Consider the following 461,373-nt stretch of genomic DNA (forward strand, 5'->3'; position numbering starts at 1 on the left):
GTTTTGTGTTGAGTATGTATTACTTTTACAAATTTCACAAAAGTAACAATGATAAAACACAAAAGAAAATTTGTTGAGTACAAGGCGGTGGTAACGCCACTCTCCCCTGACAGAGTCCTGCGTGATATGTCTGTCTTGAAATCGCTTTTGATTTCAGGACAAGTGGGGAGACCCACTTAAAAGGGCGCAAGTTCCTGTTTATTGGGACAGGGGCTATGGCTTTCCCAAATACCGCCTGCTGGGGCTGGGAAAGCCTGAAAGGCGGACTACAAATACCCCAGCCACCAAACTTGTGCAATTTTGCACAGTTTGGTTGACCAGGTCAAGATAATAGCACTGTTTGTTATTAACGAGCAACAGGCGAACACGCCTGTTGAAATAAAAACAAATGATGGGGGTGTATAATCAATGTCCAAGGAAGAACTTATCAAAGCAATGTCCCAGAAGAGCGGTCTCACAAAGAAGGACAGCGAGAAAGCACTGAACGCACTAATTGAGAGTATTCAAGAAGCTCTTTCCAAAGGCGAGAAGATCCAGCTTGTAGGATTTGGGTCATTTGAAGTAAGGCAACGAGCAGAACGAAAAGGTCGAAATCCGCAGACAAAAGAAGAAATCATCATCCCGGCAACAAAGGTACCTGTTTTCAAGGCAGGCAAAATGTTAAAGCGAGCTGTAATTGCAGACTAGGGGCAGGGAAATGGGAACCTGCCTTTTTCAAATTTAAGAAATATCAAAATTTGAGCAGACTAAAACCACAAGTAGTATCTCCTGAAAACTTTACACTGAAGAGTATTTAAGATTTGTACTTGGAAAAACAGAAAAGGCGGTGAAAACATTGGTTCCCTCTTACTGCCGGCTTATAGTTGGTCTTCCGGAAAAAATCCAGGATGATACAATAATCATATACCATGATGAGAAATACAACGAATATGAAAGAGTGCACGTGTTTGAGCAGTACCTGTTTCCCGAACGAACAAGGGTGTTTGTAACAACTCTCGATTTGAATAATTTAACACTCGTCCAAAAACTGAGAAACAGAGTACGAGCGTATATCAAGAATAAATCACAACTTGATATTATCATTGTACCAGTAACCGACTTTTCTGTTCTATATGCAGACATTGTAACCATTGCACCTTCTGTTGTTTTTGGTGAAAGAGGAAAGCGAACCTTGAATTTTTATTTTTCCGCTTCTTTATTGTAGACGAATACAAGATAAGTAACAGAACAAAAAGTTGATAAAAGAACAGATAAAGTGGTATAATATAATTGCAGGAAAAAGAATATTGCTAAAGAAAGTATACCCTTGGTGTTTGTTAAAACACTGAGGGTTTTTTTGTTTTTAGCAAGATTAAGGGGGAATTGAAATGGCAAGGGGAATAGGAATTTATGATGCAACTTCATGGGCGGATGAGACGGATATAATAAGCATTGTTGCAGAGACATTATGGGACGCATATTTTGGCAGGGAGAAGTATGCTTATGCTTATTATGACAGAAGCGACAATGCAATCAAAACAGAATCCGCCGACAATATAAAAGAGGCAATCAAACAGGCAGCAAAAGACGGCAATGTGATACTATTTGTTGCATCAAAGAAAACAGCGCAAAGCGCTGTAAGAGAAGACATAGTCAACATATTTGTTCAGGTGCACGGGATAACCGCACTGCTTGACAAAAGGCAAACAGAAGAGATGTATTATAGCTGCTTTTCCATTTTTGCAGAATGTTTATTGAAAAAGAACAAGGGGCAACTGGAGAAAGATATTCGCAGACGGCTGGGCAAAGCAATAATGGTGAAGTAGAAAAAATTCATGTAGCAAAATCCAAAATGGTAGTATAATAATAAACATGCTAACTAACTTCTCTTCAACAGTTCTTCTGCTTCCTAAAAAAATATTTCCAGCCCCTTTTCTGTTAACTTTTGTTTGGCTGAGTGCCAAAGGGAAGCGGAAGGACAACAACAAAAAAACAAAACAGGCAGGTTATAAAAAACCTGCCCTTTTTTATTTCCCAAAACTGTCGGGAAATGAAACGGCATTAGCTTTAATTCTTCAACTCAAGAAGCCACTTCTTCCTTGTTTCATCATACGTCATGGCCTTTATGTCAGTCACATGAAGGGTGCAGGGCCGCTCCTGCGAGTTAGGATGCGTGCTCCTACCCCTGCAGAAGATAATCGGATTCTTTTTCATGTGGATCTCTACGACCCTGACCACAAGTATTTTGTCTGCCGTGTAGCAGTCCGAAGTTTTTACCAAGAACTCCTGTTCTTTGTTATGCAATTCAATCAGTTTTTCAAGATACTTCTTGATGTTTTCTGTGTTGTTCTTAAAATTCTTTTCGTCAAAATCAAAATTCTTTATCATCGCAGAAAACCTCCATAAAAAATTTTTCTAATTATTAATAATTTCTGCTGCACCTACTACTGCAGGGAGCATTCTGATGGGGGGTATTCGCTCTGGGGAATACGTATCAAAAAATCATACGCTCTGCTCAAACGTATACGGTTATAAGCCCAAAAAACTGGAAATTAAATTTAACAAAAAGTTAAAGATTTTTTTGAGAAAAACTTAAGAGGGAAACAAAAATTTATGTTAAAAATATGGAGATGATTTTCTTGGATGAGCTGCGAAGAAGACAATGTTTGAAATGTGATTATCTGAACAATGACATCCCGATCAACAAAAAGAAACCGAACTGCAAAGACTTTCTGAACTGCGAAGTGTACAATGTCACAATTAAACTGAAGATGCGAATTCAATATCTGCGTGGCGAAATAGGACCTATGTTTATATGCACCAAAGATGGCTGTACAGTGGAGAATTTTGAATTTGACATTTAGTCAGCCGGGCTTTTCATGCAGCCATCCCCTGCCAGAAGATTCATAACTTCATGTTTGGAACAGTTCCAGAGAAAGGTCAACATTTGTTCGCTATCAAAAAGCCAAGCACATGAAAAGCAGTTTTTTGCCTGTGTAGTCTGGGGCAGGTCAACTCAAAAGCCCGGACAGGAAACACAAAAAGCCAGAAACGCAGCAAAATCAAGGGTTTTTGACAGTTGCAAATTTGCAAAACAAATAAAGGCTCAAAAATCGCATTGCAAATATTCAGGTAATATAAAAATACCTTTCATGCAAAAATTGTTCAATGTAAGTCAAAAGCAACCGCTTTCATGGGTATTTTAGAAGGGGGGATAGGAGTGAACGTGAAAGATTTCTGGGACAGGTGCGTTGGTGAAATGCAGGGACTGACCGAAATTGACAGGGCAGTGTATAGTACTTTCACAGAAGACATAAAAGATGACAAACAATTTTACGAACAGTACTTGAAAGCATTTAGCATGAAATTTGATGAAAAAGAGTGCAAAACTTTTGAGGCAAGACTGGGACTGCTAGGGTACTCGGACAGGATTGCGGAAATGGTTGTTGAAAAAACTCTTGAAGATGATGAAAAACTCATTGAGTTGCTGTACAGCAGAGGAGAGATAGTTGAAGCGTTCATAAAACTGCTTGTGTGCTATGTAGTGCGTGATGTATGGAGAAAAGTACACGATACTGCTTTTGAGCTGGCAAGGAAGACAGGCGGAGAAGTATTAAGACTATTCCCCGACAGAGTTGTCTATGAAGATGAACAAAAAGCATTTAGCGACTTTTTCATGTACATGAGAAAGTACGGTTACTACCTTGCAGGAGGTGGGCAACAGCAGTGAAGAGCAGAGAAGTCGAGAAAATGATAAGAAAGCTTCCAGACAAGCACATGGAATCGAATATAGACGAAAGATTTTGTGTGGGAGATATTTTAAGCATCCTTCTCCATGAGTATTCAGGTTCTTCTCTGCTTTCAGCACTGTTGTCGCTGTACGACTGCGAATGTGCTTTTTGTACGCCACTCTACACGTGTGCCTCGGAAACAGCAGCCGTGACAAAAGGGAAACTGGGTGGGAAAGACCTGTTCAGGAAAGCTCTGCTGGACGCAAAGTACGATGGTGTGCTCCAGAAGTGGTACGAAAACCTCAGGGGAATGTCAGTTGACACATTCATAGGTTGTGTGGTCCTGAGATACCTTGGAAAACTAATACTGCTGCATATGGCAAGAGAACTGGGACAAAACGTTAATGTGAAGGATGAGACAAGCGTGCAGGAGTTCACAGAGCGGTTGAGAAAAGAACTTTTTAGAATTGAATGGGAAGAGGCAGTACGCAGAGCGGAATTCAAAAAATGGCTGAGAGCAGAGAGGGAAGTAGATGAACCACCTGAGGATGTAGAATAACTCCTAATGCAAAAATTGTTCAATGTAGGGCAAAAGCAACTGCTTTCATGGGTATTTTTTGTGGGGTGTATATGCTGAACTCTAAACTCCAATTTCAAGAACCGGGTGTTTTCAAAAAGCCCAGATCAATACAAGGTCTCAAGCTCATGAAGATGCCGATCCGGGCTTTTGAGCCAGCCGACCGCAGCAGCTCGGAAAGGAAAAACATAATTTTCAAAGGGGAAATTGACAATAACGAACAAATGTTCGTTTAAAGTTAGAAGGCAATCACAAAGCAGGTTTTGGACTTTTGCAACGGTGAGGCCAAGAAAAAGCCTGCTCGAAAGCCCAGAGCAACTTTCCTGCCCAGTAGCAAAAAGTTGTTGCAAACAAAAGTTTTTGTGGTATAATAAAAACAGAAAGCAAATATCAAAGTTTGCCAATGAAAGTTAGCCCTGAGTTAGGAAGTAGAAACTTCCTTCTCAGGGCTTTTCGTTTTTATTGCCCCCACAGCTGGTAGTTTGCAAATCAAAGTTTGCAGGGAGGTTAGTTTGTCATGGATGTAAATACACTTTATAAGATGTACTGCAGAAAGGGCAGAGCGAAACTAGATGATGGCAAGAAAATTTACAGGGCAGTATCCCCAGTAGCCCCTTATTACCGTAAGACAACATTTATTGTCTTCTCTAACGGTCATGTAAAGGAACTTGAAGACTACGCGTATACTTACGCAAAAAGGCTGATGGATCTTGGTCTGAGTGTACCAAGAGTGGATTATGATGATATAGTCACAGTAATTGCGCTTCTGCCAGATGAAACAATCAAAAATATTATTGCAATCGTACAGAAATACGAACAAAAAAGGTGGCTTGATGAAGATGAAGACTATTACCTTGACAAAGCACCTACCTATGTCATTACTCCCATAGACAGCATAGAAAGAATAATTAAAACGGAAAAAAAGAAGCTAAACAAACACTTTTTTGATGAATTCAAGGAAAAGCTACAAGGAACCAGACTCGCTCTGCCCGCGCCTGCACGCAGGGCAAACATTTTTAGACGTTTGCTACTGCGGCTGGCAAGGGTTTAAACCCTTGCCATGGAAGTTGGCAAAATAAAGTTTGCAGAAGGGGAGAGAGAAAAATGCACAGGGGTTATCCATACGAGTTCGAGAAGAACTGAGGAGGACTCCCGCAGGATTGAGTGGATTAGAAGACACTGGAGAATTCCTGAGAATTGGAACGTCGAGCCAGTAGAGCTAGTTGAGAGATGTTCTTATGTTCCTGGCAGTTACATCGGTTACCGCATTGTCAACGAGCAGGGACAGACAGTATACTACGGTGTGCTTCGTCCTGTGAGATAGTCTTCCTCCCTCTTGGCAGTTTGCCGAAAAAAGTTTGCAGGAGGATGATGAAGATGTACGAAACAATTGTCGTGGGGTACACTTCCGATGGGTACTACGGTCCAATTCAGGCGGGAACCTACGACGACCTGGAAACAGCTATAAGATTTCCTGAACTTAAGGAACATGTTGACGTTATAGCAGTTTATGTGTACGATTGCCAGGGAAAGCTGGTATACCCCCGGAAGTAGTATTATCTCCCATTTGGCAGTTTGCCAAATACAGTTTGCAGGGGTGATATAAAAATGAATACTCTTATTCACAAACGTCCTGTTACAAAAGAAGAAATTAGCGAAGAAATTAGGAAATTTATTGACTACTTTGAAAAAGAGGAACTGCCGGTTATAGCGATATATGAAGCAGAAGACCTGATATATGATCTTGCCTACTGGGCACAACCGGTACAGGACAACTGGCCACTCGGTGGGACAATATGGACGTACGATTTTGAACGTCAACAAAAAACGTACCTTGTACACCAGAATAGTAAAATCGAAGAAGTGGATGGATTTGAGTTCTTTGAACTGCAAATATGGAAAGTTTTTGAAAAGTACCCGCAGAAACTTCTAACAACAAAGTACATCATAGTTGCAGAAATGCACGAAAATGTAGCGTCAATCTGCTACACAGAAAATACCACAGCAGTCCAGAACAAGGTACTCGGGATAATCAGGGAAAAACAAGAAATCAAGCAAAAAATTCAAAAGCTACTGGCAGGGTTATAAGCTCTGCCAGTGGTTCGGAAGTTTGCAAAGAAGGTGGTTGGCGTGATAAAAGAAGTAACCTGGAAAGAACACCTGCAGAAAAAGATGAAAAGAGCTGAACAGAGGCACCAGAAAATAATACACAAGCCTCACCGAACGAGAAAATTTCTGCCGTGGTGGAAAATCGGGTTAAGCAAGCCGAAAATATATTTCTACTCCAGTAGAAAGAAAGTAGTAAAACAAATCACACACAGGAAAGAAAGAACTTTGGAAAGACAACTTTTGAGCCAGTACCAACCGGAAGAAGAATTGGTATTTCCAAACACTAAGAAAATGATAGATTTTTGGTGGTTGGTGTTATAAGAAGTTTGCATAATACAGTTTGCCCTGTGCCGTTTGTTCAGACACTTTTAAAAACAGCACAGGGTTTTTATGTTTTTTTAGAAGTTTGCCAGAAAAGTTTGCAGGGAGGTATCAACATGAGAGTTTTAATAAGCGTAGAAAAACTTGCAGAAAAGATTAGACCTTTCTTACCCGAAGGCATAGACGTGGACATAACAATCAGAACAGACGAGAACACATGGGAAGACTATGCAGCTTTTACTTTTGTGGCAGACCCACGGGACGAAAAAGTACTTGCAAACTTCATTAAAACCACGCTATCAGGACTCGATGAAAATGATGCCATGTTACTGAACACCTACTTTTGGGACAAAACAAAGAAACAAACTCATGAACTATCTATTCCCAAACTATCACCCCTAATATGTAAAGCATTTGGAAGAAACAAACTGTCTGATTGCTTGCCATTCTACGAGGATAAGTTATTGCTTGTTTTTGACGAGTAGGCAGGACAATGTCCTGCCCTGGAAGTTCGCAAAATAAAAAGTTGGCAGGGGAGGGTAATTTGCATATGAATTGTTGGGCATGCAACAAGAGGGAGTTTACGGTTTCTTTTGAAAGTGGCGTGAGAATATTTTGTTCCAACTGTGGAGAAGAGTTAACGAAAGATGAAATTGAGGATTTTTTGGATGATGTAAGGGAGAGGTTATATTACAAAAAAGTGTCGGAAACTGAAGATGAAGAGTAAATTTTAGTTGTCTCTCCTCTCCCCTTCTCTGGCAGTTTGCAAAGAAAAGTTTGCAGGAAGGGAGAGGGTTTGCCATGTCTGATATGCTGGAGAAAGAAGTCAAAGACATGAAAGAAGTCAAAGATGCTTTTCTGGCAACACTAGAAGAACTCTTCAACCCCAAGTACCCTGTTCAAAAACTCAACTGGGGACAGGTATGGAAAACAATCAATGGCAAGCTCAGCAAAGGCAATTCCTACAAAAATGGGTATGGCAAAGGCAAACCATACCCCGAAAAAGACATAATCAAACTTATAGAAGCAAGATTTGATGGTACTATGCTGGAACTTAAAGGGAACAGGGTATTATTTAGCATTATCAGAACACCCGACGGTTTTGTTGAATGTTACAAACTGACCCAGCAGTTTGAACGCACGCCGAATAAACAAGCAATAGAAGCAATAGAAAGAGCACTCGATACCGACCTTGGCAGTATCAATGATATGTTTGTAGAGATGTACGCCTACTGAGGCAGGGTCTACTCCCCTGCCTGTGGTAGTTTGCTAAATACGGTTAGCGAAGGGGTGTTCAGAGTGATAATCAAGTGGAACAGAGACGGTTATCCAACGGCGAGGTCCTTGAGGAAACTAAAGAAAAAAGTTAACAGCGAAAATCTGCAAGAGGCAATAGAAGCTTTTTACGAAGCGTTGCAGGAAAACTACTATGGCAGTCAACCACCCCCGAATAAATTCGGGGGCTTGCGATGGCGGTAGCAAGGCAACGGTTGACTAGGTCAAGCGGTAACCAAACCGCTACGTCCAGCGGGCTACCAAGTACCCTGGAGTGCCACCCTGGCTCCAGGCTCTACGGGAGAACCGCTCAATCCCACGCACGGTTTGCCGTGCTAAGCCTGCTGGACATGACCGAAGGGTTGAACACACTCCGCCAGGGAGGTTTACCACATGAGGTTTGTTCCTGTAGTTGATAAAGATGGCAATCCATTGATGCCTACAAAACCGTCACGGGCAAGACGTTGGATTAAGTCCGGTAAGGCTACTCCATTCTGGAGCAAGGGAATCTTCTGTGTGAGGCTCAATATAGAACCTTCTGCAAGATATAAACAACCAGTAGCTTTGGGAATTGACCCTGGTTCTAAAATGGAAGGGTATTCAGTTAAATCAAAAGCACATACGTATCTTAATATTCAGGCCTATGCCGTAACGCATGTAAAAAGTGCTGTAGAAACGAGACGTAACATGCGTAGAGCCAGAAGGTATCGTAAGACACGTAGACGTCCAGTTAGATTTAACAATCGTAAGAATAAAGACTTACCTCCGTCAACGAAAGCACGATGGCAATGGAAACTGAGAATAGTTAAGTGGTTAACAAGAATTTTCCCTATAACTGACTTTGTAGTCGAAGACATTAAGGCTGTTACAAAACTAGGACAGAAACGGTGGAATGAATCGTTTTCACCTCTTGAAACGGGGAAAAACTGGTTTTATGCAGAGTTGTCCAGGTTGGGGAAGGTGCATATAAAGGAAGGCAGAGAAACAAAACAATTAAGGGAATCCTATGGATTGAAGAAAACAAGCAAAAAATTAGAAGAAACTTTTGAGTCACACTGCGTTGATGCATGGTGTTTAGCCAACTGGTGTACTGGCGGGCATGTTCAACCAGACAACACAGAGTTGCTAGTCATTATACCATTGCGTTTCCACCGAAGACAGTTGCATATGTTACAGTTCGATAAGGGTGGCATTCGCAGGAGGTATGGCGGGACAAGGTCACTTGGTTTTAAAAGGGGCAGTTATGTTAAACATCCAAAATATGGACTTTGCTATGTTGGTGGACATATGAACGGTAAACTAAGTCTGCATGATATTAACACTGGTAAAAGGTTCACACAACAAGCTAACCCGGACGATTGTAAGTTTATTTGCTTTGCTTCATGGAGATACAAATACAAAGAGCTGTAAAGAAGGGAGGTAAGCGGTTTTCCTCCCCTCAATAAATTGAGGGGTGTCCAACCGCAACACACTATGATGCTGTAGGAGTGGAAGAAGTAGAAGTAAGAGGAGAAAAGAAAAAAGTCTGGGGATACCACACTCTGGGCTGGAGCGGTAACGAAGACATAATACAAGTTTTAAAAACAAGCGTGCTCTTTGACATGCTTCTGGAAAGATATGATGCAGGCGGACATTACTATTTCCGCTGCAAAGAGGAAATATGAAAGACTGTAGGGCATAAAACACTTACTCAGGCAAGGCTGCAGCCTTGCCTGCAGTTGTTTGCAAAATAAGGTTGGCAAAAAAACGAAAGGGGATAAAAAAAATGAGTATCACACAGAAAGAAATAGAAGTTTTTCTGGAAAAGTACAAAGAATATCTGCTATCTCAAGTTGAAGAGATTAAGAATATCCTGCAAACCCTGCCAGCAGATGCAGTAGAAAGAGCATTCTCATACAAAGACACTGCTGAAATTGCCGAGAAGCTCAAATATTACCACAGCATGTATCAGATTGGACCACATGCCTTAGAAGAAGTTTTCGGCAAAAACAAAATTAATTTTTCCAAAAGGGGAGTGACTGTGGTATAATCAAAATAGAAACTCCCCTTTGCCCTGGTAGTTTGCCAAATAAAAGTTGGCAAAGGGGGGATAAGGGTGGTGGGCAACAGTTGGGGATAACGATGAACTCAGAGCAGAACTGCGAAATGAGATAGCTGATCTCAAGAGCGAAAATGCCAGAGAATTTAGCAGTGTCAGAAACGAAATTGCTATGATTAGGAACGAAATTGCCGACATCAAAAATACTTTTCGCTGGAACACTGTCGGCATAATAGCAGCACTTCTGATGGGTTTTGCCGACATAATTGCGGCTATAATCATTCCACAGATGATACTAAATCACCACTAAAAAAGGCAGGGTACAAAAACCCTGCCTTTCCTTTCACCCGGAAATCACAACTTCCTTCTTAATCACAATTTCTATTCCTTTCTTCTTTCCAAACTCAATCACTTTTGAAGCCATTTCATGATAAAATTTCCCTTGTTCTGGATAGTTGAGCCTGCCATAGTTCCAGCGCCCGAACACTATCCTGTCTACAAAACCAATACTTTCAAGGAACTCATCTATGTCCTGCTCAATGATGTCCGGAGTGGGGTATGGCTCGATACTGACCCACGTTTTGAAACCGCATTTGTGCATTGCAAAAAGACTTCTAAGCCTTTCATTGACAGGTGCTGCGTTCGGTTCATATTTTCTTCTGAAATCCTCTGACAGTGATACAAGTGTTATACCAAAACAGTTCTCCGGATGGTTTGTAACTTTTGCTACATCCGGTGTATATACGCCTTTGGTTAATGTACGCACAGGAATTCCGAAAGAATTGATAAGTGCTATTACATTACATGACAATTTTGTGATTTCCGGATGATTGTACATAAAAGGGTCTGTAGCAAAACACATGTTGATGTATCCGACTTTCCCTTTGAGTTTTGGCAACTCCTTTTCCAAAAGCTCAATCGTGTTGTCTACCGGTTTTGGTTTCACCCAATCATCATAGTTAATGCTTCTAAAGCGCTTGTTCATCAAAAAAGCATAGCAGGGATATTTGCAACCGTGAGCACAGCCAAGAACATGGTTCAGGGCATAGTCGCCGTATTCAACACCGGTTCTGTACAGTAGTTGTTTCCTGATAACTCTTTCCATCTTTATCATCTCCAAGAACTATACTTTTCAGTTCTTCGCATTCTTCTTTTTAGAAGACATGCTTCTAAAAACTTTTTCTTCATCATCCTTTTTGAGTATTCCTGTTTTCTTTCCTTTGCTGCAGTATACGGCAAACAAAAATCTTTCATTCCTCCCTCACCTCCCCCTGCTTTGTTTCCTGACAACTCTCTCCACTTATTTCGCCTTCTACTTTCTTGATATCAATTCTTACCAGATTTGCATCACCTTCCGCTTTATAGACAAGAATTTTAATCCCTTTAACTTCCTTGTATGCCTTATCTGCATAATCGTCTGCAACAATTGAGTACAACTGTCCAATAACTCTCAGAACATCATCATTCAACTTTTTTATAAACATCTTTATTATCCTCCTTTTCCATCTCAAATTCAATCTCAACATTTTTAATTTTGAGTCCCAGCTCATCACTGGTCTGACGCAGTTCTCTGGCTAACTTTACAATCAGGTCCAATAAAGCAGCATCAAAATGCCGTACTTTGCAGTTGCTGCAAACATCAACCTTCACATTTTTTATCCAGATAGGTACGTTGTAAAAACCAAGTCCAACTGTTGTACTTTCTTTTCTCAACTCACCGGCACAGTGACAGCAAAACCTTGTTTCGCTCATATCAACATCCCCCCAGTAGTTATTACCTAAAGTTCTTGCGTTCGTGAACTTGTTTAAAATGTTTTGACTTGACTTTATAACAAATTATAGTGGAATCTATAATGTTCATTATTCCCCACATGAATGCTGCCAGAAGAACTATTCCTATGATAAAATTTATTATGCCAATTAATATTAAAACTGCAAAAATAATGAAGGCAATAAAGCAAAGAATCATATCACTTAACATTCTATGTCTAATTTTGCCTGTAAGTTCTAAAATTTCTTGGTCGTCCGGAAACATTTGGTCTACTCTAGCAAGAAAAGAAATAGTATAGTAGCTACAGAATAAACAAATTACTATGCCTAGTAGCATTACTGCAGAGCATACCAAGTACTTACTCATCTTAAACACCTCATCGAATCGATTCTTATTTCAGTTCGCAGTAGTTTTTCGCCCCAACTTTTGCTATTATAACCGGCACAACAACCGGCATCAGCAAACCTGTAATTTCCCGTGTACTCTTTTGAACAATATAACCACAATTTTTCTCAACATCATGATACAGAACACAGCCAAGAAGTAGAATAAACTCATAATACAACTGCGAATATGCTACAAAAGTTGACTCATTCAAAGTCATATAAACAATACCATCTTTGCTACTGGTGGGGTCAAATCTCACAATACATTCCCTTCTGAGAGACACTGACCTTGCTTTTAAAATATTATTCCTGATGTTTTTAATAAAAGGTGCCGGGACGTGATGACCCGGTCTGCAAAGTTTTTTTCTAATACTATCCGGTATAGCTTCCGAAAGAATAGCAAAGTGCCCATTGGTTATAACACCATAATGTTCACAAACACGAGCCAGCGGGTTTTGTGAGATACTTTTTAAAATTTTCTCCAGATTATTTTTCACTGCTATCACCCCAGAAACATCAAAATCAACTTCGCACCATCATGAAAACCATTCCGGTAAGCATTTAGTTCAGCAAGATTGATAAGGTATATGTGTCTGTCCAGCAGTTGATTGATAAGCTTGCGCATTTTCTCACCAGCGTCAACAGTTGAAGTCAAAGGATCAATGTTTTCCTTTATCTCCCTGACAAGACTCTCAAACTCTTCTTTTGCCCTGCACCATTCCTGATTGTTTTCAAGCTCTTCACGATACTCAACAACTGCATCATAAATCAGGTTCTCCACAAGCTCTTCTATTATCTGTTTCGGCATTACTCATCACACTCCTCATCTCCCAAATCTTCATCGTCATCAACGTTCTGCATGTATTCTTCTCTGTCAATCACAGTGATGTATTCTTTTTTAATGTGCATGACATTTGCCAGCAGCTCACGCAGAGCTTCTACCTTTTCAGCTGTGTCAACAGACTGGTTAATTTTAATTTTTGAATACACCGGCGCATAATTACCATTCTCATCAACACCCCATTTTGCCTGCTCGCTTACCCTGAAATAGACGTACGGCATTATTCACCACGCTCCTTTGAAAGAATTTCTTCATTTTTAGCGATTAATTTTTCAATCTCACAAAGTTTTAAATCCACAATAAAAGCCATTGTATCTGCATAGTTTGCTGCTTCTTTCAGACCTTTTCTTAGCAATTTAGATGCTTCTTTCTTGAGTGTATCTTTCAAATTGCGCTGTTCCACAGAAATAGTACATAAAATATCTCTAATCAGTTTTAATTCCCGTGTTTCCAGCACTCTGCTGTAAAGATACTCTGCTGTTTCACACAAATTTTTGATTATGTCTTTGTCATATGTATGACAGACAGTCTCTTTTGCAGTTGTAACGTCAAACTCCATTTCCTTACAACGCTTTACATCTTCAAGTTTTAAAATCATTAAAACCACACTCCAAATCACAAAACAAATTTTCAAAAAGTTCTTCTCCTGTTTGCCTTGATATTGTCTATCACTCTCCCAGAAGTTTATTCACAACTTGAGCTTTCTGATAAGCAGATTTGAGCCTTCTGGATGTGCCTCCAATCTCTACAGGACAGCACATCTCTATAAGTCTGTCAAAAATGCGAATTCCAAGCTTTTCTTTCAGTTCTTCAAGACCATAGTTTGTGGTTACAATCAGTGGTTTTTCATCACGGTACCGCATATCCACAAGCATGTACAGCTTCTCCACAGCCCAGCCAGTAGAACTCTCAGCACCAAGATCATCTAAAACTATCAAATCAGCATTTTTAAAATTGTTTAAAACTTCAATCTCCATCTCACCGGAAGAGAGTGAATATAACTGTTTGAGCTTTGCAAGAAAACCTATCATGGATACCGCAATAACAGGGTAGAACCTTTCAATGAGATAGTTTGCAATGCAAAACGCAAGAAACGTCTTCCCTGTTCCCGGCGGACCATAGAACAAAAGTCCCACATTTTGCTTTTTCATCTCTTCAAACTGCTCGCAGTAGTTTTTTGCAAGACGGTAAAACTGCTCATTTTCAGAGTCTATTTTGAAATTTTCGAAAGTGCACGATTCAAATTTCTTGTCCATAAGCGAAAAGCTTCTCAATCTCTCAAGTCTTAAAGTCTTTTCTCTTGCTTCCTGCAACTGTTGCTGTTTTTCATATTCCTGCTTCTGACATTCACACGCACACGGAAGTTTTCTTATCACACCAAAAATCTCAACTTCAGTCCAGAGCTTGCTGCCACATACAGGGCATACTTCTTCACGCTGTGCTGCTTGGTCCAAGTCGAATAACGGGGAGTGATGCATACGGGTCGACATCAGGATCTGGCTGTTTTCCAAGCCTGATTGGTTTGATGATTGAGTACGGGTCATCTGGTGGGAGCTCACCATATCTTCTGTTATCTTTCTTACGCTTTCCATCCGCCTCACTCTCCTTTTTCTTATCGTTGCTGTTTTTCAAAACATTGATGAGATATCCTTCAGGCTTTTCAATCTTTTTGTTCTTAAGTCCCCACTCAAGTCTGCTAAGTGCCCACAAAACTTCCGCATAACCATACCGGTTATAAAGCTGCCCCAGCAGGGGATAAAACCTGTCATCATGCCTGCCCGTAATCTCTTCAAATCGTCTAACAAGGTCGGCTATTAACTGCCTGTTGTTTACTGCCGGTAGTAGGTTGTTTACATCTTTCCCAGTAGCTCCCTGTTCCTTCAAACCCACTTCTGTGTTAACGTTAGTTAACTTATTATCTTCTAAAACCTCTAAATTATCTTGATTATTAACGTTAGTTAGTTTATTATCTTGACTGTTATTATTGTCTTCAAAGATATTTATATCTTTGTCGTTTTGCGGGCTTTGGTTTTGCAAAGTGGTTTGAGAGCGGGAGTCTACTGGGCTAACAGACTCTTGCTCGCTTTCTTTTACTGCAAAATTTTCACTGCATTTTTTACACTGCATTTTTTGCAGTGTATTTTGTGCAGTATTTATTTCTGTGTTGTCATCAGTATCAGAATTTGAGTCATCGTAATTTACTGCAAAATTTGCAGTGTATTTTTTACAGTGTATTTTTTTGCACTGTATTTTCTGCAGGGTTTTCTTGTAATAAATTTGAGACAGAGTTAAGCTTGTAAAGAGTCGGTTGCCCTTTCTTTCCAGAAACGAAATCAATTAGTCCAGCTTTTTTCAATTCATTCCTCGCCTCAATTAAGGTATGCTCAGATAAAATGCAAGTCTTTGTCATGAGTTCTCGATTGCTTACTGGAAACCATTCTGTTTCTGCTAAATGATTTTTAATTGATGTTAATTTATACCATAACAACTGTGCTAAAGGAGAAAGCGAATTGGCTTCCAACCAGATTTCAAATGCTTCAATTTCTTTCAGTATACTCATTTTTGTTACACTCCTTACTGTGCAGTAATTAAGCTGACTTGTCAAATATTTGTAAAGCATTAATTAACAACATCTTGATATAAGCATTCTTTGATATTCCCATCTTTCTTGTTACTTCTGTTAATTTTTCATTCATTTCTGGAGTCAGCCTAATGGTTAAAGCTATCCTCTTGTTTTTGGATGACATATACACTTTTAACTCACCCCGTTGTGTTTATTTGTCTGATGGTTGCATAATGACATCATTTTATAGCCTTTGCTTATGATTATAGCATGATATTATTTTGTAGTCAACTATATTTTGATGTCATATTGCAACTATTTTATGTTGTTGGCATTTTGATATAATTTTGATATCAGAATAGATATGAGGTGATAAAATGGCTGACTATAAAAAGGCATATACATTGCGAATAGATGAAACTTTACTTGATAAAATTAGAGTGGTTGCTGAAAAAAATAAACGTTCAATTAATGCTCAGATTGAATATTTGATTCAGCAATGTGTCGAAGAATTTGAAGCTAAGCATGGTGAAATAAAAATTGATGAAGAAAAAACTGAATAAATTTTTCCTTTTAACTTCTGGAACGTATAATAAACTATAATTTGCAAGTTGTGAAAGAAGTTGGCCGGATGGTAAACACAATTGCAAAAAGTGAAGAGTATTTGATTGAGCAGTATATAAAAACATGGGAAGAGGAAAATGGCAAGATAGAACCTTCAGCTTTCGAAAATTTACCAAAGTAAGGTGTCCAGGGTGAAGAACAGAATAAGAGAACTAAGACTTGAGAGAGGACTGAGTCAAGAGGAACTTGGTAAAGTCCTTAATGTGAGCGGAAGAACCATTGGACACTACGAAAATGGGTCCCGTGAACCAACACCAGAAGCTCTAAACAAGCTTGCTGACTTCTTTGGAGTAACCATAGATTATCTACTGTGCAGGACTGATGTGCGCTCTACAGAAAAGCAAGACACAAAAGACAAACTGCAGACCCCGGCAGATGTAAACAAAGAACCTGCATCTGATGATATAAAAGAATTGCTGCTGCTGGCTCAAAATCTGCAGGAAGAAGATTTGAAACTGTTGAAGCAAATAGCAAAAAGGTTGAATAGATAGAGTTAGATGTATCTCAAAACCATTGACAGACCTGGGATTGCAGACTGTGTGCAAACCCGAAAAGGGCTTTCGAGATACCTCTGCAGCTGCACAGTGGAGAAAAACAGGAAAGAAAGATTGTAAACGGTTACATTGAAATAGCGAACAAATGTCCGTCAGTAACAATAAAAACCCTTTACAAATTTCTCTTCAGGTGGTATACTATCAAGTAGACAAAACTATCTACAGGAGATGAGCGTATGCTTAACAAAACCACAACAGTAAGAGTGGATATCGAAACATATGAAGGTTTAAAAAAACTTTCTCAAGAGCTCAATCGACCAATGCAGAAAATAATTCAGGAAGCTCTTTCTGAGTACAAAAAGAAGATTATCCTTTCTAAAACCGCAGAAGCTTTTGCCGCCCTGAAAGAAAATAACAAACTATGGCAGGAAGAAATTGAAGAAAGGAAACTGTGGGAAAATACCTTGCAGGATGGGATTGAAAAATGAACCCACAGAGAGGAGAAATATGGCTCGTAGATTTAAACCCAACACGGGGACATGAACAGAGCGGTATTCGCCCGGCAGTAATAATCTCAGTCGATGAATTCAATTCATGTCCCGCTGATCTAGTGGTCGTTGTACCAATCACAAGCAAGAACAAAAATATACCGCTGCACGTAGAAATACAGCCCGAAAACAGCGGACTTGCAAAAATATCTTTCGCAAAACCAGAAGATATAAGGTCAATTTCAAAAGAAAGACTTGTAAAAAAGATAGGAAAACTACCAGAAGCGAAAATGAAGGAACTGGAAGAGAAAATAAAGATTCTACTGGGGTTGTAGAGATAGCTGACTGGTGTTCGCTATCCGGAATGACGGCTTAGTTGCAAAGGATTCCGGGAACTGTAACTGCAAAAGGTCAAAACAAAAGCCCAAATAGAACTCAGCGATATTTCGAAAAAACCAGATACATTCCGGACTCACAAGGAGCAGGCAAAACTTCCAGAATCGTTGTTGCAAAATTTAAAAACGTGGTGTATAATAAAATCAGTCAGGCAAAATTATGTTCAAAAGCTGTCTACAAAAATGTAAAAATAAAAGTTGGCAAGCAAAAGTTAGCCCTGGTGACAAAACAGCCAGGGCTTTTGTGTTTTGAAAAGAAAAATTTCTGTGCAGTATTTTCAAAAAGCGTGGTATAAATAATAATAGCAAACAACATCTCCACTCCCCCTGTTGCATCACAAACTCCCCCTACCGCATTGGCAGTTCGCCAAAAACAAGTTTGCGGTCAGGGGGAGTTTGGAGATGTTGTACCATCCAGACGAAATCACAATAGATGGTCTGGAGTGCTATCTCGACTGGTCAAAACACTCCACAAAAAGAGAAGTGGAAAGGCTGTTCACAGTAGAAGATGTGATAGCAACATTACAACTTGCCTGCGGACTTCTTGATTTCAAAAGTGGCACAAAGTGCTGGGTTAGAAACCACACCCGTGGCAAGTCAGTGCTTGTCAGGGTTGTAGCAGGCGGACAGTGGATATGCTTAGAGATTATCACGCTGCTTAACAAAATAGCGAAACCCAAGAAAGGTACCGAGGTAATAGACGTCTGGGAAGAAAAGTAAATAGGCGAAAGGGCAGGTTGGTGGTAGAGAAAGCAAGCATATCCTGCCCTTTTGCTTTCTCTACGAAAAAATGAAAAGGAGAGATGATAGATGAATAAAGAACCCAGAATCACATTTTCAAAAGATTTTGACCCTGAAAAATACAAAGATATTGAAGACATGCCCACTCAAGAAGAAATTCGGCAATTTGTACTTGAGTGCCTTAAAGAATGTGAAATAGCTATAAACGACCATGAAGGCTTTGTTGGCGACGGCAAAACCGCAATAGTTGAGAGAATTTCAGAAGATGAATACGTTGTAACATTTTATTTCCCATACGACGCTGTAAATGTAAGTGAACAGAAGAAAAAAGACCCGAACTACAAATCAGTACGAGAGATAGTTATGGAAAACCGCCGCAAACAGCAACAAAGATAAGCCCTGAGAAATTCAGGGCTTTGTTTTTTGACAGAAACAGACCAGATCATCTCAAAAGCCCGCAGCGGGCTCTGGTATGTGGCAAAAAACCAGATATACTCTTAGATTGCAGGCAGTAGCCAAACCCGAAAATGGCTTTTGGGACAGGCCTTGAGTACCAGAACAAGAAGCAGGATGGGAAAGGAGATTGTAAACGATTACACAAGGATGCGACAGAAAAAAGTCATATTAGCTACAAAACAGCTGCCTCAAAAGCCCATACAAGGTTTGTGCCAGAAGTCAAAACCCTTGAAAAACCTGCTTTCAAACTATGTTGCAAAATCTGAAAATTGAGTGTATAATAAAAGCAAGTAGGAAAACTGTATTCAGAATGTGTCTACAAAAATGTAAAAATAGAAACTACTACAGCAAAAAGCTGTGGTTTTTGCTTTTTGTGTGGTATAATAAAAGTGTAAAGGGTAAAATTTCTCCTCCCCCTGCTGGAAGTTTGCTAAAAGAGGGGGAGTTAGCGAATGCGTGATAGTTTGCCACCACAGGAACATGATTCAACCTTTAAGTTTCTGTTTGAACACCCAAAAGATATCCTTTTTCTTGTAAAAGATGTTATTGGCTACAGCTGGGCAGACCAAATACAACCGGATTCGATTGAAATTGTTCCGAACGAATTTGTAGATGAGCAGTTTTTACAAAAAAGAGCAGATGTCATAGCAAAGGCAAAACTGAAAGACAGAGAAGTATATTTCTACATCCTCATTGAGAACCAGTCAACTGTAGTAAAAGACATGCCAGAAAGACTTCTAAAGTACATGATTTTGCTCTGGGCAAAGAAAATCAGAGAAGGTGTAAAGAAACTTCCAGCAATAATCCCAATTGTGACATACAATGGTCTTGAAAAAGACTGGGATATTTCGCAGGAGATAATCAGCGAATTCGATGTTTTCAAAGATGACATTTTCAGGTATGCACTTGTAAACATTTCAAAATTAGATGCAAAGACGCTACTGCAAGAAGAAAATGATGTCCTGAGCCCGGTAGTATTCTATTTGGAACAAGTAAGGGACGATACAGAAAAGTTAATCGAGAGGCTAAAAGAAGTTGTGCCAAAACTACAAAGCCTCAGTCAGACCAACGTGGAAAGGTTTTTGATATGGGCGGGAAATGTAATTCGCCCGAGGTTCCCAAAAGAAGAAAGGGAAAAGTATGATAAACTTGCTCAGGAGCTAAAGCAGGGGGGAGTGAGCAAGATGGGCGAGTTTGTATCAAACGTTGCAAGACTTCTGGATGAAGCACAAATGAGAAAGTTCAATGAAGGAATTCAGCAAGGAATGCAGAAGGGGAAACTTGAAGGAAGACTTGAAGTTGCCAGAAAACTGATTCAGAGAGGATTCAGCGACGAAGATATTGCAGATATTACAGAATTGGATGTAGAGAGAATAAAGGAACTGAGGCAGGAACTGATTAATTAGAAAGTTCAGATTCAAAAACTTTAGCCACAGGTAGTTTTTCATGCAAAATACCTGTGGCTTTTATTTTCCAGGGGTCCCTTCCTATGAAGATACAAACTGCAAAATTTCACCGGTTGTTAAAGAATTTAGGAGCTTTGCACCATCAAAAAGGCCGAATTTGTAAGCATTTAGCTCGGCCAGACTGTTCATGTAAAAAATTTTATCCATGAGTTCATCCAAAAGGCTGTGCTGCTGTGGCGGTATAAGCTGTTTTAAAGTTTTCATGATTTGCTGTATTTCTTCCTGAAGTTTTTGCCACTGCTCATCTTCTTCAAGGTCGGCATGGTGCTCATATATCGCATCATAAACAAGATTCTCAATTAACTCCACAATAACATCCTTTGTTTTGGGGTACTGAACAGTCATCAAAAAACACTCCCCTCTCAGCACGCATTTTTTCTCAAACTCAACCTGAAATCCTGACCGTGCATGGGAACAATCCTGCACATCTCAACAAGCCTGCTAACAATCGCGCTTCCCGCCAAACTGCCAGCTACATTCAGCCTTTGCTCAATCTCGTCCAGTGTCAGATTGGTTGTTATCACCACAGGCCGGTAATCCTCATACCTGTTGTTTATGATGAAATACAGCTTTTCAACAAGCCACTCGGTGGGTTTCTCCTTGCCCAGGTCATCTATAACTAGAAGGTCAACTGTGCAGAGTTGTTTTTCAATTCTGTCCGCTGAAATAGCTTCCAACTCATACGCCCTTTTCAGTTCGCCCAGAAGAAAAGATACACTGCCAAAAACTACTGGGACGGATTTGTGTATGATTAGATAGTTTGCAATCGCAGCAGCCAGATGTGTCTTGCCAACACCAAAACTGCCCGTAAAAATCAGACCCTGACCTTTGTGGGCATAAACTTCAAAATTCTGTGCATAATCAAGAGCAACCCGGTAGGCTTCAGGGTTCAGTTCAAACCTGAAATTTTCAAATGTGCGTTCCCTGAATCTTCTGCCAAGGTTCGATTGGGACAACAACTTCTCCACCCGGGCAAGCTTTGCCTTTTGCTGAAGTTCTTCAATGTACTTCCTCTCTTCCTCAACTTCCCTTTGTTTTACACCTTCGCAATCACATGTTTCGTAGAATCCCGCAGAAGATTGCCTGCCACCTACAACAGGATACACATAGTACAAAAGCCTTCCACAGTACTCACACCTGACAGGTGGTTTGTTTTCATCCCTCACAAACCTGAAAAAATCATCCCCATTCATAAAATTGCGCATATTTGTCATTTTTTACCCTCCTCAGAAAATCTTCGTTCCACTCATTGATTTTAGACTCCAGCCATTTCTCAAAACATTTTTCAGTGTCCATAGCAAAATCACGGTTGCTATGGCTACCGGTGTTATGGCTACTGGGGGTGGTACTGTCGGACAGACACATCTTTTTCAGTATCCCGCGCAAATACCCGCGTGGGTTGTCAACTTTCCGTTCCAGTAACACATACTCAAGCTCTTCTATAGCCTTTGCAATTAGATGTGCGTCATATTCCTTGCAGAGCCTGCCTATGTACCTGTAATCATCTTCCTTGCTTTCCCCAGTAGCTTCCCTGTACTTCCTCGTTAGTTCCACTATCACTGCCTTCCTATTCTCTGTTTGTTCCTCTCTATTTGTAGTTGTATAACTACAAACATTATTAACAACAACATTATTAACAACATCTTTAACAACAATATTGTCTAAACAATTGTGAGTTTCAGTTGGTTGCAAAATGATATCATATTGACGGTCTTGCAAAGTGGTTTGAGAGCAGGAGTCTACTGGGTCAACAGACTCTTGCTCGCTTTCTTTTACCTGCATTTTTTGCGAAGAAAACTTGGATAGGGACTCAGTCAAAAGAAACACAATCAGAGAATTTTTTGATACTCCCATTTCCATAGAAATTTTTGAAAGTTGCTCATCAAGATTCTTGGGTAATCTTAAAGTTGTTTGTAGTCTATTAGATTTCATTTAGAATCACCCCTTTTGATTTTTATTATAATGCGATATCACATAGGTGTCAAGAAGAATCTTTTTTAAATTTAAAAGAAATGTTAAAATATCAACGTGATATCAAATTGTTTTCTTGGAGATAGAAAGGAGTGATATCATAATGCCATCAAGAAAACGTCAGTTTACTTTGCGTTTGGATGAGGATAATTTTTTGAAAATAAAATACATTGCCCAGCAGAATCGACGCTCAACGGCTAATCAAATAGAATTTCTCATTGAACAATATATAAGAGAATGGGAAAAAACACATGGAGAAATAGATGTATCATTAGTCGAGGAAGATGATAATTAATTTTACAGTAAACCTAACAAATGTTCGCTATTTTGAAATGAATTCAAAGTAAACCAAGCTTTTCAAAACCATGGCAGACACAGGGTAGCTTGAAAGCCCAGAACAGACTCCGGTATATGGCACAAAGCAAGAATACAGCCGGGTTTGCGGGAAACAGGCGAACCTGCAAAGGGCTTTTGAGCCGGGTTTTGGGTGGTAGAACAAGCAAAAATGGGAAAGAGAGATTGTAAACGATTGCTAAGAATGAAAGAAGGAGATGAAAACATGACAAAACACTGGAAAGCTATAATACTGAGAAGATTTGAAGAACTGGACACTAAAAACGAGATCCTTACAATTTTTGATGAGAAGGACAAAATTATAGATTTTTCAAATTGTATTGAGCAACATCAAAAACAGAAATTTGAAGATGAGGCTTACATAAGAACCTATTTGGTTTTGAAACTCATAAAAGAACTTGGTTACCGATGTGAAGTTATAGAATTAGAAAAAAAGTATTCTATAGGTCGTCCTTCCAGAAAAGAGGCTCGTTTAGATATTCTTGTTAAAACTAAAAAAGGTCATCCGTTTATGTTATTGGAGTGCAAAACCCCAGATAGCTTTATCAAAGAAAAAGACGATGCCATAGAAAATCAACTTTTCGCAATTGCTAAGCAAGAAATAAAAGGAAATATAAAACCCAAATACTTAGTCTTATATACAATTGAGATTGAAAATGGAGAAATTTTAGATAGAGCAATTGTAATAGATTTTGAACAATTCCCAACTTATGAAGATTGGAAAGAAGCAGGAGAACCTTCATTAGATGAGATACCAGCAGATTATGGTATAGCAAAAAAATACACCTATGCTAACATAGAAAAACCAGATCCAATTAGCGGTTTAAAACCCTTAAGGAAGGATTATACTCTTACAGATTTTGAAAAACTAAGAGTAGATCTGCACAACAAATTATGGGCTGGGGGTGAAGCTGATTATAACGACATCTTTTATCATTTAATCAAAATCATGCTTGTTAAGATATACGATGAGTTATTTACGCCTAGAGGGGAAATTTACAGCTTTCAAATATTTTATAAGGATGACAAACCGGAAACTCCGGCAGAACTGGCAAAAAGATTAGAAGATAAATACAAAATCGCATTAAAAGATCTTTTAAACTATGATGAAGAAAAAATAAAAGAAATACCTTTGATTGAGAGAGATAAATTCACTTATGAGAAACTATTTTATGCTGTAGAAAAACTCCAAGAAATTTCCTTAACGGAGAATGTCCATAGTAAAGAAGAAGATGTCTTAGGTTTATTTTTTGAGAGCATATTACAGAACGAATTTAAACAGAGTAAAGGACAGTATTTTACTCATAAGAATATTGTTAGATTCCTAATTTATGCATTAGAGTTAGATAAATTAGCAATATACAAGCTGAATCAAACATATCCACACTTTCCATATATTATAGACCCTGCCGCCGGTAGTGGTACATTTCTCATTGAAGCAATGAAAATTATTACAAAAGAGGTGCTGAAAAATAAAGATAAATTGAAACTTACTCGAGCTTTAGAAGAAAAAATAAAAGACTTAGAAGATCCAAACAGAAAACATCATTGGGCAGAAGATTACATTTATGGGATTGAACCGAACACCCGTTTAGGTTTAGCGGCCAAACTAAATATGATTCTTCATGGCGATGGAAATATGAATATTTTCATTGAAGATGGTCTAATGCCCTTCAAAATAAACGGTAAAGCATTTTATACGAGAAAGTGGAAAGGAAAAGATGTTGGTTTATTGGCTGAAAGTGAAGAAACAAATATTTATCCAAAGCCGATAAACGGACGTTTTGATGTAGTGATGTCAAATCCGCCTTTCTCTATAAAGATTGAGGCGATGAGGTCCTACAGACATATAAGAGATACCTTTGTCTTTTATGATAAAAAAAATTCGGAGAACCTATTTGTAGAAAGATGGTTCCAACTATTAGCACCTAAAGGGAGATTGGGAGTTGTCTTGCCGGAAAGCGTTTTTGATACCAAGGAAAATTTATATATCAGGAATTTCCTTTATAAGTATTTCAAAATAAAGGCTATTATCAGCCTGCCTAAGGAAGCTTTTGAACCTTACACATCAACGAAGGTTAGTTTGCTAATTGCGGAAAGAAAAACTGATGAAGAAGTTAAAGCATGGGAGGATAAATGGAGAGAGTATGCAAACGAATACAATAAATTAAGGAATTCAAAATTAATTAAGTTTTTCATAGAGAACGATAAAATTCTTGACTCTTTCAGAAAACTTTTAGACAACCATAATATTGAGATAGATTATTCAAAAGTTCTGGTTCATGATTTACTGGATGATAATTTGAAAAATGAAATTGAAGCAAAAATACCACAGAAGAATAAAAATAAATTTAAGGATTTGGTAGAGGAAATAGAATCCTTTAAAAATAAGTATAAACTGGACGAGTTAGACACTGAAGAAAATAAGGAAATTCTGAAGAGATTTCTGAAACAATTTTACCCACAAGAGCAAGAGTTTAAGAGTTTTAAAGAACTCTTAGAATATGTTTATGATGATGTTCTAGAAATAGCTACTTTGGACTATCCACAAATTGAAGGGCAAAACGACTACTGCAATAGCTGGTGGGTCTTCGGAGAAGTATCTAAACACTTCAATTATCCAATATTCTACGCTGAAGTTGAAAATATTGGATATAAAAGAACAAAGAGAGGCGAACAAGACAAAGATATTCCAGTAAAAGATGAAAATGAGAATATTATTGCTTTTAAAAACGATTTATTTAAAGTTAAAGCTGAAAAAGTAAAGAGGACATATTGGGTTAACAAAGGAAGTAAAGTGGTTCAGGAAGAGAAAGAGGAAATTATTAAAACTGACATAATAATAGATACAGAAAATCCGGAAACAGTGCTTGATTATCTAAGGAAAGCGGATATTTGGTCAGAAAATCCAAATTTTAACTTGAGGTGCAAGAAAAAATGAAGATACATATTAAAAATCTGTCTGAACTAACTAATAATTCATACCTAAGAGCAGATTTTAAATTTGCATATTATTACGACACATCTTTTGTTAGATTAAAAGCTAAATGGAAGGAAAGTTTTAAACTAAGACAAATAGTATCCAGAATTAGGAATGGAAAAGATTTTAGTAAGAAAGTATATGCAGATTATGAAACAGATACTTGCTACATAAGAGTGAACAATTTAAAGCCAATGGGAGAATTTACTGGAGAAGATATTATTTTTCTGAGAGATGAAGAAATTGAAAAATTCTTTAACTTGTTTATTGATGAAGGTGATTTCCTGATTACACGTTCAGGGACTGTTGGGATAGCCTTTAAATTTATAAGGCATGACTTACCAGAATATATAAGGGATAAAAATTTCATGCCTGCCGGCTATATCATCGTTATAAAAGTTCACAACCTGTTTGATGATGAATATCTAAAATACTTCCTATATTCATCAATTAGCAGGAGATATTTTGAAGCACTTGCTTGTGGAAAGAGCCAGCAAAATATATCTCAAGCTGATCTGGGAAAATGGTTAGTTCCTTTACAGATTTTAAAAAATATTCCCGTTAATGAAATAAAAGAAAAAGAGCAAGAAATCTCTAAACTTAAAACTCAAATCAAAGAACCTAAGATTATTGTAAGTGAAGTTTTCGGCAAATACTTTAAACTTGATCTTAAACAATATTCGGATTTAGAGAAGAAACATATATTTGAAGAAAATCTATTTAACTTATCTAGAGCTACACAGTTAAGGAGTTCTCTAAAGTTTCATCATCCGAGATCTGATTTTGTTTTAGGGAAACTAAAAGAGTTCAAGACTGTAAAACTGAAACAATTATTGCGGGAACCTGTGAGAAGAGGTGTTCAACCTGAATATAAAGAAGAGGGGGAAGTTATGGTTGTTAAAACCGCTAACCTCAAAAACAGTTACATAGATTTATCTGAAGTCGAATATGTTAGTAGTGAATTTTTCCAGAAAAACAAAAAGAAAGCAGGAATAAAATATTTGGATGTCTTAATAGCATCTACAGGAACAGGCTCAATAGGTAAAGTTGATATTTGGGAGAGTGACGAAGAAGCTTTAGTTGATGGACATATATCTATTTTAAGAGTTGATCAAGATAAAGTAAATCCTCGTTATTTGACTTATTACTTAAGGAGCTTATTTGGATATTCTCAAATAGAAGCCAATTTTAGTGGTATGTCTAACCAGATAGAAATATATCCCAATGATATAGAAAAGTTTGACATTTTGCTTCCTGATAAAACTATACAAGAACAAATAGTTAAAGAAATAGAAACAAAACTTAATGCCCAGAAAAAAATTGCTGAGCAAATAGAAAGACTAAAACAAGAAATAGATAATTTGATAGAAAAAGCGATTTTAGAGGAAAATAAAAATCTTTGAAAGAGGTCAAATTTTTTAAAAGCAAAAGAAGACCAAGTTTAACACCAACATATGTTCGTTATCTATAACAAACTCAAGCCAATTCAAACTTTCTGAAATCATGGCAGGTTGCGGGTAGCTTGAAAGCTCAAAACAGACTCTGGCACATGACTCAAAGCAAGAATGAAGCTTAGTTTGCAGGAAGCAGCCAAACCTGGGAAGGGCTTTTGAGCCGGGGTTGAAGTGCCAGAACAGACAACAGGGCGGAGAAGGTGTTTGTAAACGATTACATAAGGATGCGGCAAGAGAAAGTCATGTCAGCTGCAAAACAACTGACTCAAAAGCTCAAACAATACCTTGCCCAGTAGTCTAAAAGCTTTGAAAAATCTCTATTTGAACCATATTGCAAAAACTGAAAACAGGGTGTATAATAAAGGCAGACCGGAAAACCATGTTCAAAATGCGTCTACAAAAATGTAAAAAATAAAAACTCCCCTTGTATTGGAGATTCGCAATTTATAGCTTCAAAAAGAAAGGGGAAAACAATGGAAAGTGCTGTAATGCAAGAAATTCATCGATTTCAGGAGAAATTCTATGAAGAAACAAAAGACATGACTTTACAAGAATTTTTAGAGTATGTACACAAAAGAGCAGAAAAAGTCAGGAAGGAGTTAGAAGAGTTTAAAGAAGGAAACGGGGGAGAAATACTGCAATAATAAAAATCCTGTTTTCAAACCATGTTGCAAAACCTAAAAATTCGAGGTATAATTAAAACAGTTAGAGAAACCATACTCAAAACCTGTCTACAGAAATGTAAAAATAAAAAACTACCACAGCAAAAAGCTGTGGTTTTTGTTTTCTGTGTGGTATAATAAAAGTTGTAAGCGAAAACTTTCAAGCGTAAAAGGTGATTTTGTAATGTTGTTTACAGTAGTAGTAAGCAAAGAAGACAACTGGTATATAGCTAAGTGCATAGAAAACAGTGTAGCTTCACAGGGAAAAACTATCGAAGAAGCAATAGCTAACTTAAAGGAAGCTCTTGAACTTTACTATGAAGGGGAAGAAATACAAAAACCACAGATGCCACCGCTAATAACTACAATAGAGGTGGCAGTATAAGTGTCGCCAAAATATCCTGTACTGAAGCCCCAGGAGATAATAAGAGCACTCAAAAAAGCCGGGTTCAAGGAAGTATCACAAAGAGGCAGTCATCTCAAGCTAAAGAAAGAGAATCCGACAAGGATTGTAATTATCCCAATGCATGAAGAAGTTGCAAGAGGAACATTAAAAAGTATTTTAGAACAAGCGGGAATAAGTCTGGAAGAGTTTTTGGAACTTCTTTAAGTTTTTGTTAATCTCCAGTAGCTTCATTATTGCAAAACCTGAAATTTGAATGTATAATAAGGACAAGGCCGAAAAACCATATTCAAAATGCGTCTACAAAAATGTAAAAATAAAAAGGAAGTTAGCCACGGTACAGGTTTGCAGAAAAAACCTTGCCGTGGTTTTTTGTTTTTCTTGGAAGAAAAACTGTTTACTGTGATAACAAATGTGGTATAATTAAATAGAGGAAATGAACATTTATAACGAATAGTTATATGGAGTGATGTTTATGAAAGAAGAGGTATACAAGAAAATAGGTGAAAAACTTCGAGAGTTGAGAAAACAAAGAGGTTTTACTCAAGAGCAGGTTGCAAAATACCTGGGTATTACTCAGGAACAACTTTCATATTATGAAACTGGAGCAAGAGAAATAAGCGTTGCTACATTGCAGGCTCTTGCAAGGTTATATGGTTGTGATTACAACTACCTTTTAAGCGACGATGAACAATTAAACACACAGGTTGCAATTAATTTCAGAGCTGATGAAATTGCAGACGAAGATCTTGAGGTTATAGCTTTTGCCAATGAGTTTGTAATGAACCTTGATATGATGTACAGGATGTGTGAGGAGATAGAAAATGAGTAATATTGCAGAGCTTAGAGCACTGGAAACAAGAAAAGAACTTGGGCTTGCATTTTATGAACCGGTTGACATTTTTAAAGTCCTTCATGAGATTGAAGGTATATCAGTTGTGATTATGGAAATGAGCAACAAGATGTCAGGTTTATTTACTCGAAAAGGCAAAGCAAACCTGATAGTAATCAATTCAAGAAAGAGTCTGGGACATCAGAGGTTTACAGCCGCACATGAATACTACCACTTCAAGTATGGCAAAGGCGTTGTAAGCAGGATCTGCCCAATAAGAAAGTTCGCAGATGACAACCCGGAAGAAAGAGAAGCAAACATTTTTGCTCTCAATCTTTTGGTCCCTGCCGATGGGCTAAAATATGTGCTGCAAAAAAAGACAAAAGGTAAACAGATAGGGATTAGTGATATAATCTTTCTGGAGCAATATTTTGGGGTAAGTCACCAGTGCATGTTAATAAGGTTAAGAGAACTGGGGATAATCAATGAACAGCAGAAAAAAGAGTTTAGCCAGAACGTAATTACCAAAGCAAAAGAATATGGGTATTCTACTCAGCTTTATAAAGACACATCAGATAAAGAAATTCAGGTATATTCAGAGTATGCAGAGCTTGCAAGAAAGCTACTTGAAGCTGGGAGAATTTCATACGGCAAATATGAGGAACTTTTAATAGAGGGCGGATATGCACCTTTGTTGTTTGAACCCCAGCAGGATACAGAAGGTGAAATAAATGAATTTGAAGATGCCAATAGTTTTTGACAATGATTGTATTTGTTCCTTTTCATGGATAAACAGACTTGATATAGTAGATAAACTTTTCGCAGGTCACATTATCATTCCAGATGATGTATTGAATGAAATAAAAAAATTGCTCAAATACAAATCATATCAGTATGTGTTTCATAACATAGAGTCAAAAATAAGAAATCAGGAGTATCGCCTTGAAAGAATTCCAATTTTAACCCCTTATGAGGAAGAGTTTAAGAGCTTGACAGATGAGGAGAGAAGAAAGAATCCCATTGGCAGGGGTGAGGCTTCTGCTATTGTAATAGCAAAATATCTGAATGGTACCCTTGCCAGCAACAATCTTAAAGATGTGCTGCCGCATATTCAGCCCGACCACCCACCATTGATAACTACAGAAACCATTCTATACCTTGCATATCAAAGAAAACTCATAAGCTTTTATGAAGGACAACAAATATTAGATGAGATGAAACTAAGAAAAAGAAAACTTTCAACTTACAGCTTTTTTGAGCTTCTTGACAAGTACAAAGAAACGGACTAAATAACTGTTGCAATTTCAAACCACAGTGGTTTTTTGTTTTTTAGCAGACAAATTTTCTGTGTAGCAAATTTCAAAATCATGGTATAACAATAATGAGAAAAAACTTTAGCAAAAGGGAGTTGATGTAGCCATGAGAAAACTTTTGAGCTTTGTGGTCATCCTGAGCCTGCTATTGAGCTTTACCTTCCCAGTAGCACAGGCAGGAACAATCACACAGAAAGTACAGGCAGCAATAAACAAGATAGATTACATCACAGCAGGCAAGTTTGTAACATCGCTTTTAGTAGGTGCAAAAGTAAAGCCGGATAAGCCTCTGGACTACTGGGGAAAGGCAGTCAAAATGGGCTTGATACCCGGTGAGGTCAAAAAAGACAGACCCATAACACGAGCTCAGGCAAGCTACATTGTGTGGAAGTTAATAAATGCAGTGCCGGAACTCAAGGATAAGAATATACCTGTAGAAGTGAGAAGAGTGCCACCGACAGAGGCGTTCATGAGAGGTATTTGCTTTTTCGGTGGACCACTTGCAAGCAATTATGACATCTTCAACAGGCAGATAGTTGGCTACGACCTTACCGACTTTATTCAGGGTTATCAACTGCTGGTAATGGAATACAAATACGCTGACGGAAGGACTGAATACAAATATGTGTGGGACAGATACAAAGGAACAAGTTTAGCACCTGGAACATACAAGTATATAGATGACCCATTCAGGAAAATACTTGCAGAATTCAAGAAAAAATACCCTGACAAGACAGTATACGCACCACGTCCATACCAGAAGGGCTGGATGTTTACATTAGACCCTTTGGTTGAGGTAAAAAAGTTGAGTTATCCTTTTATATTAAGCCAGAAGAGAATTAGTTCATTTGGTCTACCGTATACTGACAGTAGACAGTTTAGCAAACCTGAAGATGTAGTGGACGCTTTGATATATAAAGATACACTTATCGAACAACTTAAAATTCCTCTTACCAGATTTGATTTGGCAGCGATAACCTATCTTTATCACACACAGGGAAGAGAAGTATTTCAGGGCGGTATAGCAAACTACAACATCAAAGAACATCCATACTTCAACATGTACCTTGAGGACTATCTCATAAACTACCCAAGAAAATACCCGACCGACCATACAAGGTTTGCTTACTACTGCAAGGATTACAGCAAGATACCGCAGCTTTACAGAGAACCGATGTTAAGACTTGCAGATTTGGGCATCATCACACCCGACCAGTCGGCGTTATACATTGGTGTTTACTACTTCAACGCAGGCAAAACACTCACAAGAGCTGAAGCTGTCCAGATGATTGCAAGAGTGTTTGATAAAAGCAAAAGGGATGTGCTGGATGAGGTGACAATAAAGCTTGATAATTATTGGGTACCCAAGGCACAAATAGGAGCAGGATACTATGTATATTATGATAGCCAGAAACTTAAATTTAAATCTTCAGAAAACTCCTATACTTTTGATACGTTTGGTCATTTCAAAATTACATCGGCAACAGCTACTTTTAGAGTAGAGGAACTAAAGTCAGCATTCATTATCAAAACTTTAGTAAGAAGAGTTCCAAATGAATACGGGAACTGGGGATTAGCTACTTTTGTATATGGTGGTAAGTCAACCAATTTCAATCAATGTACTGTCCAGCCCTATGATGATTTTGATGATCCTAAGACTGATTACCTGTGGGAGAATTACAAGACTATACTTGTAAATTTTGTTCCCATAGCATATCGCGATGAACTTCAAAAAGACCTAAAGACTTATTCATTCGCAAAAATAAAAAGTATGACTACAAGTCGGACAATTGCAAAAAACTATGGTGATATATATGTGGTATACACTGCAGGCAATTTCTTTGGTGTGGATACAATTCGATATGAACTTTACACTACTCTACCCAACTATATCCGAGAAGGCAAAGGATATTACTTAGTTCTCTCGGCTAAGCCTAACACAAAATATGTTCAGTAAGGAGGGATACAAGGAATGTTAAATAACAACAAGAGCTTGTTTAAAGCTCTTTCTTTTTTATGTATTCTTTCATTGGTTTTAAGTTTTGTTCCACCAGTAAGGATATGGCAGACCGTTAAAGCAGACGATACCAAACTTTACAATGGAGGAATTGACAGTTACAATGGGCAGGGAAGAGATTACTGGTTACAACGGGCAGATAAAGGATCAGGAACTATAAAAGACAAAATCTTTGTACCTTCCATTAACAAATGGGTTTATTTCAACTGTGAAATCTATGCAGAGCGTGGTCAGGTAGTATACGGCGAACCATGGGATGTGCCTGCAAACAGTCTGGCAAGCCCGGCAGGATTCAAAGCAGATTCAAGCGGCTACTTTTTGCAGAACAAGACAAGCGGTACACGTGGTTGGTTCAGATACCTTGGATACTCACAATCAGGAGCTCCGTTTTCCGACTCTAATTTCCCTCCTGACTTAAAGCCGGAAGTTGTACAACCAAATGAAGTGGTTGAACTCTCAAGTGTTCCTGCTTCCGCAAAAGACGTACTGGGACTTACTGGGTATGACCCGAGCAAGGTATCTGCTTCTGATTGGGATACACTGTTCAAAAATCTGTTTCTTATCAAAGAGTATGATTCGGGAACTTATCAGACACTAAAGCAACTGCTTGTGGACAGTGGAAAAGTAACAACAGCAAGTGGGCTTTCCACATATGTTGCATACCTTGGCACCGACGCAAACCACAACGCTTCGGCAAGAATAATCTGGAAAGATTCTACCGGCAGACTGAGATACAGGACATATACAGGCATTATTACACAAGGCGGAAACCCAAAGGTTACAACAAAAGGTATTGATGGGACAATAGTTTCAGGTTTGAGCTTTGCAAGTGGCAGCGGTTCGTCAAGCCTGAACGGAACAGTTTTGCTCTACAATCCGCAGAGTTCTGCCCAACCGTCAATAGACATTTATGTTAACGGCGAGCTTAATGACGGACTTGGAACATTTGGTGCAAATCCGTACTATGACAACAACACTCTTACAAGAAACGACGTTTTGCAGTATCAAACAAGGATAACATCAATCACAATCAACGGCAATCCTGTCAGCAGCAGTATTATCAACAGATGGACAGATGCAATAGTTACAGGCAAAGATACAGATACCGTATCCTTCAGAACAGCAGTAGAAGGCAGGCGTTTTGATGTACCGAAGGACATGCTAAAAGGCGGAGATAATACAGTAGTAGTCACAGGGGAAACACAAGTGGAATTTGATATTGGTAATGGGCGGACGGACAAGTATCCACGTCAACCGAGTTTAGCAACCTTAACATTTACAATCAGAGTTCTCAACCCACAACCGCCACAGCTCCAGCTGTCGGTTACACCTTCACAGAGCACAGTAACAATCACCAACGGTCAGTACAGTCCAAGCAAGTATGTTAACCACCAGATAAACGCAACAGTAACAGTACCATCACCACCTGCAGGGTATCAGGTAACAGCAATGGAGTTTTACATTGACACCAATAATCCACCGGCAGGAAATGTAATCACAAAGACCATTTCAAACGGCACAGGCACAAAATACAGCTTTGACAATATAAAATCGTTCCAGTATGACGCAAGCAAAATACCGCTTGATTCAAGCGGTAAAGGCACAGGCACACCGGCATACTACGGCAAGGTCAGGTACGTTTTGAAAGACCCAAACGGGAATTTGCATGAATCGCCATGGTCAAACCCTCCTGCACCTGTACAGGCAAGAGTCAGTGTGAAAGAAAATTCTGATACGCCAGTGCTTTCCGCAAATTCAAATGATGTGATTAACCTTGATAAGAATGGCAACCCAACTTCATACACAGTAAAAATCTCAGCCACTGCAAATGTGGGCGACACAGGGACTAAGACAATCCAAAAATGGGTATTCACAGCAGTTCATAATGAAAATACATCTGAAACAGGAACAAGCACCGTTACAACCACCGGCAGAAACGCAAGCACAACCATTTCAGTACCTATTGCAACAAATAAAGACAGGACAACAGAAACATTTAACGTAACAGCTACATTGTATTTCACTGACGGCGCAACAAAGAAGACAAATACAGTTAAGGTTGAAGTTCCAGTAAATGTCCAGATGGATATTAACCTTGACTTTACTGGACCAACGCAGATTGTTGGAAACGAAGGCGACAGTATTAAAATACCACTCAAAGCAGTGGCAACAATACCTAATAAGAATCAGACAATCAAACTGTGGCGTGTATGGATAAGACAGGATATAGAGTCGCTGTTATCTCCCACATATCAGACAACCAGTGATGTGGCAAGTGTAACAGCAACAAAAACATATCCAACAAGTGGAACCTTGAAACTCACAAAAGATATGAACGGTCAGACCCTGACATTCATAGCACGTGCAAAGGCTCAACCGGTTACCGGCGATGAACTTGATTCAGGGCAAAAGACACTTACAGTTAAACTCATAGTCAATACAACAGACAAACCAGTGCCGCCAGTCACACCGCCGGCAGGAGATGTAACATGCGAAGGTTTACTTGACCCAATGACGGTACCAGCAACACTCAATCCCTTCACAGGCGAAGTTACCCCCGACACAACCACTGTCAAAACAGGTATCAGAGCTTCAATTTCAGACACCGGTGGTAGAACAGTTGACCACTGGACACTTTATTGTGGTATAGGTTCTCCCACTGATGTAATGGCAACTTACTGGACAAGGAAAACGTCTATCGAAATACCAATCGGTAGCTATGACAGTAAACAGTATACTGTAAACAATAAAGATGGATATGTTGTCTTTGCATATAAGGCTGTTGTGTATTTTACAGATGGAACATACAAGGAAGGAACAGATGAAAAGGTATTTGCAGTCAGCTGGAGCTATCAGAATCACAAACCAACTTGCTACGTAAATGCTCCTGGTATTGTTGCACAGGGTGATGACATTTATGTATATGTAACAGGCACTGATGAGGATATAATATACGGAGATTATGTCATGACTGACATAACGTCTATATCCCCTTCAAACGGTATTCAGGATTACGAGAAAAACAGTTACAATAATGGCAGTACAACCATTGCATCTTTTTGGAGTGATACACTCACAACATACACAATACAAGGCTTCGCAAGAGATAAATTAGGAGCTGGCAGCTTTGCAACAGCCAATATAACAATTATTCCGGCAATACCACTACCCAAAATACAGACCATTGGCGATTTGAAAGTTAACCGTAAAATAATATTTGATGGTTCAAGTTCTTATTCAGGTTCAAAACGTGCAACTATTCTCTGGAACAAAGCACAGTGGAAGATTGAACCATACAGCGGCCTTACCGCAAACGACATAAAGTTGATAACACCAACTACTGGTGTGCAGTCGACAAGTGTCATTGCAAAGAAAGAAGGACAGGTAAAGGTCACACTCACAATAACGAACAGCTATGGCAATACACAGTCTACAAGCATAATAGTAACTATCAAACCTGACGAGCCACCGGTTGCAAACTTTACAATGCCCACAAAAATTATTCGTGACCCTGCTGACTCATCCCAGGCAACGATACAGATTACATCAAACAGCTACTCACCCGATGGAGATACAATTGCTAAACATGCATGGTTCTATGCTTATGACTCCAACAATGATGGCAACTTCGACAATGAAACATGGTATATCCGCAAATCAGATGGTACATGGCAGGCAGTAGGCGATTGGAATAAGGTTCAAAACTTTGATATAGAAACAGTTGATACAGGCAACGATACAACAATCACACTCAAAACATCAAATGTTGGCAGATACAAGGTAGCACTGGTTGTTAGAGAAGGGCTTGACCTGACAGGAATTAGCAACTGGGTAAGCGTATATGATTTACAAAAGGGTAACACATTTGACTGGGATGAGGGTAAATGTGTTGCTGAGGTTATAAATATAGCTCCTTTTGCGTCATTGAATGCGAGTAAGGTTGATAGAAAAACTGTAAACATAATAATTTTAACCGATAAGTCATCACAGAGTGATTTGAATGCTATAAATTCTAAGATCGGTCAGTTAAAAGCACAGCTGTATAGCTATGGTGTGGATGTTAATGTAATAGTGAGCAATCAGCGGATAGTTAGTGGTTCAACTACTGATTTCAAGGCAATGAGTTGCCCTTACTTTTTTAAATATAAAGGACATCTTCAATTTTTACCTTCTTTATTTTATGTATCATATCCAAACTATTATTATGTTGCCACGGACATTGATACAAAGGGTCTTGATAATGACTATAGTAAATATAATAATTATTCTTCAAATTTCTTCAGTTATTTTCCAAATTTAGCTAATTATGGCTGCATACCAGGCAAATCTGGTTTATGGGGAAGCCATGTAAAAGATGTTCTGAGTATGGGAATTGAAGTTCATCAGGATGCACAATCCGTAGTAAGTATTTATTTCTCAAATGTTACATTTATAGGTGATGATAATAAAACATGGACTGCACAAGTTTACCTCAGTGGTTATGATTATTCCTTTCCCCATATAATTCTTTCAAATGGTGATGGAAAATATTATGAGAATGGCTTTGTATATTATTATCCTCTACCATATAATGCTTTTATAAATTATAATGGTAATTCATTTAGATATAATGACTTAAAATGGTCCAACGTTTATTTTCGTAATTATTTTGATAAAAGTTTACTAAATGGTAAAGTAGTTGATCCAAATTTATATACTAATTTAGATTACACTGAGAATAACTATTTTCCAACATTTTATAGGGATAATAATTACATTTATGCAATAGGTTTTTATGTATCACCAATGGATTATTACGTAACATATCCGCATGGTTTGTATCCTTTGATATCTCTAAGTTCTATCGAATCTTTATCTTACCTCTGCTTATCTCAAATAACAGATGGAGATAATTATGTGGTTTATCTGTCAGATACACAGGGAAACTCAAGTACTCAATGGGGACAGTATTTTGCTTTGAGTTCGGCTGACAAAAACTTTTTAAAGATTTTAACTGATAACAATTTCAAATTTATTGCAGTATCACCATCATCAACTTTTGATTACTTGATGCCAAATACACCGCAGAACGTAACACTCAGACAGCTTGCCAATGCAACTGATGGCAAACTCTACGACACCGCAGGCAATGCAATAGCACAATTAGACCAGGCACTGAACGACATCAAAGCTAAATACACCAATGTACAGCTCACACCAGACCCTGTATATGTCCTTGCCGATGAGGAAAAGGTCATCTACTACCCATACTGGGAAGACTATGAGAATGATACAATCATCAATCAGAGATGGAAATACGAACACGACGAAACAGTCTTCGATAACAACCTTGGTAAAGCAGAGTTTGACAATACATGGTTAAGCACACCGATTGAGGTATTCACAAAACCGGGCAAGTACATGGTAACATTCCAGGTACAGGACAATCCACCACCCGGCACTGATGACTTTGACAATTACAAGCTCTGGTCAAAGCTTGAACGACAGATGGTGCTCTACGTTCACAGAAGACCAATAGCAGATTTCACGGCAGTATACAACAAATCTACTGGCAAGGTAACAATTACAGATAATAGCTATGACCCTGACCACCAGTACAACCGGTCAGACAAAGGTATCATCGCATGGAAGTGGCAGTACAAGACAACAGACGATACCAACTGGACAGACACAACACTTGCTAATTTGCAGAACATGACGCTGCAGAGTGGCAAGATATATCTCATCAAGCTTGAGGTGCAGGATTGTGACGGACCAAACGGTGTCGGTGTGTGGTCAAAACCAAAGATAGCTATGATAGACCTGAGCGTTGCTAACAACCCACCGGTAGCAGATTTCACGGTTGACAGTGAGATACTCAAAGGTAATCAACCGTCTAATTTGACTGATAAATCCTATGACCCGGACAATGACCCGATCACAGCATGGCACTGGTGGATATATAATTCAGATGGCAGCACAAACAAGGACTTTGGTGAGGTAACAAATAACAACATTGCAACGGTTAAGAGCTATATTGCGACAATGCAAGAAGACAGTTATAGGCTCTCACTGCAGGTTAAGGATTCCAACAATAACTATTCGGCTGTTGCTTCTAAATGGTTCAGGGTATACTCACAGAGCAAGGACACAGAACAAGATGTAGTCAACAACCCACCAACATGCTCATTCACAATGACAATCACCGACCACAGAACACGCTTAAGACCACAAACAACATACAGCGACCCTGACGGAGATCCCAAGAACGCAGAGCAGTGGTATATCAAATTCAACGGACAGATCCAGTATTTTGACAAGCTACCAGACACTCTTGAAAGTGCAGGATACACATATGATGGCACATATGAGATAGGCTACAGGGTACAGGACAATCCAACATCAAGAAGCACCAAACTGAAACCACTATGGAGCAACTGGTATGTGCAAACATACTACATCAGCACACCTGTTACAATCAATGCATGGGTGGAGAAATTTGAGAAACGAGCAAAGAACAGGGCAGAGGTGGAAATACTTAAACAGCACACAGTAAAAGCAAGTGAAATCAGAATTGGTGAAGCACTCATTGTGAAAGCCAAAACAATAGGTTACGTCGAAAAGATTGAAGCATGGTTCGACAGGGTAGAAACAACAGTTAAAGGTCAGCGAGTTACAAAAACAATAACAGGCTACTGGGAAGCAAGAGATTCTCAGGGCAATCTCACAGGAACAATGCAAATAGTTAATCTGCACACATGGCTGATCCCACAAAACACAAACACAACTTATCAAAACAACTGGAGTTCTGATTTGGATGACAAAAAACTGATGGTGCGATTTAGAATCCATCATTACAATTCATGGGCAATTGAAAAGTTTCCAGCAGCTGCCCAGCACAATCTCTGGGATGGTGTTTACCGCTGGTCCGACTGGACCAAAGGCAATACATTTGACTACAATGAAATGCTCCGACTTTACGGCAGACCTTCATACTTTCTGTCAAACAACAACCCACCCGATAAACTGTGGATAAAGGTTAGAGCATACAGAAAAAACACTGATGGTTCATATAAAACAACAGACGTGGATCTGTCAGTGCTAATTAAAGGTGAACTGCAATACGGAACAGAGATTATAACACCATAGCAAAAAACACTTGCATTTTTCTCTCCAACACTGTATAATGAACTTGTAATTGTTAGCAGAAGTGTATATAAAATGTATCTACAGAAATGTAAAAAAAGCCACAGGGAACATTAAAACTCTCTGTGGCTTTTTGTTTTTACAGGAGGTGCATTGGAATTGGTAGCAATAGCAACGGGTATACCTGAAATAGATAATCAGCTTGCACAAAAGATAAAGGATTCCCAAATTGTTCACTACCGGGAATATCTGCTGATAAATAAATTTGAAACAGTGATTGTTTCACCGCACCTGGAAGGTTCAATACCGGTAGAAGATACAATATTTCAGTTAAGAAGCAGGAACACAAGGATAGTCTTTATACTGTTTGCGGACATAGAAGACAGAGCAGAACTGATCAAGTTTCTGATCACCTGCGGGGTGTATGATATAATAGCAGGTTCTGCAACGATTGAGGAGATAGTTAATATTTACAATAATCCGCGTACATTTGCAGATATAACGCCAGTATATCTAAAAGTGAGTGGTGCAAAAGACATTGCGGTAACAACGAAACAGGTTCAGCAGGAAACAGAACAGACAGATTATAAAACCGCTTCACAGGAAGTTGAGAAGATAGTCGAGAAAGTGATTGAAAAAGAAAAGGTAGTTGAGAAGGAAAAGGTGGTGGAAGTAGAAAGACCAGTGTTTGTTCAGCCAATTCCAATAGGTGTCTGGAGTCTTGACAATCCATTTTTGAGTGCAAAATTCAGTATCGAACTTGCAAAAGGAATTGATGCCTTCTTTACCCGGAAACGCATAAAAAGCCAAATCGCTCTTGTTGACTTTGAAGAAATAACACCGAGAATACCAAGTATTCTGAAAATCCAGCCCTGCAACGTTGATTACATTGTCAGGATGATAAACTCAGGAGATCTCACACAGGAGTTACTTGAAAAACATCTTGTAAAACAGGGCAACCTCAAAATCTTTTCCGGCATAGACGATGATGTATTCTTTACAGTCAATGAAAAACATCTGTTAACGATCCTGAGGTTGATCAGCCGCACAGCTTACACAGTAGTAAACGCAGGATATGGTATATGGACAAGCGGTGTTGTAACAACTTTCGCTGAAAGCAACAAAATACTTGTGCTGGTTGAAGCTACAAAATTCAGTGTTGTAAAAACGTTAAAGATACTTAACAAACTTGAACACATGTGGGGGCTTGACAAGTCAAAAATCCATATATGCCTGTTTGGAGAAGGATTAACAAGTGAAATAGATAGAGGAACTGTAGTTGATATAGCAGAACAGAACAATTTTAAATATGTACATTCAATCCCGACAAAAATGAACAAAGCACTGCCGCAACTTATTGAAACATTGATAGGCGGGTGATAACCGGTGATAATCAATCCAATGCATGTGAACCTTCGTATTGATACAGAGGAGCTTGAAGAAGAAAAGATAACAGAGATAATTCAGGAGCTCATAAGACGAAGACCGGAAGTGATTGCTGCAAACGAACTGCAACTTGCAAACCTTGGCAGTGAAATTCAAAAAATTATAACCGAAAAGGGATTCAAAAAGATAAGCGTCAAGGATGTTATAAACAACATGGTTGGATACGGCATACTGCAGGATTTGCTTGAAGACCCGGAAGTTACAGATGTCTTTGTAAATGGGCCTGACTACATCGCATGCAAGAAAAACGGCATTGTTTACAGGACAAATAAAAAGTTCAAATCCAAGAAGCAGTTGAGAGAATTCATAAAACGTGTGGTGGTTTTGAACGGAAAATGGATAAACGAAAACGAAGCAAAAGTAGTGGTATCCGACCCGAGACAGACGCTTAGAATTGTAGCAACCCTGGAAGTGTTGACTCTTGATACACCTGTGTTGAGAATCCGAAAACCACCCACCAGCAGAACACTTGATGAACTTGTTGAATTAAAAGTGTTAACACCACAGCAGGCTAACCAGCTAAAAGATTTTGTAAAGACAAGAAAAACAATTGTTATAGCCGGTGCACCTGCATCGGGCAAGACTGCTCTGCTTTCTGCACTTATCAGAGAGATACCGGAAGCAGAACAGTACAAAGTAATTCAGGAAAGCGCTGAAATTCCACGCCTGCATGACAACTCATGGGTTGAACTCATAAGGCAAACGGACAATCCAAATATCAAAGAATACTCGTTGTTTGAACTTACCAGACTGGGACTTTTAGAGTCTCTTGATCGAATCATCATAGGGGAAATCAAAGGCAAAGAAGCCTATGAGTGGATTATGGCAGTATACTCCGGTATGTGGGGGTCTATGACTACAATACATTCAAACTCGGCAGAAGAAGCAATTGAAAAGCTTATTATCCTCATGAAAATGGCTGATAATGACCTGAGCGAAAACTTCCTGAGAAATGTCATAATTCACTCGGTGGACTATATTCTGTACATGGAAAGATTCAGCCTAAAACAAATCTATCGTGTGAGAAAAGAGGCGAATAGCTGTGCTGAAGAAGTTCTGGATGTATTACAAACGTAGAGATAAGTTTTTGCGATACACAATTAATAACTTCCTGTTCTTTGAAGTCTACTTTGCAGTCCAAATTGCAGTAACAATAGTTTTTTTTGCGTTTGGGATTCGCTACAGTGTCCTGCAGGGTATTGGTCTTGCAGTAATAAGTTTTGTGTTTCTTTCATTCCTGTATGACTATCTGGTCGCAAGAGCAAAGGATAAACTAAATCAGGGATTTATAAGTTTTCTGTCCACGTTTGCGGGGTTTTATGCCATAAACAAAAACGTTATGAAAAGCCTCAAAGAAACCTGCGACTTCATTGACGAACCTGTAAAAGGGATAGTCCTTAAAAACCTGCTCCTGTATGAAAAAGGACAGCTGGCATATGAAGAACTGTTTACCCGCATAGCAGATGAAATAGACATCAAAAGCTACAGAAATTTTTTCATGCTGCTTTTAACAGCAGATACAACAGGCGCTGATATCACAGGTATAACACGAAGGCTTATTGATACAGAACAGGAGAAGAACAGGGCAATGGTGCAGCTCAGATCTTCCATTAGCTACGGGCTGATCATGATTTTCATCATGAGTATTATCACGCTCTACATGTTCAACAATGCGCTTTCAACCCAGCAGATAACTGAAGGTATAACTCCGGCTACGTTTGTATTTGTAATGAGTGCAGTGATATTTGCACTGCTGCTGGGTAAAGTAATGTCAAAATGGCTGGAAGGGGAGTGATATCTGTTGATACAGAAGTATTTACCACTGGTTATTCAGACAGTAGTCCTTGCCGTGATGGGTGTGGTCTTATACAGTATCATTACAGAAAAGAAAATATCAAGACTCATTGTCGCCAGCAGCAAAACAGACAAATTTGCCTTTCAGAACCTGACAATTCCGCTTACTGTGTTATTTGCAGTGGGCGGATTTTTGTTTGCCAGGCTTGTTCGAGCTGAAGGGCTGGTTGCCCAGATTTTACTTGCAACAGGTTTTGGCATGATTGGTCACGAACTACCAAAAGAGATTGAAAGAACCCGGAAAAACAAACTTCGTTCAAGTATCGCAGATATTGCACTTATGTGCGAACTGGGATTAAAAGCAGGTTTAAGCCTTGACAGGATTTTTGCCGTCATTGCCGAAACAATAGTGGAACCACGATATAAAGATGCTTTTTTGCAGGCTGCTGCGACATACAAAACAACACACAATATAGAAGACTGTTTTACAATCTTACGTAGCCAATTGGATTTACCTGAGCTTGAAATACTCAAAAGAGCACTTCTTGAGGTTGAAAAGGTAGGTCTTAGTGGAATACAGTCACTGGAGGTATTTTCCCAGGTTGAGACCATGAACAAAATAGAGCAAATCTACAAAAAGAGCGATAAAGCAAGAAGTTATACCACTTACGCAATAGTAGCAATGGTCTTTGCATTGATCAGTATCTATTTCTTTCCACTGTTTAAACTGGCAACCGATACGCTTAATCAAATACTGGGGAAGTGATAAAAGTGTCAAGCAGCAAGAGAATATATCAATTAGCCATAGTTGTCTTTACATTTTTGCTTGCTTACATTTTGCTCATGATACAGACAGAGTATCACATACAGAACGACACATTCTGGCATCTGAAAGCAGGAGAATATATGATCAAACATAAAACTATACTTACCCATGATGTATTTTCATGGACTGTTAAGGGAGCGCACTGGTATTCACATGAATGGTTGTGGGAAGTCATTGTGTATACTGTTTACTCCAAATTTGGTTTTACAGGATTGTTCATATTTGATCTTCTGCAGGTGTTCTTAATTTTATTACTGGGGGTTATATTATTCAGTAATGCGTTGTCCTATACAGTGTTTTCAGCAGGAATGCTGATGTATACATCAGCAGGCTATATAGTCGCAAGACCACATCTTACAGGACTTCTGCTGTTTATACTCATGCTCGCAGTTTATTACAACGTCAGAAATGAAAAAGCAAGACTTATACTTGTGTTTCTGGTATTCCTGCTGTGGTCGAACATACACTCATCTGTGGTACTTGGGACAGGAGTCGTGATTTTGCTGACACTTTTAAAAGATAAACTTGAAAGGGAAAAATTTATTCTGCCACCAGTAGTCTTTGCCGGGTCTCTTATCAACCCCCACTTTGCAGGAATATACATCTACTTTTTCAAAACAGTTCTTGCTCAGGACATGATAAAGTACATCAACGAGTGGCAGTCTCCCAACTTTCACATGAAGGCGATACTCTTCTTTACTCTTGCCATAATCACTGTTTTTGTGTTTGCAATCAAGATTTCAAAAGATACAAAAGGCGTTATATGGTTCATTACCGGGCTGGCTGCTTTTTTGACGGGTATAAGAAATGCTGCACTTTTCTCTTTGTTTGCAGCTTTAAGTATTAAAGACGTGGTCCTGCAGGATAAGAGAATAGAGAAATTGCTGAAACAGTTTTTAATTTTTGCGCTGCCGGTTCTGTTGCTGACACAGGTAAGTATTGCATTACCGGATGAAAAGTTTTTTAAGAACGCCATTGCAAACATTATGCCGCAAAAAGCAGTGGATTATATGATTGCACATGGCTATACTGACAGGGTATTCAATGAATATCACTACGGCGGTTACCTTATGTGGAGGGGAATAAAACCTTCAATTGACAGTCGTGCTGACCTTTATTACTTTGCAAACAAGAAATTCTGGGATGATTTTATCAATTCCACACTGCTTTTAAACGAAAAGCCGGAAGATGTGCTTTTCAAAACAAAAGCCAGGTACGTACTGTTCCCCTCAAATTCAGGTTACATCAAATACCTGAAAGCCAAAGGAACAGGAAAAGTCCTGTATCAGGACAGAGAAGCAACTTTGTTAGAACTCAAAGGTTCTCTCAACTGAGCCTTTTTATTTTTTGGGGGATTAAGATGGATTCTCAGGAGCTTGTAAAGACAAATGAACTTTACAACAGGCACTGGTGGTTTCTGGGTAAATACAAAATCGTTCACAAACTCATAGAACGGTATGTTAGAACTCCTTATGTACCAAGGGTTCTGGATATTGGCTGTGGTCCTGCTTATTTTTCGAGATTCTATCAGTATACTGGCATAGACCCCAATACAAATATCGATTCACACAACATTATAAGGGCACGTATAGAAGATGTAAAGCTAACCGGCAAATACGACGTTATACTTGCTCTTGATGTGCTGGAACACCTGGAAGATGACAGAATAATACTACGATACCTGAACGAAAACTTAAAAGACAATGGTATTGCAATAATTACAGCACCAGCACATCCATGGCTATTCTCTGAACATGACAGAGTATGCGGACACTACAGAAGATACACCAGAAAACAACTCAAGGAACTGTTCCGGGATTTTGACTGCAAACTCTACTATTTCAATTCGCTTCTGTTCCCGGTGGAGCTGGTTTTCCGCCTGCTGACAGGAGGAAAAAACAATCTAAAACTTCTACCCGGCTGGCTAAATGCTCTATTACTTTTTGTATTTTCTGTTGAATACTACCTGCTACCGGTTCTGCCTGCCGGGATGTCCCTGTTAGCAATTGTTAGAAGGAAAAGGAGGTGAAAGCTATGCTTGCCAGAATAACGGCTGTACTCAGAGACAGAACCGGTGTTTCAGAAATGATGGGCAGTGCATTTTTGCTCATCTTTGTTGTACTCGTTATGGCTACTCTACTTAAAAATCTCGGTAACACCATCGCAAACGGCTATCTCAGGTTGAACATTAAAATACAGCAGCAACTCAATCAGATTCCGTGAAAGAAAGAAGGTGTGTAACTTGAAAGGAGCAATAGTCGTTCCCTGCTACAATGAGTTTTTCAGACTGCACTGTAACTTTGTCACATGGTACAAACTCAAAAAACAGTATGAACTCATCTTTGTAGATGATGGGTCAAATGATGGTACATTCAGAGTGGCAGAAAGACTTGGCAAATGCATAAGGCTGGATAAAAACATGGGCAAGGGATATGCGGTGCGGGTGGGGATTCTGGAAGCCTTAAAAACAGACCCTGACTTTGTTGGATTTACGGATGCTGATTTGAGTGTATCACCTGACCAGTGGGAAAAACTCATTGCAAAACTCAAGGACTTTGACATTGTTACAGGTTCACGTTCAATGCCGGACTCAGTTGTTAATAGAAGTCCAATGCGAAAACTCACAGGTAAAGTTTTTTCGACAATAGTGCATGAGGTTTTGCAACTGCAGGTCCATGACACACAGTGCGGACTCAAGTTCTTCCGTCCGGAAGCAGCAAAACTGCTGTTCGCAGAACCATTAGTAGCAAACAGATTTGCGTTCGATATTGAGATTTTACTGAGAGCAAAGTTGCTGGAACTTTCAATTGCAGAGATAGGTATAATATGGCAGGAACAAAAAGGCAGTCATGTGAAATTGAGTTCTGTATTCGAAATGCTCAAATCCCTTATCAAACTTGCCAGTGTCTACAACGGGCTCAGCCCGCTGGAATACAGAAAAATTATTCAGGCAAGGAGAGTGATGTAGATGAGAAAAATTACTGAAGTGTTTAAAGACAACTCTGGTGTTTCTGAAATGATGGGCTCAGCTTTTCTGCTGATATTCGTTGTACTTGTCATGGCAACACCGCTTAAAAATCTTGGTTCCACCATCAGCGGCGGGTACAACACACTCAATACCAAGATTCAGCAGCAGTTAAATCAAATACCATGATGAAAGGGGGGTAAACTGGCATGTTAAGAAGAATTGCTGAAGTTTTCAGGGATACTTCAGGTGTGTCTGAAATGATGGGCAGTGCATTTTTGCTCATCTTTGTTGTACTCGTTATGGCTACTCCACTTAAAAATCTCGGCACAACTATCAGCGGCGGGTACAATAACTTAAACGTCAAGATTCAGCAGCAGCTCAATCAAATTCCATGATGGCAGGGTTGTTTTTCTACCCTGCCTTTCTTTTTTTGAGAAAGTCCAAAAAAGAAGGTGGTAAACATGAAATTTCTTGTGCTTTTGAAAGATAGAAGAGGTAATTCAAGTGTGATTTCGTTCCTTATTGTCCTGCCGCTTATATTATCACTGAGCTTCAACCCGATTTTAATGTACCTGGATGCGCAGAAGTATCAAAGACTTGATCATATTGTACAAAAATATCTTACAATCATGGAATCAGAAGGTGGACTTACAACTTCACGCTACATTGAACTTGTTGAGAACCTGACATCAATAGGCTGCGATATGAGCAAAACTACAATTGACTATACCCCTTATCCAGTAGATTTCGGGAACGAAGTCAGGCTTGGTGTTACAACACAGATGAAGCTGGTCAGAATTTCAATCTTGAGGGCAGGTGGTGCAAATGTGCAAATTATTACAGCCAGAGCTGGACCGTATTACTCGGTGTCTAAAAAGAACGTTGGGGAATAAAAACGGTGACTCTGCACTGATACTTGTATCAGTTCTGCTTTTCACAATCATAATTCCTATTTCCACATATGCAATGAACTCAACAATTCTACTTACCCAATATGACAAAATAAAGCAGGCGATAAAAGTATCAGCTATGGGAGCACTTTACAATGTTTCCCAGGACACCATACTGTATGATACTGGCAAACAAACAGTAGCAGATGCTTTTACAACCCTGTTCAAGAAAAACCTGCAAATAGACGACAGTGGATACTCAAAAATTTTAACAACCACTCAGCCAATCACAATACAGGAACTGGTAGTTTACGATGCAGGTGATGTCCCTGCGACCTGTCCGCAGGGTACTGTAATATCATTTCCGGCAATACATGTGGTTGTCAGCACACAGTTTAAAGATTGTTTTGGCAAACCAAGAGATGTTCTTATACACAGCGACATTGATATATTTGAGAGGTGAGATAATTGATGCAAAGTTTACTGGCTTTGCTTGGGGCAACTGTACTTGCAGCAATTGCTTCGTACTATGACATCAAAACACGCCAGATCCCCGACTGGATCTGGGCTTTAGCAGCTGTACTGGCAGTTGCAATCTGGCAAAAAAATATTCTTAAAAATGGTAATTTGATGATTGCAATTTTGATTTTTATATGCCTGTTTTTGCTTGCGTACTACAGACTGCTTGGCGGCGGTGATTTGAAACTCATAAGTGCTCTGGCGCTTTTGGTGGGTGGTAGTATAACCACAGCCATTGCAGCAGGTACACTTCTACAGCTTGGATTTGCATACTGGAGAATGCTGAAGACAGGTGAAAACATGTGGGGACAGCGACTGCCGCTCATGCCGTTCGTGTTTTTTGGCCTGGTGGCAGTTGTGATAATTAATCTTTTCACAAAAATATCACTTTAAAGGAGGTAGTTTTCAAATGAGAACAGTATTGTTCAATCTCAGTCTCATTTTGGCAGGTTTTGGATTGGGGATTTATACATGTGCAGCAATGCTCTTTAACTCTTTGAGTCCGTTCGATGTTATGAAAAAGGAAGGACATCCAAAACTGGGCTGTGTTAAATCACTTTTCTGGCTTGCAGTGGTTCTTGTTGCTGCCCTGGTAGTTCTTTTGTCGGTTGTCAAAAAATAAGCAACGGGTACAGGGGGAAACTTCCCCCTGCAAGTTTTTAAAGGGGGTGTTATGGTTTGAACAAGGTAAAGAGGATCTTTAAAAAGGTAGTTAAAATACTCAGGGACAGAAATGGGGCAAATGAGATAATTGGATCGGCACTGTTGATGGTATACACCGTACTGGCGGTTATACCATCTATTATGGGCTGTGCCAGAACAATTGATACTGCCATACAATCGCTGGACAATCAGCTTACCAAATTTCTCACAGAAGGGTTTTAGTATCAAAAAGAAAGGCAGGTGAGATGTTTGAAACTAAAAAAAATAGGTCTTTTCTTTATTTTTCTTATCCTGGCAGCTGGTCTGGCTTTTGCAGAGTATTATCTGCTCACAAATACAGCAAACAAACCCCAGTATCAGCTGATAATTGTGGCAAAACAGGACATACCGGCAGGTGCTCAAATCACACTTGATAAATTATCGGTGGCACGGGTGGATGTCCGGACACCGGTCCATGCTGCCACAACCCGGAAACAGATACTTGGCAGGTATGCTCTGTATGACATCAAGGCAGGTGAACCAATTATACCGGAGCACCTGACAGATTTGTCTATTGATACCCTTGCAAATGGTATGAAATTGACAGCTGTTAGAATAGACCCAGTTCCATACGACTTTATAAACATCGGGGATGAAATTGAACTCGGGTGTGTGATTCAGGACAAAACGCTTTCGTGGCGTGTTAGAGTGATTCAGGTTTACGATGCTAATTTCAGGGATATTCGAAGTGTTAAAGAACAATTGCAGCAGACAAATGCACAACAGGCACCCGCATTGATGATTGGTTATTTAGCTGTTGCAGGTGATGATGCAACAATAAAGACTTTGAAGTCAGCTGAAAAGCAGGGAACTTTGTTTGTAATCAAAGAAAAATAGGAAAGGAGAGATTTATATGAACAAGTGTCTGTTTTTTGGCAGACTCACAAGAGATCCCGAAGTCTTTAACACACAAAACGGCAACAAACTTGTCAGAATCACAGTTGCAATGGACAGAACAGTCAAGGGAGAAAAGAAAGCAGAGTTTATCCCATGCATAGCATTCGGGAAAAATGCAGAGTTAATTGAACAGCACTATACCAAAGGACGTGAAATTTTAGTTGAAGCAAGAGCTGAAAACGCCAGAGGAAAAACAAAAGATGGTGTGGAATATCCCACCTTCAGATTTGTGATTGAACGATTTTATTTTGCAGGTTCTAAAAAAGAACAGCAAAAAGAGCAGACTGCAACTACTTCTGAAACAGAACCCGAATTTTCTGAAGATGAGCTTGAAAAGGAACTGGAAGAGTTCTTTGAAGAAGATGAAACTTTTGAACCACCAGAAAAGGGCATTATCACATCCGAAGAAGACATACCATTCTAAAGCAGGGTCAAAAGCCCTGCTTTTTTTTGCTGTCAACATTTCAGGGAAGGAGTGCAAAGGATTTATGCAAAGGGCACTGAATCTGCTTTTGCAAAACATGAGCGAGAAGAACGCTACACTTCTTACTCATTCATTGAACGTTGCAAAACTATGTACAATCATAGCCAGGAACCTGGGAATGGATGAAGAGTATTACTACACAGCAGGACTATTGCACGATGCAGGGAAACTGCTTGTTCCCAATGCGCTTCTGGATAAATCAATCTCAATAGGTAATGAAGAACAGGAAATCCTCAAAAACCACAGCAAATGGGGTGCTGAACTTTTAAAACTGCTGGGTCTAAATGAATTTTCAGTGATAGCACTGCTCCACCATCAGGATACATCTGATTTGCCACTACCAGTTCAGATTGTAGCAGTTGCAGACAAATTTGAAGCCATGACAAGTTTGTGGCGACAGTATAAAAAACCTGTAACAGCAAAGGAAGCAATCGATGAACTGTGGAACATGAGAATATTCCACCCCACAGTCATAGAAGCTCTTGCTATTGCACAGGCAGAGTTTTTGACAGAAAAGAAAACCTGTTGAGTTTTCTTATACAAAACATGCCTGAATTACCATTTATACTGTCGTTTTTAAGCACGTCCTTTAAGCTGGGACGTGTTTTTTTATATTGTCCAAAGTTTTTGGTGCGTTTTATAAGGCAAAATAACCGCTTTCAAGGGGGTTTTTGAAGTGGGGAGTTACAAAATAGAAATTGCAGCAAGACCGGTTCCGAAAGCTCGTCCCCGACTGGGTAGCAACGGAAAGATGTATACCCCGAGAGAAACAAGAGAATTCGAGGAACTCATTGGCTGGACTACCAGAAGTGTTGTGAGAAAGCCTATCGAAAAACCAGTTAAGGTCAATATTGACGTGTATTCAAAGACGAGAGCGGATATAGACAACATTGCGAAAGCAATTTTAGACGGTTTAAATGGTGTTGCTTTCCTGGACGACAGGCAGGTGGTTGACCTTAGAATCAGAAAACTGCCGCCCGTGGACTGCGAAAAGATTGTCATCAGTATCAAAGAAACAAGGAGTGTTCAAAAGTGCAAAAACTCAGGTTAAAGGTCTACATTTGTTCTCCATACAAAAACAATCCGGAAGAAAACCGAAGGAAAGCGCTGCAGTACTGCAGGAAGGCTTTCGAAGAAGGATACCTGCCCATAGCCCCGCATGCGTATTTTCCCCAGTTTTTGGATGAAACCACAGAAAGAGAACAGGGTCTCGAAATGGCTTTGCAGCTGCTTTTGGAGTGCCAGGAGCTCTGGGTGTTTGGTCCAGAGATAACGGAAGGTATGAGAAGAGAAATCGAATACGCCAAAAAGTTTGGGATACCCATCAAATGCTTCTATTTCAAGAAAGTTGACCAGGTCAAAGAAATTCTAAAGGGGAGTGGTACAGATGAGCAGAAACACTAATATCTGTTCTGACATATCTGGTATTGCTGAGCAAATTCGCAGGGATCTCAAAATAGGGCAAAAAGTCAAAACAAACAGAGTGCCCTGGACATCCGGTCAGGGTAAGTCTGATTATGAGCACAGAACAAGAGCAGGAAAAGTAATTGCAAAGTATCCCTACTTTTTTGTTGTACAGTTCCCACAGTACAGAGAGTGTTTCAAATACACCGATGTTGCGTCAGACATTATTCAACTCTGCGATGAGACAGAAGAAAACCAGGATGTTTTCAGCTGACTCAAAAGCTTGAAGGGGTGATGGACTGTGTATGGTTTTGACAGGCAAAAAACAAAACAGGTAGCAAAGGCATATGTCAAACACAAAGCAAAAGCTGCTTTAATAGCTTTTCTGAAAAGTCCACCCGGCCTTATAACAATTGGCGTGCTGCTGATTATTCTGCTAATCATTGGTTCACTGCAGGCATTTATCGAAGCAGGCGAAATTTCAAACAGGCTTGATGATGAACACAATCAAAAACTGCAAAAGGAAGTTGTCGATATTGCAAGAGAAAAGTCAGGCAGTTTGCTGGATTACTATGGTACAGATGAAGATCTCGCACTGAACGCAGCATGGATATTAAGTTATTACAAGTATCTGCAGTTTATGAACAAAGCAGACATAACAGAAGCCAAAGACTTTGACGAAGTTGCAAAAGAAATGGCAAAACAGGGTATTAAAAGCGCTGTCAATCAGATCCTGCCACAGTGGTACATCTATAACAAGCTCAAAGGTGAACTTACAAACGTAGCAGAAAGAATGAAACCAAGGTTTCTGTATATCAAAACAGAGCGCAGAACTGTTACAACAAAACTTCTGCACTACTCAATGCCAAGAACATATTCCTATACAGTCTCTAAAGAAGTCTACAACCCTGAAACAGGAAAATATGAAACTCAAACAGAAAACAAGAACAAAACCGTTACCGTGAAATGGACTGAAAAAGTTGAAATTACCGAAACACAACCCATCTGGCTAATAGTTGCTGCTGATACGATCAAACAACGCTATACATTCAGCTATGATATCAACGAATACAAACGCACATACCAGAACAGTGTACCACAGAAAACCCAAAAGACGAAAAGCCAGGATTTAAAACTCGATTTTGACCCCAAAAAATTCATTGAGAACAAGGACTGCTTACATGCATCCAATTCAGGAATAAACTCCAAATTCGAGCTAAAGACCAACTTCGACAGTGCTGAGAAGGAACAGAAACCTTCCACCAGCAGCAAAACGGTCGAAACATCACCACAAACAGAAGAACCAGCATTCAGTCCTGAAAACGGTGCAAGTAACGTGAGTCACACCGATGGAGAGAAAAAAGTTGAAAAAGAAGAAATACTGCAGGTAGTGGAAACAGTCCCTGAACTTAGTAACCAGAATGCCATTGGCAAAGAATATGAAAGACTCGAAGAGATGATTCTGGAAGACAATCCAAAAGAAGATATTGCACTTGCCAGATCAATGATTGTTAACAGTGCGTTGAGTTTCATGAGCGGTACAAAAGATATGAGCTGGGTATTTTCACAGATAAACGACTACATGAACGTTGGTGGTTATGTCAGCAGTTCATATATCCCTGCTCAGTTTTTGCTGATGTTCCAGGAAGCTGAAAAACTCTTTGGTATACCATACTGGTTTTTGGGTGCAATAGCATACAGAGAAAGCTCATTCAATCCGCAGGCAAGAACACCGAACTCAGATGGTGTCGCAGTTGGACTCATGCAGGTACAACAAAAATACTGGAACAGCAGAGTTGAAACTTTCAAAAACGCATTCCCTGATGTAACAATCACAGGAGATATCAATAACCCGAGAGACCAGGTTCTGATTGGTAGCTGGACAATTTACAACTGCATCAAAGAAATGGTGGGAGATCCATCTTCAATAGACTGGCAGGGTGATGGATGGAAAGAACAAGTAATCCCTGCACTTGCAGGCTACTGGATGGGAATAGGTGGTGCTAAGAAATGGGATGCTCCAAACAACTACGCAAAAACAAGAAGTGAATACGCTCCGCAACTTATAGCACAGGCACAGCTTTATAAATCTGTCGGTGAAATGCTTGCAAACCCTGAAATTGCTAAACCTGTCGCAGGCGATATGAATATTACAAGCCCGTTCGGTATGCGCTACCACCCAATCTATAAAACGTGGAAAATGCACACCGGTATCGACATTGCTACAACCTATGGTCAGCCTGTTTTTGCAGTTAAAGACTCGGTTGTCAAGTTTGCAGGTTGGATGAGTGGATACGGCAAGGTTATCATCCTGCAATCAGGGGAGTATGAGTTTTACTACGCACATCTGGCAGACATAGACGTTCAGGTTGGACAAATGGTAACAAAAGGTCAGCAGATCGGGGGTGCCGACTCGACAGGCAATTCAACAGGTAATCACCTGCACTTTGAGGTGAGAATTAACGGTACGCCAGTAGACCCATTAACAGTCCTTGGCAATCTCCAGTAGGGCTGCAGAAGTAACTTCTGCAGCCTTTTCAAAAAATAAACTTGTGTTTGGTTTATTTTGGATGTATAATAGAAATAGCAAACAATTGTTTGTAGAAAGGAGCGTCTGCTTATGCAGGGATTAACGGAAAGACAGCAACAGATACTGTATGCTATAACAAGCTACATTAACGAAAAGGGTTATCCACCCACCGTTAGAGAACTTGCAGATATGGTAGGAATCAAATCTTCATCTACACTTCATGGGCATCTGAAAAGACTCGAAAAGAAAGGATACATCACAAAAGAAAAGGGAAAGCCTAGGACTATTGTGCCAACAGCAGTGTAGAAGAGAATACAAAAATGGAGAAGGCCGGGACGGTGCGCCACCAGGCAGCAGTACCTGTCCCAGCCTTCTCCATGGATTTAGAAGAGGACAAAGGTTTGGTTTTATTGAGGTTAATTTTATTTTATCTTTACAGAACTCATATTCCAATAGTTTTTTTTGAGGAAAGAAATAAAATTTTTGCAACAAAAGAATCATTTCGTTGCAAATCATACACCAAAATGATATAATTAACTCATAAAATATGCCTTATTTGCAACAAAACTTACAAATATATTCGCAACAAAATTGGACAGAGACGAGATATAACTCACGAAGGGAGTGTCTACTATTATGGAAAAGAAACTGGACTTGTATCCATATGTTGCTGCAGCAATCTCCATAAATCCTAAAGCTTGGCATATAATAGATAACAAAATTCTTAAACACCTTGACAAGTTGTACGAATACGGCATCAAATCAGATTACTGGAACAAACCACCCATTGTTTCACTGCCTGCCGATTCAGTTATCTATGCAAGAGAACTTTTGTGTGCTTTTGAGTACATAAAAAACAATAACGAAGACAATCTCAAAAATGATGAAATACTTGACGATATTTTTGAGATGTTGCGGGACATATTCAAAAAAGCCTTTCCGGAAGTATATCAACGTGTTGTCTCAGCAACTAACATTTCAATTGACAGGGTTTTGAGGAGTTTGGTATTGGCGCAGAAAGAAAGAAAAGACTACGCATGGGAAGAACTTATCTGGTATGAAAAGAACATGTTCCTCACAGTTTTTTGTGCAAAACTATTCGGCAAAGAAATTATAATCGACGATGGCTACAAATTTTTCAGCGAATACTTGCGAACAAGATTAGAATTTGATGACAAAAATGAATGCGTATCAAATCTGGACATGTTAGGGCATTTCAAGAAAATGGATATAGCAACATTTGAGGAATACAAAAAAGAGGGACGGAGACTACAAAAAACTATAGAAACCAACAACCCATACTTCTTCAGAATGTATTTCATTCGCGATGAATTTAATGCTGAGACACAGCAAGCAAAAAACGTTCCACCTATAGATTCCTACTTACAAAAACTGAATGCTGTACCTGCACAGGATATAATCAATGCTGTATATCCGAAACTGAACTCAGTTTTAGCCTATATGTTTGACATATTCGATGTTGATGTGCCCGAACTTCAATATGCTAACCTTGACCACAAAGACATAGAGCATATATACTCTTTTGCATATATGTGCCAGCCACTTTTTAATAACATGTCCGAAAAAGAAAAACTCTCAAAGTTGCAAGATATCATTGTTATATCTGTGTATTTGTGGCCACTTTTAAAAGACTATGTGAAACTTAAACAACAATACGCAACACTGCATAGTGAATATGTCACGAAGTTTGTTATTCAAAAGAAAGAACAAGAGGATATCGAAAGTTTGCAAGAAGAGATAAAAAAACTTAAGCTACTCGAAGCACGTTATAACGGACTTAAAAAACAATACAGTAATTATGATGTAATAAAAAATCAACTTGAATTTTATAAATCAAACTACGAAAAGTTGTTAACTGAGAATGAACAACTCAAAAAAGAAAACAGTCAACTTGTGCAAGAACTCGAAAAGTACAAAGCAGACATAGAAGAACTTGCAAAACTGAGAAGTATAGTTTTTGAAGAGGAGATAGAAACACCACAACCAGCAGTAAATGACTATTCTGTTCTAAAAGACAAGAAAATAGCTATTATTGGAGGGCATAAAGGACAATTTGATGAACTTAAAAACTATGTACAAGAACTCCTGCACATAGAAGTTGGACGACTAAACTATGATGAAAATATTCTTGCTACTGTTGACGTTGTTGTGTTCATTTCAAAAATCCTGAATCATACAGGCTACTACAAAGCAATAAATGCAGTCAAGAAATTAAAACTAAAATATGTCATCACAAGTTACATTAATACTGAAAAAATACTCAAATTACTTACAGGCCTCTTAGAGGAGTGATACAAGATGCAGGAATTTTTCAATTGGCTTCTGGGAAAAGGTAAAATGGAAAGTACAGCAAAAACATATATCAGAGCCGTAGAAAACTTTTTAAAATGGTACTCAGAAAGCTACGACAGAGAGTTTGACGGAAAAGTCCTGCCTCTGCATATCAGAAACTACAGAAGCTATCTTATGACTGTTAAAAAGTTGAATGCTAAAACAATCAATAACAATTTGTCGGCCATAAAATCATACTGCGACTTTCTCGTAGAAAAAGGAGTCATTGAAACCAACCCTGTTTTAGATGACTACTTTATTGACGTTCAAGAACCCGGGGTATCTCCTGCCAAGTTAGAAAACAAGGACTTCAATAAGTTAGAAGAAGCTGTCGTTCACTATGGTTCTGCAAGAGATATTGCTATATTTTACACCCTCGCTTACACAGGGGTAAGAGTTTCTGAACTTTGCAACATCAGGCTTAATGATATCGTCAAGGATGAGCTGATCATTTACTACGGCAAAGGCGGTAAACAAAGAAAGATTCCTTTAAACAGGACTGTCAGGGAAGCAATTGATAACTGGCTCAAAGAAAGAGGCAAATATAAGTACTCTCACCTTGATTACCTCTTCATTTCCGAGAGGGGAAAATTGGACAGAAGCACAGTGTACAGAATAATAAAAGAATACTGCCGTATAGCAAAAATAGAACCGATAGGTCCACATCAGCTAAGGCACTATTTCTGCAAGCGAGCTCTTGAGAAGGGATTCACTATCACAGAGGTTGCTGCACTTGCCGGTCATTCGAGGATTACTACTACCCAAGTTTACATTAATCCTTCCTTGCAGGAATTGAAGGAGAAAATAGAAAGGTTGTAGTACCTTTCAATTTGCTTTCCAACATGATAAAATAATCCTAAACCTTCTACAGAAGGAGTTTTAAAATGGACCAAACCGCAAAAGGAAAAGCCTTCGAATATGCTTGTATCATAGAGTTTGAAAACTACTTAAAAAATGAAATCCAACAAAAAGTTGTTGTCCAAGAAACAAGAGCTCTTTAAACTGCTGAACGATTATTTTTAAAACAGAGCAATGAAGAACAAAAAAATATGTTGAAGGCTGCTAATGCAGCAGCAAAAATTATTTCTAAGTGTGAACCACATTTAGTTTGTAAGAACCACACGAATGAAATAATTCTTAGATTGCAAGAAGATGCTGCAGGTCAACGTGGTGATGTAAGAGATATGTTAGCTATAAGAATTTTAGAACCTGCAACAAAATGGGAGATAGGTATAAGTTGTAAACACAATCATTTGGCTGTTAAGCACCCACGTCTTTCCCCCAAATTAGACTTTGGTAAAAGATGGCTTGGTATTCCTTGTTCTCAAAATTATTTTGACGAGATAAAAAAAGTTTTTTTCGAAATTGAAATACAGATGAGAGAAAAAAAATACTGGAATGAAATTGAAGAAAAAGAAGAAACGGTCTATGTTCCCCTTCTAAATGCTTTTGTCAAGGAATTGATAAGGATAGAAAAAGAGAATAAAAGTCTTGAAGAAACCATACCTTCTAGGTTGCTTAAATATTTATTGGGAAAAAATGACTTTTATAAAGTAATTTCTCTTGAGAATACAAAAAGTACTATGGTTCAAGCTTTCAACCTTAACGGTCTTTTAAATCAACCTTGCTGTGATAGAAAACCTGAATTTAAAATTGGTCCAAAATTAAAACTGCCTACTAAATTTCAAAACATATACTTCAAAGAAGATTCAAAGAATACTGTTCATGTAGTGTGTGATAATGGTTGGACTATTTCCTTTAGACTCCACAACGCCAGTTCAAAGTTGGAACTTTCTTTAAAATTCGATATTCAACTGGTGGGTCATCCCCAAAAACTTTTTTCGCACATCGAAAGTTGGGAGTAAAAATTGCAACTGGGGTATAATAAAAATTAGGTAGGTGGTTTAAACAATGCTCAAAAACGTTCTTCGATACCCCGGCGGAAAATCAAAAGCATTAAAATACATATTACCAAACTTGCCTGTTGGTTTTAGAGAATACAGAGAGCCAATGGTTGGTGGTGGAGCAGTCGCTCTTGCAGTAAAACAACTGTATAGTAATGTCAAAGTAAAAATCAACGATTTAAACTACGATTTAATTTGTTTCTGGAAACAATTGAGAGATCGACCTACACAACTAATAGAAGAAATCTCTAAAATAAAGGAAAACTATAGGGACGGACGAAAACTATATGAACTTCTTACAAATCAAGATAAAGGAGATGAATTTGAGAGGGCTGTAAGATTTTATGTGCTCAATCGCATAACTTTTTCTGGCACGGTAGATTCTGGTGGATATTCACAACAGTCTTTTGAAAATCGCTTTACATGGAGTGCCATATCCAAGCTTAAACAGGCCGCAGAAATTGTGAAAGACTTCGAAATATCTTGTGGCGACTATGAAAGATTGCTATTCGAGCCAGGAGAAGACGTATTCATTTTTTTGGACCCGCCCTATTACAGTACTGCTGAATCCCGATTGTATGGGAAAAATGGCGATTTGCATTTAAATTTCGACCATGAAAGGTTTGCCTTTAACATGAAAAAATGCCCTCACCTCTGGATGATAACGTACGATGATTCACCAGAAGTCAGAAAACTATTTAAATTCGCAAACATTTATGAGTGGGAGTTGCAGTACGGCATGAATAACTACAAACAATTAAAAGCTGAAAAAGGAAAGGAACTTTTTATAACCAATTATAAATTGGAGGAACTACGTCAAAAAGAAAAATACGCACTTGGTCTGTAGGCAGGGCCATCTCAAGTCCTGCCTTAATTTTTTGTCTAATCAAAACAATCTTTCTAATAATTTTATCAGCAAATTTAATTTGTCTTCTGGCATTCGTAAAGCAATAGCCAGAAGTTGCTTCAACTCAGGCGATAAATCCATCTCTGGTTTTGGAATATTCGTTAATCCTAGTAGATAATCAGTACTCACATCAAAAAACTTTGCAATTTTTATTAGCGTATTTAGGTCTGGACTCCTCTGTCCTTCTTCATACTTTGCTATGGCACTTTCTGATAACTCAAGCATCTTGGCAAGTTCCTGCCTGGACATCTTTTTTTGCATGCCAATAAATTTTATATGGACATTATGTCCTGACAATGGACAAATTGTGTGGTAAATATCCAGAGTCTGCACAATATATCCATTTTGAAGAGTCTTCTTACGCTCAATTAGTTACAGAAACGACAGACAAGACTGTGTATACCAACAAATGTTATAAGCAAACGCAATCAATTGACATCAATAGCAATCAATTGATATCAAATGATAGCAGTTGTAATTCTATTAACAGTTTTGCTTTACCGCTCCTTTGACACTTCTTCTAAGAATCTGCAAAGATATTCCAATTCTTTTTCAGAAAGTTTTTGGGCATACACCAACAGTTCCCGTACTTTTGGACTTTCCAGGTGTGTTTTTTCTTCACCACCAAAAAATTCAACCAGCGTAATGCCTAGAGCGTTACAAATCTTCATAATCACATCAATTGTCGGACTTCTCTCACCATTTTCGATATAACTTAGAGTTGATTGACCAACACCAGCTATTTTTGCAAGTTTTGACATACTTAATCCGCATTGTTCCCTTAATTCCTTTATCCGCTTTCCAACATCAAACATAAATCAGCACTCCTTGCTTTAGCATTAACATTGTGATTATAACACAATCACTCATAGATTAAATGACCACAATTAGGATTGACATATCAATCACATTTGTGATAAAATTTAAATGAAGAAAAGGGGGTGTGAAAAATGGTAGGAAAAAAACTAAGAGAGTTAAGAATACAAAAAAGATTATCTCAACAGCAACTGGCAAAAATTGCAGGAGTTCCACAGTCTACCATCTGGTATATCGAAAGTGAGAATAGAAATCCAACAATAAAAACAATGAAAAGGTTAGCAACAGCTTTAGGAGTTTCCATAGAAGAATTTCTTGATTCTGAAACAAAGGAGATGATTACAAATGGCTCGCAAAAGAATGATTGATCCTTCAATATGGAGCGACGAAAAATTAGGACTGTTATCTCCATTACATCGATTACTGTTTATAGGTCTGTTTTCAAATGCCGACGACGAGGGAAGATTACCCGGTCACCCAAACTACATTAAATCACTGATTTTTCCCTATGATAATGATATCACACCGCAGAACGTTGAAGCAATGCTCAATGATTTAAACAGCAAAGGTTTTATCCTGACGTATATGGTTAACGGACAGCGATACATTCAGGTTGTTAACTTTCTTAAATATCAGAAAATTAACCGACCTACGCCTTCTAAAATTCCCCCACCACCAGTAGAAACAACTGTAAAAAATGCTACATCATGTTTCAGTGAGTCCTCACTGAATACTCATGGAGTACTCAATGAATACTCATTGAATACTCACGAAGTATTCACTGAAAACTCATTGAATACTCATGAACAATTCACTGCCCAAATAGAAAAAGAAAAAGAAAAAGAAAATAAAAATAATAAGGATGTAGTTACTAACGTAACTACATCACGCACTGGCTCTGACGAGCCTGCGTGCGTGGCTGAAGAGTACAAGATTTCCACTTCTACCCAGGAGAAAAAATTAGAAGGTGAACAGGGAATGGCAGTTACTTCCGAACCAGAACAGGTAACCGAAACTGCAGTACAACTCGATACAAACAACAACGCTCTAAATACTACTGGGGAAGATGAGTTAGAACAACTGCTGGAAGAATTTTTCGAGGATGAGGGAGAACCAGCTGAAAACCAGGACACTGCTAAAACCAAGGAACCCTTAGCTGCTACTGGGGAAGGTGAAAAGGAGAAATCTTCAGACCCAGTAGAAGTACCTGGAAACCAGGAAACTGCCAAATCCAAGGAACATCTAATTATTACTGGGGTGGAATTAGAAGACAGCGAAGAGTGTAGTACAATACCGCAAGCCCAGGATACTGCCATAACAGATGAAATAGAACTGCTGGAAGGGTTTTTCAAAGACAGTAGTGACCAGTGCACGACGATTGATACCGCTACCTGCGATAGTACACCTTTCGCTGAAAGGAAAGACACAGCAACTGCGTGTATGACTGTCGCAGAATCCATGGACAGTAAAGTAGTAGAGATAGGTGATTTCGTCCGTGGGGTTGTTGAGAATTTCAAGCAGGAATTAGAAACATCGCCTGCATCAGAACCAGTTACACAGGATAAACTCAAAGAGATAAGTCAGATACTGCAACAAAACAAAATAGAGTGCAGAAAAAGAGATGCACCTGCTACTAATGATGATGATTTTCAGGAAGAGGAAAAAGAGATTCAAGAACTTACTAACCAGAAACTCATAGCCCGGTTGGTTGGCAAATACAGACGTGTAACAGGAATGAAAAGCAAGGATGATTTCCCGCGCATAGGACATCTATACCTTGAGTTTAACTATGCCATAGTTGAACAGGCAATTGGAGTTATAGAAAAACGCATAAAACAAAATGTCAAAATAAAAGACCCTGTAGCTTATCTGTATAAGGTTTGCGAAGGTATTGAAAAGAAAATGGAAGAAAGACATGAAAAATACAAAAAGAAAGAAAACAAGGGCCGACACTATAGTCTGATTAATTTTTCACCTGAGGTTTTAAAAATTGTTGAAGGGGGTTATCAGAATGATTTATGAAGCACAGGACTATGTTATTGCATGCTGGTTACTCAATGATGAGTTCAGACATAAAATTCTGGAAACCAGCATGGATGATTTTGAAGAACTATCTCTTGCACAGCAAATGTTCAAGCTTATTCGCGAAGAATACCTGAAAAATCCCAAATTTGATATTTCTGATATTATGCTTTCACCGGCAGGTAAAAGATATCAGGATTACATCAGAGATGTCACAATTGAAATACCAACAACCCAACTTTTCCCCCACTATTATGAGCGATTTAAAAAAGATTCTCAGCAGCGGAAAGTTAGAAAGTATCTTGCTGAATTGTGTCTTAGCAATAGCGATATAGATATACCGGAAGTTGTCCAAAAACTTCTTGAAATTGCAACAGGTGAAGAGAAAACAAAATCTGCAGGTCCAAGAGAACTGGCAATAGAATTATACGATTTTCTCGAAGAAGCCTACAACTTGAAAGGTAAACTGCCGGGTATTTCTACAGGGTACAAAGCTTTAGACTGCGCTATAGGTGGAATTCTTGATAACATGTACATCATTCTTGGCGGTCGACCATCGATGGGCAAGAGCGCATTTGCCATAAATCTTGCATTTAACGTGTTGAAAAACAAAGGTAAAGTTCTCTATGTATCTGTCGAAATGTCAAAAAAGCAAATACTTGCTAGAATTGTTGCACGTGTTATAAAACTTCCACTCAACGATGTTAAGTTTGGTGTCTTTGGTGATGAACAGTGGATAAAAATTACAAAACAGTTGATACCATTTCTTGCGCAGAGTGGGTTTCATATTCTGGAAGGTGAAACAAAAATAAGTGAGATTCTCAACGAAGCAAAAAGACTCAAAGCAAAGTACGGGAAACTTGATCTGCTTGTGATAGACTATTTGCAAACTTTGAGACTGGGCGAAACAAAACGCTCTGAATACGAAAAAGTTAGTGAAATTTCGAGAGCATTAAGAGAATTTGCAAAACAGGAACATATACCAGTGCTGGGTGTTGCTCAATTGAACCGGGATTGCGAAGAAAGAGAAAATAAACGACCGGTGCTTTCAGACTTAAAAGAGAGCAGCCAGCTGGAACAGGATGCAGATGTCATCATGTTCCTGTACAGACCAGCGTACTACGATGAGGAATTTGAAGATAAGACTCTCACAGAGCTTATCATAGCCAAAAACAGAGATGGTCAAACAGGAACAATTCTGTATTCATGGCTTGAACAATATCAGGTCTTTGTCGAAAGGGAAAACGTTCACAAAACTATCAGTCAGGCAGAACAGGGGAAATAAGGAGGTGTGGAAAATGCTTGAATTTCAAAAAGTTTTACAGAGGGTTATACAACTTGCAGAAGAAAGAGAAAAAGCATATATGCGATATTGCACACTATTGTATGGTCAATATAACAATACTTCTTCAATCGCACTTGATAAAGTTATGGAAAAAGAGTTCTCCTGCCCGACTGAAATTGAATCTTGTCGGGAAGTATGGTTAACAAAAGAAATAAAACTGCGCAGATTTTTGTATGGTCTTCCTGAGAGAACAGTTCAAATGATAGTCACAGTAGCATATTTCGGACGTGATAGAGATCCTTCGATTCTGAACTGGCTGCGGGGAAGCAGACACTGGGAAAGAAAAGAAATAGAAATAGACCAGATAGTATCGAAGCTCAGACTCGGCAAGTATCTAAGAGATGGTTTAGAACTTTTGCAAAATCCGAAATTCAAAGGGATGTTTCTCAAAAACGCTGGTATATATAATAATGAGCAACAAATCGGTCAGAAAGGAGAGTAGGGATGTACAAAGGTTATTTCGACGGCGCATCAAAAGGTAATCCCGGTCCAGCAGGGGCAGGAATTGTTATTGTCAACCCTGCTGGCAATGTGATTCTGGAATACTCCAAAGAACTTGGTATTAAAACCAATAACGAAGCGGAATATCTTGCACTAATAGAACTTCTGCAAAAGGCTCTGGAGTTAGGCATAAAAGAACTGGAAATTTTGGGAGATAGCCAGCTTGTTATCAACCAGGTATTTGGCAGCTGGAACATAAACATGCCACACCTGTATGCACTATATGAACAAGCAACAGAACTGTTAGAAAAATTCGACAAAGTCAAAGCTAAATGGATTCCAAGAGAAAAGAACCAGCTTGCAGATTCGCTTTCTAACAAAGCAATAACCAGACCGACACCCAATATCTTCCCAGTAGAGAAGTTAGAACAAATAACAGACCACATTTTCATTGCTCATGGCACAGAAGACTATGCTGTAGATCTCCTGCACAGAGCCTGCACATGCCCTGATTTTGTAATGAGACACAGAGAGTGCAAGCACCTTCTGGCAGCATACAGGGTTGTAGATAGACCAAAAAAACAAATAGAAACCACCGGATAATTTTTGTGGTATAACTTTGTTGAAGACAAAAACAAGAGAGAAAGGAGATGTTAATAGTGGTTAGAATCAAAAACCGTGTTGTGCTTGCTTTGTTAATAATAGTTCTCGTGCTTTCCTTGTTTTCCTTCTCATTTGCAGCAACACAGAAAACTTTAAGTGTTAGTTTCATTGATGTCGGGCAGGGTGATAGTATTCTAATCCAAACTCCACAGGGCAAGAATATACTAGTCGACAGCGGACCAAACACAGCAGAAAGTTCAGTCCTTGATTTTCTTAAGAACAGGGGTATCAAAAAAACTTGACGGCATTATAGCTACCCATCCACATGAGGACCACATAGGGAATATGGATGCAGTAATACAAAACTTTGCAGTTGGCAAAATATACGCACCAAATGCAACATCCAACACAAAAGCTTTTGAGAGTTTCCTGCTGGCAGTCAAAAGTAAAGGTTTAAAACTCTCAATTCCAGAAGTTGGACAGGACATTTCACCTGATAGTAAAGTTAAGATGATAGTTCTCAGTCCAAGCAAAAAGGACAGGTACGAAGACTTAAACGACTATTCGATTGTGCTAAAAGTTGAATACAGCAAAACGAGTTTCTTGTTGATGGGGGACGCAACAACAAGTACAGAAGAGAAACTTTTGCATGATGGCAAGTTGAAGCAATATCTAAAATCAAACGTTCTTAAGGTTGGCCATCATGGGTCCAAGTATTCATCAAGTTCAACATTTTTAAGCACCGTCAAACCAAAGTATGCTGTTATTAGTGTTGGCAAGGATAATCCATATGGGCATCCAGCAGCTATAACCCTCTCAAAGCTGAGAAGCGTAGGTGCTGAGATTCTGAGAACAGATGAGCAGGGAACAATAACAATAACGTCTGATGGACAAACAATCAAGATAGACAAAAAAGCATCTGCAATAAAACCACAAGCACCACCCAGTAGTTCAACAAGCAAATATGCGTACATTGGCAATTCAAATACGAAGAAGTTTCATTATCCTTGGTGTACATGGGCAAAGAAAATTGCTCCATACCATAGGGTATACTTCAAAACCAGACAGGAAGCTATTTCTGCTGGCTATGTGCCCTGCAAGGTTTGTAAACCATAAGTTAGGAGATGATTTAGATGGCAAACTTTCAGCTAACATACAGGACAAAGAAATCAGCTAAAATTCACAAGATCACAATTCAAGCAAATAGTGTTCAAGAAGCACAGGAGAAATTAGAAAAAGCTATTGATTTTGTTGATGAGTCCTACGACAGAGCAGTAACAACCGTGGAACCATGGATGTTGTGGGACGGCTGGGGTATGAGTGTAGGGTGTGAAAAGTGTATTTTGTACGGTAGGAAAGCGCCATGCTGGGGAAAAGCTCAGTGTCATGGGTTCACAAATGGCTGTACGTGCAAGAAGTGTGAGAAAAAATATAAGAAAAAACTCGCATAAGGAGTGGTAATTATGGACCTGTGGATGTATTGCGAAACCTGTGGATATTTCGAAGGCTGGACAACCTGCTATGGCTTTTGCCACTACTACAACAGAGATGTAAGCAGATGGGACTACTGCGATTGGCACACTAAAAACAATCCAGATGGTCCATGGGTTGCAGAAATTGTCAATGATGAGTGGTAAATCACTAAAAGAAGGAGTGGTTTTTGTGGCTATTTTTATCGGAACTGTACATGAAGTTAATGAAAGGTATGTGAAAATACGAGTAGAAAAACATCCAGAAAGGGAGTTTAGTGGTTTTGTTGTTTTTAATAAGGAATTCATCCCCTTGGATTTTCAACCGATCAAGGTAGGAGATGAGTTTTTTATAGACATAGCAGTTAACGAACAATTTACAAAAAATTTGAGAATTCTCAAGGAAGCTTTAAATAGACACGAAGAAAAGAGTCAACTACCCACCGCTCACAGGAGCGGGGCTTGTCAGCAGGGGTGGACTGCTGACAGGTCTGCCTGACGGCAGGTAGTTGAACGTGGGTGATGCTGTAGCAGTACCTGACGTTCCGGGACAACACTCCCCGTTCCGGGAGACAGCGGTGAAATCCCGCAGCCCTACACAGGGTGCTACAGCACGCCTCAGGGAGACCTACCACCTCTACAAAAGGTGCCCGGATCATAGGGCTCCTTTTACAGGAGGAAGGAAAATGCTATTGTTCACCATTGACAGGAATGGAAAACCGGGACATCCAACAAGAAGATTTGATATGGTCAGGAAATTGGTAAAAAGAAGAAGAGCAAAAATCATTGGCGGTGGCGCTTCTGGCAAACCACCAGTAGTAATGTTTCTGGACAGAGAATTTGACTATTCAAAAACAGTGAGCAGGAAACTCATCATAGTGCTTGACCCTGGATATCACTGTATAGGTTTTGTAGTATGCGAACTTAAGGGTGGAAAACTAATTGTGTACTGTACAGGGATTCTGGTTTCCAGAATCCCTGAAATCAAGGAACTGATAACAGAAAGAAAAGCACACCGGAGAAACAGAAGGTATTATTCTCGGTGCAAAAAGAAACGTTTATCCGCCAGACAGAACAGGGTTTTACTAAAATTCAAGGTGCCAAGAACAGTAAGGGATAGAGACAGGTTGAATGCTACTCTCAGACATGGCATAGAAACCCACCTCAACCTTTACAAAAAACTCTTAAAGTTCTTTCCATTCCCAGCAGAGCAGGTTGTGTTCGTTATGGAAGACAACATCTTTGATGTCAGAACAATGACGTGGGGTAAAACAGATGGTACAGGGTATCAAAAATCACCCAGAGTTCCAGCAGAGAAGAAGTGTATTATCTGCGGTTCAAAAGAAAAATTGCAGAAACACCATTTGATACAGCGCAAATATGGTGGTACTGACATTCGGGAAAACGTGGTATACCTTTGCAGGGACTGTCATGAAGACGTTCATGCTGGAAGAGTGTATATACCGGTGGAAGGTGTCAGGCAGTGGCGTGCACTGGGTACAGTCAATGCAATAATAGGACGTTTGCGAGAAATACCATGGTTGAAGTTTGTACCTGCATCTGATGTAGCACAGATGAGAAAAAGGCTGGGCCTTGAGAAAGGGCACGCCAATGATGCTCTGGCAACAGCAGCGGTCTTTTGCAACTGTACAGAAACTGACAGAACACACATGATTGAGCTAACCCTGGTAAAGTTCAGAAGACACAACAGGGCAAGAATACACGCTGTAAGGGATAGGTTGTACAAGGTTAATGGTAAGATTGTGGCGAAGAACAGACGTAAGAGGACAGACCAGAAAGAACCGTCCTTTGCAGATATATCACCACTGTCACCGGAAATTCAAAGAAAACTCAAGGTGTATCCCGGTACAAAGATTCTTAACCCACTGCGAAAAGAAACACCGACCATAGCGGGTGATGTATGGATTTACGAACCAACAGGCAAAAGGTTTGTAGCAACAGGTGTGGTATCCCAGAAGTATTTGTATTCGCCACAGCTGGAGAAAATAGTGGGGAAGACATACGTCAAACCAGAAGAGTGCAAACGTGTACTCCGTAACGAAGGAATAGTTGTTATGTACAACAGTCTATACCACAATTAAGAACCCACTTGTTACCAACAGCGCATTCATCTCCATCTTAAAGAAGATGGAGTCTTCTGCGCTGGTTTATGATAAACACACTTTAGGGTTGTAGAGAAGAGGAGATATACACATGTTTTTTGTGAGCATTAGAAAGAGCCCTGGAGCCTATATTCCCAGGGCTTTTTGGTTATAGCAAAATACCTTTCCGAGCTTTTGATGGAGCTCAGACAAAGGCAAAAACACGAAAAGCCTGTGAGAACCAGAGAAGTATTTTGCTTTTTCGAACTGATGTTCGCTATTAAAATTGCCTCCGCTGAAATAGCTGGGTTTTGTCGATGTGTCCTGCAAAGACCCAAACCAAAAGCCCTTTGCGGATACATGGCGGTTCTCAGAAACCTTGAGACACCTGTTTTTGCAGGCAGCAGGCAAACCTGCAAAGGGCTTTTGAGCCGGGGTGGCGTGACAAAATACGCAAAAAGGCAGGGATAAGGTCTGTAAACGATTACATAGAGTTGGGCAGGGATGGTTTCATCTGCTGAAAAAACTGGCTCTAAAGTTATAGCAAAATTCTCCCCAGCAGCTAAAAAAATGTTGCAAACAGAATAAAAAAGTGGTATAAATATATTAAGCAGACGTGTAATAAAAACACGTCTACAAAAATGTAAAATTAAAAGCGGAGTAAACCGTTTGGAAGTATACCACCAGGAGTATACAGTTTGCCAAAAACAGTTAGCCCTGACTTGAGCGTCTAAGCTCGGTCAGGGCTTTTGTGTTTTCTAGTTTGCTGAACTTGTTGTTAATCTGGTACAGGGTCAAATTCCCTTTGCAATAAGGGTGGACAGGAACAAAAAGAAAAACAGCTGATATCATCATCAACTGTTTTCACTACTCTAAAACCCTGTACCATATTCCAATAAATCAACCCCTGTTCACCCTTAATTAAATTATACCACAGTCTCATAAGTTTTGTATCTGAAGTTTTTATATCACCCCTGTTTGGCAGTTTGCCAAATACAGTTTGCCTGCCAGGGGGTGGAGTTTGCAATGTTTAAGCTGAGTTTTGATGAGCAAAAAGAACTGGTTTGCAGGATAAAACAGGGCGACAAAAAGGCAGCCGAAGAATTAATCTGTGCATATGAGCCTTTGATTATATCATTTGCTGCCAAATACAACAAACCGGAGATCTTCGAGGACTTAAAGCAGGAAGGCTACTGTGCAATATTACAGGCTGCCAGGAAGTTCAATGTGAGTTTGGGTGTTTCCTTCATTACTCTTGCTGTGTACTACATTAAACGCAATATGGACAGATGTGTGAACAGGGATAGAACAATCAGACCACCATTTAATAAGCCCAGCACTGAAATCCCACAGGTGATTTCAATGGATGCTCCTGTTAACACAAACAACTATGATGACGAAGAGTTAAGAGTGAAAGACACAATTCAGAGTTCTACTGCTGATGTTGAGGAAAAAGTAATGTACAATGAAACTCTGAGAAAACTTGTTGAATTGCTTTCAAATGAAGAAAGAAAAATCCTGTTGCTGCGACTCAAACAATACAGTTACAAGGAAATTGCAGAAAAGTTGGGACTGACTGAAAAACAGGTTGCTACAAAAGCACAAAAAATCCGTGCTAAACTTCAGTGTCTTCTGAAAGCATCGTAGTGCAGGGGGTTTGCTCCCCCTTTCCCTGCACTCGATAGTTGGCAAACCAATGTATGAGTGGTACAATATTAATCAAAATAACTAACTTCGTAATTTTTCCCCTTAGCGGGAGCACGGAAGCTTAACGCTACCTTCGTTTTTCCCCACAGCGGGAGCGGAGCAGGTTAAATGCCTGCGGTATTTCAAACAGGTCAATACAACAGTTTGCCTAAAATAGTTAGCCCTGATTTGAGCTTTTAAGCTCAATCAGGGCTTTTGCTTTGTTTTGGGAGTTTACAGACCTTTTTGAAAAAAGCAGACACACTGGGGGTAAAAAGAAAAAACAGATGAAATGATTCTCATCTGTTTTCCCTGCACCAATTTCCTTTACACACTATCTCTGTGCACCCTCACCTATAATTATACCATGCCAAACATACAATGCAAAATTGCATCTTGGCAGTTAGCAAATAAAAGTTGGCAGGGAGTGGTTAAGGATGACCATTTTCAACGCCTGCAAAATAGAAGATGGCAAAATCTACTACTTCAACTGGTTTGTCGGTATTGTAAAAGGTATAAAGGCGCTTGTTCTTGAACGCTACTGGTGCAGAGAACTTGAGTGTTTTCTGGAAGAGTCAGGACTTGTGCCGGTTTGGGTTTCTTCCTTGCCAGAAGTAGAAAAGACAGGCTGAGGGTTTACCTTTGCCCTCAGCTCTGGAAGTTTGCTAATCAACAGTTTGCAGGGGGGATCCAGGTGAGTTTGCAAAAGCGAAGACTACAAAGATATCTGCAGAGACTTGTTCTCAGAAATTATAAACTACTGGATAAGGGCAAGAAAACAATCGCTTTTGCAGATGCAAGAGGTGTGTTTGTTTCATATTATTTTGATGCAGTCGAGCTCAAAACAGGAAAGTCTGTAAAACTCAAGGTAGAAACTTTCTATTATCTTGGGGAAAAACACGCAACCCCAGAAGAAGTTTGGTACTCATTGGGTGGGAAATAACTCCCACCCAGGCAGTTCGCAAACAGAAGTTTGCAATGAAGTTGTTGCAAACAAAAATTTTTGTGGTATAATAAAAATAGAAGTTAGCCTTGAAAAGTTAGCCACAGGTTGTTTGCCAGGGTCTAAAAAACCTGCAGACACCTGTGGCTTTTGTATTTTCTGTAGCTTGGAAAGTAAATATTCAGTTTGCCGGTAGTTTGCCTAAAGAAAGTTAGCCCTGAGCGAGAAGTATAAAAAGCTTCTTCTCAGGGCTTTTCGTGTTTGTAAGGTCGTTTCAGTTTGCAGGTCTGGTTTGCAAATCCAGTCTTGGTAGTTTGCTAAGCAAAGTTTTCAGGGGGCGATCCAAGATGATGTTCATCGACTTCACAACTGCCGATAACTGTAGGAATCCATGGGCTTATGAAATTTGTGTGAAGTGCAATGCATGTGGACGTATTAACAAAGACTCTATGCTACAGGACAGACTAAAAGTTCTGGAAGAATATTTGCAGGAGAGAAAAAGTTTTGACCGGTGGTCTGATGATAAAGAAATACGGAAAATACAGGAACAGAACTTGAGAACTCAAATTAAAGAGTTAGAAGAAGAGATAGAGAAAATAAAGAAACAGTTAGCAAAAGGCAAGCAAGGGTAATCCCTTGCTCCGGTAGTTTGCCAAATAAAAAAGTTAGCGAGGGGGTAGTTAGCAATGCCAAACTGGTGTAGAAATGTGCTTGTTGTCAGCGGTTCTGAAGAAGATGTAATGAAGTTTGACAGACAATTTTACAATATTCCGCAGGTGTATCCAGGACACAAGAAACCAACCAGAAAACAGTATACTTTCTCAGCACTCCGACCAATACCCGACACAATACTTAAAAAAGGCTACTGGGACCCAAGCCCAGAAGGTTTCAAAAAGTGGAAAGAATTTATCAACAAGTACGACAAGGCAGACATTTTCTACATTGCTTCGCTGCCGGATGAGGAGTTCCCCAACGGTTACGAATGGCAATGTGCTAAATGGGGAACAAAATGGGATCTTGTGGACGATGAAGACGTTGATGTAAAAGTTATAAAAGACAATGCAGGAAACGCTACAATAATGTACACATTTGACACTGCTTGGTCACCAGTAGCACCGCTTGTAGTACATGTTGAAAAAAAGTATCCGAACCTTAAATTTGAACTTGAATTCGTTGAAGATTGTGGTGGATTCTTTGGATACTACAGAAATGGTGGCTATGCTGAGTATACGTTTGAAGATTTGAAACAAAAACCGGAGTTGCTTGCTGATTTCAAGTACATTCGCATTCACGACTACCTGTAAAAAAATTGGGCAGGAGAAGGTTTCCTGCCCGGTGTTTGGCAGTTTGCCAAAAATAAGTTTGCGGGAGGTAGTTGGTTATGAGTGATGTAAAAGAACTTGCAAAGATTGAAGGGGGAACAGTGGAATACGATACTGAAAGCGGAAAAGTTAGATTGTCGCCTGAAATTGTCAAAAGATACTTGGTCAGTGGTGACCCATCGAAGGTAACTGATGCAGAAGTGCTTATGTTTTTAAAACTCTGCCAGTACCAAAAACTTAATCCGTTCCTAAGAGAGGCATATTTGATAAAGTATGGTGACGAACCAGCTACAATTGTAGTTGGCAAAGAAACATTCACCAAAAGGGCCTCAAAATGTGAACTGTGTGCTGGCTGGCAGGCCGGGGTAATCGTGAGAAAATATAACAGAGTAAATGAAATCAAAAGGAAACTTATAGAAAAAATCAAAACGGTTGCAGCAAATGAAGACGAGAAGAAACTTTTAATGGACTTTGTTAACTATGTCGTAGAACTTATAAAAACGTCAGAGTACGAATTAGAGTACAGGGTTGGAACATTGGTGCAATCGGATGAGGAACTAGTTGGTGGCTGGGCTAAAGTATTCAGAAAAGACTGGGCAGTTCCAATAGAAATTAGCGTCTCGCTACAAGAATATATAAGAAAGAAAAAAGATGGGCAACCAACACGAAGTTGGAGAGAAATGCCAGCCACCATGATAAGAAAGGTTGCACTGGTACAGGCGCTCAGAGAAGCATTCCCAGAGCAGTTTCAGGGAATGTATGCCCCGGAGGAAATGCCAGTGGACAGTGCACAACTGCCAACTGAACCTGTTAGTACCATAGAAAACTACTACCAAGAGCCTACTATTGGAACAATTAGTACGAGCTATACTGAACAAGCAAATAGACAAGAAGAAAAAGTTGTCCCACTGCCTGCAAAAGAATCAAAAGTCGAAGAAACACAACAATCTGCTCAGTCTACTGTTATTGAACTCCACAATGTTGGAGTCATTGGTGACCCAGTTATCATGCAAAGCAAAAAGGGAACAGACTACATGAAGGTAAAGGTAATTGCTGATGAAGGCGAATTTGAAGTGATTATTAACCAGAAAGAAATCATGGAACAGGTCGAAAAAGGATTCATTTTCAGCAGAGTTACAATCAAAAAACTCTCATCCGGTCTGTTGTTTGTAACTTCTGTTGAAGAATAAGGCAGGGAGTTCCCCCCCCCTTCGCCCTGCCTCGGAAGTTTGCAAAAACAAAGTTTGCAGAAAGGAGTGTTTGCTCATGGCAAAGTTTGTTAATTGCACACCACATGCTATCAACATTCAAACTGAGCAGGGGATTGTCACAATCCCACCAAGTGGAATCAGTATCAGGATAGAGTCTCAACAAACCCAAATTGGTGAGATTAACGGTATCCCAGTAGTAAGAACAGTCTACACAGGACTTAACTTACCAGAACCTGAGCCTGATACAGTCTATATTGTATCCACTGTTGTTTTACAGGCTGCTCGTGAGATGGGGATTCAAAGAAATGACCTTGTTGCTCCTGATACTGGTCCACAGTCTGCTGTACGTGACGGGACTGGGCAGATTGTAGCTGTCCGCAGGTTCCAGGTTTTGTAATGCGGCGGCTACACTGCCACGCTCATCCTGGTAGTTGGCCAATTAAAGTTGGCAAGGGGGAGTTGCAAAATGAGTGATATCAAGAACTATAGAGAATTGTATAACTTTGTAACCGAGCAAGACCCAAACGCTCTGGAAAAACTCATGATCTTTGAGAAATTCTTGTTGGTGCGATGTGGTTTTGAGTGGTTGTCAGATGATACCCAGGACCAAATTGTAGAAAAACTCCATAGTGTCTATGCAGAAATGGCAGACAAGGTAAAACTCAGCGATTTCTTAAGTGCAGTGTACGAATTAATATACGAAGACTTGAAAGGAAAACCTGAAAAGATACTTAGATTTCAAAAGAAACACATTTTGGACAAAATCGATTCTTTCTTGTGCACTGCGTGATGAGACAGGTTACCAGCCTGTCTCTGCCTTGGAAGTTTGCCAAATCAGAGTTTGCCTTAACCTGAGTTTGCAACAAAACCAATAACGCAGGTTGTAATCACCCCCTTTATACATGGGTGTGTTGGGGAAAGGAACAAACAAAAAAAGGGGGTGATAACAATGGGTGTAGAAATTGCAAAAGTCTTAATAATAGCTGTTACAGTTGTTGCTGCTGGACTTGTCATAGGTCTCACAAAAGCAAACTACACCATAAGCATTAAGATTGGAACTATGCAAATAGACATAAAAAAAGAGGTAGTATCCTGATACTACCACACACACCCATTGACCTGCGTTAACATAGATTCCCCAACACACCCTAATACAATTATACCACAAGTGAATAATCACAGACAATTTATTTTGGAAGTTTGCCAATCATCGTTGGCGGATAATTCAGTTTGCTTACTAGGAAACAACGCAGGAACATCACCCCCAGACAAAAAATATGCGGGTACGTTAGGGGAAAATCTTACAAAAGAAGGGGGTGATGAAGTTTGGATAGGGTAATAATAGAACTTATCGCCAGATCATTGACCCTCATTGCAATTGCATTTGCTGCACTTTTTGTTCGAGCAAATGTTGATATAGAAATCTCTCTCAAACCATTCAAAGTCCACATAAAAAAGAAAGTAGTTAGGTAAAAACCTAACTACTCCCTATTCAAACACCTGCGTTCATATAACCCCTAACGTACCCACCTAATATCATTATACCACAAGAAGGAGGAGAAACAACCCTATGCTGATGCAAATTCTCAAAGTTGTTGCTACAGTTCTCGACTGGGCTTTATGGTTGAGTATCCTCGGTTTTGTGCTACTGGTGGGATACTGCTTAGCTTTTAAGAAAAATGTACAGTGGAAATTTAGAAATTTTGAGTTTGTTATCAACACTAAAGACCAGCAGGCAGACCACCAGTAGTTTTTCCCCTTTCTTTTTGGCAGTTCGCCAAAAATAGTTTGCAAGGGGGAATCCGGTATGGTTGAAACGTGGGTGGGAAGTTATTCAAAGTTGGCATTATTCGAAAAGTGCCCGAGAGCATATTACTACAAATATGTTCAGGGGCTTGAATACTCTACACCTGCTCTGGAACTTGGTAAAAAAGTCCACGAGGGAATAGCAAAGTTTATAACTACTGGGGTGTGCAGTGTTGAGATTGCAGAATTCATTACACCGCGTGTCAGACAAAAACAAGGTATCGGTACTGAGTGTGTAGAAAAATCTATCAGGTTCCAGGTTGATGATGTCACAGTAGAAGCAGTAATAGACTTGATTACACCAGATGAGATAATTGACTGGAAAACAAACTGGGTGAAAAATGCTGATCCACGACAATTAATTTTATACCACTATGGTGCTAAAAGAGTAGGACTTGCAGGAGTGGGCAATAAAGTTTACTTTCATTATCTACGATACAACGAAGATGAAGAAGTTGATATCAGCACAAATGCAACTGCAATCACGCTGGATTGGGTTAAGGCAACATATGCAGCAATTTCTGAAACACAGTTTGAATACGATCTGACTGAAGATATTGGTATTTTCAACAAAACTGATAATCCTAAAAACTGTCTAACATGTCCTTATAGAACAGTATGCAAAAATGTTAATACTACTGAAGATGCTATCAAACTTGCAAGAGAAATTGAAGAGTTAGAAGCACTGCTTGAACTTAAAAAAGAAATGTTAAGAGATTATATTGAGGAATATGGAGAAATACAAACGGAAGCAAATTTGTGGAAACTCACAGTAGTAAATAACTGGGACTTTGATACGAGAAAAGTTTATGACTATATCCAAAGCCTTGGCAAAGACCCGCTTCAATTTTTGAACTGTACATTGACAAACCTTAAAAAACTTAAAATACCAGAGCAGGAACTGGAAAGACTGGGCACCAAGAAAATTACTTACAGACTTGCAAAGTCAAAAATCAAAGAGGCAAGATAGACCTTGCCTCGCTCCCCTTGGTAGTTTGCTAAATACAGTTAGCAAGGGGAGTGAGTTTGCATGGATTATGTCAAGGTTTTTGAGAAGGGGTCTTTCAACGAAGTTCACATCACGAAACTTAACCTTGATGAGTTGCGGATACTCAGAACTGATTTGACTATCATCCTGAGTAAGATTAATTTCTATCTTAACTACGGCGTTTATCCAGAATACCCAACAAAAAAGTACACAATCAGGGTACTCAGAAACGATGTGTTTGTCCCACGAAAAAATGCAGACCAGCAGATAGTCAAAGAACAACTCACAGAGCTAATAAAATATATCGACTGGCGTATCCAGGACATGGAATTGGACTTGCAGGAACAGGAGAAGGAAAGAAAAACGGCATAAGGCTTTTGCCTTGTGCCGCCTTCCTTTGGAAGTTAGCAAAGGAGGGTTTGCAAGATATGATTAAGTTTGCTTTGGTACGTTTGAATCCAACAGGGGCAACCAATTTGTATATACTGAGCAATCCTACCACTATAGATTCAGATGAAATCAAAAACAGATTGAGAAAGGTGCCTGTAAAGCTTTTGTTAAACTACATTATTGACGCAGAGAAGGGTCAATTAATTACACGCTTTGTATTTGCAGTACCTGAATCACTTGTCAGGAGATTTGCAGCGTAGGAAGGGTTTGCCCCTGCCCTTCCTGCCTGGAAGTTTGCAAATTAAAGTTGGCAAGGGGTGAAAGTTTGTTATGAGTGATAAGAGTGATAAGATTTTCTTTGGAAGTAAGGTTTCTCAAATCGTCACAGACAGAATAATAAAGAAACTCGAACAGGGTGTTATCCCCTGGCGTCAAAGCTGGACATCCTCCGGTTTGCCAGTAAATTGGGAGACAAAAAGACCATACAGCGGTGTCAACTTGTTATTGTTGGATCCGGGAGCTGAATATTTGACATTCAACCAGATTAAGAAACTGGGAGCCCGACTCAAAAAAGGTGCCAAAGCTCTGCCAGTGGTTTTCTGGAAAGTTGATACTATTGAAATAGAAAAGCCAGGGGATAAAACACAGAATGAACAAGAAGAAATTGAAGTTGTAGAAGAAACTGAGAAAACCATCAAAACAGTCTACCTGCTTCGTTACTATCTTGTGTATGACGTCAGAGATGTAGAAGGTTTGCCAAAACGTAAAGGACAACAAGAAAAAATACAACCCGATTACACTCACAGGACACAAAAGGCTCTAACCATCGTGAAGGAATGGAGTAAGATATGTACCATAAAACACGGCAGCAACTATACACCAAGTTATTGCCCGTTAACAGACACAATCTATATGCCAACCTTCGATAAATTTGTAGGGGCACACAAAATAGAGGAATACTTCAGCACTATCTTTCACGAAATAACACATTCTACAGGACATAGAAATAGACTTAACAGAATTAAACACTCAAAGTACGGAGACTGGCACTACTCATTGGAAGAATTAACCGCTGAAATCGGCAGCGCAATGCTCCTAAATATCTGTGGACTGGATGTCCCAGAAGTCCTTGACAACAATGCAGCATATATCAGCTACTGGCTTGAACAATTAAGAAATGACAAGACATTAGTAGTTAGAGCAGCAGGTAGGGCAGAAAAAGCAATTGAGTACATCTTGGAAAAAGTTGATGAAAAACAGGACAAACAGCTGCAGCAGGCAAGTGCTTAAGCTCAAGGCAGGGATAAAACCCTGCCTATTTTTTTTGGGTAGGTTTTCAAAAAGTGTGGTATAACAGAATAATAGGAACACAATATTCAGGGGGTATTCAGAATGAAAAAGGTCATTGATTTTGCAGAAGCAAAGAAGAAATTGTTGCAAAAGAAAAAGGATGAAGAATTAAAAAAGTTCAATCAGGATGTTAACTTCTTCGTTGAATGGATAGAGGCAAATATGTCTGAGGAAGAGAAAAGAAGAAGACAGGAACTTGAAGAAGAAATTGAAAGGGCACTGCAGGAACTTATGTCGAAATCAACACAGAAACCAACACAGAAAGGAGTGTAACCATGCAATTCTATAATGCTGAAAAAATGATAGAAGACTTTATTTACGCATGGGGTTGCTGCACTGTAGAACACATCCGAGAACTTGTCCACCCTGCACCAGAAAATAAGATCCGGAGACTTATAAAAGGGCTACTGATTGAAGAACAGGATGGAGTGTTAAGACCTATTTTTTCGCAACTGTCGTATCTTGAAACACAAAGAACATTAAAATTTCTTGACTTTCTGGTCAAATACCTGCAGGACAAGGTAACAGACTACAAACCAGCCCAGTATCCATATGTAGCAATTGTAAGAACAACAAAGGGCAAAAATGCTTTTGTATGCTATGTAATGGCAGGAGAAGAAACTATAATTAGAGACGTTATCAATACTGCACCACCTGAAAATATTATCTTCATTCTCGAAAAACCAGAAACAAAAGAAATATTGCAGAGCGTAAATTGTAAACTCAAAACATTTTTGAATGCACAAAGCGGTGAGAAGGTGTAAAAAGGTCTTTTCAACTTTCTTCTCTTTTGATAAAATAAGAACAAAGGGAAAGCTGAAGTCTGAATGCGTCTACCAAAATGTAAAAATAAAAAACCTTGTTTTTAACTCAGCAAATGTGGTATAATAAAACCAGAAGGCAAGTTCTGCAGGGTAAAAGCATCTACAAAAAAGTAAAAATAAGATTGGAAGTTTGCCAACAGGAAAGTTAGCCCCGAGAGAGTACCATATACTCATCGGGGCTTTTGTATTTTTCGGACCAAGTTTGCTAGTCCAGCCAGAAGGGTCTCTTCCTCCCCCGTTCTGGCAGTTTGCCAACAAAAGTTAGCGACAAAAAAGTTTGAAAATTAAACACATGGGGGAGGAAGGGACTATGAGAGAGTTAGTTGATATCACGATGCAAGATGTTTTGGATAGAGTAAGAATAACAGTGCTAAAACAAAGGGGTAATGAATTGAACTGCTTGTGTCCTTACTGCGATGAACCACACAGACGGGAAGGACATCTTTACATCAACATTGCTAAGGATACATTCATTTGCCATAAATGTGGCAGACAGGGAAACGCACTGCAACTGTACGCACTTTTGACAAACCAGGACACAAAGGAAGCGTACAAAGAACTTGCACAGGAGATAGCATCCGGTTCACAAAGGTTGCACCATATACAGTACAAACTCCAAACCAGAGAAGCACAGCCAAAATACATCGCACCGCCAGAAGTTAGAGATAAGGTCTATAGAGAATTTCTAAAACTACTTACTTTAAACGAAAAACACAAAGCAGACTTGCTCAGACGTGGACTGTCAGAAACAGCTATCAGAGTAAAAGGTTACAAAACACTCTTTGTAGAAAAAGAGAAAAGGCTTGAGATTTGTAGAACTCTGCAGACAAAAGGTTACAGTTTGGAAGGTATCCCTGGATTTTTCAAACACAAAACTACTGGGGAATGGGATTTTATCCCCTACCAAGGTTATGCAATACCAGTCAAAAATCTAAATGGACAGATAATCGGGTTGCAGGTCAGAATGGACGAACCATGCTTGTCTAAATATCGATGGTTTTCATCGTCCAGTAGCAAGGACGTTGGAACACCAGCAGAAGCAAACTTGCATGTTACAGGTAGTTGTTCTGATGATGTTGTTTATATTACAGAAGGGGTGTTGAAGGCAGATGTGGCAGCATATTTATCGGGAAAAATGTTCATTGGACTACCTGGCGTTAGTTCCTGCCACAAACAACTAATACAAACATTGCAACAATTACAGCCCAAGCTTGTCATTCTTGCATTCGACATGGACTACAGAGAAAAGAAAGAAGTAGCATACAATCTTGAAAAAATTAAAAGCATGCTTGCAGAAAATGGCTTTAAATTTAAACAGATAGAATGGGATGCAAGATTTAAAGGGATTGATGACTACTTATTGCATTTGAAACAAACACAAAAGAGGAGCGCTTAAAGAGGCGCTCCTTCTTTTTATTGTCATGTTTGCCAGTATGTGATGTTAGAAAAATGTTAGAAAAATTGTGCTGGAAAATGTATACCCTGCAATGGTATATGTTCAAGAACTCCTAAAAATATTAATGGCGGAGAGAGAGGGATTTGAACCCTCGGTACCCCTTTTGGGGGTACACACGATTTCCAGTCGTGCGCCTTCGACCACTCGGCCATCTCTCCGCTACTATTCCCTTTTCACTTTATCTATTATAAGGCATATTTTGAGTTTTGACAATGGGAAAGTTAAAAGCAAGAAGTAAAAACTCGAAAAGTTATATTTGAATAACAGAGTATCTTTCATTGTTCAATACTTCAAGCATAAATTCTACAGGATCTGGAAGTTGATTTTTAATAAGGTTTTCAAATATTTTTTGAGACATTCCAGATACTAAAAGTACATTTGGTGTTTCTTTAGTTACAGGAATGTTGTTATGCCTTGATGAGACATTCCAGAACACCAAAGTAGGCAACTCATATCCATGATTTTTATACCTTTCTCTTATCGCATCAAAAAGTGGTGCGTCAGGTGAAACTCTTGTGGCTTCGTCAAACTCCATGTCTGAGACAATATATAATTTTTTGGGCAAGTCCTCTTGTGCTAAATTTTTATTTATTGCAATATTTAATATGAGTGTGAAGACTGCTTCAATATCTGTGTTGCATTCCCAGTCTGCATTCTCTAAAAATTTAACTTTCTCATAAATAGTTTTTCCTTGGATTTTTTGTAACTTAGGTTTCGCAGAAAAAGTAATAAACCTATTATGAAAAATTCCTTTATTATTTTCTGCATAATACAATGCTAAACCAATAGAAGCAGCAATTCCAAGAGCATACTGACCACATGCATAAAACATAGAACCTGATGTATCTGCTACAACAAGAGCATTCTCTGATGTGTCAATCTTTGGAATGTTTTGCCACAGAAGATCCAGATGTTTCTTTTCTTCAAGTGACATTTTACCTCTATCTATAAGTATTTGTCTTACAATCTGCACAGCAGAGAGTGTATTTGTATTAATCTTTTTCTTTTCCTGAATGACTTTTTCAATGTACTGAGTGTATCTGTCTTTGTCATTTCGCAAAAATGCTTTTCTGTATTTTAGCATTGCTTGTGAAGGGACTTTTTCGTAATCGAATGTATAGTCTTTCTCTGATAGTCTTCTTTCCAAAACATCAATTCTTTTTCTAAGTTCAGCTAATGTTTTTCTATATTCTTTTGGTGTCATCGAAAGGGCTTTACGAGTCTTCTTTGCAAGTTTTACTGACTCTTTTGAAGAAGTATTTTCACTTTTGAGCCATTTTGCCAAAAGTGATGGGTTTTCTGATTTTAAGTCTTCAGACAATTGCTGTTTAATAAAAAACCACATGGAGTTTTCAACTGGTGTGTCAATCAGTTCATATAAGTCATCCCACCGTCCAAAAAAAGGAATAAAGACAATGTTTTTTCTGACAATATCCGGATGGGTTTTAGCAAGGTGTTTGAGAACAACTCTAAAAACTCTACGTTCACCAAGTCCTTTTTTAATATCCCTTGTGAAGAATAAATTTTTCATAGCAAGCTGCTTATCTTCATAAAATGCTTTCATAAATAAAGATATAATTCTATCCTCTGGTTGAAATCTCAAACCACCACTCATTGAAAACCAATCAAGATTTGCATTGAGTGTAGATTGAAATGTCAGTGCATTATTTTCTGTGCGAGAAATGTTTGTTGATTTTTCTAACTCGTTGAGAAACTCATCACTCATCACATTTTCCTCCAAAGCATTAGTCTATTTTAAATACATAAAGACACCTCTGTCTTCAAGATGCATGATGGCTTCGAACCATCAGCCCACAGAAAAGTCTGCAGGCCTATCCAAAAAATATTTGCTGTCTGCATCTTTGACAGAGGTACTTTACAAGACCCCTTTTCGCTTTGAGATGACATTTGCTGTTGGGGTCTTTTAAAAGAATTAAAAAACGAGACACTTTTTCCTCAGCTTGTATCTTCGCTGTTAGTGTCTCTTTATTCAATTTAAATTTATCAAAAAAGAATCTTTATGTCAATACAATATAAATTTTACTTATAAAAATTAAGAAAACTAAAAATATATTGCTTAAAAAATCAAAAATGCTTCTATTTATGAGAAAAGAAATAAAAAGCGATAAATTTGTTGTATTTAAATCGATATTTTCGACAAAAACTCTGAAATTAAGTTCTTGACAACTCAAGAAAAACACTTTATAATATTTACCCCTCTATTTACAAAAAAAAAGAATAGTGATATAATAATATTGTTTTTAAATGTAGTAAAATGGAGAATTTTTCATGCAGTCTGAAAACTAAATATTTTTAGAGGGGCAGTGATGTTAAGGTGGTTGATAAACTTCACCTTCAACAGCTGAAAAAAGACATTGAAGCCCTAAAAGGCGAAAAGGTTTTAATTCGCGCAAATAAAGGACGCAAAAAGATGATTGAGGTTGAAGGTATTTTAGAGAACACTTATTCGAACATCTTTGTTGTCAAGTTTCCAGTTGACAGAGAATGTAAACAGTACAGGTGTGTGACATACACCTATTCAGATCTTATTACAAATACAGTAGAAATTATACTTTGTAGGACAAATACAAAGGTAGGCGTTATGTAAACTCTATGGTTTCATCAATTTTCCTTGTACGTTTTTATTATAATCAAAAATACTGATTTGTCAACTACTCAAAAAGAGCTTATTCTAAAACTTTTTAGAGTAAGCTCTTTTTTATTTTACATATTCTCGGGACATCCTGGCATATATTTATATAGAAAAGAACATTAAATGGAGGCAAGTTTAGAATTGGAAAAGAGGTTTGAAAAAGTTGAATACATGAACGTCTACGGTACAGATTCGCAGAAGGTGATTGTTGAAGGAGAGATTTTGCTTCCTGAGATAAAACCAGACGCTGTGAAAGTGCTTCAGACTGATAGCGAAATTCTGATTACAAATGTTGAAGTTTTAAACGACAAAGTAATTGTTCAAGGTGAAATAGAATTCAGAGTAATTTATCTCTCATCTGACCCGCAGAGGAAAGTTGCCTCTGTTTCAAGTTCAGCAGAGTTTTCAAAGACATTTGACATGTTGGGAGTAAGACCTACAATGGCGTATGAGGTCAAAGATGATCTCATTTATACCTTTTGCTCTCTTTTGAGTCCGCGCAAACTTTCTGCCAAGGCAATTGCAGAGATTACCGTTTTGATAAAAGCCCCAGCTACTGTTGAGTATCTTGCCGACATTGAAGAAGATTCAATAAAGTATTTAAAAGAAAAAATCTCAATTTCAAATCCTCGTACTATGACAGAGGAGATTTCAAAAAGAGAGATTTTAGAGATTCCCCAGGGTAAACCTTCAATCAGAGAAATATTGCGATGTTTTGCAAGGCTTTCAGACAAGAATATCAAGTTTGACAGGAAAAAGATCACCTTTGACTTAAAAGTGGACTTAAAAACCCTCTATTCACCAGATGTTGGTCAAAATCCTATTGAGATGGTTGAACATGAGGTATTAATTCAGCACTACTCTGAACTTCCAGATAGTCCCGATGATGTAGAACCAGTTGTTAAATTTTATATCAAAAGCTTCAAGGTTTTGCCTAAGACTGATGAAATAGGCGAACTTCGCAGGATAGAGTATGATATAACCATTGAAGCTGAGATAACATTTCATGATGTAAAAACCATTGAACCCATTGTTGATGCATATTCAACAGCGTATGAGATAAAAGATTCAAAGAAACTGCTCAGCGTAGAACAGTTTGTTGGAAAAGGTCGGCATGTGCATCTTTTGAAAGATACAGTTACACTACCTACCGAACCTGAACAGGTCTTTTCTGTATCTGGTAGGATAGAAATCGATCTTATAAAACCAGAAAAGAATAAAGTTAATATAAAAGGTGTTGCTGTTATCTTTTTGATTTATCTTTCTAAAGACCTGCAGGATATCATAAAAAATACAACCACGCAAATTCCTTTTGATGTGAAATTAGATATGGAAGGTGCAGAGGAAACCGACAGAGCGTTTGCAAATATCGAAATAGAAAACATATCATTTTCCATTATTTCTACATCTGAAGTTGAGCTGCGTATTCATCTTGCAGTTGAAGTGTGGGTAAAAAGAGCGCTCTCAAGAGAGATTTTGTCTGACGTTGAGTTTGTAGAAGAGATGAAAAAAGAAGATGAGAGGCTTGCAAGTGTGTACATTTATACTGTCCAGAAAGGTGATACTCTGTGGAAAGTTGCAAAAAAATACAGAACAACAGTAGAAAAAATTATTGATTTTAATCAAATAGAAAAAGAAGAAATTGTGCCTGGTCAAAAACTTTTAATAGTAAAATAGAAACTAAACTGCCTCATTTAGAAGTGAAATTCCAAATGAGGCAGTATTTTTTATGATTTTACAGGAGCTTTTTTGAGAATGATATCTATGCATTTGTTTACGTCACCTGCGCCAATAGTTGCAATAATGTCTCCTTTTTTAGCCTCTTTTACTACATAACAGGCAATATCATCAAAATTACTTATATACTCACAGTCAATTCCAATTTCTTTTAGTTTCAAATAAAGCTTTTCAGATGTAATTCCAAAAATATTTTTTTCACGTGCGGCATATACATCTGTGACAATAACCTTGTCAGCTAATTTCAGGCTCTCAGCAAATTCGTTCAAAAGAGTTTTAAGCCTTGAAAATGTATGCGGTTGGAATATGGCAAGAACCTTTCCTTCAGAGATCTTTTTCAGGGTAGCAAGTGTTGCCTTGATTTCGGTGGGATGGTGAGCATAGTCATCATAGAGGTATATTCCATTAAACTCTCCTACCTTTTCAAGCCGGCGGGAAGCACCGCAAAATTCAGAGAGAGCTTGTTCAATTGTGAGACTTTCTACCCTCAACTTTGATGCAACTGCAAATGCAGCGAGCGCATTATAGACGTTATGAAAACCAGGAATATTGAGTTTTATATGAGCTAAAATCTCATTGTTATTGTTTTTAACGTCAAATTCATAATATCCGTCATTGCAACTGATATTGTCGGCAAAAATGTCAGCTTTTTCTTTTGTAGATATACAAACTACCTGTGTGTGAAACTTACTTATAATATCTTTAACATTTTTATCGTCACAGTTTGCTACTAAAAACCCTGAAGTTGGAATTTTCTGTGCGAACTTTTTAAAAGAGTTTTTTATTGAATCTATGTCTTTGAAATAGTCCAAATGGTCATTGTCAATGTTTAAAATAACTCCAATTGTAGGGTTGAACTTTAAAAAACTATCTACATATTCACATGCTTCAACAACAAGATAATCTTTTGAACCAATCACAAAATTTCCACCGAGTTGTTTTACAAATGCACCTACCAAAATTGTAGGATTATAATTTGCTTTTTTTAGGATGTAACCAATCATAGAAGTTGTGGTTGTTTTTCCGTGTGTACCTGCGATTGCAATGACATTTTTAAAATTTCTCATCAAAAGCCCTAAAAATTCTGCCCGTTCATAGATTTTCAGATTCATCCTCTTTGCTGCTAAAAGTTCGGGATTGTCTTTTGAAATTGCCGCGGTATATATCACAGTTTCATCGCCGTGTATATGACTTTCATCATGACCAATATATACATTTATTCCATTTTCTCTTAGCATTTTTGTAGTAGCGCTTTCTTGAATGTCAGAACCTTCAACACAAAAACCTTGGTTTTTGAGTATTAAAGCAATTGCACTCATTGATATTCCACCAATACCTATAAAAAAATATTTGTTCATTTTAAAAAAACTTACCTCCAGCCTGAAAATTTCAATATTGAAATACTTCTACATTCTATATTATACTTCTTTTTTGCTTGGCTTGTTAAAAATTTTTATAAGGACTTTCCTATCTTCTCACAAACTAAACATACTATTATTTGTAACACTTAAAATTATCCTGTTTTAAAATAATTCCAAAAATAATTCCATTTTTGCAACTTAAAATCATTATGCTTTATTGCTATAAACAATAAATCTTCATCGAAGAGACATTTACCTGCTCTTTTTTTGTTATCCTTGTTCAACAAAATTTCGCACATTTTATACAAAATATGTATTGATTTCGTCCAAATTAGCTGCTATATTTTTATTTATAGCCGAAATCGATTACGTACAAATCCAAATCAAAGAGAAAAGGATGAGGAAGATGAAGTACACAATAAAAGACATAGCAAAGATAACTGGCTATTCTGTTGCAACAATTTCAAGGGCGCTGAGCGGTAAAGAAGGAGTAAGCGAGGAAAAAAGAAAAGAAATCTTAAAAATTATAGACCAACTTGGATATATTCCAAACCAGAGCGCGAGAAGGCTCAGAAGTAAAGAGACCAAAAATATTCTGGTGATGATACCTGATATAGAGAACTACTTTTTCAACAAGCTAATAAAAGGTATTGAGACAGAGGCGCGCGAAAAAGGTTACAATATCATCCTTGGTGATTTTTCAGATTCTCAAGAAATTGAAGAAGAATATTACAGGATGATGAAAGGACAGATAGCAGACGGGATTTTGATTGTTGGAAGTTTGAGCGAGCCTCAAAAGGTTGTTGAAATATCAAGACAGTTTCCGATGGTTGTGATTTCTGACTATTTTTCTGATGAACTTGTTACTGTGTGCGTTGACAATTTCAAGGCTTCATATGATGCCACAATGTTTTTGTACAAATGTGGATATCGAAGGATTGCAAAAATAACCGGAAAAATTGGAGCGATGTTGTCTCAAGACAGATTAAAAGGATATAAAATGGCACTTGAGAATTTAGGATTAGTTAGCGATGAAAAATATATAAAGTATGGTGACTTCAAGTACGAAAGTGGCTACAAGCTTGCAAAAGAACTTTTAAAAATGACACCTGCTCCAGATGCTATCTTTTGTTCAAATGATGAGATGGCAGTTGGTGCGTGTGATGCGGCAAAAGAACTTGGCTTTTCAATTCCCGATGAGCTTGGAGTTATGGGATTTGATGATATTGAGCTTTCATCAATGGTGACGCCTAAAATTACCACAGTTCATCAGCCCCGATATGAAATGGGGAAGCTGGCTGCACAACTTTTGATAAACATTTTAGCAGGAGAAGAAGTTTCAAAAGGCAAATACATCCTTGACACTTCAATAATTCAAAGAGATTCGACCAAAATGCAAATATCACAAAATAAATAGCTTTTTTTAAAAACCTATTGACAAATTGAACAAGATATAATATATTTTATTTAGCGTAAACGATTACGATAGGCATCAAAAATAATTGCCTGGTCTAACAAAAAGTATTTAGAACCAGACCAGGCATAAAAGTGGTATTATCCCATAATATGGGATAATATACAACTCCCCATTCTATATTATACCATAAACTTACTAAAAGGAGGTATTTTTAAATGAAAAGATTTATTGCTGTGGTCATTTTAATTGCGATGAGTGTTGGCTTATTTTTAGCTTTTGGCCCTGCTGATTCTAATGCCGCTTCTAAAAAGCAGGTCACAATCACCTATGTGCGTGGCAAGGACGAAACTCACGCTACAGAAAAGATTATCAAAGAGTTCATGAAGAAAAACCCTGACATCAAGGTAATCTACAAAGAAAACCCATCTGACACAGGTCAAAATCATGACCAGCTTGTGACAGTACTGAGCGCTGGTGGTTCTGACATTGACGTGTTTGACATGGACGTTATCTGGCCAGCCGAGTTTGCTCAGGCAGGCTACACACTTCCTCTTGACAGGTTTATAAAGAGAGACAAAATTAATTTAAACGATTATATCAAAGGAACAATTGATGCTGCAAGGTTCAAAGGTCAGATGTGGGCATTTCCAAGATTTATTGATGCAGGACTTCTTTATTACAGAAAAGACATTGTTCCTCAAAATGAGCTTCCAAAGACATGGGATGATTTGATTAAAGTTGCTAAAAAGTACAAGGGTAAAAAGGGTACAAAATATGGATTTTTGATGCAAGCAAAACAATATGAGGGTCTTGTTTGTGATGCGATAGAGTATATTGCTTCATATGGCGGCAGAGTTGTTGATGAGAGTGGAAATATAGTGGTGAATAACAAAGGAACAATTGATGGACTTACCATGATGAGAAAGGTTATAACATCCGGGATTGTTCCACCAAACGTGAATACATTTACAGAAATTGAAACACATACTGCTTTCATAAACGGTCTTGCAGTGTTTGCAAGAAACTGGCCTTACATGTGGGCAATGGTCAATGGTCCACAGTCAAAGGTAAAAGGAAAAGTTGGAGTTCTTCCACTTCCAGCAGGTTCAAAAGGTTCAGCTGCAGCTCTTGGAGGCTGGATGGTTGGTATTAACAAATACACAAAAAATCCTGAAGCTTCCTGGAGACTTTTGAAGTTCCTTGTACAAAAAGAAGGACAGAAACTTATGGCTATTTACAACGGAAATGTTCCTGTTTACAAACCACTTTTCAATGATAAAGATGTTATAAAAGCTAATCCGCTAATAGGCGATAAGAAGTTTGTTGAAGCTATTTTAGCTGCTGTTCCAAGACCTGTATCACCAATTTATCCAAAGATTTCAGATGTTATGCAGATTGAGCTTTCAAATATTGTAAATGGCAAGAAAGATGTAAAGACAGCTGTCCTTGATTTAGACAAGAAGTTAAAAGAGCTTGTAAAGACTCAAAAATAAAAGGCAATTCTTAATATTGTGAGTTGGCAGGCTTAAAATCCTTTTAAGCCTGCCAATCAAGTTTAAAGGGGAGGGAAAAGATGGACAGAAAGGAAAAACTGTTTGGATATTTGTTTTTACTACCTGCGGTTTTGATATTTATCTTTGTTGCAGTAATTCCTCTTGTGCAGGTTTTTGTCTTCAGCTTATTTGACATTCAGCTCAACAACCCAACAAAAAGCGAGGTTTCTCTTTCATACAAGATAGATGTTGAAAACTATGCCAACACTCTTTTTACAGCTTCTTCGATAATTGATGGTATCAATATTGAGTCTTTAAATGATAGTCAAAAAAAGACAATTGCCAGAATAAAATCTCTATTGCCTATGATGGAAAAAAGCATTTTTAACACAAAGACCAGAATTGACAGGCTCAACAAGGTAAATGACCTTTTAAATAACTTTCAGCCGGTAGATAGCAAGCTAAAATATCTACCAGTGGCTGCTAAAGAGATAAATCAATATAATGCATATGTAGATAAAATTATAAACCTTACAAACTCTTTGCCAAACACGCAAGAGATGAATGATTTAAAACAGGCAATTTTAGCGTTTGACCAGGTGATAGTTAAACCAAACTTTGTTGGTCTTCAGAACTATAGCTACTATCTAAAAGATTCAAGGCTTTTCTCAGCCGTAAAAAATACACTTTTGTTCACAGTTGTAACAGTATTTTTTGAACTTGTTTTTGGTCTGATGCTTGCAGTTGTTATGCACAAAGTAGCAAACCTGAAAAATGTTTTCAAAAGCATTGTTCTTTTGCCCTGGGCTATTCCAACAGTTATATCAGCTTTGATGTGGAAGTTTATGTATGACGGTCAGGTTGGCATCTTGGCAAAGTTTTTTGCAGACATTGGACTTATCAAAAGCCCGGCAGACCTTTTATCAAGCACTACAAACGCAATGATAGCTGCAATGACAGCCGACATCTGGAAAACAACACCCTATATTGCAATTTTGCTTGTTGCAGGACTTCAAACAATTCCGGAGTCGCTGTATGAAGCTGCAAAAGTGGATGGAGCAAATGCGGTGTATCAATTTTTCAGGATTACACTACCGATGTTAAAACCAACCATACTTGTTGCCCTGCTTTTTAGAACTTTGGATGCATTTAGAGTATTTGACCTGATTTATGTTTTGACTGGTGGCGGACCTGCAAACTCAACAGAGACAGTCTCTATCTACACTTACAAAACTCTATTTAACCAGCTTGACTTTGGAAGAGGTTCGACTTTGGCAGTTTTGATTTTTATAATGGTGACAATCATAAGCTTTATCTATATAAAAATCCTTGGCGCTGAGGTATTCTCACATCAAAAGAGGTGATAGGATAAAATGAAAAACAAGAAGAAACTGACAGGCGAAAAGATTGCAAAGATTGTTATGAACATAATAATTGTGCTGGCACTGATTGTAATTTTGTTTCCTTTTTACTGGCTACTTCTTACATCAATAAGACCAAAAAGTGAAATATTCAATATTTCATCCCTGATAACGCTAAAGCCTCATATTGGCAACTACAAGATGGTGTTTACCGAAAGACCATTTGCCAGATACATTTTAAACAGCTTTGTAATTGGTCTTGAGACAACAGTTATATCAATTGTGATTGCCAGCTTTGCAGCATATGCAATTGCAAAAACAAATATCTCACCTAAGATAAAAAACCTTGTTTTGAGTCTTTCATTGGCTGTTTCAATGTTTCCACAAATTACAATTGTATCTCCTATTTACGTTATGGTAAAAAACTTAGGGCTTAGAAACAGCTTTTTTGGGCTTTTGATTCCATACACCACATTTTCACTGCCACTTGCAATCTGGTATCTGACAACATTTTACCAGGGTGTCTCTCATGAAATTGATGAAGCAGCAAAGATTGACGGGTGCAACACATTCCAGATTTTTTATAAAATTATAACGCCTCTCATAGCACCGGGAATATTCACTGCAGCGATTTTAATTTTTATCTCTGCATGGAATGAGTTTTTGTTTGCCCTGGTCATCAACACAGACGATATCTGGAGAACAGTATCTGTTGGAATTGTCATGTTCCAAGGACGATTCACAATTCCTTGGGATGAGATTTCAGCAGCTGCAATTGTGGTAATGATTCCGCTTGTGCTTATGGTATTTGTATTCCAGCAAAGGATTGTGTCGGGTCTTACTGCTGGTGCTGTGAAAGAATAAGAATTTGTAGGGGCTATTCTGAAAGGAGTTTTTGAAAACCTCAACAGAGGTTTTTGACCTTTTAGCCCATTTTGATATCAATTTTAGGATGATGGGAGGCTTAAACAAACGAGTATTATTAGTGAGATGCTGCTTGTATGCTCTTTGTCTTTATGGTATAATTTTAAACAGAAGAAAAAACTATAGCTGGATAAAAATTAATTATAAGGATGAAGTAGATGCAGCAGAAAGTACCGCATAACCAGTATGATTTGACGTTCAAAAGATTATTTCAATTCAAGGAAGTATTTTTAAACTTTTTAAGGAGCAATATAAATAGAGAATGGGTAAATAGAATAGATGCTGAGAGTTTAGAGTTTGTTGACAGGAGTTTTATTAAGGACGAGTTTGTAGAAAAAGAAGCAGATGTCATATATAGAGCAAGATTAGAAGATACGGACATATACTTTTATGTCTTAATAGAACCACAATCCACTGCAGACAAAAGTATGCCGAGAAGATTGTTTGAGTATATGAGCTTGGTATGGAAAAGACACATGGAAGAGAAGGCAGATGAGTTATTTCCGCCAATTGTTCCGATAGTGCTGTACAATGGTAGAAGCAGCTGGAACATACCGACCCAGATATTTAAAGGTTTTGATATATTCAAGGATGATATGTTTAACTATATCCTGGTTGATGTAAACAGGCTTGATGATGAAAAGCTAAGAAGTAGGTTAGACCTTTTAAGTATTATTCTTTATTTAGAAAAGTCAAGAAGAAATGCAGAGGAGTTTGTAGAAAAGCTCAGTGAAGTGTCAGAATATGTTTGTAAGTTACCACAGCCGCAGCTAAAAGTGTTTTGTTCATGGCTGCTCAGGATAGTAAAACCGCAGGTGAGAGAGGAGATGAAAAGCAGAATAGATGAATTATTGGAGAAGATAGAAGCTGAGGGGGTGGAAGATGTGGGTGAGTTTATATTCAATGTTCAGCAGCTGATACAGGAGTATTACAAAGAGGCAGAAGAAAAAGGCAAAGAAAAAGGCTATGAAGAAGGCATACAGGAAGGTATACAGAAAGGTATACAGGAAGGTATACAGCGAAAAGAAGAAGAAATTGTTAGAAGGCTTATTCAAAAAGGGTTTGATGATAATTTTATAGCTGAAGCAACTGGAGTTGAGATTGAGAGGATAAAGAAGATAAGAGAAGAATATACGAAATATTCTTAATTTTCCTTTGCTATTTTCAAATATCTGTGTTATAATAAAAGCAACAAATTCAAACTTTCTCCAAAACAAAGGCGTTTTGGGGCGATGAGCTTCAAAGCGCCTTTAATTTTTTTGTAAAACTTTTTTCAGGGGGGTTTTGCAAGATGCAGGTTGTATTGACTATCTTGGGTGCGTTTGCGCTATCAGTTGTATTTTCTGTTCTGATTTTAAAAATTTTTGTTGACAAAACACTTTCAATTTTGCATGGCAAGAACAACCTCAACGCAATTGAAAAGCTCTTTTTGAAACCTGTGAAAGACTGGGCAGCATCTTTTCAAGGTTTTCTAAGTGAGATATTTAAAGAGATCGACCTTGCGTACAACAAGATTTTATCAGTTGCTTATGACATTGAATCAAGCGCAGAAAAGAACCAGCAGCAATCCAATATTGTGCTAACAAATAGCAAGGACATTCAAACTTCTATATCAGGGCTTCTGGTAGGCTTGAAGCTTGTTCTCCAGCACATTGAAAGCGCATATGAAAATGTCTCAAGCCTTGAAGAATTCATGACTCATTTCAAAGAAAAAAACCAGAATATTCAGGAGGACATTCAAAAACTGCTTGCTGAGGTTTCAACCGATTTGGAAAGTATGGTTTCAGAAAATACAGCATACACCCAGAAAATGGCAGACCAAATAACCAAGCTCAAGACTGTTTTCAAAAAGGTAGAAGATTTTCTTGGCACAATTGTGAAAATTTCAGAGCAGATAAACATCCTTGCACTGAACGCTTCTATTGAGTCTGCAAAACTTGAGAGTGTGCTTGGCGAGAATTTCAAAACAGGCTTTCATGTAATTGCTGACCAAATCCGAAAACTTTCAAATGACACAAAATCAACTGCAGACGAGATTGGAGACTTTATCATCGAGATTTCTGGCATAGTTGATGGAATTTCAAGCCTCAGCGAGAAAAGTAAGGATATTATATCAAGGCAGGTAGAGTATGGCAAGACTACTTTCCAGAAACTAAATCAAGTATCTCAGCTTGTTGACTACATAAACAAGAAGATTTCACAAGCATCAGAAAAACTTTCTGTCCAGTACTCTATTGTGAATGACCTTAAGCACTATGTAACAAGGCTGGAAAATAGCTACATCGCTGTCGATAGTAGCACCAACAAAATTTTAAGTTCTGTAGAGGTAAGTAAAAAAATTGCAGAAAGGCTTATGCGGCTTATGAACAGGCTTGTTGACGTGTGCAGGGAGTTTGAGTCTGTCAGAAATGACATCTCAGCAAAGATCACAAAGAGAGTAGAGATAGAGGTAAACCAGCAGCGTGTTGCAGAGGCTATCGAGACCATTGAAAATGAGGTGATTCCGCAACTTGTTTTAAGCTGGCAGAAGGAGCTCAATCATAAAGAGGTTATAGACCAAAGTCTTCAAAAGTTTTCTAATATATTTGAGGCTCTGTGGACAAACAACCCTGATGGAACGTTCATCTACTCAAATCCGCCGGAGGGCATAGAAAACGCAAAAGTCAGGGAGTGGTTCACAAAGGCAATGGCAGGTCACACATATGTATCTTCTGCTTACATCTCAGCCATCACAAGAAACTACTGCATCACAATTTCTATGCCTGTATATGACGGCTTTGGCAGGCTTTTGGGTGTGATAGGTGCAGATATAAAGCTCTCAATTGTGAAATGTTCACAAACAGGTTTGTAAGGTTTAATGTAGAAAAATTTAAGCAAAAGTGCTACAATAAATGCTATGCGCCTTTTGTTAAAAAATTGACCAAAAATAAAATTGGCGATAAAATTCAAAGCAGGTGGTAAAAGGAGTTGGAAAAAATGAAAAGAATTTATATTACAGAAACCGTTTTAAGGGATGCCCAGCAGTCACTGATTGCAACAAGAATGCCTTATGAAGATTTTGAAGGAATTTTAGAGAAAATAGATAAGGCGGGGTATTATTCTATTGAGTGCTGGGGCGGTGCAACCTTTGACTCATGTCTTAGGTACTTAAATGAAGACCCTTGGGAGCGCTTGCGAAAGATAAGATCAAAAGTGAAAAACACAAAGCTTCAGATGCTTCTTCGCGGGCAAAACCTTTTGGGGTACAGACACTATCCAGACGATGTTGTGAGGATGTTTGTTCGAAAATCTATTGAAAATGGAATGGATATAATAAGGATATTTGATGCTTTAAATGATCTGCGAAACATTGAAGTTGCAGTTGATGAGACAATCAAAGCAGGCGGTCATGCACAGGGCACAATTGTGTATACCATAAGTCCAATCCATAACCTTGAGATGTACGTAAAAATCGGAAAAGAACTTGAGAGCATGGGCGTTCACTCCATCTGCATAAAAGACATGGCAGGTATCATGAGTCCTAAAGAGGCATACGAGCTTGTAAAGGCTTTAAAAGAAAATGTAAAGATACCGGTTTTCCTTCACACACACTCAACAACTGGGCTTGGGATATTGACATACCTCAAAGCAGTCGAAGCCGGTGTTGATGGAATTGATACAGCAATTTCGAGCTTTTCAGGTGGCACATCTCAGCCGCCAACAGAGACGCTCAACTATGCACTAAAGCAGATGGGGTATGATACAAACTTAGATAGCAAACTTTTAAAAGAGATAAACGACTTTTTCAAGCCTGTAAAAGACAAGTTTATAAAAAACGGAATTTTGAATCCTTTTGTTCTTTCAACAGACACAGATGCACTCATCTACCAGATTCCAGGTGGCATGCTTTCAAACCTCATTGCTCAGCTAAAACAGCAAAATGCTTTGGATAAGCTTGATGAGGTTTTGATGGAGGTACCAAGGGTAAGAGAGGATTTAGGCTATCCGCCGCTTGTCACACCTATGAGCCAGATGGTTGGGACGCAAGCTGCTGCAAATGTGCTTGCCGGTGAGAGATACAAGGTGATTTTGAAAGAGGTAAAGGCATATATAAGAGGAGAGTATGGAAAACCGCCTGGGAAAATAAATCCTGAGCTTGTAAAAGAGGTGCTTGGCGATGAGAAGCCAATTGAAGGAAGGTTTGCAGACACATTAGAGCCCGTTTTCGAAAAGACAAAGGAGCAAGTCAAAGATTTTGCAAGAAGCGATGAGGATGTTTTGTCTTACATTCTCTTCCCTCAGGTTGCTGAAGAGTTTTTGAAAAACAGAGGCAAAAAGAAAGAGTCAAGAGAAAGAAAGATTGAATATACAATAGAAGGAATATCATAAAAATTTTCTGAGCAAGAAGGTGAAATAAATGGAATACTCTACCTTAGGCGAAAGATTCATCCTTGGTCTTGAAGTGACAGTTATCGGAATGCTCATTGTCTTTGCTGTGCTTGCGCTTTTGTGCGGAATTATAAGCCTTTTATCAAAGGTTTTGCAGAGGTTCGAAAAGCCAAAGAAGGCTACCGAAAGCGAGCTTTCTTCTCTTGAAATAGACGAGACGCAGGAGTACAAGCCCGTAGAGAAGACAGGTTTTACATCTGGCGAGGTGAATGTATTGGATGCCGAGGACGAAGAGGTTGCAGCAATCTTGGCTGCAGTTGCATTTGATTCTGACATTCCACTTTCTGAACTGAAAATAAAATCAATAAAACGACTAAAAGAATAAAAAATTTTTCTGCGGAGGGTGATTTTGATTATGAAGTACATTGTAACAATCAACGGCAAAAAGTTTGAGGTTGAGGTTGAGAGGGTTTCAAATGGAAATGGTCAAGTTGATGTTTCTAAAGATTCAAAAAAAGTTTCAAACAATGAAATTTCAAAAACTATCTCTGGCGGGATAAAAGTTTCTGCTCCGATGCCGGGTAAGATTCTATCTGTCAACGTCCAAGAGGGACAGAAGGTCAAGAAAGGCGATGTGCTTTTCATCTTAGAAGCAATGAAGATGGAAAACGAGATTATGGCGCCAGAAGATGGTATGGTCGAAAAGGTTTTAGTATCAAAAGGTTCACAGGTTGCAAGTGGTGATATACTGGCAATCTTAAAGTAAAAGGGAGGATAACAAAAGATGGAGTTTTTCCATATGATAACAAAGGCAATATCAGATATTTTAACAACATCTGGTTTTGCCAAAATAACATTGGGTCAGGCAATAATGCTTGCAATATCATGCATTTTGATGTATCTTGCAATTGGTAAAAAGTTTGAACCGCTTCTTTTGCTTCCTATTGCGTTTGGTATGATGCTTGCAAACCTGCCACTTTCGTTTTTATCAAGCCACGACAAGGGCGGACTTGTGTACTATCTTTACCAAGGTGTAAAACTTGGCATTTACCCACCACTCATATTTTTAGGCGTTGGTGCTATGACAGACTTTGGACCGCTGATTGCACGACCAAGCAGTCTTTTTCTTGGCGCGGCTGCCCAGTTTGGAATTTACTTTGCTTTTATGATAGCGCTTCTTATAGGCTTTACACCGCAGGAAGCAGCATCTATTGGCATAATTGGCGGTGCTGATGGTCCAACTGCAATTTTCCTTACCACCAAGCTTGCACCGCACCTTCTTGGTGCAATTGCCATTGCAGCATACTCTTACATGGCTCTGATTCCTCTTATTCAGCCGCCTATCATGAGGCTTTTGACAACAAAAGAAGAGCGCATGGTCAAGATGGACCAGCTACGAGAGGTTTCAAAGCTTGAGAGAATAGTTTTCCCTATTGCGGTTACGATAATTGTATCTCTACTTTTGCCATCTGTTGCACCGCTGATTGGAATGCTCATGCTTGGCAATCTTTTCAGAGAATGTGGAGTTGTTGAAAGGCTTTCGGACACAGCCCAAAATGCTCTGATTAATATCATTACAATCTTTTTGGGACTTTCGGTTGGTGCAACTGCAACAGCCGACAAGTTCCTAAATCCAAAGACGCTTGCAATAATCTTTTTAGGCCTTTTGGCCTTCATATTTGCAACAGTTGGCGGGGTTGTTTTTGGCAAGATTATGTATAAACTCTCAGGTGGTAAGATAAATCCTCTTATTGGTTCTGCAGGAGTTTCAGCTGTTCCAATGGCAGCACGTGTTTCACAGGTTGTAGGACAAAAGGAGAATCCATCAAACTTTCTTTTGATGCATGCAATGGGACCAAACGTTGCAGGGGTTATTGGCTCGGCGGTTGCAGCAGGGGTTCTTTTGACGCTGTTTAAGTAGACTTTTAAATAATTCAAATATTATAAATAATGACCCACAGGAGAAGTTAATCTTCTTTTGTGGGTCTTTAATTTTTGATCTTCATCCAAAATAATTAAATTCACTTGACACATTATCTGTTAAATGATGTATAATCAAAGATATGAAAATTAAAATTTTAGAAGGTGAGGAAATTGTCTAAAAAAGACCCATTATCATTTTTCAAAAAGTTTATATTAAAACAAGGTCTTGGTAGAAAACTTAGTCTTCTTGTTGTGGGGGTTTTGCTCATACCAATTATTATAATTGACGTTATTTCAATTTCTATGTCTGTAAATTCAGTTATAAACGAGAGCAAAAAGTCATATCTTGCAGCAACAGAAGCAAACAGCCACTATTTTCAACTTGTTTTTGAAACTGTTAGAGACCTTGCTATGCAGCTTATGTCTAATGATGTAATTCAAAAGCTTTATTCAGAGTCACGACAACTAACGCTGGAAGATTATGAAAAGTACAAACTTAAAAACGATGCTGATAAGATGTTGCAAAACATATTTCTTACTAATCAGATGCTCTCGAAAGCATATATATTGGTGAACAAGGATAATTCTCTTGCTTATCCGTATTTTTCTGTGGAAGATTTGGATTTTAACAAGTTAAAATCTGCAAGCTGGTATAAAAAAATTATAGAGAAGGATGGCCCGATTTATTTGGAAAATCACCATGAAGCGCTAGATGAGCTCAGCCCAACTATTCCACAATATGCTTTTTCAGTTGGTCTTCCATTTAAGGACCTCTCATCTTCTGAGACTTTGGGTGTTTTGATGTTGGACGTTAGTTTGCTTTGGTTTAGGAATGCTCTTCAGTCCACAAATATCTCCCAGCAGGGCGGGTACATGCTTGCTGTTTCACCATCTGGAAAAGTCATTTTGCCAAGCGAATGGGAAACAACAAGAAAGCTTTCACCAAAAGCAGATACACCTTTTATAAAAAAGATACTGGCTGAGGCAAAAGGGAAAAATCCAAAAGGAGCTTTCAACACAGTATTTGACGGTAAACCATTTTTGGTTACATATTCGCGCATACCCGAGCAAGAATGGATAATTGTAAGCATGATTCCTGTTGAGATGCTTCTTAGCTCTGCAAGGAAACTTGAGCTTTTTGTGATTGTACTTACAATAATTTTCACACTTGCAGCGCTGGCAGTTGGAATTTTCTTTGCGCTCAGAATGGTAAAGGATTTAGAGCTTGTTACAAACACATTTGCAGTTGCTGAAAAAGGTGATTTGACAGTAGCATTAAATATTGAGCGAAACGACGAGATAGGATTTCTTTCACACAGTTTTAATAACATGATCAAAAACATTAAAGGGCTCATTGAAAAAGGCGTGAAGTTGAGCGACCAGGTCACAAGCTCTATTTCTACTCTTTCTACTATTGCTGGTGAGACTGCCGCAGCGTCTAACGAGGTTGCAAAGGCAATTTCTGAGATTGCAGAAGGTGCTTCAAATCAGGCAAAAGAGGCTACAAACGTTGTTGAGATAGTTTCAAAGTTTGGCGAGAAGGTAGAGACAATTGTTGATGCTTCAAATAAGATGGAGAAGCTTTCAAAGAATGTAGCTGAACTTTCAACAAAAGGAGAAAATACAGTTTCAATCTTGGATTCTGTTTCACACGATACCATGCAAATCACAGATACAATGATTTCAACAATCAACCAGCTTGCAGAATATTCAAGGTCAATTGGAAAGATTATTCAGGTGCTCTCAAGTATTTCAGAACAAACAAAGCTTTTGGCTCTAAATGCCTCAATTGAGGCGGCAAAAGCAGGCGAGGCAGGGCGTGGTTTTGCAGTTGTTGCAAGTGAGATTAGAAAGCTTGCCGACCAGTCAAAAGAGTCAACAAGAGAAGTTGAGGATATGATAAAGAGAATTGTAAGCCAGACAAAAGCTGCTCAGGATGTTGCTGATAAAGTAGAAGATGTTATTGAAAAGCAAAATGAAGCCGTCAGAAATGTTTCTTTGGCATTTTCAAGCATAAAATCTGCAATGGATGAGCTAATTGATGGCATTGAAAATATTAATCAGTCGATCTTGGCAATTGATAAAGAAAAAGATACTATTGTGAGAAGCATCGAAAATATCTCGGCAATATCACAGGAGACTGCTGCATCCTCAGAAGAGGTTTCTGCATCAACTCAGGAGCAGCTTGCTGCAATTGAAGAGCTCAGAGCTATGGCAGAAAGCCTGAATAAGCTTGCACAGGATTTAAAAGAGGCTATGCAGGTTTTCAAAGTGTAATAAAATTGTTTCACCAATTTTACAGTTTGGTTACAAATGCTAAACCCCTATTGACTTATTAAAATGCTGTTGTTAAAATTTTAGCTGTAAGTGATGAGGCTAAACTAAATAGTTTAACCTCATCACTAAAAAATCATACAAGGAGGTTTGGTGAGTAGTTATGAAAAAATTCAAAAGACTCATCGCAATCGTAACAGTTCTCTTATTTGCTCTCTCAATAATTGCGCCTGCGTTTGCACAGGACGAAGCTACTACAGAAGAGACAGGTTCTGTGTATGACCAGGCAGCAAAGATTCTCCAAGACAAAGGTATCTTGAAAGGTAATGAGCAAGGCGACCTGATGCTCGATAAGGAACTTACAAGAGCAGAGATTTTAGCAATGATCATCAGAGCAACAGGTCAAGAAGATGTTGTAAAAGACTATGTTTATGCTGAGCAATCCTTCAGCGATGTTCCAAACACACACTGGGCATTTGCATATGTTGAGGCAGGTAAAGACCTCGGCATTGTAAATGGTTACCCAGATGGAACATTCAAGCCAGACAAATCAGTCAAATTTGAAGAGCTCTGCAAGATGCTTGTTGCAGCAAAAGGTGAAAATCCAGCTTCAGGAAAATGGCCACTCAACTATGTAAGAAAAGCTCTTGAACTTGGTTTCTTCAACGGAATTGAAGACGACGTTGGAATTGGTGACGTTGTCAAGAGAGGTCAGGCAGCAGTAGCATTCGCAAATGCATTCTTCCCACCAGAGAAGACAATAGCAGTTAAAGATGTTAAAGTAGTTGCAAATGACACAATTGAGGTTTATGTTGATGTATACCTCAACAATGAGCCTGCAACACTTGAAGATGGAGATGTAATTCCTCTCGATTTTGAAATCAAAGACGCAAAAGATGATACAAAGACAGTCGCAGTAACACAGATTGACACAGACAAGTCAGACTTTGCAAATGGCAAGATCGTTCTCAAGACAGCTGCTCAAACAGCAAATGCAACATACAAGCTCTACTTCAAGGGTAAAGATACAGGCAAGACATTTGTTGCAGTTCCAGTGCCACTCACAGTTACAAAGGTTGAGGCACTCAACTACAAAGAGATAAAGGTTACATTCAATAAACCAGTTGATGATGCAAGCGCAGCAACAAACAAAGATAATTACACTGTTTATTTAGGAAATGCAAAAGCAACAATAAGCTCAGTTATTTTGTCAAGTGATAAGACAAATGTACGTCTATTCTTGAGCAATACAATGAGCAGTGATTTGACAACAAAAGTAACAGTTGCAAAGGCAGTTGGGTTAGCGGAAGATTATACCTCGACAATTCAGCCGTTCGTTGATTCAACAGCGCCAACTGTTGAAAATGTTGTTCCAATTGGTTTAATGAAACTAAAAGTTATCTTCAGTGAACCTGTTTTGAATAGTGGAAATACAGCAAATTATATTGTTGATAACTCATACTATCCAGTAAAAGCAGATCCAGATACAAGTGATTATAGAAGTGTTGTATTGACATTTGGGTTTGCATTAAGTGCAGGAAATCACGTTATTGAATTCAATAAATATTCAACAAATACAGATTATATGATAAAGGACTATGCACAATATTTATTGATTAATACACCAAAAACATTTACCATGTCATCTGATACAACTGCACTTACAACACCAACTGTAATATCAGCTACTCAAACTTCTGTCCAACTGAAATTTAATAAGGGGATAGCTGATATAACGAGCGTTAGTGCATCTCCAAGTGGAACATGGGATGGTGTTGAATCAATTGATGTAAATGATCCAAGTATAGTAACACTGAACTTTTATTCTGGTAGTCCATTACCAGCATATGGTGTTACATTAACAATAACAGCAGTTGACATTAGTGGAACTTCGGCAACATTATCAGTTTCAATACCAACAGTAACAGTTGATGTGACTCCACCAACAATTACAAGTTATAGCATAGATAGCCCAACTCAAATATCTTTGATTTTCTCTGAGAATGTCATTGCACCATCTGGAGATTGGAGTAATTATGTAACAATTACTGATAGTAATAATGCATTGCATCCAGTAATTGATATTAAAAGAGACGATGCTAACAATAATAAAAATAAATTAATAGTAACAATCGATCCAAATTATCCATTACCAACATCAGGAACTATCAGTGTTTCAGTTAAGAATGTCGTCGATGATACTCCAAGATATAATCCTATGGTTGCTACTACATTAACAATTAATGCTGTTGATAAAACTGCTCCAACTGTTTCATCAGTTGTTTATGATGCTACATCTAAGAAAGTTTATGTTATCTTTAGTGAAGCAGTAAACGCTACAACAGCTTTGAACCCGTATAACTATGTATTAAATTCAGCTGGTTCATTATTAATACCAACATCTGCAAACTTTAAATTATTAGCTGATGGTAAGACAGTCGTTATGGATTTTGCAATTGCAGGAACAGATTTGAGTAAACTTACTCAAGTTCAAATTGTAAATGTTCAAGATTTAGCTGGTAATACAATGGCTGGGCAGTTGGTAGCTGCTACTCCTGTAGATACATCAACAGCTCCAACTGTTGAAACAGCTGCTCAAATTGCAACAAACCAAATAAAGTTGGATATTACTAGTGGTTCAGTATTTTCACCAACATTATCAGCAGGTGACTTTATTGTAAAAGATGGACAAACACAGATTACCATTACAGGTATCAAGTTAGATGATAATGGTGATATTATAATAACCTTAGCTACATCACTTGGAACCGATGCTGGTGGTGGAGATGTAACAGTTACTTTGAATCCGGCAGGGCTTTCAACAAGAGACATATATGATAGAAAGATTCGATTTGTTGATAATAGTGGTCAAGCAATTACAACTTTAACAGTAGGCGATGGTTGTGCACCAACAATTACAACTGTTGAAGCAACATATCAAACAGTTGTTGGTCAAACATATGTAACAATAAACTTCAGTGAAAATGTAAACGTTGCTTCATTTACCTACTTAGATGACTACACACAACAATTTAGAGTTTATATTGATGGATCATTAACTGCTATAGATGGCTTCGATAACTCAGTTCCAAATAAATTAATATTTAAATTTAATGGAGATAAAAGATATAAATCAATTAGAGTTGATTATGTACCACCATATGATGTAACTAAGAGAATTAAAGATTTGAGCGTGAACAACAATGAATTGGCAGCGACAAGTGTAAATGCAACATGGAAATAAGATTATTACTAACTAAAAAGGCGGGTAAAACAATGTACCCGCCTTTTTTTTTATTGGCTCTTTGCCAAGAGTTGGAGTGGGTATTAAGCCTACCTTTTTTCATCCCACATACAACAACATCGATATTCTGGCTCTTTGTCAAGAGTTGGGGTGGGTGTTCTGAATGCCCACCTTTCAGTTTAATTTAGTATGCATTAAATTACAACAATAACAGTTATAACCATCTAATTATCAAAACTTATCAACCTCTTTTATCCCTTACCAAAATGAATTTTCTTAAATATTTTTCGTCTCCTATCTTCTAGTTTCTACAACTATACAGTATCCTCTTCCTAAACCTTTCAAAATTCCTAAAACCATATGCCTTCCTCTTTAAAACTTTTATCTTGTTGTTAAATCTTTCTGTCAAACTATTTGTATATGGTACCTCAAATGATTCCACTATCTCTGAAAACCAATTTCTAAATACTTTCACACACCTTCGGAATTCTCCCACATTACTTGATTCTGCCATCTCTATCCATTTCTTGAGCTTCTCCTTTGCTTCATCACATGTCTTACTTTCTAATAATTTGTTAAATTCTTCCTTCAATCTGTGAGCTATCCTTAATTCCGGTGCATATAAAAACATTACTTCTAATTCTTCTCTCTGCTCAGGCTTAAGTTCCTCATATCTTTTAAGAATTAATTTCCTGCTTCTCTTAAAGTACTTCCTAAGACTTTTGCACAAATTCTTTTGTGTTCTTTTACGCACATTCTCTACCGCCCAGTAAACATACCTCACAAAGTGAAACTTATCTATAACTACCTTTGCTTTCTTAAAATATATCCTTGCTATCTCAGCAAATTGCTTCCACATGTCGCAGATAAAATACTTTACCTTATCTCTATTCTTAAATCTCTTGAAATATTCTGTTAAAACCTCCTGTCGTCTGTCTTTTAAAATATCTATTATCTTGCCATTTAAAGGATCTACAATTATACATTAATATTTTGCTCCACCTGCATGTCCTTTAAATTCATCTATACATATGACCTCTGGTAATTCATCTTTTGCTTCCACTGGACTAACTTTATCGAATAACCTCATAACTGTCGAAACTGATACATTTGACAACTTCGCAACTTCTGTCATACTAACTATATTTCCTAATTGACTTACTATCCATGCTGCTAACCTATTTGTCATTCTTTGATGTTTTGGTAAAAAATCAACTTGTTCGTAAAATCTCTTTTTACAAACCTTGCAAACATATCTACGTTTCTTTAATACAATGTATGTCTTCTTTCCTAACATCGGTATTTCTTTGACTTTTTGAATTCTGTAATCGTGAACTTTTGAAGTCTGAGCTTTGCAATTAGGACAAATATGTACTTTTTGCCTGAGTCTTATATAAAGTTCTACTTCAGTTGCATTTTCCACTATATCCTCTATTATTACATCTTCAGATTTTAATAATTGGGTGATATAATTTATGTCAGGCACTTGTTCTGAATACCTCCTTTTCTTTTGTGTTTTTCTCCTTTTTATCAATAATATTATACCAGGCATTCAGAACAAGTGCTCTTTTTATTTTACCCACCCCAATATTTATTATAGAGCCATAATTCTTATAGGAAAATAGTCCAAAAGCTCAACTTTTTATTTTCTACCTATGCGACGTATTTTAAAATTTACTTCAAACTCCTAACTACCACCCAATATATAAAATCCTCTCGCCAAATCTTTCAAAATTAATGTATCCAAATGTATTTTACTCTTATATATTCAGCTTTTTATTAAACTATTCTGTTATACTACTAGGATACTATGTGTCAAAGAAATTCGTTGTTTCCGAAAAATATTTTCATAAAACTTTTACTCACAGGATTAATTGCTTTAAGCCTTACTTTAATTTAAATGGCAAATAAGACAACTAAAAAGATGTTTACTTCAAATAAAATATATTTGCAAAAATTTATTCCCTTTATTATAATAAACACACAGAACATATTTTCTTTTGTCACAAGAACTTCTACTTTGAAAAATATATTTAGATAAGGTATTTTGAAATTGGAGAGTCAAAATGAGTGCAAATGAAATCTATGAATTCAGAGATCCAGTTCATGGTTTTATTCAAGTTAATGATTTAGAACTGAAAATCATAGATTCTTTTCCATTTCAGAGATTACGCAATATAAAACAGCTGGCATTTTCCCATTACGTCTATCATGGAGCAGAACATTCAAGGTTTGGACATTCATTGGGCGTTATGCATCTTGTTACAAAAGCATTCATGACAGTTGTTGAGAAGACAAATATTTTTGATATTCCTCAAAAAGAATGGTATACTCAGATATTGAGACTTATAGCTTTGATTCATGATATCGGACATGCTCCTTTTTCTCACGCATCAGAAGAGCTTTTTCCAGATGATTTGAAACATGAAGATTACAGTTGCATGATAGCAACTCAAACAGAGATAGGGGATTATATTCATGAGATAGGAGAGAGATTCAAAAAACTCTACGGTAAAGACTATGATATTACTCCTGAGCTGATTTGTTCTATATACAAAGGAGAAAATATAGAAAATCCTGATTTCATGTTTCTAAGAAAGTTTATGGACAGTGAATTAGACTGTGACAAGATGGATTATCTTTTACGGGATTCACTTTACTGTGGAGTAAGCTATGGAAAGTTTGATTTGGAAAGGTTAATAAACACTCTTACCATTTGGAAGAATGATGAAGGTATACTTCATCTTGCTATTGAAAAAGGCGGAATGCACGCTTTTGAAGAGTTTGTTTTAGCTCGATATTTTATGTTTACACAAGTTTACTTTCACAAAACTCGAAGGTTCTTGGATAATATGCTTTTTTCTTTTTTGAAGTCTGCTTTGAAAGAGGGTAAATATCCCAAAGACATTAATGAATTTTTAGAATATGACGATGTAACAATCAGTGAACTTATCAGAGAAAAGAGCAAAGAAAATGAATGTGCAGAAAGACTTTTAAAGAGAAAGATAATGAGCTGTATTTACGAAACACCGCCTCATGCTAACAAAGATCAAGAATCTATTCATAATTTGATAAAAAACAGTCTTATACAAAAAATTGGCAAAGAAAATCTTCTTTTTGATTCGGCTGACAAAATGATTCATCAGATACCTGTAAAATATGAACTTGATAGTGAAAAAGCAATCCCTATAATAGACGAGAAAAACAAAGAAGTGATGTCTATAAGTATTGCTTCAGAGGTTATAAAAAAGATGACTGAACCAATAAATATAAAAAGGATATATGTTACTGAGGATAAAAAGGAAGAAGCAGAGGAAATAGTAAATGAAATACAGAATATGATGAAACGTTCAAATTAAAAAGGGGAGGGAGGCACCTACATTATGAAAGAAAACAAAGACCTGATATTGTGGTATTTGATAAAAGAGTTTACTAAACATTGCTCACGTACAGGAAACAAAGTAGGTAAGAAGTTTTTGCAAAAAGTGGTGTATTTGCTGCAGAGAAAGGGATTAAACCTTAACTATAATTTTTCGATTCACTATTATGGTCCGTACAGTAGCCAGTTAGAATATGATATACACAGATTAGAAATGAATAGATTAGTACGAATTGATCCAAAAGATGGATACACTCATGAAATAATTCCTGAAGAAGTATCTGATGATGAAAAATATTTGAGCCATCATGATATAGAGATGATAGACTCAAAAGAGATTAAAGATTTAATAAAAAACTTGTCGAGCTTTAACGCTTCTGAATTGGAGTTAATTGCAACAGTGGATTACGTGATAAATCAACTAAAAATTCGAGGGACTGATGAGCTTAATAAAAAAGAAATTATAGAAAAAGTGAAAAGGTTAAAAGGCAATAAATACACCGAGAAAAAAATAGAGGAAGCCATTAAGTTTTTAGAAGAAAACGGTTTTGTAAAAATAGAGGGTTAGACTGATGAAAAAGATAATGTTATTATCTTCGCTAAATTTTTCTGGTTATGACTAAAAGCGAGGTGGGTATTTAGCCCACCTTTTTTATTTTCCCGCATTTCACAATTTTCACATTTCATTAAAATTTGTTTATAAAAATTTAAAAATTTATTCACAAATTATTGCTAATATATTTTAAAGAGGAAAAATCTTCATAGAAGGAGGCAGAAATAGAAAATGAGAATGCCAAAAAGCCTGAAAGCTTATATGTGCCTTATGTTAGTATCAACTTTTATAACTGCAGTGTTGATCTTACCGTGGAATATATCGCATGCCCAATCAAATAGCACTCAAAATTCACAGCCAGATTTAATTGGCGTTGTAAAGAGTTTATCTGGCAGTAAAATCACAATCTACATCGCAAAGCTCTCTTCTCAAAGCGATGGTAGAGGATTTGGAAGAGGTAGAATTGAGCTGACAAACAAAACACAGACAATCACAGTTTCAAGCAAAACATCAATTGTAACAAGAGTATTTCAAAATGGTCAGGTAACAGAGAAAAAGCTATTAACAAAGGACTTAAAGACAAACAACATCTTGTACATCTGGTATGCAGATAGCAAAAAGAAAACCATCTCAAGAATTCTTATCCAGGGTACATACGACCCGTATCAGACACCAGAAGCTATTGGTGTTATCAAAAAAGTTGAGTCAAACAAAATAACCATCACAGTTGCAACAATACAAAGACCACAGCCAAGGCAAAACACATCAAACAATCAACCTCAGCAAAGAATGGCTTCTCAGCCACCTCAAGGTGGATTTGGCAGAGGCATGATGAATCTAAAGCTATCAAGCCAAACAAAGACAATAGCAATTTCAAAGTCGACAGTGATTGTTACAAGAACATTTCAAAATGGTCAGATGACAGAAAAGAAGCTGACTGTAAAGGATTTGAAAGCAAACAACATAGTGTACATCTGGTATTCTGACAGTAAAAAAACAACTGCAAAAAGGATTATGGTGATGGGAACATACAGCCAGAGCAGTTCAAAGTAAAAAAGCAGAAAAGTGTGAAAGGAAGGGTGTGCATATGGCATTTAAAATTAAATCATTAAAATCTCCAAAGATTAAGATTGGGTTTAAAAACAAAGCTGCAAAAAGGATTATAGTTTCTATATTAGTTGTAGCCATATTAGCGGCAGGTGGGTTTGGCATTTACAAGTTCATTCAGGGCAAAAAGAATCAAACGCAAACAGTTCAACAGAGAACGGCAAGAGTGACGCGAGGAGACATCACTGTCACCGTTTCGGGCTCCGGTCCGATTGAGTCTGCTCAGAGTGTTGATTTGACATCTACTGTCAGCTCAACAATAACAAGAGTCAACTTTAACGATGGCGACACAGTCAAAAAAGGAGATATCATATTTGAGCTTGAAAGCCAGGATGCAAAGGACAAGATTGATTCAATTAAGAGTCAGATTGACGATGTGAACTCCTCAATTGCAGATGTTCAGGAGAGCATCAAAAACCTTGTTATCACCGCACCCATTTCAGGGTATGTTAAAAATCTGAATGCTCAAGAAGGAGACAGAATTTCAAAAGGTTCAACCGTTTTGACAATAATTGATACATCAAAGCTGAAAGTTACATTACCATTTTCAGCAGCGCTTTTCGGCAAGGTCAAGATAGGTGCGCCAGCAGTTGTTTACATTCCTGACATTTCACAGTCAATCCAGGGCACAGTAAGCTATCTTGGGAACACAACTTACACAAATGACTACGGTGGCAAAGTTTTTGATGTTGAGATCACAATCTCAAACCCCGGCGCTCTGCAGGAAGGTATGAAGGCAAGTGCTGAGATAAAGGTAGGAGCTGAAGTATATCTTAGCACGCAGGATGCAACCTTGGAGTATGTAGACAAAGAAAATGTCAAGGCAAAGGTTGACGGTGAGGTTGAAGAGATTTTTGCAAGAAACAACCAGTTTGTTGAAAAAGGAGCTGTGCTTTTAAAACTTTCAAACGATGACCTGTCAAAACAGCTCAAGAACTACCAGACACAGCTTAAAAACTTGCAGGACCAGCTAAAGGATGCAGAGGATAACTTGGAAAACTACTACATTAAAGCTCCGTTTGACGGTGTTGTGACCAATATAAACTTCAAAAAAGGCGATAACATAAAAGCGGGAGAGGTACTTGCAACTGTATTTGATAACAAAAATTTAGTATTTAGGGTTGACATAGATGAGCTTGATATTGCTAAAATAAAAGTAGGGCAAAAAGTAAATATAACAGTTGATGCTCTACCAGAGACCCAGACAAACCCGCTGACAGGGAAAGTATCCAAAATCCCGCTTGAGGGAACAACCCAGAACGGCGTTACAACATACTCTGTTACGATCTCAATTGACAATCCCAAGAACCTCAAGATTGGCATGAACGCAAATGCTGAGATAATAGTAAACCAGAAACAAGATGTTTTGATGGTGCCGCTTGAAGCTGTCCAGAAATTCGGCAACAGGTACTTTGTGTTTGTAAAAAGCTCAAGTCAAAATAGCTCTCAGCAAGAGCAAACTGGCGGATTTTTCCCGCAGGGAGGTTTTGGAAATAATCAGCAAAGCTCTGCTCAAGGCTCACAAAACTGGCGACAAAGATGGCAGCAAGAAGGCAGCAACACAGAAAGTGCACAGCAATCAGGAAATAGCCAGTCAAGAGGTTCATGGTCGCAAAATAGTCAAGGCACAGGTAGCTCTTCGCAGCTGCGAACAAGAAGGATGGCAAGTTTACTTAACAACAGTTACTACAAAGGCGCAGTTTTGCGACCTGTTGAGGTTGGTATAAACAATGACTCATACATCGAGATTGTAAGCGGACTTAGCGAAGGCGATATCGTTGTCCTGCCACCGCTTTCTACAGGCTCAACAAGCACCCAGACGCAAACTCAGCAGGGATTTAACATAATGGGCGGGTTTGGCGGACCAGGTGGTGGAATGCCAGGCGAGTTCAGACAGTTCAGACAAAACCAAAGCGGTACTGGCAGAACAAATCAGTCGTCTGGTTCTCAGGGAAGTAACACAAACAGGTAATAAAAAAAGAAGGTGAAAGTTTGCTATGATCGAACTTTATGATATCTACAAAATCTACAAAATGGGCGAAAATGAGGTGTATGCTTTAAACGGTATTAACCTGAAAATCAATGTTCACGAGTTTGTTGCAATAGTGGGTCCATCCGGCTCAGGAAAATCAACTCTTATGAACATCATAGGCTGTCTTGACACACCAACATCTGGCACATACATACTGGATGGTCATGAAGTCAGCAGGCTAAATGACAACCAGCTTGCAGAGATTCGAAACAGCAAGATAGGCTTTGTGTTTCAAAACTTTAACTTGATACCACAGCTCACAGCTCTTGAAAACGTTGAGCTTCCTTTAATCTACAAAGGTGTTCCGGCCTCTATGCGTCACAAGCTTGCAAAAGAAGCTCTTGCAAGGGTTAGCTTGGAACATAGAATGCACCACAGACCAAGAGAGCTATCTGGCGGTCAGCAGCAGAGAGTTGCAATTGCAAGGGCGCTTGTCACAAACCCAGCAATAATTCTTGCTGATGAGCCAACAGGAAACTTGGACTCAAAGTCAGGTGCTGAGATAATTCAAATATTTAAGGAACTTCATGCACAGGGTAGCACAATTGTTTTAATCACACACGACAACAACATAGCAGCTCAGGCAAGAAGAATTGTGCGGATTCAGGATGGTCAAATAATAGAAGACAAGGAGGTGAGCTGACAGGTGGCTCAGTTTGCTTTGGCTTTCAAGATGGCAATAAAGAGCATCCTTTCAAATAAGCTAAGGTCTTTTCTTACTATGCTTGGTGTCATCATCGGTATCTGGGCAGTGATTGCGGTTGTTGGGCTTGCCCAGGGAAGCACCAAAAGCATAACAGACAGGCTGCAAAGGCTTGGAACAAATCTCATTCAAATAAACATCACAGGAAGAAACAGTAACAGGAACGTCACATATGAAGAGCTTCAGCAGTTTGCCGAGCAGCACCAAGACGACATTGAGGCAATAGCTCCAACTGTATCGAGCTCTGTCACGCTCAAGTATGGAACAAACACCCACGATACAACCCTGGTTGGAACAACAGCAGACTACAGCACTGTCAGAGACGTCAACGTCAGCAGCGGAAGGTTTATTTTGCCAATTGATGTGGACTACCGTCAAAAGGTTGCGCTTGTTGGGACGTACATCGTAAAGGATTTATTTAACGGGCAAAACCCGATAGGGAAAAAGATAAAGATAAACGGGCAGATATTCACAGTTGTTGGTGTTTTAGAAGAGCGGGCAAATTCGCAGGAGCAGTCAGACGATGACCAGGTGATAGTCCCTGTAACAGTTGCACAAAGGCTCACACGAAACGCAATAATCCGAAACTTTGCGATAAAAATCACGGATGGTAACAGAAGTGAAGCTGTAATGAACTATCTCAACGATTTTCTCATGAAGATTTACAATGACTCTACAGCTTTTAGAGTTTTCAATACAGCCCAGCTACTTGACACATTAAACAGTGTAACCCAGACACTCACGCTTATGCTTGCCGGAATTGCTGCAATTTCGCTCATTGTCGGTGGAATTGGCATCATGAACATCATGCTTGTGTCTGTGACAGAGAGGACAAGAGAGATTGGAATCAGAAAAGCAATCGGCGCAAAGAGAAGAAATATTCTTGTTCAGTTTTTGATAGAAGCATCTGTTGTGACAGGGCTTGGTGGAGTGGTGGGTATAATACTGGGATTTGTGACAATAAGAGTAATGTCAAAACTTAATATTGCAACAGCTATATTCTCAATACCATGGGCTGTTCTTGCGTTTACAATTTCACTTGCTATAGGAATAGTCTTTGGACTGTTCCCGGCATCAAAAGCATCGCGCCTCAACCCGATAGAAGCGCTAAGATACGAATAAGCTTGGAGGGGATATGAAAGATGAGAAAAAAGTTTTTGGCAGTCATTTTGCTACTTGGTTTTGTGCTTGTAAATTTTGGTTTGTCTTCTGCTTTTGCAGCATACAAGGATATTCCAGCAAATGCAAGTTACAAGCAGGCAGTAGAAAAGTTAAATAAGCTTGGAATTCTTGTTTACAAGGACTATTTCAAGCCCAGCGCAAACATCACACGCGGCGAGTTTGCAGCTGCGATTGTAAAGATTTCAAACGCAGAGGATGAGGCAAATCTTCAGAAAGGATATTCCCAGTATCCTGATATAAAGCCAAATACCGTCCTTTGCGGATATGTCAACTGGGCAGTAAAGAAAAAATACATGACACCAATGGCAGACAACAGGTTCCATCCAAATGACCCGCTTACCTTTGCTCAGGCAACAACTGCCATTATTAGGATGCTTGGGTATTCCGACTCAGACCTTTCTGGCATCTGGCCGCAGAATTATATCGACAAGGCATCAGAGCTTGGGCTTATAAAAGGAATAAACCTTTCTGCGTCGCAAAAGGTTCCGCGCTGGGCTCTTGCCTTGATGCTATCAAGGCTTCTTGACACTGAGGTCAAAACTGGTGGAAATCAAGCTCAATCTACCCAGTCAGCTTTAAGTGGAGTATCAGCATCAAACCAAAGCAGCAGCGGCACAAAATTTTCTGAGTATGTTGGGCTTTACAAATCGTATGTTGTGCTTGATACCGGCAAAACTTCTTCAAAGCTTCTTACAAATGAGGTTTTGACAGACAGCGGAGTGCTTGTGAATGCAACAAAGACGCAACTTGAAGTTGGGAAAAAGTACATGCTTCAGGTCGATAGCAATAAAATTACAAAAGTGTTTGGCATTGAGACTGATTCTTTCCAGATTGTCAGCACAAAGGCTGATGGAAAGACTGTATATTACAAGGAAAGTGGAAAGAAAAAATCAATCACTTTGCCATCTTCAGCAACATACTATTACAACGGCTCAAAGCAGAGTTATGACACAATAGAAAATGTGCTAAAACCGAACCAGAAAATAAGCTTTATATATTCTGAAGATAGGAGCAAAGTGGACTTTGTAGTAATTTTTGACATATATGCACAAGAGATTTATGGAAACTACGATGAGGTTTTGATTTTGGCAACTCCTAAAACATCATCGTCGTTAGAGGAAAACCAGGTTCAGACAGACAAGGGAATATACTTTGTTGCATCTTCGATAAAACCTGAAAACCTTGAAATTGGAGCAAAGTATGGAGTGTATATAAAAGATGATACAATTACAGTAGCTTTGCAAAAGGTATGGGTATCTGACAAGTTTACCATCAAAAATATAGATGATTACACACTTGATGTTGAGCAAAACGGCAAGACACAGAAGATTCAGCTATCAAGCAAACCTGTATATTACTATCAAGGCACAAAACAGAGCTATGAAAATCTGCCAAACATTTTAAAAGAAGACCAGATACTCTATGTATCAAAAGACCCTGACACAGGCAAAATCATGGCATATGTTATTCAAGACCCATACGGTACACAGTACGGGAATTATATTGAGGCAATAGTTTTGCAGGATGCACTTTTAAACTCAAGCCTTGAGAACAACCAGGTTATGACTGACAAGGGCATCTTTTACCTTCCATCTGCTGATACAAAGCTTGAACTTGGTGCAAAGTACGGACTTTATGTCAAAAACGATAAAATAACCCTTGTTGTGAAGAAGTTGAATAACACTGCGCAGTATGAAGTGACAGATGTTGTCAGCGATACTAACGTCAAGCTAAAAGGTGCTCAGGGGCAGGAGAACATCATTCTACCTCAAAAGCCGGTTTATTATTACAATGGTACAAAAACAAACTATACTGAGCTTAAAAATGTGCTAAAAGCGGGTCAGAAAATCTACTTTGGCTATGCAAAGGACGGCAAGACATACGAATACGTTGTAATTCAGGACCCATACTCTCTTGAGTATGGCACATACACAGAGGTCATAGTAATGGCAGATGCTGTGTCGTCAAGCAAGCTTGCAACAAACGAGGTTCTAACAGACAAGGGCATATATGTTGTAAGCAGCACGGCAGGAAAGCTTTCTGTTGGAGCAAAGTATGGCGTGTACATCAAAAATGATACAATCACCAAGGTTGTGAAAAAGCTTAACAACGTGGAGTCAGCGGAGATCACGGCAGTGGTTAATGATACAAATGTAAAGCTCAAAAAAGGCAGCACTGAAAACACGATGCTTCTTCCTCAAAAACCCATGTATTATTACAATGGGAATAAGCTTAGCTATGATCAGCTAAAGAGCATTCTCAAAACAGGTCAGAAAATCTATTTTGGCTACAATCAGACAGGAAGTTCTTATGAGTACGCAATCATCCAAGACCCATACTATGATGAGTATGGAACATACATGGAAGTCATTGTAATGGGCACAAGTAAGGTAACAAAAGGTCTTGCAGAAAATGAGGTGCTGACAGACAAGGGCATTTTGACCCTGCCGTCAAACCAGAACGTAAACCTGGAGCTTGGCGCAAAATACGGGCTTTATGTCGATTCAAACAACCAGATAACTCTTGTTTACAAAAAGTTCAACTCAACAGATGGCATGACAGTTGTGTACGCTCTTGGAAGCAAAGTAACAGTTGACAAGGGCGGAACGCAGGTTGAGATGACCTTGCCACAGAACATAACCTACTACTACAGCGGCACAAAAATTGACTACTCAGCAGCGCTCCAGAAGATGCAAAGGGCAACATCGCTTGTGTTTGGGATATCAACACAAAAGAACGGGTACGACTACTGTGTAATATTTGACCCTGTATACAGCAAACCATACCTTGCAAACGAGCAGACATATCTGACTTTAAAAGCAGGTGATTTGGACATAAGCGGCAGCAATAAGGTTATAAAAGACGGAGATGTTGTAGATTACAGCTATATTCAGAAAAATGATGTTGTCTATGCTGTGACAGACATCTGGGGTGGCAATAAGATCATACTTGTTGTAGATGACAGGGTTGAGGGTTATATCAAGAGCTACCAGCCAACGAGGTTCACACCAAAGTCTATTGTTGTGAGCGTAGTAGACTTAACAACAGGAAAGCTTGTAGACAAGACATATGAGGTGAGCGAAGATTTTGACCCGTCTGTGCTTCTTTCTGACACCTTCAAAGTTGGTCAGAGAGTGTACCTCATCTTAGGGTACGATGGCAAGGTTGTGAGCATGGTAAATCCGTAACTAAATTGAATAATAGCTTTCAAAAGGCCGCCAATTCGATATCGAAGGCGGCCTTTTTTCTTAAGACAAAATAGAGAATTTGTGGTATAATTATAATTGAACAATAAAATCAGCTTAAAGCAAAAAATCTAAAAATGAAAGGAGCAAATGTTTTGAGTGAAAATTTGCCTCCTAAAGAACATGATTCCACATTTAAATTTTTATTTGAAGAGAAAGAGGATATACTTCTTTTAGTAAAAGATATACTAAAGTACAAATGGGCAGAGATGATAGACGAAGATTCAATTGAGTTGGTAAAAACAAACTATTTAACCCAGGATTTTATGCAGATAGAAGCTGATGTCATTGCAAAAGCAAGGTTGAGGGAACGGGAAGTGTATTTTTACATTTTGATAGAGAATCAGTCAACAGTAAAGAGGGATATGCAACTTAGAATATTAAAATACATGATAAGCTTATGGGCACAAGAGATAAGAAAAGGAGTAGAAGTTTTGCCTGCAATTATACCGATAGTTGTTTATAACGGAATTGACGAAAGATGGAATATATCAACAAACTTAATGGAAGCTTTTGATATATTCAGGGATGATATATTTAAATACCGGGTGGTTGATATTATAGAGCTTGATATGAAAAAGTTTTTGGAAAAACAAGAAGATGTACTCGGTCCGATAGTTTTCTATTTAGAGCAGGTAAGAGAAGATAAAAATGAACTTGTGAAGAGGCTATACGAAATAGAAGCAAATTTAAAGAGTTTGAGCAGAAGAAATATTGACCGATTTTTAAACTGGGCACATTATATTATACGGCCAAGACTTGCAGAGGATCTCAAAGCAGAGTATGACAAAATAGTAGCAAGGATAAAAGAAGGAGGTGCAGGTAAAATGGGTGATTTTGTATCCAATGTTGCAAGGCTGCTTGATGAGACAAAGACAAAAGAGTTTAATATGGGAATTCAGCAGGGAATTCAGCAGGGGATTCAGCAAGGGATTCAGCAGGGAATATACAGAGCCAAGGTTGAAATGGCAAAAAAGCTTATTCAAAAAGGCTATAGTGATGATGAAATAGCAGAGCTTACCGAGCTTGAAATTGATGAGATAAGAAAGCTTCGAAAAGAGCTTATTCCTTGATGGCCAATTTGCCATCAAGGATTTTATTTTGACTGACTCTACATCACAAAATCTTCCTTGCAAAAATCATGTAAGCGGTATGACCTATCATTCTATCATCAGGTCGCAGACGCTCTGGCACAGGCTTGTATTGACGTATCATTATTTCAACAACTTCGGAGACATAAAATCTGTGTGCTTGCAAGGCTGTGAGGATCTCTGACACTTGATTTGTTGTTGGAACAAGTATTCCCAAGTGCCCTGCAGGTTTTAAAGCCTCTCTCACAGCGCTAATTGCTTCTTCAGGTTCTCTGATATCTAAAAAGAATGCATCCAAATCCTTCTCTTCAATTCCTTCTACTATTGACTTGTTGTGCATAACTACATTTTCAAACTTTGAAAAATTTTTTATATTCTTCTCAGCCATTTTGTAAAACTCTTCTCTTTGCTCATATGTATACACTTTTCCTTCCGGGCCAACAGCCATCGAAAGGTAAAGCGTAAATGCACCAGAGCCTGTCCCAGCTTCACCAACTCTTTTTCCAGGGTGTATGTCAAGTCTCATCAGAATATATGCTCCGTCTTTTGGATAGACTATCTGTGTGTGTCTTTTCAAAAAGTGCATAACATAGTCAAACGTGTCACACGGGAAGACGTAATACTCAACATCATTTGCAAAAAAGCTTCCGCCAGGAGAAATTTTTGCAAGTTTGTCTGACTCAATATACCCTGTTGGAAGATTAACTCTTTTTGGCACTGATATGTCAACAACCTTTTTAAACCCTTCTGGACCAATGATTACTCTCTTTGTATCAAACGATTGCTCCATCTTATGCCTCCTTTAGTACAATTTACCAATATATTGCTTTTGAATTTGAAATGGCTTCTGAAAATATTTAATACTACATATTTATAAAATAATCAACTATATCCTCAAGCCCAACAAGACCGACCACCTTACCATTGTCAAGAACAGGAACAGCAGAGATATCATGCTGACGCAGGAGTTTTGCAACATCTTTAATATCATCATTTTTGTCAGCTGTAATAACAGCTTTTGTCATGGCAAGCTCAACAGGGTATGTTTCAAAATGGCCTGGCTGGCTCAAAAACCTGTAAATATCCGCTTTTACAATGATTCCTTTGAGGAAGTCATTCTCATCAACAACAACTGCCACGCTCTTTTTTCTTTTTTGCATCTGCTCAAGTGCATATTTGACCGTGTCAGTCGGCAAAAGCTTTATAAAATCATGGTTAATGATGTTTGAAAGCATTTTTTTCTCCCCCAAAATCGATATTTCATTTACTGAAAATTTTTTATCCTGCTATTAATTATATACCCAAATTAATTTCGAAACACAAAAAATTTACCTTATAAAAAGAGGCAACAATTATTATTGACATATGCCAAAAACGAGAGTAAAATAAAGAGAAAAACGAATAAGGGAGAGAGAAAAATTGAGACAAAATACAATGCACCCAATTCCCAAAAATGAATTTACAGATGTAAAGAAGATGTATACCATTGTCAGCGGCAAGGGTGGAGTAGGAAAAAGCTTGGTTACATCTTTGCTTGCAGTGGGTTTGAGAAGAGAGGGGTTTGAAGTTGGAATCCTTGATGCAGACATTACCGGGCCATCTATCCCAAAGATGTTTGGTGTAAGTGGTGCTAAGATTGAGTCAGACTCAAAGGCAATCTATCCTGTGAGAACTCACAATGATATAAGAATTATGTCAATGAATTTACTTTTGAATAAAGAAGACGCTCCAGTGATTTGGAGAGGACCGCTCATTGCAAAGACAATAGAGCAGTTTTGGACAGAAGTTGGCTGGGGTGTTTTAGATTATCTTTTTATTGACATGCCCCCTGGGACAGGTGATGTTGCACTCACAGTTTTTCAATCTTTGCCAATTGACGGGATCATTATTGTAACATCGCCTCAAGACCTTGTTTCTTTGATAGTCAAAAAAGCTTATAACATGGCAAAGCAAATGGATATACCAATTATAGGTATTGTTGAAAATATGAGTTATGTAATATGTCCTCATTGTGGAAAAGAATTTGATATTTTTGGCAAAAGTAAATTGGAAGATGTGGCTGAGCAGTTGGATTTGAGGATTTTAGGGCGGATTCCAATAGATTCGGAACTGACCAAACTTTGTGATAAGGGCGAAATTGAAAAGGCGAGGAACTTGTACTTGGATTCCTGTATAGAGGTTTTAAAAAGGGACGTTGTAGAAGGATAAGAAAATTTTTGACAACTTTTGTATTATAGAACTGCAAAATTTCTGGGACAGGACAATAATTTCTTTTTTGGTAGAATTATTACCCTTGTGAAAAGCAAGGGTAAAAATTTTTCAAAAAAGTTATTGACATATGCCAAAAACAGAGTATAATTATAATTAGCATATGCCAATAACAAAAATAAAAATGGTTTTGGAGGTGAAAAACGATGCCTTGGGGTTTTGAACCAGGATTTTATGGAAGAGGCTGTGCAAGAGGTTTTGGCGGCGGTTTTGGTTTTGGCAGAGGCCTTGGAATTTGCAAATGGCTGTATTTAACAGGCTCAGAGAATGTTCCTTTTGCTAAAGAAGCTTTGGAGTATGAAAAGCAGGTTTTAGAGCAAAGGTTAAAACTAATTGACAAGCTTCTTTCAAAAGAACAAAAACAAGAATAAAAAACTAAAATTGCTTTGAAGGGGGGCTTTCAGATGACAAATCTTCATGCCCCCCCGAATAATTTTCAAAGTTTTGAAAGGAGGCAAAATTGTCATGGAAGCTAAAACAAGCAGGATAAAATATTTTCCCGTATCATTTTTTTCAGTAGTCATGGGTTTAGTAGGATTTACTATTGCCTTGCAAAAAGCTGAGAAAGTTTTAACAAACATTCTGCAAGCAGTCTCCATCTTCTGTAAGATGGAGATGAATTGCAATTGATAAATATTTGGTTTCGGTATACAATAAAACTGGTGATGACAATGAAATTTGATACTAATAAACATTCAGTATTTCTACTATACTATCATTTGATTTTGGTGACAAAATACAGAAGAGATGTGATAGATGAGAAAATTTCAAAAAGACTAAAAGAAATTTTTGAGTATATTCAACCCAATTACAACATAACCCTGGTTGAGTGGAATCATGATAAAGACCATGTGCATGTTTTGTTCAAGGCAACTCCTACAACATCACTTTCCAAGTTTATAAATGCTTATAAAAGTGCTTCATCAAGGCTTATAAAAAAGGAATTTCCTGAAATTAGGCAAAAACTATGGAAGGAATATTTTTGGTCAAGAAGTTATTGTTTGCTAACAAGCGGTGGTGCACCGGTTGAAGTGATTAGAAAATACATTGAAAGTCAAGGTGAGAAAAGAAAATGTTGAAAGCATATAGGTATCAAATATATCCAACTAAAGCACAGGAAGAATTCTTTGAAAAGACATTTGGTTGCTGTAGATTTGTATGGAACAAGATGTTAGAAGAAAAACTGGAAGCTTTGAAACAAGGTAAAAAAGTTCCAAGAATAACTCCAGCAAGGTATAAAAAAGAATATCCTTTTCTGAAGGAAGTGGATAGTCTTGCACTTGCAAATGTTCAGCTTGAGCAGGAAAAGGCATTCAAAGACTTCTTAAAAAACTCAAAGCATTTTGGAATGCCAAAGTTTAAGAGGAAAAAAGACAAGCAGTCATACACAACGAATAACCAACAAACTAAGAGCGGAAACGAAACAATTAGGGTAGATTTTGAGAAGGGGATTTTGTATTTACCGAAGGTAAAAAGTGGAATAAAAGCAGTATTTCACAGGGAGTTTGAAGGAAAAATAAAATCAGCAACAGTTGTTAAAACAAAAGCAGGCAGGTATTATGTAAGCATACTTGTAGATGTGCAGGACCCAAGAAATAAGAGGGAAAATCGAAATTTTGAGAATGAGGTAATCAAACGAGAGAATTTCATCTGTGGAATAGATACAGGGCTTATAAGTTTTGTTACAATTGCAAATGATACAGGGATTTCGAAAATTGAATACCCAAAGTATCTGATTAAAGCTGAAAAGAGACTAAGAAGGTTGCACAGACAGTTGTCAAGAAAGAAAAAAGGTTCTAAAAACTGGGAGAAAGCAAGAGAAAGACTTGCAAAGGAATATGAATATGTAAAGAACTCAAGGGATGACTTTTTGCATAAGTTATCGAGGACCATCATAGACGAGAACCAAGTCGTGGTGGTCGAAAGTTTGAACGTAAAGGGACTATCAAAAACAAGATTATCGAAACACATTCTTGATAGTTCATGGTCAAAATTTTTGAAATATCTCAAATACAAGGCAGATTGGTATGGCAGGAAAGTCATAGAGGCAGATAGGAGATTTCCATCTTCGAAAATGTGTAGCAGATGTGGATACATCAACAAAGAGCTAAAGTTGAAAGATAGAGTGTGGAGATGTCCGAAATGCGGAACAGTCCATGATAGAGATGAAAATGCTGCAAAGAACCTGAGAAACTATGGAATTTTTTGTATAAGCAATAAGTAGGGTGGGGACCACCCGAATTTACGCCTGTGGAGATTGGACCTCTACTACTGGGGATACAGTCCCAGTAGCAAGTCTGGTCGATGAAACAGGAAGCCTCCACCTCTTTAGGTGGATGGTAGTTCACTTATTACTCTTTTTGTTCTTTCACAGTGGATTGATCAAACTCATTTTACTATTCAGCATTACAATCCTTCTTGGTTTATACCAGTTGTTGGCAATATATTAGTACCAGTTGCAGGAGTTGAACATGCAGACAAATATTTTTCATGGTTTTTCTTTAGTGTAGGAATAGTTTTCTGGATTGCGTTGTTTACAATACTATTTTATAGAATAATTTTTCATCATCCTATACCTCAGAAGTTAATTCCTACATTTTTTATAATGATTGCACCACCGAGTGTAGGACTTATTTCTTATGTTAAGTTAACAAATAGTCTTGATGCTTTTGCGAAGGTTATTTATTTCTTTGCAATGTTTTTGATACTTCTTTTGATAGCCCAAATTAAGAAATTCCTTAGCACAAAGTTCTATCTTTCTTGGTGGGCATATTCTTTTCCACTTGCAGCCTTTTCTATAGCAACTTTTGTGATGCTAAGTAAGACCCACTTGAGTGTTTTCAAATATATTTTTGGTGTTTCTTTGGTAGTTTTAAGTTTTGTAGTTATTATATTAGCAGGTGCAACAATTGCGAATATTTTAAAGAAAAACATTTGTATTGAAGAAGAGTAAGGTTAATTATGGTGAGAGTATATGTCAAATTATAAAAAAAGAAATTTAAAGAATAATCAGATATGTGAAATGATAATATACTATTTAAAAGAAAATAACAATTTTGTGAAGAAACAAAGTCTTATTCGGAGCCTAATAAAATGGGCAAGTTTGAGCACTATTTATAGAGGTATAAGTAGATTAGAGAAAAAAGGATTGACAGTAGCGTGTGATGTAGACAATGATAAATATATTGCCTATATCGGTAGTAGACCCAATAAAAGTTTAAATTTAGCCTTCTTTGTATGCGATGTTTGCAAGCAGAAATTTTGGCTAAAGTTGAACGATTGCGCGCTTGATAAGATTAGCAGAAAGATAAAAAAATTTTATGATTTTGATTCAAAATTTGTATTGTACGAATTTCGCGGAGTTTGCAGAAGTTGCTTGCTGTCCAAAAAATCAAATTCATTAAATTTAAAAAAGGAGGAGATAAATCATGAAAATAGCAGTTATGCTAATAGGTGACAAAATAAGCCCCCATTTTGGTGGTAGCGAAAAAGTTTGCATATATACAGTTGAAAATGGTGCTATTGTAAATAAAGAATATTTTGACATGCCAGAGCACAGGGCTGGGCTTTTTGCAAAGTTTATAAAACAAAAAGGAGCAGATGTTGTAATTGCAGGCTCAATTGGCGAGAGAGCAAGATATATATTCGATAATCTTGGCATTAGGTATTTCATCGGTGTCTTAGGCCATCCAGATGAAGCAGTTGAAAAGCTATTAAAAGGCCAGCTGAAGTCAAATGAAGCACTTGCAAATGAGATCCATGAGCATGAAGAGGGATTGCATCATCATTCGCATGGACATTCGCATGAACACCATCATATCTCATAGTCATTATAAATTACCGTTAGAGACGTTTTGAAAACAGATGAGAAAAATTAATGACATAACCACCATAGTTTATGATATAATTAATAATGATTAATCCCTAAAATCACAGGACACAACATGGAGAAAATAAAAGAGCTAAGGAGAAAAAACAACAATTAAGAGGGGCAGGGTTAAAATCCTGCCTTTTTGTTCATAATAATTTCGGACAAAGGAGGCATTTGACTTGCCACGACCAATAAGATGCAGAAGAGTAGAGTTTTTGCCAAGGTTTAATTATTTTTCACCACGTGAGGGTTCAAACGATGAGGTTCTGCTGAAGGTTGAAGAGCTTGAAGCAATAAGACTTAAAGACTTAGAAGGACTCATACAGGAAGAATGTGCACAAAAGATGCAAGTTTCCCGCCAGACATTTCAGCTCATATTAGAAGAAGCAAGAAAGAAGGTTGCAGATGCGCTTGTCAACGGCAAAGCTATCAGGATTGAAGGTGGAAACTATGTTTTTGGCAATTGCAAGTATACGTGCTTAAATTGCGGAAAAGTTTTTGAGTCAGACAAGGATGAATGTCCAGAATGCCACTCTTCTCATGTTGTATGTCACAGAGGAAAAGGAAGAGGACACTGCTTCAGGCACCACGGAGGGTGGTGATAATAAGCAAAGAGAGCTGATAGTATTTTTTAGTAGTTGGGTATAATAAAAGCGAAAGCAAAATTTATTTTTTAAATAATTCCTACTTGACATATAGGAATAGTAGAGTATAATAAAATTAGATTAGCAAATGCTAAAAAAAAGAGGGTGTTACATGTGGAGAAAAAGACTTTGAGTGTAACAGGTATGACATGTGCTTCGTGTGCAAGGGCAATTGAAAAAAGTGTTAGTAAAGTAGAAGGAGTAAGTAATGCGTCGGTTAACTTTGCCACTGAGAAACTTATTGTTGAGTTTGATGAGAGCAAAGCCAGCATTGAAAAGATCAAAGAAGCTGTGGAAAGAGCCGGCTATGGTGTTTTGGATGACGGTGAAGAAAATATTAGAGAGGTAAGCATTCCCATCTCAGGCATGACTTGTGCTTCATGTGCAAGAGCAATCGAAAAATCAATTTCAAAGCTTAATGGAATAAAAGAGTTAAGTGTTAACCTTGCAAGTGAAAAAGCAAGAGTTGTGTATGATTCATCTCAGGTGAGACTATCTGAAATAAAAAATGCTATAGTAAAGGCAGGGTATACACCACTTGAGATTGAAAAGACATCCTATGAAGATTCGCATCAGGAGCGAAAACAAAAGGAGATAAATAGTCTTTTTAGAAGATTTGTTATTGCAAGCATATTTGCAGTTCCACTTTTATTGATTGCTATGGCACATGTGGTGGGGGTTCCGCTACCAGAGATAATCTCGCCTGAAAAACATCCTTTGAATTTTGCGCTTGTACAAGCGATATTGGAAATTCCAATTGTCATTGCAGGGTATAAGTTCTACACGGTAGGCTTTAGCAGGCTTTTTAAGTTTCACCCAAACATGGACTCATTAATTGCAGTTGGGACAGGGGCTGCCATCTTATATGCTCTTTTTGCTATATACCAAATTGCAATGGGTAACTACCAGTATGTAAAGGAGATGTATTTTGAGACTGCAGGTGTAATTATAGCCCTTGTTTTACTGGGCAAATACTTAGAAGCAGTTTCCAAAGGCAAAGCCTCAGAAGCCATAAAAAAATTAATGGGACTTGCACCAAAAACTGCGGTGGTTGTTCAAGGTGATAATGAAATAGTCATTCCAATAGAAGAAGTTGAAGTAGGCGATATACTCTTAGTAAAGCCCGGGGAAAAGATTCCCGTTGATGGAGAAGTAATTGAAGGTAGAAGCTTTGTGGATGAATCAATGCTGACAGGTGAAAGCATCCCCGTTGAAAAAACACCTGGAAGCAAGGTTATTGGAGCTACAATAAACAAAAATGGTACGCTAAAGATAAAAGCTACAAAGGTCGGCAAGGATACAGTCATTGCGCAGATTATCAAGCTGGTTGAGGATGCTCAAAGCTCTAAAGCACCAATCGCAAGGTTGGCAGATGTAATCTCAGGGTATTTTGTGCCAGTTGTCATTCTCATTGCTGTAATCTCAGCGACTGCATGGTACTTTGTTGACAATTCATTTATTTTCGCTTTGAGAATATTTATTACCGTCTTAGTTATCGCATGCCCGTGTGCTTTGGGTCTTGCAACACCCACTGCTATTATGGTTGGAACAGGAAAAGGCGCAGAACATGGAATTTTGATAAAAAGTGGTGACGCATTAGAAACCTTGCACAAGATCACAATGGTTGTTTTCGACAAAACGGGAACAATCACTGAAGGTAAGCCAAAAGTAACTGACATAATTCCAGCAAATGGGTGGGAAAGAGAAAGGCTGCTACAAATAGTAGCGTCGGCAGAAAGGCTCTCTGAACATCCTTTAGGTGAAGCAATAGTTGCCGCAGCAAAGGAAAAGAATCTGCAGCTTTTTGAAGCAAGTCAGTTTGAAGCAATTTCAGGGCATGGAATAGAGGCAGTGGTAGATGGACAAACAGTTCTTGTTGGGAACATAAAACTCATGAAAGATAAAGGCATTGAGATAGATTTCTTACTTGATGTAGAAAAGCTTTCACAGCAGGCAAAGACGCCTATGTTTGTAGTGCAGAATGGAAAGTTTGCTGGGATCATAGCAGTATCAGATGTGATAAAGCAAAATAGCAGAAGGGCAATTGAACTTTTGCATAGCATGGGTATTAAGGTTGCAATGATTACAGGGGATAATAGCAAAACAGCAAAAGCAATTGCAAAACAGGTTGGAATAGATAGGGTTTTAGCGGAGGTCTTGCCACAGGACAAGGCAAATGAAGTGAAAAAACTTCAGGGAGAAGGTAAAAAGGTTGCGATGGTGGGCGATGGGATCAACGACGCACCAGCTTTAGCTCAAGCTGATGTGGGTATAGCAATTGGGTCTGGAACAGATGTTGCAATAGAGTCTGCTGATGTGGTTCTTATGAAAAATGACATATTGGATGTTGTAAATGCAATACTGCTTAGCAAAAAGACAATACAGAACATCAAACAGAATCTATTCTGGGCATTTTTCTACAACACATTGGGCATTCCGATTGCAGCAGGAGTTTTGCACATATTTGGTGGCCCACTTTTGAATCCAATTATAGCGGCTCTCGCTATGGTGTTTTCTTCAGTCTCTGTGGTTTCAAACGCTCTGAGGCTAAAAAGATTTAAGCCTGTAAATTAAAATTAATATAAAAAAATTAAAAGAAAGGATGGGTTTTGAAATGACAAAGAAAATTTATATTAAAGGCATGACTTGCGACCACTGCGTAAGAAGAGTGGAAAACAGCCTAAAAGCCATAGAAGGTGTAAGCTCTGTGAAGGTTGATCTGCAGGGCAAAGTTGCAACTGTTGAGCTAAGTAAAGATGTAAAAGATGAAGAGTTTGTTCGAGCAATTGATGATGCAGGGTATGAGGTTGCGAGGATAGAATAGAGGCTGGCTTATTGCCAGCCTCTATATTTTTTAAACTATTCTCTACCATTTAAACTACAAAGAGGATCAAGTAGAATGCAAGGAGCAATATTAGTCCCAGTGGCAATCCTAGCTGTACCCATTCCTTGCTCTTTATTTCCAATTTATTTGCTGCAATTATGTTTGGAATGTTGCCTTGAATTAAAATACCGCCACTTGCAAGAAGGCTCAGTAATATTGCTTTCACTTGACCAGTTGAAAGGCTTGGTGTGATCTCAGCAGCTGCAATGGTTGCATTGTCGAGGGCTGCTGATATTACGTTTATCCAGAACAGAAGTTTATCTCCCAGTTTTACAACATATTTATCAATGAAAGGCTTAAAACCATTGCCCAATAGTTCCAATGCGACTATGAACATAAAAATTTTGCCAGCACGCAGTATCACATCTTTCCTTGCCTCAAGATCTAAAATAGCTCTTTCTTCAGCTTTCACGATATCCTCTTCTTCTGTGAGAAGCTCTTCATAAGTTGGCAGAATACACCCTCTTTTTCTTTCATACAACAAGATAAAGTAGCTTAAAAGTGATAAGATGATTATTGTGGGTACTATATACATTCCAAGATTTTTAAGTATATACAAAAATTCGGCATTCAACGAACTTACCACAATTGTTGAAAGTGGCTCTCCAACTGGAGTTAATGCTGCACCAAATCCTATAGAAAAGCAGCCTATTATTGCTACCTTAACCTTTGTTTGGTGTTTCAGTGGCAGAAGGTGAATGATCTCCACAAGTATCAATGTGGCAACAATTGCAGTGATGATGCTTGATATAAGCCCAAGAAATAAAATCACAAGAGATACAAAAATCTCTATTTTAATTCTGCTCAAAATGGAGTTTATTGCAGTTTTAAGTTTGCTGACTGTGAGGTTAAACACAAAACCCATTACAAGAACAACTGCGGTAACAAGATAAAGAAGATAATTGCTAAATACATGTCCCAGAAGGTGAAATGATAAAGTTTTAGAAACCACAGTTGCTAAGATACCCATTACAAGCAAAAATAGCTCTAAATTGTGCTCAATCTTACGAAAAATAAACGGTAGTATGAAAACAAGCAACAGGATTATTATCAGCAATATGTCAACCATGGTAGGGAATCCTCCTTATCTATATTGAGACTCATGATGATTTCTCTCCTTTAATTCTTCATGGAATTTCCTGTAAAAGTACTCATGATCTTGATACAAATCCAGGACTACTTCTTCAAAGTCTGCTACTTTAATAGGGTCTTTTTTAATTATTTCTCTTCCTTCGCTGATGGCTTTAAACTGTAAAGTCAACGGAGCTTTATTGAGATTTATAATGTCCACCTTGTCTGTTTGAAGAATATCGGATATCTGTACTTCTAAATCGAGTTCATCAAAAAAGCTAATTTCTTTAGAAAATAAAATCGCAAGGTCAATATCGCTATTTTCTGTTTGATATTTTGTACCATATGAACCCACTATCCAGACAGCTACTATATCATCTCGCGCTTTGAAGAAATTAATAAGATCAGGAAGTTTATTATCTACATTTAACACTGCCGCTTCAACTCCATATAAAAATCTATTTAATAATACCATGAAAAAGCCACATATTTCAAGATATTTACAGCAAAGCTTATGTTGAAAAACTTTAAAAGATTGTTAATAGAGCTTCAAATGTGGTATAATTAAAACCAAGAGAATTTAATTTAGTTTTTTGAGGTGTATAAAATTGATTTCAAGAAAAAAAATGAAAATTCACATTGTAGAATCAGACGTGCAAAATATGGAAGCGAAAATAGAATTGATTAAAAAATATTTAGAAACTGAAACAAAGGAAAATCTCCTCTCCTTTGTTATTTCCTTGTTAGATGCCTTAAAAGATATACCTTTTGATTTATTCCCTGCAAGATTAAAAGATATATTAATTGAATGGGCAGAAACAGCTGAAATCTGTCTTGATGATGAACTTATGGATAGATTAAAAGAAGCAGAGGAAGAGTTTAAATCAGGTGGCGGTATTAAGTGGGAACCTCCAACAAGTTCAATATAATACTTTCTAAAAATGCATACAAATATCTGCAGAGGCTACCCCAAAATATCAAAAAGAGAATTGCAACTATTTTAGAAGAGGAATTATCACAAGATCCATTTTCTTCCTCTAAAATTAAACCATTACATGGCAAATTAGAAGGTTTTTATAGATACAAAGAAGGTGATTTAAGGATTATATATAATAGCTTGTTGAATAAAAGGGATTAACAGAAAAGACAATAAATAGATATATAAAAAGCCATCCTCCTTGAGGTAAAATTACGATAAGAGAAGACTAAAAACACCTAACAAAGGAGGATGGCAATGTCTAATTTTATTAAAACACAAAAACAAAAATTTTTAAAGATACTTATGACAATTGAGAAAGTAATAAAAGCCCTGGGATTAAAGATAAAGAGCAGCAGGAGAGGAAGACCGAAGAAATTTAAGCTAAGCCATATAATAGCTTGTTTTGTTTACAAAGTCAAAAACAAGATAAACAGCTTCAGGGAATTAGAATACAAGATAAATGAAGATGAAGAATTTAAAAAGGCTATAGGGATAGAGAAGAGCCCTGATCATTCATATTTTTCGAAATGGGCAAAGGTAATTGAAGAAGGGTATATAGAAGGGATAGCAAGAATTTTAGTGAGAGAAATAGTTCCGCAGACAAAAGTTTGTGCTATAGATTCCACACCTTTGAGAAGCTCGAGGGGTGACAAAGAGGCAGAAGTAGGAGTATGTGTTAGTTTAGGTTTTTACAATGGGTATAAATTACATGTGTTGGCAACAGTTGAAGATGAGGTTATACCTATAGTATGGTGGTTGACACGTGCAAATATCCATGACAGTAAAGTAGTAGAACTTTTGTATGAAGCTAAGATATTTGGACCTGAAGTAATATTAGCGGATGCAGGTTATGATTGTGCGAAGTGGTTTGAGGTGGCAGATAGACTTGAGATAAAGTTTGTAGCGGCGGTAAATAAGAGAAATAGTAAGGATTTTAGTAATGTAAAAAATATTTTGAGGGTAAAAAATATGGAATTTTTAAGAAGTGAGGAAGGACAAAGGTTATATAAGCAAAGGACAAAAATTGAAAGATTATTTGGGAAGTTAAAAGGAGAATACAATTTAGAACAAATAAGGTTAAGAGGTTTTAGAACATATAAGAGGCATGTGGACTGGATAATGATTACTTATTTGATAGAGGTCTATATTCAAAAAATTGAAAACTGTAAATTTTCTTTTAAATACACGTGGAATAATTTATAGTTCTATATAATAACATTAATGGTATAATTATTTATTCAACAACTTGGATTATATATAAGGTAGAAAAAGAACAGTTTACAGTTTACATTTATGAAATTGGTCCAAGAGGGGATATATACAAATAAATATAATTAGCACTCCTTTTGAAAAGCTGAATTCCCAGGGGAAAAGGCCTGGGATACGGGGGACCCAATTTTCTGGGGTGAATCAGAAGCCAAAAGCTTCTGTAGGGCTAACCCTTTCGGCCCGAACCCGTCAGCTAACCTCGGAAGCTTTGAAAGGGGAGGCAAAAGGGGTTTTACGCCTTTTTATAGGCGCAAAAGAAGGCGTTCTTTTGCCTTTGATTTCAAAGCAGCCAAATTCCGAGGTTATGGAGTTTGGCTGCTTTTATTTTCGGCAAAAATTTTGAAAGGAGGTTTTATAGATATGGAAAAGTTAAATGTTATCAACAACAACGAAAGGTTTGAAAAGTTAAAAGAAGCTATTAAAGACTACTTAGAAGTCAGAGACACAATCAAAACGGGCATAGAGGATGAAGAAAAGATTGAATATCAAAAAAGAAAGATTCTTTCCTACTTTGGTGCAAGCGAAAAAGACTGGGGAAATTATAAATGGCAGCTGAAAAATAGAATTACCTCAGCCAAAATATTAAAAGATCTTCTAAACCTTGATGAAAAAGAAGCACAGCAAATAGAACAAGTAGGAAAGATTTATCGCTTTGCAATCTCACCTTACTATTTGTCGCTAATTGACCCAAATGACCCAAACTGCCCAATAAAAAGACAATCTGTTCCAAGCAGCTTAGAGCTGGTAGAAAAGGGCGATCTTGACCCAATGGACGAAGAGCACACATCACCTACCAAGATAGTAACTCAGCGCTATCCAGATAGGCTCATAATAAAGGTTACAAATATATGTGGGATGTTTTGCAGATTTTGCCAAAGAAGAAGGTTTATTGGCGAGACTGACACACACGCATCCTTAGACGATATTACAGATGCAATAGAGTATGTGGCACAAAACCCGCACATTCGAGATGTTCTAATTACAGGCGGCGATGCCCTGATGCTTTCTGATGAGATTTTGGAATGGATTTTAAGGTCACTCAGGCAAATACCTCATGTTGAGATAATCAGAATTGGTACACGAGCACCTGTGACTTTGCCACAAAGAATTACAAAAGATCTTGTTGATATGCTAAAGAAATATCATCCAATTTATATAAACACCCACTTTAATCACCCACGTGAGATAACGAAAGAATCAAAAAGAGCTTGCGAGATGCTGGCAGATAGCGGCATTCCACTTGGTAACCAGATGGTTTTGTTAAATGGGGTCAACAATGACAAGTTTGTTGTTCGAAAGCTCAATCAAGAACTTTTGAAAATTCGGGTAAAGCCATATTATATCTTTCATCCAAAAAGAGTAAAAGGAACATCGCACTTTTGGGTGACAATTGAGGAGGGCATGGAGATTATTGAGAGCCTCAGAGGTAGAACCTCCGGCATGGCAGTGCCAACATACATCATAAATGCACCAAAGGGCAAAGGCAAAACTCCAATCATGCCAAATTATCTTCTTTACTTTGGCAAAGACAAAGTGGTCTTTAGAAACTGGGAAGGTGAGGTTTTTGAGGTTGAAAATACCTCTTTGTGACCTTAAAATAGCTTTGAAAAAACCTAAGAAAAAATGATTTTATTCACCTACTTTTCTGATGGCGCTGTGCCATCTTTTTTTTATATCCCCATTGCCGTTTTTAAAATCTTATCATAATCCATCTCCTTTTTGGAAAACTCATGGACTGCCTTGCCTCTGTGAAGTACCAGGATTCTGTCGCACATGCCAATCAGTTCTGAAAAGTCAGAGGAGATGAAAATAATAGCACAACCAATTCTTGCAAGCTCGTTGATGATATTATAAACTTCTACCTTTGATGCCAAATCCAAGCCCTTTGTTGGCTCATCCAAAATGAACACGTTTGAGCGCGAAAAGAGCCACTTTGCAATCAATACCTTTTGCTGGTTCCCACCGCTTAAGAACGCAATCTTTTGAGTAATCTCCTTTGGTTTTATCCCAAGCTTTTTAATATACAGATTTGCAATCTTTTCCTGGCGGGATGAGTCTACAAAAAAGCCGTTTGCGATATTCCAGATGTTAGATGAGATGATATTGTCTGCAATGTTGAGCGTCTTGAAAAGGCCTGTACCAATCCTGTCTTCGCTCATAAACGCAATACCATTTTTTATTGCATCGGCCGGGCTTGAAAGTTTTAAAAGATTTCCATTCATATAAATCTCGCCTGAGTCAAGTTTTTCTGCACCAAAAAGAGCCTTTGCCAGAAAACTTCGCCCAGATCCAACAAGCCCGGCAATCCCAAAAATCTCTCCCTCTCTTACATCAAATGAGATGTTCTCAATTATCCCACGTTTTGTTAAATTTTTAACGCTAAAGATGGTAGAACCTTTTTCAACCTTTAGTTTTGGATATGTTCTGTTTACACTGCCGAAGATCAAAGAGATTGCCTTGCTTAAGTTAAAGCTTGTGACATTGTCAGATGCAACAACTTCACCGTCGCGAAGGATTGTTACCCTGTCTGCAATAGATAGCGCTTCTTCCACCATGTTTGTCACAAATATTATTACAATTCCTTTTTCTTTTAGCTCTTTTATGATTTTAAAAAGATTTTCTATCTCATATGTTGTAAGCCCTGCTGTTGGTTCATCGAAAATCAAAACCTTTGCGTTTTGAACAAGCGCCCTGCAGATCTCAATCACCTGAAGCTGAGACTGACCCATGTTTTTGCAAAGCGCTTCAGGATTGATATATACACCCATTTTGCTTAAAATTTCTGCTGCGTGTTTTATCATTGCCTTATAACTTACAAATCCAAGCTTGTTTTTTGGCTTGTTATCAATAAAGATGTTCTCAGCAACAGAAAGGTGAGGAAAATACAAAAGCTCCTGATGTACAGTAAATATTCCAAGCGATTTTGCAAGCATAGGATTGAGACTTGAAAATTCTTTTCCGTCAATCAAAACCTTTCCGTTTGTTGGCGCTGTGCTTCCGTTTATAATCTTTGTCAGAGTTGTTTTGCCAGAGCCATTTTTGCCAAGAATGACATTCACCTGACCTTCAAAAAATTCAAGGTTTATATCTTTTAGAGCATAAAAATCATCAAATTTTTTTGAGATGTTTTTAAGCATAATAGCCATAACTTTCAAACCTCTCTTTCAAGGTCAGAAAAGTCAAAACTGCAAAATATTTGGGTGCCGTTTTCAAAGAAAAATGACTTGTACTCATCCGGCACGTTTGTGTCGCTTATAACCTTTTTGATCTCATCAACCCTTGCTATCTGGAAAAGAGAAATCTTGTCAAACTTTGATGAGTCTGCAACAATAATTGTCTCTTTGGCAATTGACTTAAAATACTTATATGCGTTTGCAAACTCAACATTGTTCACTGTAAATCCTCGCTCGAGTGAGACACCGTCAACCTCAATAAATGCCTTGTCCACAAATATGTCCATATTAGGATTTACAAGCATTGGCCCTGCCAAGGTGAAGGTATTTCCAACAATATAACCACCTGTCACAATTGTCTGGATTGAAAGCTTTCCACACTCTATTGCCAAAAGAAGGTCGTTTGTCAAAACTATTATGTTTTGTTTTTCCTTTATATACTTTGGAACAAGCCTCAATATATTTCCGCCTGCAAGGATAATTGCCTGGTTACTTTCTATCATGTAAGAGCACACCTTTGCGATTGCCTCTTTTTCAGAGTCTTCTGAGATTGTAGGTGATAGAATCTTTGCTGCCTCTTCTTTTAAGATTGCCCCGCCGTATGTTTTTATCAAAAACCCTTCACTTTCAAGCCTGTCCAAGTCACGCCTGATTGTTACCTCTGAAACGTTCAAAAGCTCTGCAAGTGTTGCAACGTCAATGTGCTTTTTCTGAAGAAGTATCTCCTTTATCTTTTTTAGCCTCTCTGCAACAAGCATCAATATTCACCACTTTTGCAAGTTCTTATGCTATTATACCACCAAAAAAGTTGTATGTGAACAAGTTTGATATATTTTCTTTTCTTCAGTGTATTACATTTTATCAGGCCTGTCAACAAGCTGAACATTTTTGATAACATTGTTCAAGAAAATAAAATTTTTTTGATTAAAAAAGAAGGATTTTTGATTTTGGTGTAGAATATATATAAATAGAAAAGCGAAAGATGGATACAAATAAATAGTTTTACCAAAACTACTATAATCTTTAACAAAGCGAGGTGAGATTTGCATGAAAAGCTCCACTGATAGCGAACTTTTAAGGCTGCATGGAATTACAAAGATTTTCCCAGGGACAGTTGCACTTTCTGATGTTTCGTTTTCTGTAAACAAAGCTGAAATTCATGCAATAGTTGGTGAAAACGGTGCTGGAAAGTCAACTTTGATGAATATCATATCAGGAAGCCTTCTTCCAGACAAAGGTGAGATATATCTTGAGGGCAAGAAGGTAAATATCAGGTCTCCAAGAGATGCTCAAAATCTTGGTATTAGCATAGTTCACCAGGAGCTTGCGCTCTGCCCGCATCTTACTGTTGCTGAGAATATATACATAGGAAGACTTCCTGAAAAGTCTGCAAAGATAGTGGATTTTAAAAAGCTCAACCAGATGTCGCAAGAAGTTTTGTCTTTGTTTGATGAGGTGAACATAAAACCCACTGACAAGGTTGCAAACTTGAACGTTGCGCAACAGCAGATTGTTGAGATTGCAAAGGCAATTACGTTCAACTGCAAGCTTTTGATTTTGGATGAGCCAACATCGGCTCTGTCTGAAGCTGATGCAGCAGTGCTCTTTAAAATCATAAAAGATTTAAAGGCAAAGGGAATAAGCATTCTTTATATTTCTCACAGGCTACGTGAGATTTTTGAGCTTGCAGACAGAATCACTGTCCTTCGAGATGGCAGATACATCACAACGCTAAATACAGCTGAGACAAATCCCGACCAGGTTGTAAGCCTGATGGTGGGAAGAGAAATCAAAGAGATGTATCCGCCAAAGAGCAGTAAAATTGGCAGAGAAGTTTTCAGGGTTGAGAATATTAGCTCTGATAAGGTCCAGAATGTATCATTTGCCCTGCACGAAGGTGAAATTTTGGGTTTTGCAGGGCTTGTAGGAAGCGGAAGAACAGAGCTTGCCCAGACAATCTGCGGAATTTTGCCAAAGCATTGTGGGGAAATTTATCTTGAAGGAAAAAAGATTGAGATAAACTCGTTCGAAGATGCTATCAGGCATAAAATCGGATATGTTACAGAAGACAGAAAACAGTATGGTCTTTTTCTAAAGCTTCCTGTTGCACACAATGTCTCGGCAATACATCTAAAATACGATTACAAAAGGCTTTTGATTGACAGGCAAAAAGAACTTTCGCTTGCTCAGGAGTTTGTCAAAAAGCTAAATGTCAAGACCTCATCATATGTTCAACTTGTTATGAGTCTTTCTGGTGGGAATCAGCAAAAGGTGATGATAGCAAAATGGCTTGCTATAAAACCGAGGATTTTGATTTTGGATGAGCCGACGCGTGGAATAGACGTTGGCGCAAAGGCAGAAATTCATAGCCTTTTAAGAGAGCTTGCAAAAAACGGAATAGGGATTATTCTTATCTCATCTGAGCTTCCCGAGATAATTGGAATGTGTGACAGGGTACTTGTCATGAGAGAAGGAAGGATAACTGGCGAGCTTTCGGGAAGTAGCATCACCGAAGAAAACATTATGCAGCTTGCTGCACACAAATAATCTTTGCAAAAGGAGGGGAAGGTTTGAAATGTCAACGCTATCTTCAAATCAGGCAGCAAACAAAAGCTTTCTCAAAAAAGTGATGGGGTTTAGGGAAATTACTTTGATTTTCATCATAATTGTAATAAGTGCTATTATATCGGTCCTAAGCCCAAACTTTTTGACAGCAGAAAACTTGATAACAACAGCTCTGGGTCTTGCAGCAGATGGAATCCTCGCAATAGGCATGACTGTTGTGCTTGTCTCAGGTGGCGTTGATCTTTCTGTTGGTTCTGTTCTGGGGCTTTCGGCTGTTATTGCCGGCGGGCTTTATCTTAGCTATGGTGTGAACATCTGGATAGGTTCTTTGATAGCTCTTGTTATCTGTGCTCTGATTGGGCTTTTCAATGGATACTTTATAGCGCGAATTGGAATTCCACCTCTTATTGTTACGCTTGCTATGATGGGGATTGCAAGAGGTGCTGCATATGTTCTGACCCAGGGTTCGCCTCTTTCGCTTTACGGTAACTTGAAAGGCTTTGATTTTCTTGGCCAGGGCAAGGTTTTGGGGATTCCATTTTTCATCCTGTTTTTTATCATCCTCATAATCCTATTTGACTTTTTGATGAGAAAGTCAGCACCGTTCAGACTTGTGTACTACGTAGGAAGTAACGAAAACGCGGCAAAGCTTTCTGGTATAAATGTTCCAAAGGTAAAGATTTCTGTATATGTTTTAATGTCAGTCTTAGCAGGAATTGCTGGAATATTTACTCTCTCAAGGTTTTCAGTTGCTGCACCAACAGCAGGAAATGGTTCAGAGCTTAACGCAATCTCAGCATGTGTCATTGGCGGAGCGTCACTGGCAGGCGGTGAAGGAACAGTTCTTGGAGCAATTCTTGGTACAATCCTGGTTGGTATTATCAACAACGCGCTTGTACTTTTGAACGTCTCTGTCTACTGGCAGAACCTGGTCAGCGGTGTGATTCTGATTGCGGCTGTGACAATTGACTACCTGACACATCAGAAAAAATCATAGAGGATTTTAAAATTAAAAGCTTGGTTTTAGCTTCTGTCGCCTACCTTGAGAAAAGCTTGTAGGCGGCAGGGGTTAAAATAAATAAAAACTATATTGGAGGAGGTTCGGTAGGCTATGAAGAAGAACTTTTACAAGTACCTTTCAATCTTTTTGGCGGTTGCGCTCATTGTGTCTTTGGCTTATGCGCTTGTTCCAAGTTCTAAGGATGTCACACAGGCAAGCAGTGGCAATCCAAAGCTCAAAGGAAGTCCAAAAGAAGAGTATTACATGGTAACTTTTGTGTCTGGTATTGAGTACTGGAAAGGCTGTTTCAAGGGAATGAAGGCAGCGGCAGACCTGTATGGGGTAAAGGCTATCTACACAGGTGCACCACAGTTTGACGTTAACCAAGAGGTTACTGTTCTTCGTCAGGTTATTGCTAAAAAACCAGCTGGAATTTTGGTCACTTGTGCAAACCCTGACGCTCTAAAAGCCCCAATTGATGAGGCGATCAAAAAAGGAATTCCTGTAATAACATTTGACGCAGATTCACCAAAGTCAAACAGATATTCAGTTTTGGAAACTGGAAACTATAACGCAGGTGCAATGGCTGCAAGATATCTTGGCAAGCTTTTGGGTGGCAAAGGCGAGGTTGGTATCTCAACAGTTGCTGCACAGCTCAATCATGAGCAGAGAAAACAAGGGTTTATTGATACTCTCAAGAAAGAGTTTCCAGGAATTAAGGTTGTTGCAATTGTAAACGATGAAAACGACCAGACAAAAGCTGCAAGACAGATTTCTGCTATGCTCCAAGCTCATCCAAATATCAAAGGAATATTCTGCACAGACGCTCTTGGTGGTGTTGGTGCTGCAACAGCTATCAAAGAAGCTAACAAAGTTGGCAAGGTTAAGATTGTAAGCTTCGATACCGACAAGGGGACACTTGACCTTATCAAGCAAGGTATCATTGATGCATCAATTGCGCAAGGTACATGGAACATGGGATTCTGGGGCATGACATTCCTGTTCTACTTAAAGCATGGTATTGTCAACCCGGTTGACAACTGGCAAAAATATGGTATAAATCCACTCCCACCATACGTCGACACAGGTACAATGGTTGTAACAAAGCAGAATGTTGATGCGTTCTATAAGGTTAATGTGATTAAGTAAGTTTTAAAACTGTTTAAAAGAGCCCCTTTGCCCAAAAGGCAAAGAGGCTCTTTTTTTTGAGTGAGTTGGAGAATTGTATAGCGTAATTTAATAAAAGAATTTAGAGAAGGCATTGTTTTAAAAGAATCGGTGATAAGATACGTAAAAATCAAGATATTATTTTACTATAAAAAGAGTTATAATAAAAGTGAAGTAAAAACAGTGGTGAGAGTCATGAATAATTTGCTAAGGAACAAATTGAAAGAAATTGTGGATAGTCTTCATGAAGAAGAACTTACAGAAGTTATTAATTTTATAGAATATTTAAAGTTTAAGGAAGAAAAAGAAGAAAACGAAATTCTTAATGATGTAGAATTAATGGAATCAATTAAAAGAGGTCTTAAAGATATAGAAAACGGTGATGTATACGACTTTGAGGATGTGTTTGAATAGGATTATTTACCAAATACAAAAAGAAGAAGAGGTTATTTTCATTGTTACTATTGGATATCGTGGAGATGTATATAAGTAAAGTACAGTTATCTAGGTATATATTAAAATTGTGATAATCAAAAACGTTCCTGCTTTAGTGTGCTCACAATGTGATGAATATTATCTGGATAATGAAACAGCACTAAAAGTTGAAAAGATGGTTGATGAGTTTTTAAAGAACAAAACAGAGATAACTATAGCAAACTAGGCAGAAATTGCTGCATGATTCAGATGCAAAATCCACTTGCATCATCTTTTTTTTTATTGTAGAAATGTTTTAGATATTATTTTTAAAAGGAGTTTTATATGATGGCAACAATAAAAGATATAGCAAAAAAGGCAAATGTTTCACCTGCAACTGTATCCTATGTACTAAACAACAGTGCGCAAATTAGCCCTGAAACAAGAGAAAGGGTATTAAAGGCTGCTCAAGAGCTTAACTATCAACCTAACAATTTGGCAAAGTCTTTAAGAAAGAAAAAGAGCATGACAATTGGGGTTATTGCAGAGGATATTACAGTGTTTAGCGCTCCAGAAATTATAGATGGAATTAACAGGTATTTAGAAGAAAAAGGATATCATATTATTTTGAACAATCTAAGATTAGTAAAAAAGGTTGGGAATAATTATTCAAAAGTTATTGAGCATCTTGAAGAAATAAAGAAGAGCATAGAAGTGCTTCTTACAAGACAAGTCGAAGGCATGATTTATATAGGTTTTCATATGAGAGATGTTGCACCATTTATTAAAGGGATAAAAATTCCAATAGTATGTACTTATTGTTATTCATCGCTTGGACATATTTCGGTAAATTGTGATGATTATCAAGGTGCGTATGAGGTTACTAAATATTTATTAGAAAACGGTCACAGAAAAATAGGATTAATTACAGGACCTAATGATTCTTTACCGTCTCAAGAAAGGTTAAAAGGTTTCAAAGATGCATTGAGTGATTTTGGAGTTAAGCTTGATAACAAATTAATAAGAGTTGGTAACTGGGAATATGAAAGCGGATATGAAAATACAATGAGTATTTTAAAAGAAAACCGTGAAGTAACTGCAATATTTGCAATGAATGACTTAATGGCCTGTGGTGTGATGGATGCTGCAAAAGAGTTGGGTATCAAAGTACCTGATCAACTTTCTGTTGTGGGTTTTGATGATAGAGAATTTAGTTATTTTCATGATCCAAAGCTTACAACTGTGAAAATGCCTTTGGATAAAATGGGAGAGGAAGCAGCTAAATTAATTTTAGAATGTATAAGTGGAGATAAATTAATATGTACTGAAGATGAAAAAGAGATACGTAACTTAAAATTAAAATGTACTGTGATAGAAAGAAAGTCGGTAAAGAAAGTATTATAGTTCAAATAACTTATAAGTTACATTTTTAGCATAAAAAGATATTGCAAAAAAGAAAAAGTTGTGATATATTTTTTACAAAGGCATATTAAAATATTTATTGTACTATTTTATTTAAACGTTTAAATGACACCAAAAAGGAAGGAGGAGGTTGTAGAAGATAATTAAAAAAGGAAAACTTAAAAACTTTTATTGTTCAAAATTCTGAAAAAATCCAAAAATTAAACAAAAAGGAGGTTTTTTTTATGAAAAAGTTTGAGAGGTTTATAGCAGTTCTGGTGGTTTTCGCATTGGCTTTAACATTATTTGTAGCTTTCAGACCTTCTGAAGCGATTTCCTCATCTAAAAAGGTAACCATCTCAACCAGCATGTGGGGAGATATCAACGCAAAGTATGATTTTATTGCAGCTTTTGAGAAAAAATATCCCAATATCAAAGTGAATGTAATTAAAGCGCCTGAAAATTATTCCGAAAAATTGCAAGCTATGATTGCAGCAAATAAAGCGCCAGATGTTCCTCTTGTATGGGAATGCGACATAGGACGATTTGCTAAAAATGGTGTTATTATACCTTTAGATCCTTATATTAAAAAGACTAAAGCATTTACAATGAATGACTTCATACCAGCATTCGCAAAACTCACAAAGATGCAGGGGGCAGTTTATGGGCTTCCATGGTGCTTTGCAACAGAGATTATGTATTACAACAAGACTCTTTTTGATAAAGCAAAAGTTCCTTACCCAACAGATAAATGGACATGGGACGATGTTCTAAATGCTGCAAAGAAACTTACAATAGTAAAGGGTGGGAAAACAATTCAATGGGGGATTGACTATCCGCGTTTTGTTGGTATTTGGTATGCACTGATTGGTGCTGCGGGTGATGATGTTGCAGATGAGAAAGGAAATGTTGCCTTAGGCAAGGGAGTTAAAATTGCTGTTCAATGGGTATATGACCTTGTTAATAAATACAAAGTTATGCCAGCTCCTTCAACAAGCATGGGTGTTACAGATTTGTTCGCAAGTGGTAAAGCAGCTATGGCGTTTACAGGGAGCTGGATGATTTCCACATATAGAGATATTAAAGATTTTAAATGGGATATTGCACCTCTTCCCAAAAAGGTAAGACAGTATTCAAATCTTCACACAGGATTTTATACAATAAGCAAAACTTCAAAATACAAAGAAGAAAGTTGGAAATTTATTGAATTTATGCTGAGCGAAGAAGGACAGAAAATCCTTAGTCAGGGTTATAATAACCCAAGTGCAAGAAAAAGCTTAATGGCTAAAGGTTATTATAAAGTTGCAGGACCAAATGGACCAACAAATTGGAAAGCAATGGATGATACTGCTCAGTTTGCTCAGCTCGGTTATGTTCTTCTGCCTCCTGGTGGTACAGATAAATTTGTCAAGCGGCTTGAATCAGCGGTTGCAAAGCAAGTTCTAATCGATCAAGCTATTAACGAAGGTATAAAAGAACTTAAAGAAATTACTGCGAGCTATAAGTAATTTTGGGTTGATGTGAGGGAATGGTTGAGAAAGTCTCTCCATTCCCTCCGATATTCTAAAGTAAGATACTTTTACATAATAATGGTGATATCTTGAAAGCAGGTGAAATGAATGAAATCGAATAAAGAATTAAAAGAGAATCTCACCGCTTATTTGTTTTTACTTCCATGGATTATTGGATTTATTCTTTTCACGGGTGGGCCAATTATCTATGCTTTTGTTCTCGGCTTTATGAAATGGGATTTAGTTAGCAAACCAATCTTTGTTGGTATTGAAAATTTTAAAAATCTTTTGGTTAACAATCAATCTTTTTATAACAGTCTTAAAGTTACATTGATTTATACATTGTTTGCTGTTATATTTACAAATTTATGGGCACTCTTCTTAGCAGTGTTGTTAAATCAAAGAGTAAGATTAATTGGTATATTTCAATTTTTTTATTTCATACCTGCGGTTTTGCCTACTGTAGCGTTAGCATTTGTGTTTCAAATAATGTTAGATAAAGAGGTTGGGGTCTTAAATTATCTTTTATCTTTAATTGGAATAACAAACGGACCAAACTGGCTTATGGATTCAAAATGGGTGATTCCAACGCTTATAGCTCTATCTATATATACATACTCTTCAGGTCAAATGATGCTAATATATAATTCAGCATTAAAAGAGGTACCAAAAGAATTATATGAAGCGTTTGAAATTGATGGTGGAAATGCTTTTCAACGTTTTATACATGTAACTCTACCATCTATATCTCCAATAATACTGTTTAATTTAGTTGTATCAACAATTGCAATTTTAAATAACTCATTTACTTTTATATACCCTCTTACCGGTGGTGGACCGAACGAAGTTACAAATGTACTGAGTTTAGATATTTATAGAAATGCATTCCAACTATTTAGAATGGGATATGCAGCAGCAGAAGGGGTAATACTCTTTATCATTGTAGCTTTGCTGACATTAGCTCAGTTTGTACTTTCTAAAAAATGGGTCTATTATGAAAGCGAGGGTTAAACATTATGAAAAGGCAAAATTTGATTGCAAATATTTTGATTTATATGCTAATGCTTTTAATTGCAATAATAATGTTTTTCCCAATTATGTGGATTATTTCTTCATCATTTAAAACATTGACAAGTATTACCTCTTATCCACCAAAATTGATACCTAAAGAGCCTCAGCTAAGTAATTATATAGAGGTCCTAACTCGTCGAAATGCATTAATATATTTACGAAATACATTGATACTGATAGTTGGCAATACAGTAGGAACATTAATTTCAAGTTCCTTAGTTGCATATCCACTTGCAAGGATGAAATTTAAAGGTAAAAGGATAGTATTTAGTTTAATATTAGCAACAATGATGGTCCCAAGTGCTGTTACAATTATTCCTCAATTTATTTTGTTTAGATACTTAAACTGGATTGATACATTATATCCACTTTTTGTTCCAGCATTTTTTGCTTATCCATATAATGTATTTTTATTTAGACAATTTTTCTTAACAATTCCAAAAGAATTAGATGAAGCTGCAATGATAGATGGTTGTTCAAGATTCAAAATCTTTTATAAAATTCTTGTTCCTTTAGCAAAGCCAATATTCATAACTATTGGTATTTTGTCCTCTATATATTGGTGGAATGAACTTTTTACGCCCTTGATTTATATAAACTCTGAACATTTGAAACCTTTAACCACAGCATTGATTTCATTTAAAGCTGAAGGACAATTTGTGACACAATGGAACTTGGTTATGGCAATGGCAACGCTAATGATTATTCCACCAATGATTTTGTATATGTTAGGACAACGCTATTTGGTTGAAGGTATAAAAATGAGTGGTCTTAAAGGTTAAAATTTTTAATGTAAAGGGTGATAGTATTGCAGCAAGAAATGAGCTTTTTAAAACTACTGAATGTTCCAAAAATCAGAGATATAAAAATCAACAGCGATTTTTGGAATAGGTATATTAATCTCATAAAAGAGGTTGTTGTTCCATATCAATGGGACATTCTAAATGATAAAGTAGATGGTGTTGAAAAAAGTTCTGCAATTCGCAACTTTAAAATTGCAGCTGGTTTAGAACAAGGTGACTTTTATGGAATGGTGTTCCAAGATAGTGACGTTTATAAATGGTTAGAAGCAGCAAGTTATGTTTTAGAATCTCATTATGATGAAGAATTAGATAGAAAAATAAATGAAGTAATTGATTTGATAGAGAAAGCGCAGTGGGATGATGGATATATAAATACTTACTTTACTATAAAAGAACCGCAAAATAGATGGACAAATCTTCAAGAGTGTCACGAGCTTTATTGTGCAGGGCATTTAATTGAAGCTGCAGTTGCATATTATAATGCGACTGGAAATGATAGACTGCTCAACATAGCTAAAAAATTTGTTGATCACATTAACAGTATATTTGGTCCCGAAGAGGGAAAATTAAAAGGCTATCCTGGACATCAGGAAATAGAACTTGCTCTAATAAAACTTTACGAAGTTACAAAAGAAGAGGGATACTTAAATCTTGCGAGATATTTTATTGAAGAGAGAGGAAAAGACCCTTATTATTTTGATTTAGAATGGGAAAAAAGAGGGAGAACTGAACACTGGCCAGGACTAATAAGAAACTTTGGAAGAGAGTATGCACAAACTCATCTTCCTGTTCGAAAACAAAGAGAAGCAGTGGGTCATGCTGTTAGAGCAACATATATGTACTCTGCTATGGCTGATATAGCAAGAATTACTAAAGATGAAGAATTATTAGATACTTGTAAAGCTTTATTTAAGGATATTGTAACAAGGAAAATGTATATCACTGGTGGAATTGGCGCAAGTGCATATGCTGAATCTTTTTCATTTGAATATGATTTGCCAAATGACAGGGCTTATGCAGAAACCTGCGCATCAGTTGGTCTTATTTTCTTTGCACATAGAATGTTTCTAATAGAGCAGAGTAGCCATTATTATGATATAATTGAGCAAACTCTATACAACAACATAATTGCTTCTATGAGTTTGGATGGTAGAAGTTATTTTTATGTGAATCCATTAGAGGTTGTCCCAAGAGCATGTGAAAAAAGGCATGATACTCAGCATGTAAAAGTTCCAAGGCAAAGATGGTTTGGCTGTGCTTGCTGTCCTCCAAATGTGGCAAGACTGCTGTCATCAATTGGAAAATATGTTTATGCACATTCTGCAAACGAGTTATACGTTAATTTGTATATCAGCAATGAATATGAACTAAACATGAATGGAGACGAGGTGAAAATTTATATAAATAGTGAATATCCTTTTGGTGATAACGTCTTTATAAAAATTGATACTAAAAAGCCAGTTTATTTTGATTTAAAATTGAGAATACCTAAATGGTGTGAAAGTTTTAAAGTCTATATAAATGATAGAGAAGAGGGAAAAATTGTAAAAGAAAAAGGTTATATTGTGTTGAGTAGAATATGGAATGGTAATGATGAAATTTTGTTGAAGCTAACTACATTGCCTAAAAAAATAAGGTCTCATCCTCGGGTAAGAGATAATATTGGTAAAATTACCATTATGAAAGGACCAATCCTGTATTGTTTAGAAGAAGCTGATAATGGTCCAAACTTACATGAGCTCTTTATCTCAAAAGATTCAAAACTTGAGCTGAAATTTGAACCAGAAATTTTAAATGGTTTATATGTAATTTATGCGGATGGTTTTAGAATAGACGAAGAAGATTTTGGTGATGAACTGTATAGGGATGAATATGAATACAAGTTATTGCCAGTAAAACTCAAGTTTATTCCATATTATGCATGGGCTAATAGAGGGAAAGGTGAAATGAGGGTTTGGATAAGTGAGATAAGGTAAATGTAATTAAATAAAGGTTGTTGATTATATTTATTAGCTCAGAACTTTTAAGGATGCTTAAACAAAAAGAGTCCACAATCCATTGAAGTCAATAAAATTGTGGACTCTTTAATTTTTACTTAATAAAATAGTAACAAAATAATGTTATGTAAAATATAAAAATCCCGTTTTTGGCAAGAATTAAAATATTAACAATGACAATTTTACTTTGTTCTAACTACACATGATATATTTATCAATATTCTCAGCAGCCTTTTTACCCATGCCCATTGCTAATATAACTGTTGCAGCTCCAGTTACAATATCTCCTCCAGCAAATACACCCTCGACATTTGTCATGAGATTTTCATTTACCTTAATTGAACCATTTGGATTTAGTTCAAGCTCAGGTATAGCTTTTTTGACAAGCGGATTGGGGCTTTGACCTATAGCAACAATGAAGTTGTCAGCTTCAAAAATAAAGTTTGAGCCATCTATTGGCTTTACGCTTCTTCTGCCAGAAGAATCCGGCTGTGAAAGCTGCATTTTAACAAGTTCTAAAGCTCTCACGTGTCCTGTTTCGTCGCCCATGAATCTGACAGGACTTACAAGTTCAAGGATTTTTATTCCCTCTTCTTTTGCGTGATCTATTTCTTCTTTTCTTGCAGGCATCTCAGCCTCAGTTCTTCGGTAGAGTATGTAAACCTCGCTTCCAAGCCTTCTTGCCACCCTTGCTGCATCCATTGCGACATTCCCACCGCCAATCACTCCAACTTTCTTGCCAAGTTTTATTGGAGTATCATATTCAGGGAATTTATATGCTTTCATTAAGTTTACTCTTGTCAAAAACTCATTTGCTGAATATATTCCGTTTAAAAGCTCACCTTCAATGTTTAAAAAGTTTGGAAGACCTGCACCAGAGCTAATAAACACTGCTTCAAAACCCTCTTGTTTTAAATCTTCTAAGTCAAAAGTTTTACCAAATACCATATTTGTTCTAAACTCAACACCCATCTTTTTCAAATTCTCAATCTCCCACTCAACAACCTCTTTTGGGAGCCTAAACTCTGGTATTCCGTAATATAAAACTCCACCAAGTTTATGGAAAGCTTCAAATATCACAACTTCATACCCTAACTTTGCCAAAGACGAAGCACAAGATAGCCCTGCAGGGCCAGAGCCAATTATTGCAACTTTTTTGCCATTTGACTCAGGTTTTTCAAACTCAAACTCACAGTTTTGCCTAAACCAGTCAGCGACAAATCTTTCAAGCTTTCCAATTGCTATTGGCTCACCTTTTATCCCGCGCACACAATTCTTTTCGCATTGAGTCTCTTGTGGGCACACTCTTCCACAAATTGCAGGAAGTAGATTTGTCTCAAGAATTTTTAGATAGCTTTCTTTGAATTTTTTTTCTTTTATTAGCCTTATAAACTCAGGGATTTTGACCTCAACAGGACAGCCCTTAATGCATGGTGCATTTTTGCACTCAAGACATCTCAAAGCTTCCTGCACAGCTTCATCAGAGCTATAGCCCAAGCAAACCTCATCAAAATTATTTACTCTTTTTTCAGGCTCTTGCTCTTTTATTGACACTCTTTTTAATACTTCCAATTTTTCTATTCCCCCAATCCAATTTTGCATTTATGTTCTTTATAAGAGAGGTTTTCAAGGTCCTGATAGTAAGAGTTTCTTTTCATAAGTCCATCAAAATCAACTTCAAATCCATTAAATATTGGTCCATCAACACAAGCAAATTTAATTTCATTTCCAATTTTAACTCTACATCCTCCACACATACCTGTTCCATCAACCATAATAGGATTAAGACTTACCAAGGTCTTTATTCCATACTTTTTAGTTATATCAACTACTGCTTTCATCATAAGAACAGGACCTACTGCAAAGATTTCATCGTATCTTTTGCCGTTTTCTAAAAGCTGGGTTAAAATGTCTGTGACAAGTCCTTTTTGACCATATGAGCCGTCGTTTGTTGAGATGTAAAGACTGCTGCAATATTTTCTAAGTTCTTCTTCAAAAAATATATTTTCTTTTGACCTTCCCCCAACTATTATTTCAATATCTTTTCCTTGGCTGTGAAGCATTTTTACTTTCGAATAGATTGCAGGTATTCCAAGGCCGCCCGCAATAAAGAGGTAGCTTTTATCATTTGAGTCCTGCTCATATGGCATTCCAAGAGGTCCAACAAAATCGGCAATAGAATCACCAATGTTTAACGTTGATAAGATTGAGGTTGTTTTCCCAACAACCTGAAATATTATAAAAACAATTCCTTTATCTGAATCAAAATCAGCGATAGTCAAAGGTATTCTCTCGCCAGTTTCTGTAACTCTTAATATCACAAACTGGCCGGGCTTTGCTTTTTTTGCAACCTGTGGAGAGTATATACCCATGAGCCAGACGTTTGGTACTATGTTTTGTTTTATTACAATTTCATTCATTTGAATCCCCCGTATCAAAGATATTAGGAGTTTTAATATATATTATCAAAAAAGTTTTGAAGATTCAAATATAAAGTTTGATAAAATAGTAACAATTAATTCTGTTTGTTAGAATGAACAAGTATTTATAATTATGATAAGGGACAAATTTTCAAAACATGTTATAACGATCAAGTATTAAACTATCAACCAGTCTTAATGTTAATTCAATTAGCTAATTTTGATTTTATAGTTTCTTATTTCTTTCTAGAAAATTTTAAAGATTAATTAAAGACAATGATCGTACATTTGTTAGTGAATGCAGTAAAAGATTTTCAGCCTCTAACTTTGTGTAGTCAATTCTTTTGATTTTTAAATATATCTTTTGTACTATAAACTATGAGTTATTAGCATTTTACTACTTTATTTTGATTAATGGCATGTATATGCAGCATTATATCCAAAAAATATGTAAAAAAATTATAAAAAATAGCAAGAGACATTTAACTTATTTTGTGATATAATATCACTCGAAAATGAAATAATGTTTCATATATCAGAACAATAAATATGAAATTGATTAACATATGTCATATAAAGCTCGTTAAATGATTCGTGTAATATATGCAATGTTGAAATTAAATATCAAAGCGAAAAGATAAAATATGGTAAATATAACAATTTAACTACAAATTTATCGAATATAAGTATAATGAAATTATTAAGTTGCTTGGTTTTAAGAATAATATGGGCGTAATTATAGGAGGTATATGGATGGCGATAATTGGGGATTATACTGAGATAATAAAAATGTTAAATGAAGTTAAGCTGCCTAAGTTTGTAAAAGTACGTCAAGTATTTGAAGCTCCTGTTATAAATAATATTTCAGAAGTGCTTATCAATGAGTTAAATAAAGAAAAAATTAAAAAAATGTTAAAACCTAAAATGAAAATAGCATTAGCAGTTGGAAGCCGTGGGATAGCAAATCTTGCGTCGATTGTAAAAACAACTGTTGATTTTTTGAAAAGTTGTGATACAGAACCATTTATTATACCTGCAATGGGTAGTCATGGTGGAGCAACAGCTGAAGGGCAGAAACGGGTGTTAGCAGAATATGGAATTACTGAGCAGACGATTGGTGTACCAATTAAATCTTCCATGGAAGTTGAGCAGATCGGAACTGTAGATGGTACGCCGGTTTATGTTGATAAATTTGCTCTTTCGGCGGATGGTGTAATCTTAATAAATAGAATAAAACCACATACTGCTTTTCGTGGCATTATTGAAAGCGGATTAATTAAAATGAGTGTGATTGGTCTTGGGAAACAAAAGGGTGCAGAATCATGCCACCAGTTAAGCATGAAAGATTTTGATAAACGATTAATAGAAATGAGTAAAGTTATATTTTCTAAGGTAAAAATACTTTTCGGTATAGCTATAATAGAAAATGCTTATGATCAAACAGCTGAGATTCATGCAATTCCTTCATCTGAGATCTTGGAGGTAGAACCAAAATTACTTATAAAAGCAAAAAGCCTAATGCCAAAGATATTATTTAATCCTTTAGATATCTTAATTGTAGATGAGTTGGGGAAAGATATAAGTGGGGACGGTATGGATCCAAATGTTACAGGTAGATTTTCCACACGTTACGCAAAAGGAGATCTTGAAGTGGAAAGAATAGTTGTTTTAAGACTCACAGAGAAGACTGAAGGTAATGCAAATGGTATAGGAGCAGCTGATATTACAACTTTAAAGGTTTTTGAAAATATGAATATGGCAAAAACTTACATAAACGCTATCACTGCTGCTTTTCCACCAACTGTTCGAATACCAATGGTTATGCCTAACGATGAATATGCGATTAAATGTGCTGCAAAAACCTCATATTGTTTAGATTATGAGAAGCTTCGAATTGTAAGAATCAAAAATACTTTACAGGTAGGTGAAATATATATATCTGAATCGCTATTACCTGAGGCTCGTAAAAATCCTCAGATAGAAATATTAAGTGAACCGGAACCACTGAAGTTTGATGAAGAAGGAAATTTAATATTATAAATTCATAAAAATTATAGAAAGGGAAGAATATTTCAAAATGAGCAATATTCAAGTATTAGAAAGAGCTATAAACATACTTGAATTGTTAGGAGAAAAACCTAAAGGAATAGGTATAAGTGAGATTTCTCGTGAACTTAATCTTCCTAAAAGTACTGTTCACCGAATCCTTGATACACTTTTGCAAAAAGGATATGTTGAAAAAAATATGGAGAATGATAAATATAAACTTGGTTTAAGAATAGTGGAGTTAAGCAACAAAATATTAAGCAATATGGAATTAAGAAATGAAGCACATCCTTATCTGGAAGAATTGATGAACTATTCTAATGAAGTTGTACATCTTTGTGTTTTAAGAGATGGAGAAATGGTATATATAGATAAAGTTGAGTGTCCTAATCCAATTCGATTATACTCACAAATAGGTAGACGTGTTCCAGTACATTGCACTGCAGTTGGAAAAGCCACTTTAGCATTTTTACCAAGAGAGGAAGTTATTTCTATATTGCAGAGAAAAGGGATGTCGCGAAGGACTAAAAATACAATTACAGATATGCAAAAGCTTTTAAATCAATTGGAAGAAATTAGGGAATTAGGTTATGCTGTTGATGATGTTGAAAACGAAGAGGGTGTACGTGGTATTGGGGCTCCAGTTTTTAATTACACAGGTCGCGTTGTAGCTGCCATAAGTATAGCTGGACCAGTTTCTCGAATAACAAAAGAAAGAATACCAGACTTAGCGGAAAAATTAAAAGAAACTGCTCAAAAGATTTCAGAGAGATTGGGTTATTTTAAGTGATTGGAAAATATTTCTTACATTCACATTTTGATACTTGATTTTTGCACTTGATGTAATAGTTTGAGGAGTTCCTTATGAGCATTTTGATAAAGCTAATAAATTAAAGAGGAGGAATAAGATGAATTTATTTTGTCGGTTTGAAAAAGATAATAAAATTAATTATGGTATCGTAAAAGACAATATAGTCCAATCAATAGAAGGAAATATTTTTGGTGATTGGAAAGTCGGAAATGAAAGTTATTTATTGGGTGAAGTTAAATTATTGCCGCCTGTTGAGCCAAGCAAAATAGTGTGTGTAGGATTAAATTATCATTCTACCATTAAGCGTCTTAATGCGGCTGTTCCTGAAGAGCCAGTAATTTTTCTTAAACCTCCATCGGCTATTATTGGAGATGGCGATAATATTATTTTTCCATCTGACGTGAAAGAATTAGGATATGAAGTTGAACTTGCAGTGATTATTAAAGATAAAATTAAAAGTGTTAATTATAACGAGGCTTTAAAACATGTTTTTGGATATACAATAGCGAATGATCTAACAGCGAAAGATAAAATGACAGGTGGGCCATGGACGAAAGCTAAATCGTATGATACATTTTTACCTCTCGGTCCCTGGATTGCTACTGATTTAGATCCAAATAACGCAAAATTAGAAATGTATATTAATGGTAATATGACTCAAAACGGTAATACATCTGACATGGTGTTTGATGTGGCTTACTTAATTTCTTATATATCAAAAATTATGACTTTATGTCCTGGTGATGTTATTATAACCGGAACGCCACCTGGTGCAGGTTTATTAAATCCGGGCGATTATGTTGAAGCAAAAATAGAAGGCATAGGTGTACTAAGAAACTATGTTGTGAAGGAGTGTTAGTAGATGTTAGATGTTGTTACAATCGGTGAAGCAATGGTAGTATTTAATCCAACAGCTTCTGGACCTTTAAGATATGTAAATAACTTTGTTAAAAAAGTAGGTGGAGCAGAAGCTAATTTTGCAATAGGGATTGTACGCTTAGGACACAAGGCTGGATGGATTAGCAAGTTAGGAAACGACGAATTTGGTAAGTGTATACTTTCTGTTATCAGAGGTGAGGGTGTTGATACCTCCCAAGTAAAATTTGATCCAGAAGCACCAACAGGAATTTACTTTAAAGAAATAAGAGAATATGGTGAAACAAAAGTTTATTATTATCGACGAGGTTCTGCTGCAAGTCGCTTAACACCTGAAGACCTTGATCCGGATTATATTGGTTCAGCAAAATATTTACATGTTACAGGTATCACTCCAGCATTAAGTGAATCTTGTTATTTAACTATAAAAGAAGCAATAAAAATTGCAAAAAGCAGAGGAGTAAAAATATCTCTTGATCCTAATATTAGATTAAAATTATGGAGCAAAGAACAAGCTCGAAGAGTCATTATGGAATTGGCTGAACAAGCAGACATTGTTTTACCTGGTATAACTGAAGGTGAAATATTAGTTGGTGAAAAAAATCCAGAGAATATTGCAAAAAAATTCTTGGATTTGGGTGTAAGCATTGTTGTAGTAAAACTAGGTGAAAAAGGAGCTTATTATGCTACTAAAGACGAAAGTGGATATGTCTCTGGTTTTCCTATTGAGAAAGTAGTTGATCCTATTGGAGCTGGTGATGGATTTGCAGCAGGTTTTATAGCCGGCTTACTAAAAAATTATAGTTTAAAAGAGGCTGTTAAATTAGCAAATGCGGTAGGTGCAATAGCAACAACTGTTATTGGAGATTTTGAAGGATTACCCACTATGGAAGAGGTTGAAGCATTTATGGGCATAAGGGAAGACGTTAGTCGTTAGTAGCCATGTACAACAAAAAAAGATAATATTATAATAGCCATTATTTGTTAATATGTAATTATATACATTTATTCTTATGTCATTTACTAATACAAAAAGCAAAATGAGGAGGTGGTTAAATTCAAAAAATAAAAATGTTTAATAATGTATGCGTTACTTGTCTTTCAAATCTAATATATGAAGGGGGATTGAGAAGTGACTCAACTCAAAGTAGTTGTGACAGATTTTGAATATTCAGACTTAAGATATGAAGAAGAAGTTTTTAACAGTGCAGGGATTACTTTAATTCCTGCACAGTGTCGAACAGAAGATGAGTTAATAACAGTATGCAAAGAAGCAGATGGACTATTGAGTCAATATGCTCAAATAACAAGGCGAGTAATAGAATCATTACCAAAATGCAAAGTTATTGGTCGTTATGGAGTAGGTGTAAACACTATTGACATTGAAGCAGCTACAGAAAAAGGTATTTGTGTTGTGAATGTACCTGATTACTGTATGGACGAAGTTTCAGATCATGCTTTAGCTCTGATTTTAACGTTAGCACGTAAAATTGTGTTATTAAACAACTCTGTTAAGAAAGGTATTTGGGATTATAAAATAAGTAAACCTATTTATAGATTGAGAGGAAAAGTGCTTGGCTTGGTTGGTTTTGGTCGTATTCCCCGAACGTTAGCGCAGAAAGCCAAATCTATTGGTTTTAATATACTGGTCTATGATCCATACATAAGTCCAAATGATGCAGAAGCCTATGGTGCAAAATTAGTGAGCTTGGATGAATTAATGACGCAATCTGATTTTATTTCGATACATGTTCCTTTGAACAAGGAAACTTATCACTTAATTGGTCCACAAGAATTGAAGTTAATGAAACCGACAGCATTTCTTATTAACACTGCAAGAGGTCCTGTCATTGATGAAAAAGCTTTAATTGAAGTATTATTAGAAAAACGAATTGCTGGTGCAGCTTTAGATGTAACAGAAGTGGAACCAATTCAAAGTGATAATCCTCTGCTTAAAATGGATAATGTCATAATTACACCTCATGTTGCCTGGTATTCTGAAGAAGCTGAAGCTGAGCTAAGAACAAAAGCAGCCCAGGGTATTGCAGATGTGTTATTGGGTTATTGGCCTCGATATCTTGTAAACAAGGAGGTTATGTCCAAGATAAATTTAAAAGAAAAAGAAAATTGAGACAATTTAAATTTCGAGTTTCATAAAAATGTTGCATAAAAGAGAATTATTTGATAGAATTATTGAAGAAATATTACAATCATATATTCAATATGCGAAAATTATAATTGAAAGTAAAATAAATGTTAACTTATTTTATTAATACAACTTTATTTCCTTGCAAAGGAGGAATCAATGTGGATATTGAAAAGGAATTAAAAGATAAGGTTGTTGTAATTACTGGTGGTGGAGGAATCTTATGCTCTGAGATGGCAAAGGCATTTGCTAAATATAAAAGCAAGGTAGCAGTATTAGATTTATATAAAGAAAAGACTGAGAAGGTTGTAGAGGAAATTAAAAATAATGGTGGTCAAGCAATAGGAATAGGCGCAAATGTGCTTGATAAAGAATCGCTGGAAAAAGCAAAAGAAATAATTTTAGATACATTTGGTACAGTGGATATTTTGATCAATGGTGCAGGAGGCAATCACGAATCAGCAACTACATCTTCTGAAAAAACGTTTTTTGACTTAAACATTGATGACATTTCAAAAGTCTTCAATTTAAACTTTTTAGGTACCGTATTACCATCTCAAATATTTGGCAAAATTATGGCTGAAAAGAAAAAAGGGATAATAATAAACATATCTTCAATGGCTGCAATTAGACCACTAACTAGAACTATTGCTTATAGTGCTGCAAAAGCTGCTGTCTCCAATTTTACACAATGGTTAGCTGTATATATGAATCAAGAATATTCACCTCATATCCGTGTAAACGCTATAGCACCAGGATTTATAATTACTGATCAAAACAGATATCTACTTATAGACAAAGAGACAGGTGATTTAACCCAAAGAGGACGAAATGTTATAAATGCTACTCCAATGGGTAGATTTGGGATGCCAAGCGATTTAATTGGCATTGTTCTTTTCCTCTGTTCAGAATCTGCTTCTTTTATTAATGGAGCAATAATCCCAGTAGATGGTGCTTTTTCAGCTTATTCTGGAGTTTAAAATAAGTATTTTAAAAAGGCTTCTCTTTTCACATTTACCCATAAATATAAAACCATAACCAATGGACAGGGAGGAGGGATAAAATAGATATGAGAAAAGGATGAGTTAGGGTAAGAAAAAAGAAGGTGTTATTTGTCAAAAAAATGGGATAGCGTTCCGTAGTGTAGAACAAAATAATTACTAAAGATGTGGCCAAAAGAAGATTAAAAAACGTAATTAATGACAGATTTTAGCCTATTGAGTAAATACAAACGAAAAAATTAAATGTGTGAAATCTGAAGAATGTCAATTAAGATTAACATTTGAAAACAAAGAATATGAAAATAAAGGAGGAAGGGAAAAATGAAAAAGATTAGAGTAATATCATTAATAACTGCGATTCTGTTTGCAATAGCAATAAGTGTTTCATGGATTGGGTTCGAAAATTCTAAGGCTCAAAGTAAAGCTCAAAGTAAAGCTAAATATGTAATTAAGCTTAATCACGTTTTAGCACCAACAGAGCCATATCATCAAGGCTTTTTGAAATGGGCTGCAAATGTAAAAAAGAGAACAAATGGTGCTGTTGAAATACAAGTATTCCCAAGTGCACAGCTTGGTGTTGAAGAAGATATTATTGAACAAATTAGACAGGGAGCAAACATAGCACAAAATACTGATGCGGCAAGATTAGGTATGTATGTTCCACAAATAGCAGTTATGAATGCTCCGTACTTTTTAGATAGCATTGAAGAAGTTCAAAAACTAAAGAATTTATCATTAGTTAAAAAGTGGCTAAAAGAATTAGAAGACAAATTTGGAATAAAGGTAATATCATTTAGCTGGGTTCAAGGTTTTAGACATATGCTTACTAACAAACCAATTAGGACTCCTAAGGATTTGAAAGGATTAAGAATAAGAACTCCAGGTGCTCCAATTTGGCAAGAATCAATTAGAGCATTAGGTGCTACACCAGTTGCTATGAACTTTGGAGATGTTTACATGGGAATTCAGCAAAAGGCAATTGATGGTGCCGAACTTGTTTACAGAAACATAACTGGTAACAAACTCTATGAAGTTGCAAAGTATGTAAGTGAAACTAAACATATCTTATTAATAAACTTTATAATAATGAGCAAAAAATATTTTGACAAATTACCACCAGCATATCAAAAAATACTAATCGAAGAATGCGACAAAGCAGGTATTGAGACATCGAAATTAATGGAACAGGAAATTGCTAAAATTAAGCAAGAACTAAAAGCAAAAGGTGTTACAATAGTTGAAAATGTAAATATAAGTGAATTTAAGAAGCTCGGAGAAAATGCTTATAGAAAATTGAATTTGCTGACTGTAAGAAATCAAATATACAGAGAGTTGGGTAAAAAATACTAATATATAAATTATTTCCCCCTGGTTGTTTTTGCAACCAGGGGGAGTAAATTTAAGAAGGGGGATGTAGTGTGAAAAAAATTGACGAAATTGTTTTTAGATGTGAAAAAATTTTGGCACAGATACTTATAATCAGTATGTCAGCAGCTGTTTTTTTAGCAGCTATTGCAAGAACAATTGGAAGACCAATTCAGTGGGGTATTGATTTGGCAACATTTCTTTTTGCATGGTGTGTTTTCATAAGTGGTGATGTTGCTTTAAGAGAAAATAAGCTTATGAATGTGGATTTTTTACTTAAAAAATTACCATACAATGTTAGGAAATGGATTGAAGTATTTAATTATGTAATAATTCTTATATTCTTACTAACACTTATTGTCTTTGGTTTTTATCTTTCCTACACAACAAGATATAGAACATTTCAGGGCATACCTAATTTTAGTTATACATGGGTTACAATAAGTGTTCCAATTGGGAGTCTACTAATGGTGAGAACTGTAGTATTAAAAATAAAAAATTTGCTTAAAAACTAAATAACTTTACGTAAAGAAAGGAGGTTTAGATGTGATATATGCAATTATAGCATTTTTCCTGTTTTTAATATTAGGAATGCCTATAGCTTTTGTTCTTGGAATATCAGGGCTTATTTATTTTCTACTAAACTCAAGTGAATTATCATTAACAGTTCCTGTTCAACTAAGTGTAAGCCAAACCCAAAACTTTTCACTATTAGCAATACCATTGTTTGTATTATCAGGTAATTTATTAAATGAAAGTGGAATAACTAAGAGATTATTGCATTTGGCCTCGGTATTGGCTGGACGACTACCAGCAGGTTTAGCTCAAGCGAATATTGTATTGGCAACATTGATGGGAGGTATTACTGGTTCGGCTATTGCTGATGCATCCATGCAAGCTCGAGTTTTAGGTGAACCCATGGTTGAGAAAAAGTACAGTAGAGGTTTTGTTGCATCAGTTTTAGCATTTGCGTCATTAATTGTTATAGCAATTCCGCCAGGAATCGGATTGGTATTATACGGCACAATAGCAGAGGTATCAGTAGGTAGATTGTTTGCTGCAGGTATTGTTCCAGGGCTTTTATTTGCAATAATTTTTATGATAATTACTGCGATAATAGGGAAGAAAAGAGGATATAAGCCAGAAAAAGATAAGGTAACTTTTGGAGAAGTAATACATACTCTAATAAGATGTATATGGGCATTTTTGTTCCCATTCCTATTAATTTTTGGATTGAGAATGGGTTTATTTACACCATCAGAAGTAGGTGCATTTGCAGTTGTATATGCAATATTAGTTGGTATTTTAGCTTATAGAGAATTGTCATTTAAAAAATTTATGGAGGCGACTGAAAAGACCATTGGTGATATAGGAATGGTTATGTTGATATTAATATTTTCCACAATATTTGGATATGGTTTTACGTGGGAAATGATACCTCAAAAAATGGCTGAAGCTTTGCTTCATTTTACTTCGTCACCAACTATAATAATGCTGATAATGATGTTTATGTTATTTATATTGGGAATGTTTGTAGATTCTACTGCATTGATTTTGCTTTTAACACCAATATTAGCACCTGTTGCAAGAGCAGTTGGAGCAGATATGGTTCATTTCGGATTAATATTGGTATTCAGTGCAGCAACAGGCCTTATTACCCCACCTGTTGGGGCAGTTATGTATATAGTTTGTTCAGTCTTGAAATGTTCGGTAGGTGAATATATAAAAGAAGGATGGCCTTTTATGTTGGCTGTTATACTCGTTCTATTGTTAATTTTATTTGTTCCTAATACAGTGTTAATTATTCCAAACGCAATATTTGGAAAATAATAGGATAAAAAGGGGGAATGTAAATATGAATTTTAAAGATAAGGTGGTCCTAATCACTGGGGCTACTTCTGGGATAGGTAGAACTACAGCAGTTTTATATGCAAAATATGGAGCAAAAGTTGCAGTAAATGGAAGAGAGCTTAATAAAGATAAAAATGGTGAGACAACAATTGATGAAATTAGAAAAATTGGTGGAGAGTGTATTTTTATTCAGGGGGATGTTTCTAAAAATGATGATGCTCAAAGAATTGTAATGGAGACAGTAGAAAAATATGGGAAAATTGATATATTAGTAAACAATGCGGGGATAGTATTACCGGGCAGAGTAGACAACATGTCTGAAGAAGATTTTGATAAAACAATGGCTGTTAATGTAAAAGGAGCCTTTTTGGTTTCCAAATATGCAGTTTTGCAAATGAAAAAACAAGGAAAAGGTGTTATTGTAAATGTTGCTTCAGTAGCGGCTCTTAAGGGGCATACTGATAGAAGTGCTTACAGTGCATCAAAAGGGGCAATTGTTTCATTAACAAAAGCTATGGCTGCTGATTATGTAAAAGATAATATTAGAGTAAATTGTGTTTGTCCAGGCACTACTTTAACTCCTGCAGTAGAAGAAAAAATAGTTAATGCACCTGATCCAGAAGCTATGAGAGCAGCTTTTATTGCAAGACAGCCAATGGGAAGACTTGGTAGACCAGAAGAAATTGCGTTCGCAATATTATTTGCAAGTTGTGATGAAGCAGAGTTTATGAATGGTAGCATAATAGTTATTGACGGTGGGATGACTATATAAGGTGGTACGTGGTGAAGACATATTTGCCACCTAATTTATTACAGAACAAAGAATAAGAAATTCCTGCTTTTTTAGTAAATATTCAAAAAGTTAGGTAGAAAACAAAAATATATGGGAGGATACCAGACTCTTTGAATTACAAATTTTTGAATGGTGTCCTCCCATTCATTGTTATCATTACAGTAATAAGTAAAATCCCATATATCTTTCTATCTTTGAGCTGGTTGAATAAATTCATCTTTTGTTTTTACATGTCTCAGTATAAATCAATAAAAAGTATTCGTCATCTGTCCTATGTGAATTTTCAATTGCACCCATAAATTAAAAACATCTCATTCCACTTCCTTGGCTTTCTTTCGCTTCTACCGTAGAATTCTTCTCCCTTGTCCAATGGTTTTTATTGGGTTTTTCACATTATGCGTTCTTATTTTTATCTTCCTTATTTTCCTTGGTACGCCATTTCTTTTGAGAATGGATTTTAATTGTGTTTTTAATTATTTTAACGTCTATTTTCTAAGTAGATAAAGTGAAAGACGTGTATACTTGAACCCTGTTCTTTGAGACTCCTGAATAATGAAATTTTCAAGTTCATAAGAAAGTTATTTCAAGTTTTAGTCCTTTTTGGTTTGTCCTCAAGAGGACCATTAATTGTTCTTCTTACGATATGTCTTGATACACCCAATATTTTAGCAATTTTTTATACGTTTTTATTATTATTTTGAAACACTTTTCGAACTAATTCTCTTGCTTTTTCAGGAGATATTTTTCTTAGCTCATGATATGGTATAATATTCATAGTAGGCTGCCCTCCCATCCTGATAGTTTTTTGATGTTTCTTTTGAATGGGAGATTACACTTTTTAATTATATTCATTTCAGGAGGGAGGCAGCCTCAATTCTTTTTATTACTCTCACGTTATTATTTTCGTACATCTTTTCGTTGTGGTTAATATCTCTACACCTATTCAAGTGATTTTTAAAATTTTTTATTGCAGACATATAAAACTTTTGTTATAATAAAAACAACGAACAATTTTTCTCTCATAATAAGATAAACATATAATAAATATGGAGAAAGAGAATGAAAGAGAAGTTATATGAATTTCGAGATCCTGTCCATGGTTTTATTTACGTTAGACCTTTGGAGCTCAAGATAATTGATTCTTCTCCATTTCAAAGGTTACGAAATATAAAACAATTAGCATTTTCACATTATATTTACCATGGAGCAGAACATTCAAGATTTGGTCATTCTTTGGGTGTTATGCATCTGGTAACTAAAGCTTTCAATACAGTGGCTGAAAAAACCCAGGCTTTTGATGAAGCAAAAAGAAAATGGTATACTCAAATATTGAGAATAATAGCTTTGGTCCATGACTTAGGACATGCACCGTTTTCACATGCATCAGAAGAACTTTTTCCTGAAGGTTGTACACATGAAGATTATACTTGTTTGATAGTAACACAAACAGAGATTAGTGATTTCATTAAGGAAATTGGCGAGGAATTCAAGAAAAACTATGGAGATGAATATGATATTACGCCTGAATTGATATGTTCGATATATAAGGGAGAAAATATAGAAAATCCTGATTTTATATTTCTCAAAAAATTTATGGACAGTGAACTTGATTGTGACAAGATGGATTATTTATTACGTGATTCACTTTATTGCGGGGTGAATTACGGTAGATTTGATATAGAGAGACTTATCAACACTCTTACAGTTTGGGAAGATGAAGATCATATGTTATATCTTGCAATTGAAAAGGGTGGAATGCACGCTTTTGAGGAATTTGTTCTTGCAAGATATTTCATGTTTACTCAAGTTTATTTCCATAAGACAAGAAGATTTTTAGATAATGCCCTTTTTAATTTTCTGAAGGAAGTTTTGCCAAATGGACAATACCCCAAAGATGTTTATGATTTTTTAAACTATGATGATATGTACATATTTCAACTTATGAAAGATAATATAAGACAAAATAAATGGGCTGAAAGGATTTTAAAGAGAAAAATCATGAGTAAAGTTTATGAGACTCCAGAACATGCTGAGAAAAGAGAGCAAGATATTTTTAATTTTATTAAGAATGAATTATCAGAGAGGATTGGCAAAGAAAATCTTCTATTGGATTCAGCAGATAAACTTATACATCAGATGCCAATAAGATATGAGGTTGATAGTGAAAAAGCAATTCCATTAATTGATGATATAGAAGAAAAGCCTATACCAGTTAGTATAGCTTCTGAAGTAATAAGGAAGATGACAGAGCCTATTAATATAAAAAGAATTTATGTTACTGAAGATAAAAAAGATGAGGCCATAAATATTGTTTCTGGAATACTAAGGAAGATGAGTAGATAAGTTTATTTGAAAAAGGAGGGATAATGGTGGATAGTCAAAAATTATTAAAGCTTTTTGATTTAATAAATGAAGTTTCAGATTTTTGTACACAGTCAGGGAATAAAGTAGGCAAAAAACTAATTCAAAAAATAGTATACTTACTTCAAAGAAAAGGTATAGATTTTGGTTATACTTTCTCTATTCATTATTATGGGCCATATAGCAGCCAATTGGAATTTGACATTCATAGAATGGAACTAAATGGGTTGATAAATATTGAATCAGACGGATATACGCATAAAATAATTCCTGTTGAAAATAGAAAAGATGTTTTAAATTCTAAGGAGACTTTAAACAACAAAGAATTAATAAAAAGCTTATGTAATTTCACTGCAAGAGAACTGGAACTTATTGCTACTGTTGACTATGTTATTAGTCAGATGAAATTAGATAAGCTTGATAATAAAACCGAAAAAATATTAATAGAAAGGATATTCAAATTAAAAGGGAATAAATATTCAGAAGAAGAAATAAAAAATGCAATTGAGTTTTTGATAAAATATAATTTTCTAAAACCTGATAAAATTCAGTAAAGAAAATTATCAGCGGATATAATTCCAAAAAAATGAAATAGATTTGATATTGATTTTTTTTCAAAAAACCATATAATAGAAATTGAGAATAAAAAGTTAAATATCAAGGCGATGGAGTTCGCCTTAAAATGCCACAGGGACTGCCCTGGTTGGCTGATAACTCCTGTCCGTACAAGATGCGGGCAGGAGTTTTTTGCTTTATTAAAGAGTTTAAAGCCTTTTTGAAGGCTTTGGGGGGATGGACCTTGGATATTGTGTATTTTGAAATGATAGAAAACTTCAAAGAAGATAAGTGTATTGTATGCCATCTTAAAAACAAGGCAATGGATAAGTTTTTTGATGACTTTCTGTATGAATCAGTAAACGATTACAACTTACGTGACAAAATAAGAAAAGGGGGAATCTGTCCAAAGCATGCAAGAAAGTTAGAGTCGTTAGGTGATGTGCTTGCCCATGCCATTATATATTCAGACTTGCTAAGTAATTCCAGAAATAGAGACTCTACTGAAATATTGCCATGTAAAAGGAAAACTCAAAGGCAGCAAAATATGTGCATCTTTTGTGAAAAAGAACAAGGCTTTGAAGATACCTACACAAGAGCATTTTCCCACTTTTTTGCTACCCAGCCTCAATTTAAATCTGCATTTGCTGAAAGAGGCTTTATGTGTCAAAGGCACCTAAATCAAGTTTTGGAGAAGACAGCTTCTGTATCTGTGCAAAAGGAGCTTTTGTCAGTTATGGGGGCTAAGATAGTTTACTTAATAGCCCCAGCACATAACATTTTTGATTTTATGTACGTTTAAATTGACAAAAAGGCAAAATTTGATACAATATATGAAGTAGTAATTTTTGAAAGGGCTATAAAAATAAACCTGTGTGAAAGGAGATTAAACAGATGAGAAAAAGGCTGGTTGTTGTCTTATTTATTTTTTTATTTTTACTGATAGGAAAGAGTATTACATATGCTAATAATAGCATAGAAATTACCAATATTGAGTATGGAATTGATAACAAAGTAAATTTGTACAATTTAATTGAGCTTAAGATAACTTTACAAAACAAAAGTCAAGACTACTTCAAGGGCAAAATTTCTGTTGAATGGTGGGAGCCCAAAAATGACGCATTTGCCACTCCGGTAGCTTCAAGACCAAAGGAAAAAAAGTTCAGTTTTTCAAAGGAATTTGAGCTTGCAGCAAATTCAAAAAAGTCTATTATTCTTCCCATGTGTTTTGGCGACATGATATATTCTGCAACATATGTTAAAATTTACAATTCAAAAGGAGATGTGATTTTAAACAAGCAGATAGTCCCGCCTAAGAAAGGATATAATTTGAGCATTGGTCTTCTTTCAGACCAAAAGGATAAAGTAAAATATTTGATAAAGCCATCTCAACAAGCAACAAGCAGTATCACTGTGGTTTTATTGGATAGTTCAAATTTTCCTATAACCTCATCGTTATTAGAGAGATTTGATACCATAATAATTCATAATTATAAAACTTCAAATCTTTCTGCTGATCAATACAGAGCGTTAAAAAATTATATTATTAGAGGTGGCAAGTTAATTATATTCTTGGGAGAAAATTATCAAAAGAATTTGTCAATTTTTAAAGATAACTTTTTAGAAGGGAAAATTATGGGTATTAAAAAGGGAGATATCAGTCTTAATATAGATGAACAACAACTCAATTATACCTCTGTCGTGGTGGATAAAGAAAATTCAGAAGATATTGTCCTGAATGATACAAGATTTGTGGATTTTGTTTTAAAAGATGGAGAAAAGATAAGTCAGTTGCATATTCAGCGAAAGATAATTGGCAATGGTGTTGTGCTGGTAACCTCATTTGACCCATTTGAATTGGACATACCGGCAGAAAAGAGAGATAAATTATTAGGGTTTCTACTACAAAGTTGTTATTCTGAATATTCAAAGCTTTTTCAAGGGATTATTACAAATTCTACCTCTTACTCTTACTCCTTGGGTGTAAGTAACTCAATTTACAATTTAGCAGTAAACGTAAAATGGCCTCAGAATGGTTTGATAATTATTTTGATAGTTATATACATTTTTATAATTAGCTTCGGGAACTATTTGATACTAAAAAAGTTTAATAGACGTCACCTTACATGGCAATTTATATTGTTTGGAAGTATAGTTTGGACAGGAGTTATATTTGGTGTTGCTAATGTGTATAAAATTAAACAGCCAAGCATTACAGAAACAAATTTTATTGTTTACAACACCGACAGGAAAGGATATATAGTGAACAAGTATTACCAGATTTTTACTCCACTTAAGAGTAGCTTTGAAGTTGAAGCTACTGACAGTCAAAAGATAGAGCCATTGGTCAAATCTTTCAAAGCATTTGTTGTGAACTTGGATTATGCAAATGATTTTGAGTATTATCCATGGGAAAAGATTATCTTTAAAAATGTTCCGGCATTTTCTGTAAAGTTTGTAAGGGACTTAGAAACTTATGAACTTCCCAGTCCTTTAGTTGAGATGAAATTAAATTTAAAGGATATTTTAAAACCATCTGTAGAGATAGAAAATAAATCAAACTATGAAATTAACCATTTGTTTGTATTTTTGTCTAACAACATGGCTTATGTAGAGAATCTAAAACCCTATGCTAAGGTTGTAAAGTCCTTTTCAAATATAGGCACTGATATTGCAAATGGAATTAGAAACCAGCTTTATAATTTTAACAAGAACAGACAATTAAACTATATGTACATTAATAGGTTAGTAGACCTTTGTATAACATCAATACCAGAAAATAATTATTCAACTTTTTATGCAATAGGTTATATCAAAAATTTCAATGATTTGCAGTTAAAAGTAAATTCTAAATTGGTGAAAACCAGAGGTGAAGCAATTTTCAGAGTTGACATAAAACCAACGTGGCTTGTTGATGGAAAAATGGTTATTCCTTATGGCATTATAGTTCCGGTAATTATTAAAAATACATTCCAAAATTCAACTTCCTATGGACCGGGTGTTCAAGTATCTTATTATGGAAAAGGAGAGATAGAGATAGAGTACAACGTTGCAAGTGTTTTAGAAGATGTTAAAAAGGTCTCGGTCAGAAATGATTCATTGTATGGGAGAAATAATGTAAATGAATTTATTTACAACTTCAAAAGCAAGAAATGGGATAGAGTTGATTTGAGCAAGGCTATCTTAATTTCAGAAAGTGATTTTGGCAAATATCTTTATAGAGGAAAATTACGCATTAAGGTAGTTGGATTTGATAATTCTTCAGTTGCTACCATTCCTCTTATTTCTGTAGAAGGTGGTGGAAAGTAAAAATGCCGCTTTTGGAGATAGAAGGTTTGACAAAGTTTTATGGGAAGAAAAAGGCTGTTGACAATCTTTCTTTTTCGGTTGAAGAAGGTCAAATATTTGGATTTGTTGGTCCAAATGGTGCTGGAAAAACAACAACAATGAAGATTATGTGCGGGCTTTTAAGAGCAGACGGTGGATGTGTTAAAATTAATGGTATGGACATCTCCAAAAACTTAAGCAAAGTAAAGTCGCTAATTGGTTATATGCCTGACTTTTTTGGTGTGTATGACAATCTTAAAGTGAATGAATATTTAGAATTTTTTGCCCACGCATACCGAATAAAAGGTACAAAAGCTCAAAAGATGATAGATGACCTTCTTGAACTTGTCCGCTTGACAGATAAAAAATATGACTTTGTTGACTCCCTTTCGCGTGGTATGAAACAGAGACTGTGCTTAGCACGATGTCTTATTCACAATCCTTTGCTTCTTGTGCTTGATGAACCGGCTTCTGGAATGGACCCACAGTCAAGAATTGAGATGAAAGAGATATTAAAAAACCTAAAAGATATGGGAAAGACGATTATAATAAGTTCACATATCTTACCAGAGCTTTCTGAACTTTGTACACATGTGGGGATAATAAATCAAGGCAGAATGGTTGCTCAGGGGGATATTGCACAAATTACAATGTTAGCTCATGGTACAAAGAGGATAAAGGTAAGGTTTGTAGAAGACTTTAAAGAGGCGCTTACAGTGTTTAAGGAATTTCCTGCTGTATCAAATGTTCAGGTTATAGAAAATGGGTACATTTTGAGTTTTGACGGTGATGATAATGATATGTTCTTGCTTATAAAAGGCTTGATTGACAGGGGAGCAAGAGTATGTGAAGTAGGACTTGTTGAAGGCAGTTTGGAAGAGGCGTTTATGAAAGCAATTCAAGCAGTTGAAAACTGAGGATTTTATTAGGCAAAGGAGTGGTGAGGCTTTGCAAAGAGTAAATAAATTTTTAAACTCAATATTTGCAAATCCGATTGTTACAAAGGAGATAAAACAAAGAACAAGAAGCATGAAATTTGCTTTGACGCTGGCAGGATGGCTTTTATTGATAACAGTTTTCAGTTTTATTTTTTTGAAAAACTTTGCCAAGGAGTTCGTTGAGGTTGAAATTTATAAAACTAATGCAATAGGCTTTCAGACATTTTTAATTATCCTTTTAACAGCTTTTTTTGGTATGTTAATGGTTATTTTAACCTCACAGGCGATAGCTAAGGAAAGAGAAAATCAGACTCTTGACATTCTTCTTTCAACTACCATGAGCAACTTTGAAATAGTAATAGGTAAGATGATTGCAGCGGCAGGTGAGGTTATAATTCTATTTTTTGCTACCTTTCCGGTATATGCTTTACTTTATCTTTATGGGCTTATGAAATTTCAAGATATATTGGGCATGTTTGTATATATTTTTGTGTTGATTTTATTTTATGGGTCCTTAGGGCTTTTAATGTCCACAGTACTCAAAAAAAGTATTGGTGCAACAGTAGTGGTAATTGTCGTTGTAGTTGTTATAGTATTAATAAGTTACATTTCAGTAGTAGCTTTGTCAGATGTAATAAGTACTTTACCATCTCAGCCGCCAAGGAAGGCTGATTTGATAAAACTTTTGCTTACCTCTTTGAGCCCTCTTTTTGCGTTGGTAGAATATATATTTACCCAAATTGGAAGAAGCGACTTGTTTTTTACGTATAGTTATAAAGTAAAAGGTTACCAAGTTCACTTTTTGCTTTGTTTGATAGGAACATTTATTAACATAGCTCTAAGTAGTTACTTTTTAAATCCTCTAAGAAGAGGGTTTTTCAGAAAAGATACAAGGGCTAAAGGTGTCTGAAAATGAAAGATGGCGGAGATTTGATTTTGGAATTTTTAAAAAGAGTGCAAAAAAGGCAAATGTTTTGCATATTTTTATCTAAGCTCTGGATATTTGTTGTAATTTGTTCTGTGCAGAACTTAATAATAGAGTTTTTGTCAAGAAAAGTGCCAGTGTATTTTAAATGGCATTTTCAAATAGGAATTAGTATATTTCTTTTTCTTGGTTATTTAATTTACATTATTAAAAGCAAACCCTCGCTTGAAAAAACAGCACTCTTGATTGACAGCTTTGGATTTAAAGAGATAATTACAACTTCCTTAGAATTAATTGACAGCTGTGATGAGATTTCTAAGTATGTCAAAAGCTCAGCTGCCCATATAATTAGAAACATAGATTTGAGAAAGGTTATAAAACCACAGCTTGATGTAAGAAAATGGACAGCTGCTCTATTTGTAGTTTTGTCATTTACAGTAATTCTTAGCATTCCCAATCCGAAGATGAAAGAGGCAGAAAGGCTGCACGTTTTTAATGTTGAGAAGAAAAATGAAATAAATAAAATTGAAGGTGTCAAAAAAGAGGTTTTCAAAAATCTAAAACTAAATGGGTTAGAAAAAAGAAAAATAGATGAAATTATCATGAAGATGAAAAAAGAGATAAAAATTGCAAAGTCCAAAGGTGAAATGAACCTTGCAAAGCAGAAGGCGTGGTTTTTGCTTGAAAATTTGAAAAAGGAAAATTTAAAAGCTTCTGTGCTTGTTTCTGCTGCAACCAGGCTTCAAGACTATATTACTAAAGGCAAAGATGCTGGTAAAAAGAGAAATGAATACGTTGCTTTGCAAAATTCTTCAGCTAAAAACAATAGCAAAGATTCAAATTCATCTTTATTAAATGGACAAGATACTACTTGGAAGGATAGTTCCAATAAAAAAGATTCTACTGGGAATTCTAAGACAAAAGCAAGGTCAACAGAAGAAACTGCTGAGAGCTCGGCAAGCAGTTCAAGCTTTTCACAAAATCAAGACAGCTCAACCAGCAGTGAACAGTCAAGTTTCAAAGGGCAACAAGATAGCAATAAAAGTGGGGCAAACACCGAAGGTCAAGGCAGTAAAGAAAGCAGTTCAGAAAATAGCACAAGTAATGGACAAAGCAACAACAATCTACCAGAAGGCAGTGGTAGCCAGATACAGACCAATAACACAGTAAATATGGGCAGTGGACTTGGTGCAGCAATCCCACCGACATCTTCTTTGGTATCACCACCGCAAATTTTTACAAAAAATCTACATGATATAGAGGCTTCAAACCAAGCTGTACTTAATACTGGCAAGGAAAGTGGAAAGCTGGTCCAGAAAGAGGGAGTTGGTGAAAGAGGCCAAAAGCTTAACTTTAACAGTGTTTTTTCAGAGTACAAAAAAGAGGCAAACGAGTATCTTGAAACTGATGAAGTTCCAGCATGGGCAAAAGAGATAACAAAGAGGTATTTTGAAAGCTTAGAAAATTCGAGGTGAGATGGATTTGATTTTACAGAATATTGAATATACAATGGAAGTTTTAAACAAAATAGAAGGTGAAATTACCAAAGTCATAATTGGGCAAAAAGATATTATCAGGAAGGTCTTAATTGCTATCTTCTGCGGTGGAAATGTTCTTTTAGAGGGTCTGCCAGGCGTGGGAAAGACTCATTTGGTAAAGTCAATTGCAAAAGTTTTAAACCTCAAGTTTTCCAGAATACAATTTACTCCTGATTTAATGCCATCAGACATTGTGGGTACAAATATAATTTCCAAAGACAAAGATGGTTTTTTAAATTTTACGTTTCAAAAAGGTCCGATATTTGCCAATATCATTCTTGCCGATGAGATAAACAGAGCAACACCAAAAACGCAATCGGCATTATTAGAAGCCATGCAAGAAAAAACCGTCACTGTTATGGGCACAACTTACAAGCTTGATGAGCCGTTTTTTGTGCTTGCAACGCAAAATCCTCTTGAACAGGAAGGGACATATCCACTTCCTGAAGCACAGCAGGATAGGTTCATGTTTAAAGTGGATGTTCCACTTCCCAGCTTTGATGAGATGATTGAAATTGTCAACCTGACAACTGAAAGTCAAATGCCAGAGCCAAATAAAATAATTGAGGCACAAGAGATAATTCAAATTGGTGAGATAATCAGAAAAGTACCGATTGCAAGGCCAGTTTTGGAGTATGCTGCAAGGCTTGTTATGAGTACACAGCCACATATAGATCAAAATGAGATTGCAAAAAAATACTTGAGGTTTGGAGCAGGTCCAAGGGCTTTGCAGCACATTGTCTTAGGTGCAAAGGCAAATGCACTCTTTGAAGGAAGGCCGAATGTTGCATTTGACGATATTAAAAGTTTGGCTAAAAGCGTTCTTTGCCACAGAATTGGACTTAACTTTGAGGCAATCTCAGAAGGTAAAAAACCTGCTGATATTGTTGAGGAGATTTTGCAAAGTCTTAAAGAATGGTAAAAAAGGTTATAAGCAAAAGTGGTGATATTTTAATGTTTGGCGGACTTGTTGATGACAAGCTTCTTGCAAGTATCAGCAATTTGAAGTTCAAATTTAATATAAGTATAACTTCGCAATTTGAAGGTCAGCAGAAAGCAAAAGGGCGTGGGAATTCCCTTGAGTTCAGTGACCATCGGGAATACATACCGGGTGATGACTTTAGAAAGGTGAATTTCAAGATATATGCAGCAACTCAAAGGCTTTATGTTAAACTTTTTGAGCAAGAAAGACAAACAACATATAATTTTTTTATTGATATGTCAAAATCAATGGACTTTGGTAGCAGCACAAAAAAGGGTGATATGGCAAAAGCGCTTGTTGCATGCCTTTGTTATATTGCTTTGTCGCAACTTGATGGTGTCAATATATTTTTGATCAAAGAGGACCATATTTTGCACTCAGGTCATTTTAAAAGCAAGCAAAGTTTTGCAAAGATTGTAAAGTTCTTGGAGGATGCACAATTTGAAGGTTTGGCAAATTTTGATAATATCAAAAATGTCTTTATTCCGCGAAAAAGTATTTCATTTATCTTTTCTGACTTTTTATTCGAAGGTGCAGAGAATGTTTTGAAAATTCTTTTGAGAAAGTCTTCGTTTGTATATTGCTGTCAGGTGTTAGACAAGCTTGAAGCATTTCCTCAGTTTGATTATTCTTTTTGCGAGCTTATTGATAGTGAAAGTAATAAAAAGGTCAATATTGAGATTTCTGATGCCTTAATAAAACAGTATAAGCATGAACTGAGAAATCTTCAAAAGCTATTGAAAGAGCTGGTTCAAAAAGCAAATGGAAGGTTTTATGAGATTTTGACATCAGATAATCTAAATAAAATCTTGTTTGGGATGGTTGGAGTATAAAAATGAGATTCACACAGCCGCTGTATTTACTGTTTCTTTTGAGCATACCTGTACTTGTTGTGTTGTACATGATAAGACCAAAATATAAAAAGGTGGTTATTTCCAGCACTTATTTGTGGGAAAGGTTAAAAAAACAAAAGAGGGTATCAAAACCAGCACAAAAACTGAGACTAAGCCTTCTTTTAATACTGGGGATTTTAACACTTGCTGCATTTTCACTAAATCTTGCAGGTCCATATATTTCTATTACAGACACCAAAAAGAAGGTCATTTTTGCATTTGATGTGGGTAGCACAATGAACTGCTTTACACATGACAACAAAACCTATCTTGAAAAATCTAAAGAAATTGCAAGAAGTATTTTAGATACACTGCCCAAAGGCTCTAAGGTGAGCATTGTCACATTTTCTGATAGCATTGAGGTTTTGGCAAAAGATGTTTCTCCCTCTTTTGCAAAAAGTTCTATTGGTAAAGTGCTGCCAACCTATTATGTCACAAACTTAAAAGAAAGTATCAATGTTATTTCAAAATTGTTTGATGCCTCAAGATATACTCTCTTTTTGTTTACAGACAAAAAGGTTAAATTGCAGGATAACATACAGGTATTTGAGTTTCCAAAACTAGATGATAATGTTAGCATAGACAATGTATCACTTTCTACTTTCAGCGATGGCTTTGATGCAGCTGTAGAGGTAACAAACAGGGGAATTAAAAGAGCAAGTTTTGAGATTGAGCTTTTTGCAGACCAAAAACTTGTTGGTGCAAAAAGCATGATGCTTTTGCCAAAGCAGTCTGAGAGTGTGATTTTTGAGAAAATAAAAGGGAATTACAAGGTTGTATGGGCAAGGATAAACTATCCTGACCGCTTAAGAGAAGACAATATTTTTTGGACAATTTTAGCCCCACCGCCAACTAAAAAGAAAGTTTTGTATGTTGGCAAAGGAAACTTTTTCTTGGAAAAAGCATTTTCAGCTTTTGATGATGTTGAGCTGTACAAGTTACAAGATGTAAAAAATGTAGCTGATGGCTTTGATATTTATGTATTTGACAGTGTTGTCCCCAAAAGGCTTCCTAAAAAAGGCGGAGTTATATTTATATTACAAAAAGGCAAAGATGTATCTCAACTATTAGAAGTATCAATAGGTAACAAGAAAGACATTGAGGGGTATGCAAGATTTGTGGAGTCTACCATTTCACAGAACATTGATGGAATGGAATTTGCTGTTCAAAAAGCAATCTCAATTGATGATAAAAAGTTTGAACCTGTTGCAAAAGTTAATGGCAAACCAGTTATTTCTTTTGGGGTTGTAAAAAACCTTCCTACAGTATTAATTGGCTTTGCAATTGACGACAGTGACCTTCCGCTGAAAGTCTCTTTTCCCATATTAATAACCAACATCAAAAATAACTTTGTTAGGGGAAACCAGCCATTTGAGAAGATGACATTCTATCCGGGCGAAGAGATAAAAGTTTTTTCATATACAGATGGAAAAGCTGAGATTATTCTACCTAATAGCAAAAGGGAAGTTGTAAATTTTTCTACATACCCTTTGATTCTTCCTAAAAACGACCGGTTGGGAGTTTATACCTTGAATTTAAGTAATAACACAAGCTACAAATTTGCAGTAAATTATCCTACTTATGCTCTGGATGAATCTGAAGAAAAAAAGACAGATGCTACTTTAGCTTTTTCGGAAACTGGTGCAAAGACCAATGCTAAAGTTCCGTATCTCTTGAAGGATATATTATTGATACTATCGCTAATATTTTTGACTTTTGAGTGGATGGTGTTTATGAATGAGAATAAGTCTTGAAAGACCTCTTATTTTATTGTTAATACCCATTTTAGGAGTAGTTATTTGGCTTTTGTCAAAAAGGTTTTATAAAGAAGGCTTAGGGAAAAAGTTTGTTGTTGTTCTGAGGATTGTTATATTCCTTCTTATTATATTAGCACTTGCAATACCAAAGCTTACAATATCATCAGACAAAGTTGCAACTATTTACCTTGCAGACCTTTCTGATAGCAATGCCAAAAACATTGATAAGATGAAAGACTTTATCCAAAAAGCGATAAAGCTAAAAAAATCAAATGAAATGCAGTCTGTGGTTGTGTTTGGACAGGATACTAATGTGGAATTTTCCTTAAAGAATAATCCTAAATTTTCTGAGTTTGGGTCAGTGGTTGATACAAGTGAGACTAACATTGAAAATGCCATAAAGTTTGCAGCAAATTTATTTCCCAAGGACTTTCAAAAAAGACTTGTGATTTTAACAGATGGGAAAGAAACGGTTGGCAATGCAAAGACTACTATTGATTTGCTCAACAACAATGGCATAGATGTGAAAGTTTTGCTTTTGAAAAGTGAAAAGGAAAAAGATATTCAGTTTTCAAGCCTCAAAATTCCCCAAAAAGTGGTTAAAAATCAGGAGTTTTCTGTATTTGCTAATATAAACAGTACATATCCTGCATCTGCTCAGCTCAAAATTTTCAGAGATGGCAGTTTGATTTTTTCTCAAAAAATAATGCTTGAAAAAGGCGAGAACAGGTTTGTGATTAAAGACAAACTGCCCAAAGAAGGTATTTACAGGTATCAGGGTGTAATTGAAGCAGAGGATGATGAGGAGGATAAAAACAACTTTGCATATGCAATGTGTCAGGTCAAAAAACCACAAAAAGTTTTGGTGGTTTACCAGAATATTGATGATGTGAAAAATGTCAGAAGCCTTCTTGATTCATATTCAGCAGATTATGATATGGTAATTAGCGATAATGTAGATTTTGGGCTTGATAGACTTATGCAGTATTCATTTGTGGTTTTGTGTAATGTATCAAAAAACCATTTGACCGACAAATTTTTAAATGATTGCGAAAGGTATGTAAAGGACTTGGGCGGCGGACTTTTGGTGATTGGCGGTGAAAATTCGTACGCACTTGGCAACTATTCAAATTCGGTGCTGGAAAAGATGTTGCCTGTCAAAATGCAGCTTAAAAACAAAGAGAAAGAAAGAAATGTGGCTGTGGTTCTTGTCATTGACCATTCGGGAAGCATGGGCGAAAGTAATTTAGGAAATATAAACAAATTGGAAATTGCCAAAAGCGCTGCTGCAAAGATGATTGACCATCTGGAGAGCTCAGATAGTGTTGGTGTTATTGCCTTTGACCATAACTTCTACTGGGCAAGCAAGTTTGGGAAACTAAAAAGTAAAAATGAGGTTATAGAAAACATCTCCGGAATTCAGATAGGTGGTGGGACAGCTATAATTCCACCACTAACTGAAGCAGTCAATACGCTTAGAAAATCTAAAGCCAAAGACAAAGTGATTGTTCTTCTCACTGACGGATATGGTGAGGAGGGCGGTTATGAATATCCAGCAAGTATTGCTAAAAGAAATAATATAAAGATTACAACAATTGGCGTAGGTTCTTCTATAAATGCGCCAATTTTGAGCTGGATGGCAGCATATACCTCAGGGAGATTTTATTATGTCAAGGATGCTTCAAACCTAATTGATGTGTTTTTGAAAGAGGCAAAGATTATAAAAGGAAAGTATATAAAGGAGAAAAAATTTGTTCCTAAGGTTGTTGAGACAAATCCTATAAACTCTGCCTTTTCTTCATATCCGCCGCTTTATGGTTACATTGCCACAACAAAAAAGGATATTGCAACAAGTCTTCTTGTAAGTGATGAGGATGAGCCTATTTTGACAGTTTGGAGATATGGGCTTGGCAAAACTGCTGCGTGGTGTTCAGACTTAAACGGCAGCTGGTCGCGTGACTGGGTGATGTGGGACAAATTTTCAAAGTTTTTTTCAAATCTTTTCAAATGGCTTGAAAAGGGTGCCGAAGATGACAGTTTTACTTTTGATGTGCAAAAGGAAAAAGGGCTTGTTGTCAGTATAAATGGGAAGTTTAAAAGCAGTGCTACTGCAACTCTAAAGTGCATCTATCCAAATGGTGCAGAGAAGATGTTAAAAATGAAAAGGACTTCACCTGACAAGTTTGAAACAACGGCTGAATTTATGCCGGGGAATTACACCTTTGTTGCTTCTGTGACTGAAGATGGAAAAACAAAAATGTCCACCTTTTTATACTCTATAAATTACTCTGATGAATTTAGAGTGGATTTTGACAGCAGCAGGTTTGAGCAGTTTATTGCACTGTCAAATGCAAAAGTTGTAAAAAATCCTGAAGATATCTATAAGGGTAAACTTAAAGAAGTGTACTCTCAGCAGGATTTGAGTAATTTTCTTATTATTCTTTGCATTTTTCTTTTTCTTTTAGAAATTGCAATCAGGAGATTTGCACTGTATGTTCAGATTGAAAGGTTGTTACTTAAAACATTTAATACTATTAAAAAAGTAAAGCATCTAAAAATTAAAATGGATTTTAGTAGAAAAGATTTAATCACAAAGGCTAATGACACACGTAAACCAGGAAAAAAAGTAAAACTATTATCTAAAAAAGAAAAGAAACAGGATGAAAAAGACCACGAGATATTAGATATAAAAAAGTTGAGAAGATTTTAAAATATCCATTGAAAATTAAATAGGCTATTGTTTTTTGCATTGACTATAGAATTTTCAAAGATTATACTTTAAAAAAGAGAATATGTTTTTAATTCTTTCCTAAAGGATAAAATAAATGAGTTATTGAGATACAGAAATAATTCATAAAATTCAAAAGAAAGGACTGAAGTATACAGTGGAAGTAAGAACAAGATTTGCACCAAGCCCAACAGGGCACCTTCACATTGGCGGTGCAAGAACAGCACTTTTCAACTACCTTTTTGCCAAAAGATATGGTGGAAAGTTTATATTAAGGATAGAAGACACAGACTTAGAAAGATCGTCTATTGAGTCCGAAAAGGTTATCATCGAAAGCTTGAGATGGCTTGGGATTGAGTGGGATGAAGGTGTTGAGGTAGGGGGACCTTATGGGCCTTATAGATCAACAGAAAGAGTGGATATTTACAAAAAATATGTTGATGTTCTTTTTGAAAAAGGCTACGCATACTATTGTTACTGCACAGAAGAGGAGCTTGAGGCTCAAAGACAAGAGCTTTTATCAAAAGGTCAGATGCCAAGGTATACAGGAAAGTGCAGAAATCTCACTGATGAAGAAAAGAGAAAGCTTGAGGCAGAAGGAAGAAAACCTACTGTGAGATTTAAAGTGCCAGAAGGTGTGAAAATAGTTGTTCATGATTTGGTAAGAGGCGATGTTGAGTTTTTGAGTGATGACATAGGCGACTTTGTAATTGTCAAATCTGATGGAATTCCCACATATAACTTTGCAGTTGTCATAGATGACCACTTAATGAAGATTTCGCATGTTATAAGAGGTGAAGAGCATCTTTCAAACACTCCGCGACAGATTCTAATTTACAATGCGCTTGGGTTTGAACTTCCGCAGTTTGCTCATGTTTCGCTTATACTTGGAAAAGACAGAACAAAGATGTCAAAGCGCCACGGCTCTACTTGGGTTGAGCAGTACAAAGAGCAAGGGTATTTAAAAGAAGGACTTATAAACTTCTTGGCTCTGCTTGGTTGGTCACCACCAGAGGATAAAGAAATATTTGACATGGAGTATCTAATTGAGAATTTCTCATTAGAAAGAGTTTCCAAAAATCCTGCAATATTTGACATCGATAAGCTAAATTATATAAACTCTCAGCACATTAAACTAAAATCATTGGATGAACTTACCCAGATGTGCATACCGTACTTTGTTGAAGCAGGATATATCAAAGAGGATGAGGCACAGTCCAAATTTGAATGGCTCAAGAAGATAGTAAAATCTGTGTATGAAGGACTGGATTATCTATCTCAGATCAAAGACAGGGTTGATATCTTCTTTAACAATGAAGTCAAAATAGAAGAAGATGAGGCAAAAGAGGTCTTAAAATGGGAGCATGTGAAAGATTTAATAAATGTCTTTGAGAATAAAGTAACTCAGCTCAGTGAATTGACACCTGAAGCTATTAAGCTACTTTTCAAAGAGATTCAAAAAGAGACAGGTTACAAGGGCAAAAACCTATTTATGCCGATAAGAGTTGTGTTGACTGGCAAAACTCACGGACCCGAGCTTGTGGAGATAATAGAGATTGTGGGTAAAGAAAACATACTAAAACGATTGGAATTCTTCAAAACGTGGTATAATTAAATTAAGAATTTTTATAGGTTTGTAAAGGAGTTTTTGAGAGTATGTTTAGATTTTTCAGGATGATCAAAGAAGAGATGGATGTTATCATGGAAAAGGACCCGGCTTGCAAGAGCAGGCTGGAAACTCTTTTGTATCCAAGCCTGTGGGCTATTATATACCACAGAATAGCTCACTGGTTTTACAACCGCAGGATGTACTTCATTGCAAGGTGGATTTCCCAGCGTGCAAGGCACAAAACTGGTATTGAGATACATCCCGGTGCCAAGATTGGTCGAAGGGTATTTATAGACCATGGCATGGGTGTTGTCATTGGTGAGACAGCTGAGATTGGCGACGATGTTCTGATTTACCAGGGCGTGACGTTGGGCGGCACAGGAAAAGAAAAAGGTAAGCGTCATCCAACAATTGGAAACAACGTCTTAATTGGTGCTGGTGCAAAGGTTTTAGGACCATTCAAAGTAGGGGACAATACAAAAATTGGTGCAAACGCAGTTGTTCTTCGCGAGGTTGAAGAGAACTCGACTGTAGTTGGTGTGCCAGGAAGAGTTGTCAGAAAGGAGAAAAAGGAAAAGCCAACTGTTGAAGAACAGCTTGACCAGGTAAGATTTCCCGACCCGCTTGCAATGCAGATTTGCAGGCTTGAGGCCAAGATAGAGGCTTTGGAGAAAAAACTTGTCGAGTACGAAAGGAGATTAAAAGAGTATGAAGCTTTACAACACTCTGACAATGACAAAAGAGGAGTTTGAACCCTTAGAAGAAGGCAAAGTAAAGATGTACGTATGCGGTCCAACTGTCTATGATTTTATCCACATTGGAAATGCAAGGCCTTTGATTGTGTTTGATACTTTGAGGCGGTATTTTGAGTACAAAGGATATGAGGTTATCTACATTCAAAACTTTACAGATGTAGAAGATAAGATGATAAACAGAGCAAACAAAGAGGGCATAACCGTCTTTGAACTTGCTGAAAGATTCATACAAGAGTATTACAAAGACGCAGACAGGCTAAATGTCAAGCGAGCAACCAAAAATCCAAGGGCAACAGAAGAGATAGAAGATATGATAGCCCTGATACAAAGGCTGATTGACAAAGGTTATGCATATGTTGTTGATGGTGATGTGTATTTTAGAACAAGAAAATTTGCTGAGTATGGAAAGCTTTCTCACAAGAACATTGAAGAGCTGATGGCTGGCGCGCGCGTTGACCCGAACGAAAAGAAAGAAGACCCGCTTGATTTTGCCCTGTGGAAGGCTAAAAAAGAGGGTGAGCCGGCATGGAGTTCACCTTGGGGTGAGGGTCGACCAGGCTGGCATATAGAGTGTTCTGTTATGGCAATGAAATACCTTGGGCAGACCATTGACATTCATGCAGGCGGACAGGATTTGATCTTTCCTCATCATGAAAATGAGATTGCACAGAGCGAGGCTGCAACAGGAAAGCCTTTCGCGCGTTTTTGGCTACACAATGGGTATGTGAATATAAACAATGAGAAGATGTCAAAGTCGCTTGGGAATTTCTTTACTGTGCGTGAGATCATAGAAAAGTACCATCCAGAGGCTCTGAGGCTTTTCATGCTTCAGGCTCACTATAGAAAGCCTCTTAATTTCAGTATAGACCTTATTGAACAGGCAGAGGTGGCACTCAAAAGAATTTATACCTGCTATGAAAATCTTGAGTTTTTGATTCAAAATGCAGCCTCTTCATCTGAAAATGATGATATGCTAAAAGCTGCGATTGAAGATCTAAAAGCAAAGTTTATAGATGCAATGGAAGATGACTTGAATACTGCCGAGGCAACAGGGTATTTGTTCGAAATGGTAAGAGAAATTAACACATATGCTAATTCTTGCTCAAAAGAAACTTTAACTTTTGCAAAAGATACATTGAAAGAGCTTTGCAGTATACTGGGAATCTTGGAGCAATATAGCGAAAAAGAAGAGGCTATTCCCCAAGAGATATTAGAGTTGGTTAAAAAGAGAAATCAGGCACGAAAGGCGAAAAACTTTGCCGAGGCGGATAGAATAAGAGATGAGCTCAAAAGCTTGGGCTATATTGTTCTTGACACCCCTCAGGGGACAAAGATTGAGAGGATAAAATAAAACAAAAAAGGCTGCCAGTATATCAAATATTTTAGCTCTGGCGGCCTATTTTTTTAAAGTATTATCTTAAAAAAAATCATGAAAATTTTCATTAACTTTTTATTGAAATTCTTGTGTACTTCATGTATAATTTCAAATAGAGGAGCGATGAAGGGTGGTGGAAAAATGTCAGAAGTTAAATTAAGTACTCAACAAATGAAGTTTCACAACTTGAAAGAATTAGTTTCGCACATGATTTCGATAAGTGAACTTTCGAGAGGCAGAGCTTCAAAAATTATTGATGAAGTTGCTAAAAAGAAAAAGAATTTTCTTGTTATCAAAAACAACAAGCCCCAGGCTGTTATAATACCTATTGACTTATATGACCAACTTGTAGAGACCCAAGAGGACTATAAACTACTACTGCTGGCCCTCAAAAGAACTGAAAATTTAAAACAAGAAGATTGTTCTACTTTCGAACAAGTGGTTGAAGAAGCTGGCTTTACACTTGAAGAAATTGATAAGTTAGCAGAATCGGTGGAGATAGAATAAAATGTGGCAAGTAACTTTTTTGCCAGAAGCTAAAAAAGAACTTTTTAAACTTGATAAACAAACTCAGAAAATAGTCTTGGCTGGTATATGGAAAGTTAGCAAAAATCCACTTTCTCAAAGTAGGGGTGGATATGGTAAGCCACTTGGAAGCAAGCATACAACTAACTTGACAGGGTTTTTCAAAATAAAGTTCAAGGATATTGGCATTAGAGTTGTATACGCTCTTGTTCCATCAAAGAAAGTAATGAATATTGTTGCAGTGTTGCCAAGAGAGGATGAATATTGCTATAAGGTGGCAGAAAAGCGAAAGAAAAAGTATGGTAAAGATTTGTTTACAAAGAGCTTTAAAAGTTTAGAAAATAAAGATTTACACTGATTTTATCAAGTTTTAAGGGAGTTACAATAAAATAAAGAAAATAAAGCCGGGCAAAAGCCCGGTTTTTTTATAAATCTTTCAAAATCCCTACGTAGAGAATTCTCTGCGATTTTCCAAAAAAGATAATGTAATATATCTCCTTTTTTGAAGTCTTATAACTACTAAAATGATTCGGATTTTCACAGAGGCGCAGATATTTATCTATCAAAGTGTTATCTTTTATTTTCTTTACCTGTTTAATAGCCCCAAAATTTATATCTGCCATCAATGTATCCATCAATTTCTCTGGTTTATCATACTTTCCTATGATAGCATAACTTATCTCATCTGGCATGATGCGAGCAAATCTAATGTATCCTTTTTTAGTCAGCCATTTTTCTAACTTTGTAAAACTTTTTTCAAATGGAACTGCTACATCAAAAGATGGGATTTTGCCCGTGCGGATTGCCTTTTTAAGTTCAATGCAAATATATCCCCAGGGAATTTTTGTTTGGTTAATTATGTCCTCAAATTTTTCATTGTATATCTCATTTTTTAATATCTTTAAAAATTCAGATATGTCAAAGGGCTTAATAGAAAACTTTGAGTTTTGGTATACAGATGCAGGAGAATAATTGTAGTATTTATCAAATGAAATTGACTTCACATTTGAGGGAGAGATTTTCAAAATAGTATAAATATTATATTTGAATGCATGATTTTCATAAAGAGGCTTTAAATAACTTGACAACTGTAAAACATCTATCTCATACATTCTCTTTATCTTTTTGCCGTCTTTTAAATTGTAGGTTATATAAAGAGTTGTATTGAATGGAGAATTAGAATCTTTCTGTCTTAAAAGTACTTGTTTTTGTCTGATAATTTCTCGGTGAAGATTGGTAATCATTTTAATTATTTCTGGATTTTTATGAATGTTTCCTTCCTCAAAAGTATTCCACAAAAAGATGTAATCTTTAAAAACTACACTTTGGATTTCCTCTTCCTGCGGGACGTATTTTTCAAAGCCGAATAGGTCTGATTTTATTACTCCAATTACTATTAACAAGAAAATTACAAAATAAATATACCTCAAAAGTGACCTATTGAAAACATTTATCCGCTTGCTTAAAATCATCTCTGCAAATAAAAAGCATATGAAAGAGGCAATTAAATATCCCAATATTGCTAAAGCATAATATTTTTCCTGGTTAAGATAAGGAAAATACAGTCCCACTAAAAGTGCACCGCACAGAGCAGCACCGTATCTAAAAATATGCTTGAAAAACTCAAATACAATAGATTGTCCTGCGCTTTCAATCTTGCGAAGCTTATATAACATGGCTCCAAGAACAATCAAAAAAATTGAAATACTAAAGTATGCAGCGTACTCAATTGATTTAAGTGAAGAAGAAGGTGGCACGGGAGCAATAATTCTTAAAAGTGGGTTTATCTTTTCAACAACCGTGCTGCTTGGCGATGGATAGTAACCAAATACCCAGCTTTTGAGGTTTGAGATGAAAGTGTAATATAAAAATGAAGGCAGCATAAGTACAACAAAGCTCAGAAAAATCTGGACAAAAGGTGTGCCTGTAATAATTGCACAGCATGTTGCAACTGAAAAAAATAGTAAAGATAAGGCAGTTATATTTAAGCCCCATATCAGTATCTCATTCAATTCTATTTGGAATTTGTTTTCTAGGGCTAATTTTAACAATATCAAAATAGAAGTATTTATCATTATTGGCAGCATTAATAGCAAAAGAGAAGACAGTACATTTGAGATATAAAGGGATATTCGTTTTGGAGGAAGGCTGTGAATATAGTCTGCAGCATCTTTTGAATGTAAATAATTAAATACAAGTGAGCAGAGGGCAAAAGAAATTAGTAAACTGACAAAAATACAATATCCTTGAGTCCTTAGTACAACATCCTTAGAAATTATGTGGTAATTAGGATATCTTGAAAGTAGAGGTAATTCAAACAAGATAATAGAAAATGGAATTACTGACAAAGCCAAAAAATATATAACTCCTACAAACCAAAACCTTTTAAGAGTCACAAAAAAGAATCTTTTATTAATCCAAGATTTGGACAAGCTCATCTTTCAACCCTCCCATTTCGTAGATAAATATCTCCTCAAGCGAAAGGGGCAGAATATCAAGTACCACCGGTTCAAATCCTTTTAATGTATCTAAGATTTCTTCTCTGTTGCCCTTTGCAATGATTACCTCAATATTACCTTTTTTAGAGTAAGAGATTACCTTGAATCTACTCAAACTTTCAGGTAGAAAATTCTTTTTGAACACAGCTTGAATTTTGCAAGTATCCAATTTCAACTCCTCTATATTGCTGCAAAGCAACACTTTTCCTTCATGAAGAATTGCAATAGTGTCGCAGTAATCTTCAAGTTCTCTTAAATTGTGGGATGATATTATTACTGTTGTGCTTCTATCGGCAACATCTTCTATTAGCAGCTTTTTTACACTCTGCCTTATAACAGGGTCAAGACCATCAAAAGGCTCATCCAGTACAAGTACCTCTGGACGTGATGAGAGAGCAAAAAGGACTGCACATTGTTTTTGCATACCTTTTGAGAATTTTGAGATTCTTTTTTTCAGTGGAAGATTAAAAATCTTTAAAAGATTTTCAAAGTGGTGGCTGTCCCAGCTATTATAAATTCCTTTATAAAAATTTGCCATATCATAAATTGAAAAGCTTCCAAAAAAGTATGGATTGTCTGGTACAAAAAATATTTTTGACTTTACCTGCGGATTTTCAAACACAGATTTGCTCTCAATAGAAACTATGCCACTGTCCTGTTTGTACACCCCTGTCAGAATTTTTAACAAGGTAGTTTTGCCAGCACCGTTTCTTCCAACAATTCCAAAGATAGAACCTCTTTGAATTTTGAGAGTTACTCCCTTTAATGCCTCAACCTCGTCAAATCTTTTATAAACATTTTCTACTTTTATCAAGAGTTATCGCCTCCTTTTAGCTCTTTTTCAATTTCCTCAATAAGTTTGATAAGTTCATCCTTCGAAATTCCAATGAATAATGCCTCAAAAACAATTTTTTTGAATTGAGATTTTATCTTTTCTTCCTTTTCGGCTTTTATCTTTGATTTTACAGGTGCAACAAAGTTTCCCTTGCCAGGGATTGAGTAAATATAACCTTCTCTTTCAAGCTCTTGATATGCTTTTTGGATTGTATTTGGATTGATGGTGAGCTCTTTTGAAAGAGACCTCACAGATGGCAACTGTTCATTTTCTTTCAAAACCTCCTTTAAGATTAGCTCTTTTATCCTCTCCACAAGCTGTTTGTAGATTGGGATTCTGCTCTTCCAGTCAATCTCGAACATTTACTTCACCACTTTTCTGTATTAACTGTACTATGAGTATTAATACAGTTATATTATAAATGATTTTTTGCAAAGTGTAAAGTTATTTGAGAAAATTTTTTGAAACGTGTTGGAGTATAAAAAATGGTTAGATAGGTGTAACAAAAAAAAGAGAGAATAAAGCCTTTTTGCCTTATTCTCTCCAAGGCTGCTTTTCGAAGGGAATGTAGTCTTTTTCATCAACATCAAGTAAATACACATATGTCCACGTCCTCAGAACTTCAGCATCATTTAGAATGACCTCTACCTCTTGCCGTCTGTAAAGCTCACCTTCATCTTCAAAATTGTCTATTTCCTTGATTAGAGTCTCATCAACCTCATATACCTCTCCTGCTACTTTTGAGCCTTCTTTTGGCACAATTGCAGGGTACCAGCTGACTTTGTAGAGTCCATAGCCTTCTAACACCGCTTTTCCAATAAATTTACATCCACTTAAAAGATAATTATGGCTGTTGTGAGAAAGAAGAGTACCATATACAAAAAGGTACATTTTTAACTATACCTCCGAATCTTCGTTGATGAGATTTTTTGCATTTTTAAGAGACTACTCTTCTTGTAGATTGCACAGCTCTTCATTGCATAAATTGTACTTTATCTTATACCCAAAATAATCATACTTGTCAGCCCAGTCGCACATCATATCCAAAATTGGCAATACTTCTTTTCCTTTCTCAGTGAGGCTGTACTCTACTTTCACAGGAACTTCAGGGTATACCTTTCTTCTAATTAGTCCATGCTCTTCAAGCTCTCTCAGCTGCTTAGTTAAAATGCGGTGAGTGATGTCAGGAATAAGGTGCTGAATCTGAGCAAATCTAAGTGTTCCGTATTCTCCCAAATACCACAAAATCAAAGGCTTCCATTTTCCACCTATTACCTCGAATGCAACTTCAATCTCGCATGTTGCTTCTTTAACCTTCTGCTTTTGGGACATAGAAAAAACACCTTCCTTTGGTATCATCTATGATACTTTATATCAAAAAAGTGCACTCTTGTAAACGATATCAAGTATATTATACTATAAACTTAAAAGAGCTTGTATTTTAGTATTTTCAAATTTACAAATGTGGAGGTAATACATGATGGAAAACTTGGTTTTCAATTATTTTATACCCACAAAAATTTTATTTGGACCAGGAAGTTTGAACAGGCTCAAAGACGAAAATTTGCCCGGAAAGAAAGCTCTGATTGTCATATCTGCTGGAACATCTATGAAAAAGTATGGTTATCTGGACAGGCTTACAGCGATATTAAAAGAAAAGGGAATTGAGTATGTTGTATTTGATAAGATTTTGCCAAATCCTATTAAAAAGCATGTAATGGAAGGAGCAAAGATTGCAAAAGAAGAAAAGTGTGACTTTGTAATTGGTCTTGGTGGTGGAAGCAGCATCGACTCTGCAAAAAGCATCGCTCTGATGGCAAAACACGATGGTGATTACTGGGATTATATAGTAGGCGGTACAGGCAAAGGCAAAGTACCTGTAAATGGTGCACTTCCAATTGTTGCAATAACAACAACAGCTGGAACTGGAACAGAGGCTGACCCTTGGACTGTTATAACAAATGAAGAGACAAACGAAAAGATAGGCTATGGCAACCAGAACACATTCCCAACTTTGTCGGTTGTAGACCCAGAGCTTATGCTAAGTGTACCGCCGCATCTTACTGCATATCAGGGGTTTGACGCTTTCTTCCATGCGGTTGAAGGATATATTGCAAAGATTGCAACTCCAGTAAGTGATATGTTTGCACTCAAAAGTGTTGAGCTTATAGCAAAATACTTGCCGCTTTGTGTAAAAGATGGGACAAATATAGAGGCAAGAACATATGTAGCACTTGCAAACACTTTGGCAGGGTTTGTTGAGTCGACTTCCAGCTGTACATCAGAGCATTCAATGGAACATGCACTCTCTGCATTTTATCCAGATTTGCCACACGGTGCCGGGCTTATAATGCTGTCTGAGGCTTATCACACCTTCTTTGCATCAAAAGTGCCTCAAAGGTATATCCAGCTTGCAAGAGCAATGGGTGTTGATGTAGATTCTTTACCAGAGGATGAAAGACCATTTGCATTTGTCAAGGCAATGAAAAAGCTTCAGGAAGAGTGTGGAGTTGGGAATTTAAAGATGTCTGACTATGGAATTAAAGAGGATGAGATTGAAAAGCTTGCTGACAACGCTATAAAAACAATGGGTGGACTTTTTGAGGTTGACCCGTATAAGCTTTCTTTTGAGGAGACAGTAGGAATTATGAGAAATGCGTATAAATAAATGTGGGCAGAAATATGGCAGAAAAAATAAAAAGACATAGCCAGCGTGCGCAAAGCAGTTGGCTATGTCCTTTTTTTATTACTTAGTCTTCCTCTAATATCTTCCACAAAGGTTTATTCTTTTTCTTCAAAACCACATCATCATCTTTCAGCTGCAGTGGCATGACAGATACAACAATGTGCTTGTGTTTTAAAAGTTCTTTTTCTATAAACAGCCATGTATGGTTGTGCAGAATTTTTTGCCACCAGCGCTGTACGGTAAATTTGGGTATGATGACTGTTATCATGTCACCCTTTTGGTAGTTATATTCTTCTGACTTTATATACTCTAAAAGCGGTTCTAATATTTTTCTATAAGGTGAATACCTTATTACAAGTGGGATGGAGCAGTTGAGTATTTTATATCTTTCTTGGAGCTTTTTTGCCTGCTCTTCATTTATTGATACATTAAAAGCAATTACATTGTCTGAGATTGTCTTTGCAAATCTCAAAGCACGAATGCTTGCCTTGTTTAAACTTTCAATTGGAACAATAACCCTGTTTCTATATATATTGTGTTCAACATCCAAAAGTTCTTTATCTTCAGGCGTTACTCTTAACTGGTCGGCAACGGCAATATAATGAAGCTTTACCTTTATCATTGCAAAGACAAGTAGAGGAATTAAAAGAACAACAATCCACGCACCTTCTTTGAATTTAGTTATTGCAATTATAATGACAACAACAAATGTTGTGAGTGCACCAAATCCGTTTATAAATGCTTTTATGTGCCAATGACTACCTTTGTTCTTAAGCCATCTTACAAACATACCTGATTGAGATAGTGTAAATGATATAAAAACACCAACCGCATAAAGTCCAATGAGTGCTGTGACGTTACCATTAAATGCTACAATCAAAAGTGCGGATACCAAAGCAAGGATGATAATTCCATTTGAGTAGCTAAGCTTATCACCTTTCATGCTCAGCTGTCTTGGAACAAATTCTTCTTTTGCCATGACAGCAACAAGCATTGGAAAGCCCGAAAATGCAGTGTTTGCAGCAAAAACAAGGATTATAAAGGTTGTTGCAGCAACAATGTAATACATAATACTTTTGCCAAATATTTCTTGTGCCATCAAAACAAGCATAGCACCTTCAGTAGGAACTATATGGTAGTGTGTTGCCAAAAGTGTTGTTCCACCAAATAACACAAGGATTATCAACGATAATAAAAGCAAAACAGTTTTAGCATGTTTTGTTGCCGGGTCTTTAAAGTTTGGAACAGCATTTGATACAGCTTCAATACCGGTCAGTGCTGTGCACCCGCTTGCAAATGCCTTTAAAAGTAAAACTAGTGTAACCGGATGTGGAGAATAATTTATTTTAGGCTCAGGTGGAACATATCCAGTTTTTAGCTTTATATATCCCCCTATAATTAAAGCCAAAATTGAAAACATAAAAGCATAAGCAGGTATACCAAATATTCTGGATGATTCTCTTATTCCTCGTAAATTTCCAATCATCAAAAATAGAACTAAAAATAGACACAGGGCAATCTTATAAGGCTTTAAAAATTCAAGTGCGGTTACAATCTGGTCAACACCCGACGAGATAGAAACTGCTACTGTCAAGATGTAGTCAACTGACAAAGCTGCTCCTGCCACAATGCCTGCCAAAACGCCGAGGTTATCCTTCGCGACAATAAAAGCACCGCCGCCATTTGGATAGTTTTCAATAGTTTGCCTGTAAGAAAGCATTAAAATAAAAAGAAGTATTATGATTGCGGCAGTTACAACAGATATTTCTTTAAAAGCGAGAAATCCTATTGTAGGCAAAAGGACATACAAAATTTCTTGTCCAGCGTACGCAACAGATGATATAGCATCGCTTGACAAAATGGGAAGGCCCCACAGCACACCATACTTTTCTGTCTTTTCAGCTTCGTTTGGTAGAGGTTTTCCTATGAGAATTCTTTTGAGCTTCTCAAACAAGCTAAAATTCCTCCTTTAACTTAGTGATTTAAGTTGATTTCAGATGATTACAAAATTATATTCCCCGGAAAGCTTTATTTCAATTGTTATTTTGATGTTTTAAAATGAGAGGAGTACAAGGAATTGTAGAGGTTTTGCACTAAAGATAAACACTTTCAAAAAACAAGCAAAGAGCTTGATTTTACTTATCTTTTTCAAATATAAACCAAAATAAGGTAATAAAAATATGTACAAAAACAAAAGAGACAATTTGGTGAAAATTTATATTTTCCATTGATAAATTTGAGTGTCGTTTAAAAAGATTTAGCTAATTTTCTTAGGTAATTTTAGATTTTTCATCTTGAAAAATGAATAAAAATATTAGAAAATAAAATTAGTTTAGAAAAATAAAAAATATTTTAGGCAGGTGAAAAATATGAAAGATAAAGATTTTATAAGCTATTTGAATTCTCCCAGAATAAAAGATGTTTCAATCACAGACGCGTTATGGAAAAAATATATAGACCTTGTGAAAGATGTGGTAGTTCCATATCAATGGGAGATACTTAATGATAATGTCGATATTCCAGTCAAAAGCCATGCAATAAAGAATTTCAGGATAGCAGCAGGATTTGAGGAAGGCGAATTTGAAGGGTTTGTTTTTCAAGATAGCGATGTTGCAAAGTGGCTTGAAGCAGCTTCATATGTTCTTGAAAAGTACCCAAATCCTGATTTGGAAAAGAAGATTGACGAGGTCATAGAGCTGATTGGTAAGGCTCAGTGGGAAGATGGATACCTCAATACATATTTTACCATCAAAGAAAAGGGTAAAAGGTGGACCAATTTAGAAGAGTGTCATGAGCTTTACACTGCAGGGCACATGATAGAGGCAGGTTGTGCACATTTTCTGGCAACTGGCAAAACAAGCCTTTTGGAGATTGTAAAAAAGCTTGCAGACCACATATACAGCATTTTTGGCAAAGAAGAAGGTAAAATCCCTGGGTATGATGGTCATCCAGAGATTGAACTTGCGCTTGTAAAGCTCTATGAAGTGACAGGGGATAGAAAATATTTAGAGCTTGCAAAGTTTTTTGTTGATGAAAGAGGTCAAGAGCCTTACTACTTTGATATTGAGTATGAAAAAAGAGAGAAAAAAAGTCACTGGCCAGGGTTTAAAAGTCTTGGCAGGGAGTATTTGCAGGCACACAAACCTTTAAGGCAGCAGAAAGAGGCTGTTGGTCATGCAGTCAGAGCAGTTTATCTTTATTCTGGGGCTGCAGATGTTGCAGCATATACACAGGATAAAGAGCTTTTTGATGTGTGCAAGACTCTCTTTGATGACATAGTCAAGAGGAAGATGTATATTACAGGTGCAATTGGTTCATCTGCTCATGGTGAGGCATTTACATTTGAGTATGATTTGCCAAGTGATGCAGCGTATGCTGAGACTTGTGCATCTGTAGGTCTTATCTTTTTTGCGCATCGCTTAAACAAAATAGAGCCGCATGCTAAGTATTACGATGTTGTAGAAAGGGCTCTTTATAACACCGTTATTGGTTCTATGTCGCAGGATGGTAAAAAGTATTTTTATGTGAACCCTCTTGAGGTATATCCGAAAGAAGTGGAAAAGAGGTTTGACAGACACCACGTAAAACCCGAACGTCAACCTTGGTTTGGATGTGCGTGCTGTCCGCCAAATGTTGCAAGGCTTTTAGCGTCTTTAGGAAGGTATGTTTATAGCTACAACCATGATGGGATTTACGTGAATTTATACATTGGCAGCAGTGTCCAGGTTGAAGTAGGTGGTGTTAAGGTTTTACTCCAACAAGTCTCAAGTTATCCTTTTGAAGACATGGTCAAGATAGATTTAAAACCTTCAAAAGAGGCAAGATTTAAGCTTTATCTTAGGATTCCAGGCTGGTGTGAAAACTATGAGGTTTATGTAAATGGGAAGAAAGAGGAGATGCAGAAACTGCCCAGCGGCTATGTTTGCATTGAGAGGTTGTGGAAAGAAAATGACCAAGTTGTATTAAAGATTCCAACAGAGGTTAAGATGGTAAGTTCACACCCGCAGGTGAGGAGTAATGTAGGTAAAGTAGCAGTTGTGAAAGGCCCGGTTGTATTTTGTGCAGAAGAAGCAGACAATGGCAAGGATTTGCATTTGGTTTTTGTTGATGTAAATGGCAAATGCAAGTTAGAATTCGATAGCAATATTTTAGGAGGTTTGTACACAGTTGAAGTAGATGGTTTTAGGATGGCAGAAGATGATTTTGGAGAAGAGCTTTACAAGAGTCACAGGCCAAAGTTTGTTCCAGCAAAAATAAAGCTCATTCCTTATTATGCTTGGGCAAATAGGGGGACTAATGAGATGAGGGTGTGGCTGTGGCGATCGTCTTTTTAAGCAAAACTTTTGATGACGAAAAGGCAGAAGATTTAAATTTGTGGTAAAATAACTCTAAACAAATGAAATTTGAGAAGTGAGTTTAAAGATGCAACTGAGCAAAATCTTGTTTATGTTATTTTCAATAGCCTTTGCAACAGGTGTTATTGATAAAATCTTTGGTGACAAGCTCAAACTTGGGTCAAAAATTGAAGAAGGCTTTATAATCATGGCAAAAGCCGTTTTTTCGATGCTGGGCATTCTTTATTTATATCCATTTTTGGGTATGTTGCTGGTAAAACCTTCAAAGTTTTTAGCGCAGCTTTTTCATACCGACAGTGCAATATTAATTTCTTGTTTTTTACCTATAGATATGGGTGGGTATCATATATCCCAGCAAGTATCAAAAGATGAAATGGCTAAGGTAATAGGCGGTATTCTACTTAGCTCAAATTTGGGAGCAACCATTGGTTTTACATACCCTGTTGCATTTGGAATTTTAAAAGGTGAGTCAAAAGAGGATTTTATAAAAGGAAGTCTTATTGGAATTGGATGTATTCCCATTGCAGTCGTGTTTACAAGCATGCTTTGGGGATATAATGTACTGAGGACATTAAAACTGGTAGCTATTGTTGTGATTGTTACTTTTGTGCTTGCCATTGGGGTTTCAAGAGGATGGCGTTTTTTGATAACTGCAATGAAATTTTTGGGTAGTACAATGACCTTTGTTAACCTTGTAGGACTTGCGTTATTGGGATACCATATATTAACAAGCAAAGCTTTATTTCCTATAAAAACAGCTTTGCAAGACTGTATAGTCCTTCCGCTTAAAATGGCAGTTTTAATTGGTGGCAGCTATGTATTTTTTACAGTTATATACAATTTTCTAATAAATAGATTCAGGCTTTTGAAAGGTTCATATACTTTAAATCAAGCAGGGCTGGAAGGAATGTTGATGCTGCTTGTGAACTGTGTTCCTACACTTTACCTTTTTGATAAGATGGACAAAAGGTCAAAAATTTTAGCATCTGCCCTGTGCATGACGGCAGCTTCGGCATTGGGTCCTCAGCTGGCATTTGTGGCAACATTTGCTCCTGCCCATGTTTCGCTTTTTCTTCTGAACAAGCTCATAAGCGCAGCTGTAGCGGTTGCAGCCACGCTTATATATTTAAAATTTGGCAAATAAAAAAAGAGGCTTTTTAGCCTCTTTTTTGCAATAAGGTTTGTTTTGTCTTCTTTAGAGTTAGTGTTTTTTACCTCTTGTGCCTCTTTTAAGTCTTTTGCAAAGTAATGATACACAAGCACAGGAATCTTAATCTGATCCTTTTGTGCAAAAGTTTGCGCAGGAAATACTACCATAACTGCAAACGCTAATAAAGTTAGTAGCAATATATAGAATCCCTTTTTCATTGCCACGTCACCTTCTTTTGAGCATACATAAGAGACATCGCAATAAAAAAATTATAAAAGTAGTTTGTGTGAATTTGTTTAAAAAAATATTACAAAAGTTGGGTAAGGCAGATTGAGAGATGAAAGGGATAAAAAAAGACTGCCGCACTTTTATCAAATATCAAATTATGCGGCAGCCCAAGATATTAATTTACATAATTACATGTTTATTTTATTTGCTGCATTTTAGTAACAAAATTCTCGATTAATTTCAAAAGACCGACTAAGTCTACCTGACTGGATTGTTGTTTTATCATATTTTGAGAAATTTGAGGAAACTTAACGTCATTTCCTGTCAAAATATTTGTTATTTCAACTCTTGATGAAACTCCACCACCGGTTGCAAGTGAATTTTTAATTATTATCTTTACAACTTTTCCTGTCTTTTCGTCAACATAAAAGCTTATCTTATAATCATCCAATTTTATTGAGCTAATAAGCTTGGAAAGATTGCTTTCAAGCTGTTTTGAAATCTCGCTTGATGAGAGTTTACTTACATCGATGTTTAAAGATCTCAAAGCCTTCTTTTCATCGTCTGTCAAAGATTTTAAATAAACATCGAGCATAATGCTTAGCTGAGAAAGTGCAGATTTTGAAGATGTAGATAAAAATTCTTTAAACGCAGGTTCTAAAACCTTGCTTGGCAAGGTAGCGCTAAGTTGCCAGCAGCTTATCTTTTTTGAACCAACAGATGTTGTTGTCTTGTACGCACTTTTTACAATTGAAGATGATTGAGAGTTTAAGTAGTTCAATATGCTCTGGTAAAACTTGCTTATAGGCTGAGAAATCGAGCTGTCAAGCATATTGATGCTTATCCAAAAAGTAGCTGGTATGGTGCTAAGCACGTACTTGTTATCCTTTGGGTCTTGTGTGTAAATATTTTGTCCATTCAAGAAAACTATTTTGTTTACACTGTCCTTTTTTGTTTGAACAAAGAATTTTTTATTTTTTCTGTCAAAAGAAACCTTATAAGTTTTTGTTTCATTGACAATAAGATTTAAACCATATCCAAAAGATTTTTGCCCGGTTGAGGTGGTGATTATGTCACATGAAAGAGGAGAGTCAGGATTTAGAATTTTTGAAAGCTCTGCTTTGAAAGTTTTTTCTAACAAAGATGCTTGGGCTTGCTGACTCGATATAGCAAAAATTGAAGATGATAGCGAAAAGGTTATAAAGCAAATTGTCACAATCACTGAAAGTACCCTTGCAGCTCTTATCATTGTTTCACCTCCAGGAATTTTGAATAGGAATATTCCAAATAATATTATATCACTCTTCGAAAAAAATGACTATCAGTTTTGTTTTTTGTCATCCCTCTTTTTATCTTTTGAAATTTTATTTCTAACTGTTTGAGCACTGATTTCAGTAGTGCTTGATGCCCTGGCAAGTTCTTTTAAAACACCTACAAAAATTTTGCATCCTGCTGCAACGTTTGCGACAGCTTAAGGGGTGCGTAAAATGAGCCAAGTAACATTTTTAACTTATTATGTTACTAAGTAAACATAATAAATATACATAAATAGTGAAAATTATAGTCGACCAATGTTTTAAATCAAGAACATCAATTGGATTTCCAAGTAAATTGCTTGTCTTTCTTAAAAACCATTGAATTGGAAAGGTAAAAAGGGTAAAATTAGACTAACGAAAGGGGCAGTAGATAAATTCTCGTTTAGAAAGGATGAAAAGGATGTATGAAAGAAACTTCGGTTGATTTATGGATAAAGGATTTTATAGAGCTTACTGATACCCAGTTTGAAAGGTTTGAGCAGGCAATAAAATCAGAAAGAGGATTTTGGCTATACGATATCAAAGAAAAGAAGATTTATCTGTCAGACGGCGTTGTGTATCTTACAATACAAAGTGAGAATATTGAGGACTATGTCAAAAAGCTTATGGCTGAAAATGAATTTATCCACCTTTTAAATCTTGCAAAAGAAAGTATAGAGAATAAACAAAATGGTTTTTCTATCAGAGTAAAACTAAAGGAAGGCAGATGGATTTTTGTTTGTGCCACCATCCTCTATAAAAAGGGGATACCATTTAGGATAGTGGGGACATTTGAAGATGTAACACCCCATGTTTCATGTGATTTAAGACTGAACAGGTATATTGAGCTTATTGCATATTATGATGATGTAACTGGGCTTCCAAATAGAAACTTTTTAAACGAAAAGATTAGAGAGAGAATAGAGGAGAGCAAGAAAGAGAATTCAAAATTTTGGGTAATATTTATTGAGGTTGGTAATTTTAGTTATATCAATGAAATATTTGGACACGCAGTAGGAGATGAATTTTTAAAGTCGATAGCAATGGAGATAAAAAAGTTTTTGCCAAGAGAATGGATTTTCAGCAGGTTTGGCGGGGATGAATTTGTAGTAGTGACAACAGATGTAGAGAAAGCTTCGGTTGTACAAATTGTAGAAAATCTTGTAGAAAGATTTTCAAGAAGTTGGAGTGTAATGGGGAAGTGGTTATATACAAACATCAACATAGGGATTGCTGGATACCCGCAGGATGGCACAGAAGCTGATACAATTTTGCAAAATGCAGAAATTGCCCTCACAATGGCCAAAAAGCGTGGAAAGGATATGGGCAAAAGTCTTTATGAGTTTTACGAAAGGTCTATGACAGAAGAGATTTTGAGAAGAGTTGAAATTGAGTCTGAAATCTTGAGAGGAATTCAAAATAAACAGTTCTTTTTAGTATATCAGCCAAAAGTATCCCGTGATGGTAGGACGGTAGTCGGTTTTGAGGCACTTCTGAGATGGAACTCCCAGAGAGGGATTTTGACCCCAGACAAGTTTATCCAGATTGCAGAAGAGAGCGGCCTTGTGTATGATTTAAACAGGCTCATATTGGATATTGTTTGCAGAGATATAAAATATATAAAAGAAAATGGTTTCAAGAAAGTGCCGGTTGCTATAAATTTGTCAGGCAAAGAGTTTGCCATGTATAATATGATAGGTATTTTAAGCGAATATCTGGAAAAACACGATGTGACTTCTAAAGATATTGAGATAGAAGTAACTGAAAGGATAATTTTGAATAATTTAGAACTTTCAAAAGAAATTTTTAATGAACTTTATGAAAAAGGCATTAAGATTTCAATAGATGATTTTGGCACTGGTTATTCGTCCCTTGAGCTGCTTTTGACACTTCCTATTCATGCCCTTAAGATTGACAAAAAGTTTATAAGCAGAATAGAGTTTTTTGGTAATGAATATGTTATTGTTAAAAATATCATTTATATGGCAAAAGAAATGAATTTGAAAACAATTGCTGAAGGTGTTGAAAGAAAAGAACAATATGAGATATTAAAGGAATTGGGATGCGATGAATTTCAAGGCTATTATTTTTCAAAGCCGATGAGAATAGAAGAGGTAGCTGAGCTTAGAAAGCAAGATGAGAGTCTTGAAATACAATAAAGATAGTACTGTGTTTCTCATATTTTCCCATATACAATAGAAAATTACTTACAAAAAATTAAAAAGCAAAATAAACTTCTTTTAGGCACTTCGACTGACTACGATGGAAAGGTAATTTTGGTATTGAATCCAGGGTATTTTATAATCTAAAAGAGAAGGATGTGAAATTGTTCACGTACAACTTTTTTCACTCCTTCTCTTTTGTTCTTTTTGCATATATGTTACTATATTTTTAAAGAAACATGTATGCACAAGCAAAAGGGGAAAAGGGGGATTTTTATGGCAAAGTTTAGTATAGGAATTGATTTTGGGACACAGTCAGGAAGGGCAGTGCTTGTAAATGTGGAGACAGGTGAAGAGGTTGCAACAAGTGTGAAAGAGTACACTCATGGAGTTATGGACGAAAGTTTACCAGATGGTACAAAACTCCCTCATGACTGGGCACTTCAACATCCACAGGATTATATAGAAGTCTTGGCAACAACTGTTCCAGATGTCTTGAAAAAAGCAGGTGTTTCCAAAGACGATGTGATTGGAATAGGAATTGACTTTACAGCCTGTACAATGCTTCCTATCAAGAAAGATGGAACACCGCTTTGCATGATAGACAAATTCAAATCACATCCTCATGCCTATGTTAAGCTGTGGAAACACCATGCTGCTCAAAAGTATGCAAATAGGCTAAATCAAATAGCACAGGAGAGAGGAGAAAAGTTCTTACAAAGGTATGGTGGAAAGATTTCATCTGAGTGGCTTTTCCCAAAGATCATGCAAATATTAGAAGAAGCACCGGAAATTTATGAAGAAGCAGACAAGTTTATAGAGGCTGCTGACTGGGTTGTAATGAAGATGACAGGTGTTGAAAAGAGAAACTCATGCACAGCTGGATATAAAGCTATCTGGAGCAAGAGGGAAGGATATCCTTCAAAAGAGTTTTTCATGGCGCTTCATCCAAGGCTTGAAAATGTGGTTGACGAAAAGCTGTCACGCGACATATATCCTATCGGTCAAAAAGCTGGAGAGCTCACAGAAGAGATGGCAAAGCTAATGGGACTCAATCCTGGGACAGCTGTTGCAATTGCAAATGTGGATGCCCATGTATCTGTGCCAGCTGTTGGGATTACTGATATTGGCAAGATGCTAATGATAATCGGAACATCTACATGCCACATGCTTCTGTGGAACGAAGAGAAGATGGTGCCAGGCATCTGTGGATATGTTGAGGATGGTATTTTGCCTGGTTTTTATGGGTATGAGGCAGGTCAGAGCTGTGTTGGAGACCATTTTGAGTGGTTTGTTGAAAACTGCGTGCCACCAACATACTATGATGAAGCAAAGCAAAAAGGACTAAATATCTATCAGCTACTCAAAGAAAAAGCAAAGGTGCTAAGGCCCGGCCAAAGCGGTCTTTTGGCGCTTGACTGGTGGAATGGCAACAGGTCAATTCTGGTTGATGCAGACCTCACTGGTATGATGCTTGGCATGACCTTAACTACAAAGCCTGAGGAGATGTACAGGGCACTGATTGAGGCAACAGCGTATGGCACAAAGATAATAATTGACAACTTCAATGAACATGGCATTGAGGTAAGAGAACTTTATGCATGTGGAGGAATTGCTGAGAAAGACGAACTTTTGATGCAGATTTATGCTGATGTGACAGGACTTGAGATAAAGGTATCAGCATCACCTCAAACACCAGCACTTGGTTCTGCTATGTTTGGTGCAGTTGCTGCAGGAAAAGAAAAAGGTGGTTATGACAGCATATTTGAGGCTGCAAAGAAGATGGCAAAACTAAAAGACTATTCTTACAAACCAAATCCGCAAAACCATGAGATTTACAAAAAGCTATACAGAGAATACAGAATTCTTCACGACTATTTTGGCCGTGGAGCAAATGATGTGATGAAGAGACTAAAAGAGATAAAGGAAGAAGTTTCAAAGATATAGATCTTTAAGTCTTTTAACCATTCAAAAGCAGGCTGCCCTTTGAAAACTACCTTTGCTTTTTAGGGGCGGCCTGCAAGTTAAATAATGGTATTGATTTAAAAATTTTTAAGTGGTATGATAAAAATAAACTTGTATGGACAAGATGATGATAAAATGAGCAAAACCAAATATGAGATTATAAAAGATTTCATTATTGAAGGAATTAACTCTGGCAAGTTCAAAGAGGGCGAGAAAATTTATTCAGAGAATATGCTATCACGAAAGTTCAAAGTTTCGCGGCACACTGTAAGAAGAGCTATAATGGAGCTCGAATTTGAAGGACTTTTGGTGTCGCAGAAAGGAAGAGGCACGTTTGTTGCAAAGAAAAGTGCAGACAGCTCTAAATGCATTGCTGTTCTGACAACATTTATATCAGACTACATCTTTCCCCTGATTATAAGAGGAATTGAAAAGGTGATAGCACATGAAGGGTACGGTCTTTTGCTGTTTTCGACTGACAACAGCTATGAATTTGAAAGATATCACTTGGAGAGCATAATAAACAACCCAAACATAGACGCTGTCATAATAGAACCAACAAAAAGTACCTTGCCTTCCAAAAATCAAGAGCTTTATAGAAAACTCATACAAAAAGACATCCCTGTGATTTTCATCAATACTATTTTAGAAGAAATTGCTCAAAACTACATAATAACCAAAGACCAGTCAGCTGTTTACAGGCTTACATGCAGCCTCATAAAAAGCGGTTGCAAAAAGCTTCTTGGCATTTTCAAAGGCGACGATTTGCAAGGGATAAAAAGATACAGTGGTTTTGAAAAAGCGTGCAGGGAGGCACAGGCAGAGTTTGATGCAATCTTTTTCACAAGTGAGGAGTATAATTTTGTTCATAACAGAGCTGCTGAAGTCATATCAAGAGAGAGATTTGATGCAGCCGTTTGCTACAACGACAAGATTGCCCTTCCTCTTTGTGTAAAGCTAAAAGAAATGGGATTTAGAATTCCTCAGGATATATCTGTTACAGGATATGACAACTCACTTCTTTCTACACTGACAGATATAAAGCTCACAACTGTTGAGCATCCAAAAGAAAAGCTTGGAGAGATGGCAGCAAAGGCAGCAGTTGCCATGATAAAGAAGAATAGAAAAGGTGTCAAGGAAGAGGTTGAATGTGAGATAATCTTCAGAAATTCAACAAAAGGAGGATTTTGAAAATGCTTGAGAGTTTGAAAGAGCTTGTTTGTAAATACAATCTTTATCTTCCAAAATTTGGTCTTGTCACATGGACATCTGGTAACGTCTCAGCACGCGACCCTGAGACAAACCTTGTTGTTATAAAGCCATCGGGTGTTATGTATGATGATTTGACACCTGACAAGATGGTTGTTGTTGATATGGATGGAAATATAGTTGAAGGAAATTTAAAACCTTCAACAGACACACTTACACATCTTTATGTATACAAGCACATGCCACACATAAATGCTGTTGTCCATACTCATTCAAACTATGCAACAGCGTTTGCAGCCTTGGGCCAGCCAATAAAAGTGTATTTGACAGCAATTGCCGATGAGTTTGGCTGTGAGATTCCATGCGGACCGTATGCTCAGATTGGTGGTGAGGACATAGGCAAGGTGATAGTTGAGTATATAGGTTCAAGCCCGGCAATTCTTCTTCAGAACCATGGAGTTTTTACGATAGGCAAGACAGTTGATGAGGCAGTAAAAGCTGCTGTTATGGTAGAAGATGTAGCAAAAACAGTATTTATTGCAAAGATGATGGGCGAGCCTATCGAGATTCCACCTGAAGAGGTAAAAAGAGCTCATGAGAGGTACATGACAAAATATGGGCAAAAATAAAAAATTACTTTTCCCCCAGCACAAGAAAGGATTGTTAATACAACATAAGGCTGCCGTTTTCAAGTGGCAGCCTTGCTTGTTTTTTTACAGTCCAAATATTCTGCTTACAACCTCTTTTAGCTCTTCATCACTTATTGATGTATTTCTTCCATTTTCATATTGACTGTCTACCCACTCTTTGACCTTCTGAACCCTTGGGTCTTTTTTGTCAACCTGAATGTCAATGCCGCTATCTTTGAAATACCTGTTTATCCAGATTACAATTCCTGCAATGCCTGAGTATGCATCAATAATCACCTTAGGAGGCTTCCCCAGAATCTTTCCTGTATCAAATATATTGTAAATCTCCTCATCTTTCATAAGTCCATCTGCATGGATTCCTGCCCGTGTTGCGTTAAAGTTCTCACCGACAAAAGGCGTCATTGGAGGAATCTCATACCCGATTTCTTTTTTGAAATACTCAGCAATCTCAGATATCACAGCAACGTTCATGCCATCTGCCGACCCTCTTATCTGAATATATTCCATCACCATTGCCTCTAATGGAGTGTTGCCGGTTCGCTCACCTATTCCCAAAAGAGATGTGTTTACCATTGAGGCACCATAAAGCCATGCCATTGTTGAGTTTATGACTGCCTTGTAAAAATCGTTATGGCCATGCCATTCAAGCCACTCAGATGGCACTTCACCATAGTTCACAATGCCATAGATTATCTGTGGAACGCTTCTTGGCAGAGCCACACCCGGTATTGGTGATCCAAGCCCCAGCGTGTCACAGGCTCTGATTTTCACAGGCATATTTGCCTCTTTTGAAAGCTTCATAAGTTCATTAATAAACGGCAGGACAAACCCGTAAAAGTCTGCGCGTGTGATGTCTTCAAAATGGCAGCGTGGTATAATTCCTGCCTCAAGGGCTGATGAGACAATCTCTAAGTATTGCTTCATTGCCTGACTTCTTGTCATCTTTAATTTTTTGAAGATATGATAGTCAGAACATGAAACCAAAATTCCTGTTTCCTTGATACCAAGGCTCTTTACAATCTCAAAATCCTCTTTTTTTGCGCGAATCCAAGCGGTGACTTTTGGGAAATCATAACCTTTTTCCAAACACTTTAAAACTGCTTCTTTGTCCTGTTTTGAGTACACAAAAAACTCTGTATGAAGAATAACGCCACTCCCATTGTCAAGTTCATGCAAGTAGTCATAAATTCTACAAATTTGATCAACAGTGTACGGTGAGCGTGATTGCTGGCCGTCTCTGAAAGTTGTGTCGGTAATATAAAGTTTTTCTGGCACGTTCATGGGCACAATCCTGTGGTTGAATACAAGCCTTGGTACTTCATTGTAAGGATAGATGTTTCTGAAAAGATTTGGCTCTTCAACATCCCTGAACTGATACTCAATCTCAAGAATGTGAGTCTTTTGATTAAATTTTACATTCATAAAAAACAAACCTCCCTTTCAAAGCTTCGGGGGTTAGCTGACGGGTTCGGGCAGAAAGGGACTTTTGCCCTACAAGGCAAAAATGCCTTGATTCACCCCAAAAAGTGGGTCCCCCCTATCCTGTGCTTTTTACACAGGAATTCAGCTTTTTTTGATTTTATTTTTTTATTATGATTTTTATCATACCAGAAAAGCGGCAGTTTGGCAAGAAAGAATGTCTATACCTTCACAAGCTCATACTCTAAACTTCCAAGCCCAATCTCTTGAGCATGTTTTAGTGCAACTCTCCAGTCTGTGTCAGGATGAATGCTCTTGAACCTGTCAATTTTGCCATCAACCTCAATGTGTTTTGCTTTTTCAAATGCAGACCCAGCTGGTGTGAATGCAGAGCTATTTACAAGGTCAACACATGCCTTATCCAAGGCAACAGGGTCGAATGATGCTGCAATACCAATGTCTGGTGCAATAGGAATATCGTTGTGTGACCAGCAGTCACAGTCAGGCGAAATGTTCATGACAAAGTTTATATGAAAATGAGGCTTATCTTTTAAAACTGCATACGCATACTCAGCAATCTTCTCGCTTGCAATTGATGCAGCCTCATCCCACTTGACTGTTGCTGCACCGAACTGGCACACTGCAACGCACTGACCACATCCAACACATTTTTCATAGTCAATGACCGCTTTTTTCTTCTCATTCAAAGTTATAGCAAGCTGCGCACAGCTTTTGACGCACATTCCGCAGCCAACACATTTTGATGTCTTTATAACCGGCTTTGAGGATGAGTGCATAAAAAGCTTTCCACCGCGAGAGCCTGAACCCATTCCAATGTTTTTGATAGCGCCACCAAACCCTGTCATCTCATGACCTTTAAAGTGGTTCATTGAGATTATAATATCAGCATCTGCGATGGCAGAACCTATCTTTGCTTTTTGTGTATGCTTGAGGTTTACCTCAATTTCCCTGTACTCTGTTCCTTTCAAACCATCTGCGATGATTACATGACAGCCAAGCACAAGCGGGTTAAACCCATTTTCATACGCAGCTTCTAAGTGGTCCAGAGCATTGCTTCTTCTTCCCGTGTAAAGTGTGTTTGCATCTGTCACGAACGGTTTTCCACCAAGGCTTTTGATGAGTTTTACAATCCTTGCGACATAGTTTGGTCTTATATACGCAAGGTTTCCTGGTTCTCCAAAGTGGACCTTGATAGCGACAAACTTGTTTTTAAAATCGATTGTTTCAATCCCTGCCTTTTTCACAAGGTTTTCAAGCTTATCAAGCATATTATACCCTGGTTTGGTTTTAAAGTCTGTGAAATACACCTTTGATTTTGCCATTTTCCCTTTTCAACTCCTTTCAAAATTTTCGGGTAAATAAAATTATAATCCTTTTTTGAAATTTGTGAATAGCTCAATTTTAACAGAAGGTTGCAAAATATTGATGTGCACCTTTGCAAGTTATAGTATAATATTGAGCAAAACCATTTAACAAGAATGCACTTTTTTGATATAAGGTATCAAAAAGGATACTATCAAATATAGTCTCCGGCCAGCTAAAGAGGGTGTTTTTGCAATGAAGGTCTTGATTGTTGACAATTTTGATTCGTTTACGTATAATCTCTACAACTATTTTTTAAGACTCAAAGTGTCTACCACTGTGATAAACCGCGACAAGCTTACCATAGAAGATATTTACAAGCTAAACCCTACTCACATTGTCCTTTCTCCTGGACCAGGAAGACCTACAGACGATAAGATTTTGTTTGAAATCATAGATAAATTTAAAGAGTCAAAAAATATTCTTGGTGTATGTCTTGGACATCAGGCAATTGGCATGTTCTTTGGGGCAAAACTTAAAAAGGCAAAAAGACCTATGCACGGGATAGTAGACACAGTATTTCATGACCAAAAAGGAGTATTTGAAAACCTCAAAAACCCTCTGAGTGTTGTTCGATACCACTCTCTTGTGATAGATGATGTTGACAGCACGCAGCTTACCATCACAGCAGTATCAAAAGAGGGAGAGGTTATGGGTATAAGACACAAAAGGTTTAAAATAGAAGGTGTGCAGTTTCATCCTGAGTCAATTGCAACTCAGCATGGACTTTTGATGCTTAAAAACTTTTTAAAAGGGTGAGAATTTAAAGTGCAGATTGCAGTTTATAACATGGTACCTGACCCATTTTTGATTTTTTGTCATTTGAAAAGTGATTTTTCAGTTTTGCTTGAGAGCAGTATGCTGAGCAAGAGGTATGGGAGATATTCTTTTTTGTTTTTAAAGCCCAAGGAAGTTTATATCTTGAGTGAAGACGATGATGTTTTTGAGTATTTAGAAATTCTTTCGAATAAAATAGAAAGAAATAAAAACACTTCTAATTTTGTTTTTAATGGTGGGTTTGCAGGATATTTTTCTTACAACTTTGGTGTTGACCTTTTTGAAGTTGAAAGGAAAAAAGATACTTCTCTTGTCCCCAAAGCATATTTTGGATATTTTGAAGATTTTGTGGTCATTGACCACTTTGAAAAAAAGACATATGCTTCTTTTACATCCAAAGCCTTAGCAATGGAATTTGAAGGGATACTAAAAAATGAAAACCTTGCCTTGACAAGCTTTAAAAAGTCTGAGGTTGAAAGAGCTTGGTGCAACTTTGAAAAGTCAGAATACATGCAGGCAGTGAAAAGAATAAAGGATTATATTTTTGAAGGTGATGTTTACCAAGTAAATCTTTCACAGCGCTTTTTTGTAAAAGGAGTATTTGATCCTGACTTTTTGTATTTTGACCTCAGAAAAAGAAACTATGGCTGTTACCATGCGTATATAAAGTTTCCAAAAGCATCCATCATATCAACATCGCCCGAACTTTTTTTGAGGAAAAGAGGAGATACCATCATAACCAAACCGATAAAAGGTACATCTAAACGTGGAAAAACTCCAGAAGAAGATAGAATTTTAAAAGAGCGACTATATAACGATATAAAGTGCAGGTCAGAGCTTTTGATGATTGTTGACCTTGAGAGAAACGACTTTGCAAAGATATGTTTGCCAGAATCCATTGAGGTTGAAAAACTATTTGATGTTGAAGAATATTCAACAGTTTTTCATCTTGTCTCAACCATAAAGGGAAAGCTTCTAAATGGTATGGATTTAAAAAGGATAATTGAAGCAACCTTTCCAGGTGGGTCAATAACAGGTGCACCAAAGCTGAATGCTATAAAGATTATAGAGGAGCTTGAGAAGTGTCCGCGAGGAATATACTGCGGCTCTATTGGCTATATCTCAAACAATTTCAACATGGATTTTAACATTGCAATCAGAACGCTTGTTGTAGAAGATGACACAGCATACTTTAGTGTTGGCGGCGGAATTGTTTGGGACTCTCAAGAAGAGGAAGAGTGGTGGGAGACCATCCACAAAGGGAAACCGTTTTTTGAAATTTTAGGCATAAGCGATTTTGCAGGTGCTTGAAAAGGAGGTTCAAGATTTGGAAGAATCTTTCCAGTCATATGGCTTTGGTTTGTTTCCTTTTGAAACAATTTATTTTGACAGGGAAGGTGCGCATTTTCTGGAGGACCACTATCTAAGATTCAAAAGAACTTTTTGGATACTTGGAGTTAAGTTTCACTTAGACTTTGAAAAGTTTAAAGAGTCAATAGAAAAGTATATACTTTCTACTGAAAGAGATTATGGTGGGGTGAGAGTTGCATATGTTCATGACAGGTTAGTGATAGAACTAAAAGAAATACGATATAATAAAGTTTTGTTCCAAAAAGGTTTTGAGCTTGCGATTGCACGAACGAAAAAGGATTCAAAAAACATTTTAAATTATATAAAAACTTCTAATATAGGTATTAATTTGATAGAAGAAAAAAGAGCTAATAAGAAAGGATTTGACAGCTGTCTTTTTCTCAATCAAGATGGTTTTATATGCGAGGCGGCGTTTGCCAACATCTTTTTTAGAAAAGATAAGGTTATTTACACACCTCACATTTTGTGCGGACTGCTTCCTGGCATTGTAAGAAAACATGTGATAAGGGTATCAGAGAAGTTAGGATATATGGTAAAAAAGGCTTATTTGGAAATAGGTGATATTAAAGATATGGATGAGTGCTTTATTACAAGCAGCATAGCAGGTATTTTCCCTGTTTTGCGGATTGAAAATATAGAGTTTAAACAGCGAGGTTTTGCAGAGTATTTACTGAGCATGGAAAAATTTGATCGTCCATGGGTGTGCTAAAAGATAAAAAACAACAAAAAATGGGCTGCTAAACTCTCTTAATTTTGAGCAGCCCGTGTACTTTTTAATTTTGTGCCGACTCATCATTTTCAATTTTTGCCTTACTGAGTGCATCTTCAACTGCCATGATAATACCATATGATGTTCTTGTCGCACCAGAGATAATATCAACATTTGTTGACTGAGACTCTATTATCTCTTTTGGAATGATCTCAAATGGCAGCTGTGCAAAGCTTGGTGTTTCGTGATGAGAGATTATCTGGATATCTGTAATTTTATCGTTTTTGATTGTAACCTGAACAACAAGCCCTGGTCTGTATCCAAAACCTTCGCCTGTATATGTTCCATCTTTGTAAATTTTAGAGGCAGAATTTTGTGTGGTAGTTTCCTGAGAATTTTGTGTAGCAAGGCCTGTATTTTCTGATTCAGTTTGATTTTCTTGCAAGCCCGAGTTATTTTCAGATTGAATACTTTGTGAAAAAGTTGTTGAAGGTTTTGAAGATGTAAATTTTTGATTCAATGGTTCAATAGAAGAAGTAGCAAAAAAGCTTGCAACTGAAAACACGCCTGCAATGGCTGCGGCAGAGGTATACCGTGGGTCTATTTTGGTCTTTGCGATGTTCAGCTCAATATTTAACCTTGGACAGCTTTCAACGCATTTTACACACGCTATGCACTCACCTTTGTAATTTTCGACATTGTTCATATCTATTCCCATTGGGCAAGCACTAGTGCATATTCTGCACTTTCCACAGTTTTTGTCTACCTTTTTGACAAATAAAAGTTTTGCTCTGGAGATTATATTGAAGATTGCACCAAGTGGGCAGAAGTATCTGCAATGGGCTCTGTTTACAAAAAGGCTCAAGATTAATACAAACACAAAAAATACAAAGCTTGGCAAGTATGTCTTTATATCAAAATTCAAAGAAAGCAGGTTGTCAAAGGCATCCCAGGGGTCAGCATAAAAAGTTTTTCCAAACGTCCACACAATCACAATGAGGTACACAAGCACAAGGTATTTTATCATTTTAAGAAAGCTATCTAATTTTTTAGGCATTTCAAATGTCTTTTTAAAGATTTTCTTGCCCAAAAAATGTATCCATTCTAAAATGCTTCCGAACGCACATACCCAGCCGCAAAAAAACCTTCCCAAAAAGATTGTGATAATCAGGGTTACAATAAGCATTATAAAGTTCTGATTAAATTGAAAGTTTTCCTTGCCCAAAAAGGCTAAATACAGACTTTTTATTTGAGATAGAAGCATTGCAAAAGAAAGAGGAAAGAAAATAAATGAAATAAGCTGGATGAAAAACCTTAGTATTTGTGTTGGCATTACTTTCTTTGTCACAGAACAATCACCTCATTTGTCTTGATAACTCTGAAGGAGCTATCGCACAGGGTAAACCTTTGTGCAAGCCCTGGTGTTATATATATTTCTCGAAAAGAAGTAGCAACCACTGCTTCAATGGTCTTGCTGTCCTGTATGAAGTTTATGGCCTTTTTAAATCCCATTGCAAAAAGAGCAGTTGACATCGCATCTGCAAATGTTGAGTTTGTGTCAACAACGGTTATACTTGCAATGTCATCTTTTACAGGAAATCCTGTTTTTGGATTGATTATGTGTGAAAGTTTTTTGTTATCAATTGTAAAATACCTTTCATAACTTGCGGATGTTACAACTGAAGTACTACCAAGCTCTAAAAAACCCAGCACATCTTCTCTTGTTTTAAAAGGATGCCGAATCCCCACCTTCCAAAGGCTCTCATCATGTTTTTTCCCAACTGTCAGTATGTGCCCGCCAAGGTCGACAATTGCTGAATTTATACCTTCCTGTTCAAAAATCTCACGTATTTTGTCTGCAAGAAAGCCTTTGGCAATAGCTCCAAAGTCAAGTTTGACTTTGTTTTTGAGCTTTACTCTATAGTTTGATAAAAGCTGTATGTTTTCTGAGCCTGTATAAAGAAAAGCAAGTTCTACTTCTTCTTTTGCTGGCATCTGATTTTTTTGTTTTGCTTCTTTCCACACATCTATAAGTCTTTTTACCGTTATATCAAAATAGCCTTCTGAAAATAGGCTGTACTCAACCGACTTTTTTATAAGCTCATAAACCTCCGGGCAAACCTTTATGGGGATGTAATTTCCGTATCTATTCAATTTTGCTACCAAACTTTTTGGCTTGAAAACCGACAATTTATTTTCCATATCTAAAATGAGACTGTGGGCCCTGTCAAATGCACTTTCAAAGTTTGGCTGATAAAAAATAAAATGAATGTCTGTGCCAAGTGCAAATATTGATTTTATAATCTTTGTCTCATTTGAAATCAAGGCTGTGTCCATCGCGGTTTTTCTTAAGCTCCTTCTGTGCAGTTTTTGTAATATCTATTATAAGGCAAAAAAAGAGATGGTGTGTGAACAAATTGTGAAAAGATTGTGAAAGGAGATTAAAAAATTGTGAAATTCAATTTTCAAGAATTTTTCGAATTGTGGACAAAAGAAGAGGTTTTACCTTTTCGATTGGAGCAGGTTCATTGTTTACAATGCTTGAATAGGTGAGCGAGCTTACAAGTTCGAGTATCATAAACACAACAATCTCAAGTTCTTCTTGCGTATAGTTTGTATTAAAATTTTTTAGAAACATTTCTTTTGCTCTTTTCAATTCTGCAAACTGTTCATTGTCTGTAATTTTTTTGTAAAATACCCATGAGAAATCCTTTTTTAAGAATTTAAAAAGGACTCTGTTTTTACTCAAATAGTCTATAATATACTCAAGAAAATAAAGAAATTTGTCAACAGGTGATGTAAATTCTCTTATAGATACCTCTTGCAAAGCTTTTTTGACAATCTCACTGCTTTTTTTGAGAATTAACTTTTCAAGGATATCCTCTTTGTCCTTGAAATAAAGATAAAAAGTTCCCTTTGCAACGCCAGCTTTCTTTACTATTTCATCTATTGCAGTGGCTGTTATTCCCTTTTCAATAAAAAGGCTGTATGCAGCATCTAAAAGCCTGTTTTCTTTTATTATCTTTTTCTGTTCTCTTTTTCTTCCTTCTTTTCTAAGAAGCATTTGCAATCCCTTTCTTTTAAAGTTGAAAATGCGTTTTACTATCAAACATTATATCCTATAAACCCTATGCTTTCAAACCATTTTTCGCAGAGCTTTGTCCACTCTTTAACATATAAAGTGTCGCTGGCAAGACCAAGTCCATGTCTTCCGTGAGGGAAGATGTGAAGCTCAAACGGTACCCCATGTTTTTTTAGAGCCATTGCAAACAAGAGAGAGTTTTCGACAAGGACGCTACTATCATCGCTTGTATGCCACAAGAATGTTGGTGGTGTTTTGCTTGAAACCATGTTGTGTGATGAAAGTGTCCACACCAAAACTGGGTCGGGGTTTTCACCAAGCAGAGCTTTTTTGCTGCCTTCATGGGCATACTCAGCAAGGCTTATCACAGGGTAGCACAGGACCATACAGTCGGGTCTGCAGGAAACTCTTTCAACAGGGTCATTGTTTTTCTTGTCACCGCTGTCAAAATGTGTACCAACCAAGGATGCCAAGTGCCCGCCTGCAGAAAAGCCCAAAACACCAATTCTGTTTGGGTCAATATTCCATTTTTTAGAAAAGTATCTTATAAGTCGAATAGCTCTTTTGGCATCCAAAAGAGGAGCAGGGTGTTTGTAAGGCTGTACTCTGTAGTTTAGTACAAATGCTGAAATTCCAATAGAGTTTAACCACAGGCAAACGGGTTCTGATTCATGCTGTGCTCTGTGTGTGTACCCACCGCCAGGAAATACAATTATGCAAGGTAGCTGCTTGCTACTTTCAAGTATGTAAGGCACAAGATGGGGTACAAAAGGGTTTGCAGGGTCAAAAAGAGGAATATCATTTTGATTTTCCCAAAGTGGTATCACATTTATCATCCTTTCTTAAGAAGATTTTGGTAGGCTTATTTACTTATGTATTGCTTATAAAAGAATTATAATACTATTTTCCCTGTTTGCAAGTTTTGATTGAAATTGAACGTCTCATCCATTATAATATAATTATATTCTTATACAATTATGAAAGGTGGTAAAAAGTGATGAAAAACATTATCAGAAACTTTTATCCCTCATGGTTTGTTGTTTGCATGGGTACAGGCATTATAGCAAATCTTTTTAAGGCTATTGGCCAGGATTACTTATCTTATACATTCACCTTGATTAACATTATATTTTTTGCGATAATCTTTTTAATTTGGTTTTTGAGATGGTTTGTGGGATTTGAAAATGTAAAGAAAGACGTTGAAAATCCACTTTTATCAAACTACTTTGCCACAATGCCAATTTCTCTTATGATTATAGGATTGAACATTTTAGTCAATAAACTATACTTTGGCAGTGACTTTTCAGTTGCTTTTGCAAAGTTTTCATTCTATACAGGAAGTTTTCTTATGGTAGTATTTTCAATAATCACATTCGTGGTTCATCTTTCTCACAAGGAGATACCAAGTTCGATTTTGAACTTTGCCTATTTTATGCCACCTGTTGGAAATATAATAGCGCCAATACTTGGAAATGAAATTATAAACAGAGCTACGCTTGACAGCCAGGAAAAAAGCGCAGTTCTTTTTATAAATTTAGCTATGTTTGGAATAGGATTTATGCTATTTTTGACCTATTTGCCTATAATCAAAGGAAGATTTCTTTTGCAGGAACCCATTGAAAAAGGGCATTTTCCAACAATGTTTATTCTCCTTGCACCTGTTGGTGCATCAATTGTTGCTATAAAAGGTTTTGCCCAGAGCTTCAAGGTAGCAGGGCTTGTAAATGACACATTTTTGCCCACCCTGTTTAACATACTGGCAACAATGCTTTGGGGATTTGGACTTTGGATCTTTATAGCACTGATTGTACTGTGGATAAGAAGTCTTAAAACAAAAATTCCCTTTAGCCTTGCATACTGGGCATATATATTCCCAGTTGGCATATTTGCGCTTGCAAGTTTTAAGGTAAACTCAAGTTTCAATTTTTCAACAATAAATTGGTTTTCAAAGGCTATTGTTTGGATTTTGTTGATTGTTTGGATATATAATATCTTGATGACACTAAAAAACGTGTTTAACAAGAAGCTTTTGACAAGATAAAAACAATATACAAATCTATGAATAAAACAATCAAGCCACAGGAAGCTCGAAAATGCAAATCCTGTGGCTTTTTTGTTCATATTTTATAAGAATTTAAATTTTAGCTGATACAAGCAGATTGCTTACCACTATAATCACAATTATAGCCAACGTTATAGCAAAGTATATCAAATCTTTTTCTATAAGGAACATAAAAAGGGAGACAACAAGCCTTGCAAAAGGAGTAAGAAAAAGAATATAAAGCCCTATTTTTATAATCAGACTCCCAACAGCAAGCTTTAGCACAATGTGCAAAAAAAGTCCTGCACAGATAACAATTATACTCAGCAGCACTCCAGCTCTCAAAACAATACTTATTATATCTTCCATTGTTGCTGTTTTTCTATTTTCCATCTAAAACAGCCCCTTTCTAATCATTTCAATTGAGGTATAAATTAAAATCAGGGCAAATGCTACGCGAAGGTACTTTGATTTTATGTAAGGCATAAGTCGCGCACCTATTGCAGAACCTACAAGCACGCCAACTGCAACAGCCCCACATGCATCGTACACAATATCACCTCTTGCAAGATATATGCTAATACTGGCCAAAGCAGTCACACCCATCATGAAATTGCTTGTTGCAGTTGAAACCTTGAAAGGCAGTTTCATTATGGTGTCAAGTGCTAAAACTTTAAAGATTCCACTGCCAATGCCCAAAAGCCCTGAAAGTATTCCTGCAAGTGTCATCATCAGAAAGCCACCTGTAATGTTTTGTGCACTGTATTCTATTTCTCTGTTTTGAATCTTGTCAAAATAGCTTCCATAAAGTTTTAACTTCTTTGCCCATTTGGATATTTGAAGGCTTGATGGTTGTGGCTTTTCATCAGACTTTCTATTTTTTATCATCAAAAACGAATTGTATAAAAGCAGAATTCCAAATATGAGTGACAACACTTTTGCAGGCAAAAAACCACTCAGAATTGCTCCAAGTACACCACCAATAACTGTTGCAAGCTGCAAGAACATTCCTATTCTAAGATGAGTAAGCCTATCTTTGACATAGGCAGACGCAGCACCAGACGATGTTGCGATGACTGACACAAGCCCGGCTGCAGCAGCTTGGTGCATGTTGAACTTGAATACAATTGACAAAAATGGGATAACAATAAGCCCACCACCAATTCCTAGAAGAGAGCCAATAAATCCTGCAATAATTGACACAACAAATACTTCTGCAATCATTGTATCCATCTCCTTTGCAAGTTTGTAAACTGTTTTGGGTAGAAAATGAATATTATTATTATACCATAAAATCTTAAATTGTCTGCCTATTTTCAAACCATATGTGGCAAAATAAGAAGAAAATACAGTTCACTCAATTCTGTGGTATATAATTAAAATAGGGAAGAAAAATAGACTGCAAAAGAAAAGGAAAAATAGAGTGTGTACAGGTTTGCCGCCAAAAGAGCACAATGCAACATTCAAGTTTTTATTAAACAGAGGGAAGTGGATGGTATGGGTGAGTTTGTATCAAATGTTGCAAGACTTCTGGATGAGACAAAGACAAAAGATTTTATGGCAGGTAAACTTGAAGCAACAATTGAGTTTGCAAAAAGGTTAATACAAAAGGGTTTTAGCGATGAAGAAATTGCAGAACTTACAGAATTGGAGATTGAAAGAATAAAAGAGCTGAGAAAATCCATGCTGAATTGAGAGCTGTGGAAACTATCCTCTGCAGATGTTGTTTTAAGGAATGTTCTGTAAAAACCAAAAAAATAAAAATGGCGGAGAGAGTGGGATTCGAACCCACGGTACCGCTTTTGGCGGTACGCACGATTTCGAGTCGTGTGCCTTCGACCACTCGGCCATCTCTCCGCCTTTTTCATTTTGCACAATCAATTATAATTCATCTTATCAGCATTTTCAAGTCAAACTTTTTCATATTATAATTGACAATTCCACAAAATAGAAGTAATATATTTATTAAAGCATATATTGTGAACAAAATTGTGCACCACGATAGCATGTTTTAAATGGTGTCCCGAAAGCACAGGAGGAGCATTCAAAGGAGGCGCATTTAATTGAAAAAGCCGGAACTTCAAGTTGGACTTAAATTTGAGATTGAGGAAGTAGTAAGCGATAACATGCTTGCTTCTCATTTTCAAAGCGGACTTTTGGATGTCTTTGCAACTCCTTCAATGATAGCGCTGATGGAAAAGGCAGCACTTCTTTGTGTTGAGAACTACTTAGAAGAAGGTTATACCACAGTTGGAAGCAAAGTAGATATTTTGCATTTAGCGCCCACTCCAAAGGGAATGAAAGTAAAAGCAGTTGCCCAGCTAATTGCCATTGAAGACAGAAAACTCACATTTAAAGTAGAGGCGTATGACAGCTTTGAGAAGATTGGAGAAGGAGTTCACGAAAGGTTTATTGTAAATCGCGAAAGATTTTTAAACAAAACATATCAAAAGGTTAGGTGAAATCTACCTATGAAAAGCATATCAAAAGTGCAGGAGACCACCCTTGAGCCTATATCCAAGATTGCAGAGAAAATAGGGCTTGATGAGGATGAAATTGAGCTTTATGGAAAGTACAAGGCAAAAATAAGTTTGGATGTCCTCAAGAAAAAAGCAGAAGTAGAAGACGGTAAGGTTATTTTAGTGACATCTATTAATCCAACACCTTTTGGAGAGGGAAAAACAACAACTGCAATTGGCCTTTCGATGGCAATAAACAGGATGGGATTTAAATCTATTGTTACTTTGAGAGAACCTTCCTTAGGACCGTTTTTAGGTTTGAAAGGTGGGGCAACAGGTGGCGGTGCGTGTCAGATTTTGCCCTCAATTGATATAAACCTTCACTTTACAGGAGATATTCATGCTGTGACCTCTGCAAACAATCTTCTTTGTGCTGCCATTGATAATCATATTTATCATGGGAATAGCCTTGGAATAAATCCAAAGTCTATAACCATAAAAAGAGCAATGGATATGAATGATAGAAGCCTTCGGCATATCATAGTTGGGTTTTCAAATGACCAAAAAGGTGCTATAAGAGAAGATGGTTTTGTTATCTCTGTTGCTTCTGAAGTTATGGCAGTTTTGTGCCTTTCGATGAGCTATGATGAGCTCAAAGAAAAACTCGGGAATATCTTGATAGGCTTTACTTATGACAAAAAACCTCTGTATGCCAAGGATTTGAACGTCCATGGGAGCATGGCTCTTTTGTTAAAAGATGCGCTAAAACCAAACCTTGTTCAGACCTCTGAAAATACCGCAGCAATTGTCCATGGTGGACCGTTTGCAAACATTGCGCACGGTACAAACAGCATTGTTGCCACAAAGATTGCTCAAAAACTTGCTGATTATGTTGTTGTTGAAGCAGGTTTTGGGTCGGATTTAGGAGCAGAGAAGTTTATAAATATTGTTGCAAGAAAATCTGGAATATATCCACACGCTGCTGTTCTGGTTGTGACAACAAAGGCTTTAAAACATCATGCGAGAATTGAAGAAAATGGTGGGCTACAGAGTGATGTAAATTCTATTCAACGAGGGCTTGAGAATTTAGAAAAGCACATTGAAAATCTTAAAATTATGGGACTTGAGACAGTGGTGGCTTTAAATAAGTTTCCGGATGATACAGAGGAAGAGATTGAACTTATCAGGTCTTTTTGCGAGCAAAAGGGTGTGGAATTTTCAGTATCAAATGCATATGCTCACGGGTCAGAAGGTGTGCTTGATCTTGCTGAAAAGGTTATAGAGATGAGCAATAAAAGAAAGAAAATAAACTTTGTTTATGAGGACAGTGATCCTGTTGAAGAGAAAATCAAAAAGGTTGCAACCATCATCTATGATGCAAAAGATGTAAAGTTTTCTAAGGCGGCGGTGTCAAAACTTGAGCTTATAAAAAATCTCAAGATTGAACATTTTCCAATTTGTATGTCAAAAACTCAGTATTCGCTTTCTGATGACCCAAAATTACTTGGAAGGCCAAAAGATTTTGTCTTAAATGTCACAGATATAGAAATAAAAAATGGAGCTGGGTTTGTAGTTGTCATGTGCGGTGATATAATTGCAATGCCGGGGCTTGGAAAAGACTTTGCAGCTCTTCATCTTGACATAGACAGTAGTGGAAATCCAATTTTTAAATAATTCTTTTTTTAGGTTATGCATGTGCACAAAAATGTGTTCAGAAGGAGGTTGAAAAAAGATGATTGATACCACAAAATTTTCGCTTGCTGATTTTATGAAGAGCGAAGATAAAAATATTATGGAGCTTGCAAAAGAGTTCTGGGAGTACAAGGAAGATTATGTCAGAAGAAGACATTATCAATACAGAAGAGTTTCAATCACAGGGTCAGGTCCAACCATGAAGATTATTGATCACTACACAGGACAGATTAAAGAGATGATAAACCTTGCATCAAACGACTACCTCAATCTTACAAAACATCCAAGAACAATTAAAGCAGGAATTGAAGCTGTCAAAAAGTACGGGACGGGTGCTGGGTCTGTGCCACTTCTTGGTGGAACACTTGATATTCATGTGGAGCTTGAAAAGAAGCTTGCAAAGTTCAAAGGCTGTGAAGATGCTCTAATTTACACAAGCGGTTATGGCTCAAATCTGGGGACAATTTCAGCCATTCTGCACGAAAAGGACGTTGCTATACTTGACATGTATGTGCACGCAAGCATAATTGATGGGTGTAGAAACACAAATGTAGAGTTTTTCAGACACAACAATATGGATTCTCTTGAAAAGGTTCTGAAGAAGGTTAAGGACAAGTACAACACAAAACTTGTCATTGTTGATGGTGTATATTCCATGGACGGTGACATTGCGCCGCTTGACCAGATTATTGAGATAGCACATGCTTATGGTGCGTTTGTCATGGTTGATGAAGCCCATGCAACAGGTGTGATTGGTAAAAACGGAAGAGGAACACCTGAACATTGCAACGTGGAAGGCAAGGTTGATATAGTTGCAGGAACTTTATCTAAAGCACTTGGCGCTGTCGGTGGATTTATCGCAACCAATAAAGAGCTTGTAAACTACCTGCACTTTTATTCAAGAGCATACATGTTCTCAACAGCACCAACGCCGCAGGCAACTGCTTCTTTAATTGAAGCATTAAATGTAATTGAAGAGGAACCAGAGCTACGACAAAGACTTTGGGACAACATCAGGTATTTTAGGGAAAACCTATTGAAGCTTGGATTTAACCTTGGCAACCAGCAAACTGCTATTTTCCCAATAATTATAGGAGATGATTACAAGGTAAAAGAGATGTGCAGAGAGCTTCATGAAGCAGGGATATATGTAAATCCTGTGTTTTATCCGGCTGTGCCAAGAAGACTTTCGCGAATTAGGATGTCGGTCACAGCTGGGCATACAAAAGAGCATCTTGACAGAACATTAGATGTTCTTGAACACTTGGGCAAGAAATACGGTATAATTTAAATATATAGGCTATTCATCCAACAAAGGGGCTGCCGCAAAAGGGTGCAGCCTCTTAAAGTTTTTAAACAAATTCTTAACAAATGAAAGGAGATATGAAGAATGAAAGCAGTTGTGTTTGATGCAAATGTTGCAAAGTACATAAGAACTCTTTTGCTTGGTAAAATTTCCAAGAAGTTTTTTTACAATAGATTTTCGTGTATTCTACTGAAAGACATTCCTGAACCCGAGCTTCCTTCAGAAAACTATGTGAAAATAAAAACCACATATGCAGGGATTTGCGGTTCTGACTTAAATCTCATATTTTTGCACGACTCACCCTCAACCTCACCTTTTGCTTCATTTCCTTTCGTCATAGGGCACGAGAATCTTGGAGTGATAGTTGAAAAAGGCAAAGCTGTTTCCGAGTTTGAAATAGGTGACAGAGTCATTGTTGACCCGGTGCTTGATTGTGACGCACGAGAACTTCCAAGATGCCCGTCCTGTCAGGAAGAGGAATTTTCAACCTGTCTTAATATAACAGAAGGAAAGCTTTCACCTGGCACAATTATGGGAGCGTGCAGCACAACAGGTGGGTCGTGGGGCGAATATTTTGTTGCGCACAAGTCGCAGGTTATAAAGGTACCTGCTACTGTCAAGGACCAAGAGGCGATACTGGTCGACCCATTAGCATCAGCTCTTCATCCTGTTATGAGAAATTTTCCAAAAGATAGCGAAAAGGTTTTGGTTTATGGAGCTGGGATAATTGGTCTTTTGGTTATTTGGAGCTTGAGAAAGCTTGGAAGCTCAGCAGATATCACAGCCATTGCAAAATATGACTTTCAGGCAGATTTGGCAATAGAGTTTGGTGCAAACAGAGTGGTAAAGCCAAAGGAAGGGTATTTGGATGAGCTTGCAAAAGTAGCTTATGCAAAAGTATTTCAGCCAATGATTGGTGATAAGGTCTTGCTTGGCGGATTTGACAAGGTCTTTGACTGTGTAGGGTCGAAAAAGACCATTAGGGATGGCATGTGGCTTACAAAACAGCGAGGAAGCTATATTCTTGTAGGGCTTGCATCAACTGTGAAGGATTTAGATTTGACTCCGATTTGGTTTAAAGAACTGAATGTCAAAGGAGCTTACTGTTACAGCACAGAAAACGTAAATGAATACAGAATGTCCACGTATCAGCTTGCACTGAGCCTTATTCAGCAGCACGGAATTCCGTATGAGAAGCTTATTACCCATTATTTTAAACTCGAGGATTATCAGAAAGCCATTGAAGTTGCGTCATCAAAGGGTCGTGAAAAGAGTATAAAAGTTGTGTTTAGATTTTTGTGAAATTTTACAATCAAAAAGTAGTTGCTAATACCGTTTGAATAATATTAAAATTGAATTAACATACAGGTATTTTGGCAAAGAAAAGCTAAACTTTTTGTGCATATGCCTCAAAAATATGGGTATATATTTAAAAGAATACAAGAAAGGGATTAGCAGTTGGTGAGAAGTTTATGAGAGAAAAGTTTGGCAAGGTATATGGGATAATCACATTTACTGAGCTTTTGTTATTTTTTGGGCTTGTTTTGTATATTCAGCTTCAAACTCATACATACAGCATAGTATCATGGATTTTGATTTGTACAAGTTTGAGCTTGATTGTGGCTGCAGGATATGTTTTCGGGATTTTGCCGATTATAAATGAATTTGGTGGACGAGTTAAGAAGATAGAGGATGTTTTAAAGATATTGAACAAAAACTTTGAGTTTTCGGTTGAGGATGATATCCAGTTTGAAAATTCTCTGCAAACAATACAAAGTAAACTTCATTTATTGGAAGAGGAGAGGGAAAAAGAAAACTTCTTTATTTCTGCTTATAAGGAGATGATAATTAGAAACGTCCAACTTATATATGAGATAGCAGCTGAAAAAAGGCAAAAGGAAATTGAAGGGCTTGCAAGGTCACTTTTAGACATGTTGGAAACAAGCGTGTATTCAAACCGCATATTTGTTCCGCTATGGTATGAGGTGACATTATTTCAAACAATTCTTTCTGGTTGTATTTATTCACTTAAGAACAATTTTGAAATAGTTGTAAATTTCCACGACGATAGTTTGAAAGAAAGATTTATACTTCATGGGACACTGAGTTTTATTGCAAAGCTTTTTACCAGTTGTTCAGAAAGGCAGCTACCAATTAAAAGTGTAATACAGCTTTCGATATTTGAACTATCAGGGATGCTGAATATAAGAATATATTACAATGATGTCATAAAAAACTATGAGAAGATTGAAGAAGTGATGAATATTCTCAAAAACAAGTTTGCGCTGTATTATCCTGAGGGTACATATCTGCTGACATATTCAACCGGTGACAATCATTTTGTGATTGAGATGACTTTGCCTGAGATAAAATCTTTTGAGAGTTGAAACTAATCAAACTTTTCAGTATAATTTGCAATTTTTCTGAATATTTGGTATTATTGAAATTAAGCTTTAAGAAAAGAAATGCAAAAAAAAGAGTTGGGATGAGAGTAAGATGGTAACAATTAAAGACATAGCAAGGGAAGCAGGTGTTTCACCTTCCACAGTGTCAAGAGTGTTATCTGGTAAAGCGAAGATTTCTCCCGAGACAACCAAAAGAGTGATGGAAGCCATAGAAAAACTTGGATATATTCCGAATGCAAGTGCGAAAAGTCTTGTTATGAAAAAGGCTTATTCGGTGGGCATTTTCATGCCAAGAAGGCTTGAGCAGACATTGACTTCTACATTTTTTGACCAGGTTGTGTCTGGTATCTGCAGCTATATAAACGCTACTGAATATGAAATAGTACTTTCGATTGTGCCTCCAGAAAAGGAAAAGGAGAGTTTAGAGAGGCTGATAAAAAGCAAGAAAGTTGATGGGTTTATACTTCTGACGTCACGTATAAACGACTATGCAATAAAATACTTGCGAAATCTAAAATTTCCTTTTGTGCTGATAGGGTCGCCTGACAAGGATAAAGACTATGTAAACTGGGTTGACAACGACAACAAAAAAGCTGCGTTTGATGCAACAGAGTATCTAATTCGACTTGGACATACTCAAATAGGTTTTCTGGGTGGAATGGAAAATCTTGTTCTGACTCAAGATAGGCTTTCGGGTTACAAAAGTGCTCTTGCCAAATACAAAATTCCAGTTGAGAACCAATATATTATGTTTACTGAGTTTGATGAGCAAAGCTCGTATGAAAAGGCAAAGCAGATGTTGCAATTATCCAACAGGCCAACGGCTATTGTTTGTATTGACGAGGTTGTTGCATATGCAGCAATAAGAGCGTGCAGGGAGCTTGATTTGAAAGTAGGGTATGACGTGTCTGTGATAGGGTTTAATGAGTCAATTTTTTCGAAGCTATCCTCACCAAGGTTGACAACCATCAATACCAATGTATTTTATTTAGGATACTATGCAGCTGAGATGCTAATAAAAGAACTTGAAGAGCCCTACAAGACGTACAAAAGACTGATTGTTGAACACTCAATTATTGAGGGGGAGACCTGCAGAGCAATATAAAGCCAAGGGGGATTTTGAATGCAAAAGCATGTTGAGATCAAAAACAAAATAGGTCAGGTGCTAAGAGGTTACTTGCATACTCCTGGTGAATACGAGGGGAAAATCCCTGCTGTTGCTATATTTCACGGGTTTACAGGAAACAAAATGGAACCGCATTTTATCTTTGTAAAGCTCTCGCGCCTTTTAGAACAACATGGGATTGCAAGCGTGAGGTTTGACTTTGCGGGCTCTGGCGAGTCAGACGGAGAGTTTTACGACATGACAGTTACGCGTGAGATTGACGATGCACGCTGTATTTTAGAGTATCTATTTTCTCTTGATTTTGTTGACAAGCAGAAGATTTCAATAGTTGGACTTTCGCTTGGCGGTGCAATATCCTCTTATCTTGCTGGTGAGTATAAAGAAAAACTTTACAAGGTCGTTCTGTGGGCACCTGCAGGTAATATGAAAGAGATTGCAAAAAATGTGGTTGAGACAAATCCAACCATCAAAGAGAAGGGATATATAGACTTGGGAGGACTTTTACTTTCTCAGGATTTTTATTACGATTTGCAAAAGTATGATTTCTTTGAAGAAATAAAAAGATATCCTGGTAAGGTTTTGATTTTGCACGGTACAAATGATCAAGCTGTACCCATCGAGGTTGGAAGAAAATATAAACAGATTTTAGGGAATAGGGCTGAGCTTATTGAGATTGAAGGTGCTGACCATACATTTAACAAGTATGAATGGGAAAGATTAGTGCTTGATAAAACGGTTGAGTTTTTAAAGGATTGATAAAAAATACAAAAGGGTGGACACAAAAAAGTTTCCACCCTTTTTTGTCACCCATCTACTTTCAAATGAATATAATAGAATAAAACCAGCTGTTGAAAGAATATATTTATGGTATGAGCAAGCATTTTTCGCACAAAAACAAAAAATGGTTGGGTCTTGCACTGCTTCTCATTGGTATAGGGATTCTGATATCGCTACTGATGCCTCCATGGCTTTTAGCGTTTATAATCGCAGTCTTGTTAATAGGTGCAGGAATATATCTATTTTTGAAAGATGGGAGATGGAAGTAAAATGAGAATCATGGTGTTTAAAATGCCAAGGTTTTTGAGCAAGTTAATAAAAAAGCTGTTTAAAATAAGTGATGATAAATAAAGAAAAAAGTTCAAGATAAACTTTGATTGCTTATCTTGAACTTTTCTATTTTTAAGCACGGACAACCTTGCCAGCCTTTATACAGCTTGTGCACACATATATTCTCTTTCTCTGACCATTCTGCAGAAGAACTTTTATTTTCTTTACATTTGGCTTCCATGTTCTTCTTGATTTCTTGTTTGAATGGCTGACCTTATTTCCAAAAGCAACTTTTTTACCGCAAACTTCGCACATTGCCATCTCTGATTTCCCTCCCTTTTCCCAACAGAAGCTTAAAAAAGCCACAAAATATTTTAACATAAAAAAGAGAAAAAGAGCAAGGATTAATTTTCTTTATAAAGGATTGCCTCTTTGTCTATATAAAGCTCACAGTTGATATACTCATTTTTGATATCTACATCTTTTACAAGCTCAATCCTGTACATGCTTGATGTGTACCAGTTGAGCTTTGGTTGAACATTTACAAAAGTAAGGCTACTCTCAAGCGATGGCAAGAGATAGTTCCAGTTTACATAATGATTGAAATTCTCAATGATGTCTGTAATAACCGCATTGAACTTGTTCAAAAGAAGTTTTTGAAATTCATGCCATTTTGAAAGTGAAGCTTCGATGTTTGTAAGACCAAAGTAGCCTGCACAGCCTGCTCCTTTCAAGCTGGAGATTGTTCTTGTAAAGCAAAGGTCTAAAGCCTCAATTGTCTCAGGTGGATCTATTGTAAATGTGTCAAAGCTTTTTACAAAATCATCAGGAAGTTTGTTTCTAAAGTCATATTCAATAGCTTTGAGGTTTAAATTGTGTTCTTTTGCAGCCTGATTTATAAAGTCAACAAGACGCTTATCTATCTCTAAAACTATGACCTCTTTTGGAAGTTTTGTTAGTGCTGCTGCGATTGACACAAGGTCATCGTCACCAAATACTATTAGCCTTTTTCCAACCAAGTCTCCTTTTTTAATCATCAGCGCAATTCGTGAATATGCTGTTTCTTCTGTGACATATCCCTGGTCGTACTCAACTATTGCATCAGGTCTTGTCTTGACAATCTCTTTAAACTTCTCATAAGCATCCTTGATTTCAGAAAAGACTATTCCTCTTCCTTCACAGTAGGAACAAGTGTAATTTTTTACAACAGGAATATTGTTAGCGCTTATAAATTCTTTTCCTTTTTCTGTTAATATCAAGTTACCCGATTCATCCGTCTTAACAAAATCTATTGAAATAAGATAGTTGATTGTTTCTCTTACCACAGCAAATGGTTTTTGTGAAAGGAAAATAACTTCCCAAAAATGGTTTGTGGAGTTCAGCGCCGACAATATTTTTTCTATATCTCTTTGGTTTATCTCAACCTTTGTCTTGTTCTGTACAAAATCCACAGCACCCTTTAATACATCCACTTCTACCACCTCCTCATAATATTTATTGTTACCCGATTTTTTCAGCAAAATAGTTTGTTGACAACAATATATAATGATATCATAATAAAATAAGGTGTCAATAAGAGTTTTGAAGAATTGTGGATTTTAAAGGGTGATAATAGTTTGAAGATTAAGGTTTTGCCAGAGGATTTTGTTGTGAGAGAAAAACTCAGACTTGAAATAAAACCGTCAGGCAAATACAAAATTTATCTTTTAACAAAAAGGCACTGGAACACGGTTGATGCTCTCAGGTTCATTTCAAAGGAGAACAAGATTCCACTTGAAAAGATTGGCTGTGCAGGCAGAAAAGACAGACACGCACTCACTTTTCAGTATATTTCTGTACCAAGAGAATATACCATAAATTTTAACAAAGAAAATGTAAAGGCTCAGTTCATAGGGTATTCAGATGATTTTGTATCCCCTTTGATTCTCGAGGGGAATTTTTTTGAAATAACAATAAGGAAATTAAAAAATAAAGATGAAAGAATTTTACGAAGATTGAATGAAGTACAGCAGTTTGGCTTTCCCAACTACTTTGATGACCAGCGGTTTGGGAGCAGTCAAAGTGAAGATGAGTTCATAGGCGAAAAGATTGTTAAAAAACATTACAACGGTGCTCTCAAACTTTACTTTACAACCATTCATCCTGAAGATAAAAAAGAAGAAAAGGAGAGGAAGAAAAAAATCTCTGAGCTTTGGGGAGATTTTGAAAAGATACTGCCTCTTTGTAAAACGAAGGTAGAAAGGGATATTATAAAAACTCTCTTAAATGGCAAGAGCAGACACTATTTAATCGAAGCGCTCAATCTTATTCCCAAAGAAGAGATGTCCATTTTTCTTTCTGCTTACCAGAGCTATATTTGGAACAGGACATTGATTGCAGTTTTGCCTTATTATGTTGATTTGTTAAAACCTGTAAAAGGAAAAATTATGGACTACTTGATTTACACTACACTTTCAACAAAGTCTTTAAATAGCTTAAAAAACCTTCAGATTCCAACCATTTCATCAAAAATACCATATGTAAGTGATATTGTAAATAACGCTATTTTAGAGATTTTAAATGAAAGAGGAGTAAAACCTTCTGATTTTGATACCAAAAAGATCAGGAGCTGGTATTTTAAATCGTTTTTAAGACCTGCCATAGTCTTTCCAGAAAAGCTTGAAGTGTCCGACTTTGAAGAAGATGATTTTTACAGCGGGTATTATAAGCTAAGGATAAAATTCTATCTTCCTGCGGGTTCCTTTGCTACAATGCTTATAAAAAGTTTAACTGTTTAAATTTGAAAAGTTATATGTGAGGTGATTATAAATGATAATTCGCGAAATGAATCCAGATGATTGGTCAAAAGTCATATCTTTGTGGCAAAACACAGAAGGTATTGGCATTGGTAGAAGTGATACGAAAGAAGGTTTAGAAAAATTCCTCAATAGGAATAAAGGAATGAGCTTTGTGTGTGAAATTGACGGTAAAATAATAGCTACCATTATGTGTGGACATGATGGCCGGCGAGGCTTTATATATCATTTGGCGGTTGCTGAAAATTTTAGATTACAAGGCATAGGGAAACGTTTGGTTGAGAAAGCTTTAGAAGAACTTAAAAACCAAGGAATACATAAATGTCATATTTTTGTAATGAAAAATAATGAAAAAGGAAAAAGTTTCTGGTCAAAAATGGGTTTTCAGAAGAGGGATGATATTGAAGTATTTTCAATAGATATTTAATAAAACATGCATGAATGTTGTAAAAAGCCGTTTTTCATTTTTGTATAACTGCGAACATATAATCGCTATTGACTAACTGGACTGTTGACTTTATAATATGATTTGCTTGTTAAAGAGGCGGTGGATATAGCTCAGTTGGTTAGAGCGCCAGGTTGTGGCCCTGGAGGTCATGGGTTCGAGTCCCATTATCCACCCCATTTAAATTATGTTGGGGTGTCGCCAAGCGGTAAGGCACAGGACTTTGACTCCTGCATTTCGGTGGTTCGAATCCACCCACCCCAGCCATTTTTGTTTTTTAATATATGGGCCATTAGCTCAGTAGGCAGAGCACCAGCCTTTTAAGCTGGGTGTCCCGCGTTCGAGTCGCGGATGGCTCACCATCTTCAAAAACATAAGCCCTTGAAAAAGGGCTTTTTTGTTTATATTGAAAAAGAAATTAAGCTGTGATAAAGTTTTAATAAAAAAGGGAAAGGAAAAGCTATATAAAAAATGCTTGCAAAAGTTTTGACATCTTCTTACCTTGGCATAAAAGGCTATATTGTTACAGTTGAAACAGACATGTCAAATGGCCTTCCGAGTTTTGATATAGTTGGCCTTCCTGATGTGACTATTAAAGAGGCAAAAGAAAGAATAAGAGTAGCAATAAAGAACAGTGGCTTTGACTTTCCAAACAGAAAAATAATTGTAAATCTCGCACCTGCAAGCACCAGAAAGGAAGGCTCATCTTTTGACCTGCCTGTAGCTATTTCTGTGCTAAAGTCGTCTGAGCAGATAAGTCCTAAAATTAGTCCCCAGGAGATTGCAATAATTGGAGAGCTTTCTCTTGATGGAAGTGTCAAAAGGGTGGATGGGGCTTTACTTATGACAATCGCAGCTTTGGAAAATGGTATCAAAAAGATTATTGTTCCTTATGAGAACAGGGCAGAATGTGGCGTTGTGAGAGGAATTGATGTTTTTCCTGTGAAAACTTTAAAAGAAGCTGTGGAGATTTTGGATAACCCTCAGAGTGCCACTCCTCATAAGGTCGAAATAGATGAAATGAATCTTCTTGATACTTTTACATATGACGTTGATTTTTCAGAGGTAAAAGGTCAAGAATATGTCAAAAGAGCAGTTGAGGTAGCAGTGGCAGGAATGCACAACCTTCTTTTAATTGGTCCACCAGGAAGCGGCAAAACCATGATTGCTCAGCGCATACCCACAATCCTGCCACAAATGACCTTTGAAGAAAGCCTGGAAGTAACAAAAATTTACAGTTGTGCAGGACTTTTGAAAGATGGTCAGGCGCTTGTCACCGCAAGACCTTTTAGAAGTCCTCATCACACCTCTTCTTCGATTGCTATAATTGGTGGAGGTAAGGTTCCAAAACCAGGAGAGGTTTCACTTGCCCACAATGGAGTTCTGTTTTTGGATGAGTTTCCCGAATTTGATAAAAAGACAATAGAGGTTCTTCGCCAGCCCCTTGAAGATGGATATGTGACAATTTCAAGGGTCAACGCATCTATTGAATATCCTGCAAGGTTTATGCTTGTTTGTGCCATGAACCCTTGCAAATGTGGCTATTTTTTGTCAGATGAAAGGGAGTGCACATGCACACCCGCTCAAATAAAGCAGTATCTGGGCAGGATTTCTGGTCCTATTTTGGACAGGATTGATGTTCAGGTTGAAGTAAAGTCTGTAAAGCTTGAAAACTTCAATTCCTCAATTTGCAAAGATTCAGCAGCTATGAGAAAAGAGGTAGAAAGAGCAAGACAAATTCAGCTTGAAAGGTTCAAAGGGCTTGGCATATTTTATAATTCTCAAATGAAAGGATCTCTTGTAAACAAATTTTGCAAACTTTCAAAGAAAGAAAAGCAGCTTCTTGAAAAGGCATTTAATACCTTGGGACTGTCGCTTAGAGGATATACCAAAATTTTAAAAGTTGCAAGAACAATTGCTGATTTGGAAGAAAGCGAAGAGATAAAAGCAGAACACCTGCAAGAGGCAATCTCTTACAGGCTCTTGGAAAGAAGGCTTATTTAAAAGTTTTAGCAAGACTTCTTTTTCTTGCGATGTTAATAATTTCAGCTATAAAGAAAATGAGTACAAATATCAAAACTGTTGCTCCACCAGGGGGAATATCAATGTAATAAGAAGAAGTCAAACCACTTATTATAGCAATTAGTGACACTGAAAGTGAAACTACTTGAAGCATCTTGAAGTTTTTTGAAAACCTCATTGCGATTGCTGTGGGAAACACAATCAGGCTTGAGATTAAAAGACCACCTACAATCTTGATTGAAACAGCAATTATTGTTGCTGAAACAATACTCAGCAAAAAATCAAGTAGTTTTGTGTTTATTCCCGAAACCTTTGCGCTAACTTCATCAAATGTAGCAAGAATAAGTCTTTTTCTAAACATGGCTATAAAAGTGACTGTTACAAGGCATACTGCAAGGATGATCCACACATCTTCATTTCCAATTGTGACTATGCTTCCGAAAAGGAAGCTCATTAAGTTGCTACTACTTTTTAAAATTCCAAACAGAACTGATGCAAGGCCCAGGGCAGTGATTGAAACAAGGGCAAGAGATACTTCTTCAAACCTTTTAAATCTTGATTTGAAATACTCAATAGCCAAAGCAAATGCAACTGTTGAGACAATTGCGCCAATGGTTGGGCTAAAATTTAAAAGCAGTGCTGCTGCAACACCAACAATTGCTGTGTGTGAAAGAGAGTCTCCCATCTGTGAAAATCTCTTTAAAACAAGAAAGTTTCCAGCAAGCGAGGTCATAATGCTAACCAGCACACCTGCTAAAAAAGCCCTTTGCATAAATTCATATTGAAGCATAATATCACATCCTGTTATTTTATTCTTTTTTAGTATAAGAGTGTCTGTGTTCAATTTTCTTAATCTTATATTTGTACACACTTTCAAACTTTGATGGGGAAAAGTCTTTTGCGCTGCAAGCAGTGTAAATCATACCATCCCCCATACAGATTATGGTATCAGCATGCTGAGTTACAGCATACACATCGTGTGTTACCATTAATATTGTTGTCCCTTCTTTCTTTTTCTCCCCAAGAATTTCAAAAAGAAGCTGCTCAGAGAGACTGTCTATCCCCACAGTTGGCTCATCTAGAAGAAGTATTTGTGGGTCGGATATGAGCGCGCGGGCTAAAAATACTCTTTGCTGCTGTCCGCCAGAAAGCTGGCCTATCAGCCTGTTTTTGAGCTGCTTTATTTGAAGCTTTTCTAAAATGCTTTCAGCTTTTTCAAAGTCCTGCTTTGAAAATCTCTGAAGCAATCCTTTTTTTGGCACCAGTCCTAAAAGTACAGTTTCAAAAACGCTCAAAGGGAAGCTCTGGTTAAAATTTGTGACCTTTTGAGGAACAAAGGATATTTTCTGCCTATCCTGCGGGGTAAGATGCTGTTTGCCAAATATTAGTCTTTTTCCACTTGTAGGGGTGTAAATCCCTGAGATTATATTCAAAAGTGTGGTCTTACCAGAACCGTTTGGTCCGACTATGGCAGCAAACTCACCTTTTTGTATTTTGAGGTTTATGTCTTTTAGGATTCTTTTCTGGTCAATATAAAAGTTTACATCTATAAGTTCAATCATTCTGGTTTTCTCTCCCACAACATTTATTTTAAAACCATCTCAAATGCTTTTAAGTTCTTTTCCATAAGGCTCAATATTGTCTCATTTTTTGCTTGAGATGAGTTTACAATTCCCATTCCATAGATGTTTACAATTTTGACGCCAGTATCTTTTGCGATTGTCTTAACAGCAGGCAAATTTTCATTTGGGTCAACAAGAATGTACTTTATGTTCTTTTCCTTTATAAGCTGAACAATCTCTTTCATTTTTTGAGCCGAGGGCTCTTCTTCTTCATTCACACCTGTAATTGAATATTGCTTGAGGCTGTAGTCTCTTGCTAAATATCCAAAAGAGGGATGGGCAATTAGAAATTCTTTTCTTTTTGAGCTTTTCACAACAGAAGAAAATTCCTTATCAAGTTTATCAAGACTTGCAATCAGCTTTGAAGCATTTTCTTGGTAATAACTTTTGTTTTTTGGATCTAAGCTTATTAAGGCATTTTCAATGTTTCTTGCTATTTTCTTTAAAAGCCTTGGTGATGTCCATATATGAGGGTCACTATCTATAAACTCTATACCTTCAGATGCTCTAAAGATTTTGACCTTTGTTCCCTCAAGAGGTTTTTTAACCCATTCATCAACAAGCCCGAGATATATCACCGCTTTTGCTGATGTAAGCTTGGCAATGTCACGTGAAGATGGTTCAAATGAGTGAATCTCTGCACCGTCCTTTACAAGCTTTTCAACTGTCAGTTTCTGTCCTGCTATAAGTTTTGTAATAGAATACAAAGGATAGATAGTAGTGTAGACTGTGCCTTTGGTGGTAGTTAAAGCTTCATTTTTGCATCCACTCAAGAAAACTATAGTGCTAACAAGCAGAACTATAAATAGTAGCTTTATCCTCTTCATTATTCCTCCCTCCCACAACATTTATCGCATATCCCATACACTTCCAAATTGTGATCCAAAATTTTAAAGTTCATTTTGTTTAGTTCCTCTTCAATTAGATTTATCTTACAGTCTACAATTTCGGCTTTTGCATTGCACTTTATACATACAAAATAGTGGTGATGGCTACTTTTCTTTATCTCAAAAAAATGCTTTCTATTGATAGTAGATTTTACTGCTATACCATTTTGAACAAAAAGTTCAAGGTTTCTATAAACCGTTGCAAGGTCAATATTAAGGTTTTGTGTTTTCAGTAGCTGCAGTATCTCATCGGCAGATAAACACTGCTGTGAGTTTTGCAAAACCTTGTATATTTCAACCCTCTGCCGCGTGGCTTTTATATTGTGCGAGTTTAGAATTGACTTTACATCTTGATGCTTCATCTTTTCCACCTACTTGCAAATAATTTGCAACAACCTATGTTTAACATTATAGATTCTGTGGATAAAAAAATCAAGATGTACGAAAAATAAAAAAGACCTCCTTTACACATTTTTTGCAAGGAGGCCTCTTTGTTGTTTATTGCAACACAGTTTTTAACTAAGAGAGGACAAAAGTCTCAAATCATTCGCAAATATATCTACCTTTGCAAGGTCTTGAATGAGAGCTTTTAAAAATGGGTATTTTTCAAACACATCCTCTTTTATTGAATAAATTCTTTTTTGCGCATGGTTTCTGGCTTCTATAAGCCCAACATTTTTAAGATAAGCAAGGTGGCGAGACACTTTTGGCTGACTTTCCTGAATCAACTGAACAAGACTGCTTACATTTTGTTCGCGGTGGGCCAATATATTTAAAATTCTGAGCCTTGTTGTGTCTGAAAGAGCATACAGTATTTCATTCAGCCTTGTCATTTTTGCTCCCCTTCGCTCAAGAAGTAGTTATGACAAGTATCATTATATCACGTTTTTGAAAAAAAATAAACATATTTATATACACATATGCATATATAACTATTGACACATTAGAGGCAGAAGATGTATAATTGTAGTCAAGCAAGAAAAAAGGAGTGGGGAGTTATGGAACTTCCAAAGAAGATAATAGGTGAAGCTGTGTTAAAGCAGGTAATAAGATATCTTGCAAACAATCCTGAAGAGAACATAGGCAAGATTTTAGACCTTACAGAAAAGATAGTAAGACGTGATAGGGACAAATGGTATATACAGAGTGCTAAAAAGTATCTGCTTGACCCTAACAGCTCTTGGCATCACTATGCAATGAGGATTATTAAGGAGACAAATCCAAGAGTGAGAGAAAGAATTCTCATTAATTTCTTCCTGAATGCTGGTTTTATTGGTGTTCCAAAACAACTTGAACTTATCAAGAAATATGACATAAATATTCCATATGCAATTTTGATTGACCCGACAGCTGCTTGTAACCTGCACTGCAAAGGATGCTGGGCAGGAGAGTATCACAAAGCTGCAAAACTTGACTATGAAATACTTGACAGGGTTGTAAAAGAGGCTCAGGAGCTTGGAATTTACTTTATAATCTTCTCAGGTGGAGAGCCACTTCTGAGAAAAGACGATATTCTAAAGCTTTGTGAAAAGTATGAGGATACAGTATTCCTGTCATTTACAAATGCTACTTTGATTGACGATGATTTCATCGACAAGGTTGCAAAAGTGGGCAACTTGGCATTTGCAATTAGCATAGATGGATTTGAAAAGTCAACAGATGAAAGACGTGGCCAAGGTGTATTCAAGAAGGTTGTAACTGCAATGGAAAAGCTCAAAGAAGCAGGCGTTGTGTTTGGATTTTCAACCACATATCACAGATATAACGTTGAAGAGGTATCTTCTGATGAATATATAGACTTCTTGATAGAAAAAGGAGCAAAGTTTGGATGGTACTTTACTTACGTTCCTGTTGGAAAAGATGCAGACATCTCTTACATGGCAACACCAGAGCAAAGAGCTTACATGTACAAGAGAATAGAAGAGATAAGATGGTCAAAACCGATATTTGTGCTTGATTTCTGGAACGATGGAGAACCTGCTGGTGGGTGCATTGCAGGCGGAAGAAGATATCTTCATATCAACGCAAACGGTGATGTTGAACCTTGCGCATTTATCCATTTTTCAAACGTCAATATAAAAGAATGTTCGCTTTTGGATGCTTTAAAATCTCCACTGTTTATGGCATACAGGAGGAATATTCCATTTAATGAGAACCATCTGCGACCATGTCCTATGATAGACAATCCACTCAAGCTCAAAAAGATTGTTGAAGAATCTGGTGCACGTCCAACTCAGATTGGTGGTGAGACAGAGACAGCTGAAGAACTTGCAAACAAACTTATTGAATATTCAGAGGCTTGGGGCAGGGTTGCAGATAAGCTTTGGGAGCAGAGAAAACAAGGTATTCCTCAGAACAAAGTTGATTTATCTGTGATTCAAGAGATCAAAAGTTAAAGTTGGCGAAAGAGATTGTAGTTAAAGCAAGCTATTTCCCGAGAAAGGGATGGCTTGCTTTTTTTATCGTATTTTTTATTTCCTTTATGATATCTATTGGAATAGATGGAGTCCTCAATTGGCGATATGTTAAGAAGAGGCAAAGCATACTTAGAAATATTATGTCATTTGCATTGGCATTAAAAAGCATTGCAAAAAGTATTACAGACCATATTCCCAGGACTGTTCCTATGTTGTCTTTTCTGAAAACCAAAAGTCCAAAAAAAGTGCCCAGACAGAAGAATATCACGGGCAAGAATCCGTACAGAAATAGCAGGATTCCCATCGTGCTTGCGATTGATTTTCCCCCTTTTAATTTAAGAAAAATTGAGTAAGCATGCCCTAATACCACCATGAAAGCACATACGTACACCGGTAATTTTTGGGAATAAAAAATTGTATTCGCAATGTATATGGTAAAATAACCTTTAGATATATCCAATATCAAAGATGGGATACCTGCTTTTATTCCTGCCACTCTGAATGCATTTGTGGCACCTGGATTATTATCATAAAAATGGGTAATGTCTTTATTAAAAAATTTCTTTGTGATAATATACGAAAAAGGAATACTTCCTATCAAAAAAGCAAGGGAGTAAAAAACAAACTCTTTCATTTTCAAAAATTGGTTTCCCCACCATAGTATTTAATAATATTTTAATGTATTATGAGTTATTTATAAAGATTAAAAAGCAAATACGGTGGTGAAGGTTTTTTATGAAAAAGATAAGAGACGGTGTTTATACAAACGACTATGCGATATTCTTCATGACAGAAGAGATTTTAAAGGACCTTGACGAAGGGGTGCTCCAGCAGGCAAAAAACGCATCCCAAATTCCAAATGTAGAGTTTTTGGGCTACACACCAGATGCACACATAGGCAAAGGTACTTCAATTGGCACAATAATTGTCTGGGACATGTCAAAGGCGTGGATTTCACCAACAATTGTTGGTGTTGACATAGGCTGTGGTATGAGATTGATACTTACAGACAAGTTTGCAGATGATATAGATAAAGCACTTTTGAAGAGAATAATGGATGAGGTAGAAGATTTGATTCCAACAGGTGTTGGTAAGAAGAACAAAAAGATTGCACTTTCCAAGGCAAAGTATGAAGAGTATCTGCAAAATACAGAGATTGATAAGGACATTTCAGACAAGATGGTTCTCATTCATGAGTTTGACCTTGACACAATACCGGATGAGGCTTATGAGATTGGCAAAGAGCAGTTTGCAACCTTGGGTGGAGGCAACCACTTTATAGAGTTTCAAAAACTTCATGTCATAGATAAAATTATTGCAGAAAAATGGGGACTTTTCGATGGGCAGTTTGTTGTGATGATACATTCTGGTTCGCGAAGGTTTGGAGCGGTCATTGGCGATTATTATCAGAAGAAATTCAAAGACGTCATGAAATCCAAGGGTATCACAACACCCGACCCGCAGCTTACCTTTTTGCCAATTGACAACAAGGTTGCAAAAGATTATATTAAAGCTATGCAGTCAGCAGCTATATATGCAAAGATAAATAGACACTATATGAGCAATTTCATAATATCAGTCTTAGAAAAACACTCAATTGACGCTTGGGTTTTGTATGACGTTGCTCATAACATTGCGTACATGGAAAGATTTGCAAACAGAGAAAAGCTTGTTATAAGAAAAGGAGCAACAAGAGCACTCCCACCAAACCACTATTTGATTCCAAATCCTAAATTTGCTGATACAGGACATCCTGTAATCTTGCCGGGCAGTATGGGTTCAAGTTCATACCTGATGAGAGGAATACAGGACAATATAATTAGCTATCACACAGTAAACCATGGTGCAGGCAGGGTTTTATCGCGCACAAAGGCAAAAAAGACAATCTCTATAGATGAGTTTTCAAAGGCATTAAAACAGGGTCAGGATGGAGAGATTCTTATAAACACCAAAAACCTCAAAGACTTTTTAGACGAAAGTCCACAGAGTTACAAAGACATTGAACTAGTGATAAATTCAGTAATTACATCGAGGCTTGCTACTCCTGTTGCTAAAATGGAGCCGCTTGGAGTTATAAAGGGGAAGGATTAATATTACAAATTGGTTTGGGATGAGGTCGAAAATGAACAGAGAAGAACTCATTTATTCTTTGTGGCTTTACAGCATAAAAGGTATAGGGCCAAAGAAGTTCAGGCAGATAAAAAATAAATACAAAACTCTTAAAGAGGCTTATTTTAACAGAAAAGAATTAGAAGTAGAAGGTATTTTTGGACATCTTAAAGATGAGATAAAAAACTCTGATACTGCAGAGGCTGAAAAAATTCTTGAATTTTGTGAGAGAAATAGTATAAATATAATACTTGAAGACGATAGGCTGTATCCTGATGAGTTCAAAGTTTTTGACCATGCACCAGTTATGCTCTTTGTAAAAGGGGATGCAAAGCTTCTTAAATTTCCGCGTAAAATATCAATGGTTGGCACACGAGAACCTACTTATTATGGCAAAAGAGTTGCAAAAGAGCTGGCAAGTCTGCTGGCTTCCTTAGGAATTTTAGTTGTTAGCGGAATGGCAAGGGGGATTGACAGTTTTTGCCATACAGGAGCACTTGAAAATGGGAAGACAGTAGCTGTTTTGGGTTGTGGAGTTGATATTGTGTATCCAAAAGAAAATTTAAAGCTCTACCGTCAGATTATAGAAAATGGGTGTGTTGTGTCTGAGTTTTTGCCAGGTACTTTGCCGGAGAAAATGAACTTTCCGCAGAGAAACAGGATTGTTGCAATGTTTTCACCGTGTTTGGTTGTGATTGAAGCTTCAACCAAGAGCGGTACTTTTTCAACAGTTGACTTTGCTTTGGAGCAGGGGAAAGAGGTATTTGCGGTGCCTGGTAACATCTTTTCGCAAAAGAGTAGCGGCACAAACAGGCTCATAAAAGAAGGTGCAAGGATTATATGTTCGTATGAGGATTTTCTTGAGGACATAAAGGAGATTTATTCTTTAAAACCTGCCCAGCTGAGCTTTGCTGACAAAGAAGATGAAGAAGAACTGACAGATGATGAGAAAAGATTGATAAAGCTTTTAGATGAAAATGGTGAGATGCACGTGGAAAGTTTGATTGCGCTCACAGGGTGGGACCCTGGTAAGATTGCAAGTTTAATTACTTCGCTTGAGATAAAGTCCAAGGTTGTAAGAGACCGAGGAAACATAATTTCTAAACTTTAAAAAAATCTACTTACAGGGGGTAAAATTCTGTTGAAAAAACTTGTCATTGTAGAGTCACCTGCAAAGGCAAAAACAATTGCAAAGTATCTTGGCAAAGAGTTTAAGGTAGAGGCTTCAATGGGCCATGTCAGAGACCTTCCCAAGAGCGATTTGGGGGTTGACATAGAGAATGGTTTTGCACCCAAGTATATCAACATCAGAGGTAAGGCAGATGTAATAAACAGGCTAAAAAAATCTGCAGAAAGTGCAGAAAAGGTTTACCTTGCAACAGACCCTGACAGGGAAGGCGAGGCAATCTCATGGCATCTGGCAACTATTTTGGGGCTTGATGTAAACGACAATGTGAGAATTACATTCAATGAGATAACAAAAAAGGCTGTACAGGAATCTTTGAAAAATGCAAGGCCAATTGACCAGAACCTTGTCAATGCCCAGCAGGCACGAAGAGTGTTGGATAGGCTTGTCGGGTACAAGCTCAGCCCGTTTTTGTGGGAAAAGGTCAAAGGCGGACTTTCTGCTGGAAGGGTTCAGTCTGTTGCGACAAGGCTTGTGGTTGAAAGGGAAGAGGAGATAGAAAATTTTAAGCCTGAAGAGTACTGGACGTTAGAAGCGGTATTTAAAAAAGATGCCCAAGAGTTTAAAGCAAAGTTTTATGGAGATAAGAAGGGTAAGATTGAGCTAAAAAACCAAGGTCAGGTCCAAGAGATTGAAGAAAAGATAAAAAATAAGGAGTTCAAAGTTGTAAAAATAAAGGTATCAGAGAAAAAGAAAAATCCGCCACCACCATTTATCACGAGCACCCTTCAACAGGAAGCGTCAAGAAAGTTAAGGTTTACTCCTGCAAAGACAATGGCGGTTGCGCAGATGCTGTATGAAGGCGTTGAGATAAAAGGAGAAGGAAGTGTCGGTCTTATAACATATATGAGAACAGACTCAACAAGAATTTCTGAGGAGGCACAGCAGGCAGCACGAAACCTTATCCTACAGAAGTTTGGCAAAGAATATCTTCCCGAAAAGCCGAGGGTTTACAAAACAAAAAAGGATGCTCAAGATGCTCATGAGGCTATAAGACCTACTTATTTGGATATGGACCCTGAAAGTATAAAGGATTCTCTGACACCTGACCAGTACAAGCTGTACAAGCTCATTTATGACAGGTTTTTAGCGTCGCAGATGGAAAGCAGCATATATGAGGTTCTTTCAGCCGAGCTTGAAGTGGAAGGCTATATTTTTAAGCTAACAGGGTCAAAGCTCAAGTTTGCTGGGTTCATGGAAGTGTACGTCGAGGGTAAAGACACAGAGGATGAAGAAGAGGAAAATCAGCTTCCAGAAATTAGAGAAGGAGAGGTTTTAAAGCCCATAAAACTTGAGAGCAAACAGCATTTTACTCAACCGCCTTCTCGCTATACTGAAGCAACCTTAATAAAGGCTTTAGAAGAAAAAGGTATAGGAAGACCGAGCACGTACGCTCCAACAATCCAGACAATTCTGGAGAGAGGATATGTTGTCAAAGAAGATAGGTTTTTAAAACCAACAGAGCTTGGCAAACTTGTAACAAATATACTTAAAGAATATTTCAAAGACATAATAGACATTGAATTTACTGCAGAGCTCGAAAGCAACCTTGACAAGATTGAGGAAGGAAAGCTTGAGTGGACTGAAGTTGTAAGAAAATACTACCAGCCGCTTGAAAAGGAACTTGAGATAGCACGAGCTACTTTGCTAAAGGTTAAGGTTGAGGATGAGGAGACAGACATTGTATGCGAAAACTGTGGAAGAAAAATGGTGATAAAAAAAGGCAGATACGGAAAGTTTTTGGCATGTCCAGGATATCCTGAATGCAAAAACACAAAACCTTATTACGATTACCTTGATGTGTTGTGTCCAAAGTGCGGCAAAAGGGTAATAGAAAAGAAGTCCAAAAAAGGCAAGAGATATTACACGTGCGAAGGATATCCTGACTGTGACCTCATTTTGTGGGAAAAGCCAGCCAAAAACTGTCCAAAGTGCGGCAGTCTCATGTTTGAAAAGGGCAGGAAAGGGAATAGAAAGCTTGTATGTTCAAATGAAAACTGTGCTTACGAAGAAAAAATAGGGGAAAAAGGTGAGTAATTGATATGGAAATTGTAGTGATTGGAGCTGGGCTTGCAGGTGTTGAGGCAGCAAATGTAATCACAAAGTTTGGAATAAAGGTAAAGCTTTTTGAGATGAAACCCAAAAAGTTTTCGCCTGCACACAAAATAGATACCTTTGCAGAGCTTGTGTGCAGCAATTCTTTAAAATCTAAGCTTTTGACAAATGCATCTGGGCTTTTAAAAGAAGAGATGAAGGTGTTCGGTTCGCTTGTGATGGAAGCTGCCCAGGCAACATCAGTTGAGGCAGGACAGGCTTTGGCAGTTGATAGGTATAAGTTTTCAGAGTATATAACCCAGAAGATTAAACAAAATGAACTCATTGAAGTTATCCATGAAGAGGTAACAGAAGTTCCAAGAGACAAGGTAGTGGTTGTATGCACAGGTCCACTTACCACAGAAAGTCTTCTTTCTGATATTTCAAAGCTATGTAGTAGCAAAAACCTCTATTTTTTTGATGCAGCAGCACCGATAGTGCTCAAAGATTCAATAGACTTTTCTAAAGCGTTTTTTGCTTCGCGTTATAATAAAGGGTCAAATGATTATATAAACTGTCCAATGACAAAAGAAGAATATGAAAGGTTTTACTGGGAACTTGTAAATGCTGAGGTTATTGAGGTTAAAGACTTTGAAAAAGATTTGCTGTTCGAAGGTTGTATGCCTATTGAAGAAATGGCGAGACGCGGAATTGATACAATTAGGTTTGGTCCACTAAAACCTGTTGGGATTATAGACCCAAGAACAGGAAAAATGCCATATGCGGTTGTACAGCTCAGGAAAGACACGCAAGACGGAAAGCTTTATAATATGGTCGGGTTTCAGACAAGACTCAAGTGGGGTGAGCAGAAAAGAGTTTTCAGGCTCATTCCAGGTCTTGAAAATGCTGAGTTTGTAAGATATGGCGTGATGCACAAAAATTCTTATATTAACTCACCAGAGGTATTAACGAAATATCTTTTTTTGAAGAAATATCCTAATATATTTTTTGCCGGACAAATAACAGGTGTTGAAGGGTATTTGGAGTCTGCGGCAACAGGTATCATTGCAGGGATTAATGCAGCAAGGCAGGTATTGGGGAAAGAGCCTGTGAGTTTGCCCCCAAACACTTGCATTGGAGCTCTGATAGAGTATATTACAACACCCAAAAAAGATTTTCAGCCCATGAACGCTAACTATGGTATAATATCAATTGATAATGAAATTGCAAAAGTAAAAGATAAGGAAAAGAGAAAACTTTTGATTGCACAAAAATCTTTGGACATTTGCAAAGAAGTAGCCAACGAAATTTTTGAATAATTTAAAGTTTATGGAGGTTTGCTATGTTTCATGCAACAACAATAGTGGCTGTAAAAAAAGGCGAAAGTGTTGCCATAGCTGGTGATGGTCAGGTCACATTTTCCCAGAATATGATAATGAAATCGACAGCCAAAAAGGTTAGAAAACTTTACAATGGCAGGGTTTTGGTTGGTTTTGCAGGTTCTGTTGCAGACGCAATAACTCTGTGTGAAAAGTTTGAAGAAAAGCTTGAACAAAATAGTGGCAATTTGCAAAAGAGCGTTGTTGAGCTTGCAAAGGAGTGGCGACAGGACAAAGTCCTAAGACGCTTAGAAGCCCTCATGGTTGTAGCAGACAAAGAACACCTTTTTGTCGTATCAGGAAGTGGCGAGGTTGTAGAGCCAGATGACAACATTGCTGCGATTGGTTCTGGCGGACCGTATGCGTTGGCAGCTGCAAGGGCACTTTTGCAAAGCACTGACCTTTCTGCCGCTGAGATTGCCAAAAAGGCTTTGGAGATTGCGGCGTCCATTTGTGTGTACACAAACAACAACATTACAGTTTTGGAATTGTAGGTGATAAGATATGATGGAATTAACTCCTCAGGAGATTGTAAGAGAGCTTGACAAGTATATAGTTGGACAGGAAAGGGCAAAAAAGTGTGTTGCCATTGCCCTCCGAAATAGGTACAGGCGCGCAAAACTCCCAAAGGAGCTTCAGGATGAGATAACGCCAAAGAACATCTTGATGGTGGGACCAACAGGTGTTGGTAAGACAGAGATTGCAAGAAGACTTGCAAAACTTGTGAATGCTCCGTTTGTAAAAGTTGAAGCAACAAAGTTTACTGAGGTTGGATATGTTGGAAGAGATGTAGATTCAATGGTTCGAGACCTTGTTGAAAATGCAATATCGCTTGTGAAAAGCGAGTACATGGAAAGAATGAAAGAAAGAGCAAAAGCTCTTGTTGAGGACAGAATTTTGGAGATATTAATTCCTGAACCTCAGTCAAGAAAAGCAGGGTTTAAAAATCCGTTTGAAGCACTTTTTGGTGCCACCTCACAAGAGATGGAGCAGAGTTATCAGACAACAGATGACTATATCAGAACGCAAAGAGAGATTTTGCGCGAAAAACTTCGCTCTGGAGAGCTTGAGGACAAGGTGATTGAGGTTGAGGTTGAAGATACTGTAAAGCCTCCATTTGAAATGATTATGGGCACAATTTCTGACGAGATGGGGATTTCTTTCCAGGACGTTTTTGGGTCACTATTTCCAAAGAAGAAGAAAAAGAAAAAGATGACAATAAGAGAAGCGCGTGAGGTTTTAGAGCAGGAGGAATACAACAAGCTCATTGACATGGATGAGGTTATAAAAGAAGCAATTCAGAGAGCTGAACAACATGGAATCATCTTTATTGATGAGATAGACAAGATTGCAGGAAAAGGTTCAAGTGTTGGGCCTGATGTTTCAAGAGAAGGTGTGCAAAGAGACATTCTTCCCATTGTTGAGGGAAGCACTGTTATGACAAAATACGGTCCTGTAAAGACAGACCACATTCTGTTTATTGCAGCTGGAGCTTTTCATGTTGCAAAGGTTTCTGACCTGATACCAGAACTTCAGGGAAGGTTCCCAGTTGTTGTTGAGCTCAATCCTTTGACAGAAGAGGATTTCAAAAAGATACTCACGCAACCCAAAAATGCAATTATAAAGCAGTATATTGAGCTTATGAAAACAGAAGGTGTCAATATTACCTTTACAGATGATGCAATAGAGGCAATTGCAAAGGTTGCTGTGAAGATAAATGAGCAGAGCGAGAATATCGGTGCGCGAAGACTTCACACTGTTGTTGAAAAGATAATGGAAGACATTTCGTTTGAATATGCAAATGTTGAAAAACCAGTAGACCTTGTGATTGACAAGGATTATGTATATTCAAAGGTTTCGGATATTATAAAGGACAAAGATTTGAGCAGGTTCATAATATAACTCAATAAATGTCTTCCATAGGAATTGGTGAAGGGAGATAAATGTGCCAATGCAGCAGAGTCTTCTTGAAAAAGTTCGGAAACTCAACAGAGTTATCCAAAGCAAGGACAAAGAAGTATTGGATTTTGATAGGCTGTGCTCTGTTGTTGGTGATGTGACAGATTCAAGTGTATTTTTTATTGACAAGGATGGCAGAGTTATTTGCAAATACATCATGCCTTTTGTGAATGTGGATATCAAGCTTTCTGAAGAGAAAAAGATAGGCGATAACCTTCAAAAGTTTTTTTGGTGGTTTGTGGACACCAGAGCTAATATGAAGTTTTCAGACATCACAAGAATTGCTGAAATTGAGAACAAAGTTGGTAGTGAAAAAGAATTGTTGTGTACATCTGTCCCTGTGATTGGCGGGGGCAGAAGGTTCGGTACAGTTCTGGCATTCAAAAGTTTTTCTGCTTTTACAGAAGAGGATATAATTGTTCTTGAATATGCCTCTACTGTGATTGGACTTGAACTTTTGAATCTTTCAAAAGAAGAAGATGAAGAGGAAAAGAAAAAAAGAGAGATGATAAAATCTGCAATTGAGACACTTTCTGTGTCTGAGCTTGAAGCGCTTGTGCATATTTTTGATGAGCTAAAAGGGAATGAAGGACTTTTGGTTGCAAGCAGAATTGCAGACAAGGTGGGAATTACACGTTCTGTCATTGTAAATGCGCTCAGGAAATTTGAAAGTGCAGGACTTATAGAGACAAGATCGCTTGGTCTCAAAGGCACATATATAAAGGTGTTAAATGAAATGGTGAGGGATGAGATACAAAAACAAAAAGAGAAGTTAAAATTAAAATGAGGGGAAAGATGAGGATAGCAGGGGGAATTTGTAAATTGAGTGCCTCTTGCTATCCTCTTTTTTATCATTTTTAGTCTAAAAAATTTTGTATGGTATTTTTATCAAAAATTTTGTAAAATAAAATAAAAGATTGTCGAAAAATAGAGGGATAAAAAGTGATAAATATGTTTGATAAAATTGACCTTTACAAAAAGGCACTTGACTGGGCATGGAAGAGAAACGAGATAATATCGAACAATATAGCTAATGCAGACACACCCGGCTACAAGGCAAAAGATTTAAATTTTGAAGCGTATTTACAAAGAAGTTTAAACCAAGAAGAAGGTTTACAACTTTTTACAACAAATGAAAGACATATAAAAGAAAGCAGCAGCCCAGACAATTCAATAGAAGTGCTTGATAGCAGCCTTCAGATGAGACTTGACCAGAACACTGTGGACATAGAACAGGAGATGGGAAAACTCCTGCAAAACTCTCTGTATTTTGATGGTGTGTCACTTCAGCTTTCAAGGGAGATAAACAAGTGGAAGACGGTTATCAAGGAAGGTAGGTGATAAAGAATGGGAATGTTTGATGCGATAAACATCTCTTCGTCGGCTTTGACTGCACAGCGTGTCAGAATGGATGTAATTGCTCAAAATATTGCAAACGCAAACACTACAAAAACAGAAAATGGTCAGCCTTACAGAAGAAAGGTTGTGGTTTTTGAAGAAAGAAGACAGAGCTTTGCTGAGATATTAAGTCAGAAGATTGGTCAGGCTCAAGCTTCATCTTATGGTGGTGTGAGAGTAAAGGCTATTTTAGAGGACCCAAGCCCGTTTAAAAAGGTATATGATCCTACCCATCCAGATGCTGACCAAAACGGGTATGTAAATTATCCAAATGTAGACATTGTCACAGAGATGGTTAACATGATTGAAGCATCGCGTTCGTATGAGGCAAATGTCACTGCTCTTAACATCACAAAGTCGATGATAACAAGAACATTTGAAATAGGTAAATAATTAAGGGGGATTTGTAGACAATGGTGGGGAACATAAACTTTGATAGCATTACAAAAGCTTTTGAAAAGCAGTTTTCGAGCATAAATACAAACAGCGCAAGTACTCAAAATTCCCAGGTTTCGTTTGTTGATTTTCTCTACAAAGCGTTAGAAGGTGTGGATGGGCTTCAAAAAGAAGCAGATTATCAGAACAACCTATTTTTGCTGGGGCTTTCTGCAAATCCGCAGGATGCGATAGTAGCATCTGAAAAAGCATCAATTGCACTGCAGCTGACCTTGCAGATTCGAAACAAGATTTTGGATGCATACAATGAGATTATGCGCATGCAGGTATAACTTTTTTATTTCTTTGCGGGGAGGTATTATAGTTGCCTCAGTTTTTAAATGATTTTTTGAAAAATATAAAAGAAAAGTGGAGTAGCTTATCCAAATCGCAGAAGATAATGCTTGTTGTATCTTCTTCTATAATACTATTATCGGTCATTGCAGCCATTTACATTACAACAAGACCTCACTATGTCACAATCTTTTCTGGGCTTGACCCGAAAGAGGCAGCAGAGATTCAAAACATTTTAAGCGAGCAAAAGATTGATTCAAAAGCTGCAAACGGTGGTACAACTATATTGGTAAGAGATACTGATGTTGACAGGGCAAAGATGGCGGCAGCTCAAGCAGGGTATCCTAAAAACAGCAGTATTACATTTGAAGATGCGCTAAAACTTTCAAGCTCCATGACGGCAACAGAAGCTGATAAAAGAAGGACGTTTATAAAACTTAAAGAAAGTGAGATTCAACAGGCTCTAAAACAAATGTCAGATTACATAGAGGATGCGGTTGTAAATTTGAGCATACCTGAGGACTACACTTTTGCGCTTAAAAGTGAGGCAACAAAACCCACTGCGAGTGTAAAGCTCACTTTGAAAAAGAGCTTAAGCTCAGACCAGATAGAGGGTATCCAGAGGTTTGTTGCAGCCTCTGTTGAAGGACTTTTGCCAGAAAATGTAGTGATAATAGACAATAAAGGCAATTATCTCTCAAGCAATTCATCCGATACAACAGAGGGACTTTCGAGCAAACAGCTTCAACTCAAGATTGCCACCAAAAATGAGATAGAGAAAAAGGTAAAAGAGCTTTTGGGAAGTTATGTAAGTTCCCCTGAAGATGTGAAGGTTTCAGTGAATTTAGATATGAACTTTGATATGCAAAAGATAAGTGAAACAAAGTACTCCCCTGTTTTAGAAGACAGTGGCATAGTGGTATCAAAGAAGACAACAAAGGAGGAAGCTCAGAGCACAAATTCTTCATCCAGCGGTGTTCCCGGGACTGATACAAATCCCACACAGAATACAACACAGTATCCCATTTCATCTCAGGGAGGGCAGTCTACATATACAAAAACTGATGAGACTGTAAATTATCAGAACAATGAGAAAAAGATTGAGACTATAAAAGCACCTGGTACTATCAACTATGACAAGTCTTCAATAGCAGTTGTGCTATACAGATACGTTACATATACTCAGGAAGATTTTGAAAAGTCCGACCAGGCAAAAAACATGAGCTGGGCACAGTTCAAGCTCCAGAATCAGAACAACAAAAGGTCGTTTTTGACAGACCAAAAAGAGGTGGAAACCATTGTAAATCTTATAAAGAGTGCAACAGGTATACAAAATGTAACGGTGGAAGGGTATGAAATCCCGACATTTGTTGACAAGCCACAAAGACAAATTCCTGTTGATTACATCTACGTTGCGCTTGCGTTTTTGCTTTTGATGGTGTTTGCGGCAAGCCTCTTGATAAAGGCATCAAAGAGCAAACCTCGTACTGTGGAGCTTGCGGGTGTTGGACCTGTAGAGATTTCAGAGGAAAAACCTGTAGCTGAGGAAATTTTGCAAGAGGCCGAAAAGAGAAAAAAAGCAGAAGTTGAAGAGATAAATGTCGAGGAATTTGGTGTTAGCCAGTATGAAAAACAGATTGACAAGCTCTTAAAAGAAAAACCTGAAATAGTTGCACAACTTCTCAGAAACTGGCTCAATGAAGATTGGGAGTGATGGAGTTTAATGGTTAAAAGTGGAATTTCAGGTAAACAAAAAGCAGCTATGCTTTTAATTGCGTTAGGGCCTGAGAGGTCAGCAAAGATTTTTAAGCACTTAAAAGAAGAGGAGATTGAAGAGCTGACACTTGAGATAGCCAATATAAGAACAGTATCGCCTGAGCAGAAGCAAGCTATCCTAGAAGAATTTTATAACCTTTGTCTTGCACAGGAGTATATTGCCGAAGGTGGAATTGACTACGCAAAAGAGGTTTTAGAAAAGGCACTTGGACCTGAAAAGGCAAGAGAGGTTATAGAGAAACTTACAGTGTCGCTACAAGTAAGACCTTTTGACTTTATCAGAAAAGCTGATGCATCGCAGATACTCAACTTTATTCAAAACGAACATCCACAGACAATAGCGCTTGTTATCTCATACTTAAAACCACAGCAGGCTGCTCAGGTTTTAGCATCCCTGCCTCAGGAAAAACAGGCTGATGTTGCGCGAAGAATTGCGCTTATGGACAGGACCTCGCCTGATGTTATACGCGAGGTTGAAAAGGTGCTTGAGAAAAAGCTTTCATCTGTTGTCATGCAGGATTACACAGTTGTTGGTGGTATTCAGGCTATTGTTGATATCTTGAATGCTGTTGACAGGGGTACAGAAAAGAGGATTTTGGAAGCACTGGAACTTGAAGATGTTGAACTTGTTGAAGAGATTAGAAAACGCATGTTTGTATTTGAAGACATTGTTAAGCTTGACAACAGGTCTATCCAGAGGATTTTGCGTGAGGTTGAGAATAACACACTGGCAATTGCTCTCAAAGGTACAACTGAAGAGGTCCGAAAAGTTATCTTTAGCAACATGTCAAAACGTATGGCAGAGATGATTCAAGAAGATATGGAGTATATGGGACCTGTTAGAATACGTGATGTCGAAGAGGCTCAGCAAAAAATTGTCAACATTATAAGAAAGCTTGAAGATGCCGGCGAGATTGTCATTTCTCGTGGCGGGGGAGATGAGATAATTGTCTAATGTTATCAGAAATAACCAGGTACTGATTCAAAATCCAGTTGAGACAAACTACAAAGTGCTTCTTGAAAAGCTTATAAAGGCAAGGGCTGAGATTGAGCACTATGAAAGAAGGTTAAAAGAGCAAGAAGAAGAGTTTGAAAAACAAAAAAATAGAGCCGAGGTTCTTCAAAAAGAAGCTGAAGAGGTTCTAAAAAAAGCAAAGGAAGAAGCACAGAGAATAGTAGATGAAGCAAATGTTCGCGCACAGCTAATTTTGCAGCAGGCACAGGAAGATGGTTACAGAGAAGGGTTTGAAAAGGGTTTGCTTGATGCTCAAAAAGAGTATGGAAAGATGCTTGAAAATATAGAAATTCAAAAGGCAATGATACTCAAAGAAAGAGAAGATATTCTCAAAGACCTCGAAAGCAAGGTTTTGATCCTTGTACCTCAGATTTTAGAGAAGGTTTTGGAAAGAGAGATAAAAGACAGAAGCTTTTTAGAGCAGTACATTAAAAATGCCATTTTGCAGCTTTCAATTCGAAGCAGTTTAACAATAAGGGTGAGTGAGGAGGATTTTGGATATGTAAATGAGAAGCTGGATGAGATTTTGCAGGGGATAGACGGAATTGACAAAGTAGATGTGAAAATTGACAAGGCCTTGAAAAGCGGTGATGTGTTGATCGAAACTCCGTACGGTTTTGTTGAAACAGGTGTGAGGATGCGTCTTGAGAAGATTCAAGAAATAGTTCTGTCTATGATTGGTGATTAAAATGATTGAAAAATTAAAATCAAAGATTGAAAATGCAAACTTTTACCAATTCACCGGGTTTGTTAACCAGGTGATAGGCCTTACAATAGAATCACAGGGTCCGGCTGTTAGCATAGGCACGCTCTGCCGTATAAAAGCTGCAAAGACAGAGACTTTAGCAGAGGTTGTGGGGTTTAAAGAGAACAAGGTACTTTTAATGCCGTACTCTGACCTTGTAGGTGTTTTTCCAGGCTGCAAAGTGATTGCACAGGACAGCATGTTTGAGGTGAAGGTGGGAAAAGAACTTTTGGGAAGAATCCTTGACGGTCTGGGTCAGCCAATTGACGGCAAAGGCGAGATAAAATCAAAGATAAAGTACCCTGTTGAAAACAGGGCGCCAAACCCGCTTGAAAGACCCAGGATAGACACCATAATGCCCCTTGGAATAAAGGCTATAGATGCTCTTTTGACCATTGGCAAGGGACAGAGAGTTGGCATATTTGCAGGAAGCGGTGTTGGCAAAAGTACCCTTCTTGGCATGATTGCCCGAAATGCAAAGGCGGATGTCAATGTTCTTGCTTTGATTGGTGAAAGAGGAAGAGAGCTCAAAGAGTTTCTGGAAAAGGATTTGAAGGAAGAAGGGCTTAAAAGGTCTGTTGTGGTAGTTGCAACCTCTGATGAGTCGGCGCTGAAAAGAGTAAAGGCAGCATATGTTGCGATGGCAATTGCAGAGTATTTTCGCGACCAGGGGCTTGATGTTCTTTTCTTAATGGACTCACTTACAAGGTTTGCGATGGCTCAAAGGGAGATAGGTCTTGCGGTTGGTGAGCCGCCGGTATCAAGAGGATATACACCATCTGTGTTTTCTGTAATGCCAAAGCTTTTGGAGAGAGCTGGAAAAAATAAGAGAGGGTCTATCACGGCACTTTTCACTGTGCTTGTTGACGGTGACGATTTTAACGAGCCTATTACTGATACCGCACGGGGTATTTTGGACGGTCACATTGTCCTGTCAAGGGCGATAGCCAATAAAAACCACTATCCGGCAATTGATGTGCTTGCAAGCATTAGCAGGGTGATGAACGATATTGTTGAGCCTTCTCACAGGGAGCTTGCGAACGAGACAAAACGAGTTTTAGCTGTGTACAGGGAAACAGAGGATTTGATAAACATTGGTGCGTATACAAAAGGGTCGAACCCGGAGATTGATAGAGCGATTGAACTTGTGCCACGGATAAACCAGTTTTTAAGGCAGGAGGTTGACGAGAGGTTCGACTTTGAAGAGGAGATTGAGATGCTAAAGGCTATAATCTCATAAAACGCTTTTTTGAAGGGTTGAAAAGAAGATGGAAAGGTTTAGGTTTGAACAGCTGTTAAAGATAAAAACGCAGTTTGAGGAAATAAAAAAATCTGAGCTTGCTAAGCAAAATCAAATTTTGAATGAATACATTGCAAAAAAGCTTGAACTGGAGGAGAATGCAAAAAAGGTGAAAGAAGATTTAAAAAGTCTTTGCTTGAATGGTTTTTCGCCACAGCAGATGAAGGTTTATTCCCAGTTTCTCAGCATGCTAAAAAAGAGGGTGGATGTTCAAAACCAGTTAATTTACTATCAGCAAATTAGAGTTGAAGAGAAGAAAAAAGAGGTAATAGAAAGCATGATCGAAAAGAAAAAGTTCGAAAAGTTAAAGGAAAAGTATTTGATAAATTTGATGAATGAGATAAAACAGCTTGAGAACAAGGAACTTGACAGAGTGGTATCATACAAAATCTACAAAGGTATAGGTGATAGAAGTGGCAGAGACTAAAGTTGTAGAGGATTTGACAACTGAAAATAAGCCAAAAAAGAAAGAGAAGAAAAAGAGAAAGGGTTTATTAATATTTTTAATAATTTTTCTGATTCTTGCTGGAGCGTCGTTTGCCGCTGTGTACTTTAATCTTTTTGGAGCAAAAAATGCTTTGGATGTATTTCTAAAGAAAACTCCATTTGCAAAAAGTACAAATAAGACACAAACTGTAGATATGCAAAAGGTTTATGAAAAGCAGATTGCAGACCTTCAAAAACAGAAAGAGGCTCTGAAGTCAAAACTTTCTTTACTGGAAAAGCAAAACGCTAATTTGCAAAAGCAAATAGAAGATTTGACTGTGAAAATAACCGACCTTACTTCAAAACAGCTAGATGCTCAAAACAAAACAAAATATTTTGCAAGTTTGCTTCAGAATATGGATTCAAAAAAAGCTGCAAAGATACTTGAGAACTTGTTAGATACAGATAGTCAGGTGGCAAATGATGTGCTTTCAGCAATACCATCTGAAACTGCATCAGAGATACTATCAAATATTGCGCCTGAGAAGACGATAAAATTATTAGGGATTTCAAACTCAAATCAAAAGACAAATTCTGAAGATATCTCTATTTTGACAAACATCTATAAAAACATTGACCCGAAAGTTGCAGCGTCAATATTTGAAAATATGATGAGTGATAATACAAAATATGCATTAGTGATTAGAATATTAAAATCACTTGATACAAAAACATCTTCGCAGATAATAAGTAACATGAGCGCTGAAAATGCTGCAAAGGTCACCTCAAGCCTTTCAGCATTGAGATAATCTAAAATTTAAACTTTTAAAAAGAAAGGGGGGAAAAGGAGAAGGTGGGCACGCAGAGCATTGTGAATACTAGTATGCTATTTTTTAAAACACCCACTGCAACATCGAAGACAAAAGATAGGCAGGAAAGCAGTATATCGTTTAAAGATGTTTTCAAAAAGACATCTGGCGATGCAGGAGATGTAGACAATAAAAGCAGTGTTTTGCCAAGAAAGGTAGTGACAGGGAGTTGTAGAGCAGCTATTGTATCTTCTCAAGGACAAGCTCAAAAGGATAAAGCTAATTTCCAAGAAGACAAACCTTTTTCTCAAGAGTTGCCAAACGGTACAAGCTCAGACTTAGAAAACCAGGTTCAACCCCAAGTATTGCAAGCTCAGATGATGGAATTTTTACAGCTAATTTTTAATTTGCTTCAAAGTGGTGAAAGCTTGGACAAGTTTAATTTAGAGCAGCTTTTTCAGAATAGCAGCATCCAAGGGACAGACTTTTTAAATTTGCAGCTGCGGTCAGTGCAGATGGACATGAATTTAGCTCAATATTTAAATTTAAACGCTAATCTGAGCGATAAAATAGCAATTTCTGAACTTTTACAAAACATTGTGCAGAAAATAGAGCAGAAAACTCAAAACCAGCAGGTTCTTAGCTTTAGCTTTGTCCAAGGCAATGGAATTACTACAGAAAATATTTTTAAGTTATTAGAAGAGCTCATATTTGGAAAAGAGGGTCAAAAGCCGTTTTTTGAAGTTAAATCAGATGATAGTTCATTGCTTAAAAGTTTGAGAAATCTTTTTGCACAGGAAGGTCAAAGCTTCAAAGTTTTGTCTGAAGCTAATGATGGGGCAGAGATTTTAGAGCAGGTTTTAAAAGAGCTTGAGAATATTGTTAAAAAATCAAATGACCAAAAAACAGTAAATAGTTTTAATTTGGAGAATTCAGAGAAAGTAGAAATAGGCGAAAAAGGTACTAGCAATTTTAATGGTATAGGTTCAAATGACAATGATTTTAACAAAGTTTTTTCAACCTTGCTGAGAAAAGAGAACAACACGAGCGTAAATGACGAAAAAGGAGAATCTAAAACTTTAGATTTGAGACAGCATGCTTTTGCTTTTCAGAACAAGGTAGAGAATATAGAGAATACTATGTCTTATCAAGATAACAAAAGAATAAAAGAACTCAGAATGTCTATAATTAGCCAGCTTGCAGACAAAATTTCTGTAATCAATAAACAGAATTTGACGACATTGCAGGTGAGCATAAAACCCGAGTGGCTTGGAAGTGTTGTGATTGAACTGAGCAAAGATAGCAGCGGGAAAATTTTTGGCAACCTCATTGTAACAACGCCGCAGGTGAAAGAAATCATAGAAGGGTCGTTGAGTAATCTTCTAACCATTCTAAAAGACCAGGGTATAAACATATCACAGCTAAATGTAAGCTTAGGAGGAAATTCTACTGGTCAGCAGTATCAAGAACAGCAGAGGTTTTCTCAAAGAAGAAATTTGGTTGTTCAAGGTAATGAGGATAGTAGTAGAAGCATAGAGAGTTTGATTTATGAGATGAGCGAAAGCATTCTTAATTTGAGAGCTTGAGGTGAAAAAAGATGGCAGACATGATGGTAAGTAGTAACACAAATGTATCAAATTCTACCCAAAGTTTAGCTGCTTCATCGGCCAAAAACGTCCTTGGCAAACAGGAGTTTTTAAATCTTTTAGTTACACAGCTAAGGTACCAGGATCCGTTAAAACCAATGGAAGACAAAGAGTTTGTTGCCCAGCTTGCTCAGTTTTCTGCGCTTGAACAGATGCAAAACTTGAATGAGTCAGTTGAACTTTTAAAAGCCCAGAGCATGATAGGAAGATATGTTGTGGCAACAAGCCCACAAGATGCCTCAAAGCTAATTGAGGGAAGAGTTGATAGTATCAAGATAGACGGCAGCAAGGTATATTTGAAGGTAAACGGCACAGAAGTACTTTCTGATAATGTAAAAGAAGTTTATCACACCTACTCTGAGGAAATTTTGTCAAGCATTCTCAATAAAGTACCCTCAAAAGAAGACCTGCTTGAGATACTAAGCTCCTTGCAAAAGGGAGAATGAGACGGATGATAGTAAATAATATAAGAGGTATTACTGGTGGGAAACATGAAGGTTTTGTCTCAACTACTCCAAAGCAAGCCACAGAAAGTTTTGCCGGTATTCTTTCCTCATCGCTCAAAATTTCAAAACACGCAAGTGAAAGGTTGAAATTTCAGAATATAAATTTGGATGAGGCTACTTTAGGAAAGCTTGAAGAGGCTTTGAAAAAGGCTGAGCAAAAAGGGCTTAAAAATGATGTACTGGTTTTAGATGGTGACAGGGCTTATATAGTAAATATTAAAAACAAGGTTATTGTGACTGTAAAAGATATGTCAAGCTTGAAAGATAACATATTCACAAACATTGATGGTGTGCTGATGATTTAAATTGATAATGGGGGATGGACCCGCAGAATGGGAGGTCCCCCGGACAAGGACCTTTCTGACTGACAGAGGAAAGGTCAAAAAAAAGAATACAATCTAAAATAAAAAAGGGGGATTTTATCTCAGCCATGATGAGATCAATGTTTTCATCTATTTCTGCGCTTCGCGCTCACCAGACCAGGATGGATGTGATTGGTGATAACATCGCCAATGTAAATACAGTGGGGTTCAAGTCAAGCAGGGTGACATTTGCATCTGTTTTTGCCTCTGTCTTAAAATCAGCGTCAGCACCTGATACAGCCTCTGGAAGAGGCGGGTCAAACCCTATGCAAATTGGTCTTGGTGTGTCGGTTGCGTCTGTTGATATGAACATGACAAGAGGAAGCCTTCAGAGAACAGATAATCCCACAGACCTTGCAATTGAAGGCGATGGGTTTTTTGTTGTGGGAGGAGACGGTAGAGCTCCGCGCTTCACAAGAGCGGGAAATTTCAGCTTAGACAAGATGGGAAATTTAGTAACAGCAACAGGTTTAAATGTTCTGGGATGGATGTATGACCCTGTAAACAATCAAATTGACACCACAAAATCGCCTTCAAAGATAAACATACTTGCATTTCCTACTCTGCCTCCAAAGGCAACAGATAAGATTAGTTTTGACGGAAACCTAAGCGCAGATACAAAAATATATTCAGGGCAGATCACAAATTACGAGGACTTGTTGAATGTACCCGCTGACAGCAAGTATTCAACAAGTTTTAAAATTTACGATTCGCAGGGAAAAGAACACACATTGCAACTCACGTTTGTAAAAACAAGCGATAACACATGGGAATGGTTTGTGGATGCTCCGAGGGTAAAGAAAAATATCGGTACTGCTCAAAATCCGGATGAGAAATATGTGTATGTTGATGAAATGCTGGATGCTAACAATGATTATGACAACTTCATCGCAAGAGGAACAATAACATTTGGACAAGCTGGAAAGGTGCTTGATGACGAGAACACAACTGATGTTGAAGGAATTGCTATTACAGGGGGAAGAATTACTGGGAATGGAACTTTCACAATAAAATTCAAGAACGATGTTGTAAATCCTATTACATTTAAAGTCAACAGTGCTGAGTTTGACGTAAATGACAATACAAACATTGCATTTTTCCTCAAAAACATAACACAGTTTGGTAATATGGAAAGCTCAATAAGGGTTGCGCAAATGACAGGATACAGCGCAGGAAGCCTTCAAGGATTTAACGTTGATGCATCAGGCAAGATTACAGGTGTATATTCAAATGGTTTGAACCAGCTGATAGGGCAGATTGCAATTGCCACATTTGCAAACCCTGCAGGACTTCAGCGAATTGGCGATAACCTTTATATAAACACAGTAAACTCAGGTGACCCCGAGATTGGAACACCTGGTTCTGGTTCAAGAGGTACAATATCTCAGGGAACACTTGAGATGTCAAATGTGGACTTAGCAAAAGAGTTTACAGACATGATAGTAACTCAAAGAGGGTATCAGGCAAACGCAAGGGTGATAACAGCATCGGATGAGCTTTTGCAGGATTTGGTAAATATTAAGAGGTAAAAGTGTAGGTAAAAAGTAAAGGGAGGGAGAAAAAGGTGTGCTACATAACTTTTTCTCCTTCCCTTGCAAAAGAGCAGATGCATCTTTTTCATTTCAATATCTTCAAGAGGTTGATTGTATATGATAAAATTGAGAAGGATAAACAACAAAGAGTTTGTGGTAAATGCCGATTTTATAGAGTTTGTAGAATCCACACCAGACACTGTAATAACCCTCACAAACGGTGTAAAACTTGTTGTGAAAGAGTCTGTGGATGAGGTTATTGAAAAGGTCATTGAATATAAAAAGAGGATTTTTGAGGGTATTATATTTAATATACAACCTTTACAAAAGGAGCATGAAGGATGAAAGGCGAAAAGATGAACTCAATAATTCTCATTTTACTCGTTCTGCTTCTTCTAATGATGGTGGGGATGGGAATAGGGTTTTTGACAGTTGTAAAAAATCTATCACCTACTTCATCAGCTGCAAAAACTACTCCAGTTGAGAAAAAACCAGAAAAGCTTTATACATACGATGTAAATGATGGTAAGGCTCTTATGAGCAACCTGCAGGATACTCAAACAAATGCAGGAAGAATTATCAGAGTGACAGTTCAGCTTGAGGTAACAGACAAGAAACTGCCTGAGACTATGAAAGAGAAAAACATAGTAATTGCTGATATAATCGACAGTGTTTTGAGAAGCAAGACAGCAGATGAGCTTTTAAAACCCGAGGGGAAAGAAAAGGTCAGAAAAGAGATTAAAGATAGGTTAAATGAGATATTTGAGAATAAAGTGTACAATGTCAATTTCGGTGAGTTTATAATCCAGTAAAAAAGGTGGTGAAAGTAAGAATATGGGCGATATACTGTCTCAGAGCGAAATAGATGAGCTTTTGCGTTCGCTTACATCAGGCGAACTTTCAATCGAAGAGATTCAAAAGCCAAAACAGGAAAAGAACATAAGGGTATATGATTTTAAAAGACCGAGTAAGTTTGCAAAAGACCATTTGAGAACCCTTCAGATGATATTTGAGAACTACGCCCGGATTGTCACCACCTTTTTATCTGGGTATTTGAGGACAGTTGTTCAGATGGACGTTTTGTCTGTTGAGCAGCTGACATATTATGAATTTAGCAATTCTCTTTCAAACCCGGTTGTGATGGGCATTGTAAATTTTTCGCCATTAAAAGGAAGCATTGTGTTTGAGATGGCACCAGAGATTGCGTTTGCCATGATAGATAGAGTCCTTGGAGGATTTGGCAAAGGAATAGACAAAGTGAGGACTTTTACAGAGATCGAGCTTGTGCTGATAGAAAGGCTACTTCAGCAACTTATCAATTATTTCCAGGAAGCGTGGGAGAATATTGTTGATCTTCGGCCACGGCTTGAAAAGATAGAAACAAATCCACAGTTTACCCAGATTGTATCACCTAATGAGACAGTTGCGCTTGTGACCATTGCCATGAAAGTTGGCGAGGTAGAAGGCATGGCAAACATTTGCCTTCCGCATATGGTGATAGAGCCAATAATGCCGAGGCTCTCAACAAAGTTCTGGTTTTCAACATCTGCAAAGGAAACATCAGAGGAGACAAAAGAGTATTTACAGAAAAAAATTGAGAGAACAAGGGTTACAGTGAAAGCAGTACTTGGCAGAACACAAATTACGGTCCGGGAATTTTTGGAGCTTCAGGTGGGTGATGTGCTGAGGCTTGACAGGAGAAAGAACCAGGAGATAGAAGTTTTTGTCGGGAACAAATTAAAATTTTATGGTGTTCCAGGACGAAAAGAAGGCAGGATTGCAGTAAAGATTACACGGGTAGAAGAGGGGGAGGATTTTAGATGAGCGATTTGCTCTCTCAGGACGAAATAGACGCTCTTTTGCGGGGAATGAGCGAAACATCATCATCACCTACAATATCTGACCAGGACAAAGATGTTTTGGGCGAAATTGGAAACATCTCAATGGGCACAGCAGCCACCACCTTGAGCATTTTACTGAACCAGAAGGTAAACATTACAACGCCAATTGTGAGCGTTTTGAAATGGGAAGAGCTTCCCAAGGAGTTTCCTGTACCATATGTTGCAATTAAAGTGGTGTACAAGGAAGGACTTGACGGTGTAAATCTTCTCATACTCAAGAAAGAGGATGTTGAAATCATTGCAGACCTTATGATGGGCGGTACAGGTCAAATTGAGTTTACCGAAGAGCTGACAGAACTTCAGCTTTCGGCAATACAGGAAGCAATGAACCAGATGGTGGGTTCTGCTTCCACATCGCTTTCTTCCATGTTAAATCTAAAGATTGACATAAATCCGCCCGAAGCCTTTGTGATTGACTTTGCCCAGAATGCCGAGGAGATGATACCTGAGCTAAAAAGAGCCGACGAGATTGTCAAGGTAGCTTTTCGGATGACCATAGGAGATTTGATAGATAGCCAGATTATGCAGCTGATACCTGTTGACTTTGCAAAACAGCTTGTCGATGCCATGCTCAAAAATGCACTTGGTACACCTGCACAGATAGAAACATCAGCACAAAGTCAGCAAGAGTCTGTGAAGGAAGAGGTATTAAGACAACCTTCTTCTCAGCCTACGAAGAGTCAGAAGGCAGCGCCGCAGCCTTCTTATACGCCACCACCAAAGAAAGAGCAGCCGCAACAGGTTTACAATGTTTCACCTGTGCAGTTTGAAAGTTTTGATGAAGAAGAGGAGAGAAGGTATCCTGAGAACATTGAGCTCATTTTGGATGTGCCGCTTGAGATTACTGTTGAGCTTGGAAGGACACAGAAGCTTGTAAGAGAGATTTTGGAATTTTCAACAGGGTCAATTATTGAGCTTGAAAAGCTTGCAGGTGAGCCTGTTGACATTCTGGTAAACGGCAAGGTTATAGCAAAAGGCGAGGTTGTGGTCATTGATGAGAATTTTGGTGTGAGGATAACTGATATTGTCAACCCATCAAATAGATTATAAAATATAAATAAGTTATTTTTTCGTGAGCAAAAGTAAGTTTTTAAACTACAATTAAAAAAGAACTACATTGAAAAGGAGAGAGATTGATGGCAAAAAGGATTCTGATAGTTGATGATGCGGCTTTTATGAGAATGATGTTAAAAGATATTATCACAAAAAACGGTTACGAAGTTGCGGGAGAGGCAGAAAACGGGGCTAAAGCTGTTGAGATGTACAAAGAGTTAAAACCTGACCTTGTCATGATGGACATTACAATGCCTGAAATGGACGGGATTCAAGCTGTGAGGGAAATAAAAAAGATAGACCCACAGGCAAAGATAATCATGTGTTCTGCTATGGGTCAGCAGGCAATGGTTATAGAATCTATTCAGGCAGGTGCGCGCGATTTTATAGTAAAGCCGTTCCAGGCAGAGAGAATTGTTGAAGCAATCAAAAAAGTGCTTGGGTAAAAATAGATTTTTGAGGAGAAAAAAATATAAAAATGGAACTTGGATTTAGGGTAGTTTTAGCGCTGGGAGCTATATGCCTTCTCATATACATTACCTATTATGTACTTAGGATTGTGAACAAAAAGATGTTTGGCAGGAAAGGGGAGTTTTTGAAGGTAATTGACCTGCTTCCCCTTTCTCAAGATAGTATGCTTGTGCTTGTTGAGATTGGTGACAAGGTTATTTTGCTTGGAAAGACGCAAAAGAGCATAACCTTTTTGAAAGAGTTCAGCAAAGACCAACTACTCAATTTCGAGGAGCAACACCAGAGTTTTAAAAAGATAATTGATAACCAAATGAACTCTTCTTTTGACCTGAAGAACAAGGTGTTAAACCTTTACAACCTAATTAAAGACAGTGAAGGTAAAGAGGATGATGAAAAAAAATAAGTCTCTTTATATTATATCGACACTACTTTTAATTTTAATAACTGCATGTGTAAAAAAAGAAATAGCCTTTGCAACGGCAAGCCTTAATATAAATCTTGGCAGTCCGCAGAATCCAAAGGATGTATCGTCTGCCCTGCAACTTATAATATTTCTCACCATCCTAACATTGGCACCGTCTATTCTGATAATGATGACATCATTTACGCGGATACTTATTGTCCTTGGATTTGTTCGAAACGCGCTCGGTACCCAGCAGATGCCGCCAAACCAGATTTTGATTGGACTTGCACTCTTTTTGACCTTTTTTGTAATGGCGCCTGTGACTGACAAGATTTATACCCAGGCTTATCAGCCATACATAAATGGGAGAATAACATCCCAAGAAGCTCTTAAAAGGGCAGAAGAGCCTTTAAAAGAGTTTATGCTGAAAAATACGCGCAAAAAAGACCTTGACCTTTTTGTAAAGCTTAGCAATGTAAATCCAAACACGAATGTAAAAGACCTTCCGCTAAGAGTTGTAGTTCCTGCTTTTATAATAAGTGAGCTCAAAAGTGCGTTCGAGATGGGGTTTTTAATATATGTGCCATTTTTAATAATTGACATGGTTGTTGCAAGTATTCTGATGTCAATGGGAATGCTTATGATTCCACCTGTTATGATATCACTACCTTTCAAAATTTTGCTGTTTATTTTGGTTGATGGTTGGAATTTAGTTGTAGAGTCGCTTGTGAGAAGTTTTAAATAAAAGAAAAGTGAGAAGATGTAAAGATGGATACAACGCTTGTGCTTGAGATTGCAAGACAGGCAATTTTAACAGCATTTTATGTTGCGGGGCCTATTTTGCTCGTGTCAATGGTGGTGGGCATAGTTGTATCAATTTTGCAGGCAACTACTCAGATAAACGAACAGACACTCACTTTTGTGCCAAAACTGATTGCAATTGCACTTTCGCTTTTAATTTTCGGGCAGTGGATGCTCACAAAGGTAGTAGAGTTTACAAGGTATTTGTGGACTAATATCAACCAGTTTGTAAAGTAAATCTTTGAGGAAGAACTTTTATGACAGATATCATCAATACATTTTTAAACAGCTCATATATATTTTTTCTTGTACTTGCAAGAATGAGCGGTCTTTTTATAGCCTCACCAATATTCGGCAGAAGAAATATTCCTGCGTATTTTAAAATTGGTTTTGCCTTTTTCTTGAGCTTACTTGTTGTCACAACTTACAGATTTTCTTATAGTGTACCTGCCAATTTGCTGGAATATATCTTTGCAGTTATAAAGGAATTCATTGTTGGGCTTTTGGTAGGGTATATATCATACATGATATTTTCAGCTATACTTTTGGCGGGTCAAATCATTGACAATGCAATAGGTTTTGGTATGGCAAACGTCATTGATCCTATGAGCGAGATTCAGGTACCTCTTTTGGGAAACTTTTTGTACCTTTACATGCTTGTTGTGTTTTTTGGCACAGACGCTCATCATCTTCTTATAAGAGCTGTAGTTTATAGCTACAAGCTTGTACCAATTGGACATGAAAGTTTTAGAAGCGAATTTACGTGGAGTTTTTTAAGATTTTTTTCAGAGCTTTTTTTGATAGGGGTTGAGATAAGCCTGCCAATTTTGATGAGCATGCTTATTGTAGACATAATTTTAGCTGTGCTATCACGTGCTGTGCCACAGATGAATGTGTTCATGGTAGGGCTTCCTATAAAGATTGCAATTGGTTTTTTGGTGCTTGTTATAATTCTTCCTTTCATGAATAAGATGATATTTGTGCTGATTGACAAAATAGCAGTGTATACTTTTGAATTCTTAAGAGGGAGTATCAAGTGAAGTTAAAATTTGATATTCAGTTGTTTTCAGAAGCAAGTGCTAAAACTGAAAAGGCAACCCCCCGAAAACGTCAGGAAGCAAGAAAACGTGGTATGGTAGCAAAAAGCAGAGAGGTTACCTCTGCTTTTGCTTTATTGATAAGTGTACTTTTTTTAAAGTTTGGTTATTCTTTAATTATTGAGCCATTGCAGCAAGGAAGCAAGTATTTTTTTAGCAATTTGAATTATAATTTAGAGGATGTGCGCGATGCAAGCAGGCTTTTGAGCTTTATAATTACGACTTCTTTAAAAATGGTTCTTCCTTTCTGCCTTACAATTATGTTTGTGGCAACAATTGTAGAGTGGGCACAGAGCAGTTTTCTTATCACAGCACAGTCGCTTAAAATGAGTTTTCAAAAAATTAATCCTATTGAAGGGTTTAAAAGAATATTTTCAATTAATTCGGTTGTTGAACTTATAAAGTCTATACTGAAAGTTCTGATAATAGGATACACAGGATATAGCTACACACAGAGCTTTGCCAAAAAGCTTTTAGAGATGTACGAGATGAATGTACTTACAATTGTCAAGTTTTCCTTTGATTCTGCTATTAATCTGATTTTATGGATGGCAGTAATGTTTTTTGGAATAGCTGTGATAGATTTTATTTTTCAGCGCCAGCAGTATGAAAAAAAGCTCATGATGACAAAGGAAGAGGTAAAGGAAGAGTTCAAACAGACAGAAGGAAATCCACAGATAAAGTCCAAGATAAGGGAAAGACAAAGAAGGATTTCTCTTCAAAGGATGTTCCAGCAGCTTCCCAAGGCGGATGTTGTCATAACCAACCCGACACACTATGCAGTTGCTCTTTTGTATGAACCAGAAAAGTTTGACGCGCCAAGGGTGATTGCAAAGGGTAAAGATTACATAGCGCTAAAGATAAAACAGGAGGCAATTAAGCACAGGATTGAAATTGTTGAAAATAGAGAGCTTGCAAAAGCTCTTTACAATATGTGTGAGATTGGCGATTTCATTCCGCCAGAGCTTTACCAGGCAGTTGCAGAGGTTTTAGCATACGTGTACAGCCTTAAAAATTACCAGAAGGTGAATATAAGATGAACTTGAAAGGTGCGACTTTTTCTATATTTGCAATAGTAATAGTGTTATCGATGATACTTCCCATACCACCGAGCTTGCTCGACGTTTTGATTGCTATCAACCTTTCACTTGCACTTGTTATATTTTTAAACAGCATAAACATAAAAGAAGCTTTAGATTTTTCAGTATTTCCATCACTTCTTCTGTTTACAACATTGCTCAGGCTTGCTTTGAATATCTCTACAACAAGACAGATATTGACAGGTCAAGGAGAAAATGTTAGGATAGTCTATACTTTTGGGAATTTTGTTATAGGCAGCAACATTGTTGTTGGTGTAATAATATTCTTTATTATAATCATCATCCAGTTTATAGTGATAACCAGAGGTGCTGAGAGGGTGTCAGAGGTTGCTGCCAGATTTACACTTGATGCAATGCCGGGCAAACAAATGGCGGTGGATGCTGATCTTAATGCGGGGATAATAACAGAAGAAGAGGCGCGAGAGAGGAGAAAAAAGATTCAAAAAGAGGCAGACTTTTATGGTGCAATGGATGGTGCGAGCAAGTTTGTCAAAGGGGATGCCATTGCGGCCATATTGATTACCTTTATCAACGCGCTTGGCGGACTTATAATTGGTGTTGCCATGAGAGGCGAAGATGTCACGGAGGCAATACAAAAATATCTCCTTTTATCTGTGGGGGATGGTATTGCAGCTCAGATACCCGCACTTCTTATTTCAACTGCCACAGGAATTGTTGTGACAAAAGCAGCAGATGCGAGCAAGCTCTCAGAAAGTCTCATAAAACAGCTGTTTGAGTTTCACCCAAAAGTGCTCTACACTGTGGGAGGTATTCTGGCAGCACTTGCTCTAATTCCCACAATGCCAAAGCTTTCATTGTTTTTCTTATCTGGGGCTATGTTTGCCATGGGATTTAGAATGGATAGCAGTCTCAAAAAGATAGAGAGTATTGAAGAAAAACAGGTTGAACAAAAAGAGGTTGAAGAGCTAAAGAAGCCTGAAAATGTTGTAAATCTCCTGTATGTTGACCCTATTGAGGTTGAGTTTGGATATGGGATAATTCCTCTTGCTGACAAAGACCAGGGCGGAGACCTTTTAGAAAGGGTTGTGATGATAAGAAGACAGCTTGCGCTTGAACTTGGGATTATTGTTCCTACAATCAGGCTCAGGGACAACATGGCACTCAAACCTTACGAGTACAGGATAAACATAAAAGGTGTTGAGGTTGCAAGAGCAGAGCTTATGAGCGACAGTCTTCTTGCAATAAATCCTGGTTTTGTCACAGAACAGATAGAAGGTATACCGACAAAAGAGCCTGCGTTCGGGCTTGATGCGCTCTGGATTTCATCTTCAATGAAAGAAAGAGCTGAGATGGCAGGATACACTGTGGTTGACCTTCCATCTGTCATAGCAACTCATCTGACAGAGATAATAAGACGCCATGCTCATGAGCTTTTGACACGGCAGGATGTCCAGAAGCTGATTGATAATGTGAAAGAAACAAATCCTGTGCTTGTTGATGAGCTCATTCCAAAGCTAATGACAGTTGGGGAAGTTCAGAAGGTTTTGGCAAACCTTTTAAAAGAGCGGATTTCAATAAGGGATATGGTTACCATATTAGAGACACTTGCTGACTGGGCACCCACAACAAAAGATACTGATGTTTTGACAGAATATGTACGCCAGGCAATGGCAAGGTACATTACCAAAAAGTATGTATCTGGCAATGTGCTCGAAGCGATTGCTCTTTCTCCTGAGGTTGAAGAGATGATAATGAATTCTATTCAAAAGACTGAACAGGGAAGTTTTTTGAATCTTCCGCCTGATTATGTTCAAAAACTTATAAACAATCTCAGCAATATTTTGGAAAAACTGGTGAACGTGTCAGCACAGCCAATTGTTATTTGTTCGCCGATAGTTAGGATATATTTTAGGAGGCTCATAGAAAATATCTTTCCTGATGTTGTAGTACTTTCGTACAATGAGATACTGCCGAGTGTGCAGATTAAAACAGTTGGGATGGTGGAATTTTAAAGATGAGAATTAAGAGGTATTTGGCACATGATATGCAGGAAGCATTAATAAGAATAAAAGCAGATTTGGGCAAGGACGCTGTTATACTTTCGACCAAAAAGGTAAGGCAAAAAGGTTTGTTTGGATTTTTCAAAAAACCGCTGATAGAGGTTACAGCCGCATGCGAGGATGAGAAGATAGTCAAAAAAGAGGAAGAGTCTATAAGACAGGAAAGTTTGGCTTTGAGTCTTCAAATGACCCAGATAAAAGAGCTTGAAAAAAAGATTGACTCTCTTGAAAAGGCTTTAAAAGAGGTTATAAAGAAAGAGCAGGAGGAAGGTATTAGCCAGACAAAAGAGCTGAGCAAGAAAAATTTTCTTAATGTTATGAGAGAGAATTTAATAAAAAACGGTGTGGAAAATGAAATTGTAGATATGCTACTTTCAAATCTAAGTGCAGAGGCTTCGATAAATAGCGTTGTAAATAATATGTACAAAGAAATAAAGAATATGCTGGGGGCAGCAGCACCGCTTTCGTTTAACTCAAAGCTTCCAAAGATTGTGTTTTTTGTAGGGCCAACAGGTGTTGGGAAAACAACCACAATTGCCAAGATTGCTGCTAAGCTCATGTTTGAAGATGGGAAAAAGGTAGGATTTATCACAGCAGATACATACAGAATTGCTGCGGTTGAGCAGCTTAAAACCTATGCCGAGATTATGAATATCAAGACAAAGGTGTGGTATGAGGTCGACGAGTATGATAGAATAATTGAAAATTTTTCTGACTCAGATGTGGTTCTTGTTGACACTGCGGGAAGAAGTCACAAGAACCAGGAACACATGGACGAGCTCAAAGCGTTTGTAACCAAGGCAAATCCAGATGAGGTGTTTTTGCTTCTTAGTGCCACAACACAGCCGTCGGTGTTCAAAGAGGTGGTTAATACCTATTCGTTTTTAGATGATTACAAGGTTATCATCACCAAAGTAGATGAAGTATCAACTTATGGGAATATATTAAATATACGCTACTTTACACAAAAGCCAATTGCGTATATAACAACTGGTCAGAATGTACCTGATGATATTGAACAGTTTAACCCTGAACAATTTGCAAAACTCATCATAGGGAGTAAGGTTTTATGAGAGACCAGGCACAGGGGTTAAGAAATCTTGTGAGAAAAGCTGAAATTAGCGCAAATATTCCTGTCTATCAAGGTGCGCCATCAAAAGTTGTGACAATTACAAGTGGTAAAGGCGGTGTTGGCAAGACAAATCTTACTGTAAACTTGGCAATTGCTTTAAAAAAGATAGGTAAAAGAGTGCTCATAATTGACGCTGATTTAGGACTTTCAAATGTTGAGGTGCTGCTTGGGACATCGCCAAAATATAATGTAAAAGATGTCTTGGAAGGCAAGAAAGACATATTTTCAATTGTTGAAGAAGGGCCGCTGGGTATCAATTTTATATCAGGTGGGTCTGGGATAGTTGACCTTGCAAATTTGGATGAGGAAAGACTTTTGAGGTTAATTGAATGTGCCCAGCTGATAAATAGATCTTTTGATATTGTTCTTATAGACACAGGTGCTGGGATTTCAAGAAATGTTATGGAGTTTGTTATGATGTCAGATGAGGTTATTGTAATTACAACTCCAGAGCCTACCTCTATCACAGATGCTTATGCTATAATAAAGGCAATTATTGCGAGAGATTTTAACCACAAGATAAACCTTTTGATAAACAGGGTAAATGGCATAAAAGAAGCAGAGGAGATTTTTTTCAGACTAAATGGTGTTATTAAAAGGTTTTTGCAAAGAGAAGTAGAATATATAGGGTATATAGAAGAAAATAGTATTGTTTCAAAATCAGTTATCAAACAGGTACCATTTATGATATCATATGAAAAGAGCAACATTTCACGAGAGGTTGAAAATGTGGCAAGGAAACTTGTAATGTCTTCTGAGAGTGTTGAGGGAAAAAATAGGGGTGGTTTTTCACGGTTTATTGACTCAATTATCAAAAGGCTTCGTGAACAATAAAAGAGGGGGCTTTTTATGCGTAAGATTTTCAAAGTAGGTGATAAGATTGAAATTGTCAGAATAGACAGGCGAACATGGGAAGAGAAGGACATGCAGTATATTTCCAAAATTGCCGATATAAAAGATGAGTATTTTTATATCTTCACGCCAATAAAAGAAGGAGTTTATGTGACATTTTACATTGATGAGATTTTAAGGGTGTACAAGGTTTCAAGCGACGGTGTGTGGATGTTTGATGGAGTTGTTGAGGAGAGGTTTAAAGAACCAGAATACATGATAAAAGTCAAGCAGATATCTGATGTTAGAAAAATCCAGAGAAGAATGTTTTTCAGACTTCCAATAAACTTGGATATATTCGTAAAACTTTTAAATTCTGGCCAAATGCAAAGAGCAGATACACCAGCAGCAGAAGCAGCAGATGAGTTTTCAGAAGGAAAGATTGTAAAAGCACTCACAAAGGACATTAGCGGCGGAGGTGTTTGTTTTATAACTCAAGAAGAATTTGAAACAGGCGACCTCATTTTGACCAAGATACCAATTGAACAAGAAGAACTTATCTTAAAAGCACAGATACTTCGAAAAGAGAGGGTGCAGCACCCGACGTACAGGTTTATGTACGGTTGCAAGTTTGTTGAGGCAAGACAAAACGAAATAGACAAAATAGTCAGGTTTATTTTTGCTCAGCAACAAAAGATGAGACAAAAAGGTCTGCTGTAGGGAATAACCCAAAAAAAGCCTTTTGTGCAAAAGAAGGAGAGTGATGAAAAAATGGATATGTCTCAGTACCTTGGAATGTTTATAGAAGAAGCAAGAGACCACATTCAAAGTCTTAACGACAATATGTTAAAACTTGAAGAAAACCCGGAGGACTTGCAACTTGTAAATGAGATTTTCAGGTCAGCTCACACTTTAAAAGGCATGGCCGGCACTATGGGATTTGTCAACATGCAAAAACTCACTCATGCGATGGAAAATGTTCTTGCTGCTGCACGCGATGGAAAGTTAAAAGTAAATCCTAATATCATGGATATTCTTTTCAAGACAGTTGATGCGCTTGAAGCATACTTAGATGTTATAGTTGCAACAGGCACAGAAGGGCAAGAAGCAAATAGCCACCTTGTCAACGCTTTGAATGCTATTTTGGGAAAACCTGCCGAAGATATGGCGGTGTCTTCTACCTCAAAAGCAGGTAAGAAATATGAGTACGACGAATTTGTTGTAAGAGCAATAGAGCGTGCGTGGACCCAAGGTTTTAACGTTTACAAATTTGATGTTGAGCTTGACCAGAACTGTCTTTTAAAATCTGCTCGTGCATACCTTGTTTTCAGAGCGGTTGAGGAGTTTGGCGAGATTATTCATTCAAAACCCTCTGTTCAGGACATTGAAGATGAAAAATTTGACTTTGAGTTTTCTATTACCGTGATAAGCAAGCAGCCGCTTGAAAAAATAAGAGAGAGAATTCTTTCAATTTCAGAGATAAGAGAAGTAAAAGCACTTGAGATAAAGTCTGGCGAGGTTGGCAGGGCAGAAGAAAAAGAAGAAATTGAAGAGGTGCAGCAAGAGACCCAAGTACAGGAAACTGTAAAGGTTGTAAGGCAGCAGAAACAAGAACCTGTGCAGAAGACAAGCAAGACAGTTAGAGTTGACATTGAAAGATTGGATGTTCTCATGAACTTGGTGAGCGAGCTTATTATAATCAAAAGCCGAATAGAAGGGCTTGCCAAAAAATATAACGATAGACAGTACGAAGAGTCTATTGAGTATTTGGAGAGAATCACAACAAGTTTGCACGATGCTGTTATGAAAGTCCGAATGGTGCCGGTAGAAAGAGTATTTTCACGTTTTCCGAGGATGATGAGAGATTTGGCAAGAGAGCTTGGAAAGGAATTTGAACTTGTAATGTCTGGTGAGGATACAGAGGTTGACAGGACAATTGTGGACGAGCTTGGCGACCCGCTCATTCATCTTTTAAGAAATGCTGCCGACCATGGAATAGAAGACCCCGAGGAGAGAGTCAAAAACGGCAAGCCAAGAAGCGGGCTTATAAAACTTTCAGCTTATCATGACGGGAACAATGTTGTCATTGAGGTTGAAGATGATGGCAAAGGTATTGATTTGGAAAAGGTAAAGCAAAAAGCGATAGAAAAAGGACTTTTAAAAGAGGATCAGATAGATTTATCAGACCAGGAAATAATAGATTTTCTGTTTATGCCGAGCTTTTCAACCAAGGACAAGGTTACAAACCTTTCTGGACGTGGTGTTGGGCTTGATGTTGTAAAGACCAAGATTGAACAGCTCGGTGGGATGGTTGAGGTAAAGACGCAGAAAGGCAAAGGAACCAAGTTTATTATAAGACTTCCGCTAACTCTTGCTATCATTCAGGCACTGCTTGTCACTGTACATGATGAGATATATGCAATTCCTGTTGCATCAATCAGAGAGATTGTGGATGTTGCAAAAGAGGATATCAAGGTTGTGCAAAAAGGAAAAGAGATAATCATGCTGAGGAATCAGGTAATTCCAATAAAGCATTTACATTCTATTGTGGGTTTAGAGCCAGTCCTTGACAAGAAGAAATTTACGGTTGTGATAGTCAGGCGTGGCGAAAAGCTGACAGGAATCATTGTTGACAGGCTTTTAGGGCAGCAGGATATTGTTATAAAATCGCTTGGAAAATATTTAGAGGGAATTAGACTCATATCAGGTGCAACAATCCTTGGGGATGGGGCTGTTGCAATGATACTTGACCCTAATATGCTTACAGTGTAAGAAAAAAAGTATAGAGGTGGAAAGAGAAGATGGAACAGTATTTAATTTTCAGGCTTGCGGATGAGCATTATGGACTGAGTGTGAATCATATAGAGAATATTGAAAAACTTATGCCAATAACCCGTGTACCTCACACAAAAGAGTATGTAAAAGGAGTCATAAATCTTCGAGGCGAGATTGTACCAGTCATTGACCTTTGTGAAAAGATTGGGGTTGAAAAAGAGGAGTTTGGTGAAGAGACAAGGATTTTGATTGTCAACTGGAAAGGCGAGTTCAAGGTAGGACTGATAATTGACGAGGTTCTGGATGTGGTATATCTTTCTAAAGAAGATTTTGACCAAGCAACAAGGGACAGGAACGAGTTTAAGTTTTCAATTGCAAAGTATAACGGCTTGCTCATAAACATCATCAACCTTGAAGATGTGCTTTTTGAAAAAGCCGAGGAGGTTTAATTTTTATGAATTTGTCAAATAGTGAAATAAATGAAATGTATTTGGATGTATTAAAAGAGCTGGGGAACATAGGAACAGGCAATGCAGTGTCAGCTCTTGCTATGATGATTGGCAGGAAAATAAACATGAAGGTTCCTGTTGTAAAGATGGTAAAACTCCAAGAAGTTCCGGAGATACTTGGCGGGGCAGAGATTCCTGTAGTTGGAATTTTATTGAACGTGGAAGGCGACATCGAAGGATTTATCATGTTTGTTATGTCTCAAGCTTCTGCCCACCTTCTTGTTAACATGTTAATGGGTACAGCTTTAAATGGATACAGTGAGTTTACAGAGATAGAAAAGTCTGCTTTGATGGAGATAGGGAACATCTTGGCAGGGGCGTATTTAACAGCACTATCAACTCTTACAGGTTTTAAGATGATTCAATCTGTTCCGCAGCTTGCTGAGGATATGGCAGGTGCAATTTTAAGTTTTCCTGCCATTCAGTTTGGCGAGACAGGTGACACTGCACTTTATATCGAAACCGAGATTTTTGAAGAAAGTAGTAGGATTGTTGCTGATTTTTTTCTTATACCAACAATAGAGTCATATCAAAAAATGTTAAAAGCACTGGGAGTAGCATAGAAGATGATGGAGATTATAAAGGTAGGCATGGCAGATTTGAATGTTACAAGCTATCCAAATGCTCTTACCACACTTGGACTTGGTTCTTGTGTAGGGGTGTGTATATACGACACAAAGACAAAGATAATAGGGATGATACATATTATGCTTCCTTACAGCTGGGGTGTGAAAAATAATACTAATCCTGCAAAGTTTGCAGATACAGGTATTCCACTACTCATAGAGAAGATGGAAGAACTTGGTGCTGCAAAGAAGAACATGGTTGCAAAGCTTGCAGGCGGAGCTCAGATGTTTGAGGTAACACGTAGCGAGTTCATGAATATTGGAAAAAGAAATGTGGAGGCTGCTAAAAAGGTTTTACAGGAACAGAATATATCCATTGTAGCAGAAGACACTGGAGGAAATTATGGTAGAACAATTATATTTTATTCAGAAGATGGCAGACTTGAAATAAAGACAATTGGCAAGGGAACAAAAACAATTTAAAGGAGAAGACTTGAGAGTTGAAAGGGGAGCAACTATTACCTGAGATTATAGCACTTGTGGGAGGAAGTATTGTCCTTATTGCATGTCTTGTTACAAGGAAATCTGGAGAATATACATTTTTTGCAACTGCTGTGGTGTCGATTATAGGTTATGTGTTTGGAAGTGTAGTTAAGAATATATTGAATGACAGCAAGGACCACAATCCTTAAATAGCTGAGAGGTACGAATGGGTATGGATGATGCACTTTTGTGGGAAAAGTTTATAAAGACCAAAGACCCAAAAATAAAAGAACAGCTTATAATAAAATACATGCCGCTTGTAAAGCTTGTGGCTGGCAGAATGGCCATTTATTTTGGCGGTAATGTTGAGTATGATGACTTGGTAAGTTATGGTTCAATTGGTCTTCTTGATGCAATCGAAAAGTTTGACAGTCAAAAAGGGGTCAAGTTTGAAACGTATGCATATACAAGAATAAAAGGTGCAATAATTGACTGTGTTAGAAGCCAGGACTTTTTGCCACGAAGCATTCGACAGAAAGCAAAAGAGATAGAAAAAGCGTACATTGAGATAGAAAAAGAAGGTAAAACCCCGACAGACCAGGAAGTTGCCAAAAGGATTGGAATATCAGTTGATGAACTTCAAAAACTGCAGGATAGAATATCGAGTGGTATGATTATTTCACTGGATAGTTTTTTAGAACAGAACTATGAAAGCAAGATTGGCGGGCTTGAAGATTTCGTGTCCCAGCCAGAACATTTTATAGAGAATGAAGAACTTAAAACTGTGTTAAGACAGCAGATAGATAATCTTATGGAGAATGAAAGGATGGTGATAGTGCTTTATTACTATGAAGAGCTGAGCATAAAAGAGATAGCAAAAGTTCTGGGCGTATCTGAATCACGTGTAAGTCAGCTTCACACGCGAGCGCTTTTAAAGTTGAGAAGTGCTTTACAAAAGTATTTGGAAAAATAATATTTATTTTTTTGCGGGGAAAGGGGTACATTAGGATGTCAAGTGAACAAAAGGTTGATATAAAGGTTATGGTGACATCAGATAGACTAAAAGCAAGCGTGGTGCTTGTACAAAATCAAAATGGTGTGGATTTGACATTTGAAAATGTGATGAACAAACTGAGAGAAAATAAAATTGCGTTTGGGATAGATGAAGAAGCCATAAAAAAGCTTATTGAAAATCCCATTTTTGGAACCCCTGTTGTGGTTGCCCAGGGAAAACCGCCTGGCAGACCTGTTGATGGCAAGCTCATATATCATTTTGATATCAAACGTGAGATAAGGCCCAAAGAACTTCCTGATGGAAGAGTTGATTACAAGGACTTAGGAATTGTCCAGAATGTGCGAAAAGATGATGTTCTTGTTACAATGATAGATCCTGTTGACGGAGAAGATGGTAGGGATGTTTTTGGAGGGGTGATAAGAGGTCAGAAAGGAAGAAAGTTAAATCTTCCAAGGGGGAAAAATACATACGTAGATACTGACGGTCATACCTTAAAAGCTGCATGCGATGGCCAGGTGTGCATAATCGAAGGCAAAGTAACAGTTCTAAACACATTGGAAATTGACTCTGACGTTGACAACTCAACAGGCAATATAAACTTTGTTGGTAATGTCCACATAAAGGGAAGTGTGCTTTCTGGGTTTAAAGTTGTTGCTGAAGGAAATGTAGAGGTTGATGGTATTGTCGAGGCAGCTGAAATTGAGGCAAAAGGGAACGTAGTGCTGCACAAAGGAATCACAGGTATGGGCAAGGGTAAAGTTGTTGCAGGCAAGAGCGTTTTTGCAAAGTTTATTGAGAACGCTACTGTTGTTGCTGGTGAAGATGTTCAGGCAGAGGCAATTGTTCACAGCGACGTAAAGTGCGGGAATAAACTTATTCTTGTTGGAAGAAAAGCCTCCATTGTTGGTGGGTCTTGTAAGGTTGGTAAAGAGGTTGAAGCAAAGGTAATAGGATCATATCTTTCCACAACTACTGAGATAGAAGTTGGGGTTGATCCTCTTATGGTGGAAAGGTACAGAGAGATAAAGAAAGAGATGTCAGAACTAAGAGAAAATATAAAAAAATGTGACCAGGGGATTGAGGTTTTGAGGAAGATTGAAGCAGCAGGTCTTTTGACAGACGAGAAAAGAGAGATGCTTCAAAAGTTTACAAGGTCAAAGATTATGGCATCAGAAAGATTAAAAGCATTGCAGAGTGAATTTGAAGAGATTGAAAAAAGACTTGAGGAGAGAAACGAAGGAATTGTTAAGGTTCAGGATACCGTATACCCTGGGGTTAAGATAACCATAGGAAATGTGTGCAAGCTCATAAAAGAGCCGGTAAAATACTGCAGGATTTACCGGGAGGATGCTGACATCAAGATAGCACCGTATGCTTAAAGCTAAGGATTTTTATTGCTTTTGTAGATAAGAGGGAGATGGTGGAAGATGAATATAAGACCAATTGATGTAAAGATTTTGTATCCCAAATTAACAGAGGTGTCGCAGGTTGTGCTTGGTGAGCAACAAAAAGAGAATATGCTAAGGCACATAAATAGCCAGAAAAACCAGGCAAAAGTAGATGAGGATTTGAGAAGAGTAAGAGAAAAAGACAATGCATCTGAGATTAGACTTTCTCAAAAACAGGAAAGAGAAAAACAGGAACCAAAAAAATCTAAAAAGCAACAGAAAGGGTTTGATATTAGAATATAAAGTTTTGTAGAGGAGAAGATAAGAAGAAAATGGATGCCTATGTAATCTTGTTTATATTTTTTGGACTAATTTTAATATTGTGGTCATTGAGGTCGATAAAAAAGGATATAGAAAGAGGCGAGAAGATTTTACATGAGTCAGAAAAGGCTCAAAAAACTCTTTCACAGCTTTTGAATGAAGCCATTGAGACAATTGAGGAATTGGATAGCTTTGGAGAGTATATAATTGAAAGAATAGAAAACAAGGTAAGATGGGCAAAAGGTGAGATTTTAGATATTGAAGCAACGCCAGTCAAGGGAAATACTGAACATCTAAACACTGAGGAAAAAGTTGAAAAGACAGCTGAGACAAAATCTTATGCAGGAAAAGAAGATTATATTGAACCTGGCAATGATATGCAGAAAGATGAGAACAAAAAACGCTCAAAAGAAGAGCTTTACAGAAAAGCGGTTGAGCTTTACAAACAGGGATATACAGTAGAACAGATTGCATCGAGCTTAAATATTGGCAAGGGTGAAGCAAAGCTTGCTATAAGGATAGTTGGGAGGGAGAGCAGCTGAAGTGGTACAAGTTTTTTCTGCTGGGGATAGGAATTGGATGGGTACTTGGTGTGTGTGCAATGTATTTTGCTACTATTTCAAGTGCTAAAGATGTTTTACCAAATCTCAATAATACGGTGGATATTTATATTGACAGTATTGATAACCTTGCAGATGTTCTTTACCAAAATGGAGTTGTCCAGGACAAAGAGTCGTTTGAAAGATTTCTCAAGAACAAAAATTTGGTTTCTAACTTTTGGGTAGGCAAAAAGGTAACATTTTCAAGAGCAATGTCATATGAGGAGATTTTTGAGGCAGTATATAAGAGCCATAAGTAAAACAAGCGGGGTTGGAAGATGATAGAGACAATCAACAATATTCTGCCCGTAATTGTAAAGACGCTTGAGAGAGTTCATGATAATAGCTGGAAGATGGATTATAATGTTCACGACAGCTATGAACTTATATTTGTAAAAAAAGGGAATATTGATTTTTGGGTAGAAGAAGAAAAAATAGAACTAAAAGCTGGTGACCTTTTGATAATAAAACCTTTTACTAAGCACAAGTTTGAGGTTGCAAGCTCAAGTAAGGCTGAGTTTGTTGTAATGGGATTTTATTTAAAGCCAGAGAGCAAAGCAAAGGTAGATGAACTAAAGGAGATTTATGGGTTTTTGAAAGTTTTAGAAGGCATAACAAACAGATTTTATTTTTTCCATGTTCGAAAAAGAAGCAATATTTTCTTTTGCTTAGAATCTATTCTTCATGAGGCAAAAGAAAACAAAAATAGCATTCTTCTTTATATAAAATGTCTGGAGCTCTTCATATATATAACCCGAGAAATTGACAGTCTTGAGATGATAAAAAATTACGACTATTCATTGATTGCCAAACATATTAAAGAGTACATTGACAATAACTACATGGAAGACATAAAAATGGGTGATGTTGCAAAGAGGTTTTTCATGTCTGAAAGTAGTCTCTCGAGAATATTCAAGAATCATTTTGGGGTTTTGCCAAAAGAGTACCTGCTTTCAAAGAGGATAGAAAAGGCAAAAGAATATCTTTCCATCTCAAATCTAAAGATTAGCAATATTGCTATGATGTGTGGTTTTTCCTCACTTCAGCGGTTTAACGACATTTTCAAAAAGTACACAGGTCTGAGTCCTACCCAGTATCGAAAGCTGATTTTGCAGGATTTTGAGTAAGCTACGTGACGTAAAAAAGTGAGCAATAAAGAGAAAATGAGAGTTTGAAGAAGATATTTTATTATTTTCCCATCAAATTCGGTGAAAATTGAATATAGTACGCTTTTTTTGAGTAAAATCAGACTTGATTAGAAAAGGAAGAATATACTATAGTATTTATTGTGATTAGCACTCATCGAAAGTGAGTGCTAACAAACTTGAAAAAGGAGGGGAAAGCTCAATGAAAATCAGACCAATTGGTGATAGAATACTCATCAAGTTCAAGGAAAGAGAAGAGGTAACAAAGAGTGGTATAGTTCTTCCAGACACTGTAAAGGAAAAACCACAGATTGCTGAGGTAATCGAGGTTGGTCCTGGTGGAATTGTTGATGGTGAGAAGGTTGAAATGGTTGTAAAGAAAGGTGATAAGGTAATTGTAAGCAAATATGCTGGTACAGAAATCAAGATTGATGGTGAAGAATACACAATAATCAGACAAGATGACGTCTTGGCAATTATTGAAGACTAATTTTGAATTGAAAAGGAGGTAGATGTAAAGATGGCAGCAAAGATGATATTGTTCGACGAAGAGGCAAGAAGAGCTTTAGAGCGTGGTGTTAACAAACTTGCAGATACAGTTAAAGTTACACTTGGACCAAAAGGAAGAAACGTTGTTCTTGAAAAGAAATTTGGTTCGCCACAGATTGTAAATGACGGTGTTACAATTGCAAAGGAGATTGAGCTGGAAGACCCATTTGAGAACATGGGTGCACAGATTGTAAGAGAGGTTGCATCCAAGACAAACGACATTGCAGGTGACGGTACAACAACTGCAACAGTTTTGGCTCAGGCAATGATAAGGGAAGGACTTAAGAACATTGCAGCTGGCGCAAACCCAATGATTCTCAGAAAGGGTATCCAGAAAGCAGTTGATGTTGTTGTAGAAGAAATTAGAAAGATGAGCAAGAAGGTAAGAGGAAAAGAAGACATCACATATGTTGCTTCAATCTCAGCAGGAGACGAAGAGATTGGTAAACTTGTTGCAGATGCAATGGAAAAGGTAACAAACGATGGTGTCATCACTGTTGAAGAGTCAAAGACAACAGAGACAACTCTTGAGATAGTTGAAGGTATGCAGTTTGACAGAGGTTACATCTCTGCATACATGGTAACAGATACAGAGAGAATGGAAGCAGTGCTTGACGACCCATACATCTTGATTACAGACAAGAAAATCTCAACAATCCAGGATATCTTGCCACTTCTTGAACAGATAGTTCAGCAGGGAAGAAAACTTTTGATAATTGCTGAAGATGTTGAAGGCGAAGCATTGGCAACACTTGTTGTAAACAAATTAAGAGGAACACTCCAGTGCGTTGCGGTAAAAGCACCAGGATTTGGCGACAGAAGAAAAGCAATGCTCCAGGACATTGCAATTTTAACTGGTGGTCAAGTAATTTCTGAAGAGCTTGGTCTTGACTTGAGAGAGGTAAAACTCAGCCAGCTTGGTCGTGCAAGACAAGTAAAGGTTCAGAAAGAGAATACAATCATTGTTGACGGTGCAGGCGATCCAAGCGAAATCAAAGCAAGAATTCAGTCTATCAAGAAGCAGATTGAAGAGACAACATCTGATTTTGACAGAGAGAAACTTCAGGAAAGACTTGCAAAACTTGCTGGTGGTGTTGCAGTAATCCATGTTGGTGCTGCAACTGAGACCGAGCTCAAAGAAAAGAAACTCAGAATTGAAGATGCTCTTGCTGCAACAAAAGCTGCAGTAGAGGAAGGAATTGTACCTGGCGGTGGTACAGCGCTGATTAATGCAATCCCGGCACTTGACAAGCTCATTGAAAGCCTCACTGGCGATGAAAAGACAGGTGCAATGATTGTAAGAAAGGCTTTGGAAGAGCCGCTCAGACAAATCGCTGAAAACGCAGGTTTGGACGGTTCAGTTATCGTTAACAAGGTAAAAGAGAGCCCAGCTGGTGTTGGATTTGATGCACTCAACGAGAGATTTGTTGACATGTTCGAGGCAGGTATTGTTGACCCAACAAAAGTTACAAGAACAGCTATTCAGAACGCTGCATCGGCTGCTGCAATGCTTCTGACAACAGAAGCAGTTGTTGCTGAAAAACCAGAAAAGGAGAAGAATCCACCAGCTCCAGCACCTGATATGTACTAATTCAGAAAATAAAGGCTGCCATGATTGGCAGCCTTTATTTTTTTTTGATATAATAAATTGTAACAAATTCTTTTTAGAATCTATTAAAAAAGGTGAAAGCGAAAGATGTATAAACTTATTGCAATTGACCTTGACATGACGCTTTTGGACAGAAACAAAAATATCTCTTCCAGGAACAAAAAAGTTATTGAGCTTGCAAAGCAAAAAGGTGTGAAGATTGTTCTGTGCTCAGGAAGAATTCTCAAAGGCGTGATGTATTTTGCAAAGGTTTTGGGACTTTGTGACCAGGTTATTGTTGCCTGCAACGGAGCAATTGTAAGAGACCTCAAGAAAGACAAAGATATCTATTATGTTGGTCTTGAAAACCAAAAAAGTTTGGAAATTGCTAGAATTTGCAAAGAAAATGATATCTATTATCATTATTATTTTCAAGACACAATGATAGCAAGAAAGCTTGATTATTCGTCTAAATTTTACTATGAAAAGAATAAGGAGCTTCCTGAAGAAGAGAGAATTAATATCATAATTGACGATTCTGAAAATACCCTTAAAGCTTGTGGTAATTTAGTAACTAAATTTGTCATCATTGACAAAGATGTAGAAAAGGTAAACCATGTGAGAAAAATAATAGAAAGAGAGATTCCAGGTGTTGAGACCACAAAGTCAGACATCAACATTTTGGAAGTTATGAAAGAGGGTGTTAACAAGAAGAGGGCACTTGAATTTGTCTGTTCTTATTTGGGAATAGCGCCAGAGGAAGTGATGGCAATAGGTGACAATGAAAACGACCTGCAGATGATAGAGTTTGCCGGGCTTGGCGTTGCAATGGAGAATGCCATTGAAGAGCTTAAAGAAATAGCAGATTATGTGACAAAATCTTATGAAGATGACGGGGTGGCAAGAGCGATAGAAAAGTTTGTTTTGGGGGAAGCAGTTAATGTGTAAAGTTGCGATTGTAAAGTGTGATACATATGAAGTGCAGGATGTGAAAGAGGCAGTTTTGAAGGGTATAAATCTAATAGGGTATGAAATTCCGAAAAAAGACTGTGTGCTTGTAAAACCAAATCTTCTTATGAAAAAAAGTCCTGAAGATGCTGTTACCACCCACCCTGCTGTTGTTCAGGCGACAGTGGAGGTTATAAAAGCAAAAGCAAGCAAGATCATAATAGCCGACAGTCCGGGTGGTCCATATACTAAAAAGAGGCTTGAAAGTATATACCAGGCTGCAGGGATAAAAGAGCTTGAAAAGCTTGAAAATGTTTTTTTGAACTATGATACATCTTACAAAGACCTTGATGTTGAAAGCACAACTTTTAAGAAACTTTCATTGATATCCCCATACTTTGAAAGCCAGGGAATTGTAAATCTTCCAAAGCTGAAAACCCATCAGATGGCAGTGTACACAGGTGCTGTCAAGAATCTGTTTGGGCTTGTACCGGGTGGGCAGAAAGCCGAGATGCATTTTAGATTCCAAGATGTCAGAAGGTTTATGGAGATGCTACTTGAAATCTTAACGGTAGCAAAGCCAATGCTAAACATTATGGACGGCATTGTTGCAATGGAAGGGGAAGGACCGTCAGCAGGAAAGCCCAAAAAGCTTGGGATTTTGCTAATATCTGAGGATGCAATTGCTTTGGATTATGTTGCCTGCAAGATTATTGGTCTTGATATAAAGGATGTTCCTCTTTTGGAGGTGGCAAAGGAGAAAGGGCTTTTAAATCCTGATAAGATTGAGGTTGTTGGTGAGAGAATTGAAGATGTAGCTCCATCGAGTTTTGAACTTATCTTAAGACCCGAGATATCTTTTGTGAAAGGAAGGCTTCCACATTTTTTGGCAAGTTTTTTAGATGGTTTTCTTTCACCAAAACCAGTTTTTTACAGAAATATTTGTATAGGCTGCGCAGAGTGTTTCAACGCTTGTCCTGCTCAGGCTATTGAGATGAAGAGCAGAAAAGCGTATGTTGATTTGAAAAAGTGTATAAGGTGCTATTGCTGTCACGAACTTTGTCCTGCAAAGGCTATAAAAATCAAAAGATCATTTTTATTTGAGAAGATACTAAAATGATAGGCGTTTGCAAAATAGGTGGTGATTGAAGGTAAAAGGCACCAATACTAACATGAAATACAATCAAGATACAAAAAGAAAAGAGAAGTGAAAACCAAATATTATCAATACCAACAAAAATAATCAGCAACAAACATATGACAAAAATTAACAACTTCAAAAAAGACAATAATATCCTAAGCCTTCTTAACTCCTTGTTTTAGAAGGTTAAGTAAAAACAAAACCAGAAATTTTTTGTAAGAAATAGATTTAAAAAATAGTAGTATTAAGCGATAAGTTTTTTGAGCTTGTTAAGTTTTTTGATAGTCAATTTAGAGCAATAGAGTTTGATATTGTGAGCGAGAATAAACAAGAGCGAGAAAGTAATGGCAGATAGCAAGAAATCAGAGAAAATAGAAATATGGTCATAAGTAGAGATAGTATCAGAGCCCATGTAGGATTTCAGGTGGTAAATAGTCTGCTCTACAGCGACACGTTTTTTGTAGAGGTCAAAAAACTCTTGTGAATTTCTGTTGATACCTGGGAAAGAGCGAAAGTTATCTGGGTATGTATAGAACATTCTACCCGATTTAGAGGTAGTACAAGGCTGAGGGCAAGAGCAGATGCGTTTGCCATCTTTGTATTGTGACATAGGGCAAGTCCATTTAAGGCGCAAAGAGCGATTTTTACCCTGACATTTGCCTTCGGGTTTAAAAGGTTTGTTGAACTTTTTGCAGATAGGGATACCATCTTCAGAAATAACGATATTGGGGTCTGATGTAGGTGTAGTATTTTTAGAAGCTCTTGTATTTAGTGGAATAACGATTTTGGAGAAGTTAAAGGTATTTTTTAAAGTGGAGTATATGTTGTGGGAATCCAAAGCACTGTCGGCGATGAAAGTGGAGAAATTTTTGGGGATATAAGAGAATAAAGTTTCGAGCGAAGGAATTAAACCTTTAGAGTCGGAGATAGCTTTTGCTTCTTGTGGGTCAGAGGAAGGGGAATCATAGTTAAACAGAGGTACTAAAGCTAAAGGGATACCGAGAGCGTTGGTAATGACTGCAAATTTTAAAGCCCAGCAGAAATGGCCATTTACAAACATAAGACGGATGTTAGAATTAGCGTTAGCAGTTTTAGGCAAAGAAGAATAAACGAGAGAGTAGACTTTTTCAGAGGGAAGTTCAGGGTTAGCTTTTGAGGTATTTTTCAGCAGTAGATGAATGAATTTAGGATTGTTTTCACGAACTTTTGGGACAATACCTGTTGTGTCGAAGATTAAGATTGAAGAATCTTGAGGGCATTGTTGGATGGAAATATTATGTGCATGGATAGAGATATTTTGAAAAAGTTTATGGATTTCACTTGCAAATATTTTTCTAAAGCGAGAGAGAGTAGAGATAGAAGGGACATTGCCATGAAGATTACAAAATGAGCGAAGTTCGAATGAGTTGAGTAAGACAGCACGAAGCTGAGTTAAAGTATTGAGTTTGAGCAATTTTTGGACGAGGAAGCAACAAAGCATAGATTCTAAAGAGAAGTATCTATGCTTACCGAAATATTTGTAGTAGGCATTGTAGAAAGAAGAAGGTATATAATGTGACAAGTCAATGAATTTATTGAACAAGCCCAAGAGGCTTTCAGGCTTGTAGAGAGCCGAAGCCTTTAGGTGGGAGAATAGGTCTATGAAAGAAAGTTGTTTAGGTTTGGTGTTGAACATTTTGGAACCCTCCTCATAGTAGAAAATTTGTTTTATATAATCATATTTTACTACAATTATGAGGAGGGTGACCAGTCTTTTTTGATTCTATGTAAAGCTTGATAACGCTCATCTTGAGCGTTTTTGCAAAAGGCTAAAGATACTAAAATGATGAAAGGAGGAAAGTCTTGTATTCTGCCAAATAAAGCGGCAGGGTGACAAGGCAAAGAAAGTGGCAAGTGTAAATGTTGAGTACATCAATCCGTTTATCCAGGCGAGCCAGCAGGTATTAAAACAGGTTGCAAACATTGACTTTAAGCTTGGGAAGGTATACATTAAAGAGCCTACATACAAAGTTGACCAGGTTGTTGTTATAATTGGAATGACGGGGAATATTAAAGGACAGGTGAACTTCTGCATGTCAATAGAGACGGCAAAGAGTATTGCATCAATGATGATGGGAGGTTTTCCTGTATCAGACTTTGATGAGCTTGCAAAAAGTGCGATTGGCGAGATGGCAAATATGATTATGGGGAACACATCAACACTGTTTTCGCAAAAAGGCCTAAAGGTTGAGATAACACCCCCTTCAATTTTAATAGGTGAGAACATGACGCTCAGCACATCAAAAATGATAAACATATGTGTGCCACTTTTACTTGACAACGGTGATAAAATTGATATGGATGTTGCATTTATGGAAAACTAAATAGCGAAAGGGGGATTGTTATTCTACATCATGTCAATAAACATAGTGTTACATGAACCTGAAATTCCATACAACACAGGAAACATTGCAAGAACGTGTGCATGTACAGGAAGCAAGCTCCATCTTATAGAGCCTCTTGGTTTTTCCTTGGAAGATAAGTACTTAAAAAGGGCAGGTCTTGACTACTGGCAGTATTTAGATGTAAAGATATATAAAGATTTAAACGACTTTTTTGAAAAGAACAGAGGAGCAAACATTTTCTATTTTTCTACCAAAGGCAAACAATATTATACCCAGGCGCCATATGAGGACAATTGCTACCTTATGTTCGGTAAAGAAACAGCCGGTCTTCCTCAGTGGTTGATTGAACAGAACATACACAGGACTTACAGAATACCTATGATAAGCGATGTGAGGTCTTTAAATCTTTCAAATTCGGTTGCTATTGTTTTATATGAAGCTCTCAGACAGCTTGGTTTTCCAAACCTGGTGTAGTTTATGGGAAATAAAAGGAGGATTTTGGATGGGTGTTACTATAGTTACAGATTCGACCTGTGATTTGAGTCCTCAGATGCTGAATGAATTTGGTATCAAAATGGTACCATTAAAAGTTTATTTTGGAGATGAAGTTTATAAAGACTGGGTAGAGATCACACCTGAAATGTTTTACAAAAAATTAACATCATCAACAGTTCTTCCAAGAACGTCTCAGCCAAGCCCAGAAGAGTTTTTGGATGTATTTAAACAAGAGATTGAAAATGGTAATGAAGTTGTGTCAATTCATCTTTCTTCAAAACTATCAGGGACTTATAATTCTGCATGTTTAGCTAGGGACATGTTAGACCCTCAAAAGATTTTTGTTATTGATGGGAAAAGCGCATCGATTGGTACAGGAGTTTTGGCAGTTTTGGCCAAAAGGTTAGCAGAGAAGGGTATGCCAGCAAAAGATATAGTTTCATTGATAATACAAAAAACAAATACTATAAGACATATTTTTGCAGTTGAAACCTTAGAGTATCTTAAAAAAGGCGGAAGAATTTCGCCTGCAAAAGCAACGATTGGAAATATTTTGAACATAAAACCGATACTTCACATAGTTGATGGAGTTGTTGAGCCGCTTGATAAAGTAAGGGGTATGAAAAGAGCTTTGCCAAGAATAATTGAGGAGGTAAACAAAAAAGGATTAGACCTTAAAAATCAGGTTTGTGGATTTTGTTATGCTGGTGATTTAAGTGAAGTTGAAGATCTTATAAATACAATAAAACAAGAACTTTCGCCTGGAGAGCTTATTGTAACTCAAATAGGTAGCGTAATAGGCACATATGTTGGACCTGGGACGTTTGCGTTTATTTTCTTTGAGGAATAATAGAATTTAAGATTTTTAGCTTTTCAGCTACAGGGTAGCCTGTAGCTTATTGTATTTTATATAAAGAAGAGGTGAAAGACAAAAGTGGTTGTAAAAGACAAGGTATTTAAACTGCTCTATGATGTTGAAAAACCGGGAAGATATATCGGCAACGAAATAAACATGGTAAAAAAAGACCCTAAAAAGGTGGATGTTAGATTTGCATTTTGCTTTCCGGACGTGTATGAAATAGGCATGTCTAACTTGGGACTTAAGATTTTGTATCATCTTTTGAACGAAAGGGAAGATGTGTACTGCGAAAGGGCTTTTATGCCATGGGTTGATATGCAGCAGAGGATGCAAAAAGAGGGAATAAAACTATTTTCACTTGAGACTTTTACTGAACTTGATGGGTTTGACATAATAGGGTTTTCTCTCTCATATGAGATGAGCTATACAAATGTTTTGAAGATGCTTGAACTTTGTGGTCTTCCTCTTGAAAGTCAAAAAAGAGAAAAAGGAATGCCAATTGTGATTGCAGGCGGTCCATGCACGTATAATCCAGAACCGCTGTGGGAGTTTATAGATGTGTTTGTAATTGGTGAGGGTGAAGAGGTCATTTTGGAGATTATTGACCTCTATAAAAAATACAAATTTTCCAGCATGACAAAAGAGGAGTTTTTATTTGAATGTGCATCTATTCAAGGGTGTTATGTTCCTTCACTTTACAATGTTGAATATAACTCAGATGGAACTTTAAAATCTATAGTACCTGTATCAGAAAACATACCCAAAAAAGTAAAAAAGAGAATCATAAAAGATTTAGATAGTATCTATTTTCCAACAAAGATGTTAACACCTCTTATAGAGGTGGTTCATGACAGAGCTACTCTGGAGGTTTTCAGAGGATGTGGGCGTGGATGCAGGTTTTGCCAGGCAGGTGTAATATACAGACCTATCAGGTTCAGAAGTGCTAAGAAGACTTTGCAGTATGCAAAAGAGCTTGTTGAAAATTGTGGTTGCAATGAGATATCGCTTGTGTCCCTTAGCACAAGCGATTATCCGAATATAGATGAGCTTGCAAGGGAAATTTTGAAATTTGCAGAGGACAAAAAAGTAAACATTTCTCTACCATCTTTGAGGCTTGACTCAACCTCTTTAGACCTTTTAAAAGAGGTTGAAAAGGTAAGAAAACCTACACTGACGTTTGCGCCCGAGGCAGGAACGCAGAGACTAAGAGATGTTATAAACAAAAATATAAAAGAAGAGGATATATACTCTACAGTCAAGCTTGCGTTTGAAAGAGGGTTTCAGAATATAAAACTCTATTTCATGCTTGGACTTCCTCTTGAAGAAGATGAGGATGTTCTTGGGATATATACAATAGCAAAGAATATAAGGGAGATTTACAAAGAGCTTGGGCTTAGAAAGAGAATCAGAATAACAGTGTCCACATCCTTTTTTGTGCCAAAACCACACACGCCCTTTCAGTGGGAGGCGCAGGATAGCATTGAAAATATGCAAAGGAAGATGAAACTTTTGAAGGAGAATCTCAAAAAGGTAAAGGATGTTGAGTATAGCTGGCATGACTTTTATCTTAGCAAACTTGAAGCAGTACTTTCGCGGGGTGACAGAAGACTTTCAAGGGTAATTAAAAGAGCAGTTGAGCTTGGTTGCCAGTTTGACGACTGGGGCGAGTTTTTTGACTTTTCAAAATGGGAAATGGCTTTCCAGCAAGAAAATATCGACTGGAGATTTTACTCTGACCGAAAAAGAGATTTTGACGAGGTTTTGCCATGGGACATTATCGACCCAGGTGTGACCAAGGAGTTTTTAAAAAGAGAATGTCTTTTAGCATATGAAGAAAAAACTACAAGTTCATGTTTTGATAGATGTACAGGTTGCGGTGTAGCTTCTTTTCGAGGGGGAATTTGTGTTGGCAAATAGGTATAGGTTTTATTTTTCACGAGATTTGCCTGCAGCGTTTATATCCCATCTTGACATGACAAGGCTATTTGAAAGGTTATTTAGAAGGTTGAATATAAAGCTTAAGTTTACACAAGGATTCAACCCACACCCGAAGATAGTTTTTATTCTTCCAATGCCGGTTGGGCTTTGTTCTAAAGAAGAGATATTTGAAGTTGAATGCGAGCAAGAGCTTGAAAGCAGTATCATTGAGAGTCTCAATAAAATCTTGCCAGAAGGATTAAAAATGTTGAAAGTTGAGCTGGCTACTGATAAAATACAAGTAAGTGATATGTATTATCAATGTTTTGTTGAAGCTGAGGAAGAATTTTGCAAGTTTTTTGATGAGTATATGGGAAAAAGTCCTGCTATAAAAAAGGAGAAGGAAGGCAAAGTAACAGTTAAACATGTTTGGGATTTTCTTTTGAGCTATGAATGTGAAAAAGTGGATGGAAATGTAAAAATAAATTTTCATATAAATGTTGTGAATGGAAGTTATATAAAGCCAGAAGATATACTAAGAGAATTTTCACAGGAGTATAATATTGAATGTAGGATTGTGAGGGTTGAAAGGGTAAAAGTTAACTATAAAAGGGTGATATAATGCAAAGTGAGATTATAGTGGATGTAAGTTTTAACCAAACCCGGGTTGCTGTTTTGGAAGACAAAGAACTTGTCGAGATTTACATCGAAAGGGAAGACAGCCAAAGTATAGTAGGGAATATCTATAAAGGTGTTGTTGAAAACATCCTGCCTGGCATGGATGCTGCTTTTGTCAATATTGGTCAGGAGAAAAATGCTTTTTTGTACCTTGGCGATGTGAACAGGCTTGAGTTTAGTGATACCGACGAGTATTACGAGATAAAAACAAATCCGCTTGCTCTAAGGTGTGGTCAGGAAATAGTTGTGCAGGTGATAAAGGAAGGCTATGACCAGAAAGGTCCGAGGGTTACCACAAATATAACGTTGCCGGGAAGGTACTTGGTTCTCTTGCCGAGCACAGAATATGTTGGCGTTTCAAAGAGGATTGAGAGTGAAGAAGAAAGACAAAGACTCAAAGAGATAGCATGCAGGATAAGGCCAGAGGGAATGGGACTTATTGTCAGGACTGCGGCAGAAGGTAAAAGCGAAGAGGTTTTGAAAAGTGAGCTTGAGTTTTTGAAAAATATGTGGAAAAAAATAAGACAGAAAAGCTGTCAGAGCGCCCCTGTGCTTCTTTACAAAGACTATGACCTTGTGTTCAAAGCTGTCAGAGACATGTTTACCAATCAGGTTGACAGGTTTGTAATAAATGATAGGAAAAAATATAACAAGATAATAGAGTTTTTATCCTCTTATGCCCCGAGCTTGAAAAGTAAAGTGGAGTATTTTAACCTTGCAACAAATATATTTGAATATTTTCAGATAGAACAAAAGCTTGCAAAAGCTCTTTCTAAAAGAGTGTGGCTAAAAAGCGGTGGGTATATAGTAATAGATGAAACAGAGGCGTTGACGGTCATTGACGTCAACACAGGAAAGTATGTTGGCAAAACTGATGTTGCAGAGACAATATTAAAGACAAACCTTGAAGCTGCGCAGGAGATTGCAAGGCAGCTAAGACTCAGAGACATTGGTGGAATAATTATAATCGACTTTATCGACATGAAAAATCCAGAGCATCAGAAGATAGTTTTAGATGCTTTGAAAGAGGCTTTAAAGAGAGACAAGACAAAAACTGTTGTTGTTGACATAACACCTCTTGGTCTTGTTGAGATGACAAGGAAAAAGGTAAGACAGCGACTTTCGTGCGTGATGCAATCAAGCTGTCCTTACTGTGAGGGCACAGGCAAGATTTTGTCACCTGAGAGCATTGCGTTCAAAGTTTTGAAAGAGATCGAGTGGTATTGCAAAAACAAGGTAGAAGACAAGTTCTTTGTTGAGATGAACACAAAAGTATGTGAGATTTTGAGAAAGGGTGAAGTTGACAGGATAAAAGATCTTGAGCAGAAGTACAAAAAGAAAATCTATGTCAAAGCATCTTCAAATATTCACATAAATAAGTTTACCATATGCCCAGTCAAGGATGAGGATCATTACATGGCACTGTGTGGATGGCTTTGTGAAGGGGACGAGGTTTTGGCGTTTGTTGAGGAGGAAGACAGGTTCAATCCAAAAAATGCAATTGGGTATGTAAACCAGAATAGAATAGAGCTTGATGATGCAGCTGACCTTGTTGGCAAGTATATCTATGCAAAGGTTGAAAAGGTGTATGGAACACTTTCAAAGGGAAAGATTTTAGATGTATATGAGGTTGATAAAGAGGATGTAAAAGAGTTTTAATTTGGTTGAAAAAAATATGTTATTTTTGATAAAATAGAAGAGCAAAATTTTAAATCGGAGGGAAGCTGATGGTTGAGGCAGGCGATTTTCGAAGAGGATTAACAATAGAGTATGATGGTCAGATATTTCAGGTAATTGAATTTTTGCACGTAAAACCTGGCAAGGGCGCAGCTTTTGTTAGAACAAAACTTAAAAATATAAAGACAGGTGCTGTGATTGAAAAGACATTCAGACCGGATGAGAGAATGCCTCTTGCTCACATCGAAAGAAGAGAGATGCAGTATCTTTACAACGACGGCGAGCTTTACTATTTCATGGACACACAGACATACGAGCAAATTGCGTTAAATCAAGAGATGGTTGGTGATGCACTCAAGTTTGTAAAAGAAAATATGACAGTTACAGTTCTTTCTCACAATGGAGTTGTATTTGGAGTCGAACCACCAAGATTTGTCGAGCTTGAGGTAATTGATACAGAACCGGGTTTTAAAGGTGATACTCAAACTGGTGCAACAAAACCAGCGAAGGTTGAAACAGGCGCTGTAATTCAGGTTCCACTTTTTATAAATGTTGGCGACAAGATTAAGATTGATACATCGACAGAAGAATATTTGTCGAGAGTATAATTGGTTTGATATTTTTCTATTATATGCTTTGTGTATAAACTATTTTTTATGGGTAAATATTATGTATAGACAAGGTTATTCTGTGTTGTAGGAGGATACTTTTATGGAAAATTTATATGAAAAGGTTGCATACTTGAGAGGGCTTGCTGAAGGCTTGGGAGTAAATGAAGATTCTAAGGAAGGAAGGCTTCTTCTGAGCATCATTGACGTGCTTGACGAGTTTGCAGATGCAATAAATGAGCTTGACGTCAAGCAAGCAGAGCTTGAAGATGTTGTAGACTCAATAGATGAGGATTTGGAAAAGTTAGAAGATGAAGTGTATGAAAGTTATGACGAGGATTATGATGACTACTATGATGATGAAGATGACGAGGACTTGGTGGAAGTGACCTGTCCAAACTGCAAGGTAACATTTTATTTAGAAGAAGACGAGTACTTAAACGAGGACGAGATTGAATGCCCTAACTGCAACGAAGTAATATATCTTGACGAACTTGAAGAAGACTTTGACGATGAAGAAGATGATGACGAGTATGAAGACGAAGAAGATGATGAGGGCAAAAAAGATAAATAAAGATTATTAAAAAGAAGGTTTTGGCCGGTGCTTCTTGCCGGCTTTTTGTTTATATTACCAATTATTTGTTGCAAGGAGTTGTTTTAAATAAACAAAAACATTCTACTTTTATATGTTTAAAATGTATAATAATAAGATTGTCAAATTATTGACATTGTCTGACGCATTAGATATAATCAACTTAAAACAAATTGAGTTTGTTTGAAAGGGGTAGAGTTTAAATATGAGAAAACCAAAACTTTTGATGACACCTGGTCCAACTCCGCTTCCACCTGAGGTTATCTCTGCCATGTCACAACAGATTATTCACCATCGCACAAAAGAGTTTGGGGAAATCTTTTCAAGAGTGAATGAAAACTTAAAAAAGGTGTTCCAGACAAAAAACAATGTTTTAACATTTGCAGCATCAGGAACTGGTGCGATGGAGGCAAGCGCTGTCAATTTCTTTTCTGAAGGCGACACTGTTTTGGTTGTGTCAGTAGGGGTTTTTGGGGATAGGTTTATTAATATATGCAAGACGTTTGGTCTAAATGTAATTGAAAAGAAATATCCTTATGGTGATGTTGCAAATATTGATGAGGTAATTGAAATTATTGAATCTAATAAAGACATAAAAGGTGTGTTTATAACACACAATGAGACATCAACAGGTGTTACAAATCCTATTGAAAAGCTTGCAAGGTATCTCAAAAATACAGACAAGATTTTAATTGTTGATGCAGTAAGTTCACTTGGTGCAATTGATTTAAAGACTGATGAGTGGGGTGTTGATGTAGTTGTTACAGGCTCTCAGAAAGCTTTAATGTCCCCGCCGGGCCTTGCTTTTGTCTCTGTATCAGAAAAAGCTTGGGAATTTTACAAAACATCAAAACTTAGAAAGTTCTACTGGGACTTTAAAAAGTATCAGGACAACCTTTTAAAAGAAAGCCAGGACACTCCATTCACACCTGCAGTCACCTTAATCAGAGCTGTTGATGTAGGATTAAAACTTATCCTGGACTATGGACTTGAGAACAACTTCAAAAGACACACAAGACTTGCACATCTTACTCAGCTTGCAGCTGAAAAGCTCAATTTAGAGCTTTTGCCAAAGAAAGAATACTCATCTGCAGTAATTACTGCAATCAAGTCACCAGAAGGTGTGGATATAGAAAAGGTAAGGAAGATAATGAATCAGAAATATGATATAATGGTAACAGGGGGACAGGCTACTTTAAAAGGAAAGATTATAAGAATAGGTCATATGGGATATGTTGACGAGTTTGACCTTTTGAAGACCATCGAATGCTTTGAACTTGCGCTTTTAGAAGTAGGATACAAAAACTTTGAAGTTGGAGAAGCTACAAAAGCTGTGCTTCAGGAAATTGCTAAGGAGGTAAGTGAGAATAAATGAAGGTTTTGGTGACTGAGAGGATTGCAAAAGAAGGTATAGAGATTTTGAAAAATGAAGGAATTGAAGTGGATGAGAAGGTAGGACTATCTCACGAAGAAATTTGCAATATAATTGGTGAATATGATGCTCTAATTGTCAGAAGTGCAACAAAAGTAAACGAAGAGATGATAAAGTGTGGCAAGAACTTAAAAGTGATTGCAAGAGCTGGTGTTGGTATTGACAATGTGGATGTAGAGGCTGCAACAAAGCAGGGTATTATTGTTGTAAATGCTCCGGATGGTAACATTATGGCAGCTGCCGAGCTCACAATTGGTCTTATATTTAGCATATTCAGATACATCCCACAGGCGTACATGTCTTGCAAGCAGGGCGATTTTAGAAGAAACAAGTTCAAAGGTGTTGAGCTTTATGAAAAGACAGCAGGAATTATCGGGTTTGGCAAGATAGGTGCGCTTGTTGCAGAACGTCTCAAAGCTTGCGGGATGAGAGTTATTGCGTACGACCCATACGTTTCAGACGAAAAGTTCAAAAAATATGGTGTTGAAAAGGTTGACTTTGACACACTTTTGAGAGAATCCGACCTTATTACTATCCACACACCAAAGACAAAAGAGACATATAACCTCATTTCAGAAAAAGAGTTTAAAAAGATGAAAAAAGGTGTTAGGATTGTCAATTGTGCGCGCGGCGGTGTCATAAACGAAAATGACCTTTACAATGCTATAAAAGAGGGCATAGTGGCAGCAGCGGCTCTTGACGTTCTTGAAAAAGAACCAAACTTTGAGCTTGAAAAGCAAGACTTCTACAACCCACTTTTAGAACTTGACAATGTGGTAATCACACCTCATCTTGGTGCATCAACACAGGAAGCTCAGGTAAATGTTGCTGTGTCTGTTGCAAAAGAGGTTGCAGCGGTGTTAAAAGGTGGCATTGCTAAGAATGCTGTTAATCTTCCTGCATTTGAAAAGGAAAAGCTTGAAGAGATTATGCCATATTTAGAACTTGCTGAGGCAATGGGAAAGATTTTTATCCAGGCAGAGAGAGCTTTTGCCAATAAAATTGAAATTGTTTACGGCGGACAGATAGATGAGAAAGCAATAACTTGGCTGACACGTGCGCTTTTAAAAGGCTATCTTGAATTTTCGGTACAGGACACTGTCAACTATGTAAATTCCCAGCTTTTAGCAAAGGAACAGGGAATTGAGGTAGTTGAAAGTAAAACAGAAGAGGCAGGTAAATTTAAGAATATGATAACTGCAAGGTTTACTACAAACGAGAAAGTTTTAGAACTTTCTGGCACAGTTTATAACAACGAGGGTAGAATCATAGATTTCTTTGGCTACAAGGTTGATTTCAAGCCAGAAAAATATATGCTTATTATCCAGAACATAGATAAGCCTGGTATGATAGGCAGAATTGGCACAATTGTTGGTGAATATGGAATCAATATTGCCACAATGCAGGTGTCCAGAAACAAAAAAGGTGAAAAAGCTGTTATGGTATGCGAGATAGACGGTGAGCTTCCTGATGAGGCTGTAGAAAAGCTTAGAAACACAGATGGAATTTTGAGAGTCACAATGGCAAAATTGTAAGATTTACACATTAAAAAGCCACGAAATTACAAAATAGAAAGGGTTATGGTATAAGATGGCTAACATCAAAGGTTTTAGAGGTTTGAGATATTCATCTGAAGTTGAGCTTGACAGGTGTATCTGTCCGCCTTATGATATAATATCTGATGAAGAGAGAGAAGAGCTATATAAAAAGAGCGAGTATAACATAATAAGAGTGGAATTTGGAAAAGAATATCCAGAGGATAATGAAGAGAATAACAAATTTACACGTGCAAGAGAGTATCTGAACAGCTGGATTGAAAAAGGAATATTGAAATTTGACCAGAGTGAATGCATATACGTTCTTGAGCAGGAATTTGAGGTGGATGGTAAAAAGTATAAAAGAACAGGAATTATTGCTGCGCTTGAGCTTGTTGAGTTTGAAAAAGGAATAGTCATACCGCACGAGTTTACACTTTCAAAACCAAAACAGGAAAGGCTTGAGCTTTTAAGAAAGACTAAGGCAAATATCAGCAGCATATTTGGGCTTTATGAGGATGACACAGGCGAGGTTAAATCTATATTAGATAAGATAAAGTCTAAAAAAGAGGATGTTTCATACAAGGGAATTGGAACTTTTGAGAGAATGTGGGTTGTATCTGATGAGAATATAATAGGAAAACTAAAAGAACTGTTTTCTAACAAAAAGATATTTATAGCAGATGGACATCACAGGTATGAGACAGCTTTAGAGTATAGAAAAGAGATGGAGCAAAAAGAAGGTGCAAGACAAGATGCAGATTACAACTACATAATGGTGACACTCACAAGCCTACAAGACCCAGGAATAGTTATTCTACCAACACATAGAATTGTTCTTTCATCAAGCATTGAAGAGGATATTTTTATAGAGAAATTAAAAGCAGAGTTTGATGTTGAGGAAGGAAACTACGAGGGTCTAAAGAGAAAATTAGAAGACAAAAAGAAATATGCATTTTTGGTATACACATACAATAAAAACTTCTATTTGATAACTCTCAAAAATCCAGAGGATTCTCTAAAAGAAATTGAAGGAAGCAAGGCTTATAAAAACCTTGATGTTGTTGTCTTGCAAAAGTTAATTTTAAATAAAGTCCTTAAAATCACAGATGAAGATATACTCTATCAGAGAAATATTAAATACACCAAATCGGATAAAGAATTGATTGAGACTGTTGACAAAGGTGCAAAATACGGATTTATCTTAAATCCAACACTTGTTGAGGAATTAAAAGATGTGTCGCTCAGCGGTGAGAAAATGCCTCAGAAATCCACATACTTTTATCCAAAACTTATGACAGGAAATGTTATATATGTTCACTTAAAATAAAAAAGAAGTTTGATTCTTTATGGTTTGGGTATTGAGGCCTTCAAAAGAAGAGGTTTCAATGTCCAAACCGTTTTTTGTATAAGATATTTATAAAGAAAGGAGAAAAAAATATGATTAAGCTTGTTGCGACAGACCTTGACGATACGCTTTTTACAAAAGATTTGACGGTAACTGAAAAGAATATTAAAGCCTTAGAGTTTTTAAAGCAAAATGGAGTAATTTTGATATTAGCTTCAGGAAGACCATATCCTTCTGTTAAAAAGGTGGCATATGACCTTCAAAATTTTTACCCAATGATAACATACCAAGGTGCACTTGTTTATGACCCAAAAAATGACAAAAAGCTTTATGGCTGCGAGATTCTACCAGATGATGCAAAAGAGCTTGTAAGGCTTGCAAAAGATGAAGGAATTCATGTTCACATTTACATTGACAATATATGGTATGTTGAAGCTATTAACGAAAAGACAGAGTATTACAAAAATCTTACAAAGCTTGAGCCACATATGGTTGAAAATTTACTTGAATTTATCGACAGACCCGTCACAAAGGTTTTGTTTTTTGATGAACATGAAAGATTGAAAGCATTAAAAGAAAGTCTTCCAGAGGATTTTTCGAAGAAATTTAACATAATGTTTTCAAAACCCTTCTTCTTGGAATTTACAGATATCAATGTCTCAAAGGGGAATGCTCTTAAGTTTTTAACTGAGTACTACGGTTTAAAAAGAGAAGAGGTTATGGCAATTGGTGATGGTGACAATGACATTTCAATGATTGAATATGCAGGGATAGGCGTTGCTGTTGAAAATGCAGTTGAAAAGTTAAAAGAGGCTGCTGACTTTGTTGTTGCAAAGAGTGATGATAGCGGTTTTGCACAGGCTATAGAAAAAGTATTCAACGTTCATTTTTAAATTTTCAATCATATAATAGGATAAGAAAGAGAAAAACAAAGATTTTAATAAGAAAACGAGAGCTAATTTAAAAATTTAAAGGAAAATGATATTTTTTAAAAAAATATATTGACTTTTGAAAAAATTTTGCTAAAATTAATTCTGTTACTTGAAAAGAGTAAATTCCAAGAAGGAGGTAGGGAAGATGCACGCATTGGGCAGGCACATAATAGCAGAACTTTACGGGTGTGACAAGGAAGTGCTCAACAACAGAGAACTTATCGAAAAGATAATGGTAGAGTCAGCACTAAAAGCAGGTGCAGAAGTAAGAGAGGTAGCGTTTCATAAGTTTTCACCACAGGGTGTAAGTGGTGTTGTTGTAATTTCAGAGTCACACCTGACAATCCACACATGGCCAGAGCTTGGCTATGCAGCAGTTGATGTATTTACATGCGGTGAGAGAGTTGACCCATGGCAGGCTTGCAACTACATCACAGAGATGTTAAAAGCTAGCCACATGACCACTACAGAGGTAAAAAGAGGTTTGTTCGAACAACCTGTCAAGGTAGCAAACCTGTAATAATACCTCCTTTTTGTTGATGGTATAGAAGGCAGTGTTAAAGTTTTGAAGGGATGTGGAACTGGGAATTCTATAAGGAGGATATGCCTTTTTAAATTGTGTTACATTTTGAGGTTTTAGATGTATGAAAGAATACAAAAAGGGAAAAATATTTAACAGAAAGACCCCCTTTACTTAAATAAAAATATTTTCGGTGCACAGTAGAGGTTACTGTGCACCATTTTTTTTGTATTCAAACATCTTTAAGCCTTGCTCAGAAGACCAAAATACAGGTCAAAAGTTTTGTTTATTCTTTCGCATACCAAAATTATGAAATCATCATATGCATCTTCAATGCAAGCTTTATCTAATGCTTGGTAATAATATGCCCGTATTTCTTTTGGTATTATTGCGATAGGATATCCATTCCTCATAAGCTCTAAGTTCATCAAAAGTCTTGCTGTGCGCCCGTTCCCGTCGACAAAAGGATGTATTTTTACAAAGTCTGCATGAAGGATAGAAGCTTTTACCACAGGGTGTGCTTCGAGATTATTTATTCTTTCAACCAACTGGCTCATCATGTAAGGTACTTGAGTGTAATCAGGAGGTGTGAAACTTGCTCCAGAGATATATACATTCTCTTTTCTATAGACGCCTGCATTTTTGTCGTCAATTCCTTTAAGAATTAACTTGTGCAAACTCTTTATTTCCCATTCTGAAAGAGATGTACTGTTTTTTATCAGTTCTTCTAAATATAGAATTGCTTCCTTATGATTAATAACTTCTAAGTGTTCTTTTAATGTTTTTCCAGCAACTGTTATACCATTTTCCAAAACAACTTTTGTTTCATAGATTGTTAATGTATTTCCTTCTATTGCATTAGAATGATATGTCCAGTCAAGAATAAGTTTTTCTTTTAGGCTCTTTATAGAATTTTCAGGAAGAGGCCTTAAAGAGTCTAATTTTTCTTTTTTTTGATTTAGGATATCTAAAAATAGCTGAACATCTCTGCTGAGCTCAAACATTTGTTTATCCCTCTATTCTAAAAGTAGATGATATATATATTTTACCCTATTCTTCTTCACTTCTGAATATTAAATGTTCTATAATAATGTTATACTCGAAAAAAGGAGGTTGTTGGTTTTTGAAGGTTGTTTGCTACGGCGAGGTTTTAATAGATTTTTTGAATGTAAAAGAAAACCTGTTTGAAGCAAACCCGGGCGGTGCACCTGCAAATGTGGCAGCAGCAGTTGCAAAATTTGGCGGAAAATCCTATTTAATCTCACAGGTTGGGAATGACATGTTTGGTAGAATGATTATAGATAGCCTTTCTGACTGTGGTGTTGATATTTCAAATGTTAAAGTGACGGATGAGTATTTTACGACACTTGCGTTTGTAAAGCTTGATAGCAGGGGTGAGAGGTCTTTTTCGTTCTCAAGAAAATATGGTGCAGATGTTTACCTAAAATTAGAAGATATTGATATGAATATCGTAAAGTCAGCTGATATATTTCACTTTGGTTCTCTTTCAATGACATATGAACAAAACAAAAGAACCACGTTAGAGCTTTTAAAGATTGCAAGACAAAGTGGTAGCACAATTTCATATGACCCAAACTACAGAAGTAGCCTGTGGGAAAGCCAAAAAAAGGCTTTAGATACCATGATTGAACCTGTTGAAAATGGGTTTGTTGATATTCTGAAGATGTCTGAGGAAGAGGTTTTGCTATATGAAAAGGACGTAAATAACTTTTATAATAGAATAAAAGACAAGGTAAAGATTTTTCTTGTGACATTTGGTGCAAAAGGTAGTAAGGTTTTCTTTAAAGAAAAGTCATATTTTGTGGACACAATTGAAGTTAACGTTGTTGACACAACAGGATGTGGAGACTGTTTTGTCGGCATGGTTTTGCATGAAATTTCAAAATCTTTGCCAATTGAGAATATATCAGAAAACGATATTATCAACATTGTAAAAAAAGCAAACATTGCAGGGGCTCTCTGTGCCACCAAGAAAGGTGCTATTCCTGCAATTCCTGAATATGGTGAGGTTATGGAAATATTTGAAAGCTTAAAACAATAAGATTTTTGGGGGATAACAAAAATGAGAGCAATAATAACAGTTGTTGGTAAAGACAGAGTTGGGATAATTGCGGCAATTTCAACTCTTCTTGCTGAGAATAATGTGAATATTTTGGATATTAGTCAGACAATCATGCAAGGATTTTTTACAATGATAATGCTTGTTGACCTTCAAAATTGTAAAATAAAGTTTTCTGAACTTAAAGATCTTCTCATAAAAAGAGGGCGGGAGATTGGCGTTGATGTAAATATGCAACATGAAGACCTTTTTAACGCTATCAACAGGATTTAGCTTTTTTGAGGAGATGAAGAGAAGATGTTTACATCACAAGAGATTATTGAAACAATCAATATGGTAAAGCAGAGCAATTTAGATATCAGAACAATTACAATAGGTATTAGTCTTTTTGATTGTAGTTCAGATGTTCCGCAAAAATTTATTGATAACATGAAAAAAAAGATTATAAAATATGCATTAAACCTTAAAAGCGTGGCAAATGAGATAGAAGATATGTTTGGTCTTCCAATTGTCAACAAAAGGGTAGCTCTTACACCTATTTCTCTTTTGACCTTTTCTTATTCTTATGAAGATTTACTGAAAGTTGCATCTGCTATAGATGAAATCGCAAAAGAACTTGACATAGATCTGATAGGCGGCTACTCTGCCATAGTACACAAAAATTATGATGACAACGCTAAGAAATTTATATCTTCAATTCCCGATGCAATAGCTCAAACAGACAGACTTTGTTCATCTGTGGATGTTGGTTCAACACGCTCAGGAATAAATCTTGATGTTATATCTCACCTTGGATATATAATAAAAGAAATTGCTAAAAAAACAGCTCAAAAAGATAGTTTTGGCTGTGCAAGGTTTGTTGTGTTTGCAAACGCACCAGATGACAATCCGTTCATGGCTGGTGCGTTTCATGGGACAGGCGAAGGTGATGTTTGTTTGAACGTTGGAATCTCAGGTCCTGGTGTTGTAAAAAGGGCTTTGGAAGAAAACAAAGATGCTTCGATTGATGAGGTCTATGAGACAATCAAAAAAATGGCATTTAAAATAACAAGAACAGGTCAGCTTGTTATGCAGTATGCATGCAAAAAACTTGGCATTCCTGCAGGGATTGTGGATCTTTCGCTTGCCCCAACTCCAAAGGTTGGTGATAGCATTGCAGAGATACTTGAAGAGATGGGACTTGAAAAGGTTGGCGGATATGGCACAACATTTGCTTTAGCGCTTTTGAATGATGCTGTAAAAAAGGGCGGAGCAATGGCTGCAACATTTACAGGAGGACTATCTGGTGCATTTATTCCTGTATCAGAAGATTCTGGTATGGTAAAAGGGGTTGAAAGTGGAGCACTTACATTGGAAAAACTTGAGGCTATGACAAGTGTGTGTTCTGTTGGGCTTGATATGATTGTTGTGCCGGGCGATGTTGAACCTGAAATAATATCTGGCATGATTGCAGATGAGATTGCAATTGGTGTTTACAACAACAAAACAACAGCTGTGCGCGTAATTCCCGCATATGGTAAAAAAGAAGGAGATGAGGTCAACTTTGGCGGACTTTTGGGAAGGGCAAAGGTGATGAGTATCAACAGAAGTTCACCAAAAAGGCTAATTGAACGTGGAGGAAGAGTTCCACCACCTGTAATTTCGCTGAGAAATTAAAACTTTTTAAAGGGAGGTACAAGAAAATGCTTTTTTCAAAGATGCACGGGCTTGGAAATGACTTTATTGTAATAGATGCAAGAGGTAAAGAGGATATAGATTATAACTTGCTTGCAAAGAGGATGTGCCATCGACACATTGGAGTTGGTGCAGATGGTCTGCTGCTTGTATTAAATTCAGATATTGCTGACATCAGGATGAGAATTATCAATTCTGACGGCTCTGAGGCTGAGATGTGCGGAAATGGAATCAGGTGTTTTGCAAAATATGTATATGAAAGAGGAATTGTGAAAGCCACTAAATTCAAAGTTGAAACATTGGCAGGCATAATTGAGCCTGAGCTTTTTGTAAACGAATATGGACTTGTTGATAAAGTTAAAGTGAATATGGGAAAGCCCAGCTTTAAAAGAAAAGATATACCAATGCAAGGCGACCCAGAAAGTGATGCCATAAATACATCTATTGTAGTTGATGGCAATGAATACAGAATTACATCTCTTTTGATGGGTGTTCCGCACACTATTTTGTTTGTTGACGATGTTGAAAAGGTGGACATTTATACCTTGGGACCAAAAATAGAAAAGCATGAGGCTTTTCCAAGAAAGACAAATGTCAATTTTGTTCAGGTGATTGACAAGAATAATATAAAGGTGAGAACTTGGGAAAGAGGTGCAGGGGCTACATTTGCGTGTGGCACAGGCTCTTGCGCCTCTGTGATAGCATCTAACTTAAATGGCTTTACAGAAAGAAAAGCAAATGTCCACCTTTATTTTGGAATTCTTGAAATAGAGTGGCAAGAAGACGGTATAGTTTTTATGACAGGACCTGCCGAAGAGGTTTTTGTTGGGGAATATTTGGATTAAAGCTCATCATTTTGATTGAATTTTTCTTAGCTTGTGGTATAATTTTAATATGGTTTTTATGGCTTTTTGCAAGGAAGGTGAACGTATTGAAAGTCTTCTATGTTAAGATTGAATACAAAGATGGAAGAAAAGTAGAAGATATCTTTCTCACAAACGCTAAGGCAAAAGAGATGTGCGATTTGCTTTTAGGTGAGGACAAAGAGGGTTCTATTAAGCTTGTTGAAACAAAGTGCAGGGAAGTTGACCTGTAATTTTTGCAGTCAATACTAAATTTTTAGGAGGTTTTAAAAACAGATGGCAAAGATAATACTGACCATTTTAGAGCTTCTTTTAGCAATTGCACTTATAATTGTTGTGCTTTTGCAGTCTGGCAAGAGCGCAGGACTTTCTGGTTCAATTGCAGGTGGTGCTGAGACATTTTTTGGGAAGTACAAGGGAAGAACACTTGATGCTATGCTTGGAAGGTACACATGGATAATCGCAGCGGCTTTCTTTGTTGTATCAGTAATCTTGTTCTTTGTAATAAAGTAAAACCTGAGGTTGAATGTCAACCTTGGGTTTTTATTTTAACCATGAATGTTCACAATATCTTACAAAACGCTTAATACAAAAGGAGGAAGGTTTTAAAATGAGCGTCACACGTGAAGTTGCGCTAGAAGAGCTCAAGAAGAGAATAAAGACACAGAATCTTTTCAAACACTGTTTGGCTTGTGAGGCTATCATGCGCGAGCTTGCATGCTATTTTGAACAGGATATGGACAAGTGGGGGATCTGCGGACTTGTCCACGACATAGATTATGAAGAGACAAAAAACCACCCGAGCGCGCATAGCTTGGTTGGCGCAAAAATTTTGGAGGATTTGGGGTTTGACAAGGACATTGTGTATGCTGTGAAGGCTCACAACGACGCGCACGGTCTTCCAAGGCTTTCTCTTTTGGACAAGGCACTTTACTGTGTTGACCCAACATCTGGTTTCATTGTTGCAGGTGCTCTGATTTTACCATCAAAAAAACTTTCAGATGTGACGGTACCGTTTTTATTAAACAGATTCAATGAAAAAAGCTTTGCAAAGGGTGCAAACAGAGATCAGATGAGAGCATGTTCTGAGCTTGGGCTTGAGCTTGAAGAATTTTTAGGAATAGCACTCAGAGCTATGCAAAAGATATCTAATGAGCTTGGTTTGTAAACTTAAAAAAAGGATGTGATAGTCCTGTGAAAAAAATTAAATTTGAAGAGAAAAAACAGGAGGTTTTAAATCTTTTCCAGGAAGAAAGCTATCATCCCATGACGTTTTCAGAAATCCTTGAGATTTTGAACTGGCAGGAAAAGGATGAAAAGCTACTGAGAAAAATTCTTGATGAGCTTGAACAGGAAGGAAAGATTGTAAGAACAAAGCGCGGCAGGTTCGGTCTTGCCGAAGAGATGAACCTGTTTGCAGGAGTGCTTGAGGTAAACCCGCGCGGCTATGGTTTTTTGATTCCTGACAACCCCAATGTACCCGACATTTATATCTCACCTGAGAACATGAACGGGGCAATGCATGGCGACAGGGTGCTTGTAAAGGTACTTTCTCTTCCGCCTGTTGAGGGCAAAAAAGTAGAGGGGTTTGTTGAGAGGATTTTGCAAAGAGGTATCACAAAAGTTGTTGGAAGGTATGAGGATAGCAAAAACTTTGGTTTTGTCATTCCAGATGACCAGAGGATAACATATGACATCTATATTCCTAAAAGCGGGAAGAACAAGGCTAAAACGGGTCAGAAGGTTGTTGTTGAGATTACCAGGTATCCTGAAAAAAGAAGAAACCCTGAGGGGAAAATTATTGAGATTTTGGGGTATGAAAATGCCAAAGGTGTTGACATTCTCTCAATAATCAAAAAATATGAACTTGACGAGGAGTTCCCGAAAGAGGTACTAAAAGAAGTTGAGAATATTCCTGATGAAGTGACAGAAGAGGATTTAGAAGGAAGGGTTGACCTTCGCAACTTAACAATCTTTACAATCGATGGTGAGGATGCAAAAGACTTTGACGATGCAGTGTCTATCAAAAAACTTCCAAACGGGAACTATCTTTTAGGTGTTCACATTGCAGATGTCAGCCACTATGTAAAACCAAACACCCATCTTGACAAGGAAGCTTACAGGCGCGGAACGTCTGTGTATCTTGTTGACAGAGTCATCCCAATGCTTCCGTTTAAGCTTTCAAATGGCATCTGTTCGCTCAACCCCAATGTTGACAGATTGACATTTTCTGTTTTGATGGAAATTGACAAGCAAGGAAATGTTGTGAAACATGACATATTTGAGAGTGTTATCAGAAGCAAGGAGAGAATGACGTATACAAATGTTACAAAGATTCTCAAAGAAGAGGACAAAGAGCTTTTGAAAAGGTATGAACATATAAGAGAAGACTTAGAGCTAATGCGCGAGCTTGCTTTAATTTTGCGAGAAAAGAGAATGAAAAGAGGGGCTTTGGACTTTGATTTTGATGAGACAAAAGTCATACTTGACAAAAACGGCAAACCCATAGACGTTATCCGATATGAGCTTACAATCTCTAATAAAATAATTGAAGAATTCATGCTAATTTGCAACGAGACAGTTGCAAATCATTTCTACTGGCTAAATGTTCCGTTTTTGTACAGGGTTCATGAAGAGCCTGATATTGAAAAGATTTACCAGTTTGCAGAGTTTATATATAACATGGGATATGTTCTAAAAGGTATTTCGAACAAGGTACATCCCAAAGCTTTGCAGGCAGTTTTAGAGCAAAGCCGTGGCACGCCAGAAGAAAGGGTTATTCATACGCTGTGTTTGAGGTCGCTCAAAAAAGCAAGGTACTGTGAAGAAAACCTTGGCCATTTTGGTCTTTCGACAGAATACTATTGTCACTTTACTTCTCCAATAAGAAGGTATCCTGATCTTGTGATACACAGGATTATGAAGGATGTTTTAAAGGGTAAAATGACAGAGAAAAAAGCTCAAAAACTCAAACTTAAAATGCCAGAGATTGCAAAGTGGACATCACAGAGAGAAAGAGTTGCAGAAGAAGCAGAACGTGAAACGGTTGACCTCAAGAAGGTTGAATTTATGCAAGACAAGATTGGTCAGGTCTTTGAAGGAATTATTTCGAATGTCACACCATTTGGATTTTTTGTTGAGCTTGAAAACACAATCGAAGGCTTGGTAAGAGTGAGCTCTTTAGAGGATGATTATTATGTCTTTAATGAAAAAACTTATCAGCTGATAGGCGAAAAGTCAAAAAAGGTATACAAAATTGGTGACAGGGTCAAAGTAATGCTCATTGACGCTAATGTGCCACTAAGACAAATAGAGTTTGCTGTTGTGGAAAAACTCAAAATGTAAAAAAAGGGTGATAAGTATGCACATAGCACTTTATAGAAAATACAGGCCCAAAGTTTTTGAAGATGTGGTTGCCCAGGATCATATAACCAAAACGTTAAAAAACCAGATAAAACAGGACAAAGTAGCACACGCATACATCTTTTGCGGCCCGAGAGGTACTGGCAAGACAACAACTGCAAAGATAATGTCAAGAGCTGTGAACTGTTTGAATCCCAAGGATGGGAATCCATGCAACGAATGTGAGGTTTGCAGGAGCATTTTAGATGAAAAGACGCTTGATGTTTTGGAGATTGACGCTGCATCAAACACAAGTGTCAATGACGTGAGGCAAATCAGGGACGAGGTCAGATACCCACCTTCTGTTTGCAAAAAGAAGGTATATATAATAGACGAGGTACACATGCTCTCAACAGGGGCTTTCAACGCGCTTTTAAAAACCCTTGAAGAGCCCCCCTCCCATGCACTTTTTATTCTGGCAACCACAGATATCCAGAAAGTGCCTGCAACCATCTTGTCCAGGTGTCAGAGGTTTGATTTTAAAAGGATTTCTGTAAAAGACATATATGAAAGACTCAAAAAGATTGTTCAGATGGAAAATATATCAATTGATGATAATGCCCTCTATTTGATTTCGCAAAAGGCAGAAGGAGCTCTGAGGGATGCTTTGACCATATTAGAAAGGTGCATAAATACATCTGATGAACATATAACCTACAAGTTTGTTGCAAACCTTTTGGGGGTTACATCAACCGAGATAGTAAAAGAATTTATTGCTGCTATTGTAGAAAATGATTCAAACAAAGGACTCAAGGTTGTAAACAGGCTTTGGGATGAAGGAATGGATGTCAATACCTTTTTAGAAGAGGCTGTGAAGCTTTTGAGAAGTGCACTTATTTTGCGACTTGGTGCAAAAGATGTTTTGGTTGACATGCTCGAAAGTGATAAATCTTTTGTCATGAACATATCAAACCTTGTTGACTCAAACAGGCTTGTGTCAAGCATAAAGATGCTTATCGACACTGCTAACCAGGTACGCTGGACAAGATTTCCAAAGGTTTTGCTTGAGATAAATACAATAAAGCTTTGCGACAGCCAGTTTGATACCTCATTTGAAGCACTCCTTGAGAGAGTGCGAAAACTTGAGACAAAGCTTTCTCAGCTTGCCGAAAATCCCAAAGCTTTTGAAGCCATGAAACTTGGCAAGGCTCAATCTACAAAACAAGAGCAAAAGACAGCGCATATTGCTGACAAAAGCGCAGAAGGTGTGGATAGCAATGCATCTTTTTCATGGTCTGAGATTTTGAGCAGGTGGCAGGAAATAAAAGAGGCTATCAAGGAGGAAAAGCCGGGACTTTCGCATGTTCTTCAAAATGCCAGCTTGAGGTTTGAAAATGGTGTGACGGTATGTTTTAAGCAGGAAGATGGTGTGTTTGCAGATGTTTTGATCAGAAACATTGAGTATTTTAAATCAGTTTTAAAAAGAATTGTAGGTTATGAGGGTGAAGTCTCTGTTGAGGTGGAAAGGAAAAAGTCTTTGAAGGAAGATGCTGTATCTGACCAGGAGATAATAAACAAGCTCAAGGACGTCTTCCCTGACACAGAGATTACTATAAAAGAGTGAAAGGAAGAAAGAATATGAACAACAACATTTACATTATCTACGGTAAAGATGCTAAATCTATGACAAAACAGCTTCTTGAATATGCCGATGTGAAAAGTTATATTCCTATGAAGAGCAAAATTGCTATAAAGCCCAACTTGGTTGTTGCAAAGCCGTACACCTCAGGTGCTACAACAAATCCACATATTGTTGAAGGAATCATAGAGTACTTGAGGGAAAATGGATTTGAAAACATTGCAATTTTAGAGGGTGCATGGCTTGGCGCTTCCACAAAAAGGGCGTTTGAAGTTTGCGGGTATACTGAGATTGCAAAGAAGTATGATGTAAAGCTCATTGACACGAAAGATGACAAGCCTTTGAAGATAAATGTTGATGGATTTGAGCTGAACATTTGTAGCCAGGTCTATAGCTACGATTTTTTAATAAACGTTCCACTTTTGAAAGGGCACTGCCAGACACAACTTACCTGTGCTTTGAAAAATCTCAAAGGGCTTATTCCTGACAGTGAAAAGAGAAGGTTTCACACACTTGGTCTTCACAAACCAATTGCCTACTTGAACAAAGCAATAAAGATACATCTAATAGTGGTGGACAGTATTATGCCAGACCCTGACTTTGAAGAGGGAGGAAACCCTGTTGAGAAGGATTTTATAGCCCTTGGCTTTGACCCGGTTTTGATAGACAGCTTTGCCGCCGAGCATCTGGGATACAATCCATATGACATTGAATACATAAGATTGGCAGAAAAATTGGGTGTTGGGAAAGCAGGTGAGTATAATCTTATAGAAATAAATCCTGAGAAAAAACCAACTGGATTTTCAAAAAGATCATCTATTGTTTCAAGATACGCAAAGTATATTGAAGAAAAAGATGCATGTTCAGTCTGCTATGCAAATTTAATAAGTAGCCTTATGAGACTGGATGAGCATGGACTTTTAAAAAAGCTTTCAAAAAAACTGTATATTGGCCAGGGATATAAAGGGAAAGCTATGGATGGGATAGGAATTGGGAGCTGCACAAAAGATTTTAATATATGCAAACAGGGGTGTCCTCCAAAGTCAAACGAGATTGTTGAGTTTTTAAAACAGAATTTATAGAAAATATTCATGCTCAGGGCACATGCATGTAAAAGAAGATGTATGTGCCTTTTTTGTTTGCTTAAAAAATAGAAAGTAACTTTTCAACACCCAGAGAAGCTTGGGAAATAACATATCCACAGAGTTATCCACATTATTCACAACTCATTTTTTAACAGAATGGATATTTGGCTATTGTGAATTGTGGATAGTTTTGTGGAAAAAATTTTTGTGTAAATAAGTTGAAATTGGTGGTATATATATAATATCAAACAAAAACCTTCTACATAGAAAGGATGGTCAATATGATGAACTTTATCATCAGCGGCAAGAACATAGAAGTAACAGATGCACTAAAAGAGAGGATTGAGAAAAAACTTTCAAAGCTTGAGAGGTATATTAAACTTAACACAGATGTTCATGTAACTTTGAGTGTTGAGAAGATCTCACACATAGTTGAAGTGACAATACCTTTCCATGGAATGATTTTGAGAGCTGAAGAGAGAAGCAACGACATGTACAGTGCCATAGATTTGGTGGTTGACACCTTAGAAAGGCAAATCCGAAAGTTCAAAACAAAGATAGCAAAAAGGGCAAAAGATGCAGAGTCTTTGCGATACATGACATTTGACATTGAAGAGCCTGAAAAGGAAGCTACAGAAGAAAATGGTGAGTTTAGAATTGCCAAGACAAAGAGGTTTCCAATAAAACCAATGAGCGTGGAAGAGGCTATTTTGCAGATGAATTTGCTTGGTCATAACTTCTTTGTATTTTTGAATCAGGACACAGATAAGGTGAATGTGGTGTATAGAAGAAACGACGGTGCATATGGTTTAATCGAACCTGAATATTAAAAAAGTTTTTTAACAAAAGAAAAAAATTAAGAGCATCACTGCCCCCGCTCAAGGCAAAGATTTGTCTTGAGCGGATTTTTGTTTGAATATACCCTCAAGAAGTGATAAAATAATTATTTGAAATGTCCAAAAAATTTTTGAAAAAATCGAGGGTGGAAAGATGTTAAAGATAATTGAAAAACTTATAGGCAGCTACAGTGAAAGAGAGATAAAAAAAATCTTGCCAATAGTTGACAAGATAGAATCACTTGCATCGGAATATGAGAGGTTAACAGATGCAGAGCTGAGACAAAAGACAGATATATTCAAACAAAGGCTAAAAAATGGCGAAACTTTGGACGATATCCTGCCAGAAGCGTTTGCAGCTGTGAGAGAAGCTGCTTGGCGGACTTTGAAGATGCGCCATTTTAGAGTCCAGCTTATAGGCGGCATAGTTCTGCACCAGGGCAGGATTGCAGAGATGAAAACCGGTGAAGGTAAAACCCTTGTGGCAACTCTACCTGCGTACTTGAACGCTTTAGAGGGCAAGGGTGTTCATATAGTAACTGTTAATGACTACTTGGCAAAAAGAGACGCTGAGTGGATGGGACCTATTTACAATTTCTTGGGACTTTCTGTTGGTGTGATAGTTCATGGACTGACACATGAAGAGAGGAAAAAAGCGTACAACTGTGATATCACCTATGGTACAAACAATGAGTTTGGGTTTGATTACTTGCGAGACAACATGGCAATTTACAAAGAAGAGCTTGTGCAAAGAGAGCTAAACTATGCAATAATCGACGAGGTTGACTCAATCTTGATTGATGAGGCAAGAACGCCTCTTATCATCTCAGGTCCTGCTGAGAAATCAACAGACCTTTACAAAAGAGCAGACAATTTTGTAAGAAGACTAAAACCTCTTTATTATAACAGTGATGATGACAAACAAATGCCTGATACAACCGGCTATGACTATATAGTAAACGAGAAAAGACACACAGTTTCGCTCACAGAAGAGGGTATAAAAAAAGCTGAGAAATATTTTGGTGTTACAAACTTAGCTGACCCGGAAAATGCAACCCTTCACCATCACATTATCCAGGCACTAAAGGCTCACGGGCTTATGAAAAGAGACAGGGACTATGTTGTAAAAGATGGGCAGGTAATAATTGTTGATGAGTTTACTGGAAGACTTATGTATGGTCGAAGGTTTTCAGAAGGGCTTCACCAGGCCATTGAAGCAAAAGAAGGTGTGAGGATAGAAAGAGAAAGCAAAACTTTGGCAACAATAACTTTTCAGAACTATTTCAGGCTGTACAAAAAACTTGCTGGTATGACAGGTACTGCAAAAACTGAAGAGCAGGAGTTTAGAGAAATCTATAAGCTTGATGTCATAGAAATTCCTACACACAAACCAATGATACGAGTCGACCATCCAGACAAGGTTTACAAGACAGAAAAGGCAAAGTTTGAGGCAATTGTTCAGGAGATTGTTGAGACTCATAAAAAAGGTCAGCCTGTTTTGGTTGGTACTGTGTCAATTGAGAAGTCTGAGATGCTGAGCGAGATGCTCAAAAAACATGGTATAAAACATGAGGTTTTAAACGCAAAACACCACGAAAAAGAGGCTATGATAATTGCAAAGGCTGGCCAAAAAGGTGCTGTGACAATTGCAACCAACATGGCAGGCCGTGGAACAGACATTGTTTTAGGCGAGGGTGTTGCTGAGCTTGGTGGCCTCAAAGTAATCGGTACAGAGAGGCATGAAAGCAGGCGAATAGACAACCAGCTTCGTGGAAGAGCCGGCCGTCAGGGTGACCCCGGCGAGTCAAGATTTTATGTGTCGCTTGAGGATGATCTAATGAGGCTTTTCGGGTCTGAGAGGATTAAAAACCTTGTTGAGTCGCTTGGCTTGCCTGATGACCAGCCGATTGAACACAAGCTCTTGTCTGATGCCATTGAAAAGGCGCAAAAGAGGGTTGAAGCGCGAAACTTTGAGATACGAAAACATCTTTTGCAGTTTGACGATGTTTTGAACAAGCAAAGAGAGATAATATACTCACAAAGGCGCAAAGTTTTAGAAGGTGAGAACTTAAGAGACTCTATCTTGGGCATGATAGATGAGCTTGTGGACTACAAGATAAAAGTGTACACAGGCGAAAGTCCTCATCCTGAAGACTGGGATATAAAAGGTCTTTTGCAGGATTTGAAGTTTATATTTTTAGAAGATGAGCTTTCTGAGCAGGATGCAAAAAATATGACAAAACAGGAGCTAAAAGAAAAGCTCATCTCAATTGCAAAAGAAAAATATGAGAAGAAAGAACAAGAAGTTGGCGAGCTTATGCGCGAGCTTGAAAGGGTTGTGCTTTTGCGAGTTGTTGACATGCACTGGATGGAACACATAGATGCAGTAGAACAGCTGAGAGAAGGCATATCTCTTCGCGCAATCGGTCAAAAAGACCCAATAGTTGAGTTCAGGTTCGAAGCGTTTGAGATGTTTGATGAGATGGTAAAAAGAATCCAGGAGGACACAATAAAGATTATACTTCATGCAAATGTTGAAAATATGCCTCAAAGAGAAAGAGTTGTTAAAGAGATGTATGAAAATGCACCATCAGACACACCTGTGAGAAAACCTGTTGTGAAAACACAGAAGGTTGGAAGAAACGATCCATGTCCTTGCGGGAGCGGCAAAAAATACAAAAAGTGTTGCGGAGCAGTTTGATTTTTTAAAATCATAATTAGAAGGAGTGGTCTTGAAATATGCTTATGCTTGAAGAAATCTTGCAGAGGCTTGAGAAGGCAGAAGAAGACCTCAAGGAAATGAGGGTTTCTCTTTGACATCGACAGGCTAGAAAGTGAACTAAAATCGTTGGAAAGTGAAACTTCAAGGCCTGATTTTTGGCAGGACTTAGAGAACTCTCAAAAAGTTTTGCAGAAAATAAAAAGACTAAAGGACAAGATAGAGAGGTTCCAAAAACTATATTCGCAGTGGGAAGATTTAAAAGTACTGACAGAGCTGAGCTTGGAAGAAGGAAACCATGAGATGGCAGAAGAGCTTGAAAAAGAGCTTTTGGACCTTGAGAGGAAAATAGAGGATTTCAAGATAGAGGTCCTTTTAAACGGTCCTTATGACAAAAACAATGCAATACTTTCAATTCATGCGGGTGCAGGCGGCACAGAAGCTCAGGACTGGGCAGAGATGCTACTTAGGATGTACACGCGCTGGGCAGCAAAAAAAGGTTACAAGGTTGAAACTTTGGACATTCTACCTGGGGAAGAGGCAGGTATTAAAAATGTCACAGTTCGCATAGTTGGTGAGAATGCCTATGGTTATTTGAAAGCTGAGAAAGGAGTTCACAGGCTTGTGAGGATTTCTCCATTTGATGCAGCGGGAAGAAGACATACTTCTTTTGCAGCGGTTGAGGTTCTGCCCGAGGTTGAAGATGACACAGACATTGAGATAAAAGAAGAAGACCTTGAGATAGACACCTTCAGAGCATCTGGGGCAGGTGGCCAGCATGTTAACAAGACAGAGTCGGCTGTTAGAATAAAGCACATTCCAACAGGTATTGTTGTAACATGCCAGAATGAGAGGTCCCAGCACAAGAATAGGGAAATTGCTCTCAAAATTTTAAAAGCAAAACTTTTAGAGCTCAAAGAAAAGGAGAGAAGAGAAAAGATTCAAAAACTCAAGGGTGAGCAGACAGAAATTGGCTGGGGAAATCAAATAAGGTCTTATGTATTTTGCCCGTATACTTTGGTTAAAGACCACAGGACAGAAGCAGAAGTAGGAAATGTTGAGGCAGTAATGGACGGTGAGATAGATGTCTTCATAAATGCGTACCTGAAGAAATTTAGAAACGAGGAGGAAGTTGCATGAAACAGTATGTCATTTTCAATGTAGGAGACTACAGCTTTGGGGTTGACATACTTGAGATTGTTGAGATTATAAAGCCAAACAAGATTGTAAAGGTACCAAGTATGCCTCAGTATGTCGAAGGGATTATTGATGTGAGAGGCACATCTGTCCCAGTTTACAACCTTGCAAAACGGCTCGAGATTGAGTCAAAGGCAGAAGCACAGAAAATCATCATTGTAGAGCTTTCTAAATTCCAGCTTGGTTTTTTGGTTGATGATGTCTCTGAGATACTCAAAATTGAAGATGACAAGATTGAAAAGGCAAGTGAGAGCATCAGGGGAATCAAGCGAAAATTCATTGACTCGATTGCGCGTGTCGGTAATGACATGATTATCATTCTTGACCTTAAAAATGTGCTTACAATGGAAGAGGAAGAAAATATACAGGAGTTTATAAAAAATTCATAAAGGGTATATATAGAGTGAGGAAAAACTTAGCACCTCACTCTATTTTTTTTGTTTATTTTTTAAGAGGTGAGAACGATGAAAATATTGATTGTAGATGACTCACCTTTCATTGTTAAGCAAATTGAAGGTATTATTGAATCTATGGAGATGAAGTGTGATATATTTGTTGCCGAAAGTGGAGAGAAAGCTATTGAGATGGTAAGTCAAAACGAGTTTGATTTAGTGCTGTTGGACATTGTTTTGCCTGATATAAATGGGTTAGAGGTTCTTAAATTTATAAGAAGAGTCAAAGATTACGGTGAAGTTTTTGTGATTGTTATGACATCGCTTGAAAGTGATGAGGTGTTGGAAGAAAGTTTTAACCGTGGCGCTAATGACTTTATCAGAAAACCTATTAAGCCTATTGAGTTGTCATCACGGCTGAGGGCTATTGTTAGAATGAAAAATTATCAATATCTCTATAAAATGTCACTTGAAGATTTAAAAGAAAAGAACAATCAGCTTATTGAACTTACTGCAAAGTTAAAACAAACCCAGGATTTTTTGGTCCAAAGCGAAAAGATGTCAGCCATTGGTCAGCTTGCAGCTGGTGTTGCCCATGAGATTAACAATCCTTTGGGCTTTGTGATTACCAATATAGAGGTTCTCCAAAAATACTTTGACAAGATTGTCGATATAGTAAACAGATATAGTAATATTATCAAAATTTTAAACGATCCTGAAACACAAATCAGTTCAATAAGAAATCTTATCAACGAGGTAGAGGATTTAGAAAGGAAATACAAAATTGAATTCATATTAGAAGATATACCTCAGCTTCTGAAAGAAACCCAGGAAGGACTGCAAAGGGTGTCGCAGATTGTTCAGTCGCTTAAGAGATTTGCACGCAGTGGTCTTGAGAATAAAAAGACGTTTGAAGATTTGAACGATATTATAGAAGAAACTTTGCTGATTGCCAGAAACGAGCTAAAATACGATGTTGAGGTAATTAAAGAGTATGGTGAAAATTGTCACGCATATATCAACCGTGGGGAAATAGGACAGGTGGTGTTAAATATCTTGATGAATGCAGCTCAGGCTATAAAAGGTCAGCAAGACAGAACAGAAAAGGGACATATTTACATAAAAACGTGGCGTGATTCTGAGTATGTTTACTGTTCTATAAAAGATGATGGTCCAGGGATAAAAAGAATATATCTTTCAAGAATTTTTGAACCATTTTTCACTACAAAAGATGTTGGCAAAGGCACAGGGCTTGGTTTGAGTATATCTTACGATATCATTGTTAACAAACATGGTGGTAGTATTTGGGCGGAGAGTGAAGAAGGTAAAGGAGCGAATTTCATTTTCAAAATACCTGTTAATGGCCAGATGACAGAAGAAAATGAAAATTAAAGAAGTGGTGGTATTTATGAAAAAATCAATTTTATTTGTTGACGATGAAAAGAATATTTTAAGAGCACTTTATAGGGTCTTTTGCGAAGAGGATTACAACCTATTCTTTGCAGAAAGTGCTAAAGAAGCGTTAGATGTTTTAGAATCCAATGACATGGATATTATAATTACCGACTTTAGAATGCCTGGCATGTCTGGGTATGACCTTCTGAAGGTTGTTAAGGAAAAGTATCCTCATGTTATAAGAATCATTTTAAGCGGGTACGCTGATGAGAATATCGTCTTTAAAGCTCTGCAGACAAATGTTGCAAAGGTTTATATCTTAAAGCCGTGGAATAATGAGGAATTAAAAGAAATCATAAAAAACGTTATCGAGTTAGAAGACAAAATGAGAGAAAATAGATGTTTAGAAATAATTAATAATATCGATTATCTACCAACCCTTAAAAATCTTTACAGCACAATTTGTAAAGTCATCGAAAATGAGGATGATATCAATAAAGTAGTAAAGATTATAGAACAAGACCCAGCAATAGCTTCGAAGATTTTGCAGATTGCAAACTCAGCTTTCTACAACCTGAAAACCGCTTCTGTAAAGCAAGCTGTTGTATATTTGGGACTGGTAAATGTCAGAAATATAGTATTAAACGCAGCTGTATTTGAATGTGTTGGCGATGGTGATTATAAGACTTTGCTTTGGGAGCATGCAAATCTTACTAATAAGATTTTTTATTATATCTATGAAAGAATACTTGGGAAAAAAGTTCAGGATTCGTTTGCATCTGCAGGGCTTTTGCACGGAATTGGTCAGATACTTCTTTTAAAACTTTTCCCGCAAAAATATAAAGAGTATAGAAAAAGGATAATGTATTCGGATCAGTATATAGACTTTGAGGAGTTAGAAAAAGAAATCTTTGGTTTTACTCACACAGAACTTGGGGCGGTATTGTTGAGCTGGTGGGATATCCCTTTGCCGGTCGTCGAAGCAGCGTTTTACCATCACAAACCTAATAGTAACAATATTATAAACAGAGAAATTGTATGTGCAGTAAATATAGCGTGTTATTTGGCCTGGGACTTGGCTGGAGTCAAACAATCTGAGGAACATGTGAATTATAGCAAGAGATTTCTAAAACTTGACTGTGACAATTGTGTAGATTTAAAACAGTTGTATGAAAATTTGTTCAACAAGCAAGAAAACTAAAGTGTAAAGGGTGTGTTAAAGGTATGGGCCAGTATACAGTGCTGTTTGTGGATGATGAGGAGAATATTCTACATTCAATAAAAAGAGCACTTATGGATGAGGAATACAGATGTCTTTTTGCAAATAGTGGTAATGAAGCTTTGCAGATACTTGAAAAAGAAAAAGTAAATGTAATTGTGGCTGACATGAAAATGCCAGAAATGGATGGACTTACTCTTCTCAAAATTGTCAAGCAAAAGTATCCCAAAGTTGTTAGAGTAGTTCTTTCGGGTTTTACTCATCTGCCTCAGGTATTAGCAGCCATAAATCAAGCAGATATATACAGGTTTATAACCAAGCCCTGGAGCATAGAAGATGAACTAAAAGTTGCTATAAATCAAGCGTTAGATTATTATAAGATTCAAGAAGAAAGGGAACAACTTACAAAGGCATTAGAAAAGAGAAATGAGATGTATCAGAATTTGCTTAAAACCATCAACAACAAAATGCAGGAGATTAACAATAGTAACGAAATTTTGCGTGAAATCATCAATTCAATAATTTCGTTTTTTATTCAACTATGTAAAACGCAGAAAAGTATTGATAATTTGATAGAGGTCATGGGGAATGCAAAAAATTTATTGTCAAGGTTTATACTCATTATGCCAATCTCAACTGTAAAGTTTTCTCCAACAAGATTAAAAAAAGACCTTGAGAAAGATTTGTCTAAGCCTGATAAAATGCTTAACAGTATTGTTATTAACTTAGATTCCAATTGTCGAAATGTAATTATCGTAAGTTGGTATGGCATAATATTATTTACGGTTGAAGAAATTATTGAATGGATAGGAAAGAACAATATAGTAGAAACTATCAAGCTAATGGTCAGTTACAATGAAGAGAATAAAAAATTTGTTATTACAATTCCTATTTCAGACAGTATAGATGAAAATCTTGCAATGTTTTTAATTATCTTAAAGTTTTTTACATCAAAGTTTGAAGGAAATATAAGGCTTGATAAAGTCAATGGACAAAACTCAATAATAATAGAATTTGGAATGAAAACAGCTGAAAAAATCGTTAATTGAAATTATGATGAAAACAAATTTTATGAAGAAAAATGTGAAAAGAGAAAGTATAATAATAAAAAACTGTAGTATGAGGTGAAAATAGAAAATGGCAAAACCAATGACAATGTCTCAAAAGATTTTGGCGTACCATGCAGGAAAAGAATATGTTGAGCCAGGAGACTTGATTTTTGCAAATGTTGACCTTGTTTTGGGGAATGACGTTACAACACCTGTTGCAATAAAGGAGTTTGAAAAGATAGGGATTGACAGGGTTTTTGACAAAGATAAAATTGCGATAGTTCCCGACCATTTTACTCCAAACAAAGACATAAAGTCTGCTCAGCAGTGCAAGATGGTTCGCGAGTTTGCTAAAAAGTATGAGATTACAAATTATTTTGAAGTTGGCGAGATGGGAATTGAACATGCACTCTTGCCAGAAAAAGGACTTGTTGTGCCGGGTGATTTGGTAATTGGTGCAGACTCACATACATGCACATATGGGGCATTGGGTGCTTTTTCAACAGGAATTGGTTCGACTGACATGGCATGTGCAATGGCAACAGGAAAGTGCTGGTTCAAAGTACCAGAGGCCATCAAGTTTGTGCTCTACGGCAAAAAAACTGGCTGGACATCTGGGAAGGATATCATCCTTCACATTATTGGTATGATAGGTGTTGATGGTGCACTTTACAAGTCAATGGAATACACGGGAGAGGGTTTAAAATCACTTTCAATGGATGACAGGTTCACTATCGCTAACATGGCAATTGAAGCAGGTGCGAAAAATGGCATATTTGAGGTTGATGAGAAAACAATAGAGTATGTAAAGCATCACTCAACAAAACCATACAAAATTTTTAAGGCAGATGAAGATGCAGAGTACTCTGAGGTTTATGAGATTGATATTTCCAAAATTAAGCCTACGGTTGCGTTCCCACACCTTCCAGAGAACACAAAAACAATAGATGAGATAACAGAAAAGATTTATATTGACCAGGTTGTGATTGGCTCTTGTACAAATGGCAGAATTGAAGACTTGAGGATTGCAGCAAAGATCTTAAAAGGTAGAAAGGTTAAAAAAGGGCTCAGATGTATTATATTCCCTGCAACACAGAATATATACAAGCAGGCATTAAAAGAGGGACTCATTGAAATATTCATTGACGCTGGATGTGTTGTTTCAACACCCACTTGCGGTCCATGTCTTGGCGGACACATGGGAATTTTGGCAGATGGTGAGAAAGCTTTGGCAACAACAAATAGGAACTTTGTTGGCAGAATGGGTCATCCAAACAGTGAAGTATATCTTTCATCGCCTGCAATTGCAGCAGCATCAGCAGTTTTAGGTTACATTGGCTCACCTGAAGAGCTTGGAATGAAAGGAGATGAAGAATAGATGATTTTTAAAGGGAAAGCTCACAAGTATTATGATAATATCGATACAGACGTTATTATTCCTGCAAGATATCTTAACACATCTGACCCAAATGAGCTTGCAAAGCATTGTTTGGAGGATTTGGACAAAGAGTTTGTGAACAAGGTTCAAAAAGGTGACATTTTGGTTGCAGGGAAAAACTTTGGCTGTGGCTCTTCAAGGGAACATGCACCAATTGCAATAAAGGCATGTGGAGTTTCTTGTGTTGTTGCAAAGTCATTTGCAAGGATTTTCTATCGAAATGCAATAAATATTGGTCTTCCAATTGTTGAGTGTGAAGAGGCAGTAGATGGTATAGAAGCTGGAGATGAGGTGGAAGTTGACCTTGTAAATGGAATAATTAAAAATCTAACAAAAGGTAAAGAGTTTAAAGCAAAACCCTTTCCTGAGTTTATGCAAAACATAATGAAAGCAGGCGGACTTATAGAGTTTGTAAAAGGAGAGTTGAAAAAAGATGCATAGGATAGCTGTAATTCCTGGTGATGGAATAGGTCCTGAAGTAATTGAACAAGCGCTAATTGTTCTTGATAAGATATCTTCTAAGTTTGGAGTTAAATTTGAATATATCTTCATTGACGCTGGCGGATGTGCAATTGACAAGTATGGTGTGCCAATTAGAGAGGAAGATTTAGAACTTGTTAAAAAATGTGAGGCAACATTATTGGGTGCTGTTGGTGGACCAAAATGGGATGGTCTTCCCGGAAATTTGAGACCTGAACAAGCTCTTTTGAAGCTCAGAGGAGGACTAAAAGTTTATGCAAACCTGAGGCCTGCTGTGCTGTATGATGAGCTAAAGGATTCATCCCCGCTCAAAAAGGAGATTGTAGACAAGGGCATTGATATCCTGGTTGTAAGAGAGCTAATTGGTGGTATGTACTTTGGTCCAAAGGGAAGAGAAGTAAAAGATGGCGATGAAGTGGCTTATGACACAGAGGTGTATTCAAAAAGTGAAGTTAGAAGAATTGCAAAGGTTGCGTTTGAAGCCGCCAGAAAGAGAAAGAAAAAAGTAACCTCTGTTGACAAGGCAAACATCCTGGAGTCTTCAAGGCTCTGGAGAGAAACTGTTGAAGAGGTTGCAAAAGATTATCCGGATGTGGAGCTTTCTCACATGTATGTTGACAATGCGTCAATGCAGCTTGTAAAAGACCCATCACAGTTTGATGTTATACTTACTTCCAACATGTTCGGTGACATTTTGTCTGATGAGGCCTCAATGATTGTAGGCTCGATTGGAATGCTTGCCTCAGCCTCACTTGGCGAAGGCAGGGTAGGCCTTTACGAGCCAATTCACGGCACAGCACCGGACATTGCAGGACAAGATTTGGCAAACCCGATTGCAACAATTTTGTCTGCTGCGATGATGCTGCGCTACAGCTTTGACATGGAAGATGCTGCAAAGGCTATAGAAAATGCTGTGAAGATTGCTCTCAAAGAAGGGTATAGAACAAGAGATATCTACACAGAAAATTGTAAGCTTGTTGGAACAAAGCAGATGGGAAAAATCATATGTGAAAATATCTAAAAGCTGCAGAAAATTTTCTGCAGCTTTTTTGTGTTTAAATTCTTTTTAAAGTAAGGTAAAATATAAACATAAAGCATTTTTTAAATAAACCATACACTGGAGGGGTTTTTGAAATGAAGTACAGACCCTTTGGGAAAACAGGCTTTATGGTGTCTGCTCTTGGATTTGGTGCAATGAGGTTACCAATCTTGGATGGTGACTATTCGAAGATTGACGAAGAAAAAGCAATTGAAATGCTGCATTTTGCAATCGACAATGGAATCAATTACATTGACACAGCGTATGTGTACCATGGTGGTAACAGTGAGGTTTTGGTTGGCAAAGCTTTGAAAGGGGGATATAGAGAAAAGGTTAAGGTTGCAACAAAACTTCCTGTCTGGCAGGTAAATAATTTTGATGATGCTAATAGGATTTTGGATGAGCAGCTAAAAAGACTCGATACAAGCTATATTGACTTTTATCTTTTGCATGCTCTCAACAAAAACCACTGGAAGAAGCTAAAAGAGATGAACATCTTTAAGTGGATTGAAAAAGTGCTTCTTGAGGGTAAAATAAAATATATTGGGTTTTCGTTCCATGACGATGTAGCTACATTCAAAGAGATTGTTGATAGTTACAACTGGACGTTCTGCCAAATACAGTACAATATCCTCAACCGAAACTATCAGGCAGGGGAAGAGGGGCTCAAATACGCAGCCGCAAAAGGAATGGCAGTTGTTATCATGGAGCCACTTTTGGGTGGAAGGCTTGCAAAAGAGCCGCCTCAAGAGATAAGACAGCTTTGGGAGAAGGCAGCGGTTAAAAGAACACCTGTTGAGTGGGCACTTTCATGGCTCTGGAACCAAAAAGAGGTGTCAGTTGTGCTAAGCGGTATGAGCACACTCGAGCAGGTAAAAGAAAATATTGAATATGCAAGTAAATATGAAGTGGGAAGTTTAACTGACGAGGAACTTGAGCTTGTTGAAAGGGTTGCGCAAAAGTATAATGAGCTGAGAAAAGTCAACTGTACAGAGTGCAAATACTGTATGCCATGCCCACAGGGCATTGATATTCCGTGGAATTTTAGCATTTACAATCAAGCAAGCATGTATAACATGTATCAGGAGATGAAAAATGATTATGCAAAAAAAGAAAAAGAGAGAGCAGAAAATTGTGTTGAGTGTGGTGTTTGCGAGACAAAATGTCCACAGAACCTTCCAATAAGAGAGATCCTAAAAGAGGTTCACGCATATTTTTCAAAGTAAAAATAGGTTATTTACTTTAAAGCGCATTTTATGATAAAATACTGCATGTTGTGGGAAGATAAAAATTCTTTCTTCCCTTGCTCCCAAAAGGTGATTTGGGGGCCATATGTCTATAAGGGAGGTGAAAGCTGTGGTTGAGAGAAAGTATGAAACAGTATTTATTATAAGCCCCGCACTTGACGATGAGGCAAGAGCAGCTCTTGTCGAAAAGTTCAAAAACCTTATCTCAAGCAACGGCCAGCTTCTTACAGTTGAAGAGTGGGGGAAAAGAAGGCTTGCGTACAAGATAGACAAGCACGCAGAAGGGTATTATGTGCTGATGCAATTTATAAGCAAGCCTGAGTTCCCACGCGAGCTTGAGAGGGTTTACAGAATTACAGACGGGGTTATCAGGTTCTTGATTGTAAAGCTTGAAAAATAAGAGGGGGCGGCTTTTTTGAATAAGGTTATTTTGATGGGTCGCTTAACGCGCGACCCTGAGTTTAGGCTTACTGCCAACAATACCCCCGTTGCAAACTTCACGCTTGCTGTCAACAGACGTTTTAAACGCGAAAATGACCAGGATGCCGATTTTATCCCGATTGTTGCGTGGAGCAGGCTTGCCGAGTTTTCAAAAAACTATCTCAAAAAAGGAAGGCAAGTTGTGGTAATAGGAAGGCTTCAGCTTCGCACGTGGGATGATGAGGCAAATAGGCGTCACTACATCACCGAGGTTGTGGCGGAAGAGATTTACTTTGCAGAGCCAAAACCTAAGGATGTGCCGGTTGACAGCGAGGCAGAGGTTAAAGAAGATGTTGTTTTACCAGAGCTGGATGAAGAGATTTTGGAAAGTGATCTTGAGGACTTTTTTGAAGAGGATAGCAAACTTCCAACAAAAAGTGATGACATAGACGAAGGAATAGAAGACGATTTGCCATTCTAAGGCAGAAGTGAAAAATTAGAAAAAAGGAGGGAAAAGGTTTGAACAACAATCAAAATCAGCAGCAAACTCAAGCTACTCAAACAGTGGAAAGAGTTAGCTCAAGACAGAAAAAGAAAAAGAGAGTTTGTTCATTCTGTGTTGAGAGAATATATGAGATAGATTACAAAGATGTGAACAGGCTCAAGAAATTCCTCACAGAAAGAGGAAAAATAATGCCAAGAAGAACAACTGGCAACTGCGCAAGACATCAAAGACAGTTAACACGAGCTATCAAGCGTGCAAGAATCTTAGCACTTCTTCCGTTTATAGTTGAATAGACACTACAAGCCTCTATGCCTAAGACGCGGCATAGAGGCTTTTTGTTTTGTGTGCAGCTTTTGGTATGAAACTTGGTAAGAGGACTTTACTTTAATTTCAGCTTTGATTTATACACTGTTTCAATATGTTTCTAATTTATGAAGATGTCTTTTGATATAGTGTGGGAAAGAGGGTGATTAAGAAAAGTTAAAGTTAATATAAATATTTAAGAAAGTTATTTTGGGATATAAAAACAAGATTATAGAGCAAGAAAGCGGAAGGAGGGAAGAGTTTTGAAATTAATGGAATTTAAACCTTAGAGTTTTTCTAAAAAGTAAATTATTAATTTTTGAGCTTATCTAAAAATTTTGACGAGCTCAAATTTTTTATGGCAACTAAATTTAACAAAAGTACATCAAACAAAAACAAAATTATATTGACATAAAACAAAAACATGATATAATATTCATAGACCAGAATTAAAAACATATTTCAACAAAACAGAAAGGAATGAAGAAAATAAAATACATATTAAATGGTATCATAAGATACGTTTACCAATCAAAAATTGTCAACTCATAAGGAAAGTAAAAGGAGGAAAACATTGAAAATGTTTGACAACTCAAAAAAATCTACAAAACCTCGCATTGGATTATACTCAGTTGGACTGAAGGCATACTGGGCACAATTTGACGGATTGAGAGAAAGATTGATTGGTTATGGGAAGTTTATCGAGAGCAAACTTTCAGACTACGGAGAAGTTTATAATTATGGTTTAGTTGATGATGAAAAAGTAGCTCGTCAAGCAGGAGAATGGTTTAATTCAAAGAATGTAGATATTATATTTTGCCACTCTGCTACATATTGCACAAGCTCATGTGTTTTACCTGTTCATCAGATCTGCAAAGCACCAGTAATAATTTTGAATCTACAGCCTACAGCTCAAATGAATTACGAGAAAACTTCTACAGGAGAATGGCTTGCCCATTGTGGAGCATGTCCTGTTCCTGAATTTGCTAATGCATTTAATCGTGCTAATATAAGATTTAAAGTAGTGAATGGGCTTTTAGGTCAAAGTGCAACACCAAAAATTTCGGTTACAGATGAAAACACAGCACATAGACCAGAGGCAATAAGAGCATGGAATGAGATAATCGAATGGACGAGAGCGGCAGGTGTAAAACGGGTTCTTCAACATGCAAGGTTTGGATTTTTGGGGAATAACTATAGTGGAATGCTTGATATGTACAATGACTTTACTCTTGCACAAGCACAGTTTGGCATTCATGTAGAGATATTGGAGATGTGTGATCTTATAAGATTTCTTGAAACAGTTACAGATGAAGAAGTTGAAGCAAAGATTAAGGAAATTGAAGAATTTTTCCAAATAGTAGGTGATTCACCCTCTGATCCAATAGCTAAAAAACCAACAGAAGAACAATTGAAATGGTCAGCAAAAGTTGCATGTGCACAAGAAAAGATGGTAAAAGAATATGAACTTGATGGGCTTGCTTATTATTATCATGGGGCAGAAGGAAATTATTATGAGCAAGTACAAAGTGCATTTATAGTAGGGCACTCTTTATTGACGGCAAAAGGGGTACCATGTGCGGGAGAAGGAGATTTGAAGACAGCAATTGCGATGAAGATTTGTGATATACTAGGGACAGGTGGGAGCTTTTCAGAGATTGTAGCGACGGACTATGAGTTAGGGACGATAATAATGGGACATGATGGGCCATTTCATATAAAGATATCAGATGGTAAGCCAATATTAAGGGACTTGAAGTTATATCATGGGAAGAAAGGGACAGGTGTGTCAGTAGAGGCAAAAGTAAAAGCTGGGCCTGTGACACTTTTGGCAGTGACGCAGACGGGTGATAGGAAGATGAAAATGATAACGACGGAAGGAGAGGCTATAAAAGCACCTATATTGATGATAGGAAATACCCAGACCCATATTAAGTTTAAATACCATCCCGATGAATTTATGGGAAGATGGTTTAATGAGTATCCAACACATCACTGGGCAATTTCAGTAGGACATAATGCTTCTCTGTTCGAGAAAGTTGCTTATCTATTAGATGTTGAGTGTGCTAAGATATAAGGAGGTTTTTATTGTGACTGAATATGTATTAGAAGCACGAAACATAAGAAAGCAGTTCCCCGGAGTTAAGGCTTTAAATGGCGTTAATTTTCAACTAAAAAAAGGCGAAATACATGCGTTAATGGGAGAAAATGGAGCCGGAAAATCGACTTTTATAAAAATTATTACAGGTGTTCATAAAGCTGATGAAGGTGAAATTTTTATAAAAGGTAAAAAAGTTGAAATTAATAATCCTAATGATGCTAAAAAGTTAGGAATTGCGGTAGTCCATCAACAATTAGCATGCTATCCACACTTAAGTATTACAGAAAATATATTTATTGGCCAAGAATTAGTCCATCCTTTTGGTAAAAGGTTATTATGGAGGGATATGCATAAGAAAACAAAAGAGTTATTGAATGAATTAGGGGTCGATTATGATCCATTTACTCCAATGGGTGCTTTATCAATTGCACAACAGGAAATAGTTGAGATTGCAAAAGCTATTTCAACAAACGCAGAAATTATAATTATGGATGAACCTACAGCGGCATTAACTAAAAAGGAAAGCGAAGAATTATACAGAATTATTGAGCAGTTAAAAGCAAAAGGCACCTCTATAATATTTGTTTCACATCGTATGGAAGATGTGTATAGATTGGCAGATAGAATCACCGTTTTTAGGGATGGCCAATACATTGGGACATGGGATAGTGATAAAATTTCGACACAAGAATTAATTGTTGCAATGGTTGGGCGTGAGGTTAATCAATTATTCCCGAAAAAGCAAGTTCAAATAGGTGAAGAAATACTAAGAATAGAAGGTTTAACTAAGACAGGATATTTTCGAGATGTATCCTTTAATTTAAGAAAAGGCGAAATATTAGCATTAACAGGATTAGTCGGGGCTGGAAGAAGTGAAGTTTGTCAGGCGATAGCAGGAATATTGAAACCTGATAAAGGAAAAATCTTTATTGAAGGGAAAGTAGTGAAAATATCTAATCCGTCGGATGCGTTGAGGTTAGGAATAGGTTATTTACCAGAAGATAGACAAGAGCAGGGGTTAATTGTTGAGTGGGAAATCTTTAAGAATATTAGTTTGCCTGTATTACAAAAATTTGCAAATAGATTATGGTTAAATGTAAACAGGGAAATTACTACAGCTAATGATTTAGCAAGCAAGGTTAATGTAAAGGCAAGAAGTGTTTTTGATAAAGTAAGTTCGTTATCTGGTGGAAATCAACAAAAGGTAGTGGTAGCCAAGTTACTGAATATAAATCCGAAGATAATAATAATGGATGAACCAACAAAAGGAATAGATGTGGGGGCAAAGGCTGCAATTCATGAACTTATGAGTGAACTTGCAGGTGAGGGATATGGTATCATTATGATTTCTTCAGAAATGCCAGAAGTGTTAGGGATGGCTGACAGGGTTGTCGTTATGTGTGAAGGACGCGTGACTGCTGTGTTTGACAGAAAAGAAGCTACTCAAGAGAAAATCTTGGAAGCTGCAATGACAAAGATGCATGTATAATAAATAGCATATTGGAACAAATGACTGACAGAGAAGGGGATGTAGATGGGGAAAAAATCAAAACTTTCATTAATGAACACAGCTAATTTTCAGCAGATAGGGTTATTAATTTTTATAGTTGGGCTTTCGATAGTTGTTCAAATTCGAAATCCGCGATTTTTAACATTTGAAAATATTAGTGATCTACTTACGAATACTGCTATACTGGCTATATTAACGGTTGGAATGATGCTTGTTATTGTTACAAGAGGTATTGATTTGTCAGTAGGTTCTGTTTTAGCTCTCGCGGGAATGATATCGGCATTAATAGTTAGTAAATATCAAAATGTTTCACCTATCGTTGCTATATTAATTGGAATTTTTGTAGGTGCAATTTGTGGTGTAATAAATGGTTTCTTGATATCAAAGACTAATATATTACCAATAATAGCTACTTTAGGAACGATGAATATTTATAGAGGTATTACATACATGATAAGTAAGGGTCAGTGGGTAAGTGCTGATGAGATGCCACTAAGTTTTAAAAGAATAGCTACGGGAAGTATACTTGGAATAAATAATTTGATAGTTGTAGCGATAATTACATATATAGTTTTCTATTATTTCGTCCAGCATACGAGAACAGGTCGGCAAATATATGCTATTGGAAGCAATCCAGAAGCAGCTCGGATAAGTGGTATAAATGTATCAAAATTGATTCTTACAGTGTATTTCCTGATGGGGGTATTGTCGGGTTTGGCAGGTGTTTTATGGGTTTCCAAATTTGCTTCTGCTCAAAGTGATACTGCTACAGGCTATGAAATGAATGTAATTGCAGCAGCAGTATTAGGAGGAGTTAGTATAGCAGGGGGGTCAGGCAGAATTTCTGGCATAATATTAGGAACTCTCCTTTTGGGAATTTTAAATAATGCACTACCTTTAGTAAATGTTTCTCCGTTTTGGCAGCAAGCAATACAAGGGTTTATTATACTTATTGCGGTGATCGTAAATGTTTTGGTAAGAATGAACATGGAAAAAGCTCAGTTAAGAAGGAGAGGGATATAATTTGAAAAATGTCGATACTAATTTAAATTCAACATCTTTAAAATCAATTTTGTACAGATGGGAAATAGTCTTGATCATTTTATTAGTTGTGGTAAATATTATAAATTCATCTATTTCCCCTTATTACTTGAATGCACGAAACTTACTTGATGCAACAACTACTTTTTTAGATAAAGCTTTTATAGTTTTTCCAATGATAATGGTCTTGATATTAGGAGAAATTGATATATCAGTTGGTTCTATTGTTGCTTTAAGCTCCGTGATAATGGGTGTTCTTTATAAAAGTGGTATTCCTATGGTAATTTCGATTTTAGTATGTATAGTGTTAGGTGCTTTATGTGGATTTTTCAATGGGTATTTACTTTCAAAGTTCAATTTGTCATCAATTATTGTTACACTCTCAACAATGATAATATATAGAGGAATAGCTTACATAATTTTAGAAGACCAAGCAGCCGGAGATTTTCCTGAATGGTTTGGTTTTTTTGGTTGGGGATATGTAGGTGTAATACCATTTATTTTAATATGTTTTATAATTACCGCTATTGTTTTTGGTTTATTGCTTCATAAGACAACTTTTGGAAGATATATCTACGCGATTGGAAATAATATCACTGCAAGTAGGTTTTCAGGTGTGAAAGTTGATAAAGTAAAAATTATAGTGTTTACTTTGAATGGATTAATGGCAGCAATAACTGCAATATTTTTAACGTCGAGAATGGGTAATACTCGCCCAAACATTGCATTGGGGTATGAATTAGATATTATAACAATGGCTGTGTTTGGGGGAGTAAGTACAGCTGGTGGGAAAGGGAATATATTTGGTCCGATTTTAGCAATATTTGTTATTGGCCTTCTGCAATATGGATTAGGGCTGATAAATGTTCCATCAACAACAATGCTTGTAATTGTAGGTTCTCTATTGATTTTATCAGTTTTAATTACTAATTTACGGTTTAAAAAAGCTTAGACTCAGGCAGCTTTGGCTGTTTGAGATATACAAAAATCAAATTAATAAATTAAGGAGGTTGGTTTTTATGAGAAAATCTAAAAAACTGGTAAGTATTGTTTTGGTTTGTGTTTTGGTGTTGTCTTTAGTATTGGTTTCCATTCCGTTTGTTAATAAGATTGATACTTTTGGTGCAAAATCTTTTGCAGCTCAAAAATCTACAAGGAAAGCATCTGCAGGTAAAAAGAGAATAGCAATTATTGTAAAAAATGCTGGTAACCCTTATAATGAAAAAGAAGCAGAAGGGTTTTCTAAAGCTTTAAAAGAATTAGGTGATACTGTTATTGTTCAAGCACCAGCTCAACCTACAGCCGAGGCTCAAATTCAAATAATTCAACAATTAATTGCTCAGAGAGTTGACTGCATAGCAATTGCAGCTAATGATCCAGATGCATTGCAACCAGCTTTACAAAAGGCTATGAAAAGCGGTATTAAAGTTTTATCATTGGATTCAGCTGTAAATCCAAAAAGTAGAATGGTCCATGTAAACCAAGCTGATCCAGAGTTGATTGGAAGAACATTAATCCAAGCTATGTACCAAATGATAGGTGGGAAGGGTGAATTTGCAATTTTAAGTGCTACATCTCAAGCTACAAATCAAAACACATGGATTAAGTGGATGAAAGAAGAGTTAAAGAATCCAAAATATAAAAATATGAAATTAGTGAAAATAGCTTATGGTGATGATTTGAGAGACAAGAGCGTTTCTGAAACAGAAGGGTTGCTTAAATCGTTCCCAAATCTGAAAGGGATAATTGCTCCTACAACCGTTGGAATGGCAGCAGCAGGTAAAGTATTAACTGATAAAGGATTAAAGGGTAAAGTAAAATTAACAGGGTTAGGTCTTCCAAGTGAAATGGCTGAATATATCAAAAATGGTGTGTGCCCATGGATGTATTTATGGAATCCTATAGATTTGGGTTATTTAGCGGGATATGTTGCTGACGCTTTAGCAAGAGGAAAAATCACTGGCAAGTTAGGAGAAAAACTTAAAGCAGGTAGATTAGGTGAAAAACAAGTTGTGAAAGCTCTTGATGGTGGTACAGAAATTCGTCTTGGAGCACCTTTTAAGTTTGATAAGAGCAATATAGATTACTGGGCAAAAGTATATTAAAGGGGTGCTTCCTACCCTGATAGCAGCCAATGGGGTTTAAAGCCATTGGCTGCTATTTTCCATATAAAAATTACTTATTTGAAAGGAATGGTGACAAGCATGAATAAAAGTAATAAATATGCGTGGACATGGAGAATAAAAGAAGAGTATTTAGATGAATATGTCAGAATGCATGAGAATCCATGGCCAGAAGTGTTAGAAGAACATAAAAAGGCGGGTATTCGCAATTATTCAATTTTTCAAAATGGTAATCAGTTTTTTTATTGTTTTGAATGTGATGATGTAAAAGCTGCTTTTGATTACCTCTCAAAAAGCGAAATATGCCAAAAATGGAATTCAATAACTTCAAAAATGGTTGAAGGTTCCTTTGACCTTTCAGATGAGAATACTATTAGGCCATTAAAGGAAATATTTTATTTGGAATAATTAAAGATCAGGGAGAATTACTTATATCGTTTACAGTTATCAAAGAGTAAAAGATTAAAAAAGGTCGATCTCCTTTAAACAATTCTTATATTTTTCCGATCGAAGTTAGGGAGACGACCTTAATTTTTTTATCTTTTCCCATTTATTGTTTTTGCACAACCTTTTGCTGTGTTAAATATATTTACACCTATTCTAAGAATAAAACAAAAAGGTATTGACAAATAAAAACTTAATAATTATAATAAAAGTGAAATGGGTTGCAACTAAAAAATATTGTTCAGATAAAACAACAAAATATACATAGCTAATTTACCTTGCCATAATATTAGAAAAATGTTAAAAGGGGTAAGGCTAAAATAAAAAAAGAAGATAAAAAAAGAAGAGAGAATAACTTTCCCTCTTAAAGTAAAAATAGATTCATTTTAAATATCCCATTTTAATTGTAATGAGCGAATAAAAACTTGTCAATCGGTCTATTAAGTAAATAAGTAAAAATGAATTTGATGCGGAGGTGAGAAGGGTCGGTACATGTTAAAGAATAAAATGTTTAAAGACCAAAAGAATAGAAAAACAAAAAATTAATAGCAAGGAGGAAAATAATGGACACCAAAAAATACGTTGAACTTGATGAGCAGGGGATCAAAATAGGGAATGAATATAAAATCTTGTTATGTTCTTCACTCTTTTATTTTCGCATTCCTAAAGCCGAATGGGAAGACAGAATAAGAAAAATAAAAATGGCAGGCTATAATTGCTTGGATGTATATTTCCCGTGGAATTATCATGAGGAAGAAGAAGGAAAATGGAATTTTGAAGGAGAAAAAAACGTTGAAGGATTTTTAGAAATAGTTAAAAAATACAAAATGTATGTGATTGCAAGACCAGGGCCTTATATATGTTCAGAGTGGGACTTAGGTGGGCTACCTGCATATTTACTCACAAAAGAAGGTATTCGGTTGAGAGATGAAAATGCAGTTTATTTGAGTTATGTAGAGAAATGGTTTGATAAAATAATGCCGATAATACATAAGTATCAGTTGACAGAAGAAGGAACTATAATTGCAGTTCAAATAGAAAATGAATTAGATTTTTACAATTGCAAAAATAGAAAAGGTTATATGAAGAGTTTATTGGAGCTTACAAAAAAGTACAATATAGAAGTACCAATAGTTGCTTGTGCAGGCCAGGGAGATATAGAAGGAGCAACCGGTCTTGTAGAAGGTATTGTTCCTACGTTTAATTTTTATCCCTCTATAAAAGACCCTTCTATTGAGGCAAAAATATATTATTATCTTGATTATGTCAGAAGAAAAAATCTACCACTCTTAATTACTGAAACAGGAAGAGAACATTTCTTGCTAAAGAGACTTTTAGCAAGCGGAGCTAAACTTATAGGAGCTTATAATCAAGTCGGTGGTACAAACTTTGAATTTTACAATGCAGTGAATAACTGGGGAGAACCACTTTCATTAATAGCATGCGATTATGATTTCAATTCTCTTATTTCAGCTTTCGGAGAAATTAATGAAAAGGAATTTGTAGAGGCACGGGTATTGAGTAAAATAATAAATTCCTTAGGTGAGTTAATTGCTGCCTCAAGTATAGAAATTAACAATTCAGTTGAAGTGGAAATTGAAAAAGGGGAATTATGTCCAATTACAAGGATAATTAACCTAAATGGATATGGAAAAATGGCTTCATTGGTAAATGTTGCAGACGGAGATGCAGTTGTAAAAATAAAAATGAAAAATGATTTATTGCCATATGAATCTGAATTGTCGGTAAGACCACTTGCATGCCGGTATGTATTTTTAGATCTGGATCTTAAAAAATGGGGAATAAACGGAAAAATACTTTTTTCTTCAGCTGAGCCATGCTTTATTGACGCTATAAGTGATGAAACGGTAATGGTGTTCTACACACCTGATGAAAAAAGCGAAATAACATTAGTGATTGAGGAAATAGAGAAGATAGAAGGAGATGTTGATGTTTCAAACGTGGTAACTTTTAGATTTAAGAAAGAAGAGAGTGGAAGATCAATTACAATTGTACTGAAAAATGGGAAAAAGTTAAAATTAATAGGTCTTGATAAGATAAGTGCTGCAAAACTTGAAGGTATTGATGAAAATGGGAATTTGATTTATCTTGAGAATTTTGAAAATCAAGCTATAGTTGCTGGAGAAAATTTGAGAAGTGTCAGGGTCACGTTTGAGAATAGATTAAATGAACTTTTATATGCTCAAAAAGTGGCAGAGAATCATAAGCCTGTGTTTTTAGAACAGGCTGGTATAGAAAGAGGATGGGGATGGTATGATTTAAAATTTAACACAACAAATACAGATGAATTTAAAGGGATTGTGATAGATAACGCAAGTGACATTTTATCAATGTTTGTGGATAAGCATTTTTTAGGCACTTTTATAAATGGAGGAGATTACTTGTATATAGACTCACCGCTTAAAGTAGAGGGTAAGGAGATAGAAATTTTCATTAAATCAGAGATATGGGGCCATTGCAATTTTGATGATATTAGAAAAAAATCGCTTAGATTGCATTCTTTAAAGGGCTTAAGTGATGTAAGTTTAATCAAGGATGTGATAGATATTACTCAAAACTGGTATCTCTATAAGGATACAAATTTCGACCATCCACCAATCTATACTAACTTCGGAAGCAGATTGAATTCTAATAAAGGCTTTAAAGATTGTTATTATAAAGAGATTTTTGTAGATGAAAATACTGAAACTTTATACCTTTGGTTCAAAAACTTTCAATGCAGAGGAGTACTTTATATCAATGATAAATGTGTGGGGGAAATAGATAAATACTATCAATTTTTCAATGTCACTGAGTATATCAAAAAAGGTTCAATTAACAACATAAAAGTGATTGTAGAAAAAAACTATTATGATGAGACTGCAGGGAAAGTTTATATGCTGAAGGGAATAAAGAGTAGAGAATGCACAATTTCAGGTTTATCTGCTCATAATTTATATAAGTTAAGTATAGATGCAAAAGAAAGATCAAATGAACTTGCTTTACCACTTGTGTTAGGTGAAGATAATTCGGCCATAGTTTACATTGAACCTTCTTATAAAGATGCCTATAAAAAGATTAAGGCTATTTTTAAAGGAGAAAACATAAAGATTACAGCAATTACCCAAAATAAAGTTATTGGGAGAATATGGACTGATGAGATGATTAACAAATCCTTTTTAAGAGGGGGAAAACCCGATGTTTTATACATACCTAAGGAGAGATTAGATGAAAATAATAGTAATTTTATACTATATTTAGAGAAAATAAGAAAGGGACAAAAAGGAATATTACACGCTATAGAACTTAAATTTATGCGATAAGGGACAATTTCTATTAAGTTATAAAATCAAAGAAAGAGAAAGAAGGGTTGCTTATGAATTTACCAGCTAATAGTTCAAGAATGAGTTACAAATCAAAAAGCAGATTTTCTAAATTGAGGAACAGTAAAACCTTATTACTTATGTGCATGCCTGCGATAATATTCTTCTTTGTTTTTTCATATATTCCTATGCCTGGTTTATATATTGCTTTTGTTGACTATCGATATGATTTAGGAATATTTAAAAGCCCCTTCGTTGGATTAAGTAATTTCAAATTTCTGGTAATATCAGGAGATTTATGGAGGCTAACACGAAATACAGTTCTTTATAACATAGCTTTTATTTTAGTTGGTAGTATTGTCGAGATACTAATAGCTATACTACTTAACGAAATAGCAGCGCAGAGATATAGAAAAGTAACTCAAACAATTATGTTGTTTCCAAATTTCATTTCATATGTTTTGGTTGGACTGATAGCTTACAATTTTTTAAATTACGACTATGGTGTTATTAACAATTTATTAAAAAATTTTGGGGCAGAACCAATAGACTTTTATTCAAACCCTAATTTATGGCCATTTATAATTGTGGCAACTAGGATTTGGAAAGGTGCTGGATATGGTTCAGTAATCTATTTTGCAACCATTACAAATATAGACCCTGAAATAATAGAGTCAGCATTAATTGATGGAGCAAGTACATTTCAAAAGATAAGATACATTATATTGCCACTCTTGAAGCCGACATTTGTTATCTTACTTTTATTCTCACTTGGAGGTATTCTCAGAGGTGATTTTGGATTATTTTACAACTTAGTAGGTTCAAACAATTCAATACTTTTTGAAAAAACAGATATCATAGAAACATTCGTTTTTAGATCACTCATGAACAATTTTAATTTCTCACTTGCAAGTGCTGTAAGCTTTTATCAATCAGTATTTGGGTTTTTTATAGTAACCTTTGCAAACTGGCTCATTAAGAAGATTGAACCAGAATATGCTCTGTTTTAAGAGGTGAAAATTATGGAAGTTAGTAGTAAAGAAACAAGAATTCAGCAGGATACCTCGGGAATTGTGATTAAGATTGTAGCGTACATTTTTATAACTTTATTTACATTAGCCTGTTTAATTCCATTTATAATTGTTATTTCAACCTCATTTACTTCAGAAAGTTACATCATTAAACATGGATATCAACTTATTCCACGTCAATTTACTGTATTTGCATATAAATTAATTGCAGCTGACCCGCAGTATTTAATAGGGTCTTACGTAGTTACAATACTCAATACTTTAATAGGAACCACAGTTGGACTATTCTTGATAGCAATGACTGGTTATGCTCTTCAGAGACCAGATTTTCCATACAGAAACACAATTTCATTCTACATTTACTTCACCACATTATTTTCAGGTGGATTAGTCCCATATTATCTTTTGGTGACTCAAGTTTTGCACTTGAAAGATAATTATTTGGCAATATTGTTACCTTCACTTATGAGCCCGTGGCTGATCATTTTAATGAAGAATTTCATGAAATCTATTCCTCACTCCATAACTGAATCAGCAAAAATAGACGGAGCAGGTGATTTTACAATATTTGTACGTATAATTCTACCAATGGCAAAACCTGCACTAGCGACAGTTGGACTGTTTTTAGCTCTTGGTTACTGGAATGAATGGTACAACGCAATGCTCTTTTTGTCAAGTTCAGTTAAATATGTACCTTTACAACTCTTTCTTTATAACGTTGTAAGTAAAGCTGATTTCATAAGAAATTCAGCAGCTGCAGCAAATGTACCACCTCAAGATATACCCATGGAATCTATGAAAATGGCAACTGCGGTAGCAGCGACAGGTCCGATTATTTTGGTTTACCCATTTGTTCAAAAATATTTTATAAAAGGTATCACTGTAGGAGCTGTAAAAGGTTAATTGTGGCACAAAGCTATTGCCTTATAAATTGAGGTGATAGCTTTGAAAATAAAAAACAGTAAAAAGGAGGTTTTCTATGATGAAGGTCTTATCAAAATTAGTAGCGATTGTTTTGGTTATTGCTTTGATTGGTGGAATGTTTATTGTAAGTTCAACAGGTAAGGCTGCTTCAAATGTGCCCAAGAATTTTGTCAAAGTGACTTATCTGATGTTAGGTGACCCGCCCACAAATGGCCAGCTTGAAAAGGTATCTGCTGAATGGAACAAGGTGCTTAAGAAAAAGGTAAATGCGAACTTGGAACTTAAATTTACTGGTTGGGCCGATTGGTATACTAAATATAATATGATTTTGGCTTCAGGTGAACCTATTGATTTAATAACAAGTGCTGACGACTGGCTTGATTTGTGGCCAAATGCCGCAAGAGGTGCATTTAAACCGTTGGATGATTTGCTTCCTAAATATGCACCGATTACTTGGAAAAGCGTACCTCAGTCTCATTGGAAACTCTGTAAATATAATGGCAAAATTATTGCAATTCCAGAAGATCAATTCACTCAATGGGTAAATCATGGATTCTTTTACAGAGGGGATTGGGCAAGACAAGCAGGTATCAAATTGCCTATCAAAGACTTTGAGACCATCGAAAAATATCTTGACTGGATAAAGAAAAATAAGCCTGGCGTAATTCCATGGGATGCAGCTGTTTCTATTGGTCAGGAAATTTGGGATGGCTGGGTTGAGTCACATACGGATGCAATAGGTCTTCCATTTGGAACAGGTTATCATAGAATTTTCTGGGGCAAGTCAGCAAAAGACTGGGCTACTGTTTATTCACCAATATTTGATAATACTATGATTGAATATGCAAAAATGATGAAGAGATGGTCAGACAAAGGGTATTTTAGGAAGGATGTCTTAACATATAAAGGAGACACAAGAAGTGCACTGAAAGAAGGAAAAACAGGGTTAGATGAACATCATACACAAACGTACCTAGGTTTAAGGGTTGATATGGATAAAAAGCAGCCAGGTTCAGATTTACAATTCTTCCCATGGTGTTATACAAGGGGTAATTTAGTGAGACTTTCAATTTTGCATGGTGCAACTTGTGTTGGCCGAAACAGCAAAAATCCTGAGAGAGCGTTAATGGTTTACGATTTGATACGAAATGATCCTCAGGTTTATAGGCTTGTCAACTATGGAATAGAAGGTGTTCAATATATTCTAAAGAAGAAAAACGGAGTTTTAGTCAGAGCAACGCCGCCAAATTATGACGAGAACAAACACGCTTTCTGGTCGAACTTCTGGGGTGGCAGGAATGATAAATTAGAGATTCCAAGCGAAAATACTCCTATTGAGATAAGAAATCAATTGTGGGGGTATTTTGACAAGATTGCCAAAGACTTCCCATATACCGGCTGGGCGTTTGATCCAAAACCAATTCAAGCAGAGTTAGCAGCACTTTCAAACATTACTAATACCTATGGACCTGCTATTAGCTTTGGTAAAGTGAAAGATCCTGTAAAGGCAGTGCAAGAGTATAGAAATAGGTTAAAAGCTGCTGGTTATGATAAGGCTTTAAAAGAAGTTCAAAAACAACTTCTCAAGTTTAAGAAACAGATGGCAAACCAATAATAAAGCTCCATTTTAATAGCTTCTCCCTAAGAGGAATAGTCTCTTAGGGAGAAGCTACAATGTTTTTTATGGAAGTGGGGAAAGAGAGTGCTTGGAAAATGTTAAAGAAATTAATAAAAGTGATAAGTGCGGTTATGATAATTACTATTTTCAGCTCTAATGTGATGATTGGAAAAGGGAGAATTAACAATGCAATAACGGCAGAAATTACTATTTTGCCTCAAAAAAAGTACCAAAAGATTGAAGGTTTTGGTGTTTCTGGTGCTTGGTGGGCACAAGATGTAGGTAGCTGGTCAAATTTAGGAGAAATTCTTGATTATCTGTTTCACAAGGAAAAAGGTATTGGTCTTACAATATATAGATATAATGTAGGTGCAGGGCCCAAATATAACAATGTAAATGATCCCTGGAGAAGAACAGAGTGTTTTGAAGTAGCTCCGGGGAAGTATGATTGGAATAGAGACAAAAATGCTCAGAAAGCATTGTTTGAAGCAGTTAAACGTGGGGTGGATACAGTAGTATTGTTTGCAAATAGTCCTCCTGGTAGAATGACAAAGAATGGGTATACATCTGGTGACTTTTGGGGAGGGTCAAACTTCAAAAGTGGAATGGAAAAAGAATTTTCGAAATTTTTATGTGATGTTGCTGAATATTTTATAAAAAAAGGTGTACCGGTTAAATATATAAGTCCTATAAATGAGCCACAATGGAATTGGAAGGAGAATCAAGAAGGATGCCATTATACTGTAGAGGAAGCGTATAGAGTAGCAAAGGCTCTTGTTGCAGAGATAAAAAGAAGAAAATTGAAAGTGAAACCTTCCTTTATAGAGTCAGGGAAGTGGTTTGATCCGGATTATACCTTTAAGATGTATGAACTTCTTACAAATGATAAAGAAATAAGAGAAATTATGGACCATTTTGCTGTGCATTCTTACTGGAGCGACGAGTTTGATAAAAAAATGGCTAAGAATTTTTTTGATAAGACTAAATTCAAGCTACCGTTATATATGACTGAATGGTGTCAAATGGAGTCAGGAAGAGACCTTGGTATGGGTGGGGCACTTAAACTTGCTAAAACACTTCATGAAGATCTCACCATTTTATCTGTTTCATCATGGCAACATTGGATAGCAGTTTCCTGTTATGATTATAATGATGGCCTAATTTATGTAGATAAAAATACCCACAAATATTATGTTGCTAAAAGATTATGGGCTTTTGGAAATTGGAGTAGATATGTAAGACCAGGGTATGTGAGGATTGATGCAAAGAGCAAAAGCGATACTGATTTGCTTGTTAGTTCATTTATTAGTCCGGATGACAAAAGGATTGTTACTATAGTAATTAACCAAGCAGAGGACAGTAAGAATGTAAAATTTAAGGGAGTAGAGAATTATAAAGCGGTGAAAATAATAGAAACAAATGAGAAAAACTCTTTAAAGGAAATATATAAAGGCCCAAAAAAAGATATCTATACATTAACTCCTACTTCAGTTACTACTTTTGTTTTTTCGTTATAGATGTTTACACTAAAATGAAATCTTTAAAAGAAGTTCGGGTGGGTGTTTGCTTGTGAGAGAGCGAATCAACCGCTTTTTTTACTTATTAAACTTCTTTATTCTTTTTTATTTGATATGATGTTTTTTTGTAGTCATTTATTTGACAAATAATTATTTTTATATGTTAGGGTGGTATGTTTTTTAATGGTATTGACAAATATCGCTTTATGCAATATAATAAAAATGAAATAGGTTGCACCTCTAAAAAATTATTCTTGTGTTACAAGGGGTTGTGATTTATAATTCATAACAAGAAATCATTTCAGCAAGGGTTGATGTACGAAATGAAGAAAGTGACAATCTACGATATTGCAAAAGAAGCAAATGTATCTCCGAGTATGGTATCGAGGGTTATTAATGGGAGTGGTCCTGTCAAAAAAGAGAAAGCTGAAAAGATATTGCAGATCATAAAAAAATATAATTATGTGCCAAATGCGCTTGCAAGGAGTTTAACAAAAAAAGAAAGCAGAACAATTGGAATAATTTTGCCTGATATCAGCAATCCCTTCTTTGTTCAGATTTATAAAGAGGCAGAAAAACGTGCTCTTGAACATGGTTATAACATCATATTGGGAAATTCGTTTAGTGATTATAAAATAGAATCGCTTTATTTGAAATCATTTTTGGAAAAGCAGGTGGATGGTATCATCTTTTTGGGTGGAAGAATTAATGCATGTAAATTAGATGAAAAGTATGTAAAGGAAATGGCGGAAATAAAAGGCAAAGTTCCAATAATTACTGTAAATAGTATCTATGAAGAAAGTAGTACTTTAAATATTGTCACTGATGAGGAAAAAGGCTTTAGGGAATTAGTAGAATTTATAGCTAAAAAAGGTTATAAAAAGATAGGAATTATATTAGGTGAAAAATGTATAAGTTCGAGTGAAACAAAAAGAGAGTATTTTTTGAAATACATTAAAGAGTACAATTTAAGCACTTCAAAAGAATGGATAATATATAGTGGTTTCAGTGTTGAGGCGGGGAAAAAGGGAATAGGAAAATTGCTTAAAAACAAAAAGTTACCAGAAGTAATCATGTGTATAAATGACATTGTAGCAATAGGAGCTATAAGAGAACTAGTTTCAAGAGGCTTTAAAGTTCCAGATGATATTAAAGTGACGGGTTTTGATGATATAGAATTAGCTCAGTCCTTTATTCCTTCTTTAACAACGGTTGATCAGAATTATACTGAAATAGGAAAGCTTATAATTGATGTTTTGGCGACTAAATCGTTTGATCATAATTTATCTGAAAAGGTAATGATAGAGACAAGTTTAAGGGTGAGAGAGTCATGTAATTAAAAAAATAAAGAAGAGAAAGAGAAAAAGAGAAAGGGGTCTGTAAATAATTTTGTGTATTTAACTTGAACCATCCCTCTTAGCAAGAAATAGCAAGAAATCATTCAGGATAATCTTGTCTACCTTCTATTTTTTAGTATTACCCTTTTAAAAATTTTTATGCATAAATTTTTCAAAAGCTGGACAAAATTTAAGACGGGGATATACTGCTCTAGTTTTTGGTTCTAATTTGTTTTAGATTGCTTCCATGGAAGCAATCTAAAAGCGAACTGAGGTTTGTTATTAATTTATATATCCACTTAAACGTTCTGGATACATTATCAAAAGCTGATTTAATATTATATCCCAATTTCTGTACCTCTGTGTCCACTTTCTTACAACATTTTTTGTTGCAAGATAAAGCATTTTCTCTAATGCTGTATCGTTTGGAAATACTGATTTTGCTTTTGTCACTTTTCTAAATTGTCTATGAACTCCTTCTATGATGTTTGTTGTATAAATTATCTTCCTTATCTCTGGGGGAAACTTAAAAAACGAAGTCAGTGTATCCCAGTTGCTTTCCCAACTCCTGAACGCATAAGGATATTGTTTCCCCCATTTTTCTTTTACATGATAAAAATTCTCCAGCGCTTCTTCTTCATTAGTTGCCTGATACACTCTTTTAAAATCCTTTGAAAATTCTTTTATATGCTTGTATGAAACATATTTGAACGAATTTCTGAGCTGATGAATAATACACCTTTGAATATCGCTTTTTGGGAACACTGCTTCTATTGCTTCCTTTAAACCTGTCAAGCCGTCAACACAAAACAGTAATACATCTTCCACTCCTCTTGTTTTCAAGTCATTCAAAACACCCAACCAGAATTTAGAACTTTCACTTTCTCCAATCCATATCCCTAAAACATCCTTATATCCTTCAATGTTAATACCCAAAACAACATAGGCAGCTTTATTCACAATTTTACCCTCATCTTTTATCTTGTAATGAATTGCGTCCATGAAAATAAACGGATATATCGGGAGTTAAAATAAAATTGTATCCACTGTCTAATTAGTATTGAAATAATCAAAAAAAAGGGAGTTCACGATCATGAACAAAAATGAAATTTTTGAAATCGCTAAAAATATGGCTATCGAGCAGGTATTAAACATGTATTGCTTAAAAGACGATCCCTCACGTCCAGCCTTAAAACAGCTCTTAGAAAATTTGCAAAAGTAGCTCATGGTGTCAGAAAGAAATATTTACCTTGCTAAAATGACAAAGGTAATGGATTTTATGATAGAAAACTTGCAACCTCCATTGGTACTCTTGAAATTTCTGTTCCTCGAGCTCGCACTAAGAACTTTAGACCTTCTATTCTACCTGACCCATACAAAAGAGTAGATGACTCATATATTACACTCCTTATGTCTTTAGTCGCAAATGGTTACTCGGAAAGCTCACTTGTTCAAACTTTGAAAACCATGAATCTACCTTACTCTGAAAATGAAATCCTAAAAATTAAAGAAGACCTTAAAAATGAACTTCAGTTATTCAAACAAAGAGAACTGCCCACAAGTACTTTTGCACTTATCATCGACAGTTATCATTGCGAAGTTAAAGACAATTCTAAAGTTAAACAGGCTACTTGCTATGTCGTGCTTGGTATCGATTTGGAAGGTAAAAAAGACATCTTTGAAGTTTACACCTTTTTCGGCAAAGAAAATAAAGCCGATTGGACAAAAGTCTTCGAAGACTTAATTACAAGAGGTCTTAAAGAAGTTTTAATAGTTGTAAGCGATGACTTTCCTGGTATTATAAATGCTGTCAAACTTGCTTACCCTCTTGCTGATCATCAGCTATGTTTTGTCCACCTCTAGCGTAATGTCAGAAAACACATGACAAAAGAAGATGCTTCAGCTTTTAATAAAAGTTTGGACAAAATCAGAAAAGGAATATTTGAAAAACAGAGTTTTATCTTGCCCACATGAAATATCCTGAAGATTTAAGAAAGCATGTCTATACTACAAATGCAGTTGAAAGTGTCAATAGTATGATTGATAAAATCAGAATAAACTCTGGTGGATATTTTCAGTCTGTTGATGTTTTAGAAATAAATATTTATTTACAACGTGAAAACCTGCGTCGAACAAAATAGAAAAAAGAAGTTCCTTGTATTGAAAAATGTTCTAACAATATAATACAGCTCTACAACTTACGTTATAAATTAGAAACACAAAATTCTTGACAAGTCTCAGGTATCTATTTCCCAATGCCCAAATTTCTTTCTGTTATTTGCTACTTGTGGTCTTTCTTCTATGCTCTTGCCTTTTGGCTTACTCTTCACTACTTTTCTGCTTACTTTCCTTGGCTTTAATCTAACTCTAACTGGCAAATCTATGTTCTTTACTTTCAAAAACCCTTTTCCTATCCAGTTGTATAATGTCTTTGTACATACCTTCTTATCTTTGCTAAATCCGAGTTCCTGTCTGCAGTACCTAACCACCGCATCAACTGACCACTTATCTTTCAGCATCTTCTCTTCTGCAAGTTTTAAAAATTCTTCCACTTCCAAAAGTTTACTTTTCCTACCACACCTTGCTCTGTTTTTGTCATACACAGCTTTACCTGTTTGAGAAGAATACTTTTCAAATGTGCTCAGGTCAGTTCTCATTTGAGTTGTGGTTCCTCGCTTTATCTCTCGCGAAATAGTACTTGCATTTCTGCCTAATCTTTTTGCTATTTCTCTTATGCTCAGACCAAGCGCTCTATCAGTCTTTCTATCGCTCCTCTTTCGGCTTCACTTAGGTGTTTAAATTTCCTTCTCTTTGTGGTATGATTATTATAGGCTGTAGCTTCAAACCTCCTGTGTATGTGTTTGTCTTTCCAACTAATATCATACACAGTTTAAAGCTATGGCTTCAATTTTTTTTACCCTGTTGCATTTAATTTTACAACAAACATTTCAAACGATACATGCTAAAACTCTTGATTGAAAAGGCTTTAAGGTGATAAAATAAACTAAAAATAAAAATTACTGTACAAAAGAGGGTGATAAAAATTCCTGCGACCATCAAAGACATTGCTCGCTACACAGGATTATCAATTGCCACAATTTCGAAGTACTTAAATGGAGGACATGTGCTTGAAAAAAATAGAATATTGATTGAAGAGGCTATAAAAGCGTTGGATTTTGAGGTAAATGAGATTGCAAGAGGGCTCAGGACAAATAAGACTATGGCTGTTGGAGTGCTTATACCTGTATTTGAGCAATTCTTTAGCACTATTATTTCAAGTTTAGAGACAATCTTGCTTGAAACAGGCTACAGCGTTGTTGTGTGCGACTATAAAGATGATGAGAAATTGGAAAAGGAAAGATTTGATTTTCTTTATAAAAAAAGAGTAGATGCTCTTGTAGTTGTTCCCACTTCTTTGAAAGGTTCTGATATAAGAAAAATTGTAAAAAGAGATATTCCAATAATAGCAATTGATAGACCAATTCCGGATTATGATTGTGACACAATTGTTGTAAACAATTTTGAGGTTTCATACAAAGCGGTGGAAAAACTTATTACAATGGGACATAGAAAAATTGGCATAATATGTGGTCCGCAAAATATATATACAGCAAAGGAAAGGCTGAGAGGTTATATTGAGGCACACAAGGACTATAACGTGGAAATAGACGAAGGGTATATAAAGTTTAGTGATTATCACAGTATGGAATCAGGATTTAAAAAGATGATAGAACTTTTAGAGAAAGATAGTCCTCCTACTGCGGTATTCATTACAAATTACGATATGACTGTAGGGAGCGTAATTGCTTTAAATGAAAAGGATGTCAAAATTCCCGAGGAACTTTCTGTGATTGGATTTGACAGCATTGAAATAGCAAGGATGGTAAAACCGCCATTGTCTTTAGTGCTGCAACCGACAGAGGAAATTGGCAAGGTAGCAGCGGAACTTATTTTGAAAAGATTAAAAGGGGATAAAAGCGATTTTCCTCTCTTTAAAAAGTTGGATGCACAACTTTTAATAAAAAAGTCTATAAAAGAAATCAAATGTTGATTTTATTGGTTTTAAGATGATTTAAAATGCTTTGACTAATTTTTTATTCAATTTATTTGTGATTGACAAGGAATGCATTAAAGAATATAATAAAATCAAAAATGAAATTTTTATTTTGTCGTATAATGTGAAACGTTTAGCACATATAGAGAGAATTTTAGTGATAAGTTATAAACATTTTTAGATTCCTTGTATCAAAAGAGAGGAAAAATAGAAAACTGCTTTAGACAATAGAAAAAAGGTATTATAAATGACTCTCCATTTTTGTGGTGAATAGAAGAATGTGATATATAATTGTGACTAACCGACAATTATATAAGAGCTTATAGCAAAAAATTAGTTAGATATATTGACAAGTTGTGAAAAAGAGTATATACTAAAAGTAGAATAAGAAATTCAAAAATTATTTTTTGTAAAACAAAAGCTAAACGTTTCACGAACTCACTTTCCATTTCGCCAGTGTAGTTTTACATTTCAAAAACTGAAAGAAAGGAGTAATGCTGAAAATGTCAAATGAAAGATTAAATGTTTTTATAGGTGAAAAAAGATTTGTTGAAGATTACCCCAAGGTAGGTATAAGACCAACTATAGATGGAAGATATGGTGGAGTAAGAGAATCCTTAGAAGAGCAGACATGGAGATTAGCAAAATCAGTGGCAGAGTTTATAGAAAAGAACGTTTATTTACCAAATGGTGAGAAGGTAAAGTGTGTACTTCCACCTCGATGTATTGGTGGTGTTGTTGAGGCAAGAATGGCAGATGAACTTTTTAAGAAAGAAGGAGTAGGGGTTTCCATAACAGTCACACCTTGTTGGTGTTATGGATCTGAAACAATGGACATGACATTGGATATTCCAAAAGCTGTATGGGGATTTAATGGCACAGAAAGACCGGGTGCTGTGTATCTTGCAGCTGTATCTGCTGCTCACAACCAAAAAGGACTTCCTGTCTTTAAAATCTATGGCAAGGATGTTCAAGACAGAGACGACTTTTCAATTCCTAAGGATGTCCAAGAAAAGATTTTAAAGTTTGTAAAAAGTGCTTTAGCAGTTTCTATAATGAAAAATAAGTCTTATCTTTCAATTGGGAGCGTATCGATGGGAATTGCAGGTTCTATTGTTGACCCTGACTTTTTTGAGGATTATCTTGGGATGAGAGTTGAGTATGTTGACATGTCCGAAATAATAAGGCGGATAGAAGAAAAGATATACGACCAAGAAGAATTTGAAAGGGCAATGCAGTGGATAAAAAATAATTGTAGGGAAGGAGAAGACCCTAATCCACCGGAGAAAAGAGTTGACAGAAAAAAGAAGGATGAAGTATGGGAATTTGTAGTTAAGATGGGTATAATAACAAGAGATTTGATGGTTGGAAATAAAAAACTTGAAGCATTAGGATACCCAGAAGAAAGCCTTGGTCACAATGCAATTTTGGCAGGATTTCAAGGGCAGCGTCAATGGACAGACCACTTCCCAAACGGTGACTTTATGGAAACAATTCTAAACTCCTCATTTGACTGGAATGGACTTAGACAGCCTTACATACTTGCAACTGAAAATGACAGCTTAAACGGTGTATGTATGTTATTTGGACATTTACTTACAAATACAGCTCAGATTTTTGCAGATGTTCGAACATATTGGAGCAGTAGCGCTATTTATAGAGTTACAGGTTGGAAGCCAGAAGGACTCCTTGAGGATGGTGTTATCCATCTAATCAACTCTGGTTCTGCAGCACTGGATGGAACAGGTCAGCAAGAGATTGACGGCAAGCCTGCGATAAAACCTTTCTGGGAGATTACCGAGCAAGAAGTTAAAAAGTGCTTAGACGCAACAAGATTTTGTTATGCTAATTTGGGATATTTTAGAGGTGGTGGATTTTCAACAAAGTTTGTAACAAGAGGCGGCATGCCTGTTACAATCTCAAGATTAAATATTGTTAAAGGTTTAGGGCCAGTCCTTCAAATTGCAGAAGGCTGGACAGTAGAACTTCCTGCAAATGTTCATGAAATACTTGACAGAAGAACAGACCCGACATGGCCGACCACATGGTTTGTACCAAAACTAACTGGCAAGGGAGTATTTAAGAGCGTATATTCTGTGATGGAAAACTGGGGAGCAAATCACTGTGCAATAACGTATGGGCATGTGGGTGATTTGTTTATCACATTGGCATCAATGTTAAGAATTCCAGTTTGTATGCATAATGTTGAAGAGGAGAGAATATTCAGACCAAGTGCATGGAGTGCATTTGGCACAGAAGATTTGGAAGGAGCAGATTTTAGAGCATGCAAAAATTTTGGCCCACTTTATAAGAAGTGAGAAGACCCAGAGATATAACTTGGATAACATAATATGTTATTGAAAGCAGGAGTTGAGAAGTATATGAGTCAGTTACTTCTTTTGATGGAAGGAATAGAGAAAAGTTTTCCTGGGGTTCAGGCATTAAAAAATGCGAGATTTGAACTAATGCCAGGTGAAATACATGCATTGGTAGGTGAAAATGGAGCGGGGAAATCAACATTGATGAAAATTTTAACAGGAGTTTATCAGAAAGATGCGGGAAGGATTGTATATAAAGGTAGAGAGGTAGAAATTCCAAATCCAAAAATAGCACAAGAGATGGGAATAAGCATTGTTCATCAAGAGTTAAATCTAATGCCACATCTTACAGTTGCTCAGAATATTTTTATAGGGAGAGAACCTCGTAGAAAAAGTTTTTCTCTTTTTTTGGACGAGGAAGAAATGAATAAAAAAACGAAAGAACTGTTAGACATGTTGCATTTAAAAGTAGATCCAAAAACGAAAGTAGCGAATTTAACTGTTGCAAAGCAACAAATGGTTGAAATTGCAAAGGCATTATCTTTTAATTCTGAAGTGTTGATAATGGATGAACCTACTGCGGCTTTAAGTGAGGGAGAGGTCGAAGAGCTTTTCAATATTTTAAGAAAACTAAAAGCGAATGGAATGGGGATTATTTATATATCACATCGCTTAGAAGAATTAAAACAAATTGCTGATAGAGTAACTGTTATGAGAGATGGCCAGTATATAGGAACTGCTAAAATTGATGAAATCACAATAGATGAAATTATAAGTATGATGGTAGGAAGAGAAATTTACGAAACTTTGAGAGAAAAAGAAGTAAAAGAGAATAGTGAAATTGTTTTAGAGGTAAGTAATTTAAAAAGAGGTAATGAAATAAAAGATGTAAGTTTCAAGTTGAGAAAAGGTGAGATATTAGGTTTTGCGGGATTGGTTGGAGCAGGTCGCACTGAAGTAGCAAGAGCTGTATTTGGGGCTGATCCAGTTGAATCAGGTGAGATTTATGTAAGAGGTAAAAAGGTTCATATAAAAAGTCCGTCTGACGCTATAAAACATGGGATAGCTTATCTGTCGGAGGATAGAAAAAGATATGGGTTAATGTTGGGATTAGACGTAGAAAGTAACATGGTTTTACCTTCTATGAAAGAATTTTTAAACCCCTTAGGTTTTGTGAAAAAGAAAAGAGCTGAAAGGATTTGTAATGAATATGTAAAAAAATTAAGAATTAAGACTCCTTCATTAAATCAAAAAGTCAGAAATTTGTCTGGCGGGAATCAGCAAAAAGTTATTATTGCAAAATGGCTTATGAAAAATTGCGATATTTTGATATTTGATGAACCAACGCGGGGAATTGATGTAGGGGCTAAAAATGAAATATATAAATTGTTGAATGAACTTGTAAATGAAGGAAAATCAATAATTATGATTTCTTCTGAGTTGCCAGAGATTTTACGTATGAGTCACAGAATTATAGTTATGTGTGAAGGAAGAATAACAGCGGAGCTGAGTGGGAAAGAAGCAACAGAGGAATTAATAATGAAATATGCTACGATGTATGAAAACTAATTCTAAATCTTATATAATTTTAAAGTTGGAGGTATAAGAATGGAAACTACTCAAAAATTTCGTGGTTTTAGGAAAGAGGCCTTACGGCAACTTCTTATGTTTGGAAGTTTATTTTTGTTATTTGTATTTTTCTCACTGGCATCTCCCAATTTTTGCACATTTGAAAATATTATATCAATAATTCTTGCAACATGTGTAAATGGAATGTTAGCATTGGGTGTTACTTTTGTAATTATAACAAGTGGAATAGACCTTTCTATTGGAACAGTTATGACACTATCAGCTGTAATGAGTGGAGTTTTCATTACATATTGGCATCTTCCAGTATGGTTAGGAGTATTAGGAGGAATTGGTACAGGAATGCTATGTGGCTTTGTAAATGGAATTGTCATTTCAAAAATGAAACTTCCTCCTTTCATTGCAACACTTGGTATGATGATGATTGCAAAAGGTTTAGCACTTGTTATCTCAGGTGCAACTCCAATTTATTATACTGATGCTCCAAGTTTTTCAGATATTGCTATGGGTTCAATAATTGGAAAGATAATTCCTGGTGCTGATATTCCAAACGCAATTTTAATTTTTATTCTTTTTGCAATAATTGCAAATATTATCCTTACAAAAACCGCAATTGGTAGATATGATTTTGCCATTGGTAGTAATGAAGAAGCCGCAAGACTTTCAGGTTTAAATGTGGACAGGTGGAAAATAATAATTTACATGTTATGTGGATTTTTTGTAGGAATTGGTGGGATATTGATGGCTTCACGATTGAATTCAGCTCAGCCTGCTTTAGGACAAGGTTATGAATTAGACGCAATAGCAGCTGTTGTTATTGGCGGTACCTCTTTGAGTGGTGGAGAAGGATCAATAATTGGAACTGTTATAGGTGCACTTATTATGAGTACACTTACAAATGGTTTGAGAATTCTTTCTGTTCCACAAGAGTGGCAAATTGTTATAAGTGGAATTATTGTAATAGGAGCTGTATATTTAGACATTATTAGAAGAAGACGGACTAAATAGGATTTTATTTACCCTATTTAAGGGTAAATAAAATAAAAAAACAATAGGCGTTTGCAAAATAGGTGGTGATTGAAGGTAAAAGGCACCAATACTAACATGAAATACAATCAAGATACAAAAAGAAAAGAGAAGTGAAAACCAAATATTATCAATACCAACAAAAATAATCAGCAACAAACATATGACAAAAATTAACAACTTCAAAAAAGACAATAATATCCTAAGCCTTCTTAACTCCTTGTTTTAGAAGGTTAAGTAAAAACAAAACCAGAAATTTTTTGTAAGAAATAGATTTAAAAAATAGTAGTATTAAGCGATAAGTTTTTTGAGCTTGTTAAGTTTTTTGATAGTCAATTTAGAGCAATAGAGTTTGATATTGTGAGCGAGAATAAACAAGAGCGAGAAAGTAATGGCAGATAGCAAGAAATCAGAGAAAATAGAAATATGGTCATAAGTAGAGATAGTATCAGAGCCCATGTAGGATTTCAGGTGGTAAATAGTCTGCTCTACAGCGACACGTTTTTTGTAGAGGTCAAAAAACTCTTGTGAATTTCTGTTGATACCTGGGAAAGAGCGAAAGTTATCTGGGTATGTATAGAACATTCTACCCGATTTAGAGGTAGTACAAGGCTGAGGGCAAGAGCAGATGCGTTTGCCATCTTTGTATTGTGACATAGGGCAAGTCCATTTAAGGCGCAAAGAGCGATTTTTACCCTGACATTTGCCTTCGGGTTTAAAAGGTTTGTTGAACTTTTTGCAGATAGGGATACCATCTTCAGAAATAACGATATTGGGGTCTGATGTAGGTGTAGTATTTTTAGAAGCTCTTGTATTTAGTGGAATAACGATTTTGGAGAAGTTAAAGGTATTTTTTAAAGTGGAGTATATGTTGTGGGAATCCAAAGCACTGTCGGCGATGAAAGTGGAGAAATTTTTGGGGATATAAGAGAATAAAGTTTCGAGCGAAGGAATTAAACCTTTAGAGTCGGAGATAGCTTTTGCTTCTTGTGGGTCAGAGGAAGGGGAATCATAGTTAAACAGAGGTACTAAAGCTAAAGGGATACCGAGAGCGTTGGTAATGACTGCAAATTTTAAAGCCCAGCAGAAATGGCCATTTACAAACATAAGACGGATGTTAGAATTAGCGTTAGCAGTTTTAGGCAAAGAAGAATAAACGAGAGAGTAGACTTTTTCAGAGGGAAGTTCAGGGTTAGCTTTTGAGGTATTTTTCAGCAGTAGATGAATGAATTTAGGATTGTTTTCACGAACCTTTGGGACAATACCTGTTGTGTCGAAGATTAAGATTGAAGAATCTTGAGGGCATTGTTGGATGGAAATATTATGTGCATGGATAGAGATATTTTGAAAAAGTTTATGGATTTCACTTGCAAATATTTTTCTAAAGCGAGAGAGAGTAGAGATAGAAGGGACATTGCCATGAAGATTACAAAATGAGCGAAGTTCGAATGAGTTGAGTAAGACAGCACGAAGCTGAGTTAAAGTATTGAGTTTGAGCAATTTTTGGACGAGGAAGCAACAAAGCATAGATTCTAAAGAGAAGTATCTATGCTTACCGAAATATTTGTAGTAGGCATTGTAGAAAGAAGAAGGTATATAATGTGACAAGTCAATGAATTTATTGAACAAGCCCAAGAGGCTTTCAGGCTTGTAGAGAGCCAAAGCCTTTAGGTGGGAGAATAGGTCTATGAAAGAAAGTTGTTTAGGTTTGGTGTTGAACATTTTGGAACCCTCCTCATAGTAGAAAATTTGTTTTATATAATCATATTTTACTACAATTATGAGGAGGGTGACCAGTCTTTTTTGATTCTATGTAAAGCTTGATAACGCTCATCTTGAGCGTTTTTGCAAAAGGCTAATAAAAAAACAAAAAAAGGAGGTTTTTTCTATGAAAAGGTGGTTTAGAATTATTTCATTAATTGTAAGTGTGGTGTTCTTAGTTTCATTAACTTTTATTTATGCTACAAAAAGTACTTTGGCTAAAACTGCAAAAAAGACTACAGGTAAGAAACTTTACATTGCAATGATTTCAAAAGGATTTCAACATCAATTTTGGCAAGCTGTTAAAAGAGGAGCAGAAAAAGCTGCAAAAGATTATAATGTAACAATTACTTTTGAAGGACCTGAGTCGGAATCAATGGTTGACAAGCAGATAGAAATGCTTCAAGCGGCGTTGGCTAAAAAACCAAATGCTCTGTGTATTGCAGCGTTAGATAGCAAAGCTGTAATTCCATATTTAAAGAAAGCAAAATCAATGGGTATTCCAGTTATTGGATTTGACTCAGGCGTTGACAGTGATATTCCGGTTACAACTGTTGCTACTGACAATGTTAAAGCTGCAGCATTTGCTGCCGATAAAATGGCTCAATTGATAGGGTATAAAGGGGAAATAGCACTTGTAGTTCATGACCAAACAAGTAGAACAGGAATTGACAGACGAGATGGATTTGTTAACAGAATAAAAGAAAAATATCCCAAGATAAAGATTGTAGATATTCAATATGGTGGAGGTGACCATCTAAAATCTACAGATCTTGCAAAGGCTATTATTCAAGCTCATCCTAAGCTAAAAGGTATTTTCGGAGCAAATGAAGGTTCAGCAATAGGTGTTTTGAATGCAGTAAAAGAGTTGAAAAAAGTGGGGAAAATAGTGGTTGTAGGATATGATTCAGGTAAACAGCAAATCGATGCAATAAAAGCTGGAATTGAAGCTGGTGCTATTACTCAAAATCCTATTGGAATGGGATACAAGGCTGTTGAGGCTGCTATAAAAGCAATAAAAGGTGAAAAACTACCTAAGAAGATTGATAGCGGATTTTATTGGTATGACAAGAAAAATGTAGATTCACCGCAAATAAAGCCACTGCTCTATCAATAGTGGAAAGTGGGCTCCTCATATCCTTTTATATGAGGGGCCCACTTTGATGGTTGCGGGTTTTAAGCTATTTTCATAGATTTGTTGGGAGGTATTTCCATGAGCATAGTTTGTTTTGGAGAAGCGCTTATTGATTTTTTGAACGTAGAAGGAAATTTGTTTGAAGCCAATATTGGGGGTGGACCTACTAATGTAGCAGGTGCTATTGCAAAGTGGGGTGGAAAAACTTTTCTTATTTCTAAAGTAGGGAACGATATGTTTGGAAGAATGATAAAAAATAAATTAGAAGAAATAGGGGTAGACGTGTCTGGACTAAAGATTACTGATCAATATTTTACTACCCTTGCATTTGTAAAAGTTGACGAAAGAGGAGAAAGATCGTTTAGTTTTTCAAGAAAACATGGTGCAGATGTTTACATAACTCCGGATGAAATTGAAGAGGAAATAATAAAATCTTCAAAGATTCTCCACTTCAGCTCTTTATCTATGACACATAACACTAACAGAAAGACAACATTTCATATTTTGGAAATTGCAAAGAACAATGGATTATTAATTTCCTATGATCCAAATTTTAGAGAGCCGCTATGGGAAAGCAAAAACCTGGCAATAGATACAATCATGCTTCCTATCAAATTAGGTTACGTAGATATATTAAAAGTTTCCTTGGAAGAAGTAAATCTTTATGCTCTCTATCCAGAAGATTTTTACCAGATGATCAAAGATAAAGTAAAACTTCTATTTGTTACAATGGGGGAAAAAGGAACTATTGTGTTTTGCGGTGGCAATAAAGAAAGAGTACCATCTATCGAGGTTACAGCTGTCGATACAACAGGATGTGGAGACTGTTTTATGGCTTTAATCTTGTTCGAAATTTGGAAAATAGGCACGTTAAAAGATATTTCGTTTGGAAAGTTAATAGAAATAACAAGAAAAGCGAATGTTGCAGGAGCTCTTTGTGCAACAAAAAAAGGAGCCTTGCCAGCTGTTCCAGATTATAATGAGATTGAGAGGGTTCTTTCGAAACCTAATACAAATTTTGAAAGGTAAAATCAAAGAAGGAGTAGAAGAGAAATGGAAAAAATCAATTTTAACATCCAAGAAGGTCCTTTTTCACCTACTTGGGAATCATTAAGACAATTCAAATGCCCTCAATGGTTTTTGGATGCAAAGTTTGGAATTTGGGCGCACTGGGGACCTCAGAGTGTTCCAATGTATGGGGATTGGTATGCAAGAAATATCTACAGAGAAGGAGAGCCACAATATTACTATCACTGGCGAAAATATGATCACCCTTCAAAGGTTGGTTACAAAGACATAGTTCAGATGTGGAAAGCCGAAAGGTTTAAGCCGGAGGAACTAATTGATCTGTATATCAAAGCAGGTGCAAGGTATTTTGTTGCTCAGGCTGTTCACCACGATAACTTTGATAACTGGAATTCTCGGTACCATAGGTGGAATGCAGTAAATATGGGCCCGAAGAAAGATATTGTTGGAATGTGGTGCAAAGCCGCAAGGGAAAGAGGACTTCCGTTTGGTGTATCAGAACATCTGGCTGCAAGCTTTTCATGGTTTGCACCAAGTAAAGGGCATGACACAAAAGGATCATATAAAGGTATCCCATATGATGGAAATGATCCGGCCTATGAGGATTTTTATCATCCAAATAGGGACGAGTACGAATTGGAAAAACAGCATGGGAAGATTGTCAATTGGTACTCGCCCAATCCCCAGTGGCATATGAAATGGTTTTTAAGAATCAAAGATTTGATTGACCAATATGAACCAGACTTTTTATATACAGACGGCGGTGTTCCTTTTGGAGAAGTTGGACTCAATATTGTCGCGCATCTTTACAATACAAGTGCAAAGAATCACGGTGGTATAAACCAAGCAGTGCACACTCAAAAAGACACAAACCCAGAAGTCTATAAAATTGGTGTTTTGGACATTGAACGTGGAGCAGCCGAAGATATTCTATCTCATCCATGGCAGACGGATACATGTTTAGGTGGCTGGTTTTATGATGTTAGAGCGGTTTATAAAACCCCGCAACAGGTAATTGAAATGCTTATTGATATTGTCAGCAAAGGTGGAAACCTTCTTTTGAATATTCCGCAAAAACCAGATGGCACGCTGGATGATGAATGTCTTTATATTCTTGATGAGATTGCAAAATGGATGAGAGTAAATGGAGAAGGTATATATGGGACGCGTCCATGGAAAAGATATAGAGAAGGTCCGACAAAAGGGCAAGGTGGAGCTTTTCAGGAGAAAAAACTTGAGTGGACGCCAGAGGATTTTAGATTTACCCAAAAAGATGGAAAAATTTTTGCCTTTCAAATGAAGTATCCAGGGGACCACAAGGCAATCATCAAAAGTTTGGGATTATCAAGTGGTATTTTTGTAAAAAAAGTAAAACTTTTGGGATTTGAAGGTAAGCTTGAATTTGACCAGTTAGAAAACGCTTTGGTCATCAAATTGCCAGAAAAGTGGTATGACACAGGATATCCACATTGTTTTTGCATAGAGTGAAACTTCCTGTTCAGGGCTATTCCGTAAAGAAAGAGGAATAGCCCTGATGATTTTATCTGCTTTTTTAAAACTTTTTTGATCTTAAAATCAAATTCACAATGCTCTTTGTAGTTTCTTTAAGTAGTCGTGGTGCCTCCTTTAGGCATCTGTCGAGTGATGATGCCATATCAACAATAGAGAAAATTGAGGTTATACCTTCTTTTGTGTACTCTTCAAAAGGACAATCAATTGACCCTGAAATAACAATTACCATTTTGCCAAACTTTGCACCAAGTCTTGCAATTCCAATTGTAGATTTTCCAGATAAGCTTTGCCTGTCAAATCTTCCTTCACCGGTGATGATAATATCTGCCGATTTGACGTGTTCTTCAGCGTTCGAAGCGCTTAGTATATAATCTATTCCCGAGACATACTGAGCGTTCAAAAAAGCCAAAAGTGCAAATCCCAAGCCCCCTGCAGCACCAGCTCCACTTGAGGTTGATAGGTCTTTTCCAAGATACTGTTTGGCGACATTTGCAAAATTTTTTAATCCTTCATCAAGAAGCTTTACAGCATTTTCATCTGCCCCTTTTTGAGGTGCAAACACATACGCTGCACCGTTTTCTCCGTACAATGGATTTGTAACATCGCACAGAACTGTAAATTTTACTTTGCGAACATCTTTCAAAAATTCTGAATCATCTATCTTTTTTATTTTAATCAAGTTTTCTCCGATTGGTTTTAACTCTTCTCCATTTTCATTCAAAAATTTCATTCCAAGCGCGCTCAGCATTCCTGTACCTGCATCATTTGTTGCAGAGCCGCCAATGCCAATGATGATTTCTTTAACTCCTTTTGAAATTGCGTATTTGATGAGTTCACCAACACCATATGTTGTTGTGTAAAGAGGATTTCTTTCTTCATCTTTTAAAAGAAGAAGACCTGAACATTCTGCCATTTCAATGATTGCTTTGTCTTCAAAAAATCCTATCCTGCTTTTGATCTTCCTAAAAAGAGGGTCATTTACCTCAACCTGTTCTATTTTGGCACCAAAAATTTTAGATAGAGCTGTCAGGGTTCCTTCTCCACCGTCGGCAAGCGGAAGCTGAAAAACTTCTGCACCTTTGTCAACCTCAACAATAGCTTCTTTTATTATTTCGGATGCGACTAAAGCGTCAAACGATCCCTTATATTTATCCGGTGCAACCAAATATTTCAATAAGATTTCCCCCTTTCTTATCAATCAAGAGCTTACATTTATATTTTACCAAAATTTTTATCAGATGCTTTGTGTTTTTAGAGTAAAAATCCTTGTCCAAGCAATTGACATTGACAATATAATGTATTAGAATATTTTATGTTTTAAAATGAGGCCCCGAGTATGAGTTGATAATATAGATTTTCAGAAAACAAAATTTCAAAAGGAGTGTAGGGAGAAGCGATGAAGACATACCTTGCAAAACCAAACGAGGTTCCAAAGAAGTGGTATGTTATTGATGCAACAGGAAAGCCGCTTGGAAGGCTTGCAGCTAAAATTGCTGTGATTTTGAGAGGCAAGCACAAACCGCAGTTTACTCCAAATGTTGACACTGGCGACTATGTTATTGTAATCAATGCTGAAAAGGTTGTGTTGACTGGCAAAAAGCTTGACAAGGATGGATACAGATATCATACAAAGTATCCAGGTGGACTCAAGTTCATACCATATCGCAGACTTCTTGAAAAGCATCCAGAGAAGGCAATTGAGATTGCGGTGCGCGGAATGCTTCCTAAAAATAGGCTGAGAGATAGGTTCATGAGAAAGCTCAAAGTTTACAGAGGACCAAATCACCCACATGCAGCACAGAAGCCAGAAGTACTGGAAATATAGTTTTGTAAGGGGAGGATATGAAAGTGGCGCAGGTAAAATACTATGCAACTGGTAGAAGAAAAACTTCTGTTGCAAAGGTTTGGGTTTCACCTGGAAGTGGCAAAATTATTGTGAACGATAAGAACATGGAAGAGTATTTTCCTCTTGAGACATTGAGAATTATTGTAAAGCAGCCATTGACACTTACTGAAACGCTCAACAAATATGATGTGATTGCAAAGGTTAAAGGCGGCGGTCTTTCTGGTCAAGCGGGTGCAGTAAGACATGGAATTGCAAGAGCACTTGTGCTTGCTGACCCAACTTTAAGACCAGTTTTGAAAAAGGCAGGATTTCTTACAAGAGATCCACGTATGGTGGAGAGAAAGAAATACGGTCTCAAGAAAGCAAGAAGAGCACCCCAGTTCTCGAAAAGATAAAAGAATTTTTGCAGCTCCTTTTTCCAAGGAGCTTTTATTTTTGCAATTTAGAAGTTTTTCTCTTTCACCTATTGACAATTTACAAAGAAGAGAATATAATAAAATTGTAATTGCCAATGGGGGCATACCAAAAAAGGTATGTCCCCATTTTGCATTTTAGGCGGATATAGACTTTCAAAATAAAATTTGGGGGTGTTTTGGATGAACTATGCTGATATTGTATGGGTTTTAATTTCAACTGCTTTGGTTATGCTGATGACACCAGCAGTAGGTCTTTTTTATGGTGGTATGGTCAGAAGAAAAAACCTTCTTTCCACAATTACCATGTCAGCACTGACTCTGGGACTTATCAGCATTGAATGGGTTTTGATTGGTTACAGCATGGCTTTTGGACCTGACAAGTTTGGACTGATTGGGAGCTTTGAGTGGGCAGGATTAAAAAATGTTGGATATAAGCCTAACCCTGACTATGCAGCAACAATCCCACACCTTTTGTTCATGGCATTTCAGATGATGTTTGCAGCAATTACTCCTGCACTTATTGTAGGTGCTTATGTTGAGAGAATAAAATTTAGCAGTTATATACTTTTTACATTACTATGGTCAATATTTGTCTACAACCCTGTTGCACATTGGGTGTGGGCAAAAGGTGGATGGCTCAAAAACTTGGGAGCACTTGACTTTGCAGGAGGTACTGTTGTCCACATCACTGCAGGTAGTTCAGCTTTGGCACTGTCGCTTGTGCTAAGAAAAAGAAAGGACTTTGGCAAAGTTCAGATGGAGCCAAATAATATTCCTTTAACACTTGTTGGGGCGTTTTTGCTTTGGTTTGGCTGGTTCGGGTTCAACGGCGGTAGCAGCCTTGCTGCAAACGAGATTGGTGTCAACGCATTTGTTGTAACAAATATTGCTGCTGCATCAGCTGCAGTTTCTTGGATGATTATAAGCTGGCTTTACAAAAAACCAAGCGCAATTGGAATTGCAACAGGTGCAGTGGTTGGGCTTGTTGCAATAACACCTGCATCAGGTTATGTAAACTCTCTTTCAGCAATTGTTATTGGTGCAGTTGCATCTATAATATCGTTCTACTGTATTAGACTTAGAGAAAGATTAGAACTTGATGAGACGTTAGATGTTTGGGCTTGCCACGGAATGGGTGGAACTTGGGGGGCGCTTGCAACAGGCATATTTGCAAGCAAGGCTGTAAATCCAGCAGGAAACGATGGGCTCTTGCTTGGAAACTACAAGCTGTTTTTTGTTCAACTTATCTCGGTGTTAGTTGTTTGGGCATTTTCGTTTATTGTGACCATAATAACTTCAAAAGTGATTGACAGAACAGTTGGCTTGGCTGTGACATATGAAGAGGAGACTGTTGGTCTTGACATATCCCAGCATGGCGAAGAGGCTTATGGCGGAATTTAATTTTGGGGGTGTTTTGAGATGAAGAAAATAGAAGCCATCATAAGAGAGGAAAAGCTCAACGACCTCAAAGAGTGCCTTGAAAGAGAGGGCATATACGGAATGACAGTTATGAGAGTTAAAGGAAGAGGTATACAGCGCGGTATTACCTTGCAGTGGAGAGCCGGAAGCTACACTGTAGACCTTCTTCCAAAAGTGCTTGTGATGATTGTTGTGAGTGATGAGAAGTTTGAAAAGGTGATTGACATTATTTTGGAGTGCTGTTCAACAGGAAATCCAGGGGATGGTAAGATTTTTGTATCAGAGGTAAGTGAGGTTATAAGAATTAGCAGCAAGGAAAGAAACGTGAGGCTGTGAAATTCTCAGGTCTTAAAATCAAAAGGGCTACCTTGCTAAGAGGTTTGAAAATAAGACTTTTGAAGCAGGTAGCCCTTTTATTTTTTCGAAAGTATGCTTTTATAAATCTCAAATTGCATCCTTGCCATATTTTCTGCAGAGAACCTTTCTCTTGCTTTTTTAGAAAGAAGTTGTCCAAACTCTTTGATGAGATCTTTATTTTGCAAAAGAATTTCTATCTTTTGAGCAAGCCCTTTATAATCTCCAACGTCAAATAAAAAACCATTTTTCCCATCTTCAATTAGGTCTGGCACAGAACCTACTTTACTTGATATGCAACACTTTTCAAGTGCTGTTGCTTCTAAGATTGAATATGGGAATGTTTCAGAGTATGAACTGATGACATTTATATCTATGCTATTAAAAAAGTCATATGGATTTTTTATACTGCCAAGTAAAAACACCCTGTCGTTCAAATTGTATTCATTTATCATTTGCTTTAAAAACTCCTTTTGAGGACCACTTCCACCAATTAAAAAAATGACATCAGGATATTTTTTAGCTATTATATTTGCAGCTTTTATAAATACATCCAAACCTTTTACCTTGTATAACCTGCTTAAGTTTCCTATAACTATTTTGGAATCAAATACTTTTCTGTCAAGAAACTTTGATAAGAACTCATCCTTTTGCACATAATGTATCTCTTTTGAAAAATCAAAACCATTATACAAAAGAAAAATCCTATCTTCTCTTATCCCAAGCCCTTTTATCTTGTCAATTAGTGCAGAGCCCACAGAGACAAAATAGTCAAATCTTTTTAAAGCAAGTTTGTTCAGATATGAAAACACCACTCTCTTATAAAAAACATCTTGAAAATCTAAATCAAAATCGCTATGTACTGTTGTGATAAATGGCTTGTTTTTGATTTTTCGTTTTAGAAACATTCCAATGAAATTTGCTCTTGCGCCGTGGCAATGAATTATATCATAACCTTCAGCCTCAACAATATGCGCAATCTTGTCAACCACGCTTAAGTCAAATCGAGAAGATTGCTGAATAACATCTATATCAATTCCAGCATTTTTTACCTCTTCATAAAATTGTCCATACATGAAACATATAATTTTAAGACTGACAACATCTTTTAGCTTTGAACACAGGTTTATTATATGTGTCTTTGCTCCCCCTGTATCACCACCGCTTATAAGGTGCAGAACTTTCATTTTAGAAAAACAGACCTCCTCAACTTAAATACCCTATCGATTAGATTATATCATAACTCTTTATAAATGTGTGAAAATATGATAAAAATATATCGTGTGGATTTGAAATGATTTTGAGGAGAATTTAAAATGAAGATGAAAAGTGTTTATGTATGCCAGGAGTGCGGCTTTAAAACCTCAAAATGGCTTGGAAGATGTCCAAACTGTTCAAGCTGGGATACCTTTGTGCTTGAAAGAATAGACCAAAACAAAAAAGAAACTATCTCTATTTCAAAAGAGAACTCAGCAGTATTAAAACTTTCTAATGTCAGCACAAAAGAAGAAAGATTTTTATCTGGCATAGAAGAGCTGGATACTGTCATTGGTGGCGGATTTGTAAAGGGAGAGCTTGTTTTGCTTGGTGGTGAGCCGGGGATTGGAAAGTCAACCCTGCTGTTGCAGGTTGCAAATATATTAAGTGGAAGAATGAAGGTTTTGTATGTATCAGGCGAGGAAGGAGCAAACCAGCTAAAAGTTCGAGCACAAAGGCTCAATATAGATGGAAACTTTGATGTTGTGTGTGAAACCAATTTTGATTTAGTAAAAAATATTATCTTAGAAACAAAACCAGAGTTTGTTATAATTGATTCTATCCAGACAATGTATATGCCAGAAAACCAGTCAGCACCTGGAAGTGTAACCCAGGTCAGAGATGTGACAATGCAGCTTTTGAAAATTGCAAAGACTTATAAAATCACAGCTGTAATTGTGGGGCATGTGACAAAAGATGGTCTTATTGCAGGACCGAGGGTTTTAGAACACATGGTTGACTGTGTTTTGTATTTTGAAGGAGAGAGGTTTAACACCTATAGGGTAATCAGAGCTTACAAAAATAGATTTGGTCCTACAAACCAGCTTGGGATTTTTGAGATGACAGACGGTGGACTTGTTGAAGTAAAAAATCCTTCAAGCATTTTTTTAGAAAGCAGCTACAATGTTGAGGGTGTTGCTATTTATTCTGCAATAGAAGGAACAAGGTCTATTCTTTTAGAGATACAGGCCCTTACCACACCAACATCTTTTGGTACGCCAAGAAGAACAGTAACTGGAATTGATTATAACAGATGCGTGATGCTCTGTGCTGTGCTTGAAAAGAAGATTGGACTTGCGTTAAATAGTCAAGATATATATGTAAATGTCGCAGGTGGGTTTAAGGTTTCAGAGCCGGCAGCAGACCTTGCCATTGTGTGTGCAATAGCTTCAAGTTATAAAGGAATTCCTATTGGAGATACTGTATTAATAGGTGAAGTGGGTTTGACAGGCGAGATTAGAGCTGTGTCGAATATAGAAAAAAGATTGAATGAAGCAAAAAAGCTGGGGTTTAAAAGAGCTATCGTTCCAAAGAGAAATATGGAAAGAATTCAGACTGATAGCATGCTTGAAGTCTTTGGTATGTCAAATATAGAGGAAGTTTTGAATTTCATTTTTTAGAAGAGAGAGTGGTTATAAAATGCTTTTGGAAGAACTTAAAAAGATGCTACTTAGCGAAGGTGCAAGTGATGTAGGATTTTCTTCCATAAATCAATATTTGCCAGATGATTTGAAGATGTTCAAAACTTGCATAACAGTGGTTATAAAGCTTTCAGATGCCATTATTAACCAAATTGTTGACTCTCCAACATTTACATACTATCACCACTACAAAGCTGTCAATAACCTCATTGACCTTTTGACCTTAAAAGGTGTGCTGTTTTTGGAATCAAAAGGATATTTTGCCATGAGCGTTGCTGCATCACAAAGTGTCCACGGCAAGGACAATGGGTTTTCGGGTGTGCTGTCACACAAAATAGGAGCGGTACTGTCTGGCATGGGTTTTATTGGGAAGAGTAATCTTTTTGTCCATGAAAGATTTGGGCCGCGTGTGCGCCTTGGGACAATTCTCACAACATATGAACCAGAAAATGAAATTAAAAATAATATTATTGAACCAAAATGTGGCGATTGTAATCTTTGTGTTGTGAGCTGTCCTGCACAGGCAATCTATGGAAGAACATGGCATTTAGGTATTGATAGGAACGAGATGATAGACCCCCATGCATGCAGCAGTTATATGAAGGAAAAGTTTAAGTTCATTGGGCGGGGTCAGGTGTGCGGCATATGCATGAGGGTCTGTCCTTATGGAAGTGAAGTCAAAAGATAGGTGTTATCTTCGAAGCTGGTAGGTGTGACAGTTTGTTTTTTCCTTTGTTCCATGGGCAGAAGATCCGCCACCATCTACAGAAACTTCAATTGATGGTGCTGTACATCTTTTGTTATCCCAGTACATGCAGTCGGAAACATTGCATGTGATTCTGTCTGGCATCTTCAATACCTCCATTTTGATTTGAGTTTGCAGCTTTCAAAGTTTATTTTCTGCAACAAAACTTAGGTTTATTCAAAATAATGAATTTGGGTGAGAAAATCAAATGAAAAATATTGTAATATCAGGATATTATGGACAATTGAATACTGGTGATGAGGCCATACTGAGGGTTTTAATAGATAAGCTAAGAGAATATGAAAGAGAAGAGAATGAAGATTTAAATATTGTTGTTCTCTCCTCAAGACCCGAGCTTACAAGTAAGCTTTATAATGTCGACTCTGTAAACAGAAAGAAGATTTGGAGAGTTGTAAAGTCAATAAAAAAGTGTGATATCTTTATTTCTGGTGGTGGAAGCCTGTTTCAAAATGAGACAAGCAATAGGAGTCTTTATTACTACCTATTTCAAATTTTTGTTGCCAAGCTGTTTGGTAAAAAGGTTTTTATTTTTTCTCAAGGAATAGGACCAATTAAAAAGTGGTATAATATTCTAATTTTCAAGCATATAATCAAACTTGCTGATTATATAACAGTGAGAGACTATGACTCTTTTGACCTGTTGCATAGACTAAAGCTTAAAAAGAGAGTGGACTTGTCAGCAGACCCTGCATTTTTACTTAATCCCTGCTGCGAAAAGAGAGTAGAAAAATTATTAGAAAAATATAACATAGACTTCAATAAAAAGACAATAGGGATAGTGGTAAGGAAATGGAAAAAGGAAAAGGATATGGCCGACAAGATTGCTCAAATTGCTGACATTCTTATAGAAAATGAAGGATATAATGTGGTGTTTATTCCATTTCAGGGTAAGTGGGATATAATAAAAATAAATGAAATTATTTCGAAAATGAAGAATAAACCATATATTCTCTCTGAAAATTTTCAGCCTCACGAACTGCTGGGCGTTTTCAGGAATTTTGATTTGATAGTAGGTATGAGACTTCACAGTCTCATTTTTGCAGCAATAATGAATACAAGATTTATTGGGATATCCTATGACCCTAAAATTGATAGTTTTCTTAAGATGTATGGGCTCAAACCGGCAGGATATGTTGACAGTTTTGATATAAACAATGTGCTTATAAATATTCAATACATGTTATCTGAAACAAAAATGTTGAAAAAGATTGAGCAGACCACACAAAATATGGTTCAAAAAGCAGAAAAGTCTTTTGAAATTTTAAAAGAGGCTCTAAATTCTATAAAGAAAAAGAAGAGCATAAACGTCCTGGATGTGAGAGTTGATTGTGTTAACTTTTATAAAGCAAAAGAGAAATGCATTGAGTTTTTGGCTACGTCCTCGCCCCATATTGTTTTTACACCAAATGTGGAAATGATTATGCTCTCACAGAAAGATGAGAAGTTCAAAAAGGTGCTAAACTCAAGCGACCTAAATATTCCTGACGGCATTGGGGTTGTTTGGGCATCAAAGTATTTTGGTGAAAAGCTATTTGAGAGGGTCACAGGTTTTGACATGATGATGTCTCTTATGCCAGAGCTTGAGAAAAAGGGCTGCAGAGTATTCTTGCTTGGTGCAAAACCGGGGATTGCCGAAAAAGCAAAAGAAAATCTTTTAAAACAGTTTAAAAATTTGGAGATTTGCGGGGTTTATCATGGATATTTTAGTGAAGAAGAGAATGACACGGTTGTGGAGATTATAAACTCCTCAAAAGCAGATGTTTTATTTGTTGCAATGGGTATGAAAAAACAGGAAGAATGGATTTACAAAAATAAAAAGAAGCTCAAATGTAAGCTCATTATGGGTGTTGGTGGCAGCCTTGATGTTTTGTCAGGTGAGGTAAAAAGAGCACCTGTGATGTTCCAAAGACTTGGTCTTGAATGGTTTTATAGGTTAATTACCCAGCCCTGGAGGTTCAAAAGGATGCTTGCACTTCCTAAATTTGTACTTGTTGTTTTGAAAACCAGAATATTTGGGGGAAGATAAATGACCAGAAAAATTTTCAGGATAATATATGAATATGCTGCAATAACTTTTGGTTCGCTTTTGGTTGCACTGTCGCTGAATCTTTTTCTTGTTCCAAATAAGATTGCAGCTGGTGGTTTTTCTGGCATTGCAACAGTTGTATATTATGTTTCACATTACAAGCTTCCTGTTGGTATGACCATGCTTGCCCTTAACATCCCTGCCTTTATTCTTGGTGTTAGAACAATTGGCGTGGATTTTGGTGTAAAAAGCGTTTATGGGACGGTCATACTTTCAGTGCTCACGGACATCACCAGATTTGTCCCCTGCATTACATATGACAAGCTTTTGGCGTCAGTATTTGGTGGAGCGCTGATGGGGATTGGTCTTGCAATTGTTCTATTGTTTGGTGCAACAACTGGTGGGACAGAAATGCTCGCTAAAATAATTCACAAGTTCATTTCGTTCATCTCTGTTGGCCAAATTCTTCTGGGACTTGATGTTGCTGTTATTGTGCTTGCATCGATTGTATTTAAAAACTATGAGCTTGGACTTTGGGCAGTTTTGACTCTTTTTGCATGTTCAAAACTAATTGATGCAATACTGGAAGGTGTAAACTTTGCAAAGGCGCTCATAATAATCTCAGATAAATCTGACATAATTGCTGAAAAAATTTTAAAAGAGCTTGACAGAGGTGTAACAGGGCTTCATGGCATTGGGATGTGGACAAAGACAGAGAAAAATGTTCTGCTGTGCGTTGTAAAAAGACATGAGGTAAGCTGTGTCAAAAACCTTGTCAAGAGCATTGACCAAAGAGCCTTTGTGATTTTAACAGATGTTCGTGAGGTTTTAGGTGAGGGTTTTTCTGTTTGAGTAAAAAATGATTTAATGGTATAATATAAAGAAAAAAGAACTAAACCACCAGTTAACTGGTAAAACACAATCCAAAAATTGTATCTTACAAAGGAGGTTTAAAAGCTAAGATGGACAAGGCAAAAGAGCTTGAACTCAAAAAAATAGCAACCGAGATAAGAAAGAGTATAATTATTCAAACTGCTTCGGCAGGGTCTGGTCATCCTGGCGGGTCACTCTCTGGCGTTGAAATTTTGACATATCTTTACTTTGTTGAGATGAATATTGACCATAAAAATCCACAAGACCCAAACAGAGATAGGTTTGTTCTTTCCAAAGGACATGCATCGCCACTTTTGTATGCCGTTTTGGCTGAAAGGGGTTTCATCAGTAAGGATGAGCTAACAGGCTTTAGGCAGATTTATTCAAATCTCCAAGGCCATCCTGACATGAAAAAGGTGCCAGGTGTTGAGATGTCAACAGGGTCGCTTGGGCAAGGTTTATCTGTTGCAAACGGTATGGCATTGGCTGCAAAGCTGGATGGAAAAGACTATAGAGTTTATGTTTTGCTTGGTGATGGTGAGATTCAGGAAGGTCAAATTTGGGAAGCTGCAATGACAGCTGCACATTACAAACTTGACAACCTGACAGCATTTTTAGACCACAATGGGCTTCAGATAGATGGCAAAATCACAGAGGTTATGTCACCTGAGCCTGTTGATGAGAAGTTCAAGGCATTTGGCTGGCATGTGATAAAAATTGACGGACATGATTTTAATCAGATTGAAAAGGCTGTAAACGAGGCAAAGACAATAAAAGGAAAACCCACAATCATAATTGCTGAAACAGTAAAAGGCAAGGGTGTATCATTTATGGAAAATGAAGTAGGCTGGCATGGAACAGCACCAAATAAAGAGCAGGCACAAAAAGCTTTAGAGGAGCTACAAAAGCAGCTTGAGATGTTGGAGGTGCAAGGATAAGATGGCAAAGATAGCAACAAGAGAAGCATATGGTCAGGCATTGGCTGAGTTTGGTGAAGTATACAAGGACATTGTTGTGCTTGATGCTGACCTTTCAAAATCAACAAGGACAGAGATTTTCAAGAAAAAGTTTCCTGACAGGTTTTTCAATATAGGAATTGCAGAACAGGACCTTATGGCAACTGCAGCAGGGCTTGCAACATGTGGTAAGATTCCATTTGCAAGCACATTTGCAGTCTTTGCCGCTGGAAGAGCTTATGACCAGGTGAGAAACTCAATAGGCTATCCACATCTAAATGTTAAGATTGGAGCATCACATGCAGGTGTATCAATTGGCGAGGACGGAGCATCTCATCAGATGCTTGAAGATATAGCTTTGATGAGAGTAATCCCTGGGATGGTGGTACTCTCTCCTTCTGATGCAACATCCACATATGAGTGTGTAAGACTTGCAATTGAGCATGAAGGACCTGTTTATATTCGTTTGGGTAGACTTGGTGTTGAGGATATTTACAAAAAAGGAGAGCTAAAGCTCACTCTTGGCAAAGGCATTGTTCTTCAAAAAGGGACAGATGTTGGAATTTTGGCAACAGGGCTAATGGTTCATGAAGCTATAAAGGCCGCAAAAATGCTGCAGGATGAGGGAATTTCAGTATATCTTGTTGACATGCCGTGCATAAAACCGATTGATGTTGATTTGATTTTAGATGTTGCAAAAGTGGCTGGCTGCATTGTCACAGCAGAAGAGCACAATGTGCTGGGCGGTTTTGGAAGTGCTGTTTCTGAGGTTTTGATTCAAAACTATCCTGTACCGGTAAAAATGGTTGGTGTAAATGATGAGTTTGGAAGGTCGGGTAAGCCTGAAGATGTTCTCAAGTTCTATAAACTTACAGCAGAGGAGATTATAAATAAAGCAAAAGAGGTTATGAAGATGAAAAAATAAAAGATATATGGTGGCCGCCCTCATGAAGAGGGTGGCTTGCATAATTATTATCGTACGCTTCTTTAGAAAAAAAGGCATAATATAGCATTTTAATGTTTGATTAACATAAGTTGAGTCAAATCAACAAGGAAATAAGTCATTTCTGTTTTGTATGTAATGAGGATAGGGAACGTAGAATAAAGAATTCTCTTTTTTAACCTGGGGTTTCATATTGAGAGCCACATAGGAAAGTGGTTATGTATTTTTTAAGCTGGCTTCTTGGCCATGGCGTCTTTATATTGTGTTATGATCTTTTTTATTTTTAAGCATGGAAATTAATTGAGAGATGGTCCTGGGGACAGACAGAAAGTTTAAACTTTCTGATTACCCGTAAAAAAAGATTAATCATTCTATTCAAGGTAAGTATAAACACTTTGGCTGATAGAGGTTAGCTCACTTCAAAAAGCTGATTTCTCCTATCACTCGCAAGGTTATTTACTTACCTTCAAGCGGAATGGAACTTCCTTGCCTAAATTAATTGTGAAATCTTTGATTTAAAACAACATATGAAGAAGAACTTACTACAAATGACAGAAAGGCCTATTGCAGGTATTTGTGTTGCTTGACTTTAAGCGAAATTGCTATTATTTTACTTTCTTATAAAATAGTTGCTCGATTGCAAACAAAACTCTTCAGATTTAAAGAAAGCTACTGACATGCTTAAAAAAGTAGGAAAGAATTTTGCAGCTGCCCATGTAGTTGTTATGGAATCAACAGGGCATTACCCCAAAATCCTCTTTCACTACTTCACTAAAATCGGATTGGAAATGCTTATCTTAAATCCCCTCCAATCTGATTCTATTAAAAATATCTCAATAAGAAAAGTAAAAAATCACAAAATTGATGCTTTTAGAATTGTTATACTTTACAAATTAAATCAATCAAACATAATTATCTTGCCTCTTGAGACTATTGAATCTGGGATTTGTTCAAAAACTGCTTTAGTTGTGTTAGGAAAATATCCTGCACTAGAAGATATTCTCAATGCGGACAGAAATGAATTAATATCTGTGATTCAGCAAAATTCTCATTAAAGCTATCTGTGGGTTTGTGAAAAGTACGAGCTGCTATATAAGAAAGCTCAGGAGTTTAGAGAAATTTCTATTTCCGATTTAGCAAACATAACCATGCTAAAAATTTACATAGATACTATAAGAACCTTGGAGAAAAGCATCCAACGAATAATTGAAGCTATTGAAGAAATAATTAAGGAGAGTTCGCAAACAGGAGAATCTATTCTTTCGACAATAGAACTTTTACAAACAATTCCTGGTGTAGGATTTATCTCAGCAGTGACCATTTTGGCTGAGGTAGGAGACTTCAAGAAGTTTTCAAAACCGAACAAATTAGTTGCATATTTTGGTGTAGACCCCTCGGTAGTTCAAGCAGGGCAATTTGTTGGTACGAAGAACAAAATGTCAAAAAGAGGTTCAGAAATATTGCGAAGAGTATTGTTCTGCGTAGCTTTTGCTAATTATTAGGACTAAGAGAAATAACCAGCCCTGTAATCCTGTGCTATATGAGTATTATCAGAGAAAGTGCCAACAAAAGCCCAAAAGAGTCGCTTTAGGTGCTGTTATGAGGAAGATAGTGTGTATTATCTTTGCTGTAGTGAGAGACAATAAACCTTTTGAATTCAGAACACCTGAAGAACATATTCAAAAGTATTTTAGTAAAGCAGCAGTTGTGAACTGTAAATAAGCAATTGTTTTATTGAAAGTACATTGGTTAACCATAATACTTAGAAGCCTCCATTTATTATGTTAACTGAAGATGGATGGTTTAGCTTTTTTGCGCCTTTTTAGAAAATTAATGAAAAAAATTTATTCAAAATTTTTTTAAAAACCTCTTGACTTTAATTAGCTGGTCTCTCTTCTTTTTATAGCCTTCTGCTCTTCAGTATTTTCGTACATCTTTTCGCTATGGTAAATATCTTTACACCTATTCGAATGAATTGTAAAAAAGACGGCTTTTTTGTTTTTGTGCATTTGTGATAAAATAAAATTATATTAAAGCTTAAGACAGTATTTTGGTGGTGGTGAGATAATGGATGAAAAGATAAAACTCAAAGAAAAAGTCCAACATGGAAGTCCAATGTTCCCAATAAATGTATACGGAAATCTGTTTGTGCCTGAAAATAACCCAGTTTTGCCACACTGGCATGATGAGTTTGAAATAATCTACCTTGAAAAAGGTTTGGCAAGTTTTGCTATAGATGGTCAAGAGTATAGATTATTACCTCATCAGTTCTTGTTTGTAAACTGCGGTTCAATCCATTCTGGAAAGGCTATTGACTCTCCTGAGGCGTATGCAATTGTATTTAACCTAAATATGCTCTATTCAGGAGAGTCAGATATTTGCAAAAGCAAATATTTACAGCTGATTGAAACTAGAAAACTTTTAGTTCCTCATTTTGTTGAAGACATTTCTTTGAGAGATTTGATATTTAACCTCATAAGGATATGGAAAGAAAAAAGATGCGCTTATGAACTTTTTGTAAAATCAAATCTTTTTATGATATTCTATAATCTCTTTGCTAAAGGGTATATTGTCAGTAATAGTTATGATAAAGAATTTAACTGGAGACTTGAAAAGATAAAATCTGCTCTTGATTATATCAGTTCAAATTACGCTGCTCCCTTAAAGATAGAAGACCTCAGTAGAATTACTAACCTCAGTAAGTACTATTTCTGTCGGCTTTTCAAAGAGATTACCCACCTTACTCCAATCGATTATATAAACAAGTTTAGGGTGGAAAAAGCTATAGAGCTTATCAAAAATACCAATCTTAGCATATCAGAAATAGCATTTGAGGTGGGTTTTGACAATGTAAGTTATTTTATTAAGGTTTTCAAGGAGCATGTAGGTGTAACACCTTTACAATATAAAAAGAGAGTGTGAAATCTATATTATCTCTAAAGTTTTTAGAAGTAATTTTTGGTATTTTATGGTAAAGAAGAAATAAAATAATAAACTTTTTTAAATTATTGAATAAAATTTTATTACAATTATTTCACTCAAATCTATAAACATGTCGTAATTCTACCAATTAGTTGTACCACGGATATTTAAGAAAGATACAATAACCGCTAACTGGATTTATGTATTTATCTATCAAGTAAGTAATTTACAGCCGGGACTATTATTAAGTCTTATAATACTCTGAAACAATTTCCCTTCCTTTATGTTGAACTCTAATTCCTAAGACTAAATACTTTGTTCTTTTACACAACAAAACGCACTATTATTTGTTTTAAAATAAATCCATTCGGTGTGCCGCGTTTGTTCTTCTTTTTTTGGGTATCTTAACTTAGTATTCAAAAATGTTAAGTACTTTGTCTATAACTTCATAGATTTAAAAAATACTCGTTTTAATATTTTGTGAAATGGTATAATTTTTATGTAAGCCATTCTTTGTGGTCATTTTTATTATTTAATTTTTTCTTATTTTACTACATCAGATAGGTTTTTTTTTCTATTTCCTGTACAATTATTACCTAAAATAGAAATATCATTTATTCGGTAAGTTACATTACTACAGTGTTATTTTGTCATCTACTTTTTAACTTTATTCAAAAGCAAAATTGTTATAAAAAAATGCAAAATTGTATTAGAAATTTAGCACAGAATGTTGATACAATTTATACTGTATAGAAATAAGAAAAGGTATCAATTATAGTTTTCGGACCAATATGGTATTAAGAAGAGATTAATAAAAATCTAAAATAAAGACAGAATTTTTATAGCCATCTGCAATAATGCGTATTAAATGATATTATATTACATTCATAATATAGCTAAATTCTAAGGTATAATGCCCCCGGGTGGCATTTATATACAATCAGGAAAAAAGGAGGGAGACTATGAGGTTCAAGAAAATATGGAAAGTATGGGTGATACTAGTAGTATTTGGCATTACTCTTCTCTTAGGAAATGCGATGTATCTGACTAAAGCTAGTAATTCGCAACAAATTACTCTGACTGTTCAAACTTACCATTCAACTGACCAAACAACTGGTACTGGATACTATTTATTACAACAGTTTAAACAGTATGAGAAACTGCATCCAAATGTAAAGATAATTCATAATTATGTTCCGTTTGGTGAGTTAGTGAAAAAACTTATTGTTCAAGCAATGAGTAAAAAGATGCCAGATATTGTTTTTGCTGACAACCCAGATGTCCAATATCTAGCAAGAAGTGGTGTGTTTAAAGATATAACAAATATAGTAAAAAAATGGGGTATATGGAATGACTTTACACCAGGTTCTCAGTTAGCTGTAACTTATAAAGGTAAAATATGGGCATTACATCATGATACTAACAATCTTGCATTATGGTACAACAAGGATTACTTCAAACAAGCAGGAATAACTGTTCCTCCCAAGACGTGGGGAGAATTGCTGGAAGTTTGCAAAAAATTAAAAGGAAAACTCCCCAAAAATGTATATCCAATAGGATTTTCTGCAACCAATACGGAAGAAGCAACATGGCAGTTTGAACCATTTTTATGGAGCAATGGTGGAAACTTATTAGCACTGGACAGAAAAGAATCAATAGAGGCACTTAACTTATGGGCTACACTTGTAAAAAATGGCTATGCTCCGAGAGATGTTTTAAATTGGGGGCAAGGAGACCTTACTACTTATTTCAAAAACAAACGTTTGGTAATGATTATACAAGGATGTTGGGAACTAACAGAGAATAATCTAGCTGATTTTAAAAAGCATGGATTAGTATATGGAATAAATTTTGATATAACTTATATTCCAGTGCCACAAAAGGGGAGGAAAGTAGTTGTACCTGCGGGGGGAGAATGTTTTGCATTACCTTCGACCTCTAAATCGCCGAAGGAAGAAGTTGCAGTTGATTTATTGAAATTTTTATATGATTCTAAAAATATGGCTGAATTTTGTAAAAATACAGGGCGGATCCCTACACGGAAATCGGCTATTGATATAATGATAAAAGAAAGACCAGATTTGAAGGTATTTGCTGAACAAGCAAAAAATGCTTTGCCACGACCTGCTGCAGGTGGAGGAGAAAAATATACTCAGATATCAGCAATTACAAGGGAAGCAATTCAAAAGGTTTTATCAGGCAGTTTAGGTGCTCAAAAAGCCTTTAGTGATGCAGCTGAAAAGATAAGAAAACTCTTTACTTCTGAATCAGAGTATAAGCAATGGTTAAAAGAAGCCGATGAAGCTTTAAAGAAAGTAAGCAAATAGTGGTGGAAAGTATTATATAAATCCGTGGAAGGCATGTAAAAGTGCCTTCCACGGCCTGTATTAGAAAGGAGAAGGCTGAATGAGTAGAAGGGAAGATTGTACAAAGTATTTATTTATACTTCCTGCTTTGGTATTTACTGTATGTTTTACTCTTTATCCACTTATTTATAACCTTTTATTAAGCTTCAAAGATGCAACAGCAATGAGTTTAATGGAAGGAAATAGCAAATTTATAGGATTGAAAAATTATATCGATATTATAAAAGATCCAGTATTTACAAGAGTGGTTTTAAATACAATTATATTTACAGTAGGGTCAATATTGTTTCAATTTATTATTGGCTTTTTAATTGCATTGCTTTTTGATAATGACTTTCCAGGAAAAAATTTTATGATTGCTCTTGTAATGTTACCATGGTTTGTTCCTGTGTTGGTAAGCGCAACAGTATTTAAGCTTTTTTTTGCTGATACAGGGTTGTTAAATAACGTGCTTTTATCATTGAGGCTGATTCGACATCCAATACCTTGGATTACAGACGCAAGCAAAGCTATTTATTCTGTAACTATTGCTAATATTTGGTTAGGAATTCCTTTCAACTTTATAATGATATACACAGGATTGAGAGGCATACCAAGAGAAATATACGAAGTGGCCGAATTAGATGGTGCTATTAGTTATAAAAAGGTGTTTTATATAATATTGCCAATTCTCAAGCCCGTTATTATCACTACAATTCTCCTTGGTACAATATTCACTGTAAAAGTATTTGATTTAATTTGGATTATAACAGGGGGAGGACCAGGTAATTCTTCACATCTGTTCAGTACTTTAGCATATAAGCTGGCATTTACTGATTATAATTTTGGTATAGGTACAGCAACAACTGTAATAATGATTTTAATAATTGTAATAGCTGTAAGTATTCTCAATCAGATAAAAGTGGAGGAGTAAAAAATGAGAAAAATGAGGAGAAAACAGCAAGGAGAAAAAAAATGGAAAATTACTCTAGTAGCTTTGATTCCAGTAATTTTGATAGTTTTTCCTATATGGTACATACTAATTGGGAGTATGATGACAACACCACAAATTTTTCATCAACCACCTTATCTCTTTCCACCTCATCCTAAGGAAGCAATTGAAAATTATTCAACAGCAATTAAAGGTATTAGAAATGCTTTTTTAAATAGTATTATTATTACGGGGGGAAGTATGTTAGTAATTTTAATTCTGTCAACCCCTGCTGCATTTGCACTTGCTAAGCTAAAACTGAAATTCAAGAAAGCTTCCTCATTTACCTTACAATTAATACAAATGTTACCGATAACATCTACGATTATACCATTATATCTCTTATTTCAAAAAATCAATCTTTTGAACTCATTTATAGGAGTTATTGTAGCTATTTCTTCTTTTGGTATTCCATTCATAATAATAATGTTAATCCCCTATATGAATTCTTTCCCTACAGCTTTGATGGAAGCTGCTGAAATAGAAGGTGCTTCATTATGGGTAATTTTCACCAAAATCGTAATACCGCTTTCTCGACCAGCATTAACGACCGCTTCATTATTTGCATTTTTACAAGGATGGAATAATTTTGTATTTCCTCTTACTCTTTTGCAAGATGATACGTTATATCCACTTAGCATCCGATTATTTACCTTTGTGGGAGAATTTGGGACTCAATGGAATTACTTGATGGCAGGAAGTATGATATATGCTTTGCCATCAATAATTCTAATTTTGATTGGAAGTAAGTTTTTAGTTACAGGATTAACAGCAGGTGCTTTTAAAGAGTAAAAAAAAAGTATAAGTACTTAATAATTCATAGGCGTTTGCAAAATAGGTGGTGATTGAAGGTAAAAGGCACCAATACTAACATGAAATACAATCAAGATACAAAAAGAAAAGAGAAGTGAAAACCAAATATTATCAATACCAACAAAAATAATCAGCAACAAACATATGACAAAAATTAACAACTTCAAAAAAGACAATAATATCCTAAGCCTTCTTAACTCCTTGTTTTAGAAGGTTAAGTAAAAACAAAACCAGAAATTTTTTGTAAGAAATAGATTTAAAAAATAGTAGTATTAAGCGATAAGTTTTTTGAGCTTGTTAAGTTTTTTGATAGTCAATTTAGAGCAATAGAGTTTGATATTGTGAGCGAGAATAAACAAGAGCGAGAAAGTAATGGCAGATAGCAAGAAATCAGAGAAAATAGAAATATGGTCATAAGTAGAGATAGTATCAGAGCCCATGTAGGATTTCAGGTGGTAAATAGTCTGCTCTACAGCGACACGTTTTTTGTAGAGGTCAAAAAACTCTTGTGAATTTCTGTTGATACCTGGGAAAGAGCGAAAGTTATCTGGGTATGTATAGAACATTCTACCCGATTTAGAGGTAGTACAAGGCTGAGGGCAAGAGCAGATGCGTTTGCCATCTTTGTATTGTGACATAGGGCAAGTCCATTTAAGGCGCAAAGAGCGATTTTTACCCTGACATTTGCCTTCGGGTTTAAAAGGTTTGTTGAACTTTTTGCAGATAGGGATACCATCTTCAGAAATAACGATATTGGGGTCTGATGTAGGTGTAGTATTTTTAGAAGCTCTTGTATTTAGTGGAATAACGATTTTGGAGAAGTTAAAGGTATTTTTTAAAGTGGAGTATATGTTGTGGGAATCCAAAGCACTGTCGGCGATGAAAGTGGAGAAATTTTTGGGGATATAAGAGAATAAAGTTTCGAGCGAAGGAATTAAACCTTTAGAGTCGGAGATAGCTTTTGCTTCTTGTGGGTCAGAGGAAGGGGAATCATAGTTAAACAGAGGTACTAAAGCTAAAGGGATACCGAGAGCGTTGGTAATGACTGCAAATTTTAAAGCCCAGCAGAAATGGCCATTTACAAACATAAGACGGATGTTAGAATTAGCGTTAGCAGTTTTAGGCAAAGAAGAATAAACGAGAGAGTAGACTTTTTCAGAGGGAAGTTCAGGGTTAGCTTTTGAGGTATTTTTCAGCAGTAGATGAATGAATTTAGGATTGTTTTCACGAACCTTTGGGACAATACCTGTTGTGTCGAAGATTAAGATTGAAGAATCTTGAGGGCATTGTTGGATGGAAATATTATGTGCATGGATAGAGATATTTTGAAAAAGTTTATGGATTTCACTTGCAAATATTTTTCTAAAGCGAGAGAGAGTAGAGATAGAAGGGACATTGCCATGAAGATTACAAAATGAGCGAAGTTCGAATGAGTTGAGTAAGACAGCACGAAGCTGAGTTAAAGTATTGAGTTTGAGCAATTTTTGGACGAGGAAGCAACAAAGCATAGATTCTAAAGAGAAGTATCTATGCTTACCGAAATATTTGTAGTAGGCATTGTAGAAAGAAGAAGGTATATAATGTGACAAGTCAATGAATTTATTGAACAAGCCCAAGAGGCTTTCAGGCTTGTAGAGAGCCGAAGCCTTTAGGTGGGAGAATAGGTCTATGAAAGAAAGTTGTTTAGGTTTGGTGTTGAACATTTTGGAACCCTCCTCATAGTAGAAAATTTGTTTTATATAATCATATTTTACTACAATTATGAGGAGGGTGACCAGTCTTTTTTGATTCTATGTAAAGCTTGATAACGCTCATCTTGAGCGTTTTTGCAAAAGGCTAACTTAATAATTCAGGTAAGGAGGGATTATTGATGAGTATATTAACATTTACTGACAATAAGCTTATTAGAAAGTTTGATGGCGAGACAATTTGGATTGAACCATGGGGTAAAAATGCTTTAAGGATTCGCTGTACAAGGCTGGCAAAGATGCCTGAGGAAAATTGGGCGTTATTACCTGTAAATTCATCTGAAGTTGAGGTTAAAGTAAATGGTAATTCAGGTTTTATTAGAAATGGCAATGTAATTGCTGAGATAAATGAATATGGCTTTATAAAAATTAAAAACAGCAAAGGTGATGTGTTATTAGAAGAATATTGGCAAACTCGGATCGATAAAAATAATAAAATTTCGCTACAGATTCCTGGTAGAGAACTTAAACCAATACCAGGCGGATTATATAAAGCTAAGGTTGTATTCAAAGGCTGCAATGACGAAAAAATGTATGGGTTGGGACAACATCAGGAGCCTTTTTTGAACTTAAAAGGTTGTGAATTTGAGCTGTCTCAAAGGAATTCTCAAGCGACGGTTCCTTTTATTATCTCGAATCGTGGGTATGGTTTTTTATGGAATAATCCGGCGGTAGGGAGAGTGACATTTGCCAAAAACGGAACACAATGGGTAGCAGAAGTTACCAAAACGATAGATTATTGGGTTACAACAGGAGAAAATATTGAGGAAATTATTGAGAACTATACGGAAGTAACTGGACGATATCCACCTATTCCATATTTTGCAACAGGATTTTGGCAATCAAAACTGAGATATCACTCTCAGGATGAGGTTTTAGAAGTTGCTCGTGAGTATAAAAAACGGGGATTACCGCTTTCGGTTATAGTTATTGATTTCTTCCACTGGCCACAGCAAGGTGAATGGAGATTTGATCCAAAATATTGGCCGGATCCTGAGAAAATGGTGAAAGAACTCAAAGATATGGGTATAGAGGTAATGGTCTCAATTTGGCCTACTGTTGATCCAAGAAGTTGCAACTACCAAGAGATGAAGGAAAAAGGATATTTAGTGCAAACAGATCGGGGTATACGGACACAAATGCTGTGTCAAGGTAATGAAGTCTTTGTAGATTTTACAAATCCTGAAGCTGGGGAGTATGTGTGGAACAAAGTAAAAGAAAATTATTTTAAGTATGGTATAAGGATCTTTTGGCTTGATGAAGCTGAACCCGAATATAGTGTTTATGATTTTGATAACTATAGATATTCCTTAGGGCCGTGTCTTGAAGTAGGGAATATTTATCCTTTCTATTATGCGAAGGCTTTTTATGAAGGTCTAAAAAAAGAGGGAATTAATGACGTGTTAAATTTGGTGAGATGTGCATGGGCTGGTAGCCAGCGATATGGAGCGTTGGTATGGTCGGGAGATATCCATTCAAATTTTAAGACTCTCCGGAAGCAAGTTGCAGCTGGATTGAACATGGCTTTATCTGGTATTGCTTTATGGACCACGGATATAGGCGGATTTTTTGGTGGAGATCCTAAAGATCCAAAATTTCAAGAACTGATTGTACGTTGGTTCCAGTATGGAGTTTTTTGTCCAGTATGCAGATTACATGGTTATCGTGAGCCTACAGCTCAGGATGTAGGGAATAATGATACAGGCATGCATGACTTTGACACATGTGGTCCAAATGAAGTTTGGAGTTTTGGGGATAAAGCTTATGAGATAATTAAAGAATTGTTATTCTTAAGAGAAAGGTTACGTCCTTATATTGCTGAACAATTTAAGCTAACTCATGAACGAGGAACTCCGATTATGAGACCATTGTTTTATGATTTTCCACAAGATGATATTACTTGGGAGATAGAGGATGAATATATGTTTGGACCAGACATTTTAGTAGCTCCAGTTTTGTATGAAGGTGCGACGTCTCGAAGAGTGTATTTACCAGCTGGGGTGAAATGGGTAGATGTTAATTATGGCAAAATATATGAAGGTGGACAATGGATTGATAGTTATTATGCTCCATTAGAGGTTGTACCTGTATTTGTAAGAGAAAGTGCTCCAGTATTGGATTGTTTTAGAAGATAAAAGTTTTGTACTTTGTCAAGTGTGGGGGTGGATATTTTCCTGAATGTCCACCCTTAGTTTTTTTAAAGCCTTATAAATAATAAAGTTGAATTTTTAAATCAATTTTAAAATTTGCAAGGACTAATATCATTTTTAGAACAAAGTTGCAGTAGTATAAGCTATATTTGATGAGAGTGTTTTAAAAACAAATATAGTGAAATAAGATCTTTACAGTGTAAAAAGAGATTATAAGCCGAAAGTTCTTTTATACTTTCTCAAAAATACCTAATTTCTTCGTTATGGCAAAGTATTAATACTTTTTTGCAAAATGCTTTGAGAAATAAAGTATTAAATTTTGTATAATCATAATACAAAATATATATTCCGATAAGCTCAAGGAGGCATGACTAATGAAATTTACAGATGGCTTTTGGCGTGTCAAAGAAGGGGTAAGATTATATCATCCAGCCCATGTGTATGATTATGAAATTTCGAAAGATTCAGTTGTTATTTTTGCACCAGCTCACTTCATTACAAACAGAGGGCAAACACTTCAAGGTCCTGTTTTTACCATACGATTCTCTTCACCTTTTAAGGATGTTATAAGAGTGCAGATTTGGCACTACAAGGGTCAAAAAAGCAAAAAGCCTTATTTTGAATTTTACCAAGAAGAAGGATATTGTCCTTGCATAGAAGATTTTTCAGATAATATAGTAATAACAAGTGGAAAGCTCAAAGCTACCATTAATAAAAAAGGCGAGTGGGGAGTAATATATTACTACGAAGATAAATATCTAACAAAAAATGGTTGTAAATATCTTGGTTATGCAATCATGCCTGATAATACTGCTTACATGAGAGAACAGCTTTCTTTGAGTGTTGGTGAGTGTGTGTATGGTTTTGGTGAAAAGTTTACACCATTTGTTAAAAACGGCCAGTCAATTGATATATGGAATGAAGATGGTGGAACCATTTCAGATCAGGCTTACAAGAATATTCCTTTTTATATAACAAACAGGGGTTATGGTGTTTTTGTGAATGATCCTGGCAAAGTGTCATTTGAAGTTGCATCTGAAAATGTTGAAAGAGTTCAGTTTTCTACAAGAGGCGAGTATTTGGAATACTTCATCATTGGCGCAGATGACATGAAGGGTGTTTTAGAAAACTATACAAAACTCACAGGAAGACCCTCTTTACCACCTGCATGGTCTTTTGGACTTTGGCTCACAACCTCTTTTACAACAAGCTATGATGAAAATACAGTCACAAGCTTTATAGATGGAATGATTGAAAGAGATATTCCACTTCATGTGTTTCATTTTGACTGTTTCTGGATGAAGGATATGCACTGGGTTGACTTTGAATGGGACAAGAGAGTTTTCCCAGACCCAAAAAATATGCTTGAAAGATTAAAAGAAAAGGGAGTTAAAATTTGTGTTTGGATAAATCCTTATGTGTCTCAGTTTTCAAAACTTTTTGATGAGGGAAAGGAAAAAGGATATTTTCTAAAAAAACCAAACGGAGATGTCTGGCAGTGTGATGACTGGCAGCCTGGTATGGCTATTGTTGATTTTACAAACCCAGAGGCATGCAAGTGGTATGCAGAAAAGCTCAAATATCTAATTAGAATGGGGGTTGACTGTTTTAAGACAGATTTTGGTGAAAGAATTCCAACAGATGTTGTATACTTTGATGGTTCTGACCCTCAAAAGATGCACAACTATTACACATACCTTTACAACAAGACTGTGTTTGAGACGCTTCAAGAGGCGTTTGGTAAGGGAAATGCAGTAGTTTTTGCAAGGTCAGCAACAGCAGGAAGCCAGAAATTTCCTGTGCACTGGGGCGGAGACTGTTTGGCCTCATATGAGTCCATGGCAGAGACACTCAGGGGTGGTCTTTCACTTTCACTTTGCGGGTTTGGTTTTTGGAGTCATGACATAGGTGGTTTTGAAAGCACAGCAACACCAGACCTTTACAAAAGATGGGTGGCATTTGGACTTTTGTCTTCCCACAGCAGACTTCATGGAAATTCTGCCTATAAAGTTCCATGGCTTTATGATGAAGAGGCGGTTGATGTTCTTAGGTTCTTTACAAAATTGAAATGCAGGCTTATGCCATACATTTTTTCAGCTGCGTGTGAGGCGACAGAAAGAGGAATTCCTGTTTTGAGACCAATGGTTTTAGAGTTTCCGGACGACCCAGCGTGCCTTTATCTTGACAGGCAATATATGCTTGGGGATAGCCTTTTAGTTGCACCAGTCTTTTCAGAAGATGGATATGTTGAGTATTATGTGCCAGAAGGGATTTGGACAAATATCTTGACAGGTGAGAAAATTGAGGGTGGCAAGTGGAGAAAAGAAAAGCACGGCTATTTTAGCCTTCCACTTTTAGCAAAACCAAATACTATAATCCCAATGGGAAGTGTAGACACAAAGCCCGATTATGATTATGCTGATAATGTGGTGTTGAATATTTATCATCTTGATAGTGGGAAAACTGTAAAATCTCAGGTAAGAAATACAGAAGGTAAGGCAGAAGTTGAAATTGAAGTGAGAAGGGACGGAGATGTTATTTATGTGACAAAGATAAGGGATACGAAAAAACCATGGAGTTTGTATTTTGATTCTCTAAAGATAGAAGCTTTGTCAGGAGCAGGTGTGGAGATTGATAAGAAAGGCAGCAGAGTTGTTATGGTTAATGATTGTGCTGTTTTGAAGATTGTAGAGTTTATATAAGACAGCTCAAATATATTTAATTTGAGGAGGTTGCTCTGTAAAGAAATGAGAGAGCAGCCTCTTTAATTTTCCCGAAATATGTAGTATAAAATATAAATATAATCTTGCTGCTGTGAGGGAATTTTGGATGCTACAGGATATATTGAAAATCATATTTGCAATATTAGCAGGTGGGCTTATAGGTATTGAACGTGAAAATGTCCACAGACCAGCAGGTTTTAGAACACATATTTTAGTGTGCGTTGGTTCTACTCTGGTTATGATGACATCAGAGTATATATATAATGTATACTACAAAAGCCATGCAAATATTGACGTTGCAAGGCTCGGTGCTCAGGTCATCTCAGGGATTGGTTTTCTTGGTGCAGGGACAATTATAAAAGACGGTGCTACAGTCAAAGGTTTAACCACTGCTGCAACTCTGTGGGCTGTTGCGTGTATTGGTCTTGCAATTGGAATTGGGTATTACAAAGGAGCTTTTTTAGCAACAGCTGCTGTATATCTTACTTTGATTCTATTAAAAAAGTTTGAAGTAAAATTTGTATCAAAAGGGATTTTAAGGTCAATAATTGTCGAGGGGCACAATCTAAAAAGTTCTATTCAAAAGATAGATTCAATTTTGACTGCACATTCTGCGACAATTAAGGATATTAAATTTATGCATGAAGAGACTGAAAAGGTTTGTTATAAAGCTTTAGTTTTGCCAGATAGCAATATCAACCAGCTTATTACAGATCTATATCTGATTGAGGGTGTGAGCCGCGTAACTTTTGAGTAAAAAAGTACTTTTAAAAAAATTGCAGTGTGGTATAATTATCAATCAGAAAATTAAAAAATATAGAGAAAGGAATGGAGGCAGGGCAGAATAAGGTGACAAAGGAGGACCAGAGCAAAACACCCTTATTTGATGCTGTAAAAAGACACATTGAAAAGAACATAATACCGTTCCATGTTCCAGGGCACAAATATGGAAGAGGTCTTAAAGAGTTTACCGAATTTGTTGGGCAAAACGTCATGCTCATGGACTTAAACGGTATGGAAGATTTGGACAATGCAAACAATCCAATCGGTGTCATCTATGAAGCTGAAAAACTTTTTGCAAGCGCGTTTGGTGCTCAGTATGCATATTTTTTGGTAAATGGCACAACATCCGGTGTTCAGACAATGATAATGTCGGCATGCGAACCTGGAGATGAGATAATACTACCTCGAAACGCACACAAAAGTGCATTTGGCGGGATAATCCTAAGCGGGGCAATTCCTGTTTATGTTCAGCCAGAAGTCAATGAAGAGCTTGGGATTACTATGGGTGTTACAATTGAGAATGTAAAAAAGGCAATATTGAAACATCCTCATGCCAAAGCAGTTTTTGTTATAAACCCCACATACTATGGTGTTGCAAGTGATTTAAAGTCCATAGCAAGGACAGCTCACAAGTTTGGAATGGCTGTTTTGGTAGATGAAGCGCATGGTGCACATATGGGATTTCATAACGATTTTCCGCTCACTGCAATGGAAGTTGGAGCGGACATGAGTGCAGTTTCTACACACAAAACAGGAGGATCGCTCACTCAAAGCTCTGTGCTTCTTTTGCGTGGTCACAGGATTCAGCCAGAGGTGGTCAAGCAGGTTTTGAACCTTACTATGACAACAAGCTCTTCATACATTTTAATGTGTTCTATAGACGTTGCAAGAAAACAGCTTGCAATGTATGGTGAAGAGATGTTAGAAGAGACTTTGAGACTTGCCAGAATGGCAAGAGAGGAGATAAACAAGATTGAAGGACTTTATGCCTTTGGAAAAGAACTAATTGGCACGCCGGGCGTTTATGACTTTGATGAGACAAAACTTGGGATAAATGTCAGAAGGCTTGGCATAACTGGATATGAAGCTGAAAGAATTTTGAGAGATGAATATAACATCCAAGTAGAAATGTCTGACCTTTATAATATATTGGCTATAATCTCTTTAGGAGATACACAGGAGAGTGTTGAAAAGCTAATTGAGGCGCTGCGTGATATGGCAAAGAAACTTGGTGTTAAGGATGTAAAAACTCCAACAATAGTTTTGCACTCGCCACAGGTGATTGTATCGCCAAGAGATGCATTTTACAGCTCAAAAAAAGTTGTTGAGCTTGAAAATGCAGTTGGGGAGATTTCAGGTGAGATGGTTATGGCATATCCACCGGGAATACCACTTATTTTGCCGGGCGAGAGAATTACAAAAGACCTTGTTGATTATATAAAGCTTTTAAAAGAAGAAGACTGCCAGCTTCAGGGGACAGCTGACCCTTATGTCAATACAATAAGGGTACTTGGAACAGCTGATTAATAAAGAGTGCGTTTTTGGATATTTTAAAAACGGATTTGAAAGAGAGTGAGGACAGGTTGCTCAGTCCTTTAGTATATGCTTATATTGGAGATGCAGTATATGAGTTATTTGTGAGAAATAAGGTGATAGCAGAGAATCCCAATTTAACTCCTTATCTTTATTATTTAAAAACCACTATGTATGTAAGGGCTTCAAGTCAAGCAATGGCTATAAAAAAATTGTATGAAGAACTTGATGAAAATGAAAGGAGGATTGTAAAAAGAGGTAGAAATGCAAAAACTAAAACTATTCCCAAGAACGCAAAATTAAGTGATTATAAATATGCTACAGCCCTTGAAGCATTAATTGGTTATCTGTATTTAGAAAATAATAATGAAAGATTGAATTATATTCTTTCGCAAGTATACCAAATAATAACCAAAGAACACAATATTATCAAAAGCAACTAATTTGGGCAAAAATTTCGAAAGGAGTAATGAGTAATGATTACAGGGTTAATAGTCCTACTTTTGATTATTTTATTTTTACCTTTTTTTGTTAAGGCAGTTGAGCACAATTTAGAGTATTTTTTATTTATAATGGGCATTATTGGTGTTATTATCTCTAAGCAGATGAGCTTAGATTTAATTGAGCACATATTTAAAAATCGATTGCTCTATTATATAACTTTTGCTGTTTTGATAGCAGGGATGTTGTTTTTCTTCTTTAGAGATAAAATAAACAGAATGATAGAATTGTTGACTCACAAGATCTCAATCCAGCTTTTTATCTTCATTGTAATTATTATGTTGGGGTTAAGTTCAAGTTTTATTACTGCGATAATTGCGTCACTATTATTAACCGAAATCATGCATCACATGCCACTTGATAGGAATACTAAATTAAAGGTTATTGTATTGGCATGTTTTGCAATTGGATTTGGTGCTGCATTGACACCAGTGGGTGAGCCATTAGCAACAATTACTATTTCAAAACTCAAAGCAGATTTTTTCTATTTAGCAAGAGCTATTGGATTAGAAATTATTATCACAATATTGCTGATGGCATGTTTAGCAGCTTTAGTTGTTAAAAAGGCAAATAAAATAGATAAAGATGAATTTATAGAAAATACAGAGGGAATTAAGGATGTTTTTTTGAGAGCTTTCAAGGTTTTTATATTTGTGTTCGCACTTGAACTTTTAGGAACAGCTTTCAAACCATTGATAGATTTGTACATTATAAAGTTGGATGCTAAAATTCTTTACTGGGTAAACATGATTTCTGCTATCGTTGATAACGCTACCCTGGCAGCTGCAGAAATTTCCAAGGATATGACAAATGAACAAGTCCGAGCTATTATTCTTGGAATGATTGTAAGTGGGGGAATGTTAATACCTGGGAATATACCAAATATAATATCAGCGGGAAAATTCAAAATTAAAAGCAAAGAATGGGCAAAAATTGGAGTTCCGATAGGTTTGATTTTAATGGCTGTCTATTTTGTTTTGGTATTTGTACTTAAGGTGTAAAACTTGATTTTGAAAATTTTAGAAAGGAAGAGGTCATTGATGTACGATATTAACAGGATACACGAGGTTCTTCCTCACAGATATCCTTTTTTACTTGTTGACAAGATTGTAGAAATTGAAGAAGGCAAGAGAGCGAAGGGAATCAAAAATGTAACAATAAACGAACCGTTTTTTCAGGGGCATTTTCCTCAAAATCCTGTAATGCCGGGCGTTTTGATTGTTGAGGCGATGGCTCAGGTTGGAGCGGTTGCAATGCTTTCAAAAGATGAGTTCAAAGGCAAAACTCCGTTTTTTGCAGGTATTGACAAGGTAAGGTTTAAAAAGGTTGTAAAACCTGGAGATGTTCTTGTGATTGAGACAGAGCTAATTTCACTCAAAGGTTCGATTGGCAAGGCAAAAGCATTTGCATATGTTGAGGGTGAAATTGTGTGTGAAGGTGAACTGCTTTTTGCTATAAAATAAAGGTAACCGGCAAAATTTCAAGCTGGTTACCTTTTTCTTTCTGATATTTCCTTCAAAGTGCTGAGCTCATATTGTAAAAAAATCCTTCTATGATATCTCTGAAGTTCTCTTTTCAAGCTGAAGCTTTGCTTTTATTATCCTCACATCTTCTCCGAACAGGTGCAAAAACATAAAATATTCTTGAAGTCTTCCCATTATGAACTGCGAATAAACGGTTACAAGTCCATCAAGGCTGTAGTTTGTGGTTATAACCGTTTTTTTGCCTAACAGATGTCTTTTGTCCAGCAAACTTTGAAAAACGCCATGGCAGAACTCAGCATTTTTTCCCTCATTTCCAAGGTCATCAATGATCAAAAGATCAACCTCTTCAAGACTTTTGTATTCTTCATCACTGACTTCGTCATAGAGCCGAAGCATTTTGGAATATTTGTCTTTTAATATTTCAAAGAAAGAGATACTATCTAAGAATATTACTGTTTTGCCTTTATCAATGATTTCCTTAGCAATACAGTGAGCAAGAAACGTCTTGCCAAGGCCCGTTGGCCCATAAAACAACAGATTTTTTTGATTTGGCTTATCAAAATTTTCCACAAACTTTTTCGCTTCTTCGACTATCTTGAGCATGTTCTTATATGGTGATAGACCTTCTTTTACATCCACTTCTTTGGAGTAGAAATCCAAGTTGAGATTGTCAAAATTATGATGTTTTAAAATATCCTTTAGCTTGCTCTGTTCATACAAAAGTTCAATGAAAAGCTGGGTCCTGCATTTGCAAACCTCAACTTTGTCGTCTGAGACAACAAAACCTGTGTCATGGCATGCCTTACACACATAGTCTGGTTCTAAGTAATCGCTGCTGTAACCCATGTCAATTAAAAGTTTTGTCCTTTTTGAAATAAGTGTATCTAAAATCTTGGAGTATTTAGCTATTTGTTCTTTGTTTTCCATCAATGATGCTTTTGATAACTTCAGCCCAGCTAATTTTATTTTGTCACATATATCGGCAAACTCTTTTGATTTTTCACAAAGTTTCCTAATTTTTCTTTCTTTTGAGAGCTCTGCATTGTAGCGTCTTTGTTTGTATATTCTATCTATCGTCTCTAATATTTCTTTTTTATTCGTCATCATCTGCATTACCTCTCAAGGCTTTTTTGTAAAGTTCTTCTAATGCAGTGTATGTAGATGGGTCTCTTTCTTCACGAAGGCTCTTTTTATTTGATGACTGTTTCTTGGTCTTTTCTTTCTTCTGAGCATTTTCAAGTTCAAACTTTTTGATTGATTCTAAATCTTTTAGCCCCACCTCATACCACTTTTTTATTATACCATTAACATAATTCACTGTGGGATTGTTTACATTTTTCACAAGGCTCAAAGCATACATAATAACATCTTCTGGTATTTTCCAGTCGTTTATCCATACATTCATAATTTCATCTTCCACCTTGGTCGGAGCCCTGTTGTATATTCCAAGGTACTGAAGAACAAGCCTTTTTATTCTGCTTGTATCTTCTTGTGACCTTATATATTCTTCAGCTTTTTCAATGCTGTCAATGTTAAGCTCTTTCCATTTGATTGCCATTTGTTCAAGAAATTTCAGATTTTTATTGTTCTTATTTATTGTAACATAGTTTATTAAAAGGTATATGACCTCAATAGGCAGTTTTAGCCAGTCATAAATCTCAAGCAAAACATCAATATCACTTTTGTTAAATGTCCTGCAGTACTGTTTTTGGGCAAATTCAAGAAGGTTTCTAAACTTTTCATCTGTCTCAAAAAATCTTGATAAATCTTCTGTTGTGTAAACTGGGGGTGCTACAGAATTTTCAACCTTTTCAGATGCAAACATCTCATCCAAAAACTCAATTGAAAAATTGCCATCAACGTCTTTGGAAAGCCTTATTAGGTTTCTCTGTGCCCAAAATTCGAGTGCTTTAACAACATCACTCTCAAGAAGATTTAGTTCCTTTGCAACCCTATCTATTTCAACTGCTTCAATTTTGTTCTGGAAAAGATATTTAAGGTATATGTACACCTTCACAAACTCCCCGTCAGAAAAAGGCATATGATTTTTAATAAAATCAAAGCCTATTAAAACAAAGTTTTGCTGTTTAGGCGTAATAAATAGCTTTCCCATATATAAAATTGCCCCCTTTTTGTGATACAATAATTTTATCACAAAACTTCATTTATTTTTATACCAGCAAAATGCAATTATTGTACATGGAGGAATTAGCTATGAAGTTTAAGATTGTTCTTTTATCCCACACACCGGAGCCTGAAAAGGTTGTTGCAACTGCTGCAAAACTTTGTTATTCTAATGCAACCATTGAGAATATCTTCGAAAGATTAGATGATGAGACAGTTAAAAACTTTCTGAATTTTTTGGTAGAGGTGGGGCATCAGTCACCCTTAGAACATGTAAGCTTTACATTTGGGATAGAAGGAGTTTCAAGAAGCTTTACACACCAGCTTGTCCGTCACAGGATTGCTTCGTATTCACAGCAATCTCAGCGGTATGTCAAGATGGATGGGTTTGATTATGTTGTTCCGCCAAGCATAGAAGAAGATGAAGAGCTTAAAAATATTTTTATAGACACCATGAATCAGATTTCACAAGCTTATGCTATTTTGTCTGAAAAGCTTCAAAAAAAGCACATTGAAAGATTTAAAATGCAAGGAATTTCAGAGAAAGAGGCTTTAAAAAAAGCAGAGAAAATGGCAATAGAGGATGCAAGATATGTTCTTCCAAATGCCTGTGAAACAAAGATTATCATGACAATGAACGCAAGAGAGCTTTTACATTTTTTTAGCGAAAGGTGCTGCAACAGAGCTCAGTGGGAGATAAGGGCTGTTGCTGACAAGATTTTAGAGCTTGTAAAAGAGGTTGCTCCAAACATATTCAAGTTTGCAGGTCCTAAATGCATAGGACTTGGCTATTGCCCGGAAGGAAAGTTCTCTTGTGGAGAGATTGAAAAGGTCAGGGAAAAGTATCTTGGGAGAAAGAGGGAAGAACATGAGGACTATTGAAGGCAAAAATCCTGTGAAAGAAGCGCTCAAAAGCGGAGCTAAGATAACAGAGGTGTATATCTCAAATTCAGCAAAAGATAAAGAGACTGCCCAGATAATAGACCTTTGCAGACAAAGTGGGGTTGTGGTAAAATTTGTTGATAAAAGCAAAATAGATAAAATGGCGCAGACAAAAAATCCACAAGGCGTCATTGCCATTGCACACGAGTTTGAATATTGCGATATAGATGACATCTTATTTGAAGCAAGGCAGAAAAAAGAAGCCCCTTTTTTAGTTTTGCTTGATGGCATAACCGACCCACAGAACTTTGGGTCTATCATAAGGTCTGCACATTTGTGTGGAGCGCATGGAATTGTGATTGAAGCAAGAAATTCATGTCCTGTGACACCAGCTGTTGAAAAGGCTTCTGCAGGTGCTGTTGAGTATATGAAGATTGCAAGGGTTGTAAACTTAAGAAGGACTATTGAGGAGCTGAAAGAGAAGGGCATATGGGTGTTTGCTGCAGATGCAAGTAGTCCAAAACCTGTTTATGAGTGTGATTTTACTATTCCAACATGTATTGTGATAGGTTCTGAAGGAAAAGGTATCTCCAGGCTTGTGAAAGAAGGTGCTGACTTTTTGATAAAAATCCCACAAAAAGGATATGTCAATTCGTTTAATGCGTCTGTTGCGGCCGGTATCATATTTTTTGAGGTTTTGAAACAGAGACTTAAAGAAGGAGAAATCAAAGGTGCACTTGATGGTTGATGGATACAACTTTATAAACGCATGGGAACTATTGAGGAAAATTGCTGAAGATGATATGGACAGTGCACGAAAAAAGTTAATTGACATTTTGGCAGATTTTTCTGGTTACAAAGGATATAAAATTACTATTGTGTTTGATTCACACTTGGTTAAAGGGGCTATGCGTAAAAAAGAAACCTTTAGCAATGTAGAGGTAATATTCACAAAAGAGGGCGAGACAGCTGACAACTACATAGAACAGTATGTTTACAAGAATAGCAAAAACGAAAAGATTGGTGTTGTAACCTCAGACTATTTAGAACAGCTTATGATACTTGGAGATGGCGCTTTGAGAATACCTCCAAGAGAACTTATATACGAGATTGAACATTATAGAAAAGAAATCGAGAAGAAAGAAAAAGAAAAGATGCATAAAAATAGCAAATTAGAAGATGCTTTAGAAGATGATATTATTCGCAAACTGGAGAAGTTCAAAAAAAACCTGGAATGAGCTTGAAAGAAGCTTTAGCAATAATATATAATTATTGTGATAGGTTTTTCTTTGAATTCTTAACAAGGCTTAAAAACTTAAGGAGGCATATTGCCTTGACATTGCAAAAATGGCTTTTGAATTTTAAAGAATGTCCAGATGAGGAATTGGTTAAATATTCAAGAGAAGGTGTAAAAGAAGCTCTTGAGGAGCTTCTTTCCAGGTATCAAAACTTTGTAAAGGCAAAGTGCAGGATGTACTTTTTGATTGGAGCTGATAAGGAGGATATTTATCAAGAGGGTATGATAGGTTTGTTTAAAGCTGTGCGTGATTTTGATGAGACAAAATATCCTTCGTTTAGATTGTTTGCAGAGATGTGCATTACGCGGCAGATGATAACTGCAATCAAAACTGCCAGCAGGCAAAAACATATTCCTCTTAACACCTACATATCACTTAACAAGCCTGTGTACGAAGAAAATGATGAAAGAACGCTAATTGATACGTTAGCAGACACATTCATTTCTGACCCCGAAGAGGTTATGATTACAAAGGAGGAGCTTGAAAACGCTATAAATGTTATTACTGAATGTCTTTCTCCTTTTGAGTTCAAGGTTTTGAGCCTTTACCTTGAAGGAAGGAGTTATCAAGAGATTGCTGATATGATTCACAAGGATGTAAAGTCAATTGACAATGCTCTTCAAAGGGTTAAAAAGAAGATTGAAAAGTACTTGGCTCCAGCTGATAAATGAACAAAGAAGGATGGCCGGCAGTCTATTTATTGCCCGGTCATCTTTTTTGTTTATTGTAAAAATTTCAAACTATATTATAATATATTTGTCCAATCTTTTTTGGAGGAGGGTAAAAAAGATGAAAAAAATCACATTTGGAACAGATGGCTGGAGAGGAGTTATAGCAGACGATTTTACTTTTGAGAATGTAAAAGTTGTTGCTCAGGCGATATCCGAATATGTTTTAGAAAACTACGAAAACCCGACAATAATAGTTGGCTATGACTATAGATTTCACTCAGAAAATTTTGCAAAGGTATGTGCTGAGGTTCTAAGTAGCAATGCAATACACGTTCTTCTTTCAAAACAGCCGATTCCAACACCAGCTTTAGCACATGCTGTTGTTAAAAAAGGTGTAAGCGGAGCAATAATGATAACAGCAAGTCACAACCCATATTACTACAACGGAATAAAGTTTATTCCACACTATGGAGGTCCTGCCAACACACAGATTACAGATAAGATAGTGAAAAACGTGGAAAGAATACAGAAAGAAGGACTTGGCAGTTTAAATCCTGATGAGAAGCTCATTGAGTACTTTGACCACAAGGAAGAGTATATAAATGATGTTTTGAACTTGATAGACAAAAAGGCATTTGAAGGGAAAACTTTAAAAGTTCTTGTAAATCCTATGTATGGCTGTGGAATAGGGTATGTTGATGAAGCGCTCAAGAGGCTTGGATGTGAAGTAAAGGTAATTAATAATTGGCGCGACCCGCTTTTTGGTGGACATTTGCCAGAGCCTAATCTGGAGAATATGAAAGACCTTTTAGAGGTTATAAAGAGCGAAAAGTTTGACTTAGGCCTTGCAACAGATGGGGATGCAGACAGGTTTGGTGTTGTAAATCCGGACGGGGAATATATTTCGGCAAATGAAGTAATCTTTATGCTTGCAGACTATTTGATAAAAACGCGCGGGAAAGCATCGTCAATTGCAAGGACAGTTGCAACAACTTCTATGCTTGACAAAATTGCAGAGAAGCACAATATGCGTTGCATTGAAACACCTGTTGGGTTTAAATATATTGCAGAATGTTTGATGAAAGAAGATAGCTTAATCGGTGGAGAGGAGTCTGGAGGGCTTTCCATAAAAGGGCATGTGCCTGAAAAGGATGGGATTTTGGCTGACCTTTTGGTTGCAGAGACAGTTGCAAAGCTTCAAAAATCTCCAAAAGAGATTTTAAAGAGCATTGAATCTGAGTATGGGAAGCTTTATAATAAAAGAATTGATGTGAGAACAACTTCTCAGAAAAAAGAAGAGGCTTTGGAAAGGATAAAAAATTTTGGCAAAAGTGAAGTGGCAGGGCTTAAATGTACAGAGTACAGAACAAGAGATGGTCTAAAAGTTATACTTGAAGATATGTCGTGGTTTTTAGTAAGACCATCTGGAACGGAAGACCTTATAAGAATTTATGGTGAAAGCCCAGATGAGCAGAAATTAGAGAAAATTTTGCTTGATGTGAGAGGCTATCTTGGATTGTAGAAAATGCAACTTGAAATGTAATAAAATTGTCTGCTTGATGAATATATAAATTTACAAAAAGCATATTTTTGGAGGTAATTCTGATAATGACCAAGTTAAAAGTTGCTGTTTTATTTGGAGGAGTTTCAACAGAACACGAAATATCCATAGTTTCGGCAAAATCAATTATGCAAAATATGGACAAGGAAAAATACGAAATAATTCCAATAGGTATAACAAAAGAAGGAAAATGGCTCTTGTACACAGGCAAAATTGAAGATTTGGATAGCAAGTGGACTCAGTTTTCTATAGAATGTTTTGTCTCTCCTGATAGAACCAAAAAGGCACTTGTAAAAATAAAAGATAACGAGGCTACCTTTATCGACATTGACGTGGTGTTCCCGGTTTTGCATGGACTGAATGGTGAGGATGGGACAGTTCAGGGACTTTTAGAGTTATCTAACATACCGTATGTGGGCTGCGGTGTTCTTTCGTCGGCTATATGCATGGACAAAGCATTTGCTAAAAAGCTTGCGCTTTTAGAAGGAATACCACAGGGGCATTTTTTGGTTGTATACAAAAACGAATATTCAGCTAAAAAAGATTATTTCATAAGAAGAATAGAGAGTGAGTTTTCGTATCCTGTTTTTGTAAAACCTGCAAACTCAGGCTCGTCTGTGGGTATATCAAAAGCGAAAGATAGAGAAGACCTTGCTTTGGCAATACATGAGGCTTTTTTGTATGATACAAAGATTTTGATTGAACAGGCTATAAACGCTCGGGAGATAGAATGTGCAGTTTTGGGAAATGATGATGTATTTGTGTCTGAGCCGGGAGAAATAATTCCGTCAAGAGAGTTTTATTCGTATGAGGCAAAGTATATTGATAATTCATCAGAGCTCATTATTCCGGCAAGACTTCCAAAGGAAGTTATTGAAGAGATAAAAGATTTGGCAGCAAGGATTTACAAGATTTTTGAGTGCTGCGGAATGGCAAGAGTGGACTTTTTTGTTGATAAAGATACGAACAAAGTGTATTTCAACGAGGTAAACACAATACCTGGTTTTACAAGTATTTCGATGTATCCAAAACTTATGGAGTTCAGTGGTATTCCATATTCTCAGCTCATTGATAAACTAATTTCTCTTGCCATTGAGAAAAATAGACAGAAAAAGAGCATAAAATACAGCAAAGAGGGCTGAAATAACTATGGATTTGCGACCGATTGGTATATTTGATTCTGGTTTGGGCGGACTTACTGTCTTCAAAGAGATTGTAAGTCTTATGCCAAATGAAAGCATCGTGTATTTTGGCGACACGGCAAGAATTCCATACGGTTCTAAGTCTAAAGAAACAGTTACAAAGTTTGCGATGCAAAACACAAGGTTTTTGCTATCAAAAAATGTTAAGATAGTGGTTGTGGCATGTAACACTGCCTCTGCGTATGCATATGAAGCTTTGAAAGCAAAATTTGACATTCCCATTGTTGCAGTAATTGAACCTGGAGCTGAAGCAGCAGTAAGAGCTACTAAAAATAAAAAAATAGGAGTTATAGGAACAGAAGGAACAGTGGCAAGTGGGGCTTTTAAAAAAAAGATATTAGAGCTTGATAGTAGCATAAAGGTTTTTTCGAAGCCGTGTCCTCTTTTTGTTCCGCTTGTAGAGGAGGGGTGGACAGATAAAGAGGTAACTTATCTTGTTGCGAAAGAGTACTTAGAAGAGTTCAATGAAAAAGAAATAGATACTCTTGTTCTGGGATGTACACACTATCCTTTTTTACAGGATGTCATAAAAAAGGTATTGCCGGACGTTATGCTAATAAATCCTGCACTTGAGACAGCTAAGCAGGTGTTTGAAGTATTAAAAGAGAATGATATGCTAAACAATTCCAGCGAAGAACCAACATATTATTTTTATGCAAGTGACAATCTCAAAAAATTTGAGTCTGTAGCTTCAATATTTTTAAATGAAAAGATAAAATGTGAAGAGAAAATAGACATAGAGAGGTACTAAAAATAGCCATTTTTTGGGGTGTGGAAATATGAAAAAAGACGTCCTGATTTACGTAAAAGGCACGCAGGAATACCCCGTAAGCAGCTTTGAAAATAGCATAGAATTTTTCACAGAAGGCAAGTTCTATAAAAAAGGAGAAAGTTATTTTGTGACATATAAGGAAAGTGAACTGACCGGGCTTGCAGGTACGACAACAACTTTTAAGATTCAGCCCGACCTTATAACCTTAATCCGCTGGGGTGATGTTACATCAACCTTTATATTTGAGCCTGGCAAAAGACACATCTCCACATATATAACCGACCAGGGAGTTATCATGATTGGAGTTTATACAAAGAAGATGAAAGTTGACTTGGATGATAGTGGTGGAGAAGTTTTAGTAGAGTATGCCATAGATTTAGATTCGCATATGATGTCTGAAAATGACTTTTTACTTAAAATCAAAGAGGCAGGTGTAAAAAATTGAATTTGGTAAAAATTGCAAAACAGCAGATTCAAGATGTAGTTCAAAATGCCATAAAAAGCTGTATTGATAAAGGAATATTTGAGCTTGATAGCATTCCAGATATAATGATTGAAAAGCCGAAAGAGAAGTCTCACGGCGATTTTGCAACGAACATAGCAATGGAGCTTACAAGAAAACTTAAGAAAAATCCAAGAGAGATTGCAAATGGCATTGTTAACGCAATTGATTTATCAAATACTTTCATTGAAAAGGTTGAAGTTGCGGGCCCAGGGTTTATAAATTTCTTTTTCAAAAAAGACTGGCTTTACAAAGTTGTGGATGTGATTTTGTCTGAAGGCGACGACTATGGAAAAGTAAATATTGGAAATGGCAAAAAAGTGATGGTTGAGTTTGTCTCGGCAAATCCGACTGGTCCCATGCACATGGGGAATGCCCGCGGAGGTGCGCTGGGGGACTGCCTTGCAAACCTTTTAAAATGGGCAGGATACAATGTCACAAAGGAGTTTTATGTCAATGATGCTGGAAACCAGATAGAAAAGTTTGGACAGAGCCTTGAGATTAGATACAGACAGCTGAAGGGTGAAAATATAGTTCTTCCTGAAGATTGCTATCATGGTGAGGATATAATCGAAAGGGTAAAAGAATATTTAGATGAGCACGGGGATGATTTGGAGAATTTGTCTTCGGATGAGAGAAGAAAAAAGCTTGTTGACTTTGCACTAAAGAGAAATATTTTGCTTATGAAAGAGCACTTGAGAAAATATGGCATAGAATATGATGTATGGTTTCATGAAAGCAGCCTTTATGAAAGTGGAGAAGTTTTTGAGACAATTGAGGATTTAAAATCAAGAGGATACACGTATGAAAAAGATGGGGCACTGTGGTTTGCAGCATCAAAGATAGATAAGAGCTTAAAAGATGAAGTTTTGATAAGAGCAAATGGGATTCCAACCTATTTTGCAGCTGATATTGCTTATCACAGAAACAAGTTTGAAAAAAGAGGCTTTGACATTGTGATAGACATTTGGGGTGCTGACCATCACGGGCATGTTGCAAGAATGAAAGCTGCAATGAAGGCGCTCGGAATTGACCCGGAAAAGCTCATAGTTATTCTTATGCAGCTTGTAAGGCTGGTAAGAGGCAAGGAAGTTGTCAGAATGTCAAAGAGAACTGGCAAGGCAATAACCCTTATTGACCTGATTGACGAGATAGGTAAAGACGCTGCAAGGTTTATGTTCAATACAAAATCAGCAGATACCCACATTGAGATAGATTTAGACCTTGTGACCCAGCAGACACTTGACAACCCTGTATTTTATGTCCAGTATGCTCATGCAAGAACATGCGGAATCATTAGAGCTCTTTCAGAAGAAGGGATTGTATTAGATAAAAGTAAAATAAAAGTAGAACTTTTGCAGCAAGAGGAAGAGCTTGAACTTTTGAAAAAGCTTTTAGAGCTTCCTGAAGAAATAGAAATGGCGGCAAGGAACTTAGACGTTAGCAGAGTGACAAAGTATCTTTTAGACTTAGCATCTATGTTCCATGCTTTTTATAACGCGTGCAGAGTTAAAAATGAAAATGAAGAACTGATGTTTACAAGGCTTTCTCTTGTTGAGTGTGTAAGAATTGTCATAAATAACATGCTAAGACTGCTTGGAGTTGACGCTCCAGAGAAAATGTAATTGCTTTCGATGTCTCTTGCCCATTTTTTACAAAGGGGTAAGAGACTTTTTTATTTATTTTTCACGAAAATCTGATTAAAATTATTTAATCTATTGTTTGTTTTTTGAAGTGTGTGATATAATTTGAATAGTAAATTAAAAAAGTTGGAATGGGAGTTTTGAATATGGATTTTATTGGATTGCTTATAAGAAACGTATTTTTTTCTTTAATGGAAATTTTTAAAGGAAACACAATAAGAAAGAAACTAAGGATTTTGTCACAAAATAGTAGAGTTTCTCAAGAAAAAATTGAGGATGTTCAAAGGGAAGAGCTCAAAAAGCTGTTGTTGTATTGTATTGAACATGTCCCAGCATATAAAAAGTACGACTATCTCAAAAAAGAAATAGAAGCTTGTCCAGAAAGGGCTTTAAAAGAATTTCCCATCTTGGAGAAAAAAGAGTTTTCAGAAAACAGAGATTTTTACTTGTCAGAAAAAGCAGATCTCTCAAAGTGCATCTTAAATAGAACAGGCGGGTCTACAGGAGAACCTGTAAAGTTTTACATGGATAGAGAAACAGTTGAGTGGTATGAAGCAGCAAGGTATTTGGGACTTTCTTGGTGGGGGATAAACATTGGTGATAGGTGTCTGATGCTTTGGGCTTCAAGAAGTGACATTGGTAGTGTTAAGGATTTAAAAAGTAAGATTAAAGAACGAATTCTGAAAAATAGACTTATTATTTCTTCATGGGATATAAACGAAAAGACTATCAATGAAATTGCAAAAAGAATCAAGAAATTCAAACCTTTGTATATATACGCATATCCTTCTGCAGCATATAAGCTTGCATATCTTTTAAAAGAAAAGGGTATAGATTTGAATTTAAAACTCAAAGGGGTTGTAACTACAGCTGAAAATTTATATGAATATCAAAGAGATTTAATTCAAGAAGTTTTTAAGTGTCCTGTAATAAACGAATATGGTGCAAGGGATGGCGGAATAATAGCGTATCAGTGTCCAAAAAGTAAGCTGCATTTGATGACGTTGACAGGATTTTATGAGTTTGTGGATATCGAGGGTTTAGAGAAGGAAAAGAGAAAGTCAATTTTGGTAACAGATCTTCACAATTATGTAATGCCAAGGCTAAGATACAGACTTGGCGATGTTGTGACTCTTGACGATGAAGGCTGTGACTGCGGTATAGGGTTTCCTACTATTAAAGAAATAGATGGAAGAATCGATGAAATGTTTGTGACAAAAGATGGACAAGTTTATGATAGTCATTTTTTTAATATATTAGCAAGAGAGATGGAAGGAGTCTTGCAGTATCAGCTTATTCAGCATGATTTGGAAAATATGACGCTGAGGATTGTAAAAGGTAAAGGATTTGATGAAAGTGAGGTTGGCAGGTTTGTAGAAAGTATTAAGAGCAAGTTTGGAGATATTTCTATAAAGATTGATTATGTGAATGAAATTGAATGTGGTCCTTCTGGAAAAGTCAGATACATAGTGAGAGAGTACAAGATTCCAGCGAAGAGGGCTTTATTTTCATTTTTGAAGATAGCAGTTTCTGTACTTACAATATTCACTTTTGATTTGTAATTTATTTGGCTTACTATATTTTTCAATAAAAATATTTTGTAGCAAGGGAGGATGGTTTTGAGATGAATCTAAGAAGGCCAAATGCAAATGAAGCAACAGGAACGTTTAACCGCTCAAAAGATGTTGTGCCAATGTCAGGGATTTGTACAAGATGTGTGGATGGGTGTCAAGGGAATTGTGAAATCTTTTTGGCGTCTTTTAGAGGAAGAGAGGTTTTGTATCCAGGACCGTTTGGTGAGGTAACTGCAGGTGCTGACAAGAATTATCCAGTTGATTATTCACATCTAAACATTCAGGGTTATGCTGTTGGAGCAAAAGGACTTCCTGAAGGTGTTGAGCCAAATCCAAATACAGCTATATTCCCAAATGTTGACACAACAACCGAGTATGGTTGGGAAAAGAAGGTTAAAATGAAGGTTCCTATATTCACTGGTGCCCTTGGTTCAACAGAGATCGCACGCAAAAACTGGGAACATTTTGCTGTTGGTGCTGCTATTTCAGGAATTACACTTGTTTGTGGGGAGAATGTGTGTGGAGTCGACCCAGAACTTGAGCTTACTTCAGATGGCAAGGTCAAAAAGTCTCCTGAGATGGACAGGAGAATAAATACATATAAGAGATTCTATGAAGGCTGGGGCGAGATTTTGGTCCAGATGAATGTTGAGGATACTCGCCTTGGGGTTGCAGAGTATGTCATTGAAAAACACGGGCTTGACACAATTGAGCTCAAATGGGGTCAGGGTGCAAAGTGTATAGGCGGTGAGATAAAGGTAAAGAGCTTAGAAAGGGCTTTAGAACTCAAAAAGAGAGGATATGTTGTTTTACCAGACCCAACACAAAAAGACGTTCAGGAAGCGTTCAAGAGAGGTGCTATCAGAGAGTTTGAAAGACATTCCAGACTTGGATTTGTTGAAAAGGAAAGCTTTTTAAAAGAGATCGAAAGACTCAGAAGTCTTGGATTTAAGAGAATAACACTCAAAACTGGAGCATATTCAGCTGTTGAGCTTGCAATGGCACTAAGGTTTGGCGCTGAGGCAAAACTTGATTTGATAACAATTGATGGTGCACCGGGTGGCACAGGCATGAGTCCGTGGCCAATGATGAACGAGTGGGGAATTCCAACATTCTACTTGGAAGCTCTGGCATATCAGTTTGCTGAAAAACTTACAAAGAGAGGCTTTAGGGTTCCTGACCTTGCAATTGCAGGTGGTTTTTCAACTGAGGATGGTGTGTTCAAAGCAATTGCAATGGGTGCACCATATGTAAAAGCTGTTTGTATGGGAAGAGCCTTGATGATACCAGGCATGGTGGGCAAGAATATTGAAAAGTGGTTAAAAGAAGGCAATCTTCCAAAGACAGTATCGAAGTATGGTACAACACCCGAAGAGATCTTTATAACATATGAAGAGCTTCGTGAAAAGTATGGTGATGAGATAAAGAACATTCCTCTTGGCGCAATTGGTATCTATACATTTGTTCAAAAGTTCAAAACAGGTTTGCAGCAGCTCATGGCAGGGTCAAGAAACTTCAGAATTTCTACAATTTCAAGAAAAGACCTCATCGCTCTCACCGAAGATGCGGCTAAAATATCAGGCATTCCATATGTGATGGATGCATACAGAGAAGAGGCAGAAAGAATACTTGAAGAATAAGGCTATTTACCTATTGTTTTGAAGACACAGTATAAAAAGGCTGCGGGGATATAAATAACCCTGCAGCCTTTTATTACATATAATACCAGTAAACACAACAGTAAAAAGTATTTATTTAATTTATAGCCTAAAGAGAAATAAAATAGTCATGTATAACAAAACAAAAAATGAATTTAGAAAAATATTTATTGAGATTGACTTAAATTATATCTTGAATTAATATATTAACTATGAGACAGGAATACAAAGACAGGGGGATAATTTTCTTTATGTTACTGGAAAAATTTAAAAAGTCATTTGTGTTCAAAAGATTTCTAATATCGTATATATCTATACTTCTCATTCCTTTGTTGTTATCATTGATTGTGTTTAACACTTCAGTTGCTGTAGTTCAAAAAAATTCGGTTAATTCAACATTATTTTTGCTAAATCAATTAAAAAATCTTATTGACAGCAGAATAGAAAAGATAGACGAAATAGCAATAAAAATGGCATACGACTCTAAACTTCAATGGATTTCTTCCTTAGATAAACCTACAGAGGGTTCTCCTGATATGTATTGGTTTTGGGAATATTATAACAATTTTTGTAAGATTGTTTCCAATTTGAAAGACGAATTAGATATATCATTATTAGTTGCACTGAGACACAATGACACTATTTACTACAATTCTGTTCTTTATTTTGGAATGAATGATTTTTATAACAATAATTTTAAATATGAGAAAATGTCATTTAAAGAATGGTACACTTACCTTTTCAGCAAATTTCATTACAAAGATTTTTTGCCTAAAGCAAGTGTTGTAGTGGACGGAGTTAAAAAAGAAGTTATAACATATGTCTATTCGTTTCCTTTTTGGAAAAAACGCAGTCCCGACGGAGTTATTGCAATATTTATTGACGAGAGCAAAATTCAAAATTTGCTGAGAGAAATAGTAGAAAATTTAAAGGGTAGTGCTTATATAATTTCGGCAGAAGGCAAGGTCATCTCAACCTATTCAACAAAGTCGACAATATTGAGCAATATTCAGTCTATAAACTTTAAGAAAGCAGAGGGATCTATAGTTATACTAACAAATGGAAGCAAAGTAATAAGAACGTATGTAAAATCGCAATTAAACAATTGGATATATGTTGCCGAGTTTCCTATTGAAGTTGTTATGAAAGAGGTTTATTTTTTAAGAAAGGTTACAATTATAGTGCTGCTTGCTGCATTATTTGTAGGTTTTCTGTTTTCAATAATCTTTGCTTATAGGAATGAAAAGCCTATATCTGAAATTTTGGGGATTTTAAAAAGGACAAGACCAGTTTTGAACAAAGACGAAAAAGAGTTTGATTTCATCAAAAAGGAGATTTCAAATTTATTGCAAAGTGAAATAGAACTTTCTAAAAGGCTTGAGAACCAGCAGTTTATATTGACAGAAATTTTCTTTGAAAGACTTTTATATGGCCACTACGATGACAAAAGTAAAATTGAAAAGCTTATGAAGTATTTGAATTTTAACATAGATTCAAAAAGATTTGCAGTGGCAATTATAAGAATATTGAAAGAATATCAAAAGGCTACCAAAAGTATACTCAATGAGCTTAATTTGTACAGGATTTCTATTGAAGAAATTTTGAAGAGAAATTTTTACGGTCCCATTTACGTACATACTATATCAGAAAACGAAGTCTCAATATTGGTGGGTTTTTATATAGAAAATGATGAAGAAGTAAAAAAACAAACAAAAGATTTATTTGAAACCGTTCAAAGGGAGGTAACTGCAAAGTATTCTATAACCCCGTTGATAGTGTTAGGACGTATATGCAGCAGTTTATTTGATGTTCAGTATGCATTTTTAGATGCTAAAGAATTAATAGAAAATATTTCTCTGAAGTATGAAGAGTTAGAAAACAATATAATCTGTGCTGATGAGTGGCAAAAATCGGATGTAATATACTATCCGTTAGAAATAGAAGAAAAAATTATTTCACTTACTCTTGCAGGGCGTGTCGGTGACTTGAAATCTATACTTGATATGCTTTTTGAGAAAAACTTTAGAGAAAATAATCTCAGTAAAAATCTGAAGATTATTTTTCTAAATGAGCTTTTGGCTACATTCATTAAAGTACTCAACAGGTGTGATAGTTCGATTGCTTCAACCTTAGAAGTAAAACAACTATTTGTTTCAAAAGAAAAACAAGACTTAGAGGTGGTTTTTGAAGAGATTGTCCAAAAGTTTCTTGAAGTTTCTAAAATAATGGACCAGAATAAAAAGAGCCACAATGAAAAGTTGTTAGAAAAGATATTAGATTTTATACATTCAAATTTGTATAACTCTCAGATGAGTATATCTTTTGTTGCTTCACAATTTGACCTTTCGAACTCTTATTTTTCATTCTTTTTCAAAGAACAGACAGGTATGAAGTTTAGCGATTACATTGAAAAACTGCGAATTGAAAAGGCGTGTGAACTTTTAAGAGAGGGTAAGTATAACATTGATGAGGTTGCAAAAATGGTAGGATATACTAATGCCCATACATTCAGAAGAGCTTTCAAAAAGGTAATAGGAATCTTGCCAAGTGAGTTTTGTGAAAGACTAAGAGAAGTTTAAACTAAAAAGAGTTTATTGAGAAGCTACCCCCTGTTATAGCAGGGGGTTTGTTTTTTCTATAAAAGTGTACCTTGATTTTAAAAAGTGAATGTGCGTTAGCCTAAGAAATTGTTGCCCTTTCTAAATAGTTGAAAGTTGATAAAACATACGTCTTGCTGTAACTTAAAAATCAGAAAAAATAAACGAAAAAAGAGGAGGCTAAATTCGATGTTCGACAAAAAGAAATTAAAAGTATGGAGATTTTTTAGTATTTTTGTAGTGTTTGCTCTTGTGATTGGTTTGTTAGCGATAAATCCTAAAGTGAGTTTGGCAGCTACAAAACCTACTATTACCTATTTTGTTCAGATGGATGCAAAAGTTGCAGTTTCGTATGATAACTTTAGCAAGATTGCAGCATATCAACTTCTTATGAAAAAGCTAAATGTGAATATTCAATTTATCCATCCTCCAATGGGAGGTACTGCTGCCCAAGACCAGCTGAATTTAATGATTGCATCCAAAAAACTTCCTGATATCATTTACTGGAATTGGGTAGACAGTTACCCAGGTGGACCTGTAAAGGCTTTACAAGACAAGGTGATTATAAGGCTCAACGAATATGTGGACAAATATGCTCCAAATTTTAAATCATATTTGTCAAAACATCCTGATGTGAAAAAGATGATAGTGACTGACGATGGCGATTTGTATTGTTTTCCTTATTTAAGAGAAGACCCTGAAATTCAAGGTACCTTCTATGGCCCTATTGTGAGAAAGGATTGGCTAAGCAAATTAAAAATCAGTCCACCCGAAACTGTCGATGAATGGTACAAAATGTTAAAAGCTTTTAAAGTTAACGACCTCAATGGGAATGGTAAAAATGATGAAAGGCCGTTTTCTATTAGTTTAGGTGGTGCAACAAGTCCAAGACGAGCCTTTGATTATTGTAGCTTTTTAGTAGGTGCGTGGGGTATCAAAACTGATTTCTTTGTTGAGAACAATAAAATTCAATATGGTCCTTTAAAACCTCAATACACAGATTTTATAAAGACACTTCAAAAGTGGTGGAAGGAAGGATTGATTGACCCAGATGTACTTACTATGAACAGAGATATAATCAGAGCAAATATTCAGAATGATTTAATAGGTTCGTTTTTGGGATTAATAGGTGGAGACTTAGCTTTCTTTGTAAACTTAAAGAAAGATTTAATGGGAGTTAAGTATCCTGTTCTTAAGAAAGGGCAAAAACCAGAGTTTAGCCATCGTGAACCTCAGTTTGCAAAAAGTGGTGCTGCCATTACCACATCTTGTAAAAATATTCCACTTGCAATGAAGGTTCTTGACTGGGGATGGAGTAAAGAAGGATTCATGGCACTCAATTTTGGTGTGTTGGGGAAAAGCTATGTTATAAAAGATGGACGCCCGGTTTACACTGATGAGGTTATGAACAACCCGCAGCTTGATAGACCTTCTGCACTTGCAAGATATGCATGTGCTTCATTTGGTGGCCCATTTATTCAGGCAAAAGAAAATGCTCTTCAGATAGGCTTAGGGCTCCCACAACAAAAAGAAGCAAGTGAGAACTGGAGATATGCATCTAACAAAAAACTTTTGCCTATTCTTTCATTTACATCGGATGAAGCAAAGAAATTGGCAGATATTATGAATGTTATTAACACTTATTATGATGAGATGTTTGTAAGACTTATGACAGGCAAACTCAACGATGTTGAACAGCTGAGAAAAGGATTGAAAAAAATGAGGATAGACGAGGCAATAAAGATATATCAGCAAGCTTATAACCGTTACATTAGCAGAAAGTAATTTGGATGGGGCTGTCTTCGAAACTTAATAAGAAGACAGTCCCTTATGAAAAAGTTCTTTATAGAGTGTAATCGAAATATTTCAAAAAGTGAGAGGTGAATATAGTGGAAGTTACAATGTCTAAAAATGAAACTTTTCAGAATGGCTTTAAAAGGTTTTGGAAATCGATGAAGAAAACTAAGTATCTTCATCTATTAGCTTTACCAGGTGTTCTTTATTACATAATTTTTCATTATATTCCTATGTATGGAGTAATCATTGCATTTAAAGACTATAATTTTAGAAAAGGTATTTTGGGTAGTGAATGGGTAGGGTTTAAACACTTTATAAGATTTTTTGAAAATCCGTTCTTTTGGAGACTAATAAGAAATACAATTCTTATTAATGTTTATCAAATAATATTTGTATTTCCTCTGCCAATATTATTTGCTCTTTTTCTAAATGAACTTCGCGACGGCTTTTATAAGAGATTTGTCCAAACAGTTAGTTATTTACCTCACTTTATTTCTCTTCCTGCAATAATCGGTATGATGGTAATGTTTTTATCACCAACAGATGGTGTTGTGAATATGATACTTCAGAAAATGGGGTTGCCAACAATATATTTTATGGCTGACCCTAAATGGTTTAGACCATTGTATATAATAAGCGACATATGGCAGCACTTGGGCTGGGGAGCAATAATTTATATAGCAGCGCTTAGCAATGTAAATCCAGAACTTTATGAAGGTGCTGTAATAGATGGAGCAACAAGGGTACAGATGATGAGGTATATCTCAATACCATCGATAATGCCTACCATTGTTATAATGCTTCTTTTAAGAATTGGGCACATCATGTCGCTGGGTGCGGAGAAGGTTTTGCTCATGCAAAGTCCTCTTAACTATGAAACCTCAGATGTTATAAGTACATATGTCTACAGAAGGGGACTTGTATATGGTGAGTATAGCTATACAACTGCAATAGGACTTTTTAACTCACTGATAAATCTCACAATACTCATTATAGCAAACAGGATTACAAAGAGAGTTACAGAAACAGGACTCTTTTAGTGGAGGCGAAATTCTATGGTGAAAGATAATTCGCTATCAACCAGAATTTTAACACTAATTGTTCATACTACTATGATATTTGTGTTAATCGTGACTTTATATCCTGTGCTAAATGTGTTTGCTTCATCTTTAAGCAGTGCAGATGCGAACAATAGAGGAATAATTACAATTTTTCCAATTGGTTTTACGTTGGATTCATACAAGATGATATTTACAGCGGGGGCAGTGCCTCGAGCATTTAAAAACTCAGTTGTTTATACTGTTGTAGGAACATTGATAAATCTTATTTTGACAACTTCATTTGCTTATCCGCTATCAAGAAAAAATTTGCCGCTAAAGTCCTTTTATACTTGGCTTGTTATCATAACTATGTATTTTTCAGGAGGATTAATTCCCCTTTTTATATTAGTAAAAAATTTAGGATTATATGACACGATGTGGGCGTTGATATTGCCTGGAGCAATTCATACAACAAACCTTATTATAATGCGAACATTTTTCCAAAATATTCCTCATGAATTAGAAGAATCTGCTTATCTTGATGGAGCAAATGAATTTGTTATATTTACAAGAATAGTTTTGCCTCTTTCAAAAGCGGCACTTGCGACTGTAGGTCTTTATTATGCTGTTGGACATTGGAATTCATGGTTTAATGCTATGATATTTTTAAGTGACCAGAAAAAATTTCCTCTGCAGCTTGTTTTGAGAGACATTATAATGCTTGCTCAGACTCTTCAACAAGCTGCTGAAGCGGGCGATTTGAGTGCAAGGCAAGAGTTGGGTTTAATCAATGCAAAGGGGGTGAAATATGCAACACTCTTTGTTTCAATGGTTCCAATGTTGGCTGTTTACCCATTTGTACAAAAGTATTTTGTCAAAGGTGTTATGATAGGTTCGTTAAAAGATTAAAAAATATGCAAAGAGGGAGGATGAGAAGATGAAAAGCAAAAAAATATTTGCAATTTTACTGACAATTACTTTTCTGTTTTCTGTTGTAACTTTAGGTTTCTCGTTTGGAAAAGCAGCTACCTCAAAAAAGTTGATTACAATTACTACTCATACAACCTCGAGCCAACCACCTGCAGTTACAGATTTATATAAAAAGAAATTAAGAGAAAAATTTGGGATTAATTTAAAAACAATTTATATTCCTCAAAGTGACTTTGTTACAAAAATGTCCTTACTTTTTGCAAGCAATATGGCACCTGATTGGATTAGGACATTAAGACCTGAGTATAACTTAAATGAATGGATTGCGGCAGGATATTTGATTGGTTTTACCCAGGATGAGATAAAAAAGAAATGGCCAAACTACTTAAAAATATGGACAAAAGAAGAATGGGATTACCTTTATAAGATAGTACGTTATAGTGATGGTAAGGTATATTCTTTCCATGGAAGGCGTATAGCACCAGTAGACATGGCTTTCTTATACAGAAAAGAGATATTCGATAGATATAATTTAAAATTCCCAACCACAGTTGATGAGTTTTATAAAACATGTGTATTTTTAAGACAAAAAACAGGGAAAGTCGTTTATTTGCATGCAAATCCAGTAGCAGGACAGTTAAGTCTGTGGGCATTTACAGGGATTTTTCTGATGTATGGTTTGCCTGAACTTGCACCGCGACAGATTTCTTATGTAGACCCACTTACCAAGAAGTTTGTGCCTTTTGCATTTAATCAAAACAACTATCGCCAAGCTCTAATTTTAATAAACAAACTTTATAAAGCAGGCTGTATTTGGAAAGAATATGCAACAGCAACTCGTGACCAGTTAGACAAGTTCAGAACCCAAGGTCAAGGAATAATTATGTGGGCATATCCTGCAAATATAGGAACTTACAACAATCTGTATAGGAATACAGATAAGGATACAAACTGGGTATGGTCTAAGGATATACCAACAGCATATCCTGGGAAGGCATACTTCTTCAAGAGAAATCCTTTGCACTTTGCAGATGGTAATGGGTTTAATTCAAGCATAAGCAAAGAAAAATTAGATAGACTTCTCCAGTATTTGAACTGGGCACTGAGTGAAGAAGGCCAGATATTCCATACTTACGGTGAATATGGTGTTACTTATAAAAAAGAAGGAAACAAATACGTATATATGGACCATATTCAAACTCCAACCAATCCATCAGGTAAATATAGCTTGCAAGACTATGGATTTCCATTTGCTGCACCAAACGGGTTTATGAAAGCATACCCTCAAGCTGTAGAAACATATACTCCTATTTATGCAGAACTTGCAAAAACATTTATAAACAGGCCAAAGTATTACTACATCAGGGAAGAACCTATGATGTATACAAAAGAAGAAATGGCAGAAAGAGCTGAGTTAGAATCAAATATTATGGCAGTTGTGGATGAATATTGCATGAAATTTGTAACAGGTCAGTTAGATCCAAGTAATAACAAAGATTGGCAACAATATCTGAATGTTTTAAACAAGGTTGGGCTACAACGCTTGATAACAATTAGGATAAATGCATATAATAGAGCTAAGAAGTAAGAGATACAAAAACAAATAAAGGGGCTGTTTGAAATACAGCCCCTTATTTTCTCATTTTCAGAGGTATTAAAAATGGCAGGGGCGGAGGGACTCGAACCCCCAGCCAACGGTTTTGGAGAGCTTTCCGCTTTATTTCAATACGTATTTTATTATTCTTTGTGGTTTTATGACATTAGGATTATCAAGCCTTTTATGACATTTCTCATTCTATTATGTTTTATTTTGTATCGCATCATATGTTAGCAAAATGTTTGCAAACTCTTAATAAAAGAACTTATCAAGTTTTTTAATAGCTTCCTTTTGGATATTAGGCAAAACATGAGAATACGTATCTAAAGTAATATTAATTGTTGAATGCCCTAAACGTTCGCTTACTATCTTAGGATGTACTCCCTGTTGCAATAACAGCGTCGCATGGGTATGTCTCAAATCATGAAAACGAATAGGTGGAAAATTATATTTTTTGATAAGCTTAGGAAACTTCTTGGCTACATACATCGGATCAAGTGGTCTTCCATCATCCCAAGCACAAACAAAATTTTCATCTTTGTAATTTTCTTGTAATAAAGCTTTTTTCTCTTTTTGTCTTTCTTTGTGTTCTTTTAGTGCTTTAATTGTAGAATCCATTAATGCTATTGTTCTTATAGATTTTTGTGATTTTGGTTCTTTTAAAATAAGTTTGCCATTTATTTTTTGCAAAGTAGCTTTAACAACTATATATCCGTCTTCTAAATTTACGTCATCCCACTTCAGAGCACAAATTTCTCCTTCTCTCATACCTGTATGCAATGCAAGTAAAACGGGGATATAAAGAATATCATCCTTAATAGCTTCTAAAAATTTATTAGCTGTTTCTATATCCCAAATTTTCATTTCTATGCGTTCTGGCCGTGGTGGTGTAATTGCATCTAAGACATTATAGTTTACAAGCTGCCATTGGACAGCATGTTTAATAGCAAGATGAAAAACTCTGTGAATCTTTAAAATAGTGCTTTTGCTTAGTTTGCCTTCTTCAAGCAATGTAGTGTAAAACTGCTGTACATGTAATGGTTTTAGCTTTTGAACTTCAATTTTACCCAAGTATGTCGTAATATGTTTGACAAGTTCGATATATCTTTTATATGTTTTTGGAGCAGTATTTGTCTTTGCATAGTTTTCAAGCCAATAACTAAGATATTCTTGCAATGTCATTTCGTTCTTTTCTACAAATTGCCCTTTTTCTATTTGTGAAATCACTTCAGCTAAATACTTCTCAGCTTCTTTCTTAGTTTTAAATCCACTTACCCATTTTTGTCGACGCTTGCCGTTTTCGTCTCTGCCGACATCAAAAACCACGCTGTAGCTATTTCCTCGTTTTCTGATGTGACCTCGCATAGTATCAGCTCCTCGTATTTTTTGAAATATTTTATTTTTAATCCTTGATTATGATATAATCAATGAAGAAATGAGATAATAAAATAAATAAGCAGGCTTAAAACCTGCATATTAGAATAGCGCCACTGATATCCGAAACCTTCGCCTAGTTGCGAAGCACATCCTCACAAGAGGATAGGGCTCAGGGCGCTATTTTATTTATCAAAGGTATATTCTTTTTGTTTACAGACATTTTTCAGTTACATATGTTCCATCTTTAATATGAAATTCTTTATTGTTCTTAAGACAATAATTTATGATTTTTTCAGACATTTCATTATAAAATTTTTGATATTCTTTATATTCATGTACTTTTCTATTATAGTTTAACCGTCCAAAAATTATTTTATCGACAAAAGAGATTTTATTTAGTATATCGTCAATGTGTTGATTAATAATATTAGGTGTAGGATATGGTTCTATACTTACCCAAGTTTTGAACCCTTTTTCATGTAAATGTTTCAGATTATTAATTCTTTCTAAATACGGTGCAGAATATGGTTCATATTCTTTTCTGAAATTTTCGTTAAGAGAAATTAATGAAATACCGTAAATATTAATATTTTTAGTATAAGCAAGTTCTTTGGGCAAAATTCCTTTTGTTAAGGCAGTACAAGAAATTCCATATTCATTGAGTAAATTTATGATTTCAATACTTTTTTGAGATATTTCTTCATATCCATACATAAAAGGATCTGTAGTAAAGCACAAATGAACTGACTTTATTTTGTTCTTGTATTTCGGAATTTCTTTTTTAAGTAGCTCTATTGAGTTTTTAACAAGTTTAGGCTGACGCCACTCCTGCATATCTTTAACTTTGCCAAAACGTTTTGCAAGCATAAATGCATAGCATGGATATAAGCAACCATGAGCACAACCCTGCACATGATTTATAGTATAATCTGCATATTCAACTCCGCTTTTGTATAGTAATGATTTCCTTTCAATATATTCCATCTGTTTCCCCTCACAAGAAATGAACTTTCTTTAATTATAACAGAAAAAACAGAAACATTCAAACGAACGTTCTTTAAAGTTTAAAGTTTACAAGAAATAGATGATAACATGTTCTGCTAAAGTGTTTTTTCTTCTTTTTTCTTTAGGTGGATCACATATTATTTTCCCTTCTTCTTCCAATTTTAAGAGAACCTCTCTGTAGTTTCTTAAGATAAATGGCTTGTTTTTGCTATGTTCAACAAAAAGCTCTCTAAGAGAAATACTTCTTCCTTTGTATAACTGAAGTAATTCTGTTTTTAATTCTTCTAAGGGCTGATTGTACATATATAAAAAAGATAATTGTTTGTCTGCATTAGGAATAAATTCAAACGACGGAACACCTTGAGTAGAAGTAGAACTATGATTTGCCATTATTTCTTTCATTATGTTAAACGCTGTGAAATTTTTGGTTAGAAAGACAAGGTAATGACTGGTGTCATTTTTATCTTCTTTTCTAAATCTGAATGGAAGAATATATTCTATACCTAATTCCATCATACTTTCACTAAACTCATTCATAATAAATTTTTCTTTTTCAAAACCTTTATAGTTGTCTATGTTTTCTAGTATTTTTGAATATCTGTTTTCGCCAAATAAACGTTTCATATGTTCTTCAACTAAAGGATTTTTAATTCCTGATCTTATACGATTATAATTGAAAAAAAGTATAATATCGCATCCCCAATTTTTAATAAATGTGTAGATTAAATCTCTTGTAATGCCTCTATATCCGCAAGGATCTATGAAAACCAAACTCGGTATTAATGAGAAATTAAATAATTCACTGGTTTCGAAATTTAACTCTAAATTCAAGAAAATTGGCTTATGTTTAAGCAAATTAATATTTTCCAACTTATTTATTTCTTGTTCTAAATTTTCTATGTATTCTTTCTCCTTATCATTAAAAATGATTACAAATTTATTTCTATAATCTTCGTTCTTCAATATCTTTTCCATAATATAAATAGGAGTTGATATAGTGCCATCATTATATTTTCCTGGACCACTAAATAAATCTATATAACCTAACCTGTCACTTCTAGCATTTCTATTCATTATTTTTGCCCATGCATCAAAATATTTTGAAACAAGTGTTATTTTTACAATTGATTGAGGTTTTACTTCTTCAAAGAACATTCTAATCCTCCTTTTTTAGAGTTTTTATACATCTTATCACACTTTTTTACCCTGCTGGGTAATTTAGAAGTAGGGGACCACTTAATTATTTTCTAATTTTTTACGGACTGTTTCTAACCGTTCTAAAAGCTTTGACGATGAGGCACCAGGTCCAATTTTTTGTTTAGAAAAGCGTTCTAATATTTCTACTTCTTTTATTAGATTTTTTTGCCGTCTATAAATTATAGCTAATTGTTCGTAATACCATGGAGCAACACCCAAATTTTCCTTTTTGCTTTCACTTTCAACAGCTTCAACTAAAGCTATTAACAATTTTTCAGCTTTATCATATTCACCAGCGCTTTTTAATTGTTTTACTAAATCAACATACTCTGTATAATGTTTGCCTTGATAATAACCGGGTTTTTCTTTTGAGGATCTTGAAGGAAAATCTAATGTATCTAAAGCCATGGACTGAAGTTCTTCGTTATTAATTTCTTTCTCTAATGGAGGCCAAGATACTTGATAAGATTGTTGAAGCTCAGGGGTGATTTCAATAATAGGCCCTTTACTAATTCTCTTATCTAACCAAATATGTACACCAAGAGTGGGAATTGTACGACTTCCGCCTCGTATTAGTCCTGCTACTTGAAATGAAGTTATATTCAGTACATCCATAGTGGGTGCCAATTTAGAAGCAATTTCTTTTGCAATATAACCTACATGTACACCTTCAATTTCAGCCCTAATGGCATTCCGGTCATATTTATTGTCTGGTTCTCTAACTAATGTTATTTCCTTAGGGACAAGATAGCCTTTTTTACATGGTTTGCCGACTAATGTTTGTAAGTTATTTTGACGATAAGATTCTCCTCTCACTAAATTTAACGGAGCTTCCCACAAAAACCATTCTTTATTTTCGATCCAATTTGGTGAAACATTAGGTTCAGCTATTTCTATTTTATAATTTGTTTTCTGTTCTATTTTAGTTTTTAAATTTGATTCTACTTCGGGATTATTTCTGAAATTTTGCACTATTAGAGATAAAATATTTTTTAGTATACCCATATCATATATCACCATCCAATACTTGTTTTTATAATAGTTTCAGGAATCCTCAACAGATTAGCCAGCGCAAAGTAGTCAAACTTACTGACATGTTTAAGAAGTGATAATGCGAACAAGTTAGCTTCGATTTCAAGCCTGTTTGTAGAAAATAAAGTAAAGCTTTGTAACCATACTGTATTTTCCTTTGGATGTAATACAGCATGTCCAAGCTCATGAGAGCATGCCAGTAGTTGCATTTGTTCATCAATGTCACAGTTGAGAAAAATAAACTTATTGCGCTTTATGTGTTTATAAAACCCATAGACATTGCCAAGAGGGATTTTGAGTACAATTATATTATTTTCCCTTGCAATGTCGTATGGGCTACACCGACCGCATTTGTTTATTAGCTTGCCAACAATTCTCTCAATCTCATCAGCTTTATATCGCAAAACAAACACCTCAGCTTTTGCGATACTTCCTTGGTGTGTATTTCTGTTTATTTTTAATCTTTGCAATCTCCAAGCCAAGCTTTAGTGCATTTTTAATATGTTCTTTTGTCTCCTCATCAAGCGGTTCTCCGTTAAAAAATGCAAGTCCTTCGCTATGCTCCAAGTCGTTCAGGAGCTTCTCAAGCTCTTTTGCGATGTCTTTCTTATCCTTCTCTGTCAAGGTCGGTTGCCATGGGCGAGAAGGTTCAGGTGCTTGAGTACCATTTAGTATGTGGCCAGCTGCCTTCATTAAATCTTCATAAGTAACACCATTTTTAGCTTTTGACGCAATTTTTTTTATTGTTTCTGGATTAGGCGGTGTGTCTAATAAGCATCTTAACAATCTTGATATATGAGCAGAACTTACTCCACATTCTTTAGCATATTCGTTTATAGACCTATCACCTTTTGCTAACTCTAATAATCTTGCGAACTCTTTCTTATCAAACATTTGATTGCACCTCATTAAATATTCTACCCTATTTTGTTGACTGTAGGCAATAAAAATTTTAAAAAATTTTTTAAAAATCTATTGACTTTATGTAATGGTGTAGTTATAATATTAACTGTAATCAACATTAACTGCATGTAACACTAAAGGAGGTGAAGAAAATGGAACTAAACAAAGAGAACTTTAAAAAGTTTTTTATCGAACATTTTGAAGGCAATTACAATAAAACAGCAAGAGCTTTAAATGTAAGTCCAGCACAAGTTTATAGAATAATCAAAGGAAATAGCAAAGCAGGAGCAAAATTTCTTGGCAAACTCATAGCTTATTGCAAAGCAAATAATATTGATTATGATAAGTTAATTTTTTTGCCTATTCTGTTGACTGCATGTAACACAACCCCACCGCACGAAGGGAGGGAGGCGGGATGATAAAAAACAAATTAAGCGATGTATGGGATGATGTAAGCTATTTTCTTTATAACGTTTGGTGGTATATCAAAGAGTTTTGGCTTATTTTCCTTTGCATGCTTTTAGATGTTGTCCTTATTATCTTTAGCATAGAAGTAATGATTGAATCTTTAAGGAGTAAATGAGGGACGAAATATAAATTTAGGTTTAAAAGTTTTTCTTGAAGTTTTAACAATTAAAGTTGCTTTGATGTTTTCAGGTGGGGTACTGCTATAAGGTCCAAAGAATAAATAACCTTCAATTGCACAATAAGGTTCTATAGTAAAGATTGGTTTGAGTAAATTTGAGATTGATTTTGAAGAAGTCCCGCCTGTAGGAACGTAACCAAGGCAATAAGATGAACTATTCAAATAAGTAGGTTTGCAACCCTTAATATGCAGGCTTATTTCTAATATAGTTATTGGTTTATCAGAATTATTAGTTATTCTAACCCATTTGTAAAAAGTGAATTTAGTTTTGTCTTCGACTGGATAACCATAGGCGTCATATTTATCCGAAAGCCAATACCCAATAAAGACTTTAGCAAGATCATCATCAGATGAAAAAAAGAAATTTAATCTTGGGCGTTCCTGAAAAAACCTATAAAAATGCAGAACTAAACCAGCAACACCAGTAACAGAACCAATGACACTTAATATAAAGTTGTGGTCAAACATTTACTTGCTCTCCTTTTGTTCAGCTTTCAAAGAACGAGCAACAGTCAGCAAAGTTTTGAGTTTATCATTTTCAAGGTTTTTAGCGATACTTATAAGTTCCTCAATTTCAGGGGGAAGGTTATCATTAAAAAATTCGCTCAAAGTAATGCCAATAGCTGAACAGATAACTTCAAGATTTTCTAAAGAACACTTTTTAATACCTTTTTCAATGTTAGAAATAAAGCTGATAGATAAACCAGTATCCAAAGATATTTCCTTCAAAGTTTTGTTATATAGTTTGCGAAAATAGCGAATACGACTTCCAACGTCCATACAATCACCTTATTTCTTAGAGTTGCCAATAATTAACCTCAAGGTTAATTTACCAAAATCAAATTTAAATCACAAGAAAAATAATTTTACCGATAAGTTAAAAATATTATTGACAAATTTAACTTATAGGTATAAAATATAATCAGGTGGTGAAGAAAACATGAAAGACATAATAATACAGCTCAAAAATATCAGGAAGCAAAAGAAAATAACACTTCAAGACTTATCATTGAAAACTGGCATAAGTGTAAAGCAGCTTAGCAAGATTGAAAATCAGAAAGCTATACCAAGCACGGCGACATTGCAAAAGATAGCAGCAGCTCTGGATGTCAAGTTTCTCATAGTTGATGATACAACCCTCCACGAAGGGCGTGAGGCGGGATGATGGGGAGCGAGGTTGCAAAAAGATGTGCAAGGGGGTGAGAAAATGAACAACGCAAGCATTGAAAACATACCAACTGACATTGCTTTAATGTCTGAACAAATAAATCTCTTAGCTGAGTGGAACAAAAGTCATATTGATATTGATCCTGAACAGGTAAGAAAAAACATTGAAACTATGTTATCAATATTGAGATACATTAAAGATTCTTAACATTTATTGAACCTTTTAGTGAGTTTTTGTTCTCTATTTCACGCAAAGCCTCAAAAAAGACTTGATACATCTTTGCAATATGTTGAGCTGCTTCTTCAGCTTTTGTAATAGGGATTGATGGCTCAAGTTTATTAATCACAGCTAAAGTTAGCTCTTTTGCAATTGAGTATTTATCCAAAGAGAATCTCTCCTTTCTTATTAATTCCTCGCTCCCCAAAGTTTATTTTAAGGAGGTGAGAAAGATGACAACCAAACCACAAACTCAAAATGAAATAGTTAACCAGATAATCGAAGTTTTTAGAAATAATCAGTTAACATTTGAAGAAGCTTATGAGGTCATTGAAGAGTTAAAAAAAGCTCTGGAATATTTGAAAAACAAGGCAAAGATTTAGTCTAAAGATTTTTCGTAAAAGATTCTATAGGGATCAGGTTTTTTAGGTAAAGGATTAGCCTTATCCCAATGCAAATAAAAATTCCAACCTTTATCATATTCATTTCCTTTATCAAGAAGTTCAATAGCTTCATTGATTAATTTCGCAGCGTCTTTGATATTTTGAAAAGCTTTATTATCCATAGGTTGGCCACAATTAGGACATGATAACGAATCTTTATGAGGTAAGTTTTTAAGTTCAACATTAAATGACTGGTCACAAACAAAACAGTTAAACCTTATATAAGTTTTGAATATGTCAGGATCAAGATTATTTGACATTATAAACTACCCTCTTTCTTCTTCAATATTGTTAACAAAATTATATCAAAGAAAGGAGGTGCAAGGGAATGCAGAGTTTACACAATAACATTTACAAAACAGCCAGAAAAAATGCAGGATTGACTCAAATGCAAGCAGCAGAACTTCTCAATGTTAGTGTCAGATCATTAGCTGATTATGAGACAGGCAAAACAATTCCGCCTGATGATGTGGTCATAGCAATGATAGAAGTCTACAAAGCACAATGGTTAGCATACAGCCATCTACAAAAGTCGACGCTTATAGGTAAAAGATATTTGCCTGAAATAGACCTCTCAGATTTGCCAAAAGCAGTTTTGCGACTAAAGAAAGAGATAGCTGATTTAGAAAAGCTGGACTCTGAAATAATTAACATCGCATGTGATGGGAAAATAGACAAGCATGAAAAAATGGCATGGGGAAGGATAGTGAAAGAAATTCGAGAAGCAATTTCAGCGGCTTATTCGGTTATTTTCTCAAAGGAAGGAGCGTGATGATAATGGAAAACAAGAAAGCTTACACAGTGCAAGAGGCAGCAAAGCTACTCAGTTTGGGGAAGACAACTATATATGAGCTAATTTGGCAAAACAAACTTAAGCACATCAAAATTGGTCGCAAGATTATTATTCCAGAGACAGCTATTCAAGAATTCATTGTAGCAAATACAAAAACAAATAAAGAGTGGAAGGAGGAAGAATGGAATGTGAGCATAAAAAAATAAGCCCGTAGGCTCTCCAAAACATACCAATTACATTATATCAAAGTAGGAGGGGAAAAGCAATGTGGACGATAGAAAATCTTAGAGTTTTAGACAATCTCGAAGCTAAAAAAGTTGTTATTAATGAGTTGCTAAAAAAGTTCGAATATCTTCGAAAATTAGAGAAGTTATGTGAAGCTGATGTCTTTTGCTTGGTTTCGGATAGAGATGCCAGAATTGATATTTTTGATAAGGAATACGTTGAAAAAGTAAAAGCTATGTTGGCAGAGTTACAGGAAAAAGTAAGACAGGAAATCATAGACCTTGAAAGACAGTACTTAGAACTTTGCAAATAGAGCACATCGGGGCTGCGGCGCAAGGCTGCAGCGAACCCAGCTGCGGCGGGCGGGGCGGCTGGGGGAATAAAGTAAAAGGGGGCAAAAAATAGTGAATAACAAAGTTGTTTTAATGTTTAATGGATTTCTCTACAGAGGGAAAACAGCAGTAGACAAAAAAGAGGTTATCAGAAATGCAACAGATAAAGATTACGAAGAAATAAGAATGTATTTATCAGAAGATTTCATTGAATCTGCATATAGAATGTTACAGATGATAAGAAAAGCTGTTGCTGAAGAAATGATAGAGTTATGAATGAAGAGAAAGGAAGGGATGCTGTAATGAAAAAGGTTGCAAGGAAAGTATGTGGCTTGTGTGAAGAATCGTTAGTATACAACAGCTATGCTGACGTTTATTTGTGTCCAAGCTGCTTAAATATTTATCGAAACAAAGAAAGTGAGAAAAAGCGAAAAAAGAAAGAGTTTATACGATGTATAGCATCTTTTCTATGCGGAGCTCTAACTTGGCACATCTTACTACTCAGCTTTGACACATTGTTACATCGCAACGGCACACTCGGCGGCGAGGTGCTAGTGCTACCACTCTTGATATGCGTGTTCTATTTGGGATTGATGTTTAGAAGCGATGTAGAAAAGATGAAAGGAGAGCTGAAAGATGAAGCTCTATGAGCTTGCTGAACAGTTTAAACAATTACAAGAAATGCTTGAAGACGAAGGAGTAGACATTGATGCTGTAAAAAATACTCTTGAATTGGTTGAATTTGATTTTACTGAGAAGATAGAGAGCATTGCAAAGCTGATTAGAAGTCTTGAATATGAGATAGAAGTGTATAAAAACGAAGAACAGAGAATAGCTAACAAACGCAAGAGTAAAGAAAAAAAGAGAGATTGGCTTAAACAATATGTGCAAGAACAAATGGAAAAAGTAGGACTGGAGAAAGTTAAAACACCGCTATTTACCGTTTCGATTCAAACCAATCCACCAAGTGTTGAAATTGTAGATGAGACGCTTATTCCAGAAACATATTTCAGAATTGAAAAGATACCTCTAAAAAAGGAAATCTTAGAAGCTCTTAAGCAAGGGCAGGAAGTACCAGGCGTAATGATTAAAACTACAAAGTCTATAAGAATAAGGTAAGGAGGAGGATTAAAAGATGGCAAATACAAACAAGATACCTGAAAGCGCTTATATGAAAAGCCATTCTGAGCAAACTTTTGAGAATCTTTCATTACAGAAGAAAGAAGAAGTTAGTTTTTTGGTTCCTAAAGTAGCTCCAAAGATTGCAGAAGCAATTAAGAGAGAGTTAAAAGGCATTAATTTGAAATTCAAGAGAATTCGCATGCCTACTGGTGGCTCGACAGTATTTGAAATACCAACTTCAGATCCTAATAACCCCATAGTAGCAAAAGAACTGATTGGAGTTATTCTCTACCACCATCCAATGAACATTTATTGGAAAGATAAAAACTCAAACAATCCTGTTCCTGACTGTTATTCGATTGATGGAGAGAAAGGTATTGGAGAGCCGGGAGGTAAGTGTTCTACATGTCCTTATAATCAGTTTGTTAAAGGCAAAGCTAAACCATGTAAGAACATCCGCAGACTTTACATCATCATTGATAAGCCTTTTCCATACGAGTTCAATGTACCGCCTACATCTATCAACAATTTCATTGAGTACATTCAGGATGTAGCAAGCCAAGGTTACTTCAGCTATGAAATCATTACAAAAGTGGGATTAAGAAAAGTCACAAACAAAGAAGGTATAACGTATGCACAAGCAGTTTTCTCAATGGTAAAAGAATTAGATGAACAAAGCAAAGAAGAAATGGCAAAGTTAGCACAGAGCATTGAACAATTAGCTCAGAGAGTAGCTATTATAGATAACAACGAAGACAGCGAAGAAATTGAAATAAAAGATGATAAAGATACGACCAATGTCAACATTGATATAGAAGGCTTTGAAGAAGCTCCAACGCAAAACGATGACGACTTACCCTTTTAATACTTGCCAGCGGAGAGGCAGCGTCGCCTCTCCAAGACATGGTAGGCATGGTGTAAGAGTAGCACGGCAGATTGTGGCTCTGCTGGTGTGGGTGCAAGTCCCACTGCCTACCCCAGAAATAACAAAAGAGGTGATTGAAATGAAAAATTATCCATGGGATTATAGAAATTTATTTGATTATAAAACTAGAAATTATTCATTTGAAATCACCGACTTTTTAGCAAACGAATTGGACAAACTGAAAGACCCTGTGAAAGATTTTCTTACTGTAGTTATTGAAGGGAAAATTAGTGAGCTTATCTATGGTTATTTAAATAAATGCGAATCGCCTATAGAACAACTTTTAGTGATTGCTCTGGATTATTTTATAGGCAATGACCCAGATGTTTTTATGATTGTTCAAAACGAAATAAAACTGCAACATGCAACTTATAGAGTGGATATATGTGTTTATATTGGTGATTGGATGGAAAATATAGCGGAGTGCAAGAAACTTGTAATTGAATGTGACGGTCATGATTTTCACGAAAAAACTAAGGAACAAGCTATGAGAGACAAAAAGCGCGATAGAGATTTAATTGAAGCTGGATACCAAGTAATTCATTTCACAGGTAGTGAAATATTTGCAGATCCATTCAAATGTGCGAGAGAAATTAGAGACTTGATAAATAAAATGAGGTGAAATAACAATGCCAAACAGAATTTTGAAAGAGAGTATTGTAACAAGCGATACGATTAATGAGCTTACACCGGAGGAAGAGGTTTTCTTCTATAGACTATTAGTTGTTTGCGATGATTATGGTCGTATGGATGCGAGACCAAGTATATTAAGGGCAAAGTGCTTTCCTTTAAAAATTGATAGTGTTAAAGAAGAGGATATTAAAGCATGGATTAATAAATTAGTCAAAGTTGGACTTATAAAGCTCTACATAGGCAGTGATAACAAGCAATATTTACAAGTAGTGACATGGGACAAACACCAGCAAGTTAGAGCAAAGAAAAGTAAATATCCTGAACCTGTTAGCTTTTTACCAGCAGATGGATTAAAAGAGCAAGCAAATGATGTAAAATTGCAATCAATTGATACACAAGTGCAGTTAGACAAAGAGGACATGATATCAAATGATATCAATTGCTATCAAATGAATGCATATGTCCCCGAGAATCCGAATCCGAATCCTAATCCGAATCCTAATCCGAATACGAATCCGAATCCAAATTCGAATATAGAGATATATAGTCAACAGGACGAGCCTGTTGACTCCCGCCCGCAAACACCAACACCTTATAAACAAATAGTTGACCTGTATAACTCAATTTGCATTAGTATGCCTAAGGTTGAGCAGCTTACTGACAAGAGGAAAAAACACATTCGTGTGTTATGGACTAATCTTGGCAGGGATATTTCTAAAATTCAGGAGTTGTTCGAGAGGGCCGAGGCCAGTGACTTTCTATCTGGCAGATCTGGTAAATGGACAGGGTGTAATTTTGACTGGTTGATAATTTACAACAATGCTGTGAAGGTGCTTGAGGGGGCTTATGACAACAAAGACAGTAAACCTAAGAGCTTTGATATGCTTGAACGGTTATATAGAGAAGCTGTTGCAGAACAAGGCAGTGGACCTTGAGCATAGTCTGTCTGGCAAAAATTGAAAAGGTTAAGTTTAGAAAGGAGTGATAAAAGATGACAAAAGCTGAATGTATAAAATTTTTAGCAATCGTAAACATGGCTTATCCAAACTGGCAAGTAAATGAGTTAACGGTTGGATTGTGGGCTGAAATGCTTGAAGATATAGACTTTAAAATTGCTCAAATAGCATTAAAGAAACACATTGCAGAGAATCCATATCCACCGACTATTGCAGATATAAGAAAAGCCGTAGCTGAAATCACAACTCCAAAAGAAAACAAGCTTACTGCAGCGGAAGCATGGGGTGAAGTAATGGCTGCAGTAAGGCAGTTTGGCTATTACAGAGAAGCTGAAGCTTTGGCAAGTATGAGTGAGCGAACAAGGCGAGTTGTTAAATACATTGGCTGGCAGAACATATGCACATGTGAGGAAATAGATGTTTTGCGTGGACAATTTAGAGCAATGTACGAACAGTTAGAAGAAAGGGAGAAGAAGGAAGCAATATTGCCACCAAGCGTACATGATGCTATCAAGGCTTTAGCTGAAGCAAAGGAGATTGACAGAGGTTTTAAGATGATTGAAGGGGGAAAAAGATAATGCACTATAACTTTCCAGAAATCAAGGAAAAGCCAGCTTCTTTAATACAACAGCTTAACAAAATCGTCGAGGAAGCGGCAGAAGTTATTAAAGCAAGAGATGACATTGAACGTTTATATGAGGTGCTTGATTTAATGCATGCGTGTGAGACATATGTACGCATAATGGAAGCAAAAGGCGTTGTTATAGACAAGTTTGTAAAGCTCATAATCAAGAAGAACAAGGAGCGTGGTTACTATGACATGGCTTGACGCACTACTAATGATAATTGCAGCAAATTGGATTTATGAGGAGTGATGAAGATGAAATATTACTGCGAATTCTGCATTTACAAGAAAAGCTTCAGCAACATTGAATACTGCGAGCTTGAAAGTGAGCATAGGTTACAATGCAATGTCCATCAGATTATTGAAAAGTTGATTGATAAGCTTAAAAAAGAGGCAAAAGAAGAAGGGAAGGCAACATGAAGTACAGATATGCTCTTAGCAGCACTGGTGGTTCATCACATAAATATGGCAATTGTGAAGTTTGCGGGAAACATGCTACAGAGATATTTGTGCAGACAGAATATAAGCGGTATGAGTTTGAACATAACGGCTGGAAATACGAAGGCTGGCGGCTTGTGGATATGGTTTTTGGGCATGAAGAGTGTCTAAAGAAAATAAGGAAAGGGGGTATGGAAGATGTACAAAGTAGTAATCCCGGGTAGGCCGATTCCTAAGGGCAGACCACGATTTAACAGAAGAACGGGAGCAGTATATAATCCAGAGCGAACAAGGCAATATGAGCAATTAGTCGGCTGGTGTGCAAAGCAAATATTTAAAAAACCACTTAAAAATGAATTAGCAGTTTACATAGATGTGTATGTCAAAAACAATGTGTTTCCTGACATAGATAACATTGCTAAATCTATTCTTGACGGAATGCAAGGCGTAGTTTATGAGAACGATAGGCAAATATACTTTCTCTCTGTGCAAAGATTGAGAGGCAAAGATGAATATGTTGAGGTAAGAATCGAGCCTAAGGAGGCTGGCTAAATTGAGCATGTTAGATAGCAACATCTACAGAGCAATAGAAAAAATTTTATATCACTACTTTGATATAAAACATGAAATAAAAGCAAAAGAAGAAGAAATCATGAATTGTCAAAAGTATGGATTTAAAATTGACTTGGGCAATGCAGGATATTATTCGGATCCTACCGCCACCATGGCAATTAAATTATGCAGCAAGGAATTAGAAATAATGCGTAAATGGATACAAGTGATTGATGCAGCAAAGGAAAAGTTTAAAGGAACAGGGAAAGGACGCTTACTTGAAATGCGATATTTTGAAGAATTAGCTACAGATTATATATGTCAAAAGCTTTTTATTGAGAGAAGGACATTTTACCATTGGCGTGATGATATTGTTGTATACATAGCAAGCTTGGCAGTAAAGTACGAGTTATATGATCCAGAGAAAGAAAGAATCAAAATTCCTGCTTTCTTGAACACAAAATCTTTAAAAAAGTGCGGCACAAATAAAGCTATTAAATCGTGATATAATTAAAATAGCTTTAAAGCTCATTGCTACACTGCACGCTGACGCAGTGCAGCAGCAAAACCGAATACAAAGCTCCTTGCAACAAAGCAAGGGGCTTTTTTGTTGTTATGAAACATAGCTTCGAGTTAAGCGTGTCAAGCGTGACATTGACAACTTTAACGTTGACAACGTTGACAATAAAAACGAAAGGAGGAGCCCGGATGCAGGCGGGATATTCAGCTCGGTGCAAAGTATGTAACTCGCCGCACCGGGCTGAAATTGAAAAATGGATAAAAGAAGAGGGTATAAGCATAAGAGAGGTAACTAGACGATTAGCAGAGAAAGGTGAAAAAATCAGCCATGAGGCTATTCGTCGACATATAGCAGAACACTTTAATGTTAAAGATAGTGTTAAGGAACAATACAAAAAAAGCCAAGAACAGTTTGAGAAATTAGTCGAAAAACAACTCAGCGACATAGAAATTTTGGATAGCATAATACAAAGCAACTTTGAACTACATCGGGCTACTGGTGCATGGTTAAAAGAACTGGTGAATCAACGTAGCAAGGTTTCATTGTCGCTGGTCCAGCTTCATGAAAAGACAGCCAGTGAAATAAGACAGGCTATGAAGACAAAGCAAGAACTTCTTGGAAATGACCCGCTTAGTAATGTTGCAGATGTTTTGAGTGTATTATGGAGTGAAGATGATGACGCTAACAGCGAAAGCGAGGGAGATTCTTAGAAATGTTCTTCTAAAAAGCAAGAAAGATAAAGTATATTTTGCTAAAGCTTTCTTTGGTTTAGAGTTAGGGGAAAAACAACAACAAGCTTTGTTACTAGGTGGCAAAGTACAAATCAAAGTAGCAGGACGACGATTTGGGAAGAGTACTGTAACCTTGATAGATGTTGTTCATGAATGTGCCACTAAAACAAAACAAGTATGGTATATTACAGCACCTTCAATCGACCAAGCTAAGATATATTTTCAAGAATTTGAACAAAGAGCTGCTAATAATAGTTTGCTTGATGCTCTGGTAAAAGACTTTAAATGGAGTCCATTTCCTGAGATAACTTTGATAAACGGCTCAAAAATATTGGGTCGTTCAACTTCGCGTAATGGTGTCTATCTGCGTGGCAAAGGTGCAGATGGTGTTGCTATTACTGAAGCTGCTTTTATCAAAGACAAAGTGTATCATGATGTCATTAGAGCAATGGTTCTTGATAGAAACGGAGTATTAAGGCTTGAGACAACACCAAATGGTATGAACTATGTATATAAGCTTTTTCAGGAGGGACTGAACGACAGCACAGGTTATTATAAAAGCTTTCATGCCACAGTCTATGATAATGAGCGACTTGACAGGGAAGAGTTAGAAAGAATCAGAAGAGAAATTCCAGAGCTTGCTTGGCGTATAGAATACCTTGCTGAATTTGTAGAAGATGATTCGTTTATATTCCCATGGAATTTACTGTGCGAGGTATTTGACGATTATGAACTCAAAAAAGAACCACAAAATGGACACAGATATAGCATCGGTGTTGACTTAGCAAAATATCAAGACTATACAGTAATCATTGTGCTTGATATTACAAGAGAGCCTTATCAGATAGTGGAATATCACCGATATCAAGGCAGACTCTACACAGATGTTGTGGCACATGTTAATGAGCTACAGGCGAAATACAATGCAAGAGTTTACCTTGATGCGACAGGTGTTGGAGATCCAATAGCGGAACAGGTTCGCAATTGCGAGCCTTTTGTTTTTTCTGAGAAAAGTAGAAATAAACTTATATCGAATCTTGTTGTGTTGATACAACAGAAAAAATTACTGTTACCAGCTTCTTGGACAGTATTAAGAGATGAGCTCAGATACTTCAAAAATGTAAAACGAGGAACAAAGATTAAAGCTGAAGCTTCTGAAGGGTATCACGATGACACTGTAATGGCATTGGCTTTAGCATGTTGGAGCTTAAGAGAGTACAGAGAAGCAAGTCCTGAAGCAATATCACTTTTAAGGGGACTGAGGATATATGGTTAAGAAAAAAACTAGCTGGTTGAAAAGAGCAATAGGCGAAATATCAAAGTTAAGGCAAAACATAGGTTTGTTTGGAACACTGATTTGGAACAGATGGAATGCACCATATGTATTGAATAGCAGCAGAGTGGATTATACATTAGCAAGGCAACTTTATCACAACACACATGATGATTATAAACTTGGTGCAGGGTTTGCAAAGCCGATAATAAACACTTTGGCCGGTTTTATGGGAGTGCCTCACTTCCATTGCGAGGATGAAGAAGCTCAAGCTGTTTTAGATGAATATAGCAGTCGCTGGGTAAGCAGAATGCAAAGAACACATCAGTTAACACTGCGCGATGGAGATTGCTTTGTAATGCTTGCCAATTTACCAGTGAATGACCCTTTGTATCCTGATGAAGATGTGAGAATTGAGTATATTATCATTCCACCTGAACAGATTGCAGACATAGAGATAGACCCAATTGCAAGAAAGCCTGTAGCTTATACAATACAGGCAAAGAATAGATGGGATAATGGACTGCGAGAATACCTTGTTACTCAGCGTGTAGCTGCTGACAAGATAACTACTATAGCTGAAGGCGATGCACCACCAAACTTAAAGAATGAAGAAGTACCAAATCCATGGGGGTTTATACCGATTGTGCATTTCAAAAATGAGCCTGAGGAAACAGAGTTATTTGGTACAAGTGAATTAGAAGCTATAGAGCCATACATGAAAGCTTATCACGATGTTATGTTTCATGCTATGCAGGGTTCAAAGATGCACTCGACACCAAGACTAAAGTTGAAACTTAAAGATGTTCAAGGATTTTTGCAAAACAACTTCCCAGAGGCAATAGTAGCGATACAGAGAGGAGAGCCTGCGAAAATTGACCTGCGCGGGCACGAACTTTTGATTTTTACAGATGAGGAAGATGCTGAATTTATAGAAGCACGCTCGACAATTGGTGATGCTGAAGCGCTGCTCAAACTGTTGTTTTATTGCATTGTAGATGTATCCGAAGTACCGGAATTTGCCTTCGGAGTTCATACTCCAAGCAGTCATGCAAGCGTCAAAGAACAAATGCCTCTTCTTATTAGAAGAGTCGCAAGAAAACGTGAAATGGTCACTGAATCCTGGCAGCTACTTGCTCGAATGCTTCTTGTAATGTATAGCAAAGCAACAGGGAAAAAGTTTAAAAGTTATGATGTGTTGGTTACATGGGACGCTGTAATGGATAGAGATGAAAAAGAATATGCTGAAACGGTTAAAACAATTGTTGATGCTCTCAATACTGCACTGCAAGGAGGCTTTATCAGCATTGATGCAGCAGTTAATTTGCTAAGAGATTACATTGAAACTATGCATGAATACGAAACAGATGATCCAGAACTACCGGGCGAGCGTGAAAGAATTATAAAGACATGGTTACTACGTCAAAGGCTTGAAGAAGGACAGGCTGAAGAAGTCAATTGAGGTGTCATAAATGAGCTATATTGAAGAGATAAGAAAATCGGCTGGAGAATATGCTAAATGGGCATTAGAAACAAGAAAAGAGTATTTGAATTTGAGACTGCGTGCAAATACAGAAATAAAGAAAATTTATCAAAATGCCATAAAGCAAATAGAAAGAGAAATAAAGCTTTTAGCATACAAAAGTGGTTCGGCATATTTGAAGAAACAACATTTAGAGGCTTTGAAAGAAAGTTTGGAAATAGAAGCTACAAAACTTTCGGACAAACTTGGCAATGTGATAAAAGGTTATATTGAAAATGCAGTTGAAGCTGGTGCGGCCTATAGCCAAAATATTTTGATTGATTTAGTTAAAAAGGCTGATGCAGGCATAAATACAGCAATTATTAAGAAAGCTTTTAGTAACATCAACAGGCAAGCGATTGAGGCTTGTTTTGCAAGGACAAGAAAAGGGTTGCGGCTGTCAGATAGAATATGGCGTCAAGGACAAAATTTCAGAGATACAATAAGCGAAATAATACAAACTTCAGTTGCAATAGGACAAGATGCTGTCAAAACAGCAAGAATGCTTGAGGACTATGTGAACCAAGGCGCTGAAACATTGGCCAAAAATTATCCAAAAATGATGGAAAGAATGAAAGGACGAATACCAAAAGATATCAAATATGAAGCATTAAGGCTTGCAAGGACAGAAATATCAGCAGCTTTTGGAGAAGGAACGATAGCTGCTGCGACGTTCAGTCCAAGTTACAAAGGCATGAAATGGGTATTGTCAAAAAGTCATCCATTGGTTGATATTTGCGACAGTTTAGCAAATCATGAAGAAGGGCTTGGACGTGGAGTGTATTCACCAGGCAATGAGCCTCCTTATCCTGCTCATCCAAACTGCTTGTGTGCGTTATTGCCTGTACATGAGGAACCAGAAAAGTTTGTTGAGAGACTCAAAAAATGGGTTAACAATCCTGAAAGTGATTCTGAACTTGAAGAGTGGTATAATAAAATATATAAGGAAGCAGCAAAATTTACCGAAAAACCAAAGTACTCTAACAAAGAGCAAGCAAGAGATTTTCTTTTGAAAGAATTAGGTTTTCGGGAAGTATCATTTGCTGGTTTAGATGACGATGTGTCAGCAATGGTAACTCAAAATATTGAAAAGATCTTTGAGGAAAAAACTTATTTAAAAGGATTTATAAATAGACTTACTACAAAAGGAAAAGAAATGAAAAGCGCTTATGCTCAATCAATGATAAGTTTTGGAGAATTCCACTATGACACAGAGTTGTCCATTTCAAGAGAAAACATGAAAAGTATTGAGAAAGTACAAGAAAAATATCAACATGATTTGCTCTACAATTTTCACCCTGACGGGACAGATGAAAATGCGATTATTCTGCATGAATTAGGGCATTTTATAGAGTACAAGTTAGCATTATTGACGTCCAATACGCTGAAAGAAGCATATGAGAAAATACGAAAACACGAAGTGGCAGAGCTGATTATGAACTATACTCTTGATAAATGTGGTATAGAGCCAAACGACAAGGAAACCATAAAAAAGGAATTGTCAGGTTATGCTTGCTACTCAGCTGCTGAGTTCATGGCAGAAGCGTTCGCTGAAGCAATGAATTCACAAAAGCCAAGAAAAGTAGCAAAAGTATTTTTGGAAGTGTTAAAGGAATTTGAGAAAGAGGTGTTTAAACCATGATACCTTATTTACCTGAGGATTTGGCTCCGTATTTGACTATAACACGGGAAGGTTTTACATTAAAAGAAAATGCTCCGAAGGAAGTTGTTAGAAAATTTAAAAAATGGGTTGAAGAACTTGAAGAAAAGGAAAAAGAGATGGTAAAGATTAGAGGTGGCAATGATGACTCAACAAAATCTTAATAATTCCAACCAAACAGAGATAACGATTAAACAAAACCCACCGATAAAGAGGATTGAAACGCATCCAATCCATCAGAAGCTTATTATAAGAGATATGAAAACTGGTCGTTTTGCTGAGAAGAGGTGAAACTAAATCAAAGCTGTTATGAATAGCAACAAAGCACCGAAGCGACAAGCCAAGGTGTTTTTATTTTGCCATTTTACTTTGATTTGAAAGGGGGTGTTAGGGAAAATGATAGAGGAGTTTAAAATAACTGACTCAGTAAGTAACAGAGCTTGGGGTGACGTTGACAAAAGCAGAATTTGGCAACTGCTTAAAGAAGGCTTACAGGAAGGTGTGAAAGGTGTCAAAGCAGCGATTAGAGAAATGTATGCGGTTGTCAAAGCAGAGATAGACGAAGAGTTAACTCAAGCAGATTGTTGGGGCCCTCATCATGAAATAACTCAAGATGGTGAATTGGTTTTGAACAAAGCAGGACTAATAGCAGCAGCTGCTGCTTTGGCTGGTGCAAGAGCTGAACCTAACTTAACACCAGAACAAAAAAGAAAAGCAGCACGACATTTGATGAGGCATTATAAGCAATTAGAAGAAGAACCACCTGAGTCTTTGAAAGAAATTCTTTCATCTGCTGCTTCAGGAGAAATGACATCATTGCAAGCCATAGTGACAGGAGAAATTAATATCAACGATATTCCTGTTGCTCCTTGGGCTAATCTTGAAGCACTAAAAGCTGATGACCCCGAACCAATGGAAGTAGTAGTAGAGATACCAGCTGGCAAATCAAAGCGTGGTTGGAATTACACACCACAAGCTTTGCAAAGAATTGTCGGCGAGGTAATGTCGAAAGGTCTGCCAGGGTTCCTTGGTCATCAGAAGCCCGAAGACGTCGAAACGCAATTTCCTGAGCCTGTTACACACTGGGTAGGTGCTAAGTGGGACCCGGTTCAAAACAAAGCTTATTTCCGGGGTGTTATCGACAAGGCAGCAACGAACTTAAAACGCTGGATTAAAGCTAATGTCGTGAGACAGGTTAGCATCTTTGGTATTCCGAAGCTTCAACAAAGGCCGACAGGGGAAGTTGACGTTGTTGACTACAAACCACTTAGCATTGACTGGACACCTTTGAATAGAGCTGGTATGCCAACAAGAATAGTTGCTGTCGGTGAAATGTATTCTGATGTAATAGATGATGTGATTGAAAGGAGTGAAGAGAAGTTGGACCTCAAAGAAGCTTTTGTTCTCATTAAAAGCAAATTAGCAAGCAAGGAATTAACAGCATCTCAAGTTGTCGGTGAGATTGGACTTGATATTAAGGAATTTGATGAAGTTGCAGAAGCTTTAAGAGTTTATGAGAAGATAAAAAATACATTTAGTGTAAGTGGTGAAATGAATGTTGAAAAACTCATTGACGAAGCAGCCAAAGTATTAGCAGAAAAGAAAAAAACTGAAAAAGAAAAAATGTTTGAAGAAGTGATAAAAGAAAAAGTTGCTGGTGAGATGGCACAAGCTTTGATAAAAAAGATGGTAAAGCTTGACGAACTTGAGACAAAAGAACAAATTGCTGGCGAGATTGATAAGCTTTTGCATGATGAGGAAGTTAGGAATGTGCTCAACAAGATATACACAGACCGACCTGTTATTGTTGGTATGCGACAGCCTGTAACAAACTTAAAAGTCAAAAAACAATCAATTTAGGAGGTGTTTTAAATGGCTTATGTAGGACAGCCAATACCAACAACTGTTTACAATGTTAATGCTGGCAAGGTTAGCGATGGAAAAAGTGTAAGGGTTACAGTGCCTGAGAATACAACGATAGAGGCAGGCAAGTTTTATATGCTCGATGGCTTTTTAGGCTGTGCAATGCAGAGTGTTACAACCGGAGCAGGACAAACTGCAGAAGTGGTTTTAAGTATTGAACAAGCAGAGTATGAAACAGACCAAATTGATACAACTCAAAACTTTGCAAAAGGGACAAAGATTTATTGGGACAACATTAATAAGCGATTTACTGAAACAGAAACAGGTAATAGACTTGCTGGCATTGTTACACAAAGCAAAGATGCTAATAATGTAATTTGCTTCATATTAGCACCACAAGTATAAAACAAAGTATAAAACATGATGGAGGTGTTTTAAGTGAGCTACACAGTATATAGCCAGGAGACATTAAAAGAAAGAAAGAGAAACGGCACCTATATAGAAAAGGTGCCTTTTGTTTTGGACGGGAAGATTTTCGAGGTTGAAAAGAAGATTGTGAATGGGGAAATGGAAACATTAGAGCTCACACGTCCTGTTGGTGAGATACTTAGTTCAGGGTCGGTTGAACAGTTTCAGGATTTACTTAAAAAAGTCGTGCTTGATGTTGAATTAGGTCGTGAACAGGTACAGCTTTTGTATCAGCCAATTTATGAGAAAATTCAAGATTCTAACTTCCCGCGAGTAATTGATGCAAAGTGGGCATTGTATGGCACAGTTATTTTCACGGAGCATTTAGAAGGTGAAGAGGTCAAGTTTGGTAGGCTCCAAGCTGAGCAGGGGCCAACAGCAAGAATAGTAACATACACTGCGGGTTTTGAATACACAAAAGAGCTCAAAGATTTCAACGAAGTATTTGCTATTGAAATTTTAAACAGGGCAATTGGTGAAGCTTATAATGCATTGCTGAATCATATACACCTGTATCCAATTATAAGCTTCAGTTATCCTGCTGCGTACAAGACAGCGTATCAGGGTGCAGCTGGAGACCCTGCTTGGTTAGGAGTTTATAAAACTATTACAAAAGGGCTTTCTGACGCTGCAAAGGCAAAAAGACCTGCAACAGTGCTCTTAGCATCGTCAGCAGACCAAACAAACATTGAAATGGCACTCAAAGGCGGACATCAAGTAGAAGGAACTGTTTATCCAGCTATTAGTGGAATTCAAACAGTAATCTATTACGATGGTTGGGAAACAACAGTTGGCAAGAAGACATACAGCTATCCTGGCGTAACTCCTGGCAAAGCATACTTGATAAGACCGAAGCGAGGATTTAAGGAACTTGTTAAACAAGATCTGAGAATCGAGGCAACAAGCGGAGATTTATCAAGACTCGTTGAGAGTCAGATTGTAGCTTATGCATACAGAGGCGTTTATGCAGCAGTGGAGGAAAATGTACAAGAGCTAACATTGAGCGCGTAAGCCAAGGCGGTGAATTAAATGACACCAACTCCTGAGTTGATACAAGAATTGCGGGAGTTGCTCGATGAGGTAATACCACAAGGTGGCACTGAGAGCGACACTCGCTTTTCAAATGAACAGCTTGAAAGATTGATTTACAGAGCTAACAACATATATGCAGCAGCTGCCGAGGGTTGGACAAGGAAAGCTGCTATGTTGCAAAGGGAATTGGGACAGATAGAAAGCTACAGTGTTGGCCAGGAAAGATACGACATGAGAAAGTTGCAAGATGCTCTCAATTACGCACTCAAGATGGCAGAGGTTTATAGTAACATGTCCAAGAGCTCTATGGGGAGCATTGTACTTAGAATTCAGCCGCCGGAGGTGTTATGAGATGGATTTAGTTAGCCTTCGGCGGCAACATATCCTTTGGACAATACAGCAAAACCCAACGACAATAACTATTCAGCGAACCGAGAAGGTCGATATGGTTGGTTATTTTGAAGAAGTGAAAAGCACAAGAGGTCCTTATACTGTTCGGATATTTCAAAAAGGCTATGCGTTCCCTAAAGAAGTGTCTACATTAGCGGGTACCAAACAAACAGATGGCGGCTGGGGGCTCATCACAGATTGGAACACTGATATAAAAGCAACTTCAAATTGTTCGGATGAGTTTGACGTGCCAAATTTAGGGCATTTTAGGGTTGTAGCAGTGTATCCACAGATAGTACAGGGACAAATAGTCGGCTATCAGGCTGATTTAGAGAAGGTGGATTAAATGGCACTGGGTGATAAGACAAGAGAGAAAATTGAACGTAAGAAAGCTGGGCTTTATGCATTGCTTCTTGATTGGGCTGGTAATCTTGAAGCATATGCAAAAGAGAACGCACCATGGACAGATAGAACAGGAAACGCAAGACAAGGATTACATGGTGGTGTGGATATAAACGGCAAAGATAGCTATACATTATATCTTTCGCATGGTGTTGAGTATGGCATATGGCTTGAACTTGCACATGATGGCAATTATGCAATTGTAGGTCCAACAATTGATGCTCACTTGCAAAGAATAAAAGAGACAATCAAAGAATATTGGAGAGATTAAAAATGCGCAGAGCAATAAGAGAATTATTGATTGCGTCTATTCCTGAAATACAAGGACGTGTTTATGAACCACATGCAGCAGGAGTCAATACACAGAAACCTTACATCGTTTTGCGTGAAGGTATACAAAATCCTGAAGATGAATGGTCAAAGTTTTCAACAATCATTGAAGTATGGCCTTACGTTAAAAGAACAACTTTTCAAGAGGTAGATGCTCTTTGCAATGCAATTATCAACGCTTTGCACAGAGCACGTTTTAGTCAGGATGGAGAACAATTCTTGGCTGATTACATTGGCACAGTTGGCCCTGACTTTGTTGATGAGGATTGGGATGCAATAACAAGGGGACTAAAATTCAGGGTGTTTTCGCTTGGTTGGTTCAATGGACTTACTTTTGAGCCTGACCCAGTAGCAACATTGCAAGCTTGGACTAAAAACACTTTTCCCGAAGTGCACGTTGATCCAGCAACGTGGGCACCTGCTGATGCAACGCCAGGTATTTATTGGAGGCTCAGCAAGGTAAATTTAGAATCAATTACGCAAGCAATAAGCTGGTTTGAAGCTCAGATAGCAGGACATATCATAGCTCCAAGCACGCAAGTTAGACTTATATGGCTAAGAAAGATAGTTGAGGCTCTAGCAAATCAGCGTAAGCTCATAATGTCTGATGGCGGTTTGATAGAGTTTCTGAAAATTAGAGCTGATAGTGAAGCAGACCCAATGCGAAAAGGGCAAATTGAACTGATTGCAAGGTTTGGAGTTTTAAGAACTAAAGAAACAAGTAGTATTTTGAATAAGGCAACAATTGTCAAGGTGGAGGTGAAGTAAGTTGCCTAAAGAGAAAGAGACTATTAATGATGCTTTGGTACAACAAGAGCAAGCTTTGTATAACAAAGACGAGCTAATCTCAGCTGCACATATTTTTTGCGTAAAGCCAGAAGTGGTTGTTGGAGCGCTGAAGCTTATTAACAAAGATATGCTGACGAAATCAGAAGCAGAGAAAGCAATTAAAACATTCCTCGAAAGGAAGGTGTGAATTAGATGGCTGGTATAGTTTTTCAGACAGGTGAACAAAAAATAAGACCTGGTGTGTATGTTAGAGTAACTAATATTGGGCAACCTCAAGAAGCAATCATTCCTCAAGGAATAGTTGCAGCATTGTTTAGGTCTTCTTGGGGACCTTTAGGGCAAGTTACTTATCTTGAGAGCATTGATGCTGTTACAACTAACTTTGGCAACGCTGGAACAATTGACGTTGCGATTGAAGCTTTCAAAGGCGGTTGTTCAAGAGTCGTTGCTTATAGATTGGGCACAGGAGGAGCAAAAGCAAGCTTGGTGCTCAAGGATGGAACAAGCATTGATGTAGTAAAAATCGAAGCAAAATATGAAGGTGTTAGGGGAAATAACTTTAGAATCACTGTTCGTGACTCACTGACAGACACAACAAAGAAAGAACTGTTGCTTTACGAAGGTACAACATTATTGCAAAGCATTTCCTTTGCAAAAGGCACAGATGGTGTTGGTGAACCACAAGCTTTAGTTGAAGCAATATCTTCAAGCAATTCATCATACATCACAGCAACAAAGCTTGCTGATGGCAACAAACTCTTAACAAATGTAACACAGCAAGCACTAACAGGGGGTCAGGACCCAACTGTTGATGGACAGAGCTACAGTGTTGCATTGAGTGCTATTGAAGCAATTGATTGGAATGTGCTTGCTATAGATAGCGAAGACCCTACTATACACTCAACAGTACAAGCATACATTGACAGGGTTAGGAACGAAGGAAAAAGAGTATTGGTTGTTTTAGGTGAACCAACAAATGTGCCATTAGCAACAAGATTAGCAAATGCAAGAGCTTTTAATGACCCAGCAGTTGTGTATGTTGCAAATGGCTTCAAAGGCAATGATGGTATCATCAGAGAAGGATACAAAGCTGCAGCAAGAGTAGCAGGCATGGTTGCATCTGCTGATATTACTGAATCTTTGACTCATGCAGTTGTAAGAGGTGCAACAGAAATCGTTGGAGCTTTGACTAATGCAGAGATTGAGCAAGCTATTCAATCAGGCGCGCTTGTATTTACTTTGTCTGCTGCTAAACAAGTTCAAATTGAATATGGCATCAATACTTTTGTAACTGTGACTGCGGATATGGATGCTGGGTGGAAGAAGATAAGAAGAGTCAGAACAAGGGATAATCTCATTGACAGAATTACAGCTACATGGGAGCCACTCGTTGGTAAAATCAACAACAGTCCTGATGGCAGGGCAACTTTGATTGCTGCAGCACAAGGTGTTATAAACAAAATGATTACAGAAGGAGCACTTCTGGACGGAACGATATACGAAGACCCGAACAACCCGCCCAGTGGCGATTCAGCTTGGTTTATTGTTCAGGTTGATGACCTTGACAGTGCTGAGAAACTTTACATTACTTTTGGTTTCAGGTTTGCTCCTGAATCATAATGTGGAGGTGCTAAATAATGGCTAAAGAAGGAAGAATAGTTTTGAGAGATTGTGTTCCAGATGGAAGTATTGATGTAGCGAGGGTTAAGACTGGAGAAATAATTACTCGTTCTTGGACGTTTAGGGTTAATCAGGTTCCAGATCTGCAAAGTGTATTGGATGCGGGAACATTTGATCCGCGAAACATATTACGAGGGCACCAAGGTGAACTTTATGACGGAGATGGCAATTTCTTAGCAGAAGTTAACGAATGGACATTACAGTTTAATTTTAAAAATCAAGAGTATCAAGCAGCAGGGAGCAAGTGGGAATGGGCTATACCAGTTGCTCAATCTGCTACATTGACTTTCGTTGAAACTGTAATAAGAGATGCAACTTTACTTCAAAAAGTTATGAATGGATTGAAAAAGGGACAACCAGATGCTGTATTGAACTTTATGGGTGTATTGAAGCCTAACAATATGTAGTGAGAGGTGTTAGTAATGGCTGAGATTGAAAGAGAAGAACTTTTAGCAAATGAAGAAACAATGTTGCAAGACATCAGCGGTGTTTTAGAAGCAATGCAGACAATAGAAACATATGAAACATTCACTGTAGTTAGAAACGGGAAAAAATTGTTTAGCTTTAGAGTCAGAGGTTTAGGCGAAGATGAGGTTGAAGATTGTCGCAAAAAGGCAACAAAAATGGTCAAAGACAGGCGAGTGGGTGGCTTAGCATTGCCCCAGGAATTTGACTCGGCTAAGTTTAGCTCATTGCTTATCTACACAGCGACACATCCTGAAGATAAAGCAAAACTTTGGGACAACAAAACATTGTGGGAAAAAGCAGGAGAAGATATTCTTTCTGGTTATCAGTTGATTGATAAAGTGCTCAAACGAGGAGAAAAAGACGCAGTTATTGAACTAATAGAAAAACTTAGCGGTTATGAGGAGACGTTGATTGATACAATAAAAAACTCATAAGAGCAGGAGGGAAAGCCACCCTCCTGCATCATTTATTCCAGCGCTTTGGTATAACACCTGATGAGTTTTACTCAAAGCCTTATAAAGTTCAAGCTTTTATTTTAGCTTCGATGGAAATTCAACTTGAGGAAGAAGAAAAAGAACGGCAAAAAATAGAGAGGCGTTGAGCATGGAAAGTGAAGTTTATCGAATAGAAATACCTATCATTGTAGACGATGAAAGCGAGAAACCTATTGAAGAAGCAAGCAGGAGAATAAGCAGATTTGAAAAAAGCGCTGAAAAGACAAACAAGATGATTAGGCAGTATTTTCAGCAGATAGCTAAGATGAAAATTGAGCCTTACATGAAAATAAGGGACAATCTCACATCATCGGTGATAAAAGCCGATAGATTGCTGAAAAAGCTTGATTTAGAAAAGGCTTCCCCAATCATCACTGCACAAGATAGAGTAAGTGCAGTAATTGCACGTATCAATGCAATGATTGACGCAATGAGTAAAGGCAAGATAGATGTTATAGCTGAAATGAAAGGGCCACTTGCCGATGAAGTTGTCAAAGCTAAAGCTGCCTTAAGTGAGCTGAATAACATCAAAACAGGACCTATTGCTGAGCTAAGAGGAGAATTATTTAGTCAGTTGACTAAAGCCATGTCTGAGTTAAAAAACGTTGACAAGTTAATTGTAGAACCAAAGGCAACGTTGAAGGATGAGATCAGTTTAAAACTACGCGAAATCAGAAAACAGCTACCACTGCTGACCCAAAAAGCATGGACTGTTACACTAAAAGCAAAAGATGAAGTTACAGGAGTATTTAAAAAAGTTACTAATGCTTTGAGGAGCCCACTTGCAATGGTAGGACTTGGTGTTGGCGTAGGTTCAGCAGTGTATGACTCATTCAAAAAAGCAATAGACTTTGAAGCTCAGATGTCTTCCGTCAAAGCGCTTACAGGAATTAGCAATCAGGAATTAACAAAAATGCAAATGCTGGCTATTAAGATGGGGGCAAAGACAAAATATTCAGCACTTGAAGCAGCACAAGGTATAGAAGAGCTACTTAAAGCAGGTTTGTCGGTAAAACAAGTTATGAGCGGAGGACTTGAAGCGGCACTGAATTTAGCTGCTGCAGGCGACTTGGAATTAGCAGATGCTGCTGAAATTATGTCTACTGCAATGAATGCTTTTAGGGGAGATGCAATTTCAGCAGCACAAGCAGCAAATATCTTGGCAGGAACAGCTAATGCATCGGCAACATCGGTGCAGGAGTTACGATATTCACTGGCTATGGTATCGGCTGTTGCTTCTAACATTGGTATGAGCTTTAGAGATGTTAACGCTGCACTTGGTATCTTTGCAAATAATGGATTAAAAGGGTCTGACGCGGGTACTTCTTTAAAAACTATGCTGATGAATTTGATACCGCAGACAAAACAACAAGTTGAGATGTTCAAAAGACTTGGGTTGATAACTAAGAATGGGACAAGTGCTTTCTTTGATGCACATGGCAGGTTAAAGTCACTTGAAGAAATTGCAGGGTTGCTAAGAAGTAGGCTAAAAGGTCTGACTGAGGCACAGCGCATGGCTGCACTTGAAATTATGTTCGGTTCAGATGCAATCAGAGCTGCTAACATTCTCTATCGTGAAGGCGCAGAAGGTGTCAGAAAATTCATAAATGAAATGAGCAAAGTAACAGCTCTTGATGTTGCAAAAGAAAAAATGAACAATGCAGCAGGTGCCATAGAGCAGTTCAGAGGCGCTATTGAAACGCTTCAAATTTCAGCTCTTATGCCTACAATGCCACTGATTCGCAAATTTGCACTTTGGGCTGCTGATATGGCTGAAAGGTATACTCCAAGAGTTACAAAAGAGATTGAAAAGATGACAAAGGGTATAGAAGATTATTGGAACAGTTTGAAACGTAACGAAAGATTTAGAAAGTTGGATTTTCAAGGAAAGATAAATTTTGTCATAGAAGACCTGAGTGCTAAGTTTGGTAAATGGTTCGATAAAAAAGCTGCACCGCTTGTTACAAAGTATGGAGATTTATTGGGCAGGGGAATGATTGATGGACTACTAAAGGGTACAACGGCAGCAATTACATCCAGTCCTTTGCTTAACTTCTTACTTGCTGGTTATATAGCATCAAAAGTGCCTGGCCCACTATCTGTTAAGGTTACTGTTGCAATAGGAGTTGTATTCCTTGGGCAGGCAGGCAAGGTAATAAATTGGTTGATGGAGAATAGTCCTATAAATCCTGAAAACAAAAGAATAATTGAAGAAAACAAAAAAGTGCAAGAAACAGCAAAGCAATGGAAAAAAGAAGCAGAAAAAGGAAAAGTACCATTGCCTAATACTGCCATTACAAAACCAAAAAAGAGTATCACACAGAGAATATTAGAACCATTTAGAAATATTCAGAGATGGATTAGAGGATACTCTACGGGTGGTATTTTAACGCGTCCCCACATCGGTATGGTAGCTGAGAATGGTCCAGAAGCTATTATTCCTTTGTCAGCCGATAAAAGAAATAGAGCTTTGGCTTTATGGACAGAGACAGGCAGAATATTAGGAGTTCAGCATTATACTGAGGACAGCCTTTTAGGCAGAATTCCTGTATTGTCTGCGCCAAATTCTGTTGTAATAAATGCACCTGTCTACTTAAACTTTGATTTGCAAGGATTGATAGGAAGTGTAGTTTTTGAAAATAAAAATGAAATTGAAAAGAATATCGATGCGTTGTGCGATAAAATAGGTGAGGCTTTAAAAGATGTATTTAACAATATCCCAAAAAAGAAATGAATTTAAAAATTGTAGAAGGAATTTTGCTTAACAGTGTAGAATTGTATTTTTAAAACACAAAATGACAGGTGTTTAAAGATGCGCATAGCTATTTTCGTATTAGGTTTGTTAGGGTCTTTATTGGGATTACTAGTTAATCTAGCTTATGTTTCAGATTATTCCTTATCATGGATTGGAATAATTGCATATGTGTGCTCTATTATTGCAACATCACTCGCATTACAAAAGCCAAAAGATGCATACTGGTTTATGATAGTATTTGGTATAGTAGGCCTATTATTTTCGCCTTTTGGAGAAGTAAGCATTGTAGCAAGTGCGTTAGTTATAATCGGCGGAATTATAGGCAAGATTATTACAAGAAAAGAACGGACAGATGAATTGCAGATTAGTTTATTTTCAGTTTTCAAGAGCTGGTGGGATGCTGGTAGAAAGGATTACAAATGTGAGTACAGAGAAGAGAGATTAAAAGAAGAAACTATCGACAGGGATAAAACAGAAGAATAAAGATTTACAATCTTAAAGGAGAGGGCTTCCTCTCCTTATTGTTTGAGTGAGGTTAAGCAAAGGAGAGGATCAAGGTGGATTTATTTCCTGAAACATTAAAAATTATTCTTTTATTATTTCCTGGGTTGGTTGCTTTGTTTGCTACAGAAAACATGATTGGTCAGGATACCCGTAAAAGAGATTCTATAGACAGACTATTTATAGCATTCTCATATACTATTCCTGCATTTGCAATTACCATAGGGCTATTTAAGTTAGTTGCATTAATTCCACCTATTGGCAAAATAATTGAAAAATATTATCAAAATAATAGATTGTTTAATTGGTATTCTGGGGATACAAAATTAGAGAATTTTTTGGTTTTTCTTGTGATTTATATTTTTCTGGGCTTTTTATCAGGAATATTAGTTAGTTATTTTGTGGTTGCTCAATTAAATGAAAAAAGTATTTCAAGGAGAATATCTAATAAAATAAGGCGAATATTGAACAAACCAGACATTGGTGGTGGAATATCTCCTTGGGACAAACTATTTTGTAATCGAGAAAGTCAAGTAATTGAAGTTATTAGGCCTGATGGAGAACGAATAAAAGGACTGCTTAAAGATTTCACATTTGCAGGTGATGAAGTTAGAGAAATAGTATTAGAAGGAATTAAAGAGGTAAGTGAAGGAAATGATTATCTACAAAACGTGAAATATGTTTATTATCATTTTAACAGTGGGACAATAATCAAAGTTTTTGACATTAAAGAATGGCAAGAAGCTCTAGAAAAAGAAGGCAAGAACGTCTAATTCTTGCCTTCTTTTTTATTGGTGTCAGTATTCTGCTTTTTGGGTGGTAATTTAACTTTGCTAGCTAAATCTAATAAATATGAATTGTCTTTTGTACCATAACCATGTTTGAATATTTCACCAACAGGTTTTGATTTATTGGGAGTGATATTTTGTTTAGCTTGTTCTTGATGCTTGTAATTCTTGTTATCAGACATAGTTCAACCTCCTTTCTCTTCTTTTTGTTAATTTTAAATTTCAACATAAAAGTTTCAAATTCCTTTGTCGAACAATGTCGAAAAGAGGCGATGGATAATGGACTTTTACTTAACGGCTCCTGACGGGAGCCGTCTTCATTTTCCGATAAATCCTGAAAGAATTACAGTAGAAGCAGGGAACAAAACACAAACATACTCAATTGTCAATCTCGGTGACATAGTGATTCCACGAGGAATTGTCCCTGCGCGATTCAGCTTCGAGGGTTTTTTCCCTGGAGAGCTAAGAAAAAATGCTTCATATGTGAAAGATTGGCGACATCCCAAGGAGCTTATAAATTTGCTTGAGAGGTGGAAAAACAACAATACAAAATTGAGACTGTTAGTAACTGAAACGACAATCAATCACGATGTATATTTCGACGGTGAAGGGAGTCTGCAATATGAATTCAAAGGTGGTCATGGTGATTGCTACTATTCGCTAAAGTTGATTGAGGCAAGGAATTTAGTAGTTATGGCAGAGAATGAGTTAAAAACAAAAGTTTCTGCAAGTAGTAAAGGCAAAACTACAACAAAAAGGCCAACTCCACCGCCACCTAAAATTTACACGGTTAAGCCCGGCGACAGCCTGTGGGCAATAGCGAAGAAGACTTTAGGAGATGGCTCTAAATGGAAGACAATATATGAGCTTAACAAAAAGGTTATTGGCCCTGACCCAAACAAGATAAGGCCTGGCATGCAGCTTCGCATATCATAGAGGTGTTTTAATATGATTGACATTAGCAAAATTAAATATGAAGTATTCTTAGTAACGCCGCAAGGTGAGAGGATTTCACTCTCACCTTTTTTATTGGATTTGAGCTGGGAAGAGAATGAAGGTGAACTTGCAACAAGGGCAGAAGCAGAGTTTAGAAACGTGAAATTACAAAACAAATGGCTCCATCAATGGTTGGCATTAAACAGTAAGGTGTTTATCTACTCGGATTGGGGCAGTGGTCTACAAGAGGTTTTCAGAGGCAGTATATTTGTATGGCGATTTAGAGATGATAGCCAAGCAACAGTAGGTATAACTGCTTATGATGATTTGATATATCTCGCAAAGAGCAAGGATGATAGATTCTACAAAGCTGGTATGACAGCTAAGGGGATTATTCAGGATATAGCAAGGGCATGGAATATTCCACTTGGCACAGTCCAAGGGCCAAACGTCAAGTTGGCAAAGCAAATTTTTCGGGGCGATACATTGGCAGATATGATTTTTTCTGTGTTAGAGCAAGCAAAAAAACTTGGTGCTGGTAAATGGATTGTAAGAAGTAAACAAGGCAAGGTTGATGTAATTAAGGTCGGTTCAAATAATACTGTTTACTGTTTTACTCAAGATACAAACATCAGCAGTATAGAAGATCAGCAAGACATAGAAGATTTAGTAACAAGAGTGAAGATAATTGGTGCAGAAGATAAGGAAGGGAGAGCACCTGTTGTTGCTAAGCTTGATGGCAAAACTCAGTTTGGAATACTGCAAGAGATTGTATACCAAAGGCAATATGATAACCTATCAGCAGCAAAAACTGCAGCACAAGAAATTCTAAAAGAGCGTGGTCAACCACGAAGGCAAAGAAGAGTAGCAGCCCCTGATATTCCTTTTTTGCGTAAGGGTGATAAAGTAAAAATCGTTGCAGGAACTTTGAACGGCTACTATATTATCTCAAGCATAGCACATGATGCTACTAACCGTACGATGACAGTGGAGGTGGAGGATGTTGGCTAACAGTGGGGCAAGCAAATTGGCACAGGTGTTGATAGAGAGAATAGCAACACAAACTCAAAAAGCTGATGTCCTAGAGCTTGGCACAATTCAGTCTGATATGAGCTTGAAGCTTGATAGATTTTCGGTTCCAATACCACAAGGTGAATATTTAGTTGCAGAGTGGCTTGTGAAGTTAGAAATACCATTCTTTGAAGCAAAGGCTACTCAAACAGGACTTAAAGATAGTACCGGCGGTGATGTAACTGGCGAAGCTAATTTTAGTTTTCAGCCTGCAAACATAGATAAGGTAAAGTTGAATTTCAAGGCTGATTTGAAAGCAGGTGATAGGGTTTTGGTTGCATGGGTAAATGATAACACCGACCCGGTTGTTATTTGTAAGGTGGTGAGTAGCTGATGCCAGAGCTTTATCCAGTTTTTGATATGCCAGAGTTAATAGAGCAGACAGAATCCATAAAGCAATATGGTAAGAGTTGGTTATTTGATTTTGAGAAAGGAGATTTTTTTACTGACAGCTCAGGGCGAATACTTGAAGCTGATGAGCATCAAGCATGGGTGCAGTGGTGTATAAAAACAGTTCTGACAGAACGCTTTGCATATTTGATATATAGCACTGATTATGGAGTTGAAATTGAGCAAGCACTAAAACAATCTGATCGCAGAACAGTGGAGACAGAGTTAGAAAGAGTTATTACAGAGGCTTTACTTATAGATGAGAGAACAGAAGTTGTAAAAGATTTTGCTTTTGAATGGCAAGGTGATTCTCTCAAAGTTAGCTTTACCGTTGTATCTGTATTTGGAACATCGGAGAGAATTGAGGTGACGTATAGTGGCTGAATTACCTGAGTTTTTAAATGAAACCTATGAGTCGATTTTAGAACGAATGCTTTCAAAGATTCCTGATAATATTGATAAAAGTGAAGGTAGTTTTATCTATGATGCATTAGCACCAGTCGCTGCAGAAATAGCACAATGGATTATTGTTCTAAAATCCTTGCTTGATAAGGTGTTTGTGCAAACAACGTATGGAGAATATTTAGACATGAAAGCACAGGAATTTGGTTTAGAAAGGAAACCAGCAGCAAAAGCAACTGGTAAGGTAACATTTTATGGGCAAGCAGGAACTATAATACCTCAAGGAACAAAGGTTGCCACGGAAAGTACAGGAGAGGCTGAAGGTATTGTGTTTATAACCTTAAACGAAGCTGTTATTGGACAGGATGGTACAGTAACTGTTGATATAGAGGCAGAAACAGCAGGTACACAAGGAAACGTAGTTGCAGGTGCAATAAAACTCTTATTAGACCCAGTTGATGGGGTTACTGCAGTTACAAATACTCAAGCGACGACAGGGGGAACAGACGCAGAAGACGATGAAAGTCTGCGACAAAGGATATTAGCAAAAGCAAGGAATCCTGTGACGTCTGGTAATGTTAATCATTACAAGCAATGGGCATTAGAAGTTGCAGGCGTCGGTGATGTAAAGGTGTTTCAGCTCTGGAGTGGACCGGGCACGGTTAAGGTGGTAATCATCGACTCTAATAAACAACCTGCCAGCGCTGACCTTGACAATGCAGTTTATCAGCACATAGAGGAAAACAGACCGATTGGTGCACAGGTTACTGTTGTATCAGCGCAGCCTTTAACCATAAACGTTTCAGCGACAATTGTTAGGGATACAAACTACACGCTTGAGCAAGTAATAACGAATGTTAGAAGCAAGATAACAGAGTATCTAAAGAGCATAGCGTTTAAACAGTCTTACGTTAGCTATGCACAAATAGGAAGCTTGATATTAGACAGTGAAGGCGTATTGGACTATAGCAATCTTACCATTAATGGCGGGACAGCAAACATCGTAATAGGGGACGAGCAGGTTGCGGTATTGGGCGAGGTGATGCTAAGTGAGTGATGTGACAAAGTATGTGCCAGAGTTCTTGTTACAAAGCAAGATTTTTCAAACAGTTTACAATATTGAAAACGATGAGCTGACAAGTGTTGAGAATGCTATAAACGATATTTTAAATCAATGTTTTATTGACACAGCGACTTGGGGGCTAAAATATTGGGAGCAACTGCTCAATATACCAGTTGACGAAAATAAACCTGCTGATTATAGACGCAGTGTAATAAAGTCCAAAATCAGAGGAGCAGGAACAATAACGGTTAGCCTTATAAAAACAGTTGCAGAAGCATATTCAAACGGTGAGGTTGAAGTTACTGAAAATGTTGCTCCATATACATTTGAAGTTAAGTTTGTTGGCACAAGAGGTATTCCGCCTAATCTTGATGATTTGAAAAATATTATCAATGAGATTAAACCTGCGCATTTAGCTGTAACCTACACATTTACTTATCTTATCTGGGATGAGCTTGACAGCAAAAATTTAACGTGGGACCAGTTTGACGCTTTAGGTTTAACTTGGGATGAATTGGAGGTGCTTAAATAATGCCCGAGTTAACACCACGGCTTGGAATCAAAAAACCTTTGGGTAATGAAACAGTTACAAGAGCAAGTTTCAACGAAAACTGGGATATAATTGACCAAAACGCAGCAAAGCAAGCTGACCTTGACGCTCACATCACCGCTCCAGCACCGCACAGCGGACATGCACCGTTGCAGCACACCCACGCAGGCAGCGACATAACAAGCGCGGTTGCGAGTGCTACAAATGCAGATACTGTCGACGGGAAGCATGCGAGCGATTTTGCTGCTGCTTCGCATACGCATGTTATAGCGGATATAACCAATTTACCATCAATTAGTTCTTCACCAATAGCGAATACAATTGCTCTAAGAGATAGTGCAGGTAAAATATCTCAATTTATTCCTATGTTTATTTTTTGGAATAACACAACAATAAGTATTCCAAATGCAACCGAAACAAAATTATCTTTTAATACTGTCATAATAGATACTGACAACATTTATAATGCTGCTGATACAACAAAATTCGTTATAAAAACAGCAGGCAAATATATATTTATGGCAACAGTCGAATTTGCAATGAATTCCACAGGTTTCAGACAAATTGCAATAAAGAAAAATGGGATAAATATAGTTGTTCATAGGCATCCAGCAACAACATCTGAACTAACAATAATCTCTTGTTGTTCACCTGTTATTTCTTGCTCTGTTAATGATTATATTGAAGTTTATGTTTACCAAAACTCGGGTGGTGCACTATCCATAAATGTTCCACCATATGCTCCAATATTTTCAGGATTAAGGGTAGGTGATTAAAAATGATATTACATTTTAACAAACCTAACAATCTTGACCAACTTCATGATGAGCTTCTTAAAAATAACATAATACCTGAAAGAGTAGAAGGAAAAGAAAATGATATATGGATAACAATATCTGATGATACTTCAGAAAATGTTATAACACTCATTAATCAAATTGTAGAAAGTCATATACCACAACCTAAACCCAAAGAATTTACACTTGAGCAACGCATAGCCGATTTAGAGCAGGCAATAGCTCTAATTGTAGGTGGTGGTTTAGGTGCTTGAGGCGATTAAAAATATATTTGTGAGAGTAATACAACGTCGCATGGCAGAGGAAGGCAAAACGGCAGAAGAGATTTTGAACGATTATCCAAAGCTAACAGATGAAGAGAAGACTGAAATCCTTTCAGCACTCCAGCGCTGAGCTGGGGTGCTGATTTGTTGAGGTGTGGTAGCAATGAAACTATGCATAGATTGCTACTGGTGCAGGGGAAACACAGCGACGACGTATCGCTGCGACCTGCACCGTTTGCTTTGCTTTGAGGCGTCGCAGCAGGCTTGCGGCGAGTGGCGGGCTGCTGAAACTGAACAGAAAGGGGATAGAGAAAATGAACAGCGAGCAGGTGATACAAGAAATCCTTGAACGCTTAACAAGGATAGAAACAAAGCTTGATGACTATAATAAAGTACGAGAAAAGATTGATAACGCTAATTCGCAGCTACAAATACACGAAGAGAAGATTAAGCATGTAGAAGGGAGAGTATCGAACATCGAAGCAAACAATAAATGGCTCTGGCGGACAGTCGTCGGAGCCATTATTACTTTGTTGATGAGTATAATTGCTACGTTTATAAAAAAATAATGAAAGGAGATGCTGAAAGTGAAAATCTGTATAGACCCCGGCCATGGCGGTTCTGACCCGGGAGCTGTGGCAAATGGGCTTAAAGAGAAAGATTTGACTCTACAGATTAGCTTAGAAGTTGCAAAATTGCTAAAAGCTGCAGGACATCAAGTCATACTCACAAGGGACAAGGATATTTATGTTCCTTTGAATATCAAACGAACTCCAGCTTGCGATATATCAGTATCAATTCATATCAATGCAGGTAGCGGGCAAGGTGTTGAAGTTTGGCATGCTCTTTACAATAAGCCTCAACAATCAAAAATGTTAGCAAGTTATGTTCTGCAGTTTATACTGAAATCTGTGCCAGCGCTTAAGAACAGAGGTTTAAAAAACAAAAAGAGTATTCATGGAAACTGGGATTATTACTTCATGCTGAGATGTGCAAAGGGTATTCCGATTCTTGTTGAATGTGGTTTTATTGACTCAAGCGATGCTAAAATACTAAAAACAAGATGGAAAGACATTGCAAAAGGTATAGCAAATGGTATTTTAGAATTTATTAAAGCAGGGGGCGTTAAGCAATGAGAGAAGCAGTAATGCAGGCTTTTGTTTATATATTGCAAGCTCTGATAGTTATTGTTGGTGGTTACATTATAGCGTATCTGAAAGCAAAAGTAGGGCAACAAAAACTAAACATTGTTCTCAAAGTAGCTGAACAAGTTGTTAAAGCAACAGAGCAGATTTATGCAAACGTCAAAGGCGCTGGAAATAACAAAAAAGAACTTGCTGTTAAGTTCTTAATGGACAGGTTCAAGTTAACCGAGAAAGAGGCTGAAATGTTTGTTGAAGCAGCGGTAAGAGAGCTTAAAGTTTTAGAGCTTGAAGCTACTAAGGATATAAAACAGCAATGAGCGGGGCGTCGTGCCCCGCTTTTTGCATTTTTATTCTATGAAAGCGGTTACAATACAAAACAACGTTCTCTATTGAGCTGATAGCTTACTATGAGATAAGCTAAAATTGCAAAGACAAAAGGCTTTTGCCACTTGTTCTTTTTCTCTTCCCACCAGTAGGGAGCGTGGCGCAATGCCACGCTTTTGCATTGTTGTTGGACAAACAAAAAAGGCTGAGTCGCCGCTCAGCTTGGTTTGTTATATATCATATTATATTGTATGTTAGCAAAATGTTTGCAAAATATATGTGTTAGCAAATTTTAAATTCTTAAAACACTTGATTTGTCTGGCAGGGGCGGAGGGACTCGAACCCCCAGCCAACGGTTTTGGAGACCGCTACTCTACCAATTGAGCTACGCCCCTACACTTACTTTATTATAATGGAAAAGATATAGAATTGTCAACATCTTTTTAGGATACACTTTTGAAAAGTTAAAGAAAAAAACAGAAATACTGGAGATAAATAAAAGTTAAAGATAATAATAGTTTGGTTTTAAGTGAGATTTGTGATATAATTTATTTGAAATTTACAATTATTATAGGAGGGAGTAATGTTGAATACCACATCAGAACAACAAAAACAAATCAATATAGCATACATTGGTGGGGGGTCACGTGGCTGGGCATGGAGATTGATGACTGATTTAGCTTTAGAGAAGGACCTGGGTGGTACTGTGAGACTTTACGACATTGACTTTGAAGCTGCTAAGACCAACGAAGTAATAGGCAATAAACTATCAAGCAAACCTGAAGTAGTAGGGAAGTGGCAATATGTTGCTGTAAAGAGTTTGGATGAAGCTTTATATGGTGCAGATTTTGTTATCATTTCAATTTTGCCTGGGACTTTTGAAGAGATGTATTCAGATGTCCATGCACCTGAGAAATATGGTATATACCAGTCTGTAGGTGACACAACAGGACCAGGTGGTCTTATCAGAGGACTTAGGACTGTTCCTATGTATGTTGAATTTGCAGAAGCTATAAAGAGAAATTGTCCAGATGCTTGGGTTATCAATTACACAAATCCAATGGCTATATGCTTAAAAGCCCTATATGAGGTATTTCCTAAAATAAAAGCTTTTGGCTGCTGTCATGAAGTTTTTGGTACACAGAAGCTTTTGACAGAGGTTGTAAAAGAATTTTTAGGAGAAGAAAGAGAAATCTCAAGAAGAGAAATCAAGGTGAATGTTCTTGGTATAAATCATTTTACGTGGTTTGACAAAGCATCATACAAAACTCATGATTTATTCCCTCTTTACAAAGAATTCGTGAACAAATACTATGAAGAAGGTTTTGAAAAAACAAAAGGATTGTGGGAAAAAGATTATTTTGCTTCTGCAAATAGAGTAAAGTTTGACTTATTTAAACGCTTTGGACTTATCGCTGCAGCAGGTGATAGACACTTGGCTGAATTTGTTCCTTACATTTATCTTACAGACAAAGAGACAGTTTATAAATGGAAATTCAACTTGACACCTGTTGAATGGAGAATTAAGCACAGAGAAGAGTTGATTAAACTTAGCAAAGAATACGCATCTGACCAAAAAGAAGTTCCATTGAATCCTTCTGGAGAAGAAGGAGTCATGCAGATGAAAGCTATTTTAGGTTTGGATACGTTGGTGACAAACGTGAATTTGCCAAATATGGGTCAAATACCAAACCTTCCGATAGGTGCTATAGTTGAGACAAATGCAGTATTCACACATGATGACGTCAGACCAGTTTATGCAGGAAAGCTGCCTTCAGATTTGGCAAGCATAATGACAAGGCATATCAGCAATCAAGAACTTATAGTTAAAGCGGCTTTAGAAAAGGATTTGAACCTTGCAAAAAGAGCATTCTTGAATGACCCTGCAGTTGAAAGACTACCGCAGAGCAAAGCTGAGCAGCTTTTTGAGGAGATGATAAGTAACACTAAAAAGTATTTGGCATATTTAGGCTTGTAAGGATTACAACAATTTCAAAAATAACCATCAGGGGCTTGTTAGCTGTCTAATAACGAGCCCCTTTTTCTGGGATAAAATTTTGTACAAGCCAAAGATGTGTTCCTTGCCGTCTATCATTTTCTGCAGCTTCAGAAATAGTCAGAACCTTGATACTTCCATATTGTTCGTTCTCGATAAAACTTGTTTCATTTGTCAAATTCAACAAAATATGCTTAGCTTGCTTGATATCGCCAGTTTGTAACGTGTTCAAAAGTAATTTACTTTTCTTTATTGTTTCCCTTAAGATTGATTTTTGTTTTACAAGTTTTGTGTAATACATTACATTAGCTGTTGTGGGTACATTAAGCATGATATTAGTTAAATACTCCTGTCCACCAACAATTTCTAAAAAATTTCTCTTTTTTAGTTCTTCTGTAACTGTGATAATATCCCACAGGATTTTTGCTTTTGTAAAGGCTTATAATTGTTTCAAAAATTATACCAAGATTAGCATTATAAAAATCTTCTTTGCTTAAAACTTTTTCAACTTCCTGTATCACATCTTGGTTAATTATCATCGAACCGACAACTGCTTCTTCTGCTTCTAAGGAATACAAGTTTGAATTTGGCATATTAAATATTTCTTCCATTTTAAATCACTCCTTAGTATAGCAACCAACAAACAGCTACTATCAAGCCATTCTGCCGATGACCGCACAGAATAGCGATTAGAGAGAAGAAAGGGGATAGCCAACATGGTAAGTACCTGTTATTTATTTTGGCAAGCTTGTTCATTGACCCAGCGGATAAAAGCCTCTTTGGGTATAAGGATTCATCGCTGCCCAGCTAAGATTTTGGGAAAGTCTTTGCGGTGTACCAAAGTGAGCATAACATTATAGGAAATTCCCAGTATTTGAGCAGCTTCTTTAATGCTTATGGTGAGTTTCTCAATCTTTTCTTTTTGTGGTTGGGGATTGTAGATTTCCATCAGAATTGCCTCCTTTATGTTTCAATAATAATCAAAATAATGTTTCATTCTTCATCAATATTAATTATAATGTTTCATATAATTTTTGTCAATAAAAATGTTTCATTTTTATTTGTTCAATGTTATAATGTATTAAAAAGAAACATTATGGAGGTGATTAACTTGATGGAAGAAAATATTTTTGCTGTGCGTTTAAAAGAGTTGCGTGAAGAAGCAAATTTAACTCAAAACGAATTAGCAGAAAAGCTTGGTATAGGAAGAGCTACTTTAAGTAATTATGAACTTGGCGTGAGAAAGCCAGATATTGATACTTTGCAAAAAATAGCTATGTATTTTGATGTTTCAAGCGATTATCTTCTTGGAATTTCCTCAATAAAGAAAAGAGATTTTTTAAATTCATTGGGAAAAATTACAAAAGAGGAAAACATTAAAGAACTGAAAGACTTTTTTAAGAATAAGGAAAACGTAAAAGCTTATTTTGAATATATAGTTTCATTGTTTGAACCTTTATTAAAAGTAATTTCTATTTATGAAGACGAAAAAATTTTAGTTGATAAATATGATGAAATAAAGAAAAACTTTTTAGAGCTTTTTATGCCAATTTTGGATATGTTAGAGGCTTTATTAATAATTTCTTATAAAAAGAGTTATCCTTTTATACTAAACACAAATGTATTTGATGATGCGCTTTCGTTTTTAAAAGATAAAAAATCAAAATTTTTCATTTTTGATATACCAACATTGATTAACGAAACACACGAAATAGTAAAGATGTTTGTAGAACAGTTGAGTGGTAAGTCAAAAGCAATTTCAGATAATAGTTATGCACTATACAATTTTTTCTATGAAAATATTACAGATTTACAAGAAAAACTACTAATGACTGTAGGAGTACTTTGGCAAATTTCCCAAAATGAAGATTTAAAATCTATTAAAGAGGGTGAATCTGATGGAAGCCAGAATACCTAAAATATACACCTATGCAGACTATCTTCAGCTACCGCAAGACGTAACGGTAGAGCTCATTGATGGCATTATTTATGATATGAGCCCTGCACCATCAAGAATACATCAAGAGATAATATTTGAATTAACATTAGTTATTGGAAACTATATTAAGCAAAACAATAAACCATGTAAAATATACACGGCTCCTTTTGATGTTATCTTAGTAGCCTTTTGCAAAAACGCTCAAGATGAGCGTTATCAAGCTTTACATAGAATCAAAAAAGACTGGTCACCCTCCTCATAATTGTAGTAAAATATGATTATATAAAACAAATTTTCTACTATGAGGAGGGTTCCAAAATGTTCAACACCAAACCTAAACAACTTTCTTTCATAGACCTATTCTCCCACCTAAAGGCTTTGGCTCTCTACAAGCCTGAAAGCCTCTTGGGCTTGTTCAATAAATTCATTGACTTGTCACATTATATACCTTCTTCTTTCTACAATGCCTACTACAAATATTTCGGTAAGCATAGATACTTCTCTTTAGAATCTATGCTTTGTTGCTTCCTCGTCCAAAAATTGCTCAAACTCAATACTTTAACTCAGCTTCGTGCTGTCTTACTCAACTCATTCGAACTTCGCTCATTTTGTAATCTTCATGGCAATGTCCCTTCTATCTCTACTCTCTCTCGCTTTAGAAAAATATTTGCAAGTGAAATCCATAAACTTTTTCAAAATATCTCTATCCATGCACATAATATTTCCATCCAACAATGCCCTCAAGATTCTTCAATCTTAATCTTCGACACAACAGGTATTGTCCCAAAGGTTCGTGAAAACAATCCTAAATTCATTCATCTACTGCTGAAAAATACCTCAAAAGCTAACCCTGAACTTCCCTCTGAAAAAGTCTACTCTCTCGTTTATTCTTCTTTGCCTAAAACTGCTAACGCTAATTCTAACATCCGTCTTATGTTTGTAAATGGCCATTTCTGCTGGGCTTTAAAATTTGCAGTCATTACCAACGCTCTCGGTATCCCTTTAGCTTTAGTACCTCTGTTTAACTATGATTCCCCTTCCTCTGACCCACAAGAAGCAAAAGCTATCTCCGACTCTAAAGGTTTAATTCCTTCGCTCGAAACTTTATTCTCTTATATCCCCAAAAATTTCTCCACTTTCATCGCCGACAGTGCTTTGGATTCCCACAACATATACTCCACTTTAAAAAATACCTTTAACTTCTCCAAAATCGTTATTCCACTAAATACAAGAGCTTCTAAAAATACTACACCTACATCAGACCCCAATATCGTTATTTCTGAAGATGGTATCCCTATCTGCAAAAAGTTCAACAAACCTTTTAAACCCGAAGGCAAATGTCAGGGTAAAAATCGCTCTTTGCGCCTTAAATGGACTTGCCCTATGTCACAATACAAAGATGGCAAACGCATCTGCTCTTGCCCTCAGCCTTGTACTACCTCTAAATCGGGTAGAATGTTCTATACATACCCAGATAACTTTCGCTCTTTCCCAGGTATCAACAGAAATTCACAAGAGTTTTTTGACCTCTACAAAAAACGTGTCGCTGTAGAGCAGACTATTTACCACCTGAAATCCTACATGGGCTCTGATACTATCTCTACTTATGACCATATTTCTATTTTCTCTGATTTCTTGCTATCTGCCATTACTTTCTCGCTCTTGTTTATTCTCGCTCACAATATCAAACTCTATTGCTCTAAATTGACTATCAAAAAACTTAACAAGCTCAAAAAACTTATCGCTTAATACTACTATTTTTTAAATCTATTTCTTACAAAAAATTTCTGGTTTTGTTTTTACTTAACCTTCTAAAACAAGGAGTTAAGAAGGCTTAGGATATTATTGTCTTTTTTGAAGTTGTTAATTTTTGTCATATGTTTGTTGCTGATTATTTTTGTTGGTATTGATAATATTTGGTTTTCACTTCTCTTTTCTTTTTGTATCTTGATTGTATTTCATGTTAGTATTGGTGCCTTTTACCTTCAATCACCACCTATTTTGCAAACGCCTAATGTTATCTTAGTAGAGGAAGAGCAAGATGAAAGACAAGCAACAAACGTTGTACAGCCTGATATCTCAATTATCTGCGACAAGAAAAAACTCACTGAAAGAGGCTGTGTTGGAGCTCCTGAGATGATAATTGAGGTTGTATCAGAATATAATCCCTCTCACGATTATGTGAGAAAGCTAAACCTGTATAATCAATTTAAAGTCAAGGAATATTGGATTGTGAACCCTAATAACCAAACAATACTTATATACAGGCTCAAAGACAATGAAGATTACCTGCCACCAGAAGCTTACACTTTCAATGACAAGGTCAAGGTTGGTATTTTTGAAGACCTTATAATAGACTTTGCTTAAATCAAAGAGGTGTTATAAAATGCCTGCAAAGACCAAAAAGAGAGGAAATAATGAAGGCAGCATATACAGAAGAAAAGATGGTCTCTGGTGTGGTCAAATCACCATAGGAAGAGATGAAAACGGCAGACAAAAGAAGCAGTATTTCTATGGCAAGACAAGACAGGAAGTTGCCGACAAGATAGCCAAAGCATTGAACGACTTAGCAAATGGAATATATGTTGACCCTGCAAGAATGCTGTTAAAAGACTGGCTTAACACTTGGCTTTGGGAATATAAAAAACAGACATTGCGACCTTCAACTTTCCAAGACTATGAAAGCCTTATCAATAATCATATTATACCATCTATTGGACATTATAAACTTAAAGATTTAAGGCCTGAACATTTGCAAGCGTTGTATAACTCTAAATATGAGAGCGGACTTTCATTATCTACTATAAAACACATTTATGTTATCTTACACTCATCTTTAGACCAAGCTCTAAAAAATGGACATAATGACATTTCAACAACTCTCAATATCTATTCTCATGTTATGCCAGAAATAAAGAAAGCTGCTGCGATGAAATTGAACAGTTTATTTGAGAATATAAACATAAAGGGTAACCACTCCTAAAGCATTGGAGTAGCTACCCTAAATTTTTACAGTTTCTCGGGTAGCTGTAGGGTAGCTGTAAAAAATGAATTTGTAATATTATTCCAAATCCCAAAACTCTTAAAAACAACTGGCGCGCCCAGGAGGACTCGAACCCCCAACCCTCAGATCCGTAGTCTGATGCTCTATCCAATTGAGCTATGGGCGCGCATCTGCTTTTCAATTGTTAAATAAAAAATAAAGCCCTTTTTTACAGGGCCTTATTTGCTTTTTAACTGGTGCCGAGAGCGAGACTCGAACTCGCACGGGCATAACGCCCACTACCCCCTCAAAGTAGCGTGTCTGCCAATTCCACCATCTCGGCACCTCATTGACTTTGCAATATATATTATAAAGAGCTCTTTTGAGTTTGTCAATAACATTTTTCAAATTTGCTCTGTACTTTACTCAGCCGCTTTGCAGAGCTGGGATTTATCTTTAACTTCCACAACAACCTCTTGAACCTGAACAGTAGCTGCAGCTGCTGTTTTTTGCACCACTTCCTGCAGATAGCCCAATGTTTATTTTTGAATAATCTCTTGTGACGTCACTTGACGCACATTTTGGACAACTGATTTTAAGACCGTTCGAGATTTCTGAAATGGACGCTCTTATTTCAAAAACTTCTTGGCAGCTGTTGCAAACGAATGTGTAAAACATCTCTTTGGTCACCTTCATCCGAAATTTTTACTATCTAATATAGTATAGTGCAAAAGGACTTTAAAATCAATAGGGCTAAAAACTGGATGCATCCTAATTTTCCTGCAGAATAGATGGCGGTGTGTACACTCTTGTTGAAAGTTCTTTGTCCAAAAACAGAAGTCCGCTTGGGTCTTCTTTTATGAATTTCAGCTTCCTCAAAATCTTGTCCATTGTTTCTTCTTCCTCAGCTTGTTCGTTTATAAACCATTGCAAAAAGTTGTGGGTAGTAAGGTCTTTTTCCTCTAAAGCTGCCTTTGCAATCTCATGGATGGATGAGGTTATAAACCGTTCATGTGAAAGTGCAAGTTCAAAAACTTCTGTAGGTGAAGAATAATCTATTTTTGGCTGTTTTAACTCTTTTAAAATTACTCTTCCACCTATTTTGTTTATATAGTCAAATATCAATCTTGCATGATCAAGCTCTTCTTTTGTCTGGACCATAAAAAAGTTAGCAAAACCATCTAAATTTTGTGAAGCAAAATACGCTTCCATTGCTGTATAAAAGTATGCTGAGAATAGTTCTCTGTTTAACTGTTCATTTAACATCTCAAGGATTTTTTCACTTCTCATTTGGACTGCACCTCTCATATTTTAAATTTTGATTTTCAATCATATTAATACCCTTTCAAATATAAAAAATAACACTCAAGTTGTTGAATAAATAATTATACCATTAATGTTATTATATAGAACTATAAATTATTCCACGTGTATTTAAAAGAAAATTTACAGTTTTCAATTTTTTGAATATAGACCTCTATCAAATAAGTAATCATTATCCAGTCCACATGCCTCTTATATGTTCTAAAACCTCTTAACCTTATTTGTTCTAAATTGTATTCTCCTTTTAACTTCCCAAATAATCTTTCAATTTTTGTCCTTTGCTTATATAACCTTTGTCCTTCCTCACTTCTTAAAAATTCCATATTTTTTACCCTCAAAATATTTTTTACATTACTAAAATCCTTACTATTTCTCTTATTTACCGCCGCTACAAACTTTATCTCAAGTCTATCTGCCACCTCAAACCACTTCGCACAATCATAACCTGCATCCGCTAATATTACTTCAGGTCCAAATATCTTAGCTTCATACAAAAGTTCTACTACTTTACTGTCATGGATATTTGCACGTGTCAACCACCATACTATAGGTATAACCTCATCTTCAACTGTTGCCAACACATGTAATTTATACCCATTGTAAAAACCTAAACTAACACATACTCCTACTTCTGCCTCTTTGTCACCCCTCGAGCTTCTCAAAGGTGTGGAATCTATAGCACAAACTTTTGTCTGCGGAACTATTTCTCTCACTAAAATTCTTGCTATCCCTTCTATATACCCTTCTTCAATTACCTTTGCCCATTTCGAAAAATATGAATGATCAGGGCTCTTCTCTATCCCTATAGCCTTTTTAAATTCTTCATCTTCATTTATCTTGTATTCTAATTCCCTGAAGCTGTTTATCTTGTTTTTGACTTTGTAAACAAAACAAGCTATTATATGGCTTAGCTTAAATTTCTTCGGTCTTCCTCTCCTGCTGCTCTTTATCTTTAATCCCAGGGCTTTTATTACTTTCTCAATTGTCATAAGTATCTTTAAAAATTTTTGTTTTTGTGTTTTAATAAAATTAGACATTGCCATCCTCCTTTGTTAGGTGTTTTTAGTCTTCTCTTATCGTAATTTTACCTCAAGGAGGATGGCTTTTTATATATCTATTTATTGTCTTTTCTGTTAATCCCTTTTATTCAACAAGCTAAAAAATATAAAAAATAACACTATATTTTTTGCTAAGTTGTGGTATAATTAATTATGAAAAGATGGCATCGACAAGATTGTCGAGCCATACTTTTAAGATTCTTAATATTTGAAAGTTTAAAATCAAAAAAATTAAAAAGCTGCCCTGATTTTTAAAGAACAGGGACTGCATATGAATTTGAAGACAAAATTTTTTCAAGCAAAGAAAAGGCAGACTCTGTTCTGCCTTTTTTAGTTTTTATATGGAGGTATATTGAAGTGAAAATAGGCTTTTATGGGGCTTCAAGAGCCGGCATTTCTCTTGCGCTTTATTTCAAGGAGTATGGGCTTGAGATTACAGGGTTTTATAACAGAACATATGAAAAAGCCACAAAAGCTTCTTCCATGACAAAAACGCAGGTATTTGAAAATCCTGAAGATCTTGTAGAGGCTTCTGATGTGATTTTTATAGCTATTTCTGATACATTTATAGAAGAAGTTTCCAACAATCTTTATTCGCTGCATTTGTCACAAAAAGTGATTGGACACTTATCAGGTGCACTTGCATCTGATGCTATTAAAACCGAATGCAGAGGAAAATTTTCTCTTCATCCTATTCAGACACTGAGAGGGCAGCCTGAAGATGTCCAGCTCTTAAAAAAAGCGGTGTTTTCTTTAGAAGGCGATGATGAAGGTAAAAAGATTGCTAAGATAATTTTGCAGAAAATAGGGAATAAATATATAGAGCTCAAAAAAGAGGACAAAGTAGTTTATCATCTTGCAGCAACAGTTGCTTCAAATTACCTTATAGCTCTTTTGAACTTTTCGTATTTGCTTTATAAAAAAATTGGACTTGAAGATGAGGTCATTTTTTCTATAATAAAGCCTCTTTCTTTTGCATCACTTGAAAATTTTTTAAAGGATAGACTTAACTGTTTGACAGGACCTGCCGCAAGAGGCGATGTTTTGACACTTCAAAAACACTACAATGCTTTGCCAGATGAAAAGAAAACTACTTTTTTAGAACTTTTAAAGCTTGCGGCAGATCTGATATTTGAGAAGGGCGATGAAGATGTCTACGAAAAACTTCAACAATTTATAAATTATGTAAGGTGGTGAAAAAATGAACAAGGTGACAACCAAGACGCTTTTTGAAAAAAAGCAAAAGGGCGAAAAGATCACCATGCTTACTGCTTACGACTACACATTCGCAAAGATATTTGACAGCTGCTCTGTAGATATCCTGCTTGTTGGCGATTCGCTTGGTATGGTGATCCTTGGCTATGACTCTACAATTCCGGTCACAATGGATGATATGGAGCACCATGTCAGAGCTGTTAGCAGAGGAGCAAAGTATTCTATGGTGGTTGCTGACATGCCGTTTTTGTCATACCACACCACAACAGAAGATGCCGTGAAAAATGCAGGAAGGTTAATTCGTGCAGGTGCTTATGCAGTCAAGATGGAAGGCTGCGACGATGTATATGATAAGATAGAAGCTGTCATAAAAGCTCAGATACCTGTAATGGGACATTTGGGACTGACACCTCAGTCTGTCAACATCTTTGGTGGCTATGACCTTCGCGCAAAGGAGGAAGCTGAAGCAAAAAAACTTGTGGAAGATGCTAAAAAGCTTGAGAAAGCTGGGGTATTTGCAATTGTGCTTGAAAAGGTGCCAGCTCATGTTGCAAAACAGGTTCAAGAGAGCGTTAAAGTGCCTGTAATTGGGATAGGGGCAGGACCATACTGTGATGGTCAGGTGCTTGTGTGCTATGATATGCTTGGCATGTATGAAGATTTCAAGCCAAAGTTTGTAAAAAGATATGCTGAAGTGGGGAATATAATCAAAGATGCTGTGACAAGATACATTGAAGAGGTCAAAAAAGGAGAATTTCCAGGAAAGGAGCACAGCTACTGATGGTTGTTATGGAAAAGATTCAGGAAATGAAAGAGATTGTAAAAAAGCTCAAAAAAGAAGGTAAATCAATAGGTTTTGTTCCAACAATGGGGTATCTGCACGAAGGACATTTGAGCTTGGTAAGGTTTTCTAAACAGCAAAACGATATTACCATTATGAGCATATTTGTAAACCCTATTCAATTTGGACCCAATGAGGATTATGACAGATACCCACGCGACTTTGAAAGAGATAAGAGCCTTGCTGAAAAAGAAGGTGTTGACTATATATTTTATCCGTCGGTAGAAGAGATGTATCCTAAAGATTTTAAAACAGTTGTGTCAGTGAAAAAAATAACAGAGATAATGTGCGGCAAATCAAGGCCGGGTCATTTTGACGGTGTTGCAACAGTCGTATTAAAGCTGTTTAACATTGTAAACCCGGACAGAGCTTACTTTGGGCAAAAGGATGCCCAGCAGCTTGCTGTCATAAAGCAGATGGTAAAAGACCTAAATCTTGACGTTGAGATAGTTCCATGTCCGATTGTGCGTGAACAAGATGGTCTTGCAATGAGCTCAAGAAATGTATATCTTTCTGAAGAGGAAAGAAAATCTGCAACCGTTTTGTACAGGGCTTTGAATTTGGCAAAAGAGATGATTGAAAAAGGCGAAAAGGATGTATCAAGCATAAAAAGGGCTATGGAAGAGATGATTTTAAAAGAGAAGCACACAAAGATTGACTACATTGAGTTTGTAAACAATGACACGTTTGAGATAATCTCAAAGATTGAAGGAAAGGTTTTGATAGCTCTTGCCGTCTTTGTTGGAAAGGCAAGACTTATAGACAACATTGTGGTGGAGGCGAAATGTAAAGATGCTGATTGAAGTTTTAAAGTCTAAGATTCACAGAGCAACCGTTACAGAGGCAAATCTAAACTATGTTGGTAGTATTACAATTGATGAGGACTTGATGAAAGCAGCCGGAATATTTGAAAATGAAAAGGTGCAGGTTGTGAATATAAACAACGGCGAAAGGTTCGAAACTTATGTGATAAAAGGTGAAAAAGGCAGTGGAACAATTTGCCTAAACGGTGCAGCAGCTCGCCTTGTGCAGGTGGGCGATAAGATAATCATAATGGCATACTGTCTTCTTACCATGGAAGAGTATTATAATCACAAGCCAAAGATTGTGTTTGTGGATGATGAAAACAGGATTGTAAGGCTTTCGGATAAAGAAGAGCAATCTGAATGTATTTGTTAATTAATTTTGAGTTGCAAAGGTGGGGAGAAACAAATTTTCAATCCCCGCCTTTAATTTTTAATAAAATTTTTGTCTTTTGCATAAACTATATCTATTGAAGTGCTAAGATTTAAATTGTAAAGATGAAAAGAAAAAATCCACTCAAGGTTATACTCTCAATTTTTGTTATTCTAATACCTTTAATATCCATCTCAGGTATATCAAACCGCAACAAGAATCCATATCTTATATATGTCTCAATTGATGACAGTAGGTTATATGTCTTTAAAGAAGGAATTTTATACAAGTCATATCCAATTTCACCTGGGAAACCTTCAACTCCTACTCCAGTTGGCACATTTAAGATAATATCAAAAGACTACTGGGGTGAAGGATTTGGAGGAAGGTGGATGGGGCTAAATGTCCGCTATGGCAAATATGGAATTCATGGAACAATATATGAGAGTTATATAGGAGCTCATGTGAGCAAAGGCTGTGTCAGAATGCTGAACAAGGATGTGAAGGAGCTCTTTTCATATATTCCTATTGGAACTACAGTAATAATTTCCCAAGGTGAATATGGAGAGTTTAGAAACGGTTTTAGAACAATTTACCCGGGTGATACTGGTGAGGATGTTATGGCAGTTCAAAGAAGGCTCAAAGAACTCGGATTTTATTCAGGGAGCATTGATGGCAAGTATGGAGCAGCACTTGAATATGCAGTAAATTTATACCAGAAGAAAAATAAGCTTCCTGTGACCAACAAAATTACACCTTATTTGCTAAGGAAAATGGGTTTTTATTTATTTGAATAAAAGCGGCTTAAAAATAAAAAAATAATCTGTGTAGCTTTTAAAACACCAAGATGTAAAACTTCAAAAAAAGGAGGTTTGAAGAAAGTGGCTAACATTACCTCAAAAGAGCTCATGTTTTTAGAAGACAATATCAAGATGATGCAAAATTCTATCAACTTTATTGCAGGCGTATCTGACCAGATTACAGACGTATCACTTAAAAATCTGTGCCAGCAGTGTGTAAACCACTACAAAAGTGACATAAACATCCTGTCAAGATTTATTGAAAATCCAAACATTCAATAACCTAAAAAGGAGTGATAGCCATGAAGACACTTTCAGACAGAGATATTGCTTTTTCGCTTTTGAACTCTTTAAAGCTTCAGGCAACAGCTTTGACAAACTTAGTTTTAGAGAGCACAAACAATGCTCTCAGAAGAGAAGCTATGTCAGTTTTAAACAGGGTATTTGACCATCAAAAACAGATTTTTGATTTCCTCTCGCAAAAGGGCTGGTACCCTGTTGAGATGGCAAAGCAAGAGGATATTACAAAGGCACAGAGGGATGTTCAAACAATTCAGAACAATATCCAAATGGTTTCGATGTAAAAACCTTTATTTAAAGGGCAGACCTACAGTTTTAAAAGGCTGCCCTTTTTTTGATTATTAAAAACTTTTTTTCATGACAATCCATTTGCCTTGAGGGTCTCGCGACATTCCAATTTGATAAAATCCAAATTTTTTGTATAGCTTTATCGCAGGCAGATTGTCTGGTCGCACCTCTAATTTTACTTCTTTTACTCCTTTTGATTTTAAAAATTCAAGTCCTGCCTCAACAAGTTTTGTTCCAATACTTTTTCCTCTGTAGCTTTTTAGCGTTCCAATAGAAAGAATTTGTGCAGAGATTTCACTTGCATATCTTGTTTGAAATCTGAAAAAGTCAAGCTTGTTAGAAAGTATTTTCCATATAGGTCTTATGCCAAAACCGTACAGGCCCAAAAGCCATTTGATGGTCCACTTTAAAAACGAAAAGGTCAAGATTGCGGCAATCCATACCTTTTTGATGTCTCTGACAACACATATATACCCTGCAATCTTTTTATTTTCTTCATCTTCATAGATCAAGAAACCATGAGGTTCTGCAATGAGCACCACTTTGAACATGTCTTCTATGGCAGAGTTTTTGATTTTGTTCTCAAAGTAGAATTCAATGCTGTCAGAAAAAGCTTCTCTGAAAATTTGTGCGATTTGAGGTAGGTCAGAAAACTTTGCACATCTTATCATACGACTCACCTTGCTGAAAAATAATAAATCTTTTAAAAATGCTTTGCTGACGTTATTATTTAAATTATACCCATTTTTGAAGAAGAAAGAAAGCAAAATTAAGAGTTTTGTAGGGGATGCTTTCCAAAATATTACAGCAAAAAATTTTTTAAAAAGGATATTGACAAAAAATCTTTTATAAGTATAATAAATAATGTCGACGGCGGGAAACAGAAGACGCCGAAGACAAAAAAGAATGAGAGGTTCCTCGGTAGCTCAGCGGTGGAGCATCCGGCTGTTAACCGGAGGGTCGTAGGTTCGAATCCTACCCGGGGAGCCAATTTTATTAAGGGCCTTTAGCTCAGCTGGTAGAGCGGCCGGCTCATAACCGGTTGGTCTGGGGTTCGAATCCCTAAGGGCCCACCAATTTCAAAAATAAAAGCAAGTCTTCAAAAAGACTTGCTTTTTTGTTTTATTCTTGGTCTTTTTCAGGCTCTTCATGATTTCGCGCTAAGTTTTCAAAAAGCAGTCTGTATACCGTCTCAGCATTTTTACTCCAATTTTTACAAATCCTTTTTGCAATCTCAACGTGCGGCACATTTACTTTTATTTCAAACAAGATACTATTTCCTTCACGAAGAGAGCATATAACTATGTACTCGGTAGGGCTGAGTATTTTGTAATCAGAATATATCTCTGTGTTAAGTTTAATCTTTCTATAATTCTTCTTTATGTATTCTTCTACTTCCTCAACTGTAGTTTTTGGAAGCAAATCCAAAAGAATGTTTAAAACATCTCTGCCGGTTTGTGATATCTCAATATATGTTCTAATCTCGTCATCATATTTGTGGATTAGCTTTTGAGCCTCGAGTTCTTTGAGATACTGCTGGTATTCAAAAAAGTTCATGTACTTTGTTGAGAGGACAAACTCGTCAAGCTGCTGGATAGGAATGGGGATGTTTATCTTACTCAAAAAAAGTAAAAGTATAAGCTTGTTTTGGGCAAGGGTATGTATTTCGTTGAATTCATCAGACATCTTTTTCCACTCCTTTTTTACTTTTAAAGCCGCCATATCGTGTTTGTAAATATGGCGGCTTGTATATTTTGTCCTTTTTAAAAACTGGCATCTTACCTTAAGTTAAATTCTCCCAGTGTTTTCATTCTCTCAATTTCTTTGATTATGATATCATACAAGTTCAAATCTAAAGTATTGCAGATTGAAGCTAAATAAAATAATGTGCTTCCAATCTCTTTTTCAATCAAATCTCTGCAATTTTCACAAAGCTGTCCTTCAACATGTGTTTTGAGGTACTTTTTTGCTTCTTTCAAGCTCACATCTATAGGAATTTCCTGTTTTTTAGCATTTATTCTTATGCATCCACAGTTTGTGACCGATTTTATTATGCTTCTATTGACCCGAGCTGCTGACTCAGAAAACTTTGTGAGGCTGTCAAGTATACTTTTGTTTCGTATCAAAAGTTCATCAACGACATATTGGAAATCGTCTATAAAGATATCCTTCAACATCTTTCACTCCTAAAAAACAACTTTAGTTTAATTATAAATTTCTTCAAAATCAAATGTCAATAGAATTTTACAGATGGCTTTTCATAACAAAAACAAAGTAGTAAAATATTAAAAACGGCATTTTTGCGAAGGAGGAAATACCATTTAATGAAGATTAGCTTTTCAACAGTAGGATGTCCCAACTTTACCTGGGATGAAATATTAGCTGCTGCCAAAGATTTTGGATATGACGGTATTGAACTGAGAGGACTTGGAGATGAACTTGAATTATATAGAGCAGAACCTTTTACTCCTGAAAACTTGCCATCGACAAAAAAGAGATTAAAAGAACTGAATTTAGAGATTTCATGTTTGGCAACCTCATGTTATATATTCGATAAATCTTACCAGGAAAATACCTTAAAGTCTGCAAAAGCGCACATAGAACTTGCAAAGGAGCTTTCTTGCAAATACATAAGGGTTTTGGGAGATAGATGGATAACACCTGGGGAGGATGTTGATGAAGGATTTGTAAAAGAGATGCTTTGCAAGCTGTGCGACATGGCAAAGGAGTATGATGTTGACATTTTAATTGAGACAAATGGCGTTTGGGCAGAGTCAAAAAGACTTGCTGATTTGCTTGAAAAGGTGCCATATCAAAATGTTGGTGTTGTGTGGGACATTCACCATCCTTATAGGTTTTTTAATGAAGATGTTGAGAAAACCGTTAGCAACTTGAAAGATTTTATAAAGCATGTTCACGTGAAAGACTCAAAAGTTGAAAATGGCAAGCTTGTGTTTAAGATGATAGGCGAGGGTGATGTGCCTATTGAAAAGGCAATAAGTCTTCTTTTGCGACAAGGCTATAGCAATTATCTTTCTTTTGAATGGGTAAAAAGATGGTTTTCTGACCTTGAAGAGCCAGGAATTGTGTTTTTGGAGTTTATCAATAGAATCAAAAAGATGATAAAATAAAAAAGAAGAGGGGACTGGTAAATTACAACTTTGACCAGCCCCTTTTGCTTATTTTATTTGCCATTGTTCAAAAGGTGAAGTTTGAACTTGTCATGTATAGCTCTGACTGCTTTTTCAGCATCCTTTTCGTCAATCAACACTGATATCTTTATCTCAGATGTTGAAATCATCTCGATGTTGATACCTGCATCATAGAGTGCTTCAAACATCATTGCAGCAACACCTGGATTGTTGACCATTCCAGCACCTACAATAGATACCTTTGCAACATTGTCAGCATATGTTATATCCTTTGCGCCAATTACGTGCAGATTCTTTGTCAAAACATCAAGTGTCTGCTTTAAGTTGCTCTTTGACACTGTAAACGATATATCCTTTGTCTTTTCTCTTCCAATTGACTGCAGAATTATGTCAACGTTTATATTTTCTTTTGCCAAAAGTGAAAATATCTGAAATGCCTTGCCCGGAACATTTTCAACTCCAATCACCGCAACCCTTGCAATGTCCTTGTCACACGCAACGCCGGATACTAAAAGCTTTTCCACCGAATTTACCTCCTTTACAATTGTTCCTTCATTGTCGTTGAAAGATGACCTAACAACAAGAGGAATATTGTATTTTTTTGCAAGCTCAACAGACCTGTTATGAAGTACCTTTGCACCAAGTGTGGCAAGTTCTAACATCTCATCATAAGAAATTTCTTTGAGTTTTGATGCGTTTGGAACAATTCTTGGGTCTGCTGTATAAACACCGTCAACATCTGTATATATTTCGCATTTATCAGCTTTCAAAGCGGCAGCCAAAGCTACAGCTGTTGTATCAGAACCTCCACGCCCCAGCGTGGTTATATCATCATACTTATTTATTCCCTGAAAACCTGCAACAACAACTATGTTCCTCTTATCAAGCTCTCTTTGGAGCCTTTCTGTGTCAATTTCAATGATTCTTGCATTTGAATAGTGGCTGTCTGTCTTTATTCCTGCCTGCCACCCGGTCAGCGAAATGACAGGATACCCAAGCTTTTCAATTGCCATTGCCATAAGTGCAATTGAAATCTGTTCACCTGTGGAAAGGAGCATATCCATCTCTCTTTTTGAAGGATTTTCGTTTATCTCTTTTGCCTTTTCAATAAGCTCGTCTGTTGTATCGCCTTGAGCTGAGACAACAACCACAACCTTGTTTCCTTTCTCATACTCGCTAATTGCCCGCCTTGCTGCTCGAAATATTCTTTCTTTGTCTGCAACAGATGTTCCACCATACTTTTGGACAACTATTCCCAAGATATTTCCCTCCCTTGTGAAATCAATGGTCTAAAATGAAATTTAATAAGACCATTTTGATACTATTATATTACACTTTTGAGTAGTTTGCTTTATCTTTTTAAACTTGTGCTCTGAACAGAAAAAACTGTTGCACCGCTATTGTCAGCTTCCAAAATCATAAAGTCCCAGTTAGCCGCAAGCTCCATGCTGGCAAGTGCATTTTTGACGTTCTGTTCAAAGATTTCATAATTCTCATCAACAAGAGCAATTATAGAAGGCCCTGCCCCGGACAAAAACGCTCCTTTTGCGCCAGCTTCTAAAGACAGGTTAACAATTTTATCAAAGTCAGGAATGAGCTTTTTTCTGTACGGCTGGTGAAGCCTATCCTGTGTTGCAGCCGGTAAAAGCTCATAGTTTCCTGTTGTGATTGCACTTGCAAAAAGCGTTGCTCTGCCAATGTTAAACACGGCATCTTTGAACTCAATGTATTTTGGCAGAATATTTCTTGCATATTCTGTTGATAGCTGAAAATCAGGAATAAACACTGCAAACTTGAGTCTTGCTGGCACAACAAACTTGATATAGTTTACCTTTTTATCTTCCAGTACTGCAAACACAAGTCCACCAATCATTGCTGGTGTTGAGTTGTCCGGATGCCCCTCCATCTTTGCAGCCAAATAAATCATCTCTTCTTCAGAAAGTTTTCCGCCGCACAGTAAATTTGCAGCATAAATTCCACCTGAGATACAAGCAGCAGAAGAACCAAGCCCACGCGTGAGAGGAATTTCGTTTATAAGGTTTATCCTAAGCCCTCTGGGATACCAACCAACTTCATCAAACACTGTCTTCATAGCTCTGAACACAAGGTTGTTTTCATCCTTTGCAATTGATGGGTCATCCGGTGATGAAGTAATTATAAGTCCTTTTTCAATCTCTTCAACTTCAATGATGTTGTAAAGCTTAAGAGCAACACCCATACAGTCAAATCCGGCACCAAGGTTTGCCGACGATGCCGGAACCTTTACAGAAATCATTTTTTCAACTTACCTCCAGACATTTTGCTTATATATTTTCATCATATCTAACAATAGACAAGATCTTTTCCACAACAGGAATCTTTTCAAGCTGAGAAATCTTTTCTTTGAACTCACTTTCTTTCATCTCATGGGTCACAAACGCAAATTCGCTTGAGCCTATCGGTTTGTGTGTATTTACTATCATGCAGTCATTGAAGATGAGAGATACAGCGTCTTTTGCTTTTGAGTAGTCTTTGTATTTCACTCTTACAAAGAACCTGCAGGATGTATTTCCAATGTCAACAACTTCAATATCACCAGATATTGCCCATGTGTAGACATAAGACTTGTCAATATGTTTTACAATGTCTATGATGTCGCCAACAACAGCACTCGCTGTTGGAAGCTTTCCAGCACCTTGGCCATAGAACATTACATCACCAATTGCATCGCCTTTTACTAAAATTGCATTGAACACATCATCCACATTTGCAAACGGGCTTTTGTAAGATATCATAAGGGGCGAAACTCTTGCAACTACTTTTTTGTCGTCAATCTTTTTGCTCATTGCAATGAGCTTTATTGTGCAGCCAAGCTCTTCAGCATACTCCATGTCCTCTTTTGTTATCTTGGATATCCCTTCTGTATAAATGCTTTCATAGTTTACATAATGAGAGTATGCAATAGATGAGAGAATTGCAATCTTTCTACATGCGTCATGACCCTCTATATCATTGCTTGGGTTTCTTTCTGCGTATCCTTTTTCCTGAGCTTCTTTTAGAGCATCTTCAAACGAAAGTGAATACTTTTTCATCTGAGTGAGAATATAGTTTGTTGTACCATTTAAAATTCCTGCAATCTCTGTAATTTGATTTCCTGCCAAGCAGTTTTGAAGAGGTCTTATAATGGGTATTCCGCCACCAACACTTGCTTCAAAAAAGTAGTTTATATTGTTTTCCTTTGCAATCTTTAAAAGTTCAGGACCGTGCCTTGCAACAAGTTCCTTGTTGGATGTTACAACGTGTTTCCCGTTTAAAAGAAGCTTTTTTGTATAAGTGTATGCAGGTTCAAGCCCGCCTATTGTCTCAACAACAATTGAAACTTCGGGGTCGTTCAATATAATATCAAAATCTTTTATTATCAAATCTTTTGCGGGATGGTCAGGAAAATCGCGAATGTCAAGAATGTATTTTACCGATATTTCTTCCCCTGCTCTTTTTGCAATTGATGATGCATTTTTTGTCAAAACTTCCCATACACCTGAACCAACAACGCCAAATCCCATTATTGCAACCTTTGCCACTTTAGCTTCCCTCCTTTTTCAAAACCTTTTTAATACTCTTCTCTTCCCAAAATCTCAATTTTTTTAACACCATCAACCTTTTCAATCTCAAGGATCAAATCTTTAACAGACTTTGTCATCCCTGATGTTCTGATAGAAATTGAGACAGTTGCAATCCCGCCAAGAGGAATGTTTTGATTGATTGTAAGAATGTTTGCATTTGTCTCAGAAATAATGTTTAGTATCTTCGACAAAATTCCAGGGATGTCTTTTAAAACAAGAGCAAGAGTTATAATCTTGCCACGGGAACTTTCAAAAAAGGGGAATATACAGTCTTTGTATTTGTAAAAAGCACTTCTTGAAATACCCACCATCTTTACAGCTTCGTTTACAGCTTTCACTTCACCCTTTTCTAATAGCTCTTTTGCCTTGACAACTTTCAAAAAGACTTCTGGCAGAACACTTTCTTCAACTATATAGTACGTGGCGTCTTTCTTTAGCATAGCTACTGTTCACCTATAAAAGACAAATGTTTTTATGGAATGGATTTTAGCATATGTTTTTAAAAAATTCAAGTATAAAAATAAAATTTGTATTGCATATTAAGTGGTAGAAAGGAGAATTTGGCTGAGATGATAAAACTTTCGGATATCATAACAAAATACAGTATACTGATGTTTCTTCTGAGTGGCATTTTGATATTTTTACTTGACGTAAAGGAACTAAAATCTAAAAACTTGCAAAGAGAAATGAGACTTGCAAAGATAACTGGAATTTTGCTTGTGTGTATTGGGGTTTTCATGTATATTATAAAACTTTTTATATGAAAGTGGTGAAGAACCATGGGTTTTATTGAAATAATAAAACGCAGGAGAGAAAGGAAAAGAAGTTATCAGCAGAAAGAGACAAAAACATTTGTTGAAGCCCAGGATAAAATCTTTCCATCTATTGATGAGAACATCAAGTACGTAAAAGAACTGCTTGTTGACAACGATGACATTGTAATTAGAGAATTTTTTGCGGGCAATGTAAAATGTGCAACCATCTTTGTCGACGGGCTTGTAAACAGAGAAATAATTGACAGGGATGTAATAAAACATCTTATGGTAGAGATACAGCTTTTTAAAGAGGAGATTTCTCAAAAAGATGCGTATAACAAAATTCTAAATACTCTTCTTGCAACATCTGATATAAAAGAGGTTACAAGCTTTAAAGATGCTATTTTAGATCTTCTCTGTGGAGAGACACTTCTTTTTGTTGATGGGTCTGACAGGATAATAAGAGTTTCTACAAGAAGCTTTCCCAACAGAGGTATTCAACAGCCAGTCTCAGAGAATGCTGTAAGAGGTCCGCGCGACAGTTTCAATGAAGTTGTGAGGTTTTCAACAGCACTTATTCGAAGAAGGGTAAGGGACACAAGGCTTAGGATAAAGAACATAAAATTAGGCAGGCGTTCCCAGACAGATATATATCTTGTGTATATCGACGACATTGTGGACAGAGATGTTTTAAATGAGGTAAAACAGAGACTTTCCAAAATAGACATTGATGCTGTCATAGAAGCTGGAATGATAGAACAGCTAATTGAAGATGATATCTTTTGTCTATTTCCAACCATCCAGCACACAGAGAGGGTTGATACAGCAGTTGCCGCAATCTATGAAGGAAGAGTTGTGATTCTCTGTGACAATACAAACACAGCTTTGATTGTTCCGGCAACTCTTATGACACTCATCCAACACGCAGAGGACTATTATGAAAGATGGCACATTGCAACGGTGATAAGAATCCTGAGGGTAATTGCAGCATTAATTGCTATGACGCTTCAGGGATTTTATATCTCTATATCATCATTTACACCCAGCATGATCCCGCCTGACTTAGGGCTTTTTATCGCAGCAACAAGAGAAGGTGTGCCAATTCCAGTGTTTGTTGAAGCACTGTTTTTGGAGTTTATGCTTGAGCTTTTAAGAGAGGCTGGTTTGAGACTTCCAGGTCCAATCGGTCAGACAATTGGGATTGTTGGTGGTCTTATAATCGGACAAGCTGCTGTTCAGGCGGGAATAATCTCACCTATAATGGTCATACTTGTTGCAACAACCGCAATTGCTTCATTTGCCATCCCTGCTTACAACTTTTCTATATCAATGAGGCTTTTAAAATTTATCTATATTATTGTCTGTGCAGCTTTGGGGCTTTATGGGTTTATTTTGCTAAGTCTTATTATTCTTAGCAATCTTGTAAAACTCAAAAGTTTTGGCGTGCCAATTTTATCACCTTTTGTTTCATTTGAGATAATGGACTACAAAGATACTGTTGTAAGGCTTCCGACAAGGTACCTGTGGGCACGACCAATATTTGCATCAACTTACCAGAAAATAAGAATGATGTATGAAAGAAACACTCTTCCAAGTTCGGCAGGTGAGAGCAAGTGATAATAAACGACAATGATAAAATCTCAAGTTTTCAGTGTTTTGTGTTGTTTGTTTCTGTAATGATAGGAATAGGAATAATGTTCATGCCTGCATCTGTTGCAAAAACTGCTGAGCAAAACGGGTGGCTTGCGGTGCTGCTTGGTGGGATACTATCTTTTGCAGTATTTCTTTTAATATTTAAAATTATAATGTCAAATCCAGATATCACTTTCATTGAACTTTTGAATGATGCGTTTGGCAAGATTTTAGGTATTTTCTTTTCGCTTATATATGTCCTATACTTTATCATCTTTTCGGCATTTGAAACAAGGCTGATAGCAGAGACTGCAAAGGAGTTTTTGTTCAACCTCACACCAAATGAAGTTTTGATAATTACATTTCTTCTCACATGTGCGTATATCTCCAGATATGGAATTGAGGTTATAGCAAGGATATGTGAGATATTGATGCCAGGAATTGTTGTAATTATTGTAGTTTTAAGTTTTTTTGTGTATCAGCGGCTTGATTTTTCAAACCTTCTTCCCATTTTGAACATTCCTTTTTTAAAACTGATTCAGGGGATTGGGACAACAATATTTAGTTTTCTGGGATTCGAGGCATTCCTGTTTTTCATGCCTTATATAAGAAGAAAAGACAAGCTCATCAAAAGTGCTTTTTTCGGGTTTTTGGTCACAGTTTTGCTCTATGAAGTGATAATAATATTTGCAACAGCTGATTTTGGGGCAAAAGAGATGCAGACAATGATCTGGCCAACCTTGAACCTTTTTAGGGATGTGACAGTTTTGGAGGTTGTCATTGAAAGACCAGAGAGCATAATTGTTGCCCTGTGGATGATAACAACCTATACAACAGAGATTATTTTCTTGATGACAACAGGCTTGATTTTGGCGAGGATTTTCAACACCAAGGAGCACAACTTCTTTGTATTTTCACAGCTTCCTTTCATTTACATTCTTTCTTTGATTCCTCAAAATATATCTGAGATACAGAAGTTTATGGACTATTTTAGCTACTTTTTTGCAACCTTTGTTGTTTTATTTTTGCCGCTTGTCACCTACACTGTCCTTTCTATTAAAAAGAAGGTGAAAAAGACATGAAGCAAAAAAGAGGAGCAGTTTTAGCAATTTTAATGGTTTTCCTTGCGTTTTTCATGTCAGGTTGCTGGGACAGGGTTGAGATAGAAGACAGAGGCTATATTCTTGCCCTTGGTGTTGACAAGTATGACCCGAGCGATTTGAACAAGTATGAAAGCAGTGAGTATATTGATCTTGACAGAAAAACTCAGAAATTTTCTCCTGAACAGAAAAAGCCTGATATCAAGACAGACCAGAAAGGGATTGACCCACAGACAAAAAGAAAGGTAAAACCACCTCTTCCAAGCAGCAAAAATGAATACAAGTTTGCAGTGACAGTGCTTTTCCCAAACCTCAGAACCATAGGGAAGGATTCAAAGCCGGACGAGCAGATGAGATTTTTGTTTGTAAGACCCACAAACAACGTGGTTGGTGTCAGAAACTACCTTGAAAGAGAGATAAATAAAAGGCTGTATTATGGGTATTTAAAGGTTGTTGTGCTGGGCAGAGATTTAGTAGAAGAGCCAGGTTATGTAAGAGAGGTTTTGGATGCTCTCAACAGAGAAAGTGATATTCCTCAAAACACATTTTTGCTTGTGTCAGAGACAACAGCGAGAGATATTCTAAACACCATGCCTCTTGTTCAACCTGTGACTGGCATCCACCTTTTTGAGATATCAAAAAATGCATCAATTTATGGAAGAGTAATTGATACACCTTTGAGCCAAGTTGTAAATAGTTTTATAGATTCAAACTGCGCAGTTATATCGAGGGTGGAACCTGGAGTTGAAACCTTGAAAGTAGCTGGTGCTGCTGTGTTTAAGAATTTCAGGTTTGTTGGCTGGCTGGATGAAAGGCAACTTCAAATCTATAAGCTTCTCATGGGCAAGGCAAAACACACATTTATTGACGATTTGAAATACAAGTCCACGTATGTTCCATTTATTACTACAGAGATTCAGAGCAAAAAGAAAATAAAAAGCGAAAAAGGAAGATTAAAAATTGTTTACAATCTTAGGATAGAAGGCGAGGTTATTGAGTTTGTGTTCAAAAGCGGGTACAAAGTTTTGGATGACCCTATGAGAAAGTATATTCAAAATGAGCTAAATAAAATTATAAAGAAAAGAGCAGATGATCTTATTTATCTTTTGAAGTACAGGTACAACGCTGATGTTTTGGGAGTTGGGGATTTTATTTCAAAAAAAAGGTCAAAAGATTGGGAGAAGCTCAAGAAAAACTGGGATGATGAGTTCAAGAAAATAGATATAGAGGTTGTACCAGATGTAAAGCTAAGACGAAGCGGGACAATTTACTGAAAAGGTTTTGAGTATTTTTATGTATAAATCTTGTTTTCTGAGTGAATGCTAAAAATAGAAATAACTTTTGTTTGAGAGGAAAAAGAGGGATGGTACAGAAAATTCGATTTTCAAGGGCATACATTTTAGCAGCAGTTTTATCACTTTTGAGTTTTGTTTTGATTTATGAGTTTTTAAATTTCAAGCAGATAGATGCTCTGCAAAAAGAATTGTCTGCCTCAGTTGTAAGGCTTCATGTCATAGCAAATAGTAATTCAAAAGAGGACCAAGAGCTAAAACTTTATGTTAGAAACAAACTTATGGAGTTTCTATCGCAAAACATAGATTATTCAAAAGGAAAGTTGCACGTTTTAAAAGAGATTGCTGACAAAAAATCCCAAATAGAATGTTATCTCAATCAAGCTTTAAAAGAAAAAAGAAAATCCTATGAGGTGAAGGTGGTTATTCAAAGGGATTTGTTTCCAAACAGGGTATACAGCGGGTTTCTTTTTCCCTCAGGTATATATGACTGTGTTAAAATTTTCATAGGCGATGGTAAAGGGAGAAACTGGTGGTGTGTTATATTTCCGCCACTTTGCATAGTGGATGAGGCAAAGCTTGAACTTCCAACTGAGGCAAAGAAAGAGCTCAAAAGTTCACTTTCCAAAAAAGAGTATTTGATTGCAACAAGTTATGGCAGCATAGACAAGATGCCTGTAAAGTTGAGACTCAAGATATATGAGATTTTGAAAACAAAATTTTATAAAGAGGCATGGTTTAAACGTATTTTCAGGAGTATATGAAATTACATTCTTTTTGGGAAAACACAAGTAAGCTCTTTTAGCAGCTCCTGTGGTTAGCCTGCTAAAAGGGCTTTTTATTTTTTTGGCACTTAAAGTATTTAAAAATTATAGTCTTTTTTGATATACTTAATAACGTAATAATCAAAAATCTTAAAGTAATAGGAGGAAGATTTAATGAACCTGAAAGAGAAATTCAGACATGTTTTGAACTTTCCCAAAGAGGGTATAGATTTTATTGATATAACAACAGTTTTGCAGGACAAGGACGCGTTCAAATACGCTATAGACTCTCTGGT

At 36.8% G+C, this 461,373-nt stretch carries 483 protein-coding genes, 11 tRNA genes, 11 pseudogenes and 3 riboswitches (2 of these 508 cut by a window edge); of the genes and pseudogenes, 412 read left to right on the forward strand and 93 right to left on the reverse strand.

Annotation, left to right across the window (positions count from 1 at the left end; genetic code table 11):
- The 5 genes and pseudogenes from CALHY_RS01690 to CALHY_RS01705 form a co-directional block, all read left to right on the forward strand.
- A protein-coding gene (locus CALHY_RS01690; protein ID WP_013402286.1) for a hypothetical protein crosses the window boundary here: on the forward strand, nucleotides 1–77 show its 3' end. 151 nt of this gene lie to the left of the window's left edge; only the last 77 of its 228 coding nucleotides appear in the window; its start codon lies off the left edge, out of view; the stop codon is at nucleotides 75–77.
- A 7-nt stretch (nucleotides 78–84) separates the two neighbouring features.
- Nucleotides 85–258 (forward strand): annotated as a pseudogene (locus tag CALHY_RS13830) (IS200/IS605 family accessory protein TnpB-related protein); the annotation flags it as partial.
- Nucleotides 259–408: 150 nt separating this feature from the next.
- Entirely contained in the window at nucleotides 409–687 is a 279-nt protein-coding gene (locus tag CALHY_RS01695) for an HU family DNA-binding protein (protein WP_013402287.1), read from the forward strand.
- Between the two features lie 148 nt (nucleotides 688–835).
- Complete coding sequence (locus CALHY_RS01700) at nucleotides 836–1,204, forward strand: hypothetical protein (protein WP_013402288.1); 369 nt, start codon at nucleotides 836–838, stop codon at nucleotides 1,202–1,204.
- A gap of 163 nt (nucleotides 1,205–1,367) precedes the next feature.
- Entirely contained in the window at nucleotides 1,368–1,805 is a 438-nt protein-coding gene (locus CALHY_RS01705; protein WP_013402289.1) for a hypothetical protein, read from the forward strand.
- Between the two features lie 241 nt (nucleotides 1,806–2,046).
- Here CALHY_RS01705 and CALHY_RS01710 read toward each other — a convergent pair whose 3' ends face one another.
- Nucleotides 2,047–2,367 (reverse strand): hypothetical protein, encoded by a 321-nt coding sequence (locus CALHY_RS01710; RefSeq protein WP_013402290.1) that lies wholly within the window; start codon nucleotides 2,365–2,367, stop codon nucleotides 2,047–2,049.
- A 242-nt stretch (nucleotides 2,368–2,609) separates the two neighbouring features.
- Here CALHY_RS01710 and CALHY_RS01715 point away from each other — a divergent pair, with 242 nt between their 5' ends.
- From CALHY_RS01715 to CALHY_RS13370, 15 genes are all read left to right on the forward strand, one after another.
- Nucleotides 2,610–2,843, forward strand: a complete 234-nt coding sequence (locus CALHY_RS01715; RefSeq protein ID WP_408605140.1) for a hypothetical protein — start codon at nucleotides 2,610–2,612, stop codon at nucleotides 2,841–2,843.
- A 356-nt stretch (nucleotides 2,844–3,199) separates the two neighbouring features.
- Complete coding sequence (locus CALHY_RS01725; protein WP_148222329.1) at nucleotides 3,200–3,709, forward strand: hypothetical protein; 510 nt, start codon at nucleotides 3,200–3,202, stop codon at nucleotides 3,707–3,709.
- On the forward strand, nucleotides 3,706–4,269 hold the full coding sequence (locus CALHY_RS01730; RefSeq protein ID WP_013402293.1) for a hypothetical protein: 564 nt from the start codon (nucleotides 3,706–3,708) through the stop codon (nucleotides 4,267–4,269). Before CALHY_RS01725 ends, CALHY_RS01730 begins: the two co-directional genes overlap by 4 nt.
- A 535-nt stretch (nucleotides 4,270–4,804) precedes the next feature.
- Nucleotides 4,805–5,338, forward strand: a complete 534-nt coding sequence (locus tag CALHY_RS01740) for a hypothetical protein (protein ID WP_013402294.1) — start codon at nucleotides 4,805–4,807, stop codon at nucleotides 5,336–5,338.
- A gap of 9 nt (nucleotides 5,339–5,347) precedes the next feature.
- Nucleotides 5,348–5,611 carry a hypothetical protein gene (locus tag CALHY_RS01745; protein WP_013402295.1) on the forward strand — a complete coding sequence of 88 codons (264 nt, stop codon included), beginning with the start codon at nucleotides 5,348–5,350 and terminating at the stop codon, nucleotides 5,609–5,611.
- Between the two features lie 53 nt (nucleotides 5,612–5,664).
- On the forward strand, nucleotides 5,665–5,841 hold the full coding sequence (locus CALHY_RS13695; protein ID WP_013402296.1) for a hypothetical protein: 177 nt from the start codon (nucleotides 5,665–5,667) through the stop codon (nucleotides 5,839–5,841).
- Nucleotides 5,842–5,895: 54 nt separating this feature from the next.
- Nucleotides 5,896–6,375, forward strand: a complete 480-nt coding sequence (locus CALHY_RS01750) for a hypothetical protein (RefSeq protein ID WP_013402297.1) — start codon at nucleotides 5,896–5,898, stop codon at nucleotides 6,373–6,375.
- A gap of 42 nt (nucleotides 6,376–6,417) precedes the next feature.
- Nucleotides 6,418–6,717 carry a hypothetical protein gene (locus CALHY_RS01755; protein ID WP_041723079.1) on the forward strand — a complete coding sequence of 100 codons (300 nt, stop codon included), beginning with the start codon at nucleotides 6,418–6,420 and terminating at the stop codon, nucleotides 6,715–6,717.
- Nucleotides 6,718–6,722: 5 nt separating this feature from the next.
- Complete coding sequence (locus CALHY_RS01760; protein ID WP_148222330.1) at nucleotides 6,723–7,202, forward strand: hypothetical protein; 480 nt, start codon at nucleotides 6,723–6,725, stop codon at nucleotides 7,200–7,202.
- 65 nt (nucleotides 7,203–7,267) lie between these two features.
- Nucleotides 7,268–7,444: a hypothetical protein gene (locus CALHY_RS13615; RefSeq protein WP_013402299.1), complete on the forward strand. Its 177-nt coding sequence runs from the start codon at nucleotides 7,268–7,270 to the stop codon at nucleotides 7,442–7,444.
- A 74-nt stretch (nucleotides 7,445–7,518) separates the two neighbouring features.
- A complete protein-coding gene (locus CALHY_RS01765) occupies nucleotides 7,519–7,953 on the forward strand; it encodes a hypothetical protein (RefSeq protein WP_013402300.1) in 435 nt (144 codons plus the stop codon).
- A 432-nt stretch (nucleotides 7,954–8,385) separates the two neighbouring features.
- Nucleotides 8,386–9,402 carry an RRXRR domain-containing protein gene (locus tag CALHY_RS01775; RefSeq protein WP_013402301.1) on the forward strand — a complete coding sequence of 339 codons (1,017 nt, stop codon included), beginning with the start codon at nucleotides 8,386–8,388 and terminating at the stop codon, nucleotides 9,400–9,402.
- Nucleotides 9,403–9,479: 77 nt separating this feature from the next.
- Nucleotides 9,480–9,656 carry a hypothetical protein gene (locus CALHY_RS13620; protein ID WP_158304223.1) on the forward strand — a complete coding sequence of 59 codons (177 nt, stop codon included), beginning with the start codon at nucleotides 9,480–9,482 and terminating at the stop codon, nucleotides 9,654–9,656.
- 101 nt (nucleotides 9,657–9,757) lie between these two features.
- Nucleotides 9,758–10,021: a hypothetical protein gene (locus CALHY_RS01780; RefSeq protein WP_013402302.1), complete on the forward strand. Its 264-nt coding sequence runs from the start codon at nucleotides 9,758–9,760 to the stop codon at nucleotides 10,019–10,021.
- Between the two features lie 181 nt (nucleotides 10,022–10,202).
- On the forward strand, nucleotides 10,203–10,340 hold the full coding sequence (locus CALHY_RS13370) for a hypothetical protein (protein WP_174299045.1): 138 nt from the start codon (nucleotides 10,203–10,205) through the stop codon (nucleotides 10,338–10,340).
- Nucleotides 10,341–10,373: 33 nt separating this feature from the next.
- Here the strand turns inward: CALHY_RS13370 and CALHY_RS01785 are convergent, their stop codons facing one another.
- From CALHY_RS01785 to CALHY_RS01830, 12 genes are all read right to left on the reverse strand, one after another.
- Nucleotides 10,374–11,135 (reverse strand): radical SAM protein, encoded by a 762-nt coding sequence (locus CALHY_RS01785; RefSeq protein WP_013402303.1) that lies wholly within the window; start codon nucleotides 11,133–11,135, stop codon nucleotides 10,374–10,376.
- Between the two features lie 5 nt (nucleotides 11,136–11,140).
- The gene (locus CALHY_RS13700) at nucleotides 11,141–11,284 is read right to left on the reverse strand and encodes a hypothetical protein (protein ID WP_013402304.1); all 144 of its coding nucleotides are present in this window, start codon (nucleotides 11,282–11,284) and stop codon (nucleotides 11,141–11,143) included.
- Entirely contained in the window at nucleotides 11,281–11,514 is a 234-nt protein-coding gene (locus tag CALHY_RS01790; RefSeq protein ID WP_013402305.1) for a hypothetical protein, read from the reverse strand. The genes CALHY_RS13700 and CALHY_RS01790 overlap by 4 nt, the downstream gene beginning before the upstream one ends.
- Nucleotides 11,492–11,782: a hypothetical protein gene (locus CALHY_RS01795; protein WP_013402306.1), complete on the reverse strand. Its 291-nt coding sequence runs from the start codon at nucleotides 11,780–11,782 to the stop codon at nucleotides 11,492–11,494. Before CALHY_RS01795 ends, CALHY_RS01790 begins: the two co-directional genes overlap by 23 nt.
- Nucleotides 11,783–11,804: 22 nt before the next feature.
- Nucleotides 11,805–12,065, reverse strand: a complete 261-nt coding sequence (locus tag CALHY_RS01800) for a hypothetical protein (RefSeq protein ID WP_148222331.1) — start codon at nucleotides 12,063–12,065, stop codon at nucleotides 11,805–11,807.
- A gap of 127 nt (nucleotides 12,066–12,192) precedes the next feature.
- The gene (locus CALHY_RS01805) at nucleotides 12,193–12,684 is read right to left on the reverse strand and encodes a hypothetical protein (protein WP_041723083.1); all 492 of its coding nucleotides are present in this window, start codon (nucleotides 12,682–12,684) and stop codon (nucleotides 12,193–12,195) included.
- 5 nt (nucleotides 12,685–12,689) lie between these two features.
- On the reverse strand, nucleotides 12,690–12,995 hold the full coding sequence (locus tag CALHY_RS01810; RefSeq protein ID WP_013402309.1) for a DUF6809 family protein: 306 nt from the start codon (nucleotides 12,993–12,995) through the stop codon (nucleotides 12,690–12,692).
- Nucleotides 12,995–13,249: a hypothetical protein gene (locus CALHY_RS01815; protein ID WP_013402310.1), complete on the reverse strand. Its 255-nt coding sequence runs from the start codon at nucleotides 13,247–13,249 to the stop codon at nucleotides 12,995–12,997. The genes CALHY_RS01810 and CALHY_RS01815 overlap by 1 nt, the downstream gene beginning before the upstream one ends.
- A complete protein-coding gene (locus CALHY_RS01820) occupies nucleotides 13,249–13,662 on the reverse strand; it encodes a hypothetical protein (RefSeq protein WP_013402311.1) in 414 nt (137 codons plus the stop codon). Before CALHY_RS01820 ends, CALHY_RS01815 begins: the two co-directional genes overlap by 1 nt.
- Nucleotides 13,663–13,696: 34 nt before the next feature.
- Nucleotides 13,697–14,572, reverse strand: coding sequence for an ATP-binding protein (locus CALHY_RS01825; RefSeq protein ID WP_238524593.1), 876 nt, complete (start codon nucleotides 14,570–14,572; stop codon nucleotides 13,697–13,699).
- Complete coding sequence (locus tag CALHY_RS13270; protein WP_013402313.1) at nucleotides 14,460–15,155, reverse strand: hypothetical protein; 696 nt, start codon at nucleotides 15,153–15,155, stop codon at nucleotides 14,460–14,462. The genes CALHY_RS01825 and CALHY_RS13270 overlap by 113 nt, the downstream gene beginning before the upstream one ends.
- Before the next feature lie 97 nt (nucleotides 15,156–15,252).
- On the reverse strand, nucleotides 15,253–15,588 hold the full coding sequence (locus CALHY_RS01830) for a putative transcriptional regulator, gntr family (protein WP_013402314.1): 336 nt from the start codon (nucleotides 15,586–15,588) through the stop codon (nucleotides 15,253–15,255).
- Nucleotides 15,589–15,968: 380 nt separating this feature from the next.
- On the opposite strand from CALHY_RS01830, the gene CALHY_RS01835 reads away from it, so the two are divergent.
- The 8 genes from CALHY_RS01835 to CALHY_RS01870 all read left to right on the forward strand — a co-directional run bounded on the left by CALHY_RS01835 (nucleotide 15,969) and on the right by CALHY_RS01870 (nucleotide 20,195).
- The gene (locus tag CALHY_RS01835) at nucleotides 15,969–16,154 is read left to right on the forward strand and encodes a TA system antitoxin ParD family protein (RefSeq protein ID WP_013402316.1); all 186 of its coding nucleotides are present in this window, start codon (nucleotides 15,969–15,971) and stop codon (nucleotides 16,152–16,154) included.
- A gap of 192 nt (nucleotides 16,155–16,346) precedes the next feature.
- Nucleotides 16,347–16,706: a helix-turn-helix domain-containing protein gene (locus CALHY_RS01840; RefSeq protein WP_013402317.1), complete on the forward strand. Its 360-nt coding sequence runs from the start codon at nucleotides 16,347–16,349 to the stop codon at nucleotides 16,704–16,706.
- 239 nt (nucleotides 16,707–16,945) lie between these two features.
- Nucleotides 16,946–17,197, forward strand: coding sequence for a ribbon-helix-helix protein, CopG family (locus CALHY_RS01845; RefSeq protein ID WP_013402318.1), 252 nt, complete (start codon nucleotides 16,946–16,948; stop codon nucleotides 17,195–17,197).
- Nucleotides 17,194–17,532 (forward strand): type II toxin-antitoxin system PemK/MazF family toxin, encoded by a 339-nt coding sequence (locus CALHY_RS01850; protein WP_013402319.1) that lies wholly within the window; start codon nucleotides 17,194–17,196, stop codon nucleotides 17,530–17,532. Before CALHY_RS01845 ends, CALHY_RS01850 begins: the two co-directional genes overlap by 4 nt.
- Nucleotides 17,533–17,573: 41 nt before the next feature.
- The gene (locus CALHY_RS01855; RefSeq protein WP_013402320.1) at nucleotides 17,574–17,888 is read left to right on the forward strand and encodes a hypothetical protein; all 315 of its coding nucleotides are present in this window, start codon (nucleotides 17,574–17,576) and stop codon (nucleotides 17,886–17,888) included.
- A 106-nt stretch (nucleotides 17,889–17,994) separates the two neighbouring features.
- The gene (locus tag CALHY_RS01860) at nucleotides 17,995–18,312 is read left to right on the forward strand and encodes a hypothetical protein (protein WP_013402321.1); all 318 of its coding nucleotides are present in this window, start codon (nucleotides 17,995–17,997) and stop codon (nucleotides 18,310–18,312) included.
- A gap of 90 nt (nucleotides 18,313–18,402) precedes the next feature.
- Nucleotides 18,403–18,729, forward strand: a complete 327-nt coding sequence (locus tag CALHY_RS01865; protein ID WP_013402322.1) for a hypothetical protein — start codon at nucleotides 18,403–18,405, stop codon at nucleotides 18,727–18,729.
- Nucleotides 18,730–19,241: 512 nt separating this feature from the next.
- Nucleotides 19,242–20,195: an Rpn family recombination-promoting nuclease/putative transposase gene (locus CALHY_RS01870; RefSeq protein WP_013402323.1), complete on the forward strand. Its 954-nt coding sequence runs from the start codon at nucleotides 19,242–19,244 to the stop codon at nucleotides 20,193–20,195.
- An 81-nt stretch (nucleotides 20,196–20,276) separates the two neighbouring features.
- Here CALHY_RS01870 and CALHY_RS01875 read toward each other — a convergent pair whose 3' ends face one another.
- Genes CALHY_RS01875 through CALHY_RS01885 form a run of 3 tightly spaced genes read right to left on the reverse strand, consistent with a single transcriptional unit; the run spans nucleotide 20,277 to nucleotide 22,187 of the window.
- Nucleotides 20,277–20,600, reverse strand: coding sequence for a DUF6809 family protein (locus CALHY_RS01875; protein ID WP_013402324.1), 324 nt, complete (start codon nucleotides 20,598–20,600; stop codon nucleotides 20,277–20,279).
- A gap of 17 nt (nucleotides 20,601–20,617) precedes the next feature.
- The gene (locus CALHY_RS01880) at nucleotides 20,618–21,469 is read right to left on the reverse strand and encodes an ATP-binding protein (RefSeq protein ID WP_013402325.1); all 852 of its coding nucleotides are present in this window, start codon (nucleotides 21,467–21,469) and stop codon (nucleotides 20,618–20,620) included.
- Entirely contained in the window at nucleotides 21,435–22,187 is a 753-nt protein-coding gene (locus CALHY_RS01885; RefSeq protein WP_013402326.1) for a hypothetical protein, read from the reverse strand. The genes CALHY_RS01880 and CALHY_RS01885 overlap by 35 nt, the downstream gene beginning before the upstream one ends.
- A 142-nt stretch (nucleotides 22,188–22,329) precedes the next feature.
- Between CALHY_RS01885 and CALHY_RS01890 the strand changes: the two genes are divergently transcribed.
- The 38 genes and pseudogenes from CALHY_RS01890 to CALHY_RS02075 all read left to right on the forward strand — a co-directional run bounded on the left by CALHY_RS01890 (nucleotide 22,330) and on the right by CALHY_RS02075 (nucleotide 58,929).
- On the forward strand, nucleotides 22,330–22,521 hold the full coding sequence (locus tag CALHY_RS01890) for a hypothetical protein (protein ID WP_013402327.1): 192 nt from the start codon (nucleotides 22,330–22,332) through the stop codon (nucleotides 22,519–22,521).
- Nucleotides 22,522–22,731: 210 nt separating this feature from the next.
- Entirely contained in the window at nucleotides 22,732–25,521 is a 2,790-nt protein-coding gene (locus CALHY_RS13275; RefSeq protein WP_049772009.1) for a restriction endonuclease subunit M, read from the forward strand.
- Nucleotides 25,518–26,963, forward strand: coding sequence for a restriction endonuclease subunit S (locus CALHY_RS01900; protein ID WP_013402329.1), 1,446 nt, complete (start codon nucleotides 25,518–25,520; stop codon nucleotides 26,961–26,963). Before CALHY_RS13275 ends, CALHY_RS01900 begins: the two co-directional genes overlap by 4 nt.
- 524 nt (nucleotides 26,964–27,487) lie before the next feature.
- Nucleotides 27,488–27,658 carry a hypothetical protein gene (locus CALHY_RS13705; RefSeq protein ID WP_013402330.1) on the forward strand — a complete coding sequence of 57 codons (171 nt, stop codon included), beginning with the start codon at nucleotides 27,488–27,490 and terminating at the stop codon, nucleotides 27,656–27,658.
- Between the two features lie 202 nt (nucleotides 27,659–27,860).
- On the forward strand, nucleotides 27,861–28,061 hold the full coding sequence (locus tag CALHY_RS01905; protein WP_013402331.1) for a type II toxin-antitoxin system HicB family antitoxin: 201 nt from the start codon (nucleotides 27,861–27,863) through the stop codon (nucleotides 28,059–28,061).
- Entirely contained in the window at nucleotides 28,062–28,286 is a 225-nt protein-coding gene (locus CALHY_RS01910; protein WP_013402332.1) for a type II toxin-antitoxin system HicA family toxin, read from the forward strand.
- Between the two features lie 268 nt (nucleotides 28,287–28,554).
- Nucleotides 28,555–28,911: a helix-turn-helix domain-containing protein gene (locus CALHY_RS01915; RefSeq protein WP_013402333.1), complete on the forward strand. Its 357-nt coding sequence runs from the start codon at nucleotides 28,555–28,557 to the stop codon at nucleotides 28,909–28,911.
- The gene (locus CALHY_RS01920) at nucleotides 28,904–29,671 is read left to right on the forward strand and encodes an ImmA/IrrE family metallo-endopeptidase (RefSeq protein ID WP_013402334.1); all 768 of its coding nucleotides are present in this window, start codon (nucleotides 28,904–28,906) and stop codon (nucleotides 29,669–29,671) included. Before CALHY_RS01915 ends, CALHY_RS01920 begins: the two co-directional genes overlap by 8 nt.
- Entirely contained in the window at nucleotides 29,643–30,200 is a 558-nt protein-coding gene (locus tag CALHY_RS01925; RefSeq protein ID WP_013402335.1) for a hypothetical protein, read from the forward strand. The genes CALHY_RS01920 and CALHY_RS01925 overlap by 29 nt, the downstream gene beginning before the upstream one ends.
- Before the next feature lie 130 nt (nucleotides 30,201–30,330).
- The gene (locus CALHY_RS01930) at nucleotides 30,331–32,181 is read left to right on the forward strand and encodes a hypothetical protein (RefSeq protein WP_013402336.1); all 1,851 of its coding nucleotides are present in this window, start codon (nucleotides 30,331–30,333) and stop codon (nucleotides 32,179–32,181) included.
- A gap of 15 nt (nucleotides 32,182–32,196) precedes the next feature.
- Nucleotides 32,197–39,369 carry an Athe_2463 domain-containing protein gene (locus tag CALHY_RS13780; RefSeq protein ID WP_013402337.1) on the forward strand — a complete coding sequence of 2,391 codons (7,173 nt, stop codon included), beginning with the start codon at nucleotides 32,197–32,199 and terminating at the stop codon, nucleotides 39,367–39,369.
- Nucleotides 39,370–39,525: 156 nt separating this feature from the next.
- Entirely contained in the window at nucleotides 39,526–40,746 is a 1,221-nt protein-coding gene (locus tag CALHY_RS01940) for a hypothetical protein (RefSeq protein ID WP_013402338.1), read from the forward strand.
- Between the two features lie 6 nt (nucleotides 40,747–40,752).
- The gene (locus tag CALHY_RS01945) at nucleotides 40,753–41,889 is read left to right on the forward strand and encodes an ATPase, T2SS/T4P/T4SS family (protein WP_013402339.1); all 1,137 of its coding nucleotides are present in this window, start codon (nucleotides 40,753–40,755) and stop codon (nucleotides 41,887–41,889) included.
- Nucleotides 41,855–42,607 (forward strand): hypothetical protein, encoded by a 753-nt coding sequence (locus CALHY_RS01950; protein WP_013402340.1) that lies wholly within the window; start codon nucleotides 41,855–41,857, stop codon nucleotides 42,605–42,607. Before CALHY_RS01945 ends, CALHY_RS01950 begins: the two co-directional genes overlap by 35 nt.
- 6 nt (nucleotides 42,608–42,613) lie before the next feature.
- A complete protein-coding gene (locus CALHY_RS01955) occupies nucleotides 42,614–43,372 on the forward strand; it encodes a hypothetical protein (RefSeq protein WP_013402341.1) in 759 nt (252 codons plus the stop codon).
- 5 nt (nucleotides 43,373–43,377) lie between these two features.
- The gene (locus CALHY_RS01960; protein WP_238524561.1) at nucleotides 43,378–44,766 is read left to right on the forward strand and encodes a hypothetical protein; all 1,389 of its coding nucleotides are present in this window, start codon (nucleotides 43,378–43,380) and stop codon (nucleotides 44,764–44,766) included.
- Nucleotides 44,767–44,792: 26 nt separating this feature from the next.
- Nucleotides 44,793–45,461: a class I SAM-dependent methyltransferase gene (locus CALHY_RS01965; protein WP_013402343.1), complete on the forward strand. Its 669-nt coding sequence runs from the start codon at nucleotides 44,793–44,795 to the stop codon at nucleotides 45,459–45,461.
- Between the two features lie 5 nt (nucleotides 45,462–45,466).
- Nucleotides 45,467–45,655, forward strand: coding sequence for a hypothetical protein (locus tag CALHY_RS01970; protein ID WP_013402344.1), 189 nt, complete (start codon nucleotides 45,467–45,469; stop codon nucleotides 45,653–45,655).
- A gap of 10 nt (nucleotides 45,656–45,665) precedes the next feature.
- Nucleotides 45,666–46,400, forward strand: coding sequence for a dolichyl-phosphate beta-glucosyltransferase (locus tag CALHY_RS01975; RefSeq protein WP_238524562.1), 735 nt, complete (start codon nucleotides 45,666–45,668; stop codon nucleotides 46,398–46,400).
- On the forward strand, nucleotides 46,401–46,586 hold the full coding sequence (locus CALHY_RS01980) for a hypothetical protein (protein ID WP_013402346.1): 186 nt from the start codon (nucleotides 46,401–46,403) through the stop codon (nucleotides 46,584–46,586). It begins immediately after the preceding gene.
- A gap of 20 nt (nucleotides 46,587–46,606) precedes the next feature.
- Nucleotides 46,607–46,795, forward strand: a complete 189-nt coding sequence (locus CALHY_RS01985; protein WP_013402347.1) for a hypothetical protein — start codon at nucleotides 46,607–46,609, stop codon at nucleotides 46,793–46,795.
- A 66-nt stretch (nucleotides 46,796–46,861) separates the two neighbouring features.
- Nucleotides 46,862–47,293: a hypothetical protein gene (locus tag CALHY_RS01990; RefSeq protein WP_013402348.1), complete on the forward strand. Its 432-nt coding sequence runs from the start codon at nucleotides 46,862–46,864 to the stop codon at nucleotides 47,291–47,293.
- Nucleotides 47,226–47,753, forward strand: coding sequence for a hypothetical protein (locus CALHY_RS01995; RefSeq protein WP_238524563.1), 528 nt, complete (start codon nucleotides 47,226–47,228; stop codon nucleotides 47,751–47,753). Before CALHY_RS01990 ends, CALHY_RS01995 begins: the two co-directional genes overlap by 68 nt.
- 8 nt (nucleotides 47,754–47,761) lie before the next feature.
- Complete coding sequence (locus CALHY_RS02000; RefSeq protein WP_013402350.1) at nucleotides 47,762–48,202, forward strand: prepilin peptidase; 441 nt, start codon at nucleotides 47,762–47,764, stop codon at nucleotides 48,200–48,202.
- 16 nt (nucleotides 48,203–48,218) lie between these two features.
- Nucleotides 48,219–48,431, forward strand: a complete 213-nt coding sequence (locus CALHY_RS02005; RefSeq protein ID WP_013402351.1) for a hypothetical protein — start codon at nucleotides 48,219–48,221, stop codon at nucleotides 48,429–48,431.
- A gap of 56 nt (nucleotides 48,432–48,487) precedes the next feature.
- Complete coding sequence (locus CALHY_RS02010; RefSeq protein ID WP_013402352.1) at nucleotides 48,488–48,694, forward strand: hypothetical protein; 207 nt, start codon at nucleotides 48,488–48,490, stop codon at nucleotides 48,692–48,694.
- Between the two features lie 18 nt (nucleotides 48,695–48,712).
- Nucleotides 48,713–49,348 (forward strand): SAF domain-containing protein, encoded by a 636-nt coding sequence (locus CALHY_RS02015; protein ID WP_238524564.1) that lies wholly within the window; start codon nucleotides 48,713–48,715, stop codon nucleotides 49,346–49,348.
- Nucleotides 49,349–49,364: 16 nt separating this feature from the next.
- Nucleotides 49,365–49,832, forward strand: coding sequence for a single-stranded DNA-binding protein (locus CALHY_RS02020; RefSeq protein WP_013402354.1), 468 nt, complete (start codon nucleotides 49,365–49,367; stop codon nucleotides 49,830–49,832).
- A gap of 64 nt (nucleotides 49,833–49,896) precedes the next feature.
- Nucleotides 49,897–50,421, forward strand: a complete 525-nt coding sequence (locus CALHY_RS02025; protein WP_013402355.1) for an HD-GYP domain-containing protein — start codon at nucleotides 49,897–49,899, stop codon at nucleotides 50,419–50,421.
- 147 nt (nucleotides 50,422–50,568) lie between these two features.
- Nucleotides 50,569–50,943, forward strand: coding sequence for a RusA family crossover junction endodeoxyribonuclease (locus tag CALHY_RS02030; protein ID WP_013402356.1), 375 nt, complete (start codon nucleotides 50,569–50,571; stop codon nucleotides 50,941–50,943).
- Nucleotides 50,925–51,296: a DUF7768 domain-containing protein gene (locus tag CALHY_RS02035; protein ID WP_013402357.1), complete on the forward strand. Its 372-nt coding sequence runs from the start codon at nucleotides 50,925–50,927 to the stop codon at nucleotides 51,294–51,296. The genes CALHY_RS02030 and CALHY_RS02035 overlap by 19 nt, the downstream gene beginning before the upstream one ends.
- Complete coding sequence (locus tag CALHY_RS02040) at nucleotides 51,280–51,570, forward strand: hypothetical protein (protein ID WP_013402358.1); 291 nt, start codon at nucleotides 51,280–51,282, stop codon at nucleotides 51,568–51,570. Before CALHY_RS02035 ends, CALHY_RS02040 begins: the two co-directional genes overlap by 17 nt.
- A gap of 27 nt (nucleotides 51,571–51,597) precedes the next feature.
- On the forward strand, nucleotides 51,598–53,805 hold the full coding sequence (locus CALHY_RS02045; protein WP_013402359.1) for a peptidoglycan DD-metalloendopeptidase family protein: 2,208 nt from the start codon (nucleotides 51,598–51,600) through the stop codon (nucleotides 53,803–53,805).
- Between the two features lie 111 nt (nucleotides 53,806–53,916).
- Complete coding sequence (locus CALHY_RS02050; protein ID WP_013402360.1) at nucleotides 53,917–54,132, forward strand: LexA family protein; 216 nt, start codon at nucleotides 53,917–53,919, stop codon at nucleotides 54,130–54,132.
- 330 nt (nucleotides 54,133–54,462) lie between these two features.
- A complete protein-coding gene (locus CALHY_RS02060; RefSeq protein WP_013402362.1) occupies nucleotides 54,463–56,139 on the forward strand; it encodes a hypothetical protein in 1,677 nt (558 codons plus the stop codon).
- A gap of 6 nt (nucleotides 56,140–56,145) precedes the next feature.
- Nucleotides 56,146–56,997, forward strand: a complete 852-nt coding sequence (locus tag CALHY_RS02065) for a tyrosine-type recombinase/integrase (protein ID WP_013402363.1) — start codon at nucleotides 56,146–56,148, stop codon at nucleotides 56,995–56,997.
- Between the two features lie 215 nt (nucleotides 56,998–57,212).
- A pseudogene (locus CALHY_RS02070) lies at nucleotides 57,213–58,043 on the forward strand (HaeIII family restriction endonuclease); the annotation flags it as partial.
- A gap of 46 nt (nucleotides 58,044–58,089) precedes the next feature.
- Nucleotides 58,090–58,929: a DNA adenine methylase gene (locus CALHY_RS02075; RefSeq protein WP_013402366.1), complete on the forward strand. Its 840-nt coding sequence runs from the start codon at nucleotides 58,090–58,092 to the stop codon at nucleotides 58,927–58,929.
- A 39-nt stretch (nucleotides 58,930–58,968) separates the two neighbouring features.
- On the opposite strand, the gene CALHY_RS02080 is transcribed toward CALHY_RS02075, so the two are convergent.
- Together CALHY_RS02080 and CALHY_RS02085 are read right to left on the reverse strand one after the other, a co-directional pair.
- Nucleotides 58,969–59,322, reverse strand: coding sequence for a helix-turn-helix domain-containing protein (locus CALHY_RS02080; protein WP_238524566.1), 354 nt, complete (start codon nucleotides 59,320–59,322; stop codon nucleotides 58,969–58,971).
- A gap of 164 nt (nucleotides 59,323–59,486) precedes the next feature.
- Nucleotides 59,487–59,804, reverse strand: a complete 318-nt coding sequence (locus CALHY_RS02085) for a helix-turn-helix domain-containing protein (protein WP_013402368.1) — start codon at nucleotides 59,802–59,804, stop codon at nucleotides 59,487–59,489.
- Nucleotides 59,805–59,939: 135 nt separating this feature from the next.
- Between CALHY_RS02085 and CALHY_RS02090 the strand changes: the two genes are divergently transcribed.
- The 29 genes from CALHY_RS02090 (at nucleotide 59,940) to CALHY_RS02225 (ending at nucleotide 79,703) form a co-directional block, all read left to right on the forward strand.
- Nucleotides 59,940–60,173, forward strand: a complete 234-nt coding sequence (locus tag CALHY_RS02090; RefSeq protein ID WP_013402369.1) for a helix-turn-helix domain-containing protein — start codon at nucleotides 59,940–59,942, stop codon at nucleotides 60,171–60,173.
- Nucleotides 60,174–60,390: 217 nt separating this feature from the next.
- Nucleotides 60,391–61,827: a hypothetical protein gene (locus tag CALHY_RS02095; protein WP_148222333.1), complete on the forward strand. Its 1,437-nt coding sequence runs from the start codon at nucleotides 60,391–60,393 to the stop codon at nucleotides 61,825–61,827.
- Entirely contained in the window at nucleotides 61,817–63,112 is a 1,296-nt protein-coding gene (locus CALHY_RS02100) for a replicative DNA helicase (protein ID WP_013402371.1), read from the forward strand. Before CALHY_RS02095 ends, CALHY_RS02100 begins: the two co-directional genes overlap by 11 nt.
- A 13-nt stretch (nucleotides 63,113–63,125) precedes the next feature.
- A complete protein-coding gene (locus CALHY_RS02105) occupies nucleotides 63,126–63,614 on the forward strand; it encodes a DUF3775 domain-containing protein (RefSeq protein ID WP_013402372.1) in 489 nt (162 codons plus the stop codon).
- Nucleotides 63,615–63,616: 2 nt separating this feature from the next.
- Complete coding sequence (locus CALHY_RS02110; RefSeq protein WP_013402373.1) at nucleotides 63,617–64,216, forward strand: reverse transcriptase-like protein; 600 nt, start codon at nucleotides 63,617–63,619, stop codon at nucleotides 64,214–64,216.
- Nucleotides 64,217–64,272: 56 nt separating this feature from the next.
- The gene (locus CALHY_RS13835; RefSeq protein ID WP_238524567.1) at nucleotides 64,273–64,518 is read left to right on the forward strand and encodes an MBL fold metallo-hydrolase; all 246 of its coding nucleotides are present in this window, start codon (nucleotides 64,273–64,275) and stop codon (nucleotides 64,516–64,518) included.
- A gap of 43 nt (nucleotides 64,519–64,561) precedes the next feature.
- Complete coding sequence (locus CALHY_RS02115) at nucleotides 64,562–65,332, forward strand: Ada metal-binding domain-containing protein (protein ID WP_238524568.1); 771 nt, start codon at nucleotides 64,562–64,564, stop codon at nucleotides 65,330–65,332.
- A 17-nt stretch (nucleotides 65,333–65,349) separates the two neighbouring features.
- The gene (locus CALHY_RS02120) at nucleotides 65,350–65,667 is read left to right on the forward strand and encodes a hypothetical protein (RefSeq protein WP_013402374.1); all 318 of its coding nucleotides are present in this window, start codon (nucleotides 65,350–65,352) and stop codon (nucleotides 65,665–65,667) included.
- A 12-nt stretch (nucleotides 65,668–65,679) separates the two neighbouring features.
- Nucleotides 65,680–65,853 (forward strand): hypothetical protein, encoded by a 174-nt coding sequence (locus tag CALHY_RS13625; RefSeq protein ID WP_013402375.1) that lies wholly within the window; start codon nucleotides 65,680–65,682, stop codon nucleotides 65,851–65,853.
- Complete coding sequence (locus CALHY_RS02125) at nucleotides 65,840–66,184, forward strand: hypothetical protein (RefSeq protein WP_041723086.1); 345 nt, start codon at nucleotides 65,840–65,842, stop codon at nucleotides 66,182–66,184. Before CALHY_RS13625 ends, CALHY_RS02125 begins: the two co-directional genes overlap by 14 nt.
- Before the next feature lie 187 nt (nucleotides 66,185–66,371).
- The gene (locus tag CALHY_RS02130; protein ID WP_013402377.1) at nucleotides 66,372–67,787 is read left to right on the forward strand and encodes an RRXRR domain-containing protein; all 1,416 of its coding nucleotides are present in this window, start codon (nucleotides 66,372–66,374) and stop codon (nucleotides 67,785–67,787) included.
- A 1,026-nt stretch (nucleotides 67,788–68,813) separates the two neighbouring features.
- The gene (locus CALHY_RS02140) at nucleotides 68,814–69,434 is read left to right on the forward strand and encodes a sigma-70 family RNA polymerase sigma factor (protein WP_013402378.1); all 621 of its coding nucleotides are present in this window, start codon (nucleotides 68,814–68,816) and stop codon (nucleotides 69,432–69,434) included.
- Between the two features lie 476 nt (nucleotides 69,435–69,910).
- Nucleotides 69,911–70,105, forward strand: a complete 195-nt coding sequence (locus CALHY_RS02145) for a hypothetical protein (RefSeq protein WP_013402379.1) — start codon at nucleotides 69,911–69,913, stop codon at nucleotides 70,103–70,105.
- 62 nt (nucleotides 70,106–70,167) lie between these two features.
- Entirely contained in the window at nucleotides 70,168–70,416 is a 249-nt protein-coding gene (locus CALHY_RS02150; protein WP_013402380.1) for a hypothetical protein, read from the forward strand.
- Nucleotides 70,417–70,766: 350 nt separating this feature from the next.
- Nucleotides 70,767–71,048, forward strand: a complete 282-nt coding sequence (locus CALHY_RS02160; RefSeq protein ID WP_013402381.1) for a hypothetical protein — start codon at nucleotides 70,767–70,769, stop codon at nucleotides 71,046–71,048.
- A 54-nt stretch (nucleotides 71,049–71,102) separates the two neighbouring features.
- The gene (locus CALHY_RS02165; protein WP_013402382.1) at nucleotides 71,103–71,720 is read left to right on the forward strand and encodes a DUF1281 family ferredoxin-like fold protein; all 618 of its coding nucleotides are present in this window, start codon (nucleotides 71,103–71,105) and stop codon (nucleotides 71,718–71,720) included.
- 77 nt (nucleotides 71,721–71,797) lie between these two features.
- Nucleotides 71,798–72,928: a phage recombination protein Bet gene (gene bet, locus CALHY_RS02170; protein ID WP_013402383.1), complete on the forward strand. Its 1,131-nt coding sequence runs from the start codon at nucleotides 71,798–71,800 to the stop codon at nucleotides 72,926–72,928.
- A 76-nt stretch (nucleotides 72,929–73,004) separates the two neighbouring features.
- Nucleotides 73,005–73,346 carry a hypothetical protein gene (locus CALHY_RS02175; protein WP_013402384.1) on the forward strand — a complete coding sequence of 114 codons (342 nt, stop codon included), beginning with the start codon at nucleotides 73,005–73,007 and terminating at the stop codon, nucleotides 73,344–73,346.
- Between the two features lie 69 nt (nucleotides 73,347–73,415).
- Nucleotides 73,416–73,739 carry a hypothetical protein gene (locus tag CALHY_RS02180; protein WP_013402385.1) on the forward strand — a complete coding sequence of 108 codons (324 nt, stop codon included), beginning with the start codon at nucleotides 73,416–73,418 and terminating at the stop codon, nucleotides 73,737–73,739.
- A gap of 159 nt (nucleotides 73,740–73,898) precedes the next feature.
- Nucleotides 73,899–74,045: a hypothetical protein gene (locus CALHY_RS13630; RefSeq protein ID WP_013402386.1), complete on the forward strand. Its 147-nt coding sequence runs from the start codon at nucleotides 73,899–73,901 to the stop codon at nucleotides 74,043–74,045.
- 230 nt (nucleotides 74,046–74,275) lie between these two features.
- The gene (locus CALHY_RS13635) at nucleotides 74,276–74,422 is read left to right on the forward strand and encodes a hypothetical protein (RefSeq protein ID WP_013402387.1); all 147 of its coding nucleotides are present in this window, start codon (nucleotides 74,276–74,278) and stop codon (nucleotides 74,420–74,422) included.
- Nucleotides 74,423–74,519: 97 nt separating this feature from the next.
- Nucleotides 74,520–74,699 (forward strand): hypothetical protein, encoded by a 180-nt coding sequence (locus CALHY_RS02185; protein WP_013402388.1) that lies wholly within the window; start codon nucleotides 74,520–74,522, stop codon nucleotides 74,697–74,699.
- A 57-nt stretch (nucleotides 74,700–74,756) separates the two neighbouring features.
- Nucleotides 74,757–75,725: a PD-(D/E)XK nuclease family protein gene (locus CALHY_RS02190; RefSeq protein WP_013402389.1), complete on the forward strand. Its 969-nt coding sequence runs from the start codon at nucleotides 74,757–74,759 to the stop codon at nucleotides 75,723–75,725.
- Between the two features lie 60 nt (nucleotides 75,726–75,785).
- Nucleotides 75,786–76,115: a hypothetical protein gene (locus tag CALHY_RS02195; protein ID WP_013402390.1), complete on the forward strand. Its 330-nt coding sequence runs from the start codon at nucleotides 75,786–75,788 to the stop codon at nucleotides 76,113–76,115.
- Between the two features lie 56 nt (nucleotides 76,116–76,171).
- Nucleotides 76,172–76,393, forward strand: coding sequence for a hypothetical protein (locus CALHY_RS02200; protein WP_013402391.1), 222 nt, complete (start codon nucleotides 76,172–76,174; stop codon nucleotides 76,391–76,393).
- Nucleotides 76,394–76,463: 70 nt separating this feature from the next.
- A complete protein-coding gene (locus CALHY_RS02205) occupies nucleotides 76,464–77,423 on the forward strand; it encodes an ArdC family protein (protein ID WP_013402392.1) in 960 nt (319 codons plus the stop codon).
- 102 nt (nucleotides 77,424–77,525) lie between these two features.
- The gene (locus tag CALHY_RS02210; protein ID WP_013402393.1) at nucleotides 77,526–77,756 is read left to right on the forward strand and encodes a hypothetical protein; all 231 of its coding nucleotides are present in this window, start codon (nucleotides 77,526–77,528) and stop codon (nucleotides 77,754–77,756) included.
- A gap of 2 nt (nucleotides 77,757–77,758) precedes the next feature.
- Complete coding sequence (locus tag CALHY_RS02215) at nucleotides 77,759–78,247, forward strand: DUF5697 family protein (RefSeq protein ID WP_013402394.1); 489 nt, start codon at nucleotides 77,759–77,761, stop codon at nucleotides 78,245–78,247.
- 370 nt (nucleotides 78,248–78,617) lie between these two features.
- On the forward strand, nucleotides 78,618–79,703 hold the full coding sequence (locus CALHY_RS02225) for a DUF3854 domain-containing protein (protein ID WP_013402395.1): 1,086 nt from the start codon (nucleotides 78,618–78,620) through the stop codon (nucleotides 79,701–79,703).
- Between the two features lie 125 nt (nucleotides 79,704–79,828).
- On the opposite strand, the gene CALHY_RS02230 is transcribed toward CALHY_RS02225, so the two are convergent.
- Nucleotides 79,829–79,921 (reverse strand) — tRNA-Ser (locus CALHY_RS02230).
- A gap of 92 nt (nucleotides 79,922–80,013) precedes the next feature.
- Nucleotides 80,014–81,489, reverse strand: a complete 1,476-nt coding sequence (locus tag CALHY_RS02235) for a DUF2828 family protein (RefSeq protein WP_013402396.1) — start codon at nucleotides 81,487–81,489, stop codon at nucleotides 80,014–80,016.
- Nucleotides 81,490–82,098: 609 nt separating this feature from the next.
- Between CALHY_RS02235 and CALHY_RS02245 the strand changes: the two genes are divergently transcribed.
- A complete protein-coding gene (locus CALHY_RS02245) occupies nucleotides 82,099–82,371 on the forward strand; it encodes a Veg family protein (RefSeq protein WP_013402397.1) in 273 nt (90 codons plus the stop codon).
- A gap of 186 nt (nucleotides 82,372–82,557) precedes the next feature.
- Nucleotides 82,558–84,093, forward strand: a complete 1,536-nt coding sequence (locus CALHY_RS02250) for a DUF3794 and LysM peptidoglycan-binding domain-containing protein (RefSeq protein ID WP_013402398.1) — start codon at nucleotides 82,558–82,560, stop codon at nucleotides 84,091–84,093.
- A gap of 50 nt (nucleotides 84,094–84,143) precedes the next feature.
- Here CALHY_RS02250 and murC read toward each other — a convergent pair whose 3' ends face one another.
- Nucleotides 84,144–85,511, reverse strand: a complete 1,368-nt coding sequence (murC, locus tag CALHY_RS02255) for a UDP-N-acetylmuramate--L-alanine ligase (protein WP_013402399.1) — start codon at nucleotides 85,509–85,511, stop codon at nucleotides 84,144–84,146.
- Nucleotides 85,512–85,920: 409 nt separating this feature from the next.
- On the opposite strand from murC, the gene CALHY_RS02260 reads away from it, so the two are divergent.
- From CALHY_RS02260 to CALHY_RS02320, 12 genes are all read left to right on the forward strand, one after another.
- Nucleotides 85,921–86,931 carry a LacI family DNA-binding transcriptional regulator gene (locus CALHY_RS02260; protein WP_013402400.1) on the forward strand — a complete coding sequence of 337 codons (1,011 nt, stop codon included), beginning with the start codon at nucleotides 85,921–85,923 and terminating at the stop codon, nucleotides 86,929–86,931.
- 215 nt (nucleotides 86,932–87,146) lie between these two features.
- Nucleotides 87,147–88,424, forward strand: a complete 1,278-nt coding sequence (locus CALHY_RS02265) for an ABC transporter substrate-binding protein (RefSeq protein ID WP_013402401.1) — start codon at nucleotides 87,147–87,149, stop codon at nucleotides 88,422–88,424.
- 80 nt (nucleotides 88,425–88,504) lie between these two features.
- Nucleotides 88,505–89,788: a carbohydrate ABC transporter permease gene (locus CALHY_RS02270; protein WP_013402402.1), complete on the forward strand. Its 1,284-nt coding sequence runs from the start codon at nucleotides 88,505–88,507 to the stop codon at nucleotides 89,786–89,788.
- 9 nt (nucleotides 89,789–89,797) lie between these two features.
- A complete protein-coding gene (locus CALHY_RS02275) occupies nucleotides 89,798–90,649 on the forward strand; it encodes a carbohydrate ABC transporter permease (protein WP_013402403.1) in 852 nt (283 codons plus the stop codon).
- Nucleotides 90,650–90,867: 218 nt separating this feature from the next.
- The gene (locus tag CALHY_RS02285) at nucleotides 90,868–91,857 is read left to right on the forward strand and encodes an Rpn family recombination-promoting nuclease/putative transposase (protein WP_013402404.1); all 990 of its coding nucleotides are present in this window, start codon (nucleotides 90,868–90,870) and stop codon (nucleotides 91,855–91,857) included.
- Between the two features lie 143 nt (nucleotides 91,858–92,000).
- Complete coding sequence (locus tag CALHY_RS02290) at nucleotides 92,001–93,560, forward strand: methyl-accepting chemotaxis protein (protein ID WP_013402405.1); 1,560 nt, start codon at nucleotides 92,001–92,003, stop codon at nucleotides 93,558–93,560.
- 125 nt (nucleotides 93,561–93,685) lie between these two features.
- On the forward strand, nucleotides 93,686–95,077 hold the full coding sequence (locus CALHY_RS02295) for an oxaloacetate decarboxylase subunit alpha (RefSeq protein ID WP_013402406.1): 1,392 nt from the start codon (nucleotides 93,686–93,688) through the stop codon (nucleotides 95,075–95,077).
- A 28-nt stretch (nucleotides 95,078–95,105) separates the two neighbouring features.
- Nucleotides 95,106–95,462, forward strand: coding sequence for an OadG family protein (locus tag CALHY_RS02300; RefSeq protein WP_013402407.1), 357 nt, complete (start codon nucleotides 95,106–95,108; stop codon nucleotides 95,460–95,462).
- 30 nt (nucleotides 95,463–95,492) lie between these two features.
- On the forward strand, nucleotides 95,493–95,843 hold the full coding sequence (locus CALHY_RS02305; protein WP_013402408.1) for a biotin/lipoyl-containing protein: 351 nt from the start codon (nucleotides 95,493–95,495) through the stop codon (nucleotides 95,841–95,843).
- A gap of 18 nt (nucleotides 95,844–95,861) precedes the next feature.
- Nucleotides 95,862–96,998, forward strand: coding sequence for a sodium ion-translocating decarboxylase subunit beta (locus CALHY_RS02310; protein ID WP_013402409.1), 1,137 nt, complete (start codon nucleotides 95,862–95,864; stop codon nucleotides 96,996–96,998).
- Nucleotides 96,999–97,171: 173 nt separating this feature from the next.
- Nucleotides 97,172–99,277, forward strand: a complete 2,106-nt coding sequence (locus tag CALHY_RS02315; RefSeq protein WP_013402410.1) for a methyl-accepting chemotaxis protein — start codon at nucleotides 97,172–97,174, stop codon at nucleotides 99,275–99,277.
- Nucleotides 99,278–99,437: 160 nt separating this feature from the next.
- Nucleotides 99,438–102,518: an S-layer homology domain-containing protein gene (locus tag CALHY_RS02320; protein WP_013402411.1), complete on the forward strand. Its 3,081-nt coding sequence runs from the start codon at nucleotides 99,438–99,440 to the stop codon at nucleotides 102,516–102,518.
- Nucleotides 102,519–102,819: 301 nt separating this feature from the next.
- Here the strand turns inward: CALHY_RS02320 and CALHY_RS14140 are convergent.
- Nucleotides 102,820–104,004: pseudogene (locus CALHY_RS14140) on the reverse strand (ISL3 family transposase).
- A gap of 580 nt (nucleotides 104,005–104,584) precedes the next feature.
- On the opposite strand from CALHY_RS14140, the gene CALHY_RS02330 reads away from it, so the two are divergent.
- The 8 genes from CALHY_RS02330 to CALHY_RS02365 all read left to right on the forward strand — a co-directional run bounded on the left by CALHY_RS02330 (nucleotide 104,585) and on the right by CALHY_RS02365 (nucleotide 115,792).
- The gene (locus tag CALHY_RS02330) at nucleotides 104,585–105,877 is read left to right on the forward strand and encodes an HD domain-containing protein (RefSeq protein WP_013402412.1); all 1,293 of its coding nucleotides are present in this window, start codon (nucleotides 104,585–104,587) and stop codon (nucleotides 105,875–105,877) included.
- A gap of 24 nt (nucleotides 105,878–105,901) precedes the next feature.
- Nucleotides 105,902–106,465: a hypothetical protein gene (locus CALHY_RS02335; RefSeq protein WP_013402413.1), complete on the forward strand. Its 564-nt coding sequence runs from the start codon at nucleotides 105,902–105,904 to the stop codon at nucleotides 106,463–106,465.
- Nucleotides 106,466–106,681: 216 nt separating this feature from the next.
- Entirely contained in the window at nucleotides 106,682–107,503 is an 822-nt protein-coding gene (locus tag CALHY_RS02340) for a hypothetical protein (RefSeq protein ID WP_013402414.1), read from the forward strand.
- Nucleotides 107,504–107,537: 34 nt separating this feature from the next.
- A complete protein-coding gene (locus CALHY_RS02345) occupies nucleotides 107,538–109,529 on the forward strand; it encodes an HlyD family efflux transporter periplasmic adaptor subunit (protein ID WP_013402415.1) in 1,992 nt (663 codons plus the stop codon).
- 25 nt (nucleotides 109,530–109,554) lie between these two features.
- Nucleotides 109,555–110,232 (forward strand): ABC transporter ATP-binding protein, encoded by a 678-nt coding sequence (locus CALHY_RS02350; protein ID WP_013402416.1) that lies wholly within the window; start codon nucleotides 109,555–109,557, stop codon nucleotides 110,230–110,232.
- A 3-nt stretch (nucleotides 110,233–110,235) separates the two neighbouring features.
- A complete protein-coding gene (locus CALHY_RS02355; protein ID WP_013402417.1) occupies nucleotides 110,236–111,414 on the forward strand; it encodes an ABC transporter permease in 1,179 nt (392 codons plus the stop codon).
- A gap of 20 nt (nucleotides 111,415–111,434) precedes the next feature.
- Entirely contained in the window at nucleotides 111,435–114,662 is a 3,228-nt protein-coding gene (locus CALHY_RS02360; RefSeq protein ID WP_013402418.1) for an S-layer homology domain-containing protein, read from the forward strand.
- A 152-nt stretch (nucleotides 114,663–114,814) separates the two neighbouring features.
- Nucleotides 114,815–115,792 carry an Rpn family recombination-promoting nuclease/putative transposase gene (locus tag CALHY_RS02365; RefSeq protein ID WP_013402419.1) on the forward strand — a complete coding sequence of 326 codons (978 nt, stop codon included), beginning with the start codon at nucleotides 114,815–114,817 and terminating at the stop codon, nucleotides 115,790–115,792.
- A 43-nt stretch (nucleotides 115,793–115,835) separates the two neighbouring features.
- On the opposite strand, the gene CALHY_RS02370 is transcribed toward CALHY_RS02365, so the two are convergent.
- Both CALHY_RS02370 and CALHY_RS02375 read right to left on the reverse strand, forming a co-directional pair.
- Complete coding sequence (locus CALHY_RS02370; protein WP_013402420.1) at nucleotides 115,836–116,600, reverse strand: tRNA (adenine-N1)-methyltransferase; 765 nt, start codon at nucleotides 116,598–116,600, stop codon at nucleotides 115,836–115,838.
- Nucleotides 116,601–116,673: 73 nt separating this feature from the next.
- A complete protein-coding gene (locus CALHY_RS02375) occupies nucleotides 116,674–117,045 on the reverse strand; it encodes a CBS domain-containing protein (RefSeq protein WP_013402421.1) in 372 nt (123 codons plus the stop codon).
- Nucleotides 117,046–117,229: 184 nt separating this feature from the next.
- On the opposite strand from CALHY_RS02375, the gene CALHY_RS02380 reads away from it, so the two are divergent.
- From CALHY_RS02380 to CALHY_RS02425, 10 genes are all read left to right on the forward strand, one after another.
- Complete coding sequence (locus CALHY_RS02380) at nucleotides 117,230–118,018, forward strand: Mrp/NBP35 family ATP-binding protein (RefSeq protein ID WP_041723093.1); 789 nt, start codon at nucleotides 117,230–117,232, stop codon at nucleotides 118,016–118,018.
- A gap of 206 nt (nucleotides 118,019–118,224) precedes the next feature.
- A complete protein-coding gene (locus CALHY_RS02385; protein WP_013402423.1) occupies nucleotides 118,225–118,449 on the forward strand; it encodes a hypothetical protein in 225 nt (74 codons plus the stop codon).
- 94 nt (nucleotides 118,450–118,543) lie between these two features.
- The gene (locus CALHY_RS13640) at nucleotides 118,544–118,708 is read left to right on the forward strand and encodes a hypothetical protein (RefSeq protein WP_158304224.1); all 165 of its coding nucleotides are present in this window, start codon (nucleotides 118,544–118,546) and stop codon (nucleotides 118,706–118,708) included.
- A 41-nt stretch (nucleotides 118,709–118,749) separates the two neighbouring features.
- The gene (gene tnpA, locus CALHY_RS02390) at nucleotides 118,750–119,157 is read left to right on the forward strand and encodes an IS200/IS605-like element ISCsa5 family transposase (protein ID WP_041723282.1); all 408 of its coding nucleotides are present in this window, start codon (nucleotides 118,750–118,752) and stop codon (nucleotides 119,155–119,157) included.
- Complete coding sequence (locus tag CALHY_RS02395; RefSeq protein ID WP_013402425.1) at nucleotides 119,151–120,302, forward strand: RNA-guided endonuclease TnpB family protein; 1,152 nt, start codon at nucleotides 119,151–119,153, stop codon at nucleotides 120,300–120,302. The genes tnpA and CALHY_RS02395 overlap by 7 nt, the downstream gene beginning before the upstream one ends.
- A 108-nt stretch (nucleotides 120,303–120,410) precedes the next feature.
- On the forward strand, nucleotides 120,411–121,031 hold the full coding sequence (locus CALHY_RS02400) for an SLAC1 anion channel family protein (RefSeq protein WP_049772010.1): 621 nt from the start codon (nucleotides 120,411–120,413) through the stop codon (nucleotides 121,029–121,031).
- A 475-nt stretch (nucleotides 121,032–121,506) separates the two neighbouring features.
- Nucleotides 121,507–121,905 carry a NifB/NifX family molybdenum-iron cluster-binding protein gene (locus CALHY_RS02410; protein WP_013402427.1) on the forward strand — a complete coding sequence of 133 codons (399 nt, stop codon included), beginning with the start codon at nucleotides 121,507–121,509 and terminating at the stop codon, nucleotides 121,903–121,905.
- Between the two features lie 223 nt (nucleotides 121,906–122,128).
- Nucleotides 122,129–122,551, forward strand: a complete 423-nt coding sequence (locus CALHY_RS02415) for a DUF134 domain-containing protein (protein ID WP_013402428.1) — start codon at nucleotides 122,129–122,131, stop codon at nucleotides 122,549–122,551.
- A 156-nt stretch (nucleotides 122,552–122,707) separates the two neighbouring features.
- The gene (locus CALHY_RS02420) at nucleotides 122,708–125,167 is read left to right on the forward strand and encodes a heavy metal translocating P-type ATPase (RefSeq protein WP_013402429.1); all 2,460 of its coding nucleotides are present in this window, start codon (nucleotides 122,708–122,710) and stop codon (nucleotides 125,165–125,167) included.
- Between the two features lie 40 nt (nucleotides 125,168–125,207).
- Nucleotides 125,208–125,417, forward strand: coding sequence for a heavy-metal-associated domain-containing protein (locus tag CALHY_RS02425; RefSeq protein WP_013402430.1), 210 nt, complete (start codon nucleotides 125,208–125,210; stop codon nucleotides 125,415–125,417).
- A 49-nt stretch (nucleotides 125,418–125,466) separates the two neighbouring features.
- Here CALHY_RS02425 and CALHY_RS02430 read toward each other — a convergent pair whose 3' ends face one another.
- Nucleotides 125,467–126,546, reverse strand: a complete 1,080-nt coding sequence (locus CALHY_RS02430) for a DUF1646 family protein (RefSeq protein WP_013402431.1) — start codon at nucleotides 126,544–126,546, stop codon at nucleotides 125,467–125,469.
- Between the two features lie 15 nt (nucleotides 126,547–126,561).
- Nucleotides 126,562–126,981, reverse strand: coding sequence for a type VII toxin-antitoxin system MntA family adenylyltransferase antitoxin (gene mntA, locus CALHY_RS02435; RefSeq protein ID WP_013402432.1), 420 nt, complete (start codon nucleotides 126,979–126,981; stop codon nucleotides 126,562–126,564).
- 175 nt (nucleotides 126,982–127,156) lie between these two features.
- Here mntA and CALHY_RS02440 point away from each other — a divergent pair, with 175 nt between their 5' ends.
- From CALHY_RS02440 to eam, 4 genes are all read left to right on the forward strand, one after another.
- A complete protein-coding gene (locus CALHY_RS02440) occupies nucleotides 127,157–127,477 on the forward strand; it encodes a hypothetical protein (protein WP_013402433.1) in 321 nt (106 codons plus the stop codon).
- Nucleotides 127,450–127,686 (forward strand): type II toxin-antitoxin system RelE family toxin, encoded by a 237-nt coding sequence (locus tag CALHY_RS02445; RefSeq protein WP_013402434.1) that lies wholly within the window; start codon nucleotides 127,450–127,452, stop codon nucleotides 127,684–127,686. The genes CALHY_RS02440 and CALHY_RS02445 overlap by 28 nt, the downstream gene beginning before the upstream one ends.
- Nucleotides 127,687–127,782: 96 nt before the next feature.
- Entirely contained in the window at nucleotides 127,783–128,730 is a 948-nt protein-coding gene (locus CALHY_RS02450) for an ISNCY family transposase (protein WP_013402015.1), read from the forward strand.
- 139 nt (nucleotides 128,731–128,869) lie between these two features.
- A riboswitch (cyclic di-AMP (ydaO/yuaA leader) is annotated at nucleotides 128,870–129,019 on the forward strand.
- Between the two features lie 137 nt (nucleotides 129,020–129,156).
- Nucleotides 129,157–130,386 carry a glutamate 2,3-aminomutase gene (gene eam, locus CALHY_RS02460; protein ID WP_013402435.1) on the forward strand — a complete coding sequence of 410 codons (1,230 nt, stop codon included), beginning with the start codon at nucleotides 129,157–129,159 and terminating at the stop codon, nucleotides 130,384–130,386.
- Nucleotides 130,387–130,466: 80 nt separating this feature from the next.
- On the opposite strand, the gene CALHY_RS02465 is transcribed toward eam, so the two are convergent.
- Together CALHY_RS02465 and CALHY_RS02470 are read right to left on the reverse strand one after the other, a co-directional pair.
- Entirely contained in the window at nucleotides 130,467–131,942 is a 1,476-nt protein-coding gene (locus CALHY_RS02465; protein ID WP_013402436.1) for a sugar ABC transporter ATP-binding protein, read from the reverse strand.
- A 5-nt stretch (nucleotides 131,943–131,947) separates the two neighbouring features.
- On the reverse strand, nucleotides 131,948–132,727 hold the full coding sequence (locus tag CALHY_RS02470; protein WP_013402437.1) for a DeoR/GlpR family DNA-binding transcription regulator: 780 nt from the start codon (nucleotides 132,725–132,727) through the stop codon (nucleotides 131,948–131,950).
- Between the two features lie 289 nt (nucleotides 132,728–133,016).
- Between CALHY_RS02470 and CALHY_RS02475 the strand changes: the two genes are divergently transcribed.
- The 10 genes from CALHY_RS02475 to CALHY_RS02515 all read left to right on the forward strand — a co-directional run bounded on the left by CALHY_RS02475 (nucleotide 133,017) and on the right by CALHY_RS02515 (nucleotide 143,877).
- Nucleotides 133,017–134,516: a sugar ABC transporter ATP-binding protein gene (locus CALHY_RS02475; RefSeq protein ID WP_013402438.1), complete on the forward strand. Its 1,500-nt coding sequence runs from the start codon at nucleotides 133,017–133,019 to the stop codon at nucleotides 134,514–134,516.
- Nucleotides 134,517–134,544: 28 nt separating this feature from the next.
- Nucleotides 134,545–135,531 (forward strand): ABC transporter permease, encoded by a 987-nt coding sequence (locus CALHY_RS02480; RefSeq protein WP_013402439.1) that lies wholly within the window; start codon nucleotides 134,545–134,547, stop codon nucleotides 135,529–135,531.
- Nucleotides 135,532–135,645: 114 nt separating this feature from the next.
- Entirely contained in the window at nucleotides 135,646–136,683 is a 1,038-nt protein-coding gene (locus CALHY_RS02485) for a substrate-binding domain-containing protein (RefSeq protein ID WP_013402440.1), read from the forward strand.
- A 201-nt stretch (nucleotides 136,684–136,884) separates the two neighbouring features.
- Nucleotides 136,885–137,115: a hypothetical protein gene (locus CALHY_RS02490; protein WP_238524571.1), complete on the forward strand. Its 231-nt coding sequence runs from the start codon at nucleotides 136,885–136,887 to the stop codon at nucleotides 137,113–137,115.
- Nucleotides 137,116–137,224: 109 nt separating this feature from the next.
- Nucleotides 137,225–137,362, forward strand: coding sequence for a type II toxin-antitoxin system MqsA family antitoxin (locus CALHY_RS13280; protein ID WP_238524572.1), 138 nt, complete (start codon nucleotides 137,225–137,227; stop codon nucleotides 137,360–137,362).
- A 101-nt stretch (nucleotides 137,363–137,463) separates the two neighbouring features.
- Nucleotides 137,464–138,519, forward strand: coding sequence for a LacI family DNA-binding transcriptional regulator (locus CALHY_RS02495; protein WP_013402442.1), 1,056 nt, complete (start codon nucleotides 137,464–137,466; stop codon nucleotides 138,517–138,519).
- Between the two features lie 242 nt (nucleotides 138,520–138,761).
- Nucleotides 138,762–140,024 carry an ABC transporter substrate-binding protein gene (locus tag CALHY_RS02500; protein ID WP_013402443.1) on the forward strand — a complete coding sequence of 421 codons (1,263 nt, stop codon included), beginning with the start codon at nucleotides 138,762–138,764 and terminating at the stop codon, nucleotides 140,022–140,024.
- A gap of 111 nt (nucleotides 140,025–140,135) precedes the next feature.
- Nucleotides 140,136–141,038 carry a carbohydrate ABC transporter permease gene (locus tag CALHY_RS02505; RefSeq protein WP_013402444.1) on the forward strand — a complete coding sequence of 301 codons (903 nt, stop codon included), beginning with the start codon at nucleotides 140,136–140,138 and terminating at the stop codon, nucleotides 141,036–141,038.
- Between the two features lie 5 nt (nucleotides 141,039–141,043).
- Nucleotides 141,044–141,880 (forward strand): carbohydrate ABC transporter permease, encoded by an 837-nt coding sequence (locus CALHY_RS02510; protein WP_013402445.1) that lies wholly within the window; start codon nucleotides 141,044–141,046, stop codon nucleotides 141,878–141,880.
- 38 nt (nucleotides 141,881–141,918) lie between these two features.
- Nucleotides 141,919–143,877 (forward strand): glycoside hydrolase family 127 protein, encoded by a 1,959-nt coding sequence (locus CALHY_RS02515; protein WP_041723289.1) that lies wholly within the window; start codon nucleotides 141,919–141,921, stop codon nucleotides 143,875–143,877.
- A 213-nt stretch (nucleotides 143,878–144,090) separates the two neighbouring features.
- On the opposite strand, the gene gltA is transcribed toward CALHY_RS02515, so the two are convergent.
- Nucleotides 144,091–145,500, reverse strand: coding sequence for an NADPH-dependent glutamate synthase (gene gltA, locus CALHY_RS02520; protein WP_049772011.1), 1,410 nt, complete (start codon nucleotides 145,498–145,500; stop codon nucleotides 144,091–144,093).
- A complete protein-coding gene (locus tag CALHY_RS02525; protein WP_013402448.1) occupies nucleotides 145,476–146,318 on the reverse strand; it encodes a sulfide/dihydroorotate dehydrogenase-like FAD/NAD-binding protein in 843 nt (280 codons plus the stop codon). The genes gltA and CALHY_RS02525 overlap by 25 nt, the downstream gene beginning before the upstream one ends.
- 753 nt (nucleotides 146,319–147,071) lie before the next feature.
- On the opposite strand from CALHY_RS02525, the gene CALHY_RS02530 reads away from it, so the two are divergent.
- The 10 genes from CALHY_RS02530 to CALHY_RS02575 all read left to right on the forward strand — a co-directional run bounded on the left by CALHY_RS02530 (nucleotide 147,072) and on the right by CALHY_RS02575 (nucleotide 157,186).
- Nucleotides 147,072–148,358 (forward strand): nickel pincer cofactor-dependent isomerase, group 22, encoded by a 1,287-nt coding sequence (locus tag CALHY_RS02530; RefSeq protein ID WP_013402449.1) that lies wholly within the window; start codon nucleotides 147,072–147,074, stop codon nucleotides 148,356–148,358.
- A 37-nt stretch (nucleotides 148,359–148,395) separates the two neighbouring features.
- Complete coding sequence (locus CALHY_RS02535) at nucleotides 148,396–149,154, forward strand: IclR family transcriptional regulator (RefSeq protein WP_013402450.1); 759 nt, start codon at nucleotides 148,396–148,398, stop codon at nucleotides 149,152–149,154.
- 118 nt (nucleotides 149,155–149,272) lie between these two features.
- A complete protein-coding gene (locus tag CALHY_RS02540; RefSeq protein WP_013402451.1) occupies nucleotides 149,273–150,034 on the forward strand; it encodes a fumarylacetoacetate hydrolase family protein in 762 nt (253 codons plus the stop codon).
- Between the two features lie 3 nt (nucleotides 150,035–150,037).
- Nucleotides 150,038–150,988 carry a sugar kinase gene (locus CALHY_RS02545; RefSeq protein WP_013402452.1) on the forward strand — a complete coding sequence of 317 codons (951 nt, stop codon included), beginning with the start codon at nucleotides 150,038–150,040 and terminating at the stop codon, nucleotides 150,986–150,988.
- Between the two features lie 195 nt (nucleotides 150,989–151,183).
- Complete coding sequence (locus CALHY_RS02550) at nucleotides 151,184–152,182, forward strand: C-terminal binding protein (RefSeq protein WP_013402453.1); 999 nt, start codon at nucleotides 151,184–151,186, stop codon at nucleotides 152,180–152,182.
- Nucleotides 152,183–152,352: 170 nt separating this feature from the next.
- Nucleotides 152,353–153,177 (forward strand): SDR family oxidoreductase, encoded by an 825-nt coding sequence (locus CALHY_RS02555; protein WP_041723291.1) that lies wholly within the window; start codon nucleotides 152,353–152,355, stop codon nucleotides 153,175–153,177.
- 342 nt (nucleotides 153,178–153,519) lie between these two features.
- Complete coding sequence (locus tag CALHY_RS02560; protein ID WP_013402456.1) at nucleotides 153,520–154,548, forward strand: C4-dicarboxylate TRAP transporter substrate-binding protein; 1,029 nt, start codon at nucleotides 153,520–153,522, stop codon at nucleotides 154,546–154,548.
- A 68-nt stretch (nucleotides 154,549–154,616) separates the two neighbouring features.
- Nucleotides 154,617–155,078 (forward strand): TRAP transporter small permease, encoded by a 462-nt coding sequence (locus tag CALHY_RS02565; protein WP_013402457.1) that lies wholly within the window; start codon nucleotides 154,617–154,619, stop codon nucleotides 155,076–155,078.
- A 31-nt stretch (nucleotides 155,079–155,109) separates the two neighbouring features.
- Nucleotides 155,110–156,393, forward strand: a complete 1,284-nt coding sequence (locus CALHY_RS02570) for a TRAP transporter large permease (protein ID WP_013402458.1) — start codon at nucleotides 155,110–155,112, stop codon at nucleotides 156,391–156,393.
- Between the two features lie 25 nt (nucleotides 156,394–156,418).
- Nucleotides 156,419–157,186: an SDR family NAD(P)-dependent oxidoreductase gene (locus CALHY_RS02575; RefSeq protein WP_013402459.1), complete on the forward strand. Its 768-nt coding sequence runs from the start codon at nucleotides 156,419–156,421 to the stop codon at nucleotides 157,184–157,186.
- Here CALHY_RS02575 and CALHY_RS02580 read toward each other — a convergent pair.
- Nucleotides 157,179–157,982, reverse strand: a pseudogene (locus tag CALHY_RS02580) (IS481 family transposase). The gene CALHY_RS02575 and the pseudogene CALHY_RS02580 overlap by 8 nt on opposite strands.
- A gap of 284 nt (nucleotides 157,983–158,266) precedes the next feature.
- Between CALHY_RS02580 and CALHY_RS02585 the strand changes: the two are divergent.
- The 16 genes from CALHY_RS02585 to CALHY_RS02660 all read left to right on the forward strand — a co-directional run bounded on the left by CALHY_RS02585 (nucleotide 158,267) and on the right by CALHY_RS02660 (nucleotide 177,833).
- Nucleotides 158,267–159,550, forward strand: a complete 1,284-nt coding sequence (locus CALHY_RS02585; protein ID WP_013402460.1) for an HD domain-containing protein — start codon at nucleotides 158,267–158,269, stop codon at nucleotides 159,548–159,550.
- 23 nt (nucleotides 159,551–159,573) lie between these two features.
- Nucleotides 159,574–160,122 carry a hypothetical protein gene (locus tag CALHY_RS02590; RefSeq protein WP_013402461.1) on the forward strand — a complete coding sequence of 183 codons (549 nt, stop codon included), beginning with the start codon at nucleotides 159,574–159,576 and terminating at the stop codon, nucleotides 160,120–160,122.
- Nucleotides 160,123–160,220: 98 nt separating this feature from the next.
- Nucleotides 160,221–160,295: riboswitch (Fluoride riboswitch) on the forward strand.
- 81 nt (nucleotides 160,296–160,376) lie between these two features.
- Nucleotides 160,377–160,925 (forward strand): DUF6062 family protein, encoded by a 549-nt coding sequence (locus CALHY_RS02595; RefSeq protein ID WP_238524595.1) that lies wholly within the window; start codon nucleotides 160,377–160,379, stop codon nucleotides 160,923–160,925.
- A gap of 92 nt (nucleotides 160,926–161,017) precedes the next feature.
- Nucleotides 161,018–163,432, forward strand: a complete 2,415-nt coding sequence (locus tag CALHY_RS02600) for a hypothetical protein (RefSeq protein ID WP_013402463.1) — start codon at nucleotides 161,018–161,020, stop codon at nucleotides 163,430–163,432.
- Between the two features lie 2 nt (nucleotides 163,433–163,434).
- Complete coding sequence (locus tag CALHY_RS02605; protein ID WP_013402464.1) at nucleotides 163,435–164,367, forward strand: ABC transporter ATP-binding protein; 933 nt, start codon at nucleotides 163,435–163,437, stop codon at nucleotides 164,365–164,367.
- Nucleotides 164,368–164,398: 31 nt separating this feature from the next.
- Entirely contained in the window at nucleotides 164,399–165,298 is a 900-nt protein-coding gene (locus tag CALHY_RS02610) for an ABC transporter permease (protein ID WP_013402465.1), read from the forward strand.
- A 2-nt stretch (nucleotides 165,299–165,300) separates the two neighbouring features.
- Complete coding sequence (locus tag CALHY_RS02615; protein WP_013402466.1) at nucleotides 165,301–166,788, forward strand: hypothetical protein; 1,488 nt, start codon at nucleotides 165,301–165,303, stop codon at nucleotides 166,786–166,788.
- A 1-nt stretch (nucleotide 166,789) separates the two neighbouring features.
- Nucleotides 166,790–167,773, forward strand: a complete 984-nt coding sequence (locus CALHY_RS02620; RefSeq protein WP_013402467.1) for an AAA family ATPase — start codon at nucleotides 166,790–166,792, stop codon at nucleotides 167,771–167,773.
- Nucleotides 167,767–168,666: a DUF58 domain-containing protein gene (locus CALHY_RS02625; protein WP_013402468.1), complete on the forward strand. Its 900-nt coding sequence runs from the start codon at nucleotides 167,767–167,769 to the stop codon at nucleotides 168,664–168,666. Before CALHY_RS02620 ends, CALHY_RS02625 begins: the two co-directional genes overlap by 7 nt.
- Nucleotides 168,667–168,668: 2 nt before the next feature.
- Entirely contained in the window at nucleotides 168,669–170,480 is a 1,812-nt protein-coding gene (locus CALHY_RS02630) for a BatA domain-containing protein (RefSeq protein WP_013402469.1), read from the forward strand.
- Nucleotides 170,464–173,193 (forward strand): VWA domain-containing protein, encoded by a 2,730-nt coding sequence (locus tag CALHY_RS02635; RefSeq protein ID WP_013402470.1) that lies wholly within the window; start codon nucleotides 170,464–170,466, stop codon nucleotides 173,191–173,193. The genes CALHY_RS02630 and CALHY_RS02635 overlap by 17 nt, the downstream gene beginning before the upstream one ends.
- A gap of 175 nt (nucleotides 173,194–173,368) precedes the next feature.
- A complete protein-coding gene (gene gltX, locus CALHY_RS02640) occupies nucleotides 173,369–174,826 on the forward strand; it encodes a glutamate--tRNA ligase (RefSeq protein ID WP_013402471.1) in 1,458 nt (485 codons plus the stop codon).
- Between the two features lie 41 nt (nucleotides 174,827–174,867).
- Entirely contained in the window at nucleotides 174,868–175,572 is a 705-nt protein-coding gene (gene epsC, locus CALHY_RS02645; protein WP_013402472.1) for a serine O-acetyltransferase EpsC, read from the forward strand.
- The gene (gene cysS, locus CALHY_RS02650; RefSeq protein WP_013402473.1) at nucleotides 175,529–176,926 is read left to right on the forward strand and encodes a cysteine--tRNA ligase; all 1,398 of its coding nucleotides are present in this window, start codon (nucleotides 175,529–175,531) and stop codon (nucleotides 176,924–176,926) included. Before epsC ends, cysS begins: the two co-directional genes overlap by 44 nt.
- 165 nt (nucleotides 176,927–177,091) lie before the next feature.
- Nucleotides 177,092–177,457 carry a type II toxin-antitoxin system Phd/YefM family antitoxin gene (locus tag CALHY_RS02655; RefSeq protein WP_013402474.1) on the forward strand — a complete coding sequence of 122 codons (366 nt, stop codon included), beginning with the start codon at nucleotides 177,092–177,094 and terminating at the stop codon, nucleotides 177,455–177,457.
- A 1-nt stretch (nucleotide 177,458) separates the two neighbouring features.
- A complete protein-coding gene (locus CALHY_RS02660) occupies nucleotides 177,459–177,833 on the forward strand; it encodes a type II toxin-antitoxin system RelE family toxin (protein ID WP_013402475.1) in 375 nt (124 codons plus the stop codon).
- Nucleotides 177,834–177,900: 67 nt separating this feature from the next.
- On the opposite strand, the gene CALHY_RS02665 is transcribed toward CALHY_RS02660, so the two are convergent.
- The 5 genes from CALHY_RS02665 to CALHY_RS02685 all read right to left on the reverse strand — a co-directional run bounded on the left by CALHY_RS02665 (nucleotide 177,901) and on the right by CALHY_RS02685 (nucleotide 182,140).
- Entirely contained in the window at nucleotides 177,901–179,913 is a 2,013-nt protein-coding gene (locus tag CALHY_RS02665; RefSeq protein ID WP_013402476.1) for a DUF6449 domain-containing protein, read from the reverse strand.
- On the reverse strand, nucleotides 179,888–180,787 hold the full coding sequence (locus tag CALHY_RS02670) for an ABC transporter ATP-binding protein (RefSeq protein WP_013402477.1): 900 nt from the start codon (nucleotides 180,785–180,787) through the stop codon (nucleotides 179,888–179,890). The genes CALHY_RS02665 and CALHY_RS02670 overlap by 26 nt, the downstream gene beginning before the upstream one ends.
- The gene (locus tag CALHY_RS02675; RefSeq protein ID WP_013402478.1) at nucleotides 180,784–181,170 is read right to left on the reverse strand and encodes a GntR family transcriptional regulator; all 387 of its coding nucleotides are present in this window, start codon (nucleotides 181,168–181,170) and stop codon (nucleotides 180,784–180,786) included. Before CALHY_RS02675 ends, CALHY_RS02670 begins: the two co-directional genes overlap by 4 nt.
- Nucleotides 181,171–181,342: 172 nt before the next feature.
- On the reverse strand, nucleotides 181,343–181,699 hold the full coding sequence (locus tag CALHY_RS02680) for a gamma-glutamylcyclotransferase family protein (protein WP_013402479.1): 357 nt from the start codon (nucleotides 181,697–181,699) through the stop codon (nucleotides 181,343–181,345).
- Nucleotides 181,700–181,753: 54 nt separating this feature from the next.
- Complete coding sequence (locus CALHY_RS02685; protein ID WP_013402480.1) at nucleotides 181,754–182,140, reverse strand: winged helix-turn-helix transcriptional regulator; 387 nt, start codon at nucleotides 182,138–182,140, stop codon at nucleotides 181,754–181,756.
- 148 nt (nucleotides 182,141–182,288) lie between these two features.
- Here CALHY_RS02685 and CALHY_RS02690 point away from each other — a divergent pair, with 148 nt between their 5' ends.
- On the forward strand, nucleotides 182,289–183,476 hold the full coding sequence (locus CALHY_RS02690; RefSeq protein ID WP_013402481.1) for an iron-containing alcohol dehydrogenase: 1,188 nt from the start codon (nucleotides 182,289–182,291) through the stop codon (nucleotides 183,474–183,476).
- Nucleotides 183,477–183,558: 82 nt separating this feature from the next.
- Here CALHY_RS02690 and CALHY_RS02695 read toward each other — a convergent pair whose 3' ends face one another.
- Entirely contained in the window at nucleotides 183,559–185,448 is a 1,890-nt protein-coding gene (locus tag CALHY_RS02695; RefSeq protein ID WP_013402482.1) for an APC family permease, read from the reverse strand.
- Between the two features lie 415 nt (nucleotides 185,449–185,863).
- On the opposite strand from CALHY_RS02695, the gene CALHY_RS02700 reads away from it, so the two are divergent.
- Together CALHY_RS02700 and eutH are read left to right on the forward strand one after the other, a co-directional pair.
- Nucleotides 185,864–187,828: a glycoside hydrolase family 127 protein gene (locus CALHY_RS02700; RefSeq protein ID WP_013402483.1), complete on the forward strand. Its 1,965-nt coding sequence runs from the start codon at nucleotides 185,864–185,866 to the stop codon at nucleotides 187,826–187,828.
- An 88-nt stretch (nucleotides 187,829–187,916) separates the two neighbouring features.
- Nucleotides 187,917–188,993, forward strand: a complete 1,077-nt coding sequence (eutH, locus tag CALHY_RS02705) for an ethanolamine utilization protein EutH (protein WP_013402484.1) — start codon at nucleotides 187,917–187,919, stop codon at nucleotides 188,991–188,993.
- Nucleotides 188,994–189,423: 430 nt separating this feature from the next.
- Here the strand turns inward: eutH and CALHY_RS02710 are convergent, their stop codons facing one another.
- On the reverse strand, nucleotides 189,424–190,476 hold the full coding sequence (locus CALHY_RS02710) for a hypothetical protein (RefSeq protein ID WP_013402485.1): 1,053 nt from the start codon (nucleotides 190,474–190,476) through the stop codon (nucleotides 189,424–189,426).
- A 471-nt stretch (nucleotides 190,477–190,947) separates the two neighbouring features.
- Between CALHY_RS02710 and CALHY_RS02715 the strand changes: the two genes are divergently transcribed.
- From CALHY_RS02715 to CALHY_RS02730, 4 genes are all read left to right on the forward strand, one after another.
- On the forward strand, nucleotides 190,948–192,681 hold the full coding sequence (locus CALHY_RS02715) for a putative bifunctional diguanylate cyclase/phosphodiesterase (RefSeq protein ID WP_013402486.1): 1,734 nt from the start codon (nucleotides 190,948–190,950) through the stop codon (nucleotides 192,679–192,681).
- 279 nt (nucleotides 192,682–192,960) lie between these two features.
- Complete coding sequence (locus CALHY_RS02720) at nucleotides 192,961–194,631, forward strand: ribulokinase (protein WP_013402487.1); 1,671 nt, start codon at nucleotides 192,961–192,963, stop codon at nucleotides 194,629–194,631.
- A 114-nt stretch (nucleotides 194,632–194,745) separates the two neighbouring features.
- The gene (locus CALHY_RS02725; RefSeq protein WP_013402488.1) at nucleotides 194,746–195,840 is read left to right on the forward strand and encodes a GntR family transcriptional regulator; all 1,095 of its coding nucleotides are present in this window, start codon (nucleotides 194,746–194,748) and stop codon (nucleotides 195,838–195,840) included.
- Between the two features lie 2 nt (nucleotides 195,841–195,842).
- Entirely contained in the window at nucleotides 195,843–196,487 is a 645-nt protein-coding gene (locus CALHY_RS02730) for an L-ribulose-5-phosphate 4-epimerase (RefSeq protein WP_013402489.1), read from the forward strand.
- An 84-nt stretch (nucleotides 196,488–196,571) separates the two neighbouring features.
- Here the strand turns inward: CALHY_RS02730 and CALHY_RS02735 are convergent, their stop codons facing one another.
- A complete protein-coding gene (locus tag CALHY_RS02735; protein ID WP_013402490.1) occupies nucleotides 196,572–197,930 on the reverse strand; it encodes a beta/alpha barrel domain-containing protein in 1,359 nt (452 codons plus the stop codon).
- A 6-nt stretch (nucleotides 197,931–197,936) separates the two neighbouring features.
- Nucleotides 197,937–198,087: riboswitch (cyclic di-AMP (ydaO/yuaA leader) on the reverse strand.
- 61 nt (nucleotides 198,088–198,148) lie between these two features.
- Nucleotides 198,149–199,270 carry a DUF362 domain-containing protein gene (locus tag CALHY_RS02745; RefSeq protein ID WP_013402491.1) on the reverse strand — a complete coding sequence of 374 codons (1,122 nt, stop codon included), beginning with the start codon at nucleotides 199,268–199,270 and terminating at the stop codon, nucleotides 198,149–198,151.
- 235 nt (nucleotides 199,271–199,505) lie between these two features.
- On the opposite strand from CALHY_RS02745, the gene CALHY_RS02750 reads away from it, so the two are divergent.
- Genes CALHY_RS02750 through CALHY_RS02760 form a run of 3 tightly spaced genes read left to right on the forward strand, consistent with a single transcriptional unit; the run spans nucleotide 199,506 to nucleotide 202,167 of the window.
- Nucleotides 199,506–200,069: an anthranilate synthase component II gene (locus CALHY_RS02750; RefSeq protein ID WP_013402492.1), complete on the forward strand. Its 564-nt coding sequence runs from the start codon at nucleotides 199,506–199,508 to the stop codon at nucleotides 200,067–200,069.
- A 9-nt stretch (nucleotides 200,070–200,078) separates the two neighbouring features.
- The gene (gene pabB, locus CALHY_RS02755; RefSeq protein WP_013402493.1) at nucleotides 200,079–201,398 is read left to right on the forward strand and encodes an aminodeoxychorismate synthase component I; all 1,320 of its coding nucleotides are present in this window, start codon (nucleotides 200,079–200,081) and stop codon (nucleotides 201,396–201,398) included.
- 16 nt (nucleotides 201,399–201,414) lie between these two features.
- Entirely contained in the window at nucleotides 201,415–202,167 is a 753-nt protein-coding gene (locus CALHY_RS02760) for an aminotransferase class IV (RefSeq protein ID WP_013402494.1), read from the forward strand.
- A 64-nt stretch (nucleotides 202,168–202,231) separates the two neighbouring features.
- On the opposite strand, the gene CALHY_RS02765 is transcribed toward CALHY_RS02760, so the two are convergent.
- The 4 genes from CALHY_RS02765 to CALHY_RS02780 form a co-directional block, all read right to left on the reverse strand.
- Nucleotides 202,232–203,515, reverse strand: coding sequence for a 4Fe-4S binding protein (locus CALHY_RS02765; RefSeq protein WP_013402495.1), 1,284 nt, complete (start codon nucleotides 203,513–203,515; stop codon nucleotides 202,232–202,234).
- Nucleotides 203,512–204,504: an FAD:protein FMN transferase gene (locus tag CALHY_RS02770; protein ID WP_041723097.1), complete on the reverse strand. Its 993-nt coding sequence runs from the start codon at nucleotides 204,502–204,504 to the stop codon at nucleotides 203,512–203,514. The genes CALHY_RS02765 and CALHY_RS02770 overlap by 4 nt, the downstream gene beginning before the upstream one ends.
- A gap of 121 nt (nucleotides 204,505–204,625) precedes the next feature.
- Nucleotides 204,626–205,231, reverse strand: a complete 606-nt coding sequence (locus tag CALHY_RS02775) for a TetR/AcrR family transcriptional regulator (protein WP_013402497.1) — start codon at nucleotides 205,229–205,231, stop codon at nucleotides 204,626–204,628.
- A 41-nt stretch (nucleotides 205,232–205,272) separates the two neighbouring features.
- Entirely contained in the window at nucleotides 205,273–206,076 is an 804-nt protein-coding gene (locus CALHY_RS02780) for an alpha/beta hydrolase (RefSeq protein ID WP_013402498.1), read from the reverse strand.
- 170 nt (nucleotides 206,077–206,246) lie between these two features.
- On the opposite strand from CALHY_RS02780, the gene CALHY_RS02785 reads away from it, so the two are divergent.
- Nucleotides 206,247–207,290 (forward strand): TDT family transporter, encoded by a 1,044-nt coding sequence (locus CALHY_RS02785; RefSeq protein ID WP_013402499.1) that lies wholly within the window; start codon nucleotides 206,247–206,249, stop codon nucleotides 207,288–207,290.
- Between the two features lie 93 nt (nucleotides 207,291–207,383).
- On the opposite strand, the gene CALHY_RS02790 is transcribed toward CALHY_RS02785, so the two are convergent.
- Complete coding sequence (locus tag CALHY_RS02790) at nucleotides 207,384–207,683, reverse strand: DUF1634 domain-containing protein (protein WP_013402500.1); 300 nt, start codon at nucleotides 207,681–207,683, stop codon at nucleotides 207,384–207,386.
- Complete coding sequence (locus CALHY_RS02795; RefSeq protein WP_013402501.1) at nucleotides 207,684–208,514, reverse strand: sulfite exporter TauE/SafE family protein; 831 nt, start codon at nucleotides 208,512–208,514, stop codon at nucleotides 207,684–207,686.
- A 264-nt stretch (nucleotides 208,515–208,778) separates the two neighbouring features.
- On the opposite strand from CALHY_RS02795, the pseudogene CALHY_RS02800 reads away from it, so the two are divergent.
- Nucleotides 208,779–208,985: pseudogene (locus CALHY_RS02800) on the forward strand (hypothetical protein); the annotation flags it as partial.
- A 69-nt stretch (nucleotides 208,986–209,054) separates the two neighbouring features.
- Here the strand turns inward: CALHY_RS02800 and CALHY_RS02805 are convergent.
- Nucleotides 209,055–209,147: transfer RNA gene (locus tag CALHY_RS02805), tRNA-Ser, on the reverse strand.
- 206 nt (nucleotides 209,148–209,353) lie between these two features.
- On the opposite strand from CALHY_RS02805, the gene CALHY_RS02810 reads away from it, so the two are divergent.
- From CALHY_RS02810 to CALHY_RS02845, 8 genes are all read left to right on the forward strand, one after another.
- A complete protein-coding gene (locus CALHY_RS02810; RefSeq protein WP_013402503.1) occupies nucleotides 209,354–209,752 on the forward strand; it encodes a thioesterase family protein in 399 nt (132 codons plus the stop codon).
- Nucleotides 209,753–209,761: 9 nt separating this feature from the next.
- Nucleotides 209,762–211,423, forward strand: a complete 1,662-nt coding sequence (locus CALHY_RS02815; protein WP_013402504.1) for a formate--tetrahydrofolate ligase — start codon at nucleotides 209,762–209,764, stop codon at nucleotides 211,421–211,423.
- A 58-nt stretch (nucleotides 211,424–211,481) separates the two neighbouring features.
- On the forward strand, nucleotides 211,482–212,732 hold the full coding sequence (locus CALHY_RS02820; RefSeq protein WP_013402505.1) for an aminotransferase class I/II-fold pyridoxal phosphate-dependent enzyme: 1,251 nt from the start codon (nucleotides 211,482–211,484) through the stop codon (nucleotides 212,730–212,732).
- 99 nt (nucleotides 212,733–212,831) lie between these two features.
- Nucleotides 212,832–214,049 (forward strand): zinc-dependent alcohol dehydrogenase, encoded by a 1,218-nt coding sequence (locus CALHY_RS02825; protein ID WP_013402506.1) that lies wholly within the window; start codon nucleotides 212,832–212,834, stop codon nucleotides 214,047–214,049.
- Between the two features lie 170 nt (nucleotides 214,050–214,219).
- Complete coding sequence (locus tag CALHY_RS02830; protein WP_013402507.1) at nucleotides 214,220–215,134, forward strand: hypothetical protein; 915 nt, start codon at nucleotides 214,220–214,222, stop codon at nucleotides 215,132–215,134.
- A 109-nt stretch (nucleotides 215,135–215,243) separates the two neighbouring features.
- A complete protein-coding gene (locus tag CALHY_RS02835; RefSeq protein WP_013402508.1) occupies nucleotides 215,244–216,257 on the forward strand; it encodes a LacI family DNA-binding transcriptional regulator in 1,014 nt (337 codons plus the stop codon).
- 18 nt (nucleotides 216,258–216,275) lie between these two features.
- A complete protein-coding gene (locus tag CALHY_RS02840; protein WP_013402509.1) occupies nucleotides 216,276–217,034 on the forward strand; it encodes an alpha/beta hydrolase in 759 nt (252 codons plus the stop codon).
- Nucleotides 217,035–217,126: 92 nt separating this feature from the next.
- Nucleotides 217,127–217,324 (forward strand): hypothetical protein, encoded by a 198-nt coding sequence (locus CALHY_RS02845; protein WP_148217799.1) that lies wholly within the window; start codon nucleotides 217,127–217,129, stop codon nucleotides 217,322–217,324.
- A gap of 133 nt (nucleotides 217,325–217,457) precedes the next feature.
- Here the strand turns inward: CALHY_RS02845 and rpmB are convergent, their stop codons facing one another.
- On the reverse strand, nucleotides 217,458–217,646 hold the full coding sequence (rpmB, locus tag CALHY_RS02850; RefSeq protein WP_013291240.1) for a 50S ribosomal protein L28: 189 nt from the start codon (nucleotides 217,644–217,646) through the stop codon (nucleotides 217,458–217,460).
- Nucleotides 217,647–217,729: 83 nt separating this feature from the next.
- Nucleotides 217,730–218,797: a bis-aminopropyl spermidine synthase family protein gene (locus CALHY_RS02855; RefSeq protein WP_013402510.1), complete on the reverse strand. Its 1,068-nt coding sequence runs from the start codon at nucleotides 218,795–218,797 to the stop codon at nucleotides 217,730–217,732.
- 144 nt (nucleotides 218,798–218,941) lie between these two features.
- On the opposite strand from CALHY_RS02855, the gene truD reads away from it, so the two are divergent.
- The 6 genes from truD (at nucleotide 218,942) to CALHY_RS02885 (ending at nucleotide 222,569) form a co-directional block, all read left to right on the forward strand.
- A complete protein-coding gene (gene truD / locus CALHY_RS02860; RefSeq protein WP_041723100.1) occupies nucleotides 218,942–220,102 on the forward strand; it encodes a tRNA pseudouridine(13) synthase TruD in 1,161 nt (386 codons plus the stop codon).
- Between the two features lie 31 nt (nucleotides 220,103–220,133).
- Nucleotides 220,134–220,547, forward strand: a complete 414-nt coding sequence (locus CALHY_RS02865) for a GNAT family N-acetyltransferase (protein ID WP_013402512.1) — start codon at nucleotides 220,134–220,136, stop codon at nucleotides 220,545–220,547.
- A 120-nt stretch (nucleotides 220,548–220,667) separates the two neighbouring features.
- Nucleotides 220,668–220,744: transfer RNA gene (locus CALHY_RS02870), tRNA-His, on the forward strand.
- 12 nt (nucleotides 220,745–220,756) lie between these two features.
- Nucleotides 220,757–220,832, forward strand: a tRNA-Gln gene (locus CALHY_RS02875).
- A 19-nt stretch (nucleotides 220,833–220,851) separates the two neighbouring features.
- Nucleotides 220,852–220,927, forward strand: a tRNA-Lys gene (locus CALHY_RS02880).
- A gap of 109 nt (nucleotides 220,928–221,036) precedes the next feature.
- Nucleotides 221,037–222,569: a YifB family Mg chelatase-like AAA ATPase gene (locus CALHY_RS02885; protein WP_013402513.1), complete on the forward strand. Its 1,533-nt coding sequence runs from the start codon at nucleotides 221,037–221,039 to the stop codon at nucleotides 222,567–222,569.
- On the opposite strand, the gene CALHY_RS02890 is transcribed toward CALHY_RS02885, so the two are convergent.
- From CALHY_RS02890 to CALHY_RS02910, 5 genes are all read right to left on the reverse strand, one after another.
- Nucleotides 222,562–223,377, reverse strand: coding sequence for a metal ABC transporter permease (locus tag CALHY_RS02890; protein WP_013402514.1), 816 nt, complete (start codon nucleotides 223,375–223,377; stop codon nucleotides 222,562–222,564). The two genes, CALHY_RS02885 and CALHY_RS02890, sit on opposite strands and share 8 nt — an antisense overlap.
- 19 nt (nucleotides 223,378–223,396) lie before the next feature.
- Nucleotides 223,397–224,149, reverse strand: coding sequence for a metal ABC transporter ATP-binding protein (locus tag CALHY_RS02895; protein WP_013402515.1), 753 nt, complete (start codon nucleotides 224,147–224,149; stop codon nucleotides 223,397–223,399).
- 23 nt (nucleotides 224,150–224,172) lie between these two features.
- Nucleotides 224,173–225,036: a metal ABC transporter substrate-binding protein gene (locus CALHY_RS02900; protein WP_013402516.1), complete on the reverse strand. Its 864-nt coding sequence runs from the start codon at nucleotides 225,034–225,036 to the stop codon at nucleotides 224,173–224,175.
- Nucleotides 225,036–225,458: a Fur family transcriptional regulator gene (locus CALHY_RS02905; RefSeq protein WP_013402517.1), complete on the reverse strand. Its 423-nt coding sequence runs from the start codon at nucleotides 225,456–225,458 to the stop codon at nucleotides 225,036–225,038. Before CALHY_RS02905 ends, CALHY_RS02900 begins: the two co-directional genes overlap by 1 nt.
- Nucleotides 225,459–225,611: 153 nt before the next feature.
- A complete protein-coding gene (locus CALHY_RS02910) occupies nucleotides 225,612–225,929 on the reverse strand; it encodes an ArsR/SmtB family transcription factor (RefSeq protein ID WP_013402518.1) in 318 nt (105 codons plus the stop codon).
- 165 nt (nucleotides 225,930–226,094) lie between these two features.
- Between CALHY_RS02910 and CALHY_RS02915 the strand changes: the two genes are divergently transcribed.
- Nucleotides 226,095–227,492: a radical SAM protein gene (locus CALHY_RS02915; protein WP_013402519.1), complete on the forward strand. Its 1,398-nt coding sequence runs from the start codon at nucleotides 226,095–226,097 to the stop codon at nucleotides 227,490–227,492.
- A gap of 31 nt (nucleotides 227,493–227,523) precedes the next feature.
- Here the strand turns inward: CALHY_RS02915 and CALHY_RS02920 are convergent, their stop codons facing one another.
- Entirely contained in the window at nucleotides 227,524–228,147 is a 624-nt protein-coding gene (locus tag CALHY_RS02920) for a glycerol-3-phosphate acyltransferase (protein ID WP_238524596.1), read from the reverse strand.
- Nucleotides 228,148–228,248: 101 nt separating this feature from the next.
- Here CALHY_RS02920 and CALHY_RS02925 point away from each other — a divergent pair, with 101 nt between their 5' ends.
- The 49 genes from CALHY_RS02925 (at nucleotide 228,249) to CALHY_RS03165 (ending at nucleotide 272,240) form a co-directional block, all read left to right on the forward strand.
- Nucleotides 228,249–229,604 (forward strand): RtcB family protein, encoded by a 1,356-nt coding sequence (locus tag CALHY_RS02925; RefSeq protein ID WP_013402521.1) that lies wholly within the window; start codon nucleotides 228,249–228,251, stop codon nucleotides 229,602–229,604.
- Between the two features lie 31 nt (nucleotides 229,605–229,635).
- Nucleotides 229,636–230,733: a DNA-processing protein DprA gene (gene dprA / locus CALHY_RS02930; RefSeq protein WP_013402522.1), complete on the forward strand. Its 1,098-nt coding sequence runs from the start codon at nucleotides 229,636–229,638 to the stop codon at nucleotides 230,731–230,733.
- 30 nt (nucleotides 230,734–230,763) lie between these two features.
- Nucleotides 230,764–232,845 carry a type I DNA topoisomerase gene (gene topA, locus CALHY_RS02935; RefSeq protein ID WP_013402523.1) on the forward strand — a complete coding sequence of 694 codons (2,082 nt, stop codon included), beginning with the start codon at nucleotides 230,764–230,766 and terminating at the stop codon, nucleotides 232,843–232,845.
- Between the two features lie 5 nt (nucleotides 232,846–232,850).
- Nucleotides 232,851–234,161 carry a methylenetetrahydrofolate--tRNA-(uracil(54)-C(5))-methyltransferase (FADH(2)-oxidizing) TrmFO gene (gene trmFO, locus CALHY_RS02940; RefSeq protein ID WP_013402524.1) on the forward strand — a complete coding sequence of 437 codons (1,311 nt, stop codon included), beginning with the start codon at nucleotides 232,851–232,853 and terminating at the stop codon, nucleotides 234,159–234,161.
- A gap of 23 nt (nucleotides 234,162–234,184) precedes the next feature.
- Complete coding sequence (hslV, locus tag CALHY_RS02945; protein ID WP_013402525.1) at nucleotides 234,185–234,715, forward strand: ATP-dependent protease subunit HslV; 531 nt, start codon at nucleotides 234,185–234,187, stop codon at nucleotides 234,713–234,715.
- Nucleotides 234,716–234,725: 10 nt separating this feature from the next.
- Nucleotides 234,726–236,123, forward strand: coding sequence for an ATP-dependent protease ATPase subunit HslU (gene hslU / locus CALHY_RS02950; protein WP_013402526.1), 1,398 nt, complete (start codon nucleotides 234,726–234,728; stop codon nucleotides 236,121–236,123).
- Between the two features lie 49 nt (nucleotides 236,124–236,172).
- The gene (codY, locus tag CALHY_RS02955; RefSeq protein ID WP_013402527.1) at nucleotides 236,173–236,967 is read left to right on the forward strand and encodes a GTP-sensing pleiotropic transcriptional regulator CodY; all 795 of its coding nucleotides are present in this window, start codon (nucleotides 236,173–236,175) and stop codon (nucleotides 236,965–236,967) included.
- 155 nt (nucleotides 236,968–237,122) lie between these two features.
- Complete coding sequence (gene flgB / locus CALHY_RS02960) at nucleotides 237,123–237,521, forward strand: flagellar basal body rod protein FlgB (RefSeq protein WP_013402528.1); 399 nt, start codon at nucleotides 237,123–237,125, stop codon at nucleotides 237,519–237,521.
- A gap of 6 nt (nucleotides 237,522–237,527) precedes the next feature.
- Nucleotides 237,528–237,971, forward strand: coding sequence for a flagellar basal body rod protein FlgC (gene flgC, locus CALHY_RS02965; RefSeq protein WP_013402529.1), 444 nt, complete (start codon nucleotides 237,528–237,530; stop codon nucleotides 237,969–237,971).
- 20 nt (nucleotides 237,972–237,991) lie between these two features.
- On the forward strand, nucleotides 237,992–238,306 hold the full coding sequence (gene fliE, locus CALHY_RS02970) for a flagellar hook-basal body complex protein FliE (RefSeq protein ID WP_013402530.1): 315 nt from the start codon (nucleotides 237,992–237,994) through the stop codon (nucleotides 238,304–238,306).
- A 32-nt stretch (nucleotides 238,307–238,338) separates the two neighbouring features.
- Entirely contained in the window at nucleotides 238,339–240,021 is a 1,683-nt protein-coding gene (fliF, locus tag CALHY_RS02975) for a flagellar basal-body MS-ring/collar protein FliF (protein WP_013402531.1), read from the forward strand.
- A 9-nt stretch (nucleotides 240,022–240,030) separates the two neighbouring features.
- Nucleotides 240,031–241,038 (forward strand): flagellar motor switch protein FliG, encoded by a 1,008-nt coding sequence (gene fliG, locus CALHY_RS02980; RefSeq protein ID WP_013402532.1) that lies wholly within the window; start codon nucleotides 240,031–240,033, stop codon nucleotides 241,036–241,038.
- Nucleotides 241,031–241,786: a FliH/SctL family protein gene (locus CALHY_RS02985; protein ID WP_013402533.1), complete on the forward strand. Its 756-nt coding sequence runs from the start codon at nucleotides 241,031–241,033 to the stop codon at nucleotides 241,784–241,786. The genes fliG and CALHY_RS02985 overlap by 8 nt, the downstream gene beginning before the upstream one ends.
- 1 nt (nucleotide 241,787) lies before the next feature.
- Nucleotides 241,788–243,083 carry a flagellar protein export ATPase FliI gene (gene fliI / locus CALHY_RS02990; protein WP_013402534.1) on the forward strand — a complete coding sequence of 432 codons (1,296 nt, stop codon included), beginning with the start codon at nucleotides 241,788–241,790 and terminating at the stop codon, nucleotides 243,081–243,083.
- Nucleotides 243,084–243,111: 28 nt separating this feature from the next.
- The gene (fliJ, locus tag CALHY_RS02995; protein ID WP_013402535.1) at nucleotides 243,112–243,570 is read left to right on the forward strand and encodes a flagellar export protein FliJ; all 459 of its coding nucleotides are present in this window, start codon (nucleotides 243,112–243,114) and stop codon (nucleotides 243,568–243,570) included.
- On the forward strand, nucleotides 243,557–244,378 hold the full coding sequence (locus CALHY_RS03000; protein ID WP_013402536.1) for a MotE family protein: 822 nt from the start codon (nucleotides 243,557–243,559) through the stop codon (nucleotides 244,376–244,378). The genes fliJ and CALHY_RS03000 overlap by 14 nt, the downstream gene beginning before the upstream one ends.
- A 62-nt stretch (nucleotides 244,379–244,440) precedes the next feature.
- Nucleotides 244,441–245,964: a flagellar hook-length control protein FliK gene (locus CALHY_RS03005; RefSeq protein WP_238524574.1), complete on the forward strand. Its 1,524-nt coding sequence runs from the start codon at nucleotides 244,441–244,443 to the stop codon at nucleotides 245,962–245,964.
- A gap of 11 nt (nucleotides 245,965–245,975) precedes the next feature.
- The gene (locus tag CALHY_RS03010) at nucleotides 245,976–246,470 is read left to right on the forward strand and encodes a flagellar hook capping FlgD N-terminal domain-containing protein (protein WP_013402538.1); all 495 of its coding nucleotides are present in this window, start codon (nucleotides 245,976–245,978) and stop codon (nucleotides 246,468–246,470) included.
- Between the two features lie 5 nt (nucleotides 246,471–246,475).
- Nucleotides 246,476–246,835: a TIGR02530 family flagellar biosynthesis protein gene (locus tag CALHY_RS03015; RefSeq protein WP_013402539.1), complete on the forward strand. Its 360-nt coding sequence runs from the start codon at nucleotides 246,476–246,478 to the stop codon at nucleotides 246,833–246,835.
- A 125-nt stretch (nucleotides 246,836–246,960) separates the two neighbouring features.
- Nucleotides 246,961–248,421: a flagellar hook protein FlgE gene (locus tag CALHY_RS03020; protein ID WP_013402540.1), complete on the forward strand. Its 1,461-nt coding sequence runs from the start codon at nucleotides 246,961–246,963 to the stop codon at nucleotides 248,419–248,421.
- Between the two features lie 120 nt (nucleotides 248,422–248,541).
- On the forward strand, nucleotides 248,542–248,769 hold the full coding sequence (locus CALHY_RS03025; RefSeq protein ID WP_013402541.1) for a flagellar FlbD family protein: 228 nt from the start codon (nucleotides 248,542–248,544) through the stop codon (nucleotides 248,767–248,769).
- Nucleotides 248,766–249,236 carry a flagellar basal body-associated FliL family protein gene (locus tag CALHY_RS03030; RefSeq protein WP_013402542.1) on the forward strand — a complete coding sequence of 157 codons (471 nt, stop codon included), beginning with the start codon at nucleotides 248,766–248,768 and terminating at the stop codon, nucleotides 249,234–249,236. The genes CALHY_RS03025 and CALHY_RS03030 overlap by 4 nt, the downstream gene beginning before the upstream one ends.
- Nucleotides 249,237–249,258: 22 nt before the next feature.
- On the forward strand, nucleotides 249,259–250,248 hold the full coding sequence (gene fliM / locus CALHY_RS03035) for a flagellar motor switch protein FliM (RefSeq protein WP_013402543.1): 990 nt from the start codon (nucleotides 249,259–249,261) through the stop codon (nucleotides 250,246–250,248).
- The gene (gene fliY, locus CALHY_RS03040; RefSeq protein WP_013402544.1) at nucleotides 250,245–251,375 is read left to right on the forward strand and encodes a flagellar motor switch phosphatase FliY; all 1,131 of its coding nucleotides are present in this window, start codon (nucleotides 250,245–250,247) and stop codon (nucleotides 251,373–251,375) included. The genes fliM and fliY overlap by 4 nt, the downstream gene beginning before the upstream one ends.
- An 86-nt stretch (nucleotides 251,376–251,461) precedes the next feature.
- Nucleotides 251,462–251,824, forward strand: a complete 363-nt coding sequence (locus tag CALHY_RS03045) for a response regulator (RefSeq protein WP_013291202.1) — start codon at nucleotides 251,462–251,464, stop codon at nucleotides 251,822–251,824.
- Between the two features lie 32 nt (nucleotides 251,825–251,856).
- On the forward strand, nucleotides 251,857–252,252 hold the full coding sequence (locus CALHY_RS03050) for a FliO/MopB family protein (protein WP_013402545.1): 396 nt from the start codon (nucleotides 251,857–251,859) through the stop codon (nucleotides 252,250–252,252).
- Nucleotides 252,236–252,997 (forward strand): flagellar type III secretion system pore protein FliP, encoded by a 762-nt coding sequence (gene fliP / locus CALHY_RS03055; RefSeq protein ID WP_013402546.1) that lies wholly within the window; start codon nucleotides 252,236–252,238, stop codon nucleotides 252,995–252,997. The genes CALHY_RS03050 and fliP overlap by 17 nt, the downstream gene beginning before the upstream one ends.
- 23 nt (nucleotides 252,998–253,020) lie before the next feature.
- On the forward strand, nucleotides 253,021–253,290 hold the full coding sequence (gene fliQ, locus CALHY_RS03060; RefSeq protein WP_013402547.1) for a flagellar biosynthesis protein FliQ: 270 nt from the start codon (nucleotides 253,021–253,023) through the stop codon (nucleotides 253,288–253,290).
- 20 nt (nucleotides 253,291–253,310) lie between these two features.
- The gene (gene fliR / locus CALHY_RS03065) at nucleotides 253,311–254,093 is read left to right on the forward strand and encodes a flagellar biosynthetic protein FliR (RefSeq protein ID WP_013402548.1); all 783 of its coding nucleotides are present in this window, start codon (nucleotides 253,311–253,313) and stop codon (nucleotides 254,091–254,093) included.
- Nucleotides 254,090–255,190 carry a flagellar biosynthesis protein FlhB gene (flhB, locus tag CALHY_RS03070; protein WP_013402549.1) on the forward strand — a complete coding sequence of 367 codons (1,101 nt, stop codon included), beginning with the start codon at nucleotides 254,090–254,092 and terminating at the stop codon, nucleotides 255,188–255,190. Before fliR ends, flhB begins: the two co-directional genes overlap by 4 nt.
- Complete coding sequence (flhA, locus tag CALHY_RS03075; RefSeq protein WP_013402550.1) at nucleotides 255,187–257,223, forward strand: flagellar biosynthesis protein FlhA; 2,037 nt, start codon at nucleotides 255,187–255,189, stop codon at nucleotides 257,221–257,223. The genes flhB and flhA overlap by 4 nt, the downstream gene beginning before the upstream one ends.
- A gap of 2 nt (nucleotides 257,224–257,225) precedes the next feature.
- Complete coding sequence (gene flhF / locus CALHY_RS03080; protein ID WP_013402551.1) at nucleotides 257,226–258,344, forward strand: flagellar biosynthesis protein FlhF; 1,119 nt, start codon at nucleotides 257,226–257,228, stop codon at nucleotides 258,342–258,344.
- Entirely contained in the window at nucleotides 258,341–259,237 is an 897-nt protein-coding gene (locus tag CALHY_RS03085; RefSeq protein ID WP_013402552.1) for a MinD/ParA family protein, read from the forward strand. Before flhF ends, CALHY_RS03085 begins: the two co-directional genes overlap by 4 nt.
- Before the next feature lie 15 nt (nucleotides 259,238–259,252).
- A complete protein-coding gene (locus CALHY_RS03090) occupies nucleotides 259,253–259,954 on the forward strand; it encodes a flagellar brake protein (protein WP_013402553.1) in 702 nt (233 codons plus the stop codon).
- Between the two features lie 51 nt (nucleotides 259,955–260,005).
- Entirely contained in the window at nucleotides 260,006–262,006 is a 2,001-nt protein-coding gene (locus tag CALHY_RS03095) for a chemotaxis protein CheA (protein ID WP_013402554.1), read from the forward strand.
- Between the two features lie 29 nt (nucleotides 262,007–262,035).
- Nucleotides 262,036–262,458 carry a chemotaxis protein CheW gene (locus CALHY_RS03100; RefSeq protein ID WP_013402555.1) on the forward strand — a complete coding sequence of 141 codons (423 nt, stop codon included), beginning with the start codon at nucleotides 262,036–262,038 and terminating at the stop codon, nucleotides 262,456–262,458.
- A 5-nt stretch (nucleotides 262,459–262,463) separates the two neighbouring features.
- Entirely contained in the window at nucleotides 262,464–263,081 is a 618-nt protein-coding gene (locus CALHY_RS03105; RefSeq protein WP_013402556.1) for a chemotaxis protein CheC, read from the forward strand.
- A 3-nt stretch (nucleotides 263,082–263,084) separates the two neighbouring features.
- Nucleotides 263,085–263,567, forward strand: coding sequence for a chemotaxis protein CheD (locus CALHY_RS03110; protein ID WP_013402557.1), 483 nt, complete (start codon nucleotides 263,085–263,087; stop codon nucleotides 263,565–263,567).
- A gap of 17 nt (nucleotides 263,568–263,584) precedes the next feature.
- A complete protein-coding gene (locus CALHY_RS03115) occupies nucleotides 263,585–263,776 on the forward strand; it encodes a hypothetical protein (RefSeq protein WP_013402558.1) in 192 nt (63 codons plus the stop codon).
- 23 nt (nucleotides 263,777–263,799) lie between these two features.
- The gene (locus CALHY_RS03120) at nucleotides 263,800–264,540 is read left to right on the forward strand and encodes a FliA/WhiG family RNA polymerase sigma factor (protein ID WP_041723102.1); all 741 of its coding nucleotides are present in this window, start codon (nucleotides 263,800–263,802) and stop codon (nucleotides 264,538–264,540) included.
- Between the two features lie 35 nt (nucleotides 264,541–264,575).
- A complete protein-coding gene (locus CALHY_RS03125) occupies nucleotides 264,576–265,961 on the forward strand; it encodes a DUF342 domain-containing protein (RefSeq protein ID WP_013402560.1) in 1,386 nt (461 codons plus the stop codon).
- A 48-nt stretch (nucleotides 265,962–266,009) separates the two neighbouring features.
- A complete protein-coding gene (locus tag CALHY_RS03130; protein ID WP_013402561.1) occupies nucleotides 266,010–266,273 on the forward strand; it encodes a hypothetical protein in 264 nt (87 codons plus the stop codon).
- A gap of 29 nt (nucleotides 266,274–266,302) precedes the next feature.
- Nucleotides 266,303–266,833 (forward strand): DUF6115 domain-containing protein, encoded by a 531-nt coding sequence (locus CALHY_RS03135; RefSeq protein WP_013402562.1) that lies wholly within the window; start codon nucleotides 266,303–266,305, stop codon nucleotides 266,831–266,833.
- A 50-nt stretch (nucleotides 266,834–266,883) separates the two neighbouring features.
- The gene (locus CALHY_RS03140; protein WP_013402563.1) at nucleotides 266,884–267,150 is read left to right on the forward strand and encodes a hypothetical protein; all 267 of its coding nucleotides are present in this window, start codon (nucleotides 266,884–266,886) and stop codon (nucleotides 267,148–267,150) included.
- A gap of 18 nt (nucleotides 267,151–267,168) precedes the next feature.
- The gene (locus tag CALHY_RS03145) at nucleotides 267,169–268,017 is read left to right on the forward strand and encodes an AraC family transcriptional regulator (RefSeq protein ID WP_013402564.1); all 849 of its coding nucleotides are present in this window, start codon (nucleotides 267,169–267,171) and stop codon (nucleotides 268,015–268,017) included.
- A 220-nt stretch (nucleotides 268,018–268,237) separates the two neighbouring features.
- Nucleotides 268,238–268,525 carry a co-chaperone GroES gene (locus CALHY_RS03150; RefSeq protein WP_011916829.1) on the forward strand — a complete coding sequence of 96 codons (288 nt, stop codon included), beginning with the start codon at nucleotides 268,238–268,240 and terminating at the stop codon, nucleotides 268,523–268,525.
- Between the two features lie 30 nt (nucleotides 268,526–268,555).
- On the forward strand, nucleotides 268,556–270,175 hold the full coding sequence (gene groL, locus CALHY_RS03155) for a chaperonin GroEL (protein ID WP_013402565.1): 1,620 nt from the start codon (nucleotides 268,556–268,558) through the stop codon (nucleotides 270,173–270,175).
- 105 nt (nucleotides 270,176–270,280) lie between these two features.
- The gene (locus CALHY_RS03160) at nucleotides 270,281–271,120 is read left to right on the forward strand and encodes a Cof-type HAD-IIB family hydrolase (RefSeq protein ID WP_013402566.1); all 840 of its coding nucleotides are present in this window, start codon (nucleotides 270,281–270,283) and stop codon (nucleotides 271,118–271,120) included.
- On the forward strand, nucleotides 271,113–272,240 hold the full coding sequence (locus tag CALHY_RS03165) for a DUF362 domain-containing protein (protein ID WP_013402567.1): 1,128 nt from the start codon (nucleotides 271,113–271,115) through the stop codon (nucleotides 272,238–272,240). The genes CALHY_RS03160 and CALHY_RS03165 overlap by 8 nt, the downstream gene beginning before the upstream one ends.
- Before the next feature lie 265 nt (nucleotides 272,241–272,505).
- Here CALHY_RS03165 and CALHY_RS03170 read toward each other — a convergent pair whose 3' ends face one another.
- Nucleotides 272,506–273,936 carry an ISNCY-like element ISCahy1 family transposase gene (locus tag CALHY_RS03170; protein ID WP_013402019.1) on the reverse strand — a complete coding sequence of 477 codons (1,431 nt, stop codon included), beginning with the start codon at nucleotides 273,934–273,936 and terminating at the stop codon, nucleotides 272,506–272,508.
- Between the two features lie 211 nt (nucleotides 273,937–274,147).
- Here CALHY_RS03170 and CALHY_RS03175 point away from each other — a divergent pair, with 211 nt between their 5' ends.
- The 13 genes from CALHY_RS03175 (at nucleotide 274,148) to speD (ending at nucleotide 287,238) form a co-directional block, all read left to right on the forward strand.
- The gene (locus tag CALHY_RS03175; protein ID WP_013402568.1) at nucleotides 274,148–274,624 is read left to right on the forward strand and encodes a chemotaxis protein CheX; all 477 of its coding nucleotides are present in this window, start codon (nucleotides 274,148–274,150) and stop codon (nucleotides 274,622–274,624) included.
- A gap of 30 nt (nucleotides 274,625–274,654) precedes the next feature.
- Nucleotides 274,655–275,119: a tRNA (uridine(34)/cytosine(34)/5-carboxymethylaminomethyluridine(34)-2'-O)-methyltransferase TrmL gene (gene trmL / locus CALHY_RS03180; protein ID WP_013402569.1), complete on the forward strand. Its 465-nt coding sequence runs from the start codon at nucleotides 274,655–274,657 to the stop codon at nucleotides 275,117–275,119.
- Between the two features lie 28 nt (nucleotides 275,120–275,147).
- The gene (locus CALHY_RS03185) at nucleotides 275,148–275,990 is read left to right on the forward strand and encodes a DegV family protein (protein WP_013402570.1); all 843 of its coding nucleotides are present in this window, start codon (nucleotides 275,148–275,150) and stop codon (nucleotides 275,988–275,990) included.
- Between the two features lie 84 nt (nucleotides 275,991–276,074).
- Nucleotides 276,075–277,916, forward strand: coding sequence for a TIGR03960 family B12-binding radical SAM protein (locus CALHY_RS03190; protein ID WP_013402571.1), 1,842 nt, complete (start codon nucleotides 276,075–276,077; stop codon nucleotides 277,914–277,916).
- Nucleotides 277,903–278,538: a TIGR03936 family radical SAM-associated protein gene (locus tag CALHY_RS03195; protein WP_013402572.1), complete on the forward strand. Its 636-nt coding sequence runs from the start codon at nucleotides 277,903–277,905 to the stop codon at nucleotides 278,536–278,538. The genes CALHY_RS03190 and CALHY_RS03195 overlap by 14 nt, the downstream gene beginning before the upstream one ends.
- The gene (locus tag CALHY_RS03200) at nucleotides 278,538–280,253 is read left to right on the forward strand and encodes an Rne/Rng family ribonuclease (protein ID WP_013402573.1); all 1,716 of its coding nucleotides are present in this window, start codon (nucleotides 278,538–278,540) and stop codon (nucleotides 280,251–280,253) included. Before CALHY_RS03195 ends, CALHY_RS03200 begins: the two co-directional genes overlap by 1 nt.
- Before the next feature lie 68 nt (nucleotides 280,254–280,321).
- Nucleotides 280,322–280,879: an elongation factor P gene (gene efp, locus CALHY_RS03205; RefSeq protein WP_013402574.1), complete on the forward strand. Its 558-nt coding sequence runs from the start codon at nucleotides 280,322–280,324 to the stop codon at nucleotides 280,877–280,879.
- Between the two features lie 103 nt (nucleotides 280,880–280,982).
- The gene (locus CALHY_RS03210) at nucleotides 280,983–281,453 is read left to right on the forward strand and encodes a CD1247 N-terminal domain-containing protein (protein WP_013402575.1); all 471 of its coding nucleotides are present in this window, start codon (nucleotides 280,983–280,985) and stop codon (nucleotides 281,451–281,453) included.
- 223 nt (nucleotides 281,454–281,676) lie between these two features.
- On the forward strand, nucleotides 281,677–282,846 hold the full coding sequence (locus CALHY_RS03215; protein WP_013402576.1) for a pyridoxal-phosphate-dependent aminotransferase family protein: 1,170 nt from the start codon (nucleotides 281,677–281,679) through the stop codon (nucleotides 282,844–282,846).
- On the forward strand, nucleotides 282,843–284,438 hold the full coding sequence (gene serA, locus CALHY_RS03220) for a phosphoglycerate dehydrogenase (RefSeq protein ID WP_013402577.1): 1,596 nt from the start codon (nucleotides 282,843–282,845) through the stop codon (nucleotides 284,436–284,438). Before CALHY_RS03215 ends, serA begins: the two co-directional genes overlap by 4 nt.
- 55 nt (nucleotides 284,439–284,493) lie before the next feature.
- Entirely contained in the window at nucleotides 284,494–285,768 is a 1,275-nt protein-coding gene (locus CALHY_RS03225; RefSeq protein WP_013402578.1) for a DUF1015 domain-containing protein, read from the forward strand.
- Nucleotides 285,769–285,878: 110 nt separating this feature from the next.
- Entirely contained in the window at nucleotides 285,879–286,679 is an 801-nt protein-coding gene (locus CALHY_RS03230; protein WP_013402579.1) for a Cof-type HAD-IIB family hydrolase, read from the forward strand.
- Nucleotides 286,680–286,863: 184 nt separating this feature from the next.
- Complete coding sequence (gene speD, locus CALHY_RS03235; protein ID WP_011916845.1) at nucleotides 286,864–287,238, forward strand: adenosylmethionine decarboxylase; 375 nt, start codon at nucleotides 286,864–286,866, stop codon at nucleotides 287,236–287,238.
- 242 nt (nucleotides 287,239–287,480) lie between these two features.
- Here speD and CALHY_RS03240 read toward each other — a convergent pair whose 3' ends face one another.
- Nucleotides 287,481–288,242, reverse strand: a complete 762-nt coding sequence (locus CALHY_RS03240) for a Fic family protein (protein WP_013402580.1) — start codon at nucleotides 288,240–288,242, stop codon at nucleotides 287,481–287,483.
- Between the two features lie 119 nt (nucleotides 288,243–288,361).
- On the opposite strand from CALHY_RS03240, the gene CALHY_RS03245 reads away from it, so the two are divergent.
- The 36 genes from CALHY_RS03245 to CALHY_RS03420 all read left to right on the forward strand — a co-directional run bounded on the left by CALHY_RS03245 (nucleotide 288,362) and on the right by CALHY_RS03420 (nucleotide 329,132).
- A complete protein-coding gene (locus CALHY_RS03245) occupies nucleotides 288,362–289,300 on the forward strand; it encodes a carbohydrate kinase family protein (RefSeq protein WP_013402581.1) in 939 nt (312 codons plus the stop codon).
- Nucleotides 289,301–289,321: 21 nt separating this feature from the next.
- Nucleotides 289,322–289,591 carry an ACT domain-containing protein gene (locus tag CALHY_RS03250; RefSeq protein ID WP_013402582.1) on the forward strand — a complete coding sequence of 90 codons (270 nt, stop codon included), beginning with the start codon at nucleotides 289,322–289,324 and terminating at the stop codon, nucleotides 289,589–289,591.
- 24 nt (nucleotides 289,592–289,615) lie between these two features.
- Complete coding sequence (locus CALHY_RS03255; protein ID WP_013402583.1) at nucleotides 289,616–290,974, forward strand: PFL family protein; 1,359 nt, start codon at nucleotides 289,616–289,618, stop codon at nucleotides 290,972–290,974.
- 26 nt (nucleotides 290,975–291,000) lie between these two features.
- Complete coding sequence (gene dapF / locus CALHY_RS03260) at nucleotides 291,001–291,837, forward strand: diaminopimelate epimerase (RefSeq protein WP_013402584.1); 837 nt, start codon at nucleotides 291,001–291,003, stop codon at nucleotides 291,835–291,837.
- Nucleotides 291,838–291,914: 77 nt separating this feature from the next.
- A complete protein-coding gene (locus tag CALHY_RS03265; RefSeq protein WP_238524575.1) occupies nucleotides 291,915–292,088 on the forward strand; it encodes a hypothetical protein in 174 nt (57 codons plus the stop codon).
- 43 nt (nucleotides 292,089–292,131) lie between these two features.
- Nucleotides 292,132–292,368, forward strand: coding sequence for a preprotein translocase subunit SecG (gene secG, locus CALHY_RS03270; RefSeq protein ID WP_013402586.1), 237 nt, complete (start codon nucleotides 292,132–292,134; stop codon nucleotides 292,366–292,368).
- 97 nt (nucleotides 292,369–292,465) lie between these two features.
- Nucleotides 292,466–293,023 (forward strand): HDIG domain-containing metalloprotein, encoded by a 558-nt coding sequence (locus CALHY_RS03275; RefSeq protein ID WP_013402587.1) that lies wholly within the window; start codon nucleotides 292,466–292,468, stop codon nucleotides 293,021–293,023.
- Nucleotides 293,024–293,049: 26 nt separating this feature from the next.
- Nucleotides 293,050–295,200, forward strand: coding sequence for a ribonuclease R (rnr, locus tag CALHY_RS03280; RefSeq protein ID WP_013402588.1), 2,151 nt, complete (start codon nucleotides 293,050–293,052; stop codon nucleotides 295,198–295,200).
- Between the two features lie 16 nt (nucleotides 295,201–295,216).
- The gene (gene dnaX, locus CALHY_RS03285; protein WP_013402589.1) at nucleotides 295,217–296,821 is read left to right on the forward strand and encodes a DNA polymerase III subunit gamma/tau; all 1,605 of its coding nucleotides are present in this window, start codon (nucleotides 295,217–295,219) and stop codon (nucleotides 296,819–296,821) included.
- Nucleotides 296,822–296,835: 14 nt separating this feature from the next.
- Nucleotides 296,836–297,918: a DUF362 domain-containing protein gene (locus tag CALHY_RS03290; RefSeq protein ID WP_013402590.1), complete on the forward strand. Its 1,083-nt coding sequence runs from the start codon at nucleotides 296,836–296,838 to the stop codon at nucleotides 297,916–297,918.
- A gap of 287 nt (nucleotides 297,919–298,205) precedes the next feature.
- Nucleotides 298,206–298,751, forward strand: coding sequence for a ribosome hibernation-promoting factor, HPF/YfiA family (hpf, locus tag CALHY_RS03295; RefSeq protein ID WP_013402591.1), 546 nt, complete (start codon nucleotides 298,206–298,208; stop codon nucleotides 298,749–298,751).
- Between the two features lie 160 nt (nucleotides 298,752–298,911).
- Nucleotides 298,912–301,458, forward strand: a complete 2,547-nt coding sequence (gene secA / locus CALHY_RS03300; RefSeq protein WP_013402592.1) for a preprotein translocase subunit SecA — start codon at nucleotides 298,912–298,914, stop codon at nucleotides 301,456–301,458.
- Between the two features lie 38 nt (nucleotides 301,459–301,496).
- A protein-coding gene (gene prfB, locus CALHY_RS03305) for a peptide chain release factor 2 (protein ID WP_148222337.1) occupies nucleotides 301,497–302,616 on the forward strand; the annotation gives its coding sequence in 2 pieces (ribosomal slippage) (nucleotides 301,497–301,571 and nucleotides 301,573–302,616; 1,119 coding nt in all).
- On the forward strand, nucleotides 302,613–303,062 hold the full coding sequence (locus tag CALHY_RS03310) for a chemotaxis protein CheW (protein ID WP_013402594.1): 450 nt from the start codon (nucleotides 302,613–302,615) through the stop codon (nucleotides 303,060–303,062). The genes prfB and CALHY_RS03310 overlap by 4 nt, the downstream gene beginning before the upstream one ends.
- A gap of 75 nt (nucleotides 303,063–303,137) precedes the next feature.
- A complete protein-coding gene (locus tag CALHY_RS14010) occupies nucleotides 303,138–304,457 on the forward strand; it encodes a sensor histidine kinase (RefSeq protein ID WP_013402595.1) in 1,320 nt (439 codons plus the stop codon).
- Nucleotides 304,458–304,473: 16 nt separating this feature from the next.
- A complete protein-coding gene (locus CALHY_RS03320; RefSeq protein WP_013402596.1) occupies nucleotides 304,474–305,661 on the forward strand; it encodes a response regulator in 1,188 nt (395 codons plus the stop codon).
- Between the two features lie 23 nt (nucleotides 305,662–305,684).
- On the forward strand, nucleotides 305,685–306,728 hold the full coding sequence (locus CALHY_RS03325) for a response regulator (RefSeq protein WP_013402597.1): 1,044 nt from the start codon (nucleotides 305,685–305,687) through the stop codon (nucleotides 306,726–306,728).
- 88 nt (nucleotides 306,729–306,816) lie between these two features.
- Nucleotides 306,817–308,106, forward strand: a complete 1,290-nt coding sequence (gene leuC, locus CALHY_RS03330) for a 3-isopropylmalate dehydratase large subunit (RefSeq protein ID WP_013402598.1) — start codon at nucleotides 306,817–306,819, stop codon at nucleotides 308,104–308,106.
- Nucleotides 308,107–308,607 (forward strand): 3-isopropylmalate dehydratase small subunit, encoded by a 501-nt coding sequence (gene leuD, locus CALHY_RS03335; protein WP_013402599.1) that lies wholly within the window; start codon nucleotides 308,107–308,109, stop codon nucleotides 308,605–308,607. It abuts the gene before it with no gap.
- Entirely contained in the window at nucleotides 308,600–309,667 is a 1,068-nt protein-coding gene (gene leuB / locus CALHY_RS03340; RefSeq protein WP_013402600.1) for a 3-isopropylmalate dehydrogenase, read from the forward strand. Before leuD ends, leuB begins: the two co-directional genes overlap by 8 nt.
- Nucleotides 309,668–309,780: 113 nt before the next feature.
- Nucleotides 309,781–310,911, forward strand: coding sequence for an aldo/keto reductase (locus CALHY_RS03345; RefSeq protein WP_013402601.1), 1,131 nt, complete (start codon nucleotides 309,781–309,783; stop codon nucleotides 310,909–310,911).
- 106 nt (nucleotides 310,912–311,017) lie between these two features.
- The gene (gene rpsF / locus CALHY_RS03350; protein WP_049772012.1) at nucleotides 311,018–311,332 is read left to right on the forward strand and encodes a 30S ribosomal protein S6; all 315 of its coding nucleotides are present in this window, start codon (nucleotides 311,018–311,020) and stop codon (nucleotides 311,330–311,332) included.
- Between the two features lie 15 nt (nucleotides 311,333–311,347).
- Entirely contained in the window at nucleotides 311,348–311,833 is a 486-nt protein-coding gene (locus tag CALHY_RS03355; protein WP_013402602.1) for a single-stranded DNA-binding protein, read from the forward strand.
- 83 nt (nucleotides 311,834–311,916) lie between these two features.
- Entirely contained in the window at nucleotides 311,917–312,150 is a 234-nt protein-coding gene (gene rpsR / locus CALHY_RS03360; RefSeq protein ID WP_035168561.1) for a 30S ribosomal protein S18, read from the forward strand.
- Between the two features lie 590 nt (nucleotides 312,151–312,740).
- The gene (locus CALHY_RS03365) at nucleotides 312,741–314,237 is read left to right on the forward strand and encodes an L-fucose/L-arabinose isomerase family protein (protein WP_013402604.1); all 1,497 of its coding nucleotides are present in this window, start codon (nucleotides 312,741–312,743) and stop codon (nucleotides 314,235–314,237) included.
- A 13-nt stretch (nucleotides 314,238–314,250) separates the two neighbouring features.
- Nucleotides 314,251–315,750 carry a sugar ABC transporter ATP-binding protein gene (locus CALHY_RS03370; RefSeq protein WP_013402605.1) on the forward strand — a complete coding sequence of 500 codons (1,500 nt, stop codon included), beginning with the start codon at nucleotides 314,251–314,253 and terminating at the stop codon, nucleotides 315,748–315,750.
- Nucleotides 315,751–315,795: 45 nt separating this feature from the next.
- Complete coding sequence (locus CALHY_RS03375) at nucleotides 315,796–316,794, forward strand: ABC transporter permease (RefSeq protein ID WP_013402606.1); 999 nt, start codon at nucleotides 315,796–315,798, stop codon at nucleotides 316,792–316,794.
- 1 nt (nucleotide 316,795) lies between these two features.
- The gene (locus CALHY_RS03380; RefSeq protein WP_013402607.1) at nucleotides 316,796–317,764 is read left to right on the forward strand and encodes an ABC transporter permease; all 969 of its coding nucleotides are present in this window, start codon (nucleotides 316,796–316,798) and stop codon (nucleotides 317,762–317,764) included.
- Nucleotides 317,765–317,831: 67 nt separating this feature from the next.
- Nucleotides 317,832–318,917 (forward strand): rhamnose ABC transporter substrate-binding protein, encoded by a 1,086-nt coding sequence (rhaS, locus tag CALHY_RS03385; RefSeq protein ID WP_013402608.1) that lies wholly within the window; start codon nucleotides 317,832–317,834, stop codon nucleotides 318,915–318,917.
- Nucleotides 318,918–319,016: 99 nt separating this feature from the next.
- On the forward strand, nucleotides 319,017–319,343 hold the full coding sequence (locus CALHY_RS03390) for an L-rhamnose mutarotase (RefSeq protein ID WP_013402609.1): 327 nt from the start codon (nucleotides 319,017–319,019) through the stop codon (nucleotides 319,341–319,343).
- Nucleotides 319,344–319,942: 599 nt separating this feature from the next.
- The gene (locus CALHY_RS03395; RefSeq protein ID WP_013402610.1) at nucleotides 319,943–322,702 is read left to right on the forward strand and encodes a beta-galactosidase; all 2,760 of its coding nucleotides are present in this window, start codon (nucleotides 319,943–319,945) and stop codon (nucleotides 322,700–322,702) included.
- 53 nt (nucleotides 322,703–322,755) lie between these two features.
- Nucleotides 322,756–323,712 (forward strand): ABC transporter permease, encoded by a 957-nt coding sequence (locus CALHY_RS03400; RefSeq protein ID WP_013402611.1) that lies wholly within the window; start codon nucleotides 322,756–322,758, stop codon nucleotides 323,710–323,712.
- A 12-nt stretch (nucleotides 323,713–323,724) separates the two neighbouring features.
- On the forward strand, nucleotides 323,725–324,636 hold the full coding sequence (locus tag CALHY_RS03405; protein WP_013402612.1) for a carbohydrate ABC transporter permease: 912 nt from the start codon (nucleotides 323,725–323,727) through the stop codon (nucleotides 324,634–324,636).
- Between the two features lie 79 nt (nucleotides 324,637–324,715).
- On the forward strand, nucleotides 324,716–326,272 hold the full coding sequence (locus CALHY_RS03410; protein WP_013402613.1) for an ABC transporter substrate-binding protein: 1,557 nt from the start codon (nucleotides 324,716–324,718) through the stop codon (nucleotides 326,270–326,272).
- 59 nt (nucleotides 326,273–326,331) lie between these two features.
- A complete protein-coding gene (locus tag CALHY_RS03415; RefSeq protein WP_013402614.1) occupies nucleotides 326,332–327,792 on the forward strand; it encodes a glycoside hydrolase family 30 protein in 1,461 nt (486 codons plus the stop codon).
- A gap of 323 nt (nucleotides 327,793–328,115) precedes the next feature.
- Entirely contained in the window at nucleotides 328,116–329,132 is a 1,017-nt protein-coding gene (locus CALHY_RS03420) for a LacI family DNA-binding transcriptional regulator (RefSeq protein ID WP_013402615.1), read from the forward strand.
- A 279-nt stretch (nucleotides 329,133–329,411) separates the two neighbouring features.
- Here CALHY_RS03420 and CALHY_RS03425 read toward each other — a convergent pair.
- Nucleotides 329,412–330,149 (reverse strand): annotated as a pseudogene (locus tag CALHY_RS03425) (IS256 family transposase); the annotation flags it as partial.
- A 73-nt stretch (nucleotides 330,150–330,222) separates the two neighbouring features.
- On the opposite strand from CALHY_RS03425, the pseudogene CALHY_RS03430 reads away from it, so the two are divergent.
- Nucleotides 330,223–331,360, forward strand: a pseudogene (locus CALHY_RS03430) (IS256 family transposase).
- A 9-nt stretch (nucleotides 331,361–331,369) separates the two neighbouring features.
- Here CALHY_RS03430 and CALHY_RS03435 read toward each other — a convergent pair.
- Nucleotides 331,370–331,986, reverse strand: a pseudogene (locus CALHY_RS03435) (IS30 family transposase); the annotation flags it as partial.
- A gap of 177 nt (nucleotides 331,987–332,163) precedes the next feature.
- Here CALHY_RS03435 and CALHY_RS03440 point away from each other — a divergent pair.
- From CALHY_RS03440 to CALHY_RS03455, 4 genes are all read left to right on the forward strand, one after another.
- On the forward strand, nucleotides 332,164–333,180 hold the full coding sequence (locus CALHY_RS03440; protein WP_013402616.1) for a LacI family DNA-binding transcriptional regulator: 1,017 nt from the start codon (nucleotides 332,164–332,166) through the stop codon (nucleotides 333,178–333,180).
- Between the two features lie 506 nt (nucleotides 333,181–333,686).
- A complete protein-coding gene (locus CALHY_RS03445; RefSeq protein WP_013402617.1) occupies nucleotides 333,687–335,501 on the forward strand; it encodes an L-fucose isomerase in 1,815 nt (604 codons plus the stop codon).
- A 63-nt stretch (nucleotides 335,502–335,564) separates the two neighbouring features.
- Nucleotides 335,565–337,070 carry a sugar ABC transporter ATP-binding protein gene (locus CALHY_RS03450; protein ID WP_013402618.1) on the forward strand — a complete coding sequence of 502 codons (1,506 nt, stop codon included), beginning with the start codon at nucleotides 335,565–335,567 and terminating at the stop codon, nucleotides 337,068–337,070.
- A gap of 39 nt (nucleotides 337,071–337,109) precedes the next feature.
- Nucleotides 337,110–338,096, forward strand: a complete 987-nt coding sequence (locus CALHY_RS03455) for an ABC transporter permease (RefSeq protein WP_013402619.1) — start codon at nucleotides 337,110–337,112, stop codon at nucleotides 338,094–338,096.
- 309 nt (nucleotides 338,097–338,405) lie between these two features.
- Here the strand turns inward: CALHY_RS03455 and CALHY_RS03460 are convergent, their stop codons facing one another.
- The gene (locus tag CALHY_RS03460) at nucleotides 338,406–339,836 is read right to left on the reverse strand and encodes an ISNCY-like element ISCahy1 family transposase (RefSeq protein ID WP_013402620.1); all 1,431 of its coding nucleotides are present in this window, start codon (nucleotides 339,834–339,836) and stop codon (nucleotides 338,406–338,408) included.
- Between the two features lie 166 nt (nucleotides 339,837–340,002).
- Between CALHY_RS03460 and CALHY_RS03465 the strand changes: the two genes are divergently transcribed.
- From CALHY_RS03465 to CALHY_RS03475, 3 genes are all read left to right on the forward strand, one after another.
- Entirely contained in the window at nucleotides 340,003–340,992 is a 990-nt protein-coding gene (locus CALHY_RS03465) for an ABC transporter substrate-binding protein (RefSeq protein ID WP_013402621.1), read from the forward strand.
- A gap of 96 nt (nucleotides 340,993–341,088) precedes the next feature.
- Complete coding sequence (locus CALHY_RS03470) at nucleotides 341,089–342,039, forward strand: carbohydrate kinase family protein (protein WP_013402622.1); 951 nt, start codon at nucleotides 341,089–341,091, stop codon at nucleotides 342,037–342,039.
- Nucleotides 342,040–342,063: 24 nt separating this feature from the next.
- Nucleotides 342,064–343,524: an alpha-L-fucosidase gene (locus CALHY_RS03475; protein ID WP_013402623.1), complete on the forward strand. Its 1,461-nt coding sequence runs from the start codon at nucleotides 342,064–342,066 to the stop codon at nucleotides 343,522–343,524.
- Between the two features lie 64 nt (nucleotides 343,525–343,588).
- Here the strand turns inward: CALHY_RS03475 and CALHY_RS03480 are convergent, their stop codons facing one another.
- Entirely contained in the window at nucleotides 343,589–344,722 is a 1,134-nt protein-coding gene (locus tag CALHY_RS03480; RefSeq protein ID WP_013402624.1) for a glycerate kinase, read from the reverse strand.
- A gap of 222 nt (nucleotides 344,723–344,944) precedes the next feature.
- On the opposite strand from CALHY_RS03480, the gene rplM reads away from it, so the two are divergent.
- The 4 genes from rplM to CALHY_RS03500 all read left to right on the forward strand — a co-directional run bounded on the left by rplM (nucleotide 344,945) and on the right by CALHY_RS03500 (nucleotide 347,565).
- Nucleotides 344,945–345,373, forward strand: coding sequence for a 50S ribosomal protein L13 (gene rplM / locus CALHY_RS03485; protein ID WP_013291114.1), 429 nt, complete (start codon nucleotides 344,945–344,947; stop codon nucleotides 345,371–345,373).
- 23 nt (nucleotides 345,374–345,396) lie between these two features.
- Nucleotides 345,397–345,789 carry a 30S ribosomal protein S9 gene (rpsI, locus tag CALHY_RS03490; protein ID WP_013402625.1) on the forward strand — a complete coding sequence of 131 codons (393 nt, stop codon included), beginning with the start codon at nucleotides 345,397–345,399 and terminating at the stop codon, nucleotides 345,787–345,789.
- A 201-nt stretch (nucleotides 345,790–345,990) separates the two neighbouring features.
- Complete coding sequence (locus CALHY_RS03495; protein WP_013402626.1) at nucleotides 345,991–347,211, forward strand: ammonium transporter; 1,221 nt, start codon at nucleotides 345,991–345,993, stop codon at nucleotides 347,209–347,211.
- Nucleotides 347,212–347,229: 18 nt separating this feature from the next.
- Nucleotides 347,230–347,565 carry a P-II family nitrogen regulator gene (locus tag CALHY_RS03500; RefSeq protein ID WP_013402627.1) on the forward strand — a complete coding sequence of 112 codons (336 nt, stop codon included), beginning with the start codon at nucleotides 347,230–347,232 and terminating at the stop codon, nucleotides 347,563–347,565.
- A gap of 77 nt (nucleotides 347,566–347,642) precedes the next feature.
- Here the strand turns inward: CALHY_RS03500 and CALHY_RS03505 are convergent, their stop codons facing one another.
- Nucleotides 347,643–348,770 carry a glycosyltransferase gene (locus CALHY_RS03505; RefSeq protein WP_013402628.1) on the reverse strand — a complete coding sequence of 376 codons (1,128 nt, stop codon included), beginning with the start codon at nucleotides 348,768–348,770 and terminating at the stop codon, nucleotides 347,643–347,645.
- 129 nt (nucleotides 348,771–348,899) lie between these two features.
- Between CALHY_RS03505 and radA the strand changes: the two genes are divergently transcribed.
- Together radA and CALHY_RS03515 are read left to right on the forward strand one after the other, a co-directional pair.
- Entirely contained in the window at nucleotides 348,900–350,240 is a 1,341-nt protein-coding gene (gene radA, locus CALHY_RS03510) for a DNA repair protein RadA (RefSeq protein WP_013402629.1), read from the forward strand.
- A 19-nt stretch (nucleotides 350,241–350,259) separates the two neighbouring features.
- The gene (locus CALHY_RS03515) at nucleotides 350,260–350,949 is read left to right on the forward strand and encodes a 4Fe-4S double cluster binding domain-containing protein (RefSeq protein ID WP_013402630.1); all 690 of its coding nucleotides are present in this window, start codon (nucleotides 350,260–350,262) and stop codon (nucleotides 350,947–350,949) included.
- 3 nt (nucleotides 350,950–350,952) lie between these two features.
- Here the strand turns inward: CALHY_RS03515 and CALHY_RS13380 are convergent, their stop codons facing one another.
- Nucleotides 350,953–351,111 (reverse strand): DUF1540 domain-containing protein, encoded by a 159-nt coding sequence (locus CALHY_RS13380; protein WP_013402631.1) that lies wholly within the window; start codon nucleotides 351,109–351,111, stop codon nucleotides 350,953–350,955.
- Between the two features lie 103 nt (nucleotides 351,112–351,214).
- On the opposite strand from CALHY_RS13380, the gene csaB reads away from it, so the two are divergent.
- The 9 genes and pseudogenes from csaB to CALHY_RS03560 all read left to right on the forward strand — a co-directional run bounded on the left by csaB (nucleotide 351,215) and on the right by CALHY_RS03560 (nucleotide 362,875).
- Nucleotides 351,215–353,053, forward strand: coding sequence for a polysaccharide pyruvyl transferase CsaB (gene csaB, locus CALHY_RS03520; RefSeq protein WP_013402632.1), 1,839 nt, complete (start codon nucleotides 351,215–351,217; stop codon nucleotides 353,051–353,053).
- Nucleotides 353,054–353,905 carry a YitT family protein gene (locus CALHY_RS03525; RefSeq protein WP_013402633.1) on the forward strand — a complete coding sequence of 284 codons (852 nt, stop codon included), beginning with the start codon at nucleotides 353,054–353,056 and terminating at the stop codon, nucleotides 353,903–353,905.
- A 110-nt stretch (nucleotides 353,906–354,015) separates the two neighbouring features.
- Nucleotides 354,016–354,864: a transketolase gene (locus CALHY_RS03530; protein WP_013402634.1), complete on the forward strand. Its 849-nt coding sequence runs from the start codon at nucleotides 354,016–354,018 to the stop codon at nucleotides 354,862–354,864.
- 1 nt (nucleotide 354,865) lies between these two features.
- Nucleotides 354,866–355,807 carry a transketolase family protein gene (locus CALHY_RS03535; protein WP_013402635.1) on the forward strand — a complete coding sequence of 314 codons (942 nt, stop codon included), beginning with the start codon at nucleotides 354,866–354,868 and terminating at the stop codon, nucleotides 355,805–355,807.
- A gap of 592 nt (nucleotides 355,808–356,399) precedes the next feature.
- Nucleotides 356,400–357,547: pseudogene (locus CALHY_RS03540) on the forward strand (IS110 family RNA-guided transposase).
- A 345-nt stretch (nucleotides 357,548–357,892) separates the two neighbouring features.
- Nucleotides 357,893–358,747: an AraC family transcriptional regulator gene (locus CALHY_RS03545; protein WP_013402636.1), complete on the forward strand. Its 855-nt coding sequence runs from the start codon at nucleotides 357,893–357,895 to the stop codon at nucleotides 358,745–358,747.
- Between the two features lie 962 nt (nucleotides 358,748–359,709).
- Nucleotides 359,710–361,074 (forward strand): sugar ABC transporter substrate-binding protein, encoded by a 1,365-nt coding sequence (locus CALHY_RS03550; protein ID WP_013402637.1) that lies wholly within the window; start codon nucleotides 359,710–359,712, stop codon nucleotides 361,072–361,074.
- Between the two features lie 79 nt (nucleotides 361,075–361,153).
- Entirely contained in the window at nucleotides 361,154–362,026 is an 873-nt protein-coding gene (locus CALHY_RS03555; protein WP_013402638.1) for a carbohydrate ABC transporter permease, read from the forward strand.
- 3 nt (nucleotides 362,027–362,029) lie between these two features.
- Nucleotides 362,030–362,875, forward strand: coding sequence for a carbohydrate ABC transporter permease (locus CALHY_RS03560; protein ID WP_013402639.1), 846 nt, complete (start codon nucleotides 362,030–362,032; stop codon nucleotides 362,873–362,875).
- 293 nt (nucleotides 362,876–363,168) lie between these two features.
- Here the strand turns inward: CALHY_RS03560 and CALHY_RS03565 are convergent, their stop codons facing one another.
- Nucleotides 363,169–364,599: an ISNCY-like element ISCahy1 family transposase gene (locus tag CALHY_RS03565; RefSeq protein ID WP_013402019.1), complete on the reverse strand. Its 1,431-nt coding sequence runs from the start codon at nucleotides 364,597–364,599 to the stop codon at nucleotides 363,169–363,171.
- A 167-nt stretch (nucleotides 364,600–364,766) separates the two neighbouring features.
- Between CALHY_RS03565 and CALHY_RS03570 the strand changes: the two genes are divergently transcribed.
- The 7 genes from CALHY_RS03570 (at nucleotide 364,767) to fabZ (ending at nucleotide 373,797) form a co-directional block, all read left to right on the forward strand.
- Nucleotides 364,767–366,779, forward strand: coding sequence for a glycoside hydrolase family 31 protein (locus CALHY_RS03570; RefSeq protein WP_013402640.1), 2,013 nt, complete (start codon nucleotides 364,767–364,769; stop codon nucleotides 366,777–366,779).
- A gap of 389 nt (nucleotides 366,780–367,168) precedes the next feature.
- Entirely contained in the window at nucleotides 367,169–369,496 is a 2,328-nt protein-coding gene (gene yicI, locus CALHY_RS03575) for an alpha-xylosidase (RefSeq protein WP_013402641.1), read from the forward strand.
- Nucleotides 369,497–369,623: 127 nt separating this feature from the next.
- Entirely contained in the window at nucleotides 369,624–370,274 is a 651-nt protein-coding gene (locus tag CALHY_RS03580; RefSeq protein WP_013402642.1) for an MgtC/SapB family protein, read from the forward strand.
- Nucleotides 370,275–370,345: 71 nt separating this feature from the next.
- Nucleotides 370,346–371,827, forward strand: coding sequence for an aminotransferase class I/II-fold pyridoxal phosphate-dependent enzyme (locus CALHY_RS03585; RefSeq protein WP_013402643.1), 1,482 nt, complete (start codon nucleotides 370,346–370,348; stop codon nucleotides 371,825–371,827).
- 14 nt (nucleotides 371,828–371,841) lie between these two features.
- Nucleotides 371,842–372,276: a Mini-ribonuclease 3 gene (locus tag CALHY_RS03590; protein ID WP_013402644.1), complete on the forward strand. Its 435-nt coding sequence runs from the start codon at nucleotides 371,842–371,844 to the stop codon at nucleotides 372,274–372,276.
- A 33-nt stretch (nucleotides 372,277–372,309) separates the two neighbouring features.
- Nucleotides 372,310–373,335 carry a DUF1646 family protein gene (locus tag CALHY_RS03595; RefSeq protein WP_013402645.1) on the forward strand — a complete coding sequence of 342 codons (1,026 nt, stop codon included), beginning with the start codon at nucleotides 372,310–372,312 and terminating at the stop codon, nucleotides 373,333–373,335.
- Nucleotides 373,336–373,374: 39 nt separating this feature from the next.
- A complete protein-coding gene (gene fabZ / locus CALHY_RS03600) occupies nucleotides 373,375–373,797 on the forward strand; it encodes a 3-hydroxyacyl-ACP dehydratase FabZ (RefSeq protein WP_013402646.1) in 423 nt (140 codons plus the stop codon).
- An 87-nt stretch (nucleotides 373,798–373,884) separates the two neighbouring features.
- On the opposite strand, the gene CALHY_RS03605 is transcribed toward fabZ, so the two are convergent.
- Together CALHY_RS03605 and CALHY_RS03610 are read right to left on the reverse strand one after the other, a co-directional pair.
- Nucleotides 373,885–374,925, reverse strand: coding sequence for an ATP-binding protein (locus CALHY_RS03605; protein ID WP_013402647.1), 1,041 nt, complete (start codon nucleotides 374,923–374,925; stop codon nucleotides 373,885–373,887).
- Nucleotides 374,912–375,931 (reverse strand): DnaD domain protein, encoded by a 1,020-nt coding sequence (locus tag CALHY_RS03610; RefSeq protein WP_013402648.1) that lies wholly within the window; start codon nucleotides 375,929–375,931, stop codon nucleotides 374,912–374,914. The genes CALHY_RS03605 and CALHY_RS03610 overlap by 14 nt, the downstream gene beginning before the upstream one ends.
- A gap of 101 nt (nucleotides 375,932–376,032) precedes the next feature.
- Between CALHY_RS03610 and thyX the strand changes: the two genes are divergently transcribed.
- From thyX to CALHY_RS03690, 16 genes are all read left to right on the forward strand, one after another.
- Entirely contained in the window at nucleotides 376,033–376,824 is a 792-nt protein-coding gene (thyX, locus tag CALHY_RS03615; protein WP_013402649.1) for an FAD-dependent thymidylate synthase, read from the forward strand.
- Nucleotides 376,811–377,572, forward strand: a complete 762-nt coding sequence (rlmB, locus tag CALHY_RS03620) for a 23S rRNA (guanosine(2251)-2'-O)-methyltransferase RlmB (RefSeq protein WP_013402650.1) — start codon at nucleotides 376,811–376,813, stop codon at nucleotides 377,570–377,572. Before thyX ends, rlmB begins: the two co-directional genes overlap by 14 nt.
- Nucleotides 377,556–378,062 (forward strand): NYN domain-containing protein, encoded by a 507-nt coding sequence (locus CALHY_RS03625; protein ID WP_013402651.1) that lies wholly within the window; start codon nucleotides 377,556–377,558, stop codon nucleotides 378,060–378,062. Before rlmB ends, CALHY_RS03625 begins: the two co-directional genes overlap by 17 nt.
- 95 nt (nucleotides 378,063–378,157) lie before the next feature.
- Complete coding sequence (locus CALHY_RS03630; protein WP_041723310.1) at nucleotides 378,158–378,793, forward strand: RNA polymerase sporulation sigma factor SigH; 636 nt, start codon at nucleotides 378,158–378,160, stop codon at nucleotides 378,791–378,793.
- A 118-nt stretch (nucleotides 378,794–378,911) separates the two neighbouring features.
- Nucleotides 378,912–380,315, forward strand: a complete 1,404-nt coding sequence (locus tag CALHY_RS03635) for a phosphoglucomutase/phosphomannomutase family protein (RefSeq protein WP_013402653.1) — start codon at nucleotides 378,912–378,914, stop codon at nucleotides 380,313–380,315.
- Nucleotides 380,316–380,401: 86 nt separating this feature from the next.
- The gene (locus tag CALHY_RS03640) at nucleotides 380,402–381,496 is read left to right on the forward strand and encodes a D-alanine--D-alanine ligase family protein (RefSeq protein WP_013402654.1); all 1,095 of its coding nucleotides are present in this window, start codon (nucleotides 380,402–380,404) and stop codon (nucleotides 381,494–381,496) included.
- A gap of 7 nt (nucleotides 381,497–381,503) precedes the next feature.
- The gene (murI, locus tag CALHY_RS03645) at nucleotides 381,504–382,307 is read left to right on the forward strand and encodes a glutamate racemase (RefSeq protein ID WP_013402655.1); all 804 of its coding nucleotides are present in this window, start codon (nucleotides 381,504–381,506) and stop codon (nucleotides 382,305–382,307) included.
- Between the two features lie 28 nt (nucleotides 382,308–382,335).
- Nucleotides 382,336–382,773, forward strand: a complete 438-nt coding sequence (locus CALHY_RS03650) for a DUF1934 domain-containing protein (RefSeq protein WP_013402656.1) — start codon at nucleotides 382,336–382,338, stop codon at nucleotides 382,771–382,773.
- Entirely contained in the window at nucleotides 382,770–384,455 is a 1,686-nt protein-coding gene (gene argS / locus CALHY_RS03655; RefSeq protein WP_013402657.1) for an arginine--tRNA ligase, read from the forward strand. The genes CALHY_RS03650 and argS overlap by 4 nt, the downstream gene beginning before the upstream one ends.
- Before the next feature lie 164 nt (nucleotides 384,456–384,619).
- Nucleotides 384,620–386,035: a phenylacetate--CoA ligase family protein gene (locus CALHY_RS03660; protein ID WP_013402658.1), complete on the forward strand. Its 1,416-nt coding sequence runs from the start codon at nucleotides 384,620–384,622 to the stop codon at nucleotides 386,033–386,035.
- 62 nt (nucleotides 386,036–386,097) lie between these two features.
- A complete protein-coding gene (locus tag CALHY_RS03665) occupies nucleotides 386,098–387,687 on the forward strand; it encodes an FMN-binding glutamate synthase family protein (protein WP_013402659.1) in 1,590 nt (529 codons plus the stop codon).
- A 269-nt stretch (nucleotides 387,688–387,956) separates the two neighbouring features.
- The gene (locus tag CALHY_RS03670; RefSeq protein WP_013402660.1) at nucleotides 387,957–390,284 is read left to right on the forward strand and encodes an AraC family transcriptional regulator; all 2,328 of its coding nucleotides are present in this window, start codon (nucleotides 387,957–387,959) and stop codon (nucleotides 390,282–390,284) included.
- Nucleotides 390,285–390,491: 207 nt separating this feature from the next.
- Nucleotides 390,492–392,087, forward strand: coding sequence for an extracellular solute-binding protein (locus CALHY_RS03675; RefSeq protein ID WP_013402661.1), 1,596 nt, complete (start codon nucleotides 390,492–390,494; stop codon nucleotides 392,085–392,087).
- Nucleotides 392,088–392,191: 104 nt separating this feature from the next.
- Entirely contained in the window at nucleotides 392,192–393,139 is a 948-nt protein-coding gene (locus CALHY_RS03680) for an ABC transporter permease (RefSeq protein WP_013402662.1), read from the forward strand.
- 15 nt (nucleotides 393,140–393,154) lie between these two features.
- Nucleotides 393,155–394,048, forward strand: coding sequence for a carbohydrate ABC transporter permease (locus tag CALHY_RS03685; protein ID WP_013402663.1), 894 nt, complete (start codon nucleotides 393,155–393,157; stop codon nucleotides 394,046–394,048).
- 28 nt (nucleotides 394,049–394,076) lie between these two features.
- A complete protein-coding gene (locus CALHY_RS03690) occupies nucleotides 394,077–395,657 on the forward strand; it encodes an ABC transporter substrate-binding protein (RefSeq protein ID WP_013402664.1) in 1,581 nt (526 codons plus the stop codon).
- 261 nt (nucleotides 395,658–395,918) lie between these two features.
- Here CALHY_RS03690 and CALHY_RS03695 read toward each other — a convergent pair whose 3' ends face one another.
- From CALHY_RS03695 to CALHY_RS03720, 6 genes are all read right to left on the reverse strand, one after another.
- Nucleotides 395,919–397,031, reverse strand: coding sequence for a site-specific integrase (locus CALHY_RS03695; RefSeq protein WP_013402665.1), 1,113 nt, complete (start codon nucleotides 397,029–397,031; stop codon nucleotides 395,919–395,921).
- Nucleotides 397,032–397,253: 222 nt separating this feature from the next.
- The gene (locus CALHY_RS03700; protein WP_013402666.1) at nucleotides 397,254–398,027 is read right to left on the reverse strand and encodes a radical SAM protein; all 774 of its coding nucleotides are present in this window, start codon (nucleotides 398,025–398,027) and stop codon (nucleotides 397,254–397,256) included.
- 87 nt (nucleotides 398,028–398,114) lie between these two features.
- Nucleotides 398,115–399,203 carry a three-Cys-motif partner protein TcmP gene (locus CALHY_RS03705; RefSeq protein ID WP_013402667.1) on the reverse strand — a complete coding sequence of 363 codons (1,089 nt, stop codon included), beginning with the start codon at nucleotides 399,201–399,203 and terminating at the stop codon, nucleotides 398,115–398,117.
- Between the two features lie 81 nt (nucleotides 399,204–399,284).
- The gene (locus tag CALHY_RS03710) at nucleotides 399,285–400,250 is read right to left on the reverse strand and encodes an HIRAN domain-containing protein (RefSeq protein WP_013402668.1); all 966 of its coding nucleotides are present in this window, start codon (nucleotides 400,248–400,250) and stop codon (nucleotides 399,285–399,287) included.
- A gap of 8 nt (nucleotides 400,251–400,258) precedes the next feature.
- The gene (locus CALHY_RS03715) at nucleotides 400,259–400,747 is read right to left on the reverse strand and encodes an ImmA/IrrE family metallo-endopeptidase (RefSeq protein WP_158304225.1); all 489 of its coding nucleotides are present in this window, start codon (nucleotides 400,745–400,747) and stop codon (nucleotides 400,259–400,261) included.
- Nucleotides 400,692–401,171 (reverse strand): DNA-binding protein, encoded by a 480-nt coding sequence (locus CALHY_RS03720; protein WP_013402670.1) that lies wholly within the window; start codon nucleotides 401,169–401,171, stop codon nucleotides 400,692–400,694. The genes CALHY_RS03715 and CALHY_RS03720 overlap by 56 nt, the downstream gene beginning before the upstream one ends.
- Before the next feature lie 161 nt (nucleotides 401,172–401,332).
- Between CALHY_RS03720 and CALHY_RS03725 the strand changes: the two genes are divergently transcribed.
- Nucleotides 401,333–401,599, forward strand: coding sequence for a helix-turn-helix domain-containing protein (locus tag CALHY_RS03725; protein WP_013402671.1), 267 nt, complete (start codon nucleotides 401,333–401,335; stop codon nucleotides 401,597–401,599).
- Nucleotides 401,596–401,763 carry a hypothetical protein gene (locus CALHY_RS13645; protein ID WP_013402672.1) on the forward strand — a complete coding sequence of 56 codons (168 nt, stop codon included), beginning with the start codon at nucleotides 401,596–401,598 and terminating at the stop codon, nucleotides 401,761–401,763. Before CALHY_RS03725 ends, CALHY_RS13645 begins: the two co-directional genes overlap by 4 nt.
- Here the strand turns inward: CALHY_RS13645 and CALHY_RS03730 are convergent.
- Nucleotides 401,749–402,294: a hypothetical protein gene (locus tag CALHY_RS03730; RefSeq protein ID WP_013402673.1), complete on the reverse strand. Its 546-nt coding sequence runs from the start codon at nucleotides 402,292–402,294 to the stop codon at nucleotides 401,749–401,751. The two genes, CALHY_RS13645 and CALHY_RS03730, sit on opposite strands and share 15 nt — an antisense overlap.
- Complete coding sequence (locus tag CALHY_RS03735; protein ID WP_013402674.1) at nucleotides 402,295–402,606, reverse strand: helix-turn-helix domain-containing protein; 312 nt, start codon at nucleotides 402,604–402,606, stop codon at nucleotides 402,295–402,297. It abuts the gene before it with no gap.
- A 160-nt stretch (nucleotides 402,607–402,766) separates the two neighbouring features.
- Here CALHY_RS03735 and CALHY_RS03740 point away from each other — a divergent pair, with 160 nt between their 5' ends.
- A complete protein-coding gene (locus CALHY_RS03740) occupies nucleotides 402,767–402,991 on the forward strand; it encodes a helix-turn-helix domain-containing protein (protein ID WP_013402675.1) in 225 nt (74 codons plus the stop codon).
- Nucleotides 402,992–403,033: 42 nt separating this feature from the next.
- Nucleotides 403,034–403,201, forward strand: coding sequence for a hypothetical protein (locus CALHY_RS13650; protein ID WP_013402676.1), 168 nt, complete (start codon nucleotides 403,034–403,036; stop codon nucleotides 403,199–403,201).
- Here CALHY_RS13650 and CALHY_RS03745 read toward each other — a convergent pair.
- Complete coding sequence (locus CALHY_RS03745; RefSeq protein WP_013402677.1) at nucleotides 403,188–403,379, reverse strand: hypothetical protein; 192 nt, start codon at nucleotides 403,377–403,379, stop codon at nucleotides 403,188–403,190. The two genes, CALHY_RS13650 and CALHY_RS03745, sit on opposite strands and share 14 nt — an antisense overlap.
- A 64-nt stretch (nucleotides 403,380–403,443) precedes the next feature.
- Between CALHY_RS03745 and CALHY_RS13655 the strand changes: the two genes are divergently transcribed.
- The gene (locus CALHY_RS13655) at nucleotides 403,444–403,593 is read left to right on the forward strand and encodes a hypothetical protein (protein ID WP_013402678.1); all 150 of its coding nucleotides are present in this window, start codon (nucleotides 403,444–403,446) and stop codon (nucleotides 403,591–403,593) included.
- On the opposite strand, the gene CALHY_RS03750 is transcribed toward CALHY_RS13655, so the two are convergent.
- Entirely contained in the window at nucleotides 403,590–403,913 is a 324-nt protein-coding gene (locus CALHY_RS03750; RefSeq protein ID WP_013402679.1) for a hypothetical protein, read from the reverse strand. The genes CALHY_RS13655 and CALHY_RS03750 overlap by 4 nt on opposite strands.
- 68 nt (nucleotides 403,914–403,981) lie before the next feature.
- Between CALHY_RS03750 and CALHY_RS03755 the strand changes: the two genes are divergently transcribed.
- The 35 genes from CALHY_RS03755 to CALHY_RS03920 all read left to right on the forward strand — a co-directional run bounded on the left by CALHY_RS03755 (nucleotide 403,982) and on the right by CALHY_RS03920 (nucleotide 427,905).
- Nucleotides 403,982–404,425, forward strand: coding sequence for a helix-turn-helix domain-containing protein (locus tag CALHY_RS03755; RefSeq protein ID WP_013402680.1), 444 nt, complete (start codon nucleotides 403,982–403,984; stop codon nucleotides 404,423–404,425).
- Between the two features lie 5 nt (nucleotides 404,426–404,430).
- Entirely contained in the window at nucleotides 404,431–404,652 is a 222-nt protein-coding gene (locus tag CALHY_RS03760) for a helix-turn-helix domain-containing protein (protein WP_013402681.1), read from the forward strand.
- A 59-nt stretch (nucleotides 404,653–404,711) separates the two neighbouring features.
- Entirely contained in the window at nucleotides 404,712–404,984 is a 273-nt protein-coding gene (locus CALHY_RS03765) for a hypothetical protein (protein ID WP_013402682.1), read from the forward strand.
- 91 nt (nucleotides 404,985–405,075) lie between these two features.
- Nucleotides 405,076–405,279 (forward strand): hypothetical protein, encoded by a 204-nt coding sequence (locus CALHY_RS03770; protein ID WP_013402683.1) that lies wholly within the window; start codon nucleotides 405,076–405,078, stop codon nucleotides 405,277–405,279.
- Between the two features lie 26 nt (nucleotides 405,280–405,305).
- Nucleotides 405,306–405,653, forward strand: a complete 348-nt coding sequence (locus tag CALHY_RS03775) for a hypothetical protein (RefSeq protein ID WP_238524579.1) — start codon at nucleotides 405,306–405,308, stop codon at nucleotides 405,651–405,653.
- Complete coding sequence (locus CALHY_RS03780) at nucleotides 405,640–406,122, forward strand: siphovirus Gp157 family protein (protein WP_013402685.1); 483 nt, start codon at nucleotides 405,640–405,642, stop codon at nucleotides 406,120–406,122. Before CALHY_RS03775 ends, CALHY_RS03780 begins: the two co-directional genes overlap by 14 nt.
- 16 nt (nucleotides 406,123–406,138) lie before the next feature.
- Nucleotides 406,139–406,990, forward strand: a complete 852-nt coding sequence (locus CALHY_RS03785; protein WP_013402686.1) for a hypothetical protein — start codon at nucleotides 406,139–406,141, stop codon at nucleotides 406,988–406,990.
- Between the two features lie 41 nt (nucleotides 406,991–407,031).
- Nucleotides 407,032–407,105: transfer RNA gene (locus CALHY_RS03790), tRNA-His, on the forward strand.
- Nucleotides 407,106–407,129: 24 nt separating this feature from the next.
- On the forward strand, nucleotides 407,130–407,672 hold the full coding sequence (locus CALHY_RS03795; RefSeq protein WP_013402687.1) for an endonuclease domain-containing protein: 543 nt from the start codon (nucleotides 407,130–407,132) through the stop codon (nucleotides 407,670–407,672).
- Nucleotides 407,673–407,679: 7 nt separating this feature from the next.
- Nucleotides 407,680–408,618 carry a hypothetical protein gene (locus CALHY_RS13795; protein WP_013402688.1) on the forward strand — a complete coding sequence of 313 codons (939 nt, stop codon included), beginning with the start codon at nucleotides 407,680–407,682 and terminating at the stop codon, nucleotides 408,616–408,618.
- Nucleotides 408,619–408,674: 56 nt separating this feature from the next.
- On the forward strand, nucleotides 408,675–409,217 hold the full coding sequence (locus CALHY_RS03805; protein WP_013402689.1) for a replicative helicase loader/inhibitor: 543 nt from the start codon (nucleotides 408,675–408,677) through the stop codon (nucleotides 409,215–409,217).
- Entirely contained in the window at nucleotides 409,217–409,468 is a 252-nt protein-coding gene (locus CALHY_RS03810) for a nucleoside triphosphate pyrophosphohydrolase family protein (protein ID WP_013402690.1), read from the forward strand. Before CALHY_RS03805 ends, CALHY_RS03810 begins: the two co-directional genes overlap by 1 nt.
- Before the next feature lie 51 nt (nucleotides 409,469–409,519).
- On the forward strand, nucleotides 409,520–409,684 hold the full coding sequence (locus tag CALHY_RS13660; protein WP_013402691.1) for a hypothetical protein: 165 nt from the start codon (nucleotides 409,520–409,522) through the stop codon (nucleotides 409,682–409,684).
- A complete protein-coding gene (locus CALHY_RS03815; RefSeq protein WP_013402692.1) occupies nucleotides 409,681–409,926 on the forward strand; it encodes a hypothetical protein in 246 nt (81 codons plus the stop codon). The genes CALHY_RS13660 and CALHY_RS03815 overlap by 4 nt, the downstream gene beginning before the upstream one ends.
- Nucleotides 409,901–410,254: a RusA family crossover junction endodeoxyribonuclease gene (locus CALHY_RS03820; protein ID WP_013402693.1), complete on the forward strand. Its 354-nt coding sequence runs from the start codon at nucleotides 409,901–409,903 to the stop codon at nucleotides 410,252–410,254. The genes CALHY_RS03815 and CALHY_RS03820 overlap by 26 nt, the downstream gene beginning before the upstream one ends.
- A 7-nt stretch (nucleotides 410,255–410,261) precedes the next feature.
- Nucleotides 410,262–410,759: a transcriptional regulator gene (locus CALHY_RS03825; RefSeq protein ID WP_238524601.1), complete on the forward strand. Its 498-nt coding sequence runs from the start codon at nucleotides 410,262–410,264 to the stop codon at nucleotides 410,757–410,759.
- Between the two features lie 203 nt (nucleotides 410,760–410,962).
- Entirely contained in the window at nucleotides 410,963–411,484 is a 522-nt protein-coding gene (locus CALHY_RS03830) for a hypothetical protein (RefSeq protein WP_013402695.1), read from the forward strand.
- The gene (locus CALHY_RS03835; protein ID WP_041723105.1) at nucleotides 411,450–412,781 is read left to right on the forward strand and encodes a terminase large subunit domain-containing protein; all 1,332 of its coding nucleotides are present in this window, start codon (nucleotides 411,450–411,452) and stop codon (nucleotides 412,779–412,781) included. Before CALHY_RS03830 ends, CALHY_RS03835 begins: the two co-directional genes overlap by 35 nt.
- Nucleotides 412,774–414,240, forward strand: a complete 1,467-nt coding sequence (locus CALHY_RS03840; RefSeq protein WP_013402697.1) for a phage portal protein — start codon at nucleotides 412,774–412,776, stop codon at nucleotides 414,238–414,240. Before CALHY_RS03835 ends, CALHY_RS03840 begins: the two co-directional genes overlap by 8 nt.
- 10 nt (nucleotides 414,241–414,250) lie before the next feature.
- A complete protein-coding gene (locus tag CALHY_RS13290) occupies nucleotides 414,251–415,942 on the forward strand; it encodes a hypothetical protein (protein ID WP_013402698.1) in 1,692 nt (563 codons plus the stop codon).
- Nucleotides 415,939–416,124, forward strand: a complete 186-nt coding sequence (locus tag CALHY_RS03850; RefSeq protein ID WP_013402699.1) for a hypothetical protein — start codon at nucleotides 415,939–415,941, stop codon at nucleotides 416,122–416,124. The genes CALHY_RS13290 and CALHY_RS03850 overlap by 4 nt, the downstream gene beginning before the upstream one ends.
- Nucleotides 416,125–416,356: 232 nt before the next feature.
- Nucleotides 416,357–417,820, forward strand: coding sequence for a hypothetical protein (locus CALHY_RS03855; protein WP_013402701.1), 1,464 nt, complete (start codon nucleotides 416,357–416,359; stop codon nucleotides 417,818–417,820).
- 12 nt (nucleotides 417,821–417,832) lie between these two features.
- Complete coding sequence (locus CALHY_RS03860; protein WP_013402702.1) at nucleotides 417,833–418,228, forward strand: DUF2190 family protein; 396 nt, start codon at nucleotides 417,833–417,835, stop codon at nucleotides 418,226–418,228.
- A 33-nt stretch (nucleotides 418,229–418,261) separates the two neighbouring features.
- Complete coding sequence (locus CALHY_RS03865) at nucleotides 418,262–419,302, forward strand: phage major capsid protein (RefSeq protein ID WP_013402703.1); 1,041 nt, start codon at nucleotides 418,262–418,264, stop codon at nucleotides 419,300–419,302.
- Nucleotides 419,303–419,320: 18 nt separating this feature from the next.
- Nucleotides 419,321–419,674 (forward strand): hypothetical protein, encoded by a 354-nt coding sequence (locus CALHY_RS03870; RefSeq protein WP_013402704.1) that lies wholly within the window; start codon nucleotides 419,321–419,323, stop codon nucleotides 419,672–419,674.
- Between the two features lie 94 nt (nucleotides 419,675–419,768).
- Nucleotides 419,769–420,059, forward strand: coding sequence for a hypothetical protein (locus tag CALHY_RS03875; RefSeq protein ID WP_238524580.1), 291 nt, complete (start codon nucleotides 419,769–419,771; stop codon nucleotides 420,057–420,059).
- Complete coding sequence (locus CALHY_RS03880) at nucleotides 420,060–420,386, forward strand: hypothetical protein (RefSeq protein ID WP_013402706.1); 327 nt, start codon at nucleotides 420,060–420,062, stop codon at nucleotides 420,384–420,386.
- 2 nt (nucleotides 420,387–420,388) lie between these two features.
- Nucleotides 420,389–421,213 carry a hypothetical protein gene (locus tag CALHY_RS03885; protein WP_013402707.1) on the forward strand — a complete coding sequence of 275 codons (825 nt, stop codon included), beginning with the start codon at nucleotides 420,389–420,391 and terminating at the stop codon, nucleotides 421,211–421,213.
- 1 nt (nucleotide 421,214) lies between these two features.
- Complete coding sequence (locus CALHY_RS03890) at nucleotides 421,215–421,421, forward strand: hypothetical protein (protein WP_013402708.1); 207 nt, start codon at nucleotides 421,215–421,217, stop codon at nucleotides 421,419–421,421.
- A gap of 5 nt (nucleotides 421,422–421,426) precedes the next feature.
- Nucleotides 421,427–422,854 carry a phage tail sheath subtilisin-like domain-containing protein gene (locus CALHY_RS03895; protein WP_013402709.1) on the forward strand — a complete coding sequence of 476 codons (1,428 nt, stop codon included), beginning with the start codon at nucleotides 421,427–421,429 and terminating at the stop codon, nucleotides 422,852–422,854.
- Nucleotides 422,855–422,871: 17 nt separating this feature from the next.
- The gene (locus tag CALHY_RS03900) at nucleotides 422,872–423,321 is read left to right on the forward strand and encodes a hypothetical protein (protein ID WP_013402710.1); all 450 of its coding nucleotides are present in this window, start codon (nucleotides 422,872–422,874) and stop codon (nucleotides 423,319–423,321) included.
- 15 nt (nucleotides 423,322–423,336) lie between these two features.
- Nucleotides 423,337–423,816 (forward strand): phage tail assembly chaperone, encoded by a 480-nt coding sequence (locus CALHY_RS03905; protein ID WP_013402711.1) that lies wholly within the window; start codon nucleotides 423,337–423,339, stop codon nucleotides 423,814–423,816.
- Nucleotides 423,817–423,985: 169 nt separating this feature from the next.
- The gene (locus CALHY_RS13790; RefSeq protein ID WP_013402712.1) at nucleotides 423,986–426,610 is read left to right on the forward strand and encodes a phage tail tape measure protein; all 2,625 of its coding nucleotides are present in this window, start codon (nucleotides 423,986–423,988) and stop codon (nucleotides 426,608–426,610) included.
- Between the two features lie 78 nt (nucleotides 426,611–426,688).
- Nucleotides 426,689–427,114, forward strand: coding sequence for a hypothetical protein (locus CALHY_RS03915; protein ID WP_013402713.1), 426 nt, complete (start codon nucleotides 426,689–426,691; stop codon nucleotides 427,112–427,114).
- 74 nt (nucleotides 427,115–427,188) lie between these two features.
- Nucleotides 427,189–427,905, forward strand: coding sequence for a DUF6338 family protein (locus tag CALHY_RS03920; RefSeq protein WP_013402714.1), 717 nt, complete (start codon nucleotides 427,189–427,191; stop codon nucleotides 427,903–427,905).
- Here CALHY_RS03920 and CALHY_RS03925 read toward each other — a convergent pair.
- Complete coding sequence (locus CALHY_RS03925) at nucleotides 427,902–428,102, reverse strand: hypothetical protein (RefSeq protein ID WP_013402715.1); 201 nt, start codon at nucleotides 428,100–428,102, stop codon at nucleotides 427,902–427,904. The genes CALHY_RS03920 and CALHY_RS03925 overlap by 4 nt on opposite strands.
- A gap of 97 nt (nucleotides 428,103–428,199) precedes the next feature.
- On the opposite strand from CALHY_RS03925, the gene CALHY_RS03930 reads away from it, so the two are divergent.
- From CALHY_RS03930 to CALHY_RS03980, 12 genes are all read left to right on the forward strand, one after another.
- Nucleotides 428,200–428,856 (forward strand): LysM peptidoglycan-binding domain-containing protein, encoded by a 657-nt coding sequence (locus CALHY_RS03930; protein WP_013402716.1) that lies wholly within the window; start codon nucleotides 428,200–428,202, stop codon nucleotides 428,854–428,856.
- 12 nt (nucleotides 428,857–428,868) lie between these two features.
- Nucleotides 428,869–429,867 carry an XkdQ/YqbQ family protein gene (locus CALHY_RS03935; RefSeq protein ID WP_013402717.1) on the forward strand — a complete coding sequence of 333 codons (999 nt, stop codon included), beginning with the start codon at nucleotides 428,869–428,871 and terminating at the stop codon, nucleotides 429,865–429,867.
- Nucleotides 429,860–430,261, forward strand: a complete 402-nt coding sequence (locus tag CALHY_RS03940) for a hypothetical protein (protein WP_148222341.1) — start codon at nucleotides 429,860–429,862, stop codon at nucleotides 430,259–430,261. The genes CALHY_RS03935 and CALHY_RS03940 overlap by 8 nt, the downstream gene beginning before the upstream one ends.
- A complete protein-coding gene (locus CALHY_RS03945; RefSeq protein ID WP_013402719.1) occupies nucleotides 430,261–430,701 on the forward strand; it encodes a DUF2634 domain-containing protein in 441 nt (146 codons plus the stop codon). The genes CALHY_RS03940 and CALHY_RS03945 overlap by 1 nt, the downstream gene beginning before the upstream one ends.
- Entirely contained in the window at nucleotides 430,694–431,776 is a 1,083-nt protein-coding gene (locus CALHY_RS03950; protein ID WP_013402720.1) for a baseplate J/gp47 family protein, read from the forward strand. Before CALHY_RS03945 ends, CALHY_RS03950 begins: the two co-directional genes overlap by 8 nt.
- The gene (locus CALHY_RS03955; RefSeq protein WP_013402721.1) at nucleotides 431,769–432,314 is read left to right on the forward strand and encodes a YmfQ family protein; all 546 of its coding nucleotides are present in this window, start codon (nucleotides 431,769–431,771) and stop codon (nucleotides 432,312–432,314) included. The genes CALHY_RS03950 and CALHY_RS03955 overlap by 8 nt, the downstream gene beginning before the upstream one ends.
- A complete protein-coding gene (locus CALHY_RS13300) occupies nucleotides 432,314–433,108 on the forward strand; it encodes a hypothetical protein (RefSeq protein ID WP_013402722.1) in 795 nt (264 codons plus the stop codon). The genes CALHY_RS03955 and CALHY_RS13300 overlap by 1 nt, the downstream gene beginning before the upstream one ends.
- 2 nt (nucleotides 433,109–433,110) lie before the next feature.
- On the forward strand, nucleotides 433,111–433,383 hold the full coding sequence (locus tag CALHY_RS03965; RefSeq protein WP_013402723.1) for a hypothetical protein: 273 nt from the start codon (nucleotides 433,111–433,113) through the stop codon (nucleotides 433,381–433,383).
- On the forward strand, nucleotides 433,376–433,522 hold the full coding sequence (locus CALHY_RS13715) for a hypothetical protein (RefSeq protein ID WP_013402724.1): 147 nt from the start codon (nucleotides 433,376–433,378) through the stop codon (nucleotides 433,520–433,522). Before CALHY_RS03965 ends, CALHY_RS13715 begins: the two co-directional genes overlap by 8 nt.
- Before the next feature lie 184 nt (nucleotides 433,523–433,706).
- A complete protein-coding gene (locus tag CALHY_RS03970; protein ID WP_013402725.1) occupies nucleotides 433,707–433,961 on the forward strand; it encodes a hemolysin XhlA family protein in 255 nt (84 codons plus the stop codon).
- A gap of 18 nt (nucleotides 433,962–433,979) precedes the next feature.
- Nucleotides 433,980–434,528, forward strand: a complete 549-nt coding sequence (locus CALHY_RS03975) for an N-acetylmuramoyl-L-alanine amidase family protein (protein ID WP_013402726.1) — start codon at nucleotides 433,980–433,982, stop codon at nucleotides 434,526–434,528.
- Nucleotides 434,525–434,854 carry a phage holin, LLH family gene (locus tag CALHY_RS03980; RefSeq protein ID WP_013402727.1) on the forward strand — a complete coding sequence of 110 codons (330 nt, stop codon included), beginning with the start codon at nucleotides 434,525–434,527 and terminating at the stop codon, nucleotides 434,852–434,854. Before CALHY_RS03975 ends, CALHY_RS03980 begins: the two co-directional genes overlap by 4 nt.
- Nucleotides 434,855–435,180: 326 nt before the next feature.
- Here the strand turns inward: CALHY_RS03980 and CALHY_RS03985 are convergent.
- A tRNA-Trp gene (locus CALHY_RS03985) sits at nucleotides 435,181–435,256 on the reverse strand.
- Between the two features lie 188 nt (nucleotides 435,257–435,444).
- On the opposite strand from CALHY_RS03985, the gene CALHY_RS03990 reads away from it, so the two are divergent.
- Entirely contained in the window at nucleotides 435,445–436,839 is a 1,395-nt protein-coding gene (locus tag CALHY_RS03990; protein ID WP_013402728.1) for an alpha-glucosidase/alpha-galactosidase, read from the forward strand.
- Between the two features lie 46 nt (nucleotides 436,840–436,885).
- Here CALHY_RS03990 and CALHY_RS03995 read toward each other — a convergent pair whose 3' ends face one another.
- The 3 genes from CALHY_RS03995 to CALHY_RS04005 all read right to left on the reverse strand — a co-directional run bounded on the left by CALHY_RS03995 (nucleotide 436,886) and on the right by CALHY_RS04005 (nucleotide 437,806).
- Nucleotides 436,886–437,278, reverse strand: coding sequence for a DnaB-like helicase N-terminal domain-containing protein (locus tag CALHY_RS03995; protein WP_083790228.1), 393 nt, complete (start codon nucleotides 437,276–437,278; stop codon nucleotides 436,886–436,888).
- Complete coding sequence (locus tag CALHY_RS04000; RefSeq protein ID WP_013402730.1) at nucleotides 437,193–437,468, reverse strand: DnaB-like helicase N-terminal domain-containing protein; 276 nt, start codon at nucleotides 437,466–437,468, stop codon at nucleotides 437,193–437,195. Before CALHY_RS04000 ends, CALHY_RS03995 begins: the two co-directional genes overlap by 86 nt.
- Nucleotides 437,469–437,650: 182 nt before the next feature.
- Nucleotides 437,651–437,806: a MerR family transcriptional regulator gene (locus CALHY_RS04005; RefSeq protein ID WP_049772014.1), complete on the reverse strand. Its 156-nt coding sequence runs from the start codon at nucleotides 437,804–437,806 to the stop codon at nucleotides 437,651–437,653.
- 165 nt (nucleotides 437,807–437,971) lie between these two features.
- On the opposite strand from CALHY_RS04005, the gene CALHY_RS04010 reads away from it, so the two are divergent.
- From CALHY_RS04010 to CALHY_RS04030, 5 genes and pseudogenes are all read left to right on the forward strand, one after another.
- The gene (locus tag CALHY_RS04010) at nucleotides 437,972–438,775 is read left to right on the forward strand and encodes a helix-turn-helix domain-containing protein (RefSeq protein ID WP_013402731.1); all 804 of its coding nucleotides are present in this window, start codon (nucleotides 437,972–437,974) and stop codon (nucleotides 438,773–438,775) included.
- Nucleotides 438,756–439,046, forward strand: a pseudogene (locus CALHY_RS04015) (Uma2 family endonuclease); the annotation flags it as partial. The gene CALHY_RS04010 and the pseudogene CALHY_RS04015, both read left to right, overlap by 20 nt.
- A 68-nt stretch (nucleotides 439,047–439,114) precedes the next feature.
- Nucleotides 439,115–440,545: an ISNCY-like element ISCahy1 family transposase gene (locus CALHY_RS04020; RefSeq protein ID WP_013402620.1), complete on the forward strand. Its 1,431-nt coding sequence runs from the start codon at nucleotides 439,115–439,117 to the stop codon at nucleotides 440,543–440,545.
- Between the two features lie 105 nt (nucleotides 440,546–440,650).
- On the forward strand, nucleotides 440,651–441,163 hold the full coding sequence (locus CALHY_RS04025) for a Uma2 family endonuclease (protein ID WP_238524581.1): 513 nt from the start codon (nucleotides 440,651–440,653) through the stop codon (nucleotides 441,161–441,163).
- Nucleotides 441,164–441,182: 19 nt separating this feature from the next.
- Nucleotides 441,183–441,656: pseudogene (locus CALHY_RS04030) on the forward strand (N-terminal phage integrase SAM-like domain-containing protein); the annotation flags it as partial.
- Nucleotides 441,657–441,889: 233 nt separating this feature from the next.
- On the opposite strand, the gene CALHY_RS04035 reads toward CALHY_RS04030, so the two are convergent.
- The 5 genes from CALHY_RS04035 to CALHY_RS04050 all read right to left on the reverse strand — a co-directional run bounded on the left by CALHY_RS04035 (nucleotide 441,890) and on the right by CALHY_RS04050 (nucleotide 444,139).
- Nucleotides 441,890–441,966 (reverse strand) — tRNA-Arg (locus CALHY_RS04035).
- A gap of 68 nt (nucleotides 441,967–442,034) precedes the next feature.
- A tRNA-Leu gene (locus CALHY_RS04040) sits at nucleotides 442,035–442,122 on the reverse strand.
- 113 nt (nucleotides 442,123–442,235) lie between these two features.
- Nucleotides 442,236–442,457 (reverse strand): FmdB family zinc ribbon protein, encoded by a 222-nt coding sequence (locus CALHY_RS13385; protein WP_083790229.1) that lies wholly within the window; start codon nucleotides 442,455–442,457, stop codon nucleotides 442,236–442,238.
- 93 nt (nucleotides 442,458–442,550) lie between these two features.
- Nucleotides 442,551–443,069, reverse strand: coding sequence for a ferritin (locus CALHY_RS04045; RefSeq protein WP_013402736.1), 519 nt, complete (start codon nucleotides 443,067–443,069; stop codon nucleotides 442,551–442,553).
- A 122-nt stretch (nucleotides 443,070–443,191) separates the two neighbouring features.
- Nucleotides 443,192–444,139, reverse strand: coding sequence for an ISNCY family transposase (locus CALHY_RS04050; RefSeq protein ID WP_013402015.1), 948 nt, complete (start codon nucleotides 444,137–444,139; stop codon nucleotides 443,192–443,194).
- Nucleotides 444,140–444,517: 378 nt separating this feature from the next.
- On the opposite strand from CALHY_RS04050, the gene CALHY_RS04055 reads away from it, so the two are divergent.
- From CALHY_RS04055 to CALHY_RS04085, 7 genes are all read left to right on the forward strand, one after another.
- The gene (locus CALHY_RS04055) at nucleotides 444,518–445,357 is read left to right on the forward strand and encodes a Rossmann-like and DUF2520 domain-containing protein (RefSeq protein ID WP_013402737.1); all 840 of its coding nucleotides are present in this window, start codon (nucleotides 444,518–444,520) and stop codon (nucleotides 445,355–445,357) included.
- Nucleotides 445,358–445,361: 4 nt separating this feature from the next.
- Nucleotides 445,362–446,156: a 3-methyl-2-oxobutanoate hydroxymethyltransferase gene (panB, locus tag CALHY_RS04060; protein WP_013402738.1), complete on the forward strand. Its 795-nt coding sequence runs from the start codon at nucleotides 445,362–445,364 to the stop codon at nucleotides 446,154–446,156.
- Nucleotides 446,156–447,019, forward strand: coding sequence for a pantoate--beta-alanine ligase (gene panC / locus CALHY_RS04065; protein WP_013402739.1), 864 nt, complete (start codon nucleotides 446,156–446,158; stop codon nucleotides 447,017–447,019). The genes panB and panC overlap by 1 nt, the downstream gene beginning before the upstream one ends.
- Nucleotides 447,009–447,395, forward strand: a complete 387-nt coding sequence (gene panD / locus CALHY_RS04070; protein WP_013402740.1) for an aspartate 1-decarboxylase — start codon at nucleotides 447,009–447,011, stop codon at nucleotides 447,393–447,395. Before panC ends, panD begins: the two co-directional genes overlap by 11 nt.
- Nucleotides 447,396–447,517: 122 nt before the next feature.
- Nucleotides 447,518–448,189, forward strand: coding sequence for a L,D-transpeptidase family protein (locus tag CALHY_RS04075; protein WP_013402741.1), 672 nt, complete (start codon nucleotides 447,518–447,520; stop codon nucleotides 448,187–448,189).
- Between the two features lie 84 nt (nucleotides 448,190–448,273).
- Nucleotides 448,274–448,474 carry a hypothetical protein gene (locus CALHY_RS04080; protein WP_013402742.1) on the forward strand — a complete coding sequence of 67 codons (201 nt, stop codon included), beginning with the start codon at nucleotides 448,274–448,276 and terminating at the stop codon, nucleotides 448,472–448,474.
- A 20-nt stretch (nucleotides 448,475–448,494) separates the two neighbouring features.
- Nucleotides 448,495–448,776 (forward strand): spore coat protein, encoded by a 282-nt coding sequence (locus CALHY_RS04085; RefSeq protein WP_013402743.1) that lies wholly within the window; start codon nucleotides 448,495–448,497, stop codon nucleotides 448,774–448,776.
- 57 nt (nucleotides 448,777–448,833) lie between these two features.
- On the opposite strand, the gene CALHY_RS04090 is transcribed toward CALHY_RS04085, so the two are convergent.
- Nucleotides 448,834–449,451, reverse strand: a complete 618-nt coding sequence (locus CALHY_RS04090) for a GNAT family N-acetyltransferase (protein ID WP_013402744.1) — start codon at nucleotides 449,449–449,451, stop codon at nucleotides 448,834–448,836.
- Nucleotides 449,452–449,695: 244 nt separating this feature from the next.
- On the opposite strand from CALHY_RS04090, the gene CALHY_RS04095 reads away from it, so the two are divergent.
- Nucleotides 449,696–449,770, forward strand: a tRNA-Asn gene (locus CALHY_RS04095).
- A gap of 10 nt (nucleotides 449,771–449,780) precedes the next feature.
- Nucleotides 449,781–449,856: transfer RNA gene (locus tag CALHY_RS04100), tRNA-Ile, on the forward strand.
- A gap of 46 nt (nucleotides 449,857–449,902) precedes the next feature.
- Here the strand turns inward: CALHY_RS04100 and CALHY_RS04105 are convergent.
- Together CALHY_RS04105 and CALHY_RS04110 are read right to left on the reverse strand one after the other, a co-directional pair.
- A complete protein-coding gene (locus tag CALHY_RS04105; protein WP_013402745.1) occupies nucleotides 449,903–450,466 on the reverse strand; it encodes a DUF4364 family protein in 564 nt (187 codons plus the stop codon).
- Nucleotides 450,467–450,558: 92 nt separating this feature from the next.
- The gene (locus tag CALHY_RS04110) at nucleotides 450,559–450,957 is read right to left on the reverse strand and encodes a nucleoside triphosphate pyrophosphohydrolase family protein (RefSeq protein ID WP_013291047.1); all 399 of its coding nucleotides are present in this window, start codon (nucleotides 450,955–450,957) and stop codon (nucleotides 450,559–450,561) included.
- Nucleotides 450,958–451,104: 147 nt separating this feature from the next.
- On the opposite strand from CALHY_RS04110, the gene CALHY_RS04115 reads away from it, so the two are divergent.
- On the forward strand, nucleotides 451,105–451,911 hold the full coding sequence (locus CALHY_RS04115) for a sugar phosphate isomerase/epimerase family protein (RefSeq protein WP_013402746.1): 807 nt from the start codon (nucleotides 451,105–451,107) through the stop codon (nucleotides 451,909–451,911).
- Between the two features lie 53 nt (nucleotides 451,912–451,964).
- Here CALHY_RS04115 and CALHY_RS04120 read toward each other — a convergent pair whose 3' ends face one another.
- The 4 genes from CALHY_RS04120 to CALHY_RS04135 all read right to left on the reverse strand — a co-directional run bounded on the left by CALHY_RS04120 (nucleotide 451,965) and on the right by CALHY_RS04135 (nucleotide 455,974).
- The gene (locus CALHY_RS04120; RefSeq protein WP_013402747.1) at nucleotides 451,965–453,191 is read right to left on the reverse strand and encodes an aspartate kinase; all 1,227 of its coding nucleotides are present in this window, start codon (nucleotides 453,189–453,191) and stop codon (nucleotides 451,965–451,967) included.
- A 92-nt stretch (nucleotides 453,192–453,283) separates the two neighbouring features.
- Entirely contained in the window at nucleotides 453,284–454,207 is a 924-nt protein-coding gene (gene thrB / locus CALHY_RS04125; protein WP_013402748.1) for a homoserine kinase, read from the reverse strand.
- A 28-nt stretch (nucleotides 454,208–454,235) separates the two neighbouring features.
- Nucleotides 454,236–455,492 carry a homoserine dehydrogenase gene (locus tag CALHY_RS04130; RefSeq protein ID WP_013402749.1) on the reverse strand — a complete coding sequence of 419 codons (1,257 nt, stop codon included), beginning with the start codon at nucleotides 455,490–455,492 and terminating at the stop codon, nucleotides 454,236–454,238.
- Between the two features lie 29 nt (nucleotides 455,493–455,521).
- Nucleotides 455,522–455,974 (reverse strand): ACT domain-containing protein, encoded by a 453-nt coding sequence (locus tag CALHY_RS04135; RefSeq protein WP_013402750.1) that lies wholly within the window; start codon nucleotides 455,972–455,974, stop codon nucleotides 455,522–455,524.
- A 129-nt stretch (nucleotides 455,975–456,103) separates the two neighbouring features.
- Between CALHY_RS04135 and CALHY_RS04140 the strand changes: the two genes are divergently transcribed.
- The 6 genes from CALHY_RS04140 to CALHY_RS04165 all read left to right on the forward strand — a co-directional run.
- Nucleotides 456,104–456,298, forward strand: coding sequence for a CLC_0170 family protein (locus CALHY_RS04140; RefSeq protein WP_013402751.1), 195 nt, complete (start codon nucleotides 456,104–456,106; stop codon nucleotides 456,296–456,298).
- 15 nt (nucleotides 456,299–456,313) lie between these two features.
- Nucleotides 456,314–457,906, forward strand: coding sequence for a spore germination protein (locus tag CALHY_RS04145; RefSeq protein ID WP_013402752.1), 1,593 nt, complete (start codon nucleotides 456,314–456,316; stop codon nucleotides 457,904–457,906).
- Nucleotides 457,903–459,003 (forward strand): GerAB/ArcD/ProY family transporter, encoded by a 1,101-nt coding sequence (locus CALHY_RS04150; RefSeq protein ID WP_013402753.1) that lies wholly within the window; start codon nucleotides 457,903–457,905, stop codon nucleotides 459,001–459,003. The genes CALHY_RS04145 and CALHY_RS04150 overlap by 4 nt, the downstream gene beginning before the upstream one ends.
- On the forward strand, nucleotides 459,000–460,295 hold the full coding sequence (locus tag CALHY_RS04155; RefSeq protein ID WP_013402754.1) for a Ger(x)C family spore germination protein: 1,296 nt from the start codon (nucleotides 459,000–459,002) through the stop codon (nucleotides 460,293–460,295). The genes CALHY_RS04150 and CALHY_RS04155 overlap by 4 nt, the downstream gene beginning before the upstream one ends.
- 89 nt (nucleotides 460,296–460,384) lie before the next feature.
- Entirely contained in the window at nucleotides 460,385–461,077 is a 693-nt protein-coding gene (locus CALHY_RS04160; protein ID WP_013402755.1) for a stage II sporulation protein R, read from the forward strand.
- 174 nt (nucleotides 461,078–461,251) lie between these two features.
- On the forward strand, nucleotides 461,252–461,373 hold the 5' end (the start) of the coding sequence (locus CALHY_RS04165; protein WP_013402756.1) for an adenine phosphoribosyltransferase. Its footprint extends 406 nt past the window's final position; 122 of the gene's 528 nt are visible here — the first part of the coding sequence; it begins with the start codon at nucleotides 461,252–461,254; its stop codon lies beyond the right edge, outside the window.

The organism is Caldicellulosiruptor hydrothermalis 108 (assembly GCF_000166355.1).
GTDB classification, from domain to species: Bacteria; Bacillota; Thermoanaerobacteria; order Caldicellulosiruptorales; family Caldicellulosiruptoraceae; genus Caldicellulosiruptor; species Caldicellulosiruptor hydrothermalis.

Excerpts from the sequence above, each read along its gene's own strand:
- CALHY_RS01695 (WP_013402287.1), top strand. The coding sequence starts at position 409 with ATGTCCAAGGAAGAACTTATCAAAGCAATGTCCCAGAAGAGCGGTCTC.
- CALHY_RS01705 (WP_013402289.1), top strand. The coding sequence starts at position 1,368 with ATGGCAAGGGGAATAGGAATTTATGATGCAACTTCATGGGCGGATGAG.
- CALHY_RS01710 (WP_013402290.1), bottom strand. The coding sequence starts at position 2,367 with ATGATAAAGAATTTTGATTTTGACGAAAAGAATTTTAAGAACAACACA.
- CALHY_RS01715 (WP_408605140.1), top strand. The coding sequence starts at position 2,610 with ATGATTTTCTTGGATGAGCTGCGAAGAAGACAATGTTTGAAATGTGAT.
- CALHY_RS01740 (WP_013402294.1), top strand. The coding sequence starts at position 4,805 with ATGGATGTAAATACACTTTATAAGATGTACTGCAGAAAGGGCAGAGCG.
- CALHY_RS01745 (WP_013402295.1), top strand. The coding sequence starts at position 5,348 with ATGGAAGTTGGCAAAATAAAGTTTGCAGAAGGGGAGAGAGAAAAATGC.
- CALHY_RS13695 (WP_013402296.1), top strand. The coding sequence starts at position 5,665 with ATGTACGAAACAATTGTCGTGGGGTACACTTCCGATGGGTACTACGGT.
- CALHY_RS01750 (WP_013402297.1), top strand. The coding sequence starts at position 5,896 with ATGAATACTCTTATTCACAAACGTCCTGTTACAAAAGAAGAAATTAGC.
- CALHY_RS13615 (WP_013402299.1), top strand. The coding sequence starts at position 7,268 with ATGAATTGTTGGGCATGCAACAAGAGGGAGTTTACGGTTTCTTTTGAA.
- CALHY_RS01765 (WP_013402300.1), top strand. The coding sequence starts at position 7,519 with ATGTCTGATATGCTGGAGAAAGAAGTCAAAGACATGAAAGAAGTCAAA.
- CALHY_RS01775 (WP_013402301.1), top strand. The coding sequence starts at position 8,386 with ATGAGGTTTGTTCCTGTAGTTGATAAAGATGGCAATCCATTGATGCCT.
- CALHY_RS01780 (WP_013402302.1), top strand. The coding sequence starts at position 9,758 with ATGAGTATCACACAGAAAGAAATAGAAGTTTTTCTGGAAAAGTACAAA.
- CALHY_RS13370 (WP_174299045.1), top strand. The coding sequence starts at position 10,203 with ATGATTAGGAACGAAATTGCCGACATCAAAAATACTTTTCGCTGGAAC.
- CALHY_RS01785 (WP_013402303.1), bottom strand. The coding sequence starts at position 11,135 with ATGGAAAGAGTTATCAGGAAACAACTACTGTACAGAACCGGTGTTGAA.
- CALHY_RS13700 (WP_013402304.1), bottom strand. The coding sequence starts at position 11,284 with ATGAAAGATTTTTGTTTGCCGTATACTGCAGCAAAGGAAAGAAAACAG.
- CALHY_RS01790 (WP_013402305.1), bottom strand. The coding sequence starts at position 11,514 with ATGTTTATAAAAAAGTTGAATGATGATGTTCTGAGAGTTATTGGACAG.
- CALHY_RS01795 (WP_013402306.1), bottom strand. The coding sequence starts at position 11,782 with ATGAGCGAAACAAGGTTTTGCTGTCACTGTGCCGGTGAGTTGAGAAAA.
- CALHY_RS01800 (WP_148222331.1), bottom strand. The coding sequence starts at position 12,065 with ATGTTTCCGGACGACCAAGAAATTTTAGAACTTACAGGCAAAATTAGA.
- CALHY_RS01810 (WP_013402309.1), bottom strand. The coding sequence starts at position 12,995 with ATGCCGAAACAGATAATAGAAGAGCTTGTGGAGAACCTGATTTATGAT.
- CALHY_RS01815 (WP_013402310.1), bottom strand. The coding sequence starts at position 13,249 with ATGCCGTACGTCTATTTCAGGGTAAGCGAGCAGGCAAAATGGGGTGTT.
- CALHY_RS01825 (WP_238524593.1), bottom strand. The coding sequence starts at position 14,572 with ATGACCCGTACTCAATCATCAAACCAATCAGGCTTGGAAAACAGCCAG.
- CALHY_RS13270 (WP_013402313.1), bottom strand. The coding sequence starts at position 15,155 with ATGCAGTGTAAAAAATGCAGTGAAAATTTTGCAGTAAAAGAAAGCGAG.
- CALHY_RS01830 (WP_013402314.1), bottom strand. The coding sequence starts at position 15,588 with ATGAGTATACTGAAAGAAATTGAAGCATTTGAAATCTGGTTGGAAGCC.
- CALHY_RS01835 (WP_013402316.1), top strand. The coding sequence starts at position 15,969 with ATGGCTGACTATAAAAAGGCATATACATTGCGAATAGATGAAACTTTA.
- CALHY_RS01845 (WP_013402318.1), top strand. The coding sequence starts at position 16,946 with ATGCTTAACAAAACCACAACAGTAAGAGTGGATATCGAAACATATGAA.
- CALHY_RS01850 (WP_013402319.1), top strand. The coding sequence starts at position 17,194 with ATGAACCCACAGAGAGGAGAAATATGGCTCGTAGATTTAAACCCAACA.
- CALHY_RS01860 (WP_013402321.1), top strand. The coding sequence starts at position 17,995 with ATGTTGTACCATCCAGACGAAATCACAATAGATGGTCTGGAGTGCTAT.
- CALHY_RS01865 (WP_013402322.1), top strand. The coding sequence starts at position 18,403 with ATGAATAAAGAACCCAGAATCACATTTTCAAAAGATTTTGACCCTGAA.
- CALHY_RS01870 (WP_013402323.1), top strand. The coding sequence starts at position 19,242 with ATGCGTGATAGTTTGCCACCACAGGAACATGATTCAACCTTTAAGTTT.
- CALHY_RS01875 (WP_013402324.1), bottom strand. The coding sequence starts at position 20,600 with ATGACTGTTCAGTACCCCAAAACAAAGGATGTTATTGTGGAGTTAATT.
- CALHY_RS01880 (WP_013402325.1), bottom strand. The coding sequence starts at position 21,469 with ATGACAAATATGCGCAATTTTATGAATGGGGATGATTTTTTCAGGTTT.
- CALHY_RS01885 (WP_013402326.1), bottom strand. The coding sequence starts at position 22,187 with ATGAAATCTAATAGACTACAAACAACTTTAAGATTACCCAAGAATCTT.
- CALHY_RS01890 (WP_013402327.1), top strand. The coding sequence starts at position 22,330 with ATGCCATCAAGAAAACGTCAGTTTACTTTGCGTTTGGATGAGGATAAT.
- CALHY_RS13275 (WP_049772009.1), top strand. The coding sequence starts at position 22,732 with ATGGGAAAGAGAGATTGTAAACGATTGCTAAGAATGAAAGAAGGAGAT.
- CALHY_RS01900 (WP_013402329.1), top strand. The coding sequence starts at position 25,518 with ATGAAGATACATATTAAAAATCTGTCTGAACTAACTAATAATTCATAC.
- CALHY_RS13705 (WP_013402330.1), top strand. The coding sequence starts at position 27,488 with ATGGAAAGTGCTGTAATGCAAGAAATTCATCGATTTCAGGAGAAATTC.
- CALHY_RS01905 (WP_013402331.1), top strand. The coding sequence starts at position 27,861 with ATGTTGTTTACAGTAGTAGTAAGCAAAGAAGACAACTGGTATATAGCT.
- CALHY_RS01915 (WP_013402333.1), top strand. The coding sequence starts at position 28,555 with ATGAAAGAAGAGGTATACAAGAAAATAGGTGAAAAACTTCGAGAGTTG.
- CALHY_RS01920 (WP_013402334.1), top strand. The coding sequence starts at position 28,904 with ATGAGTAATATTGCAGAGCTTAGAGCACTGGAAACAAGAAAAGAACTT.
- CALHY_RS01925 (WP_013402335.1), top strand. The coding sequence starts at position 29,643 with ATGAATTTGAAGATGCCAATAGTTTTTGACAATGATTGTATTTGTTCC.
- CALHY_RS01930 (WP_013402336.1), top strand. The coding sequence starts at position 30,331 with ATGAGAAAACTTTTGAGCTTTGTGGTCATCCTGAGCCTGCTATTGAGC.
- CALHY_RS13780 (WP_013402337.1), top strand. The coding sequence starts at position 32,197 with ATGTTAAATAACAACAAGAGCTTGTTTAAAGCTCTTTCTTTTTTATGT.
- CALHY_RS01965 (WP_013402343.1), top strand. The coding sequence starts at position 44,793 with ATGGATTCTCAGGAGCTTGTAAAGACAAATGAACTTTACAACAGGCAC.
- CALHY_RS01970 (WP_013402344.1), top strand. The coding sequence starts at position 45,467 with ATGCTTGCCAGAATAACGGCTGTACTCAGAGACAGAACCGGTGTTTCA.
- CALHY_RS01980 (WP_013402346.1), top strand. The coding sequence starts at position 46,401 with ATGAGAAAAATTACTGAAGTGTTTAAAGACAACTCTGGTGTTTCTGAA.
- CALHY_RS01985 (WP_013402347.1), top strand. The coding sequence starts at position 46,607 with ATGTTAAGAAGAATTGCTGAAGTTTTCAGGGATACTTCAGGTGTGTCT.
- CALHY_RS01990 (WP_013402348.1), top strand. The coding sequence starts at position 46,862 with ATGAAATTTCTTGTGCTTTTGAAAGATAGAAGAGGTAATTCAAGTGTG.
- CALHY_RS01995 (WP_238524563.1), top strand. The coding sequence starts at position 47,226 with ATGTGCAAATTATTACAGCCAGAGCTGGACCGTATTACTCGGTGTCTA.
- CALHY_RS02000 (WP_013402350.1), top strand. The coding sequence starts at position 47,762 with ATGCAAAGTTTACTGGCTTTGCTTGGGGCAACTGTACTTGCAGCAATT.
- CALHY_RS02005 (WP_013402351.1), top strand. The coding sequence starts at position 48,219 with ATGAGAACAGTATTGTTCAATCTCAGTCTCATTTTGGCAGGTTTTGGA.
- CALHY_RS02020 (WP_013402354.1), top strand. The coding sequence starts at position 49,365 with ATGAACAAGTGTCTGTTTTTTGGCAGACTCACAAGAGATCCCGAAGTC.
- CALHY_RS02025 (WP_013402355.1), top strand. The coding sequence starts at position 49,897 with ATGCAAAGGGCACTGAATCTGCTTTTGCAAAACATGAGCGAGAAGAAC.
- CALHY_RS02040 (WP_013402358.1), top strand. The coding sequence starts at position 51,280 with ATGAGCAGAAACACTAATATCTGTTCTGACATATCTGGTATTGCTGAG.
- CALHY_RS02050 (WP_013402360.1), top strand. The coding sequence starts at position 53,917 with ATGCAGGGATTAACGGAAAGACAGCAACAGATACTGTATGCTATAACA.
- CALHY_RS02060 (WP_013402362.1), top strand. The coding sequence starts at position 54,463 with ATGGAAAAGAAACTGGACTTGTATCCATATGTTGCTGCAGCAATCTCC.
- CALHY_RS02065 (WP_013402363.1), top strand. The coding sequence starts at position 56,146 with ATGCAGGAATTTTTCAATTGGCTTCTGGGAAAAGGTAAAATGGAAAGT.
- CALHY_RS02075 (WP_013402366.1), top strand. The coding sequence starts at position 58,090 with ATGCTCAAAAACGTTCTTCGATACCCCGGCGGAAAATCAAAAGCATTA.
- CALHY_RS02085 (WP_013402368.1), bottom strand. The coding sequence starts at position 59,804 with ATGTTTGATGTTGGAAAGCGGATAAAGGAATTAAGGGAACAATGCGGA.
- CALHY_RS02090 (WP_013402369.1), top strand. The coding sequence starts at position 59,940 with ATGGTAGGAAAAAAACTAAGAGAGTTAAGAATACAAAAAAGATTATCT.
- CALHY_RS02095 (WP_148222333.1), top strand. The coding sequence starts at position 60,391 with ATGGTTAACGGACAGCGATACATTCAGGTTGTTAACTTTCTTAAATAT.
- CALHY_RS02100 (WP_013402371.1), top strand. The coding sequence starts at position 61,817 with ATGATTTATGAAGCACAGGACTATGTTATTGCATGCTGGTTACTCAAT.
- CALHY_RS02105 (WP_013402372.1), top strand. The coding sequence starts at position 63,126 with ATGCTTGAATTTCAAAAAGTTTTACAGAGGGTTATACAACTTGCAGAA.
- CALHY_RS02110 (WP_013402373.1), top strand. The coding sequence starts at position 63,617 with ATGTACAAAGGTTATTTCGACGGCGCATCAAAAGGTAATCCCGGTCCA.
- CALHY_RS02115 (WP_238524568.1), top strand. The coding sequence starts at position 64,562 with ATGGATGCAGTAATACAAAACTTTGCAGTTGGCAAAATATACGCACCA.
- CALHY_RS02120 (WP_013402374.1), top strand. The coding sequence starts at position 65,350 with ATGGCAAACTTTCAGCTAACATACAGGACAAAGAAATCAGCTAAAATT.
- CALHY_RS13625 (WP_013402375.1), top strand. The coding sequence starts at position 65,680 with ATGGACCTGTGGATGTATTGCGAAACCTGTGGATATTTCGAAGGCTGG.
- CALHY_RS02125 (WP_041723086.1), top strand. The coding sequence starts at position 65,840 with ATGATGAGTGGTAAATCACTAAAAGAAGGAGTGGTTTTTGTGGCTATT.
- CALHY_RS02130 (WP_013402377.1), top strand. The coding sequence starts at position 66,372 with ATGCTATTGTTCACCATTGACAGGAATGGAAAACCGGGACATCCAACA.
- CALHY_RS02140 (WP_013402378.1), top strand. The coding sequence starts at position 68,814 with ATGTTTAAGCTGAGTTTTGATGAGCAAAAAGAACTGGTTTGCAGGATA.
- CALHY_RS02145 (WP_013402379.1), top strand. The coding sequence starts at position 69,911 with ATGACCATTTTCAACGCCTGCAAAATAGAAGATGGCAAAATCTACTAC.
- CALHY_RS02160 (WP_013402381.1), top strand. The coding sequence starts at position 70,767 with ATGTTCATCGACTTCACAACTGCCGATAACTGTAGGAATCCATGGGCT.
- CALHY_RS02165 (WP_013402382.1), top strand. The coding sequence starts at position 71,103 with ATGCCAAACTGGTGTAGAAATGTGCTTGTTGTCAGCGGTTCTGAAGAA.
- bet (WP_013402383.1), top strand. The coding sequence starts at position 71,798 with ATGAGTGATGTAAAAGAACTTGCAAAGATTGAAGGGGGAACAGTGGAA.
- CALHY_RS02175 (WP_013402384.1), top strand. The coding sequence starts at position 73,005 with ATGGCAAAGTTTGTTAATTGCACACCACATGCTATCAACATTCAAACT.
- CALHY_RS02180 (WP_013402385.1), top strand. The coding sequence starts at position 73,416 with ATGAGTGATATCAAGAACTATAGAGAATTGTATAACTTTGTAACCGAG.
- CALHY_RS13630 (WP_013402386.1), top strand. The coding sequence starts at position 73,899 with ATGGGTGTAGAAATTGCAAAAGTCTTAATAATAGCTGTTACAGTTGTT.
- CALHY_RS02185 (WP_013402388.1), top strand. The coding sequence starts at position 74,520 with ATGCTGATGCAAATTCTCAAAGTTGTTGCTACAGTTCTCGACTGGGCT.
- CALHY_RS02190 (WP_013402389.1), top strand. The coding sequence starts at position 74,757 with ATGGTTGAAACGTGGGTGGGAAGTTATTCAAAGTTGGCATTATTCGAA.
- CALHY_RS02195 (WP_013402390.1), top strand. The coding sequence starts at position 75,786 with ATGGATTATGTCAAGGTTTTTGAGAAGGGGTCTTTCAACGAAGTTCAC.
- CALHY_RS02200 (WP_013402391.1), top strand. The coding sequence starts at position 76,172 with ATGATTAAGTTTGCTTTGGTACGTTTGAATCCAACAGGGGCAACCAAT.
- CALHY_RS02205 (WP_013402392.1), top strand. The coding sequence starts at position 76,464 with ATGAGTGATAAGAGTGATAAGATTTTCTTTGGAAGTAAGGTTTCTCAA.
- CALHY_RS02210 (WP_013402393.1), top strand. The coding sequence starts at position 77,526 with ATGAAAAAGGTCATTGATTTTGCAGAAGCAAAGAAGAAATTGTTGCAA.
- CALHY_RS02215 (WP_013402394.1), top strand. The coding sequence starts at position 77,759 with ATGCAATTCTATAATGCTGAAAAAATGATAGAAGACTTTATTTACGCA.
- CALHY_RS02225 (WP_013402395.1), top strand. The coding sequence starts at position 78,618 with ATGAGAGAGTTAGTTGATATCACGATGCAAGATGTTTTGGATAGAGTA.
- CALHY_RS02235 (WP_013402396.1), bottom strand. The coding sequence starts at position 81,489 with ATGAGTGATGAGTTTCTCAACGAGTTAGAAAAATCAACAAACATTTCT.
- murC (WP_013402399.1), bottom strand. The coding sequence starts at position 85,511 with ATGAACAAATATTTTTTTATAGGTATTGGTGGAATATCAATGAGTGCA.
- CALHY_RS02260 (WP_013402400.1), top strand. The coding sequence starts at position 85,921 with ATGAAGTACACAATAAAAGACATAGCAAAGATAACTGGCTATTCTGTT.
- CALHY_RS02265 (WP_013402401.1), top strand. The coding sequence starts at position 87,147 with ATGAAAAGATTTATTGCTGTGGTCATTTTAATTGCGATGAGTGTTGGC.
- CALHY_RS02270 (WP_013402402.1), top strand. The coding sequence starts at position 88,505 with ATGGACAGAAAGGAAAAACTGTTTGGATATTTGTTTTTACTACCTGCG.
- CALHY_RS02275 (WP_013402403.1), top strand. The coding sequence starts at position 89,798 with ATGAAAAACAAGAAGAAACTGACAGGCGAAAAGATTGCAAAGATTGTT.
- CALHY_RS02285 (WP_013402404.1), top strand. The coding sequence starts at position 90,868 with ATGCAGCAGAAAGTACCGCATAACCAGTATGATTTGACGTTCAAAAGA.
- CALHY_RS02290 (WP_013402405.1), top strand. The coding sequence starts at position 92,001 with ATGCAGGTTGTATTGACTATCTTGGGTGCGTTTGCGCTATCAGTTGTA.
- CALHY_RS02295 (WP_013402406.1), top strand. The coding sequence starts at position 93,686 with ATGAAAAGAATTTATATTACAGAAACCGTTTTAAGGGATGCCCAGCAG.
- CALHY_RS02300 (WP_013402407.1), top strand. The coding sequence starts at position 95,106 with ATGGAATACTCTACCTTAGGCGAAAGATTCATCCTTGGTCTTGAAGTG.
- CALHY_RS02305 (WP_013402408.1), top strand. The coding sequence starts at position 95,493 with ATGAAGTACATTGTAACAATCAACGGCAAAAAGTTTGAGGTTGAGGTT.
- CALHY_RS02310 (WP_013402409.1), top strand. The coding sequence starts at position 95,862 with ATGGAGTTTTTCCATATGATAACAAAGGCAATATCAGATATTTTAACA.
- CALHY_RS02320 (WP_013402411.1), top strand. The coding sequence starts at position 99,438 with ATGAAAAAATTCAAAAGACTCATCGCAATCGTAACAGTTCTCTTATTT.
- CALHY_RS02330 (WP_013402412.1), top strand. The coding sequence starts at position 104,585 with ATGAGTGCAAATGAAATCTATGAATTCAGAGATCCAGTTCATGGTTTT.
- CALHY_RS02335 (WP_013402413.1), top strand. The coding sequence starts at position 105,902 with ATGAAAGAAAACAAAGACCTGATATTGTGGTATTTGATAAAAGAGTTT.
- CALHY_RS02340 (WP_013402414.1), top strand. The coding sequence starts at position 106,682 with ATGAGAATGCCAAAAAGCCTGAAAGCTTATATGTGCCTTATGTTAGTA.
- CALHY_RS02345 (WP_013402415.1), top strand. The coding sequence starts at position 107,538 with ATGGCATTTAAAATTAAATCATTAAAATCTCCAAAGATTAAGATTGGG.
- CALHY_RS02350 (WP_013402416.1), top strand. The coding sequence starts at position 109,555 with ATGATCGAACTTTATGATATCTACAAAATCTACAAAATGGGCGAAAAT.
- CALHY_RS02360 (WP_013402418.1), top strand. The coding sequence starts at position 111,435 with ATGAGAAAAAAGTTTTTGGCAGTCATTTTGCTACTTGGTTTTGTGCTT.
- CALHY_RS02370 (WP_013402420.1), bottom strand. The coding sequence starts at position 116,600 with ATGGAGCAATCGTTTGATACAAAGAGAGTAATCATTGGTCCAGAAGGG.
- CALHY_RS02375 (WP_013402421.1), bottom strand. The coding sequence starts at position 117,045 with ATGCTTTCAAACATCATTAACCATGATTTTATAAAGCTTTTGCCGACT.
- CALHY_RS02385 (WP_013402423.1), top strand. The coding sequence starts at position 118,225 with ATGCCTTGGGGTTTTGAACCAGGATTTTATGGAAGAGGCTGTGCAAGA.
- CALHY_RS13640 (WP_158304224.1), top strand. The coding sequence starts at position 118,544 with ATGGAAGCTAAAACAAGCAGGATAAAATATTTTCCCGTATCATTTTTT.
- tnpA (WP_041723282.1), top strand. The coding sequence starts at position 118,750 with ATGAAATTTGATACTAATAAACATTCAGTATTTCTACTATACTATCAT.
- CALHY_RS02395 (WP_013402425.1), top strand. The coding sequence starts at position 119,151 with ATGTTGAAAGCATATAGGTATCAAATATATCCAACTAAAGCACAGGAA.
- CALHY_RS02410 (WP_013402427.1), top strand. The coding sequence starts at position 121,507 with ATGAAAATAGCAGTTATGCTAATAGGTGACAAAATAAGCCCCCATTTT.
- CALHY_RS02425 (WP_013402430.1), top strand. The coding sequence starts at position 125,208 with ATGACAAAGAAAATTTATATTAAAGGCATGACTTGCGACCACTGCGTA.
- CALHY_RS02430 (WP_013402431.1), bottom strand. The coding sequence starts at position 126,546 with ATGGTTGACATATTGCTGATAATAATCCTGTTGCTTGTTTTCATACTA.
- CALHY_RS02450 (WP_013402015.1), top strand. The coding sequence starts at position 127,783 with ATGTCTAATTTTATTAAAACACAAAAACAAAAATTTTTAAAGATACTT.
- eam (WP_013402435.1), top strand. The coding sequence starts at position 129,157 with ATGGAAAAGTTAAATGTTATCAACAACAACGAAAGGTTTGAAAAGTTA.
- CALHY_RS02465 (WP_013402436.1), bottom strand. The coding sequence starts at position 131,942 with ATGGCTATTATGCTTAAAAACATCTCAAAAAAATTTGATGATTTTTAT.
- CALHY_RS02470 (WP_013402437.1), bottom strand. The coding sequence starts at position 132,727 with ATGCTTGTTGCAGAGAGGCTAAAAAAGATAAAGGAGATACTTCTTCAG.
- CALHY_RS02475 (WP_013402438.1), top strand. The coding sequence starts at position 133,017 with ATGAAAAGCTCCACTGATAGCGAACTTTTAAGGCTGCATGGAATTACA.
- CALHY_RS02480 (WP_013402439.1), top strand. The coding sequence starts at position 134,545 with ATGTCAACGCTATCTTCAAATCAGGCAGCAAACAAAAGCTTTCTCAAA.
- CALHY_RS02485 (WP_013402440.1), top strand. The coding sequence starts at position 135,646 with ATGAAGAAGAACTTTTACAAGTACCTTTCAATCTTTTTGGCGGTTGCG.
- CALHY_RS02495 (WP_013402442.1), top strand. The coding sequence starts at position 137,464 with ATGGCAACAATAAAAGATATAGCAAAAAAGGCAAATGTTTCACCTGCA.
- CALHY_RS02500 (WP_013402443.1), top strand. The coding sequence starts at position 138,762 with ATGAAAAAGTTTGAGAGGTTTATAGCAGTTCTGGTGGTTTTCGCATTG.
- CALHY_RS02505 (WP_013402444.1), top strand. The coding sequence starts at position 140,136 with ATGAAATCGAATAAAGAATTAAAAGAGAATCTCACCGCTTATTTGTTT.
- CALHY_RS02510 (WP_013402445.1), top strand. The coding sequence starts at position 141,044 with ATGAAAAGGCAAAATTTGATTGCAAATATTTTGATTTATATGCTAATG.
- CALHY_RS02515 (WP_041723289.1), top strand. The coding sequence starts at position 141,919 with ATGAGCTTTTTAAAACTACTGAATGTTCCAAAAATCAGAGATATAAAA.
- gltA (WP_049772011.1), bottom strand. The coding sequence starts at position 145,500 with ATGCAAAATTGGATTGGGGGAATAGAAAAATTGGAAGTATTAAAAAGA.
- CALHY_RS02525 (WP_013402448.1), bottom strand. The coding sequence starts at position 146,318 with ATGAATGAAATTGTAATAAAACAAAACATAGTACCAAACGTCTGGCTC.
- CALHY_RS02530 (WP_013402449.1), top strand. The coding sequence starts at position 147,072 with ATGGCGATAATTGGGGATTATACTGAGATAATAAAAATGTTAAATGAA.
- CALHY_RS02535 (WP_013402450.1), top strand. The coding sequence starts at position 148,396 with ATGAGCAATATTCAAGTATTAGAAAGAGCTATAAACATACTTGAATTG.
- CALHY_RS02540 (WP_013402451.1), top strand. The coding sequence starts at position 149,273 with ATGAATTTATTTTGTCGGTTTGAAAAAGATAATAAAATTAATTATGGT.
- CALHY_RS02545 (WP_013402452.1), top strand. The coding sequence starts at position 150,038 with ATGTTAGATGTTGTTACAATCGGTGAAGCAATGGTAGTATTTAATCCA.
- CALHY_RS02560 (WP_013402456.1), top strand. The coding sequence starts at position 153,520 with ATGAAAAAGATTAGAGTAATATCATTAATAACTGCGATTCTGTTTGCA.
- CALHY_RS02575 (WP_013402459.1), top strand. The coding sequence starts at position 156,419 with ATGAATTTTAAAGATAAGGTGGTCCTAATCACTGGGGCTACTTCTGGG.
- CALHY_RS02585 (WP_013402460.1), top strand. The coding sequence starts at position 158,267 with ATGAAAGAGAAGTTATATGAATTTCGAGATCCTGTCCATGGTTTTATT.
- CALHY_RS02590 (WP_013402461.1), top strand. The coding sequence starts at position 159,574 with ATGGTGGATAGTCAAAAATTATTAAAGCTTTTTGATTTAATAAATGAA.
- CALHY_RS02600 (WP_013402463.1), top strand. The coding sequence starts at position 161,018 with ATGAGAAAAAGGCTGGTTGTTGTCTTATTTATTTTTTTATTTTTACTG.
- CALHY_RS02605 (WP_013402464.1), top strand. The coding sequence starts at position 163,435 with ATGCCGCTTTTGGAGATAGAAGGTTTGACAAAGTTTTATGGGAAGAAA.
- CALHY_RS02615 (WP_013402466.1), top strand. The coding sequence starts at position 165,301 with ATGAAAGATGGCGGAGATTTGATTTTGGAATTTTTAAAAAGAGTGCAA.
- CALHY_RS02620 (WP_013402467.1), top strand. The coding sequence starts at position 166,790 with ATGGATTTGATTTTACAGAATATTGAATATACAATGGAAGTTTTAAAC.
- CALHY_RS02625 (WP_013402468.1), top strand. The coding sequence starts at position 167,767 with ATGGTAAAAAAGGTTATAAGCAAAAGTGGTGATATTTTAATGTTTGGC.
- CALHY_RS02630 (WP_013402469.1), top strand. The coding sequence starts at position 168,669 with ATGAGATTCACACAGCCGCTGTATTTACTGTTTCTTTTGAGCATACCT.
- CALHY_RS02635 (WP_013402470.1), top strand. The coding sequence starts at position 170,464 with ATGAGAATAAGTCTTGAAAGACCTCTTATTTTATTGTTAATACCCATT.
- epsC (WP_013402472.1), top strand. The coding sequence starts at position 174,868 with ATGTTTAGATTTTTCAGGATGATCAAAGAAGAGATGGATGTTATCATG.
- cysS (WP_013402473.1), top strand. The coding sequence starts at position 175,529 with ATGAAGCTTTACAACACTCTGACAATGACAAAAGAGGAGTTTGAACCC.
- CALHY_RS02655 (WP_013402474.1), top strand. The coding sequence starts at position 177,092 with ATGTCAGAAGTTAAATTAAGTACTCAACAAATGAAGTTTCACAACTTG.
- CALHY_RS02660 (WP_013402475.1), top strand. The coding sequence starts at position 177,459 with ATGTGGCAAGTAACTTTTTTGCCAGAAGCTAAAAAAGAACTTTTTAAA.
- CALHY_RS02665 (WP_013402476.1), bottom strand. The coding sequence starts at position 179,913 with ATGAGCTTGTCCAAATCTTGGATTAATAAAAGATTCTTTTTTGTGACT.
- CALHY_RS02675 (WP_013402478.1), bottom strand. The coding sequence starts at position 181,170 with ATGTTCGAGATTGACTGGAAGAGCAGAATCCCAATCTACAAACAGCTT.
- CALHY_RS02680 (WP_013402479.1), bottom strand. The coding sequence starts at position 181,699 with ATGTACCTTTTTGTATATGGTACTCTTCTTTCTCACAACAGCCATAAT.
- CALHY_RS02685 (WP_013402480.1), bottom strand. The coding sequence starts at position 182,140 with ATGTCCCAAAAGCAGAAGGTTAAAGAAGCAACATGCGAGATTGAAGTT.
- CALHY_RS02690 (WP_013402481.1), top strand. The coding sequence starts at position 182,289 with ATGGAAAACTTGGTTTTCAATTATTTTATACCCACAAAAATTTTATTT.
- CALHY_RS02700 (WP_013402483.1), top strand. The coding sequence starts at position 185,864 with ATGAAAGATAAAGATTTTATAAGCTATTTGAATTCTCCCAGAATAAAA.
- eutH (WP_013402484.1), top strand. The coding sequence starts at position 187,917 with ATGCAACTGAGCAAAATCTTGTTTATGTTATTTTCAATAGCCTTTGCA.
- CALHY_RS02710 (WP_013402485.1), bottom strand. The coding sequence starts at position 190,476 with ATGATAAGAGCTGCAAGGGTACTTTCAGTGATTGTGACAATTTGCTTT.
- CALHY_RS02715 (WP_013402486.1), top strand. The coding sequence starts at position 190,948 with ATGAAAGAAACTTCGGTTGATTTATGGATAAAGGATTTTATAGAGCTT.
- CALHY_RS02720 (WP_013402487.1), top strand. The coding sequence starts at position 192,961 with ATGGCAAAGTTTAGTATAGGAATTGATTTTGGGACACAGTCAGGAAGG.
- CALHY_RS02725 (WP_013402488.1), top strand. The coding sequence starts at position 194,746 with ATGATAAAAATAAACTTGTATGGACAAGATGATGATAAAATGAGCAAA.
- CALHY_RS02730 (WP_013402489.1), top strand. The coding sequence starts at position 195,843 with ATGCTTGAGAGTTTGAAAGAGCTTGTTTGTAAATACAATCTTTATCTT.
- CALHY_RS02735 (WP_013402490.1), bottom strand. The coding sequence starts at position 197,930 with ATGAATGTAAAATTTAATCAAAAGACTCACATTCTTGAGATTGAGTAT.
- CALHY_RS02745 (WP_013402491.1), bottom strand. The coding sequence starts at position 199,270 with ATGGCAAAATCAAAGGTGTATTTCACAGACTTTAAAACCAAACCAGGG.
- CALHY_RS02750 (WP_013402492.1), top strand. The coding sequence starts at position 199,506 with ATGAAGGTCTTGATTGTTGACAATTTTGATTCGTTTACGTATAATCTC.
- CALHY_RS02770 (WP_041723097.1), bottom strand. The coding sequence starts at position 204,504 with ATGGACACAGCCTTGATTTCAAATGAGACAAAGATTATAAAATCAATA.
- CALHY_RS02775 (WP_013402497.1), bottom strand. The coding sequence starts at position 205,231 with ATGCTTCTTAGAAAAGAAGGAAGAAAAAGAGAACAGAAAAAGATAATA.
- CALHY_RS02785 (WP_013402499.1), top strand. The coding sequence starts at position 206,247 with ATGAAAAACATTATCAGAAACTTTTATCCCTCATGGTTTGTTGTTTGC.
- CALHY_RS02790 (WP_013402500.1), bottom strand. The coding sequence starts at position 207,683 with ATGGAAAATAGAAAAACAGCAACAATGGAAGATATAATAAGTATTGTT.
- CALHY_RS02795 (WP_013402501.1), bottom strand. The coding sequence starts at position 208,514 with ATGATTGCAGAAGTATTTGTTGTGTCAATTATTGCAGGATTTATTGGC.
- CALHY_RS02815 (WP_013402504.1), top strand. The coding sequence starts at position 209,762 with ATGAAAAGCATATCAAAAGTGCAGGAGACCACCCTTGAGCCTATATCC.
- CALHY_RS02820 (WP_013402505.1), top strand. The coding sequence starts at position 211,482 with ATGATTGATACCACAAAATTTTCGCTTGCTGATTTTATGAAGAGCGAA.
- CALHY_RS02825 (WP_013402506.1), top strand. The coding sequence starts at position 212,832 with ATGAAAGCAGTTGTGTTTGATGCAAATGTTGCAAAGTACATAAGAACT.
- CALHY_RS02830 (WP_013402507.1), top strand. The coding sequence starts at position 214,220 with ATGAGAGAAAAGTTTGGCAAGGTATATGGGATAATCACATTTACTGAG.
- CALHY_RS02835 (WP_013402508.1), top strand. The coding sequence starts at position 215,244 with ATGGTAACAATTAAAGACATAGCAAGGGAAGCAGGTGTTTCACCTTCC.
- CALHY_RS02840 (WP_013402509.1), top strand. The coding sequence starts at position 216,276 with ATGCAAAAGCATGTTGAGATCAAAAACAAAATAGGTCAGGTGCTAAGA.
- rpmB (WP_013291240.1), bottom strand. The coding sequence starts at position 217,646 with ATGGCAATGTGCGAAGTTTGCGGTAAAAAAGTTGCTTTTGGAAATAAG.
- CALHY_RS02865 (WP_013402512.1), top strand. The coding sequence starts at position 220,134 with ATGATAATTCGCGAAATGAATCCAGATGATTGGTCAAAAGTCATATCT.
- CALHY_RS02885 (WP_013402513.1), top strand. The coding sequence starts at position 221,037 with ATGCTTGCAAAAGTTTTGACATCTTCTTACCTTGGCATAAAAGGCTAT.
- CALHY_RS02890 (WP_013402514.1), bottom strand. The coding sequence starts at position 223,377 with ATGCTTCAATATGAATTTATGCAAAGGGCTTTTTTAGCAGGTGTGCTG.
- CALHY_RS02895 (WP_013402515.1), bottom strand. The coding sequence starts at position 224,149 with ATGATTGAACTTATAGATGTAAACTTTTATATTGACCAGAAAAGAATC.
- CALHY_RS02900 (WP_013402516.1), bottom strand. The coding sequence starts at position 225,036 with ATGAAGAGGATAAAGCTACTATTTATAGTTCTGCTTGTTAGCACTATA.
- CALHY_RS02905 (WP_013402517.1), bottom strand. The coding sequence starts at position 225,458 with ATGAAGCATCAAGATGTAAAGTCAATTCTAAACTCGCACAATATAAAA.
- CALHY_RS02910 (WP_013402518.1), bottom strand. The coding sequence starts at position 225,929 with ATGACAAGGCTGAATGAAATACTGTATGCTCTTTCAGACACAACAAGG.
- CALHY_RS02915 (WP_013402519.1), top strand. The coding sequence starts at position 226,095 with ATGGAACTTCCAAAGAAGATAATAGGTGAAGCTGTGTTAAAGCAGGTA.
- CALHY_RS02920 (WP_238524596.1), bottom strand. The coding sequence starts at position 228,147 with ATGAAAGAGTTTGTTTTTTACTCCCTTGCTTTTTTGATAGGAAGTATT.
- CALHY_RS02925 (WP_013402521.1), top strand. The coding sequence starts at position 228,249 with ATGAAAAAGATAAGAGACGGTGTTTATACAAACGACTATGCGATATTC.
- dprA (WP_013402522.1), top strand. The coding sequence starts at position 229,636 with ATGAACAGAGAAGAACTCATTTATTCTTTGTGGCTTTACAGCATAAAA.
- trmFO (WP_013402524.1), top strand. The coding sequence starts at position 232,851 with ATGGAAATTGTAGTGATTGGAGCTGGGCTTGCAGGTGTTGAGGCAGCA.
- hslV (WP_013402525.1), top strand. The coding sequence starts at position 234,185 with ATGTTTCATGCAACAACAATAGTGGCTGTAAAAAAAGGCGAAAGTGTT.
- hslU (WP_013402526.1), top strand. The coding sequence starts at position 234,726 with ATGATGGAATTAACTCCTCAGGAGATTGTAAGAGAGCTTGACAAGTAT.
- codY (WP_013402527.1), top strand. The coding sequence starts at position 236,173 with ATGCAGCAGAGTCTTCTTGAAAAAGTTCGGAAACTCAACAGAGTTATC.
- flgC (WP_013402529.1), top strand. The coding sequence starts at position 237,528 with ATGGGAATGTTTGATGCGATAAACATCTCTTCGTCGGCTTTGACTGCA.
- fliE (WP_013402530.1), top strand. The coding sequence starts at position 237,992 with ATGGTGGGGAACATAAACTTTGATAGCATTACAAAAGCTTTTGAAAAG.
- fliG (WP_013402532.1), top strand. The coding sequence starts at position 240,031 with ATGGTTAAAAGTGGAATTTCAGGTAAACAAAAAGCAGCTATGCTTTTA.
- fliI (WP_013402534.1), top strand. The coding sequence starts at position 241,788 with ATGATTGAAAAATTAAAATCAAAGATTGAAAATGCAAACTTTTACCAA.
- fliJ (WP_013402535.1), top strand. The coding sequence starts at position 243,112 with ATGGAAAGGTTTAGGTTTGAACAGCTGTTAAAGATAAAAACGCAGTTT.
- CALHY_RS03010 (WP_013402538.1), top strand. The coding sequence starts at position 245,976 with ATGGCAGACATGATGGTAAGTAGTAACACAAATGTATCAAATTCTACC.
- CALHY_RS03015 (WP_013402539.1), top strand. The coding sequence starts at position 246,476 with ATGATAGTAAATAATATAAGAGGTATTACTGGTGGGAAACATGAAGGT.
- CALHY_RS03020 (WP_013402540.1), top strand. The coding sequence starts at position 246,961 with ATGATGAGATCAATGTTTTCATCTATTTCTGCGCTTCGCGCTCACCAG.
- CALHY_RS03025 (WP_013402541.1), top strand. The coding sequence starts at position 248,542 with ATGATAAAATTGAGAAGGATAAACAACAAAGAGTTTGTGGTAAATGCC.
- CALHY_RS03030 (WP_013402542.1), top strand. The coding sequence starts at position 248,766 with ATGAAAGGCGAAAAGATGAACTCAATAATTCTCATTTTACTCGTTCTG.
- fliM (WP_013402543.1), top strand. The coding sequence starts at position 249,259 with ATGGGCGATATACTGTCTCAGAGCGAAATAGATGAGCTTTTGCGTTCG.
- fliY (WP_013402544.1), top strand. The coding sequence starts at position 250,245 with ATGAGCGATTTGCTCTCTCAGGACGAAATAGACGCTCTTTTGCGGGGA.
- CALHY_RS03045 (WP_013291202.1), top strand. The coding sequence starts at position 251,462 with ATGGCAAAAAGGATTCTGATAGTTGATGATGCGGCTTTTATGAGAATG.
- CALHY_RS03050 (WP_013402545.1), top strand. The coding sequence starts at position 251,857 with ATGGAACTTGGATTTAGGGTAGTTTTAGCGCTGGGAGCTATATGCCTT.
- fliP (WP_013402546.1), top strand. The coding sequence starts at position 252,236 with ATGATGAAAAAAAATAAGTCTCTTTATATTATATCGACACTACTTTTA.
- fliQ (WP_013402547.1), top strand. The coding sequence starts at position 253,021 with ATGGATACAACGCTTGTGCTTGAGATTGCAAGACAGGCAATTTTAACA.
- fliR (WP_013402548.1), top strand. The coding sequence starts at position 253,311 with ATGACAGATATCATCAATACATTTTTAAACAGCTCATATATATTTTTT.
- flhA (WP_013402550.1), top strand. The coding sequence starts at position 255,187 with ATGAACTTGAAAGGTGCGACTTTTTCTATATTTGCAATAGTAATAGTG.
- flhF (WP_013402551.1), top strand. The coding sequence starts at position 257,226 with ATGAGAATTAAGAGGTATTTGGCACATGATATGCAGGAAGCATTAATA.
- CALHY_RS03085 (WP_013402552.1), top strand. The coding sequence starts at position 258,341 with ATGAGAGACCAGGCACAGGGGTTAAGAAATCTTGTGAGAAAAGCTGAA.
- CALHY_RS03090 (WP_013402553.1), top strand. The coding sequence starts at position 259,253 with ATGCGTAAGATTTTCAAAGTAGGTGATAAGATTGAAATTGTCAGAATA.
- CALHY_RS03095 (WP_013402554.1), top strand. The coding sequence starts at position 260,006 with ATGGATATGTCTCAGTACCTTGGAATGTTTATAGAAGAAGCAAGAGAC.
- CALHY_RS03100 (WP_013402555.1), top strand. The coding sequence starts at position 262,036 with ATGGAACAGTATTTAATTTTCAGGCTTGCGGATGAGCATTATGGACTG.
- CALHY_RS03105 (WP_013402556.1), top strand. The coding sequence starts at position 262,464 with ATGAATTTGTCAAATAGTGAAATAAATGAAATGTATTTGGATGTATTA.
- CALHY_RS03110 (WP_013402557.1), top strand. The coding sequence starts at position 263,085 with ATGATGGAGATTATAAAGGTAGGCATGGCAGATTTGAATGTTACAAGC.
- CALHY_RS03120 (WP_041723102.1), top strand. The coding sequence starts at position 263,800 with ATGGATGATGCACTTTTGTGGGAAAAGTTTATAAAGACCAAAGACCCA.
- CALHY_RS03125 (WP_013402560.1), top strand. The coding sequence starts at position 264,576 with ATGTCAAGTGAACAAAAGGTTGATATAAAGGTTATGGTGACATCAGAT.
- CALHY_RS03130 (WP_013402561.1), top strand. The coding sequence starts at position 266,010 with ATGAATATAAGACCAATTGATGTAAAGATTTTGTATCCCAAATTAACA.
- CALHY_RS03135 (WP_013402562.1), top strand. The coding sequence starts at position 266,303 with ATGGATGCCTATGTAATCTTGTTTATATTTTTTGGACTAATTTTAATA.
- CALHY_RS03145 (WP_013402564.1), top strand. The coding sequence starts at position 267,169 with ATGATAGAGACAATCAACAATATTCTGCCCGTAATTGTAAAGACGCTT.
- CALHY_RS03150 (WP_011916829.1), top strand. The coding sequence starts at position 268,238 with ATGAAAATCAGACCAATTGGTGATAGAATACTCATCAAGTTCAAGGAA.
- groL (WP_013402565.1), top strand. The coding sequence starts at position 268,556 with ATGGCAGCAAAGATGATATTGTTCGACGAAGAGGCAAGAAGAGCTTTA.
- CALHY_RS03160 (WP_013402566.1), top strand. The coding sequence starts at position 270,281 with ATGTATAAACTTATTGCAATTGACCTTGACATGACGCTTTTGGACAGA.
- CALHY_RS03165 (WP_013402567.1), top strand. The coding sequence starts at position 271,113 with ATGTGTAAAGTTGCGATTGTAAAGTGTGATACATATGAAGTGCAGGAT.
- CALHY_RS03170 (WP_013402019.1), bottom strand. The coding sequence starts at position 273,936 with ATGTTCAACACCAAACCTAAACAACTTTCTTTCATAGACCTATTCTCC.
- trmL (WP_013402569.1), top strand. The coding sequence starts at position 274,655 with ATGTCAATAAACATAGTGTTACATGAACCTGAAATTCCATACAACACA.
- CALHY_RS03185 (WP_013402570.1), top strand. The coding sequence starts at position 275,148 with ATGGGTGTTACTATAGTTACAGATTCGACCTGTGATTTGAGTCCTCAG.
- CALHY_RS03200 (WP_013402573.1), top strand. The coding sequence starts at position 278,538 with ATGCAAAGTGAGATTATAGTGGATGTAAGTTTTAACCAAACCCGGGTT.
- efp (WP_013402574.1), top strand. The coding sequence starts at position 280,322 with ATGGTTGAGGCAGGCGATTTTCGAAGAGGATTAACAATAGAGTATGAT.
- CALHY_RS03210 (WP_013402575.1), top strand. The coding sequence starts at position 280,983 with ATGGAAAATTTATATGAAAAGGTTGCATACTTGAGAGGGCTTGCTGAA.
- CALHY_RS03215 (WP_013402576.1), top strand. The coding sequence starts at position 281,677 with ATGAGAAAACCAAAACTTTTGATGACACCTGGTCCAACTCCGCTTCCA.
- serA (WP_013402577.1), top strand. The coding sequence starts at position 282,843 with ATGAAGGTTTTGGTGACTGAGAGGATTGCAAAAGAAGGTATAGAGATT.
- CALHY_RS03225 (WP_013402578.1), top strand. The coding sequence starts at position 284,494 with ATGGCTAACATCAAAGGTTTTAGAGGTTTGAGATATTCATCTGAAGTT.
- CALHY_RS03230 (WP_013402579.1), top strand. The coding sequence starts at position 285,879 with ATGATTAAGCTTGTTGCGACAGACCTTGACGATACGCTTTTTACAAAA.
- speD (WP_011916845.1), top strand. The coding sequence starts at position 286,864 with ATGCACGCATTGGGCAGGCACATAATAGCAGAACTTTACGGGTGTGAC.
- CALHY_RS03240 (WP_013402580.1), bottom strand. The coding sequence starts at position 288,242 with ATGTTTGAGCTCAGCAGAGATGTTCAGCTATTTTTAGATATCCTAAAT.
- CALHY_RS03250 (WP_013402582.1), top strand. The coding sequence starts at position 289,322 with ATGAGAGCAATAATAACAGTTGTTGGTAAAGACAGAGTTGGGATAATT.
- CALHY_RS03255 (WP_013402583.1), top strand. The coding sequence starts at position 289,616 with ATGTTTACATCACAAGAGATTATTGAAACAATCAATATGGTAAAGCAG.
- dapF (WP_013402584.1), top strand. The coding sequence starts at position 291,001 with ATGCTTTTTTCAAAGATGCACGGGCTTGGAAATGACTTTATTGTAATA.
- secG (WP_013402586.1), top strand. The coding sequence starts at position 292,132 with ATGGCAAAGATAATACTGACCATTTTAGAGCTTCTTTTAGCAATTGCA.
- CALHY_RS03275 (WP_013402587.1), top strand. The coding sequence starts at position 292,466 with ATGAGCGTCACACGTGAAGTTGCGCTAGAAGAGCTCAAGAAGAGAATA.
- dnaX (WP_013402589.1), top strand. The coding sequence starts at position 295,217 with ATGCACATAGCACTTTATAGAAAATACAGGCCCAAAGTTTTTGAAGAT.
- CALHY_RS03290 (WP_013402590.1), top strand. The coding sequence starts at position 296,836 with ATGAACAACAACATTTACATTATCTACGGTAAAGATGCTAAATCTATG.
- hpf (WP_013402591.1), top strand. The coding sequence starts at position 298,206 with ATGAACTTTATCATCAGCGGCAAGAACATAGAAGTAACAGATGCACTA.
- secA (WP_013402592.1), top strand. The coding sequence starts at position 298,912 with ATGTTAAAGATAATTGAAAAACTTATAGGCAGCTACAGTGAAAGAGAG.
- CALHY_RS03310 (WP_013402594.1), top strand. The coding sequence starts at position 302,613 with ATGAAACAGTATGTCATTTTCAATGTAGGAGACTACAGCTTTGGGGTT.
- CALHY_RS14010 (WP_013402595.1), top strand. The coding sequence starts at position 303,138 with ATGAAAATATTGATTGTAGATGACTCACCTTTCATTGTTAAGCAAATT.
- CALHY_RS03320 (WP_013402596.1), top strand. The coding sequence starts at position 304,474 with ATGAAAAAATCAATTTTATTTGTTGACGATGAAAAGAATATTTTAAGA.
- CALHY_RS03325 (WP_013402597.1), top strand. The coding sequence starts at position 305,685 with ATGGGCCAGTATACAGTGCTGTTTGTGGATGATGAGGAGAATATTCTA.
- leuC (WP_013402598.1), top strand. The coding sequence starts at position 306,817 with ATGGCAAAACCAATGACAATGTCTCAAAAGATTTTGGCGTACCATGCA.
- leuD (WP_013402599.1), top strand. The coding sequence starts at position 308,107 with ATGATTTTTAAAGGGAAAGCTCACAAGTATTATGATAATATCGATACA.
- leuB (WP_013402600.1), top strand. The coding sequence starts at position 308,600 with ATGCATAGGATAGCTGTAATTCCTGGTGATGGAATAGGTCCTGAAGTA.
- CALHY_RS03345 (WP_013402601.1), top strand. The coding sequence starts at position 309,781 with ATGAAGTACAGACCCTTTGGGAAAACAGGCTTTATGGTGTCTGCTCTT.
- rpsF (WP_049772012.1), top strand. The coding sequence starts at position 311,018 with ATGTCTATAAGGGAGGTGAAAGCTGTGGTTGAGAGAAAGTATGAAACA.
- CALHY_RS03365 (WP_013402604.1), top strand. The coding sequence starts at position 312,741 with ATGTTTGACAACTCAAAAAAATCTACAAAACCTCGCATTGGATTATAC.
- CALHY_RS03375 (WP_013402606.1), top strand. The coding sequence starts at position 315,796 with ATGGGGAAAAAATCAAAACTTTCATTAATGAACACAGCTAATTTTCAG.
- rhaS (WP_013402608.1), top strand. The coding sequence starts at position 317,832 with ATGAGAAAATCTAAAAAACTGGTAAGTATTGTTTTGGTTTGTGTTTTG.
- CALHY_RS03390 (WP_013402609.1), top strand. The coding sequence starts at position 319,017 with ATGAATAAAAGTAATAAATATGCGTGGACATGGAGAATAAAAGAAGAG.
- CALHY_RS03395 (WP_013402610.1), top strand. The coding sequence starts at position 319,943 with ATGGACACCAAAAAATACGTTGAACTTGATGAGCAGGGGATCAAAATA.
- CALHY_RS03400 (WP_013402611.1), top strand. The coding sequence starts at position 322,756 with ATGAATTTACCAGCTAATAGTTCAAGAATGAGTTACAAATCAAAAAGC.
- CALHY_RS03405 (WP_013402612.1), top strand. The coding sequence starts at position 323,725 with ATGGAAGTTAGTAGTAAAGAAACAAGAATTCAGCAGGATACCTCGGGA.
- CALHY_RS03410 (WP_013402613.1), top strand. The coding sequence starts at position 324,716 with ATGAAGGTCTTATCAAAATTAGTAGCGATTGTTTTGGTTATTGCTTTG.
- CALHY_RS03415 (WP_013402614.1), top strand. The coding sequence starts at position 326,332 with ATGTTTTTTATGGAAGTGGGGAAAGAGAGTGCTTGGAAAATGTTAAAG.
- CALHY_RS03420 (WP_013402615.1), top strand. The coding sequence starts at position 328,116 with ATGAAGAAAGTGACAATCTACGATATTGCAAAAGAAGCAAATGTATCT.
- CALHY_RS03445 (WP_013402617.1), top strand. The coding sequence starts at position 333,687 with ATGTCAAATGAAAGATTAAATGTTTTTATAGGTGAAAAAAGATTTGTT.
- CALHY_RS03450 (WP_013402618.1), top strand. The coding sequence starts at position 335,565 with ATGAGTCAGTTACTTCTTTTGATGGAAGGAATAGAGAAAAGTTTTCCT.
- CALHY_RS03455 (WP_013402619.1), top strand. The coding sequence starts at position 337,110 with ATGGAAACTACTCAAAAATTTCGTGGTTTTAGGAAAGAGGCCTTACGG.
- CALHY_RS03460 (WP_013402620.1), bottom strand. The coding sequence starts at position 339,836 with ATGTTCAACACCAAACCTAAACAACTTTCTTTCATAGACCTATTCTCC.
- CALHY_RS03465 (WP_013402621.1), top strand. The coding sequence starts at position 340,003 with ATGAAAAGGTGGTTTAGAATTATTTCATTAATTGTAAGTGTGGTGTTC.
- CALHY_RS03470 (WP_013402622.1), top strand. The coding sequence starts at position 341,089 with ATGAGCATAGTTTGTTTTGGAGAAGCGCTTATTGATTTTTTGAACGTA.
- CALHY_RS03475 (WP_013402623.1), top strand. The coding sequence starts at position 342,064 with ATGGAAAAAATCAATTTTAACATCCAAGAAGGTCCTTTTTCACCTACT.
- rplM (WP_013291114.1), top strand. The coding sequence starts at position 344,945 with ATGAAGACATACCTTGCAAAACCAAACGAGGTTCCAAAGAAGTGGTAT.
- CALHY_RS03495 (WP_013402626.1), top strand. The coding sequence starts at position 345,991 with ATGAACTATGCTGATATTGTATGGGTTTTAATTTCAACTGCTTTGGTT.
- CALHY_RS03500 (WP_013402627.1), top strand. The coding sequence starts at position 347,230 with ATGAAGAAAATAGAAGCCATCATAAGAGAGGAAAAGCTCAACGACCTC.
- CALHY_RS03505 (WP_013402628.1), bottom strand. The coding sequence starts at position 348,770 with ATGAAAGTTCTGCACCTTATAAGCGGTGGTGATACAGGGGGAGCAAAG.
- radA (WP_013402629.1), top strand. The coding sequence starts at position 348,900 with ATGAAGATGAAAAGTGTTTATGTATGCCAGGAGTGCGGCTTTAAAACC.
- CALHY_RS03515 (WP_013402630.1), top strand. The coding sequence starts at position 350,260 with ATGCTTTTGGAAGAACTTAAAAAGATGCTACTTAGCGAAGGTGCAAGT.
- CALHY_RS13380 (WP_013402631.1), bottom strand. The coding sequence starts at position 351,111 with ATGCCAGACAGAATCACATGCAATGTTTCCGACTGCATGTACTGGGAT.
- csaB (WP_013402632.1), top strand. The coding sequence starts at position 351,215 with ATGAAAAATATTGTAATATCAGGATATTATGGACAATTGAATACTGGT.
- CALHY_RS03525 (WP_013402633.1), top strand. The coding sequence starts at position 353,054 with ATGACCAGAAAAATTTTCAGGATAATATATGAATATGCTGCAATAACT.
- CALHY_RS03530 (WP_013402634.1), top strand. The coding sequence starts at position 354,016 with ATGGACAAGGCAAAAGAGCTTGAACTCAAAAAAATAGCAACCGAGATA.
- CALHY_RS03535 (WP_013402635.1), top strand. The coding sequence starts at position 354,866 with ATGGCAAAGATAGCAACAAGAGAAGCATATGGTCAGGCATTGGCTGAG.
- CALHY_RS03545 (WP_013402636.1), top strand. The coding sequence starts at position 357,893 with ATGGATGAAAAGATAAAACTCAAAGAAAAAGTCCAACATGGAAGTCCA.
- CALHY_RS03550 (WP_013402637.1), top strand. The coding sequence starts at position 359,710 with ATGAGGTTCAAGAAAATATGGAAAGTATGGGTGATACTAGTAGTATTT.
- CALHY_RS03555 (WP_013402638.1), top strand. The coding sequence starts at position 361,154 with ATGAGTAGAAGGGAAGATTGTACAAAGTATTTATTTATACTTCCTGCT.
- CALHY_RS03560 (WP_013402639.1), top strand. The coding sequence starts at position 362,030 with ATGAGAAAAATGAGGAGAAAACAGCAAGGAGAAAAAAAATGGAAAATT.
- CALHY_RS03565 (WP_013402019.1), bottom strand. The coding sequence starts at position 364,599 with ATGTTCAACACCAAACCTAAACAACTTTCTTTCATAGACCTATTCTCC.
- CALHY_RS03570 (WP_013402640.1), top strand. The coding sequence starts at position 364,767 with ATGAGTATATTAACATTTACTGACAATAAGCTTATTAGAAAGTTTGAT.
- yicI (WP_013402641.1), top strand. The coding sequence starts at position 367,169 with ATGAAATTTACAGATGGCTTTTGGCGTGTCAAAGAAGGGGTAAGATTA.
- CALHY_RS03580 (WP_013402642.1), top strand. The coding sequence starts at position 369,624 with ATGCTACAGGATATATTGAAAATCATATTTGCAATATTAGCAGGTGGG.
- CALHY_RS03585 (WP_013402643.1), top strand. The coding sequence starts at position 370,346 with ATGGAGGCAGGGCAGAATAAGGTGACAAAGGAGGACCAGAGCAAAACA.
- CALHY_RS03595 (WP_013402645.1), top strand. The coding sequence starts at position 372,310 with ATGATTACAGGGTTAATAGTCCTACTTTTGATTATTTTATTTTTACCT.
- fabZ (WP_013402646.1), top strand. The coding sequence starts at position 373,375 with ATGTACGATATTAACAGGATACACGAGGTTCTTCCTCACAGATATCCT.
- CALHY_RS03605 (WP_013402647.1), bottom strand. The coding sequence starts at position 374,925 with ATGATGACGAATAAAAAAGAAATATTAGAGACGATAGATAGAATATAC.
- CALHY_RS03610 (WP_013402648.1), bottom strand. The coding sequence starts at position 375,931 with ATGGGAAAGCTATTTATTACGCCTAAACAGCAAAACTTTGTTTTAATA.
- thyX (WP_013402649.1), top strand. The coding sequence starts at position 376,033 with ATGAAGTTTAAGATTGTTCTTTTATCCCACACACCGGAGCCTGAAAAG.
- rlmB (WP_013402650.1), top strand. The coding sequence starts at position 376,811 with ATGAGGACTATTGAAGGCAAAAATCCTGTGAAAGAAGCGCTCAAAAGC.
- CALHY_RS03635 (WP_013402653.1), top strand. The coding sequence starts at position 378,912 with ATGAAAAAAATCACATTTGGAACAGATGGCTGGAGAGGAGTTATAGCA.
- CALHY_RS03640 (WP_013402654.1), top strand. The coding sequence starts at position 380,402 with ATGACCAAGTTAAAAGTTGCTGTTTTATTTGGAGGAGTTTCAACAGAA.
- murI (WP_013402655.1), top strand. The coding sequence starts at position 381,504 with ATGGATTTGCGACCGATTGGTATATTTGATTCTGGTTTGGGCGGACTT.
- CALHY_RS03650 (WP_013402656.1), top strand. The coding sequence starts at position 382,336 with ATGAAAAAAGACGTCCTGATTTACGTAAAAGGCACGCAGGAATACCCC.
- CALHY_RS03660 (WP_013402658.1), top strand. The coding sequence starts at position 384,620 with ATGGATTTTATTGGATTGCTTATAAGAAACGTATTTTTTTCTTTAATG.
- CALHY_RS03665 (WP_013402659.1), top strand. The coding sequence starts at position 386,098 with ATGAATCTAAGAAGGCCAAATGCAAATGAAGCAACAGGAACGTTTAAC.
- CALHY_RS03670 (WP_013402660.1), top strand. The coding sequence starts at position 387,957 with ATGTTACTGGAAAAATTTAAAAAGTCATTTGTGTTCAAAAGATTTCTA.
- CALHY_RS03675 (WP_013402661.1), top strand. The coding sequence starts at position 390,492 with ATGTTCGACAAAAAGAAATTAAAAGTATGGAGATTTTTTAGTATTTTT.
- CALHY_RS03685 (WP_013402663.1), top strand. The coding sequence starts at position 393,155 with ATGGTGAAAGATAATTCGCTATCAACCAGAATTTTAACACTAATTGTT.
- CALHY_RS03690 (WP_013402664.1), top strand. The coding sequence starts at position 394,077 with ATGAAAAGCAAAAAAATATTTGCAATTTTACTGACAATTACTTTTCTG.
- CALHY_RS03695 (WP_013402665.1), bottom strand. The coding sequence starts at position 397,031 with ATGCGAGGTCACATCAGAAAACGAGGAAATAGCTACAGCGTGGTTTTT.
- CALHY_RS03700 (WP_013402666.1), bottom strand. The coding sequence starts at position 398,027 with ATGGAATATATTGAAAGGAAATCATTACTATACAAAAGCGGAGTTGAA.
- CALHY_RS03705 (WP_013402667.1), bottom strand. The coding sequence starts at position 399,203 with ATGTTCTTTGAAGAAGTAAAACCTCAATCAATTGTAAAAATAACACTT.
- CALHY_RS03710 (WP_013402668.1), bottom strand. The coding sequence starts at position 400,250 with ATGGGTATACTAAAAAATATTTTATCTCTAATAGTGCAAAATTTCAGA.
- CALHY_RS03720 (WP_013402670.1), bottom strand. The coding sequence starts at position 401,171 with ATGTTTGATAAGAAAGAGTTCGCAAGATTATTAGAGTTAGCAAAAGGT.
- CALHY_RS03725 (WP_013402671.1), top strand. The coding sequence starts at position 401,333 with ATGGAACTAAACAAAGAGAACTTTAAAAAGTTTTTTATCGAACATTTT.
- CALHY_RS13645 (WP_013402672.1), top strand. The coding sequence starts at position 401,596 with ATGATAAAAAACAAATTAAGCGATGTATGGGATGATGTAAGCTATTTT.
- CALHY_RS03730 (WP_013402673.1), bottom strand. The coding sequence starts at position 402,294 with ATGTTTGACCACAACTTTATATTAAGTGTCATTGGTTCTGTTACTGGT.
- CALHY_RS03735 (WP_013402674.1), bottom strand. The coding sequence starts at position 402,606 with ATGGACGTTGGAAGTCGTATTCGCTATTTTCGCAAACTATATAACAAA.
- CALHY_RS03740 (WP_013402675.1), top strand. The coding sequence starts at position 402,767 with ATGAAAGACATAATAATACAGCTCAAAAATATCAGGAAGCAAAAGAAA.
- CALHY_RS13650 (WP_013402676.1), top strand. The coding sequence starts at position 403,034 with ATGAACAACGCAAGCATTGAAAACATACCAACTGACATTGCTTTAATG.
- CALHY_RS13655 (WP_013402678.1), top strand. The coding sequence starts at position 403,444 with ATGACAACCAAACCACAAACTCAAAATGAAATAGTTAACCAGATAATC.
- CALHY_RS03750 (WP_013402679.1), bottom strand. The coding sequence starts at position 403,913 with ATGTCAAATAATCTTGATCCTGACATATTCAAAACTTATATAAGGTTT.
- CALHY_RS03755 (WP_013402680.1), top strand. The coding sequence starts at position 403,982 with ATGCAGAGTTTACACAATAACATTTACAAAACAGCCAGAAAAAATGCA.
- CALHY_RS03760 (WP_013402681.1), top strand. The coding sequence starts at position 404,431 with ATGGAAAACAAGAAAGCTTACACAGTGCAAGAGGCAGCAAAGCTACTC.
- CALHY_RS03765 (WP_013402682.1), top strand. The coding sequence starts at position 404,712 with ATGTGGACGATAGAAAATCTTAGAGTTTTAGACAATCTCGAAGCTAAA.
- CALHY_RS03775 (WP_238524579.1), top strand. The coding sequence starts at position 405,306 with ATGAAAAAGGTTGCAAGGAAAGTATGTGGCTTGTGTGAAGAATCGTTA.
- CALHY_RS03780 (WP_013402685.1), top strand. The coding sequence starts at position 405,640 with ATGAAGCTCTATGAGCTTGCTGAACAGTTTAAACAATTACAAGAAATG.
- CALHY_RS03785 (WP_013402686.1), top strand. The coding sequence starts at position 406,139 with ATGGCAAATACAAACAAGATACCTGAAAGCGCTTATATGAAAAGCCAT.
- CALHY_RS03795 (WP_013402687.1), top strand. The coding sequence starts at position 407,130 with ATGAAAAATTATCCATGGGATTATAGAAATTTATTTGATTATAAAACT.
- CALHY_RS13795 (WP_013402688.1), top strand. The coding sequence starts at position 407,680 with ATGCCAAACAGAATTTTGAAAGAGAGTATTGTAACAAGCGATACGATT.
- CALHY_RS03805 (WP_013402689.1), top strand. The coding sequence starts at position 408,675 with ATGACAAAAGCTGAATGTATAAAATTTTTAGCAATCGTAAACATGGCT.
- CALHY_RS03810 (WP_013402690.1), top strand. The coding sequence starts at position 409,217 with ATGCACTATAACTTTCCAGAAATCAAGGAAAAGCCAGCTTCTTTAATA.
- CALHY_RS13660 (WP_013402691.1), top strand. The coding sequence starts at position 409,520 with ATGAAATATTACTGCGAATTCTGCATTTACAAGAAAAGCTTCAGCAAC.
- CALHY_RS03815 (WP_013402692.1), top strand. The coding sequence starts at position 409,681 with ATGAAGTACAGATATGCTCTTAGCAGCACTGGTGGTTCATCACATAAA.
- CALHY_RS03820 (WP_013402693.1), top strand. The coding sequence starts at position 409,901 with ATGTACAAAGTAGTAATCCCGGGTAGGCCGATTCCTAAGGGCAGACCA.
- CALHY_RS03825 (WP_238524601.1), top strand. The coding sequence starts at position 410,262 with ATGTTAGATAGCAACATCTACAGAGCAATAGAAAAAATTTTATATCAC.
- CALHY_RS03830 (WP_013402695.1), top strand. The coding sequence starts at position 410,963 with ATGCAGGCGGGATATTCAGCTCGGTGCAAAGTATGTAACTCGCCGCAC.
- CALHY_RS03835 (WP_041723105.1), top strand. The coding sequence starts at position 411,450 with ATGACGCTAACAGCGAAAGCGAGGGAGATTCTTAGAAATGTTCTTCTA.
- CALHY_RS03840 (WP_013402697.1), top strand. The coding sequence starts at position 412,774 with ATGGTTAAGAAAAAAACTAGCTGGTTGAAAAGAGCAATAGGCGAAATA.
- CALHY_RS13290 (WP_013402698.1), top strand. The coding sequence starts at position 414,251 with ATGAGCTATATTGAAGAGATAAGAAAATCGGCTGGAGAATATGCTAAA.
- CALHY_RS03850 (WP_013402699.1), top strand. The coding sequence starts at position 415,939 with ATGATACCTTATTTACCTGAGGATTTGGCTCCGTATTTGACTATAACA.
- CALHY_RS03855 (WP_013402701.1), top strand. The coding sequence starts at position 416,357 with ATGATAGAGGAGTTTAAAATAACTGACTCAGTAAGTAACAGAGCTTGG.
- CALHY_RS03860 (WP_013402702.1), top strand. The coding sequence starts at position 417,833 with ATGGCTTATGTAGGACAGCCAATACCAACAACTGTTTACAATGTTAAT.
- CALHY_RS03870 (WP_013402704.1), top strand. The coding sequence starts at position 419,321 with ATGACACCAACTCCTGAGTTGATACAAGAATTGCGGGAGTTGCTCGAT.
- CALHY_RS03875 (WP_238524580.1), top strand. The coding sequence starts at position 419,769 with ATGGTTGGTTATTTTGAAGAAGTGAAAAGCACAAGAGGTCCTTATACT.
- CALHY_RS03880 (WP_013402706.1), top strand. The coding sequence starts at position 420,060 with ATGGCACTGGGTGATAAGACAAGAGAGAAAATTGAACGTAAGAAAGCT.
- CALHY_RS03885 (WP_013402707.1), top strand. The coding sequence starts at position 420,389 with ATGCGCAGAGCAATAAGAGAATTATTGATTGCGTCTATTCCTGAAATA.
- CALHY_RS03895 (WP_013402709.1), top strand. The coding sequence starts at position 421,427 with ATGGCTGGTATAGTTTTTCAGACAGGTGAACAAAAAATAAGACCTGGT.
- CALHY_RS03900 (WP_013402710.1), top strand. The coding sequence starts at position 422,872 with ATGGCTAAAGAAGGAAGAATAGTTTTGAGAGATTGTGTTCCAGATGGA.
- CALHY_RS03905 (WP_013402711.1), top strand. The coding sequence starts at position 423,337 with ATGGCTGAGATTGAAAGAGAAGAACTTTTAGCAAATGAAGAAACAATG.
- CALHY_RS13790 (WP_013402712.1), top strand. The coding sequence starts at position 423,986 with ATGGAAAGTGAAGTTTATCGAATAGAAATACCTATCATTGTAGACGAT.
- CALHY_RS03915 (WP_013402713.1), top strand. The coding sequence starts at position 426,689 with ATGCGCATAGCTATTTTCGTATTAGGTTTGTTAGGGTCTTTATTGGGA.
- CALHY_RS03925 (WP_013402715.1), bottom strand. The coding sequence starts at position 428,102 with ATGTCTGATAACAAGAATTACAAGCATCAAGAACAAGCTAAACAAAAT.
- CALHY_RS03930 (WP_013402716.1), top strand. The coding sequence starts at position 428,200 with ATGGACTTTTACTTAACGGCTCCTGACGGGAGCCGTCTTCATTTTCCG.
- CALHY_RS03935 (WP_013402717.1), top strand. The coding sequence starts at position 428,869 with ATGATTGACATTAGCAAAATTAAATATGAAGTATTCTTAGTAACGCCG.
- CALHY_RS03945 (WP_013402719.1), top strand. The coding sequence starts at position 430,261 with ATGCCAGAGCTTTATCCAGTTTTTGATATGCCAGAGTTAATAGAGCAG.
- CALHY_RS13300 (WP_013402722.1), top strand. The coding sequence starts at position 432,314 with ATGCCCGAGTTAACACCACGGCTTGGAATCAAAAAACCTTTGGGTAAT.
- CALHY_RS03965 (WP_013402723.1), top strand. The coding sequence starts at position 433,111 with ATGATATTACATTTTAACAAACCTAACAATCTTGACCAACTTCATGAT.
- CALHY_RS03970 (WP_013402725.1), top strand. The coding sequence starts at position 433,707 with ATGAACAGCGAGCAGGTGATACAAGAAATCCTTGAACGCTTAACAAGG.
- CALHY_RS03980 (WP_013402727.1), top strand. The coding sequence starts at position 434,525 with ATGAGAGAAGCAGTAATGCAGGCTTTTGTTTATATATTGCAAGCTCTG.
- CALHY_RS03990 (WP_013402728.1), top strand. The coding sequence starts at position 435,445 with ATGTTGAATACCACATCAGAACAACAAAAACAAATCAATATAGCATAC.
- CALHY_RS04000 (WP_013402730.1), bottom strand. The coding sequence starts at position 437,468 with ATGGAAGAAATATTTAATATGCCAAATTCAAACTTGTATTCCTTAGAA.
- CALHY_RS04005 (WP_049772014.1), bottom strand. The coding sequence starts at position 437,806 with ATGGAAATCTACAATCCCCAACCACAAAAAGAAAAGATTGAGAAACTC.
- CALHY_RS04010 (WP_013402731.1), top strand. The coding sequence starts at position 437,972 with ATGGAAGAAAATATTTTTGCTGTGCGTTTAAAAGAGTTGCGTGAAGAA.
- CALHY_RS04020 (WP_013402620.1), top strand. The coding sequence starts at position 439,115 with ATGTTCAACACCAAACCTAAACAACTTTCTTTCATAGACCTATTCTCC.
- CALHY_RS13385 (WP_083790229.1), bottom strand. The coding sequence starts at position 442,457 with ATGTTTTACACATTCGTTTGCAACAGCTGCCAAGAAGTTTTTGAAATA.
- CALHY_RS04045 (WP_013402736.1), bottom strand. The coding sequence starts at position 443,069 with ATGAGAAGTGAAAAAATCCTTGAGATGTTAAATGAACAGTTAAACAGA.
- CALHY_RS04050 (WP_013402015.1), bottom strand. The coding sequence starts at position 444,139 with ATGTCTAATTTTATTAAAACACAAAAACAAAAATTTTTAAAGATACTT.
- panB (WP_013402738.1), top strand. The coding sequence starts at position 445,362 with ATGAACAAGGTGACAACCAAGACGCTTTTTGAAAAAAAGCAAAAGGGC.
- panC (WP_013402739.1), top strand. The coding sequence starts at position 446,156 with ATGGTTGTTATGGAAAAGATTCAGGAAATGAAAGAGATTGTAAAAAAG.
- panD (WP_013402740.1), top strand. The coding sequence starts at position 447,009 with ATGCTGATTGAAGTTTTAAAGTCTAAGATTCACAGAGCAACCGTTACA.
- CALHY_RS04075 (WP_013402741.1), top strand. The coding sequence starts at position 447,518 with ATGAAAAGAAAAAATCCACTCAAGGTTATACTCTCAATTTTTGTTATT.
- CALHY_RS04085 (WP_013402743.1), top strand. The coding sequence starts at position 448,495 with ATGAAGACACTTTCAGACAGAGATATTGCTTTTTCGCTTTTGAACTCT.
- CALHY_RS04090 (WP_013402744.1), bottom strand. The coding sequence starts at position 449,451 with ATGATAAGATGTGCAAAGTTTTCTGACCTACCTCAAATCGCACAAATT.
- CALHY_RS04105 (WP_013402745.1), bottom strand. The coding sequence starts at position 450,466 with ATGTCTGATGAATTCAACGAAATACATACCCTTGCCCAAAACAAGCTT.
- CALHY_RS04110 (WP_013291047.1), bottom strand. The coding sequence starts at position 450,957 with ATGTTGAAGGATATCTTTATAGACGATTTCCAATATGTCGTTGATGAA.
- CALHY_RS04115 (WP_013402746.1), top strand. The coding sequence starts at position 451,105 with ATGAAGATTAGCTTTTCAACAGTAGGATGTCCCAACTTTACCTGGGAT.
- thrB (WP_013402748.1), bottom strand. The coding sequence starts at position 454,207 with ATGATTTCTGTAAAGGTTCCGGCATCGTCGGCAAACCTTGGTGCCGGA.
- CALHY_RS04135 (WP_013402750.1), bottom strand. The coding sequence starts at position 455,974 with ATGCTAAAGAAAGACGCCACGTACTATATAGTTGAAGAAAGTGTTCTG.
- CALHY_RS04140 (WP_013402751.1), top strand. The coding sequence starts at position 456,104 with ATGATAAAACTTTCGGATATCATAACAAAATACAGTATACTGATGTTT.
- CALHY_RS04145 (WP_013402752.1), top strand. The coding sequence starts at position 456,314 with ATGGGTTTTATTGAAATAATAAAACGCAGGAGAGAAAGGAAAAGAAGT.
- CALHY_RS04155 (WP_013402754.1), top strand. The coding sequence starts at position 459,000 with ATGAAGCAAAAAAGAGGAGCAGTTTTAGCAATTTTAATGGTTTTCCTT.
- CALHY_RS04160 (WP_013402755.1), top strand. The coding sequence starts at position 460,385 with ATGGTACAGAAAATTCGATTTTCAAGGGCATACATTTTAGCAGCAGTT.